Origin of the sequence: Shewanella halifaxensis HAW-EB4 (genome assembly GCF_000019185.1) — a bacterium.
In the GTDB taxonomy this organism is placed as follows: Bacteria; Pseudomonadota; Gammaproteobacteria; order Enterobacterales; family Shewanellaceae; genus Shewanella; species Shewanella halifaxensis.
The window spans coordinates 2,017,410-2,478,782 of record NC_010334.1 but is presented as its reverse complement, the minus strand read 5'-3'; the positions used below and the strand labels follow the sequence as shown (position 1 = coordinate 2,478,782).

377 protein-coding genes, 32 tRNA genes, 1 pseudogene, 1 riboswitch and 1 other annotated feature (2 of these 412 running past the window's edge) are annotated in these 461,373 nt (G+C 43.2%); of the genes and pseudogenes, 169 read left to right on the top strand and 241 right to left on the bottom strand.

All coding sequences use genetic code 11. From position 1 onward, the window contains the following. A protein-coding gene (gene dacB / locus SHAL_RS10730) for a D-alanyl-D-alanine carboxypeptidase/D-alanyl-D-alanine endopeptidase (protein WP_012277146.1) crosses the window boundary here: on the top strand, positions 1 to 703 show its final stretch. 728 nt of this gene lie to the left of the window's left edge; 703 of the gene's 1,431 nt are visible here — the last part of the coding sequence; its start codon lies off the left edge, out of view; the stop codon is at positions 701 to 703. A 148-nt stretch (positions 704 to 851) separates the two neighbouring features. Here dacB and SHAL_RS10725 read toward each other — a convergent pair whose 3' ends face one another. After that, entirely contained in the window at positions 852 to 2,612 is a 1,761-nt protein-coding gene (locus SHAL_RS10725; protein WP_012277145.1) for an acyl-CoA dehydrogenase C-terminal domain-containing protein, read from the bottom strand. 331 nt (positions 2,613 to 2,943) lie between these two features. On the opposite strand from SHAL_RS10725, the gene corA reads away from it, so the two are divergent. Further along, positions 2,944 to 3,891, top strand: coding sequence for a magnesium/cobalt transporter CorA (gene corA, locus SHAL_RS10720; RefSeq protein WP_012277144.1), 948 nt, complete (start codon positions 2,944 to 2,946; stop codon positions 3,889 to 3,891). Positions 3,892 to 4,055: 164 nt separating this feature from the next. On the opposite strand, the gene SHAL_RS10715 is transcribed toward corA, so the two are convergent. The 10 genes from SHAL_RS10715 to aroA all read right to left on the bottom strand — a co-directional run bounded on the left by SHAL_RS10715 (position 4,056) and on the right by aroA (position 12,774). After that, positions 4,056 to 4,406 (bottom strand): DMT family protein, encoded by a 351-nt coding sequence (locus SHAL_RS10715; protein WP_012277143.1) that lies wholly within the window; start codon positions 4,404 to 4,406, stop codon positions 4,056 to 4,058. Between the two features lie 237 nt (positions 4,407 to 4,643). After that, a complete protein-coding gene (locus SHAL_RS10710; protein WP_012277142.1) occupies positions 4,644 to 5,186 on the bottom strand; it encodes a DUF2058 domain-containing protein in 543 nt (180 codons plus the stop codon). Positions 5,187 to 5,247: 61 nt separating this feature from the next. Beyond that, complete coding sequence (locus SHAL_RS10705) at positions 5,248 to 6,054, bottom strand: SDR family oxidoreductase (protein ID WP_012277141.1); 807 nt, start codon at positions 6,052 to 6,054, stop codon at positions 5,248 to 5,250. 75 nt (positions 6,055 to 6,129) lie between these two features. Further along, a complete protein-coding gene (pyrF, locus tag SHAL_RS10700) occupies positions 6,130 to 6,825 on the bottom strand; it encodes an orotidine-5'-phosphate decarboxylase (RefSeq protein WP_012277140.1) in 696 nt (231 codons plus the stop codon). 66 nt (positions 6,826 to 6,891) lie between these two features. Further along, the gene (gene lapB / locus SHAL_RS10695; RefSeq protein ID WP_012277139.1) at positions 6,892 to 8,052 is read right to left on the bottom strand and encodes a lipopolysaccharide assembly protein LapB; all 1,161 of its coding nucleotides are present in this window, start codon (positions 8,050 to 8,052) and stop codon (positions 6,892 to 6,894) included. A 1-nt stretch (position 8,053) separates the two neighbouring features. Then, positions 8,054 to 8,374: a LapA family protein gene (locus SHAL_RS10690; RefSeq protein ID WP_041416377.1), complete on the bottom strand. Its 321-nt coding sequence runs from the start codon at positions 8,372 to 8,374 to the stop codon at positions 8,054 to 8,056. 122 nt (positions 8,375 to 8,496) lie between these two features. Continuing rightward, positions 8,497 to 8,784 carry an integration host factor subunit beta gene (gene ihfB, locus SHAL_RS10685; protein WP_012277137.1) on the bottom strand — a complete coding sequence of 96 codons (288 nt, stop codon included), beginning with the start codon at positions 8,782 to 8,784 and terminating at the stop codon, positions 8,497 to 8,499. 72 nt (positions 8,785 to 8,856) lie between these two features. After that, entirely contained in the window at positions 8,857 to 10,524 is a 1,668-nt protein-coding gene (rpsA, locus tag SHAL_RS10680) for a 30S ribosomal protein S1 (RefSeq protein ID WP_012277136.1), read from the bottom strand. 97 nt (positions 10,525 to 10,621) lie between these two features. Beyond that, the gene (gene cmk, locus SHAL_RS10675) at positions 10,622 to 11,314 is read right to left on the bottom strand and encodes a (d)CMP kinase (protein WP_012277135.1); all 693 of its coding nucleotides are present in this window, start codon (positions 11,312 to 11,314) and stop codon (positions 10,622 to 10,624) included. Positions 11,315 to 11,493: 179 nt separating this feature from the next. Further along, a complete protein-coding gene (gene aroA / locus SHAL_RS10670; protein ID WP_012277134.1) occupies positions 11,494 to 12,774 on the bottom strand; it encodes a 3-phosphoshikimate 1-carboxyvinyltransferase in 1,281 nt (426 codons plus the stop codon). A gap of 430 nt (positions 12,775 to 13,204) precedes the next feature. On the opposite strand from aroA, the gene SHAL_RS10665 reads away from it, so the two are divergent. Then, complete coding sequence (locus SHAL_RS10665; RefSeq protein WP_041416375.1) at positions 13,205 to 14,398, top strand: amino acid aminotransferase; 1,194 nt, start codon at positions 13,205 to 13,207, stop codon at positions 14,396 to 14,398. A gap of 102 nt (positions 14,399 to 14,500) precedes the next feature. On the opposite strand, the gene serC is transcribed toward SHAL_RS10665, so the two are convergent. Then, positions 14,501 to 15,592, bottom strand: a complete 1,092-nt coding sequence (serC, locus tag SHAL_RS10660) for a 3-phosphoserine/phosphohydroxythreonine transaminase (protein WP_012277132.1) — start codon at positions 15,590 to 15,592, stop codon at positions 14,501 to 14,503. 422 nt (positions 15,593 to 16,014) lie between these two features. Here serC and SHAL_RS10655 point away from each other — a divergent pair, with 422 nt between their 5' ends. After that, complete coding sequence (locus SHAL_RS10655) at positions 16,015 to 17,172, top strand: serine hydrolase domain-containing protein (RefSeq protein ID WP_012277131.1); 1,158 nt, start codon at positions 16,015 to 16,017, stop codon at positions 17,170 to 17,172. A 127-nt stretch (positions 17,173 to 17,299) separates the two neighbouring features. Here the strand turns inward: SHAL_RS10655 and gyrA are convergent, their stop codons facing one another. Continuing rightward, positions 17,300 to 20,026, bottom strand: coding sequence for a DNA gyrase subunit A (gyrA, locus tag SHAL_RS10650; RefSeq protein ID WP_012277130.1), 2,727 nt, complete (start codon positions 20,024 to 20,026; stop codon positions 17,300 to 17,302). Positions 20,027 to 20,306: 280 nt separating this feature from the next. Between gyrA and ubiG the strand changes: the two genes are divergently transcribed. The 6 genes from ubiG to SHAL_RS10620 all read left to right on the top strand — a co-directional run bounded on the left by ubiG (position 20,307) and on the right by SHAL_RS10620 (position 27,191). Continuing rightward, on the top strand, positions 20,307 to 21,017 hold the full coding sequence (gene ubiG / locus SHAL_RS10645) for a bifunctional 2-polyprenyl-6-hydroxyphenol methylase/3-demethylubiquinol 3-O-methyltransferase UbiG (protein ID WP_012277129.1): 711 nt from the start codon (positions 20,307 to 20,309) through the stop codon (positions 21,015 to 21,017). Continuing rightward, positions 21,010 to 21,687: an HAD family hydrolase gene (locus SHAL_RS10640; protein ID WP_012277128.1), complete on the top strand. Its 678-nt coding sequence runs from the start codon at positions 21,010 to 21,012 to the stop codon at positions 21,685 to 21,687. Before ubiG ends, SHAL_RS10640 begins: the two co-directional genes overlap by 8 nt. A gap of 469 nt (positions 21,688 to 22,156) precedes the next feature. After that, positions 22,157 to 24,445 carry a class 1a ribonucleoside-diphosphate reductase subunit alpha gene (gene nrdA / locus SHAL_RS10635; protein ID WP_012277127.1) on the top strand — a complete coding sequence of 763 codons (2,289 nt, stop codon included), beginning with the start codon at positions 22,157 to 22,159 and terminating at the stop codon, positions 24,443 to 24,445. Between the two features lie 71 nt (positions 24,446 to 24,516). Then, positions 24,517 to 25,647, top strand: coding sequence for a class Ia ribonucleoside-diphosphate reductase subunit beta (gene nrdB / locus SHAL_RS10630; protein WP_012277126.1), 1,131 nt, complete (start codon positions 24,517 to 24,519; stop codon positions 25,645 to 25,647). Next, on the top strand, positions 25,616 to 25,999 hold the full coding sequence (gene yfaE, locus SHAL_RS10625) for a class I ribonucleotide reductase maintenance protein YfaE (RefSeq protein WP_012277125.1): 384 nt from the start codon (positions 25,616 to 25,618) through the stop codon (positions 25,997 to 25,999). The genes nrdB and yfaE overlap by 32 nt, the downstream gene beginning before the upstream one ends. Positions 26,000 to 26,300: 301 nt before the next feature. Beyond that, on the top strand, positions 26,301 to 27,191 hold the full coding sequence (locus SHAL_RS10620; protein WP_012277124.1) for a hypothetical protein: 891 nt from the start codon (positions 26,301 to 26,303) through the stop codon (positions 27,189 to 27,191). 203 nt (positions 27,192 to 27,394) lie between these two features. Here the strand turns inward: SHAL_RS10620 and SHAL_RS10615 are convergent, their stop codons facing one another. Further along, on the bottom strand, positions 27,395 to 27,757 hold the full coding sequence (locus SHAL_RS10615) for a YgiW/YdeI family stress tolerance OB fold protein (RefSeq protein ID WP_012277123.1): 363 nt from the start codon (positions 27,755 to 27,757) through the stop codon (positions 27,395 to 27,397). Between the two features lie 593 nt (positions 27,758 to 28,350). Between SHAL_RS10615 and SHAL_RS10610 the strand changes: the two genes are divergently transcribed. Continuing rightward, complete coding sequence (locus tag SHAL_RS10610) at positions 28,351 to 29,484, top strand: phosphatidylserine decarboxylase (protein WP_012277122.1); 1,134 nt, start codon at positions 28,351 to 28,353, stop codon at positions 29,482 to 29,484. 145 nt (positions 29,485 to 29,629) lie between these two features. On the opposite strand, the gene SHAL_RS10605 is transcribed toward SHAL_RS10610, so the two are convergent. Continuing rightward, positions 29,630 to 31,645 carry an oxidoreductase gene (locus SHAL_RS10605; RefSeq protein ID WP_012277121.1) on the bottom strand — a complete coding sequence of 672 codons (2,016 nt, stop codon included), beginning with the start codon at positions 31,643 to 31,645 and terminating at the stop codon, positions 29,630 to 29,632. Between the two features lie 155 nt (positions 31,646 to 31,800). On the opposite strand from SHAL_RS10605, the gene sppA reads away from it, so the two are divergent. Both sppA and ansA read left to right on the top strand, forming a co-directional pair. Continuing rightward, a complete protein-coding gene (sppA, locus tag SHAL_RS10600) occupies positions 31,801 to 33,642 on the top strand; it encodes a signal peptide peptidase SppA (RefSeq protein WP_012277120.1) in 1,842 nt (613 codons plus the stop codon). 231 nt (positions 33,643 to 33,873) lie between these two features. Continuing rightward, positions 33,874 to 34,890: an asparaginase gene (gene ansA, locus SHAL_RS10595; protein ID WP_012277119.1), complete on the top strand. Its 1,017-nt coding sequence runs from the start codon at positions 33,874 to 33,876 to the stop codon at positions 34,888 to 34,890. Between the two features lie 70 nt (positions 34,891 to 34,960). Here ansA and SHAL_RS10590 read toward each other — a convergent pair whose 3' ends face one another. From SHAL_RS10590 to SHAL_RS10580, 3 genes are read right to left on the bottom strand one after another with little or no spacing between them, the layout of a single operon-like run. Then, positions 34,961 to 35,242, bottom strand: a complete 282-nt coding sequence (locus tag SHAL_RS10590; RefSeq protein WP_012277118.1) for a YeaC family protein — start codon at positions 35,240 to 35,242, stop codon at positions 34,961 to 34,963. Continuing rightward, the gene (locus tag SHAL_RS10585) at positions 35,239 to 35,556 is read right to left on the bottom strand and encodes a hypothetical protein (RefSeq protein WP_012277117.1); all 318 of its coding nucleotides are present in this window, start codon (positions 35,554 to 35,556) and stop codon (positions 35,239 to 35,241) included. Before SHAL_RS10585 ends, SHAL_RS10590 begins: the two co-directional genes overlap by 4 nt. Before the next feature lie 28 nt (positions 35,557 to 35,584). Next, positions 35,585 to 36,712 (bottom strand): M14 family metallopeptidase, encoded by a 1,128-nt coding sequence (locus tag SHAL_RS10580; protein WP_012277116.1) that lies wholly within the window; start codon positions 36,710 to 36,712, stop codon positions 35,585 to 35,587. A 290-nt stretch (positions 36,713 to 37,002) separates the two neighbouring features. On the opposite strand from SHAL_RS10580, the gene trxB reads away from it, so the two are divergent. After that, the gene (trxB, locus tag SHAL_RS10575; RefSeq protein ID WP_012277115.1) at positions 37,003 to 37,956 is read left to right on the top strand and encodes a thioredoxin-disulfide reductase; all 954 of its coding nucleotides are present in this window, start codon (positions 37,003 to 37,005) and stop codon (positions 37,954 to 37,956) included. A gap of 312 nt (positions 37,957 to 38,268) precedes the next feature. Here the strand turns inward: trxB and rplT are convergent, their stop codons facing one another. The 4 genes from rplT to thrS all read right to left on the bottom strand — a co-directional run bounded on the left by rplT (position 38,269) and on the right by thrS (position 41,402). Beyond that, entirely contained in the window at positions 38,269 to 38,628 is a 360-nt protein-coding gene (gene rplT, locus SHAL_RS10570) for a 50S ribosomal protein L20 (RefSeq protein ID WP_012155496.1), read from the bottom strand. Between the two features lie 18 nt (positions 38,629 to 38,646). Beyond that, positions 38,647 to 38,841: a 50S ribosomal protein L35 gene (gene rpmI, locus SHAL_RS10565; protein WP_012155497.1), complete on the bottom strand. Its 195-nt coding sequence runs from the start codon at positions 38,839 to 38,841 to the stop codon at positions 38,647 to 38,649. Positions 38,842 to 38,927: 86 nt separating this feature from the next. Then, positions 38,928 to 39,470, bottom strand: coding sequence for a translation initiation factor IF-3 (gene infC, locus SHAL_RS10560; RefSeq protein WP_083758317.1), 543 nt, complete (start codon positions 39,468 to 39,470; stop codon positions 38,928 to 38,930). Positions 39,471 to 39,473: 3 nt separating this feature from the next. Continuing rightward, positions 39,474 to 41,402, bottom strand: coding sequence for a threonine--tRNA ligase (gene thrS, locus SHAL_RS10555; protein ID WP_012277113.1), 1,929 nt, complete (start codon positions 41,400 to 41,402; stop codon positions 39,474 to 39,476). Between the two features lie 520 nt (positions 41,403 to 41,922). Here thrS and SHAL_RS10550 point away from each other — a divergent pair. Then, a complete protein-coding gene (locus SHAL_RS10550; RefSeq protein WP_041415966.1) occupies positions 41,923 to 42,660 on the top strand; it encodes a pteridine reductase in 738 nt (245 codons plus the stop codon). Between the two features lie 2 nt (positions 42,661 to 42,662). Then, positions 42,663 to 42,863, top strand: coding sequence for a CPXCG motif-containing cysteine-rich protein (locus SHAL_RS10545; RefSeq protein ID WP_012277111.1), 201 nt, complete (start codon positions 42,663 to 42,665; stop codon positions 42,861 to 42,863). A 52-nt stretch (positions 42,864 to 42,915) separates the two neighbouring features. Here the strand turns inward: SHAL_RS10545 and SHAL_RS10540 are convergent, their stop codons facing one another. After that, a complete protein-coding gene (locus tag SHAL_RS10540) occupies positions 42,916 to 43,533 on the bottom strand; it encodes a riboflavin synthase (RefSeq protein ID WP_012277110.1) in 618 nt (205 codons plus the stop codon). Between the two features lie 32 nt (positions 43,534 to 43,565). Here SHAL_RS10540 and SHAL_RS10535 point away from each other — a divergent pair, with 32 nt between their 5' ends. Further along, positions 43,566 to 44,924, top strand: coding sequence for an MATE family efflux transporter (locus tag SHAL_RS10535; protein ID WP_012277109.1), 1,359 nt, complete (start codon positions 43,566 to 43,568; stop codon positions 44,922 to 44,924). Positions 44,925 to 46,189: 1,265 nt separating this feature from the next. Here SHAL_RS10535 and SHAL_RS10525 read toward each other — a convergent pair. The 11 genes from SHAL_RS10525 to SHAL_RS10475 form a co-directional block, all read right to left on the bottom strand. Further along, positions 46,190 to 46,266 (bottom strand) — tRNA-Met (locus SHAL_RS10525). A gap of 194 nt (positions 46,267 to 46,460) precedes the next feature. Then, positions 46,461 to 46,537: transfer RNA gene (locus SHAL_RS10520), tRNA-Met, on the bottom strand. A gap of 45 nt (positions 46,538 to 46,582) precedes the next feature. Beyond that, positions 46,583 to 46,659 (bottom strand) — tRNA-Met (locus SHAL_RS10515). A 45-nt stretch (positions 46,660 to 46,704) separates the two neighbouring features. Then, positions 46,705 to 46,781 (bottom strand) — tRNA-Met (locus SHAL_RS10510). A gap of 45 nt (positions 46,782 to 46,826) precedes the next feature. Continuing rightward, positions 46,827 to 46,903, bottom strand: a tRNA-Met gene (locus tag SHAL_RS10505). Between the two features lie 44 nt (positions 46,904 to 46,947). Next, positions 46,948 to 47,024 (bottom strand) — tRNA-Met (locus tag SHAL_RS10500). 196 nt (positions 47,025 to 47,220) lie between these two features. Further along, positions 47,221 to 47,297: transfer RNA gene (locus SHAL_RS10495), tRNA-Val, on the bottom strand. Between the two features lie 2 nt (positions 47,298 to 47,299). After that, positions 47,300 to 47,376, bottom strand: a tRNA-Met gene (locus tag SHAL_RS10490). Positions 47,377 to 47,413: 37 nt separating this feature from the next. After that, positions 47,414 to 47,490: transfer RNA gene (locus tag SHAL_RS10485), tRNA-Val, on the bottom strand. 13 nt (positions 47,491 to 47,503) lie between these two features. Continuing rightward, positions 47,504 to 47,580 (bottom strand) — tRNA-Met (locus tag SHAL_RS10480). Positions 47,581 to 48,297: 717 nt separating this feature from the next. Continuing rightward, a complete protein-coding gene (locus SHAL_RS10475; RefSeq protein ID WP_012277107.1) occupies positions 48,298 to 48,795 on the bottom strand; it encodes a VF530 family protein in 498 nt (165 codons plus the stop codon). Between the two features lie 394 nt (positions 48,796 to 49,189). Here SHAL_RS10475 and SHAL_RS10470 point away from each other — a divergent pair, with 394 nt between their 5' ends. Next, complete coding sequence (locus SHAL_RS10470) at positions 49,190 to 49,714, top strand: D-lyxose/D-mannose family sugar isomerase (RefSeq protein WP_012277106.1); 525 nt, start codon at positions 49,190 to 49,192, stop codon at positions 49,712 to 49,714. A gap of 49 nt (positions 49,715 to 49,763) precedes the next feature. Here the strand turns inward: SHAL_RS10470 and SHAL_RS10465 are convergent, their stop codons facing one another. The 5 genes from SHAL_RS10465 to SHAL_RS10445 all read right to left on the bottom strand — a co-directional run bounded on the left by SHAL_RS10465 (position 49,764) and on the right by SHAL_RS10445 (position 55,944). Beyond that, on the bottom strand, positions 49,764 to 50,765 hold the full coding sequence (locus SHAL_RS10465) for a substrate-binding domain-containing protein (RefSeq protein WP_012277105.1): 1,002 nt from the start codon (positions 50,763 to 50,765) through the stop codon (positions 49,764 to 49,766). 69 nt (positions 50,766 to 50,834) lie between these two features. Beyond that, positions 50,835 to 51,872, bottom strand: coding sequence for an ABC transporter permease (locus tag SHAL_RS10460; protein WP_012277104.1), 1,038 nt, complete (start codon positions 51,870 to 51,872; stop codon positions 50,835 to 50,837). Positions 51,873 to 51,881: 9 nt separating this feature from the next. After that, on the bottom strand, positions 51,882 to 53,366 hold the full coding sequence (locus SHAL_RS10455) for a sugar ABC transporter ATP-binding protein (protein ID WP_012277103.1): 1,485 nt from the start codon (positions 53,364 to 53,366) through the stop codon (positions 51,882 to 51,884). Beyond that, positions 53,359 to 54,906, bottom strand: coding sequence for a xylulokinase (gene xylB, locus SHAL_RS10450; RefSeq protein WP_012277102.1), 1,548 nt, complete (start codon positions 54,904 to 54,906; stop codon positions 53,359 to 53,361). Before xylB ends, SHAL_RS10455 begins: the two co-directional genes overlap by 8 nt. Before the next feature lie 3 nt (positions 54,907 to 54,909). Next, positions 54,910 to 55,944 (bottom strand): NAD(P)-dependent alcohol dehydrogenase, encoded by a 1,035-nt coding sequence (locus SHAL_RS10445; RefSeq protein WP_012277101.1) that lies wholly within the window; start codon positions 55,942 to 55,944, stop codon positions 54,910 to 54,912. Positions 55,945 to 56,278: 334 nt separating this feature from the next. Between SHAL_RS10445 and SHAL_RS10440 the strand changes: the two genes are divergently transcribed. Then, positions 56,279 to 57,268, top strand: a complete 990-nt coding sequence (locus SHAL_RS10440; protein WP_012277100.1) for a LacI family DNA-binding transcriptional regulator — start codon at positions 56,279 to 56,281, stop codon at positions 57,266 to 57,268. Positions 57,269 to 57,530: 262 nt separating this feature from the next. Then, positions 57,531 to 59,141, top strand: a complete 1,611-nt coding sequence (locus SHAL_RS10435; protein ID WP_012277099.1) for an ABC-F family ATPase — start codon at positions 57,531 to 57,533, stop codon at positions 59,139 to 59,141. Between the two features lie 85 nt (positions 59,142 to 59,226). Here the strand turns inward: SHAL_RS10435 and SHAL_RS10430 are convergent, their stop codons facing one another. From SHAL_RS10430 to uvrB (SHAL_RS10420), 3 genes are all read right to left on the bottom strand, one after another. Then, a complete protein-coding gene (locus SHAL_RS10430; RefSeq protein ID WP_012277098.1) occupies positions 59,227 to 59,880 on the bottom strand; it encodes a CatB-related O-acetyltransferase in 654 nt (217 codons plus the stop codon). Then, positions 59,880 to 60,725, bottom strand: coding sequence for a phospholipase A (locus tag SHAL_RS10425; RefSeq protein ID WP_012277097.1), 846 nt, complete (start codon positions 60,723 to 60,725; stop codon positions 59,880 to 59,882). Before SHAL_RS10425 ends, SHAL_RS10430 begins: the two co-directional genes overlap by 1 nt. Positions 60,726 to 60,921: 196 nt before the next feature. Continuing rightward, a complete protein-coding gene (gene uvrB / locus SHAL_RS10420; protein WP_012277096.1) occupies positions 60,922 to 62,916 on the bottom strand; it encodes an excinuclease ABC subunit UvrB in 1,995 nt (664 codons plus the stop codon). Between the two features lie 184 nt (positions 62,917 to 63,100). On the opposite strand from uvrB (SHAL_RS10420), the gene SHAL_RS10415 reads away from it, so the two are divergent. Then, positions 63,101 to 63,304: a hypothetical protein gene (locus SHAL_RS10415; RefSeq protein ID WP_041415965.1), complete on the top strand. Its 204-nt coding sequence runs from the start codon at positions 63,101 to 63,103 to the stop codon at positions 63,302 to 63,304. Between the two features lie 11 nt (positions 63,305 to 63,315). Here SHAL_RS10415 and SHAL_RS10410 read toward each other — a convergent pair whose 3' ends face one another. Then, positions 63,316 to 66,357 (bottom strand): UvrD-helicase domain-containing protein, encoded by a 3,042-nt coding sequence (locus SHAL_RS10410; protein WP_012277094.1) that lies wholly within the window; start codon positions 66,355 to 66,357, stop codon positions 63,316 to 63,318. A gap of 364 nt (positions 66,358 to 66,721) precedes the next feature. Here SHAL_RS10410 and SHAL_RS10405 point away from each other — a divergent pair, with 364 nt between their 5' ends. After that, on the top strand, positions 66,722 to 67,063 hold the full coding sequence (locus SHAL_RS10405; protein ID WP_012277093.1) for a hypothetical protein: 342 nt from the start codon (positions 66,722 to 66,724) through the stop codon (positions 67,061 to 67,063). A gap of 367 nt (positions 67,064 to 67,430) precedes the next feature. Here the strand turns inward: SHAL_RS10405 and SHAL_RS10400 are convergent, their stop codons facing one another. After that, positions 67,431 to 68,411 (bottom strand): transposase, encoded by a 981-nt coding sequence (locus SHAL_RS10400; protein WP_012277092.1) that lies wholly within the window; start codon positions 68,409 to 68,411, stop codon positions 67,431 to 67,433. A gap of 77 nt (positions 68,412 to 68,488) precedes the next feature. On the opposite strand from SHAL_RS10400, the pseudogene SHAL_RS10395 reads away from it, so the two are divergent. Next, a pseudogene (locus SHAL_RS10395) lies at positions 68,489 to 69,313 on the top strand (IS110 family RNA-guided transposase); the annotation flags it as partial. A 426-nt stretch (positions 69,314 to 69,739) separates the two neighbouring features. Here SHAL_RS10395 and SHAL_RS10385 read toward each other — a convergent pair. From SHAL_RS10385 to SHAL_RS10375, 6 genes are all read right to left on the bottom strand, one after another. Continuing rightward, a complete protein-coding gene (locus SHAL_RS10385) occupies positions 69,740 to 70,015 on the bottom strand; it encodes a hypothetical protein (RefSeq protein WP_041415962.1) in 276 nt (91 codons plus the stop codon). Positions 70,016 to 70,193: 178 nt separating this feature from the next. After that, positions 70,194 to 70,355: a hypothetical protein gene (locus SHAL_RS23245; protein WP_190273632.1), complete on the bottom strand. Its 162-nt coding sequence runs from the start codon at positions 70,353 to 70,355 to the stop codon at positions 70,194 to 70,196. Positions 70,356 to 70,559: 204 nt separating this feature from the next. Then, positions 70,560 to 70,901 (bottom strand): ATP-binding cassette domain-containing protein, encoded by a 342-nt coding sequence (locus tag SHAL_RS23655; protein ID WP_398364778.1) that lies wholly within the window; start codon positions 70,899 to 70,901, stop codon positions 70,560 to 70,562. Beyond that, the gene (locus tag SHAL_RS10380; protein ID WP_398364775.1) at positions 70,889 to 72,394 is read right to left on the bottom strand and encodes a peptidase domain-containing ABC transporter; all 1,506 of its coding nucleotides are present in this window, start codon (positions 72,392 to 72,394) and stop codon (positions 70,889 to 70,891) included. The genes SHAL_RS23655 and SHAL_RS10380 overlap by 13 nt, the downstream gene beginning before the upstream one ends. A gap of 40 nt (positions 72,395 to 72,434) precedes the next feature. Next, positions 72,435 to 72,719 (bottom strand): cysteine peptidase family C39 domain-containing protein, encoded by a 285-nt coding sequence (locus SHAL_RS23650; protein WP_398364772.1) that lies wholly within the window; start codon positions 72,717 to 72,719, stop codon positions 72,435 to 72,437. Next, positions 72,719 to 73,966 carry an HlyD family secretion protein gene (locus SHAL_RS10375; RefSeq protein ID WP_012277090.1) on the bottom strand — a complete coding sequence of 416 codons (1,248 nt, stop codon included), beginning with the start codon at positions 73,964 to 73,966 and terminating at the stop codon, positions 72,719 to 72,721. Before SHAL_RS10375 ends, SHAL_RS23650 begins: the two co-directional genes overlap by 1 nt. Before the next feature lie 930 nt (positions 73,967 to 74,896). Between SHAL_RS10375 and SHAL_RS10370 the strand changes: the two genes are divergently transcribed. Continuing rightward, the gene (locus tag SHAL_RS10370; RefSeq protein ID WP_012277089.1) at positions 74,897 to 75,979 is read left to right on the top strand and encodes an AI-2E family transporter; all 1,083 of its coding nucleotides are present in this window, start codon (positions 74,897 to 74,899) and stop codon (positions 75,977 to 75,979) included. A 148-nt stretch (positions 75,980 to 76,127) separates the two neighbouring features. Here SHAL_RS10370 and SHAL_RS10365 read toward each other — a convergent pair whose 3' ends face one another. Continuing rightward, positions 76,128 to 76,544 carry a DUF1090 family protein gene (locus SHAL_RS10365; protein ID WP_012277088.1) on the bottom strand — a complete coding sequence of 139 codons (417 nt, stop codon included), beginning with the start codon at positions 76,542 to 76,544 and terminating at the stop codon, positions 76,128 to 76,130. Between the two features lie 620 nt (positions 76,545 to 77,164). On the opposite strand from SHAL_RS10365, the gene SHAL_RS10360 reads away from it, so the two are divergent. Further along, positions 77,165 to 78,850, top strand: a complete 1,686-nt coding sequence (locus tag SHAL_RS10360) for a glutathione synthase (protein WP_012277087.1) — start codon at positions 77,165 to 77,167, stop codon at positions 78,848 to 78,850. Between the two features lie 208 nt (positions 78,851 to 79,058). Here the strand turns inward: SHAL_RS10360 and SHAL_RS10355 are convergent, their stop codons facing one another. The 6 genes from SHAL_RS10355 to SHAL_RS10335 form a co-directional block, all read right to left on the bottom strand. Further along, a complete protein-coding gene (locus SHAL_RS10355) occupies positions 79,059 to 80,057 on the bottom strand; it encodes an FUSC family protein (protein WP_012277086.1) in 999 nt (332 codons plus the stop codon). Positions 80,058 to 80,744: 687 nt separating this feature from the next. Continuing rightward, positions 80,745 to 80,963 carry an EF-hand domain-containing protein gene (locus SHAL_RS10350; protein WP_012277085.1) on the bottom strand — a complete coding sequence of 73 codons (219 nt, stop codon included), beginning with the start codon at positions 80,961 to 80,963 and terminating at the stop codon, positions 80,745 to 80,747. 9 nt (positions 80,964 to 80,972) lie between these two features. After that, positions 80,973 to 81,170, bottom strand: coding sequence for a hypothetical protein (locus SHAL_RS23070; protein WP_150102082.1), 198 nt, complete (start codon positions 81,168 to 81,170; stop codon positions 80,973 to 80,975). A 413-nt stretch (positions 81,171 to 81,583) separates the two neighbouring features. After that, on the bottom strand, positions 81,584 to 81,985 hold the full coding sequence (locus SHAL_RS10345; protein ID WP_012277084.1) for a MaoC family dehydratase: 402 nt from the start codon (positions 81,983 to 81,985) through the stop codon (positions 81,584 to 81,586). Next, complete coding sequence (gene phaC / locus SHAL_RS10340; protein ID WP_012277083.1) at positions 81,975 to 83,732, bottom strand: class I poly(R)-hydroxyalkanoic acid synthase; 1,758 nt, start codon at positions 83,730 to 83,732, stop codon at positions 81,975 to 81,977. The genes SHAL_RS10345 and phaC overlap by 11 nt, the downstream gene beginning before the upstream one ends. 94 nt (positions 83,733 to 83,826) lie before the next feature. Continuing rightward, a complete protein-coding gene (locus tag SHAL_RS10335; RefSeq protein ID WP_012277082.1) occupies positions 83,827 to 84,177 on the bottom strand; it encodes a phasin family protein in 351 nt (116 codons plus the stop codon). Between the two features lie 1,058 nt (positions 84,178 to 85,235). Here SHAL_RS10335 and SHAL_RS10330 point away from each other — a divergent pair. Both SHAL_RS10330 and SHAL_RS10325 read left to right on the top strand, forming a co-directional pair. After that, positions 85,236 to 85,772 (top strand): NAD(P)H-dependent oxidoreductase, encoded by a 537-nt coding sequence (locus SHAL_RS10330; protein WP_190273631.1) that lies wholly within the window; start codon positions 85,236 to 85,238, stop codon positions 85,770 to 85,772. Between the two features lie 61 nt (positions 85,773 to 85,833). Further along, positions 85,834 to 86,499 (top strand): glutathione binding-like protein, encoded by a 666-nt coding sequence (locus SHAL_RS10325; protein ID WP_012277080.1) that lies wholly within the window; start codon positions 85,834 to 85,836, stop codon positions 86,497 to 86,499. 706 nt (positions 86,500 to 87,205) lie between these two features. On the opposite strand, the gene SHAL_RS10320 is transcribed toward SHAL_RS10325, so the two are convergent. Continuing rightward, positions 87,206 to 89,647 (bottom strand): zinc metalloprotease, encoded by a 2,442-nt coding sequence (locus SHAL_RS10320; protein WP_012277079.1) that lies wholly within the window; start codon positions 89,645 to 89,647, stop codon positions 87,206 to 87,208. After that, positions 89,647 to 90,276: a hypothetical protein gene (locus SHAL_RS10315; protein WP_012277078.1), complete on the bottom strand. Its 630-nt coding sequence runs from the start codon at positions 90,274 to 90,276 to the stop codon at positions 89,647 to 89,649. Before SHAL_RS10315 ends, SHAL_RS10320 begins: the two co-directional genes overlap by 1 nt. A gap of 249 nt (positions 90,277 to 90,525) precedes the next feature. Here SHAL_RS10315 and SHAL_RS10310 point away from each other — a divergent pair, with 249 nt between their 5' ends. The 3 genes from SHAL_RS10310 (at position 90,526) to SHAL_RS10300 (ending at position 96,571) form a co-directional block, all read left to right on the top strand. Then, entirely contained in the window at positions 90,526 to 93,732 is a 3,207-nt protein-coding gene (locus tag SHAL_RS10310) for a ligand-binding sensor domain-containing protein (RefSeq protein ID WP_012277077.1), read from the top strand. Continuing rightward, a complete protein-coding gene (locus SHAL_RS10305; RefSeq protein ID WP_012277076.1) occupies positions 93,725 to 94,393 on the top strand; it encodes a response regulator in 669 nt (222 codons plus the stop codon). Before SHAL_RS10310 ends, SHAL_RS10305 begins: the two co-directional genes overlap by 8 nt. Before the next feature lie 357 nt (positions 94,394 to 94,750). Beyond that, complete coding sequence (locus tag SHAL_RS10300) at positions 94,751 to 96,571, top strand: S8 family serine peptidase (RefSeq protein ID WP_012277075.1); 1,821 nt, start codon at positions 94,751 to 94,753, stop codon at positions 96,569 to 96,571. Between the two features lie 296 nt (positions 96,572 to 96,867). Here the strand turns inward: SHAL_RS10300 and SHAL_RS10295 are convergent, their stop codons facing one another. Further along, positions 96,868 to 97,164: a hypothetical protein gene (locus SHAL_RS10295; protein WP_012277074.1), complete on the bottom strand. Its 297-nt coding sequence runs from the start codon at positions 97,162 to 97,164 to the stop codon at positions 96,868 to 96,870. A 180-nt stretch (positions 97,165 to 97,344) separates the two neighbouring features. Between SHAL_RS10295 and SHAL_RS10290 the strand changes: the two genes are divergently transcribed. Then, positions 97,345 to 97,767, top strand: coding sequence for a MerR family transcriptional regulator (locus tag SHAL_RS10290; protein WP_012277073.1), 423 nt, complete (start codon positions 97,345 to 97,347; stop codon positions 97,765 to 97,767). A gap of 2 nt (positions 97,768 to 97,769) precedes the next feature. Next, positions 97,770 to 100,055, top strand: coding sequence for a VIT domain-containing protein (locus SHAL_RS10285; protein ID WP_012277072.1), 2,286 nt, complete (start codon positions 97,770 to 97,772; stop codon positions 100,053 to 100,055). An 89-nt stretch (positions 100,056 to 100,144) separates the two neighbouring features. Here the strand turns inward: SHAL_RS10285 and SHAL_RS10280 are convergent, their stop codons facing one another. Both SHAL_RS10280 and SHAL_RS10275 read right to left on the bottom strand, forming a co-directional pair. Beyond that, the gene (locus SHAL_RS10280) at positions 100,145 to 103,198 is read right to left on the bottom strand and encodes an efflux RND transporter permease subunit (protein ID WP_012277071.1); all 3,054 of its coding nucleotides are present in this window, start codon (positions 103,196 to 103,198) and stop codon (positions 100,145 to 100,147) included. A gap of 3 nt (positions 103,199 to 103,201) precedes the next feature. Further along, positions 103,202 to 104,323, bottom strand: coding sequence for an efflux RND transporter periplasmic adaptor subunit (locus tag SHAL_RS10275; RefSeq protein WP_012277070.1), 1,122 nt, complete (start codon positions 104,321 to 104,323; stop codon positions 103,202 to 103,204). Positions 104,324 to 104,542: 219 nt separating this feature from the next. On the opposite strand from SHAL_RS10275, the gene SHAL_RS10270 reads away from it, so the two are divergent. The 3 genes from SHAL_RS10270 to SHAL_RS10260 all read left to right on the top strand — a co-directional run bounded on the left by SHAL_RS10270 (position 104,543) and on the right by SHAL_RS10260 (position 106,259). Continuing rightward, positions 104,543 to 105,136, top strand: coding sequence for a TetR/AcrR family transcriptional regulator (locus tag SHAL_RS10270; protein ID WP_012277069.1), 594 nt, complete (start codon positions 104,543 to 104,545; stop codon positions 105,134 to 105,136). A gap of 272 nt (positions 105,137 to 105,408) precedes the next feature. Further along, entirely contained in the window at positions 105,409 to 105,627 is a 219-nt protein-coding gene (locus SHAL_RS10265; protein ID WP_012277068.1) for an EF-hand domain-containing protein, read from the top strand. Positions 105,628 to 105,689: 62 nt separating this feature from the next. Continuing rightward, on the top strand, positions 105,690 to 106,259 hold the full coding sequence (locus SHAL_RS10260) for a hypothetical protein (RefSeq protein WP_012277067.1): 570 nt from the start codon (positions 105,690 to 105,692) through the stop codon (positions 106,257 to 106,259). A 377-nt stretch (positions 106,260 to 106,636) separates the two neighbouring features. Here SHAL_RS10260 and SHAL_RS10255 read toward each other — a convergent pair whose 3' ends face one another. After that, complete coding sequence (locus SHAL_RS10255; RefSeq protein ID WP_012277066.1) at positions 106,637 to 107,617, bottom strand: transposase; 981 nt, start codon at positions 107,615 to 107,617, stop codon at positions 106,637 to 106,639. Positions 107,618 to 107,828: 211 nt separating this feature from the next. Here SHAL_RS10255 and SHAL_RS10250 point away from each other — a divergent pair, with 211 nt between their 5' ends. Continuing rightward, positions 107,829 to 108,887, top strand: coding sequence for a LuxR C-terminal-related transcriptional regulator (locus SHAL_RS10250; protein WP_012277065.1), 1,059 nt, complete (start codon positions 107,829 to 107,831; stop codon positions 108,885 to 108,887). 336 nt (positions 108,888 to 109,223) lie between these two features. Beyond that, entirely contained in the window at positions 109,224 to 111,683 is a 2,460-nt protein-coding gene (locus SHAL_RS10245; protein WP_012277064.1) for a PKD domain-containing protein, read from the top strand. 16 nt (positions 111,684 to 111,699) lie between these two features. Here the strand turns inward: SHAL_RS10245 and SHAL_RS10240 are convergent, their stop codons facing one another. The 8 genes from SHAL_RS10240 to SHAL_RS10205 all read right to left on the bottom strand — a co-directional run bounded on the left by SHAL_RS10240 (position 111,700) and on the right by SHAL_RS10205 (position 122,239). Continuing rightward, positions 111,700 to 112,824, bottom strand: a complete 1,125-nt coding sequence (locus tag SHAL_RS10240) for an HNH endonuclease (protein WP_012277063.1) — start codon at positions 112,822 to 112,824, stop codon at positions 111,700 to 111,702. Beyond that, complete coding sequence (locus SHAL_RS10235) at positions 112,821 to 113,615, bottom strand: class I SAM-dependent methyltransferase (protein ID WP_012277062.1); 795 nt, start codon at positions 113,613 to 113,615, stop codon at positions 112,821 to 112,823. Before SHAL_RS10235 ends, SHAL_RS10240 begins: the two co-directional genes overlap by 4 nt. 396 nt (positions 113,616 to 114,011) lie before the next feature. Then, a complete protein-coding gene (locus SHAL_RS10230; RefSeq protein WP_012277061.1) occupies positions 114,012 to 114,314 on the bottom strand; it encodes a YkgJ family cysteine cluster protein in 303 nt (100 codons plus the stop codon). Between the two features lie 540 nt (positions 114,315 to 114,854). Continuing rightward, positions 114,855 to 116,090, bottom strand: coding sequence for a 2-methylaconitate cis-trans isomerase PrpF (gene prpF / locus SHAL_RS10225; protein WP_012277060.1), 1,236 nt, complete (start codon positions 116,088 to 116,090; stop codon positions 114,855 to 114,857). A gap of 247 nt (positions 116,091 to 116,337) precedes the next feature. Further along, a complete protein-coding gene (gene acnD / locus SHAL_RS10220) occupies positions 116,338 to 118,962 on the bottom strand; it encodes a Fe/S-dependent 2-methylisocitrate dehydratase AcnD (RefSeq protein WP_041416363.1) in 2,625 nt (874 codons plus the stop codon). 310 nt (positions 118,963 to 119,272) lie between these two features. After that, positions 119,273 to 120,412 (bottom strand): bifunctional 2-methylcitrate synthase/citrate synthase, encoded by a 1,140-nt coding sequence (gene prpC / locus SHAL_RS10215; protein WP_012277058.1) that lies wholly within the window; start codon positions 120,410 to 120,412, stop codon positions 119,273 to 119,275. 178 nt (positions 120,413 to 120,590) lie between these two features. Next, positions 120,591 to 121,469, bottom strand: coding sequence for a methylisocitrate lyase (gene prpB / locus SHAL_RS10210; protein WP_012277057.1), 879 nt, complete (start codon positions 121,467 to 121,469; stop codon positions 120,591 to 120,593). A gap of 107 nt (positions 121,470 to 121,576) precedes the next feature. Next, on the bottom strand, positions 121,577 to 122,239 hold the full coding sequence (locus SHAL_RS10205; RefSeq protein ID WP_012277056.1) for a GntR family transcriptional regulator: 663 nt from the start codon (positions 122,237 to 122,239) through the stop codon (positions 121,577 to 121,579). A gap of 592 nt (positions 122,240 to 122,831) precedes the next feature. Between SHAL_RS10205 and SHAL_RS10200 the strand changes: the two genes are divergently transcribed. Continuing rightward, positions 122,832 to 125,534 (top strand): bifunctional acetate--CoA ligase family protein/GNAT family N-acetyltransferase, encoded by a 2,703-nt coding sequence (locus SHAL_RS10200; protein ID WP_012277055.1) that lies wholly within the window; start codon positions 122,832 to 122,834, stop codon positions 125,532 to 125,534. A gap of 123 nt (positions 125,535 to 125,657) precedes the next feature. On the opposite strand, the gene SHAL_RS10195 is transcribed toward SHAL_RS10200, so the two are convergent. The 4 genes from SHAL_RS10195 to dmeF form a co-directional block, all read right to left on the bottom strand. Next, the gene (locus SHAL_RS10195) at positions 125,658 to 126,710 is read right to left on the bottom strand and encodes a GGDEF domain-containing protein (protein WP_012277054.1); all 1,053 of its coding nucleotides are present in this window, start codon (positions 126,708 to 126,710) and stop codon (positions 125,658 to 125,660) included. Between the two features lie 92 nt (positions 126,711 to 126,802). Then, the gene (locus SHAL_RS10190; RefSeq protein ID WP_012277053.1) at positions 126,803 to 128,422 is read right to left on the bottom strand and encodes a phosphoethanolamine transferase; all 1,620 of its coding nucleotides are present in this window, start codon (positions 128,420 to 128,422) and stop codon (positions 126,803 to 126,805) included. A gap of 333 nt (positions 128,423 to 128,755) precedes the next feature. Then, positions 128,756 to 129,175: a MarR family winged helix-turn-helix transcriptional regulator gene (locus SHAL_RS10185; RefSeq protein ID WP_012277052.1), complete on the bottom strand. Its 420-nt coding sequence runs from the start codon at positions 129,173 to 129,175 to the stop codon at positions 128,756 to 128,758. A 26-nt stretch (positions 129,176 to 129,201) separates the two neighbouring features. Continuing rightward, positions 129,202 to 130,221: a CDF family Co(II)/Ni(II) efflux transporter DmeF gene (dmeF, locus tag SHAL_RS10180; RefSeq protein ID WP_012277051.1), complete on the bottom strand. Its 1,020-nt coding sequence runs from the start codon at positions 130,219 to 130,221 to the stop codon at positions 129,202 to 129,204. Positions 130,222 to 130,641: 420 nt separating this feature from the next. Between dmeF and eco the strand changes: the two genes are divergently transcribed. Continuing rightward, positions 130,642 to 131,223, top strand: coding sequence for a serine protease inhibitor ecotin (gene eco, locus SHAL_RS10175; RefSeq protein ID WP_012277050.1), 582 nt, complete (start codon positions 130,642 to 130,644; stop codon positions 131,221 to 131,223). Between the two features lie 90 nt (positions 131,224 to 131,313). Here eco and SHAL_RS10170 read toward each other — a convergent pair whose 3' ends face one another. The 4 genes from SHAL_RS10170 to zwf are packed head-to-tail and all read right to left on the bottom strand — an operon-like array spanning position 131,314 to position 136,006. Beyond that, entirely contained in the window at positions 131,314 to 131,961 is a 648-nt protein-coding gene (locus SHAL_RS10170; protein WP_012277049.1) for a bifunctional 4-hydroxy-2-oxoglutarate aldolase/2-dehydro-3-deoxy-phosphogluconate aldolase, read from the bottom strand. 21 nt (positions 131,962 to 131,982) lie between these two features. Continuing rightward, the gene (edd, locus tag SHAL_RS10165) at positions 131,983 to 133,809 is read right to left on the bottom strand and encodes a phosphogluconate dehydratase (RefSeq protein WP_012277048.1); all 1,827 of its coding nucleotides are present in this window, start codon (positions 133,807 to 133,809) and stop codon (positions 131,983 to 131,985) included. A gap of 9 nt (positions 133,810 to 133,818) precedes the next feature. Further along, on the bottom strand, positions 133,819 to 134,523 hold the full coding sequence (gene pgl / locus SHAL_RS10160; RefSeq protein WP_012277047.1) for a 6-phosphogluconolactonase: 705 nt from the start codon (positions 134,521 to 134,523) through the stop codon (positions 133,819 to 133,821). A gap of 10 nt (positions 134,524 to 134,533) precedes the next feature. Continuing rightward, complete coding sequence (gene zwf / locus SHAL_RS10155; protein WP_012277046.1) at positions 134,534 to 136,006, bottom strand: glucose-6-phosphate dehydrogenase; 1,473 nt, start codon at positions 136,004 to 136,006, stop codon at positions 134,534 to 134,536. A 313-nt stretch (positions 136,007 to 136,319) separates the two neighbouring features. Between zwf and SHAL_RS10150 the strand changes: the two genes are divergently transcribed. Both SHAL_RS10150 and pyk read left to right on the top strand, forming a co-directional pair. Then, entirely contained in the window at positions 136,320 to 137,174 is an 855-nt protein-coding gene (locus SHAL_RS10150; RefSeq protein ID WP_012277045.1) for a MurR/RpiR family transcriptional regulator, read from the top strand. A gap of 184 nt (positions 137,175 to 137,358) precedes the next feature. Then, on the top strand, positions 137,359 to 138,795 hold the full coding sequence (gene pyk / locus SHAL_RS10145; RefSeq protein WP_012277044.1) for a pyruvate kinase: 1,437 nt from the start codon (positions 137,359 to 137,361) through the stop codon (positions 138,793 to 138,795). A 453-nt stretch (positions 138,796 to 139,248) separates the two neighbouring features. Here pyk and SHAL_RS10140 read toward each other — a convergent pair whose 3' ends face one another. After that, positions 139,249 to 141,531 carry an acyl-CoA dehydrogenase gene (locus SHAL_RS10140; protein WP_012277043.1) on the bottom strand — a complete coding sequence of 761 codons (2,283 nt, stop codon included), beginning with the start codon at positions 141,529 to 141,531 and terminating at the stop codon, positions 139,249 to 139,251. Between the two features lie 5 nt (positions 141,532 to 141,536). Further along, positions 141,537 to 142,184, bottom strand: coding sequence for a TetR family transcriptional repressor PsrA (gene psrA, locus SHAL_RS10135; protein WP_041415959.1), 648 nt, complete (start codon positions 142,182 to 142,184; stop codon positions 141,537 to 141,539). Between the two features lie 58 nt (positions 142,185 to 142,242). Here psrA and SHAL_RS10130 point away from each other — a divergent pair, with 58 nt between their 5' ends. Further along, on the top strand, positions 142,243 to 142,422 hold the full coding sequence (locus SHAL_RS10130) for a hypothetical protein (protein WP_012277041.1): 180 nt from the start codon (positions 142,243 to 142,245) through the stop codon (positions 142,420 to 142,422). Positions 142,423 to 142,505: 83 nt separating this feature from the next. Here the strand turns inward: SHAL_RS10130 and smrA are convergent, their stop codons facing one another. Then, complete coding sequence (smrA, locus tag SHAL_RS10125; protein ID WP_012277040.1) at positions 142,506 to 143,096, bottom strand: DNA endonuclease SmrA; 591 nt, start codon at positions 143,094 to 143,096, stop codon at positions 142,506 to 142,508. Between the two features lie 161 nt (positions 143,097 to 143,257). On the opposite strand from smrA, the gene SHAL_RS10120 reads away from it, so the two are divergent. After that, complete coding sequence (locus tag SHAL_RS10120; RefSeq protein WP_012277039.1) at positions 143,258 to 143,833, top strand: YybH family protein; 576 nt, start codon at positions 143,258 to 143,260, stop codon at positions 143,831 to 143,833. A 9-nt stretch (positions 143,834 to 143,842) separates the two neighbouring features. Then, positions 143,843 to 144,322 (top strand): YchJ family protein, encoded by a 480-nt coding sequence (locus SHAL_RS10115; protein WP_012277038.1) that lies wholly within the window; start codon positions 143,843 to 143,845, stop codon positions 144,320 to 144,322. Between the two features lie 7 nt (positions 144,323 to 144,329). Here SHAL_RS10115 and SHAL_RS10110 read toward each other — a convergent pair whose 3' ends face one another. The 3 genes from SHAL_RS10110 to SHAL_RS10100 all read right to left on the bottom strand — a co-directional run bounded on the left by SHAL_RS10110 (position 144,330) and on the right by SHAL_RS10100 (position 147,484). Beyond that, a complete protein-coding gene (locus SHAL_RS10110; protein WP_012277037.1) occupies positions 144,330 to 146,504 on the bottom strand; it encodes a putative bifunctional diguanylate cyclase/phosphodiesterase in 2,175 nt (724 codons plus the stop codon). Between the two features lie 126 nt (positions 146,505 to 146,630). After that, complete coding sequence (locus tag SHAL_RS10105; protein WP_012277036.1) at positions 146,631 to 146,918, bottom strand: DUF406 family protein; 288 nt, start codon at positions 146,916 to 146,918, stop codon at positions 146,631 to 146,633. A 74-nt stretch (positions 146,919 to 146,992) separates the two neighbouring features. Further along, positions 146,993 to 147,484 (bottom strand): VC2046/SO_2500 family protein, encoded by a 492-nt coding sequence (locus tag SHAL_RS10100; protein ID WP_012277035.1) that lies wholly within the window; start codon positions 147,482 to 147,484, stop codon positions 146,993 to 146,995. A 339-nt stretch (positions 147,485 to 147,823) separates the two neighbouring features. Here SHAL_RS10100 and SHAL_RS10095 point away from each other — a divergent pair. From SHAL_RS10095 to SHAL_RS10070, 6 genes are all read left to right on the top strand, one after another. Then, positions 147,824 to 147,908 (top strand) — tRNA-Tyr (locus SHAL_RS10095). Positions 147,909 to 147,938: 30 nt separating this feature from the next. Continuing rightward, a tRNA-Tyr gene (locus SHAL_RS10090) sits at positions 147,939 to 148,023 on the top strand. 81 nt (positions 148,024 to 148,104) lie between these two features. Further along, positions 148,105 to 148,189: transfer RNA gene (locus tag SHAL_RS10085), tRNA-Tyr, on the top strand. A 112-nt stretch (positions 148,190 to 148,301) separates the two neighbouring features. Next, positions 148,302 to 148,386: transfer RNA gene (locus SHAL_RS10080), tRNA-Tyr, on the top strand. Between the two features lie 110 nt (positions 148,387 to 148,496). After that, positions 148,497 to 148,581, top strand: a tRNA-Tyr gene (locus SHAL_RS10075). A 259-nt stretch (positions 148,582 to 148,840) separates the two neighbouring features. Next, positions 148,841 to 149,917 carry a PLP-dependent cysteine synthase family protein gene (locus tag SHAL_RS10070; RefSeq protein ID WP_012277034.1) on the top strand — a complete coding sequence of 359 codons (1,077 nt, stop codon included), beginning with the start codon at positions 148,841 to 148,843 and terminating at the stop codon, positions 149,915 to 149,917. Positions 149,918 to 150,013: 96 nt separating this feature from the next. Here SHAL_RS10070 and queE read toward each other — a convergent pair whose 3' ends face one another. Next, positions 150,014 to 150,682: a 7-carboxy-7-deazaguanine synthase QueE gene (queE, locus tag SHAL_RS10065; protein ID WP_012277033.1), complete on the bottom strand. Its 669-nt coding sequence runs from the start codon at positions 150,680 to 150,682 to the stop codon at positions 150,014 to 150,016. 126 nt (positions 150,683 to 150,808) lie between these two features. On the opposite strand from queE, the gene queC reads away from it, so the two are divergent. Next, a complete protein-coding gene (gene queC, locus SHAL_RS10060; RefSeq protein ID WP_012277032.1) occupies positions 150,809 to 151,498 on the top strand; it encodes a 7-cyano-7-deazaguanine synthase QueC in 690 nt (229 codons plus the stop codon). Continuing rightward, a complete protein-coding gene (gene rrtA / locus SHAL_RS10055; protein ID WP_012277031.1) occupies positions 151,486 to 152,088 on the top strand; it encodes a rhombosortase in 603 nt (200 codons plus the stop codon). The genes queC and rrtA overlap by 13 nt, the downstream gene beginning before the upstream one ends. Before the next feature lie 131 nt (positions 152,089 to 152,219). Here the strand turns inward: rrtA and uvrB (SHAL_RS10050) are convergent, their stop codons facing one another. Further along, positions 152,220 to 154,223, bottom strand: a complete 2,004-nt coding sequence (uvrB, locus tag SHAL_RS10050; RefSeq protein ID WP_012277030.1) for an excinuclease ABC subunit UvrB — start codon at positions 154,221 to 154,223, stop codon at positions 152,220 to 152,222. Positions 154,224 to 155,115: 892 nt separating this feature from the next. On the opposite strand from uvrB (SHAL_RS10050), the gene SHAL_RS10045 reads away from it, so the two are divergent. From SHAL_RS10045 to gloA, 16 genes are all read left to right on the top strand, one after another. Further along, a tRNA-Asn gene (locus SHAL_RS10045) sits at positions 155,116 to 155,191 on the top strand. A 45-nt stretch (positions 155,192 to 155,236) separates the two neighbouring features. After that, positions 155,237 to 155,312, top strand: a tRNA-Asn gene (locus SHAL_RS10040). Between the two features lie 42 nt (positions 155,313 to 155,354). After that, positions 155,355 to 155,430, top strand: a tRNA-Asn gene (locus SHAL_RS10035). A gap of 28 nt (positions 155,431 to 155,458) precedes the next feature. After that, a tRNA-Asn gene (locus tag SHAL_RS10030) sits at positions 155,459 to 155,534 on the top strand. Between the two features lie 61 nt (positions 155,535 to 155,595). Next, positions 155,596 to 155,671: transfer RNA gene (locus SHAL_RS10025), tRNA-Asn, on the top strand. A gap of 38 nt (positions 155,672 to 155,709) precedes the next feature. Continuing rightward, a tRNA-Asn gene (locus tag SHAL_RS10020) sits at positions 155,710 to 155,785 on the top strand. 39 nt (positions 155,786 to 155,824) lie between these two features. Then, positions 155,825 to 155,900: transfer RNA gene (locus tag SHAL_RS10015), tRNA-Asn, on the top strand. Positions 155,901 to 156,053: 153 nt separating this feature from the next. Next, entirely contained in the window at positions 156,054 to 157,970 is a 1,917-nt protein-coding gene (locus SHAL_RS10010) for an EAL domain-containing protein (RefSeq protein ID WP_012277029.1), read from the top strand. 108 nt (positions 157,971 to 158,078) lie between these two features. After that, a complete protein-coding gene (rsxA, locus tag SHAL_RS10005; protein WP_012277028.1) occupies positions 158,079 to 158,657 on the top strand; it encodes an electron transport complex subunit RsxA in 579 nt (192 codons plus the stop codon). A gap of 2 nt (positions 158,658 to 158,659) precedes the next feature. Next, the gene (rsxB, locus tag SHAL_RS10000; protein ID WP_012277027.1) at positions 158,660 to 159,229 is read left to right on the top strand and encodes an electron transport complex subunit RsxB; all 570 of its coding nucleotides are present in this window, start codon (positions 158,660 to 158,662) and stop codon (positions 159,227 to 159,229) included. Beyond that, the gene (gene rsxC, locus SHAL_RS09995) at positions 159,223 to 161,655 is read left to right on the top strand and encodes an electron transport complex subunit RsxC (RefSeq protein ID WP_012277026.1); all 2,433 of its coding nucleotides are present in this window, start codon (positions 159,223 to 159,225) and stop codon (positions 161,653 to 161,655) included. Before rsxB ends, rsxC begins: the two co-directional genes overlap by 7 nt. A gap of 3 nt (positions 161,656 to 161,658) precedes the next feature. Then, positions 161,659 to 162,711 (top strand): electron transport complex subunit RsxD, encoded by a 1,053-nt coding sequence (gene rsxD / locus SHAL_RS09990; protein ID WP_012277025.1) that lies wholly within the window; start codon positions 161,659 to 161,661, stop codon positions 162,709 to 162,711. A gap of 18 nt (positions 162,712 to 162,729) precedes the next feature. Beyond that, on the top strand, positions 162,730 to 163,365 hold the full coding sequence (gene rsxG, locus SHAL_RS09985; RefSeq protein WP_190273630.1) for an electron transport complex subunit RsxG: 636 nt from the start codon (positions 162,730 to 162,732) through the stop codon (positions 163,363 to 163,365). Further along, positions 163,362 to 164,057, top strand: a complete 696-nt coding sequence (locus SHAL_RS09980; protein WP_012277023.1) for an electron transport complex subunit E — start codon at positions 163,362 to 163,364, stop codon at positions 164,055 to 164,057. Before rsxG ends, SHAL_RS09980 begins: the two co-directional genes overlap by 4 nt. Before the next feature lie 120 nt (positions 164,058 to 164,177). Then, the gene (gene nth, locus SHAL_RS09975; protein WP_012277022.1) at positions 164,178 to 164,819 is read left to right on the top strand and encodes an endonuclease III; all 642 of its coding nucleotides are present in this window, start codon (positions 164,178 to 164,180) and stop codon (positions 164,817 to 164,819) included. Between the two features lie 417 nt (positions 164,820 to 165,236). After that, positions 165,237 to 165,647 (top strand): lactoylglutathione lyase, encoded by a 411-nt coding sequence (gene gloA, locus SHAL_RS09970; RefSeq protein ID WP_012277021.1) that lies wholly within the window; start codon positions 165,237 to 165,239, stop codon positions 165,645 to 165,647. 74 nt (positions 165,648 to 165,721) lie between these two features. On the opposite strand, the gene SHAL_RS09965 is transcribed toward gloA, so the two are convergent. The 7 genes from SHAL_RS09965 to SHAL_RS09935 form a co-directional block, all read right to left on the bottom strand. Next, positions 165,722 to 168,328: a TonB-dependent receptor gene (locus SHAL_RS09965; RefSeq protein ID WP_012277020.1), complete on the bottom strand. Its 2,607-nt coding sequence runs from the start codon at positions 168,326 to 168,328 to the stop codon at positions 165,722 to 165,724. A 687-nt stretch (positions 168,329 to 169,015) separates the two neighbouring features. Further along, positions 169,016 to 170,029 (bottom strand): Holliday junction branch migration DNA helicase RuvB, encoded by a 1,014-nt coding sequence (gene ruvB / locus SHAL_RS09960; RefSeq protein ID WP_012277019.1) that lies wholly within the window; start codon positions 170,027 to 170,029, stop codon positions 169,016 to 169,018. 9 nt (positions 170,030 to 170,038) lie between these two features. Continuing rightward, a complete protein-coding gene (ruvA, locus tag SHAL_RS09955; RefSeq protein ID WP_012277018.1) occupies positions 170,039 to 170,656 on the bottom strand; it encodes a Holliday junction branch migration protein RuvA in 618 nt (205 codons plus the stop codon). Further along, positions 170,653 to 171,174 (bottom strand): crossover junction endodeoxyribonuclease RuvC, encoded by a 522-nt coding sequence (gene ruvC, locus SHAL_RS09950; RefSeq protein WP_012277017.1) that lies wholly within the window; start codon positions 171,172 to 171,174, stop codon positions 170,653 to 170,655. Before ruvC ends, ruvA begins: the two co-directional genes overlap by 4 nt. 7 nt (positions 171,175 to 171,181) lie before the next feature. Next, positions 171,182 to 171,925 carry a YebC/PmpR family DNA-binding transcriptional regulator gene (locus tag SHAL_RS09945; RefSeq protein ID WP_012277016.1) on the bottom strand — a complete coding sequence of 248 codons (744 nt, stop codon included), beginning with the start codon at positions 171,923 to 171,925 and terminating at the stop codon, positions 171,182 to 171,184. 163 nt (positions 171,926 to 172,088) lie between these two features. Then, the gene (gene aspS, locus SHAL_RS09940; protein ID WP_012277015.1) at positions 172,089 to 173,885 is read right to left on the bottom strand and encodes an aspartate--tRNA ligase; all 1,797 of its coding nucleotides are present in this window, start codon (positions 173,883 to 173,885) and stop codon (positions 172,089 to 172,091) included. 170 nt (positions 173,886 to 174,055) lie between these two features. Further along, positions 174,056 to 176,866 carry a diguanylate cyclase domain-containing protein gene (locus SHAL_RS09935; protein WP_041415958.1) on the bottom strand — a complete coding sequence of 937 codons (2,811 nt, stop codon included), beginning with the start codon at positions 176,864 to 176,866 and terminating at the stop codon, positions 174,056 to 174,058. 150 nt (positions 176,867 to 177,016) lie between these two features. On the opposite strand from SHAL_RS09935, the gene cmoA reads away from it, so the two are divergent. From cmoA to SHAL_RS09900, 7 genes are read left to right on the top strand one after another with little or no spacing between them, the layout of a single operon-like run. Beyond that, the gene (gene cmoA, locus SHAL_RS09930; protein ID WP_012277013.1) at positions 177,017 to 177,748 is read left to right on the top strand and encodes a carboxy-S-adenosyl-L-methionine synthase CmoA; all 732 of its coding nucleotides are present in this window, start codon (positions 177,017 to 177,019) and stop codon (positions 177,746 to 177,748) included. After that, on the top strand, positions 177,745 to 178,737 hold the full coding sequence (gene cmoB, locus SHAL_RS09925; RefSeq protein ID WP_012277012.1) for a tRNA 5-methoxyuridine(34)/uridine 5-oxyacetic acid(34) synthase CmoB: 993 nt from the start codon (positions 177,745 to 177,747) through the stop codon (positions 178,735 to 178,737). Before cmoA ends, cmoB begins: the two co-directional genes overlap by 4 nt. 22 nt (positions 178,738 to 178,759) lie before the next feature. Continuing rightward, on the top strand, positions 178,760 to 179,515 hold the full coding sequence (locus tag SHAL_RS09920; protein ID WP_012277011.1) for an ATP-dependent zinc protease family protein: 756 nt from the start codon (positions 178,760 to 178,762) through the stop codon (positions 179,513 to 179,515). A gap of 11 nt (positions 179,516 to 179,526) precedes the next feature. After that, positions 179,527 to 181,035: a UUP1 family membrane protein gene (locus SHAL_RS09915; protein WP_012277010.1), complete on the top strand. Its 1,509-nt coding sequence runs from the start codon at positions 179,527 to 179,529 to the stop codon at positions 181,033 to 181,035. After that, positions 181,035 to 181,985 (top strand): alpha-L-glutamate ligase-like protein, encoded by a 951-nt coding sequence (locus SHAL_RS09910; RefSeq protein WP_012277009.1) that lies wholly within the window; start codon positions 181,035 to 181,037, stop codon positions 181,983 to 181,985. Before SHAL_RS09915 ends, SHAL_RS09910 begins: the two co-directional genes overlap by 1 nt. Beyond that, on the top strand, positions 181,954 to 183,693 hold the full coding sequence (locus SHAL_RS09905; RefSeq protein ID WP_012277008.1) for a M2 family metallopeptidase: 1,740 nt from the start codon (positions 181,954 to 181,956) through the stop codon (positions 183,691 to 183,693). Before SHAL_RS09910 ends, SHAL_RS09905 begins: the two co-directional genes overlap by 32 nt. Then, the gene (locus SHAL_RS09900; RefSeq protein WP_041415957.1) at positions 183,638 to 184,723 is read left to right on the top strand and encodes a DUF3541 domain-containing protein; all 1,086 of its coding nucleotides are present in this window, start codon (positions 183,638 to 183,640) and stop codon (positions 184,721 to 184,723) included. The genes SHAL_RS09905 and SHAL_RS09900 overlap by 56 nt, the downstream gene beginning before the upstream one ends. A gap of 211 nt (positions 184,724 to 184,934) precedes the next feature. On the opposite strand, the gene SHAL_RS09895 is transcribed toward SHAL_RS09900, so the two are convergent. Both SHAL_RS09895 and SHAL_RS09890 read right to left on the bottom strand, forming a co-directional pair. Beyond that, complete coding sequence (locus SHAL_RS09895) at positions 184,935 to 187,352, bottom strand: hybrid sensor histidine kinase/response regulator (protein WP_041415956.1); 2,418 nt, start codon at positions 187,350 to 187,352, stop codon at positions 184,935 to 184,937. 177 nt (positions 187,353 to 187,529) lie between these two features. Next, on the bottom strand, positions 187,530 to 187,796 hold the full coding sequence (locus SHAL_RS09890; RefSeq protein ID WP_012277005.1) for a hypothetical protein: 267 nt from the start codon (positions 187,794 to 187,796) through the stop codon (positions 187,530 to 187,532). A gap of 257 nt (positions 187,797 to 188,053) precedes the next feature. Between SHAL_RS09890 and SHAL_RS09885 the strand changes: the two genes are divergently transcribed. Then, on the top strand, positions 188,054 to 188,416 hold the full coding sequence (locus SHAL_RS09885) for a response regulator (RefSeq protein ID WP_012277004.1): 363 nt from the start codon (positions 188,054 to 188,056) through the stop codon (positions 188,414 to 188,416). A gap of 308 nt (positions 188,417 to 188,724) precedes the next feature. Here the strand turns inward: SHAL_RS09885 and SHAL_RS09880 are convergent, their stop codons facing one another. The 8 genes from SHAL_RS09880 to SHAL_RS22385 all read right to left on the bottom strand — a co-directional run bounded on the left by SHAL_RS09880 (position 188,725) and on the right by SHAL_RS22385 (position 197,226). Beyond that, positions 188,725 to 189,057, bottom strand: a complete 333-nt coding sequence (locus SHAL_RS09880) for a hypothetical protein (protein ID WP_041415954.1) — start codon at positions 189,055 to 189,057, stop codon at positions 188,725 to 188,727. A gap of 68 nt (positions 189,058 to 189,125) precedes the next feature. Further along, the gene (gene thiH / locus SHAL_RS09875) at positions 189,126 to 190,232 is read right to left on the bottom strand and encodes a 2-iminoacetate synthase ThiH (RefSeq protein WP_012277002.1); all 1,107 of its coding nucleotides are present in this window, start codon (positions 190,230 to 190,232) and stop codon (positions 189,126 to 189,128) included. A gap of 24 nt (positions 190,233 to 190,256) precedes the next feature. Next, complete coding sequence (locus tag SHAL_RS09870) at positions 190,257 to 191,024, bottom strand: thiazole synthase (protein WP_012277001.1); 768 nt, start codon at positions 191,022 to 191,024, stop codon at positions 190,257 to 190,259. Between the two features lies 1 nt (position 191,025). After that, positions 191,026 to 191,298, bottom strand: a complete 273-nt coding sequence (gene thiS, locus SHAL_RS09865) for a sulfur carrier protein ThiS (protein ID WP_012277000.1) — start codon at positions 191,296 to 191,298, stop codon at positions 191,026 to 191,028. Between the two features lie 38 nt (positions 191,299 to 191,336). Next, positions 191,337 to 192,224, bottom strand: coding sequence for a HesA/MoeB/ThiF family protein (locus tag SHAL_RS09860; RefSeq protein ID WP_012276999.1), 888 nt, complete (start codon positions 192,222 to 192,224; stop codon positions 191,337 to 191,339). 2 nt (positions 192,225 to 192,226) lie between these two features. Beyond that, the gene (gene thiE, locus SHAL_RS09855; RefSeq protein ID WP_012276998.1) at positions 192,227 to 193,840 is read right to left on the bottom strand and encodes a thiamine phosphate synthase; all 1,614 of its coding nucleotides are present in this window, start codon (positions 193,838 to 193,840) and stop codon (positions 192,227 to 192,229) included. A gap of 2 nt (positions 193,841 to 193,842) precedes the next feature. Continuing rightward, positions 193,843 to 195,831, bottom strand: coding sequence for a phosphomethylpyrimidine synthase ThiC (gene thiC, locus SHAL_RS09850; RefSeq protein ID WP_012276997.1), 1,989 nt, complete (start codon positions 195,829 to 195,831; stop codon positions 193,843 to 193,845). Between the two features lie 145 nt (positions 195,832 to 195,976). Then, a riboswitch (TPP riboswitch) is annotated at positions 195,977 to 196,075 on the bottom strand. Between the two features lie 164 nt (positions 196,076 to 196,239). Next, a complete protein-coding gene (locus tag SHAL_RS22385) occupies positions 196,240 to 197,226 on the bottom strand; it encodes a hypothetical protein (protein ID WP_150102080.1) in 987 nt (328 codons plus the stop codon). A 375-nt stretch (positions 197,227 to 197,601) separates the two neighbouring features. Between SHAL_RS22385 and trhA the strand changes: the two genes are divergently transcribed. Further along, positions 197,602 to 198,300 carry a PAQR family membrane homeostasis protein TrhA gene (trhA, locus tag SHAL_RS09840; protein ID WP_012276995.1) on the top strand — a complete coding sequence of 233 codons (699 nt, stop codon included), beginning with the start codon at positions 197,602 to 197,604 and terminating at the stop codon, positions 198,298 to 198,300. 123 nt (positions 198,301 to 198,423) lie between these two features. On the opposite strand, the gene SHAL_RS09835 is transcribed toward trhA, so the two are convergent. Continuing rightward, positions 198,424 to 198,939, bottom strand: a complete 516-nt coding sequence (locus tag SHAL_RS09835) for a DTW domain-containing protein (RefSeq protein WP_041415953.1) — start codon at positions 198,937 to 198,939, stop codon at positions 198,424 to 198,426. A 177-nt stretch (positions 198,940 to 199,116) separates the two neighbouring features. After that, the gene (def, locus tag SHAL_RS09830) at positions 199,117 to 199,608 is read right to left on the bottom strand and encodes a peptide deformylase (RefSeq protein ID WP_012276993.1); all 492 of its coding nucleotides are present in this window, start codon (positions 199,606 to 199,608) and stop codon (positions 199,117 to 199,119) included. Positions 199,609 to 199,856: 248 nt separating this feature from the next. Here def and SHAL_RS09825 point away from each other — a divergent pair, with 248 nt between their 5' ends. Then, positions 199,857 to 201,578 (top strand): MFS transporter, encoded by a 1,722-nt coding sequence (locus SHAL_RS09825; protein ID WP_012276992.1) that lies wholly within the window; start codon positions 199,857 to 199,859, stop codon positions 201,576 to 201,578. A 170-nt stretch (positions 201,579 to 201,748) separates the two neighbouring features. Here SHAL_RS09825 and SHAL_RS09820 read toward each other — a convergent pair whose 3' ends face one another. Further along, positions 201,749 to 202,420, bottom strand: a complete 672-nt coding sequence (locus SHAL_RS09820; protein WP_012276991.1) for a hypothetical protein — start codon at positions 202,418 to 202,420, stop codon at positions 201,749 to 201,751. Positions 202,421 to 202,657: 237 nt separating this feature from the next. Here SHAL_RS09820 and SHAL_RS09815 point away from each other — a divergent pair, with 237 nt between their 5' ends. Both SHAL_RS09815 and SHAL_RS09810 read left to right on the top strand, forming a co-directional pair. Continuing rightward, positions 202,658 to 202,984 carry an MGMT family protein gene (locus SHAL_RS09815; RefSeq protein WP_012276990.1) on the top strand — a complete coding sequence of 109 codons (327 nt, stop codon included), beginning with the start codon at positions 202,658 to 202,660 and terminating at the stop codon, positions 202,982 to 202,984. Positions 202,985 to 203,141: 157 nt separating this feature from the next. Then, on the top strand, positions 203,142 to 203,930 hold the full coding sequence (locus SHAL_RS09810; protein ID WP_012276989.1) for a DUF3108 domain-containing protein: 789 nt from the start codon (positions 203,142 to 203,144) through the stop codon (positions 203,928 to 203,930). Positions 203,931 to 204,032: 102 nt separating this feature from the next. On the opposite strand, the gene SHAL_RS09805 is transcribed toward SHAL_RS09810, so the two are convergent. Then, on the bottom strand, positions 204,033 to 204,818 hold the full coding sequence (locus tag SHAL_RS09805) for a class II glutamine amidotransferase (RefSeq protein WP_012276988.1): 786 nt from the start codon (positions 204,816 to 204,818) through the stop codon (positions 204,033 to 204,035). 247 nt (positions 204,819 to 205,065) lie between these two features. Here SHAL_RS09805 and fadE point away from each other — a divergent pair, with 247 nt between their 5' ends. Continuing rightward, on the top strand, positions 205,066 to 207,513 hold the full coding sequence (fadE, locus tag SHAL_RS09800) for an acyl-CoA dehydrogenase FadE (protein WP_012276987.1): 2,448 nt from the start codon (positions 205,066 to 205,068) through the stop codon (positions 207,511 to 207,513). Between the two features lie 215 nt (positions 207,514 to 207,728). On the opposite strand, the gene SHAL_RS23645 is transcribed toward fadE, so the two are convergent. The 5 genes from SHAL_RS23645 to SHAL_RS09780 form a co-directional block, all read right to left on the bottom strand. After that, positions 207,729 to 207,923 (bottom strand): DsrE family protein, encoded by a 195-nt coding sequence (locus SHAL_RS23645; RefSeq protein ID WP_398364956.1) that lies wholly within the window; start codon positions 207,921 to 207,923, stop codon positions 207,729 to 207,731. Positions 207,924 to 208,099: 176 nt separating this feature from the next. Continuing rightward, on the bottom strand, positions 208,100 to 208,420 hold the full coding sequence (locus SHAL_RS09795; protein WP_041415952.1) for a hypothetical protein: 321 nt from the start codon (positions 208,418 to 208,420) through the stop codon (positions 208,100 to 208,102). A 412-nt stretch (positions 208,421 to 208,832) separates the two neighbouring features. Further along, a complete protein-coding gene (katG, locus tag SHAL_RS09790) occupies positions 208,833 to 210,989 on the bottom strand; it encodes a catalase/peroxidase HPI (RefSeq protein ID WP_012276985.1) in 2,157 nt (718 codons plus the stop codon). Positions 210,990 to 211,282: 293 nt separating this feature from the next. After that, on the bottom strand, positions 211,283 to 212,506 hold the full coding sequence (locus SHAL_RS09785; protein ID WP_223296266.1) for an anaerobic sulfatase maturase: 1,224 nt from the start codon (positions 212,504 to 212,506) through the stop codon (positions 211,283 to 211,285). 68 nt (positions 212,507 to 212,574) lie between these two features. Beyond that, the gene (locus SHAL_RS09780; RefSeq protein ID WP_012276983.1) at positions 212,575 to 214,239 is read right to left on the bottom strand and encodes an arylsulfatase; all 1,665 of its coding nucleotides are present in this window, start codon (positions 214,237 to 214,239) and stop codon (positions 212,575 to 212,577) included. A gap of 85 nt (positions 214,240 to 214,324) precedes the next feature. Here SHAL_RS09780 and SHAL_RS09775 point away from each other — a divergent pair, with 85 nt between their 5' ends. Beyond that, entirely contained in the window at positions 214,325 to 214,876 is a 552-nt protein-coding gene (locus SHAL_RS09775; protein ID WP_012276982.1) for a LysR family transcriptional regulator, read from the top strand. A 17-nt stretch (positions 214,877 to 214,893) separates the two neighbouring features. Continuing rightward, the gene (locus SHAL_RS09770) at positions 214,894 to 215,196 is read left to right on the top strand and encodes a hypothetical protein (protein ID WP_190273629.1); all 303 of its coding nucleotides are present in this window, start codon (positions 214,894 to 214,896) and stop codon (positions 215,194 to 215,196) included. A gap of 259 nt (positions 215,197 to 215,455) precedes the next feature. On the opposite strand, the gene SHAL_RS09765 is transcribed toward SHAL_RS09770, so the two are convergent. From SHAL_RS09765 to dnaQ, 14 genes are all read right to left on the bottom strand, one after another. Then, the gene (locus SHAL_RS09765; RefSeq protein WP_223296265.1) at positions 215,456 to 216,592 is read right to left on the bottom strand and encodes an iron-containing alcohol dehydrogenase; all 1,137 of its coding nucleotides are present in this window, start codon (positions 216,590 to 216,592) and stop codon (positions 215,456 to 215,458) included. Positions 216,593 to 217,151: 559 nt separating this feature from the next. Continuing rightward, complete coding sequence (locus SHAL_RS09760) at positions 217,152 to 217,523, bottom strand: hypothetical protein (RefSeq protein ID WP_012276980.1); 372 nt, start codon at positions 217,521 to 217,523, stop codon at positions 217,152 to 217,154. After that, complete coding sequence (locus SHAL_RS09755) at positions 217,520 to 217,894, bottom strand: hypothetical protein (RefSeq protein ID WP_012276979.1); 375 nt, start codon at positions 217,892 to 217,894, stop codon at positions 217,520 to 217,522. The genes SHAL_RS09760 and SHAL_RS09755 overlap by 4 nt, the downstream gene beginning before the upstream one ends. Positions 217,895 to 218,522: 628 nt before the next feature. Continuing rightward, a complete protein-coding gene (locus SHAL_RS09750; protein ID WP_012276978.1) occupies positions 218,523 to 219,815 on the bottom strand; it encodes a serine/threonine transporter in 1,293 nt (430 codons plus the stop codon). Between the two features lie 797 nt (positions 219,816 to 220,612). Then, a complete protein-coding gene (locus SHAL_RS09745) occupies positions 220,613 to 222,136 on the bottom strand; it encodes an ISNCY-like element ISShha1 family transposase (protein WP_012276977.1) in 1,524 nt (507 codons plus the stop codon). A 293-nt stretch (positions 222,137 to 222,429) separates the two neighbouring features. Further along, on the bottom strand, positions 222,430 to 223,467 hold the full coding sequence (locus SHAL_RS09740) for a transposase (RefSeq protein WP_041416350.1): 1,038 nt from the start codon (positions 223,465 to 223,467) through the stop codon (positions 222,430 to 222,432). A 60-nt stretch (positions 223,468 to 223,527) separates the two neighbouring features. Then, on the bottom strand, positions 223,528 to 223,662 hold the full coding sequence (locus SHAL_RS23575; RefSeq protein ID WP_263053415.1) for a hypothetical protein: 135 nt from the start codon (positions 223,660 to 223,662) through the stop codon (positions 223,528 to 223,530). A 79-nt stretch (positions 223,663 to 223,741) separates the two neighbouring features. Further along, a complete protein-coding gene (locus SHAL_RS09735; protein ID WP_223296264.1) occupies positions 223,742 to 224,839 on the bottom strand; it encodes a hypothetical protein in 1,098 nt (365 codons plus the stop codon). A gap of 624 nt (positions 224,840 to 225,463) precedes the next feature. Next, a complete protein-coding gene (locus SHAL_RS09730; RefSeq protein WP_012276974.1) occupies positions 225,464 to 227,323 on the bottom strand; it encodes a cation:proton antiporter in 1,860 nt (619 codons plus the stop codon). A gap of 497 nt (positions 227,324 to 227,820) precedes the next feature. Beyond that, positions 227,821 to 227,897: transfer RNA gene (locus tag SHAL_RS09725), tRNA-Asp, on the bottom strand. An 80-nt stretch (positions 227,898 to 227,977) separates the two neighbouring features. Beyond that, positions 227,978 to 228,054: transfer RNA gene (locus SHAL_RS09720), tRNA-Asp, on the bottom strand. Positions 228,055 to 228,137: 83 nt separating this feature from the next. After that, positions 228,138 to 228,214, bottom strand: a tRNA-Asp gene (locus SHAL_RS09715). Between the two features lie 123 nt (positions 228,215 to 228,337). Continuing rightward, positions 228,338 to 229,672, bottom strand: coding sequence for a TIGR03503 family protein (locus SHAL_RS09710; protein WP_012276973.1), 1,335 nt, complete (start codon positions 229,670 to 229,672; stop codon positions 228,338 to 228,340). Between the two features lie 10 nt (positions 229,673 to 229,682). Further along, positions 229,683 to 230,411, bottom strand: coding sequence for a DNA polymerase III subunit epsilon (gene dnaQ / locus SHAL_RS09705; protein ID WP_012276972.1), 729 nt, complete (start codon positions 230,409 to 230,411; stop codon positions 229,683 to 229,685). A 73-nt stretch (positions 230,412 to 230,484) separates the two neighbouring features. Here dnaQ and rnhA point away from each other — a divergent pair, with 73 nt between their 5' ends. Next, positions 230,485 to 230,970: a ribonuclease HI gene (gene rnhA / locus SHAL_RS09700; protein WP_012276971.1), complete on the top strand. Its 486-nt coding sequence runs from the start codon at positions 230,485 to 230,487 to the stop codon at positions 230,968 to 230,970. A gap of 111 nt (positions 230,971 to 231,081) precedes the next feature. Here the strand turns inward: rnhA and SHAL_RS09695 are convergent, their stop codons facing one another. Together SHAL_RS09695 and SHAL_RS09690 are read right to left on the bottom strand one after the other, a co-directional pair. Continuing rightward, positions 231,082 to 231,978: a LysR substrate-binding domain-containing protein gene (locus tag SHAL_RS09695; RefSeq protein ID WP_012276970.1), complete on the bottom strand. Its 897-nt coding sequence runs from the start codon at positions 231,976 to 231,978 to the stop codon at positions 231,082 to 231,084. A 39-nt stretch (positions 231,979 to 232,017) separates the two neighbouring features. Continuing rightward, complete coding sequence (locus tag SHAL_RS09690) at positions 232,018 to 232,758, bottom strand: class I SAM-dependent methyltransferase (RefSeq protein ID WP_012276969.1); 741 nt, start codon at positions 232,756 to 232,758, stop codon at positions 232,018 to 232,020. Positions 232,759 to 232,894: 136 nt separating this feature from the next. Here SHAL_RS09690 and gloB point away from each other — a divergent pair, with 136 nt between their 5' ends. Further along, the gene (gene gloB / locus SHAL_RS09685; protein WP_012276968.1) at positions 232,895 to 233,671 is read left to right on the top strand and encodes a hydroxyacylglutathione hydrolase; all 777 of its coding nucleotides are present in this window, start codon (positions 232,895 to 232,897) and stop codon (positions 233,669 to 233,671) included. A gap of 100 nt (positions 233,672 to 233,771) precedes the next feature. Next, on the top strand, positions 233,772 to 235,331 hold the full coding sequence (locus SHAL_RS09680) for a LysM peptidoglycan-binding domain-containing protein (RefSeq protein ID WP_012276967.1): 1,560 nt from the start codon (positions 233,772 to 233,774) through the stop codon (positions 235,329 to 235,331). A gap of 136 nt (positions 235,332 to 235,467) precedes the next feature. Here SHAL_RS09680 and SHAL_RS09675 read toward each other — a convergent pair whose 3' ends face one another. The 3 genes from SHAL_RS09675 to SHAL_RS09665 form a co-directional block, all read right to left on the bottom strand. After that, positions 235,468 to 236,040 carry a BsuPI-related putative proteinase inhibitor gene (locus tag SHAL_RS09675; protein WP_012276966.1) on the bottom strand — a complete coding sequence of 191 codons (573 nt, stop codon included), beginning with the start codon at positions 236,038 to 236,040 and terminating at the stop codon, positions 235,468 to 235,470. Next, on the bottom strand, positions 236,040 to 237,863 hold the full coding sequence (locus SHAL_RS09670) for an AsmA family protein (protein ID WP_041415949.1): 1,824 nt from the start codon (positions 237,861 to 237,863) through the stop codon (positions 236,040 to 236,042). The genes SHAL_RS09675 and SHAL_RS09670 overlap by 1 nt, the downstream gene beginning before the upstream one ends. A gap of 109 nt (positions 237,864 to 237,972) precedes the next feature. Then, on the bottom strand, positions 237,973 to 238,470 hold the full coding sequence (locus SHAL_RS09665; protein ID WP_012276964.1) for a putative 4-hydroxy-4-methyl-2-oxoglutarate aldolase: 498 nt from the start codon (positions 238,468 to 238,470) through the stop codon (positions 237,973 to 237,975). A 182-nt stretch (positions 238,471 to 238,652) separates the two neighbouring features. On the opposite strand from SHAL_RS09665, the gene SHAL_RS09660 reads away from it, so the two are divergent. Further along, positions 238,653 to 238,970 carry a hypothetical protein gene (locus SHAL_RS09660; protein ID WP_012276963.1) on the top strand — a complete coding sequence of 106 codons (318 nt, stop codon included), beginning with the start codon at positions 238,653 to 238,655 and terminating at the stop codon, positions 238,968 to 238,970. Between the two features lie 378 nt (positions 238,971 to 239,348). Here the strand turns inward: SHAL_RS09660 and msrQ are convergent, their stop codons facing one another. Together msrQ and msrP are read right to left on the bottom strand one after the other, a co-directional pair. Continuing rightward, positions 239,349 to 240,002 carry a protein-methionine-sulfoxide reductase heme-binding subunit MsrQ gene (gene msrQ, locus SHAL_RS09655; protein ID WP_012276962.1) on the bottom strand — a complete coding sequence of 218 codons (654 nt, stop codon included), beginning with the start codon at positions 240,000 to 240,002 and terminating at the stop codon, positions 239,349 to 239,351. Between the two features lie 67 nt (positions 240,003 to 240,069). Further along, on the bottom strand, positions 240,070 to 241,092 hold the full coding sequence (msrP, locus tag SHAL_RS09650) for a protein-methionine-sulfoxide reductase catalytic subunit MsrP (protein ID WP_012276961.1): 1,023 nt from the start codon (positions 241,090 to 241,092) through the stop codon (positions 240,070 to 240,072). Between the two features lie 215 nt (positions 241,093 to 241,307). Between msrP and rmuC the strand changes: the two genes are divergently transcribed. The 10 genes from rmuC (at position 241,308) to SHAL_RS09600 (ending at position 260,701) form a co-directional block, all read left to right on the top strand. Then, a complete protein-coding gene (gene rmuC, locus SHAL_RS09645) occupies positions 241,308 to 242,813 on the top strand; it encodes a DNA recombination protein RmuC (RefSeq protein WP_012276960.1) in 1,506 nt (501 codons plus the stop codon). A 77-nt stretch (positions 242,814 to 242,890) separates the two neighbouring features. Then, a complete protein-coding gene (locus SHAL_RS09640; protein WP_041415947.1) occupies positions 242,891 to 244,822 on the top strand; it encodes a transglycosylase SLT domain-containing protein in 1,932 nt (643 codons plus the stop codon). A gap of 155 nt (positions 244,823 to 244,977) precedes the next feature. Further along, a complete protein-coding gene (locus SHAL_RS09635; protein ID WP_012276958.1) occupies positions 244,978 to 245,715 on the top strand; it encodes an EAL domain-containing protein in 738 nt (245 codons plus the stop codon). An 85-nt stretch (positions 245,716 to 245,800) separates the two neighbouring features. Next, positions 245,801 to 246,712: an AAA family ATPase gene (locus SHAL_RS09630; protein ID WP_012276957.1), complete on the top strand. Its 912-nt coding sequence runs from the start codon at positions 245,801 to 245,803 to the stop codon at positions 246,710 to 246,712. 132 nt (positions 246,713 to 246,844) lie between these two features. Next, positions 246,845 to 247,963, top strand: a complete 1,119-nt coding sequence (locus tag SHAL_RS09625; protein ID WP_012276956.1) for a DUF58 domain-containing protein — start codon at positions 246,845 to 246,847, stop codon at positions 247,961 to 247,963. After that, positions 247,960 to 250,002 (top strand): transglutaminase TgpA family protein, encoded by a 2,043-nt coding sequence (locus SHAL_RS09620; RefSeq protein ID WP_012276955.1) that lies wholly within the window; start codon positions 247,960 to 247,962, stop codon positions 250,000 to 250,002. Before SHAL_RS09625 ends, SHAL_RS09620 begins: the two co-directional genes overlap by 4 nt. Positions 250,003 to 250,060: 58 nt before the next feature. Then, the gene (recC, locus tag SHAL_RS09615; RefSeq protein WP_012276954.1) at positions 250,061 to 253,834 is read left to right on the top strand and encodes an exodeoxyribonuclease V subunit gamma; all 3,774 of its coding nucleotides are present in this window, start codon (positions 250,061 to 250,063) and stop codon (positions 253,832 to 253,834) included. A gap of 25 nt (positions 253,835 to 253,859) precedes the next feature. Continuing rightward, positions 253,860 to 257,558: an exodeoxyribonuclease V subunit beta gene (gene recB / locus SHAL_RS09610; protein WP_041416345.1), complete on the top strand. Its 3,699-nt coding sequence runs from the start codon at positions 253,860 to 253,862 to the stop codon at positions 257,556 to 257,558. Beyond that, positions 257,555 to 259,528, top strand: coding sequence for an exodeoxyribonuclease V subunit alpha (gene recD / locus SHAL_RS09605; protein ID WP_012276952.1), 1,974 nt, complete (start codon positions 257,555 to 257,557; stop codon positions 259,526 to 259,528). Before recB ends, recD begins: the two co-directional genes overlap by 4 nt. 171 nt (positions 259,529 to 259,699) lie before the next feature. After that, positions 259,700 to 260,701 carry a D-alanine--D-alanine ligase gene (locus SHAL_RS09600; protein ID WP_012276951.1) on the top strand — a complete coding sequence of 334 codons (1,002 nt, stop codon included), beginning with the start codon at positions 259,700 to 259,702 and terminating at the stop codon, positions 260,699 to 260,701. 20 nt (positions 260,702 to 260,721) lie between these two features. Here the strand turns inward: SHAL_RS09600 and SHAL_RS09595 are convergent, their stop codons facing one another. The 4 genes from SHAL_RS09595 to SHAL_RS09580 all read right to left on the bottom strand — a co-directional run bounded on the left by SHAL_RS09595 (position 260,722) and on the right by SHAL_RS09580 (position 268,922). Beyond that, positions 260,722 to 261,582 carry a substrate-binding periplasmic protein gene (locus SHAL_RS09595; RefSeq protein ID WP_012276950.1) on the bottom strand — a complete coding sequence of 287 codons (861 nt, stop codon included), beginning with the start codon at positions 261,580 to 261,582 and terminating at the stop codon, positions 260,722 to 260,724. Then, a complete protein-coding gene (locus SHAL_RS09590; protein WP_012276949.1) occupies positions 261,569 to 263,272 on the bottom strand; it encodes an ABC transporter substrate-binding protein in 1,704 nt (567 codons plus the stop codon). The genes SHAL_RS09595 and SHAL_RS09590 overlap by 14 nt, the downstream gene beginning before the upstream one ends. A 271-nt stretch (positions 263,273 to 263,543) precedes the next feature. Continuing rightward, the gene (hrpA, locus tag SHAL_RS09585; protein WP_012276948.1) at positions 263,544 to 267,425 is read right to left on the bottom strand and encodes an ATP-dependent RNA helicase HrpA; all 3,882 of its coding nucleotides are present in this window, start codon (positions 267,423 to 267,425) and stop codon (positions 263,544 to 263,546) included. A gap of 465 nt (positions 267,426 to 267,890) precedes the next feature. Then, on the bottom strand, positions 267,891 to 268,922 hold the full coding sequence (locus SHAL_RS09580; protein WP_012276947.1) for a GGDEF domain-containing protein: 1,032 nt from the start codon (positions 268,920 to 268,922) through the stop codon (positions 267,891 to 267,893). Positions 268,923 to 269,101: 179 nt separating this feature from the next. On the opposite strand from SHAL_RS09580, the gene SHAL_RS09575 reads away from it, so the two are divergent. Next, the gene (locus SHAL_RS09575) at positions 269,102 to 270,283 is read left to right on the top strand and encodes a linear amide C-N hydrolase (RefSeq protein WP_012276946.1); all 1,182 of its coding nucleotides are present in this window, start codon (positions 269,102 to 269,104) and stop codon (positions 270,281 to 270,283) included. Between the two features lie 178 nt (positions 270,284 to 270,461). On the opposite strand, the gene SHAL_RS09570 is transcribed toward SHAL_RS09575, so the two are convergent. From SHAL_RS09570 to SHAL_RS09555, 4 genes are all read right to left on the bottom strand, one after another. Then, positions 270,462 to 270,878: a CBS domain-containing protein gene (locus tag SHAL_RS09570; RefSeq protein ID WP_012276945.1), complete on the bottom strand. Its 417-nt coding sequence runs from the start codon at positions 270,876 to 270,878 to the stop codon at positions 270,462 to 270,464. A gap of 181 nt (positions 270,879 to 271,059) precedes the next feature. Continuing rightward, positions 271,060 to 271,515, bottom strand: coding sequence for a xanthine phosphoribosyltransferase (gpt, locus tag SHAL_RS09565; protein ID WP_012276944.1), 456 nt, complete (start codon positions 271,513 to 271,515; stop codon positions 271,060 to 271,062). Between the two features lie 294 nt (positions 271,516 to 271,809). Beyond that, a complete protein-coding gene (locus tag SHAL_RS09560; protein ID WP_012276943.1) occupies positions 271,810 to 272,169 on the bottom strand; it encodes a hypothetical protein in 360 nt (119 codons plus the stop codon). A 155-nt stretch (positions 272,170 to 272,324) separates the two neighbouring features. Continuing rightward, positions 272,325 to 273,398 (bottom strand): isoaspartyl peptidase/L-asparaginase family protein, encoded by a 1,074-nt coding sequence (locus SHAL_RS09555; RefSeq protein ID WP_012276942.1) that lies wholly within the window; start codon positions 273,396 to 273,398, stop codon positions 272,325 to 272,327. Positions 273,399 to 273,545: 147 nt separating this feature from the next. Between SHAL_RS09555 and SHAL_RS09550 the strand changes: the two genes are divergently transcribed. Together SHAL_RS09550 and tamB are read left to right on the top strand one after the other, a co-directional pair. Next, positions 273,546 to 275,393, top strand: a complete 1,848-nt coding sequence (locus SHAL_RS09550; RefSeq protein WP_012276941.1) for an autotransporter assembly complex protein TamA — start codon at positions 273,546 to 273,548, stop codon at positions 275,391 to 275,393. After that, entirely contained in the window at positions 275,390 to 279,397 is a 4,008-nt protein-coding gene (tamB, locus tag SHAL_RS09545; RefSeq protein ID WP_012276940.1) for an autotransporter assembly complex protein TamB, read from the top strand. Before SHAL_RS09550 ends, tamB begins: the two co-directional genes overlap by 4 nt. An 83-nt stretch (positions 279,398 to 279,480) precedes the next feature. On the opposite strand, the gene fadR is transcribed toward tamB, so the two are convergent. Next, entirely contained in the window at positions 279,481 to 280,200 is a 720-nt protein-coding gene (gene fadR / locus SHAL_RS09540; protein ID WP_012276939.1) for a fatty acid metabolism transcriptional regulator FadR, read from the bottom strand. A 296-nt stretch (positions 280,201 to 280,496) separates the two neighbouring features. On the opposite strand from fadR, the gene nhaB reads away from it, so the two are divergent. After that, positions 280,497 to 282,083: a sodium/proton antiporter NhaB gene (gene nhaB / locus SHAL_RS09535; protein ID WP_012276938.1), complete on the top strand. Its 1,587-nt coding sequence runs from the start codon at positions 280,497 to 280,499 to the stop codon at positions 282,081 to 282,083. Positions 282,084 to 282,176: 93 nt separating this feature from the next. Next, positions 282,177 to 282,686: a disulfide bond formation protein DsbB gene (gene dsbB, locus SHAL_RS09530; RefSeq protein ID WP_086020034.1), complete on the top strand. Its 510-nt coding sequence runs from the start codon at positions 282,177 to 282,179 to the stop codon at positions 282,684 to 282,686. 97 nt (positions 282,687 to 282,783) lie between these two features. On the opposite strand, the gene SHAL_RS09525 is transcribed toward dsbB, so the two are convergent. The 3 genes from SHAL_RS09525 to SHAL_RS09515 all read right to left on the bottom strand — a co-directional run bounded on the left by SHAL_RS09525 (position 282,784) and on the right by SHAL_RS09515 (position 284,738). Next, positions 282,784 to 283,224, bottom strand: a complete 441-nt coding sequence (locus SHAL_RS09525) for a YcgN family cysteine cluster protein (RefSeq protein WP_012276936.1) — start codon at positions 283,222 to 283,224, stop codon at positions 282,784 to 282,786. Between the two features lie 196 nt (positions 283,225 to 283,420). After that, positions 283,421 to 284,416, bottom strand: coding sequence for a lytic murein transglycosylase (locus SHAL_RS09520; RefSeq protein ID WP_012276935.1), 996 nt, complete (start codon positions 284,414 to 284,416; stop codon positions 283,421 to 283,423). A gap of 40 nt (positions 284,417 to 284,456) precedes the next feature. Beyond that, positions 284,457 to 284,738: a YcgL domain-containing protein gene (locus SHAL_RS09515; RefSeq protein ID WP_012276934.1), complete on the bottom strand. Its 282-nt coding sequence runs from the start codon at positions 284,736 to 284,738 to the stop codon at positions 284,457 to 284,459. A gap of 120 nt (positions 284,739 to 284,858) precedes the next feature. On the opposite strand from SHAL_RS09515, the gene minC reads away from it, so the two are divergent. Genes minC through minE form a run of 3 tightly spaced genes read left to right on the top strand, consistent with a single transcriptional unit; the run spans position 284,859 to position 286,626 of the window. Further along, complete coding sequence (minC, locus tag SHAL_RS09510; protein WP_012276933.1) at positions 284,859 to 285,524, top strand: septum site-determining protein MinC; 666 nt, start codon at positions 284,859 to 284,861, stop codon at positions 285,522 to 285,524. 28 nt (positions 285,525 to 285,552) lie between these two features. Beyond that, complete coding sequence (minD, locus tag SHAL_RS09505; RefSeq protein ID WP_012276932.1) at positions 285,553 to 286,362, top strand: septum site-determining protein MinD; 810 nt, start codon at positions 285,553 to 285,555, stop codon at positions 286,360 to 286,362. Between the two features lie 3 nt (positions 286,363 to 286,365). Beyond that, on the top strand, positions 286,366 to 286,626 hold the full coding sequence (minE, locus tag SHAL_RS09500; protein WP_012276931.1) for a cell division topological specificity factor MinE: 261 nt from the start codon (positions 286,366 to 286,368) through the stop codon (positions 286,624 to 286,626). Positions 286,627 to 286,697: 71 nt separating this feature from the next. On the opposite strand, the gene rnd is transcribed toward minE, so the two are convergent. The 7 genes from rnd to tsaB all read right to left on the bottom strand — a co-directional run bounded on the left by rnd (position 286,698) and on the right by tsaB (position 293,473). Continuing rightward, positions 286,698 to 287,807, bottom strand: a complete 1,110-nt coding sequence (rnd, locus tag SHAL_RS09495; RefSeq protein WP_012276930.1) for a ribonuclease D — start codon at positions 287,805 to 287,807, stop codon at positions 286,698 to 286,700. An 89-nt stretch (positions 287,808 to 287,896) separates the two neighbouring features. Next, complete coding sequence (gene fadD, locus SHAL_RS09490) at positions 287,897 to 289,570, bottom strand: long-chain-fatty-acid--CoA ligase FadD (RefSeq protein WP_012276929.1); 1,674 nt, start codon at positions 289,568 to 289,570, stop codon at positions 287,897 to 287,899. A gap of 186 nt (positions 289,571 to 289,756) precedes the next feature. Further along, entirely contained in the window at positions 289,757 to 290,632 is an 876-nt protein-coding gene (locus SHAL_RS09485; RefSeq protein WP_012276928.1) for an alpha/beta fold hydrolase, read from the bottom strand. An 8-nt stretch (positions 290,633 to 290,640) separates the two neighbouring features. Then, positions 290,641 to 291,474: a class I SAM-dependent methyltransferase gene (locus SHAL_RS09480; protein ID WP_012276927.1), complete on the bottom strand. Its 834-nt coding sequence runs from the start codon at positions 291,472 to 291,474 to the stop codon at positions 290,641 to 290,643. A gap of 120 nt (positions 291,475 to 291,594) precedes the next feature. After that, positions 291,595 to 292,272 carry a M50 family metallopeptidase gene (locus tag SHAL_RS09475; protein ID WP_398364951.1) on the bottom strand — a complete coding sequence of 226 codons (678 nt, stop codon included), beginning with the start codon at positions 292,270 to 292,272 and terminating at the stop codon, positions 291,595 to 291,597. A gap of 61 nt (positions 292,273 to 292,333) precedes the next feature. Beyond that, positions 292,334 to 292,666 carry a hypothetical protein gene (locus SHAL_RS09470; RefSeq protein WP_012276925.1) on the bottom strand — a complete coding sequence of 111 codons (333 nt, stop codon included), beginning with the start codon at positions 292,664 to 292,666 and terminating at the stop codon, positions 292,334 to 292,336. Between the two features lie 90 nt (positions 292,667 to 292,756). Then, positions 292,757 to 293,473, bottom strand: coding sequence for a tRNA (adenosine(37)-N6)-threonylcarbamoyltransferase complex dimerization subunit type 1 TsaB (tsaB, locus tag SHAL_RS09465; protein WP_012276924.1), 717 nt, complete (start codon positions 293,471 to 293,473; stop codon positions 292,757 to 292,759). 720 nt (positions 293,474 to 294,193) lie between these two features. Here tsaB and SHAL_RS09460 point away from each other — a divergent pair. Continuing rightward, positions 294,194 to 294,619, top strand: coding sequence for a hypothetical protein (locus SHAL_RS09460; protein ID WP_012276923.1), 426 nt, complete (start codon positions 294,194 to 294,196; stop codon positions 294,617 to 294,619). Positions 294,620 to 294,625: 6 nt separating this feature from the next. On the opposite strand, the gene yoaA is transcribed toward SHAL_RS09460, so the two are convergent. Continuing rightward, the gene (gene yoaA, locus SHAL_RS09455) at positions 294,626 to 296,551 is read right to left on the bottom strand and encodes a DNA repair helicase YoaA (protein WP_012276922.1); all 1,926 of its coding nucleotides are present in this window, start codon (positions 296,549 to 296,551) and stop codon (positions 294,626 to 294,628) included. 475 nt (positions 296,552 to 297,026) lie between these two features. Beyond that, positions 297,027 to 297,145: a sequence feature (His leader region), on the top strand. A 57-nt stretch (positions 297,146 to 297,202) separates the two neighbouring features. Here yoaA and hisG point away from each other — a divergent pair. The 9 genes from hisG (at position 297,203) to SHAL_RS09405 (ending at position 306,025) form a co-directional block, all read left to right on the top strand. Then, positions 297,203 to 298,102 (top strand): ATP phosphoribosyltransferase, encoded by a 900-nt coding sequence (gene hisG / locus SHAL_RS09445; protein ID WP_012276921.1) that lies wholly within the window; start codon positions 297,203 to 297,205, stop codon positions 298,100 to 298,102. Between the two features lie 4 nt (positions 298,103 to 298,106). Then, positions 298,107 to 299,465, top strand: coding sequence for a histidinol dehydrogenase (gene hisD / locus SHAL_RS09440; RefSeq protein ID WP_012276920.1), 1,359 nt, complete (start codon positions 298,107 to 298,109; stop codon positions 299,463 to 299,465). Beyond that, positions 299,462 to 300,595 (top strand): histidinol-phosphate transaminase, encoded by a 1,134-nt coding sequence (gene hisC / locus SHAL_RS09435; protein ID WP_012276919.1) that lies wholly within the window; start codon positions 299,462 to 299,464, stop codon positions 300,593 to 300,595. Before hisD ends, hisC begins: the two co-directional genes overlap by 4 nt. Positions 300,596 to 300,703: 108 nt before the next feature. Then, the gene (hisB, locus tag SHAL_RS09430) at positions 300,704 to 301,783 is read left to right on the top strand and encodes a bifunctional histidinol-phosphatase/imidazoleglycerol-phosphate dehydratase HisB (RefSeq protein WP_012276918.1); all 1,080 of its coding nucleotides are present in this window, start codon (positions 300,704 to 300,706) and stop codon (positions 301,781 to 301,783) included. Further along, a complete protein-coding gene (hisH, locus tag SHAL_RS09425; RefSeq protein WP_012276917.1) occupies positions 301,780 to 302,496 on the top strand; it encodes an imidazole glycerol phosphate synthase subunit HisH in 717 nt (238 codons plus the stop codon). Before hisB ends, hisH begins: the two co-directional genes overlap by 4 nt. Next, positions 302,496 to 303,233, top strand: a complete 738-nt coding sequence (hisA, locus tag SHAL_RS09420) for a 1-(5-phosphoribosyl)-5-[(5-phosphoribosylamino)methylideneamino]imidazole-4-carboxamide isomerase (protein WP_012276916.1) — start codon at positions 302,496 to 302,498, stop codon at positions 303,231 to 303,233. The genes hisH and hisA overlap by 1 nt, the downstream gene beginning before the upstream one ends. Then, on the top strand, positions 303,215 to 303,988 hold the full coding sequence (gene hisF, locus SHAL_RS09415) for an imidazole glycerol phosphate synthase subunit HisF (RefSeq protein WP_012276915.1): 774 nt from the start codon (positions 303,215 to 303,217) through the stop codon (positions 303,986 to 303,988). The genes hisA and hisF overlap by 19 nt, the downstream gene beginning before the upstream one ends. Positions 303,989 to 304,039: 51 nt before the next feature. Continuing rightward, complete coding sequence (hisIE, locus tag SHAL_RS09410; RefSeq protein ID WP_012276914.1) at positions 304,040 to 304,681, top strand: bifunctional phosphoribosyl-AMP cyclohydrolase/phosphoribosyl-ATP diphosphatase HisIE; 642 nt, start codon at positions 304,040 to 304,042, stop codon at positions 304,679 to 304,681. A gap of 240 nt (positions 304,682 to 304,921) precedes the next feature. Next, positions 304,922 to 306,025 (top strand): phosphoribosylaminoimidazolesuccinocarboxamide synthase, encoded by a 1,104-nt coding sequence (locus SHAL_RS09405; protein WP_012276913.1) that lies wholly within the window; start codon positions 304,922 to 304,924, stop codon positions 306,023 to 306,025. Between the two features lie 110 nt (positions 306,026 to 306,135). Here SHAL_RS09405 and lpxM read toward each other — a convergent pair whose 3' ends face one another. From lpxM to pheS, 4 genes are all read right to left on the bottom strand, one after another. Continuing rightward, entirely contained in the window at positions 306,136 to 307,074 is a 939-nt protein-coding gene (gene lpxM, locus SHAL_RS09400) for a lauroyl-Kdo(2)-lipid IV(A) myristoyltransferase (protein ID WP_012276912.1), read from the bottom strand. Between the two features lie 77 nt (positions 307,075 to 307,151). Then, positions 307,152 to 307,448: an integration host factor subunit alpha gene (gene ihfA, locus SHAL_RS09395; RefSeq protein WP_012142935.1), complete on the bottom strand. Its 297-nt coding sequence runs from the start codon at positions 307,446 to 307,448 to the stop codon at positions 307,152 to 307,154. Positions 307,449 to 307,452: 4 nt separating this feature from the next. After that, positions 307,453 to 309,840, bottom strand: a complete 2,388-nt coding sequence (gene pheT / locus SHAL_RS09390; RefSeq protein WP_012276911.1) for a phenylalanine--tRNA ligase subunit beta — start codon at positions 309,838 to 309,840, stop codon at positions 307,453 to 307,455. 16 nt (positions 309,841 to 309,856) lie between these two features. After that, positions 309,857 to 310,840, bottom strand: coding sequence for a phenylalanine--tRNA ligase subunit alpha (gene pheS, locus SHAL_RS09385; RefSeq protein WP_041415941.1), 984 nt, complete (start codon positions 310,838 to 310,840; stop codon positions 309,857 to 309,859). 442 nt (positions 310,841 to 311,282) lie between these two features. Here pheS and SHAL_RS09380 point away from each other — a divergent pair, with 442 nt between their 5' ends. After that, entirely contained in the window at positions 311,283 to 312,779 is a 1,497-nt protein-coding gene (locus tag SHAL_RS09380) for a methyl-accepting chemotaxis protein (RefSeq protein WP_012276909.1), read from the top strand. A gap of 217 nt (positions 312,780 to 312,996) precedes the next feature. After that, a complete protein-coding gene (locus SHAL_RS09375) occupies positions 312,997 to 315,645 on the top strand; it encodes a PDC sensor domain-containing protein (protein WP_012276908.1) in 2,649 nt (882 codons plus the stop codon). Positions 315,646 to 315,704: 59 nt separating this feature from the next. Here SHAL_RS09375 and SHAL_RS09370 read toward each other — a convergent pair whose 3' ends face one another. From SHAL_RS09370 to speA, 7 genes are all read right to left on the bottom strand, one after another. Then, complete coding sequence (locus SHAL_RS09370) at positions 315,705 to 316,580, bottom strand: putative ATP-dependent zinc protease (protein ID WP_012276907.1); 876 nt, start codon at positions 316,578 to 316,580, stop codon at positions 315,705 to 315,707. A 568-nt stretch (positions 316,581 to 317,148) separates the two neighbouring features. After that, positions 317,149 to 317,502, bottom strand: a complete 354-nt coding sequence (locus SHAL_RS09365; RefSeq protein ID WP_012276906.1) for a DUF3802 family protein — start codon at positions 317,500 to 317,502, stop codon at positions 317,149 to 317,151. A 244-nt stretch (positions 317,503 to 317,746) separates the two neighbouring features. After that, entirely contained in the window at positions 317,747 to 318,334 is a 588-nt protein-coding gene (locus SHAL_RS09360) for a YceI family protein (RefSeq protein ID WP_012276905.1), read from the bottom strand. Between the two features lie 227 nt (positions 318,335 to 318,561). Continuing rightward, entirely contained in the window at positions 318,562 to 319,200 is a 639-nt protein-coding gene (gene pdxH, locus SHAL_RS09355; protein ID WP_012276904.1) for a pyridoxamine 5'-phosphate oxidase, read from the bottom strand. A gap of 146 nt (positions 319,201 to 319,346) precedes the next feature. Beyond that, entirely contained in the window at positions 319,347 to 320,276 is a 930-nt protein-coding gene (speB, locus tag SHAL_RS09350) for an agmatinase (RefSeq protein WP_012276903.1), read from the bottom strand. 24 nt (positions 320,277 to 320,300) lie between these two features. Further along, positions 320,301 to 321,221 (bottom strand): adenosylmethionine decarboxylase, encoded by a 921-nt coding sequence (locus tag SHAL_RS09345; RefSeq protein WP_012276902.1) that lies wholly within the window; start codon positions 321,219 to 321,221, stop codon positions 320,301 to 320,303. A 214-nt stretch (positions 321,222 to 321,435) separates the two neighbouring features. Further along, positions 321,436 to 323,349, bottom strand: a complete 1,914-nt coding sequence (speA, locus tag SHAL_RS09340; protein WP_012276901.1) for a biosynthetic arginine decarboxylase — start codon at positions 323,347 to 323,349, stop codon at positions 321,436 to 321,438. A gap of 632 nt (positions 323,350 to 323,981) precedes the next feature. Here speA and SHAL_RS09335 point away from each other — a divergent pair. The 4 genes from SHAL_RS09335 to SHAL_RS09320 all read left to right on the top strand — a co-directional run bounded on the left by SHAL_RS09335 (position 323,982) and on the right by SHAL_RS09320 (position 327,427). Further along, positions 323,982 to 324,815: a CvfB family protein gene (locus tag SHAL_RS09335; RefSeq protein ID WP_012276900.1), complete on the top strand. Its 834-nt coding sequence runs from the start codon at positions 323,982 to 323,984 to the stop codon at positions 324,813 to 324,815. A gap of 119 nt (positions 324,816 to 324,934) precedes the next feature. After that, complete coding sequence (locus tag SHAL_RS09330) at positions 324,935 to 325,582, top strand: YceH family protein (RefSeq protein WP_012276899.1); 648 nt, start codon at positions 324,935 to 324,937, stop codon at positions 325,580 to 325,582. Positions 325,583 to 325,721: 139 nt separating this feature from the next. Then, on the top strand, positions 325,722 to 326,531 hold the full coding sequence (locus tag SHAL_RS09325) for an ABC transporter permease (RefSeq protein WP_012276898.1): 810 nt from the start codon (positions 325,722 to 325,724) through the stop codon (positions 326,529 to 326,531). Further along, positions 326,528 to 327,427, top strand: a complete 900-nt coding sequence (locus SHAL_RS09320) for an ABC transporter ATP-binding protein (RefSeq protein WP_012276897.1) — start codon at positions 326,528 to 326,530, stop codon at positions 327,425 to 327,427. Before SHAL_RS09325 ends, SHAL_RS09320 begins: the two co-directional genes overlap by 4 nt. Positions 327,428 to 328,407: 980 nt before the next feature. Here the strand turns inward: SHAL_RS09320 and SHAL_RS09315 are convergent. Both SHAL_RS09315 and rlmA read right to left on the bottom strand, forming a co-directional pair. Further along, entirely contained in the window at positions 328,408 to 328,614 is a 207-nt protein-coding gene (locus SHAL_RS09315) for a cold-shock protein (protein ID WP_012155714.1), read from the bottom strand. 304 nt (positions 328,615 to 328,918) lie between these two features. Next, positions 328,919 to 329,725 (bottom strand): 23S rRNA (guanine(745)-N(1))-methyltransferase, encoded by an 807-nt coding sequence (rlmA, locus tag SHAL_RS09310; RefSeq protein ID WP_012276895.1) that lies wholly within the window; start codon positions 329,723 to 329,725, stop codon positions 328,919 to 328,921. A 575-nt stretch (positions 329,726 to 330,300) separates the two neighbouring features. On the opposite strand from rlmA, the gene SHAL_RS09305 reads away from it, so the two are divergent. Then, on the top strand, positions 330,301 to 331,143 hold the full coding sequence (locus SHAL_RS09305) for a hypothetical protein (RefSeq protein ID WP_041415939.1): 843 nt from the start codon (positions 330,301 to 330,303) through the stop codon (positions 331,141 to 331,143). A 670-nt stretch (positions 331,144 to 331,813) separates the two neighbouring features. On the opposite strand, the gene SHAL_RS09300 is transcribed toward SHAL_RS09305, so the two are convergent. From SHAL_RS09300 to SHAL_RS09285, 4 genes are read right to left on the bottom strand one after another with little or no spacing between them, the layout of a single operon-like run. Continuing rightward, a complete protein-coding gene (locus SHAL_RS09300; protein WP_012276893.1) occupies positions 331,814 to 332,884 on the bottom strand; it encodes an SAVED domain-containing protein in 1,071 nt (356 codons plus the stop codon). A gap of 12 nt (positions 332,885 to 332,896) precedes the next feature. Beyond that, entirely contained in the window at positions 332,897 to 333,352 is a 456-nt protein-coding gene (locus SHAL_RS09295) for a Mov34/MPN/PAD-1 family protein (protein WP_041415937.1), read from the bottom strand. A 5-nt stretch (positions 333,353 to 333,357) separates the two neighbouring features. Continuing rightward, the gene (locus tag SHAL_RS09290) at positions 333,358 to 335,082 is read right to left on the bottom strand and encodes a ThiF family adenylyltransferase (RefSeq protein WP_012276891.1); all 1,725 of its coding nucleotides are present in this window, start codon (positions 335,080 to 335,082) and stop codon (positions 333,358 to 333,360) included. After that, entirely contained in the window at positions 335,079 to 336,116 is a 1,038-nt protein-coding gene (locus SHAL_RS09285; RefSeq protein ID WP_012276890.1) for a nucleotidyltransferase domain-containing protein, read from the bottom strand. The genes SHAL_RS09290 and SHAL_RS09285 overlap by 4 nt, the downstream gene beginning before the upstream one ends. Positions 336,117 to 336,407: 291 nt before the next feature. On the opposite strand from SHAL_RS09285, the gene SHAL_RS09280 reads away from it, so the two are divergent. Both SHAL_RS09280 and SHAL_RS23055 read left to right on the top strand, forming a co-directional pair. Beyond that, the gene (locus SHAL_RS09280) at positions 336,408 to 336,965 is read left to right on the top strand and encodes a recombinase family protein (RefSeq protein ID WP_012276889.1); all 558 of its coding nucleotides are present in this window, start codon (positions 336,408 to 336,410) and stop codon (positions 336,963 to 336,965) included. 148 nt (positions 336,966 to 337,113) lie between these two features. Next, on the top strand, positions 337,114 to 337,302 hold the full coding sequence (locus SHAL_RS23055) for a helix-turn-helix transcriptional regulator (RefSeq protein ID WP_150102077.1): 189 nt from the start codon (positions 337,114 to 337,116) through the stop codon (positions 337,300 to 337,302). Between the two features lie 397 nt (positions 337,303 to 337,699). Here SHAL_RS23055 and SHAL_RS09275 read toward each other — a convergent pair whose 3' ends face one another. Further along, entirely contained in the window at positions 337,700 to 338,737 is a 1,038-nt protein-coding gene (locus tag SHAL_RS09275) for a hypothetical protein (protein ID WP_012276888.1), read from the bottom strand. Between the two features lie 339 nt (positions 338,738 to 339,076). Between SHAL_RS09275 and SHAL_RS23425 the strand changes: the two genes are divergently transcribed. After that, the gene (locus SHAL_RS23425) at positions 339,077 to 339,946 is read left to right on the top strand and encodes an HNH endonuclease (protein ID WP_012276887.1); all 870 of its coding nucleotides are present in this window, start codon (positions 339,077 to 339,079) and stop codon (positions 339,944 to 339,946) included. Next, positions 339,897 to 340,253, top strand: coding sequence for a nucleotide pyrophosphohydrolase (locus SHAL_RS09265; RefSeq protein WP_012276886.1), 357 nt, complete (start codon positions 339,897 to 339,899; stop codon positions 340,251 to 340,253). The genes SHAL_RS23425 and SHAL_RS09265 overlap by 50 nt, the downstream gene beginning before the upstream one ends. A gap of 394 nt (positions 340,254 to 340,647) precedes the next feature. Here SHAL_RS09265 and SHAL_RS09260 read toward each other — a convergent pair whose 3' ends face one another. Beyond that, positions 340,648 to 341,457 carry a hypothetical protein gene (locus SHAL_RS09260; RefSeq protein ID WP_012276885.1) on the bottom strand — a complete coding sequence of 270 codons (810 nt, stop codon included), beginning with the start codon at positions 341,455 to 341,457 and terminating at the stop codon, positions 340,648 to 340,650. A gap of 29 nt (positions 341,458 to 341,486) precedes the next feature. Next, on the bottom strand, positions 341,487 to 342,677 hold the full coding sequence (locus tag SHAL_RS09255; RefSeq protein WP_041415936.1) for a tyrosine-type recombinase/integrase: 1,191 nt from the start codon (positions 342,675 to 342,677) through the stop codon (positions 341,487 to 341,489). A gap of 186 nt (positions 342,678 to 342,863) precedes the next feature. Between SHAL_RS09255 and sbcB the strand changes: the two genes are divergently transcribed. Continuing rightward, positions 342,864 to 344,270, top strand: coding sequence for an exodeoxyribonuclease I (gene sbcB / locus SHAL_RS09250; protein WP_041416329.1), 1,407 nt, complete (start codon positions 342,864 to 342,866; stop codon positions 344,268 to 344,270). A 95-nt stretch (positions 344,271 to 344,365) separates the two neighbouring features. Then, positions 344,366 to 345,256: a cytidine deaminase gene (cdd, locus tag SHAL_RS09245; protein WP_012276882.1), complete on the top strand. Its 891-nt coding sequence runs from the start codon at positions 344,366 to 344,368 to the stop codon at positions 345,254 to 345,256. An 83-nt stretch (positions 345,257 to 345,339) separates the two neighbouring features. On the opposite strand, the gene SHAL_RS09240 is transcribed toward cdd, so the two are convergent. From SHAL_RS09240 to SHAL_RS23240, 12 genes are all read right to left on the bottom strand, one after another. Then, a complete protein-coding gene (locus SHAL_RS09240; RefSeq protein ID WP_083758313.1) occupies positions 345,340 to 346,251 on the bottom strand; it encodes an NAD(P)-dependent oxidoreductase in 912 nt (303 codons plus the stop codon). A gap of 101 nt (positions 346,252 to 346,352) precedes the next feature. Then, positions 346,353 to 346,844, bottom strand: coding sequence for an acyl-CoA thioesterase (locus SHAL_RS09235; RefSeq protein ID WP_012276880.1), 492 nt, complete (start codon positions 346,842 to 346,844; stop codon positions 346,353 to 346,355). Positions 346,845 to 346,909: 65 nt separating this feature from the next. Then, positions 346,910 to 347,278, bottom strand: coding sequence for a hypothetical protein (locus SHAL_RS09230; protein WP_012276879.1), 369 nt, complete (start codon positions 347,276 to 347,278; stop codon positions 346,910 to 346,912). 281 nt (positions 347,279 to 347,559) lie between these two features. Beyond that, positions 347,560 to 348,798 carry a beta-ketoacyl-ACP synthase II gene (gene fabF, locus SHAL_RS09225; protein WP_012276878.1) on the bottom strand — a complete coding sequence of 413 codons (1,239 nt, stop codon included), beginning with the start codon at positions 348,796 to 348,798 and terminating at the stop codon, positions 347,560 to 347,562. A gap of 242 nt (positions 348,799 to 349,040) precedes the next feature. Beyond that, on the bottom strand, positions 349,041 to 349,274 hold the full coding sequence (gene acpP, locus SHAL_RS09220) for an acyl carrier protein (RefSeq protein ID WP_011496723.1): 234 nt from the start codon (positions 349,272 to 349,274) through the stop codon (positions 349,041 to 349,043). A gap of 156 nt (positions 349,275 to 349,430) precedes the next feature. Further along, complete coding sequence (gene fabG / locus SHAL_RS09215; protein WP_012276877.1) at positions 349,431 to 350,177, bottom strand: 3-oxoacyl-ACP reductase FabG; 747 nt, start codon at positions 350,175 to 350,177, stop codon at positions 349,431 to 349,433. A 9-nt stretch (positions 350,178 to 350,186) separates the two neighbouring features. Beyond that, positions 350,187 to 351,113: an ACP S-malonyltransferase gene (fabD, locus tag SHAL_RS09210; RefSeq protein WP_012276876.1), complete on the bottom strand. Its 927-nt coding sequence runs from the start codon at positions 351,111 to 351,113 to the stop codon at positions 350,187 to 350,189. 86 nt (positions 351,114 to 351,199) lie between these two features. Beyond that, the gene (locus SHAL_RS09205) at positions 351,200 to 352,159 is read right to left on the bottom strand and encodes a beta-ketoacyl-ACP synthase III (protein WP_012276875.1); all 960 of its coding nucleotides are present in this window, start codon (positions 352,157 to 352,159) and stop codon (positions 351,200 to 351,202) included. Between the two features lie 10 nt (positions 352,160 to 352,169). Further along, positions 352,170 to 353,198: a phosphate acyltransferase PlsX gene (gene plsX / locus SHAL_RS09200; protein WP_012276874.1), complete on the bottom strand. Its 1,029-nt coding sequence runs from the start codon at positions 353,196 to 353,198 to the stop codon at positions 352,170 to 352,172. 15 nt (positions 353,199 to 353,213) lie between these two features. Continuing rightward, complete coding sequence (rpmF, locus tag SHAL_RS09195) at positions 353,214 to 353,384, bottom strand: 50S ribosomal protein L32 (RefSeq protein ID WP_012276873.1); 171 nt, start codon at positions 353,382 to 353,384, stop codon at positions 353,214 to 353,216. Positions 353,385 to 353,401: 17 nt separating this feature from the next. Beyond that, positions 353,402 to 353,926 (bottom strand): 23S rRNA accumulation protein YceD, encoded by a 525-nt coding sequence (gene yceD / locus SHAL_RS09190; protein WP_012276872.1) that lies wholly within the window; start codon positions 353,924 to 353,926, stop codon positions 353,402 to 353,404. 494 nt (positions 353,927 to 354,420) lie between these two features. Continuing rightward, the gene (locus tag SHAL_RS23240; protein WP_190273628.1) at positions 354,421 to 354,597 is read right to left on the bottom strand and encodes a hypothetical protein; all 177 of its coding nucleotides are present in this window, start codon (positions 354,595 to 354,597) and stop codon (positions 354,421 to 354,423) included. Between the two features lie 303 nt (positions 354,598 to 354,900). On the opposite strand from SHAL_RS23240, the gene SHAL_RS09180 reads away from it, so the two are divergent. Beyond that, entirely contained in the window at positions 354,901 to 355,482 is a 582-nt protein-coding gene (locus tag SHAL_RS09180) for a Maf family protein (RefSeq protein ID WP_012276871.1), read from the top strand. 467 nt (positions 355,483 to 355,949) lie between these two features. Beyond that, a complete protein-coding gene (locus tag SHAL_RS23050) occupies positions 355,950 to 356,198 on the top strand; it encodes a hypothetical protein (RefSeq protein ID WP_012276870.1) in 249 nt (82 codons plus the stop codon). Positions 356,199 to 356,231: 33 nt separating this feature from the next. Here SHAL_RS23050 and SHAL_RS09175 read toward each other — a convergent pair whose 3' ends face one another. Continuing rightward, positions 356,232 to 356,879, bottom strand: coding sequence for an HAD-IA family hydrolase (locus SHAL_RS09175; protein ID WP_012276869.1), 648 nt, complete (start codon positions 356,877 to 356,879; stop codon positions 356,232 to 356,234). Then, entirely contained in the window at positions 356,876 to 357,835 is a 960-nt protein-coding gene (gene rluC / locus SHAL_RS09170; protein ID WP_012276868.1) for a 23S rRNA pseudouridine(955/2504/2580) synthase RluC, read from the bottom strand. Before rluC ends, SHAL_RS09175 begins: the two co-directional genes overlap by 4 nt. 599 nt (positions 357,836 to 358,434) lie before the next feature. On the opposite strand from rluC, the gene rne reads away from it, so the two are divergent. Together rne and SHAL_RS09160 are read left to right on the top strand one after the other, a co-directional pair. After that, the gene (rne, locus tag SHAL_RS09165) at positions 358,435 to 361,704 is read left to right on the top strand and encodes a ribonuclease E (protein ID WP_049763875.1); all 3,270 of its coding nucleotides are present in this window, start codon (positions 358,435 to 358,437) and stop codon (positions 361,702 to 361,704) included. Positions 361,705 to 361,834: 130 nt separating this feature from the next. After that, on the top strand, positions 361,835 to 363,394 hold the full coding sequence (locus SHAL_RS09160; RefSeq protein WP_012276866.1) for a SulP family inorganic anion transporter: 1,560 nt from the start codon (positions 361,835 to 361,837) through the stop codon (positions 363,392 to 363,394). An 84-nt stretch (positions 363,395 to 363,478) separates the two neighbouring features. Here the strand turns inward: SHAL_RS09160 and SHAL_RS09155 are convergent, their stop codons facing one another. Beyond that, a complete protein-coding gene (locus SHAL_RS09155; protein WP_041415931.1) occupies positions 363,479 to 364,387 on the bottom strand; it encodes a bifunctional methionine sulfoxide reductase B/A protein in 909 nt (302 codons plus the stop codon). A gap of 432 nt (positions 364,388 to 364,819) precedes the next feature. Between SHAL_RS09155 and SHAL_RS09150 the strand changes: the two genes are divergently transcribed. Then, positions 364,820 to 365,659, top strand: a complete 840-nt coding sequence (locus SHAL_RS09150) for an isopenicillin N synthase family dioxygenase (protein WP_012276864.1) — start codon at positions 364,820 to 364,822, stop codon at positions 365,657 to 365,659. Positions 365,660 to 365,776: 117 nt separating this feature from the next. Continuing rightward, positions 365,777 to 366,715, top strand: a complete 939-nt coding sequence (gene ylqF / locus SHAL_RS09145) for a ribosome biogenesis GTPase YlqF (RefSeq protein ID WP_012276863.1) — start codon at positions 365,777 to 365,779, stop codon at positions 366,713 to 366,715. Between the two features lie 61 nt (positions 366,716 to 366,776). Here ylqF and hflX read toward each other — a convergent pair whose 3' ends face one another. Together hflX and SHAL_RS09135 are read right to left on the bottom strand one after the other, a co-directional pair. Next, complete coding sequence (gene hflX, locus SHAL_RS09140) at positions 366,777 to 368,114, bottom strand: GTPase HflX (RefSeq protein WP_041415930.1); 1,338 nt, start codon at positions 368,112 to 368,114, stop codon at positions 366,777 to 366,779. 153 nt (positions 368,115 to 368,267) lie between these two features. After that, on the bottom strand, positions 368,268 to 368,717 hold the full coding sequence (locus SHAL_RS09135; RefSeq protein WP_049763874.1) for a low molecular weight protein-tyrosine-phosphatase: 450 nt from the start codon (positions 368,715 to 368,717) through the stop codon (positions 368,268 to 368,270). A gap of 245 nt (positions 368,718 to 368,962) precedes the next feature. Between SHAL_RS09135 and SHAL_RS09130 the strand changes: the two genes are divergently transcribed. The 3 genes from SHAL_RS09130 to SHAL_RS09115 all read left to right on the top strand — a co-directional run bounded on the left by SHAL_RS09130 (position 368,963) and on the right by SHAL_RS09115 (position 371,226). Then, positions 368,963 to 369,253, top strand: coding sequence for a hypothetical protein (locus SHAL_RS09130; protein WP_012276860.1), 291 nt, complete (start codon positions 368,963 to 368,965; stop codon positions 369,251 to 369,253). Between the two features lie 576 nt (positions 369,254 to 369,829). Next, the gene (locus tag SHAL_RS23420) at positions 369,830 to 370,051 is read left to right on the top strand and encodes a hypothetical protein (protein ID WP_012276859.1); all 222 of its coding nucleotides are present in this window, start codon (positions 369,830 to 369,832) and stop codon (positions 370,049 to 370,051) included. 305 nt (positions 370,052 to 370,356) lie between these two features. Then, entirely contained in the window at positions 370,357 to 371,226 is an 870-nt protein-coding gene (locus tag SHAL_RS09115) for a hypothetical protein (protein ID WP_012276858.1), read from the top strand. A 429-nt stretch (positions 371,227 to 371,655) separates the two neighbouring features. Here the strand turns inward: SHAL_RS09115 and SHAL_RS09110 are convergent, their stop codons facing one another. From SHAL_RS09110 to SHAL_RS09065, 10 genes are all read right to left on the bottom strand, one after another. Next, a complete protein-coding gene (locus SHAL_RS09110) occupies positions 371,656 to 373,680 on the bottom strand; it encodes a nuclease-related domain-containing DEAD/DEAH box helicase (protein WP_012276857.1) in 2,025 nt (674 codons plus the stop codon). Between the two features lie 10 nt (positions 373,681 to 373,690). Continuing rightward, positions 373,691 to 374,329 (bottom strand): hypothetical protein, encoded by a 639-nt coding sequence (locus SHAL_RS09105; RefSeq protein ID WP_012276856.1) that lies wholly within the window; start codon positions 374,327 to 374,329, stop codon positions 373,691 to 373,693. A gap of 2 nt (positions 374,330 to 374,331) precedes the next feature. Then, a complete protein-coding gene (locus SHAL_RS09100; protein WP_012276855.1) occupies positions 374,332 to 375,501 on the bottom strand; it encodes an ankyrin repeat domain-containing protein in 1,170 nt (389 codons plus the stop codon). 34 nt (positions 375,502 to 375,535) lie between these two features. Then, on the bottom strand, positions 375,536 to 377,152 hold the full coding sequence (locus SHAL_RS09095) for a GTPase family protein (RefSeq protein ID WP_012276854.1): 1,617 nt from the start codon (positions 377,150 to 377,152) through the stop codon (positions 375,536 to 375,538). Beyond that, positions 377,145 to 378,254, bottom strand: coding sequence for a YcjF family protein (locus SHAL_RS09090; RefSeq protein WP_223296262.1), 1,110 nt, complete (start codon positions 378,252 to 378,254; stop codon positions 377,145 to 377,147). Before SHAL_RS09090 ends, SHAL_RS09095 begins: the two co-directional genes overlap by 8 nt. A gap of 50 nt (positions 378,255 to 378,304) precedes the next feature. After that, positions 378,305 to 378,574, bottom strand: coding sequence for a hypothetical protein (locus SHAL_RS09085; protein WP_223296261.1), 270 nt, complete (start codon positions 378,572 to 378,574; stop codon positions 378,305 to 378,307). An 82-nt stretch (positions 378,575 to 378,656) separates the two neighbouring features. Further along, positions 378,657 to 379,040, bottom strand: a complete 384-nt coding sequence (locus SHAL_RS09080) for a hypothetical protein (RefSeq protein ID WP_012276851.1) — start codon at positions 379,038 to 379,040, stop codon at positions 378,657 to 378,659. Positions 379,041 to 379,272: 232 nt separating this feature from the next. Further along, positions 379,273 to 379,752 (bottom strand): outer membrane beta-barrel protein, encoded by a 480-nt coding sequence (locus SHAL_RS09075; protein WP_041415928.1) that lies wholly within the window; start codon positions 379,750 to 379,752, stop codon positions 379,273 to 379,275. 169 nt (positions 379,753 to 379,921) lie between these two features. Further along, complete coding sequence (yecR, locus tag SHAL_RS09070; RefSeq protein ID WP_012276849.1) at positions 379,922 to 380,275, bottom strand: YecR family lipoprotein; 354 nt, start codon at positions 380,273 to 380,275, stop codon at positions 379,922 to 379,924. 73 nt (positions 380,276 to 380,348) lie between these two features. Continuing rightward, entirely contained in the window at positions 380,349 to 380,681 is a 333-nt protein-coding gene (locus SHAL_RS09065; RefSeq protein ID WP_012276848.1) for a hypothetical protein, read from the bottom strand. 280 nt (positions 380,682 to 380,961) lie between these two features. Between SHAL_RS09065 and SHAL_RS09060 the strand changes: the two genes are divergently transcribed. Continuing rightward, positions 380,962 to 381,300: a hypothetical protein gene (locus SHAL_RS09060; protein WP_150102076.1), complete on the top strand. Its 339-nt coding sequence runs from the start codon at positions 380,962 to 380,964 to the stop codon at positions 381,298 to 381,300. Positions 381,301 to 381,582: 282 nt separating this feature from the next. On the opposite strand, the gene SHAL_RS09055 is transcribed toward SHAL_RS09060, so the two are convergent. From SHAL_RS09055 to SHAL_RS22370, 3 genes are all read right to left on the bottom strand, one after another. Next, a complete protein-coding gene (locus SHAL_RS09055; RefSeq protein WP_012276846.1) occupies positions 381,583 to 382,080 on the bottom strand; it encodes a hypothetical protein in 498 nt (165 codons plus the stop codon). Next, positions 382,043 to 387,793 carry a DUF4011 domain-containing anti-phage protein Hhe gene (hhe, locus tag SHAL_RS09050; RefSeq protein WP_012276845.1) on the bottom strand — a complete coding sequence of 1,917 codons (5,751 nt, stop codon included), beginning with the start codon at positions 387,791 to 387,793 and terminating at the stop codon, positions 382,043 to 382,045. Before hhe ends, SHAL_RS09055 begins: the two co-directional genes overlap by 38 nt. Before the next feature lie 960 nt (positions 387,794 to 388,753). Next, positions 388,754 to 389,128, bottom strand: a complete 375-nt coding sequence (locus SHAL_RS22370; RefSeq protein WP_049763873.1) for a hypothetical protein — start codon at positions 389,126 to 389,128, stop codon at positions 388,754 to 388,756. A 153-nt stretch (positions 389,129 to 389,281) separates the two neighbouring features. Here SHAL_RS22370 and SHAL_RS09040 point away from each other — a divergent pair, with 153 nt between their 5' ends. Next, positions 389,282 to 389,938, top strand: coding sequence for a nitroreductase family protein (locus SHAL_RS09040; protein WP_012276843.1), 657 nt, complete (start codon positions 389,282 to 389,284; stop codon positions 389,936 to 389,938). 192 nt (positions 389,939 to 390,130) lie between these two features. On the opposite strand, the gene SHAL_RS09035 is transcribed toward SHAL_RS09040, so the two are convergent. Then, entirely contained in the window at positions 390,131 to 391,132 is a 1,002-nt protein-coding gene (locus SHAL_RS09035) for a DNA ligase (protein ID WP_223296260.1), read from the bottom strand. A gap of 144 nt (positions 391,133 to 391,276) precedes the next feature. On the opposite strand from SHAL_RS09035, the gene SHAL_RS09030 reads away from it, so the two are divergent. From SHAL_RS09030 to SHAL_RS09020, 3 genes are all read left to right on the top strand, one after another. Further along, complete coding sequence (locus tag SHAL_RS09030; protein ID WP_012276841.1) at positions 391,277 to 391,648, top strand: diacylglycerol kinase; 372 nt, start codon at positions 391,277 to 391,279, stop codon at positions 391,646 to 391,648. Positions 391,649 to 392,109: 461 nt separating this feature from the next. Beyond that, the gene (locus tag SHAL_RS09025) at positions 392,110 to 392,982 is read left to right on the top strand and encodes a hypothetical protein (protein WP_012276840.1); all 873 of its coding nucleotides are present in this window, start codon (positions 392,110 to 392,112) and stop codon (positions 392,980 to 392,982) included. A 328-nt stretch (positions 392,983 to 393,310) separates the two neighbouring features. Beyond that, positions 393,311 to 394,336, top strand: a complete 1,026-nt coding sequence (locus SHAL_RS09020) for a GGDEF domain-containing protein (RefSeq protein ID WP_012276839.1) — start codon at positions 393,311 to 393,313, stop codon at positions 394,334 to 394,336. Positions 394,337 to 394,451: 115 nt separating this feature from the next. Here SHAL_RS09020 and SHAL_RS09015 read toward each other — a convergent pair whose 3' ends face one another. The 3 genes from SHAL_RS09015 to pdsO all read right to left on the bottom strand — a co-directional run bounded on the left by SHAL_RS09015 (position 394,452) and on the right by pdsO (position 398,534). After that, a complete protein-coding gene (locus SHAL_RS09015; protein ID WP_012276838.1) occupies positions 394,452 to 395,126 on the bottom strand; it encodes a class GN sortase in 675 nt (224 codons plus the stop codon). Then, positions 395,119 to 397,671, bottom strand: a complete 2,553-nt coding sequence (locus SHAL_RS09010) for a marine proteobacterial sortase target protein (protein ID WP_012276837.1) — start codon at positions 397,669 to 397,671, stop codon at positions 395,119 to 395,121. The genes SHAL_RS09015 and SHAL_RS09010 overlap by 8 nt, the downstream gene beginning before the upstream one ends. A gap of 125 nt (positions 397,672 to 397,796) precedes the next feature. Then, a complete protein-coding gene (gene pdsO / locus SHAL_RS09005) occupies positions 397,797 to 398,534 on the bottom strand; it encodes a sortase-associated OmpA-like protein PdsO (RefSeq protein WP_012276836.1) in 738 nt (245 codons plus the stop codon). A gap of 256 nt (positions 398,535 to 398,790) precedes the next feature. On the opposite strand from pdsO, the gene pdsR reads away from it, so the two are divergent. The 4 genes from pdsR to SHAL_RS08985 all read left to right on the top strand — a co-directional run bounded on the left by pdsR (position 398,791) and on the right by SHAL_RS08985 (position 403,922). Next, the gene (gene pdsR, locus SHAL_RS09000) at positions 398,791 to 399,483 is read left to right on the top strand and encodes a proteobacterial dedicated sortase system response regulator (RefSeq protein ID WP_012276835.1); all 693 of its coding nucleotides are present in this window, start codon (positions 398,791 to 398,793) and stop codon (positions 399,481 to 399,483) included. A gap of 169 nt (positions 399,484 to 399,652) precedes the next feature. Beyond that, a complete protein-coding gene (pdsS, locus tag SHAL_RS08995; RefSeq protein WP_012276834.1) occupies positions 399,653 to 401,836 on the top strand; it encodes a proteobacterial dedicated sortase system histidine kinase in 2,184 nt (727 codons plus the stop codon). A gap of 134 nt (positions 401,837 to 401,970) precedes the next feature. Then, positions 401,971 to 403,149 carry a cystathionine beta-lyase gene (locus tag SHAL_RS08990; protein ID WP_041415925.1) on the top strand — a complete coding sequence of 393 codons (1,179 nt, stop codon included), beginning with the start codon at positions 401,971 to 401,973 and terminating at the stop codon, positions 403,147 to 403,149. Between the two features lie 200 nt (positions 403,150 to 403,349). Beyond that, the gene (locus tag SHAL_RS08985) at positions 403,350 to 403,922 is read left to right on the top strand and encodes a type II secretion system protein (RefSeq protein ID WP_012276832.1); all 573 of its coding nucleotides are present in this window, start codon (positions 403,350 to 403,352) and stop codon (positions 403,920 to 403,922) included. 277 nt (positions 403,923 to 404,199) lie between these two features. Here SHAL_RS08985 and SHAL_RS08980 read toward each other — a convergent pair whose 3' ends face one another. Next, positions 404,200 to 404,694 carry a CreA family protein gene (locus SHAL_RS08980; protein WP_012276831.1) on the bottom strand — a complete coding sequence of 165 codons (495 nt, stop codon included), beginning with the start codon at positions 404,692 to 404,694 and terminating at the stop codon, positions 404,200 to 404,202. 139 nt (positions 404,695 to 404,833) lie between these two features. Then, positions 404,834 to 406,198, bottom strand: coding sequence for a molecular chaperone (gene yegD, locus SHAL_RS08975; protein WP_012276830.1), 1,365 nt, complete (start codon positions 406,196 to 406,198; stop codon positions 404,834 to 404,836). A gap of 372 nt (positions 406,199 to 406,570) precedes the next feature. On the opposite strand from yegD, the gene SHAL_RS08970 reads away from it, so the two are divergent. Next, positions 406,571 to 407,230 carry a glutathione S-transferase gene (locus tag SHAL_RS08970; RefSeq protein ID WP_041415924.1) on the top strand — a complete coding sequence of 220 codons (660 nt, stop codon included), beginning with the start codon at positions 406,571 to 406,573 and terminating at the stop codon, positions 407,228 to 407,230. Positions 407,231 to 407,320: 90 nt separating this feature from the next. Here SHAL_RS08970 and SHAL_RS08965 read toward each other — a convergent pair whose 3' ends face one another. After that, on the bottom strand, positions 407,321 to 407,926 hold the full coding sequence (locus SHAL_RS08965) for a LysE family translocator (RefSeq protein WP_012276828.1): 606 nt from the start codon (positions 407,924 to 407,926) through the stop codon (positions 407,321 to 407,323). A gap of 161 nt (positions 407,927 to 408,087) precedes the next feature. Between SHAL_RS08965 and SHAL_RS08960 the strand changes: the two genes are divergently transcribed. Continuing rightward, positions 408,088 to 409,449 carry an aminotransferase-like domain-containing protein gene (locus SHAL_RS08960; protein WP_012276827.1) on the top strand — a complete coding sequence of 454 codons (1,362 nt, stop codon included), beginning with the start codon at positions 408,088 to 408,090 and terminating at the stop codon, positions 409,447 to 409,449. A gap of 165 nt (positions 409,450 to 409,614) precedes the next feature. Here SHAL_RS08960 and SHAL_RS08955 read toward each other — a convergent pair whose 3' ends face one another. Next, on the bottom strand, positions 409,615 to 410,091 hold the full coding sequence (locus SHAL_RS08955) for an outer membrane lipoprotein (protein ID WP_012276826.1): 477 nt from the start codon (positions 410,089 to 410,091) through the stop codon (positions 409,615 to 409,617). Between the two features lie 54 nt (positions 410,092 to 410,145). Here SHAL_RS08955 and aat point away from each other — a divergent pair, with 54 nt between their 5' ends. From aat to infA, 3 genes are all read left to right on the top strand, one after another. Then, a complete protein-coding gene (aat, locus tag SHAL_RS08950) occupies positions 410,146 to 410,856 on the top strand; it encodes a leucyl/phenylalanyl-tRNA--protein transferase (protein ID WP_012276825.1) in 711 nt (236 codons plus the stop codon). Beyond that, the gene (locus tag SHAL_RS08945) at positions 410,846 to 411,565 is read left to right on the top strand and encodes an arginyltransferase (protein WP_012276824.1); all 720 of its coding nucleotides are present in this window, start codon (positions 410,846 to 410,848) and stop codon (positions 411,563 to 411,565) included. The genes aat and SHAL_RS08945 overlap by 11 nt, the downstream gene beginning before the upstream one ends. A 119-nt stretch (positions 411,566 to 411,684) precedes the next feature. Further along, positions 411,685 to 411,903 (top strand): translation initiation factor IF-1, encoded by a 219-nt coding sequence (infA, locus tag SHAL_RS08940; RefSeq protein ID WP_005500725.1) that lies wholly within the window; start codon positions 411,685 to 411,687, stop codon positions 411,901 to 411,903. 143 nt (positions 411,904 to 412,046) lie between these two features. Here the strand turns inward: infA and clpA are convergent, their stop codons facing one another. Both clpA and clpS read right to left on the bottom strand, forming a co-directional pair. Next, positions 412,047 to 414,305, bottom strand: coding sequence for an ATP-dependent Clp protease ATP-binding subunit ClpA (clpA, locus tag SHAL_RS08935; protein WP_012276823.1), 2,259 nt, complete (start codon positions 414,303 to 414,305; stop codon positions 412,047 to 412,049). Positions 414,306 to 414,342: 37 nt separating this feature from the next. After that, positions 414,343 to 414,651 (bottom strand): ATP-dependent Clp protease adapter ClpS, encoded by a 309-nt coding sequence (clpS, locus tag SHAL_RS08930; RefSeq protein ID WP_012276822.1) that lies wholly within the window; start codon positions 414,649 to 414,651, stop codon positions 414,343 to 414,345. A 239-nt stretch (positions 414,652 to 414,890) separates the two neighbouring features. On the opposite strand from clpS, the gene cspD reads away from it, so the two are divergent. Then, positions 414,891 to 415,097: a cold shock domain-containing protein CspD gene (gene cspD, locus SHAL_RS08925; RefSeq protein WP_012155761.1), complete on the top strand. Its 207-nt coding sequence runs from the start codon at positions 414,891 to 414,893 to the stop codon at positions 415,095 to 415,097. 197 nt (positions 415,098 to 415,294) lie between these two features. Here the strand turns inward: cspD and SHAL_RS08920 are convergent, their stop codons facing one another. Next, a complete protein-coding gene (locus SHAL_RS08920) occupies positions 415,295 to 417,517 on the bottom strand; it encodes an NADP-dependent isocitrate dehydrogenase (RefSeq protein WP_012276821.1) in 2,223 nt (740 codons plus the stop codon). A 304-nt stretch (positions 417,518 to 417,821) separates the two neighbouring features. Here SHAL_RS08920 and SHAL_RS08915 point away from each other — a divergent pair, with 304 nt between their 5' ends. From SHAL_RS08915 to purB, 5 genes are all read left to right on the top strand, one after another. Then, positions 417,822 to 418,541, top strand: a complete 720-nt coding sequence (locus SHAL_RS08915) for an rRNA large subunit pseudouridine synthase E (RefSeq protein ID WP_012276820.1) — start codon at positions 417,822 to 417,824, stop codon at positions 418,539 to 418,541. Positions 418,542 to 418,563: 22 nt separating this feature from the next. Continuing rightward, positions 418,564 to 419,016 carry an NUDIX hydrolase gene (locus SHAL_RS08910; protein ID WP_012276819.1) on the top strand — a complete coding sequence of 151 codons (453 nt, stop codon included), beginning with the start codon at positions 418,564 to 418,566 and terminating at the stop codon, positions 419,014 to 419,016. 279 nt (positions 419,017 to 419,295) lie between these two features. Continuing rightward, positions 419,296 to 420,411, top strand: a complete 1,116-nt coding sequence (gene mnmA, locus SHAL_RS08905) for a tRNA 2-thiouridine(34) synthase MnmA (RefSeq protein ID WP_012276818.1) — start codon at positions 419,296 to 419,298, stop codon at positions 420,409 to 420,411. Between the two features lie 3 nt (positions 420,412 to 420,414). Next, a complete protein-coding gene (gene hflD, locus SHAL_RS08900) occupies positions 420,415 to 421,032 on the top strand; it encodes a high frequency lysogenization protein HflD (RefSeq protein WP_012276817.1) in 618 nt (205 codons plus the stop codon). Positions 421,033 to 421,063: 31 nt separating this feature from the next. Further along, on the top strand, positions 421,064 to 422,434 hold the full coding sequence (purB, locus tag SHAL_RS08895; protein WP_012276816.1) for an adenylosuccinate lyase: 1,371 nt from the start codon (positions 421,064 to 421,066) through the stop codon (positions 422,432 to 422,434). A 190-nt stretch (positions 422,435 to 422,624) separates the two neighbouring features. On the opposite strand, the gene SHAL_RS08890 is transcribed toward purB, so the two are convergent. Then, the gene (locus SHAL_RS08890) at positions 422,625 to 423,050 is read right to left on the bottom strand and encodes a DUF4826 family protein (RefSeq protein WP_012276815.1); all 426 of its coding nucleotides are present in this window, start codon (positions 423,048 to 423,050) and stop codon (positions 422,625 to 422,627) included. A 264-nt stretch (positions 423,051 to 423,314) separates the two neighbouring features. On the opposite strand from SHAL_RS08890, the gene SHAL_RS08885 reads away from it, so the two are divergent. Next, on the top strand, positions 423,315 to 424,346 hold the full coding sequence (locus SHAL_RS08885; RefSeq protein WP_012276814.1) for a Glu/Leu/Phe/Val dehydrogenase dimerization domain-containing protein: 1,032 nt from the start codon (positions 423,315 to 423,317) through the stop codon (positions 424,344 to 424,346). 174 nt (positions 424,347 to 424,520) lie between these two features. Continuing rightward, the gene (locus SHAL_RS08880; protein ID WP_012276813.1) at positions 424,521 to 424,865 is read left to right on the top strand and encodes a hypothetical protein; all 345 of its coding nucleotides are present in this window, start codon (positions 424,521 to 424,523) and stop codon (positions 424,863 to 424,865) included. 59 nt (positions 424,866 to 424,924) lie between these two features. Here SHAL_RS08880 and SHAL_RS08875 read toward each other — a convergent pair whose 3' ends face one another. The 5 genes from SHAL_RS08875 to ppsA form a co-directional block, all read right to left on the bottom strand. Further along, positions 424,925 to 425,335 carry a PliI family lysozyme inhibitor of I-type lysozyme gene (locus tag SHAL_RS08875; protein ID WP_012276812.1) on the bottom strand — a complete coding sequence of 137 codons (411 nt, stop codon included), beginning with the start codon at positions 425,333 to 425,335 and terminating at the stop codon, positions 424,925 to 424,927. Positions 425,336 to 425,698: 363 nt separating this feature from the next. Next, positions 425,699 to 426,112 (bottom strand): MarR family winged helix-turn-helix transcriptional regulator, encoded by a 414-nt coding sequence (locus SHAL_RS08870; RefSeq protein WP_012276811.1) that lies wholly within the window; start codon positions 426,110 to 426,112, stop codon positions 425,699 to 425,701. A gap of 155 nt (positions 426,113 to 426,267) precedes the next feature. Then, the gene (locus tag SHAL_RS08865; protein WP_012276810.1) at positions 426,268 to 426,711 is read right to left on the bottom strand and encodes a DUF1285 domain-containing protein; all 444 of its coding nucleotides are present in this window, start codon (positions 426,709 to 426,711) and stop codon (positions 426,268 to 426,270) included. Between the two features lie 156 nt (positions 426,712 to 426,867). Further along, positions 426,868 to 429,918, bottom strand: a complete 3,051-nt coding sequence (gene ydiJ / locus SHAL_RS08860; RefSeq protein ID WP_012276809.1) for a D-2-hydroxyglutarate dehydrogenase YdiJ — start codon at positions 429,916 to 429,918, stop codon at positions 426,868 to 426,870. A 151-nt stretch (positions 429,919 to 430,069) separates the two neighbouring features. Then, positions 430,070 to 432,439: a phosphoenolpyruvate synthase gene (gene ppsA, locus SHAL_RS08855; protein ID WP_012276808.1), complete on the bottom strand. Its 2,370-nt coding sequence runs from the start codon at positions 432,437 to 432,439 to the stop codon at positions 430,070 to 430,072. A 126-nt stretch (positions 432,440 to 432,565) separates the two neighbouring features. Here ppsA and ppsR point away from each other — a divergent pair, with 126 nt between their 5' ends. From ppsR to SHAL_RS08835, 4 genes are all read left to right on the top strand, one after another. Continuing rightward, positions 432,566 to 433,378: a posphoenolpyruvate synthetase regulatory kinase/phosphorylase PpsR gene (gene ppsR / locus SHAL_RS08850; RefSeq protein ID WP_012276807.1), complete on the top strand. Its 813-nt coding sequence runs from the start codon at positions 432,566 to 432,568 to the stop codon at positions 433,376 to 433,378. Positions 433,379 to 433,567: 189 nt separating this feature from the next. Further along, on the top strand, positions 433,568 to 434,629 hold the full coding sequence (locus SHAL_RS08845) for a 3-deoxy-7-phosphoheptulonate synthase (protein ID WP_012276806.1): 1,062 nt from the start codon (positions 433,568 to 433,570) through the stop codon (positions 434,627 to 434,629). 269 nt (positions 434,630 to 434,898) lie between these two features. Then, positions 434,899 to 435,321, top strand: a complete 423-nt coding sequence (locus SHAL_RS08840; protein WP_012276805.1) for an acyl-CoA thioesterase — start codon at positions 434,899 to 434,901, stop codon at positions 435,319 to 435,321. A gap of 228 nt (positions 435,322 to 435,549) precedes the next feature. Beyond that, positions 435,550 to 436,209, top strand: coding sequence for a response regulator transcription factor (locus tag SHAL_RS08835; RefSeq protein WP_012276804.1), 660 nt, complete (start codon positions 435,550 to 435,552; stop codon positions 436,207 to 436,209). Positions 436,210 to 436,329: 120 nt separating this feature from the next. Here the strand turns inward: SHAL_RS08835 and SHAL_RS08830 are convergent, their stop codons facing one another. Continuing rightward, entirely contained in the window at positions 436,330 to 437,619 is a 1,290-nt protein-coding gene (locus SHAL_RS08830) for an NAD(P)/FAD-dependent oxidoreductase (protein ID WP_012276803.1), read from the bottom strand. Between the two features lie 330 nt (positions 437,620 to 437,949). Here SHAL_RS08830 and SHAL_RS08825 point away from each other — a divergent pair, with 330 nt between their 5' ends. Continuing rightward, entirely contained in the window at positions 437,950 to 438,282 is a 333-nt protein-coding gene (locus SHAL_RS08825; protein ID WP_012276802.1) for a hypothetical protein, read from the top strand. A 153-nt stretch (positions 438,283 to 438,435) separates the two neighbouring features. Here SHAL_RS08825 and SHAL_RS08820 read toward each other — a convergent pair whose 3' ends face one another. After that, entirely contained in the window at positions 438,436 to 441,864 is a 3,429-nt protein-coding gene (locus SHAL_RS08820) for a PAS domain-containing hybrid sensor histidine kinase/response regulator (RefSeq protein ID WP_012276801.1), read from the bottom strand. Positions 441,865 to 442,038: 174 nt separating this feature from the next. On the opposite strand from SHAL_RS08820, the gene acs reads away from it, so the two are divergent. The 3 genes from acs (at position 442,039) to SHAL_RS08805 (ending at position 446,278) form a co-directional block, all read left to right on the top strand. Further along, the gene (acs, locus tag SHAL_RS08815; protein WP_012276800.1) at positions 442,039 to 443,991 is read left to right on the top strand and encodes an acetate--CoA ligase; all 1,953 of its coding nucleotides are present in this window, start codon (positions 442,039 to 442,041) and stop codon (positions 443,989 to 443,991) included. Positions 443,992 to 444,172: 181 nt separating this feature from the next. Beyond that, on the top strand, positions 444,173 to 445,915 hold the full coding sequence (gene radD / locus SHAL_RS08810) for a DNA repair helicase RadD (RefSeq protein ID WP_012276799.1): 1,743 nt from the start codon (positions 444,173 to 444,175) through the stop codon (positions 445,913 to 445,915). Between the two features lie 96 nt (positions 445,916 to 446,011). Next, a complete protein-coding gene (locus SHAL_RS08805; RefSeq protein WP_012276798.1) occupies positions 446,012 to 446,278 on the top strand; it encodes a GrxA family glutaredoxin in 267 nt (88 codons plus the stop codon). 64 nt (positions 446,279 to 446,342) lie between these two features. On the opposite strand, the gene SHAL_RS08800 is transcribed toward SHAL_RS08805, so the two are convergent. The 17 genes from SHAL_RS08800 to SHAL_RS08720 form a co-directional block, all read right to left on the bottom strand. After that, positions 446,343 to 447,503: a DcaP family trimeric outer membrane transporter gene (locus tag SHAL_RS08800; RefSeq protein ID WP_012276797.1), complete on the bottom strand. Its 1,161-nt coding sequence runs from the start codon at positions 447,501 to 447,503 to the stop codon at positions 446,343 to 446,345. 1,112 nt (positions 447,504 to 448,615) lie between these two features. Then, a tRNA-Lys gene (locus SHAL_RS08795) sits at positions 448,616 to 448,691 on the bottom strand. A 58-nt stretch (positions 448,692 to 448,749) separates the two neighbouring features. Then, positions 448,750 to 448,825, bottom strand: a tRNA-Lys gene (locus SHAL_RS08790). A gap of 195 nt (positions 448,826 to 449,020) precedes the next feature. Then, positions 449,021 to 449,096 (bottom strand) — tRNA-Lys (locus SHAL_RS08785). 58 nt (positions 449,097 to 449,154) lie between these two features. Further along, positions 449,155 to 449,230, bottom strand: a tRNA-Lys gene (locus SHAL_RS08780). Between the two features lie 58 nt (positions 449,231 to 449,288). Then, a tRNA-Lys gene (locus tag SHAL_RS08775) sits at positions 449,289 to 449,364 on the bottom strand. Positions 449,365 to 449,422: 58 nt separating this feature from the next. Beyond that, positions 449,423 to 449,498 (bottom strand) — tRNA-Lys (locus tag SHAL_RS08770). A 58-nt stretch (positions 449,499 to 449,556) separates the two neighbouring features. Continuing rightward, positions 449,557 to 449,632 (bottom strand) — tRNA-Lys (locus SHAL_RS08765). 193 nt (positions 449,633 to 449,825) lie between these two features. Beyond that, positions 449,826 to 450,551: a tol-pal system protein YbgF gene (gene ybgF / locus SHAL_RS08760; RefSeq protein ID WP_012276796.1), complete on the bottom strand. Its 726-nt coding sequence runs from the start codon at positions 450,549 to 450,551 to the stop codon at positions 449,826 to 449,828. A gap of 24 nt (positions 450,552 to 450,575) precedes the next feature. Then, a complete protein-coding gene (gene pal, locus SHAL_RS08755; RefSeq protein WP_012276795.1) occupies positions 450,576 to 451,115 on the bottom strand; it encodes a peptidoglycan-associated lipoprotein Pal in 540 nt (179 codons plus the stop codon). Positions 451,116 to 451,139: 24 nt separating this feature from the next. Continuing rightward, positions 451,140 to 452,462, bottom strand: coding sequence for a Tol-Pal system beta propeller repeat protein TolB (gene tolB / locus SHAL_RS08750; protein WP_012276794.1), 1,323 nt, complete (start codon positions 452,460 to 452,462; stop codon positions 451,140 to 451,142). A gap of 9 nt (positions 452,463 to 452,471) precedes the next feature. Continuing rightward, entirely contained in the window at positions 452,472 to 453,407 is a 936-nt protein-coding gene (gene tolA, locus SHAL_RS08745) for a cell envelope integrity protein TolA (RefSeq protein ID WP_012276793.1), read from the bottom strand. Further along, positions 453,408 to 453,845, bottom strand: coding sequence for a protein TolR (gene tolR, locus SHAL_RS08740; RefSeq protein ID WP_012276792.1), 438 nt, complete (start codon positions 453,843 to 453,845; stop codon positions 453,408 to 453,410). Then, positions 453,845 to 454,534 (bottom strand): protein TolQ, encoded by a 690-nt coding sequence (gene tolQ, locus SHAL_RS08735; RefSeq protein ID WP_012276791.1) that lies wholly within the window; start codon positions 454,532 to 454,534, stop codon positions 453,845 to 453,847. The genes tolR and tolQ overlap by 1 nt, the downstream gene beginning before the upstream one ends. Continuing rightward, entirely contained in the window at positions 454,524 to 454,922 is a 399-nt protein-coding gene (gene ybgC, locus SHAL_RS08730; RefSeq protein WP_012276790.1) for a tol-pal system-associated acyl-CoA thioesterase, read from the bottom strand. Before ybgC ends, tolQ begins: the two co-directional genes overlap by 11 nt. A 233-nt stretch (positions 454,923 to 455,155) precedes the next feature. After that, positions 455,156 to 457,312, bottom strand: coding sequence for a prolyl oligopeptidase family serine peptidase (locus SHAL_RS08725; protein ID WP_012276789.1), 2,157 nt, complete (start codon positions 457,310 to 457,312; stop codon positions 455,156 to 455,158). 649 nt (positions 457,313 to 457,961) lie between these two features. Then, a complete protein-coding gene (locus SHAL_RS08720) occupies positions 457,962 to 458,831 on the bottom strand; it encodes a flagellar protein MotY (protein ID WP_012276788.1) in 870 nt (289 codons plus the stop codon). Positions 458,832 to 458,971: 140 nt separating this feature from the next. On the opposite strand from SHAL_RS08720, the gene rnt reads away from it, so the two are divergent. Then, entirely contained in the window at positions 458,972 to 459,667 is a 696-nt protein-coding gene (rnt, locus tag SHAL_RS08715) for a ribonuclease T (RefSeq protein WP_012276787.1), read from the top strand. Positions 459,668 to 459,885: 218 nt separating this feature from the next. On the opposite strand, the gene SHAL_RS08710 is transcribed toward rnt, so the two are convergent. Continuing rightward, positions 459,886 to 460,491 (bottom strand): peroxiredoxin, encoded by a 606-nt coding sequence (locus SHAL_RS08710; RefSeq protein ID WP_012276786.1) that lies wholly within the window; start codon positions 460,489 to 460,491, stop codon positions 459,886 to 459,888. A 311-nt stretch (positions 460,492 to 460,802) separates the two neighbouring features. Between SHAL_RS08710 and SHAL_RS08705 the strand changes: the two genes are divergently transcribed. Next, on the top strand, positions 460,803 to 461,373 hold the 5' end (the start) of the coding sequence (locus SHAL_RS08705) for a Na+/H+ antiporter family protein (RefSeq protein ID WP_012276785.1). The gene runs 749 nt beyond the window's last position; only the first 571 of its 1,320 coding nucleotides appear in the window; the start codon lies at positions 460,803 to 460,805; its stop codon lies off the right edge, out of view.

The following is a 461,373-nucleotide window of genomic DNA, read 5'->3' as shown; positions in this document are numbered from 1 at the left end:
GCCATTAAATCTAGCTATTGCCATATCAGATCCGGCGCTCTATGCCCAAAAGACGGTAGCAAATACCTTAACCAGCATTGGGATCAACATTAAAGGTGATGTGCTATTAACCAGTAAGCGTCCTGCCAATACTATATTGCTCGCTGAGCACCAATCTAAGCCGCTTTCTGAGCTGACTGACATCATGTTATTAAAATCAGATAACTTAATTGCTGACAGCCTACTAAAGCGCTTAGGACAATATATTTATGGCGTTCCGGGCACATTTATTAACGGTAGCGCTGCAATGAAACAGATCTTAACCGAACAAGGCGTCGATCTTTCCAGTGCAAATATTGTCGATGGCTCGGGGCTTTCTCGTTATAACCTGCTTAGCGCAGATCAGTTAATCCAAGTGCTATTATTGCTCAAGCAGAAAGAACAACTCAACTTTTTAATTGATCAACTTCCGATAGCCGGCAAATCTGGCACCTTAAAATATCGAAACGGTTACACTGCATCCCCCCTCAAAGGCAGCGTATTGGCCAAAACGGGTTCGATGATGGGAGTCACCAACTTAGCAGGGTTTATTAAAAAGGATGGACAACTTTCCCAGGCCTTTGTGATCTTAGAAAATGGTCATAGCCCATCGGTGAAAAAGAGCGAGCTAGCACCTTTTAATGTTCTGTTTTTACAGTCTATGGTGCAAAGGGCGCGCCCCTGACTTGGACGCTTGTAGACTTTAACTTAAAGGTGCAGCAAAGCCAGAAGTTATCACCAACTAAGCCCGTTGCAACTAGCGTGTTTAAGACTGAAACTAAAAGCGCCACTATGAAAGTGGCGTTTTTTAAGGTTTGACCCATAGATAGGGATTAGAACAGGCTCGCATCCATCTGCATTATCGATGCATCACCTTGACTAACCTGGGATAGGTGATAATCCGCTTTAGCTAATAGCTTATCAAAGTAAAAACGACCAAGATGCGCTTTTTGTTGCTTAAAGCTTTCATCTTCGTGGTCATTAGCCGCATCATTCATCGCTAACCAGAAGCAGCCATAAAGGACATAACCAAAAGCATCAAGATAATCAACTGCGCATGAGTTGATCAATGCGGGTCGACTGAGTTTATTGTCATTAACTTGGTTAGCAACTTCAAGCAGCTGTTCCAGCAATGACAATAGTTTTGCTTTATCGCCATCGGCAACATGAGTATAGCCATTAATATTGGCGACCTGCTCTGCAACAAACTCAGACAGGGCTGCGACGTTATCCCCCGTGACTTTACGGCCTAAGAAGTCAATCGCCTGAATGCCATTTGTCCCTTCATAGATCTGTGCAATTCGAGTATCACGCACTAACTGCTCAATGCCTGTCTCTCGAATATAGCCATGACCGCCAAATACTTGCTGCGCCATAATTGCCGCATCGAGACCACGATCACTTAAGAATGCCTTAGAGACCGGTGTTAACAGCCCCATATAACGACTCGCCTTGGCCTTGGTATCACTATCTTCTGAGTACTTGGCCAAATCGAGTTGCAGTCCCGTATATACTGATAATGCGCGTCCAGCTTCGGTCAAGGCTCGTATGGTCAGTAGCATACGCCTAACATCGCCATGAACTAAAATAGGATCAATACTTGCTCCTGTAGGTGAACCACCCGCAGCCACGCCCTGAACGCGTTCCTTGGCATAGTCAGCCGCCATTTGATATGCCGCTTGTGAGGTTCCTAAGCCTTGAATACCAATGGCTAAGCGCTCATAGTTCATCATGGTGAACATACATACCAGACCGCGATTCGCCCTACCTATCAGGTAACCTTCTGCATCGTCAAAGTTCATCACACAAGTCGATGAGCCTTTGAGCCCCATCTTATGTTCGATAGAGCCCACTGTGACACCGTTGGCATCGCCTAGGCTATTGTCAGCATCAACCTTAATTTTTGGAACTAAAAACAGCGAAATACCACTGGTATTAGGTAACTTGGCTAATACTAAATGGATCACGTTTTCAGTTAAATCATGATCGCCACCAGTGATAAAAATCTTGCTGCCAGTGATCTTATAACTACCATCATCATTAGGCACAGCCTTAGTGCGGATATTGCGAAGATCTGAGCCCGCTTGAGGTTCTGTCATCCCCATGGCACCAGCCCACTCGCCGCTGTACATCATCGGCAGGTACTGCTCTTTGAGCGCATCGCTACCATGGGCATGAATGGCTAATGCCGCACCAGCAGTTAATGAACCGTAAAGTGTAAATGCATTACAGGCGCTGTATGCCATCTCATCGACAAGTACACCGAGCATCTTAGGCATGCCCATCCCGCCAAATTCAGGATCACCACATAACCCGACCCAGCCACCTTCTGCGTATTGATCATATACCGCTTTATAGCCATCGGGTGTGATCACCTTATCAGCTTCATGACGAACGCCTTGCTCATCGCCACTTCGGTTAATAGGATGGATCAGCTCTCGGCTAATCTTGTCTGCTTCATCTAAAATGGCCACTGCAGTATCCATATCGACAGACTCTGCCATTGCAGGCATTTCAGACCAGATGTTTGGGGCGTCAAAAACTTTTTCAAGCAAGAAACGCATCTCAGCTAACGGGGCGTTATACGGGTTCATATAGGACTCTTAAACATTAGATTTAAACAGTTGTTTCAAATCTATCAGATGTTGTCACAAAAGGCACCATTTTTGGTACGAAATCTTTTAGCGGGTCCGTCATTAGCCGTTAACTTCTATATCGCCATACAGGTTTACTCACGGCTAACTTTGCAAGCTAATAGCACGACAATTTTCCCCCCTTCTAGCAATTGCGCTGAAAAATAAAGCTTCTGCCTCCTATAAGCGAACATTTATTCCATATTTAGATGCTTTATCTTTGCAATCATTGACTAAAATATTTAATTATATGGATATTGACTAACACTTACTCTTTTGCGATGGGAACAATATGATCACTGCGTATTGCTACGAGAATCATCAAATAATTACAACAATTCTTAATATTGAAGATCCTTTACCTGAAACAACAATTTGGTTAGATATTTATCGACCCATTGAAGCAGAAAGACACTGGTTGGCCGGATTTTCCGCCGATAAGGTTCCTAATAGAGAAGACAAAAATGAAATTGAAGCCTCTTCACGCTTTTACCAGAACAAAGATGGTTTACACGTTAACTCATTATTTAGTCAAAAGTCTGGACGGACGCTAAGCTCGGTGAATATTTATTTTAACCTCAGAGAACACTTATTACTCACCATGCGAGATGACGATGAGCGTTTAATAGACTCATTAGTCCCACACCTTCAAAACCTCCAATCCCCTCTTATTACACCACAGCAGTTATTCATTGAGCTTTTCAAAATGAAAGTCGACCATTTAGCCGATCTTATTGAAGAGGTCTATCGGGCTTTAGACAATGTTGGGCATGAAGTCTTTGAAAAAGATCGAATCGATGAGGTGTTTCAACTGATCACAATAAGAGAAGACACTAATGGTAAAATTCGCTTGAATTTACTCGATACGCAACGCACGCTGAATTACATGCTACGAGATTATCAAAATAAACTGTCTAAAGAGGAAACTAAGGACATCAGTAATATGCTGTCTGATCTCGCATCGTTAATACCACATACGCAGTTTCTGTTCGAAAAGCTGAACTTTTTAATGGATGCAGCCATGGGCTTTACAGGCTTACAGCAAAATAAAATCAGCAAAATTTTCTCCGTCGCGGCGGTAGTGTTTCTTCCTCCAACCTTAATAGCAAGCACATACGGTATGAACTTTGATGATATGCCAGAGGTACATTGGCACTATGGCTATCCTTGGTCCATAGCACTTATGTTCGCAAGTGCTGCTGCAACCTTTTTGTTTTTCAAAGTAAAACGTTGGTTATAGTCACTTTGTTGCAAGACAGCGGGTCTCAATGGCAACGATGATTTCATGAATGCAATACGCCACGTTTTGCAGTGGCGATATAAGCTGCTGTTATATTGAAGCTGTTGCATCAAAGAAACGATGAGATGGGTCAAATTTGATAGCTCGACTTAGATGACGTACTGTTAAGCGAACTTACTTCTGAAGGCGAAGTAAACTGCACCGACTAAGCAGAGCCCAGCCCACAGATAATCGAGCTTTAACGGTTCTCTTAAATAGAATACTGAAAACGGAACAAACACCATCAGGGTTATCACTTCTTGTAGGATTTTAAGTTGGCCTACATTCAGCACGGTGTAGCCAATTCTATTAGCTGGCACTTGAAGTAAGTATTCAAATAGTGCAATGCCCCAGCTGATTAATGCAGCAATAATCCACGGCTTGTTGTTTAACTCTTTTAGGTGAGCATACCAGGCAAATGTCATAAAGATATTGCTACAGACGAGCAATGAGATACTGATGAAAATGGGGTTCATGGCCGAACAGACTCACGTTATAGATCATCAAACTGATGTTTTGATGAAGTAGGCTAAAAATGTTGGCGCATTCTACTGACAGCCCAATTTTCCGTAAACAACTATTTATGCGTTGTGATTACTTTGATGTGTATTGAGATAATTTGAATGTATAAAAAAAGCCGTAACGATGAGTTCGTTACGGCTTTAATGCTTCATTACTTCACTGCTTTGGCTAAGAAGCAGAGAAAGGATTGATTACCACATTAGATCATCAGGGATCACGTAATCAGCATACGGATCATCTTCTTCAACAATCTTAGTATTATCTTCTTGAGTCCAAAGGTAGCCAACCCACGCAGGTACAAGTAGGTTAACTCGTTCAGCCAACTTATGAGGTACTAAGTAGGTGATCTCTTCATGTCTGATAATACCTAGGTGACCATTGAGTAATTCACCTTGCATTTTTTCATTTACATAAAGCGAGTAAATCTTATTTTCAAAAGTGAAGTTAAACTTAATTTCAGCATCTTTTGGCGGCGTAATGACAAACTTTTTAAACTCAGTAACCAGTCCACGAACCAAACCTTTTTCAGAGGCCTCAGCAAAACGTTGCTCGTTTAGCTGTTTATCCTTATCTAGCTGCGCTTGTTTTTTTGCCGCAATCTCTTGTTTAAGCGCTTCAGAGCCATCATCGACTTTAGCTTTTCGATCACGACGCTTCTGGGTTTTAGTGTCTTTTACTTTTTGCTTACTAACTAAACCAGCTTTTAACAGCTGCTCTTGAAATGGATTTGCCATATCTATAAATCTCTAATTTAACAATTACTCTAATGTTAGTTATTTTTTACTTATTTGTTGCTTAGTTGCGTCTAGCTAATTGGCCTATCTCGGCAATAGCGGCGCCCGCGCCACCAAGTGACCAACCACCATCAACGGGTAATACAGCACCCGTGATGTAAGACGCCATATCAGATGCTAGAAATAATGCTGCATTGGCAATATCGTCACAACTACCGTTACGCCTTAAAGGGACACCTTTGGCAACATGAGCCTGTAACTCTGCACTAGGAGCTAACCTATCAAATCCTTCTGTACCAGCAATCGGTCCTGGAACGATAGAATTGATCCGAATGCCTTTACAGCCCCACTCTATCGCTAATGTCTTAGTTAACATATCGACGCCAGCTTTAGCAGCACAAACGTGTACCTGCATAGGCATTGGCACGAATGCTTGCGGCGCTGAGATCTGAATGATGGCACCGCCCTGCTCTTTAATCAGTGGAAAACCTTGCTTAAGCACCTGAAAGCTTCCTAGAAGGTCGATATCCATGACTGACTTAAAGCCATTTTCTGACAGCTTTTCAGCCGATGACGGAAAGTTACCCGCTGCCCCACTCACTAAAACATCAATGTGCGAAAATGAGTCGGCAATGACGGCAAAACCTAGTTTTAACGCTTCAAGATCTCTTACGTCAAAACAGACGCCTAAGTGCTTACCTTCTGGGTTAGCGAGTTTTAACTGCTCAACAGCAGCATTAACTTTAGTTTCACTGCGACTCGCAACAGCCACATTCGCACCAGCCTGAGAGAAGCGAATAGCGATACCTAAGTTTATGCCACTGGTACCGCCAACAACGACAACATTCTTTCCTTGATAGCTAAACATTGCGACTTTTCCCTATAGGTCATATTTTAAGGCCATTAATGCCAAGATAAATATAACCTACAAGGCGAAAGCAATTTATGCAATCGTTTGATGGATTGCTTGTAATGCCTTTAGCGGATCTGCAGCTTTTGTAATTGGACGTCCAATTACTAAATAATCAGAACCCGCAGCAAGCGCTTCAGCGGGTGTCATCACTCGGTGTTGATCGCCTTTGTCAGAGCCTGCTGGGCGAATACCAGGTGTGATGAGTTTGAAGTCTTGACCGAACTTAGCTTTTAATAAGCTTGATTCCTGCGCAGAACAGACAACCCCATCAAGGCCTGCTTGTTTAGTCAGCGCCGCAAGTCTTAACACATGCTCCGAGGCTGGGACATTGATGCCAAGTAACTTAAGCTCTTCATCGCTCATTGAGGTTAATACAGTAACAGCGATAAGCAAAGGCGCTTTGTCCCCGTATGGCTCGAGTGCGCGCTTAGCGGCTTCCATCATGGCTAGCCCGCCAGAGGCATGGATATTCGTCATCCAAACGCCTAGTTCTGCGGCGGCGGCTACCGCTTTAGCGACAGTATTTGGGATATCGTGGAACTTAAGATCTAGGAACAGATCAAACCCACGGCTATGAATATCGGTAACCAATTGCGGGCCAAACAGAGTAAACATCTCTTTGCCAACTTTTAGTCGACACATATCAGGGTCTAATTGATCGATAAGCTGCAAAGCATCATTTTTATTATCATAGTCTAGGGCAACTAAAATAGGCTTGTCAGTCATTCTTTCTCCAATCGCTTTGCGGTGTAGGTTTTACAGTTTTTATTGATAAACCAGGGGCGCTAACGGTTACTCACCGTCTAGACCTCTGATCCTTTTGATGCTGCCCCAATGCTTACATGAGGGACAATGCCAATATAGCCTATGGGATGGGAAGCCACATTCTCTGCAGCGATACCCAGGTCTATATTTGATCTGTTGTTCTACTAGCTGTTCAAGCATTGTTAAACTCTGCTTGGCTTGTCCTTCTTCAGCTTGTAGTAAATGCATTTTCATAAGGTGCTGGAAGCTTTTCATCGTGGGGTGCCTAATTAGGCCTTCCATGATCAACTTTTCTGCATCTTTAGGGTGTCCTTGCTCAATCATGTGCTGAGCAAGGGTGATGGTAATACTGGCACCAGCCCCATTCTCTATCGCTTCCCGAAGAAGCTCCTGATAGCCGGTACTGTCATTGGTAATTAGATAAGCTTGTTTTGCTATTGCTAAAGCATCGGGCAAAAAGTCAATATCAGTGGTAAGCAGCTTTTCTATCGCTTGCTTGCAAGCCTTAAACTCTTCTTGCCTTAAATACTGCTCCGCAAGCGCGAGTAAGGCGCGCGGACATTGACTATCTTGCTTAATCGCCAGCTGCAGGTTCTTAAGTTTTAATGTCTCATCTTCAGTTTCATCGGCTAATTCACAGTAAAAGTGCGCAGTATCATGTTTGAGTTCTTGTTGGCGTTTACGCTTCAACTTTTTGATAATGTCGATCGCTTTTTGCCAATCTTTAGTCACTTGGTAGATTGCGATGAGTTGAGTTTCAGCTTCTTCACTGTGATCATCTTGATTAACAAGATTAATAAAAATCTCTTCTGCTCTGTCGTAAAAACCGGCAGCTAAATAGTCTTTACCCAACTCCATCATTGCCAAATCTCGTTGCTCAGTGGTTAAGCTTGGCCTTGCAATGAGGTTTTGGTGAATACGAATAGAGCGGTCAACTTCGCCGCGTTTACGAAATAGTGAACCTAACGAAAGATGGGTATCAATAGTATCATCGTCGACATCTAACATACTGATAAACAGGTCAACGGCTTTATCTGATTCATTCGACAGCAGAAAGTTAAGCCCTGTGAAATAATCACGGCTTAGCTGCTTTCTTTGATTTGTCTGTTTCTGCCTGACACTTCTGCGTCCCATATACCAGCCATAACCGGCTGCTATTGGAAGAAGCAGAAAGAGGATTTCTAACATATTAAGCGTCTACTTCTTTTTCTGTGCTTTGTTTAACGACTAGAGTTTTCGATTCGGATTCAGTTATTTGCTTGTCTTCTGCGTTTAATAATTTCTTATTCGCACGACGTAGCGCTAATTTTAAACCCGCGATATGGTACAAAGCGAAGATCCAGCTCACTAGAAAGCCAGCCAAGAACACAAATGCGAGCACCACGGGTAACCTAAACTCGCCTTGAGCAACAAAGTAACTAATCGTCACGACTTGTTCATTACGAGCACCAAAGATAAGCGCTAAGAAAAAAAATGCAGCGACAAAAAAGGCAATGATAAATGACTTCACGTTAAGCTCCATGAACGCGTAGATAAGCTTTGATTATCTTAGAAAAAGAGCGAACTAGCTAGCTATACCTAAGTTTTAGGTATAAAAAAGCCTCCTAATGGAGGCTTTTAATACAATGTAAATTACGTGTTGATTGCATCAACACGTTCGCGCAGTTCTTTGCCTGGCTTAAAGTGCGGTACATACTTGCCTTCCAATTCGACTGAAGTACCAGTCTTTGGGTTACGGCCAGTGCGTGGTGCACGATAATGAAGTGAGAAACTACCAAATCCACGGATCTCGATTCGATCTCCAGCTTCTAATGTATCGGCCATTTGCTCCAACATTTCTTTGATAGCGGCTTCCACTTCTTTCGCAGACAGCTGCGACTGCCTAGTGGCAAGTTTTTCGATTAGTTCGGATTTAGTCATCCTATACCCTCTATTATCAAGCCAAACACAGTCACCTTTTAGGGGTGCAAGCACCCCTGAACGTCAAGGCGATTATTTACGAGCTGCTTTGAACGCTTCAGCCATAGCACTGCTCATCACAGCGTCTTCCTGACTGTTCAAGCTAGCCATTGCTTCTTTCTCTTCAGCTTCATCTTTCGCACGGATAGATAGGCTGATAGTGCGGTTCTTACGATCCACACCCATGAACTTAGATTCTACTTTGTCACCTACAGCGTAAACTGTAGATGCATCTTCGATACGCTCACGAGAGATATCTGAAACGCGAAGGTAACCTTCAACAGTCTCAGCTAGTTCAATTGTAACACCTTTTGCGTCAACTGCAGTAACAACACCATTTACTACAACACCTTTCTTCTTATCAGCAAGGTATGCATTGAATGGATCGTCTTCAGTTTGCTTAACGCCTAAGCTGATGCGCTCACGCTCTGGGTCTACTGAAAGAACTACAGCGTGGATTTCGTCGCCTTTCTTGTATTCAGCAACTGCGTCTTCGCCAGTACCGTTCCAAGAGATGTCAGAAAGGTGAACTAGACCGTCGATGCCGCCGTCAAGACCGATGAAGATACCGAAGTCAGTGATTGACTTGATCTTACCAGAAACCTTGTCGCCCTTGTTGAAACGCTCTGCGAAATCATCCCATGGGTTAGTCTTACATTGCTTAAGACCTAGAGAGATACGACGACGCTCTTCATCGATGTCAAGAACTAGAACTTCAACTTCATCACCTAGGTTAACAACCTTAGATGGGTGAATGTTCTTGTTAGTCCAATCCATTTCAGAAACGTGAACAAGACCTTCAACGCCTTCTTCGATTTCAACGAAACAACCGTAGTCAGTTAGGTTAGTAACGCGACCAGTCAAACGTGTGTTTTCTGGGTAGCGCTTGCTGATTTCTAACCATGGATCTTCGCCAAGTTGCTTAAGACCTAGTGATACGCGTGTACGCTCACGGTCATACTTAAGAACTTTAACGTTGATTTCGTCACCAACATTAACGATTTCAGATGGGTGCTTAACACGCTTCCAAGCCATATCAGTGATATGTAGAAGACCGTCAACACCACCAAGATCAACGAATGCACCGTAGTCAGTAAGGTTCTTAACGATACCCTTAACTGATTGACCTTCTTGAAGGTTCTCAAGAAGAGCATCACGCTCTGCGCTGCTTTCTGATTCGATAACTGCACGACGAGAAACAACAACGTTGTTGCGCTTCTGGTCAAGCTTGATAACTTTGAATTCTAATTCTTTGTTTTCTAGGTGAGCAGTATCGCGAACTGGGCGAACGTCAACTAGAGAACCTGGTAGGAATGCACGGATACCGTTTAATTCAACAGTGAAACCGCCTTTAACCTTACCATTGATGATACCGATTACAGTTTCAGCATCTTCGTACGCTTTTTCTAGAACGATCCAAGCTTCGTGACGCTTAGCTTTCTCACGAGAAAGTTGGGTTTCACCGAAACCATCTTCAACAGAGTCAAGCGCAACATCAACTTCATCACCAACAGCAACTTCTAGAGCGCCTTGAGCGTTCTTGAATTGTTCAGCTGGGATTGGGCTTTCAGACTTAAGACCTGCGTCAACTAGTACCATACCGTTTTCGATGGCTACAACTACACCACGTACGATAGAACCAGGACGGAATTCAAGTTCATTAAGGGATTGTTCAAATAGATCAGCAAAAGATTCAGTCATGTTTAAGTTACTTTCTTTAATAAACCACGGACCATCCTGGACGTGGAGTCAGTATAATAATTCATCTCATCCATGTGACGAATAGTTAAGTACCTGCTTACGCAGGCACTTGGAGCTTTTGATGAATATGCGTTAGCGCTAAGTCCAACACATCTTCAATATTAATGTTAGTCGTATCGATAATAAGTGCATCTTCGGCAGGCACCAAAGGAGCGACACTGCGATTCATATCGCGGTCGTCACGCTCTTTTATCTCAGACAAAAGTTGATCGATGTTAACATCGAAGCCCTTGTCCTGCAACTGATTATAGCGTCTTTGGGCTCTTTCTTCCGCCGTCGCCGTTAAATACAATTTAGCTGGTGTGGCTGGAAATACAACTGTTCCCATATCACGACCGTCAGCAATCAAGCCGGGGGCTTCTGCAAATGCACGCTGACGACGCAGTAACGCTTCCCTAACACGTGGAAATGCCGCTACTTTTGATGCCGCATTAGAGCACTCTTGGCTACGTATCGTTGTCGATACATCCTCGCCCTCTAAAACGACTTTAATTCCTTTGCCTTCATTACCCGTCACAAATTGCACGTCCAAGTGTGCAGCAAGTAATGTCAACGATTCTTCGTTATCTAGTTCTACGTTATGATGAATAGCGGCTAACGCTAATACACGGTAAATCGCACCACTATCGAGTAACTTGTAGCCTAACCGCTCCGCAAGTAACTGACTAATAGTACCTTTTCCCGCACCGCTTGGGCCGTCAACAGTGACAACAGGCGCCCTTTCTGACATAAAATCCTCCACAAGAAATTCCATTTTCCTCGACATAACCGAAAAATGAGCGCGCGCATTATAAACCATGTAACTTAAGAAAGCGGCAAAAACTTCAAATATTCGGGAACTTGGTTCAGCAAACCTTCAGGTTAACCACGATTAACCTGAAAGCTATCACTGTTTATCGTGGTGCACGCTTAGTTAGCAAGCGCGTTGAATTGATTGAAATAATCAGGGAATGTTTTAGACGTACACTCAGGTTCATTAATGGTGATCCCGCAATCAGCAAATGCCATCATAGAAAAGCACATCGCCATACGGTGATCATTGTAGGTATCAATTGCCGCAGTATTTAACTTAGCGGGTGGCGTCACACTAATGTAGTCATGACCTTCATCCACAATCGCCCCTACCTTTCGCAGTTCTGTTGCCATCGCTGCAAGGCGATCGGTCTCTTTAATACGCCAGTTATAAATATTGCGAATACGGGTTGTACCTGTCGCAAACAGCGCAGCAGTTGCAATCGTCATCGCCGCATCTGGGATATGATTCATATCAAGATCAACCGCTTTTAGCTTTGCTTGACGAGCGATAATGTAATCATCGCCCCATTCTATATCTGCACCCATTTGCTCGAGCACATCGGCAAACTTAACATCACCTTGAATACTGAGCTTGCCTACACCAGTAACTTTTACTTCTCCACCTTGAATCGCTCCGGCAGCAAGAAAATATGATGCCGATGACGCATCACCTTCTACGAGTACTTTTCCAGGTGACACATAACGCTGACCCGCTTTAATGACGAATGAGGCGTAGTCATTGTTTTGCACTTCGACGCCAAACTGCGCCATCAAAGCAAGCGTAATATCGATATAAGGTTTTGAGACAAGCTCGCCTTTAATCTTGATATTGACATCGCCTTTGGCCAGTGGCGCAACCATCAGTAGTGCCGTTAAAAACTGGCTGGATAGATCGCCCGCAATCTCGACATTGCCACCATTTAAACCGGTAGAAGTGATATTTAGCGGCGGAAAGCCTTCATTTTTAAGATAGCTTACCTCGGCACCAAGTTGGCGCAGCGCGTCGACGAGATCGCCAATAGGACGCTCTTCCATTCGCGGCTCACCTGTTAAGGTAAACTGACCTTGGCCTAATGTCAGCGCAGCGCACAAAGGCCGCATAGCAGTGCCAGCATTACCTAAAAATAGCGTTTGTGGCTCACCCGCATTTAATGGACCGGCTAAGCCATCTAATTCACAAACTGTGTTGTTATTTGATAAACGATAGCTGACGCCTAACTGCTTAAGCGAGGCCAACATATAACGAATATCATCGGAGTCGAGTAAATTGGTGAGTGTCGTGGTTCCACTAGCGAGTGTCGCCAATAATAAAGCACGATTTGAGATACTCTTTGAACCAGGAATATTAATGGTACCTGATACTTTTTTAATCGGCTCTAAACGTAATTGATTCATTCCGTACTTCTTATTATTGCTGCAGGAGTCAAACTCGCCCGCGGGTTAACAGTAGATGTTCATGCAAGACGGCTTTTGCTCCTAATCGGATAGGATTTAGGGTCACCACGACAAAATGACAGCCGTCTTCGCGTTTGTTTGAACTTCGTAGATATAAAGTTACTCATTGCTGCGCAGGATTCAACACTTTTTTATAAAAATCATCCTTTACTAGTCAATTTATGCTCAAGTAGCGATAAAGCATAGTTTCACCCAATAACTTGAGCCACAATTAGCACGGTGAAATTAGATGTGGGATCAATATTTTCAAACAAGTTTCAGCATCAAAGTGAACTGCAATGCTGTTCAGTGTTAGGTTATATACGTTACTCTAAGTGAATAAAGATAAATGGCTGCTAAACAGCCAACAACAGAGAAGGTAAATGGAGCCATGTTCAACAAATTGACCGCTATGCCTGCCGATCCAATTCTTGGGTTACTGACTAAGTATCGTGAAGATGACCATTCTCAAAAAGTCGATTTGGGTGTGGGTGTCTATAAAGATGAGTCGGGTCACACACCAATCCTGTCTTGCGTGAAAAAGGCAGAGAAGTTTAGGTTAGAGACAGAGTCAACCAAAGTTTACATCGGCCCTACTGGTTCTGCCGACTTTAACCGCTTAATGTCTGAACTTGCTTTTGGCGCTGTTCACCCAGCAATTATCGCTAATCGAATTCGCACAGTTTCGACACCCGGTGGTACGGGAGCACTGCGTGTTGCGGCCGATTTTATCAAACGCTGTAACCCAAATGCGGTAATCTGGGTTAGCGATCCAACTTGGGCTAACCACACTGGATTATTTGAGGCGGCGGGCATTACCGTTAAAACCTACCCCTACTATGACTACGAAACGAAATCGCTTAAGTTTGACGAGATGAAAGCGGCGCTAGCAAACGTTAGCTCTGACGATGTCGTCCTTCTACATGCATGTTGTCATAACCCAAGTGGCATGGACTTAAGCGTCCCACAATGGGACGAGATCATCACCCTCACAGCCGATAAGGGGTTTACACCACTAATTGATATGGCTTACCAAGGTTTTGGTGACGGTGTAGATGAAGATGCTTATGGCGTACGTAAGATGGCAGCAGCAGTCAACGATATGATCCTGTGCAGCTCTTGCTCGAAGAACTTTGGTTTATACCGCGAGCGTATCGGCGCATGCACGATAATTGCTAAGGATGCGACTCGTGCTGATATCGCGTTTTCAGTACTCTTGTACGTGATACGTTGTATCTACTCAATGCCACCAGCTCATGGCGCCGCCATTGTCGAAACTATACTTGGTTCAGATGAGCTAAAACAGGAATGGTTAGACGAACTAACCGTGATGCGAGAGCGCATTAACGGTAACCGTACAATGTTAGTTAATAAGCTGAAAGAGAAAGGCGTACAACGCAACTTTGACTTTATCGCCCAGCAGAAAGGCATGTTCTCTTTCCTTGGGATCACAGCAGCACAGGTTGCCGAGCTGCAGGAGCATTATAGTGTTTACATGGTGGACTCAAGCCGTATTAGTATCGCAGGTATTGGAACCGGTAATGTCGATTACTTAGCAGAATCGATTGCTAAAGTGATCTCTTAAAAAAATCTGTCACTCTAATATTCCGTACACGACTTAAAAATTAAAAAGCCGATAATAGAAATATTATCGGCTTTTTCGTCTCAATATTGAGGTTCGATGCGGTTAGCTATGCTTTGCAGCAAACGCCTGCATAAACTCAACTAAAGTGTCCACACCTTCTAGTGGCATTGCGTTGTATATACTGGCACGCATTCCACCGACACTACGGTGGCCTTTAAGCGCGACTAAACCAGCCACTTGAGCCTCTTCTAAAAACTGGCTGTTCAACTCAGAATTCGTCAGTTGGAACGTCACATTCATTCGGCTACGATTTTGCTTTGCCACACCACTAACATAAAAATCTAACTCATCGATACACTGATAAAGTCGCTTAGCCTTCTCAAGGTTGAGCTTTTCCATCTCACAGACACCACCGACGCTTTTCAGCCAGCTAAAGACTTCAGCAGCTAAATACCAGGCAAAGGTAGGCGGCGTGTTGTACATAGAATCGTTTTCTACCGCTAAGCGGTAATCCATTATTGATGACTGAGGTAGGCTCGGCAGAACCAGCATATCATCACGAACGATTACGATGCTTAATCCCGATGGGCCAATGTTCTTTTGCGCGCCCGCATAAATTAAACCAAACTGGCTAACATCAATCTTACGCGACAAAATATTAGATGACATATCGGCGATAACGGGCCAAGGGCTGTTAATGCTTTCAAAAATTTCGATACCATCTACAGTCTCATTTGGACAGTAGTGTAGATAGCGATAGTCTTTATCAATTTGGGTGAGATCCGGAATCGAAACTTCTCTCTTTCCCTGTACTGTACTGACAATATCGATTGTATCAATCTTGTCTTTACCCGCTAATTTTTCCGCCTCTTCGACTGCAGCCTTTGACCAGCTACCATCGACTAAATAGAGTGCTTTGCCATCGTTACCTAAAAAATTATTCACAACAGCAGAAAACTGCCCTCGCCCGCCGCCATGCATAAATAGCACGTGATAGTTGAATGGGATATCCATTAATTGACGTAAGTCAGCTTCAGCTTGCTCGGTTAACGCGATAAATTCTTTACTTCGATGACTCACTTCCATTACGGAAACACCTTGGCCATTCCAGTTTAATAGTTCTTTCTGAGCCTTTTGCATTACAGCGGGGGGTAACATGGCAGGGCCTGCACAGAAGTTGAAAATCGCGCTCACAGTATTGTCCTTCTATTATTATCAGTAGAAACATTAGGGTATTAGCATTCTTTACAGCAGTATATCCCAACTCATTGGCAGCTAACATGAAAAAATCAAATGAGTTCTTAATGATTATGGTAGCAAGTCACTATTTTGAAATTTAGACTCTGCTTTTGTTAGCGTTATGGTTAAAATAATACTTATGGTAAAACTTAGTAGTCAAATGTTATTCACAAATACATTGCCACGTTCGGATGACCATTAATCCTAATCTTTTTTATGGCTAATATTTAGATGAAATGTTTTTGATACTAAGAATTTAAATATGAGGCTTTGTACTTAACAAGAACAGCCCCTCATGCATTAAAATGCAACCGTAACGAATTAAACCGCAATAACGATACTAAACAGACCGTATTAACGGCACATTGGAACTGTACATGTTTTTTAAATCTTTACTCCTGTTCGGTACTTTTTCTATCGGATCATTCTTTCCTGCTCAGCAAGTGCATGCAGCGCAATCTCAATATGGCGAGCTTGCAAACAGCTTCAAAAAACGCTTTAACCATGAATTAAAAGATAACAAGCTTCCCGGCGGCGCTTTTGTCATTGTTGAAGCGGATTCAGTCTTAAAACTTGGGACTTATGGCAAACGAGTAAAAGGTGGTAGCCAAAATATAGATGCTGACACGGTATTTAGATTAGCGTCTGTCTCTAAAACCTTTGCAGGTACGCTGGCCTCTATGCTCGTTGAAGAGGGAAAACTAGATTGGCAACAACCTATTATTAGTTATTTGCCAGAATTTGCGTTAGCTAAGCAGCAAAATGTAACACAGATTAACCTAGGCCACATTATTGGTCATAGCACAGGCTTAATGCCAAATAGTTATGACAACCTTATCAATGCCAATGTCAAACTCAGTAAAATTGTCAGTAAATTTGATGAGCTAACCCCCATTTGCAAACCTGGTGTCTGTTATGGCTATCAAAATGTCGCGTTTTCTTTTATCAAAGATGCTATAGAACAACAATCGACTTTCAGCTACGCGAACTTTATACAGCAACGGATTTTCGCACCATTGAGTATGAGCTCTGCCTCTGTTGGCTACGACGCATTTCTAAATGAAAGCAACCGAGCCGAACCCCACGTCAAAACCAAATCTGGATTTCAGAAGGTTAAAGTTAAACCTAATTATTATCAACTTGCACCGGCTGCTGGCGTTAATGCCAGCATTAGCGATCTTTCAAAATGGTTAATGGCGAATTTAGGTCAAAATCCAGACGTGATCTCAGCGAGTATGATAGAGGATCTAACCACACCGGGCGTTAAGACCACAAAAGAGCTACGCCGTAGAGATTGGCGTCCCTACCTTGACAGTGCCCATTACGGTAAAGGTTGGCGCGTCTATGAGTTCAATGGCCGTCCGCTGATCTACCATGCGGGCTGGGTTGCAGGATATGTTGCTGAAGTATCCTACTCTCCTGAGTTAAATATCGGTATGGCGATGTTACTCAATGGCGAGTCACGAGTAATCGCAAAATTAAGCTCCGAGTTTTGGCGCGATGCATTCAAGCAAGCAGATAAACTCGGTATGTGACGTTAAGCATGGGCTATTCGCGGTGACATATCTGTAACCGTTAAATTCGTCTTTAATTAGAAATAAAAAAGGATGCCAATGGCATCCTTTTTTATTAGATTAATCAATCGCAGAATTGTGACTAATTTTAATCTTCAGTTTTTGGCGTTTCAGTACTTTCGCCTTCGGTATTGCTAGCGTCTGTGTTTGCAGCTTCAGTTTGACCTTCAGTTTCTGCAGCGCCTTCAACGATGATTGGGTTGCCCTCTTCATCTAGCTCTACTTCAGGAACTTGAATTTCATCGATACGCTGTAGACCTACCACTTTTTCATCTTCAGCGGTACGAATAATGGTCACACCTTGAGTGTTACGACCAATGCTTGATACACCAGTAGCTGGAGTACGTACTAAGGTACCCTTGTTACTGATCAGCATGATCTCATCATTTTCGCCAACTTGTACTGCACCGACTACGGCGCCGTTACGTTCGCTAACCTTGATAGAGACAACACCTTTAGTACCACGGCTCTTCGCTGGATATTCAGCTAAATCGGTACGCTTACCATAACCGTTCTCAGTCACAGTTAAGATATCGCCCTCGCCCTTAGGTACAATTAGCGATACAACAGTTTGGCCGTCTTCAAGCTTAATACCGCGAACGCCCGTTGCAGTACGTCCCATCGCACGTAGTGCGATAACTTCTTCACCTGTCTCAGGATCGATCTTAACTTCACCAGTTTCAGAGCTACGGGCTTTCTCGTTAAAGCGAACCACTTTACCTTCGTTAGAGAACAGCATGATATCGTTATTACCGTCAGTAATATCAACACCAATTAGCTGATCGCCATCTTTAAGGTTAACGGCAATAATACCGTTTGCACGTGGGTTGCTATAAGCCGTCAATGCAGTCTTCTTAACCGTACCGTGAGACGTTGCCATGATAATGTACTTATCTTCAGCATATTCACGAACAGGTAGAATCGCAGTAATACGCTCACCTTCTGCCAATGGCAATAAGTTAACGATTGGACGACCACGAGCAGTACGACTAGCCAATGGTAACTGGTAAACTTTTAACCAGTACATCTTACCAAAGTCAGAGAAGCACAAGATGGTGTCATGAGTGTTAGCGACCAATAGTTTCTCAACGAAATCTTCGTCTTTCACTTTAGTCGCTGCTTTGCCCTTACCACCACGGCGCTGAGCTTGGTAATCAGACAGTACTTGGTACTTGGCATAGCCTAAGTGAGACAGCGTTACTACAACGTCTTCTTCATTGATAAGGTCTTCAAGACTCATATCAACTTCGTTAGCATTAATAACGGTACGACGCTCATCACCAAAGTTTGCTAGAACTTCTTCAAGTTCTTCTTTAATCACTTCCATCAAACGCTGAGGACTACCAAGAATGAATAGTAGTGCCGCGATGATTTCTAGTAGCTCTTCGTATTCTGCAATGATCTTGTCATGTTCTAGACCGGTTAAACGGTGTAGACGTAACTCTAGAATTGCTTGTGCTTGTTGCTCAGTCAGGTAGTACTTATCGTCGCGAATACCAAATTCAGGCTCTAGCCATTCAGGGCGCGCCGCGTCATCACCAGCTTTCTCAAGCATGCCTTTCACGTGGCCAAGTTCCCAACCTTCTGCAACTAGCTTAACTTTCGCTTCAGCTGGAGTTGGTGAGGCTTTAATCAAGGCAATAATTGGGTCGATGTTTGCTAAGGCTACCGCTAACGCTTCAAGAATATGTGCGCGTTCACGTGCTTTACGTAATTCAAATACGGTACGACGCGTAACCACTTCGCGACGGTGAAGAATAAAGCACTCTAGCATCTCTTTTAGGTTAAACAGTTTTGGCTGACCATTGGTCAGAGCAACCATGTTAATACCAAAAGAGCACTGCATTTGAGTCTGTGCGTAAAGGTTATTAAGAACAACCTCACCCACTTCACCACGCTTAATCTCGATAACGATACGCATACCGTCTTTATCTGATTCGTCGCGTAGACCACTAATGCCTTCGATCTTTTTGTCTTTAACAAGCTCGGCGATTTTTTCAATCAAACGCGCTTTGTTAACTTGATATGGAATTTCGTGAACAATAATACGCTCACGGCCATTCTCTTCCTCAATCTCGGCACGAGAACGCATAACAGCACGGCCACGGCCAGTCTTATACGCATCAATAATGCCTTTACGGCCATTGATAATCGCAGCCGTTGGGAAGTCAGGACCCGGAATGTATTCCATCAACTGTTCGATAGATAATGCTGGGTCTTCAATTAGCGCTAAACAACCGCTGATAACTTCGTTTATGTTATGTGGTGGAATGTTTGTAGCCATACCAACCGCAATACCTGACGAACCATTCACGAGTAGTGTTGGAATGCGTGTTGGTAGAACGGCAGGAATAAACTCGGTGCCATCGTAGTTTGGAACGAAGTCAACGGTCTCTTTCTCAAGATCGGCTAAAAGCTGATGTGCCACCTTGTCCATACGGATTTCGGTATAACGCATTGCTGCCGCCGCATCGCCGTCAACAGAACCGAAGTTACCTTGACCGTCGATAAGTGGGTAGCGCATAGAGAAAGGCTGAGCCAAACGAACGATTGTGTCATATACAGCTGTATCACCATGTGGGTGATACTTACCGATTACGTCACCAACGACACGAGCAGACTTTTTATAAGGCTTGTTCCAGTCGTTTTTCAATTCGCTCATGGCGAATAGTACGCGGCGATGTACCGGTTTTAAACCGTCACGAACGTCAGGCAGTGCACGGCCAACGATTACGCTCATGGCGTAATCTAAGTATGAATTCTTTAATTCGTCTTCAATATTAATTGGTGTTATAGATGAAGCCAGATCAGTCATAAACTGCTCGATCCCCTGAAATTTAGCGTGCTATTCCTATTTCCTAGAATAGCTATGCTTGAAAACGTGATTTGGCATTCTAACACAGTTATTTTATGGCGCTATACCCAAATATAGATTCAGTTTAAATAACCGAAAAAAGCCAATTCACTTGATTAAAATCAAGGCATAGGCGCAATAATTGACCACTTTGAAGCTCAACATCACAACTTGTTTGTTTCTTGCCACTATTCATTATAATGTGACGTAAACACGGATTTGTCACTGAGAGGTAATTTAAGTGCAAACACACAATAATGTTGATCCACAAGAGATCGCTAAGTTTGAGAAAATGGCTGCCACCTGGTGGGATCCTGAAGGCGAATTTAAGCCACTGCACAACTTAAACCCTTTACGTCTTAATTATATTGATCAAATTGCCGGAGGTATTTTCGGTAAACAAGTGCTCGATGTCGGCTGCGGCGGTGGTATTTTATCTGAAAGCATGGCAAAAATTGGTGCCCAAGTAACTGGTCTTGATATGGGTGACGAACCACTTGATGTTGCAAGGCTTCATGCCATAGAAACAGGTGTGTTGATAAACTATGTCAAAAACACCGCAGAAGCCCATCGAGACGAACATCGTGGGCAATACGACGTTGTTACCTGCATGGAGATGCTTGAGCACGTTCCCAATCCTAGCTCTGTGATCCAAGCCTGCGCCGATATGGTTAAACCTGGTGGCTTTGTTTTTTTCTCAACAATTAACCGCAACATCCGCGCCTATGTCGAAACTATTCTTGGCGCTGAATACCTGTTAAAGATGCTACCAGTCGGTACCCATGACCATAATAAGTTTATTAAGCCCTCAGAGTTAATTGACTTAGCTGATAAGGCAGAGCTGTTCTGTTCTGATGCAGTCGGTATTACCTACAACCCTATCACCGATATCTTTAGATACACCAAGAGTCTTGAAGTTAACTATATGATAGCTACGGTTAAAAATGACTAACGCCCACTTTACCCTAATCAAAGGCGTGCTATTTGATTTAGATGGCACGCTGGCCGATACAGCACCAGACATGGTAGAAGCGCTTAATATGACGCTACAAGCTCATGGCCACGAGAGAGTGCCGTTAGCTAAGCTCAGAGCCAGTGCCTCACACGGCAGCATTGCAATGATCAGAACGGCCCTGCCCGCAATAGATGAAGAGAGTGTACCGGTATTACAGCAGTCTCTTTTTGATCACTATCAGCAAATAAACGGTGACAACTGCGACTTGTTTGATGGCTTAGATAGATTACTCGATACGCTCACTCTACTATCAATTCCATATGGTGTTGTCACCAATAAGCCAGCTCGTTTCACAAGGCCTTTATTAAATAAGCTTGGCTTAACAGCAAAAATGCCCGCTGTAGTCAGTGGTGATTCAACTCTTTATTCAAAGCCCCATACCGCTCCTATGCTATTAGCCGCGCAGCAGCTGAAGGTTCTACCAGAAAACATCCTATATTTAGGAGATGCTGAACGTGATCTTGTGGCGGCAAAGTCCGCTAATATGATTTCAGGTTTAGCCGCGTGGGGTTATATCGGACCCGATGATAATCCAAGTAACTGGCCAGCCGACTTCAGTTTTGAAAGTGGTCACAGCTTAGCCGACTTTTTCAATAAAAAAATTTAGTGCACCATTTACTATAAAGCTAGCGTGTGTGCAGTTTTGAATCAGTGGTTAAACAAGCTACTCGTTCTCATACCAAAGTACTCAAAATGATCTGGACGGATCGCTCAACTAAGTGGCGATCTGACAGATCATTTTTATTCGGCTAAATCTTCACCTACACAAAGGAAATCAAACCAAAACAAGCTTTAACGGTTAGCCATCACTAACAGGCTCAATTATCCTCAAGATATCCACAGCTTGCCCCCAAAGTTCACACTTGCAAAAAACCAACAACCTCACTATCTTGTAGATATTGAATTCCAAAACACCATATATAGTGTGTAAGCAACAAAGCTAGACACTATTTAGTCTTTTGTGTCAACAAAAGGAACCTAGCGTTTTTACGGTTAAAAACGGTTTGTTTACAGGGAAACGTAGGGTGAACCTGAACGGGTCACTTTCATAAATATAAAAATCAAGGTCTATTTTAATGAATAGCAATATGACAGTCACAAAGCGTAGTGGCGAGCGTGAGACTATCGATCTCGACAAAATCCATCGTGTTATTGAATGGGCGGCAAAGGGACTTAACAATGTCTCAGTCTCAGAAGTAGAACTGCGTTCTCACCTGCAATTTTTCGACGGCATTGCAACTGAAGCCATCCATGAGACTATCATTAAAGCGGCTGCTGACTTAATTTCCCCCGAAGCACCTGATTATCAGTTTCTTTCTGCTCGTCTTGCTGTATTCCATTTACGTAAGAAAGCCTTCGGCCAATTTGAACCACCGAAACTATACGATCATGTCGTTAAACTTGTTGAGCAAGGCAAGTATGACGCACACATTCTAGAAGATTACAGCCAAGAAGAGTTAGATATTCTTGATGGCTATATCGATCATTGGCGCGATATGAACTTCTCTTATGCTGCGGTTAAGCAGTTAGAAGGTAAATATCTAGTTCAAAATCGTGTTAGCCATGAGATCTACGAAAGTGCGCAATTCCTGTATATTTTGGTTGCAGCCTGTCTTTTTGCTAAGTATCCAAAAGAGACGCGCCTGAAATACGTAAAAGACTTCTATGATGCGACATCATTATTCAAAATTTCACTGCCTACGCCAATTATGGCTGGCGTTCGCACGCCAACTCGTCAGTTCAGCTCATGTGTACTGATTGAATGTGGTGATAGCCTAGACTCAATTAACGCCACATCATCATCAATCGTTAAGTATGTTTCTCAACGTGCCGGTATTGGTGTCAATGCAGGCCGTATTCGCGCACTTGGTAGCCCTATCCGCGGTGGCGAAGCATTCCATACAGGTTGCTTACCATTTTATAAATACTTCCAAACAGCGGTAAAGTCGTGCTCTCAAGGCGGCGTACGCGGTGGCGCTGCTACCTTGTTCTACCCAATGTGGCATCTTGAAGTTGAGTCGCTGTTGGTACTTAAGAACAACCGTGGTGTTGATGATAACCGTGTTCGTCATTTGGATTATGGCGTTCAAATCAACAAGGTGATGTATCAACGCCTTATCCAAGGCGGCATGATCAGCTTATTTAGTCCATCAGATGTGCCTGGAATGTACGATGCATTCTTTGAAGATCAACAAGAGTTTGAGCGCTTATATCTTAAATATGAAGCCGATGACAGCATTCGTAAGAAGCAGATTAAAGCGGTAGAGTTATTCTCGCTGATGATGCAAGAGCGTGCCTCTACGGGCCGCATTTATATTCAGAACGTGGATCACTGTAACACTCACAGTCCATTTGACTCTAAAGTGGCACCAGTTCGTCAATCTAACTTGTGCCTTGAAATTGCACTACCCACTAAGCCGTTAAACAACATTAACGACCCTGATGGTGAGATTGCACTTTGTACACTTTCAGCATTGAACTTAGGTGCAATTAAGAAGTTAGATGAACTTGAGCCACTGGCTGATCTTGCCGTACGTGCACTTGATAACCTGCTTGATTACCAAGATTACCCAATCATCTCTGCTAAGAAAGCATCGATGAATCGCCGTACTCTAGGTATAGGCGTAATCAACTTTGCCAACTATTTAGCGAAAGAAGGCGTACGTTACTCAGACGGTTCAGCTAACGGCATTACCCATAAAACATTTGAAGCCATTCAATTTTACTTATTGAAAGCCTCAATGAAGCTTGCTCAAGAGCAAGGGGCTTGTCCAGCGTTTCATGAAACCACTTACGCTAAGGGTATTCTACCCATTGATACCTACAAGCGTGATCTAGATAAGATTTGCGATGAACCATTGCACCTCGACTGGGAAACACTGCGCGAAGAGATCAAGACACACGGTCTACGTAACTCTACGCTTTCAGCGCTAATGCCGTCAGAGACCTCTTCACAGATCTCTAACGCAACTAACGGTATTGAGCCACCCCGTGGTTTAATCAGTGTTAAAGCGAGTAAAGATGGCCAGCTAAAGCAAGTGGTACCTGATTTTGAAAAATATCAGTATAGCTACGAGCTATTATGGCAAATGCCTAATAACGATGGTTACTTGCAGTTAGTCGGATTGATGCAAAAGTTTGTTGATCAGTCTATTTCGGCGAATACCAACTACGACCCTACTCGTTTTGAGGGGGGCCGTGTACCGATGAAGGTACTATTGAAAGACCTGTTAACCGCTTATAAATATGGTGTGAAGACACTTTACTATCACAATACTCGTGATGGGGCTTCAGATAGTCTTGACGATATCACTGCCATTGAGAAAGAAGATGACAGTTGCGCTGGCGGCGCATGTAAGATCTAACCCAAGAGTTAATCATTAGTATTAATCGTTAATTTAAGGGGGCCTAGCCCCCATTATCGGAAGATAGAAAAATGGCCTATTCTACATTTTGTCAAACACCAAATAATGCACTGCTAGAGCCTATGTTTCTTGGGCAATCAGTAAACGTAGCGCGTTACGATCAACAAAAATATGAAGTATTTGAAAAGCTAATCGAAAAGCAACTTTCCTTCTTCTGGCGCCCAGAAGAAGTCGACGTCAGCCGTGATAAAATCGATTACGCAGCACTACCTGAGCATGAGAAGCACATCTTTATCTCAAACCTTAAATACCAAACACTACTTGACTCAATCCAAGGCCGCTCACCAAACGTTGCCTTCTTGCCTTTGGTATCACTACCAGAGCTAGAGACTTGGATTGAAACTTGGTCTTTCTCAGAGACAATTCACTCGCGCTCATACACCCATATTATTCGTAACATTGTTAACGATCCTTCAATCGTGTTTGACGATATCGTTGAAAACGAAGAGATCTTAAAGCGTGCAAGCGATATCGCTAAGTACTACGACCACCTGATCAAGCTTAGCCAGGCTTACCATTTGTTGGGCGAAGGTAGCCACGAGATCGACGGTGAAATCATTGAAGTCACAACACGTGAAATCAAAAAAGCCCTGTACTTGTGTATGGTATCGGTCAACGTACTTGAAGCTATCCGTTTCTACGTCAGCTTTGCCTGCTCGTTTGCCTTTGCAGAGCGCAAGGTCATGGAAGGTAATGCCAAGATCATTCGTCTAATTGCTCGTGATGAAGCATTGCACCTTAACAGTACGCAACACATTTTAAAGATCATGCAAGGTGGTAAAGATGATCCAGAAATGGCTGAGATTGCAAAAGAGTGTGAACAAACAGCTATTGATATCTTTGTAAAAGCTGCTGAACAGGAAAAAGAGTGGGCTAAATACCTATTTAAAGATGGTTCAATGATTGGTCTAAACGAAACAATCCTGTGCCAATATGTTGAATACATCACCAACGAACGCATGAAATCCGTTAATTTTGCATCACCATATGCTGAACAGACCAACCCTCTTCCATGGATGAAGAACTGGTTAGAAAGTGATTCAGTGCAAGTTGCGCCTCAAGAAGTAGAAGTCTCCTCTTACCTTGTGGGTCAAATCGATTCATCAATCGATGACGATGAGTTCTCAGACTTTGACCTATAAACCACAAGACTTTAGTCAAGCAAGCTTTAAGAAGGCTCCGATTGTGAGCCTTCAAGGCATGCCTGTGTTGCTGTTTAATCAGCAACACTTAACCCTGCTTGAGGCGCTTGAACAAAAGCGAGTAAAGATATTCTCAGAATGTCGCAGTGGCTATTGTGGCCAGTGCAAGACTAAAGTAAAGGCAGGTAAGGTCAGCTACTTTCGTGAGCCGCTTGTCACATTAGAAGCCGATGAATGCCTGCCCTGCTGCTGCATTCCTGATGGGGATATCGACTTAGCGCTTTCAGCAGAGGGTGCAGAAGTGGTTGTGCGAGTTCCCACACATCAATCAGCTACTGCTAAAGTACTTTAAGATTTTTTCCTCCTCTTAGCCCCTTCTTAACTGGTATCAAGCGACTACTTAGTCGCTGCTGACTATCTGGTATAAGGGGCTTGATACATACTTCATTAGCTAAAAAATCATTTGCTTTATCCCTCCATCAAAATACCAGTCTCTGCTCGCTCCCGTTCGGACCTAGTCTGCATTCAAAATAGAAGGCTTCCTCAATGTATCACTCGCAGATACAAATGCTAAAAAATATATAACAATCAAACAATCTTGTTGTGTTCATTGATATAATCGTCCGCAAAGTGACTTTAATCTGAAGGCGAAAATGCAGACAGTTAGCTCAACTAAGCTATTATCCATACTAAGTAAAGTGACCATTATCGGTAATGCAAACGGAAAGTGGGATATCCCATCAAGCGGAGCAACCTTCATTTTTAACGGTACAAAACTTCACGACAAGCAAGATTCAAAACAAAGCATGCTCATCAATATCTCCAACGGCCCATTTGTTGGGTCAAAGAGCCCCTTTGTTGTCACCGCTCCTTTTGCAGAAGCTGAGCAGGAGTCATTAACACTGCAGCTTATTGAGATAGCAGAGTCTTTAGAAAAAGAACTTCACTGTTGGCCGTCGACCGGATTGGTGACCACCGTGCTGATGACAAGGCTTTCTAGCCAGCTAAATGTTAAGCGTATGTCACTACTACCAAGCCTTAAGCGTAAGTTAACGATGCAAAGTGATGACTACTTAGCTTGTATGGTCCATAACTGGCTAGGGGAGCGTCGTATTGCATTAGGTTTACCAGACACCAAGCTTAACTGGCCTGAGTTGATGTTAACCCAACCAGATCCCTTCCAAGAACCAAACAATAAAGCCAAGCTAAACAAGGGCCAATACATAGAGCAATGCCCTTTTATATTACTCAAAAAAGTGCACGACCAAGCACAGTTCAAGTTGAACCAAGATAACGATAAATTGGTTACAGAAAACCTAAAGCTACTGAAATATTTAGCGGCAAGCCCCATTGAAATCTGGTTACATCATTCAACTCAAGAAAAACTACTAGCCTGTGAGCTAATGTTCTTTAACCAAACACCTGAGCAAACAAGCTCTTTTTGGTATTTGGTTGATAATCAAGCCTCTCAATATTTAGATAGCATCAGACACCGACTGGCATACTGTCAGCAAGCGACCTCTACAGAGCAACAGATGTTCTAGCACTTACCAAAAAGTGCTCCTGTTTGACTAAAGGTTTAAGCCTGAAAATTGACAACAAGAAAATGGAAATAAAAAGACCAGTAGCAAATACTACTGGTCTAATAGACTTGTCAATTTAGCTCGGAACCTACACTGTAAAGCTATATCACTACAAATCTAAGTCACTGCAAAGCAATATCGCCACACAGTTATGCACTATAAAGCTATTTTGCTAATTTAACCGTATCAACATCAATTTGGGTGTAAGACCAACTGCTATCAACCTCACCCTCAAGCACGACTTTGGTTTCAGGAGTCGCTTCAACGCCATTCCAGTCACGATCATCAATTTCAACGATGACTTCTCCAGTCTCATCTTTGAACTTGTAGGCTTCATCACCCAAGCTAGCCACGATATAACCCGTTAATACTACAGGCGTGTCATCCTTGGCTTCTAAAGCAACTGCAACTGTTTTAACACTTACATTACTAGGGCCAATGAAGCCGCCCTGAGGGTCACTTGTTTGAGCTGCGAATACACTTGATGATGCAAATATCAATGCACTTACTAATAGTACTTTTTTCATGTCATTACCCCTTATAAATCGTTGACTAAAATTTATATATTAACGGTCTCTATCCGCTAGAGTACACGTAGCACACGATGCCCCTGCACTCGATATTTTACAAGTCGCTTGCCATGCTCTACTTAATGCTTAACAGCGTTTAAGAACGACTAAATAGGCCATTCTATATATAATCCTTACTCTAGTATTAGTGATCTAAACCTAGTCACTATTAAGTCTATCTGCATAGACATATGACTAACGTTTCATTAGTAATCAATACTATAGTACATACCACTTATACTGCTGACTTTAATGCCAATTCCAATACCATAGTCGATAGTTCGTGAAGTAAGCGTGAATTATTCCTTTGAATAGATAGAATATTCAGTTTGAGTTAATGTTTAATTATCCTTTTAAATTCACCGTCACGTACATCTAGAAAACAGATAGCTTTAACCACTCCCTCCATAAGCATTTCTACCATTATTTGTCACCGTACATTAACAGTCATATATAAAAGTATGGAAGCTTGTTGAAAAGGTTTTATGAACTAAGCTTATTTTCAATAGGATTTAGCGTTAAATTTTAACAAATATACAGAGGAATAAGAGATGACTAGCACTACAAGTATCGTACGGAACTTGAAACACATTATAGAATCAAAGCAAGAATACCGATTAGAACTAATAAAGTGCATCGAAAAAGCAGAATGGATTCCTCCATACAGTGATACTGCTATCTCTAATCTAGATGGTTTCTACGAGTACCTAGATAAAATGCTGGTTACTACGCCTGCAGATTCCACATTTAGCGATCTGTTTCATGGCATATATTTTATTATCAGCCAAGGCAGTAATAAGTTTCAGAAAGATCCAAATTTTGCTGAGTTTAAAAACTGGATGGTTTTGTATACTCAACAGTTTGGTGCCTTCCTCAATAGTCCACAATCAAGTAATGATCTGCAATCTTTTATTGATGACAAAGGTTTTGTCATTGAAAACTTCATCGTGCCGCCTGGAGGCTTTAACTCATTCAATGCTTTTTTCTGCAGAAATATTAAACCTGGCAAACGTCCTATCGGCGCTAAGACTCTTGCCTACGAAAATTCGGCTAAAGGCCTTGATTCAAATCCAGATGAAGACCGAAATGAAATTCACAAAAATATGGCTGATGATAAGGTCATCACGGTGCCAGCAGACAGTGTATACAAAGGCACTTGGAAAATAAGTGAAACGGACACTATCAGCGTATCTAAAGGAAATACATATAGTATTGAAGAATTACTAAAACACACAAAATATGCCGACAGATTTAAGAACGGCATATTTACTCATAGTTATCTAACGGTTTTGACTTATCACAGATACCATACACCTGTGCGAGGTACGATCTTAGAGCTAAAGCAACTTTCAGGAGACGTTTTTGCTAATGTAACTAGAGATGAGCAAGGTCATTTAGGAGCTTCCGACGGTACTGATTATCAGTTTTCGCAGGAGCGAGGCCTAATGGTTATTGACTCTCCAGTCGGCCTTGTCGCCTGCTTACCGATCGGTATGGATGTTATTTCATCATGTAATTTCAGTGTAGACGAAGGTGACTATCTGAATAAGGGTGATGAATTTGGTAATTTCCTTTTTGGCGGTTCCGATATGATAATGTTGTTTGAAAGAAACGACATTGATATTCAGGTTACACAAGAGGATATGCTGTACAAAATGGGGCAGGTATTTGGTAAGGTCAAATAAAGTATTTGAACAACAGATTTAATCACCATAATGATGATTTGTTAAAGTGCCTTTGTAACACAAAAAAACCTGTTTATGCATCTGCATAATCAGGTTTTTTTAAATGCTTACCTGCTATATCAAAAGAGTAGCGGCATTCGTTAATTTACAGCGCGATAGCTAACTCCGCACCTTGGCGAATTGCGCGCTTGGCATCTAGCTCTGCAGCAACATCAACGCCACCGATTAGGTGCACGGGTATACCAGTAGACTTCATCTCATCCACAAGCTCAGTATTTGATACTTGCCCTGCGCACAAGATGACATTATCGACATCTAGCACTTCGGCTTTACCCTCTACCTTGATATGCAAACCTTGCTGGTCAAACTTCTCGTAGCTCACGCCTGTTTTCATTGTCACTTGATGTTGCTTCAGTACTGAGCGATGGATCCACCCCGTAGTTTTACCCAGCCCCTTACCCATCTTGGTGGCCTTACGTTGCAATAAGTACACTTGTCTATGCTTACCTTCTGGCACAGGTTCCGTCAAACCGCCCGGTTCTTTATAGTCTTTATCTATCCCCCACTGCTTTAACCAGCGATTGAGATCCAGCGTCGAAGACTCTGACTCACAAAGGAAATGCGCCATATCAAAACCAATACCACCGGCACCGATAAGCGCGACCTTCAGGCCTATTTGCACTTCACCATTGAGTACTTTTTGGTAGTCGACCACTTTAGGGTTATCAAAACCAGGTAGCTCAATCGGTCTAGGCATTACACCTGACGATATAACGATTTCATCGAACTTCTCATCTCGGACGACACTGGCATCGAGACGAGTGTTTAAACGTAGTTCCACCTTGTGCAGCTTTATTTGATTAAGGAAGTAACGAATGGTTTCATTAAACTCCTCTTTGCCTGGTATTTTACGTGCAAGATTAAACTGGCCGCCCACCTCTGATTTAGCCTCAAACAGCACCACATCATGGCCGCGCCTCGCCGCATAAATTGAAAATGCCATTCCGGCAGGTCCGGCGCCCATCACTGCAATGCGCTTCTTATGCTGAGCTGGCGTAAAGTTCAGCTCAGTTTCATAACAGGCTCTAGGGTTAACAAGACAGGTTGCGCGCTTCAGAGCGAAGGTATGATCAAGACAAGCCTGATTACAGCCAATACAAGTATTGATTAGTTCAGGTGTATTCGCCGCCGCTTTGTTGACGAAATCAGGATCGGCCAGGAAAGGACGCGCCATCGATACCATATCCGCTTGGCCGGATGAAATGATATGCTCAGCGACTTCAGGCGTGTTGATGCGGTTGGTCGCTATCAGCGGGATAGACATCTCTTTCATCAAACGCTCTGTCACCCAAGAAAATGCGCCGCGAGGCACACTGGTGGCTATGGTCGGAACGCGCGCTTCATGCCAACCGATCCCTGTATTGATGATGGTGACGCCTGCTTGCTCTAGCCACTTAGCGAGTTGTACCACCTCTTCCCAAGTGGAGCCATTATCAACAAGATCTAACATCGACAATCTAAAGATGATAATAAAATCAGAGCCAACCTTAGCGCGAATTTGTTTAACGATCTCTATCGGGAATTGGGCACGGTTTTCAAAGCCGCCGCCCCACTTATCGGTTCGCTTGTTGGTACGAGAGCTAACAAACTGATTAATCAGGTAACCTTCACTGCCCATCACTTCCACGCCGTCATAGCCCGCTTTTTTGGCTAATGCTGCGCTGGTGACATAGTCTTTAATCGTACAGGAGACCTGTCTTGTTGACATAGCAGACGGAGTAAACGGGGTGATAGGCGATTTAATCTTACTCGGCGCACTTGAGAACGGATGATAACCGTAGCGTCCTGCGTGCAATAGCTGCATACAAATTTTGCCGCCAGCCTCATGAACCGCTTGGGTCACTTTGGTGTGTTTTTTGACTTGCCAAGGAAAGCTTAACTGGCAAGCGTTAGGGGCAAGACGGCCGCGTAGGTTAGGCGAGATCCCTCCGGTAACGATTAACCCAACACCACCTAGCGCACGTTCCTTATAAAACACTGCCAGTTTCTCAAAACCGCCCTTTTCTTCTTCTAAACCTGTGTGCATTGAACCCATCAACACACGGTTTTTTAACTGGGTGAACCCCAGATCTAAGGGTTCTAATAAATGCGGAAACGACATTCAAACATCCTTTTTAAACAAGTGATTCAATCCAGCATACCCTGTGTAAACAATAAGCTCAATAAGCCTGCTAATAGATTCCTTTACAATTGAATTTTCCTTTCCTCGCAGATTTCAGTTAGCATTATGTCAATTAAGCTAGAAAGGAGTGGCTAATGCCCACTAAACCCTCAATATTTAAAAGGATGTTCCTCCTTATATGGAATACCGTCAATGGACTAAGGAAGCTTTTTCTTAATCTTATTTTCTTTGGCGTGATTGCTATTATCATTGTAAGTCTTACCACAGATGATGGGGTAGAAGTAGAAGATGGTTCCGCGTTGGTACTCAATCTATCAGGAGTGATTGTTGATCAAAAGCGCCAAGTAGATCCCATCGAAGCCGCCATGAAAAGCGGAAATGAGGCCGACGGTAGCGGTGAGATTTTATTGGCTGACGTGTTAACCGTTATTGAGAACGCCGCAACGGATACACGGATCAACCAGATGGTGTTAGACTTAGGGATGCTACACGGCACTGGTATAAGCAAACTTCAGTCAATCGGCAATGCTATCGAATCTTTCAAGGCCACAGGCAAGACCGTTGTGGCTAACGGTAATTGGTATGGTCAAAATCAATATTTCCTTGCCAGCTTTGCCGATAAAGTTTATCTCAACCCACAAGGGAGTGTTGAAATTGAAGGCTTGGCCCGCTACCGCCTTTACTTCAAATCAGCTTTAGACAAACTAAAAATCAATGCACACGTTTTCAGAGTCGGCACATTCAAGTCCGCAGTAGAGCCGTTTATTCGCGACGATATGTCTGATGCAGCTAAAGAAGCTAACTTAGTGCTATTAAACGATTTATGGCAGAGCTATGCTGATACTGTTGCCGCTAACCGTGGTATTGATAGCAATAATTTATCACTAAGCGCAGATAATTACCTTGCCGAGCTCGATAAGGCTAACGGTAAATCGGCTGAAATGGCGCTGAATATGAAATGGGTCGATGGCCTTAAAACCACCGATGAGTTTAGGCTTGTTATGGTTGATGCCGTAGGTAAATCGGCGGATGGGGATTCTTATAAGCATATCGATTTTTATGATTATCTGTCGGTCACTCAAACTCACCCTATTCTATCTCTAAACGACAAAGTCGGTATTATTGTTGCCAAGGGTAATATTCTCAATGGCTCACAACCTGCAGGCCAAATTGGTGGTAAGAGTACTTCAGAGTTATTAAGACAAGCTCGCTTTGATGATTCAGTTAAAGCTGTCGTACTCCGTGTAGACAGCCCAGGTGGTAGCGCCTTCGCTTCTGAAGAGATTAGACAAGAAGTGTTAGCGATAAAAGCAGCTAACAAGCCAATCATCGTCAGCATGGGCAGTTATGCCGCATCGGGCGGTTACTGGATCTCAGCGAGTGCAGATTATATCTATGCAACCCCAACCACATTAACGGGTTCCATCGGGATCTTTGGCATGGTGACCACGTTCGAAGACTCGTTAGCCAGCATTGGCGTTCACACTGATGGTGTGGGCACATCAGAATGGGCTGGTTTTTCAGTCACCAAAGGTCTGTCTCCTCAAATTCAAGCGATTATTCAACGCCATATTGAGCGCGGTTATCAAGATTTTATCTCATTGGTGGCATCAGAGCGCGATATGAGCCTAGATTATGTCGATAGCATTGCTCAGGGACGGGTATGGACAGGACGTAAGGCATTAGAGTTAGGCCTTGTTGATGGCTTAGGAGAGCTTCAAGATGCCGTCACTAAAGCGGCACAAATGGCCAAGCTTGAACAGTACGACACTGAAGTCATCGAAAGAGAGCTTTCTCCACAAGAGCAGTTTATTCAAGAGATGTTAGCGTCAGCGTCGAGCTATATGCCGCAAAGTTTCGCTCAATCTAGTGTACTTGAAACGGTCTTGTCACAGTGGTCGAGTGTGATTGATGAATTTAAGTCATTTGACGATCCAAACGGTGTTTACTTGTATTGCGATACCTGTAATTACTAAAAACCGTTATGCATAAATGTGAAGTACAGGTGTAGACCAACAAATGAGCCCAGCGAATCGCTGGGCTCATTCATTTCCCCTATCAATCCACTGACTTTTGTAAAAGGTCTCATTACTGACATATAACCCTATACTTACCTCAGCTAATGACCCTTATTGTCTGCATCTCTATCCACTTTGGGTATATAATCCCTACATCGTGATTTAATCGAAACTAAAAAACAAAATCAAATGACTAAACGATCTATCTACGTAGCCTACACTGGCGGCACCATTGGTATGCAAAAAACCGAACATGGCTTTGCCCCTGTTGCCGACTTTCTTACAGGCTGCGTCAAATCTATGCCTGAGTTTTACCATGATGAAATGCCTGATTTTGTAATTAGTGAGTACACTCCGCTGATCGACTCGTCAAATATGAAACCGACCGATTGGCAGATGATCGCCGATGACATCAAAGCCAATTACGATAAGTATGACGGCTTTGTGATCCTCCATGGTACCGACACCATGGCATTTACCGCATCGGCTCTCTCCTTCATGCTACAAGGCTTACAAAAGCCCGTTATCGTAACTGGCTCGCAAATTCCCCTTGCCCAGCTGAGATCAGACGGTCAAACAAACCTACTCAACGCCCTATATATAGCGGCAAACTATCCTGTTGCCGAAGTCTGCTTATTCTTTAACAACAAACTATTTCGCGGTAATCGAACCACTAAAGCCCATGCCGACGGCTTTAATGCCTTTGCATCGCCAAACTTCCCGCTGCTTTTAGAAGCCGGAATTAAGATCCGTTGGCATGCTGGTAAGCGCGCAAAAATTGATAATAATGTGTCTTTACAGGTTGCCAAGATAAGCCCGCAACCCATAGGGGTTGTGACCCTTTACCCTGGTATCAATACCGAGATCTTTGCCAATATTTTGCAGCAGCCAGTTAAAGCCTTAATCTTACTGACCTTTGGTGTTGGCAATGCTCCACAAACCCCTGAATTACTCAAAACCCTAAAAGATGCACACGAACGCGGTATCGTACTCGTCAACTTAACTCAGTGCATGCAAGGTCGAGTCAATATGGAAGGATATGCTACAGGTAACGCTTTGGCAGAAGCTGGTGTGATCAGCGGCTATGATATGACCACTGAAGCTGCGCTGACAAAATTACACTTCTTGCTATCTACGGATATGACACCCGAGGAAATTCGCGTCGCGATGAAGACTTCTATCGCTGGCGAGTTAACCGCTGATTAACGAAGATGGATATAATAAAAGGGCCCTAAGCAGTGCATGCTTGGGGCCCTTTTTTGCGTTCAAGTTTTAGTTAAAGCTCTTTCTCTTTAAACTCGGCGATAGACTCACCCTTAAACTGATTTTTAAGCTCAGACTTAGATAGCTCATTAACCTGACCTTCACTATTAATCGTGAAGTGATCCGTTTGTTTTAGCCTTCTAGCTTGATAAAGCATAACAACCTGTTGAGTCGATGCGCGTTGCTCTGGCGTCAAAACCGTGCCATCGTCCCACTTACCCAGCTCAACACCGCTGAGCAAACGTTGATACACATCATCTGGCATCTCATCAATAACTCTGTTTATGTCGGTCATACTTTCTTCCGTTTATGCAGCACAATTTGCAGTCTAGTAATTAAATAGCCAACAAAACCCAACGCAAATGCACCAAGTGCAATATAGGATCTTAGCCCTTCAGCTGGCTCACCGCCCCAGAACCAAGTTACCACGCCTCCGATAAATAGAGTTAATGCCAAAAAACTTTGATTCATTAACTGATTCGAACGCTTAATGTGGCTAATCACTTTAAGGCTTTCATTGTCAGGCGAGATCTTCGCCTTACAATGATTACACTCTTTAGCCATGCTCGATATACGTTTATTACAGCTAGGACAATTCACTAATGCCATTGGCTACCTCTTAGTTTACCGCATCCACTTATTTAAGTTTATCAACCACTGCGTTCATCGCAATTAACGATGCTTCACCAAGATAAATACAACGCTCAGGGGACCAGCCTGCCATAAGGTCTGGCATATTGGCATTGTCTTTAAATGGCATTTCAAGTGTATTTGAAAGACAGCCAAAGGTGTGAGCGACCCAGTTTGACGCCACAGTTAAGTTAGCTTGTCCCGGTGCATCTTTGTCATAACCAAACTCGTTCTGGAAGTCGGGACTCGCCATCAATAGTGCATCAACAAATGCTTGTTGGAGCGCTGCGTCTTTTTCGGTAAAGGCTGGAACACCTTCACAACCCGCTAAAAACACATACGGTAAGCCTTCATCACCATGCACATCATAAAAAAGATCCACACCGGTCTCTTTCATCTTATTAACCACGTGTAGCACTTCAGGGCTCTTCTCTAGTGAAGGCGTTTTCCATTCACGATTTAAGTTTGTGCCCACGGCATTAGTACGCAGATGTCCACGAGCACTCCCGTCAGGGTTCATGTTGGGAACGATGTAGAAGTTAGCTTTATCCAATAGTGCTTTGGCTGTAGGGCAATCACTATCAAGCAAGTTGTTTATCAAGCCTTCAACTAGCCACTCGGCCATCGTTTCACCTGGGTGCTGACGCGCTGTGATCCAGATATTGGCTTTCTCTTCATCACCGTCGCCAATCTTAACCAAAGTCATATCGCGACCATCTAGCGTCAAACCAAGATGCTCAAGACTCACTTGTGGATGCACCTGAACTGCAGCCAATAGATCCTGATGACGCTCGTAGCTGTATGGTGCGAAGTACGAAATCTGAATCGCATCGCAATCTAAGTCGACTTGAATCGTTAGCTTACCGTCCTTGTACTGGGTGGGCAGTCTAAACCAGTTTTGTCTGTCGTACGTTGCTACCGCTTGGTAGTCTTCCCAGCCCTTGGTGTAAGAAGCTTTGTCAGCGTTAACGATATTGAGTATGTACTGGGAGCCAACTACGCCTTCTAGCTTGAAGTTAAACCACTGAAAAAACTCACCGCCTTCATCCGGACGGATCGCTAACTGAATATCATCTTTATTATCCTGATTGATAACTTCAATATTGCCACTATCAAAATTCGCGGTAATACGCATAACACTTCCTTTTACTTTTGCTTATACGATTTGACTCTTTATGCTTTGACGCTGCAAACAAGCCGACGGTCGATCTTTGCGATATAGAATAAACCAAAATGTGATGAGGAGCAGCCAAAACCCACAAAAACAGCTAAATATCACAATGATGACCATGCAGCATAGGGGCTAAAGCTAAATACAGAGCTTTACCGATCACCTTAAATTCCATACAATCTGTCCAATTTCGTGAAACAAGCGGGAAGCGATCCCCCTTGCTATCCCGCATTCGTTAAAGAACGGAGAAACTAATGACCCAAGCTAGACATTGTGAACTACTTATTCTGGGTTCTGGCCCAGCAGGCTACACCGCTGCAGTTTATGCCGCTCGCGCAAATTTAAAGCCTGTATTGATCACAGGTATTCAGCAAGGTGGACAATTAACCACCACGACTGAAGTTGAAAACTGGCCAGGCGATGCAGAAGATCTTACCGGTCCTGCACTAATGGAGCGTATGCAAAAGCATGCAGAGAAGTTTGAAACAGAGATCATTTTTGATCACATTAACGAAGTTAACTTAAACGTGCGCCCTTTTAAGCTTAAAGGTGACAACGGTGAGTTCACCTGTGACTCTCTAATCATCTCTACTGGCGCATCAGCCATGTATTTAGGTCTGGAGTCTGAAGAAGCGTTTAAAGGCCGCGGCGTATCAGCTTGTGCTACTTGTGATGGATTCTTCTACCGTAACCAAAAAGTTGCTGTCATTGGTGGTGGTAACACCGCTGTTGAAGAAGCACTTTACCTAAGTAACATCGCATCTGAAGTTCACCTTATTCACCGCCGCGATAGTTTCCGCAGTGAAAAAATCTTAACTAAGCGCCTAATGGACAAAGTTGAGAGCGGCAACATCATTCTACATTTAGATAATACGCTTGATGAAGTTGTTGGCGATCAAATGGGTGTGACAGGCCTTAAGATGAAGAGCACCAAAGACGACAGCATCACAGATCTTGAAGTTGCGGGTGTATTCGTAGCTATCGGCCATAAGCCAAACACCGAAATGTTTGAAGGCCAACTAGAGATGAACAATGGCTACATCAAAGTTCAAAGTGGTCTCGATGGTAATGCCACACAAACTAGCATCGAAGGTGTATTTGCTGCAGGCGATGTCATGGATCAACATTACCGCCAAGCTATTACCTCTGCAGGTACTGGCTGTATGGCAGCATTAGATGCAGAGCGTTTCCTAGACGCGAAGAACTAATCAACTTAGATAGATTACGGCAACGTTAAAAAGCAGGCATTAGCCTGCTTTTTTTGTCGCTATCTTTTGCCCAAATAATACCAATTGCATTAAGTATCTGTTCATTCAGTGGGAAGCGCTCAAGCATTCCACCTCTGCTTTGCATCGACTCACAAGGGAATAACCATTCTGTCGTCCATGCGCCTTGAATTGAAAAGCTTGAGCGCTTCTGAATTGATTAAATATTTAATGTAATTGGTATAAAAGTGTTGCGAATTTCAGGCATAAAAAAGGGAGCCCTAGGGCTCCCTTTTTCAAAAGATTCTAAACTAATTACTTAGCTAAAGCGTCTTTTGCTTTTTCAACTAAAGTTGCAAATACAACTTTATCGAAAACAGCGATGTCAGCCAGGATCTTACGGTCGATTTCGATTGATGCTTTTTTCAAACCATTAATGAAACGGCTATAAGATAGACCATTTTGACGAGATGCCGCATTGATACGTGCAATCCATAGTTGACGGAATTGACGTTTCTTCTGACGACGGTCACGGTAAGCATATTGACCAGCTTTAGTTACTGCTTGAACAGCAACACGGTAAGTACGGCTACGAGCGCCATAATAACCTTTAGCTAATTTAAGTACTTTCTTGTGACGAGCACGAGCGGTTACACCACGCTTAACTCTAGGCATTGTTCATTGCTCCTTTAATTAAGCGTATGGTAGTTGACGTGCGATTGCTGGCACATCAGACTTAGCTACTTGACATTTTGCACGTAAGTGACGTTTACGCTTAGTGCTCTTCTTGGTCAAAATATGACGTAAATGGGCTTGCTTGCGCTTAAAACCGTTAGCGGTCTTCTTAAAACGCTTTTGTACACCCTTGTCTGTTTTCATTTTAGGCATTGCTAAAACTCCGCATTGGGACAATTAATAAAACGCAAGGCGAACAGAGACCTTAACAGACCCCTGTTACTTTTATGGTTGCCTTACTATTTCTTTTTCGGCGCGAGAACCATAACAGCTTGGCGACCTTCCATTTTCGGGAAAGACTCCACGACTGCAATGACTTCCAAATCAGCTTTGATACGGTTCAAAAGATCCATACCTAGGCTTTGGTGAGCCATCTCACGACCACGGAAACGCAGCGTTACTTTCGCTTTGTCGCCGTCTTCTAGAAAACGAGTCAGGTTGCGTAGTTTTACCTGGTAATCGTTTTCGTCTGTACCGGGACGGAATTTAATTTCCTTCACCTGTACAATTTTCTGCTTCTTCTTTTGTTCTTTTTGAGCTTTGGCTTTGTCAAAAAGGAACTTACCGTAGTCCATAACACGACAAACTGGCGGCTCAGCATTAGGACTGATTTCTACTAAATCAACACCTGCTTCATCAGCTACTTCCTGTGCTTCTCTAATAGTCAAGATGCCTAGTTGCTCACCGTCAAGACCGTTAAGACGGACTTCTGTTACACCAGTAATGAGCTCGTTAATTCTGTTCGGGGCCGCCTGGCGCCCTGCTGTTTTTTTGATCTTTATGACCTAATCCTCCAACAAATTGAGACTACGGAGCGAAATCTGGTTTTTGAGCTTAGTTGCAAACTCTTCGAGTTGCATCTTACCTAAGTCAACTCCTTCACGGGTACGCACCGCTACTTCATTATTTTCCATTTCCTGATCGCCAACGACCAGCAAATAAGGCACTCGCCTTAAAGTATGTTCACGTATTTTAAAGCCAATCTTCTCATTCCTCAAGTCTTTAGTTGCACGAATTCCATGTTCTTTAAATAAATTAACGACATTATCCACATAATCGGACTGTTTATCGGTAATATTCATGACAACAACTTGAACTGGTGACAACCAAGCTGGGAACTTGCCTGCGTACTCTTCAATTAGAATACCCAAGAAACGCTCTAATGACCCCAAAATCGCACGGTGGATCATAACAGGTGTTTGACGACTGTTATCTTCAGCAACATAAGTTGCACCTAAACGACCCGGCAGAGCATAATCGAGCTGCACTGTACCACATTGCCACGCTCTGTCTAGACAGTCATGCAATGTAAATTCAATTTTAGGTCCGTAGAACGCACCCTCGCCCGGTAAAATTTCAAATTCGATGTCGTTTGCTTTAAGTGCTTTCTTAAGCGCTTCTTCTGCACGATCCCACATATCGTCATCACCGATACGCTTTTCAGGGCGAGTCGATAGCTTAACAACGATATTGCTAAAACCGAATGTTGCGTATGTGTCGTACACCATCCTGATACACGCACTCACTTCTTGCTGAACTTGCTCTTCAGTACAGAAAATATGTGCGTCATCTTGAGTAAAGCCACGAACGCGCATTAGGCCGTGTAGTGAACCCGATGGCTCATTACGGTGACAACAACCAAATTCAGCCATACGAAGTGGCAAGTCACGGTATGACTTAAGACCTTGGTTAAAGATCTGAACGTGGCCAGGGCAGTTCATTGGCTTAATAGCGTACTCACGGTTTTCTGAGCTTGTTGTAAACATAGCGTCTGAGTACTTATCCCAGTGACCACTACGTTCCCACAATACTCGGTCCATCATTAATGGACCTTTAACTTCCTGGTAGGTGTACTGACCAAGCTTTTGACGAATAAACTTCTCAAGCTCTAGGAACAGGCTCCAACCATCGTTATGCCAGAACACCATGCCAGGTGCTTCTTCTTGCATATGGTAAAGGTCAAGCTGCTTACCAATTTTACGGTGGTCACGCTTAGCCGCTTCTTCAAGACGGTTAAGGTGTACTTTAAGGGCTTTCTTGTCTGCCCATGCTGTACCGTAAACACGCTGCAACATCTTGTTGTCAGAGTTACCGCGCCAATATGCACCAGCAACACTCATCAACTTAAAGTTCTGACAGAACTTCATGTTTGGTACGTGCGGACCACGACACATGTCGATATATTCTTCATGGTGATAAAGCGCTGGCGTAGAATCTTTCGGGATGTTTTCATCCAAGATCGCCATCTTGTAATCTTCACCACGCGCTTCAAAGGTATCACGCGCTTCTTGCCAGCTCACAACACGCTTATCAACGGCGTAGTTTGTCTTTGCAAGTGCTGCCATGCGCTTTTCTAACGCATCGATGTCTTCCTGAGTCAACTTATGATCTAAGTCAATGTCATAGTAGAAACCATTATCGATAACTGGGCCGATAGCCATTTTGGTTTCTGGGAACAGTTGCTTGATCGCATGTCCAAGCAAGTGAGCGCATGAGTGACGAAGAATTTCTACGCCCTCTTCATCTTTAGCTGTGATGATTGAAAGTTCTGAATCAGTTTCAATTATATCGCACGCATCTTTAAGCTCACCGTTCACGCGACCAGCGATACACGCTTTAGCAAGACCAGGACCAATATCGGCAGCAACATCTAAAGTAGAAACAGGGTTAGCAAACTCACGTTTGCTTCCGTCAGGAAGTGTAATAACAGGCATGATGATTCCTTTTCCAGTGGTGACCCCTACGTAGGGCCACTTGGTTTTAAAATTAAGTATGTGTTTACGCTACTGGGACTAGACCTTACTGGAGTCTGTGTTTTCCAGCGCGCAAGCCGGTAATTCTAAGTGATAGCTGCTATGTGATGCAAGTTTTCCAGCACATTAGTTTTTGTTATGAAACAAGCTGAAAAATCAAGGGTAAGTACAATGAAACTAAAGAGTTATTATCATCGTTTACTCACGCCATATTGATAACATATGCGCAACTTAATAAGGAGGCCATAATGGTTAATGCATTGATGTTCGCAGGAGTGCTTTCTTAGCATGTATAAACCAAGTAGAACAATATCGATAGCTTCTATTATTAATAAGCAAGCCATTACAGCTCAACTCGAAACCGAGCTAAATTGTAAAACTCGTCTTCTATTACCTCTTTACTGTGGCTATGATGTCATTATAGTGGCTTACGTTCGTTACGTTGTGGCCCTCTCATTAATCAGTAATGAATGGATTAAATATGACAACTTGGGCATTAGTCACAGGTGCAGCAAAACGGATTGGGCTCGCTATTGCGACTCAGCTTCATGATGATGGCTATAATATTGTCATTCATTATGGGCAATCAGTTAATGAAGCCCAAGCATTATGCGATAAGCTCAATACAAAGCGCGCTGGTTCTGCAATCATGACGCAGGCAAACTTAGCTCAAGCTGACGCGGTAAATCAGCTAGTCTCACAAATTAAATCATCTCAGCTCTCACTGTCGGTCTTAATCAATAACGCTGCTAGTTTTACTCCGACCCCCACTGCTGAAGCCACCTTTGCACAAGCACAACAATTGCTTGCGACAAACCTAATTACACCTTACTTACTATCGGAAGCATTAAGTCCGTTATTGGCTAGGCATAACGGCTGCATAATTAACTTGCTAGATATCCATGGGCGACGACCACTAAAAGATCATGGACTATACTCTATATCTAAGGCTGCACTTGAGATGGCGACGTTATCATTGGCTCAAGAGTTGGCACCAGATGTACGCGTTAATGGTGTATCACCCGGCGCAATTTTATGGCCAGAACAGTCTGATAAACAGTCGCAACAAGCGGTGTTAAGTGCAATCCCGTTAGCTAAGCTTGGTCACCCTGAAGATATTGCCAAGCTTGTTTCTCACTTAGTCAGTTCGTCTTATATCTCGGGCCAGGTCATTGCTGTAGATGGAGGACGAAGCGCAGTAGGATTTATGGGAGCGTGAATATGAGATTCATCAACAAGACGATTAGCTGTCCCCATTGCGGACACCACCAACATATCAATATCGATGCAACTTGTGGCGACCAAGATTATTATGAAGATTGCCGAGTGTGTTGTAACCCAATCCATATGCGTCTACATATGGATGAAGCACAGCATAAGATTGAGTTTTTTATTGACTCAGATGACGAGCAGATCTACTAAATCACAGTTAGAGTAAGTCAAGACCTGCTTGCGTCATGAGTGGAAAGCAAGATTATTGATTTTCAAAACGCTTAGCGAGTACTCGCTCAACGGTATCAACTATCGCTTGGGTCTGGCTGTCTATTTCTATGTTGATTTTATCGCCTTTAACATAGCTATCTAAATTGGTTAGTTTTAGCGTTTCAGGAATTAAGTGCAACATAAAACTAGTGTCAGTCACCTCACCAACGGTCAAGCTGCAACCATTCACGCCAACGAAACCTTTATACAGAATGTAGTTCATCCACTTAGGCTCAACCTTCAAACGAATGTCATAATGCTCGTCAGTTGAGCTGACCAAATCAACTTCAGCTTGAGTGTGTACATGGCCCGATAAAATATGGCCACCAATCTCACTTCCGAACGTTAAAGAGCGCTCGATGTTAACCTGTGATCCGACTCTCAGTTTTGATAGGTTAGTTAGCTTAAGGGTCTCTTCCATTACATCGAAAAACACCCTATCATCTTCTATTCTTGTAACTGTTAAACAAACACCGTTATTTGCGACACTTGCCCCTAGTGAAAGTCCCTCGCGCAAATCCGGCCCAATTGCGATTTGTAGCGTGTTTAAGCCTAATTTCTTATCTATCGCCAACACTTCACATGTTGCTTGAACTATACCTGTAAACATTTTATCTCTCGTTAGTATTAAGGGCTGTATTCATGAACCATTCTGGCTTTCAAGCCAAACGCTTAATTCAATTAGCACTGCCAGTGCTAATCGCTCAAGTAACACAAACTATGATGGGCTTTATTGACACCGTCATGGCCGGTCGCGTCAGTGCCGTCGATATGGCAGCCGTTGCTATCAGTGCTAGCTTGTGGCTACCTGCCTTGCTGTTTGTTCAAGGTTTATTAATGGCCTTTACACCAGTATTTGCTCACCATCATGGTGCAGACAATCAAAAGGCGATTCAACCATTAGCTTACCAAGCTGCTTATATTGCCATAATTGGCAGTGTGGGTGTGGTGCTTATCCTCTCATTTGCAGAGAATATTTTCACCATGATGGAGCTTGAGCCCGAAATGGCCAGGCTCGGTATTGGATATTTAAATGGCTTCATGTGGGGCGTACCTGCATTCGTGCTTTATCAAGTATTAAGAGGTTGTAGCGAAGGGATCTCATATACCTTGCCCACTATGGTCATAGGTTTTGTCGGCTTAGCCGTTAACATCCCAGCTAACTACATCTTTATCTATGGTCACTTTGGTATGCCTGCTATGGGCGGCGCGGGTTGTGGTGTTGCTACTGCATTAGTGTTCTGGGCAATGCTTATCGCCATGATTATCTATATGCAATTCCATAAGAAGTTTAAAGAGCTTGCTCCGTTCAAATCTTTTCACATGCCAGACTTTAAAGTCATGTTCGATATGACAAAACATGGCTTTCCGATAGCTATGGCGTTGTTTTTTGAAGTGAGTTTATTTGCAATCATCGCACTATTACTTGCACCTTTAGGCGCAACTGTTGTCGCTGGACATCAGATAGCACTTAACTTTTCATCGATTGTATTTATGTTGCCATTGTCACTCGGTATCGCAGTATCAATTCGTGTCGGCTATTACCTAGGACAAGACAAGCCTGAAATTGCAGCCTTAGTGACCAAGCTAGCACTGATGATCTCGTTTTCGTTAGCAGCCTGTACCGCGATCATTACTGTGCTATTTAGAAATGAAATCGCACTACTTTATAATGACAACCCAGAAGTAGTAGCGCTGGCAGGTAGCTTAATGTTCTATGCTGCTTTCTATCAGTTATCAGATTCAGTTCAAGTCGTTACCGCTGGTGCTCTGCGTGGATATAAAGATACCCGCAGCGCGTTTTACATCACCTTAGTTTCGTACTGGGGTGTGGGGATGACCTTAGGTTATACATTGGCCCGTACCGATATCATCGTGCCACATATGGGCGCTCAAGGATTCTGGATAGGGCTAATTGCCGGTCTTACGAGCGCTGCGATAATGTTTGCCGCACGCTTGAGATACGTTCAAAAAAGGGGTGTTATTCACTCTGCAATCTAATTAGCTGCGGCCTAATTAACAGCTATCTAGCTCAGCGCTAGTTACAAACAAAAGGCCAACTCTACCGGAGTTGGCCTTTTTATTTACCAGTCTTATCCTAGTATTTGTCATGTCCTAGAATGTGTTTACACATTTAGGACATGACACCCCCAATACCCGCACACACGAATTAAACATACGCAGCAAGATTATTCATAGGAACTAGTAGATTAGCCAGAAAGATTAAAAAACGAACGCGATGTAATCGCCATTCCTTCTTAACATTTAATCGTTATTGCCCACTCCCTCCTGCATGGTGACAAAACTCTTTTTGTATCACTGGTGAAGTTATTCCTGACATATGAGCAGGCATACGAGCAGGCATACACTATATCCTCGTAACCCTGAAAATTGCGATTATCACGATGGTTTTGTCATAACCAACTCCCTATTTGTTCTATAAGGTTAAGTTCGGGTATGCATTGGGGTAATTTTATAATACTTAGGTTGGTAAACTCATCCGCAATGTCTGCCGTATGCTAACCATAACCACTACAGCATGTCTCCCCGGTTTCATTCTTTCTGCTATCTGCGATAGATGCTGACTCACAATGTTTTTATTTAAGTATCGAACGACTATCGCTTCTGTTTGCTCTATTTGTGGACAAGCGGCCCTAAAAAAATAAACATATTCACACTGTTGCTGACGTATGGCTCGTGGTCGTGTGAATCTTCTCGCCCATAAACGAGTGGTAGTGTTCTGATGTCCAAAGCGAGCCTCATCTTTAAACCTGATAGTGCTGTTGGATATAGCTATGGATTGCGACCCCTGTCGGTCTATTTCTAAAGAAATAACAGTTTTCCAGAAGAACTCATGCATTGTTCTACTATATGAGCACTAAGTTGCTGCTTTTGAATTGAGGTTAAATAGCGATCACGCGCCTTATTCTTTTTGACATCTAATCTTTTAGGGCTGTTCGTAAGATATTTTGCCACCCAGGCGTTAACACTGTTAGGCAACTTCTGTTCGGCCTGATCCTCAAGAAATAAGGCTCCTGCCAGTAATCAGATCAGTTTACGGGCTCCTTTTCTGCTCTAGACAAAGCCAAGATCTCTTCAGCACTATAAATTTTCAAATGGGGATACTTATTAAGTGTGATGCTTATATTAGATCACAACTCATTACTGATTGGTATGAGATGATTAATTGGAATGTAATTAAAATTCAGGCACAAAAAAACCAGCTTTCGCTGGCCTACGTATAACTTTATTCTTTTAAAAAGAATTGGTTGCGGGAGCTGGATTTGAACCAACGACCTTCGGGTTATGAGCCCGACGAGCTACCATACTGCTCCATCCCGCGTCCGATTTGACGCTAATAACTGTTTTGATTCTGCTATAAAAGAATTGGCTGCGGGAGCTGGATTACTTTTTACAAGAAATTAGCAACGACCTTCGCCATGTTTTGTAACGAGTTGAGTCCGACTAGCTTTTACACTGCTCCATCCCGCGTCCATATTGACGCTAATAACTGTTTTAATTCTGTTATAAAAGAATTGGTTGCGGGAGCTGGATTTGAACCAACGACCTTCGGGTTATGAGCCCGACGAGCTACCATACTGCTCCATCCCGCGTCCGATTTAACGCTAATAACTGTTTTAATTCTGCTATAAAAGAATTGGTTGCGGGAGCTGGATTTGAACCAACGACCTTCGGGTTATGAGCCCGACGAGCTACCATACTGCTCCATCCCGCGTCCGATTTAACGCTAATAACTGTTTTAATTCTGCTATAAAAGAATTGGTTGCGGGAGCTGGATTTGAACCAACGACCTTCGGGTTATGAGCCCGACGAGCTACCATACTGCTCCATCCCGCGTCCGATTTGACGCTAATAACTGGTTTAATTCTGTTATAAAAGAATTGGTTGCGGGAGCTGGATTTGAACCAACGACCTTCGGGTTATGAGCCCGACGAGCTACCATACTGCTCCATCCCGCGTCCGATTTGACGCTAATAACTGTTTGATTCTGCTATAAAAGAATTGGTTGCGGGAGCTGGATTTGAACCAACGACCTTCGGGTTATGAGCCCGACGAGCTACCATACTGCTCCATCCCGCGTCCGATTTGACGCTAATAACTGTTTTAATTCTGCTATAAAAGAATTGATTGCGAAAACAGGATTACTTCTCAAAAAAACTGGCAACAATATTCGCCATGTTTTTTATAAACAAGTTGAGTCCGAGTAGCTTTTACACTGCTCTATCCCACGTCCGTTTTGACGCTAATAACTGTTTTAATTCTGGTATCAAAGAATTGGTACAACCGAGTGGATTCGAACCACCGACCCCTACCATGTCAAGGTAGTGCTCTAACCAACTGAGCTACGGTTGTATTGGTTGCGGGAGCTGGATTTGAACCAACGACCTTCGGGTTATGAGCCCGACGAGCTACCATACTGCTCCATCCCGCGACAGGATAATAGACTTTTAATTCTTCTATCAGAGAATTGGTACAACCGAGTGGATTCGAACCACCGACCCCTACCATGTCAAGGTAGTGCTCTAACCAACTGAGCTACGGTTGTATTGTTCAAGAATTGGTTGCGGGAGCTGGATTTGAACCAACGACCTTCGGGTTATGAGCCCGACGAGCTACCATACTGCTCCATCCCGCGACTGTGTTCTTGCTGTTCGTTTGGCTGTTGCCTTGGAACGAGCGCTATAGTATGGCGATAGCGTGATTGTTGCAAGCAAAAAAACACAAATAGTTGCCAAGCGGTGATTTGCTGGCCAACTTGGGCGGTGTTTAAGCGTTTTCAGCTATTTTTAAGTAAAACAATTACAAAGCAGAATGTTTTAGGCCTACTTTTGTGCCCTCTTTGACCCTAAACAAATGCACAAATCCGGATACCGGTGTCGATTTTAACATTTATAGGGATCGCAGCCCCTTATATTAAACAACTTATCGATTGTAATAGCCTACATCTACAGTTCTGACAGGGTAAATGCAGCTCTACTGATAAATACTGCCACTAACAATCACAAGGTGTATTCCACTGAACGATTAGTTCACCAATATACTGATTAACTGTTACTAGCAATACTGAGGTGGAGAAAGCTTTTATCGTAGATAGATTTTAGTCTATAGCAGTAAGTTCAGAATAAAGCCCTGAATCGAGATTGCTGTAAGCTTTTAACAAACAGCCTTTCATCAACCGGTAAGTGCAGCAAAGCTGCGATAAACACTGAAACGACTATGGTTCAAATTCATAGATAATGATTCGTGACTCATTCGGGGCTGTCCGTTGCCACGCAAACGCAATCCATAAAAAAGGGAGACCTCAAACTGAAGTCTCCCGATGTATATAGCGTCGCGTTAATCAAAACGGCAATTATTTACCCCAAGGGTTGGTCGGATCTTGCGACGCTGCTGGCCGCTTACCACCGCTGCGGCGGTTTTGCGCATAAGAGTCCTGTGCTTTTGGTTTGTCTTTAGCGTAGCGAGGACGCGAACCATTTTTCTTCATTTCCTTATAGTTTTCCATGGCCTTTGCGCGCATCTCTGCAACGAGCTCCACAGTTAACTTTTCAGGCTTACGCGGCACAATACCATCGGCATAACCACGTTCTCGTGGCTTTAGCTCCATCTGCGCTTCGTTGCCTTTTGGCATGCGCTTAAAACGGTATAGGTAAAATGCTTCTACACGTTCCCTCGCCCAATCAGTCTTTTTTAAAAACTTAATGCACGAATCCATATTCGGGTTCAAATTAAAGCATGCCAATTTAAGTGCGGCGTACAACACTTTGTAATCATAAAACTTCACAAGCTCAGTTAGCATAGTTTCAAGTTTTAAGCCGTGAAGCGGGTTGTTCTGTTGATGTTCAATCATGGGGCGTCCAAATATCGCAGATAATATGTAAAACTCAAGTACCTATAAATGATAACCATTTAATCGATACTGAAGACCAATCATAGCGCTGGTCAAAACTCTGCTCTAATAATAACAAGAAAAAGCCTTTATCACCCAATCAAATCGTTCTTTGCCATCATTTATTGGTAAAAGCCAACTCAAGCATCATAAATAACAGACGTTACAATACATGATTGCTCGACATCTCAGCACATACATCTGTATAAGTTTTCACGTTTTAAGTGAGATAATAAGCTGTTCGGTGCCTATCGATGTGACCCAGTCTTCATAGTTATAAACGCTTCATTTAAATTAGATTGCCACCATATTATCTTAGCGTCGAATTGGCTTCATTGAGTAAAGAGAGTTAGCAATGGTTAACATCCATGGCAAGATTGCGGAGCAATTAAACCGATCAGGGATTTTTCTAACCAAGACCGAAATAGAGTGTCTTGAGATAACAGACTTTGGTTTGAATGACTTCTACAATGCGGGTCTAATCATTCATACCTACATTAATACCGAACGCTGCTGCGCCAAGGAGCTCATCCTGCTCGCTAATCAGGTTTGTCCTGAGCACGTTCACCCCTCAAGTGCTGCTCTAGAAGGTAAAGAGGAAACCTTTCGCTGTCGCTTTGGCAGAGTTAGTGTGTTTATTGAAGGCAATAAAACCACACAACCTTGTGTTGAGCTTCCTGCTGATATTACCAATTACACGGTTTTCCACGAAGTGGTACTAAATAAAGGCGAGCAGTTGACCTTAAAACCCAATTCAAAGCATTGGTTTAAGGCACACGGCGAAGGGGCTATCGTCTCTGAATTTTCAACGACGTCAAACGATGATACCGACGTTTTTACCAATCAAAAGATTAATAGAGCCAGCCGACTCAGCTTATAAACGAGCGAAGTAACTCTACGCTCGTTTAACTAAGGATTATGGTTAAATGCTACTTACGCATCTCAAGTAACTCATTAACGTTTTGCTTGTTAACCACAGTCCAAGGAATGTCATAGCGCTTAGACAGGCCATTATTCCAGTTCAATTGATCAGCATATTGCTGCCATACTGCTGAAGCTGGCTGGTACTGCTCACCGATAATATGACGCAATGCCACATCGATTGAACCTTGCATTTGGCCATTAGCATCTTGCAAAATAGAAGTCATTTTATCACTATTAACCGCATGCAACGCATCCGTCACACCGTCGATACCAGCAATCACATAGTTATCAACTGTGTCACCCGTACCTTCAATTGCTTCAATCGCGCCGAGTGCCATCTCATCGTTTTGACCAATGACACCGCTAATTTTACCTTGGTGCTTCATTAGCCAGTTTTCCATCAAGGTCATACCTTCTGCGCGAGACCAGTTTGCCGTTTTACGCTCAAGTACCTTAACCGCACCTTCTGGACATTCAGCGATGGCCTTTTCATTGCCTTGACCCCGCTGAATTTCACCTGAGCCGCCCTTAGGGCCTTCAAGAATGACGACATTGCCCTTACAGCCAATCTGCTCCATAACAAACTTAGCTTCTAAGTAACCACCTTGAACATCATCTGAAACCACTTCCGCAGTCATTTGGTCCGTATTTAAGCGGGCATTGGTAACGATAACAGGAATACCGGCGTCATTAGCCATATCCACTACATCAATATTGGCGTCAAAATCCATAGGGTTGATGATGATTGCATCATGGTTAGTACGAATTGCTGTCTCGGCCTGGTCATTTTGAACTAGCGCATCATAACGACCATCATACATAGTGATCTTTACTTCACCTGATTTTACTAACGGGTGGTTATACGCAGCTTGCTCCATCAATTGAACAAACTCAGCCTTCATACCGTACATTAACACCGCGATTTTAATGTCGTCTTTAGCAAAGGCTGCACCAGAAGATAACGCTAACGTTGCGCCAAGTAATGTAGAGATAATCGTTTTTTTCATTTCAGTTATACCTTTTTTCTTTTATTTTTAACGCACTCTATTTAATTAAGAGTTTTAAATTAAGCGTGTTTAACGAGATTGCTTTCTAGATGGGTCTAGCATCACCGCCGCAACGATGAGCAAGCCTTTAATGATTTGTTGATAGTAAGATTGCACTCCGAGCAGATCTAAACCGTTGTTCATTACACCAATAATCAATACACCAAACAGGGTTCCGGTTAACGTTCCAAGTCCCCCTGCCATTGATGTGCCACCAATAACAACGGCAGCAATAGCATCGAGCTCATAGCCAAAACCTGCGCTTGTTTGAGCAGAGCCTGTGCGCGCGGTAAGGATCAAACCTGCAATGGCCGCCGTCACGCCACACAAGGTATAAACGGCAACCTTGACCTTATGTACGTCGATCCCCGAGGTTTGCGCCGATTTCTCGTTACCGCCCACAGCAAATACATAGCGACCAAAAACCGTCTTATTCAATAAGAACCACGCGGCGGCAAAAATAACCGCAAAAATCACCACGGGTGTCGGTATGCCGAACGTGTAGCTATTACCTAGTGCACGAAACCCGCGATCAAGCGAAGAAACTGGATTGCCGTCAGTCGTCAGCATGGTCATGCCGCGAGCAACAGAAAGCATTCCCATGGTTACGATAAAGGCTTGCAGGCGGAACTTTGAGATAATGTAACCGTTCAAAAAGCCGCAGATGGCACCGATACAGATAGCTACCATTAGCGGCAGAAGGATTGGCGAATCAAAACCACCAATCAACATATTCGATGAGTTGGTAACAAAGCGCGCAGCAACAATACCAGCGAGTGCCAGTACTGAACCCACAGAGAGATCCACGCCAGCCACGATAATCACAAAGGTCATGCCTACGGCTAAAATGCCATTAATAGAGACTTGGCGTAGCACTGACAGTAAGTTAGCTTGAGTCAGAAAATAGTTACTGTCCCACATGCCATTATGGATACAAAGCTCGCCTAAAACAGCAATCGTGGCGCATATAAATAGAAAGGCAAGCACAATGCCATATTTATGCAACACGGGTTTCAGTCGAGTTATTGGCAATCTTAAACTTTTATCTGTAGCAACAGATGTATTCATAAATTTTTCCTAGGAAGCAAGACTTAATAAAAGTTGTTGGGTGGCATCTGACTGCTTTACTTCGCTTATCAGCTCACCATTTTTGAAAATGATAATACGGTCGCTCATACCGATAATTTCGGGAAGCTCAGAGGACACCATAATGATCCCCTTACCTTGTAAAGCTTGTTCAGACATATATTTGTAGATCTCTTTTTTAGCGCCTACATCAATGCCTCTGGTTGGCTCGTCGAGCATCAGTAATTCTGGGTTAGTTAACGACCAACGCCCAAGTACCACCTTCTGCTGATTACCACCTGAAAGGTTGCCAACGATCTGCTCTTTATTAGGGGTCTTAACCTTAAACAGCTCGATCATCGCCTCTATACGTTCACTTTCACGTTTTTCATTCACAATAAATGAGTGAGAGCATTGCTCTAGCGAAGAGATTGAAATGTTATCGCCAACAGAGCTACTGAGAACCAAGCCTGAAGACTTTCTATCTTCAGTGACATAGGCCATACCAGCTGCAATAGCCTGTTTGGGCTTGAGTTTTTTAAACTCAGAATCATTAAAACAGATAGTACCCGTATCGAATTCATCAACACCAAAAATGGCATTAAGCACTTCAGACCGGCCTGAGCCGACTAAGCCATAGATGCCTAATATTTCGCCTTTATTGACCTTGAACGAGATATCGTTGAATTTTTTTGATGTTAAGTTTTTAACTTCCAATAGCAGCTGCTCAGTTGGCTGATTAAACTTAGAGAACTCTTCGTTTATTTGGCCGCCAATGATCTGCTCTATTAACTGCTCTCGATTTATGTCGCTGATCAAGCCTTCACTAATGTAGGTTCCATCGCGAAATACCGTGTAGTTACTGCAAATCTCAAATATTTCAGATAAGCGGTGGGAGACATAAACAATTCCCTTCCCTTTAGCTGCAAGTGACTTAATCGCCTTAAATAATTTTTTTGAGTCCTCTTCGCCAATCGCTGAAGTGGGCTCATCTAAGAAAACAATATTGGCGTTGGAGTGTGATAACGCCTTGGCGATTTCAACCAATTGCTGCTGAGCGACACTCAGGGTATGCAACATGGCATTGACCGGAATATCAAACTCAAGCTCATCCATTAGAATTTGAGCTCTCTGGTTGAGCGTCTTGAAATCCACAATACCGAATCGATTGCGTGGCTCTTGACCTAAATAGATGTTTTCAGCAACGGTTAAGTTGGGGATCATACTCAGCTCCTGCTGAACTATGGTGATCCCCGCTTGTAAGGCTTCTTTCGCGTTGGCGAACACTTTTGTCTCGCCATTTACCACGATGCGGCCTTCGTCCGGCTGCAAAAAGCCCATTACAATGCTCAGAAAAGTACTCTTACCTGCACCATTGCCGCCACATAATGCATGTATTTCGCCCGCATTAAGAGTGAAGTTAATGTGCTTAAGCGCATTAACCTCACCGAAAGACTTTTTAATGGAATTGACTGAGAGTAAAGGAGGCTTATTCATCATAACTCCCAACCTGTTGTCGAGCGTTCAATTGCTGCTCTTTCAACTGAGAGTCGTTCAATTGCGGATATTGATTAAACAGCGTACTCATATAGCGCTGATACGCCATCTCATACTGCTCAACATTGCCAGAAATTGGCAATGTGCGACTGTCTTCATTGAGTACAATCAATTGATCAATAAGACCGGTACCAAGCTCACCATTAAGCGCCCAAGAAGCCTGAATCGCAGCCCCAAGCGCAGCCGCCTCCTCCACCTCAGGGCATATGACCTCGCAGTTCATGGTATCTGCAATCATTTGACGCCATTGACCTGACTTAGCCCCGCCACCAATTAAGCGAATTTGCTCAATATTGATCCCAGCATCACGTAGCAGCTCTAGACCATATTTAAGGCCATACGTCGCACCTTCAACCACCGAGCGTACTAAGTTGTCACGAGTAAAGTTTGCCGCATCTAAGCCATGAATTGAGGCTTTGCCGTCAGGAAGCGCGGGAACACGCTCGCCATTAAAGAATTGCAGGAATGAAATATTACCTGCACCAATGTGGCTCGCTTCAAGAGACTGATTAAATTCAGTCAGGTTCATCGTTAAAACGTCTTGCACTAAACTCGTGGCAGAGGTGACATTCATGGTGCAGATCAGCGGCATCCAACCATTTGAGCTTGAGCAGAAATTAGCGATACTAGGGTGTTTCAGCTCAACGGGTTTATCTGAAAAGGTGTAGATAGTGCCCGACGTTCCCAGTGACATAGTGATGATGCCGTTTTTTACATTGCCGGTGCCGATAGCGCCCATCATATTGTCACCACCACCACAAGAGACCACCACGTTATCATTCAAGCCTAAACGCTCTTTAGCCTGCCCAATAACAACTCCGGCTGGTTTTTCTGCACTATTTAACGCCGGCAACGCCTTAAATAAATTGCCAGTAGGATCGATAACTGAGCAAACATGTTCATCCCAGCAGCGATTACGCACATTAAATAAGCCTGTGCCTGATGCATCACCATATTCAGCGCTTAACTCGCCCGTAAGCCAGAAATTCAGGTAATCATGAGGTAACAAAATATGAGCAATCTTGGCAAAATTTTCCGGCTCATGATTCTTCATCCACAGGATCTTTGATGCGGTATAGCCAGTTTCAACTCGAAGCCCCAACCTATCGATACACGCCTGCTCGCCACCAAGCATCTGTAATAGCTCTGCATTCTCTGGCGCCGTTTCTGTATCACACCAGAGCTTAGCTGGACGGATCACATCACCTTGGCTATCCAATGCAACTAGGCCATGTTGCTGACCAGACACACCTATAGCTGCAATGGTTTTCGGATCTATCTTTGCTGCCGTTATTGCTTTCTCAAAAGCATTAACCATGGCATCAATCCACCATATAGGTTGTTGCTCTCTTCGGCCGTTTGACTGTGAGATCAGTTCATGGGGAGCGGAACACTCGGCCAACACAGTCGATGTGTTTAAATCAACCAGAATGACCTTGGTTCCCTGTGTGCCACAATCGACACCCGCGACAATACTCATCGCTTACTCCATCTCAATCATGATCTTCACATCTGAAGGGTTAGCTTCAAGCGCTCTTGCATAGGCCTTTAGTGAATCTTCAAACTTAAAGGTTTGGCTGATTAACGGCTTAACGTTTAACTTTCCTGAAGCGATAAGATTGATGGTTTTCGGATACATATTGGCGTAGCGGAAAATCGTCTTAAAAGTGATTTCTTTTACCTGAGCCGCAACAATGTCAAACTTAACCGGTTCAACTGGCATGCCCACTAATACCACGGTGCCATTAGGTGCTACATGCTGACAAATATGGGTAATCACCGACTCAACGCCACAACATTCAAACACCACATTCACGCCACGGCCCGCAGTTTTAGCCGCAACAACCTCAGCCACATCTTGGTGTAAGCTATTAACGACAGTAATGCCTTCATAATCATTAACCGTTGCCAGTTTTTCATTGACCACATCAACGACGATCACCTCTGCACAGCCACCGGCTAAAGCAGAAAGTGCGCACATGACGCCAATGGTGCCAGCACCGTAAACTAAACCAATATCGCCAGCTTTTATGTCCGCTTTAGTTACTGCTTGCATACCAATCGCTAACGGCTCAACCATAGCGCCTTCGGCATAGCTCATATGCTCAGGGATCTTAAAAGTGAACGCTGCAGGATGAACAACATACTCTGAACAGCAACCGTCATAAGGCGGTGTTGCCCAAAACTGCACATCGGGATCAAGGTTATAGATCCCTTCCATCGTTTCAGGAGACTGTGGCTGGGGTATGCCTGGCTCCATACACACGCGATCACCTTCTTTGAGATGCTTAACCTTGCTACCTACAGCAGTAATGATGCCAGCAGCCTCATGTCCAAGGATCATTGGCTTTTCAACAATGAAATGTCCAATACGACCATGAGATAAGTAATGAACGTCTGATCCACAAATACCGACAGCCTGAATTTTTATCTTCACATCATTAGCGCCTACCTCTTCTGGAGTGGCGACCTCTTTTAAGACAAGTTCATTTACTTTTTCTAGTACCAAAGCCTTCATGTAATGGTTCCCTCTTTCAAAATTATGTTATCGATGTCATTAACACTTTTTTTAAAGATAATATTTTAGCAAAAATCATTTTGCGCTGATCTTCACAAAACTCCGCAGTTGAAACAGTTAAGTTACAAATAACTGTTTTCTAAAAATAAAACAATGAACCTCCATTTTGTACTTAGAAAAGCAATAAAATGACATCGATAACATTTTATTGCTGTTACATTGACATTAAAACGCATAACATTGGCTTGAGTACGAGTGGTAACAGAAAAAGTGGTACGCTCATTTTGCCGCAGACCTTATAAACAAAACGGTAAAATGGTGCCGGGAACAAAATATGAAGAAAATAAAGTTAGCTGATATCGCCAAGGTAGCAAATGTATCGTCGATAACCGTTAGTAGAGCGTTATCAACACCTGAAAAGGTTAAACCTGCGACTTGTGAAAAGATCCAAAAGATCGCTCAAGAGATGGGCTATATTCCGAATCTTATGGCAAAAGGATTAAAGTCGAAATCTAAAACCATAGGGGTTATCGTCCCAACTATCATCAACCCCTTCTTTGCAAGCGCAGTTAAATCCATTATTCGTAGCGCAAATAAGGCTGGCTATAACTGCCTGTTGTTCAGTTCAGATGAATCACAAAACATCGAGCAAAATGCGGTCAACACCCTCATCAGTTACAATATTGACGGTGTCATCATTGCGGTGATCTCTGAAGATGAACACTACACCCCCTCATACTTTTCAGTCTTAAAAAAACTAGAGGTCCCCGTGGTATTGCTAGATAGACATATCGATGCGCCTCATGTTTGCGGCGTCTATTTAGATAATGTCGATTCAGGTTATAAGCTTGGCAAAGAAGTGATATCAAACAACTTTCAACGAATACTCATCGTATCAGGCTCTGCCAACTCTAAGGTTGCGAATGCAAGATTAGCGGGCCTTAAGATGGCCGCTGAAGAAGTTAATTCAAATACTAGTATTGATATTATAAAAGCCGACTTTAATACCGAGCTGGCAAAGAATTTAGTGCAAACTTACCTTGAGCAACACAAACCTGATGCCATTATTGGTTTAAATAACCAGATAACCCTAGGAGCCTTAGAGGCCAGTGTAGAACATGATTACCAACTTGGGGTTGATATTCATTTCTATAGTATCGATGAAATAAAGACTGCAAAGAACTTCGGCATTTCCATCCCCTGTATCAGACACGATGTAGAAGATTTTGGCTACCATGCGGTGACTCAACTAATTAGAGCAATTGAATCTGAAAAGTGCGACAAATTATCGGATATCATCATTAGAGGCGCAGTCATAAAGTAGTCACTTTGTGATAGTTCACATGAGCTCAGATCAATAACATCCGAAAGTGACTTTAAAGTGAAAAGCAGCAATCGAGATCCTTCTATCAACACGAAAACAAACACAAACAGATAAATAACCTGCTTTACAGTACATGATTGCTCGACATCTAAGCAGCTATATCTGTATAATCCGCGGCTGTTTTGCCTCTCTAACAGGATTACAACTCGTAACCTGTTAACGTCTTTGGCTTTCACTTTTATTAATCACTCAGGATACTCTTTTGATCTCTACCGCAAACATCACGATGCAGTTTGGCCCAGAGCCATTATTCGAAAACATTTCCGCTAAGTTCGGTAACGGCAATCGCTACGGCTTAATCGGCGCAAATGGTTGTGGTAAATCCACCTTCATGAAGATCCTCAGTGGCGAGCTTGCGCCAACCTCGGGTAACGTCTCAATTACTCCGGGTCAAAAAGTCGGTACCTTGAGCCAGAACCAATTCGCATTTGAAGAATACAGCGTTATCGACGCGGTAATTCAAGGCGACGCCAAACTGTGGGAAATCAAGCAAGAACGTGAGCGCATCTATTCACTGCCAGAAATGAGTGAAGAAGATGGTATGAAAGTGGGCGAGCTTGAAAGTGAGTTTGCTGAAATGGACGGTTACAGCGCTGAAAGCCGTGCCGGTGAAATCCTACTTGAAGCGGGTATCGAAGAAGAGTTTCATTTCGGCCTAATGAGCCAAGTTGCGCCAGGTTTTAAATTGCGCGTGCTATTAGCACAGGCATTGTTCTCAAACCCAGATATTTTGCTTCTGGATGAACCAACCAACAACTTGGATATTCACACCATTAACTGGTTGGCTGAAGAACTTAATAAGCGTAAGTGCACCATGATCATCATTTCGCACGACAGACACTTCTTGAACACTGTTTGTACCCATATGGCCGATATCGATTACGGCGAGCTACGTATTTACCCAGGTAACTACGAGTACTTCATGGAAGCGTCTTCACTTATTCAAGAGCAATTGTTAGCCGGTAACGCCAAGAAAAGTGCTGAAATGACTGAGTTACAAGACTTCGTTAACCGTTTCGGTGCTAACGCGTCTAAAGCGAAACAAGCAAGCTCTCGTGCTAAGAAGCTTGAAAAAATCAGCCTAGATGAAGTTAAATCTTCAAGCCGTATGACACCATCACTGCGTTTTGATGATGGTAAGAAGATGCACCGCCAGGCGCTTATTCTTGAAAACGTTGGCCACGGTTTTGACGGCGAAATCCTATTTGAAGGCGGCGAGTTAATCCTTGAAGCTGGCGCTAAGCTTGCGGTTATCGGTGAGAACGGCGTGGGTAAATCAACCTTCTTACGTTGTTTAGTGAATGAATTACAAAACAACGATGGCGTAATCAAGTGGTCTGAGAATGCCTCTATCGGCTATTGCCCGCAGGACAGCAGCAAAGACTTCGATAACGACCTAACTCTATTTGACTGGATGTCACAGTGGCGCCTACCGAAGCATAACGACCTAATGGTACGTGGCATGCTAGGCCGCTTGTTATTTACTGAAGACGATATCAACAAGAAAGCGCGCAACTGTTCAGGTGGAGAGAAAAACCGCCTATTATTCGGCAAGTTAATGATGATGGACATCAACGTACTGGTAATGGATGAGCCAACTAACCACATGGATATGGAAGCGATTGAAGCGTTAAACAATGCACTTAAAGCGTATGAAGGTACGCTGATTTTCGTTAGCCACGACCGTGAGTTTGTTTCATCTTTGGCAACTCGTATTATCGATGTTAAAGACAAGAAGCTAGTTAACTTCCAAGGTACCTTCAACGAGTACATGGCAAGTCAGGCAGAACAAGCTGCTCAAAAATTAGCGTAATCGATATCTCTTGAATACGGCGATGTAAAATACCCCGTAAACCCCATAATAAAATGGCGCTAACCCCAGTGGTTAGCGCCATTTTTTATTTCATTTGCTCTAGATAATATTGATGCAAAGCGTCGATATCACCACTGCATAGAATAGGCATCGCAACTTGAAGCTTTTCTAACGGCCAATCCCACCACTTTATCTGTTGTAGTTTTTCGACTGACTCACTGGGAAATCGCTGCTTCACCAGTTTATTACTGCCCACCACCACACTGTAAGGCGCGACATCTTTACTGATCACAGCCCTCGCCCCAATCACCGCGCCATCACCTATGGTCACACCAGGCATGATCATCGCTTCACTACCGATCCATACATCGTTGCCAATAACCGTATCGCCAGCGCGCTCAAAGCCACTCTTCACCCCATCACCAAACTCTTCGGCTGAGAAAGGATAGGTTGAGATCCAATCGAGCCGATGGCCCTGATTACCGGCCAGCATAAAACACGCGCCCGAGGCGATAGCGCAGAACTTACCGATAATGAGCTTATCGACTTCACCAAATACCCCAGCCTCCCACACATCGATGGTTGAGTCATCACCGAGTAGATAACGCACCGCTTGATCTTCAAACGACTTCCCGTGATAAAAGCCCGAATAGTAAGAATACTCACCGACTTGGATATTGGGGTTAACAATTTGTTCTTTTAGCTTTTTAGACTCTAACCAGCTTGTAAAGGTGTTCATTAAAGTGCAATACCAATGCCTACAGCATTATCAAAATGATTATAATCAGAGATGGTTAGTCCATATCCACTTTGCAGTTTCAAGTAGCCTCTTAACCCTTTATATATTGGAAAGCGCCAGCTCAACTCCTCATAGCCCTTAGAAAAGCCACTTTCTACAAGGTTACGTAGTGTTAAACTCACTTGGTGCTCGCCAAAGTACCAGTCGCCTTTTACCGAACCATAACCCATATAGTCTTCAATATCTGGATTATAATCAGTACTTGAAAAATCTGTTCTTAGCCAAGGTTTTATGCTTACCTCAAGATCGCTAAATGCTAAAGAAAACTCCAAATAAACTCGGTTCCAACTCCGCTCATAAACACCACCCTTACCATTCGATTGGTGCTCGAAACCTACGCTAGTGCTTTGCCAAGTATCACTTTCGTCTGAGTGCTGCCAAAACCAAAATACTTGTGGCTGATATTGTGAGTCACGGAAATAGGCTGACTTGTCATAAGCTTGCCAATTAGATATTTGGCTGTAAGCGATATAAAAGCCGTCATTATCGGTGAAGAGGTTATTAGCAATGCCATATTTCAGACTGAACTGAAACTGGAGATTGGTGTTACTGATCTCTTCTTTGTTTGGGTTTTGAGGAGCGTAGTAAGATTGATTTGCTGCTTGAGTTTGATAAACAGGCAGGATGAAATTATTGTCAAATGTCGTCAGTTTATAGAGGTCTTCTAGTGGCGTTAACCCAGCGACGCCCGTGATATCCTTGCTAATAGTGCTCTGCTCTTTTGCCTGTAGTGGCCCTGCGACCACTAAGCTCGCTAGCAATATGATATTAGTTTTGTGCTTCAAGTTATTTTCTCCCTATCAGATAAGCGCCTCGTACCATAAAAAGACACTGGGGCGCTTTATTCAAACCTACCTCTACGCCCTAATATATTAGATTAATTTTTGTTTTTATAGCGTTAATCGCTTATTCCACCTCTTAATTATTCTGAAAATCACATTAATTTGGTATATACATAAGCACCGGAGTAAACTCTATCCCTTACATATAGATAAACTGGCGATATAGCACAATCAGCTGCTCTCTAATAAGCTTGGCTTGCTCGGCGCCCTCTTCATCCACCAACTGCAGTAACTCCTTCTCTTTTGCGGTGATCTGTCGGCACAGCTCAGATAGACTTTCACAAAATTTAGCTCTGTCTACCGAGCCGACAACTACATGAGCTTGGTCGCCTGAATCGAGTTTTCGCTTAGATGAACTAGGCACTATGCCGTTAGCCATGTTATACAGCATCTGATGGCCTCGGCGCTCGGAAGACTCATCTATGGCTTTTTGCATTGCAAAAGTCATTTTGTCGGCATATAAGATAGCCTTACCATTTTCATTACGGGCGGCTCGCCCGATAATCTGGATAAGTGCCTGCTCGGAGCGTAAAAAGCCTGCATGATCGGCATCGAGCACTGCCACCAGCGATGCTTCCGGAATATCCAAGCCTTCTCGTAATAGGTTAATTCCGATTAGCACATCAAGCTCACCGGCACGAAGCGCATTAATGATCTCGACTCTGTCATTGGTTTTAACGTCTGAGTGCAAGTAACTGACCTTTATCCCTCTTGCGGCGATAAAGTCGTTTAATGCCTCTGCACTTTTCTTGGTTAAGGTGGTTACTAGTGTCCGCTCGTTACGCGCCACTCTTAGCTCTATCTCCTTTACTAAATCCTTAAGGTTATTCTCTGAGGGACGTATTTCAATTTCAGGATCCAGTAGCCCTGTCGGGCGGATGATCTGCTTAAAAATATGTGAGTTGGATTTTGACAGTTCATAACGGCCCGGCGTAGCGGAAACAAAAATGGTTTGTGGTTTGATGCTCTCAAACTCATCAAAGCTCAGCGGTCGATTATTTCGGGCGGAGGGAAGACGGAAACCAAAATCGATTAAGGTATTTTTCCTGCTTTGATCGCTCTTATACATCGCCGATATTTGCGGCACCATCACATGGGATTCGTCGATAAACAGTAAGCCATCTTTAGGTAGGTAATCGAACAGTGTGGTTGGCGGCAGCTTAGGATCGCGCTGATTTAGATAGGATGCATAATTTTCTATGCCGGGACAATAACCTTGTAGGCGAAGTAGCTCGAGATCCGATACCGTCCGCTCATACAATCTCGCCGCCTCGGTCAACCTATTTTCAGCGGAGAGTGAAGCAACCTGCAGCTCCATATCTTTCATGATCTGCTCACAAGCCAAATCCACCTGCTCGACAGACACCGAGTACAACGTTTTTGGCGACACATAATATTCGTCCACATCTGCTAGTTTTTCACCGCTGACGGCATCGATCCAATAGAGCTTATTTAGATGGCCATCATCGAGTTCAAGGGTCAGTGCCTTATGCTCAGAGTCTGCAGGAAATATATCAACCGCTCCATCGCGCACTAAAAATGTCGCCCGCTTGATGGTGCGATTACAACGGCCATACTGCAGCCGTTCTAATCGCTCGATTAACTCTTCAGTTTCAATCGCCTGCCCTAGGCTGAGCTTAACCTGTAAGGAGCGGTATGCATCAGGATCGCCAAGGCCATATACCGATGATACCGACGCCACAACAATAACGTCTCTGCGTTCTATTAATGCTTTGGTCGTTGATAAACGTAAACGCTCTAAATGTGCGTTAATGGCAGAATCTTTACGAATAAAACGATCACTACCTGGAAGGTACACTTCGGGCTGATAATAATCATAATAAGAAACAAAGAACTCGACGGCATTTTCGGGGAAAAAATGTCTCATTTCACTATAGAGCTGAGCGGCTAATGTCTTGTTATGCGCCAAAATAATCGTAGGACGTTTTAACCTATGGATTATGTTGGCAACCGTGAATGTTTTACCGGATCCCGTCACGCCTTTTAATGTCTGGTGAGAGGCTCCGCTTTCTATCCCATCAATTAAGCGGGCAATGGCTTCAGGTTGATCACCTGACGGGAGATAACTTGAGTGTAGGATAAACTTGTTTTGAGAAAGTAGAGAGTTGGACATAAGAGTGAGCCTTTAATAAAGTCTGAGTGCCTGATATTAAAACCCGCTAAGCAACTGCTTAGTATAACGATTAAGTATCAAGCTTAGTCGATTTATTGACTGTTTTCTCATTCCATTTATGACTCAATTTAAGAGTTCATTTAAGAGTTCATTTAAGAATCGATATAAAAATGCGTTAATTGATATGAAACTGGCCTCTGCCAATTATCGACTCAAAAAAATCACACCAAAACCAAGTGCTGCACACCATAAAATAAGGCGTAAAAATATTAAAAATATCTTTCTGCCCACTAAAAACCGAGCCAACCCACAAGTTCCAGTCAAAAATATTGATGGCGATAATTGGCAGATAAAGAGTTGGCGCATAACTAAACGAATCAACGTTTAGTTATGCCTCAATCAAGCCGCGGTTCCCAGTACTTTATCGACTCGATGCTCTGCCAAATTACATGTGTACTGACAGCTGTTTTTGTCGTCTCTTTTATGTCCACTACATGCCAAAAACGACTTTCCGCTTTTACTATTGGTCCGCACAACCAACTTACCCGAAATACACTCGGGGCAAACTGGTAGCCGATGGCCACATTTTTCACTGCTGCAAAAATGATGAGTTTCATTGCGAAGCATAGGCGCACTGTTACAAACAGAGCAGGCGTCAATCTTAGTGTCACAATAATCTTGTCCTAGAGAGCAGGTGTAAAACAGACCAAAGCGCCCCTCTCTAGGAATAAGCTTGCCCTCTTTGCACTGTGGACAACACAAAGACTCGTTGTACATAGGTGCTAAATCACTTAAGTAACAACGCACATCGCCTCCATAACTGCGTAGTTCTTTAACAAATACCGACTCTTTGCCCAGTTCTGCCTGCACAAATACCGTTTGCTTAGCTCGCGATAACGCCACATAAAACAAGCGGCGCTCCTCGGTATCGGCGTAATTATCGAGTTGGGGCAGCAAGGTCTCCAAGATAGGATCGCTGTCTATCTTGCACGGAAAACCGTATTTATCGTCATTCACATCCAAGACAATCACAAAATCGGCCTGCTTACCTTTAGAGGCATGAGCAGAGAAACCAGAAATTGAAAGCTGCGGATAACGCTTCTGCCATACACTCAAATCTTTCAACGAGCTCTTAAAGCGACTAATCAACATCACGCTGACTGCCTCGCAATCAATATCAGCCCGAGTCTTATCTGTCACCTCCATAATGCTGGCAAAGGTTTGTTCTATTGCTATCTGTTTATTATTAACCAACAAGCACACTTCAGGATTATCGCTTTGGCTATGCGTCTTCAGTTGCTTCTTTAGCTGGGCAGGATTTGCCTGGATAAACCTTGAAGCCACCTTTTCAATGCGGTTATTAAATCTAAAGGTTTTATCAAGCATAATTGTTTGGGTTGCACCAAAGGTAGGTTCAAACTCTGTGGTTAAACTAAGATCGCTACCCGTGAAACGATAGATAGCCTGCCAATCGTCACCGACACAGAACAGTGCACAACCGGGATTAGAATCCCTCAATGCCTTAACTAAATCAGCTCGCTCATGAGAGATATCTTGAAACTCATCCACCATGATGTATTTATACCGAAAACGTTCGGCAGTTTTTTGATGAAAATCTTTTTCCCGAGCCATATTTAATGCCTGGGCGATCATATCTGAAAAATCTAAGGTGTTATGCGCGGTTAATTGGGCTTGGTAACGTGTAATAACCCAGCTAAAAAGATGTAAAAAAGCCTGCCATCTTAGCTGATTATAATGTGCTGAATGTTTAGCTGTCGTTTTAGACTTAAGCTTACTGTTCGGCTTTGTGTTCGACTTACTATTCGAATTAGTATTAGGCAGCTTCATCGATTCAAGTTTGGACAAGGTCATGCCCGATGACTTAAACAGGTTAACAAAACTCGCCATTAATCGGCTAACGTTACGGTAGATCCCTAGAGCCTTAACTTGCGCAAACACCGCCTCAGGAGAGATAGGTTTAAATAGCTCACTTTGACTTATGTCAAGTTGCTCACAGCGCTTACATAACAACGCTTCTAGCTCCTTCTCTAAGGCGCCATTCTCGGCTTGCCAACTGAAGGTTTGCATCAAGCAGGTGTTATGACGTTTATGCAGCGCAATCTTCCATTCGCGACTCTGGTTATAGGTATCTTTATCAATATCAGGGCGTGTGTTGCCCAGCTTATCAATACCAAAGTGTTCTAAATATGCATCAAGTACCGGAATATAAAAGTCAGGTTGATAAACACTCTTGCCCGGCTCAGTAACCGGCACGCGATACTTAGGCTCATACTCAAACTCAATGCCGTGAGTGTAAAGGTAATTGCAGATAGTCAGTTCTTGAAAACTTTTAACCAGATCACCAGATAGCGCCCTTATCTCATTATTCTTAAGATAAGCCCGATATTGTCCATCAGATTTAAACGCCAACTCATTCACTTGTGGGTAAAGATAACGACCAAAGTAATCGGCAACGGGATCGGCCATTTGGGGATCGGCAACAATTTGATCGATCTGTTGATCAATAAATTGAGTAAATTGCTTTTCATCACGGGCCAGTACCGACACTTGGCTTGAGCGGTTTAAATAGTACTCAATGATCTCTTTGCCCAATGCATGAAAGGTGCTGACTTTTATCGCCGTTAACGCCCCGGAGCCCCCTGCGATTGAACTCACTCGCTGCTCAAGCTCTACTTGTGCGTCTTTGCCATAAGCCAACATTAATATGTCTTGCGGTTGCGCTAAACCTTGATTGACTAGATAGGCAGCTTTAGCCGCCATGGTGCTGGTTTTACCAGTGCCCGCACCAGCAATGACCAAGGTGTTATTCTCATCCACCACACAGGCCTCTCGCTGAAATTGAGTGAGAGGATTAGCTTCTAACGAATCAAATAAGTTCTTATATGCATCTAGCTGCTTATCCTGCCACCACTGGTTGTATCTTTCGGTAAAAATATCGGGTTGCTTAATAAACTTCGCCAGACGGCAGTTGAGTTTACTGGTATCAAAACCCAGAGTCGTAAAATGTTCACTAAGATTAAAAGCGTCCAGCGCCCCTCTATATTCGCTCTGTAAGAGAGTTTTATCAGAGTCTCGCAAATAACGTTGATGTAGGCCAAATACCCTATCAAACCGAGTAACGTCTACCAGCAAGTTATCGAAGCTGAGCTGCAATGCAGTGCGACAAAAGGCAATACGGTTATTAAGTGCCGTTCTAAACAAAGGCTTGCTATCGACAAAACGAAAGAAACCAAAGCGCTTGTCTCCCCAAATCAATGTTTGGGTAAACCAGCCTTGTGTCACCTCAACGGTTTTATCAATCTCTGGATACGGATAAAGCCTGCCGTTAATCGTTAAACCTTGCTCACATAGATGCGCGCTATTACAGAAAAATATCCCCTGCAGAAAACCGAACTCAACAGAATGTAGCCTAAGCTCCATTTACAACCTCTGATTGGCAAATTACCGCGGCATAGTATCAAGTTATGCCTAGCGCAAATAGCGAAAATACGGCTATATCTGTAAAAACGACGGCCGCTAAGAGTGAATAAATAGTCTATAAAATCAGCGTGCTAAATGAATCGCCCCTTTTTAGTTTTTTTTACATATAAAAACAGCGTTTCAATCGTGATAAACCACACAAAAACGAAGCGAAAACCACTAATTAAGCTTAGAGTCACATACCTAATAATAAGTAAATGCTAGCCTCTGTAACAGTTCATAGCACGCCACAAATAATAGAAATGCTATGCCATATCATCTAGATAACAGATCCATTGATGGAATGAAAAAAGGGTTCACCATAATGAAAAAAGTACTAATTGCTGGTCTTGTAAGCTGTTTATTCGCAGGTACCGCTGCCGCAGAAAGCCTAGACAAAGACACAGCGCTTGGCATGGCAAGGCTCATGATTTGTACAACCTTCTATGCAGAGCAAGATATGCAAATTGAGGGCAGCATCGTAGGCCAATCTATGATGGCTCACAAAAACGCTGGCATTGAAGAGATGATCATGTCAAAAGAGACCAGCAAAGCACTAGATGCATACATGGTTCAGTTCAATGCGTCGAGTAAAGAGCAGCAAGTCAAACTATGTGATGAAGCGATTAAATTCGCGCGTGAAAGTGACTTTGTCACAGCTGAATAGGTCATAGCTAGAACTAACCAGACGCAAAACTTAAGTTTACGCCTGAATAAAAATGATAACCCCGAAAGGGGTTATCTTGTTTAATCGCCTCATCGCCCTACTACCTCAACAAAAAAGAACAAAAGAAAAGAACAAAGCCACCCATTTTATTTCTATCTTTTGAAACTCCAACGCTCAACCTAGAAGTGCACCACTCTGGCGTTCTAATCCGACAGTTTTCACCGCATTTGAGTCAAGATGATAGTGATTATTGCCATCAACACATCAATTTTCAGCCCATACCCACCAAATCAAGCAGCTGAAATACCGAACTTGAGTTCGGTTAACTATGCAATGCTAAATATGGTTATCTAATTTGGCAGTTAAGCTAAGCGCTATCTAACCAGCGATGGCAGTTAGCTGCGCCTTGCCTTCGCTTACGCTGTAAATGCTCACAATAAGCAGCAAGCTCTTGAATCTTTCCTGCTGGACCTTTAAATAACAGACCAAATTCACTGCTCAGTTTTAGCCAGTTTTCCTGAGGTATATTAAGCCTGCCAAGCAGGTTTTGTGATCTCTGACTAATCACACCACGTTTATCACTTCTGAGGATTCGGCTTGTATCATCAACCAGTTGTAGATAATCCTTGGCCGTAAACACTAAACCTTTAGGCATATCTTTACGATCGATTCCAACAAAAGACAATAGTGAACTTGGTTGCTCACCTTTCATGGCGGCTTGAATGCGTTTCTGAATACTGGTGAAATCTGAAGTAGCTGGCGTCTTGGCTATTTTTGCTCGAATTGGGTTAAGGTCAACGTAAGCCATACATGCTAGTACAGCAGCATCATCAAGCAACGCTTGAGATTTAAAGCGTCCCTCCCAAAATCGTCCTTTGCATTTATCCTCTGCATTCGCTTTTCGTGCAATAGGCTCATTCAAAGCTCGCATAAACCATGAGATATCCATTAATCTTAAACGGTACTCTTTTATCCGTTTATTGATAATAATTTGTTGATAAGATTCAAGAAATCCGCCTTTCATAAAGCTATAATTAAGGCTATCGCCTTTAAAAAGCTTTTGCCATTGAGTAACCACATCAATATCTGACCAGCTCCGAACCAACTCATCATCGATTCTTAATACTAGATGTAGATGATTGCTCATGACTGCATAAGCACAAATATCAATCGCGAATACAGCGGCTAATTCTAATAGTCTACTCTCAACCCAATCACGTCGATGCTCATAGGACTGACCGGTATAATGATCAACTCCACACAAGAATGCCTTTCTAACACAACGAGATACGCAATGATAAAATGGCGTATCTTCTAGGCTAATTATTGCTTTTCTTGGTGTCGGCATAACCCTCTCCACTCAATAGCTTTACTTAAGCCTAGTCAATAAAGTTACCGATAACAATTCTGGGTGTCTTGGTTACTCTTAAGATGATCCCCGCTCAACATGTCACCCCATTTGTTCGTGGCAATAAGAATGACTGTAACGATGCTCTCGCTATTTTTGAGGCAAGCTCAAGACCTAATATTCGCTTTGTCCCTGTAAAAACAGAGGGGCAACAAGAAGTCATGATGATGCATCGGATTAGAGAGCGTTTAATCAAACAACGTGTTGCTATCACCAATCAAACTCGAGGTCTGTTAGTTGATTTTGGCATTATTTTTCAACAAGGATTTACAGCCTTTGAACAAAACATGTGGCAGATTATTAATGATAGTGAACAAAGGCCAGTACTGAAGTTCCTCATTAACCAAGCCTATGATGAATACCTATACGTAAGCCGACAGCTTAAAGAGCTCAATAAACTAATCAGGAAAAAATTGGAGCAAACTCCATCAGGAAAGATTTTGCTCAGTATGTCAGGTATCGGTCACGTGATAGCCTCTGCTTTTGAAGCCAGCATCGATAAGGCACAAGCCTTTAACACCCCCAAAGAACTTGCCGTGTGGCTTGGTCTCACCCCAAAACAATATGCCTCAGGTAACAAGAGCAAGCTTTATGGGATCACCAAGCGCGGTGACGGCTATTTACGAAAGCAGTTAATACATGGTGCTAGAACGGTTGTTTGCCATTCCCACAAAAAAGACGATGTGCTTAACCGATGGATAAACCAGCTTAAAGAACGGGTATGCTTTAACAAAGCTGTTGTGGCCACTGCACATAAGCTCGCTCGGTTGATGTGGGTGTTACTCTGGAAACAAGCTATGTATCAGGCTCTGCAAGGGCTAGAAACAAAGGCAATACCATGAGACTAACAGTATTGTATGTTATCGACTATCAAGTAAAGCTCGCTCAAGACAAGGGTCAATACGGAGCCCAACTGGGTGTTCGCTATTTTAGGGTGTGTAGGTACCAAATTCATCAGGGGCGCAGGCAAGAGCTTGTTAAGCCCGCCTCTAATTTTATCAATAAGGTCAGCACTATAGCTTTTAAAAGCGTTGCTTAAAGCGAAAAGAGTCAGTCAATTAGCACTACACTGGAGCCAAGAATAAATAGAAACTAAGGCAAAACAGCCTCGGTTAGCGAAGTACTGTCTTGACTAACCGGGAGCGTCCATATATGTCTTGGTTACTTCTATATTACTCATATGTTATTCTTGCTATTTCTTCTTGGTTATTTCTGTTATTTTAACTAATTGGGATCGTCCATATATGTGTTCCTTATTTTTTGTTACATCAATCAATTCGCTTTAAAAAATATCCAGAAACAAACCATGAACTAATCCCCGCGGTCAAAGTCGCAACACCAACTTCATTTTCAGTCGCGCTAAGTATAAGGCTAAAAAACAACATGGTTACCACGGTGAAAAACAATGTTATAAACAAATGAGTATATACTCCTTTTGCATGTGAAAATATCGAGGTGTCATTTTTAGATTGTCGAGTTCTTTCCCAAGTAACTATAGCTATACCCGCAAGTATAAAATAAAAGAACAATTCAATAAAAAACATATACAATCCTTATTTGAGCAGGTTCAAAACGAGAACCTGCTGTCATTTCTACTTATATTTTATATACAGCTTTTTTGCTATACTTCCAACGAAATAACCAGCAACAAAAGCTGGCCATACTCCGCCATTTACTGATTTACACTCACTTATAGTTAACTCTTGCATAAGTTCCCCCTTATTACTCAGCCATCCAGGCAATAAATGCCCCTGCAGCGAAACCTATTGCTTTTGCACCATATTTTCTTGCCATCAAAACTCCAACAATAACAACAGCTGGGTTCCCACCATTAACCTGCTCAATTTCATCCAGTGTTAACTCTTTCATTTTAGAAACTTGCATAATATCTTCCTTAATTTAAACTCTTTAACGTTATGTTTGCCTAAATGATTAGCTACTCGATAACAGCAGCCAAACCTTAAGCGACTGACCAAGGGCGCGGTTTCCCGCTAAAGTTGCCGCGTCCTTGTTTTTAACTAATGAAATACTCGGTTATTTTTATACCAAAGACTCCATCAATCAAAATTCTTTTCCCCTTAAAATGTGCTATTGCCCGCCCTCAGCTAACTGCTGCATCTCTTCAGGCGTATACACCTTACCTTGGTGCATCACTACGACTCGCTGCGCTTGCTTTATGGTTTCTGGCCTATGAGCAATGATGACTCGGGTCATATTAAGCTGCTTTATCTGCTCGCTAATTTTTGCTTCATTGTCGATGTCCAGATGACTGGTAGCCTCATCCATAAACAGTAAACTAGGTTGCTGATACAAAGCCCTTGCCAGCAATAACCGCTGCACTTGCCCACCTGAGAACTGACTGCCCATATCCCCCACTAGCGTGTTATAGCCCATGGTCATCTTGCTAATGTCGTGTTCTATTGCGCGCATTGCTGCATGCGCAAATAGTTCGGCTCAGGGTCAAAGAAGGTTAAGTTGTCCGCGATAGAACCAGACAAGAGCGTGTCATCTTGCATCACTGCAGCTATTTGCTGGCGGTACTGAGTTAAGCCGATTTGAGTGATGTCTTGACCATCGAGTAAGATTCGTCCTTTCGTCGGAGTTAATAGACCTAGCATCAATTTAACTAAGGTAGTTTTACCGCAGCCAGACTCTCCCACAATAGCAACTGACTCGTTGGCATTGACGGTTAGCGACACAGCGTTAATCACATCTGGCTCATTATCAGCATAGCGATAACTCACCCGCTCGAGTGTTAGCTTACCGACCACGTTATTGAGTTGCAGGTTGCTATCACGATTCGCTTCTTGCTCATGCAAGGCAATATCTGAGATACGGTCAAGATGTAGGCGCAGCATACGAAACAAGATAAGCTGCTCAATCAAGCTGGCAAAACGTTCTGTTAATTGATTTTTGTAAGCGATAAAGGCCAAAACCATACCAATGGTTAAGCCGCCACTCATCACAATGGTTGCAGCTAAGTAGATAACGATAATGTTCTCAATACCAAATAGCAGTTTATTGGCGGCATCAAAGCTTATATTGAGCTTACCTAAGCGGATATCTGCATTTATCACTTCGCTATAGCGGTTTTGCCACACACTTTGTCTTTGTGCCTCGCAGGTAAATAGCTTGATGGTTTGTATACCGCGAATGTTTTCTAAAAAATTAGTCTGTTCTTTAGCGCTTGCTTGAATCGACTCTTCCGTTGCGCGGTGTAATGGTCGATACAGTGCCAGTCGCAATATCGCGTATATGGCAATCGCAGCGACTACGACTAACGTTAGTTTTACACTATAAACTAACATCATGATTAACACGGCAATTGACATGACACCATCAACCACGGTTTCAACCAAGCCTGTTGTTAGTCGTTCACGTACCTGAGCTAACGAGCCAAAGCGTGATACTAAATCACCAATGTGGCGCTTCTCGAAATAGCTCATTGGCAGCTTCAACAGGTGCTGCAATAAATTCACGCCCATCTGCATATTGAGTAAGCTTGAAACTCTCAGTACCAACCAACTGCGCACACCAGTCGTCACCACATTGATTATAGCGAGCAATCCAAAACCAATAGCGAGTACCACGAGCAGTGCTTTGTCGTGGCTAATCAATACCTCATCGACCACCCACCGCATATAGTAAGGTGTAACTAGGGCGAAAACTTGCAGCAATATCGATAACACAAATAAAGTGATTAAGGTTTTAGCTAACCCCGTCATTTTGCTCCACAGCTGCGATAATCGCATCTGCTGGCGCTCATCTTGTTGCTGAAAACCTTTTGTCGGCGTAAGTTCAAGCGCAATACCAGTAAAGTGCTCGGTGAACTCTTTTAGGGTTAATTTCCTTTTGCCTAAAGCCGGGTCGTTTATTGTGACACCTGACTTTGTAACACCAGTGAGCACCACAAAATGGTTCATGTCCCAGTGCAATACGCAAGGCAAGGACAGTTTACCGACCTCATTCTATTGGGCATTTAAGTGCTCGGCTAGCTAGCCCCATACTGTCACTGAGCGTAATGAGCTGCTGTAAGTTCATGCCCTTCAAGTCTGCGGTGAAGCGCTTTCTTAAGGCAACCATATCGAGCTTATGACCATGAAAGCTAGCAATCATCGCCACACAAGCAAGGCCACACTCTGCCATCTCGGCCTGCAAAATGAGTGGAACACGTGTTTTACCCGAAAACTCTAATAGCTCTATAGGATCGGATGGAGGATTGATGTTATCTGGAGACTTAGCAACCATTAGCCAACCCTCCCTTGCAAGCTATAGATTGGATCGAGTAACCAATCCAGTAAGCTACGCCTATCAAGCACAATATCAGCCTCGAGTAACATACCGCTTTTTAGGGGAAAGCTATCGCTATAAGCCAACATATCCTGTTTCGATAACTGGGTTCTAATGCGGTATACCGGCTCAGATAAAGCAACGGGCACTTTAGCCTCACCATCAAGCAATAATGCTTTATCGATGCGAGAAACGCGACTTTCTAAAAATCCAAAACGTTGATAGGGAATGGCATCGAAACGCAGCCTTGCTTCATCGCCTGATTTAACAAAACCCGCGCTTCGGGTCGGAAGCAGTAACTCAGCGACCAACAGTGCTCCTTGGGGGATAAGGCTCATTAAGGGACGATTTGTAGCAATAAACTCGCCCTCGACAATTTGAATAGAGGCAACTGTTCCGGCTTCAGCTGCACGAATAACAAAGCGGTAGCTGTTTTCTGTTTCATCTATTTGGCGTTTAAGCTCCGAGCGGCGTCTTTCAATATCACCGTCTTTAAGTACAAACTGACTCGGTAATATATCCAATTCAGACAGTGCATCATTAAGCTGGCTTCGTATTTGTACTTGGTTAGACTTAAGGTTTTCTATCTCTTGCCTTACTGCGATTAGCTTTTGTTGCTGAGATTGGTAGTCTAGCGTCGATAAATAACCATCATCAAACAGCTTTTGATGCTGGGTCTGTTGTTTAACTTGCAGTGCCAACTTTTCAGTTAGCAGGGCTTCTAAATTTACAGACACGTTTAACGCCTGCTTATTATCTGTAATGGAATTTTTTAGACGTTGGGTCTCTTTTGCTAATAAAGACTGGTTAACTTTTTGCTCGGTCGTTAATAAAGTAAGCTGTAGCTTAAGCTCATCTATTAACGACTCACTCAGTTCTTCACCTGAAAGCATGCTGCGACTTAACACTATGGTCGCTAATGGCGAGCCTTTTTTAATTATGTCGCCTTCAGACACATGCAGTACATCGATATTGCCACTGCGATTAGCATAGGTTTTAATTAAACCTTTGTCTGGCACTAAATAACCACGAACGGTTTCTTTACGAGCGTAATGAGACAAAGAGAGGAAGAAGACAATGGCTACAATAATGACAAGTAAAACAGTTGCAGATACATAGATACTAATAGGCTGCGCCAATGACACATCACCATGTAACTTTTGCTTTTGCGCCTCAACGGCCTGCTGACGAAATAACCCTGACATTTAACTTCCATGTTATAAAATAAGGTCAAATCCTATTGACCTATATACCATCTATCTACTACATAATTAAAGCTAACTGATATATAATAAATAAAGCACAGCAAAAGCTGAATTGCAATAAATCGAAGTTAAAAATTCAAATATAAGACATGCCAAAATACTGACCACAACTAACCTTAATCTAATTATAGTTCATATCTTTTACTTAAATGAACAATAGTAAGGTCCTTGATAGTAGGCTACTGGCTTAAATTACGTAGAATATAGTCTTTTCGACCCATTAACTTCACAGCACCATTTTTTTGACATATTAAAATTGTTTTTTATCGGAACATACTCAACGGATATATATCGATACCCCATCAAGCATGAGTCAAACGTCCCATTCTCATACACGCTAAATACACTTTCTCACCTACATCTCACATTAAACCTCAGGATTTAAGGATTCGGATAATTTGCTTCATTTGTCGTCTATAGATCACGATTTCAAGCTCTTATACATACGGTTCGACCGTTTCACCTTCTGTTTTGAAAAATCATGCAGATTCAGTCGTTGTTATGATTCAATACGGCCATTATGAAACTGAGATATTACAAACTGAAGCAAAAAGCGGCGTCAATAAACATAGAAATGGACCAACAGAGAGTAAAAAACTGAGAGAATGAGCACACAGAGATAAAGACAGAAGCCATTGTTGACGTTGACTAAATGCTACTGTAGCCCATAATCACTGCTTAACTGCACTGCAATGCCTTATCTTCAATGTCTTTCTAGCCCAATGAAGGCCTTTAAAAGCCCGAACGGATAGTTTTAGTTAGGGGCTGAACTTGCTGCAATTATTAACTTATATTACTAGTGATAGAGTAAGCGGGCGTGATTATTCACTCTCTGACAGCCACCTTGCTTTTATTTTGGAGTTTTTTTGTATGAGTAGTCTTAAACTCAAACCGCACCACTTAGCCTTACTATTCGCCTTAGCGGTCGCCTTCTATGTCTGTTATTTACTCATATCCCCTTATTTAGGCTCGATAGTACTGGGGTTTATTGTCTCGATATTATTTCTACCGATCCACACTCGAATACAACACCGTATGCCAAATAGCCCCAATATGGCCTCAGTCTTTTCGTGTACATTGGTGACCGTGATGGTGTTGATCCCACTACTGTTTGTGGCGATGGCAATTATGAATGAAGGCATCAACTTCATGACTAATGCCTATGAGTGGCTTACTGGCGGCGGAGCAAAAAGTTTTCTTGCTCATCCCTATATTCAAAGTGGTGTTGCCTTATTAAATAAGTGGCTGCCATTTGACAGCATTAAGATAGATGAGCTAGTACAACAAGCTGCAGGAAAAGTAACACAACTGAGTACCAGCTTTTTAAGTGCCAGTACAGGCATTGCTGGCGATGTCGCCGATACCTTTTTAGATTTTGGATTGATGCTATTTGTGTTGTTTTTCTTTTTGCGAGATCAGGAGAAAATCATCGATAACACCCGCCACATCATTCCACTATCTCGCTCGCAGCAAGGGCTTATCTTCAATGAAGTAGGGGTTGTTGCTAAGTCTGCCGTATTGGGGGCATTTCTTACTGCATTAGCCCAAGGGGTCCTAGGTGGAATAGCGATGTCATTAGCAGGATTTTCAGGCTTATTTTGGGGCAGCATGATGGCATTTGCGTCATTTATCCCATTTGTAGGCACCGCTATGATTTGGCTGCCAGCTTCGATTTACTTATTTATAACTGGTGACTGGCAATGGGCGATATTTATGATGGTTTGGGGAGTCGTCGTGGTTGGCTCGATTGATAACTTTCTCAGACCTTGGCTGATGCAAGGCAATACAGGTATGAGCACCCTGCTGCTGTTTTTCTCTCTGCTTGGTGGTTTACAGCTGTTTGGTCTCATAGGCCTGATCTATGGCCCAATTATTTTTGCGGTAACTCTAGTGTTGGCTCGGTTATATGAGATTGAGTTTAAGGACTTTATAGAACAACAAGATAAAGAGTAATGCTTTAGCGCTGAGTGTAACAAGGACTATTTTAACCCTCTAAAAAAACATGCCCCTTAACACTAAGGGGCCCGTTTTGCTGACCACTAAAGCTCTTAACTTTTGGTAGCGTGTAAATAACCAAGGGCTGTAAACAAACAGCCACAAGCTACTTCATTTTTGCAAGCTCTTGCTTTAACTGCGTTAGCTTGTAATTTTCTGCTAGGACTTTTTGCGTATACTTATATGTCCTATCTAACTCATTAGCAGCTTTCGCTGCCTTTAATTCAGCCTCATAGCTTTCGAGTTGCAGTTGCACACCAGCAATTTCTATCTGTAAATCATTCTTAATGCCTTCGTCAGTACAATTAGCCTTAACATGTTTAAGTGAGGACTGTAACTGAGCGACCATCTGGTCGTGGCCTTTAGCCTTTGCATTCGCAATCAAGGCTTCAACCTTACAACTCTTCTCGGCGCAGCCTGCAAGCTTTGAACAGTCAGCAGCTTGAGCAGAGGACAAACCTAAAGTGAGTACGCTACAACTCATTGTTAAACCGAGAAATAAACGTGACATTTTGTTTTTCATAAAAAATTCCCTATTGCGATATCGACAACTTTGTTTGTAATAAAATAATTACTCATACTGTTTTATAGACACTGCATTACCAAACGTCCATTTAGTAGAGAAAACTTCTTGTTAAACAGTATGACAAACTTGAGCTAAGAATTAGAAACAACAGCAAGTTTGCTGGCAGATCCGTAGATGAATATGCTAACTTTCACTCGAATTGCCGGATAAAAACAATCTACTCTCTTTATCAAAAGTATCAACCTTAAATATCTTTATAAACTTGTTTATTTTCCACTACTTCAGCATTTTCTTGTATACAAACCCACATTTCGATATAATTAGAAATGTAGACCTAAATACAAATTCAGCATAAATATCTTCTGAAATTACGTCTATCAATTGCTTTTATTGTGTGTACAAGGCTTATGTATGAGCCTATATATAGAGCTTAACTTTACGGTTTGTGGCTCACTAATATTCATTTATTGTTTGTGTATGCACATTTGGAGCTGTTTACAGCAAATGAAAGTACACAGCCAAAGTTAATGCACGCACCTATTGCACGCACCTATTGCACGCACTCATGTCGCAATTCGCGTTCTAATTGCTAGAGTCTTACTTTTACGGTGGCAACCATGATTAACAATACGACAAAACAAGCTTCACAAGACGCTATTGAATGGGCGATAACCCATGGAATGGTTATCAAGGCAACGGCTTATTCAGCTTCTCATACCGCATTTAGTTTTACACCTACACCCATTAGCCGCGAGCGCTTTCACAACTTGGTCGCTTCGGTAAATCTGCTTGGTAAGCTAGTACACTATGCATCAGAAGATCATCAATTCTTAAGCCAAGCAATTGCCCCAGTCACCTCAGGAGAGCCTTTCTTTAAAGCCTTATTAGAGATGCATAATGCAATCTATGACCCATCTAACGCTGACAACTGTTGTAATCGCGGCATTAGTCATCGCGGCGATAGCTATCTTGATGTTAAAAACATCGATACCAAGATGAATGACTCCAACCAAAGCGACGCTAAACGATTGCCCCTATTAATCATGCGCAGTGACTTTATGGATGATACCGCTTTAGGGCCGAAGCTCATTGAGTTCAACGGCATCGCCGCAGGTATGGGGCCATTTGGCCAAAGAGTGCATGAATTACATCAATACCTACAGCAGCAATGGCCAGAAGAATTTAAACAGTGGTCAAGCCAGCAAGAGACTGAACTTGTAGCAAACCAAGCCATTGAAAGGTTATCTCAGGGCATTGCCAACGCGACATTTAAGATAAAAAATGAATTTGCAGATAGTTTTTCAAGTAAGGCTATTAATAACAGTGCAACGACATACAGCGAGAATAACCCGCCTGTTTTTTTGATGGTAGTGCAAGCTGACGAAGACAACGTGTTTGATCAACACCTACTTGAAGGTGCGTTACAGGCCAAAGGAATTAGGACGGTTAGACGTACCTTTCGCGAACTGCACAACAAACTCTCAACCGGCGCAAATCACAGATTATTGTTAGAAGGTGTCGGGCCAATCGATACCGTATACCTACGCGCGGGTTATCAATACAGCGATTATCACGCCAATGACATCATCAGCCGCGTATGCTGCGAAGCATTAATGCAAACTCGTATTTTTATTGAAAGACACCGAGTCGCCGTTAACGCAACCGTGAGTCAGCAACTGGCCACCAGCAAACGGGTGCAGATGTTACTGTCTTCTATGGAGCCCGATGCCCTCACCCGCTTTGGTTTAACCCTAGATGAGGCAAAAACCGTTAAAGGATTACTCGGCGAGATGCGAGCGGTCACTAAAGGCAGCGCAGCCTCAATCACCCAAACTGGCAGCGAGCAATGGGTACTTAAAAACCAAGGCGAAGGTGGCGGCCACTGCATATTTGGCGACGATATTCTGTCAAAGCTTGCCGAGCTCAAACCCTGCGAGTATCAAGCCTGGTCGCTTATGCGAAGACTTCATCCTACACCAAGACCCATTCCCGCATTAACCGTACGCAAAGGTGAGTTACTACAAGTCGATGATTTGATCAGCGAGATCGGCATGTTCACCGTGCATATCGACGGCGAAGCTGCTATAGACGTTAAAAAAATAGGAGTGAAACAGTTAGACGTGCAAGGCTTACTTAAGCAAAACATAGATAATAAAGAGATAGATATTAAAGACATAAACGTGCAAGCCACAGATAAAAAGGCCTATGCAGGATATTTAATCCGAAGTAAGTCAGCCCGCACCACAGAAGGCGGCGTTCACAGTGGTATGGGCGTATTGGATTCGCTAATTTTTGGCGATTGAGTTTAGTGCTTATGATTACTGTTCGAATTGTAATCCTAGAAAGTATGAGTCCCGACTCAAACCGACACATCAACTCGACTCGCTGAACGTTACCATGTAAAATCAACCACTTATAAGTCTAAACTTCTCAAACTAACTCATGAGTCACAATGTCCAAGACTATGTTTAAAAAGCAATCTAAGGGTGTCTAAATGCACCGTAACTGGACTTACGGTGTATCTGGCTGATTAGGCCACCACTTTCTTCCAAGACGTAACAGCGTCAAACTCACTGCAACCCAAGCACAACCTATAAGCGTATCAATAAAACGCCATTGGATAAGAAACTCATCTCCTCCTTGTTGCAGCATCGCTAGATCGACCACCAGCAAAATCACCATGGTGATTAACCAGCTAAAGAGGAGGTAGTTTTGTCGTAAGCATGTCGGCATCAAAAGGGCCGCCAGCATAATAAGATACGGGAAGCTCCAACTGGGTAAATAACTCACCGCGATATAAGCACAAATGACCCCCAACAAGGTACCAGCAATCCGCATCCCAATTTTTCCCCAAGCATTTGCTGCATCCACATGCATAACAAAAAGTACGGTTAGCCCGACCCAGGACGCATGTTGAGCATTTAGCCAGTCGGCAGTTAACATCGCCGCTAAGATAGTCAGCGGTAGAGTGAAACCATAAAGTGGGCCGTTGAAATGCCCCGATAGCAGTTCGCGCCATTCATTGGAAGGGGACCAACTTGTGGCCTGAGTAGGAAAGAAACGTGATTGCATTAAGGTCAGAAACAGTGCCAGTAGCGCCCCGCTCAGATAAGCAAGTACAGTCGTCAGTGTTGCAGGGAACCCAACCTCTTCGAGCACTAAGGCTGCGGCCACAAATTTTCCCAGTAAACTAAAGTAGCTTAGCTCCGGCTTAGGCTGTCCTGCAATAAAGCTGAAGATAAGCAGTGCCGCTACCGCTAACTCTCTATAACCAACGAGTAACTTTCCGAGTATACCTGCAGATATCATCAATAGCATTCCACCCATCATCGCCATAATTTGATGCTTAGGTTGACAGCGGGGATCGAGCCTCAGAGTAAACATGGCGCCAAGCGCAATAAAGGCCGATATATCTCTGGCTATCCATTGATCTAAGAGTAGCGGTGTTCCCATGGCTATAGCGTATAAGCAGCCACGGGTCCAATCATCTTTGGTTGGTGTGGTGAACACATTTGTCTCCAATGATGTTCGCGAAAATGTCTTTAAAAAGCCTGTTAATAGATAGAAATTTTAGCAGATATATCACCAAACTATAGAGTAGCAGTTGTGAATGTTTAACGGTCATTGCGTCTTTTACTCGGTTCAATTTACGGATCAGTCAGAGCGAATTAGGGAGTTCAGGCTCATTCAGCAACAGGCTATAAGTCTAATGAAAGCGAAAATCTAGGAACAAAATCTAGCAAAATCTAGGACAGGCATAATTCTTCCAAAGCACGGATCCCACCACGAATCGCAGTGCTTTCACGAAGAACACGAAGATAAAGACTGCCAAGGGCTTGAGTTGTTGTCTTTCTTCGTGATCTCTGTGTTCCAATAACATCCGTGTTTAACGGCCAGTACGCTATCCCTAGCTCTCGCTTATTAGCACATGGCTTCGCCATTTTCGCCGTGGTGAGCAGCTTCTGTCCAAAAAACAAGTTAGGAAACTAGAAGTTTATAGTAAGAAATAGAGCTAGATAACCAAGTGCGGAGGCTATCGGAGTTACCTTCATTCGAAGATTACTGCTAACGTGTTAGGTGTTTTTCAAGATAGTTGGCAGTTTTGATAAACTTAGGATTAACTGTGAGCGACTAAAGATAATAACCTAGTTTGAATTTGGATAAGAGCGCTCTATCACAAGCTCCCTTATAAACATGCTATTGGCTGTTAAACCATTCACTAAACTCTTCGAAATCAATGCTTCCATTTCCATCGAGATCTATTTCGTTAAAACCTATCTCAGCACTTTCACCGGGTTCAATTGTTTCTAGAGCGAGTAGTAGGAGTTTGAACTCAGAAAGTACAATTCTTCCATCTCCATCGGTATCAAAATGGTTGAAATTATCTTTTAGCTCTTCTTGGCATATATCAGTCATTACAGACTCCTACGTTAGTGTTGCTTTCATTTTTTCAACCATAATGGATTGAGTTAGCTTAGCTTGTTGTTCATTTAGTTCGCTAAGTAAATCCACTTTCTGTTCAAGTTCATCATGATTGTCTCTTACCATTTCGTCAACCAATACTGTGGTAACTGGCGATAAGCCGATGAATCCACCGCAGATATGGACGAATATAGAATCCATATATTTGCTGGATGTTTGATGAGGGACGATTGCCGGTGCCAGCTATGATAGTCAGCTTTTGCTTGCCTTACCTTCAGTGTTCCTGCAGGAAAACGACAGTGATATATGTGTTGATTGGTATTGCTGCAGGCTTAAATTTGCCAACTCTGATTAGGCGTTAAAGCTATAAATATTTATGGGTGGCTCTGTTGTTGATTAATAAGAGGCTAGCCGGAGCACCCATCTATTTGCCCCCATCTAGGTATACAGTGATGAAAGGAGTTTTCCACGCTAATTAATGTACTTAATTGCTCTAGCCATAACAACCTCTGCCCTATTGTGATTATTAAAGCTAAGTCAGAGGTTGAAAACCCAGTCAACAATTACGGGGGTCACAATTAATCTTTCACAATTAATCTTACAGTTAATCTATGCTAGCCAACGATATATCTGACAGTTGCTTCGCCATCGACGGCAAGTTTACCGTCTTGATTGAAGACCTGAGTTGCTAGCGTGGCAATTGGTTTATCTTCGCGGATATGTTTCACCGTTACTTTAGCTGTAATGGTTTCACCAACATATATAGGGCAAACGAACTTTAATGTCTGACCAAGGTAAATAGTACCCGAGCCAGGTAGTTCTGATGCGAGTAATCCTGAGATAAGGCTGGATGCCAACATACCGTGAACGATTGGACGTTCAAACGGCGTGCTAGCAGCAAATTTAGCATCCAAATGCACAGGGTTATAATCCTCAGCTAACGATGCAAACTGGACTACCGATTCTTGATCTAAGCATTTTTCAATTGCCGAGCTCTGGCCCACTTCAAGCGCCATGGTGTACCTCCTCTTTTAGTGCTATTACATCTTGTATGCGTTGTTTTACATACTCACCCGGAGCATCTAAATTTCCAGTTAGTGAACGTGCAGCTATTTTTTCTGAAAAATTTCGTTCATCGATCCAGGATTGCCAATGGGGCCACCATGAACCTTGATGACTATCAGCCTCTGCGAGCCATGTTAACGGGCTCTGCTTGTTATTGCTATTGGTCCAAAAACCATATTTATTGGCATTTGGCGGGTTCATTGGTCCTGCAATGTGGCCACTTTCGGCCAGCACAAACGTGTTATCACCGTTTAATAACTCTGTTCCACGAAAAGTGCCTTCCCAGACTGCAATATGATCTTCAATGGCGGATAAGAAATAGCTCGGAGACTTCACTTTGCTAAGATCGATATTAACCCCATCAATAGCTATCCCCCCAGGTTCCTTAAGCTTATTTTCAAGGTACATTTGGCGTAATAGCTGATTGTGTGTCGCAGCGGTAATATTCGTATTGTCACAATTCCAATGAAGTAGATCGAACGCCATTGGGCTTTCACCTTTGAGGTAATTGGTCACATAGTAGTTCCAATACAGGCTATTTTCCCTTAACAAGCTAAATGACACCGCCATTTGTCGTCCATCCATGTAGCCACGAGCATTATTCTGCGCTTCTATGCTACTAATAAGTGGCTCGTTTATGAATACACCCAGTTCGCCAGGTTGGCCAAAATCTAAAATGGTGGTGAGTAAGGTTGCTGATTTGACTCTTTGCTTGCGACGCTTTCCTGCTAAATAAGCCATTGCAGTCGTTAACAGTGTTCCGCCAATACAATAGCCGATACCGTTGACTTCGCGTTCACCAGTTTCAACTTCTATTGCATCTAACGCAGGGATAATGCCCTGAGTAACGTAGTCACCAAAGTCAGTTGTTGCCATGTCTGCATTCGGATTAATCCAAGAGATCATGAAGACGGTATGCCCTTGGCTCACTAGCCATTGTGTGTAAGAACGCTCAGGACTCAGATCCATGATATAAAATTTATTCACAAAAGGCGGTACTACCAACAAAGGTCGTTTGTAGACTTGCTCCGTTGTTGCTTGATATTGAATAAGTTCAAACAGGTCGTTTTTAAATACAACTTTACCCGGAGCTGTGGCAATATTTTTGCCGATAGTGAAGGCGTTTTTGTCTGTCATGCGAATATTTAAGGTATCAGCACTTTGCGCTAAATCTTTCTGAAGTTGTTCTAGCCCTTTGATCAGGTTTTGCCCTTTGCTTTCAACGGTTAGCTTCATTATTTCAGGATTGGTAGCAACAAAATTACTCGGCGACATAGCATTGAGGTACTGGCGAGTATAAAAGGATAATCGCTGACGTGTTTCGTCATCTAGCCCTTCTGTATTATCGAGTGAGCTTTGAACATTGTTACAAGCCAGCTTGTAACTTTCTTTGATGTATTTATAAAGTGCCTGTTCGTTCCACGCTGGATCTTTAAATCGTCGATCAGTCTCTTTTTCTGTTGGTAAGCTACTCATAATGCAATCGTTAAATAGATTGACTTGTTGCCCCCACCAATTCATTTGTTGCTCAATAGAGTTAACTGGGTGTTCGACCGATGAACGCATCCATTGTGCCAAATCTTCCACTTGAGTTTCTACGATACATGATTGAGCGGACTGTCCGAAGCTATCCATCCATGCTTGACCAAATTGCAATGCATTGTCTATCGTGTCTTGAAAGGGCGATTTACTTTCCATGATGGCGTCCTTAGTGGCAAATTAAAACGAATAAAAAGGTGACGCACTCTTGCTCAGTATTTATTGAGCAAACAGCGCGCCAAACTATTATGCTTTACACACTTTTTGTCGCAGGAATAGAAGATGCAGCGAGTTCATCAGCAGCCGCTTTAAAGTCTTGACTAAGCTGAGACAGCTTTTGCCCATCTTCGAGCAACTGTTGGCTGAATTTGCTCATCACCTCCATCTGTTTAGTACTGTGTGAGGCAAGATCTTGAGGCTGCTTAATGTTCGCCAAGCTTTGCAGGGTCTCGTTTCCAAGGCTGCTGTAAGCCTGAACACTTTGTAACTGGATCTTTGAAAGTGTTTCAATATTTTTGCTGACCAATTGATTGAAGCTGTAAAACGGGTTAACCACAGATTCGATTTGTGAAGTAAGTGCTTTGAACGTTTCTTGACTAGACATGTATATTTCCTTGTGTAGGTTTAGGTCCGATTTAAGTAACTCTTTGTGGCAATATCTTTGGCACCACTGTTTTGTTAAACACTAGCGCCCTGTCATTTTGTTGTAATTTCAATTAGGCATGGCTAATTAAAATACAGGGTTCTGTGGTCAATAAATGGTCCGTTTGGATGAGTAGTTCGAATATCAAACAAAAGTTGATGTGTATTCTGGTGGTTGCGACACAGGATAATCTTATTAAATTTACTTCTGTAATAGGCAAAACGTTCAAGCCAGAGATAAAATCACCATCAAAAGCATAGCTACAATTAGCGTACACAAAATAGCTACATAGCATAGCCATTGGAGGGGATAACGTATCGAACGAGGAACCACACCTAGCCGAGTTCAACATTTCAAAGTAATAGATGATCTAGATGGTCTGGTTTAAAGGGTAAATAGCAGATAGTAAATAGATAAAGAGGTCGGATATAATAAGGTAAAAGTTGCCTCAAGTTTTATTCGGAACTAACGAATTTTTCGCAAAACCTTGTTACGTGTCTTACGTGTTCACCCACGCTATATTCTTTGCCACTTCATCAAGTAACCGCTTGAGACTTAAAACGCCCTTCTCAAAAAAGACCCTCACAAAAAAACTGTCCAACACAACAATACCTTCTAACACAACAATGTCTCACCACATAAAACACCAATCAATACAGTGAGTTATAAGTTATACTTTGGTGTACTGCCCAAACTTACTAATGCTTTTCTTAGCGTCGGTATAACAAACTCCTCTCTTCGACTTTAACTAAAACCTAGAATTGGAGCTTCAATCTAACAATTTCGGGTGTGTTTGTTATTTTGAAAAATTTGTTTTTTTATAAGTTTTGAATTTTAAAATGGATTGAAATAAATTTACAAGTGATGAATCACAGTTAATCGTTGCATAAACAAGACCTTTGCGTAAAACGCAAAATTGATTTGCATTAAGTTGCTATTCTAAGAGTTATTAGGTTTATATATTATGTTTGCAACTTGAGCCTGTATCGTACAAGCCAATGATTAGCTTAGAGATTATTATGAAAAATATATTAGTGATACTTACACACCCTTCAATTGAAACCTCAACGATCAACGCTGCATTATTTAATTCCGCTCTATCTATTAGTCATGTGACCACTGTTGATTTGTATAAAGAATATTCTGATTTCAAGATTGACACAGTGAAAGAACAACAAAGATTACTAGCGCATGATGTTATTATTTTTGTATTTCCTACCTACTGGTATTCAACACCTGCACTTCTAAAAGAATGGCAAGATAGCGTGTTAGAGTATGGATTTGCTTATGGCTCAACGGGCGATAAATTGCATGGTAAGCCTCTGATTTGTGTGACAAGTACAGGGAGTGACATCACCTCATATCGCAACAAAGATACCAACGAGTTAATGATCCGTGATTTACTTTTACCCATTGAGAGAATGGCAGAAGATACAGGATTAAATTTTGTAGAGCCGTTGGTACTGTATGGCGCTAGAACAGCCGTGGAAGAAAACAGATTACAACCGCATGTAGATGAATTCGTCAGATTGCTCAACTCTTATAAATGTATCTAGACTGGTAGGGTAATCTTAGAAAGTAGAAATTAATAAAACGATATAATTAGGAGGAACTAAGATGTCTGATATTCAACTTTACTCACTAGGCTCACCTAATGGAATTAAAATTCCAATCGCGCTCGAAGAAATGGGAATGAGCTATGATGCCCACACGGTTGATATTTTAAAGGGTGAACAGTTTAGTAAAGAGTTTACAAAGATAAATCCAAACTCAAAGATACCAGCAATCATTGATACTGAGGGGCCGCAAGGGCAACCTATTTCGATAATGGAATCAGGTGCAATTTTACTATATTTGGCAGAGAAATCAGGAAAGTTAATTCCACAGAACCCAAGACAAAGGTGTGAGACAATTCAGTGGCTTTTCTTTCAGGCAAGCGCTGTTGGGCCAATGTTTGGAGCCTTTGGTCATTTTCATACTTACGGTAAAGAAAATTGTGACCACCCTTACCCTGAAGCAAGATTTGCGAATGAAACCAAGCGTCTACTATCCATTTTAGATGAAAGACTTCAAAATCGTATTTATATTGTTGGTGATGAATATAGTATCGCTGATATATCTATTTTCCCTTGGGTAATTTGGCTAGATATATTTTATAAGGCTGCTAAACAACTTGAGCTTGGATCATATAAAAATGTAATGGCTTGGGTTGAGCGATGTAGATCAAGACCTGCAACAATAAAAGGCCTTAATGTGTATGGGTTCAATGAGATAGGCAAATAAAACACTAAATTTTTAAAGTCCCAGACAGATATATAATTGGTATTACAGCATCCTATAATCCTGTTAATAATTTTGTGAAACTACCTCACAATACATTGACCCCATGCCAGTCAATGCGGGGCAATGAAAGTAGAACATAATAAACAAAAACTATTCACATTCGCTAAGCAAGCTACAAAAGGCATTATAACTGAATCTGACTTAAATGATTTCAGGGCCATGTTGCCCAGTAACAATATAGTTTAATCATTTTCAACTCATTTCAGGACAAAAGCTATTCACCACGGCGAATATGGCGAAGCCATGTGCTAATAAGCGAGAGCTAGGGATAGCGAACTGCCCGTTAAACATGGATGTTATTGGAACAAAGAGGCCACGAAGAAGACAGCTTCCCAAGCCGCTAGGTTGCTTTATCTTTACCTTCGTGTTCTTCGTGAAAGCGCAGCGCTTCGTGGTGAGATTAGCTCTTTGAAAAAATTCACACTGACCGCACTTATCACGAGAAACAAGCGTATGCCGGATATTTAATCCGAAGTAAATCAGCAAGTACCACGGAGGGCGGCGTACACAGTGGCACGGGGTATTGGATTCACTAGTGTTTAGTGTTGATGTTTAGTGCAGGTGTTTAGAGATTGAGACTAGTGATTAGAATTGCAGATTAAGCCACTCGAGTACTCTCGAGTGGCGACTAGATTAAAGCATATTGTTAATTAAGATGTTCACAGCGGCCAAATTCAGCACCAGACTTAACCTTACTAATAAGCCCTTTAGGGAAACCAGTTTTTACAGATTGTCCATCTTCACACACATAGACCTGATCCATGTTGACGTGGTAAGACATATTCACACCTGCAATGCCTCCTACCATTTCTGAACCTGAGCCACTAATTGACAATGGGTTGTTCATATAAGCATTTTCAGCCTCCATGACTCCCTGCTTGCCGAAAAACTCAGTGAGCGGCATCCAACCAATGGTGTCAATATAAATAGCACCGACAAATCCAGCCCAGAAATCACCTGCACGAGCGATGATGACACTGCCATCGTCGTTCATATCAAAAGGTGAAGCTGGGACGGCACCAAATGTGCTTTGAACCCATTCAGGACTTTCGAGTACACAGAGATCTTGGCCCCACCATAAAAATGGAATGTCTTCACACCAAGTCAGGCCACCAATATCGGTAAATGCTGCATCACCTTTTTTAGTATGATCCCAAAGTAAAGTGTTTCCCTGCTCAGTTGCCAATGCAACCGTTTTACCATCGTAAGAAGCCGCATGGGATTCAGTCGCGCCAACCTCCTCATAGAGATTGATCATTTCACCTTCATTAACCCAGGCCACGGCTTCCCAGCCATCGGCAGAACCGAGCACGACGTCACCATTACCTGAGATAGCATGCGCTCTTATCCAACTATAGCGATCCCAGTTAACGCCGCGAGTGTCTAATTCATGCATACCGGCTTTTGGAGTCCAAATAAATGGCACCAGTTCACCTTCATCATATTCAGTACAATAACCGTTATTATTGGCATCTTTGTAAGCCAATCCAACAACGGTATTACCGGCGTCATCGATGTCCCAACCTGAAGCAGCTTGCATCCCTTCCATGCCAGAACCACCGCACGTATTGCCGGTTAAGTCACCTAAAGACATAGCACCATGCGCTTTGGTCCAGATTGCTGGAGCACTGATCCCGTTACCATCTAAGTCTGAATTAACCAGTAACTTATTACCATTACGGTTCATCCTGCCGCTATTTACCCTTATGTAATCAGGCAGGATGGTAAAATCTTTATTTTCATCCCATGTGAAACCGATCCCGTTAATAACCCCCATTGAAGAGCGGCCATTTTTAGCCAGATCGGTAAGGTGTGCATTCACGATGGGTCTAAATTCGATACCATCATCGTAACCATTGAAAGTTAAGTCGGCTTGCTTAGTCTTGCCCGCTTCAGCAATGATAGGAGTAACGTCACAGGCATCATCAGCTGCAGGGTTACTACCTTCGGCCTCATTCCAATATTCTGCAACAGACACCAAAGGTGTTTGTTGAGTTGGATATCCCCCTTGGTAGATCTCTTCCGTATATAAAACATAGCTTTGCCCAGGTGTTAGACCATTGATCTTAAATGAGCCATCAGGCCCCACCTTACCCTGAGTTAAATTACCAGATTGCGCAGATACGGCATCGAAAAGCGGATCATTGACATTACGCGCTATGATATTAATACCACTATATTCTGTTTGACCGTCCTTTAATCTTAATGTCCCCTCAATTGAGCCAAACTGACTCTTATATTCAGCAGTTGGGTACAAGTTAGATATCGATACACGGTCATCAAGTACATTCACGGTACTTTGACTGACACCACCCACACCATCATGACGAATAAAAGGGAACATGGTTTCGATAATGTCTGGATCGGCAGGGTTTCCTCCATACTCTGCTGGATATTCAAAATCATGAATGGCCTCAACGTCACACCCTGCAACACCTGGATATAAAGGAGCACCAGGCCAACTTAAATAAGCCAATTGTCCATTTGTCTGAGAGTGTGACAAGTTAATCGCGTGACCAAATTCATGGGTAAATACACCAGCTACTTGCTCGCCTTTAGTATCTTGCACATAAACATTCCAGCCATTAAGCACTGCGGTGGCTTCGGTTATATTACCGTTTTCGTCAGCCCACTCAGGGAAAGCAATTCCGAGCACGGCAGACTTAGGCACACCAAAAAAGTCTTCTAAGATACTGCCGTCGGTGTCATATAAGACATAAAAACCATAGCCATTTTCAACGGTATAAATTTGCGCTGCGTTTGCGCCTGTCACATCGGCAATCCCGACTTGCTCTTCGATACTACCAGCAATATTAGCCTCAAAAGTTGATGTTTCGACATTGTTCCATTGATCAAAAGCAAACTGGGTGATCTCATTTGCACGTTCAATTGACAAGAAAACACTACCATCATAATCAAAGGTAAACGCAGCACCGCCATCGACATAGACAGGAATGGAACCTGCTGAAGTGTCCCATTTATAAGGCTGAGGGTTTGCACCGTCTGTTGTGTATAGTGGGCCAGCAGCCATTACAGTGCCGGACGTTAAAAACATGGCGATTGCCAGTGTAGATTTAGATAATTTCATTATTTCATCTTCCCATTGTCAATCCACTGCTGTGAAACGGCGCGTCCAACAACACTCATAAAGAAAGCGGCACTGATAGCTGTAGGGTTAGTCATCATGTTCTGTTCTTCATGAGTCAATAAGCCAGGAGCAAACTCCACACTGTCAAAGATCCCGTCGTTATTAAATTCATTTAAAACATTGCCGTTGACGAGGTTAAACTTTCCGTGTGCCATGCCCGCAGTCGTACGCAAACCCGTTTGCTTTGCTGACTTGTGCATAAAGGCGATAATTGATTCCCCCTCATTCCAACGCGGAAAGCCCTCCGGAGCCATTGCAAGCATCTGTCGACCGTTTGCCATAACACGGGGTTTTAATAAACCAAACTGACGAAAAGTGTAAGTTGAGTTTTTAGCGTGCTGACCTTTTGCCGCACTGCCGATCTTGATACTGACTTCGGTATAAGGTATCCCCTTGTCAGTTAAACCGTCGGTTACCTTTTCGACTTGCCCAGAAATTATGCTTTCAGAGGAATTAATCAACTGTGTAAGATTTTGAGTTTTTAATTTTGCCGCTTGCGCCATGGGTGCTAACAGGATTAAAGCCGTCAACAGTGCCGTAACACCAGCAATACCTTGCTTGATTTTCATACTCTTTCCTTATTCGTTATTTGTGAGTAGTTATCCGTTTTTAGTGAGTAGAATGACTACAAGTCAATAACCGTACCTGAAAATTATCGAGTGAAATATCGGGGAAACCCTGATATTTCTCAAACAGGAATTTGAATAAAGCGAAACTAAATCGTGTGGTTATTCGTATTGTGTATTACGCCATTTCCTTTTAGTATCGGTTAAATCATCGCTTAACATCTATGCAACAAAAAACCGGAGAGATTTTATTTGTATATAATTTGCAGCGAAATTTGGTCAAAACTAGAAGAGTTAATATCTATTGTCCTGATCGCGGTCATCACCCTGTTAGCCCTACAGAGCCAGGCTTGGGCAAGTTTACAAAGCAGTCGAATCGGCCTGAACAGTGGCTTAGAAGAGGATATTATTTTAGCGCTGCTGATCGATCATCAAGACTTTATGTGGGTGGGAACTAAGAATGGCTTATTTGTCTATGATGGTTACCAAGTACAAAAACACATCCCCTACCCCAGTACACCTAATAGCATCAGTGCGTTAGATATTCGCAACATATATCAAAGTAGCGATCACACCATCTGGGTATCAACAAATAGTGGAGGTCTGAATAAATATGTACCGCAAACCAATACATTTACCCATTACCGTCATCAATCAGATAAACAAAATAGTATCAGTAATGACAGTGTCTATGATGTTGTTGAGGACGTCGATGGCCAACTGTGGATAGCGACTCAGATAGGCTTAAACAGATTAAATAGGATCACAGGTGAGATAACACGCTTCTACCATGATGCAGATGATCCCACATCATTACCGAATGACTATGTTTATCGGCTGTTCTTAGATAGTAACAAGCGGCTGTGGCTTGGCACCATTGGGGCTGGGTTAGCATACTGGGATGCAGTGCAACAGGAATTCGTCCAAGTCGCACTACCTAACAGCAGTCATGACGACATTTTTGCAATCACAGAAGATGCGCAGCAAAATCTCTGGCTCGGAAGTCGCAATGGCTTGCTAAAAATGAACCCACTGCGCGATACCGTCGAACAGATCTATTTAACGCCCTCTTCTAAAAAGCAACCACTTGTAATCAATCTTCATTTGACCCAAAAAAATACCCTCGCAATTGGCACAAGTGGGTATGGTCTTATGGTGTTAGATCTCGCCAATAATACGCTTGTTAGCGGCAATGAAAGGCCAAACGCTGCAAACAGTACTGTCACTAGCATAGTCGAAAACAGTCAGAGCACGTTATTTGTTGGCACCTGGGGGGCTGGATTACAGCGTATAAACGCAGAAGTCCCTTATGTGACACTTATCGATAACGCTAACAGTAACACCCTACCCACCATAAGGAATGTCAGCGCCCTTTTCACAGACCAAGCCAATAACAAAACTTGGGTCGGCACATTAGGCACGGGACTACATTGGTTAGACCACGACTCGCAACAAATTTTAAAGGTTGAGTCCTCGCTTTCGCTGCATTTAATCGAAGGTATACACAGCATCACGCAATTAGGTGCAGATCAGCTGTATGTGGGCACATCACAAGGATTGTGGCACTTATCGACCCAAGGAAAAACATTAGCCTTCTTTAAGCATGATACAACTCATCCAAATTCAATTGGCAAAGGTTATGTCAGAGTCATTGAGCCAGCGTTAGATGGAAACTTATGGATTGGCATTGGAGGCACAGGGCTACACCACTTTAATCCAAACACTGAAAAATTCACCGCCTATCGCCATGACAGTACCAATAAAGCGTCTATTAGCGGCGATTACATAACCTCTCTACTCGTCGATGGTGATGAGATCTGGGTAGGAACCCGCTCCAGTGGCTTAAATCGATGCCAGACACTTGTTTGGGTCTGCAAGCGGTTCCAACCAAATTCTGCAGAGGAAAACCCACTCAGCCATTTTTATGTCACAGATCTCGTCCGCGACAGCAAGCTACAAATTTGGGTGGGGACAGACGGCGGTGGCTTAAGCAAAATTTTATTTGATACCAATAATAGGGTTCTGGGATTCCAAGCGGTTAGTGAGCAACTTGGATCTGTAGGGCAAAGCATTCTCTCAATTACACCAGAGCTCGATGGCAATTTATGGTTAACAACAAAAAAAGGCATTTCGTTTCTAAACCCATCACAACAGACAGCCTTTAACTTAGGCGATGAACAACTATTTCATGTCGGCAGTTTTTCACAAAACGCCAGTAGCCAGAGTGTTGACCACAGCTATTTTGGTGCCATCAATGGTGTGATCAGTATTGAGCGTAACCGAGTGATATCTCCAGAGCTCCCCGCCCCGATTAAATTTACAAAAATTGAACATGAGTCGCTGCCCTTACCACTGATGAATATGGGCATAGCAAACGATCTAGAGCTGTCTCTTCCTTGGGGCAAAGTACTCACCTTAGAGTTTTCATTATTAGATTTTTCCGAGAAGACTCATGACTATGAATATCGTTTAACGCCATCAAGCCCATGGCAACCTTTAAACAATCGAAAACACATGACGTTCTTTAAAATGGAGCCAGGGCTTCACCAGATAGAAGTCAAAGGAAAAGGAAACAATGGTCAGTGGAGTGATCCCGCTAAGCTTAATGTCAAGATAGTGCCGCCTTGGTGGATGAAGACCTCTGTCAGAATCGCATCTATAACCATAATTATCATGATGTTTATTGCATTCCATAAAATGCGCCTTGCGCGTTGGCAGAAACATACGGCGCGACTACAGGCACTACAAGCTCAAAAGCAGGTCGCACTCGATGAGGTAGAAAATCGCGAACAACAACTCAGTACCGCATACCAAGGGCTGCGAAGCCTAGCAAGCCAAATACAAAATGCCAAAGAAGAGGAGCGAAAATCCATTTCTAGAGAGTTACATGATCAATTCGGGCAAACGTTAACAGCGACTAAAATCAACCTTCAGCTCTATAAAAAGTTTAACTACCAAGAGCAAGAACGCATCGAATCCGCGATTTCAATTACCCATACGATGATCCAACAAATGCGCTCTATATCCTTCAATTTACGTCCAGCACTCTTAGATGATGAGGGACTCGTTGCAGGAGTAAAGTTGCAGCTCGAAAAGATGTCAGCATTAATCGCCAAGCCGATAAAGTTATCCGTGAGCCGTGATTTCCCCATGGTTAATCAAGGGATCACGATTAACGTATTTCGGATCATCCAAGAGTCGGTCAATAACGCTATTCGACATGCTAACGCCAGCCAGATCATTGTCAGCCTCAGCTATCATAGCGAACAGTTATTCATTGAAATAAAGGATGATGGTAAAGGATTTGATGTCGACAAAGTTAAAGAGAATACCTTTAGTGGCGTGCACCTTGGGCTACTCGGTATGGAAGAGCGCGTTCATTCGTTATCCGGTAAGTTATTACTTCACTCAAGCATCAGTAATGGTTCAATAATCAAGGTGGTGATCCCTAATGTCTGAAAAAATTACAATTATACTCGTCGACGATCATATATTAGTCCGAGCAGGGATCCGGTCCTTATTGGAGTCCATAGCCAATGTTGAGGTCATTAAAGAATCGGGAGATGGTATTGAAGCTCTGTCATTACTGCGAACTCACCAACCGACGCTGTTAATTTTAGATATCTCTTTGCCCGGATTAAATGGACTCGAGGTTGCACGTAGCGTCACCAAGATGAAGACCAAGACAAAAATTTTAATGCTCTCTATGCATAGTGACGTTGAATACGTTGCAAAAGCGCTCACCATAGGAAGCCATGGTTACCTAATGAAAGAATCCGCTGTGGAAGAATTAGAAACCGCTATTTCGACACTGATTAACGACAAACAATATATCGGTAAAAATATTGATCTGGAAATGGTCGACAAACTTAGAGGCGATAGCAATCAAGAGAGTGACTTAATAAAACTGCTGACTAGCCGTCAGCGACAGATCCTACAACTGATTGCCGAAGGTTACTCAACAAGAGAAATAGCCGAACGCATGAGTGTCAGCATTAAGACGGTTGAAACCCATCGCGCCCATATTATGTCCCGCCTTAATATATTTGATATTGCCGGGCTCGTACGGTTCGCCATTCGCTGCAAACTTATTTGCTTGAATGAGGCTCCCATCAGTTGAATCACTCCACCGAATCAACCACTTAGCTTAAAACAGATACAACTAGCAGCCAACCTCTACTTAGTTAACGCTTGCTGCAGTTAATCACTCCATATGACACCAAGATATTTATCTTATTCATTTGCATCAGCTATTTGCGTTCTTTTCTCTCAAATATTCATTTGAATACGGCTTCAACATTTGTCCGCTTAAGTGCCGAGGTAAATATCAGGGATTCCCCGATAGTTAACCCAGTTAAAGTTAGCTAATTTGATTCAATGGCAGTCGCTTTATTACAAATGCCCAGTTTTTTGCAGCTTATCAGCAATATTCAAATAGACATATTTAATAAGAATCATAAATAAATGGAGTGTATTAATGAGAAAAACAACTAAAACTCTTATCGCCTTGAGCATAGGGTTATCATTTGCAGCTCAGGCCGCGGATCAACGCTATATCATCCAAGTCGATGAAGGTCACAAGGGATTAGTCAAAGCCTTAGCAAAAAAAGTGGGCGGCGAGCTTAAAGTTGACGGCAACGGATTTATTGCAGCAACATTTGCAGGAAAAGATCTTAGCACTGTTAAAGGACTCCTCAATAACCCGCATGTGACACTTGTAGAAGAAGATCAACGCCGCTTACCACTCGCGTTATATAACGATGACATTGGCGATCCTTCCGTCACACAGCTAACACCTTATGCCGTTTACCAGTCGCAAGCTAACCAGCTGACATTTAATCCCAGTGCGGGTATGAAAGTTTGTGTGATTGACTCGGGACTCGATCGCTCTAATCCCGATTTTGAATGGTCATCAATTACCGGTGACAATGACATTGGCACCGGAAACTGGGATGAAAATGGTGGACCTCATGGTACCCATGTAGCCGGAACCATTGGCGCAGCAGACAATGACATTGGTGTGGTTGGCATGGCACCAGGTGTCGAAATGCATATTATCAAGGTCTTCAATGCACAGGGCTGGGGCTACTCATCAGACTTGGCACACGCAGCTAATCTTTGTAACGCAGCCGGTGCAAATATCATCAGCATGAGTCTAGGTGGTGGCGGTGCCAATAGCACCGAAGAAAATGCCTTTAAAACCTTTAGCTCTTCAGGTGGCCTTGTAGTGGCCGCAGCAGGTAATGACGGTAATAATGTACGTTCATACCCAGCAGGCTACACCTCGGTGATGATGGTGGGTGCAAATGATGCAGACAATAATATTGCTGCATTTTCACAATTCCCAGCCTGCTCAACCTTTTCTACCGGGCGTGGCAAGAAAAATAAAACTGAGATTATCGATGGTAGTTGCGTTGAGATCACCGCTGGTGGTGTCAGCACGCTATCAACCTATCCTCAAGACATGGCGACCAATTCCAATCTTGATGCGGACGGGCAAACCATCGCCTCTTCGGCAATGGAAAACTCCGGGCTAGTAACAGCCGAACCCTACTTTATGGGGATAGCCGAATCAATTGATGCGAGCGCCAATGGCAAAATTTGTCTGATTGATCGAGGTACTATCTCTTTTCACGATAAGGTTAAAAACTGTGAAGCCTCAGGTGGTTTAGGTGCTGTTATCGTAAACAATGTCGATGGCATGTTATATGGCACTCTTGGTGATGCCAATATCACCTCTATTCCAGCGCTAGGTACCACACTCGCCGATCGCGGCGTCTTACATGCTGCAACACAAATGACGGTGAAAATTGCCGCCAGCGACTACGGATTCATGAGCGGAACCTCAATGGCAACACCAGCTATCTCTGGATTGGCTGCGCTTTTATGGTCAAACCATAGTGGCTGTACAGGTAATGATATTCGTGAAGCACTAAAAGCCTCAGCATACGATGCTGGTGAGTCGGGCCGCGATAATTACTTTGGTTACGGTATTGCCAAAGCCGCCGATGCCAGTGCTTACCTCGACAGTATGGGTTGTAATACGACCGCGCCAGTAGAACAGATTGAGCTTAGCGCTACAACATCATTCTCGAAAGGCAAAGACAGGGTAAGCTTAACATGGTCTGGTGCCAGCACCGGACGCGTCGATGTTTATCGTAATGGTCTTATTCAAACCACAACCAGCAATGATGGCAGCCACATAGACACATTAAGAAATGCTTATGGCATGTACACTTATAGTGTTTGTGATGCGGGTACAAATCACTGCTCTAGCAATGTGAGTGTCACGTTTTAATTTATTTGGTTGAACTTGCTAGCGACAATCAATCAACATAAATAGCCTAAAAAGCCGCATTAGCGGCTTTTTTATTGCAAGTTAAAAAAACAAAAACAGGTCTATGCCAATACTTGATCAGAACTAAATCCACCAGCACCAGCTAAACCGGCGTTCACCGAGATTTGGACGAATTGGATCCATTCGTGAATAGTGTTGATGTTTAGTGCTTACGCTTAATGACCGAACAGTAAGGCCTAGATCGTTCTCTCTAGGCCTATTCGCATTGACACCTAAATATAACTTAGCTTTGTCATTTAAAAATATTGCTTACGGCGTTTTGAGATATGTTTCCAGCTTTTAGCGACCTTATCTACATATGAGGGATAATCCCCCCAAGGATTGGGTAGCCCTTTTCCTCTCGCGACTCTGAACTTGACTGAGTAGCCTTTGCATTCAATTATGTGCAAGAAGTAATAACTTGTTTCTTGTTTAGTAGAAAAGCGTTTGTGTGGACCACTGCGCACAAGTGGATAAACCACCCTATCGCGACTGTAACCACTAACTCCATAGAGTTGAATGCGTATTCGATACTGTTGCTTTATTTTTTTCATTTACCCTCCAGGTTGACATTACCTAGAAGGGATCCTGTTCAAAATAATTCATAATCCTCTCGTTTCCCTGTCGTCTTGAGTAGAGAGCTCTACCGCATTTAAAAAGACAATTTTTGAGCAGTTGACAAAACATTATCACGACACTAGTATTTGACACAAGAACTGTCGAGATGAGCTGTCATGAAAAAATTAACCCAATATTCTTTAAATGAACTCTGCCAACTGGTTGAGCTAACACCTCGAACCGTTCGATTCTACGTTCAGAAAACCTTGCTTCAGCCCCCAGAAGGTTCTGGAAGAGGCGCGCACTACACTCAGCAACACGTTGAGCGTTTGCTTGAGATCCGAAAATGGCAGGATGCAGGCTTATCGCTGGATCGCATTAAAGAACTGCTGTTCGACAACGATGAAAAAAAGATACTCCCTCCCCTTAAACGTTTACAACCCGGCGATATAGAAGTCTGTAGCCATGTGCATATTGATGAAGGCATATCGTTAACCCTCAATCCAATGAAAGCGGGCCTCACGCCTGAACAAGCAAAACAACTAACACAAGAAGTTATCTCTTTATATCAGCAACTAAAACTAAGTTGTAAGGAATAAAAATGAACGATGAGATAGGTTTAAAAACATCCTCAGGCGAAGATGTTGCTTTAAAGGCGGTTAATGTTAAGGCTGTACTCAATGGCGTGTTATCACAAGTAAACATAGAACAGACCTATATTAATGCCGAAAACACCAATATAGAGGCGGTTTATACTTTCCCGCTGCCGTTAGATGCGGTGTTATTAGAGCTGGTTGTAGAGATAAACGGCGAGACACTCACAGGCCAAGTTAAACCAAGAGCGATTGCAGAAACGCAGTATGAAGAGGCTATCACAGAGGGTGACACCGCTGTATTACTAACAAAAATTAAAGACGGTTTATATTGCGTCAATTTGGGTAACTTGCTTGCGGGCGAGAGTGCAATAATCAAATTCAAATATGCGCAGATCCATCAGTGGCAGGGAGATTCATTACGATTCTATCTACCAACCACCCTAGCCCCTCGATACGGCAACCCGATAGATTACAGATTAGAGCCACATCAAGTACCGGAGCATAAGTTATTAGCCCCTTATGCTCTGAACTTTGAGTTAACCATTCAGGGACAACTCGCTAGCGCAGCATTAAATAGTCCGACTCATGCAATAACCAAGCACTATGACAATGAGTCTTTAAAAGTCAGCCTCAACAATCAAACCGCCGCAATGGATCGTGACTTAATCGTCGAGTTCACCCAGCCAAAGTACTATGCAGGTGAAGGACTGTGGAGCAAAGATGACGATAAGGTTGTTGCGCTGACCTCGTTCTACCCTCAAATCGACTTGCCACAGACTACCAGCTCACGCTGTATAAAAATGGTTGTCGATTGCTCAGGCTCTATGTTGGGTGACTCAATCACACAGGCCGGCATAGCACTAAAGCAGATCCTTAAGCTATTAAACGAAGATGATTGGTTTAACATCATACTGTTTGGTAGTCATCATAAGAGTTTGTTCTCTGAGTCTGTAAAAGCAAATAGAGCTAATCTCGACATTGCAGCCAAAGAACTTGCTAACTTAAACGCTGATTTAGGTGGCACCGAGATGTTAAGTGCGCTGAACGCTGCGTATGACTCAGCTGCTCCAGCGGAGCTTGCATCTAACATACTGTTGATCACCGACGGTGAGATTTGGGGAGAAGAGCAACTGATCTGCAAAGCACAGGAATCTAATCATCGTCACTTTGTCGTTGGAGTCGGCAGCGCTGTAAGTGAAGCTTTTTTAAAACAGCTAGCTGATAAAACCGGTGGGGCCAGCGAGTTTGTCACGCCCAATGAAAATATGAGCAGTAGAATTGTGCAGCACTTCTGCCGCATTAAACAGTCTAAATTGACCCAGAGTGATATTCGCTTTGGTGAAGAATCGAATAACGACAAAACCCTGTCACAATCGTTAAGCCAACAAACGACGATATTTGCAGGAGATACAGTAAACAGTTTCGCGCAATTAGAGCAGCTTACAACTAAGCAAGCGACATTATCTTTTGCGTATAATCGCGCTTCAAACACTGAGCAAGGCGAGAGCGACAAGCAAAGCCAAAGCTACAAGCAAAGTATAGAATTACAGGAATATACCGATAGCCTTAACACGTTAGCACGACTAGCCGCTTACGCCAGACTCCCATCACTCCCCAAGCAGCAAGCCATCGAACAGGCCTTAAAATATCAGCTTATTACCGATGATACCCACTGTATCTTGGTGAAGACTAACCATAACCAAGTCGATCTGGGCTTGCCTGAAATGCGCACCGTTCCCCATCAAATACCAGCAGGTTATATGGGTATGGGCAGCGTGATTTGTGAAGGCGATATAGTGTTTTGCGCTAGCGAGCCGGTACCTCAAATGCACCGTGAGCGTGACTATCTCGACATTCCGTCATTTTTAAGGTGTGAAGCTGCTATTTACAGTACTAGTGACAATAGTAGTGACACGACTGCAGAATCTACGGAATCTATTAAAGAATCGCTTAAAGAGTCAATGCCGACCAGCACCGGTGTTGCAGACAAATTAAATGCAGAGTTCACACCCAGTAATCATATGGGGCTCAGCGAGTTCGATATTTTTGATCTTGAAGAGATGGGGGAAGATGAGGCCATTCTCAATATCCTCACGCAGCTTGAACAACTCGGCTTTGATGAAATCGAGCTGGTAGCAGCTTGGTTGAGTCTCTATAACGAATTTAACCCAAGCAAGCCGTTATCCAGGCATGTTACACGGCTTGCAAGAATGCTAGTGAAGGAACTCGACATCAAAGCGCTGCTGATCCAAACCGTTAGAGAAGCGGTACAAGCAGAGCTTACGGCGTAATAGCAAAATCTATTGCACATAAAAAAACAGGCCGAACATTGATTAACCTCTCAATGGTCGGCCTTTTGTTTCTATAGCTATCAGCTTATCTACTGCGCTGTCTCAAGCTTCACACGGAAGAAGATAGAGTAGAACAGTGGGATAACGACCAGGGTTAAGATGGTCGCAAACATCAAACCAAACATGATGGTAACAGCCATGCTCTTGAAAAAAGGATCGATCAAGAGCGGTGCAACACCCAGTATTGTCGTCAATGCACCCAGCAGTACAGGGCGAGCGCGGCTAAGCGCGGCATTAATAATGGCATCATAACCAGACTTGCCCTCCCTTACCTCAACATCAGCCTGATCCACTAACACGATAGCATTTTTCACCATCATACCGATAAGGCTTAAGAAACCTAAGATAGCCATAAACTCAAACGGAGTCTGGAAGATAATCAAGCCCACACTGACGCCGATAATGGCCAGTGGCGCCGTTAACCAGATAACCAATGGCTGACGGATAGCGTTGAACATAAAGATCACCGACAAGATCATCGCCGCAAATCCATAAGGCGCAGAAATAACCAACCCTTCGTTAGCGTCTTTCGATGCCTTGTATTCGCCATACCAGATAAGCTCATAACCTGCAGGCAACTCGATTGCTTCTATTTTAGAGCGAACCTTGTTAAACGCATCAGCGGTGAGCACGCCTGGCGCGGGATCGGCTTGCACCAAGATAGTTGGCATACGGTCGATTCGACGTAGCATATCATCTTGATACACCACATCGACCGAGTCCACCAACTGGCTGACAGGGATAAAGCCCCCCTGGGTATGACTAAATACCTCTGTGTTTTCAATGGCTCGCTGATGGTTTCGCTCGTTTTGAGGTGAGCGCACCACAATTGGGATCAAATCATCCCCCTCACGATACACACCGACATTACGACCTGTCAGCGTTTGTGCAATCGCTTGGTTGATCTCCTGCGTCGTCAAACCATAACGTTGTGCTTCTTCGGCGCTGTACACAGGTCGCAGCACAGGCACTTGTTGACGCCAGTCATCTTGCACCGCAATAAGATTGCTATCATTGAGCAAAATGACTTTGGCTTCCTCGGCTAATTGACGCAACACTTGGCTGTCAGGCCCTTTAAATCCGGCTTCAATTTTCTTTCCGCCGCCGCGGCCCAACATGAATTTCCACACTTTAACCGATGCATCAGGATATTTAGCATCGAGCTCACTTTGCAATTCACCCAGCAGAGGCGCAATTTTCTTATAATCATCAATATCAATAAGCAGCTGCCCATAACTTGGGTTACGCGGCTCAGGTGCATAGGTCAGCATAAAGCGCAGACCACCGCCACCAATAAAACTAGTGATATTGGTGATCCCTTCTTTTGCTTTGACGTCTTGCTCTATGTTGGCCACTAATGCTTCGGTGCGTTTGATGTCTGAGCCCTGAGGCAGGTAAACATCAACCACAAACTGTGCCCGTTGTGATTCAGGCATAAAGCCTGGTGGCACAAACTGTACGCCCCATATCGCGGTGGCTAAGGTGCCCAAAAGCATCAGAGAACTCAATGCGCGATGGCCTATTACCCAGCGCAAAATAGTGCTGTAAGCTGTGACTATTCGGCCCGGCTTTTGGCCCACCTTGAGTGCCTTAACTTTTAAGAAGTCGAAGCAGAGCATTGGTGTAATAGTGACGGCAAACACCCAGCTAAGGAGCATTGAATAGAGGATGACCCAAAACAGGGAGCCCGCGTACTCACCCATATCCGATGGTGACAGACCAATGGCACTAAAAGCGCAAATTCCGACCACCGTGCCGCCAAGTAGCGGCCATTTGGTCGCATCGACAACCTCAGAGACAATCGTCTCACGATCCTCATCTGGGTTTTGCTGCATACGAACCAGAATGCCGTCGGTCACTACAATGGCGTTATCTACCAGCATACCCAGTGCAATGATCAAGGCGCCTAGTGAGATCCGCTGCATGGCAATATTATCGATTAGCATAATACACAGGGTACCCGCCACAGTCAGAAGCAGTACAAACCCAATGATCACCCCCGAACGTACCCCCATAAACAGCAGTAAGACTAAAAAAACAATCACAACTGCGGCAATAAGGTTATCGATAAAGTTAGTGACTGAATCACGGACAGAGTCTGACTGCATCGAAATAACATTGAGATCCATGCCTAAGGGGCGCTGAGAGTCCAGCTCGGCAATACGCGCCTTTACCGCATCGCCCATATCGACCACGTTACCGCCTGTAACATTGGAGAGTCCAAATCCAATCGCGCGCTCACCGTTGTAACGGATCAGCATAGATGCGGGATCTTTGTATCCCCGTGTCACATTCGCAATATCGCCTAGGCGCAGCACGGTATTGTTATCGCCAATGCCGATTTGCAGATTATTCAAATCGGTAAACGAATCGATACCAGAGCTTGGGATCACCGCGATGCGCATGGCATCGGTTTCAATGCTACCCGCCACCGTCACCATATTCTGCTTCTGTAGCACCTGATAGACTTTTTCTGCCGATACACCAAATTTAGCGAGGCGCTCGCTGGAGATCTCGACAAATATCGTTTCCTGCTGCTCCGCTAATGTAGCCGTTTTAGCCACCCCATCGACCAGTACCAGATCACGCCTTAAAGTATCGACATAGTCTTGTAGCTGCTTATCGGTAAAACCTTCACCCGTAACAGCAAAGAACAGCGCATAGACATCAGAAAAATCGTCATTGACGATCGAGGGCCCGGCACCTGGCGGCAGCTGACGCTGAACATCGGCTATCTTGCGCCGCAGTTTATCCCAAACCTGCTGTAACTCTTCCGAGCTGCCAGCAAATTCGAGTTTGATCTCAACGGTAACTTCCGACATGCCTTGTTTGGATACCGATTTGACCTCTTTAAGCTCTTGTAGTGTTTGTACCGCGCCTTCAATAACATCGGTGATCTCATCAGACACCTCCTGCGCCGTAGCGCCAGAGTATGCCGTGTTGATCACAGCTTGGCGAATAACAAACTCAGGGTCTTCAAAGCGTCCAAGCTTCAAGTAACTGATATAGCCACCGAGCAATATCAGGGCAATTAATACCCAGACACTGGTGCGTTTGGCAATAGTATATCGTGCAATGCCCATCGGTTAAGCTCCGCTATTGGTGTCAGTATAAGGGCGTACCTGCATGCCCTCTCTTACACTTGAGACACCGGCAATGATCACCCGCTCACCAACTGCGAGGTTACTTTTCACCACAATGCGATTTTTACTTAGCGCACCCAACTCGATAAAACGTTTCTGCGCTTTATTGTCACTGCCAACCACCCATACAAACTGCTTACCTTGGTTGTCTGGCACCACAGCTGTTAACGGAATAGTCAGGTTTGAAGCATTTTGGCTAGCATTTGGGCTAACATTTTGGATAGTGCTTGCACTGCTGGGCACCACTTTGACCGCCATACCTGGCAATACACGAAACCCTTTTAGATCGTCAAAACCCAATACCACCGGGTATGTTTGCGATACGGCGTCGGCTTGGGTGCCGAATGTGCGAAGCGCGAGTGGAAACAAGGTTCCTGGAATAGCAGACAGCTCAGCATTCGCCTTGGAAGCGATTGCGCTTGAGAGCATCACCTTATGGGGAATATTAATCACCACCTCTAAATCACTCAGATCGTGCAAGATGAATACAGGTGTATTCGCTTGGATCTGGATATGATTATCCACCAATTTTCGGCCGATAATGCCAGCAAATGGCGCTTTTAGCTCGGTATATTCAAGCTGAAGAGTGGCATCTTCGACATGATTTCTCGCGAGTTCTAAGCGTGTGGTAATGGTGTCCAATTCACTTTTAGAGATAGCTTGGCTCTTTTCATACACCACTAGGGCTCGGTTGTGATCGAGCGCTGTATTTTTAAGCTCCAACTGAGCAGACTCCAGCGCTGTGGTGGCATCTCGTGCATCTAGCCTGGCGAGCACCTGCCCCTGCTTAACCTCATCACCCTCTTTCACCAAAATATTGATAAGACGACCACCGACTTGAAACGCGAGTTCGGCGCGCTCTGCGGCGCGAACTACGCCATTAAAGCTCAACTCATCACCCACTTGACTGGATACTATTTCACTCAGTACAGGCCTAATAACAGGCGCAGCAACAACCTGCACCTCCTCCTTATCGCATCCACTCATCAAAACAGTGGCTAATACGATACTTACTGCAAGGGAATTTGCCTTGAAAGGGTGCAAGGCTGATGGTTTAAGATTCATTTTCACCTATTTCTCCACTTAAAGAAGGGTCGGCGCGACCACTATTGATATGTATTTGCTCTGCAAGCCCAGCTCATTAACGCTGTTTCATTAAGGATCTGGGACAGAAGTAAACTTTGGAGTTTATCTTATTCCGGTTTCAGACAAAGGTAAACTTGAAAGTGTACTTTTGCGATCTCGCTTGCTAAAATCATCAATGTTAAAAACGGGAGAGAAAAGATGACACGCTCAGAGCAGAAACGTCTGGCCATTATTAATGCCGCCAAAGAAGAGTTCATTCATCATGGATTTATCGCGGCGAACATGGATAGGATCTGCACGACGGCAGAGGTCTCAAAGCGCACGCTATACCGGCATTATGAGAGCAAAGAAAAGTTATTTGAATCGGTGTTGACCATCATTCAAGCTTCGATTGATGAAACGTTAACTTATCCATTCAATCCTGAACTCAGTCTATATGAGCAGTTGAAAGCCATAACTTACCTAGAGGTAGATACTCTCTACAATATCTGTGGCATGGCACTAGCACGTACCATTTTGCTGGAATTTTTACGCCAACCCGATATGGCGCGAAAATTGGTGACCACCATCTATAGCACCAAAGCTGTGACACACTGGTTTAGCGCCGCAATGGATTCTGGAAAACTGAAGCAGACGGATCTTAGAATCATCACCAATGTTTACACTAGCTTGTTCCAAGGGGAGTTGTTTTGGCCGCAAGTGATAAGGCAATCGCCTATCCCTGAAGGGAAAGAGTTAGAAGAGAAAGTAGAAACCGTTGTGATGGTGGTATTAAGGGCATTTGAAGCCTAATGTGCAAACATACCGCCTAATAATAGCAGGAGACGTTAGGCCAGTAGCACGTAATCGCCACCCCATCAAACATCCGGCAAATCTATGGATTCTCTGCGGTGTCACCATCGGCTTATCGCTAGCTAACTCAGTATTTGTTGACGAAATAGTGCGAGAGGATCATGATGAACTTGAACAATAAGTCGATTGACTCATCAAGCTAAATAAAATGTAAGTTAATTCAATATCTTTTGGTTGGAAAAATTGAAAGCAATACTAACGTAGGGGTCAATATGACTGATATATGCCAAGAAGAGCTCAAAGAAAATTTCGACTATTTTGATACGGATGGAGATGGCAGTATCGTACTTTCTGAGTTCAAAGACCTTTTACTCGCCCTAGAGGCGATTGAACCAGGTGAAAGCGTCGAGATAGGTTTTAACGCAATAGACTTAGATGGCAGCGGCAGTATCGATTTCGAAGAATTTTGTGAATGGTTCAACAGCCAATAATCGTATTGAATGAGAGCGCTTTATTTAAAGCACTTTAGCCCTCAATCTCGAGTATCAACGTGATGCAAAACCATTCAAAATTAAGCAAATATTTCACCTTGGCGGATCTGCTTTACTGCAGCCAAACTCAAACCAAACGAAAACTTACCAACACTCCAGAACAACAAGCATCCATAGAAGCCTTACAACAGCTTGCTATCAATATACTCGACCCTAATGTTGACCAGTTTGGCTCTATCACCCTCAGCTATGGCTTCTGCTCAGCTGAATTAGCGCGAGCGATTAAAAAGAATGACAATCCACACATTGCGCCAAACCTTGACCAACACGCCAGCCATGAGCTCAATAGCAAAGGGAAAGTGATCTGCCCTCGCCTTGGAGCTGCAGTCGACTTTTTTGTTGATGCAATGCCAAACCAGATGGACGAAGTCGCGCTGTGGATTGCAGAAAATCTTAAGTTTGACCGTATCTACTATTATGGAAAATCACGGCCACTGCATATCAGTTACGGGCCACAGATGAGTCAGTTTGTACAATTGATGAATACCAATCAAATTACGGGTCGGCGAACGCCAGGTAAAGGAGGCATAGGAGTTGACGCTATAACCATGATTAAGCAACTGAGGTATTAGCGAGTAGTAAAAAAAACAGGTATCGTCTACCTATACCGAATAGATCCCCTGCTAATTAGCCAATAAGGGAAATCATGGACGCTAAACTGTTTGCTCATTTAATTAACGATATTCCTTTAGGTAAAAAAAACTACATCAAAAACTACATGGCCATCCATAATTATTTCATGTTCTAGAATCAACAAAATAATCAGGGTTACTGACATACAGCCCCAGCCCTCAAAACCACATTTATGTGGTTCTACACTAAATTAAGCATAGAACCATTTCCAATCACTAAAATCCCAGCTATTTAACCAGTAAGCAAGTAACAAAAACGCCGAACATAGGTTCGGGAGTTTTTCTAAATATTGTGTCTTTGTCGTTACGCGGTTTTGCTAAGCGCTATCTAACCATCGTCGACAATTAGCGGCGCCTTGCCTTCGTTTACGCTCTAGGTGTTCGCAGTAAGCATCGAGCTCTTCAAGCGTGCCGACTGGACCTTTGAATAATCGACTAAAACCACTCGTGAGTTTAATCCAGTTTGCTTGTGGAATATTAAGCCTTTGGAGTACTTTCAAAGAGGTAGCGCTTATAGCCCCACGCTTATCATTTCGAATTACCCTCCCCGTATCATCAACCAGTTGCAGGTAATCTTTGGCACTGAACATCAGCCCTTTTGGCATATCCTTGCGTTCGTTACCAACAAAAGGCAGTAACGTACTGGGTTGCTCACCATTTAGGGCAGATTTGATTCTAAGCTGAATACTCGTGTGGTCTGATTGCTCTAGGTTATCAGCCATTTTTGCGCGAACTGGATTAAGGTCAACATAAGCCATGCAAGCCAGGACGGCTGCTTCACCAAGCAAAGCTTGAGATTTGAACCTTCCTTCCCAGAAACGACCTGTGCAGTTATCTTCTTTATTGGCCATGCGAGCAATGGGCTCATTGAGTGCTCGCATAAACCAAGATATGTCACTTAATCGACCTCGGTATTGAGCAATCGAATGTTTTAGACTGCTAACTTCAACACTTTCAATGACCTCACCTTTGGTGAATTTTTGAGTAATGTCGGTGCCTTTAAACAGTTGGTGCCAGTGCTCTACTACTTCTCTATCCGTCCAACTGTTCGCTTCAAAAATATCCACCCTCAGCACCAAATGAAGGTGATTGGACATCACCGCATAAGCGCTTACGTCTATTGCAAAGACACTTGCTAACTCAAGGAGTCTTGATTCAACCCAATCACGACGATGCTCATAAGACTGGCCCGTATATTTATCGACGCCAGTCAGCCAGGATTTTCGCACGCATCTAGATGTGCAGTGGTAAAAAGGAGTGTCTTCCACGCTAACTAACGTGCTTCTTGGTCTGGCCATAACAATCTCTGTCCAATTGTGATTATTAAAGCTTAGTCAGAGGTTGAAATTCTAGCCAACAATTATGGGTGTCACAGTTAGCTTCCACACTCAGCAGTAAGAAACTAGAGAGAAGGATTCATAAGTATGTATACCGAGTTTAAGGGCGGGGATTAATGAATAGCTTCTATACTTTTAAAAGGAGATATTCGTAATCATAGGTAACAGTTTTATGAACGCCGAACAGCTCGCCCATCTACTTGAACTGCTTCATGCAAACACATTCACGGAAGATAATTTTAACCCTATGCTAGATGAATTGAGGCGTGTAACAAACAGCGGTATTGCTTTGCTAGTCGAAAATCCTGAAAATCAGTCTTTAAATTTATCTCTCTCAGATGGAAACAACGGCACTTCTCAGCTGATGGATGAGTATGCCCATGCCTTAGCCCAAGACCCATATTACCATTATGTAAACCAATTTCCTCATGGGCAGCTTGTTACACTTAGCTCAGAAGTTTATAAACAGATTCAATCTCATCCCGTGGGGGAATACTACAAATATGTTGATAGTCGATACATCTGCGGGGCACTCATCAAAACGCAAAACTCAAACATTGCTTTTGCCGTCAATCGAGGGCGACATCAAGGTGATTATGACATCGAAGAAATTGGTTTGCTAAAGCAGCTAATCCCCCACATCAAGGTGGTCACCGAAAATAGAAATCAATTAAGCTTTTTGAAAAACCGCATGGCCAATATTATACAAGCATTGGAACTTTCTGGTCAGGCTGTTGGCATCATCAGTCAAACTGGAGCATTGATCCATTGCTCTGCGCCATTTTACGATGCGCTGCTAGAACACAATTTGCTGGCACCAGGCATGGGCCGATTCCGGTTTCGTTCGCATCGTCACCATGATTGGTTAGAACACACCATTAAGAAGGTCTCCCTCTATCAAAATCATCAACATCAGACTTTAAGATTATCCACCGAGCCACTAATTGATATAGAGCTGACAATGTTGCAGTCGCTGGACAAAGAACCTTTATTTTTGCTGAACTTAAAAACTGCAGCCACTATCCCCCAGTGGTGGCAGTTAGTGTACAGTTTTACTCCTAAAGAATTGGTGCTTATTGACAAACTATTAAGTGGCTTGACTCTGCCAGAGGCAGCGGAACAATTACATGTCAGCCACAATACAGTACGTACCCACCTTCACCACATTCTAAGCAAAATGCATTGCACCTCACAAAACCAGTTATTAGTGAAATTATTGTCTAACCACTAGTCAATTTTCAATCGCCCCACAGTAATACTTCCGCAAACCTCACCCATATGGATGAAGCGGTTAAGCCTTATTTGTTTCATTCTCAAAGAGTATAGATATACCAAAGTCTCTAAACAAGATTTTCGTACAAGTTGAATTGTAAATAGAGCCAATAATTCAATAGCTGGTAACCCGGAATATTTACAGTACTCTGCTATCAAAATTAATCAGCATCAATCCAGCGATACATTAACTTTACATTGTTTTGCAGTAAAATCAGATAGGAATGCTTTACAATATTTTGATAGCGTAACCTTAAATATCCGGTAGTTCACTTATAATATAAGGAGTACTATCATGAGATTACGATTATTATTTGTTAATTTAGTACTATATATATGCTCTGCTAACGTTGGAGCATCCGACTCGTTCTCTTTCACAGAAATTGCAAACACCAAAACTGATTTTGTTACCGCTTCCCAGTTTGCAACTGCATTTGGAATGAATAATAGTGGTGAAGTGGTATTTAATGTTGAATTTCAAGATGGAACAGCAGCAATCTACAAAGCTACAGACATAGATCTAACATCTAATTTAACCCTAACTTTAATTAGACAGAGCTTCGCTGGCCATATACCGGCCAATAGCAGTTATGGGATAGGAATAAATGATGAAGGTACTATTGCATTTAATGAGTTTTTAGGACAGTACAAACAGATATTTACAGGAACAAACGAGCCATTTGTCTCACTGGCAGATACACCAAGCTATTATACTACCGCTACTGACATCAATAATTCAGGCCAAGTCGCATTTAGTACTCAAGATGAATTGGTTGTCACCGACGGTGTAAATATTGTGAGTGAGCTAATGCCTTCCATCAACGTTCGCGGCTCAGCAGTCATCAATGACAATGGTGAAGCTGCTGTTTGCGTTGCACTATCTGAACCGCCTAACTTTATTGAGGCTATTAGGCTTAATGTTGACAATTCATTACATCGCTACTCACTTGGTACTAGAGCCGACTTTGGAAATCCAAATTATCAATTAGGATTTAATAATTCTGGAAATATTAGTTATTCAGCTAATGGATATTCAACTGATGGACACGCAATTAAGAAAATAGGGCTAATTACATCTGAGGGAAACTTGAGTTTAGTCGATACCCATGCTGGATTCATTCGTTTTTTTGATAACACGTCTTTAAATGATTTTAATCAAGTTCTATTTGCTGCAAACAAAACTGATAGCGGAAGTATCGGCGGCTTATACTTAGTTGACTCATCTGGCGAACCACCAATCACAGTCATAGAAACTGGGGATATAATTAGTGGTAAGCAGATCGTTTCTTTAACAGTTGGTAGTAGTACTGCTATTTCAACTTCATCGCTCAACAATTTAGGCCAAATTGTTTTTGCTGCCCAAGTAATAGATATTGGAACAACAGAGCTCTACAGTGCCCTCTTTCGCGCAGAAGCGCTATCGGTCTACAATGAGTCCGTAGATGGTGACCTACCTGAGTCCTATGACGTTAACTTAACAATGAAACCAGGGGCCAATACTATTATTGGTACCAACTCAATCGGAGACTCTGGTGATAGTGCTCCCGTAATGATAGATTGGGATTGGTTAACAGTTACAATTCCTCCCGAGTATCAGCTTTCAGCAGTCAATGTTGAGTATTCTAACCTAGATGCCACTGGAAGTATTTTGGGGTTAGAGGCATACCTTGCTTTTTACAATCTAGCATCTGAACAGGTTGAATTACAGCCTAACTTCCCGCAAGAGCCAGTTTCAGTGTTAGACGCTGCCTTGCCCTTAGCGGCTGGAGAATATCAATTTCAGATGACTTCTCAAGCCTCATTCTCCCCTCCTTTTAACGCCTCATACGATTATAAAATTGAATTTATTCTGGTGTCTGCTACTGATGGACTACCGATTGCAAATGCAGGAGAAGACCAAACTGCTAGGCTAGGTGATACGATAATTTTAGATGGTACATCATCTTTTGATGACAATACTCCAACAGAGTCACTCGGGTATAATTGGTCATTTTCATCATTACCCTCTGGCAGCACTGTTTCACTAACGCAGGCTAATAGTGCTAATCCGAGCTTTGTAATCGATGCCTTCGGTGAATATACAGTTGAGTTAATTGTGACTGACAACTTGCACCAATCAAGTATGGCGGATTCAGTGCTTATTAGTACTCACAACCTTGCACCAACCTCTGTAGCTGGGGCAGACCAGCTTGTAATAGTTAATACTTTGGTCTCACTTGATGGCAGCGCTAGCTATGATCCGGAACTGGATGACATGACCTTCTCTTGGTCTGTAATCTCAACTCCCTCTGGTAGTAATGCTAGTTTTACTGATACAGATACTATGTTCCCATCGTTAATTCCTGATATGGAAGGTTCATATGAATTACAGTTGGTTACTGGTGATCACCTTGGTCTAGGTACTCCCGATAATGTGACTATTTTTGCAGCACTACCAGAAGAGTATGTAGAGATAGAGGTGATGCATGCCAGTGCCGATGCAGTAAGCCTCGAACAAGTTGAGATAACTACCGATGGTAACCAACAAGCTATGCTCAACTTCCTATCCCAAGCCGTACTCGCCATAGATAGCAGTGATTCCGAGGAAGCGATTGTAAAACTGGAACAAGCAATTTCGCGAGTTGATGGTTGTGCATTACGTGGTGTCCCTGATAATAAAGGCAAAGGCCGTGACTGGGTTGTAACCTGTGATGCGCAAGCCGATATATATATGTCACTTACAAATGCTTTAGAGGCCTTAGTACAAATGCAATAAAGATAATAACGGTCATTTAATAAATGACCGTTTTTCCCGACGATAAGGCGTTCAGCCCAGATTCTGGAGGAATTACTGATTCAAACTGCTTACCTGTTAACCACAGGGACGATTCGCCTTGCAACGCTAACTGATAAGCCCATGCAGCAATGGCCTCTGAACGGCTACTTTCGCAGACAAAGTACTTGCTCAGTTCAGTTGTGATCAGTTTTTCATTTCGAATAATGTTTTGTTCATGCCAGCGATCTTTGTGTCTTTGCGCCGCTAAGTGATCGCGTTTGGCATTGTTGCAAGCACTATGAGCTAGCACAAAGTTATGCCCGAGATCGTTTGGATATCGCGCCCAAGGGATAAAGTGATCCACTTCTCCCTTGTGGCTGCCCTCATCTTTAAGCGGTTTATTACAATAGAAACACTTACCTTGCTGGATCTCTTCAAATACAGGTCTTGCGCTAATAATCGAGCTGCGATCACTGCCAAACAGAAAGTCTGACAAGTTGCCGTAGCCACCTATTGCCGCATAATTTGCAGGAAAAGCGCTGACTTTCTGTGTCCAATGGGTTCTTGAAAGTGACACCACGAGATCGTAAAAGCGCCTAAAGCAAAACGCGATGCCAGGTTTTAGCTGAATATACTTTATCGACGTGTCGTGTTGGTAATAAAAGCATTCCTCTTTGCCAGCAAGAAGCTGTAATCGCCAAAGCGGTCCTTGTTTAAAGGTGCTGCGGGTCTTGCTGACTAACTTGTTCCAATCAGCATGCTGCTTTAATTGACCTACCGTGCGTACACCTTGGCTCCGAAACACTGCCAGACTTTGGATTAACGCTGATTGTGCTCCGGAATTTTGTAAAAGAATAAAGGGACTATTATTCTCGCCGTTATAAGGCAGCGAGTGCTGCCAATAGAGCTCAATGAACTTAACGACTAACTCATCGATTGTAATGACACTATCTAATGCATCATGTAAATTTGCGGTCACATCACTGTGCAGTGGCCGCTCGATGCAGATATCGGCAAGCGCATGCAGCAGTGCAAATTTATAAGTGGCGACAAAGTCCCCTTCCACTAATAAACGTTGTAAATATGCGATAAAATCAACTTGGAGTTGAGCATCGGCTTGATAGGGTAGTTTTAGGCTCATCTTACTTTTCCATCTGATGGAACATCAAGCGCTTGGCTCGCGGGTGTCAAATTTACTGCGGTTTGCAATACGACAGTCTCCCAATACACCTCGGTTCTGCCTAGCTTGTCGTGCTCTGCTGTGGAACAGCCGATAATCGATAAACCAAGTTTTTTGCTTAATGTCTTAAGCTCTTGGATACTGACCTGATGCATCACTCGTTCATCACCACTCGGTCCGTGACGTAAGGTGATAATCAGCTTACCTTGAGGTTCAAGTAGCTGTGCCAATCGAGTAAGCGATGATAATCGCTGTGACTCAGGAATGTGCATCCATATTGCGCTGAGCAGAATGAGGTCAAATGTTAGATTGGTTTTATCCTGCCTCCCTATTTTGGCTAACCCATCTCTTTTAGTTAATGAGCTGAGCTCAGGCAATAAATTGAGCTCAGGCAGTGAATCTTGTAGCCAAGTCACATTTAAATCTTGAGTAACACTCTGACCTATCGCTGCGAGTTGATTTGCGGGCTCTACGGCATATACAACAACGCTTTGATTTGGACTCGTTTGTTCCGCCAGATATTTAGCATCACGCCCCGAGCCAGCACCAATATCGAGTGCATTGACTAAGCCCTTATATTTACCCAAAGGTACTTGCTTCTGTTTAGCGTGCGAGGCAAAAATATCGGCTAAATGGTCAATCCAACTATCGTGAACCTCTACAAAGGTTTTAGAGTCATATTGACCTGCAAGTTTATCAGCATGGGTATTATAGAAGTTTGTTGTGGCGTGTAAGTTTTGCGTAGCGGGCACCTGTACATTCCTTTGTATTCCCCGGTTAATCGGGTTTGATTGAGCTTTGTTTTTGTTTTAGTTTTGATTTAGCTCTGACTTAGTTTTGATTAGCAATCAACTCTAAGTGTTTGTTAGCCCATAACTATACTGATTAAATTATCATATTCAGTTAGTTAAAAGAATCATTAGATCATGAGTTTATCTGGGGATTGCTTGATCAGGTTCAAGAAAGAAGAAAGCGATTGATAAGATGTTTAAATAGGTGATTTATAAGATTAATCACTAGAGGAAAGTTGCGCTCTATCGAGTAAAGCGCACTGGCTATTAATAAGTTATTGGAAGCAAGTACCGTATTGAAGAAAGACTTTAAGTGAAAGCCATTAGCTACAGAACCTTTAGCTACATAGTCAGAAGTTAAAGCAGCTCTTTACGCTCACTGATGCACTCATAGGAGCCCATCTCAAACAGGCGGCAGATCCATGGGCGGTTTTCGTAAATAGTACACATTAAAGTGTCTCTATCGACTGCTGAGCACCAGCCGTCATCTAAACGCAGCATAGTTTCTGCGCCGTACTCGTCAACCGTGATGTGTTCATCGGGTACGCCTGTATCGGTCACTATCATCACTTCTAAACGACAACAACATGCTTGGCAGTTTGAGCAGGTCACTTCTGGGTTGATCACAGGATCAGTTATCTCTTTTACGTCAATGTTCATAAACAGCAGTATTAAATTTATTAACCATTAGGATACGCTAAAACTGCAGTTTTCACGACTAATTTGCGCTCTATCGCCCTAGTAATCACGCTAACAGTGGCGTCAAGTGCTTTGCTTGGTGCTGTTCCCTTTAGAAACTGCTTTATTAAGTGTGGGCTAAATTCAATGAAATATAAAAGCTCGATACAACTTGTAATGCCGTTCACTTAAGTAAGTTACTCAAAGAAAATTTGTTGATTTCGACAGATAAGAATGGATCACAGAGGACACGAAGAGCACGAAGAAAAGCCACCCTAAGCTTTTCTTCGTGCCCTCTGCGTAGCAAACGAAGTGAGCGCTTCGTAGTTTATCGCTTTTAATGCAAAGAACCCAGTTTATGCTGGGTTCTTAGTTTTTTGCTTTTTGCTTTTTGTTTTGAATCAGCTTTGAGCTTAACTTGGCAGCATTGGATTCAACATTCGATTCAACATTCGATTCAACATGGCCAAATTGAGTTGATCGCTACAGATGGCTTGATTGATTGCTGGCTGCCTTGCAAGATTAAAACGTATCCGCAGGCACTCTCACCCAACCTTCCATGAGTACGCGGGCGCTGCGACTCATCACCGCCTTATTAACTTGCCACTGACCATCGACTTGGCTCGCCTCGGCGCCCACTTTAAGTGTGCCAGATGGATGACCAAAGGTGACAAAGCCAGGGTTAACGGCATTACTCAGTCCCTCGCCTGCTGCCAAGCTGACTAGTGTGCCCGGAATAGCGGCGGCGGTGCCAATAGCGACGGCAGCGGTGCCCATCATAGCATGGTGCAGTTTACCCATAGACAGCGCGCGTACATTTAAGTCGATAGTGTTTTTGTCTATCACCTTGCCACTCGATGAGGTGTAATCAATCGGCGCGGCAACTATCGCCACTTTTGGGGTATGTTGGCGGTTTGCGGCCTCATCAATATGGTTAATTAGCCCCATCTGCACTGCGCCGTGGGCACGAATAACCTCAAACATGGCAAGCACGCTTGCATCGCCATTAATCGCTTCTTGTAGCTCTGCGCCTGTGTAACCCAGTTCTGCCGCATTGATAAACACGGTGGGAATACCTGCGTTGATCATGGTGGCTTGTAAAACGCCACTCGGGACAACATCGGTTGGCACGATTAATTCATCAACCAAGTTGCCTGTTGGAAACATGGCGCCATCGCCATCGGCTGGGTCTAAAAACTCAACTTGCACCTCAGCTGCGGGGAACGTGACACCATCGAGCTCAAAATCACCGGTTTCTTGTACTTTACCATTGGTGATGGGTACGTGGGCGATGATGGTTTTACCGATATTTTTTTGCCAAATACGCACTACGCTAATGCCATTGTCTGGTATGCGGCTGTTATCGACTAAACCGTTACTAATGGCAAATGAACCAACCGCTGCGGTTAAGTTGCCGCAGTTGCCACTCCAATCGACAAAGGGCCTGTCGATAGCGACTTGGCCAAACAGGTAATCGACATCATGATCGGCCTTGTTACTCTTGGCAAGGATCGCCGTTTTACTGGTGCTAGATGTTGCGCCGCCCATGCCGTCGGTTTGTTTACCGTAAGGGTCTGGGCTGCCAATCACTCTAAGCAGCAGCGCATCACGGGCAGCGCCTGCTTGCTGCGCCTCTTTCGGCAAGTCAATTAGGTTAAAAAATACCCCTTTACTGGTGCCGCCACGCATGTAGGTAGCAGCGATTTTGATTTGCGGTGCAGATGCTTTGCTTGGTTTTGATTCAGTTGATGTGGTCATAATTAACACCGTTTTAATGCTGTTTGAGCCATTTAGTAATAGGTAAAATCAAACAACCTGTGCGTGAGGTTTTATATCGTTATAACGATGAGCTTTGGTGGCATGGATGCCACCGCAGAGCCTACAAGGATGTACTTGCGGCGTCTCATCAGGATAACGATATAAAAGTATCTAGTTACAGCTGCAAGATTAAAGAGAAAAGATTAAAGAGCAAAGATTAAAACTCTACTCTTTATCCGCTGATGGCTCATGTCGAGGACTCTAAAAAATCTTGGGCGAAGCGCTGTAATATGCCGCCTGCTTCATAGATAGAGACTTCTTCCGCGGTATCGAGTCGACACTTAACGGGGATCTCAGCCACTTCACCATTACTGCGAGTCATGATCACCGTAAGATGTGCGCCCGGTGTTCGCTCACCCAGTACATCGTAGGTTTCTGTGCCATCAATCTGATAAGTGTGACGATTAGCCCCATTGGTAAACTCGAGCGGTAACACGCCCATACCCACTAGGTTAGTACGGTGAATACGCTCAAAGCCCTCAGCAACAATCACTTCAACACCTGCGAGGCGCACACCTTTTGCTGCCCAGTCTCGGCTTGAGCCTTGACCGTAATCGGCACCTGCAATGATGATAAGTGGCTGCTTGCGCTCCATGTAGGTTTCAATCGCTTCCCACATGCGTGATTCAGCACCTTCTGGCTCAATACGTGCAAAAGAGCCCTGCTTCACCTCGACTTCGCCGTTTTTACCTAACTGGGTCACCATTTCGTTAAACAGCTTAGGGTTAGCAAAGGTGGCACGCTGGGCGGTTAAGTGATCGCCGCGGTGAGTCGCGTAGGAGTTAAAGTCGACTTCCGGTAAGCCCATCTTATGCAGGTACGCTCCGGCTGCACTGTCGAGCATAATCGCGTTTGATGGTGATAGATGATCGGTGGTGATGTTGTCACCCAGAACCGCAAGCGGCCTCATGCCTTTCATGGTGCGCTCGCCAGCTAACGCGCCTTCCCAATAAGGAGGTCTGCGAATATAAGTACTCTGTGGACGCCACTCATATTGTGGATTAACCTTTAGCTCGTTATCGTCGCCGTAGTCGACTTTGAGGTCGAACATTGGCTCGTAGACTTTACGGAACTGCTCAGGCTTAACGCTTTGAGCGATCACCGCATCAATCTCTTCATCAGATGGCCACAGATCTTTAAGCAGAATGTCGTTGCCGTTACTGTCTTGGCCCAGCACATCCTTTTCAATATCGAAGCGAATAGTGCCCGCAATCGCATAGGCGACCACTAATGGTGGCGATGCAAGGAAGGCTTGCTTAGCGTAGGGGTGAATACGGCCATCGAAGTTACGGTTTCCGCTGAGCACGGCAGTGGTGTACAGATCGCGATCGATAACTTCTTGCTGAATAACAGGGTCTAGCGCGCCGCTCATGCCGTTACAGGTGGTACAAGCAAAGCCGACGATACCAAAGCCTAATGCTTCAAGCTCAGTCAACAAGTTGGCATCTTCAAGGTATAACTGCACCGCTTTTGAGCCCGGCGCCAGTGATGTTTTAACCCATGGCTTACGGGTTAAGCCTTTCGCATTAGCGTTACGTGCAAGTAAGCCAGCGGCAATCACATTGCGAGGATTAGATGTATTGGTACAACTGGTGATGGCGGCAATAATACACGCGCCGTCAGGCATTAAGCCCGCCTCTTCAAGCTCTGAATCAAGATAGCCACTTATCCCCTTTGCGGCAAGGTCGGCCGTTGCAACACGACGGTGTGGATTAGACGGCCCGGCAATATTACGACCAACGCTTGATAAATCGAAACGCAGCACTCGCTCGTACTCGGCATCTTGCAAGCTATCCGCCCAAAGACCGGCTTGTTTGGCATAGGTCTCAACTAGCTTAACTTGTTTGTCATCGCGGCCAGTCAGTTTGAGGTAATCGATTGTCTTATCATCGATATAGAACATGGCAGCGGTTGCACCAAACTCCGGCGTCATGTTTGAAATTGTAGCGCGATCGCCCAATGTCAGATTTGCAGCGCCTTCGCCGAAGAACTCTAGGTAAGTCGATACCACTTTCTCATTACGTAAAAACTCGGTAATGGCCAGTACGATATCGGTTGCGGTAATGCCGCTTTGGCGCTTACCCACCAGCTCGACGCCGACAATATCGGGTAGTCGCATATATGATGGACGGCCTAGCATTACGCTTTCAGCCTCTAAGCCACCAACACCGATAGCGATAACGCCTAGCGCATCGACATGAGGCGTGTGGCTGTCGGTACCGACTAAAGTATCGGGGAACGCAACGCCATCTCGGGCTTGTATAACGGGCGACATCTTCTCGAGATTGATCTGATGCATGATGCCGTTGCCGGGCTGAATGACATCGATATTTTCAAAGGCGGTTTTGGTCCAGTTAATAAAGTGGAACCTATCTTGATTGCGTCTGTCTTCGATGGCACGGTTTTTCTCAAAGGCATCTTTTTCAAAACCCGCATGCTCAACCGCCAGCGAGTGATCGACAATCAACTGAGTCGGTACTACAGGGTTCACTTTTGACGGGTCGCCGCCCTTGTCGGCAATTGCGTCGCGTAGGCCGGCTAAGTCAACCAATGCGGTTTGGCCGAGAATATCGTGGCACACAACGCGGGCTGGATACCAAGGAAAGTCGAGATCGCGCTTGCGGTGAATGATTTGGCTCAGGCAATCGCTGAGTGACTCAGGGCTACAGCGGCGCACCAAGTTCTCGGCATACACACGAGAGCTATAAGGCAGTTTGGCATAAGCGCCAGGGCTGATGGCATTCACAGCCGCTTCGGTATCGAAGTAATCGAGGTCGCTGCCGGGTAAAGGTTTACGGTAATTCGTATTCATAGGATTCATAACGCATTCCAATTTTATATGCTGCTAGGTGCTAGGTTCGAGATGCTAGGTCCTAGGTTCTAGGTTCTAGGTTCTAGGGCGTTCGCAGGCTCACTGCTAGGACGCTTCGCGGCTAGAGCGGGCTAATACCTCTTAAAAGAAGCCCTGCTATACAATCAAAAGCACAATCAAAAGCTAAAATAAGGTGCTAGGTTCGAGGGCGCTTCGCTTTTAGGTCCTAGGTCCTAGGTCCTAAATTCTAAGTCCTAGGTCCTAAATTCTAAGTCCTAGGTCCTGAGTTCTAGACTCTAAGTTCTAGCTTCTATCTTTCACTGATTGGTGTAACCGTACGTGGCTCGCTGCCGGTGTAGTCGGCACTTGGGCGGATGATACGGTTGTTAGAGCGCTGCTCCATCACGTGTGCAGCCCAGCCCGTTAAGCGTGAGCAGACAAAGATAGGCGTAAACAACTTAGTCGGAATGCCCATAAAGTGATAAGCCGATGCGTGGAAGAAGTCGGCGTTACAGAAAAGCTTCTTGGTGTCCCACATAAACTCTTCACAGGCTACTGAGATGTCATATAGTGAGCTGTCACCAAACTCTGCTCCGAGTTTTTTAGACCAGGCTTTGATGATTACGTTACGTGGATCTGAAGTGCGATAAATCGCATGGCCAAAACCCATAATCTTCTCTTTACGCTCAAGCATACCTGCCATCTGCTCTTTGGCATCTTCAGGCGAGCTAAACTTTTGGATCATATCCATAGCCGCTTCATTCGCGCCGCCATGCAGTGGGCCACGAAGTGTACCGATAGCACCTGTAATACAAGAGTACATATCTGACAAGGTTGATGCACACACACGCGCAGTAAAGGTTGATGCATTAAACTCATGCTCGGCATACAAAATAAGCGACACATCCATTACGCGGCGATGTTGCTCTGATGGCGCCTTGCCATTGAGTAGATGTAGGAAGTGACCACCGATTGAATCTTCATCGGTCACGCAATCAATCTCTACACCTTCGTGAGAGAACTTATACCAGTAGCACATGATGGCTGGGAACGCTGCGAGTAAGCGGTTTGCTGCACGGTTTTGCTCACTAAAGTCATTTTCAGGCTCAAGATTTCCTAAGAATGAGCAACCGGTACGCATCACATCCATTGGATGCGCCTCGGCAGGAATACGCTGCAGCACCTCTTTTAGCGCTTGTGGAAGATCGCGGTGAGCGAAGAGTTCAGTTTTATAGTGGTCGAGCTGAGTTTGATTAGGTAGCTCGCCGTTAAACAGTAGGTAGGCTACCTCTTCAAACGTGGCGTTATCGGCCAAGTCTGACACGTCGTAACCACAGTACGTTAGACCCGAACCTGATTTCCCCACGGTACAAAGGGCTGTTTCACCTGCGCTTTGACCACGTAGGCCTGCACCACCAATTTTCTTAGAAACCTCAGTTTTATCAACCATTACTGTCTTCCTTCTATTTGTTTGCCGTCAGCCTTAAGGCTGCAGATAATTTTTATATTTATATTGGCGCGCTAATCCTTAACGCTTCCACTTGTAAACTTGTAGGGTTTACTTTGATGATTTACTTTGTAAGGTATTGCTTTGTTCAACAGGGGCTAACGCATTTATGTCGCGCTATTTATAAATTCTTACCTTCTGAGAACAGCTTATCTAACTTCTGCTCGTAATCGTGATAACCCAGGTAGTCATACAGATCCATGCGGGTTTGCATCGAATCAACAACCGCTTTTTGGTCGCCATTTTCTAAGATTGAGGTGTATACCATCTCGGCGGCTTTATTCATGGCTCTAAATGCACTTAATGGATACAGCACCATAGATGCGCCCCACTCGCCTAGTTGCTCTTTGTTCCACAACTCGGTTTGGCCAAACTCGGTAATGTTGGCAAGAATAGGTACATCAAGAGCGTCGCTAAAGGCGCGGTAATGCTCTTCGGTTTTGACCGCTTCGGCAAAAATACCGTCAGCCCCTGCAGCCACATAGGCTTTAGCGCGAGCAATTGCGGCCTCTAAGCCTTCCTGTGCGAAAGAGTCGGTGCGCGCCATAATGAAAAAGTCTGGATCGCTACGGGCATCGACCGCCGCTTTAATGCGATCGACCATCTCTTGGGTCGAAACGATCTCTTTATTCGGGCGATGACCACAGCGCTTCTGCGCCACTTGATCTTCCATGTGCACCGCTGCGGCGCCGGCTTTTTCCATATCACGAATGGTTTTTGCAATGTTAAATGCACCGCCCCAACCCGTGTCGATATCCACCAGCAACGGCAAGTCACAAGCTGAGGTGATGCGCTGCACATCAACAATGACATCGTTTAGCGATGTCATGCCCAGATCGGGCAAGCCATAGGAAGCGTTAGCCACACCGCCACCCGAAAGGTAAATAGCTTGGTGACCAATCTTTTTAGCCATCATGGCTGAGTAGGCATTAATGGTGCCTACTATCTGTAGGGGCTTGTTAGCGGCTAATGCCTCGCGAAACTTCTTACCTGCGCTCATGTGCTGATCCTTTTATTTATCGTTCACTGTGCTCGAGTGTTAGCTGCTACACGGCAAAATTTATAATGATGTTATTACTGTCAATTATTGATTTGTTATGGTGTTGCTTAATCATTAGCTAGCTTGTTTTCGATACTGGATTTCGAATACAAGATATGGCGACGCATCAGCATCTCGGCAAGCTCTGCGTCACGGTTACAAATCGCTTGCACAATATTTTTATGCTCATCGAAGGCGGTAGTCACACGTGGCCCCGTCATTCCTAGCTGTACGCGATACATACGCACTAGGTGATATATGCCGTCGAACAGCATCGAGATAAGATGTTTGTTTTTACTGCCTTGAATGATGCGATAGTGAAAGTCGACATCGCCTGCTTCCTGATAATAAGAGCCATCGGATTGGACTTTTTCAAAGTGGCTATTAAGCAGGGACTGCAGTTCGTCAATCTCGTGATCGGTCATGTTTAATGCGGCAAGCCTTGCCGCCATGCCTTCGAGCGACTCTCTCACCTGATATAACTCCAATAAGCCTTCTGAAGTTAGACTCACGACTCGTGCACCAACGTTGGCTTTCCGTTCAACAAGGTGGCTGGCCTCTAGACGATTTATCGCCTCTCGGATCACCGCACGGCTAACGGCGTATTTTGTCGACAACTCTGTTTCACTCAGCTTAGAGCCCTGCAAAACCTCTCCCTCTACGATCGCTTTACGTAGCTGAAAAAAGGTCTTATCGGCACTGGTAACAGGCTGTTCGTTAAAAAAAGTCATCAGTTAAATACAATATTAGTTTTTAATGGATTGTCGACAATCTAGCCACTTAAGCACAAATTGTCAACAATGCACCGACAAATTGTCGACAAAGTAGGAGTAAAGTCTAAGAGACGGAGAGTGGTTAATTCAGGCTTTACGGATAGTTACCTTTACAGCAAACACAACTCAATAACTGACTGAGTTGTTGAGGTAAAAGCATGGCTAGTACTGGATAATAAAAGCAGTTTGTATTGTGGCGCTATTAACCTTGTATTTACGACCATTATCTTATGGTAAAACGTTTGCGCTCCTGTACACTCATATACCCAAGCCACCTGAAGATGCAGGGTTCAGTGGGAATTTAATGCACTTTAAGCAAGGCGTTGATTGCAGTTAATGGTTATTCTCTTAGCAAGATCAATAACGCATCAGAAAGTGCATTAAAACCCATCGAAGAAGGCTTTGCGCAAGCCCACTTCGTTGTTGCACTAGCTTAAAAGGGAGTCACCATTCCTACGCTAAGGCGCCTAGAATTGAACTCGCGCAAGGCCTCTGAAATGAGCATGTTCAAGTCGTTTGGGTATAACATACTGACTTATAGGATAAGTTCATGAGCCAACGCACTCTTCATAGCCTCTTCAAACCTAAATCAGTTGCCATTATTGGCGCTTCCAACAAGCCCAAACGCGCGGGTAATGTACTGATGAAAAACCTGCTCTCTGGTGGTTTCTCGGGGCCGATTATGCCGGTGACCCCAAAATATGAAGCGGTGATGGGTGTACTCGCTTATCCCAATATTCAAGCCCTGCCACTTATTCCCGATCTCGCGATCATCTGCACCACGGCTGGCAGCGTGCCTGCAATCATCGAAACCTTGGCCCAGTTTGGTTGTAAAGTTGCCATCGTCATGGCATCGGGTATGGCCGATGAATTTAACGAAGATGGGATCAGTCTGTTAAGTCAGATGCAGCAATTTGCAGACCGATATGGCATGCGGATCTTAGGCCCCAATAGTTTGGGGATGATTTTGCCCAACCTTGGTTTGAACGCAAGCCTTGCTCACACCAGTGCCCTGCCCGGCAAAATCGCCTTCGTGTCCCAATCTGCCGCTATCTGTACCACGGTATTGGATTGGGCCAACAACAAAGGCATAGGCTTCTCCTCTTTTATCTCTCTGGGCGATGCTAACGATATCGATTTTGATGAGCTACTGGATTACTTAGGACGAGATTCAAAAACCGATGCAATCTTGCTCTACATCGACTCGGTTAACGAAAAACGTCATTTCCTGTCTGCGGCGCGGGCGGCGTCACGTAATAAACCTATCTTGGTGATTAAGTCAGGCCGAAGTATTGAGGGGGGCAACGCTGCTCAGTTACACACTGGCGGCGTGTCTGGTAACGATGCGGTTTATGAAGCGGCCTTCAGACGAGCGGGTATGCTGCGGGTTAACGATCTTATCGAGTTGTTTGCCGCCGTTGAGACCTTGGCCCACTCAAGACCTTTGCAGGGTGAGCGCCTGGGGATAATCAGTAATGGTGGTGGCCCAGCTGTGCTGGCGTTAGATGAGTTAATCTTAGGTGGAGGCAAACTGCCTGCACTATCGAGTGAAATTTATCAGCGGCTTAACACGCTTTTACCTAAGAGTTGGTCTGGGCAAAATCCGGTGGATATCGGTGGTGATTCAGATGCAAACCGTTATGCACAATCGCTTGAGATCTTAATGGACAGTGACGATCTCGATGCGATCTTAATCTTGCATTCACCTTCAGCGTTAGGCGAAAGCGTCGGGGTCGCCGAAGCGATTGCAGAGACCATCGCCAAGCACCCCAATCGACACAAAATCAATATTCTGACCAACTGGAGTGGCGAAGATTCAGCCTATGAGGCCCGTAAGCATTTTTCAAAGTCTCGCATTCCGACCTATCGCACACCAGAAGGTGCCGTGGGTGCATTTATGCATATGGTTGAATACCGTCGTAACCAAAAGCTACTGCAAGAAGTGCCACAGTCCATTCCTGATAATATTCCCGCCGATTCCACATTGGCCCGAGAGAAGTTACAACAGGCGTTAGACCAAGGTAAAACCGTTTTAGAAACCCATGAGTCACGTGCCATTTTAAGCGCCTATGGGCTCAATACTATCGATACCTGGTTTGCGACAACCGCGGAGCAAGCCGTTGAGTTTGCAAAGCTTGCTGGTTACCCTATCGCGTTAAAGCTGCAGTCACCGGATATTCATTATAAGTCCGATATACAAGGCGTGATGCTCAACCTAACTTCCGATCTGGAGGTTGAACATGCAGCGAATGCCATGATTGAGCGGGTGATCTCAGTTAATCCCGATGCACGGATTGAGGGGCTGATCGTTCAGAAAATGGCGCTCACCGCCGGTGCGCAGGAGATAAGAGTCGCAGTAGCTAATGATCCTGTGTTTGGGCCGGCAATTTTGCTAGGTGAAGGTGGCTCTGAATGGGAGCCCACTAAAGATGCGGTCGTTGCCCTGCCACCACTGAATATGACGCTGGCCCGCTATATGGTGATCCAAGCGCTCAAAAACCAGAAGATCAGAGATAGGCATTTGCCACTTGGGTTAAATATGCATGCACTGTGCGTGATGCTGACCCAGATCTCACACTTGATTATTGACTGTCCAGAAATCGCCACTCTCGATTTAAACCCCGTACTGTGCGCTGGTGAGCAGATCACCCTGTTAGATGTAAATATCGGCTTACAACAAGAACCGGTTGATAACGCATCAAGGTTGGCGATCTCTCCTTACCCGAAAGAACTCGAGGAGATGGTTACCCTCAAGAATGGTAATAAGGTCATGCTACGGCCTATTTTGCCTGAAGATGAACCTAAGCATATGGCTTTTGATAACTCCCTTTCCGATGAGGATAGATACAAGCGTTACTTTGGGGTTCGCTCTAAGATGACCCATGAAGAGATGGCTGTATTAACTCAGATTGACTACGCCAGAGAGATGGCCTTTATTGCCACGGCAATAGGAGACGATGGCGAAGAAACCACCTTAGGTGCCATTCGAGCCTCTATCGATCCTGATAATACCGAAGCCGAATTTGCCATGGCGGTGCGTAGTAATTATCAAGGCCAGGGTTTAGGAAAACTATTACTTGAGAAACTGGTTAAGTATTACAAGGATAACGACACGCTTGTGCTGACCGGCTTTACCATGTTTGAAAATAGAAACATGGCCAGTCTTGCTAAACGCCTTGGGTTTACGGTGACCTTTGACATGGAGGATCGCTTGATTAACATGCATATGGACTTAAAAGCACCGCAAAATTAAGCATAGGCGCACAAACAAAAAGGCCGTTAAGATTTATCTTAACGGCCTTTCTCAATTAACACTGTTTTTAATAATGCCCAATTTCGAATCCTGTTCTAAATCCTGGTATAAACCACGCCCATACTAAATAGCTGTCTCTGTAATTCTTTCACTTACGACACAGTTTCGGCCCGAAGACTTAGCACGGTATAAGGCTTCATCGGCACGAATAAAATAGCTATCTTTATCATCTGCTGCTTTTAGCGATGCAACTCCTACTGACACGGTAATATTCCCAAGCGGCAGCTTTTTGTCTTTACCTATGGTCAAATTACGCTCCGCGATCTTTTGCCTTAAATTCTCGGCTACGATATTCGCTTCTTCCTGTGTGGTATTAGGCAACAGGATAACAAACTCTTCACCGCCATAACGGGCAACGAAATCATCGCCTTTAACGCCATTTTTTAATGCCTGGGCAACGTAAGCCAGTACTTTGTCACCGACTAAATGGCCATGTATGTCATTAAACCGCTTAAAGTGGTCAATATCGACGACTAACAAACTACTGTCAAAATTTGAATGATTAAAACTATCGATATGGCTAATCACTTCTTTATCGAATGCACGGCGATTATTCACTGAGGTTAACTGATCGGTCATAGCAACGGAGCGAAGCTCTACCATTTCTGATTTAAGGGCAATAACCTCTTCATTCATGCTCGTTAGGCTTTTATCCATTTCACCATTAACGGCAATGATTTCATCAAGCTCACTGGTGATCCCTTTAACCAGTTTCTGCATGACAACGGGGTCGGGATCCTGTTTCAATGCGTTATCAAATTCAGTTAATGAATCTGAAAATCGTGATGTGTCCTTGCTCAAAGAGCCAATTTTGGCCAGTAAACTATTTATCAGTACTTGTGTTTCTAATTGGACATTCTCAATAATTTCGGGTGAGTTAATCAAGATATAGTTTTTATAAAGACTACTGCTGACATCTGGTGTAAAGGCGACGTTATTGCTCAGTAATCCATCGATCGCACGCTTTAAATCAAGATTAATCCCTTTATAGTATTCATACCAAACGGCATAATTCTCAGGAGTGACTGGAACCTTGAGTTCAGACATTTTAGGCACTGCATGGCGTAATATCTTAGCCGACAGTTCTGTTTCTGATAAATGCTTTGCCATATCCATGTTAAAAGTCACTCCATCTTGATAGCTTTACTTATCAATACTTTAAACAAAAATGAAGATGTTTCCATCCCTTTTTAGAGATAAATTAGATTTTATTTTCGACAACTCGCGAAAATATCAGATTTTGGCCGATAAACCTCACTACGGACATTCATCAAACCAAGTAAGCTATCGAATAAATTGTCGTGAGAGAAACCGCCCTTGTTAGCTTCTTTTGCTAAGCAAGCAAGGTTTAAGTGATTTTGCTCCGCAAAACCGCTTGAGAACCAGCCCAAGAAAGGCACTTTTGTTTGCTCATCGGGCGCAAATGAATAAGGCGTACCATGAAGATACATGCCTTTTTCGCCTAATGACTCACCATGATCTGATATATAGAGCATTGCAGTATCGAATTGCGCGCTTGTTGCTTTTAGCTTATTAACGACCTGTGAGAGGATAAAGTCGGTATATAAAATAGTATTATCGTAAGTGTTAACCAACTCTTCATGGCTGCAGTTTTGAATATCGCTACGTTGGCAGTCAGGCACAAACTGACGATACTTCTCCGGATAACGTAGATAATAGGTCGGCCCATGAGAACCAATGATGTGTAGCACTAATAATGTGTCTTCATCTTTAATGGTTTTAAGCCGCTTACCTAACTCATTAAGCAACACTTGATCGTAACAATACTCACCGTTACACAGCTTAGGATCGCTATTATGATCTATTGTGATACTCTCAATATTCTGGCAAACACCTTTACAGCCACTGTCATTGTCGAGCCATTCAAGTTGGATCCCTGCATGGTTTAACACATCGATAGCGCTGTCTTGGGCTCTTTCTCGACGCGAATTATAATTATCACGATCCATTCTAGAAAACATGCAAGGCAAAGAGACGGCTGTAGCAGTACCACATGAATGGGTGTCTTTAAACACCACTATCCCCTGCTCTTTAGTATGCGCATTGGTCGGTCTGTCGTAACCATAATATGCATAATTGGCCGCCCTAGCCGTTTCTCCTACCACCAAAATGACTAAATTAGGCTTGGCTTTGTCTGTGGTGTTTTTGGCGTCCAAACCAATCTGTTTATACGCTAAAGGCTCTTGTAAGTAGTTAATTTTTAGATACTTAACAGTTGAACCAATAAAATATGTTGGGATAATATAACGCTTCATGATGTCGTTATTTCGACCAAATGCGACGTAATTTTGATAATAGAACATAGCAATCACGACGATACCTGCAAGCATAGACAGCATAAATAAAGCCTTGTGCAGCAGTTCTTTCGTTATGGGCTTGTACTGAATGTTAGCTTTATAGATAAACAGTGAGGGGATAATGCCTGTCACCACGAAGTTAACAACTGACGCCCAATTAAGGTAGGTTGTCGCTTCTGATTGATTGGTCTGAAAGGTGTTTTCAATCATGCCGTAGTCAAATACCACACCATATTGAAATGCCGCAAAAAAGACACTCGACGACATCAACGTCAAAATAATAAAAAATGGCTTTGCTAGATACTTAACACTAAAAAGGCTAAATAAAAATGACAGAGCGAAAAACAGAAACAAAGGCATACTGGCAATAAATGCCATATTGACATCGGCTTGTTTATCTACGCCCTGTTTGATTATTTGAAAAAGAGGAATATTAAACACGCATACATAGTAAATCGAAAGTATGACGGTAAATTGAATGCTATTTAAATTTTTAAGACGTGCTAACACCTAGTTTACTCACTTATTTTTAAGATTATTTGGGCTCTCCTTGCCTATAGCCGTTATCGGCGGATATGGCCATATAATAGCACCTAAATAAAACAGCTAATACTGAAATAGACGAATGAATGATACTTTATTGCAAAAAATGTATCATTTGTATCAAAATGAAGGAGCTAGGATCTGACGCTTAAATAGACTAGTTTTTATTTAAGGAATTCAATCAGAACTAGATATTATCGAACAAGAGACTGGCGTGCTAAAAAATCACTGGAGATAAGTTACAGATAGAAGCGTACGTGACATATGCTCATACTCGCTAAGCTAGTAGCATCGTATTTACTAGAACTCATGATTAATTCTTTCAAAAAAATCTAATAACTGAGCGCGTTCTTTATCATCAAATTTAGCAGTCAGATCTCGAGTCAACTGCATATGAAGCTTATCGTGCTCTTCGAACATTTCACGGCCGCTATCGGTAAGTTGAACTAAGATAGAACGTCTATCATTAGCATGGGGAGTGCGTACAACTAGCCCTGCTTCAACCATTTTATCGACCTGAACCGTTAATGTCCCCGTAGTAATACCGATCTTTTGCGCTAATTCTTTCATACGCATAGGGCCATTAAGACCCAAAATTTCAACGGTATGAACTTGAGGTAAGCTAAAGCCTTTATCTTTAACTACTGCCATTTCCCAAGATGACAACTTCTCGTAAAACTCGATCATTGCATGATTTAAGCTATCATCTTGGTTTTTCATTAATTTTATTCCTCGTTAGTGTAGCCTTATTGTGCCTGAGTCTCTGGATTAACTTCAATAGTGATATGAGCTAAGCGCTCAAATTGTGATAATTTTTCCTTAAAATAACCTGATTTTTCAACCCGATCACAATGAATGATCATACTAGCAGCATAATGGTCGGCACTGATTTTCCAAATATGGAGGTCAACAAGCTGTGCGCTTTCTTGTTCAATGGTTTGTTTAATCTGTTGCATGTAGCTTTGCTCAATACTTGCATCCAACAATACTGGGCCCGTTTGTTTTAGTAGTCCCCATGCCCAGCGAGTAATAATCACTGCACCAACAATGCCCATAATAGGGTCTAGCCAAGTTAGGCCAAAGTATTTGCCCATCAGTAAAGCAGCTATTGCCAAGAGCGAAGTGAGCGCATCGGCAAGTACGTGAAAATAAGCAGCCCTCAGGTTGTGATCTTGGCCGTGATGCTTCTCTCCATCACTATGCTCATGATATCCATGATTGTGATCGTGGTATTTTTCATCTTGGATCACTCCTTTGTGTACATCATGGTCATGATGACTGTGGCTATGTCCATGATCGTGACTATGATGATCTTTCAATAAAAATACACTGACCACGTTAACAATAAGCCCGATAATCGCCACCACAATTGCCTGATTGAAATAGATCTCATGGGGATTAAAGATCCTCACACTCGACTCAATTAACATAACGAGGGCAACTAAACCCAGTGCGATTGCACTAGTATATCCTCCAAGCACACTCACTTTTCCAGTCCCGTAAGAAAACTCTGGGGAGTTTGCATGCTTACGCGCATATCGATATGCAAAAAGAGTTATCAAAAATGCCGCAGCATGAGTTCCCATATGCCAGCCATCGGCTAATAACGCCATAGAGCCATAAATAGTACCGGCAATGATCTCTGCCAGCATGGTCACTATCGTAAGCACTAATACATAGGCGGTATTGCGCTCTCCTGCACTATTTTGAGTCGAAAACTTGTGTTTATCTGCGCAGTTCACGGCAGCTTGTTCACCATAGATCATATAACACCCTTGAATATTTTGGATTTAGACGTCTTACCATCAAGCCCACGGCTATCGTTTAATTATTATCAATCATTTCTGTTTATAGCTCAGCCTTGCCAACGCGAGTTGGATAACTAGCAAGGCAAAAGCTAAAACTTGAAAACCACATTGCTTGATACGCGATATGTTTGCATTACGAGTATCTTGACAATCAAACTAATTTTGCGCTTTTAGATCAAATAACACAAGGGAGGTGACTACTTATGTGATCTTGCACTATCTCCAGTAACAACAAACTTTTTATGGTATTGTAATCATTGGGATTTTCCAAAATGTAAATATATATACATTTTTTTGTCTTTTTATAACCCTTTTTGAAAACCGCAGCGTTTATAGAGGTATTGAACACAGACAATACCTTTTTATTTTGGAGATTTTATGACTTTATTCAATGCTGGTAATACGCGTTTTGCCCGTACACTTTTGGCTTCTTCTTTGATTCTTTCAGCTTTTTCATTTAATGCGAATGCAACTAGCCCAGCTCACCCATCAGGATTAAATCAAAATATGATCGGTTCGCAGATGTATACGGCCGATGACTATAGTGTGACTAAAGAGACCAAGATGTTTCCTGAGCCACAAGCAGGTCAAGTCCAGCATATCTTGACTCTACCTAAGCTAGACAATGAAGCTGACTACAGGGTGGAGATCCAGATCGGACAAACAAAAATGGTGGATTGTAATAAACACGGTTTAGTGGGCGAATTGAAGCAACACACAGTGAAAGGTTGGGGATATAATTACTATCAAGTAGACAGCATTTCTGACGGTCCAAGCACTATGATGGCCTGCTTTGAGCAAACTACAACGGAAAAATTCCTGCCTATCCGTGATGATCTAATGTTGAAATACGATAGCCGCTTACCAAAAGTATTCTATCTACCAGAAAATACCCAGGTGCGTTATCGCGTGTGGAAAGTTGAATCGCCGTTTAACTACTCTGGAGAAGCTACAAAATAGCACCGCTTGTAATTTGATGAGATGAAACTAATCCAATAATGGACATAAAAAAAGCTACCCAAGGGTAGCTTTTTTATTAGAAAGAATCATTTACACTTTAAGCGCATCGATGGCTTCTTTACATAAGGCGGTGATCCTTTCCCAGTCACCTTGCTCCATTGCATCAGTAGGCGCAATCCAGCTTCCCCCAATACAGTCGACATTCTTAAGCGCTAAGTACTCTTTATAGTTACTTGGAGTAATGCCACCCGTTGGGCAGAAACGAATGTCGGCTAATGGACCCGAAAACGCTTTAAGTGCATTAACACCACCAGAGGCTTCAGCTGGGAAAAACTTAAAGTTTGTATAACCCAGTGCCATCCCTTTCATCACTTCAGAGATGCTGGCAACGCCAGGGATCAGCGGTGTTGTGCCCGCCATTGCAGCCTCTAACAGTTCAGTAGTCGCACCAGGGGTGATCACAAACTGCGCGCCAGCTTGAACGGCTTGCTCTAACTGCGTCTTGTTTAGAATTGTTCCCGCTCCCACTATTGCTTCTGGTACTTCTTGAGCAATCTTAGTGATCGCCTCTAACGCACAGTCGGTACGTAGAGTGACTTCAAGTACTGAAATACCCCCGGCAACTAGCGCCTTGGCTAACGGTACAGCATGTTCAATCTTATTGATCACCATGACAGGAACAATAGGGCTGCGTTTAAAAATATCTTGTGGCTGTATTGACCAGTTATTCTCAAGCATTGCGTTACTCTTCCTTAAACGTTAATAGTTTTCATCAATTGCGCTAGTGCAACGGGCACCAGTTTCAGGACTACTTAGGTTAGCGCGCAGTGCACCGAATAACTCTCGACCCATACCGTAACTCGTCTTATGCAAATCGACCTTCTCAGCCGTTCTTGCATTAAGTTCCGCTTCATCAACCAGTAGCGTTAACTCTCCCGTTGTGGCGTTCACTCGTACTAAGTCGCCAGTATGGATCTTAGCAATTAAACCGCCATCTAGCGCCTCTGGCGTTAAATGGATAGCGGCTGGTACTTTGCCCGATGCGCCCGACATACGACCGTCAGTCAGTAATGCAACCTTGAAGCCTCTATCTTGCAGCGTACCTAAGATTGGCGTCAGCTTATGTAGCTCCGGCATACCAATGGCTTTAGGGCCTTGGCCTTTGACCACAACCACGCAATCTTTGTCTAAATCACCAGCTTTGAAAATGGCTTCAAGCTTGTTTTGATCGTCAATAACAACGGCTGGCGCTTCAACAACTCGATGCTGCTCTTGTACTGCAGAGACTTTAATCACTGCGCGGCCAAGGTTACCTTTAAGCAGTTTAAGACCGCCATTACTCTGGAATGGCTTATCGAGACTCGTTAGCACTTCAGTGTCTAAACTTGTTTGCTGACCATCAACCCATGTTAGTTCGCCATCACGAATTTGCGGCTCTTGGGTATAACGCTTAAGTCCAAAGCCTGCCACGGTGTCGACATCTTCATGTAGCAAGCCACCATCTAACAGCTCTTTAATCAAGAACGCCATACCGCCAGCGGCGTGGAAATGGTTAATGTCAGCGTGTCCGTTCGGGTAAACGCGTGCAAGTAGAGGCACGGCATCCGAAAGCTCTGAGAAATCATCCCAGTTTACTATGATACCTGCAGCGCGCGCTGCGGCAACGATGTGCATGGTTAGGTTAGTTGAACCACCCGTAGCCAATAACGCCACAATACCGTTCACTACTGACTTTTCAGATACCACTTTACCGATAGGTGTGTACTGGGTGCCCATTTCGGTTAGACGGCAAACCTGCTTAGCGGCAGTTTTACTTAATACTTCGCGCAATGGGTCATCAGGATTGACAAAAGATGAACCTGGTAGCTGAAGGCCCATGACCTCGAGCATTAACTGATTACTGTTGGCTGTACCGTAGAAAGTACAAGTCCCCGCACTGTGGTAAGACTTAGACTCTGCCTCTAAAAGCGCTGCCCTGTCGACTTCACCTTGGGCATATTGCTGACGAATACGTGCCTTTTCTTTGTTTGGAATACCTGACTTCATTGGACCCGCAGGCACAAACAACATAGGTAGGTGACCGAAGCTAAGTGCGCCAATCAATAGACCTGGCACAATCTTGTCACAGATACCCAGTAATAGTGCACCATCGAACATGTTGTGAGATAAGCCCACAGCAGTTGCCATGGCAATCACTTCGCGGCTTAGCAGACTCAGTTCCATACCAGGCTGGCCTTGTGTTACGCCGTCACACATAGCGGGAACGCCACCGGCGACTTGGGCAACACTGCCGACGTCATGACAGGCTTGTTTCAACAAGTCAGGATATTCACCATAAGGTTGGTGTGCTGACAGCATATCGTTAAATGAGGTGATGATACCGATATTGGCCTTATTCAATTGCTTGATAGAAGACTTGTCGGCTGGATTACATGCTGCGAAACCGTGCGCTAAGTTACCGCAGCTTAATGCACTGCGGTGAACACCTTTATTTTTAGCATCATCGAGCGCCGCTAAGTATTTAGCGCGAGAATCTTTGCTTCGTTCAATAATTCTGTCGGTAACAGATTGTACAACGCTGTGCATAATTACTCCTTAAGCGCTCCAGTAAACATCAACAGGCGTTTTATGCTGGCCGAGCACCGCTCGGATAGGCATTTCACGACAGTCATCGCTTGCTAGTGCTTGTCGGTAAACATCTAATTTTTGCTCACCAACGATATGTAAATAGATTTGACGACTCGCTAAAATGGCTGACTTCGACAAAGTAATCCTTGAATGCGGGGCATTACCCGGTTTAACGGCAACACATAAGTCGGTTGTCGTTAATGCATTGTCGAGTTCAGCTTCTGCGGCGCAAGGGAACCAAGAGCAGGTATGGCCGTCATTGCCCATGCCTAATACGACGACATCGAATGGTGTAGGAAAACTACCAAGTTGTTCAATCGCCATGGCGCAACCTTCTTCAGGCGAAGAATACATGTTCTTCAAGCCACGAAATTTGGCATTAGCCGCTCTATTCTTTAGCAAATTATTTCGAACTAGGCGCTCGTTAGAATCACTATGCTCAGCACTGACCCAGCGCTCATCCGCGAGTGTGATGTAAACATCACTCCAATCGATGCCTTTCTTACTGAGCAATTCAAATAACTTAAGCGGAGTTGAGCCACCTGAGACAATAAGGCTCGCTTTACCACGGGCATCAACGGCGTCTTGCAGTTGATTGGCAATACGCTCCGCCAGTTGTGCTTCGAGTGCTTCTTTATTGTCAAATGATTTGAAAACAGTTTCTTTAATCATCGGTTTCACCTTACTCGTCCCAAGAACGGCCATCTTTAGTGATAAGCGCGACAGACGCCACAGGTCCCCATGTACCCGCAGGGTAAGGCTTTGGCTTTTCGTCGGTCTCTTCCCACGCCTGAATAATGCCGTCTACCCAGCTCCAAGCTTGCTCAACTTCATCACGGCGCACAAATAACGCCTGATTGCCAAGCATAGCTTCAAGTAATAAACGCTCGTAGGCATCGGCAATACGTTCGTTTTTGAAGGTCTCAGAGAAGCTTAAATCCAGTTTAGTGGTTTGCAAGCGTTGCTTTTCACCAAGACCTGGCACCTTGTTAAGCATCTGGATTTCAACCCCTTCATGAGGCTGTAATCGAATCGTCAATTTGTTTGGTGGCAGGTTACGGTAGTTCGAGCTGTATAGGTTGTGCGGTGGGTTCTTAAAATAGACCACAATTTCTGAGCTCTTAAACGGCATACGCTTACCACTACGTAAGTAGAATGGCACGCCAGCCCAACGCCAGTTATCGATATCGACGCGAAGTGCAACAAAAGTTTCAGCCTTAGACTGAACGTTCGCACCCTCTTCTTCGAGATAACCAGGAACCGGTGCGCCTTTAAGGAAGCCTGAACTATATTGGCCACGAACCGTGTTCTCATAGATGTTGTCGGCGTTAATTGGACGCAGTGACTTAAGTACTTTTACTTTTTCATCACGGATGTTGTCAGCATCTAAGTTAACGGGAGGATCCATCGCCACAAGGGTTAATACCTGTAGCAAGTGGTTTTGGATCATATCGCGCATCTGACCCGCTTTATCGAAATAACCCCAACGGCCTTCGATACCCACTTCTTCAGCAACGGTGAGTTGCACATGGTCAATAGTACGGTTATCCCACTTAGAGGCAAATAAAGAGTTAGCAAAACGCAGTGCAAGTAAATTCTGTACCGTCTCTTTACCTAGGTAATGGTCGATGCGATAGACTTGGTTTTCTTCGAAATAAGCTGAGACTTGGTCGTTAATGATGCGAGAGCTTTCGAGATCGGAGCCGATTGGCTTTTCTAAAACAACACGAGAGTCAGGGAAGATAAGATTTTGTTCGTGGAGGCAACGACAAATATCGCCGAAGATGGCTGGCGGCGTCGCGAAGTAACTCACCATGACCCGCTTCTCGGGCTCTAAAATATCATGGAAAGCTTGGTAACCATCAGAAACCGTGAAGTTTGTTCCGATATAGTGACAACGGTCCAAGAAGCGATTCACTGTCTCTTCACAGAGTTCATCTTTAACAAAGGTGTTTAATGCGGTGATGACTAACTCGCGATATTCTTCCTGACTAAAGTCATCTTTTGCAACGCCGAGGATCTTCGTATCGACATTCAGTAAGTTTGCTTTATCAAGTTGGTATAAAGAAGGAAGTAACTTACGCTTGGCAAGATCTCCCTTGGTACCAAATAGAACAAAATCACAAGCTTTGGCTTTTGGTGTCGTTATGCCCATAGCTTCAAAATCTCCTTTTGACACTGTGCCTCATCATGTTTGACGAGAATTCACACGTTTGTTGTAATATAACAACAGAAATCAGTAATTGCATCTAAATTCTATAATAAACTTCAAGTTAGCTTATTAGGTATGTTAGGCCATAATCTGATATGCTTTTGTGATAAAATTACTAAAATTTATCGTGTTTGTACCTGTGTCATTATAAATTAATGTTGGCGTTAACGCTCCGGAAATAACGGTTTAGAAACGACAACGTGAAAGCTTCAACAAAAAAAATAAAACTACATTACTATTGAGTGGACGTACGCATATGAATACCCTCGAAAAGGTGCAAAAAAGCCTTACCCATTTTAGTAAATCTGAACGTAAAGTCGCAGAAGTTATTTTGTCTTCGCCACAAACGGCAATTCACTCAAGTATCGCCACTTTGGCTAAAATGGCCGATGTGAGTGAGCCTACGGTTAACCGCTTCTGTCGTCGCCTTGATACCAAAGGCTTTCCGGACTTTAAACTTCATTTAGCCCAAAGCCTTGCTAACGGTACCCCTTATGTTAGTCGCCATGTAGAAGAAGACGACAGTCCAGACTCTTATACTACTAAGATATTTGAATCTTCTATGGCCTCTTTAGATACCGCCCGCCAAAGTATCGACACCGCAGCAATCAATAAGGCTGTCGATGTGTTAACTCAGGCTAAGAAGATCTCTTTCTTTGGTCTTGGCGCTTCAGCATCTGTTGCTCATGATGCACAGAACAAATTCTTCCGCTTTAATGTTCCAGTCATCAGTTTCGATGATGTTCTTATGCAGCGTATGAGCTGTATAAACAGTAATGAAGGCGATGTAGTAGTACTTATCTCTCACACAGGCCGTACAAAGTCGCTTATCGATATTGCTAAACTGGCTCGTGAAAATGGTGCGGCGGTTATCGGTATTACGGCTCGTAACTCACCGCTATCAACGGTCTGTACACTTCCAGTGACAATGGAAGTACCAGAAGACACAGATATGTACTTACCTATGGCTTCACGTTTGGCACAGTTAGTTATAATTGATGTGCTAGCGACAGGCTTTACCCTCAGAAGAGGTCCTCGTTTCCGTGAGAATTTGAAGCGAGTAAAGGAAGTGTTAAAAGAGTCAAGAATAGACAAAGATCCAGTTCTGTAACTGACTTTCTACATAATTTGCGGCAATTTAACCTAGGTTGGATTGCCCATTTTTAAATTATTGGTGGAATAAGTCACAAAATTAAAAACTTGAGTTAGATCATTTTGTTCGTAATTTTACTACACTAACGGGTATTGTCTGGTAATATAGAATCAGAATTTTTTAAAACTTAACGGAGTATGTCATGTTCCGCAGAACCAAAATTGTAACAACTTTGGGTCCAGCCACCGACCGTGATGACAACTTACGCCGCATTATTGCTGCCGGCGCTAACGTTGTTCGCTTAAACTTCTCTCACGGTGCACCAGAAGATCATAAGAAACGCGCAAATGATACACGAGCGATTGCAAAAGAGCTTGGCGTTCATGTTGCAGTTTTAGGCGATCTTCAAGGTCCCAAAATTCGTATCTCAACTTTCAAAGACAACAAAAAGGTCATGTTAGAGCTTGGTCAAGCCTATACCCTTGATGGCGATCTTGCGAAAGGCGAAGGTGACGAGACACAAGTCGGTATCGATTATAAAGAGTTACCACAAGACGTGAGTCTTGGTGATATCTTAATGCTCGATGATGGCCGCGTTCAGTTGCGCGTTGAAAGAGTTGAAGGTAACAAGGTTCACACCAGCGTTACTGTCGCAGGTCCTTTATCTAATAATAAAGGGATCAACAAGCAAGGCGGTGGCTTATCGGCTGCGGCACTGACTGAAAAAGATAAACGAGATATCGTTACTGCTGCAGAGATTGGCGTTGATTACCTTGCGGTATCATTCCCAAGAAGTGGTGCTGATCTAAACTATGCTCGCGACTTAGCGCGTAAAGCGGGTAGCAACGCATTGATTGTTTCTAAAGTCGAGCGTGCAGAAGCCGTAGCCACCGACGAAGCAATGGATGATGTGATCATCGCCTCTGATGCCGTTATGGTTGCCCGTGGTGACTTAGGTGTTGAAATTGGCGACCCAGCTCTTGTTGCTGTGCAAAAACGACTAATTAGCCGTTCTCGTCAATTGAATAAGCCTGTCATTACAGCAACTCAAATGATGGAATCAATGATCTCTAGCCCAATGCCAACTCGTGCAGAGGTTATGGACGTTGCAAACGCAGTATTAGATGGCACAGATGCAGTAATGCTTAGCGCCGAAACCGCTGCTGGTGACTTCCCTGAAGAAACCGTAAAAGCAATGGCAGAAGTATGTTTAGGTGCTGAATCACACCCAAGTGTTCAGGTTTCTAAGCACAGATTAGATCAGCAATTCACGACTATCGAAGAAACGATTGCATTATCGACTATGTATGCCGCTAACCACCTTGAAGGTATTAAGGCGATTGTGGCGTTAACAGAATCGGGTGCAACACCACAGATGATGTCACGCATTAGCTCTGCACTACCTATTTTTGCCATGTCTCGTCATGAGTCAACATTAGCAAAAATGGCACTTTATCGCGGGGTTCAACCAGTTTATTTTGATTCAACGACTCATGCACCTGAAGCTGTCGCTCAAAAAGCACTAGAGACTCTGTCTCAAGCGGGTTACCTTGTAAAAGGTGATATGGCGATGATGACTAAGGGTGATGCAATGGAAACTGTTGGTGGCACTAACACTAGCAAGGTTGTTGTTGTCTAACTCTAAGTGGTTGGTTAGCTAATAAAAAAGGTACGCAATTGCGTACCTTTTTTTATACTTCGTGATTCATACTAATTGGTATAATACCAATCAGTATAAAGATTTGGTCACTCAGCGAGAGTTTAGCGGCACTGAGACAAGGTCATTAAGTGCTCCTGCTTTAATGACATTCACCACATCCATGTGGTTTGCAACGAGTGAAGAGCATAGTTATTCTACGTTTAAGCTCCCTCTTGTTCCTTAAGAGTCACAGTATCAGAGCCGCTAAAACTCGCCATTCTGGAGCGTTTTGGCTGCCTACTTCTGCGTTGAACAACTTCACAAGGGAGCAACCATTCTTTCAGTTATTCGCCTTTAATTAGTTTGCCAAAAACGTTCTGAGTAGATCAACTTCTTATACTGATTGGTATAAAGAGCTAAACCAAAAGGTATTCGCTCTTTAATTGTTCCATATTACAGGCTTTCAAACTCATCTACATTGATAGCCGCTAAGCGTAACGCGTCAGCCTGAACTAACTGTTGATGCTCCTCTTGAGTTATCAGCGAGATCTCTAGAGCCGAGTCAAACAAGGCCAAAGGCTGAAGTTTAGTTGGTAAACTCCCCTCCCTTTGTGCTTGCTTAAGCTTTTTATACAGGCCGTTACAGGCATGCTTTGCAATAAATGCATTCTCAACTTCAGCGATACCGCCGGTATCTCCTTTAAAATCAGGACACAAGAAGGTTAATCTATCTCGTGCAGGACAAGGCTTACTCATCGAATTAACCAGGTCGATTGAAAGCTTATCGCTCGCCTCTTTAAAGCGGTTTCCAAGCGGGAAGATTAATGCACGCATTAGTAAAGCAACGCCGCGATTAGGGAAGTTACGAATGGCTTCATCTAACGCTTTTGCCGCCAAATGCAGACGTGTAGCCATAACATGACGAACCGCGGGTAAATCATCAAATTGACGACCGTTATCTTCAAATAACTTTAAGGTTGCAGAGCCTAGGTATAGTTGACTTAACACGTCCCCCATACGGGCACTAAGCATCTCTTTACGTTTCAGCTCACCACCTAGAATAAGCATAGAAACATCTGTCATCAAGGCAAGAGCTGCAGACAAACGATTCATGTCTTTATAATACTGCTTAGTTTCACCACTCACTGGAGATTGTGAAAAGTGACTGCCAGTGACCGCATTACCGAACGCGCTGAAAGCATTACGCGTCGCATAACCGATATGGCCTAATAGTAAGTCATCAAAACGCTCTAACCCTTCGTTGGTATCTTCCATACCTGCCGCTTCCATCTCTGCTAACACGTATGGATGACAGCGCGTGGCACCTTGACCGAAGATCATCAAGCTTCTGGTTAAAATATTGGCCCCTTCTACCGTAATAGAGATGGGTAGCGCCATATAACCGTGGCCCAAATAATTCTTAGGTCCAAGTTGGATCCCTTTACCAGACTGAATGTCCATCGCATCATCTATGACCTTACGTCCAAGTTCGGTCATATGGTATTTAGCGATCGCGGTTACCACTGACGGTTTGACTTTTAAATCGATGCCAGTTGTGGTTAAACGCCTTGCAGCTTCAAGCTGGTAAGTATTAGCAATAACCCGTGCTAAGGCCTCTTGTACACCTTCGAATTTACCAATATCTAAACCAAACTGTTGACGCACTGCGCTGTATGCGGTTGTGGTCTTAGTCGCCATATGACCCGATGCCGTCGATAGTGCTGGAAGTGAAATACCACGCCCCGCAGAAAGACACTCGACTAACATTCTCCAGCCACGTCCCGCGAACTGGGGGCCACCAATAATCCAATCTAACGGAATAAAGACATCTTGTCCTCGAGTAGTACCGTTCATAAACGCCATATTTAACGGGTTATGGCGACGACCGATTTCAACCCCATTGTGATCCGTTGGGATCAGCGCACAGGTAATACCTATCTGCTGAGTATCACCAAGCAGACCGTCTGGGTCATACATTTGAAACGCGAGACCGAGTACATTGGCCACTGGTGCAAGGGTAATATAACGCTTATCCCAGTTAAGCTTTAAGCCGAGTGTTTCTTCGCCATTAAACTCTTGACGACAAACAACACCGGAATCCGGAATGGCCCCCGCGTCGCTCCCCGCCTCTAGGCCTGTTAATGCAAAGCAAGGAATAGCACTTCCATCGGCCAGTTGTGGTAACCAAAAGTCTTTCTGTTCGCTGGTTCCGTAGTGAGTGAGTAACTCACCAGGACCAAGTGAGTTCGGCACCATAACGGTTACAGCCGCACTTACGCTACGACTGGCAATTTTGCTGACAATGGTAGAGTTAGCGTACGCTGAGAATGCCTTACCACCGTACTTTTTAGGTATGATAAGCGCAAAGAAGCCCTCTTTTTTGAAGTAGTCCCATAGCTCTGGTGGCAGATCTTTTCTCTCATTAACGATGTTGTAATCGTCAATCATGGTTAATGCGGTTACCACTTGATTGTCGATAAAGTCCTGCTCTTCTGAGGTCAAAGACGGTTTACCGTAACTGTGGAGCACTTGCCAATTGGGTTTCCCCTTAAAGAGCTCCCCTTCCCACCAAACGTCGCCCGCTTCCATCGCTTCTTTTTCAGTTTTGGAAAGCGGAGGTAGCACTTTTTTAAAAAAGCTAAATACAGGGCGGGTAACGAGTTGCATCCTGATATTTTTAACACTGAATACAACCACTATTGTGCCAATCAATAGTATTAATAATGTCGTAGCCATAATTTTTACATTACATCCTTAGTAAGTGGGACCGATACCCCGGCAGATAAATACGGAATGACTTTTCTAATAACAGCTTCTATATCATTGTGCTCCCCAAAATCAGCTTCTGCAATTTCTGTTAGCGCATCGGCTGACGCCATAGTGAAAACAACCGTACCTAAGGTAAAGTGTAATCGCCAAAACATCTCTGCGGGAGGAATATGTGGAGCGCTCTCAGCCACAGCCTTAACAAAAAGCCCTAGGTACTCGCCATAATGCGTGGTGATAAACCAACGAAGGTGCCCTTGGCTTTCGATATAGCCACGCCCCAACAGCTGAAGAAATGTGGTGGTGCCTTCATTTCTCAATGTATTGAGTTCGAGAAGCGGTGCAACTAAAGTTGAGAAAATATCGTCTAATGATGCGTTAGCGTTATTTTTGCGCACCGCAACAATTGCGTCTGCTGCTGCAGGCATAAATACATCGAGGTAACGTGCTAGCACCGCTCGGATCAGCTCTTTTTTGGAGCCAAAATGGTAATTAACAGATGCAAGGTTTACTTCAGCTTTGCTGGTAATTAATCTTAGCGAGGTTTCTGAAAAACCCCTTTCTGCAAATAATTTTTCCGCAGCATCAAGTATTCTTGTTTTTGTATCGGAGCGATTCGCCATTCCGTTGCCTTTCATTTCTATTTTAAACACTCGTTTAAATTAAACATTCGCTTGCTTTTTGTCAAACAAATTCCCCCTAATTGCTAAAACAGAAGCTGAAACCACACCAGTCAAAGTCGATAAGACGGCAGAAGCCACACAATTTATCAAAGACGCCGAATCGACCATGGCAGCTCTCTCTATTGAGATTAATCGCTCCGAGTGGATCTACAGCAACTTTACAACTCAAGTTCCATAAGTCTCTGTGTGAAATAGTTAGCGATACAAAACAAAAAGCCATCTTAGCCTAGGGTAAGATGGCCTTTTAAAATCTGAAAAAGATTAGCGTATATTCACACCTTTATGGTTGCTCTCTTGGGTTTCGATACGTTTCTGCTCCGATTTTGCCAGCATCACATATAAAGCTCCCGTGCCGCCGTGGTGTACCTGGGCGCTATGAAATGCCAGCACTTCATCGATCTGCTCAAGCCAGCTTGCCACAAAGGATTTCATCAGCGCGGGGATAGGTTTACTGTTAACCCCCTTACCATGAATAACCAGAATACTTCTTTCGCCCTTTTGTCGACTCTTTTGGATCTCGTTATAGAGTGCTTCCCGCGCCTGCTGTACTTTTAGTTGATGCAGCAGGATCTCATGTTTAATCGGGTAGCCACCACGGCTGAAGCGTTGAAATACCGCATCTTGCACACCATCTCGTTTAAATTCGATAATAGCGTCTGATGCAATAGGCTCAATCGCATTGATGTCGGTCGTTAACTTAGCGAGTTGCTCGCTCATTTCAAGCTGTTTACGCCGAGCATTTTGAGCCTGTGTCGATACCGTCTGTTCAGCAATAGTTGCATTGGTATTATGCTTAAGGGGCTGAACACCACTCATCTCTTGAAGAAAAAGGGTCATTTCCTCTTCACCCATAAGTACTCCCATTAGCTTTAATTCTCGTATCACACTCAATAGGCGAGTGAAGATGTAGATACTGACTTACAGCTCTACACATCTTGTAAAGATCTAGTACTTTAGTTCACAGTAACCATCTATTATAGTGATAGTATTATATTATTATTTTGCCCTATTACATGCTTAAAAAAGTCACAACTGCACTGACATTAATCAGTATCTTTTATTTTAGTCTCCTTCAAGTTGCCGTAGCAGACGATAATGAGGCGCTTAATGCCGTCTATGGCCATTTTAGTGAAGCCTTTAATGAGCTTGATGCCACTATCATGAAGTCTATCTACTCAGAAGACGCCTGCTACATCCCCGAGGGACAAGATAAAGAGATCACCTTAGGTCGCGATAAAATTGTTGCGTTGTACCAAACTTTTTTTGGCAAAATTAAGCATAAAAATGCCAGGATTGAAGTCGACTTCAGAGTCATCGAGCGCAACATCGAAGGTACGAGTGCTACAGATATCGGTTATTACCTTATTCGTTTTCATCCACCGATCGATAATGGTGAACCGACCAGTGAGTTTGCAGGTAAGTTTGTTGGTGTATCCAAGAAGAAAAGTGACGGCAAGTGGTATTTAACTGTCGATACCAATAACCGCGCCGAAGCGTCATTTTATTATAATGCTAAACCAAGCCCAAACCTTTATTATGGTCGCCAATTTCCTGCACTGAGCCAAAACTCACCTTCCAACAATCAATAATAAGTTACCATGACAAACCTTAATTTTGCAGCCGAAAGCCTTTGCCCCTGTTGTTCTGGGGCGACTTATCAAGATTGTTGCCAGCCACTTCACCTAAAAATTCAAATTGCACTTACCCCCGAGCAATTAATGCGTTCTCGATTTAGTGCTTTTTATCTAGAACGATATGATTATTTGATTGAAACCCACCATCTTGATTATTTAAATGGGTTGACAGCGCAAAATCTTGCGCAAGAGCCATTACCTCAGTGGTTAGGGTTAGAAGTTTGCTCAAGTCATCAGGACGGTAATGAGGGAAGTGTAACCTTTCAGGCTTGGTATCAATTAGATAATGAGCTAGATGCCATTCATGAATGCTCAGATTTTATCAAGCAGGATGAAAAGTGGTATTACACTCAAGGTGAGCAAAAAGCTGCGGTCTTTCCTAAGCGAAATGATAAGTGTATCTGCCACAGTGGTAAGAAATTTAAGCAGTGCTGCGGTAAGTAACCCACTCTTAATGAATTGAGGCTGATTTTTCTAAGAATTGGCCAAATTCAGAGACTCTTAACGCTGGGCTGTATAAGAAGCCCTGCGCTTGGTGACACGAGTGCTCGGCTAAAAAATGCTCCTGCTCTTTCGTTTCCACCCCTTCTGCGGTAAGCGAAATATTTAATGCCGACGCCATAGCAATTATCGCACTGACAATTTCACGACTTTCATGGCTCACTGACAGGTCAGATATAAAAGAGCGGTCAATTTTTAGTTTACTAATAGGAAATTGCTTCAGGTATCGCATAGAACTATAACCGGTACCAAAATCATCGATAGCGAGCCCAACACCTAGGGCGGCCAGCTCATGACACAAATTGGTCGCAGAGCGAATATCTTCCATTAACTCTGTTTCGGTTATTTCAAGGATCAAACTATGGGGTTTTAAGCGGTATCGAGTGACGAGTTCCCACACCTGCTCAAATAGGGTACCACTAAAAAATTGCCTCGCAGATACATTCACGTGCATCGAAATATCAATCTGATGCCGTTGCCATAGGTTAAGTTGTTTACACGCCGCCTCTAACACCCACGAGCCGATATCATTAATCAGTCCTGTTTGCTCTGCAATATCAATAAAAGCCCCAGGATAAAGCACCCCTTTCTTTGGATGGTGCCAACGAATTAATGCTTCAGCACCGATATAGGACTGTTTCTTTAAGTCTTTTAACGGTTGATAGTAGAGTTCAAATTGTCGGCCTTTTATCGCAACAGCCAAATCCCTTTCGATTTGTGCATCTTCCTTAAACGCATTAAGCAACGCCGAGTTAAATACCTGAATGGCATTACCCTGCTTATTTTTGGCGTATTGAAGTGCGATATCGGCACAAGTTAGGAGGGAGAATTGTTGCTCTATTGACGCGAGGTCGACCCGAGCTAGGGCTGGTTTAGGCTCTATCTGCTCAATACCTATGGTTATAGGGACTTCAAGCTGTTTATATAATCGTTCGGTTGCATGCTCAATGAATATTTCATCTTCTTCATTTTCAAATAAAATACCAAACTCATCGCTACCTATCCGTGCGACTTCTGAGATCTGGTGAGCTTCAGCAAAATGGCGCATTCGTCTCGCGACTTCAATTAACATGATATCGCCGTTGGCGTGACCATAAGTATCGTTGAAGCGCTTAAACTCACGTAGATCGATAAGCACTAAGTGCCCTTTCTGTGCCTTCTCTAGCACTTGGCTAAAGTGAGTGCGGTTATACAAGCCTGTCAGCCCACAGCGCCATGCTAAACGTAATAATTCACTTTGATGATTGTGCTGTTCTGTGCAGTCTTCAGCATTAACTAATGCGAAATGATTACCTCGTTCGGAGATAAAACGTTTTACAGAGAAACGCATCCAATAGGGTGAACCATCATGACGAACGAGGTTTACCTCTTCTTCAGAGGTCTCTCCAATGCGAGCCTTCTTTAACACAAGCGCTGCCAACGTAGGATACTGTCTAAAAAAATCTAGAGATTGTACCTGTCGTCCTAATACTCGTTCCCTAGGTACCTTAGTTAAATCCGCGTGCGCCTTATTAACGTACTCAATACAGTCTGAAGCTAGATTAACCACCATCATAATTTGATCTGACTGCTCTGCAGCAGATAAAAATAGCGTTAGTCGTTCATCTTTTTCATAGCCATATTGCGTTGCTAGGGTTAATGCGAGCTGATCTGCGACTTGTGAGCAAAGTTGCACTTCACTATCGTGCCATGGCTCTGTCGCTTCGGTGCGCTCTAGACTTAAAATGCCCTCTAGATGCCCGTTGATTCGAATAGCCACTTCCAAAACCGATATAATCCCCAGCGCCTGGTAATACGGTTTAAGCTCGACTAGACGACTATCGTCACCACAGAACTCAGCAGAAATATGGCGTTCATCTTTGAGTTGGTGAATAAAGTTGGTACAAGATCCGGGATTTGGACGAATAACGCTGGCAGAAGATGTATTAACGCCCAAGCATAAGCGTGTAATTTGCTCTAATGTATTGGTTTCTGCTGATAACGCAGAAACCACGACACTTGAAACATTAATCTGCTGAGAGAGCAATTCAGCTGCAATTTGCGCAGTCGCTTTAAAATCGCCTAACTGCTTTGCTTCTGAATTAACAATGTACTCCAACAATTGCTGAAATTGATGCTTCTTCACACGTTATCCTAATGAGGTAAACAAAGCGTCTACCAATGGCTTTAAAAATTAAAGCAAAAATTATATTTTTATAGGGTACAAGGCTACACGAGTTAATCTATTTTCAGCAAGCTATTCTAGGCTATTTTATAGACCATTTTCTAACTGAAATATCATTTTTTCTGCACTAAAAGAGAATGTTATGCTAACTTTTGCGTCTTGGCCTTGTAGCTGCTTTTCAAAAGTCACACCTTCAAAACGCTGCTGCGCCTTTTCAATCACTTCGTTTGCCAATTGCTCACAGTTATCACCGCTTAATTCCAGCTCAAGTACCGTATCGTGTTCATCGATAATTGCGCCAACATCGACGAAGCTACCACAGTCATTACAGGTATCATTAACTAAATCTGATTGTGCCTTTTGAATATTTTTCATCTTAATGTGTCTCACAATGGATCATTTGAATGGTTGATTATATATCAGCAATTCAAAATAAAGCAGACTCATCTTCAAGCTTGGGCGATTAATTCACCCATTTGACGCTGCATGACCAATTGATCGACAAAATGGGTGAGTTCCACTTTGGGTGCTACCGACACTTGGCCATAGCGCTGACGAACAGACAGAGCACAGTTAGCCAGCACCTCCTGCATCGCTAACGACTCTTTGCAGCGAATAACCAAAGCCTCTTCATTGAGCGTATTCGCTAAACGAAAAGCCGTGGCGCCGCTTTGTTGGTGGACTAAGCTGTTATCTGTCACCATTATGTCATCATCGAGTTGTCCAATTAACGTCTGTGGCGCCGGAAGCTCGAATTTGATTCGCAAATCATGGCTAAGGTGAGCCGCAGTCTGAAACTGGGCCATATCACGCGCATCTTCCGATAGCATAGAAAGCAATAGACCAAACTCACCCCGTCGGTTAGAACCAACGGCATGGTTGAGTCTCGAACCTAACTGAGATTCATTGATTAATGCACTTTCTAGCTGCGAAATACTCATTTTGAACAAAAATAAACCTACAAAACAACTCGTTGTAAGTTAATCGACCGTTCAAACGAATACTTTAGGTTTTATTTAATGTTTTAAGCTCATAGCTCATACATAAACGTCATTGGCCAGATTTAGTGTAAAGTTAATGTGAGTCAATAGTATGTTTAAGCAGCGCCCGATTGTTCACTCATTGAGATAAGCGCTAATTTCTCGCCATATCGAACAAGAATAAACCGCTAAAACAAGCCGTTGAAAGTTAATTGAACAAACAGTCAAATACTTTGCGGTTATTTCATATTTAAGCTTTACAGCAGAAAAAATTCTGACTACTATTGCCGCCGCAATTGAGGAGGGGTTCCCGAGTGGCCAAAGGGATCAGACTGTAAATCTGACGGCTCAGCCTTCGAAGGTTCGAATCCTTCTCCCTCCACCATTTGCGCACAACTTGTAGAAAGATATTCGTGGAGGGGTTCCCGAGTGGCCAAAGGGATCAGACTGTAAATCTGACGGCTCAGCCTTCGAAGGTTCGAATCCTTCTCCCTCCACCATTTCTATAAGTTGACGTAAGCTGTAAAAATGTAACAAACACAATAGGCCAATATTGTGTGCAAGATGAAGTAAGACAATGTGGAGGGGTTCCCGAGTGGCCAAAGGGATCAGACTGTAAATCTGACGGCTCAGCCTTCGAAGGTTCGAATCCTTCTCCCTCCACCACTTCTTAACTCGCTAACCTTTTTAGGCATTAGCATTTTTGAAGTAGAAAGATGAAGTAAAAGCAATAAACACAATAGGCCAATATTGTGCGTAAGATGAAGTAAGACAATGTGGAGGGGTTCCCGAGTGGCCAAAGGGATCAGACTGTAAATCTGACGGCTCAGCCTTCGAAGGTTCGAATCCTTCTCCCTCCACCACTTCTTAATTCGCTAATTTTTTTGTATTAGCATTTTTGAAGTAGAAAGATGAAGTAAAAGCAATAAACACAATAGGCCAATATTGTGCGTAAGATGAAGTAAGAAAATGTGGAGGGGTTCCCGAGTGGCCAAAGGGATCAGACTGTAAATCTGACGGCTCAGCCTTCGAAGGTTCGAATCCTTCTCCCTCCACCACTTCTTATTCTCAGCTAAATCCCATTCCTACTGCCAAGTCCGTATTAGCTCTGCTCACTCGTTTTCAAAACATTCCAATAAATGTTGATAACTCCCAAACACCTTCTCAATTGTAACTCACGCCAGCTCAACTTTTTACAAACTACTACCAATCAACAGTTTACAGCTAATGAACAAACTATTCTTATACGCTTGTCACTACCAATCTAGCTCACTTTTCTCTATGATTTAGGCTTATTGTTTAATCAGAGGCAAACAAGTGACTAATTCTTGGGTAAATCAAGCAATCGAAAAGATTGAAGCTGACTTTCAACGAAGTGCAGACACTCATTTAATTAAGCTAGAGACTCCAAGCCTAACTGGTATTGATATTTATCTTAAAGATGAAAGTACCCACCCTACTGGAAGTTTAAAGCACCGCCTCGCTCGCTCTTTATTTCTGTATGCGCTTTGTAATGGCTGGATTAAGGAAGGTACCACCGTTATTGAGTCTTCTTCTGGCAGCACTGCAGTATCTGAAGCCTATTTTGCAAGATTACTTGGATTACCATTTATCGCTGTCATGCCAAGCACCACGGCAAAAAAGAAAGTTCAGCAAATTGAGTTTTATGGCGGTCAATGCCATTTTGTCGACCATTCCTGTAAAATTTATGCTGAATCAGAACGCTTAGCACAAGAGTTAGATGGTCACTATATGGATCAGTTTACCTATGCCGAGCGTGCTACAGATTGGCGCGGTAACAACAATATCGCCAACTCTATCTTTAACCAGATGGAAAAAGAGCAACATTCAATCCCTACTTGGATTGTTATGAGCCCTGGTACTGGCGGCACTTCGGCTACGATTGGTCGTTATATTCGCTATCAACGACTGACGACTAAGCTTTGTGTTGTCGATCCTGAAAACTCTGTTTTCTTCGATTATTTCAATACCGGCGATAAGAACGTGACTTGCAGCAATGGCAGTAAGATAGAGGGCATTGGCAGACCTCGCGCCGAACCGTCCTTTATTCCTGGTGTTGTGGATGAGATGCGTAAGATCCCAGATCCCGCCTCTGTCGCAACAATTAATTGGTTAGAGAAGATTATTGGCCGCAAGACGGGCGCCTCTACAGGTACAAACCTGTATGGTGCGTTGCAGTTAGCCAGCGAAATGGCCGCTAGAGGCGAAACAGGCTCGATTGTGACCCTCATTTGCGACTCGGGTGAGCGCTACCTAGACACCTATTACAACGCGGATTGGATTAAAGATAATATCGGCGATCTAACACCTTATACTGAAGCGTTAAGCCAATTTAGCGAGACGAGTGTATTACATTGCCCAAGAGCCAAGTGAGTATAACGATAAGTAACTAGCTCATCAGTAGTGATACAGAAAAGCCCTTGAGATAATTAAATCCAAGGGCTTTTTCATAAAACATTGTCGATTTTGTTAATCGATATCTAAATATTTATGCGTTTGAATCGATAAGCGCCAGTTACGTGCGATACAGGTAGACATTGCCAACTCTGTCGCACGGGCCTTTTGACTAATAGGCTGCAAGCAAACCGTTTTATCGGTTAAGTCGATACCTTCCAACAGCTCATCAAGCTCATCAATGTGATTTTGAGTTGCTATCGGGTGTTTAATCTCATTGGCCCGGTTTAGCGCTTGGGCAAGTACTTTATAACCACCTTTCATATTGACCTTAGGTGATACTGTCACCCAAGTATCTGCGTGACAAAGCACATCAAACGTACCACTGGTTTCAATCTGCGTTTGGTAACCTTGGCTATGAAGATATTGAGTTAACTCTGTCAAATCATATAAACAAGGTTCACCACCTGTGATCACGATATGTTTTGCATTAAAGCCTTTATCTTTAAAGGCATTAACCAATTCTTCAGCGCTAAGCTCCGACCAACGGCCGATAGTACCGTCAACTTGGATCACAAGCTCTTTAGCAACGTGATTTGCCTCTAGCAATTCCCACGTCTGCTTAGTGTCACACCAAGAGCAACCAACAGGGCAGCCCTGAAGTCTAACAAAAACGGCTGGTACTCCCGTAAAAGTCCCCTCACCTTGAATTGTTTCAAATACTTCATTCACTGGATATTTCATTATCTTACCTCTTGGTTAACCGGGGCACTTTATAGAGGATTTTAACGTGAGTCGCAAGTAGTTTAAAAGCATTCACGGCTGCGCTAAACTAATAGCTCTTATTTATTACTAGATTAAAAGTTTATTATGTCAAAAGCCGTTGTAGTTTTTAGTGGTGGTCAAGATTCGACAACCTGTCTCATTCAGGCCCTCCAACAATTTGATGAGGTTCACGGGATCACATTCGATTATGGGCAACGACATAGAGAAGAGATTGAAATAGCAAAAGAGTTAGCCACAAACCTCAAGCTCGCTAGCCACAAAGTAATGGATGTCACCTTGCTCAACGAGTTAGCTATATCCGCACTAACTCGTGATTCAATTCCTGTTTCCAACGAGTTGATGGATAATGGCCTGCCCAACACCTTTGTACCTGGCAGAAATATACTGTTTCTGACTTTAGCTGGCATTTATGCCTACCAGCTGGGTGCCGATACTGTGATAACTGGCGTATGCGAGACTGATTTTTCAGGCTACCCAGATTGCCGCAATGACTTTGTTAAAGCCATGCAAGCCGCTCTTGAACAAGGTATGGATAAAAAACTCACCATTCAGACTCCGCTGATGTGGCTAGACAAGGCCGAGACATGGGCTCTTGCAGACAAGTTTGATAGCTTGGAGCTTGTACGTAATGAAACCTTAACCTGCTATAACGGCATTAAAGGCGACGGTTGCGGTACCTGCCCGGCGTGTCTACTTCGAAAACGCGGTCTTGAAGAGTACCTTGCAGACAAAGAAGCGATACAAGCAAGACTCTCGGCTAAATGCGAAAACTAAAAATGGGGGCCAACAGCCCCTATACATTTGCGCTTATCATTACAATTATTTGCATTAGTCTTTTTTATCTGCAACTCGATTCGCTGCTCGCCTACCAGAGATATTTAATCATCGATGGTGAGTGGTGGAGACTGTTCAGCGGAAATTTATTGCACACTAATGCTTGGCATCTATACATGAACCTCGCGGGTTTTTGGGTGATATTGGCCTTACATGAGCAACATTATCGTGCTAAAGGGCTTGGCTTACTGTTTTTTACCCTATGCCTGATGCAAGGGCTCGGACTGCTAATTTTTTATCCTACATTGATTGGTTATGTGGGTTTGAGCGGCATGCTACATGGTCTATTCGCCTTTGGTGCTGTACTCGATATTCGCCAAGGCTACCGCACAGGTTATCTATTGTTGTTAGGAGTGATCTTAAAAGTCGCCTATGAGCAATACTTTGGTGCAAGCAGCGAGATGACCCAACTAATTAACGCTAGAGTCGCGACAGAGGCTCATTTAGTCGGGCTTATCAGTGGTTTAGTGTGTGTATCGGTTTACCTTGCTTGGCAGCAGCTAAAAAAACAAGCTAAAAAAACAAACTAAATATTACGAGCAAAAGATGCATAAAAAAGGAGAGCTAAGTTTTACTTTGCTCTCCTTTTTAACGTCTTAATAAACTAGGCCTTAACAAGCTATGTGTTAAAAACTACGCCTAAAAACGACTCTTTTAAAAGCTAGGCCTTAATGAATTGCTCTCTTAGACGACCGACTTTGTCACGGATCGCAGCGGCCTCTTCAAATTCAAGATTTTTAGCGTGTTCATGCATCTGCTTTTCTAGCCTATCAATGTCATGGCTAATATCAGCGGGTTTAGCCACATGATATTCCCCCTCTATCTCTGCAACGCCTCGTTCGCTATCCACATATTCATGATCGCCAACATCCATAACATCGGTGATCTTTTTAATCACTCCTTTAGGAATGATGCCATTATCAAGGTTATGCTGATGCTGCATCTCACGACGGCGATTTGTCTCTGTGATCGCCTTGTCCATCGACTTAGTAATACGGTCCCCGTATAAAATCACCTTGCCGTTTACATTACGTGCCGCGCGGCCAATCGTCTGAATAAGCGAACGCTCTGATCGTAAGAAGCCCTCTTTATCTGCATCGAGAATACACACCAAAGACACTTCAGGCATGTCTAAGCCTTCTCGTAGCAAGTTAATGCCGATCAGTACATCAAAGACACCTAATCGTAAGTCTCTAATGATCTCAACACGCTCAACTGTGTCGATGTCTGAATGCAAGTACCTGACCTTTACGCCGTGCTCATCGAGGTATTCGGTCAAATCCTCTGACATTCGCTTAGTTAAGGTCGTCACCAGTACGCGCTCATTCACAGCCACACGTTTGCCAATCTCTGATAACAGATCGTCCACCTGAGTACTCACAGGCCTGACTTCAATCTCGGGATCAAGTAAGCCCGTTGGCCTAACGACCTGCTCGGCTATTTCACCATCTGACTTCTCGATCTCATAAGCGCTAGGAGTCGCAGAAACAAAAATGCTTTGGGGCATTAACGCTTCGAACTCCTCGAATTTCAATGGGCGGTTATCAAGCGCTGACGGCAAACGAAAACCGTACTCAACCAAGTTCATCTTGCGCGAGCGATCGCCTTTATACATGGCGCCAATTTGCGGTACCGTCACATGGGACTCATCGATGATAAGTAAACCATCTTCAGGCAGATAATCTAACAAGGTTGGGGGGCCATCGCCAGAAGCTCGCCCCGACAGGTATCGGGAATAGTTCTCAATACCTGAACAATAGCCAAGCTCTGTCATCATCTCGAGATCATACTGAACCCGCTCTGTAATACGTTGCTCTTCGATGAGCTTATTCAAATCGAGGAGCTGTTTTTTACGCTCTCTTAATTCTTCTTTAATCTCTTCTGTCGCCGCTAAAATGGACTCACGAGGCGTCACATAATGGCTCTTAGGATAAACCGTAATTCGAGCTATTCGCTTTACAATGTGACCCGTTAACGGGTCAAACAGGCTCAAACGTTCTATCTCGTCATCAAAAAGCTCGATTCTGATGGCATTTTTGTCTGAATCTGCCGGAAATATGTCGATGACTTCGCCGCGAACTCGATAGGTGCCGCGCTGGAGCTCAATATCATTACGGGTGTATTGCAGCTCACTCAGGCGTTTTAAGATATCGCGCTGCTCCATATTGCCACCTTCTCGAAGGTGTAACAGCATCTTCATATACGCTTTTGGATCGCCCAAGCCGTAAATAGCGGAAACAGAGGCGATAAGTACAACGTCTTTTCGTTCTAACAGTGCTTTCGTCGCAGAGAGTCGCATCTGCTCAATGTGTGCATTAACCGATGCATCTTTTTCAATGAATGTGCCTGTTGAAGGAACGTAAGCCTCAGGCTGATAATAGTCATAGTAAGAAACAAAATACTCAACAGCATTATGAGGAAAGAATTCTTTCATCTCTCCATAAAGCTGTGCAGCAAGGGTCTTATTGGGTGCCATGATAATCGTTGGGCGCGACATTTTTTCGATAACGTTGGCAATCGTAAAGGTTTTACCTGAGCCCGTAACACCTAGTAATGTTTGGCAAGCAACGCCTGACTCTAACCCATCCACAAGCTTATTAATCGCTGTGGGCTGATCGCCTGCAGGCTTATACATAGACTCTAATTGAAATACAGATTTTGACACTCAGATACTTCCCTCGAAAAATGAGCAATTATTTTACCCTAATTCGGCTATTAACTGCTTAACTTTCTAGACTAGTTTTTGTTCGACTCCATTTTTGATACAAAATAGAGTTCAGACGACACTCAAGTTAATCCTGTCAAAACCTGTTCGCAAAGCTGAGCTGAAAGTATTTTATCGCAAGCCTTAGTTAATCAGTCCCCTTCCATAGCCACATTTCTCTGGGCTAAGTCACTAATAACTTGCTCTACGTGGAATATAGTGAAATGAAATTTTGTTACGTCGGCAAAATGCGTCCCCAAGGGCTAACGCTTGCGTCAACACCAGTAGAATTGGCACTTTAATTCACAAGTTTGCCCCACAACAGGGTTACAACTAAGTAACATTTTCAAAGCCAGATCAAACTAACTGTTGCTTTTTTCATCACATTGTTTTTATTAGTTAAAAAAAACGTTCTCTAAATTAGCTCATTTTAACCTCAACGCCCTATCCATAGGCATTTGCCGTTGATTTTTGCACTTAACCCACAGGCTTATCCACAGATTTAGTGGATAACTCTCGCAACACTAGTCACTATGGGGGTTTAAGCTCTCGGTGAGAGTTGAGCAAGGTAAAGCGAAGTGCTGTAAGTTTCCTACATTTGTAATTTCTTGCCTGTTGATTATCCCAATTTGAATGTCTGCCCCCACAATCAGTCAATCGAAAACCACGATTAACTCATAGACTTGCATTCTGGCTGGTCATATTTTAACAAAAATGCTGTATTGATCGTCATAATGCACATTAGGTGAGCGCTTAAGCGTATAATTTCACTTTTTTTCCCTTGTCGAGTTGACTCAATTGTAAGAGCGATTTAATATGCGCTCCGTCTTCAACGAGACGTAACTTAAACGCTTCCCCTGTAGTTCAGTTGGTAGAACGGCGGACTGTTAATCCGTATGTCACTGGTTCGAGTCCAGTCTGGGGAGCCAAGTTAAGTTAAATTAGATAATTATCTAATTGAAATAAAAAGTAATTCCCCTGTAGTTCAGTTGGTAGAACGGCGGACTGTTAATCCGTATGTCACTGGTTCGAGTCCAGTCTGGGGAGCCACTTTTTATAGAAATAGAGTATTATCAAACTAAAAATAGCAATTCCCCTGTAGTTCAGTTGGTAGAACGGCGGACTGTTAATCCGTATGTCACTGGTTCGAGTCCAGTCTGGGGAGCCATTTTTAGTGTTAATAAAAGTATTGCGATTCCCCTGTAGTTCAGTTGGTAGAACGGCGGACTGTTAATCCGTATGTCACTGGTTCGAGTCCAGTCTGGGGAGCCACTTTTATTAAATAAAGTACAAATTAAAGTACAAATTAAAGTACAAATTAAAGTAATTCGATTCCCCTGTAGTTCAGTTGGTAGAACGGCGGACTGTTAATCCGTATGTCACTGGTTCGAGTCCAGTCTGGGGAGCCACTTATTATTAAATGAAGTACAAATTAAAGTAATTCGATTCCCCTGTAGTTCAGTTGGTAGAACGGCGGACTGTTAATCCGTATGTCACTGGTTCGAGTCCAGTCTGGGGAGCCACTTTAATAAAGTTCTAATGTTTGAAAGGTTTTTTTCGATTCCCCTGTAGTTCAGTTGGTAGAACGGCGGACTGTTAATCCGTATGTCACTGGTTCGAGTCCAGTCTGGGGAGCCAACCTTTTAATAACACACCTCACCTGCTTATAATTTCAATACTGTTTCAAGTAAAAATCCACTGCAATTCAAGAATAAACCTGTTTATAATACATCCAATTAAACCAGCGTAACTCAATATTACGAGTTATTGACCGCGTCGAACGGACTCTTTATGACAACCTCTAAACTTTTCCAGTTGTTTTTATTTTTACTTTTTTCAGGGCTTACTTTTTTAAGTTACCAACATGAAAGACAAAGTTTAATAGCCCAGGCTGACATAACGCTCAATCAATACGCCAGTCACATTAAGCAACACAAACAATGGCAAGGCAGTGGTGAAGCTCTCTATAACACGCTCAAACAAGATTATAACTTTCAATTCTTCCAATACATCGATAAATCGGATAGCAGTAATAATTTCACCAAGGGGCTACTCGTCCCTAAAGATAAAGCTGACCTAACTGAACTATTCACCCTAGAATCTCCTCACACTCAAGCTTTAGATGCCGGGCGACTACAAGTCAAACTGTCTAACGTACTCGCTATAGATCACACTGTCGCTCAATTTAAAAATCACCTAATGATTATTTGGACTACTTTTCTCTTAATTAGTCTCACTCACTTACTGTTATCCATGAGACAACGCAAAAGCATTCATTATATTTCAGTGTACATTGAAAACTTAGCCAACCTCTCTTTCGACGCAATTGAACAGTCCCGCATTAAAGGCGAATATAAAGGCATAGGATTGATGCTTGAGAAAAGTAAACAGCGTTTAAAAGCTAAGATAGATGAGTTTGACGCTGCCCATGAAAAACTGAGCAAAACTGCGTTTCAAGATCCGATAACAGGTTTTGCTACTCGAGCTCTGTTTACAGAAAAGCTCGATGAAATTGGTAAAATCGAACGAAAAGAGCAAGGCATTTTAGTGGTCATTAGAGCCACAGAGCTAACCACGATTAATCAGATGCACGGAAGAAAGGCCGGTGATGATTACCTTGCACGTATTGCTCACGAGATTAGACGCGCATTTAATGATAAGCCTCATGCCCTGTGTTATAGGATCTCTACAGCCGATTTCGCCATCGTTATTGCCGAGCTAAGTATCAAACAAGCCGTAACAATTGCCGAAGGGATCAAGACGGCATTTATCGTGTATCAACAACAAGTTGGCACTGCATCGATTGCTCATATTGGCCTAGTGCCCTACCTTCAAGATAGTGATCCTGTCTCTTTAATGACCCTATCGGATACCGCAGTCAGTATCGCACAAACCCTAGGGCCCAACAGTTATCATGTTCAGGAAAAACTAACGGGAGGAGAACTTTTTGGAGAGAGTCGTTGGAAAGTCGCAATTAACGACCTGTTACGACGTAAAGCGATAAAATTTTATGTACAAGCTATACGTCCTTGCCGAAACGATGTTGAATCCTACCGAGAGTTGCTGTCTCGCTTTTATAATAGCCAAGGCAAATTATTACCAACGACCACAGTTATTGCCATGGCAGAGCGTCATGGCATGAGCGAAGAAATAGACAAACTCGTCGTGCTTAACACGATGCGTATACTGCTTGATTACCCTAACCTAAGCGGACTTATCGGGATCAATATTAGCCCTGCATCTGCCACCAATAAAGCTTTTGTCGCTTGGCTGAAAAATATCTTAACTAGACAGAGGCAAATTGCTGCACGATTAGTTTTTGAGGTCAATGAATCAGGAATGCAAACAAATCTGAGTGCGACTTATCACTTTATAAATGAACTACATAGTGTTGGCTCACGTATATCGATTGAGCGTTTTGGATTGGGGTTTACCTCGTTTAAATTTTTTAAAGAGGTTCGACCTGACTTTATCAAACTAGATCATAGTTATACCCAAGGGATCAGCCAAGACCCACATAATAAATTCTTTGTAAAAATGATTATCGATATCGCCAGAAAGCTCAGCATTCGAGTGATAGCAACTGGTGTAGAGAAACAAGAAGACCAACTGATTATGGAGCAACTGCTTGTCGATGGGTTACAGGGCTACTATATCGCGCAACCAACCCCCTTTATGCAAGAAGATAAATTGAAAAGTCTGGCCTGAAATTGCTCACTTATAAGGCAAACTTTTTATCCATGCTTTCTATGTGTTGTTAATACCTAAGGAAAAGCTGATAATAGCCTTAATTCTGTCTAAAAAAATTGAATCGAGATGAGTGAATATCTCCTGTTATTGATTGGCACAGTGCTAGTCAATAATTTCGTATTAGTAAAATTTCTTGGTCTATGCCCATTTATGGGGGTGTCTAGTAAGCTTGAGTCTGCCATTGGAATGTCGATGGCCACGACTTTTGTCCTAACTTTAGCCTCAATTCTTAGTTACTTAGTCAATCAGTATCTTTTACTGCCGTTTGACTTAGGCTATCTGCGCACGATGAGCTTTATTTTAGTGATTGCTGTTGTGGTACAGTTCACCGAAATGTTGGTTCAAAAAACCAGTGCTTCTTTGCATCGAGCGTTAGGCATTTACTTACCGCTAATCACTACTAACTGCGCCGTCTTAGGTGTTGCTCTGCTTAATATCAATGAAAAACATGGGTTTATTGAGTCTGCCATTTTTGGATTCGGTGCTGCCGTGGGCTTTTCACTGGTTCTGGTTCTTTTCTCTGCAATGAGAGAGCGCCTCGCCGCAGCCGATGTGCCCACACCTTTCAAGGGTGGCGCAATTGCAATGGTTACAGCAGGACTTATGTCCCTAGCCTTTATGGGATTCACAGGATTGGTTAAATAAACATGTCAGGTATTGTCATCGCTATTGTTGTACTAACAATACTCGCGCTAGTCTTTGGTATTTTACTGGGATTTGCCGCAGAAAAATTTAAAGTTGAAGGTAACCCACTCACAGACCAAGTTGAAGCATTATTGCCACAAACACAATGTGGTCAATGTGGTTACCCCGGCTGTCGCCCTTATGCCGAAGCCATCGCCAATGGCGACAAGATCAATAAGTGCCCACCAGGTGGTACGGCCACCATGGAGAAACTCGCCGATCTGATGGGAGTCGATCCTGAACCTCTCAATGCAACCGATGAAGTGCAAGTAAAGAAAGTCGCCTTCATTCGTGAAGATGAGTGTATCGGCTGTACCAAGTGTATCCAAGCCTGCCCTGTCGATGCCATTCTGGGCTCTGGTAAGTTAATGCACACCGTCATTACTGACTATTGTACCGGTTGCGATCTGTGCGTTGCGCCTTGCCCAGTCGATTGTATTGATATGCTACCCGTAGCACAAACCACCAAGACTTGGGATTGGCAGCTTAATGCCATCCCCGTAAAACAGTTGCAAGAGGATAAGCCGTGTTAACTTTATTAGAGCAAATTGATAAAGGAACGCTTTGGCGCTCACATGGTGGCGTTCACCCTCCTGAATTAAAAGCATTATCTAACAAGAGCCGAATTGGACAACTGCCACTGGCAAGCCAATACATTTTGCCACTGACACAAGTTGGTGACAGTGCGCTGCTCACGGTTAAAGTAGGCGATCGCGTCCTAAAAGGTCAAAGCCTGACTAAGGGAACAAGTTTCGCTTACAGTCCAGTACATGCGCCGACGTCAGGTTTTATCACCCAGATTCAACCGATGCCAAGCAACCATGCATCAGGCATTGCGGTACTGAGTTGTGTTATCGAGCCAGACGGTCTAGATGCATCGGTAGAACTTATCTCTTCCGAAGTTGGCACTTTGAGCAATCAGGATATTTTAGCCAAAATTCAACAAGCTGGTATCGCAGGACTAGGTGGAGCCGCTTTTCCAACCCACATCAAGCTTAGCCCCGCCAGTGATATCGAGCTGGTTATTATCAACGGTATCGAGTGCGAACCCTATATCACCTCAGACGATCGCCTGATGCGTGAGCATAGCGATGAGATCCTTTCGGGCATTGCAATTATCCAGAAGCTGCTCAAGCCAAAGCGGATCATTATCGCCATCGAAGATAACAAACCCGAAGCGATTGAGGCCATGCAACATGCGCTTAATCGCAGCGAGTTAGCAACAGATAGCGCCAGGATCACTGCTGTTCCCACCAAGTACCCATCGGGTGGTGAGAAACAGTTAATTCAGATCTTAACTGGACAAGAGGTGCCATCGGGCTCCATTCCTGCTCAACTTGGCATGTTAGTGCAAAACGTCGGTACGGCTTACGCTATTCATGATGCTGTCATTAATGGCCATGCACTAACTAGCCGAGTGGTAACCGTAACGGGTCTAAACAGTCAAACGCCGGGTAACTATTGGATGCCAGTCGGTACGCCAATAAAGCACATTCTCAACACGCTTGGTTTTAGTGGTGACTTAGCTAACGACAAAGTCATTATTGGTGGCCCAATGATGGGGTATGCATTACCTAACGTACAGGCTCCTGTTTTGAAGGGAACCAACTGCATACTCCTTCCAAGTAATGAAGAGATAGCTGATGACACGGTAGAGAAACCCTGTATTCGCTGTGGAGAGTGCGCAGTTGCCTGCCCTGCTCTTTTATTACCACAGCAACTGTTTTGGCATGCAAAAGCCGAGGAGTACGATAAGGCTGCTAGCTTTAACCTACACGATTGCATCGAATGTGGTTGCTGTAGTTTCGTATGTCCAAGCGATATCCCACTGGTCGAGTATTACCGTATCGCTAAATCGGCTATACGCACTCAAACCGAAGAAAAGAAACAAGCCGACTTTGCTAAACAGCGTTTTGAAGCAAGACTACAGCGCTTAGAAGAAGAAAAACTGGCGCGTGAGGCCAAAGCCAAAGAAGCGGCTGAGCGACGTAAGACGACGATGTCTAGCGGCGATCGAGACGCTGTGGCTGAAGCGATGGCGCGTATCAAGGCTAAGAAAGCTGCCGAAAGCCAGCAAGCTGAGACAACAGCAACTGCAGACGATAAGAAATCACAAGTTGCAGCAGCGATTGCCCGAGCTAAAGCTAAGAAAAGCAATACAAGCACTCCGGTTGATACCGCTTCAACAACTGACGCGCAACCCGCTACTGATAAGAAGGCTCAAGTAGCCGCTGCGATTGCCCGTGCTAAAGCGAAGAAGACGGCGCAAGCAGGTTCGACTGAGGCCGATGCTAAAGTGGAATTAAATGCTGCAGCTGCCGATACTCCCGTTTCCGATAAAAAAGCCCAAATTGCCGCGGCTATTGCCCGTGCTAAAGCGAAGAAAGCGGCGCAAGCTGGCTCGCATGAGGCCGATGCTAAAGCGGAGATTAATCCTGCAGCTGCCGATACCACTGTCACTGACAAGAAAGCACAAGTCGCGGCAGCAATTGCGCGCGCGAAAGCCAAGAAGGCATCACTAGCAGCCAAAAACGATGACGCAGTACTGCAGCTTAACGGCGAGGTTGACACAGCCACGGATGTTAGCGAGAAAACCGACTCTGATACCTCTGTAATCGAGGCTTCTATCACGGGCTCGGCTGATGAAGCAAAAAAAGCCCGCATCGCCGCTGCAGTTGCTAAAGCCAAGGCTAAAAAGCAGTCTCAAGGCGCTGAGCTTCAACCTAGTCAAACCGCTCATACGGAAACCACAGATGCTCAAAACGCGGATACTGAAACCACAGATGCTCAAACCTTTAACACTGATACTTCAGTAACTGAGTCGGTCGAGCCAGAGCTTGCTGAGACAATGCCTACCGAAACCCTGTCAGCTGAAGATGCTAAAAAAGCCCGCATCGCTGCTGCAGTCGCCAAGGCAAAAGCAAAAAAAGCTCAAGCACAATTGCAGGAAAAGGAATAAACCATGGCGTTTAAGTTAGCCTCATCACCTCATTTAAAGGTGCAACTACAAACCCAAACCGTCATGCGCCGAGTGATTTTATGTGCATTACCTGGTATTGCGACCCAATGCTATTTCTTTGGTTGGGGCGTATTAATCCAAGTCACGTTGGCAATCATCGTCGCACTCGCTGCCGAATCTGCAGTTTTAGCGCTGCGTAAAAGAGCCATATTACCGACAATCAGTGATAATAGTGCAGTATTAACCGCTGTATTAATTGGTGTTGCAATTCCACCTATTGCACCTTGGTGGTTAGTTGTTATCGGCACTTTGTTTGCGATTGTTCTTGTTAAACAGCTCTATGGTGGCCTTGGGCAAAATATTTTCAACCCAGCCATGGCAGCCTACGTTATGCTGCTTATCTCGTTTCCAGTACAGATGACAAGTTGGTCCATCCCAACGGCTATTGCCCAAAATCCAATGGATATTGGCTTAACGCTACAGGCCATTTTCGGCTCGATGACAGCTGAGCAGTTAAATCTGTATAAACTCGGCTTTGACGGTATCGCGATGGCGACACCACTGGATACAGCAAAAACAGATCTAGCGCTAGGTTTAACCATGACCGAAAGCTTAGGGAAATCAATATTCTCTAACGGCTTTGGGGTCGGTTGGTTCTGGGTCAATATGGCCTATCTGGCTGGCGGTTTAGTGATGCTAAAACTAAAAGTCATCCGTTGGCACATCAGTGCGGCTATTTTAGGCTCACTCTTTATCTGTAGCAGTTTTGGTTACCTGTTAAGTCCCGACACTCATGTTGGTCCATTGATGCAGCTGTTTTCTGGTGCGACCATGATTGCGGCATTTTTTATTGCAACCGATCCTGTCACTGCAGCGACAAGTGTTCGTGGCCGACTCATTTTCGGTGCGATTATTGGCGTGCTTGTCTATGTTATTCGAACCTTTGGCGGCTACCCAGATGCTTTTGCTTTTGCCGTGCTACTGGCTAACCTTTGTGCGCCGTTTATTGACTACTATGTCAAGCCTCGCACCTATGGACACCGTACTGGCAACTGAGTATAAAGAGAGTTTACTTTGAAAAAATCTATGTTAAAGAATGGTTTGTTACTCGGTCTATTTGCACTTTTATGTACTGGACTTGTGGCTGTAGTAAACACATTTACCTTTGAAAAAATCAAGCAGCAGGAAAAAATTGAACTTGCACGTGTATTGCACCAAATAGTTCCAGATGAGATCCACGATAATGAGTTAACTGCGCATTGCATTTTGCTACACTCGGTTGAATTTTTAGGGTCAAACGATGCCCTGCCCGCCTATATCGCGACTAAAAATGATAAAGGTGTCGCGATCGCGATTGAAGCCATCGCCCCCGATGGCTATAACGGTAATATTCGAATCATTATCGGCATTAGTGATACAGGAGAAGTACTAGGTGTACGTACACTCGCCCACCAAGAAACACCTGGGCTTGGTGACAAAATTGAGCTTAAAAAGTCTGACTGGGTACGTTCATTCGATGGGCTGTTTTTACTATCAGATAAAGACAAGCGCTGGAACGTTAAAAAAGATGGCGGTGACATCGACCAATTTACTGGTGCAACGATAACGCCACGGGCATATGTAAAAGCAGTGAAAAATGCCGTTAGCTTTTTTAATGCTAACAAGGCACAACTGTTATCGACACCTGCCAATTGCGAGGTTGCAAAATGAGTGATTATAAAGAGCTAGCCAAACAAGGTCTTTGGAAAAATAACCCCGGACTTGTACAGCTTCTAGGGCTGTGCCCTCTGCTTGCGGTTACCGCAACCTTAACCAACGCCTTAGGTCTAGGCCTCGCGACCATGTTGGTATTGATTGGCTCCAACATCTTGGTGTCACTCGTTCGTGACTTTGTACCTAAAGAGATCCGTATCCCGGTGTTTGTGATGATCATCGCTGCGCTTGTGACAACGGTACAGCTACTTATCAACGCTTACGCTTATGGACTATACCTATCGCTTGGTATTTTCTTACCACTTATCGTCACAAACTGTGTGATAATCGGTCGTGCTGAGGCTTTTGCGTCTCGCAATAATGTGACCAAATCAGCCTTTGACGGGCTGATGATGGGCTTAGGTTTTACATTAGTTTTATCAATTTTAGGCGCAACGAGAGAAATATTAGGTCAAGGCACATTATTTTATGGCGCTGAACAGCTACTCGGTGAATGGGCTAAGTCATTAACCATTCAACTCTGGCAAGTTGATACTAATTTCTTGTTAGCCATGCTACCACCAGGCGCCTTTATTGGTATGGGTCTGCTGATTGCGCTTAAGAATGTCATTGATCAACACTTGGCATCTAAGCAACCTAAAACAGAGCAAGAAGCCCCTACTAGAGCTCGGATCACCAAAGTTAATTAGCCCTTGATATAACGTGTATTGATATAATAAGCGGCGTTATAAAACTAGCGTGAGCTAGTAGATAGTAACGACGACACTGACAAATGAGACAATAACAACAATTAGTACGGATAATGGACAATGAACGCTGAAAAACGCCGCTTAATTCTGGAAAGGTTGAGAGAAAACAATCCTCATCCAGAAACTGAACTCAACTTCTCGAGCCCATTTGAGCTGCTGGTTGCAGTAACATTATCCGCGCAGGCAACTGATGTCAGTGTCAATAAGGCGACCGATAAACTCTTTCCGGTCGCCAACACGGCACAAGCGATTGCAGCCTTAGGTGTTGAAGGTTTAAAGCCTTATATCAAGACCATTGGCCTGTATAACAACAAGGCCATAAATGTAGTCAAAGCCTGTGAGATCTTAGTCGAAAAATATAACGGCGAAGTGCCTGAAGACAGAGAGGCGCTTGAGTCGCTTCCTGGAGTTGGCAGAAAAACGGCAAACGTGGTACTCAATACTGCTTTTGGTTGGCCTACCATCGCTGTAGACACCCATATTGATAGGGTTTGTAATCGAACTAAGTTTGCTATCGGTAAGAATGTCGTTGAAGTGGAAAAGAAGCTGTTAAAGGTGGTTCCTGCTGAGTTTAAGGTCGATGTGCATCACTGGCTTATCTTGCATGGTCGTTATACCTGTATCGCGCGAAAACCTCGCTGCGGGAGTTGTATCATCGAAGATCTATGTGAATTCAAGGATAAAATCTACCCTGAGGAGTAACCCGCTTAGCTTAAACAAATCTAGGCTGACGCAGAGTAACATTAGCGGTTCTAGACTGAGCTAGAGTGAGAGTGAGATAGAGTGACAAACACAAAAAAGCCGCTATTAGCGGCTTTTTGCTATCCCTATGCTTATACCAATTGGTATTAGTACATACAGATGAAGAAAACAGTTAAAAACGCAGCAATTATTGCAGTAAGACCCAGTGACATTTTCAGTTCGGTTTGCATAGTGTTCTCCTTAAAATACTGAGCTAATAGTATAAGAAAAGTGCGACTTTCTCAGACAAATTTAAACATTTTGTGATCCATGCTGGACTAAATAAATTGATCTCGCTCAATTTTTGCAAAGTGTATCTATCATCCATAATTTCGATATACTTCAGCCATCTGTTACCCTATCACTTGGATATTTATCATGGCACAACTATTACATACCATGCTCCGCGTTGGCAATCTTGAACGCAGTATCGAGTTTTACACTAAAGTCTTAGGCATGAAGCTACTTAGACAAAGCGAAAACAGCGAATATCAATACACCCTAGCTTTTGTTGGCTACGACGAAGAATCAACGGGAAGCGCGGTGATTGAACTGACCTATAACTGGGGCACAGAGTGTTATGATCACGGTAACGCCTTTGGTCATATCGCTATTGGCGAAGAGGATATCTATGCGCGCTGTGATGCTATCGCTGCAGCGGGTGGTAAAGTGATCCGCCCTGCAGGCCCTGTCGCAGGCGGCAGCACCGAAATCGCCTTTGTGGAAGATCCTGATGGCTACAAAATTGAATTTATCCAGATGAGTTCTGCCGAAAAAGGCTTAGGCTAAGTTTTAGTTCTTTTCATCCAATAATAAAAAAAGCGCCTTTCGGCGCTTTTTTTAGATTAAATAGCGATAGCTATTTAGAAGTTCATGGTTACACCAGCAAAGTAAGTACGACCGATTGTGTCGTAAACTTCCGGTACAGTACCGCCGTCACTGCCGTTAGATACCTTTGATGGCTCTTCATCAGTAAAGTTCTTAACACCAGCCGTAAGCATCCAAGCATCGTTGATGAAGTAAGAAGCCGAGATGTTGTGGTAAAGCACTGAACTTACATCATCAACTACCGCAACCGTATTACCGTCAACTTTCTTAGTGTAATGATCTTCCATTTCGCCAATGTAACGGTTGAAATACATTACGCTCCAATCATCTTGGCTGGCTTTAATGCTGAAGTTATTACGCACTTGTGCGTATGCACCAAAGTTACCATCGATAGTGCCAGTATAATCTTTACCGTCTTGCTCAAAGTTCAGCAAGTAAGTGGTATCGTTGCTGATAACCCAATCAAGGTTCAACGCTTCAAAGTTGTACGCTAGGTTAAAGTCAATACCGCTAGTATCTTGGAAACCAACGTTAGTCAGTGAGTTAGTCAAGTTAGACAAATCACCATTTGCACCAATGTTGAATGTTTCACATGCACTACCATCGCCGATCCCTTGCGTTTGATAATCATGGCATTGATTAAGGCCTGCCTGCGTATCAAGGCGCGTAATCGCGTTTTTCACTTTAAAGCGCCAGTAGTCAACTGTTAGCGACAAACCATCAACATAGCTTGGCGAGTATACAAGACCAGCAGTGTAAGACTCTGATTCTTCAGGCTTTAGATCATCATCTGAAGTTCGGTTAACTAAGATCTGCGGATCTTGTTCTTGCTCCCACGGATCGTCTAAGAAATCGAACGAACCAGAATCGCCGCCGTAAAGTTCACTCACACTTGGAGCGCGGAAACCGGTTGCGGCAACGGTACGGAGCATTAAGTCGTCAGTCGCTTCATAGGTTAAACCAATTTTCCAAGTTGATGCATTACCAAATGTTGAGTAATCATCAAAACGTAGCGCGAATTCACCCGTAAGCCTATCGGTAAACGGTACACTCACTTCTTGGAATACTGAGATTACATTGTAGCTACCATCTGTTGGGTCTTGCTGCGCCGATGTACTTTCTCCATCTTGTACAACTTGATCTGGTGTGTAATAACCGCTTTCATAACGGTACTCTGCACCGATTGCAAATGCCACTGCGCCCGCATCTAAATCAAATAGCTCACCGTTAAGACCCGCAGAAAAGACGTGCTGCTCGTTACCACCATCAGCGTCCTCTGTATAGCTCACTGCATCTAGAGACTCTTGACTCATATCGCCACTGAACCATGGGTTCACAACACCTGGCTGATCTGCAAGATAGATTTGTTGCGTCATTATGCTACCGTTGATTGAGTTCTCAACCGCGGTTTTAGCCTTGTTATTACCATAGGTGTATGACGCATCCCAGTTCATACCCGTATTGATATCTAATGAACCTTCAAGACCAGCAGATACACGCCATGTATCCGTATCTTGAGTATAGACACGTGGTCCTACGTCGTTCATACGCTTTCTGTAGTTAATTTCACCTTTGTCATCAGCAACAATTCCACCAGCAGTCATAGCGTCAGTTAGGGTGACACAGCCTGGATCTTGGCTTGTTCCTTCATGTTCGTAGCCTGCACCACAAACGTTAAGTTGTAAATTCGCTGGCTGAGCAGCTAATTGCTGGTGTGACTTACGCTTAGTGTAAAGAATATCACCTGTTAGAACGATATCATCACCTAGCTCTTGGGTCATGTTAGCAAATAAGCTGTAACGCTTACTTGGTGTTTGATAGAAGCTATCTTGGGTAAAATCATAGCCTTCTGTTTGAGAAACCCATTCACCTGTTGCTGGGTCGTAATTTTTAACTTCTCCATCGCCAACAATGCCACCTTGTGGTGTAAACGAGCTATTACCTTGATCAGTCCAGTCACGATCCGACTGAACTACGCCGCGACGCTCTGAATAGGCTGCACCAAATGTATAGTTGCCTGTATCAGTATTGAAACCGTAAAGCGCACTGATCTCGCCGTTTTCGCCGTCACTTTTATCGGTCATGCCACCAGTAAGGTCAACTTGGAAACCTTCAAAATCTTTCTTGGTGATGATGTTCACTACACCAGCAATTGCATCAGAACCATAAACAGCAGATGCGCCATCTTTTAAGATCTCAACACGGGCAATCATAGCAACTGGGATTGAGTTAAGATCAACAGCACTATCGGCACCCGAACCCGAGTTAACCATACGACGGCCATTTAGTAGTACTAGCGTACGTTGCGATCCCATACCGCGAAGGTCAACCTGTGCAACACCGTCTGCACCGTTGTTTGTGCTTGAACCAACAGCGGCGCCCGCCATTGATGTTTGAGCCTGCAGAATTTCATCTACAGATGTAAAACCTTCAGCACGAATTTCATTAGCGCCAATTACAGTTACTGGCGAAGCCGTTTCCATATCTTGACGTTGAATACGGGAGCCAGTAACAGCAATACGCTCTACATCGGCACCTACTTCTTCAGCGAAAGCTGTATTTGATACTGAAACTGCTGTCGATGATACCGAAGCGATTAAGCCAAACTTAATCGCAGTGGCCAATTTAGATGGTCTGTTCATTATGTAATACTCCCTACCTTAATTATTATATGCACGTCATTTGTTATTCCTGACGTTGATAGGGATACTGCAATTTCACGTTTATGCCGTCAATCAAGCAATTTATTAACTATTTACGATATTTTGTTAAAAAAAATAGCAATACAAGTAACGCTAATTCTTCATACATTAAACTTACATTGTGACAAACAGCACAAGTTAGTGCTACACACCACAAAGCAACCTGTTAGCAGTACAAAACACCAAAAAGGGCGCAACCTTTTATTAACCAAGCCAAAGTGCGAAATTGTGACGCGCATCACAATTTCGCACTCAATTCTTTAGTAAGAAACGGGGTTTTAGTGCAATTACTTAGATGTCGGTCATATTTTTTCTTAGAAATCTAGCTTTGTGCTCAGCTCCAGTTCAGTATCGAAATGCTCTACCTCAACCAGCATGTAAATTAATATAACAACTCAACTTGCCTGCTATTCACAGAGCGGCACTAGAAGAAAACAGGGAGGTTTACAAAAGGTTTGAAGGTTTGAAGGTTTGAAGAGATTAGCGTGAAATTGAAATATTGAGGAGCAATAACATTGACTCCTCATAGAGAGATGACAGCGAGAAGCTACAGTTTAGGCTTGAGACATTTAACAACAGAGCAAGCCTATTGTTTGAGCCAAATACCGTTAGAGACTGTAACTAACTTTAGGCATCTGGCTTAATGATATTAAAGTGGTTATAAGCTCTTGGTGTCGCGATACGCCCTCTTGGGGTTCTCTGTATAAAGCCTTGCTGGATCAAAAACGGCTCGAGTACATCTTCGATGGTTTCTCGCTCTTCACCAATGGCTGCAGCCAAGTTGTCTAAGCCAACGGGACCGCCCATAAATTTATCGATAATCGCTAGCAATAGCTTTCTATCCATATAGTCAAAACCTTCAGCATCGACATCTAACATATCCAGCGCCGCTTCTGCGATTACTTTAGTGACATCACCGCTGTGCTTAACCTCGGCAAAATCTCGAACTCGTCTAAGCAGGCGATTGGCGATCCGCGGCGTACCACGAGATCGACGCGCAATTTCGACAGCGCCTTCGTCATCGATTTCAAGCGCCATAACTTTTGCTGAGCGTGCCACGATACTGGACAGATCTTTGACGTTATAAAATTCAAGCCTGAGCGGAATGCCAAATCGAGCTCTTAACGGCGAGGTTAAGGCCCCAGCTCGTGTCGTTGCGCCAACTAAAGTAAAAGGCGGTAAGTCTAATTTAATTGAGCGCGCTGCAGGGCCTTCGCCAATCATGATATCCAGCTGATAGTCTTCCATTGCAGGATATAGAATTTCTTCAACTACAGGGCTTAGACGGTGGATTTCATCAATAAATAACACATCATTTGGCTCAAGGTTTGTTAGCAATGCTGCTAAGTCGCCTGCTTTTTCAAGCACGGGTCCAGAGGTAGACTTGATATTGACACCCATTTCATTGGCCACAATCATCGCCAATGTGGTTTTACCTAAACCTGGTGGACCGTAAATCAACATATGATCTAACGCTTCGCCGCGCTTTTGAGCCGCTTCGATAAAGATTTTTAATTGTGCACGAGTATCATCTTGGCCAGTATACTCATCCAACATCTTGGGACGCATAGCGCGATCAACAGCTTCTGCTTCTTCGCGGTCTATGATCTGAGGATGTATGAGTCGGTCAGCTTCAATCATCTATTTTCCTTAAAGCATCGATTTTAGTGCGGATTTAATGAGGGTTTCAGAGCTCATACCATCGGTATAAACAGATGAAACCGCTTTGCTCGCTTGAGCTGGCTTATAGCCTAATGATAACAGCGCGGCAATCGCATCTTCTTCGGCCGTGTTGACAGCTTCTGGCGCGGTGTAATTTGATTGCAGCATAAACTCACGCTCAGAGCCAACTGATGCTTCCATCAGGCTCTTTAATTTATCACGCATCTCAACCAATAAACGCTCTGCGGTCTTCTTACCCACACCTGGCAGTTTTACAAGGGTTGCAATATCATCTCGCTCGACACAGGCGACAAACTCTCTGGCTGTCATGCCCGACAAAATTGTCAAACCCAGCTTTGGTCCAACGCCATTCGCTTTAATCAGTAGTCTAAATAAGCTTCTTTCCTGTTTAGAAATAAAGCCATATAACAATTGAGCATCTTCTCTCACCACAAAGTGTGTATAGATAACCGCTTCTTGACCTAATTCCGGTAGCTCATAAAAGCTAGTGAGTGGCATTTGAATTTCATAACCCACTCCAGAGACGTCAACTAACACCTCAGGTGCTTGCTTCTCTATTAATAATCCGCGAATACGACCTATCATTTATATCGTCCATATGTTCTTACATTGGCTCTGCCGCCAAGGGCTGCCAAACTTTGACAAGTATGATAATGACACACAGCCACCCCTAGCGCATCGGCAGCATCGGCTTGCGGCGCACTGGGGAGTTTAAGCAGTTGTTGAATCATGTGTTGTACTTGCGCTTTTTGCGCGCGGCCGGTACCGACTACCGCGCTTTTAATCTGAGTCGCGCTGTATTCTGCAACCGGTAAATTCGCTGCGGTTGCTGCAACGATAGCTGCGCCGCGAGCTTGTCCGAGTTTAAGCGCTGAATCGGCATTTTTTGCCATAAACACGCGCTCAATGGCAAACTCGTCTGGCTGGTATTGTCTAATAATCTCTGACAATCCATCAAATATTTGTTTCAAACGAATAGGAAGTTCATCAGAACTTGTTCGAATACAACCACTTCCAACGTAGATCTGTTGACGGCCGACGCAGTTAATTACGCCGTAACCAGTGATCCGGGATCCCGGATCGACCCCTAAAATTATTGCCATATAAGGTTTATTCCAGACCTTCCATCACTTCGTCAGAAATTTCTGCGTTATGATAAACTTCTTGTACGTCATCATGATCTTCTAAGTTGTCGATTAAGCGTAGGAATTTAGGCGCAGTACTCGCATCTAAATCCGCTTTTGTCGAAGGAACCATGGTGACTTCAGCATTAATAGACTCTAACCCTGCCGCATCGAGTGCATCTTTAACGCTACCAAAATCTTCAGGCGACGTCAGCACGTCAATAGAGCCATCTTCATGGGTCACTACATCTTCAGCGCCCGCTTCCAATGCGGCATCCATAACCGTGTCTTCATCAATACCTTCATAAGAGATGATGCCCTTTTTATCGAAAAGGTAGGCTACAGAGCCGTCAGTGCCTAAATTACCACCAGACTTACTAAATGCATTTCGTACACCCGATACGGTGCGGTTCTTATTGTCAGTCATGGTTTCCACCAGAACCGCTGTGCCGCCAGGACCATAACCTTCATAGATAATTGTTTCTAACACTTGACCGTCTAGCTCACCTGCACCGCGCTTAATAGCGCGCTCAACCGTATCGCGAGTCATGTTATTAGAGAGGGATTTATCGATAGCAGCACGTAAACGTGGATTTGAATCTGGGTCTGATCCACCTTCTCGAGCGGCCACTGTGAGCTCTCGAATAAACTTAGTGAACACCTTGCCACGTTTTGCATCTTGAGCCGCTTTACGATGTTTAATATTGGCCCATTTACTATGTCCTGCCATATCTTTCTCCTAAATGCCTTTTATACCCAAACTACCTGAAATACAGTAAGAAATAACTATATTATTATGCAAGTGACTTGGGTATAGGGGGAATTATCATACTGATGGGGTTCAATTAGTCGAAAAAAAAGCCGAGTCTTAACTCGGCTCTTATTACGCTTTATTATTCAGCGTCTTTTGTTTCAGAATCTTTAGTTTCCGCTTCGACAACACTGACACCAAGTTCAGCTAGTTGTACCGGATTTGCAAATCCTGGTGCGTTCGTTAATGGACAAGCTGCCGTCGTTGTCTTAGGGAACGCCATCACGTCACGGATTGAACTCGCACCCGTCATCAACATGATGATACGGTCTAGGCCGAAGGCCAAACCAGCATGCGGCGGCGTACCGTAGCGTAATGCTTCAAGTAAGAAACCAAACTTCTCAGTCGCTTCTTCGTCATTAATGCCTAGTATTCTAAATACCGCTGACTGCATTTTGCTATCGTGAATACGAACAGAACCACCGCCTAACTCACAGCCGTTTAATACCATATCGTATGCATCAGAAATAGCAGCGATTGGGTTCGCTTCTAGCTCTTCTGGTGTCATGTTGCTTGGCGCTGTGAATGGATGGTGCATTGCATGCAGGCCGCCATCAGATGTGCGCTCAAACATTGGGAAGTCAACAACCCAAAGTGGCTTCCACTCGCCTTGTAACAAGTCGAAGTCTTCGCCCGCTTTTAAACGCAGTGCGCCCATCGATTCAGCAACGATATTGGCTTTATCTGCACCAAATAGAATTAGATCGCCAGTTTGTGCGCCAGTGCGCTCAAGCAATGCCTTAACAACATCTTCGCTTAAGAACTTAAGTACTGGAGACTGAATGCCTTCCATGCCCTTATCAAGGTCATTGACCTTCATCCAAGCTAGGCCTTTCGCGCCATAGATAGTGACGTACTTTGCGTATTCATCTAACTGTTTACGTGACAGCTTAGCGCCACCTGGAATGCTTAATACTGCAACACGACCTTCAGGATCGTTTGCTGGGCCATTAAATACTGCAAACTCAACTTCTTTAACGATATCAGCAACATCAATCAACTCAAGCGGGTTACGTAAATCAGGCTTATCAGAACCGAAACGACGCATCGCTTCTTCGAATGTCATCTTAGGAAACTCACCTAAATCAACATTCAATAGCTCTTGGAATAAACCACGAACCATCTCTTCAGTCTTCGCCATCACTTGATCAGAGCTCATGAAAGACGTTTCGATATCGATTTGAGTAAATTCAGGCTGACGGTCAGCACGTAAGTCTTCATCGCGGAAACACTTAACGATTTGGTAGTAACGGTCAAAACCAGACATCATCAACAACTGCTTAAACAGTTGTGGTGATTGTGGCAATGCAAAGAACTGACCTTTATAAGTACGGCTAGGTACTAGGTAATCACGTGCACCTTCTGGTGTCGCTTTAGTCAGAATTGGCGTTTCAATATCTAAGAAACCGTTGCCATCTAAGAAACGTCTTACCGCACTGGTCACTTTTGAGCGGAAAACAATGCGATCTGCCATCTCTGGACGACGTAGATCTAAGTAACGGTACTTAAGACGCTGCTCTTCAGTATTGTGCTGGTTTTTGTCCATGTTGATTGGCAATGGCGCAGAGCTGTTCAAAATTGTTAGCTCTAGACCTAAAATCTCAACCTCGCCAGTACGCATATCGGCGTTAATTTGGCTGTCAGGTCTTGCTCTTACAAGGCCTTTAATCTGAACACAAAATTCGCTGCGAAGTGTGCTTGCAACATCAAACACTTCAGGAAGGTCTGGATCATAAACAACCTGAACGATACCTTCTCTATCACGAAGATCGAGAAAAACAACGCCGCCTAAATCTCGGCTGCGATTAACCCAACCCACTAGGGTCACTTCTTGACCTACGTGAGACTTATTGACGTCTCCACAATAATGACTGCGCATTTAACTCTTTCCTTTATTCCGCAAAGCGATGCTTGAGGATCTGGTTCAAAATAAAACAAAAGCGGCATTATAGAGAAATATTGCCGTTTTCCAAATAACTTCTCGATTAGTCGGCTAACTATCAATCAATTTCAATTAAAAATTAATTAGTTCAGCCTATCTTAGCAAAACTAGCCGCATCTATATGCCCCGCCGCCCGCATTTTTTGCACGATACATCTGTCTATCCGCGGTTTTTAATAAGGTATCAATGCAATCCCCATCTTTTGGGTATATTGCAATGCCAATACTGGCAGATACAGACATAGGTTGGTCATTAATCATAAAGGGTTGCGCGAGACTATGTAATAGGTTTTCTGCAATATCATAAACAGATTTAAGATTGTTAATATTATTTAAAATAATGACAAATTCATCACCGCCTAAGCGCCCAACAGTATCCGAACGACGAATGCATTTCACCAGCACTTCGCTAACATGTACCAAAAATTGATCGCCAGCATGATGTCCAAACTTATCATTAACCGGCTTAAAACCATCTAAGTCGATGAAGATCACTGCAAACTGTGCCGTATCTCGGCTATGTAATAATATTGCTTGCTCTATCCTGTCATCAATCAAAGCACGGTTTGGTAGCTGAGTAAGGCAATCGTGTTTGGCAAAGTGTGCCATTCTATTCTCGGCATCAATGCGTCTAGCAACCTCTTTGCGCAAACGCTGGTTTGCCAGTACACCGATAACAATAATGAGACTTAAAATAACGAAGACTAGAATACCTATCTTGATCTTGGTTTCATACTCCTCACGGCCAAACTCAATCGTCTGCGACACCCATTCTTGATGGATCTGTTGTTGCCTCGCGGGATCAATATTAGCCAGTACAGCATTAATCAAGGGCAACAGTGCTTTCTTACTATTATGTACGCCGATATGGCTTCTCTGCTCGGCAAAGTCTACTAACATAGACATTTTCAAACTGGAAAACTTTCCACCTCGTACATGACTCCCAAGGTTAACGACCTTATCGATAAATACATCAGCTTGCCCCTGACTAACTGCACTTAAGCCCGCATCAATATCGGGGACTAAGATCAATTTCAGGCTTGGATACTGTCGCATTAGCTCACCAATAATATGGTAGCCTTCAATAACCGCTATTCGCTGTCCACTCAGCTCATCTAAACTGAAAATGCTCACACTATTTAATATCGTTACAAGCCCCCAAGGTGAAGGCCAGTAGGAGTCGGAAAAACCTAATTGGAATTTTCGTTCAGGAGTCATAGCAACACTGCCCGCCATGTCGACGTCACCGGAGACAAGGGCGTCAAGAAGAAGTTGCCATTCATCAAACGCTACCGGCTCAATATTTAGACCGAGTTCTTTACCGATAATGCCGATAACATCACTATTGATGCCAGCATATTCTCCCTCCTCTACAAACTCCATTGGGTGCCAATTGCGTAGAAAGCCCACTTTGATAGTCCCCACTTCACTAACTAAACGCTGCTGCTCTGCTGTCAAGTTAATCTGCATTTGTTGGTTGTTATATATTCTGTCTTCAGGATTTAACATCCACTTGCGCTCGATACTGGCCAACTCTACATTCGACATCTGTAGGAAACCCGTGGTGATACGCTCAGCAAAACCCACATCACCATTACGATTTAACACATATAAGTTAGTTTGAAATTCAAGCTCGGCATATTGGTGAAACAGTTCCCAATTCTGATTAAGTAACAGATAATGTTGCGTCCATGCTCCCGCGGCAACGAATGCGGCAATTTCACCACGCTTAGCGGCTTCGATCATGCTAGCTACTGAATTGAAGTATCGAATATCGGTTTCAGGAAGAGCATCAATAAGCTGTTGTAAATAAGGCGATGTAGGCGAAACAGCAACCACCTGACCTTTTAACTGTTCAAGGCTTTGTAACGGTTTTTGATAGGAAAACAAACGGCTAGTTACGCTGTATATTGTATGGGCACGATTAAGGCCCGTTTGCATTGTCTCGCTCTCAGGATAACCTAATTGCACATCGGCAATACCACGTTTTACGTTATCGATACTCTGTTTCATACTCCCTGGTACAAATCGAATCGGTAACCCCGTTTTCTCAGACCATAACTTCCAGATATCCACCAACAACCCATGGGGCAAGCCATCAGTCCCAATATCGGCAAAGGGTCCGACGCCGGTTTGCATAGCGATAACAATATCATTCTGATAACGCTGTTCACCTAACCATTGATGAGTATACTGTTCGAGAATTTCAGGTTTTATCGAGGCAAACCCCTGTGCCACTTTTTCCGCCAAGGCCTGATTAGCTTTATTAAATGCAGGATAAAAAGACAGCTCCGAGATAGGCTTGCGATTTTCTATCGGAAATTTTATCGATATCGCATTGTTAATTTGACTCTCTCGTAAAAAACCTTCTAAGCCCACAAACACGAGGATCTCTTCGTTTACAACCGCCTTAAGTAACTCGGTACGACTGTCGAAATAACTAAAAGTTAACTTAGATTCTTGCTGTTTTAAGATCTCTATTTGCGCAGCCCCTTTCACCACTCCAATTTTGTAAGGACGCAGACGGGCTAATGTTTCAGGTTTAGGCAGTTGATAATTGATATAAAGGAAGCTATTTACACTGGCAATCTCGGGTGCAAAAGTAAATATCGTTTCTCTAGTACTCGTTTTGGCCATGCCTATATGCACATCTGCAGTCGCCTGCTTGACGCTATCGACGGAATAGACCCAATTAGAAGCCTTAAAAATCACTCTAGTATTGGTTTGTTTTGACCATTGAGTCCAAATATCGACCAAAAGCCCACTCGGTTGATTGTTTTCATCGATAAATTGAAACGGATAACTGTCATTACTCATCGCGATGATGAGAGGTGACTTCTCAACAACCGCGTCTGAATGAGCTGGAAATGCGACAAACATTGTCCCCATTATGAGCAACAAACAAGTGATAGTTTTCAATTACATTTCCCGTAAAGGTTAAAATTATGAGTGCATTTTGTTCCATTAATGCTATTAGACAAAATTTTATGAGTAAATTCTAGTACTAGTCTTGCTGGTTACAGACATGATTAGCTAGAATGAAGTGTTGAACTCTCACTATTTGATCACATGAACTCTTCTACCGATAATCTCTTTGCCAAGCCTTATGAACAAGTCAGCGATTTTCAATTCGACGACAAAGTCGCTGGTGTCTTTAATGACATGATCAGACGTTCGGTTCCAGGTTATGGCCAAATCATCAATACTATTGGTGATCTCGCCCAAAAATATGCAGCGACCAATACTAAAATTTACGATTTAGGTTGCTCTTTAGGTGCAGCCACCTTAAGCATTCGCCGACGAGTAGAAGGTCGTAATTGCCAAATCGTCGCGATAGATAATAGCGAGTCTATGATTGAACGCTGCAACGAAAACCTATCGGCTTATGTTAGTGAAACACCTGTAGAGCTAATTTGCGGGGATATTCGAGATATTAAGATCGAAAATGCATCCTTAGTGGTATTGAATTTTACCATGCAATTTCTTTCTCCAGATGATCGTGAAAACTTACTTGAAAATATTTACCAGGGCCTTATTCCTGGTGGTTTGCTCATATTGTCTGAAAAACTTTACTTTAAAGAAGATAAAATCCAATCCACTTTGGATGATTTGCACCTCGATTTTAAAAGAGCAAATGGTTACAGTGAGTTAGAGATCAGTCAAAAACGCAGTTCATTAGAAAACGTGATGAAACCTGATACACTAGCCGAACATGAAAATCGGATTAGATCACTGGGTTTTAGCCAGTTCAGCGTTTGGTTCCAATGTTTTAATTTTGCATCTATGGTGGCAATTAAGTGATTAGTTTTAGCTCTTTCTATAAACAAATTTCAGACTCAAGCCTTCAACATTGGCTTGAGACCCTTCCGTCAATTCTCGGCCAATGGCAGAGAGAGCATAAGCACGGCTCACTGCCTAAGTGGGAAAAAGTACTCAATAAACTGCATTACCCAGAAGCAGACATCATCGACTTTAAAACCAGCGTAAAAATTGGCTCTGGTGATCAGCTCAGCGACGGAGAAAGGCAGAAGCTTGAAAATCTATTAGCTATTTTCAAGCCTTGGCGCAAGGGGCCTTATTCTCTGCATGGTATCGAAATCGATACCGAGTGGCGCTCAGATTGGAAATGGGAACGTGTCGTCCCGCATATCTCTCCACTTGAAAATCGAACCGTATTAGATGTCGGTTGCGGCAGTGGTTACCATATGTGGCGCATGCTAGGCGAAGGGGCTAAACACGTTGTCGGTATCGACCCATCTCCACTATTTATGTGCCAATTTGAAGCAGTAAAGCGACTTGCTGGCAATGAGCAACCTATTCACTTCTTACCACTGGGTATTGAAGAGTTACCAGCATTAGATGCATTTGATACCGTATTCTCTATGGGCGTTCTATATCATCGCCGCTCACCGATTGATCATATATTTCAATTACGAGACCAGCTACGTGTTGGTGGTGAGTTGGTACTTGAAACCTTAGTTATCGATGGCGATGAAAATACCGTACTCATGCCAACAGATAGATATGGCAAGATGAATAATGTGTGGTTCTTGCCTTCAGTTGAAATGCTTATGCTTTGGTTAAAGAAGTGTGATTTCACAGACATACGTTGTGTCGATGTTGATGTTACTTCACTTGCAGAGCAAAGAAGTACGCCATGGATGCCAAATGAATCATTAGTAGATTATTTGGATCCTAATGATGTTAGCCTAACGGTTGAGGGCTATCCTGCGCCAAAACGAGCCACGATTATCGCCACCAAGAATCAGCCAAATAAAGATTTAATCTAGCAAATAGTAAATGGGAAGCACTATGTTCAAGCAGATAATTTGTATTGCCGCAATCGCGGCCGCCATTTCAGGTTGTGCAACGACCAAAGAAACCAACGCACCGATCCCAGTAGACGCTGCGGTGCTAGAAGCCAGTTTAACAAAGCAAGAAAGCAACATACTTGGTGCAATCGATACCTGTAATCAAGCTCAGGCAGCAGGACTTGCCTCGCTAACAACACAAATTGATCTGCTCGATGCCAAAATTGCTCAGCTTGAGGTGAAAAAAGAGACGGCTATCGTGCCAGTGGTCACGCCTGTACAGTGTCCGCCCTCACCTATTGGCGACAAATTTATGCTAGGCGCGTTAGAAAATGTGTATGTCGATGAAGTTAAGGCCAGCTTTAATACCCGTATCGATACAGGTGCAGAGTCATCGTCACTCGATGCACGCAATATCATTTTATTTGAAAGAGATGGCAGCCAGTGGGTCCGATTTGACGTCTTTACCCAAGGGGATAAACAACCTGCAAAAACCTTTGAATCAAAAGTGGAACGCTTTGTGCGGATTAAACAAGAGGCTGGCGAGAAAAACGATCGTCGTCCTGTCATTCACGCGCACCTTGAAATTGGTCAATATAAAGCGGAAACCGACCTTAACTTAAGCGATCGTAGCCATCTAGAATACCCATTGCTGCTTGGCCGTAAGTTTATGCAAGACATCGCCGTTGTCGATGTTGGCCAAACCTATATCCATGGAAAAAAACAAGACGCTCAGCCGTCTAAGACGAAAAAATAGGATAAATGCAAATGCATTCTAAGAAACCCTTTTACATTTTAGTGGCGTTACTGTTTATTAGCGGTATTGCCGCCAGTGTCTATCGTGGAATAGAGCACAGTGTACCTTTTCTACCGGGTAAACAAGTACAAAGCTGGGCTGTTGATGCCAAAGTTAGCTTTCAAGGAACCGGTGAGCCAGCAGAAGTTTCTTTCTCATTGCCAGAAGATCCGGCCTATGAAATTTTGGTTGAAAACGCGACTTCACCAGGTTACGGCTTAACCATTACCGACAATGCAATTGATCGCCGCGCCATCTGGTCTATTCGTCGAGCTGTTGGTATCCAAGATCTTTATTATAAAGTGACCTTAATTCCAACGGGTCAAGATAAGCTTATAGCCGATAAAACTCCCGATACGCCAGCAGTCTATAAGTGGCCAGCAACTGAACAAGCAGCAGCAGAACAAGCTATCGAAGAAGTCTGGTCAAAAAGCGCCACTAACCTTTCTTTTGCACAACAGTTAAATAAAGATTTAAATGCTAATGAGCGTAGCCAGAACATCGAGCTACTGCTAACAAGTAATTCGCCAAATAAACTCTTTATCAGAATGCTGCATAGTAAAGGGATCCCGGCTAAAGAAGTCAGTGGTCTTTATCTAGAAGATCAACGTCGTAGACAGCAATTATCTAACTTTGTTGAAGTGTACAACGATGGTCAATGGCATCTATTTAATGCGGAAGATGGCAGCCAGGGCCGCCCTGATAATTTACTGCTATGGGATCGCTCTGGTACATCGGTACTTGATGTTATCGGTGGTGTTAACTCACAAGTTAACTTCTCTATGCTACAAGATACTCGTTCAGCATTAGCCACTGCGATTGATGTCATGAAAAATGACAACGCCTTAGATTTTTCTCTTTATCAGCTACCATTGGAAGAGCAGAGCCTATTTAAAGGGATTTTGTTAATTCCGATTGGCGTATTAATGGTTGTGTTTCTGCGCGTACTCATCGGTATTAAAACCTCCGGCACCTTTATGCCAGTGTTGATCGCGCTCGCCTTTATCCAAACGACATTGATTACAGGGTTAGTTGGATTTTTGTTAATCGTGTCATTTGGCTTAATGATCCGCTCGTATCTGTCGGAGCTTAATCTCTTGCTCATATCGAGGATCTCCGCGGTGATTATTGTGGTGATAGGCATCATTGGCCTATTCACCCTATTGTCGTATAAGTTTGGCCTCAGTGAAGGCCTAACGATTACCTTCTTCCCAATGATTATCTTGGCATGGACGATTGAGAGAATGTCTATCCTGTGGGAAGAGGAAGGCCCTAAAGAAGTCGTAGTTCAAGGCGGTGGTAGCCTGTTTGTTGCAACCTTAGCCTACCTTGCGATGAGCGCGACTTGGGTACAACACTGGGTATTTAACTTCTTAGGCATTCACTTAGTGATTTTGGCGCTAGTGTTACTAATGGGTCAATACACTGGATACCGCTTGCTTGAGCTTAAACGCTTCAGACCTCTAGCTGGAGAAAAGTAATGTTTCTAGCGAGCCCTTCAGTCTTAAAGCGCAACGGTGTGCTTGGTATGAACAAGCGTAATATCGACTATATCGGTCGATATAACCCGCGCAAGTACTACAAACGAGTGGATGACAAGTTAACCACTAAGCAATTGGCATTAGCAAACAATATCGCCGTGCCCGATCTAATTGGTACAGTGTCAGAGCAGCACGGTATTGCCGATATTCCTGCAATGGTTAACGACACCGACGGTTTTGTGATTAAACCGTCTAAGGGATCTGGCGGTAAAGGAATTTTAGTTGTCACTAAGGTTGAACATGGTCGTTACTACAAGCCAAATGGCCAAGAAGTCACGCCATCTGAGGTCTATCGTCATGTATCAAACGTGCTCAGCGGACTGTTTTCTCTTGGCGGAAAACCTGATGTGGCCATTGTTGAAGGCTTGATTCAATTTGATCCCGTGTTCGATGGATACTCCTATGAAGGTGTACCGGATATTCGTCTGATCATCTTTAAAGGCTTCCCCATCATGGGAATGTTACGCCTATCAACAGCAGCATCTGATGGTAAGGCCAACCTACATCAAGGGGCTGTCGGGGTGGGTATCGATATCGCGACGGGTAAAGGCTTACATGCAGTGCAGTTCGATCAGCCCGTTGATTATCACCCCGACACTCAGAAGAAGCTGATCTCTATTGCAGTCCCGCAGTGGGACACCCTGCTACATACCGCATCTATGGCCTATGAAATGTCAGAGCTGGGTTATCTCGGAACCGATATGGTTTTGGATAAAAACAAGGGCCCACTTTTGCTTGAGCTTAATGCCCGTCCAGGTCTTGCCATTCAAATAGCAAACGGTCGTGGCATTTTGCCAAACCTACGTCATGTTGAGAATATGGGTAACCACAACATGACTGTGGAAGAGCGCGTCGCGTATGCAAAAATACATTTCAGTGCTAACAGCTAAACAAGCTAAATGGTTTTTAAGTTCGTTTTTCATTGTTATCAGTTGGTTTAACACGGCAGCTCATGCTGCCGTGTCACCTATCCCACTCTTAGTAGAACAGTGTCTAAGCTATAGCTTCCCCACAAAGCCATTCGATAATTCGACTGAAAGTGACACCCAAGCCGTTATACTTGAGCGCAATCTAATTGGTTTTTTTAACCTCAATGATAGGATCAAGTACTATCGTCAATTTCCGCTCAGTTATGCAGACCGAGAACTGCTCCTGCAGTGCCAGCTTTACTTGGCCGATGGATTAGCGCTGTTTTTTAACTCGGCTAAGTTCCAATCTATTCAGTTTGGCTTAGCAGACAGTGATGATCCACGAATCAAAGCCTTAGCACTGCGCCTTAGTCGCCTTGCTAAAAATACTAACGCCCCCAAGTACAAGGCACAGTTACACACGGCGCAAGCGGCATTCAAGCAGGGGGTAAGCAGTCAATCTCTAAGCCTCAACTTTCTAAATGACCAGTGTCAGCTTAACGACAATAACGAAGAGTCGACAGTCGACTTCAATGGATCACTCGCGAGTTATTTAATAAAGCAGCCGAGTCAGTCATGCCGCCAACTGGTATGGCAGGCATACCAAACCAGAGCTTCGAGTCACAATAAGGCCCCGTTAGCAAGGATTGTCGATTTACGTCAGCAACGGGCAAGACAAGCAGGTTTTCTCGACTACAGTCATCAACAACTCCATGAGCAATGGCTATCAACGCCTGAACTCGTAGCGCAATTTCTTAATGCCCAAACCCAAGCGATTAATATTGCACCTTGGAACCTAGGTATAGCCTTATCTCAGGCCCAACCAGCTAAGGTCAAAAGTATTTCATCTAAGCTCTGGCTCCAAAAGATAGCCACTGAACTGGAAACTTTTGCTATCGCTATTAGCCCTGTTAACGACAACGTTTATCGGGTCTGGTTAGGCGGACGTCTACTCGGTGATATCTATCTGACTGAAGGTAAAAAAATCCAAATAAAACCAATACGTCAGCTGGTTGTAGGGCAGCAATTTGGTCAATTCGAGTTGATGTTAAAGCCTGAACTTAACCGTTATCAGCAGCAAAGTGCACTGATTGATGCTGTGGCAAGTATCATCGTCCAACTTGCTAGTGGGCAAAAATTTTATTTACCTAACACCATAGGCGAAACCAAAGATACCGCCAAAATCGATACATTTTGGTTACAACTATACCTTAAAGACCAGCTTATGCCGGCATTAAAACAAGACAACCGAGAAGCAATATTGCAGCAATATGCCAAGCAGCTTCAGGTATTTAGAGCCAAAGTCGCCCTCAACAGCTATTTAGCAGACAACAGCCCTATTCGATTCGATCTTAATCAAGCATTTACACAAGCCTTTGGGGCCCAGTGGGATCAGATCGAAGACGCGGCTTATACTTTTAGTGCCATTGTATTTGAAGGGCCTCTTTATTATCAAAAGAGCTGGCAAAAAGCCCTCGCAAACTATATTTACCAATCGACAAAAGACTGTCAGAATCAAAAACTTGTTTTCGATTATTTAGTAGTTAATGAACCAGCTAACGACATTGCTAGCATTTTGCAGCAGTTATTAGGTGAGCCAGTAACTAATGACTCACTCATCAAAAGGACTCAACATGGCTTCAATCCTCAAGATCAGCACCCTCGCCGCTGCACTATTTTGCGTCAATAGTTACGCTGCAGAGCTTGCTGTCACAGAGTCAACTAAGGCCCAAGTGTATCAAGGGATCAAAAACAATCTCGAAGAACACCTATTTGAATTACCACCTCGTGTGCAAGGTCATTACGGTATTCGCCAGTACCGTATGACGGGTGATTCAAAATATGCCAATGCAGCACTGGTTGATCTGTTTGTCGTCACCGAAGCTCAAGCCTTTTATGCCTGTAATTTAGATAAGCCAGACTTCATTGAAGATCAAGCCGAGCAAGCCATATCTGTTTTGGGTAAAGGCCCGCGCGCTAAGGCCCGTAAAAAAGCGCTACAGCCCTTTCCTGAGTTTATCTTCTATACTGACGTGCTACTTCGTTACTCAAGCAGGATCAATGAGTTTGGCTTTAATGGGCCGTGTCACGATAAGTTAATTGCAGCTTTGAAAAAGGCTGACTTAAAAACCGGCCTGACCGATAAAGCCATGATTGAAACCTGGGCTGCTCAGCTCGTAAACTATGTGTATTGGGCAAAACAGATCGGTGTCGGAGACTATTTAGCGGATTATAAAAAAGCTTTTATTGAGGTCTACCCAGACAGTAAAGACGCAAAACTCAATAAAAAGCAGTACCGCAATAAGCTCTACGGCATGACCCACTTTATTTTTGCCGCCAGTGAGTATTATCAACACAATGTTGACGCAAAAGAATTTGCTTGGATTTTAGACCATTTTGAAAACAACATTGACCGTATTTTGAAAGATGCCACCGATGATATTATCGCCGAAGTAGGCATTAGCTTTTTACTCGCCGGGATGCCTAATCACCCTGTCGTTGAAAAGACTCAGCAGCATATGATTAATGCCTTCGATACCAAGGAGCAGATCATTCCGTCTCCACGAGGAAACCCAGATCTTGTTATTGGTGAACATCGAAATGTACTGGCAATGATGTTACTCGATTGGCCTGAAACATTACATAAAGGCCCTTACCTATCAGAGCTTAAGGCGACTAAGAAATATTTGCCTAAACAAGTAACCCCACTGAAAAAGTAAGCTAAAAACCACGATTAAGAGGCTCAAGCACCGGGCCTCTTAATATGTAATGGTTCGTTTTAAAAAGACAATATCTCCATTATCAGCAATTGCAAGTCAGCATGGTTAGAGTAAAATCGACATTGGAGCAGTGGCGCATACAGCGTAATCGTTTACACAAGCCACATAAAGACACATTGAAATGCTAGGCTAATCTCAATAGCACGGTGTCTTAATGCAACTTAGCGAGTTTATCGACTAACACTTCACGCTTGAAGGGCTTCGGTAAATAGTCATCCATACCTGAGTCAAAACACTTTTGTATATCATCATCAAGAATTGACGCCGTTAACGCTATAATTTGAACACGCTTAGCATCTTCCTCTTTTTCAAATTCGCGTATTGCTCTTGTCGCTTCAAATCCATCCATTACGGGCATCATGCAATCCATTAAAATCACAGAGAAGTTACCGATATGACGCTTATAATGTTCTAATGCTTCTCTTCCGTCATTGGCAATAAGATATGGAAGGTTTAGCTTATTTAAATTAATTGAAACTACCTGCTGATTAACCTTATTGTCTTCAACCACCAGCACTATTTTTTTATTCTTGTTTAGCTCAAGCTCTACTGGTACAAAACTCTCTTTTTGCTCGTAGCGGTTAGACACTGAGTTAATTAAAGTCTCTAAGCGCTTACCTAACAATGGTAGTGTGATATATCCCGCAACCAAATCACCATAATCTTCTTTAACCGAGTCAATTTGGCTTGCAATGAGAATGGGGGGGGTAGAAAGTTTTAATGCTATACCTGCTAACATCTGTTTATCTTTAATGTCTTCAGCATTAAAAATTATGATACTTGATTGCCTCAGCATTGGGATAATTTCATCCACACTATCCGTATCATCAAGTTGGTGATGCAAACTTTTAATATTTTGAACTAAAAATGGATTCTGCAATTTAGCGCAATAGATTAAGTGCTGAGAACTAGATAGTTTTGCAATATGCTCCTGCCTATCAAAGGTTAAATAAAAATAGAATTCACTGCCTAGTCCCTTTGAAGAATTTATCGCTATTTCGCCCCCCATCATCCTTACCAACTTGGTTGAAATAGATAAACCAAGTCCTGTTCCACCATACTCGACCGAAGTATTTCTTTCCTCTTGTTGAAACTCTTCAAATACTTGCATATGTTTATTTTCATCGATCCCGATGCCAGTATCTTTGACAGAAAACAGTATGCATATGGTATCAGTCGTCTCAACTTCTAGCTGTAACTTGAACGAAACGGAACCTGAATGGGTAAACTTAACCGCATTTGACGCTAGATTCATTAAAACCTGTCGCAGTTTTTGTTCGTCAGCCCTAACATAGCATGGAATATTTTGGTCAATGGTTATTCTCATCTCTATGCTTCTTTGTTGGGCTTTAGGAGCGATTAAAGCTACGGTGTCATATATAACCTCTTTTATATTGCAAGTATGTGGACAGATCTCAAGATGGCCAGACTCTATTTTTGATAAATCTAAGATATCATTTATTAACATTAATAAGGTTTGAGAAGAGGAGTTAATTGTTGCAAGGTAATCTTTCTGTATCGCGGTCAGTTTTGAGTCAGTTAAAATCTCTGTCATACCTATGATGCCATTAAGTGGCGTCCTGATTTCATGAGACATATTAGCCAAAAATGAGCTTTTAGCACTGTTCGCTTGTTCCTCTTTTTCTCTTGCGAAAATAAGCCCTTGCTCCATCCTAGTGATGGAATAAAAAATATAATATAGTATTCCAACAATTAAGAGCACTAATAAGATCTCAACAATAGATTGGGTGATGACTAACCCTGAAACACTTTTATCAACTTTAAGTGGGATCGTATTAAACAGAGTTTCCAGACTGCGTTCCACACTGTGAACATTTTGTCTAAGTGTTCCATGATAGCCTAACGACTCCGAGTAACCTCTCCTTTTCATAGATGCCTGCAACTGAAAAAAAGCATGTTCAAATGCCAAAAAAGCTTGCTGCAACGGTAATGTAGATTGAGGCTTATCTTTAATATGCTGTTCTATTATTTTAAACTGATGAGTAACTCTAGTGAGTAAAGCGGAGTCGAAACTTTTAAAAAAATCAAATACCGTTAACTGATTGGCGATTATAAGCTCCAATAATTCTGTATCTTTCAACTGATTCGTGAGTAATTGGAGTTCATTCGAGTTACGTTCAAATCGTGCAAGTAGTCCTTGTTCAGCACGGGTGCCATTGATACTGTATATTTCATTAATTAGAAGGGAAAAAGTATCAATATAATCATCAAGCTGTTCCAAAACCCGTTGATTGTCATAGTTTATATCTAAATTACTTTGAGTCAGTAACCTATCAATCTGAGTTAATTGCTGTACCAGCTTTGCCTTAAAGTCCAGTACTTGAAAAGTATATTTTGGTTCTATTCGACTAATAAAGTCCTTCTCGTTGCGCCGTATCATCAATAATGTGTTGGCAGAGACAACAACCTCATTTTCAAGCTGTGATAATGCCAATTTAGTATTCGACACATACTGGGTTATCGATACATTAATAATAAGCAATAAAACAATTGCTACGCTTCCTGCTAGCAAAAAACTCTTTATAGACCAACTTCCCTGTTTAAGCATGCGACCTCCTGTTGCACCAGCCCATAAACAATAGGCCATATAAACAGTTAGCACCAATAAATAACTTGTTAAATGAATCAAAAAGATAAGGGATATTAGTCTATAAAATGTACTTTTAACGAGTGACGAATACTTTTTACGAGTTCAGTTTGAAGGGTTAGATGTAGTTAAAATGACCTACACCTTAATATTGATTATGTTGCCTATCATATCTGATGAGGTTTGTATCACCTCTGCCGACGCCTGAGCATGAATAACCGCTTGAGTCGCATCGACTAATGCTTCGGATGCACTAGCACTAGCATTAGTACTGCTACTATCAACAGTCGTCGTGCCTGCAGCTGATTGACTTGCACCAGCAACATCAACCGTTGCTTGAGTTAAGTCTGACTGCGCAGACTGAAAACCATTCTGCCCAGAGATAATACTCGGTGGGATCTGCATAACATCGCCCTTATAAATAGGAACTTATTTGCTCAATTATTATCTAAAATTTGAATAAAGTACAGTGACAAACTCGTTTATAAAGTCTGCAGCAATAATGCTAAAACGCCAGTGATGTATGCTCCCCATTGCATTAAGTCTCTGTTCATTCAGTGATAATAACTGTGTTAAAAATAGCCAATATTCCTGTAAAATGATAGAGTTGTTAGATAAACGTTGTAACTCGATTCCAGCTTGAGCTTAAGAGGATAATCTAAATGAAAAAAGCGAGAATACTGGTCGTAGATGATGATCCAGTCTGTTCAAGCCTATTATTGTCTATATTAGGCGATGACTATCAGGTCACAACCGTAAACACAGGTTGTGATGTTGCGGATATTGCAAATATTCAGCGTCCGGACGTTATCTTCTTAGATATCATGATGCCCGGCAAAAATGGTTACCAAGTCCTTAAAGATCTGAAACAAGACCCACAAACATCTAAACTGCCGGTCATTATCGTCAGCGCCCTTTCAGAACAGTCTGATGAAAACCTTGCACTGCGGATCGGTGCAGACGGCTACATAACAAAACCTATTGTGCCATCGAGTGTGTTTGCTGTACTTAAGAAGTATCTCTAATGAAGCTGAAGTGCTAATCAATAAAAACCATTTATTGCTAACTATTGCTAATTGCAAAACATTAGTGATGGATACCGCTGGCGAAAAATGCCCGTTTACACTCTCTGCAGCGCAGCTTTATTGGTAATGGTTGCACGCCAATTAGGGGCAATAAACCTAAGCCAAGAGGGTAGCTCAGAATATTAGGCACAAATCTATAACTCACATAAACCAGCTTACTCTGACAATGCTTACATTGACAAAAAAAGGTGTTGTTCCATTTTCTTCTGCAGTGATGGCATCCTAGCCTCCTACCTGTAATTTAATAACTATCCCATCATCAGTGCTAAAAATAGCCCTAAGCGCTTAATACAACTCAAACTAAAGGTCACAATACCTGTATATTTTAATCGCGGAAAAAGCGACTTACAGATAACCTGTTTTCCTTGATATAAACCGATATTATTAAAAGGAAATAGTAGTGCCTTAATCTGATACGTTTGCTTAGCAATAGTCACAGAGTAGCGTTTATAAGGTAGCCATAAGAACTTTTTAAACACGATACTGCCTTCGCAGGTCACCATCAAGGTACCCGACAAGCCATGGTAATCAAATTTAACTCGACTACCATTCACATCCATAGCTTTTCCCTGTTTAAACATATTATCAATGCATCCATTCGATTGATTTTACTTTAGCGAAACTCACACTATTAACCTAAATACCAGAGCTACCACCCAGTTTCCCAGTCTTTCCAAACCGGATTTAACCCTCGCTCAAGCATCGCTTTGGCGACCACTTGCGGCGTTCGCCCGTCACTGATCTCAAATTGATCCAGTTCGGTATTGGGCTCGACATAACCGCCTGGCTGAGTTGAACTGCCAGCGCTAACATTGGTTACTCCTAGGGCAAACAAATTATCTCGAAGTTTCGGGGTTTCTCGTGTCGATAGACTAATCTCTAACTGTTGATTAAACAACCTAAAGGCGCAGATCATCTGCACTAGGCCTTTATCGGTTAGCTCCACTTTTGGCGATATCCCGCCCGTACAGGGCCTAAGTCTTGGCAGAGAAATACTATAGCGACTACGCCAGTAAGTTTTTTCTAAATAATCAATATGATGACCCATTAACAGCGCGTCTAGTCGCCAGTCATCCAAACCTAACAATACGCCCAAGCCAATCTTATCGACACCGGCTCTCGCGACTCTGTCGGGGGACTCGAGCCGAAAGATAAAATCTTTCTTTTTGCCTCGCGTATGGTGTTTGCTATAAGTCTCGGGGTTATAGGTTTCTTGATACAACATGACCGCATCGAGCCCACTGGCCACTAACTCTCGATAATCTTGCTCTCCAAGAGGCTGTACTTCCATGGCCACATGGCTAAATTGCTCTCGAACCAAGGGCAAGACTTGTTTAAAGTAATCTATACCCACCTTAGTTTCGTGCTCACCTGATACCAGTAAAATAGAGTCGTAACCCATAGTTTTAATTAAGCGCATCTCATCCAACACCTCATCATTGGACAAGGTCTTACGCTTAATTTTATTGCTCATGGTAAAGCCACAGTAATCGCATTCATTGGCGCATAGATTCGATAGGTATAACGGAATATACATGCCGATACTGGCACCAAAGCGCTGACGCGTTAACGTAACAGCCTGCTGCGCCATCTGCTCAAGATAGGGCTGAGCAGCTGGAGACAGGAGCGCAAGTAAACTATCTAAATTACCCGATGCCCCCTGTAATGCCTGCTCCACATCGGCTGCCGTGCAGGAATACAGCCTTAACTTAAGCTCAGAGCGTGATAGCTTTTTAAATACTTCGACAAAGCTCATAACCCCTCCTTCGAGGCTGAAAAATTACTCATCATTTAAGAACCCCGTAAGCGGACTGGTATTGTGCGCTTGATGGCTAACAGCACCAAGCCCTGCCACATATGCCTGCCGCCCCGTGTTGACCGCTTGGGCAAAGCAGCGGCCCATAGCCACGGGATCTGAACTGCTGGCAATCGCGGTATTAACCAACACCGCGTCAGCGCCCAGCTCCATGGCGTGGGTAGCCTGAGATGGTGCGCCTATCCCGGCATCGACAATCACAGGTACATTGGCTTGCTCAATAATAATCTTTAAAAAGGTTTCTGTGGCTAAGCCTTGATTGGAGCCAATCGGGCTGCCAAGTGGCATCACTGCGGCGCAGCCCACCTCTTCGAGTCTGCGGCACAGCACAGGGTCGGCATGGACATAGGGCAAGACCACATAACCTTGCTCACATAAAATCCGCGCCGCCTCTAAGGTTTCGATAGGATCTGGCATTAAGTACTTAGGATCCGGGTGGATCTCGAGCTTAATCCAATTGGTGCCTAACATCTCTCGTGAAAGATGGGCGGCAAAAATGGCTTCTTTGACGTTGCGAGCCCCAGCAGTGTTAGGCAGAAGCTTTACACCTCTGTCTAACAAAGGTTTGAGAATATTGTCGCTACCAGTTTTAAGATCGAGCCTTTTAATCGCCAGTGTCACAAGTTGAGATTGCGATGCTTGAATGGCAGTGAGCATGATCTCCGACGCGGCAAATTTGCCCGTTCCGGTAAATAATCGTGATTCAAATTGGTGCTGTGCAATAGTTAACATTTTAGCCTCCGGCCACGACAGAAAAGAGTTCAAGTTTATCGCCTGCTTGGCAATGGATAATCGGCCAGCTTTGACGAGGCACGACCTCAGCGTTAAGTGCAGCGGCTATCGCCTTTACTTCTACGCCTCTTGCTACGCCATAAGCTTGGATCACAGCTTGTAACGTTGTGCTGGCAGCGACCTGTTTAACTTCGTCATTGATACTGATTGAAATGCCACTTTGGGCTTCCACCTTCACTACTGATCCCGCTTCATTATTGTTTTCTTGCTGCATAATCTACCTCTACAGGTTTACATCCGTACCATGCTAATTTAACTTCGATATTCAGGTTCACAGTCATTGCCATTGCCATTGTTATTATTACTGTCAGCGCGGCATACAAGGCAGTCTTTGCTACGTGGAAGTCTTGCTTCTCGCCAGCTAAATTGCTTACCGTCAAAGCGAAATAATTTACCGACGGTGTCCCGATGGCCTAATAGCTGTTGCAACGCCATTAAGGCTTGCATCGATGCAAGTGTGCCAACCATTGGCCCCAGCACGCCCACGGTTTGACAGCTTTGACCGACTTGCATATCGGCAGGAAATAAACAGTGATAACAGCCAGATTGGGGGCTGTGTCGTTGATCGATATTGAGCAGTTGTCCTTGAAAATGCGCCGCTGACGCCGACACTAATGGCAGCTGATTGCTAATGGCAAACCTATTAACCAATTGCCGGGTTTCAAAGTTGTCACTGCAATCTAGCAGCAGATCATATTGGCCAGCCTCTATGCCCATTTCTTGTATGCCAAGAGCTTGTATGCTTAAAGCTTGCTGGATATTGTCTTTCGTTAAGTAATCAGTAACGGCTGCTAACTTAACTTGAGTGTAGGCATGGCTAAGTTTTTTCTGTGCTACCTGCGCTTTATTGCCGCCAATATCGCTAACGGTAAACAACAGTTGCCGAGGAAGGTTTGATACCTCCACATCATCACCATCCACCAGCGTTATGTGACCAACTCCTGCAGCAGCCAGATACTGGGCCGCTACATTGCCCAAACCGCCAATGCCTATTACCGCGACATGGGCATTAGCCAGTAAGATCTGCCCTGCCTCACCGACTTCTGGTAGCAATACCTGTCGTGAATAATGTAAAAAATCGCTATCACTAAGAGATAGGCTTATCTCGTCTGATGACCTATTTATTGCACCTTTAAACATAATCATGACTCCTCAAGCCATGCTTGCGCTAACGCTTTAAATGCAGCAGCAGGGTCGTCTGACTCTGTCACCGCCCGCACCACGGCAATATCATCCACACCTGTTGCTTTCACACTTGCAAGCCTCGATGCATCGATACCACCAATAGCGACGATAGGAAGCTCGCCCTTCATCAAAGACACATACCTTGCCAGTTTTGCGAGTCCCTGCGGTTTAGAGGGCATCACCTTGGTCGTTGTCGGAAATATATGACCAAATGCGATATAAGATGGGTTGTGCTGCTTGGCGAGCAAGATCTCAAAATAACTATGACTCGACAGTCCAAGAGCAATATCCGCGTCATCAAGTTGCTTAAGATTACTCTCAATCAAGTCTTCCTGACCCAAATGTACTCCGTAAGCCTGATGCTTTATCGCTAACTGCCAATGATCATTGATAAACACTCGCGCCTGATAATCACGGCCAAGGGCTATTGCTTGAATGATCTGCTGCTCAAGTGATTGCTCCTTAAGAGCCTGCTCCTTGGTATCTTTTATTCGCAGCTGTAGTGTCTTAGCCCCCGCTTTTAATAGCATTTCGAGCAAAGCAACATCTGCGACAACTGGATACAGCCCCAAGGCTTCATCAATCTTTTTAAAGCCTTTGAGTTTGCCCGTCCTCGATAGCGCATTGTTAATCAATGCAGCCGGTAATGGGTCTTGCTGTGTGACTTGTTTGATATAAGGAAATAAGCTTAACTCCCTTGGCCACGCCGTTCTTGCTAGGCAGCCCGCTCCTTTCCCTGGTTGATAACTCCCGCGAAGACCCGCACTCACATAGGCTTTAGCCACAACGACGGCATCATTAAGCACAAAGCCATGAGCCATCACAGCCGCAATGGCCGATGATAATGTGCAGCCAGTGCCATGATTATTACCACTGGCTTCTCTTATGCTCGATAGCCAAAAACTTTGCCACTGATGCTTAGCCGATATACCATTCACATCGCGACAAACCAGTAAATCATTGGCCTGATGCTGGCACCAACTTGGGCCCCGATCGCCGCCTTTTGCCAGTACTGACGTTGCAAGAACATCGGCGAGTTTTTTGGCAGCGGTAATACAAGCGCCGACATCGTCTAAGCAATGGCCCGCAAGCACTTCAAGCTCACTAACATTGGGTGTGATAAGAGTCAGCAACCCTTTGAAAGGGGTAAAATCTAACGCTCCCCCATTTGCTAAAGCATCACCACAGGTTGCAACCATCACGGGATCTAAGATCACCGGCACCTTAACACCAGCTTTAAGCCAAATATCTTGTTGATCACGTAACCATAATGCTAATAAAGCGATTTGCCTCTGATCAGCGAGTAAACCGATTTTAATCGCATCTGGCGGTAGGTCTGTTACCAAAGTATTGAGCTGAGAGCTCAGCATTTGCGCCGATACCGCCTCGACTAACGACACTGTAACCGAGCTTTGCGCGGTCACTGCGCTGATAACGCTACACGCGTGGGTGTCCAGATCTGACATGGTTGCCAGATCTGCTTGAATACCCGCGCCGCCTCCGCTATCAGAGCCCGCAATCGTCCACACAATCGGACGAACAGCAGGCAAAACTTGACGAGCACTTGTCATGACTAGTCCTCTAATACCGCATCACGCTGTTTATCGGCGGCTTCATGATAGAGCTCTGCGCCCTTAGCCTTAAACTCGGCTGACATCTGCGCCATGCCCAGCTCTCGCTCTGACGTCGTTTCGCTATCTGCGCATGATTGATACTCGGCATCGGATTTGATATCGATGTTGTTTGCTAGCTCGTCACGCTCTTTCGCCGCGGCATAATCTCGTACCTCTTGGGTGATCTTCATTGAACAGAATTTAGGACCACACATGGAGCAAAAATGTGCCACTTTGGCAGACTCTTGAGGTAAAGATTCATCATGATAGGCCCGCGCCGTATCAGGGTCTAAACCCAAGTTATACTGATCTTCCCAACGGAACTCAAAACGCGCCTTAGACAGTGCGTTATCACGGATTTGCGCGCTAGGATGGCCCTTCGCCACATCACCTGCATGAGCAGCAATCTTGTAGGTAATGAGTCCTTGCTTTACATCTTCTTTGTTCGGCAGACCAAGATGCTCTTTTGGCGTGACGTAACACAGCATGGCGCAGCCATACCAAGCGATCATTGCCGCGCCAATGCCTGAAGTGAAATGATCGTAACCCGGTGCAATATCGGTCGTTTGCGGGCCTAAGGTGTAAAACGGCGCTTCATCACACAGCTCAAGCTGCTTATCCATATTCTCTTTGATGAGATTCATTGGAATATGACCGGGACCTTCGATAATGGTCTGAACATCATATTGCCAAGCGATTTTAACCAGCTCGCCTAAGGTGGTTAACTCCGAAAATTGCGCTTCGTCGTTCGCATCGGCAATTGAACCAGGACGCATGCCGTCACCCAGCGATAATGAAACATCGTATGCGGCGCAGATCTCGCAAATATCTCTAAAATGTTCATAGAGGAAGTTTTCTTTATGGTGCGACAAGCACCATTTGGCCATGATTGAACCGCCACGAGAAACGATGCCAGTTAAGCGTTTTGCCGTCATTGGCACATAACGTAGTAGCACACCGGCATGAATGGTGAAGTAATCAACGCCCTGCTCGGCTTGCTCTATCAAGGTATCGCGAAAGGTTTCCCAGTTAAGATCTTCAGCAATGCCATTAACTTTCTCAAGCGCTTGGTAAATAGGCACCGTACCGATTGGCACTGGCGAGTTACGAATAATCCACTCGCGGGTTTCATGAATATAACGTCCGGTAGACAGATCCATTACGGTATCGGCGCCCCAACGAGTCGACCATACCAGCTTTTCGACTTCCTCTTCGATTGACGATGTCACGGCGGAATTACCAATATTGGCATTCACTTTAACCAAAAAGTTACGCCCTATAATCATCGGTTCAGCTTCAGGATGGTTAATATTTAATGGGATAATGGCGCGGCCACGGGCAACTTCTTGCCTGACAAATTCAGGCGTTATCGGCTCGCCAATCACTGCGCCAAAACTTTCGCCTTTATCTTTTTGAGTTAAAATGGGGTCATTAACTTCTGCCAGCGCCATGTTTTCACGAATGGCAATATACTCCATCTCTGGAGTGATAATACCCTGCCTTGCGTAGTGTAACTGGGTCACGCGTTTAGCCGTTTTTGCGCGGCGTGGCGGCAATAAAGACTCGAAGCGTAAATGATCTAGGCCATCATCGGCTAATCGCTGTTGGGTAAAGCCCGAGCTCACACCGGCAAGTTGCTCGGTATCGCCGCGCTCTTCTATCCAGTGTTCACGGAATTTTTCAAGCCCTTTGCGCACATCGATATTAGCATCGGGATCGGAATAAGCACCGGCGCAGTCATAAACCTTTAGCGGTGGATTCGCTTCAAAAACAGGATTAGTTTCATTGCCACCAATCAAGGTATCTGCTTGGTGTATTTGACGCATACCCACTTTTAGATCGGCTCGACTGCCTTGTAGGTAAATTTTCTCAGAATTGGGGTGCTGCAGTGGCTTTAAGTTATCAATAAACTGTTGAGCTTGAGCTCGGGTTTCGCGACGATTTGACATTAGCAAACTCACTTTTAGAAAGAAATGAAGTTGCTTGTCAGGAGAAATGAGAATGTGAAAAGTTGAACGTATAGCCAAAAATAAAACGCTAGTTACACGTAACCTTCGAAACACTGTTTGAGCATGTAATTAAACACCACTTTCTGCAGTTATTTCGCTTGTTTCCTTCGCAGGTTCTAGCCTGATCAGGTTCAACGGATCCCGAATTAACGGTCTCAGCCATATGGCACTCCGACAAGATGAGCTGGCAGTATAGTCTTATCCACTTGTTAGATACAAGTGCTAAAGTAGATATTCGTCTGGGATGAGCAAACAAATAATTAGCTCCGTAAACACATGTAATATTTAGATTTAAATTAAAATCCATATTAAAACATAAAAACAGATGAATTTTTATCAACTAAAAAATTAGCGGTTTTTGCTCACCATGCGCTTTTCTAGTCGAGCGGATATTGCATCGTTAATGGCTTTTTTAATCTTATCGCCACCACAATTAAAGGGGTAACCTAGGTTTTCTGCGTAGGGGTTAATTTGTGTTGGTACTTTGACAATACGGTAGCAAGTATCCCCCAGCCTAACGATGCGGTTTGGATCTAATCTGTGATCGGTGATGCTCACCTTGCTGTACTTATCGACCTCTAGAAAAACCAACTCTTGCATGTCTGCATCCATCTCACTTAAGGAGCGTTTTCTCGTGTATTGATTAGCGCTGTCTATAACGAGATCATCGAGTTTATTGGCCCTTTGTTTTGCTAAATAAGACTGAGTAAATTGACTTGGCCTGCTTGTTTTTTGACCTATTCTTTGGTTTAAGCTCTGAGTTGGACTGGAGACTAGCGGTGCCATTACGGCCGACTTAACTTGCTCATTTGCCTGATTAGCGTTTACAGGTACCCATTTTGTCTCTGGCTGCACAATGGCCGCAGTCTCTTTATTTTCTTGCTGATTTACCGTTTGCTCTACTTTCGCTTGACTATCAACGTGATTATCAACATGACCACCAACTTGCATTACTTGCTCAGAGGCATTTTTAGGTATTTGGTACAGATAGGATTGAATTTTAGGGGCCACTACCTTTTTAGCTATCGGTATTGCGCGAGTCCATAAATGATTAATCACAATGATAGCGATAAGGTGCAACAAGAATACGCTGGTGATGACAAGTAAGGTATTAAATCCAGTCTTGTGTCTATGGCCATTATTATAGTCAGCTACTTGGCTCATTTCACTTAATAAGCAACTTTCGCTTAATAAATTTACTTCAAGCTTTGAGTGACAATCGAGTGAGGCAAAAGTGAGGCTCAGATCCGGCCCCTCTTTTTTGTCAGCCGTAAAGCTTATGTCCACTTCGACATTCTGCTCAAGCATCGCCATCGATTTTCCTACTAATCTCAATTGCTTCATCCTAACTGTTTAGCTTGATTGAACATTATTTCCATAGTGACAACAGCTTAGAGCAAAAAAGATTTTATTGGTTCAACACTATTTCATGGTTGTAATTTAATCCTTCAGTCTTTTAATTTATTAACTTACAGGTAAATCCTTTTCAATTAAGTCTGCTTGATTAAATATATGCAGCTGAGGTATTTGTTTATCTCAGGTTCAGGGCTAAGACCGATATTGAAGCTGGAGCATTAAGCATTAAGCATTAAGTCTTGAGAGTTAAATCTAAGAAATAAGTTAAGCGTACACGTGTGCGCTTAACTTATAGCTTTTCAAATCAAAAATGTTACACTGACGCTAATTGTGGTCAAACCAAAAGTCTTTTATATGATGCCAGTAGAACAAGCGACAGCTTCAGACAATCAAGGCTCTAAGCCAACAAATAAGCAGATAACGTCTGCAAGCTACTGCGCGAATGAAGAGCGAGCCAATAGCATTAGCCACGGTATTGGCGTGTTTGCCGGGATCGTTGGACTGATTTTATGTCTGCTTAAAGGCTATGATCACTTAAGTTTGATTCAGTTAACAGGCGTGGTGGTGTACTGTTGCAGTATTATTTTGCTGTTTCTTTGCTCAACGCTTTACCACAGCGCGACCTCTCCCTTGCTAAAACACCGACTTAAGATAGCCGATCACTGCGCCATCTACCTGTTAATTGCCGGCACTTATACCCCGCTAATGCTGGTCACACTAGATAGCAGCGATGCCAATTGGGTGTTAATCGCTATTTGGTCACTGGCTATCGGTGGCATTTTATTTAAGACGCTATTTATTGGGCGCTTTAAAGCATTCAGCTTAGTTCTGTATCTAGTCATGGGTTGGCTATGTGTGACAGTAATGCAAGAGTTAATCGCCAATATGTCTGATTTGGGCTTTAATCTATTACTTATCGGTGGCCTGTTTTACAGCCTTGGTGTTATTTTTTACGTGGCTAAACGTATTCCCTTTAACCACGCTATCTGGCACCTATTCGTGCTAGGCGGCGCAGTGTCTCACTTCTTATGTATCTACCTAACGGTCATTTAAAATAAAAGACCCCTGAGTCAATGCCGTTAAGTTAAGCCAAAATCTGATTAATAAGTAAAGAACCCAGCCTAAGCTGGGTTCTTTGTTTTAAAAACTATAAACCACGAGGCGATATAATGAGTATTAGTGGCAAAAATCATTAAACTCGCTAGTTAATACCTGCGCCTCAGCATGCATTCCAGCTTGTTTAAATAGCTCAATAATACACTCGAGTGTGCACAAGCCACCCTCAACCTGATTACGCCTAAGAGTAAACTGTGAATCAGGAGTATCTGTTAAAGCGAACGTCTTAGCCGTTTTTAGATAAGGGCTTTGACGCAACATCTTGCGCGCTTCTTGCCAAGTCGCATCTAAAATAATTAACGTTTTAGGCAGCGAGTCTTGTGCTAAATCACCATTATAGTCACTGCCACATTCAGTGCTGCACTCAGTTTTCTGTACAGCCTCCTCGTTGGGAAGCTCTTTGGGGAACAATAGTGCAGTGTCGCTCTCACCGAGCTTGGCGAGCAGTAACTCAGATGGTGTCACCCGTGACCACATTATCCGCTGGCAATACTCTGGAAACAGTTTAAGTGCAATGCTGCCCGTATTGGTAGGACGGCTGGCTTCTCGCTCGTGGGTTAGTAATATTACCTGCAATGGACTGACTCTTAATTTAACAACGGCCAGAGTATATACCGAAACCGATTAAAGCTGACAGGGCAGCTAATCCACAATGAGCCATAAAAAAAGCGCCCCCTCATAAGAGGTGCGCTTAATTTTACAACTGTGATTTTCTTAGCTAGCCCATTAACAGCTTAGCAGCACACAGTTTGCTTACTTGTATTTTTTAACTTTCTTTAAAGCAACCTGTTGCTTAAGCATAGAGAGATGGTCTGTAAATACCACACCATTAAGGTGATCCATTTCATGCTGTAATACAATCGCTAAGAATTCATCGGTATCGATTTCGAATGCTTTACCATGACGGTCCAGTGCCGTCACCTTCACACCTTGGTGGCGATTCACTTTGGCGCGATAACCTGGGATAGATAGACAGCCCTCTTCGCCTTGGTATTCACCACGAGACTCGAGGAACTCAGGGTTAATCAATACCATTGGCTGATCGCGCTCATCAGACAGGTCGATAACTAAGATAGCATGTAAGCTACCAACCTGAGTTGCTGCTAGGCCGATACCGTCGTCGGTGTCATACATAGTCTCAATCAGATCATCGATAAAACCTTGAACAGACTCAATATCTGTTACAGGAACCGCTTTGCGTTTTAGGCGCTCATCGGGGATCGTTAAAATGTCTAACACTGCCATATTATCATCACACTAAAAGTAAACTAAAAAAATTTCGCGCTATTATGACCGAAACAACCGCAAAGGCAACCACTGCGGTAATTTAACTCTAGTTAAGTTAAATCGTTCTCTACTCGCTTCAGCTTTATTTTCAATCGTTCTCAAACCAACTTACTCAGCGAACAAGCTGCTAATTTAAACAATAAGCTCCACTTTTATGTAACATGTGATAGCATAAATCAAAATGTATAAAATATACGGATTGTAATATGACTCAAGCAGGACGCACCGCGCTGCCCCCTACATTCTTCGTTGCTAACACGATGGAGATCTTTGAACGCTTGGCCTGGTATGGTTTTTTTGCCCTCTCATCCCTTTATATGACCTCTCCGCAAAACCAAGGTGGATTAGGCTTTTCTGATCAAGAACGTGGCTTATTACAAGGTATGATCCCATTTTTTCTTTATCTATTTCCGGTATTAACCGGCGCACTTGCCGACCGTTATGGTTACCGGAAAATGTTTCTCGTCGCCTATGCCATTATGTGTCCCAGCTATTACCTACTTGGTCAAGTCGATACCTTTATGGGATTTTTTGTTGCCTTTATGGGGGTCGCAGTCGGAGCGGCCTGCTTTAAACCCGTCGTGACAGGCACTGTGGCGCGAACCACAGATGATACCAACCGAGGATTAGGTTTTGGGATCTTCTATATGATGGTCAATATAGGTGGTTTCTTAGGGCCCTTTATTGCTGGCTACGTCAGAGCGATTAGCTGGGACTGGGTATTTATCATGTCATCATTCTGGATTGCGGTTAACTTTATTCCAGCTTACTTTTTCTATAAAGAGCCAACGGATCAAAATCAGCAAAAAGGTAAGCCGCTTAAAGCCGTATTCCAAGATATACAAGAAGTACTCGGTAACGCCCGTTTTGCCATTTTGTTCTTTGGTACCCTAATTATCTTAATGTCCTATGGTGCCAAGTGGATCACAGGTGAAACCACGCTCATAATCTATGCCGCGTGGTTCGCGGGCCATATCATCTGGGACAAGCTTGCATCATCAAAACCACAAGCGCCTTGGTATGCTCAGAAAATCAGCCTAGGTAATAAACCTTTTGTGATCTATCTACTTATTCTGTCTGGTATGTGGATGGTCTATCAGCAGATATTTATTACACTGCCTATCTATATCCGTGACTTTGTCGATACCTCCGATCTGGTGTTGATGCTCGCAGGGCACCCAGACTTACAGCAGTTCTTTGCCCCTGTCGATATTAGCTTACTTCAATCAGAATTAACCCGATTGACCCATGAGGTCAGTGCCGGAACACTGAATGTTAAACAAGCTTATTTTGAACTGGTACATACTAAAGTCATGGTGCCTACTGCAGAGATAAGCCAAGCCTTTAATGCAATAGCACAAACACCAGCACTCGCAGCGCAATACGCACAAACTTGGGCTAGCGAATACCGTCAAATTAACCCTGAGTACCTCATCGGGCTTAACTTCCTGTCAATTGTAGTGATGCAGTTGATGATCAGCCGTTTTGTCGAGCGCTTCCAAGCTCTGCCAGTCCTAGTCGGTGGCACCATTATCCTCGCGCTAGGTACCGCCATTGGCGGCATTGCCCATGGTGCAATCATGGGCGGCACTATGGTATTAACCTCCATTTTGGTCTTCTCTGTCGGCGAGATGGTTGCCTCACCTAAGAGCCAAGAGTATGTGGCAAGCTTTGCACCACATGACAAGAAAGCGATGTTTATGGGTTACTACTTTGTCTCTTCGGCGATTGGTTTCTTGCTCGCGGGCCCATTATCAGGCTACCTCTACTCAGAAGTCGCCAAAGGCGCAGAACGCCCTGATCTGATGTGGTACATCATTGGTGGTTTTGGGTTATTGACTGCGTTTGGCCTAGTGATGTTCCACAAGTTTGGTACCACGCCACAAGCAGATGATGGAGCTGAAACACCACTAGCTCAGGCAAGCTAAGTGACTTTATATAAGTGACTTTATATAAGTGACTTTATATAAGATAAGCCTGACTTGATAAGACGTGTCTAGTGTTTAAGACGTGCCCAGTGTTAAAATAAAAATGCCCGTGTACTTATTTTTCACGGGCATTTTATTTAAATATCAAGCTAGCATGTAGAGTCAAGACGTTAGAATTGCGAGCGCACCGCAAACACCCATTGAGTGTCTTCACTTTCAAAACGCTCTAGTTTTTCCCAGTCATACTGATAGCGTACGACCCAAGACCACTGAGGGTTGATTTGATAACCTAGCGCTAACCAACTTCTCGCCTCATAACGCTCGACACCATCAACACCAGCATTACCCTGTAGGTAGAACTCACTGTACCAATGTTCTGTCATCGGCTTAAGTACTGTCATATTGGCATTAGCAGCGGTGCTGTCTTTATAAGATTTTACAGCCAAGTGATTCACTGCGAGCTCAGTAAACACCTGAGTCGCAAACCAACCTTGGTGCTCGGTCATTAAACCCATTTGGTACTGATAATGACTGGCTTTACCTCGGGGAGTATCAGTTTTACCATGGACGACAGAGGCTCTAAAATTTACCTGCTGCGTTGAATAAAGGTATCCTAAGTGCCACTTATCACCGCCAAGATTGGTATTGGCTGAAAATTTTTGATGACTGGTCGCAAAACTACCGCCGAGTTTAAACACATCGCCATCAAAACCTACATATAGCGAATCATTTAAATTTAATGGATCTGCAATATGTCGAAAGTCATTTGCACAAACCTGGGCTGACGCAACTGAGAGTAGTAACAAAGACCCCAGAAAAGGACTTAACCTCTTTACTGACATTATATCTACCGTTAAAAAGCGCTATTATTACTTTACCGTCAAGACTCGGCAAGGGCTTTTACTTTATATTACAACTCGTTAACCACGATATGATTAGACAGCAATCGATTAACACCTGCAACAGTCATATTCATGGATATGAACCTTATAGCGTAAGGTAATTGACCTTATCGACGTTAAATCTTACGGTAATAAAAGGAACAGGATTTGATACAAGAAAATAGTAAACCGTCACCAATGACGCAAATTTGGCATATTGTGTCTATGATCCCTGAAGGGAAAGTGTGCTCTTACGGCAAGGTAGCCGACTTAGCTGGCTTACCAGGGCGTGCTCGTTACGTTTCAAAAGCGTTAAGGTCTGCTCCAGAAGAGTTGAACCTGCCCTGGCACAGAGTCATTAACAGCCAAGGAAAAATATCCTTTGCTGAACATAGCGCGCTATTTATCGAACAGATGCAGCGGCTTCGTAGTGAAGAGATTATAGTGAACCGTGGCAAGGTTAAGTTATCTGAATATGAGTGGCAACCCGATATCGCGACATTAGTACTTTCAATGCCATTTTAGGCGATAGTGTTCAGGATATATCAATATATCTCAGTATATAGTTGTCAGCACTTTATCTGGCGTCACCATAAGTAAGCCGCTCGCGCTTTATCAAAGTGTTAAAAACAGTACTAAAAAGTAGGCCAATGAAAACCATCCACGTTTAAAGGAGTTGCCTTTGTTTAAAGCGTCACCGGCTCTATTTGCTATCAGCTTATTATTTGCAAGTCACGTTATTCTTGCCGATACCACAGCTTTGACCCCTCATACTGCTGAGTACCAAGTCTATTACGGCAGCATAGAGCTTGGCCGTGCCCGTTATATTCTCGATGCTCCCCAAGGAAACTTCTTTCAGTATCGTTTTGATAGCGATATCGGGCTATTAATGCTGTCCGATAAACGTCATATCCGTAGTGAATTTACCTTAGAGGATAACAACCAACTGGTGCCTATGCGCTATTCAGTTGAGCGCACCGGAACAGGCCCAAGCTTTAGAGAGCAAGCAGCCTTCGCTAAAGGCCAAAACGTTATCCATAGCCGCTACAAAGATGAGCGCGCAAAATTCCCTTACGACAGTGAGTTATTTGACCCACTGATGGTACAACTGCAGTTTAGACTCGATATGCAGGCCCATAAAGATAAGCTACATTACACTATGGTCAAAGAGGGCGAAGTCGATGATTACGCCTTTAAAATCATCGGCAAAGAACGTGTTAATATCGACAGCGGTAGCTATCAAACCGTTAAGTTTGAAGTAGTACGAGATAGTAAGAAGCGCCAGACCTTTTTCTGGATGGCCCCAGAGCTTAGCTACCTGCCAATACGGCTAACTCATTTTGAAAAAGGCAGTAAGCAGCTGGACATTAAACTGCTCAATTATCGCTTTGAGCCGTCAAATAAAGTCAGTGTACCTACCACAGAGCAAGCTCAAGCGAACGATGGCCCCAGTAATAAAGAAGGCGAGTAATCGTTAAGAAGGCGAGCGACAAGACTCAACTATTTTCTGAGCTAGAGATAACAAAAAAGCTCGCTAACTTAGGCTTAGCGAGCTTTTTAATTTCAGGACAGATTAGCTAACAGACGAACTAACCAGCTCCCCTTTCTTAAACAACTTCCATTCGCCTGGGGTTAACACGTTCCATTGCTCATTATTGGTCAATGGACGTGTGGCGATTACCGTCACCACATCGTTCGGAGTGGTCTCTTTATCGAAGTCTATCACCACATCAGTATCGATGAGCTTTGCTTTACCAAACGGCGCGCGGCGGGTGATATAGCAGAGGTTATTGCTGCAGTAACTCATTAGGTGTTCACCATCACTTAAGATCATGTTGAACACACCTAAGGCGCGAATTTCATCGGCCAACGTCGAGATATAGCGATATACAGCCAACCTATCGTCAGGAGCCTTATCGCCAAACTTCTCCACCACTTTGTCCATGATCCAGCAAAAAGCCATCTCGCTATCGGTATCCCCTACGGCATTAAAGCGTGTCGAAACAAACTTTTTCTCATAGTCACTCAACTGGCCGTTGTGAGCATAGGTCCAATATTGCCCCCAAAGCTCTCGAGTAAAGGGGTGAGTATTTTCTAATGACACACAGCCGCGGTTAGCTTGGCGAATATGGCTCACGACCACTTCGCTTTTTATCGGATAGGACTTAATGAGCTGTGCAATATGGGACTCACTGCTAGGGCGTGCATCTTTAAAAGTACGGTTGCCCTTACCTTCGTAAAACGTGATCCCCCAACCATCGACGTGGGGCCCTGTAACACCACCTCGTTGTGCTAATCCAGTAAAACTAAATACAATATCTGTCGGAACATTGGCACTCATGGCCAGCAACTCGCACATTAATCTTTATCCCGTTTAATCGACTACCTACCTCTAATTACACCATTTTAACCACTTGATAGCCATTCTGGAATATTTTTTAGAAAACACAGAATTTAAACATTTGTTTAATTTTTTCTTGTATTAAAATTAACTAAGGTTTAGATTTTATGAGACACAGGTCTGACCACACACTACAATTGTGAGATAAACCTCAAAACAAGTGCCTTTAGGTCAACTATAGGTCACACATAAAAGGAGAATTACAGTGACTACCCTACTATGGATCTTGGCGATGATTTTTACGATTGGCGCTTTTGCCTATCTAAGAGTCGCTCTGCTAACCGCCACCTTAGGCACCGCGATTGTATTGGCAATCGGAACCGGCGCCGCAAGTCTAAGCCCATTACTATGGGTAGTGTTTCTTGCCATTGCTCTTCCCCTTAATGTCAGTTCATTCAGACAAAACGTCATTAGCCGTTCATTATTAAAAATGTATCGTGGGATCATGCCCGAGATGTCTTCGACAGAAAAAGAAGCCATCGAAGCGGGAACCACCTGGTGGGAAGCAGACCTATTTGCTGGTAAGCCCGACTGGAGCAAACTGCACAACTACCCAAAGGCGAGCTTAACCGCTGAAGAGCAAGCCTTCTTAGACGGCCCTGTCGAAGAAGTTTGCCGCATGGTAAACCAGCATCAAGTGTCTCATGAGCTTGCCGACCTTCCTGATGAAGTGTGGCAATACCTGAAAGATCACGGTTTCTTTGCGATGATCATCAAAAAGAAATACGGTGGTTTAGAATATTCAGCCTATGCCCAATCACGCGTATTACAAAAGCTTGCAGGCCTAAGCAGTGAACTCGCGTCAACGGTTGGCGTGCCTAACTCATTAGGACCTGGTGAGTTACTACAACACTATGGCACCCCAGCTCAGCAAGACCATTATCTACCTCGCCTTGCTAAAGGCTTAGAAGTTCCTTGTTTTGCCCTTACCAGCCCTGAAGCGGGTAGTGATGCGGGTGCGATTCCTGATTACGGTGTTGTCTGTAAAGGCGAATGGGAAGGCGAAGAAGTTCTCGGTATGAAGCTTACCTGGAACAAGCGCTATATTACCCTTGCCCCTACGGCAACGGTATTGGGTCTTGCATTTAAACTACGCGATCCAGACCAACTGCTAGGCAATCAAGAAGAGCTCGGCATTACCTGCGCGCTTATTCCTACCGATATTGAAGGGGTAGAAACGGGTCGTCGTCACTTCCCGCTTAACTGTATGTTCCAAAACGGACCAACTCGTGGCACAGATGTGTTTGTACCGCTGAGCTTTATCATTGGCGGCGTTGAGATGGCTGGCCAAGGCTGGAGAATGTTGGTTGAGTGCCTTTCCGTTGGCCGAGGCATCACTCTGCCCTCAAACTCAGCAGGTGGTATTAAAACGGCTGCCGTTGCGACTGGCGCTTATGCCCGCATTCGTCGCCAATTTAAGCTGCCTATCGGCAAACTAGAAGGGATCGAAGAGCCAATGGCACGCATTGGCGGTAACGCTTATTTGATGGATGCGGTAACCACACTCACCACAACGGCTATTGATCTGGGCGAAAAGCCATCGGTGATCTCGGCAATTGTGAAATACCACCTCACTGACAGAATGCAACGATGCGTTATCGATGCCATGGATATTCATGGTGGTAAAGGCGTTTGCTTAGGCCCAAATAACTACTTAGGCCGTGGTTACCAGGCAGCACCCATCGCTATTACCGTAGAAGGTGCAAACATCCTCACTCGCTCGATGATCATCTATGGTCAAGGCGCAATTCGTTGCCATCCCTATGTATTAGCCGAGATGGAATCGGCGTTTGATCCAGATGCAAACAAGGGTCTACGCGATTTTGATGCAGCCATCTTTGGCCATATCGGCTTCACCACCAGCAACCTAGTTCGTAGCTTGTGGATGGGTCTGACTTCAAGCTACTTCTCTAACGCGCCTTATGCTGATAAGACCAAGCGTTACTATCAGCAGATGAACCGCTTTAGTGCGAACTTAGCCCTGTTATCTGACTTAGCGATGGCGACCCTTGGGGGCAACCTTAAACGGAAAGAGCGGATTTCTGCCCGCCTTGGCGACCTACTCAGTCAGCTCTATCTGGCTTCAGCAACGCTTAAGCGTTATGAAGATGAAGGCCGACTCACTGAAGACTTGCCTCTCGTGCAATGGGCCGTAGAGGACGCCTTATACAAGTTGCAGTCTTCACTCGATGATCTGTTAGATAATTTCCCTATGGGACTCGGTATCGCGCTACGCGTCATTATCTTCCCATTTGGTCGTCCACTTAAGCGCCCAAGTGACGTGCTTGACCACAAGGTTGCTAAAATCATGCAAACGCCTTGTGCAAGCCGTGAGCGTTTAGGTAAAGGACAATTTTGGACGCCGAGTGAGCATAATGCAGTGGGTATTCAAGAGCAGACCTTTAAAGATATTATTGCCTCTGAGCCTATCTACGACAAAGTCTGTAAGGCAGCAGGAAAACGCCTACCCTTTATGTGGCTAGATAAAATCGCTGCCGAAGGTAAAGCTCTAGGCGTACTGAGCGAAGAGGAAGTGGCACTACTCGAACGCGCCGAAATTGGTCGCATGAAGTCTATCAACGTCGATGATTTTGATCATGAAGAGTTAAAAGCACGCACACTTGAGTACACAAAAGAGGTGCAAGCGGCTTAGTCCGCTGTAAGTATCTCAACCAATAAAAAGGCCTAAGTGGATCACTTAGGCCTTTTTATTTATCTGTATATCCCGTCCAGAGAGAAGTTGACACTACAGATAAAAGCTAACAGAAGTAGCACTGTTTTCAATTCCACTTTATCCGTTTTCAAGTTATCGATTTAACGGTAAAAAAAAGCTGTAAGTAGACACTAAAGTGAAGTTAAAGGGCCGCTTTATGGCTTAATGTAGCAATACCCTTGCTGTTGTTTAACGGCAATTTCATAAACACCTGCAGGAACAACAATTGCTTGTTCAAATATCTCTAGAACAGAAATATTCATTTTTGTAAGTGTATTATTGCAAACAGCAAAAATAACCTTCTGACGATGAAGATCGTTAAGCAGGCTCAGCTGTTGAGATTTCTCTATTTCAGATTTAGATATACACTATACAGCCGCACCGTGGACTAGTAGCTCTATGCAAATGGTGTTATCGATGGCTAATAAATTCTGAATATTATTCAATGCCATATTCCAGCGTTCGGGCTCATTTACATGAAAAATAATTTGCATTATGACTCTCCATTGAATAACGGCTTAGGTCATTAAGAGATAAGATCTGTTTTAGCGAGTAATTGACAGAATTGACGTTTAATCAGAGTCTCACTCATATAAATAATTGTTATTGTGTCATTCTCATAAGTGTAAGCAACTCTACAGGTCAGCTGTTTATCTGCCACTATTTTGTATTCATGAATTTTATAGCCATTAAATCGAAGTGGATTGGCAAATTTAAGTTTAGGGCTATTTTCAGTAATAAGACGAGGCAAACGTTCTGCTATATCTTTGCGGATAGCGGCTTCTGATTGGCTGTGCTGGTTGAAAAACACTCTTAAGTGGCGATTGTTATCATAGACGATTAGCATGAATCAGCTTATTCCCAAATAAAATATCTTTAACTATAAACGCTAGCCCCCCAATGCACGAATATACTTTGGTTTATGTTCAATCAAAGAAACATTGGGCATGATAATGATGTTTGTTAGCAAGGAGCGGTTATCCATTTAATTTTTGCTTGGCACGTTCAAGAATATGTGACGCAACTTTGAACGCGCAGCAGTGAGCCGCATGAAGTCGCCACATGAATCTTTAAAGCACGCACTATTGAGTACACAAAGCAGGTTTACGCGAAGTCACTGACTATGAAAAAGCAAAAAGAGAGACCTAAGTTCACCACTTAGATCTCCATTTTATTTGAAACATTCTTGTTTATCACAAGTGATCGTCATCGCAGTGACAAATCAACCATCACACCAAATATGCTAGCCGTAAGCAGATTTAATCTAAATCAAAACGGTCTGAATTCATCACCTTAGCCCACGTAGTAACAAAATCCTCCACGAACTTTTGTTGATTATCATCTTGAGCGTACACCTCGGCGTAGGCCCGAAGAATTGAATTAGATCCAAACACAAGATCGACCCGGGTCGCCGTCCACTTAAGCTTTGCGGTTTCGCGGTCGCTGATCTCGTACAGGTTATTGCTAACAGGTTGCCATGTGTTATTCATGTCGGTCAGGTTTACAAAGAAATCGTTTGTCAGTGCGCCTTGGTGTTCGGTGAACGCGCCATGACTCTCGCCATTGTAGTTAGTACCCAACACGCGCATACCTCCGAGGAGTACGGTCATCTCTTGGGCAGTGAGTCCAAGCAACTGCGTTTGATCAAGCATCAACTCCTCTGCACTAACGGCGTAATCTTTCTTTAACCAATTACGATAACCATCATGAAGCGGCTCTAAAACATGGAAAGATTCAACATCGGTCATGTCAGCAGTGGCATCCCCGCGGCCCGGTGAAAACGGCACTTTTATAGCAAAACCTGCCGCTTTCGCGGCCTGCTCAACAGCAAGATTACCCGCAAGCACAATGACATCTGCCACACTGACACCACTTTTAGCAGCGATGGGTTCAAGTACGGCGAGTACTCTATTGAGTCTTTCTGGCTCGTTAGCTTGCCAGTCTCTTTGTGGAGCCAAACGGATCCTTGCCCCATTAGCACCACCGCGAAGATCGGAACCACGGAAGGTTCTTGCACTGTCCCAAGCAGTGGTGACCATATCGCTAACACTCAAACTACTTGCCGCGATTTGTGCCTTAACCGCCTCGACATCATAATCACTGCGCCCTTTAGGCACTGGATCTTGCCAAAGTAGATCAACAGCTGGCACATCTGGGCCTATATACCTTGTTTTCGGTCCCATATCACGGTGGGTCAGCTTAAACCATGTTCTAGCAAACACATCTGAAAAGTATTCAGGGTCCTTGTCGAAACGTGCAGAAATTATCTGGTAATCGGGATCCAACTTCATCGCCATATCTGCATCGGTCATAATGGGATTGTAGCGCTGAGTCAGATCCTCAACATCGACCGGCTTGTCTTCTTCTTTAATGTTGATAGGCTCCCACTGCCAAGCTCCTGCAGGGCTTTTATTAAGCTGCCACTCATGATTAAGTAATAGCGTAAAATAGCCGTTATCCCACTGGGTCGGATGTGTTGTCCACGCGCCCTCAAGGCCACTCGATACCGTGTCACGGCCTATGCCACGTTGGCTTTTGTTTATCCAGCCCAAGCCTTGATCTTCGACATCAGCCCCTTCAGGGACAGGACCTAGCAGCTCAGCATCTCCGTTACCGTGGCACTTACCCACGGTATGACCACCAGCGGTTAGCGCTACGGTTTCTTCATCGTTCATCGCCATACGCTCAAAGGTTACGCGAACATCATTGGCGGTTTTAAGTGGGTCAGGATGACCATCAACCCCTTCAGGGTTAACATAGATAAGCCCCATCATCACGGAAGCTAATGGGTTTTCGAGATCGCGCTCGCCAGAGTATCGACTCCCTTCGCTGCCGCTTGGAGCTAACCATTCTTTTTCTGCTCCCCAGTAAATATCCTTTTCAGGGTGCCAGATATCTTCACGACCGAAGGCAAAACCAAAGGTTTTAAGGCCCATTGATTCATAAGCTATGGTCCCCGCATAAGCAATCAAATCAGCCCAGCTCAGCTTGTTTCCATACTTCTTTTTAAGGGGCCAAAGTAGGCGACGAGCCTTATCTAAATTGACATTGTCTGGCCAGGAGTTAAGCGGCGCAAAACGCTGGTTGCCCCTACCGGCACCGCCTCGGCCATCTGCCGTACGGTAAGTTCCCGCAGCATGCCAAGACAAACGGATCATTAGCCCGCCATAATGCCCCCAATCTGCAGGCCACCATGGCTGACTATCTGTCATCAGCGCGTGAAGATCTTTTTTAAGTGCCTCTACATCTAATAATTTGACCTGTTCACGATAGTTAAAGCCCGCTCCCATTGGGTTAGTTTTACTGTCGTGCTGATGCAAGATATCGAGGTTAAGCGCCTTAGGCCACCACTCCATATTCGACATACTTATTTCAGTGGCGCCGCCATGCATCACAGGGCATTTCTTGTTAGCCATAAATATTCTCCATCGTCTAATTAACCCTATCCAAACGGGTAAAGCGCAGTATATTGAACCGTTAAGTTAACTAGTGTAGTTGTTTATTCAGAGTTTTCGAAAATGCCAACATAGAAACCTATAACCGATGACGGTTAAACTAAAAGAAGAGAAGATAAGAGGAGTAAAATTATTTAGAGCGGCTCAACTATTCTTATCAGTTACCTGACACACTTAATGTAAGACTAAGACATCAGCTCATTTTTAATGGAGCTTAGAAGCAGATAAAGCTGCTAACTGCACTAGAGGTGCTGTTAGCGCACCTTTGCTAGTTTTGCTTTATAGGCTCCTTTGGATACAGATAACCCCTTACTTTTGATAAGCTTTGCTAAGCGTTCATCAATATAACTGTAAAACATATACCAGCCCTGACATAAGAAATTATGTCCTATGTTACCCGCTTTATCGGTGGCAATTCTGTTTTTAGGGCATTCGCCATAACAGGCAAACAAATAGTCACAGCGCTGACACTGTGGCGTCAGTGTTGTGGATTTTCCTCTACCAAAATCTTCCTGTTTTTTGGAAAAAGCCATCTCATCTAATTGATGATCGTTTATATTTCCCAGCTTATAATCTGGGTAGACAAAGTGATCACAACTATAGACATCACCATTAAGCTCCATTGCTAATCCCTTGCCACACAAAGGGGCATGAGTACATATTGGTGACGTCATCCCGAGCCATATCTGGAACATGGCTTCAAAATAGATGACATTCTCTTTACCGATATCATTTTCGTACCATTCGTCAAAGACGGTGCAGAGGAACTGCCCCCACTGCTGCGCAGAGACGGACCAAGAGGTCACATTGGTCGCGGCATTAGCCCCCACCACCTTCACATCGATGAGTGCTTGTGTCGAAGATTCAGCTGTAAAGCTGCTGTGCTCTACGATAGGGATAAACTGGATCTGCGGCGATTGCAACACATCTCGCAGAAACTGATAAATCTCTAGTGCATATTGCGCCGAGTGGTTATTAATACATGTCAGAGTCGCAAAGGGCACTTGATGTTTTTGCAGCAACAATACTGAGCGATAGACTTGTTCAAAACTGCCCTTACCTGCTTTATTCACCCGATAATAGTCATGTATTGCTTTTGGCCCATCAATGCTCAATCCCACAATAAATCGATTTTCTTTAAGAAACTGACACCATTTATCATTAAGCAATACGCCATTGGTCTGCAAGTCATTGAGTATTACGCTACCTTGCGGGCAATATTTTTGTTGCAGCTCTACAACTTTTTTGAAGTAATCAATGCCGAGTAATGTGGGCTCACCGCCTTGCCAGGTAAACAATATCTCAGGCGCATTGTGTGCTTGTATGTATTGCTTAATGAACTGCTCTAACGAGGCGTAGTTCATTTTAAACTCCCCTCGATAGTCAAGCAGATCGCTTTTACTTAAGTAATAACAGTACGTGCAATCTAAATTGCATGCTGCGCCAACAGGCTTAACCATCACGTGTAGCTTTTTCATTGCTTTATTCAAATGCTGCATCAGAACCTCAAGAATAGTTGGGCATCCTTGCCCTTAATCATTATTTATTATTTTCCAATAACACCAACACGCTCCGCATACTTATCCCATTCTTGCGTAAGTTGCTGCAGTTTTTGTGGATACTGTTTGGATAGATCGTTCGTTTCTCCTGGATCGTTTACAAGATTAAACAATTTCCATTGACCATCACCGTATGGCTTTGGGATCATCGCGGCTTTAAAGTCTCCTAATCTCGTCCATCTGCCAAACCTCATTTCGCCACTGGTGACATCACTGTCGCTATGAACCGACTCTTTTTTCCCCTCAAGCATTTGGCGCATTGATTTACCCTGCATATCTATCACATCACGCCCATTAAAGGTGTCAGGATGTTTTGCATTGGCATAATCGAGCAGCGTTGGCATAAGATCAGTCACATAAGCGAAACTACCGTTAATATCATCGCGCTTGTTTATGCCTGGGCCAGAGATCAGCAAGGGAACTCTAATGCCTCCCTCACTGACAGTCATTTTAAAGCGGTCCAAAGGACCGTTGCTTGCAGAAGCCCATCCCGCGCCATAGGCATAATGTGACATCGGTTGGCCAATATTTTCTAAGCTATTGTCAAACTGAGCTAAAAATGAACTGCCTCTGTTCCCCGGATACTCTTCTGAGAACCATGGGTTAGCGCCGTTATCACTCATGAAAACAAAAATGGTATTATCATATTCATTGATGTCTTTCAGAAAACGCTGTAATCGGCCAACGTTGTAGTCCATGTTGGAGATCATGCCAGCGTATGTTTCCATCGCTTTAGTTTCTATCATTTTTTGCTCTTTGGAGAGCTGCTTCCATGGCGTAACAACGGGGTGCATCTCTGGCTCTGGGGCGTCCTGACTAATTAGCCCAAGCTTTTTACTATTTTTGATACGCTGCGCTTTTAATACTTCATATCCTGAATCATAAACCCCTTCATACTCACTCAACCAAGGTTCAGGCGCGTGCAAAGGATCATGTGGTGCTGTAAATGCCAAGTATCCAAAGAAGGGCTTGTTATTGCGCTTACCTTCTCGGATATAGGTCATTAACTCATCGGTATAGGCCGTTGTGGAATAAAAACTTCTTGGTAGCTCAGTTAATTGCTTGTTGTCACGAACATACGTCGATGTTTCCTGTATTTCAGCCAACAAACCTGTCATATCAGACCAATGACTCCCCCCGGCTTCAAGTGTGCTAAATGAGCGTTCAAACCCACGCGCATACGGCCAGTTTGTTTGCTGATGACCCAAATGCCATTTACCTGCCATGTAAGTGTTATAATTGTTGTTCTTTAATACCTCAGACAAAGTGACAACATCTTTGTTTATATAGCCTTCGTAGCCAGGCTGTCCCCTTTGGGCCTCGGTCAATAGCTCACTCATATTTCCCATACCCGCTTGATGGTTATCCACGCCAGTTAGCAACATGGTGCGGGTCGGTGAGCAGCTTACTGATGCATGAAAGTCGGTAAACTGAATACCTTCATGGGCTATCAGATCAATATTTGGTGTCTGTATTTCGCTGCCATAACGACTTAAGTCGGTCCAACCTAAGTCATCTGCAACAATGAGGATAATATTGGGGGGTTCTTGAGCGTCGATAGTCTCGTTGTGATCTTTCGCGTACGCCATCATTGGATTTGACGCGATAGTACATACGGACAACAGCGTTAACATGATTTTGTTGAGTTTCATAACCTGAATTTCTATCTTATTTTAGAATGGGCTAAGTTATGTTACCTTGAATATTTGGACTATTAGGAAAGGAACACTTGAACATATGGAAAGAGAGATTGATCTGAATTTATTGAAAATGCTCGTCCTCTTGAATAAATATCGTAATATGAAGCTCGTTGGCAGAAAACTAGGCAAGACAGAAAGTGCAATAAGCAAGAGTCTATCAAGGCTTAGGGAGCACACTAACGATAAACTGTTTGTGCGTGGCGCAGCCGGACTTGAACCGACGGAGTTCACATCCAGCCTCATTCCAAAAATCACTCAGGCGTTAGATCTAATTGATGACGCGTTTTTAAGCACCCAGTTTGATCCAAAGGAATATAAAAAGCCCATCACAATCGCACTGAATGGCATTACATTTGAGTCAAATGGAACTGAAATTTACCAAAAAGTACACTCAAGCTTTCCTAATGCAGAAATTCGATTGCAGTCCTGGAGTAACAGCACCAAAGAGTTAATCATTGAAGGCGAAATAGATATAGGTATACAACTGTTTGACGCGAGTCTCAATCAATCTATCAGCAAATATTGTATAGAGATGAAATTGGATTTGTGGTGCACCAATCTCATGGAAAACCTAAGTGGAGTGAAGTGATCCAATGGCCGCTCGAGATGATCCGGCTCAGAGGATGGAATGAAAATGTATTCTTACAATTAGAAACGCTCAAACAGAAAGGAATATCGATTAATCTCAGATCTTACGTTGATAGTGCTTCGGTAGGCTTTGATATTTTGCGTCAAAATAAAGCCGCCTGTATCACAGGGCTAAAACAGCTACCAGCTGATTTTTACTTCATACCTATCCCTGCTGAATATCAACTAGAGATTGCAATGGTTGCATGTTACCCACAAAGAAAACGTGATTCTCCCCTAACGCAATTTCTGACTCATTTAATCAAAAACATTATTGAATGACCAAAGGGCAATAGCGTTAGCAAACTAGAGAGGAGCCATAATCAATAACAACATGGCATATAAACAGGCTTATACTGGTTAGGCTCACTCATGGCATCATCACTGCGTCATACAATTATAGGTGTCTACAGCCCATAGGCACCCAAATATTCCGCTCAATACGATTCCAGCCCTTGTTCAAAGTAGAAGTGCACCACTCATTTAAATATCGGTTTCAAAAGGTGTCTTGTCATTAGCCACGGCAGATAGCAGATAGGTGTTACACCACTAGCATCTGCCTGATAAGCGCCTCACACTGAAGCTGATCCATATATTTGGGCACCGGATAGTTAAAATGCGCCTCCTTCAGCGCCGCCCTAGCTAACTCTGGCACATCTTCAACCTTAAGGGTATCGAGCTGCGAAGCGATGCCATACTCATTGAGCATCCCCTGAATATGCTCGATAAATACCTGCGCCAGCTCCTCATCACTATCACAGTCCTTACCAAGACCGCAGATGCGTGAGAGTTCGGCCAGACGGGGCACTATCTCCTCCTTTGAATAATCGAGAACATAGGGCAAGACGATGGCATTGGCCAGACCGTGTGGGGTGCCATATTTAGCCCCCAGATTATGAGAGATAGCGTGCACATAACCTAGGCTTGCCTTGGTAAACGCCAGACCTGCGTAATAAGAGGCCATCGCCATATTGTGCCGCGCCTCGATATCGCTGCCATCCATAACCACTTTCGATAAGTTCTGCATGATAAGGCGCGTCGCCGCTATCGCGTAGGCATCGGTATCGGCTGAAGCGTTCATAGAGATAAACGCCTCGACGGCATGAGTCAGTGCATCCATCCCCGTTGCACTCGTCACATGAGGCGGCAAACCCGTCATTAACGACGCATCCAGCGAAGCCATCATAGGCACAAGCTTTGGATCGATAAGTGGTGTCTTCTTATGAGTCAAGGGGTCGGAAACCACTGCGGCGATAGTCACCTCTGATCCCGTCCCCGCCGTTGTCGGTATGGCAAACAGCGGCGCAGGCGCTCTCCATACCCGAAATAGGCCGGTGAGCTTCTCTATCTTTCGATGGTTATTCACTCTTGCGGCGATCACTTTTGCGGCATCAATCGGCGAGCCCCCGCCGACGGCCAAAATGGAATCGCAACGATGACGATTATAGAGGGCTAAGCCGGACTCTACCTGGGTATAGGTAGGATCGGGCAGCACACCATCATAGATGACATATTCAACATTACTGTCCGTTAGGCGGCTTTGAATTGCATCTAAAAGCCCCAACTTAATCAAAACGCTGTCGGTGACAATAAGTACCCTCTTCATCCCCATATGTGCCATGGCATCACACAGTTCTAATGATGAACCCTCGCCGGTAAAAAGGGTTGGCTTCGGCATGGGGATTATCTTGGCCGCCAGCTTCAACGCCTTCATATAACCCTTGTACGCCAAAACCTGAAGCGGAAAAAGCCTACTTTTAGTATTGTGTTCCATGGCAAATGTCCCTTGTATCACTCTGTCTATGTTTATGTCTGTCTATGCTTATGCCTGTCTATATTTATGTCTGTCTATATTTATGTCTGGGGGGTAATCCATTACATCTCTTTGGTCAAGGTAGAAGAGATACCAAAAACTCGATTGGTTTCAATGAACATCAAAGATGGTCACTCTATTTGTAGAATAACGACTCTAACAGGTTAGCAGCAATTGAGAAGAGAAATCGAGCGATGGAAACAAGCGGTTTGCAGTGCGATTTGCTGTGCAGTTTGAAGAGAATCAAGCAACATATGGAGCCGTAGCAGCAAGAGACTCATGGTATGAAGCCTATCGAGAAAAACCGCGTCCTTGCGGTTAAAAACGTTCCTTGACCCTGTTCGTCGTTGGTGCCCATAGCCACTAGGTTAGATGCTGCGCCAAGCAGAGCTTGCATTCAAGCTGGTGTAACTAAGCCACTGGCTCAGTTATTATCGTTAGCAATTGCGGTTGCAGCGCCAATAATCGCCCCGCCAACCAATACACCGGTCAGGAAATTATCATTGTTATTTTGCCATCGGTCATGGCGGTTATCATGCAGAGCATGACGGATTTCGCGGCGTGCTTCGCGTTTTTCTCTGGCGACCTCTCGATAACCCTCACGAATTTCACGTTTGGCACATTTGCGGGTCTTGCAACGTAAAACTTCACGGGCAGCTTCGCGCTTTTCGCGATTGACTTCGCGGACCCCCTCACGGATCTCTTTGCGTACTTCATAGCGGCCAGCATTGGCATCAAAGCTCCCGAGACCGGTTACCAGCAATACCGTCAAGGCGAGTGTTAGTCCTTGTTTCATTTCTCGCCTCTCGTATCTTGGTGAAATGCTGCGGCTCGTTTTTCAAAATTTGCCAACGCTTCAGTACACTCCTGCACATTAAGTTCAATATTAGTGCCGTATCCAAAGCTAGCGGCATAGAGAAACGCTCGGTCGCCCCCCAGAGTGCGACTGATTTCGCTATTGATATTCATAGCCTCGGTTTCTAATTGTGCGCGTTGGTCTGCGGCCACACAACCAAGCGCTAAGCCTGTCTGATAGCCGAAATTCTTCAGTCCTGTATCAATTTGCTCTTCTTTTAATAAAATATCCTGCTGAGGTTCGTCAGCCAAGACTGGTGTTGCCAATACAGTTATTGCAGCGAGTAATAATATATTTGAGGTGCGATGCATAAATTTCTCCATATCCCCAACCTTTGTCCAATTATACTTGTGGTGAAGTTTAGCACTGCACAACAAGTGAGTAAGTTTCAGTGATTATTTGCTGATGGCGCTAGTAGGCCTGTGTGAAGATGAACGGAAGCTGAATGCAGTTCGCAGCTTGGGCGCTGAAAAAACGGCAAGTTTTCTCTCTGTTTGCTTGTTGTCGCGGCAACCACATAAGGAGCCTGTTGCTCGGAAAATACTGACTGACAGTCCGTATTTAATTGCAACGCTTGTAATAGCTCCACACGAAGCCACTAATAATCAATAAGATAGGCAGCATTGCCGTAACAACTAATAGTTCACTGAACAAGGTGCCTCTTAGGTTCAGCAAGGTGTTCCCTGTCAGAGACAAAAGTGCAACTGAGAGTTAAAGTAAGACTAAATCATCGGGAAAATTGTGATGTTCTATAGATTTTAAGCAATCTAACTGACTGTTTTATAAGCTTGATAAGCTCGGCTATTTTCTTTTAACAGGAAGGTCTGCACTATCGACTTAAAAAGTACAGCTTAAAATGAACAGGCTCGGCCAGTGAGCAGAAGGCGAAAAAGCAGGAAGAGAGAGCAAAAACCAATGGCTCTTGCCCTCTTCGTCGTTTTACTGCACCAATGAATAGAAGATTGCCGAGATTGATACCAATCCGATAATCACCACAAAAACATTGCTTATGGCACCCGAGTATTGCTTCATCGCCGGCACTTTCATGATGGCGTACATCGGCATAATAAACAGCAGCAGCGCGATGATTGGTCCACCTAGGCTTTCAATCATTCCCAAAATATTCGGGTTGATTGTGGCTACGGCCCACGTGGTCAATAGCATAAAACCTGCGGTAACACGGTTCAGAGTGACAAGATTAACCTCTTTTCCCTTGCCGCGTGCAGCCTTGATGATTAAACCATTAAAGCCTTCACTCGCCCCGATATAGTGGCCAAAGAATGACTTAGTGATAGCGATGATCGCAACAATTGGCGCGACATAGGCGATAATCGGCGTATCAAAATGGTTTGCCAGATACGTTAATATCGACACATTTTGCGCTTTCGCCTCTGCTAAATTGGCTGGAGATAAACTAAATACGCAACTAAATACGAAAAACATCACAGTGACAACCATAAGGATATGGCTGAACGCTAAGATCCGTGAACACTGTTTGTCGGCATTTTCACCGTGAGCTTTCCTACGATCGACCGCAAAGGAGGAGATAACCGGAGAGTGATTAAATGAAAATACCATCACAGGCAGTATTAACCACAATGCCATTAAGATAGTGCTTATTCCTCCATCTGCTGGCATCACATTGTTAAATATTGACGTGTTCCAGTAAGGAATTAGGTAAACGGAAAGCAGCAAGAGGACGGCAACGAATGGGAAAACCAGCACACTCATCGCTTTGATAATTAACTGCTCACCTAAGCGAACCACGGCGATCAAACCAATAATCAAGATTAAGGCTAATGTGGCGCGGTTAGGCGGTGCTATATTCAGCTGATGTTGCATAAAGCTTTCGACAGTATTGGTAAGCGCAACACTGTAGACAAGCAAAATCGGGTAGATAGCAAAGAAGTAGAGTAAGGTGATAACCTTGCCCATACCGACGCCAAAATGCTCCTCTACCACTTCGGTGATCCCAGCTTCTGGATTTGAACCCGATAACACAAAACGGGTCAATCCACGATGAGCGAAGAAGGTCATTGGCAGTGCCAGCAGTGCCATGATAATGAGAGGGATCAAGCCACCTTGAGCCGCATTAATTGGCAGGAAAAGGGTGCCAGCCCCCACGGCCGTACCATAGAGCCCTAATACCCATAGAGTATCGCTCTTGCTCCAGCTTGATTTGACCTTGACTTGTGCCGAGGCATTTTCAGTTTTGTTAATTACAGAGTCCATAATGGACATCTCCTTAAATCGGCTCTTATATGACCTTTTAAGGGTTCTGTTTACATAGCTTAATCGCATCACATAGCCAGATCGCCACATCATATAGGCGCCGAAAATGTCGCCCGCAGCGATATAAACAACGCAATGCAGGGAGTTTGATTTAAAAATGCGAATGAAAAACTAGCGGAACCCCATAAAGGCCGCGCAGTATAGGGGAGCGATTTGAGGAGGAATGTGATTTCGAACAAACTTATTTAGGTTTTGCGAATCAAAGAGCCTGATCGTTGTTTTTTCGACCGACTGAAGAGACATTTACCTGCTACTCACGTAAATCTCGGCGTGCCATAGCTAATCACGCCTCAAGAAGAGTCGGACTCTACCTCATCAACAGAGCTCTGTTGCTTGCTATAAACATCGAGTTGACTCACTTACTTTTGGACAAAAGTTTGTTGGTACGTGAAGCACGTGTGCATCTAAAGTAAAGCCAAATCAATCAAACTTCGTTTGATAGCAAAGCCCACACTGATTCGATATATTTTTAGCTCGAGGGTAATAATTAGCAAAAGTGGTTCCGATTGCCTGCGGCAGGCGTATGTGCAGACACTTCTGAGACTCGCTGCAAGCACGTCCATGTGAGCTCAACGAAAACATCCCTGTTTTCGACGGTCTCAGCCGCATCTACACTGAGTTAGAAAGGCATAATCTTTGCTACTTGAAGTTATGACTAAAGCTGTGATTACCGAGGGAGCCTGACGGAATAAAAGCCAAGCGACTTTGTCGTTCACTATATAGTCTAGCCTATCATGCTAGATTTCCTTATTTAGGGATGCAGCTCGTGTAACTCGAAGCTCTCTGGTATTCATCACCTCACGCTTCCAGATATTTCGGATCGTGGCACTGCTTACTGTGATGTTGTGATCCCTTTTAAGCTCAGTCATTAGTTGGAGGGAAGTACGATATGGATTGTTGAGTGTCAGCTCGACGATTTTCTCTTCTGTCACCTGAGGAATGCGATTTTTGTTTCTTTTTAAGGGCTTGTTGATACGTTTAAGCCCCAGCACACCCTCTTCTTCCAGCACCTTTTGATAGGTATAGATACTTTGCCGAGAGCACCCCGCAACTTGAGCAGCTTTGGTCACGCTACCCAAGGTTTGGGCTAGCTCGACCACATCCAACTTACGCTGAACCTCCATTCCGAACTCAGAGCCTCTTGGTGGTTCTTCTAGCTCTGTTATATGAAGTTTTCTATGGCCAAAATAAACCGAAAATGTCCCATCAAACTGACAGCGAATTTCAAGCTTTTGATTGACGATAGAATATCGGATTGGCGAGTCAATAACGTACATCTTGTTGTTATAACTAAAGGTATGGTCTCGTCGTACCTTCCGATATTCCTTGTACACACAGATAGTATCTAAGTCGATATGCTCAGGAACGGCTTTGAAGGCTGACAACTTACTTTTCGCTTTCACGGTTATTTTCTGTTGCCAATATATGGGGATAAACACCTTCTGAAGATACTCATTCGCACTGTGCATGTCGGTAATATTGTGAAGCCTAAGCTCAGGAACCAGTCGGTCTTGGAACGTATCAAAAGAGCGTTCAACTCGACCTTTTCCTTGTGGAGAATTGGCGAAGATTATTTCGATCCCTAACTCCTCACAAGCACGTTGCATCTGAGAGAAGTGACAGCGCTTGGGACCACCAAAAATGCCTGCTCGGTCGACGTAAAGCGTCTTAAAAAGTCCTCGCTTCTCGATATAAGCCTTCATGACTTTCATGCAACCTTCCGTCGTTTCTGAAGGGTAAAACTCAGCATGGATATCACTCGTTGCGTCATCGATAATGGCAATCAAACACGATCGACTATCACCAAACCAACGATGAGGGCTACCATCCATTTGCAGCATTAGCCCAGGTGATTCCATACGCTCTCTGTACTTTCTTACTTGACTGCGCCGACGTTTGGCTCGTTTAACATGTTTAATCTCGTGAGCCCAACCTCGCAATGTTTCACGCTTAATGCTCAGTCCTTCATTTTCAGCGAGCAATTCGGCAAGGTGCTGTAAATTGAAGTCGTAATACTTGGTTTGAATGAGGTGTAGCACCTGTTTTTTCAATGACTCAGGCGTTCTATTGATGGGTACACGACCTTTATTACCATGCACGATAAAGCGGATCCCTTCAGCCCGATAACGACTGAGGTAACGTTCTATTGTTCGACGGGATTTATTGAGGAGCTGAGAGGCACTGTTGATGCTGATCTTACCTTGGGTGACTTTGGCGATCACATCAACGATAAGTTGAGAGCGAGAATCCATGATGATCATCCTTAATAACCCCTGAATAGTAATTAAAACTATTAAAGGATTATGTATAAAAATGGATCCGTCATTTTCCCTTGGTAATTAGCAAACCGACAAAATCGGTTGGTAGTTAAGATACGACATAATCGCTTGGTGATCACAAAGTTATGACTAAAGCCCTAACTCATTATTGGACAGAAATCATTTAGAGTATTAGGTCTAATCAACCTAGCATTGATTAGAAAAGTTTCTTGATTTATTCAGAACCCTTAATTCGATCCGACTTTTCTATCCCTTTTAGCCAATGCGATTCAGGGCTATGGGTGCAATGCATTGCTATAGGATTTTCCTTTACACCACTTTCCGCTTTGATGCTGCCTTTTAAACTCACACATCGCATCCCAACGACCACTAATACCACTGTATTGACGCCGAAATGCTTTGGCTGAAGTTATCCACGCATCAGCAGGTATGCCAAGTTCATTGAGCAGCTTAGGTTGGCTTGAGTCGATATAACCTGTTTTATTCGGTCTGATAGCCCTACCAGTCCAATCGATAAGCTCCAGATAATCACAGAAATGAAATGGAATACCTGATGGAGCCTCTGATTGAGTGGCAAGGTGGCTTGAACCATCAAATAGGGCGAGGGGTTTTAATGGCTCTTCAGTTGAACGTTCAGAGAGGTTTACTGATGATTCCGAGCCTGTTTTGGCGGTGTTAAGTTCAGTAATACGCTCTTGAATTGAAGTAAAGTCAGAAGTTTGTACCGTACCGGCAATCCCCGCTCTAATAGGGTTTAAATCCACATACATCATGCAGGCTAACAGTGCTTGTTCATCAAGTAGCGCCTGAGATTTGAAACGTCCCTCCCAGAAAGCCCCTTTACACTCATCTTCGCGATTAGCCCTGCGGGCAATGTCTTCATTAAGACACCTCATAAACCAAGAGATACTCGATAAACGCTCGTGCCACTCTGTAAGTAAACCATCGAGGAGTAAACGTTCACCTTCAATCAAGGTATTGCCATTCAAATACTTAGTCGCTACAGCATGCCCCTTAGTGATCTGACACCACCGGGTAATGATTTCACGGTTACTCAATGGCTTAGCTTTATCGATGTCAATCTTAAGGACTAAATGGTAGTGGTTATTCATTACTGCATAGGCGCAGATATCAATACAAAAAATGTTTGAAAGCGCTTTGATTTTATCGACAATCCAACCTCGTCTATGCTCAAAACTTTTCCCCGTGACTTTATCTTCACCGCAGAGATAAGCTCTTCTTACGCAGCGGTTTATGATGTGATAGAAAGGCGTTGTTTCAGCATCGATTAGAGTTCTTCTTGCGGAAGTAATGAGCAGCATCCTTAACTAAGCAGTGCAAATCAGATAACTAAAAGCCTAGTAGAGGATGGTCTAAAGTACAAAAAGATATGGCTGTCCTATCTTTTTAGCTGTCCTATCTTTTTCTAATGTTTGAAGAAGCCACAATGCGGAGCCAATCCTCCTTAAAATATCATCTAAACGTTCTGATTTAATGGTATCTTTCATACTATATCCTTATGTGATTTACGGCATGACTTAAAAGCAGTGATGGCATTCACTTATGATATGCTATCCATAATGAGTTTCAATTTAAGCAATAGTTGCCCATCACTGTCTGACACCTTAAGTTGATACTTATTGAACGATACTTCATTGATACGTTTAAGATAGAATTCAAACAGTGGATCTTCATAACGGCGTTGTCTAAGCACGCATGAGTAGAACTTAGGTAGTTCATAATTGAGAGTGCTTTCGATGCTAGATGTTGGATGTTGGATGTTGGATTTAGCAAATCATCGTGGTGTAAGTCCACAATATTTACCTCTTGTAAGTTTTGCCGTAATTCTTCTATGAGAGGCTCTAGGCTATTCTTAAACTTCAACACTTCTTCTGCTAACTCGGCTTCACTAAGATGAGTGCTTAGCAATAAAGCCAACTCTTCTAGAGTGCTCCGATAATAGTCATTATTAAATCTTGATTCATTTTCCTTCAGTAAAATATCTATGGATTCACGCATATCTCTACAGTAAGCAATAGGGGTCAGCGCAAGCTCCTGTTTGCAAAATTCATATTGTCTTTCGATTTCCAACGAAATGTTGTCAAGGTATTCATAACGCGATTGAAGAAAGGCAACAAGTTCCTTGATGTTTAATCCAAGCACGATGTCGTCCTTATTGGGATCGTTACTATAAAGTCTAACCTCAAGGTCATTGCTGCTTTTTGTAAACCCTTCATAAGGCCAACTTGCAAATCGTTTCTCTTTTCCTTCTCCATTGAGGTTTACTGGATGCGCCCCAAAACATGCTCGGACTTCTTTGAAATAATCACTATCGTCTTTATCGAAGATCCGTTCGTTGAAGATGAGTTTTTCTCCTTTAAACGGCAGAAGTTCAGTGAAATGACCAAAAAAAACACGATGCAGCTGCATCACCGCCTCATTAACAATATCAATAGAGCTTATTAAAGAATAAATTTGCATGACTCTAATATCAATATTGGAGTCTAAGGCTGGAAAGCTATGTAAATTTCGAACAGCTACAGAAATCCAGTCCATACTAGAGCATATAAGGTTCCATTGATTTTTTCCTTGCTTGTTTGCGTACGCTTTCAAGACGAATCGATTGTTATCATTAACTAAATCTCTGAAAGCAGTAATTTTTTTATCATCAATATCAGCCAACATATACATTCCTATCACAAGTACAGCGAGGTGAATTTCATTTTGCTGTTCATTATGTTCAGTGTGTAAAAAATAACTAGCTATCCGACTGTTTATCTAGTTGGATAACTCATTGAGTGAGATGGTACATCTTTCTGAACGGTCCGTCCGTGGTATCTACTGGCATTAAGGAATGTAGGCCAAAGGAAAGAATGGTTACGTTATCAATTAGGAGGTTGAAACTCATTTTGGGGCATTTTCAAGTTAGAAACCAAACCTCTCAGCCGAATGAGTACACCAATTATCAAGTGTAGATACGGCTGAAGCCGTCGAAAACATGGATGTTTTCGTTGAGCCTACATGGACGTACTCGAGGCGTGCTTCAGCAGTGTCTGCACATACCCCGCTGGAGGCGATTAGCAACCATGGAACAAAAATGCTGAACACACTTCCCCGTAGCTTCAGATCAAAGTAAATGTAATCAGCCTTCATTCGAAGGCTAACCAACTTTGGGGCATTTTCAATTTATAGACTTAACCGCTGAGCCCAAAATTGAAGAAAGAAACAATCAAGTGTGGACACGGCAATATCTACACATGCGATCGTTCCTTCACATCTGCCCATAGGGAAGCAAGCATCCGAAAATGTTTAACTAACCATTCCATCCTTACCGTCAGTAACAGTGCTAGCCTCGTCAAGGGGGTCACTCGTGAGTTCCAACTTAACCGCATCGGCAGGAATTAAACTGATCAGCTCTACTCCAGTTAAAAGTTCAGGAACGACGCTACCACTAATGACTCTGACCTTGCCCTCTTGCAGATAAATAAGTGGGATCGCAGCTTGTGCATATTGCTCCATAAACATGGCGTAATTAAAGCTCTCGGTCAGGCGGGTACTTTTTATCGTTGCGCCTTTTGCCATCAAGCTGGCGAGTTTTGAGTACGAAGCTGCATCACCAAACAGACAGAGACGTTTCAAATAAGACTCTGACAACTGGTGCCTGGCGCTGGAGGTTTCGCCATTATTAAGTCCATACACTTTTTCCTCGCCAAACACGTCCTGGAAATAAAAACTCACTAATGGATTGAGTTGACGATAAGGCGACATCACCAAGACTCGGCCAATCCCTGCCATATCCATATGGTTTTCTGCATGCTCGGAGGCCGGATTACCAAAATATACGGGGATGTTATCCATTCTGGCTAGACGAATATTGTCCCAGTTATTATCGGCAAGCAGCACAGTCACGCCTTTTGATTGCAGGGTTTTAGCAAGCGCTCGCGGGAACTTAGAGGCACCAAAAATAAGTAAGCCCTGAGACGAGTCGGCGGTGACGCCGAGTATTTTGGCCCACTTACCTGCGGTTAAGCTTTGGATCACTACTGTGCCGATAATAATCAAGAACACCAGTGGCACGATGAGCTCGGCGCCTTTAATACCGCTCGCTTCAAGCTTTATGGCAAATAAAGACGATACCGCTGCAGCCACAATACCTCTCGGTGCTACCCAGCTTAAAAACCACTTATCACCACTTGAGAGCGAGGTACCAACACCACAGCACCAGATACTCAATGGCCGTGCAATTAACATGACGACAGCTAACAGTGCTAGCCCTTCCCAACCTAGGCTTAAAAGCGCATCGGCATTGAGTCTTGCCGCAAGTAAAATAAACAGCGCTGAAATCAATAATACGGTAAGGGTCTCTTTAAACTCCAAAATATCGGCGATATCGACACCCTTCATATTCGCCAGCCACACTCCCATCACAGTGACAGACAGTAAGCCCGCCTCTTCCTGTAACAAGTTTGAGCCAACAAACACCGCTAGCATTAATGTCAACACCGCGGTATTACGCAGATAATGGGGCAGTAGATTATTACGCAGCACTAAGCCCACTAAATAGCCGCTCAATACACCTAAGCCTAAACCAACGGCTAACATGACACTTAATGCGTGCAGAACATGAGTGGTGGGATCGGCGGCAACGGCAATATACTCAAACACTAACACCGCAAGCAGCGCACCGATAGGGTCGATGACTATCCCCTCCCAGCGCAGAATACTGGCCAGCTCGGTTTTAGGCCGTACGCTTCTGAGCATAGGCACAATTACCGTTGGACCCGTTACCACCACTAACGCACCAAATAGCAAGGCCATTGGCCATTCAAAATCCAGTAGAGAAAAGGTAGCGAGCGTAATACAGGCCCAGGTGATCACCGTGCCTAAGGTCACGAGCCTAGTCACCATGGCGCCATGCTCTTTTATCTCTTTAAAGTTAAGAGTTAATGCCCCTTCAAATAAGATCACCGCGACGCCGAGTGAAATAATCGGAAATAACAGATCACCAAATATGGCATCAGGATCCAAGAAGCCGAGTCCTGGCCCAAGCAATAGACCACACAGGAGTAGAGGAAGAATAGCGGGCAGTCTCAGCTTCCAGCCTATCCACTGACAAAACAATGATAAAACACCTAGCAAAGCAAGCATCGCAGTGATCTGCTCTAGCATAGCCTATTTCCTTATCTGCTCATTTCTAGCGAAATCTTGGTTTGTTAAAAGAAACGTCCAAGTGTAAAAACTATAGCCAAACATGAGTAAAATACGATAACGCTAAGAAAAGTAAATCAATATTATCGTTAAATAATCCGGATGGATAAGAATTCAGCAAGTGCTAGGTGCTAGGTGCTAGGTGCTAGGTGCTAGGTGCTAGGTGCTAGGTGCTAGGTGCTAGGTGCTAGGTGCTAGGTGCTAGGTGCTAGGTGCTAGGTGCTAGGTGCTAGGTGCTAGGTGCTAGGTGCTAGGTAAATAGAGAAGCAAACAAGATTTCAGTTTAAAACCATTAAAAATAGAAAAGTGATAAACAAAAAAGTGGTGTGTTAACACTAGGAATACTGCCGACCCTGTTACCTCGGCGTGACGGAGTTATTCAATAAAAAGCTATTTACTTTAAAAATCGTAAAACGAAAAAAGCCCCTACATTGCTGTAGAGGCTTTCGTCTTTGTGTTGGCGGAGCGGACGGGACTCGAACCCGCGACCCCCGGCGTGACAGGCCGGTATTCTAACCAACTGAACTACCGCTCCTAAACTTTTTTAGGAATCAATTAACTTGATTTCTAACGTTATTGCTATGTCACTAACAATAACGGGACTTACTACTAAATTGGCGGAGCGGACGGGACTCGAACCCGCGACCCCCGGCGTGACAGGCCGGTATTCTAACCAACTGAACTACCGCTCCAAAACTTTACTAGAAATCAATCATGTTGATTTCCAATGTTATTCGTTATGTCACTAACAAATAACTTAAATTTAGCACTTGATTGGCGGAGCGGACGGGACTCGAACCCGCGACCCCCGGCGTGACAGGCCGGTATTCTAACCAACTGAACTACCGCTCCTCATCAAGTGCGGTGAATAATACGTAGAGAGAGGTAGTCCGTCAATAAGTTTTTTATCAGATCGTCACTGACTAGTCGAAAAACGAACAATTCGATTTATTCTTCGACATTTAGGTGACGAAACTACGTTTTCCCAGCCTGACTATCCGTATCTTCCGGCATGGTTAAATCGATTTGATCCAGTTCTAGCAGCATCTTCTCCTGACGGACCTCAGTTTCTAAGCGTGCTTCAGTTGCCGCCAACGCCTTTTTGAGATTACTGCGTTTACGAATGAACAATAAAATCAATATCCCCACCACGATCAATACAATATTGATCGACACGATGAGAAAAATGGCTTGCTCTTTCGCTTGCAGCTCTTGCTGTTTGGCTATCGCCTCGGCTCTTGCAGCAAGCTCCTCTGCACTCGGTGGCGGCTCTGGTGGCTGAATAAGATTAAAAAACAGCTCTGGCAAGCTTAAGTAGATCTCTCTTCCGTTAACTGTGGTACTCACTGCACTGAGCTTTAAATGATAACTACCGAAATCCATTACCTTAGGTAGCACAAAGCGGTTGCTGGCCTCTTTAAAATCGGCGATCGTTACCGGGATCATCTTGCCTGTCGGCCCATTTATTTCGGCTTCAAGATGGGTTTGTTCCAATTTAAGCAGTTCATCGTTCAGCTTAATATCTAAAGTCCAGATCCCGCTTTCAGGATTATCAGGCGTCAATAACTCTACTTCGATTGGCCGCGGGGATAATCTAAATGGCTCGGTATATTCACGTTCGAGCACCGCATTGTTAGCACGAACTTGAAGAGTGTAACCTCCCCATGGCTGCTCTAAGTTTAAATCACTGGTAAAGATCCCATCATCTGGACGTTCATCCAGCGCTTCGCCATTGTCTCTATAAGCACCGACTATAAGTGTGCCTGCGGCATAGTTTTCATCGGCTGAGTTGCTATCACTGACAAACCGAGCAGTCCAGTTCATCATAAAATCGAGGCCCGGCAAGCGCACTTTTTGCTCATCACCCAATAACCTGGCGGTGAGTTTGAGTCGTTCTCCTTGAAACAGTGGCTGCGGAATAGGATCAACATCAATAGAAAGCTTCGACACCTTATCAATCACGGAGCCTTCAACCACTTGGCCGATCAGTTGCCACGGACCCGGCATTGGCTGGTTAATGGTGATCATGTCACCTGTTAAGCCTTCCATCCAAGTGACTTTATCTTCAGGATGGCGGTTAACGTACCATTTACTGCCATCAGGGCGCACGATAACCACAGGGGCACTGCCGTACTCTCTATGTATGAGTAGCGTCACAGACTCAACCATATGATCGAGTCTAAATCGATTTTTTAACTCAGAGGCATGAGAAGAGAGCACGACATCAGCCAAGGCTGCGCTGCTCACTAAAAAATAACAAATTAAGAAAACCGTTAGAGATTTAACTCTTCTAATCATAGAGAGACTCATAAAATGACGTTTATCCGCGCCAGAGGCATTGTCCTGATTTTGCGACTAAGTCGAGCCGCTCTTCGTGTCTTATCAGTTCATCGGCCGATGCCGCGATCACTTTAAGTTTTGATCTATCCGCACTTAGGCGATGAATACCACCGCCCTCTTGTCCTGCTTTTTCACTTGAAAGGTTAAATTTCGTTTGACCACCTGTCATCAACAGGTATACGTCAGCCAAAATCTCGGCATCGAGTAAAGCGCCGTGGAGATCACGGGCCGAGTTATCGATACCATAACGCTTACACAAGGCGTCCAAGTTATTCTTTTGGCCAGGGTGTAAATGTTTAGCGATTGCGAGCGAATCTAGGATCTGACAGATATCAGCCGTCTTTGGCCCCCGCGGCTGCAACATCGAAAATTCATGATCCATAAAGCTAACGTCGAAGTTAGCGTTATGTGCCACGATCTCTGCGCCATCGATAAACTCAATAAAGCTTTGTGCAATTTCATGAAACTTTGGTTTATCCGCCACAAACTCATTGGTTATACCGTGAACGGCAATCGCTTCTTCATCAATCGGCTGTTGCGGATTAATGTACTCATGATAATGGCGGCCCGTTAAACGGCGGTTTATTACTTCGACACAACCAATTTCAATGATCCTATGGCCCAAATAAATTGGACCGCTCGATTGGTTCATACCTGTGGTTTCGGTATCGAGAATAATTTGTCGCTTCGCGCTTGAAACAATATTCATATGAATTTATGCATTTCTCAGTTAAATTTTTTGGGTATACTCGCCCAGCAATTATAGCTATGGTAGCAACTTGATGACTGGACTGAAACAGATCTCTATCTATACCGATGGTTCTTGCCTCGGAAATCCTGGCCCTGGCGGTTATGGCATCGTTTTAAAGTATAAAAAGCAAACAAAAGAGCTCGCTGATGGTTTTGCCCTCACCACTAACAATCGTATGGAGCTATTGGCCCCGATTGTCGCTCTGGAAGTGTTGAAAGTCCCCTGCCAAGTGATCTTAACCAGCGACAGTCAATATATGCGCCAAGGGATCACCCAGTGGATCCACGGTTGGAAGCGTAAAGGTTGGCTCACCTCTGCGGGTCAACCAGTAAAAAATGTCGACTTATGGAAACGTCTGGACACGGTATCACAACGTCATCAAATTGACTGGCGTTGGGTTAAAGGCCACGCAGGGCATACAGAAAATGAGCGTTGTGACGACCTTGCACGCCAAGCTGCCGAAGCTAAACCCTCACAAGAAGATAGCGGTTATATTAATCAGCAGGCTCAAGCCTAATCCCCTCGGGTATAGCACTCTCAAGGGCTAATAGATGACAAGCTCGACGTCACTCATTAGCCTAGTACTTCTTAATAGCTTAACAAGCTACCAAGGTAAGCTGTAAACCGGTTAGCAATCAGTATTTAAAAAGCCTCGACAAAAATCAATAAAGGCTAAGCCTAATGGATTAAAGTTACGGCTTTTATGATGGATACGATAAAACTTACGCTCTAATGTTAAACCTTCCACTTCGATAAGTGCTAACTCTTTGCGAATGATATCTTCTTCAAGCGTTAATTCCGATAACACACCAAGTCCAGCGCCTTGCTTTACTGCTTGCTTGATTGCATCTGGCGTTGAGAAGCAAAACTTTTCTTGAGGTTGCATATCAAGCGCATTAGCAGCACTGACAAAACATTCTCGAGTGCCTGAGCCTTCCTCTCGCATAACCCAAGGCATATTATATAATTCACGTGGAGCAACTCGTTTCCCTGCTAGTGGGTGCGCCGGGTGACAAAAGACGAGTAACTTGTCTTTATGCCAGGCTTCAACAGCAATACGGCTATCAAGGCACTGACTTTCGATAAAGCCCATTTCACTTCGAAACTCCAGCACAGCATTAATCACCGCCTGACTGTTATCGATATGAACATTAACTAATGTATTGGTATGTTGCTGACAAAATGCTACCGCACTCCTCGCCAATAGATAATTACCGATCGTCGAACTGGCGCTAACATTCAGGTTACCGCCTAACTCTGCCCCTGCCGGCGAAAATGTATGTTCAATTTGATTAATTTTTTGCAGCGCTTCAGTGGCTAAGGGTAACAGTAAGCTGCCCTGAGAGTTTAAGCGTAAGCGATTACCGAACCGCTCAAATAGGCGGGTATCAAACTGTTTCTCTAGCTCAGACAGTGCCATCGATGCTGCTGGAGATGACAAATTGACCATCTCAGCAGCTTTTGCAACTTGTCCACTTCGAGCAACCGCTTCAAAAATGGCCAACTGTTTTAATGTTATACGCATCAAGACTCTTTAATATTAATTTGAAGGTGATTAATTCTTTTACTTACTGTGGTGAGTGTTAGACGCATGGCCCGCGCGTCCGGCACTGGGCGCTGTAGACCAATTACGCTGCTTAACTTTACGTCTTGCTTGTATAGGCGTTAATGGTGTTTCTAATTTTTTAGCCACTAGGACATAAATACTGCCGATACTGGGTAACCAAGACTTAAGCGCATGAGACCAAATATTATTAATCTTTGCTTCTGTTAGCAGATGATGGTGCAATAAACGTTCATCGGCGACCACTTGATAACCTAGCAACCCTAGCCAGTCTTTTACCCGTGATGGCATAAAGAAGCGTCCATTCCAAGGGATCTCTTGCTGGTGTTTAGGCAACATTTTTCCGACAAACATCGGACTCAGAGGGTTAAAGCCTGTAATAACTAAATGCCCTCCCGAAATAAGCACCCTATCGACCTCCCGAAGTAAACGATAAGGGTCTGCCTCAAACTCTAAAATAAAGTTCATCACTACGGCATCGATACTAATATTTTGTATCGGCAAATGACTATAGTCGCCTTCAATGCTCGCCTGCGGCTGATCAAATAAAGAATATTGCTTACTGATCCCCACCCCTATCTTGTCTATTTTATGGCTCAAAGGGCCAAGGTTTAGCATGTAATAACCAAAAATTCTTGGCCACCAAGGAGATAATGCCTGCTCGACACTTTGACGAATGACAGGGCCATTGGGAAGTTCTGACCAATGATAAGGCTTTAACGGTAATTCAGACTGTGACAAATCGACCTCCAAAAACACTCTTGCTTACTTTAATAACGAAAGCGGTATACAAGCAACAGCTTTGGTCAGTAAACTTGTTTAAACGCTCAAATAAATTAGATAGAGCGGTTAACTTCTTTAAATAGAGAGTCTCGATATGTTACAGATCACTCCACTACCTGCGTTCAACGATAATTATATCTGGGTGTTTCAATCTCAGCAAAGCTCTGGCGTCTATGTGGTTGATCCCGGCGACGGCCAAGTAGTCACAGACTATTTAACCCAAACCAATTTGCCGCTACTTGGGATCTTAATTACCCATCATCACCATGATCATACGGGGGGGATCGAGCAGCTACTTAAGCTGTTCGGTGAGGACACTCCAGTATATGGTCCACAAGTCGAAAATATAGCTGGCGTTAACCGCCCTATCAGCACAAATGGTAACATTACACTAGAGAATATTGGCTTGAATACGACAGTCATTCAAGTCCCGGGGCATACATCTGGTCACATCTGCTACTTAATCGAAGACGCGCTATTTTGTGGTGATACCCTATTCAGTGGAGGCTGCGGCCGCTTATTTGAAGGGACTGCAGAGCAGATGTACCAGTCGTTAACTCAGTTAAGTCTGCTACCCGATAATACCCGAGTTTTTTGCGCTCACGAATACACCTTAGCCAATCTTCACTTTGCCAAAGCGGTTGAAGCAAATAACCCTGCACTTATCGAGTACACAGTAAAAGCCCATGCCCTGAGAGCGGAAAATAAGCCCACTTTGCCCTCCTCAATAGCCCTAGAAAAAGCCATAAACCCTTTTTTACGCCTTGATAGCCTAGAAATTCAAAAATCTTTAGCCGTTCAATTCCAACAACCTATCGCAGATCCCGTGCAAAGCTTCGCACTTCTGCGTCAATGGAAAGACAATTTCTAAAAATTATTCTACAATAGTCCGCTATTTCAGCGCCACGAAGCCAGAACTAAGCAAGAGTTTTCTGGCTTTTTTGAGCCTATTTTAAGGACACACATTTTCAATGCGCGTACCATTTTTATTCGTCGCAGGGGGCATTGCCCTGTTGACAGGTTGTCAAGCTTTAGAGAGCCAGCAGACTTCGGAAGGGATCCCTGCCAAACCAGTTGCAGTTGAGAAAGTCGCCCCAAAACCTATCGAGCCAGAAGTTGTTAAGGTCGTTGAGATCACCGATATTTGGCAACGGATCCGTTTAGACATGCAGATGGAAGTACCTGATGAAAAGCTCGTTCGCCAATATCGCGACTGGTATATCAAGCACCCTCAGCATTTAGAACGCGTATCTGAACGTGCTACGCCGTTTATGTACTTGATAGTCGAAGAAATTGAAAAGCGTAATCTACCCATCGAGTTAGCTTTGCTACCAATCGTAGAAAGTGCTTTCGATCCTTTTGCCTACTCACATGGTGCGGCATCGGGCCTTTGGCAATTCACTTCACCGATGGCACGCCACTTCGGACTACAGATGAACTGGTGGTATGACGGTCGCCGTGATGTACCAGCTGCCACTACTGCCGCTTTAGATATGCTTGAGTACCTTCACGGTAAAACAGGGCAAAACTGGTTATATGCCATTGCTGCCTACAATACAGGCGAAGGTCGCGTGATCAACGCTGCGAAACGCAATAAGAAGAAAGGCATATCGACCGATTTCTTTAGCCTTAACCTGCCAAGAGAGACAGAACGTTACGTACCTCAGCTACTCGCTTTAGCTGACGTGATCAAAAATGCCGACAAGTACGGTATTAAACTCACTCCGATTAGCAATGCGCCACAAATTGAAGTAGTCGATATTGGCAGCCAGATCGATTTAGCGCTTGCTGCCGATATCGCTAACATGAGCACTTCAGCACTGCATAAACTCAACCCAGGCTATAACCGCTGGGCGACTGCGCCTGACGGCCCACACAAGCTTGTACTGCCCGTCGACAAGGCCGATGCTTTCAGAATTGCTTTAAATAATACCAAAACAAATGAAAGACTTAACTGGGAACGTTACCAGATAAAATCAGGTGATAGCTTAGGCGTAATCGCTAAACGATACCGTACAACGGTTTCAGCCTTAAAAGCGGTCAATGATATTAATGGCAACACCATTGTTGCGGGTAAGTTTTTACTGATCCCCGTAGCGGCTAAAAACTTAGATGAGTATCTCTTATCTGCTGATCAACGCTTAAATCGCCAACAAAATAAAGCGCGCGGTGCGAGTAAAATCACCTATAAAGTGGAATCTGGCGACTCACTTTGGAAAATCGCTAAGCAATATAAAGTTAAAACGGCTCAGCTTGCCAGTTGGAATAGCATGGCACCAAAAGACCCATTACAAATTGGCCAAAAACTGGTGATCTGGTCAGGAACTAAATCCAACAAGAAAGACTTGGATAAAGTGATGCGCACCGTTAACTATAAGGTGCGAAATGGCGATTCTTTAGCGCGTATTGCGAGCAAATTCAATGTGAGTGTTAGCGACTTAGTGCGTTGGAATTCACTCGAGAAGAGCAAGTACATTCAGCCAGGTCAAATGCTTAAGCTATATGTTGATATGACGAAGGTTAGAACATAACCTTCTGGTATAAAACACCGAGCAGTAAATATTAAAAAGGCGACCAAGTGGTCGCCTTTTTTGCTACTAAAGCTATCTCTCCTTAAATACGTTTACATTAAGGATTAGAATGAGTCACCTCGTACTACGATGATACTCAATAATAGTAAGTCACTGGTAGCATAGCTGGGCTTTGAGATTCCGTCGCTCTGCCTGCAAAAATTGCCTTTAAGCTATAGCCTTTAGTGATTTTTGCTGCCACTTTCGTCGGGATAGTAAACTTCACATTTTGAGTCTTACCCGCTGGCATCACGGTTTCTCGTAGCGCTTGGGTAAACATCATCTCGTTCGACCAAGCCCAGACTTTATGACCCGTAGGATCGAGCAGCCATAGATCGGCAGTCATCCCTGACGCAAACATGAGTGGAACCCCATAGCTTTGGTTATTGGTATATTGCAGCGTAATATTCGCTTTATCAGTTACCACAAGCTTGGCATCTAACAATCCCTGACTCATCGCTTTATCCTTTATTGACACCCTGTCTCCAGCACTTCCGCCGCCCACAATACCCGTTGGTAATACCTTAATGGGCTGCACTTGAGGCTGCTGTATTTGGCTCGGCAGCGTTTTTGGCGTGGTAGTCGTTTCAACTTTCGCGGCTTCAGCTTGCTGGCTGGAGCAGCCCATCAAGCCAAAAACGGCCAGAGAGAGAAGGAGCGGATTGAGCATCAAAAACCTCCAAATTTCTTGAGTAAACTGTCTTTCAACTTATTGGTTTCATCTTTTAGTTTCGAGTCGAGCAGTGCTTTCGTATCTAAGGCAAATTTGGGCTCAGACATAGTGCCACTAATCACAAAGGGGATCTCTATACCATAGAGGGAATCACGCTTATCTCCGCCCTGACCTTCTAAAGAGCCAACGACAGATGTGGTTAACTTATAATCTAACGCTTCATTAATAATATTGGCAGTACCAGCGCCCTTAAGGCGAATGAGTGGTGAAGCCATATCGAGATCGGGATTTGATACCACTCCTTTAGCAATATAGAATGAGCCTGTCATGCTAGTAAAGTCGGTCTTTTGTTCAGTAGAGCCCGCACCAGCAGATAGATCACCGCCTAACTTTGCCTTTGCTTCACGGATCATTTGCGGGATATTAACGCCATGAATCGCGCCATCGGCAATTTCAAACTTACCATTTGCAATCAAGTTCTTTTTTAAGTTGTCAGGAATTAAGCTCTTACCTTTACCAGTAACATTGAAGTTTGCCTTACCGTCAAGCATATCAACCTCGGCCAAATCGATTAACAAGGCTCGAATATCGACACCGGTCAGACGTTCATTAAATTGATATTGGGCAACCTTATTTCTACCATCGACTGTAGCTGACGCATTAACTTTTCCGCCATACAGGTCGGCCGACAGTTGCTTCATATCAGCTACGCCACCTTGCATCACTAATTGCATCACCCAGTTTTGAGTTTTTAAGTTAGCGACCTTAACCGACTTGACTCGAACGTCAACATCTAGATTTACCGACTTCATCGCCGTTAAATCTGGTTCAACCGCTTTCGATGACGTGTTTGGTGCTTTAGCGCCTTTTGCTTGCTTGGTTTCATCTTTAGGTAGCAATGCATCAAGATCGACATCCCCAACTTCAAGCTTAGCAACGACGCTCGGAACTTTATGACCGTAAGCCACATCGAGTGAACCTGAGGCATTAATATTAGCGGCGTTAAAACTAGAAAGTACCAGGTTGAGCGTTTGCTTATCTAAGGCAATAACTAAAGAAGTATTCAGATCAGCCTTTAACTTGCCATGAGGAAGTCCTGCACCAGTCACTTGATTGCTAACCGCAAAGTCATTAATGGTAATGGTGTTAAGATCTTGCGCGACCTTGAGCTGTCCTTCCCCCTGACTGACAAGGGTCATATCGGGCAAGGTTGCCGAGAGCTCATACTTAAGCGGTGCAAACTCCCCAAGCTGAAAACGGCCTAATGTTAGCTCCTTCAGCGCAAAAACTTGTTCGGTCTGATTTGCATGGTCAATATTGATGATCTTAGTATTGGTTATCGCAATACCGCCAATATCAAGGCGCGCTAGGCTCGTGCCAGTTGTGGCTTTCGCGGCAGATTTGTCAGTATTGTCTTTTTTACCAGCTTTACCCGTTAAACCGTCGAAGCTAGTGCGACCATTCTTTTGAGTCTCAAACATCAAAGTTAAGCCATCGAGGTTGAGCTGTGAGATCTCCACCTCTTTCTTTAGTAGTGGCATTAATGCCACTTCGGCAACAACTTGGTTTACAGCAAGCATGGAAGGATTTTGAAACCCGTCAGGGTTCGATAAGGTGATTTGTCCAAGTTTAATGCCCAAACTCGGGAAAAACGTCCAGGACAAATCGCTGCCGATAGCCAGTTCTCTGCCCGTTTCCTTTTTCACCAAGTCAATGATTTGCGGTTTAAAATCATTGGGATCAAAAATCAAGGTGACATAAAGCACCAAAGCAAGAACCAATCCTAAGATTGAAATGAAAAACCATTTTAAAAATTTCATAGCAGGTTCCATCTGTTATAACTAAGAAACTAATATCACTCTCAAAGCTAAGTGACCAATATAATTAACGAATATAGAAGTTCAACATAAGGGTAAATACAAAAAATTACTATAACTCTAGCATGGATAGATCGAGCCGTTCATTAGAAACAGCAATGCCATTACCATCAGCATATATAAAGGAGTGTGGCGAAATGATGACACCATATATTTCAACGGCAATATTCACTTCACCGATACCTTTCTTCACCGTTTTTACTGGGTTGGCGCCTAAAGCTTGAATACCTAAGTTAATCGTTTTTAGTGTTCCCACATCTCTCACGCAACCAAAAATCACCACCCCTTGCCAACCGTTATCCTCTGCGCTTTGGGCAATCATGTCACCTAACAAAGCACTATCGGTCGCCCCCTGCCCATCAACCACTAACACTTTTCCATTACCGTCTTTAGCAAGCACCTCTTTAACTTTTGAATTATCTCTAAGGCACTTTACCGTGACAACCTCCCCCCAAAAACACGCCCGTTTACCGTAGGAAATAAACATCGGGGGTAATAAGGTAAGCTTATCAGCATAGTTATCAAACAGATCGGGCAACAGATCTAGCATGAGGCCTCCATGGACAATGAGAGAGAATTTTTACTAGATTGACAGGTCAAGCGCTGAAACCCAAGCGTTAACGGGTGAATTAACCAATAATTAATGAAATCCGGACTTTTCCCCAGCTCGAATACAAACTATAATCTTGTTTAATGTCTGTACACAGCCCCTTCTGTTAGCCGTAGGTAAAAATGAACAACAATATCGAATTAGAAAGCGCTATCGCCGCACTAGACCAGTATGGTTATGATAAAAAACACTCTAGTGATTTAGAGCAAGCCCGCAATAAAGCTCAGATGCTAAAATATATTGACTCTCTAGACTTTAATCTCCGCCGACTATTAATCTTGCAAGAAGCGGTCAATGAATTAGTTGAGAGTGAAAAAAGACAATTAGCTCAACAAGAGAGTATTCAAACCTATAAAACTAAAATCATAAATCTATCTCGTCAATTTAACATGTCATACGATGATGTTATTCAAGTAATGAAACAGCAAGAAAATAGCTAATAGTAATATGTTATATAACCAATAATGGTCTAAAAACAATCTACATTTAAATTAAGCCCACAGACAAAATAGTCAACAAACTAAATTAATTTAGTACGTTAGTGATAACATTCGTCATCTATCTATCGATAGCATGATTATTTTTAGATCATAACGTCAAGCCTATGGATGGGCTAACGCTATTTATTTCTATAAACTTATTTCCTATAGCATTACTTCCTATAGCATTACTTTCTATAGACAGCTTTGTTGCTTACCACCAAAAATTATTAAACATCAGGCTTAAAATTAACAAATAATCACCTGTTAATTTTAATACCTCGCAGCTTGATTCGTTTAATATAAACAGATCAAACAAGTGGTGTTCGTATCTCAAATTCAATTTAAAGAATGCGTTTCTTTACTTCGTGTCAGTACGCGCATAAATTTTATCAACATCTGTTTGTAGATTTTACTCTGCTTCACTCTAAAACCGAGTAAAACGACAAAGAACAAAATATACAGGCTCGGCTCAATAATTTCGGACTTAACCGACCAGTAAAAATGTACCGGAGCCAAAATAGCGACAGCATAAACCCAATTATGTAATTTTTGCCAACTCTTGCCCATTTTACGCATAACACCTTTGAAAGAGGTTAACGCCAATGCCGTCAACAAAACATAAGCCATACCCCCGACCAGTATATAGGGACGTTTAACCACCTCTTCAAAAAAAAGTGACCAGGCAAACAGTAGATCTAAACTAAAAAATGCCAATACATGCAAACTGGCGTAAGCAAACACATACAAGCCAACTAATCGCCGAGTTTGCAGTAGCATCCCCAGCTTAAACCTCTTCGCAATAGGTGAGATAAGCAAGGTCGCCGCCAGTGCATTTAGCGCCCCTATCCCAGTGAAGTGAATAATGTACTGTACCGGATCGCCCCCTGCATTATCACTGAGAACTTTTAGTACAAGATAAGCAATCGGCAATATGCCTATTAAATGAAATAGCACTTTTAACCAAAATACAGAACGGCTATTTAAACGCATAAAATTCTCCAACCAAGCCATTACCAACTCTTTTTACCGAGTGTTCTACACAAACATCCAAGCATATTTAATAGAATTTTTTTAAATTCATCCCCTTGTAAAGATCTGACACAATATCGCCATAACCATTAAAAGGTAACGTCGCAATACGTTTTGCCGAGAAGAGTCCCCCCTCAGCAATTCGACGCTCTGATGCTTGCGACCATCTAGGGTGGTCAACCTCAGGGTTAACATTGGCATAAAATCCATATTCACTGGCAGCGAGTTGGTTCCAAGAGGTTGGCGGCTGTTTGTCGGTTAGGCGAATACGTACTATCGACTTGATACTCTTAAAGCCATACTTCCACGGTACAACAAGGCGGATTGGCGCACCATTTTGTGGCGGTAATGTTTTTCCATAAAGCCCAACGGACAGAAAGGTTAAGTCATTCATCGCTTCGGCTAAGGTTAATCCCTCTACATAAGGATAATTAATCCCTCCCCCTGCATACCGACTCTTTTGACCTGGCATCTGCTCTGGATCATATAAGGTCTCAAAGGCCACATACTTAGCCTTACTGTTAACTCCGACTTTTTTTAGTAAGTTGGCCAATGAAAAACCGACCCATGGGATCACCATTGACCAAGCCTCTACACAACGAAAGTTATAAGCACGCTCTTCTAATGGAAAAAGGTTGAGTAAGTCATCAAAATCCAGTGTCATGGCGTTATCAACCTCTCCGTCAATAACCAGCTTCCACGGTTGAACCTTGAGATCTTGGGCATTTTCTTGTGGATCGGTCTTGCTGGTGCCAAATTCATAAAAATTATTGTGGGAAATAATTTTGGACTCAGGAGTTAACGCCCCATAGAGCAGATGGTCATAGTCAGCTTGCTTAGCGAAAGGCAACGCTTTAGTCAAAAATGCCGCTTTTTGCTCATCATTAGAAAAAATGTCAAACACCCCAGCATTAGCGCTGGAGGATAACAGCGCACCAGCACCTAAAAAGCCCATCTGCTGTAGGATCCGTCTGCGGTCTTGATACACCTCTTCAGGGGTAATATCGCTCTCTTTGAACTTATCCCAAGCAGCAGTTGTTTTTATATTCATTAGCCGCATCCATCCTATTTTCATATCAATTTAGTGTTGTTAACTAATCAGACCGACAAAGTCGAAGAAAGGTTTCAAACTCGCAAAAATGTTACATACACTTAACAGCTGATTATGTCTGCATCACTTACTTTACTAATCACTTACTCAGGCTTGCAGTGTTTAAATCATCGTGCCACTCTAGCGTTTCATTTACATGTTAAGAGCCTTCTCACATGCCTTTAGAGCTTACATTTTCAAACGCACAAATTGTTATCATCATTGCTATCGCTTTTCTTTCTATGTTAATTGGCGCGTTATTTAATCAGCGTAAAACCCGCAGCAAATGGGAGTACGTGCGAAGCCAACTTATGGGTGAGATGGAGCAAACCAAACTAGAACTAAATAGTGAAATTCTTGATTTAAAAGAAACTATTCACCATAAAGAATTAGTCGTAGACCAATATCAGGACAAACTAGAGTTTCGCTTAGAACAATTAGGCAAGGCACAAGCGCAAGCTGAAAGAACCCTAGAGCTGGAACAGGCTCTAGCAGAAAATCAACGTAAGCAGATGGAAACTCAGTTAGCCCTTTCGAAATCTAATGCCATGCAGCAAACTCTAACAGCCAGTTTTGATGCGAAACAACAAGCACTCAACGACAAAATTCAATTACTCGAAGACTCTGAAGTACGATTGAATGCCCAGTTTGAAAACCTAGCAACTAAGATTTTTGAAGCCCGCAGTGAAAAACTACAGTCGCAAAATAATCAACAGTTAGACAGCGTCCTGGCACCTTTTAAACAACAGATTGAAGGGTTTAGGGCTCAAGTTCAGGCATCATACTCTCATGAGCAAACTCAGCGAAGTGCCCTTAAGCACCAGCTCGACTCATTAACTGAACTTAACTTAAAGATGAGCCAAGATGCTGTTAACCTCACCAAAGCACTTAAGGGTGATAACAAACAGCAAGGCAATTGGGGCGAAGTGATCCTTGAGCGTGTTTTACAAGAGAGTGGCCTTAGAGAAGGACATGAGTACGACACTCAGACAGATCTAAAAAGTGACAGTGGTAAGCGCTTTAAGCCTGATGTCATCGTGCACTTGCCTGAAAATAAAGATGTGGTTATCGATGCAAAAATGTCGCTTGTTGCCTATGAAAGATACTTTAACAGTGACGATGACGAAATTCGCGCACAGGCGATTAAAGAACACATCATCTCTGTTCGTGGTCATATAAAGGGATTAAGCCAGAAGGATTATCAAAAGCTTCACGGCGTTAAAAGCTTAGATTATGTATTGATGTTCATTCCACTTGAGCCTGCGTTCCTACTGGCGCTTGAACACGATCCAAGTCTAGTTAACTTTGCACTTGAAAGTAATATCATGCTGGTTAGCCCAACTAACTTACTGGTCGCACTGCGAACTATTAACAACATTTGGCGTTATGAGTACCAGAATCAAAATGCTCAGGTAATTGCTAAACAAGCCGGAAAAATTTACGACAAGCTGTGCGGTTATTTAGACGATATGGATAAACTGGGGCGCTCACTTGAGGCGGCAGATAAAAACTTTACTAACGCCATGAATAAGTTATCGACAGGTAAAGGCAACGTCATCCGTCAAGCGCATCAAATGCAACAGTTAGGCGTGCAAACCAGTAAAAAAGTGGATGCCCAACTCTTGGATAAAGCGCTAAGCTTAGCTGATGGTGAATTTCATCAAGACTCACGACTAGGCTAAATCACAAGCTATAAAACAAAGTCACAAAGTTGATACCACTTGGCACATAATAGGGATAGTTAAGAGGATTCTTGCAAATGCACAAGCAGTTACGTCGCATTTTAACCGGGATAATAGCAATGCTTGCATGCTCCTCAGTCCATGCGTCTAAATTAACCGAAGAGCAGCAACTTTATTTAGACGCAAGGAGTGCGCTAAATAAGCAACAATTAAGCCAATATCAGCCGATGCGAGATAAACTAGATGACTACCCTTTAGCCATCTATTTAGACTTTCACGACAAGATCAACGCTATCCTCAAGCTTCCCGCAAAACAGGCAATGAAACAGTTAACCGCCTTTGAGGGTAGCCCATTGTATAACACTGGGCGCTACCGTTACCTTAAACGCACAGGTAGTCAAAAACGTTGGAAAGACTTTCTCATCGTCAGCCCCAAAAGCCCTAACAACATTACCCTGCAATGTTATTTCTACCGTGCCCAACTACAACAGGGTGATAAGCAGGTCGCCTATGACGGTGCTAAAACTCTTTGGTTATATGGCCGTTCTCGCCCTAAAGAATGCGATCCCTTATTTAAAGAGTGGCAAAAAGCTGGGCTGCGAAGCCAAGAACTCATCTGGTCACGTATGTTGCTCAGCTTCGAGCAAGGACAGTATGGCCTACTGTCCTATCTTTCACGCCAATTGACCACTCACAAAAGTGACGCTAAGCGTTTGCTTGCTGTCTATAAAGATCCACGTAGCCTGCGTCATAAATCAAAATTTAGCGGCAAAGCCAAGATTAATGCAACGATTGTGGATTTAGGCCTAAGAAAATTAGCCAAGAAAGACCTAAAACAAGCCGTGAAACTGTTTGCCGCTTATCAGAAGGCCGACAGGTTCAGTGATTATCAAGGGAGAAAGCTTAGCCGTTACTTGGTCAGAAGAGCACTAATTTATCAAACGATTGAACTTCAAAGCTACGTCGATACCATTTTGCCTTTGCTCGACAGCGACGATTTAGTCGAGATGCGTTTGCGTTGGGCGCTTAGAGATAATGACCAAAAAAGTTTTGCTAAATTCCTACCGCAACTTAGTGAGCAAAAACAAAATACTGCCCGCTGGAAATATTGGCGTGCAACTCTGCTTGCAAAAGAAAATAGCAAACAAAGCCAAGAGCAATCTATGGCACTGTTCGAGACGCTGCGCCTAGAACGCAATTTTTATGGTTACCTTGCAGCGGCTAAGCACAAACAACCTTATCAATTGCAAGACAAGCAAACTCAGAGCAACGATAAGCTTAAACAGAAGATATTTAACGACAAAGGCTTAGCACGGGTACAAGAGCTAATAGGTATTGATAAGCAGTCTGATGCAAGAGCCGAATGGGTCATGTTACTGAACCGTCATGATAAAGTGATGCAAAAAGAATATGCAATCTATGCTGTTGAGCAAAAGTGGCATAGCCTAGGTGTTCAAGCTAGCATACAAGCCAAACTTTGGAATGATATGCAGATGCGTTTCCCCTATGCCGCGCAAACCTCTTTTACTCATGCCAGCAAAAAGTTCGCGGTGGATATTGATGAAATTCGCTCGATTTCTCGAAGAGAAAGTGCCTATTACCCCAATGCCACATCTGGAGTGGGGGCACGGGGTTATATGCAGTTAATGCCGGCAACCGCTAAGCAAACAGCCAAGAAGACCAAACTCCCCTATCGAGGGACTAAGAGCCTATATGATGAAAAACTCAATATCTCTCTAGGCAGCGCCTATTACGGTGGTTTACTCAATCAATTTGATCAAAACCGTGTATTAGCTACCGCATCTTACAATGCTGGCCCTCACCGTATAAATCGCTGGCTTGAAAAGAGTGATGGCAAACTTGATGTTGTCAGTTTTATCGAGTCCATCCCCTACCGAGAGACTCGTGAATACGTGCAAGCAGTACTCAGCTATCGAGTGATCTATCAAATTAAGCAGGGCAAACAAGCTGAGTTATTGTCAGAGCAGGAGCTTAAATTTCATTATTAATACTGAGAGGAGCGTGCAGTTAGCTATTCGAAAGGCTTAGTCATAACGCTATTATTTTCACAACAGATTAATATTAAAGCAAAAAATCTCGAGTGTAGTCATGTTTGGATTCAAACGTGTTAATATAAACAATTATCATTTAGCATCTTAGATTTATGTCCGAACTTAACCAACTTAGCCTTAGCGCAGAATATCAACCACTCATTGAGCCGAATACATTACAGACAATGGGTTATGAAGCTCTTTCTCGCTTCTATGATCAAACTGGACAAACAATTGCGCCAAATCTCGTGTTTGAGCAATTGCATCAAAGAGAAGAATGTTTGGCTGCAGTTGAATTTGCGGCAAAAACTTTTCAAATACAGCACGCTCCGAAAGGCGGACGACTGTTTGTGAATATCGACCCTCACGCAGTTGAAACCAATAATCACCACATGATTAAGTTATTAAAAACCCACCCTGACATCTGTGTTGAAATCATAGAGAACACCTGTATCAGCGATGCAACACTGTCTATCGACTTTGCTAACCAGCTAATTGAGCAAAATATAGGAGTCGCTCTCGATGATGTAGGTGCCCCACACTCAATGCTGTCGATTGAGTTAATGAGTAAAGTCGATTGCATTAAATTCGATAAGCACTGGCTTAAAAAAGCAAATAGACCAGAGTATTGCTTATTACTGAATTCATTAATCAATTTTGCTAAGAAAAGTCATAAGTTAACCATATTGGAAGGCATAGAAACTCAGTCCCAACTAGACTTTGCTCGCAGTATTGATGTTGATTTGGTGCAAGGCTTCATATTCAAATCAGCATTTTTCCGCCCACATAGTCAACTCCCGCTAGCCGATATACTCTTGTCCGATAAGTTTCAATGTGAGCTATTGCTTTAAAGTCACTGGAAAGCATCCCCCTTTTCCACCATAGTAAAGGCACGCCGAATTGATAACTAAAATATAATTGGCAGCAGGGATCACTATGCACAATGACCATATAGCCACCATTTTAAAACAACTAGAAACCGTGCTACTCGGTAAGCCTCACCAAATAAAGCTGGCTTTGACCTGCATCTTGGCTAGAGGCCACTTACTGATAGAAGATCTACCGGGAATGGGCAAAACCAGCCTCTCTCAAGGCTTGGCACAAACATTGGGCCTGAGCTATCAAAGGATCCAATTTACCAATGATATGCTCCCTGCCGATATTCTCGGTGTGTCTATCTTCGATAAAGAGCAAACACAGTTTGTGTTTCACCCAGGACCCATCTTTAAACAGATGATCCTCGCCGATGAAATTAACCGCGCAAGTCCTAAAACGCAAAGTGCACTTTTAGAGGCGATGGCTGAGCAACAGATCACCGTTGACGGCACGACCTACCTTTTACCACAGCCCTTTTTCGTTATCGCGACCCAAAATCCCAGTGAGCAATCGGGTACGTTTCCACTGCCTGAATCCCAGCTAGACAGATTCATGATGAGAATTTCGATTGGTTATCCCGACCCGAAAGCCGAACTGGCGATGTTAAAAGGTCAAGACAGTGGCAGCAAAACTGATGTTTTACCCCATAGCCTCACAGGGTTAACCCTACAAGAACTGCAAATGGGTACAGATAACGTCAGTGCATCAGACGCACTGCTACAATACATTCTGGCTTTAGTGAACGCATCGAGAAGTGAGCCTCAAGGCTCTGGGCTCTCGCCAAGAGCGAGCAAAGCGATACTGCAAGCAGCAAAAGCTTGGGCATTAATTCATGGAAGAGCTTATCTGGTGCCTGAAGATGTGCAGGCGATATTTCCTCATGTTGCAGAGCATAGAATAAGACAGTACTCACAACAGCAAGGCGAAGCGCTATCGGCTAAAATACTCAACAGGGTCAACCCGATACTTTAATTATTGATTTATTGAAGATTTCAATAAAGTTTCAACAATCAGGTTTCAATAAGGTTAGCCAATATTCAGGCTAACTCTTTTTGCTCGTTTTTATGACTACCTCTTACTGACAACCGTTTATGACAGGAGTTTATGCAGAGCCGTAGCAAACTAAACACTAAGCTCAAACAAATATGGCAGCGATGGATCTCTCGCAGAATTCCCGCAAAAGAGCAGATAACCCTTAGCCATAAGAGCATTTTTATCCTGCCGACTGGATTTGGACTGGCGTGGATTTTTCTATTCGTCTTACTCTTCTTATTTGGCACCAATTACCAAAACAACCTTGTTATGGGCTTAAGCTTTTTACTCTTAAGTATCTTTAACACCTGCATTATCTATAGTTATAAAAATTTGGCAGGACTGACTCTATCAAGCAGTAAAGCCAGCAATGGCTTCGCTGGCCAAGCTGTCTATTTTCCAATTAACTTAAGCTCGCCAAATAATGCCTATGAGATCCAACTTAATTTTCAAAACCAGCCTCTGGAAGTCGTTAAAACTGTTAATAGTCATCAAACGCAAACCTTAGTGACCTACAATCACTCGCATCGCGGCATCAATCGTCCCGGCAGAATAAAGATAGAAACTCGGTATCCCCTAGGGCTTTGTAGGGCCTGGTCCCATATAGATTTAGCCCTAGCTCAGTTGGCATTTACGCAGCCTATAATCGACCCTAATCCAATTCAGCTAAGCGCAAATCAAAGTGATGATCCGCAAGATACTGGCAAGTATGTTGCGGGAGTCGATGAGTATAAAGGACTCAAAGAGTACCAAGTCGGTGAGCCATTAAAGCAAGTCGCCTGGAAACAATGGGCTCAGGGGCGCGGTATGCTAACCAAAGAGTTTGAAGAGCCACAAGGTGCGCCGATGTGGTTATCCTTGCAAGCTACCGCTAATGATATAGAGCTCGCATTAAGTCACCTCTCTTGGCATACAGAACAATTAAGCGCCAAGAACCAGGCCTTTGGCCTTATCATCGACGGCGTCTCAATCCCACCGGCTCACGGTGAACAACACCGAGTTCAGGTTCAAACTCAATTAGCGTTATTCTCAAGCGATGGTGAAAGCCCAGAGCTTGAGCCTCAAGGCCATGCTTCACATGACATGTTACAGGAGCAGTCACAAAATCAATCACGAAATCACGAGCTAAATACCCCACAACCGAGTTTGCAATCCAACGCAAAAATTGATCCTCAACAGGCCAAGCTATGACGGAAAAAGAGAGGCAGAGCATTTCACGTCATACACTAATGTGGTTACTCATCACCAATATCGCTATCTTGACGCCGCTTTATGAACAAGTCACCCTGTGGTCACTGGCTATCTGTGCAATCTGTATCTTTTGGCGGATCGGGATCTATCTAGGGAAAGTCGCTAAACCACCCAAATGGCTAGTGACGAGTCTAGCCTTTGCTTCAGCAACCACACTTGCCATGGTTGCAAGCCAAATTGGCATCCTCACCGCTATGGTCAACCTGCTGATCTTAGGTTATGCGCTTAAATATATTGAGATGCGTAACCGCCGAGATGTGCGGGCCGTAGTTCTAGTTGGCTACTTTCTTATCGCGTTTACCTTTATCCAGCAGCAAACCTTATTCTCTACTCTGCATTTATTAATTGTAACCATCATTAATACCTGTGTGCTGATCAGCCTCTATCACGACGACGGCAACTTTAAATATGCCGCCAAGCTGGGTAGCAAAATTATCATTCAGAGCCTTCCCCTTGCGATTATTTTATTTCTCGTCTTACCCCGTCTTCCCCCTTTATGGATGGTGCCTCCACAAAATGGCGCCCAAACCGGACTATCAGATAAAGTCAGCTTTGGTGATATTAGCCAGCTTACACGCTCAAGTGAACTGGCTTTTAGAGCCACTTTTGAAGGAGATGCACCAAGCAACGACAAACTGTATTGGCGGGCTATTGTGCTCGAAGACTACAATGGCAAAGATTGGACTCAAAACTCGCGTATTTTAACTGCGCTATCGCAGCCTAACGCGAGCGACCCATTAGATAACGATGGCAAATTAAATGTTAGCGTCGATTACAGTATTATCGCAGAACCCAGTGCCCAAAATTGGTTATTTGGCTTAGATGTTGCGACCACTCAAGACCCAGGGATTAATGCCCTAGCCGATCATACTCTTTATGCCAATCGACCCATCGATCAAAGGCGTCTCTATCAAGTGACTAGTTTTGATAACCGCATTATGGACCCACAACTTAGTGCAATCGACAAAGCGATAAACCTAAGCCTACCCAAGAATAGTAACCCTAAGACCCAAGCCTTAGCCCAGCAGTTTTTTGCCAACTACCCATCTACTGTCGCGCGGCTCGATGCCATGATGCGCTACTTTACCCAGCAGCCCTATTTCTATACTTTACGTCCACCTCGGGTCGGCGAGCAGCAAATTGATGATTTTCTTATCGATAACAAGGCGGGATTTTGTGTGCACTATGCCAGTGCATTCGCGTTTATGGCCAGAGTGATGGGGATCCCTGCACGATTAGTTACTGGCTACCAAGGCGCAGAGTTTAATCCCGCTGCGGGTTACTACAGCATTTATCAATATATGGCACATGCCTGGGTTGAGGTTTGGTTACCAAGTGAAGGCTGGGTGCGGTTTGACCCAACGGCAATGATAGCACCAGAGCGAATCGAACAAGGGTTTGATGCATTTTTTGACCCACAAAGCACCTACCTTCTGGATAATCCCTTTAACGCGCTAGGTTATCGTGACAACGCCATTCTCAATCAACTACGGATGCAATTTGCCAGCGTCGATTATTTTTGGAGTGTGTGGGTACTTGGATTTAATAGCCAAAAGCAGCAACGAGTATTAGAGGAGATCTTAGGTGAGGTCACCCAAACAAAACTGGCTATTTTTATCCTTATTAGCCTTTGTGTTATTGGGTTAGCCATCGCATACAGCGCGGGATTAATCCAATTTCACCGCTCAAGTGATAAACACCTCAACGCCTATTACTCTGTGTGTAAAATGCTTCGCCAACGAGGACTCCCTCGGGAGCATCATGAGGGCCCACAAGATTATAACCTCAGAGTTGCAGCCGCCTTCCCCGCCATCGCAAAGGATTTTGACAAGCTGACCCAAAATTTTGTGACCATAAAATATCAAAAGGTCAGTAAAAGTGCCCTTAAGCGTTTTTCTCGATTACTTATCAAGCAATCGAGATGGTTAAAAATCAATATCATCAAACAGAGATTGGCACTTAATAAAACAAACACATAGAATGGATTAATCTGGCACTAACCTGCTCATCTGACTGCATTCTTGTTAAAGGAACGCCATGCTATATCTAGTCCAATCTAACCAAATGGAAGCACTGTCACAGCTGCTAGCCAGCGAGCTGCGTACACCATTACCTGATACCCCTTTGTTGATGCCTGAGCATATTTTGGTACAGAGCCCAGGTATGTCTACATGGTTGAGACTCGAAATAGCCAGGCAAAATAATATTGCGGCAGGGCTTGAGTTTCCATTGCCATCAAGCTTTATCTGGCAGCTATGCCATACCTTGCTCGATGATGTGCCCAAGGAGAACGCCTTCACCAAAGCGGCAATGACTTGGAAACTGATGGAGCTGCTGCCAACACTTATCGACCGAGAAGATTTTTTACCTCTGGCAAATTACCTCAATAATGGTAATGGTGAGCCGAGTGCCAATGATGTGGCCAGTAACAGTGATGTGACCAGTAACAGTCACGATGTGAGTGCAGAAACCGCCAACGCAGTTAGTGTTGAGCCAGAGCAAAACCCACTTAAGTTATATCAACTCTGTGGTCAAATTGCCGACATCTTCGACCAATATTTAGTTTATCGCCCCGATTGGATAGCAGCATGGGAAGCGAATGAGCCAAGATTACCACCAAAGGGTGACAAACTCAGCCCAGCTCAAGCTTGGCAACCCATTCTATGGCGAGCGCTTATCGACTTTAATGCTAATCGCTTAAACAAGAGCCGATATCACCGTGCCAACCTACACCAATCACTGTTTGATGCATTGGATGACCCCAATACCAGTTTAGATGCCCTGCCTAGACGGCTATTTGTTTTTGGGATCTCGTCGATGGCGCCGCAGACTCTCGACGTACTCCACTATCTAGCCAAACGCATCGATGTGATCATGCTTAACCTCAGTCCGTGTCAGCACTATTGGGGGGATATTGTCGACCCGCGCCTGCGCGCACGTATGGCACTACAGTACGCCGATAAACAAAAGCTAGAAGTGGAGTGGGAAGATAAGCTTGAGGTCGGTAACCCGCTCTTGGCTAATAATGGCAAAATGGGGCGTGAATTACTCGACTTACTGTTAGAGCTGCCAGAAGAACATACTGCATTCAATTTTGACTGCTATCAAGAGCCGAGCACCGACACTATGCTCAGCGGTGTGCAATACGATATCCTCGAGTTAAGCACCCGTGGCCAGAGTCTTGGTCCCGATGCCGCGCTTTATTTAAGCTTAGATGGCAGGCGCGTTTTCGAACCAAGTGATAACTCCATTACCGTGCGAAGCTGCCACAGCCCACTCAGAGAAGTCGAAACGCTGCATGATCACTTGCTTGAGATGTTATCTCGTCCTATTTCTGATGAACAACTTGCAGACCAGGTTACACCGCTGGCCCCAAAAGATATCGTGATCATGATGCCCGATGTCGCGGCCTACGCGCCTTACATCGATGCTGTATTTGGCGCTAAACAAGGTAGCCACTTTATCCCTTATGCGATAGCGGATCGCGGCGCTGCGCAAGAATCGCCACTGATCTCAAGCTTTTTGCACTTACTAAAAATTAACCAGAGCCGTTTTGGACTTACCGATATTCTCAGCATTTTAGAAGTGCCTGCTGTGCTGCGTCGCTTTGAGCTAGACGATGACGGACTGGCAGTGATTAAACGCTGGCTAGAACAAGCGGGCGTGCGCTGGGGCCGCGATGAAACCAGTCGCACCGAATATCAGTTGCCAGCATTCGAGCAAAACTCATGGGCTTTTGGCATAAAACGCTTGATCTTAGGTTATAGCTTCAGTGATGACTCGCCGCTCTATCAACACAGCTTATCGGTTAATGGTGTTGAGGGACAAACAGCCCAGTCGCTAGGAAAATTACTCGACTTTATCGAAGCGCTCGATGATGTGCACCAATCGCTTGGCCAAGTATGTAGCTTAAATGAGCGTATGGCGCAGCTAGAGTCCATACTCGAAAACTTCTATGAGGTTGATGACGATGAAATGGTACAACAGCAAGAGATCCGCGATGCCATCGTTAAACTCAATGAAGAGTTAACCGAAGCGGGACATACAACGCCATTAACCATCGAAGTATTACAGAACTGGTTTAATAGTCGTCTGTCTGAATCTCGCGTAGGTCAGCGCTATCTTGCCGGAAGCGTCAATTTCTGTACCTTGATGCCAATGCGCTCAATTCCGTTTAAATTGGTATGCTTACTCGGCATGAACGATGGCGTCTACCCACGAGTACAGCATCCGGTTGGTTTCGATCTGGTAGCGCAAATGGGACCAAGAAAAGGTGACCGTTCTCGTCGATTAGATGATCGGTATCTATTTTTAGAAGCCATTTTATCGGCGCGCGAGCAGCTTTACATCAGCTATATTGGTAACAGCGAGCGTGATGACTCAGAGCGGATCCCCTCGATGTTGGTCTCTGAATTAATAGAGTACTGCCAACTGGTTTACCTGCCTAAGAGTTTAGAAGGCGAGCAAACATCAGCGGAGCAAGCATCCCCCGCCTTAATCGATGATATTGAGAAACGGATCCGTGCGCATCTGATTCACAAGCAGCCACTGCAGCCGTTTGATAACCGACTCTATACTGCGCCAGAGTCTGTGGCTAGTCGCGGACAAAGCCCTAGTGCTGAACAGCTAAGCGGACAAGTCCAGCAAAGCTACTCGGCTCAGTGGTGCCCGGCTCCTATCAAGCCGATAGATAGCCTGTCAGCGAAAGCGCAAAGTCACTACAAATATTTCATTGGTGAAAGTACGCAGCTGCTACCATTTAGCGATGAAACGAGCTTGGATAACAGCGAACTTGAGCTGTCGGCGCTGATCCGCTTTTTTAGAAATCCGGCGCAATATTTCTTTAACCGCACCTTAAAGGTCGACCTTGGGCTTGATATTCAAGCCGATGATAATGACGAGCCTTTTAGCTTAAACGCCCTCGAACGCTACAAGCTGCAAGCCATACTGTTAGACAATGCCATCGAAAGTGGTGAGCAGCAGCCCGCTGCTGAATTGTTAGAGCGCTTGAAAGCTCAAGGCAACTTACCGTTAAAGCCCTTTGACGACCTGATCTTAAATCAATACTTACATGATATTACGCCATTAATTGGACGAAGCTTATACCTAAAAGGTGAACATGCTCAATCGGTCAATATCGATCTATTATTTGATGAGCTTGGATTACATCTGGTTGGCCGTATTGATGATTTAAGTGCAAAAGGCTTAGTGAACTACCGACCGGGCACCGCCAATGGCCGCGACTTAATTCGCGTCTATTTAAGGCACCTTTGCCTTTGTGCCATGCAGCAGCCAGAACTTAAACAAGAGCTTAAACAAGAACTAAATACAGAAAATAATCAAGCGCTAAACAGACACACGCCAATAACCAGTTATCTACTCGATATTGGCCATTTTCATGCGTTTGCTCCCATCACTGCCGAGCAAGCAAAAGCGCAGTTGAGTCAATGGTTAAGCTGCTTCAAGCAAGGCCAAGCACATCCGCTGATGTTTATGCCGCGTACAGCGCTGGCCTACGTAGAAGCTGAAGGTAGCCACAGACAGAAACTACTCGAAGCGCAGTCTCTATGGTTAGATGAGCAGAGTCAGTTAGGTGAAGGCTTAGAGCCCCACTTCCAGCGTTTATTTAGCTTCCCAGAAGACTTTACTGAAGAGACATTCGCAGCAACGGTAAATACGCTACTTTCGCCGTTACTGAGCTTGTATTACAAAGATAAACTCAGTGAGTTAGCCACTTTTGTTGAGTCGGGTAACGACACGGTAGATTTACAAAAAGCCTCTTCGCAAACTAGTCAAAGCGAGGCGAACTAAGATGAGTGACAATCCAGTAGAAGATATGATCAGTACAGCAGAGCAGCCACTCACAGCTACAATTGTGACCGAGCCTTTAGATACACTGACGCTGCCTTTTGGCGGCAGTCGCTTAATTGAGGCCAGTGCAGGTACTGGTAAAACCTTTACCATTGCGGGTTTATACGTACGTTTACTACTCGGTCATGGTATTGAGTCACCGTTAACCTGTGAGCAAATATTGGTGGTGACCTTTACTAATGCGGCAACGGGGGAGCTTAGGGATCGTATTCGTAAAAAGATCCAACTCGCCTACCGACGCTTTATCGGTCTAGAGGTCGATGATGAGTTAATCAATGCGCTTTATGCAGCAACAGATGAAAGTGAACTAGCTATCGCCCGTAAACGTTTAGACTTAGCGCTTAAGTCACTCGATGAGGCCGCTATCTTTACTATTCATGGTTTTTGTCAGCGTATTTTGGCTGATATGGCCTTTGAGTCCTCTTTATTATTTGAGTCCGAATTTACCTTAGACGATAGCGAGTTCTTGCACCATGCCGTGCGGGATTTTTGGCGTGAGAAGTGTTACCCATTAAATGGCAGTTTAGCCGATGTGATCCAAGCTAAGTTTAGTGAGCCTGATGCACTATCACGCCAACTGAGGCCACTCTTGGGGGCCAGCAATGCCGTAGCCGCCCCCACACCTGAAGCCTTTGATAAGCTAGAAGCCAATCTCACTCAAAGCTTGAGCCGCTTTAAACTGATTTGGCCAACAGAGCGCGAACAGACTGAAACCATGCTACATGCATTGCCACTCAACGGGGCACGTTTTGGTAAAAAAGCAGACGGCTACCCTAAACTTGCCAAAATGCTCGATGATATCGATAACTGGGTAACCTTCGGCCAAGGCTTACCCCCCGCAAAGGCGCTTGAGGCTTTGTCACTCAATAGCCTTAAATTAAATAAAGGCGGAGAGATCCCATCAGCAGAGCAAGCACCTATGCTTGCTCATATGGAGCGACTCACTCAGTTAACCTCAAATTTAATTCCAAGCTTTCTTTATTGCGCCAGAGATGGCATTGCCAAGCGTTTTGCCAAGCAAAAACTTGAGCGCAACCTGCTGACGCCTGATGATCTGCTGCTAACCCTTGCTGGTGCACTTAGTGCGTCAACAGACAATAGCCTGGCCAGCAGTATTAGCCAACGCTTTCCTGTGGCATTAATTGATGAGTTCCAAGATACCGATCCGTTGCAGTTTGAGATCTTTAACACCATTTATCAAAGCACAGCTTCTGATAGCAGCCCGGCGCAACAGGACAAGCTCAGCCTGTTGATGATTGGCGATCCCAAACAAGCGATTTACGCATTTCGCGGCGCTGATATTCACACCTATATCCAGGCGCGAGAGCAAACCGCCAAACATTACAATCTAGATACTAACTATCGCTCGAATAGACAGATGGTTGATGCCGTTAATGGCATTTTTAGCCACCGAGCAGACCCTTTTATCAGTCAGTCGATTCCGTTTGAGGCCGTTAAAGCCTCGAGTTTTGCCGATAAAAAAAGCCTCAAAGAGCAAGTAGAAGATAAAAGCGCATTAAGACTGAGAGTATTAAGCGAAGAGAGCGAAAAAGGCCTCAATAAGACGACCGCGCGGCAGTTATTAGCCGATGATGTCGCCAATGAAATTGCGTTATTACTCACAGATGCACAGCAAAATCTGTGCGCTATTGGCGATAAGCCGCTCAAAGCGAAAGATATTGCCGTATTGGTCAGAGACCGCCATGAAGCAAATGTCATTAAATCGGCATTAAGCTTACGCCAAATTGGCGCGGTATTTTTAAGCCGAGACAGCGTGTTTAATACCTTAGAAGCCCGAGAGCTTACACTCGTGCTTTATGCCATGGCCGACCCTAAAGATGAGCGCGCATTAAGAAGTGCGCTTGCCACATCACTACTCGGTTACAGCGCCGAGGCGATTCATCACTTTAACCAAGATGAAGATAGTCGCCAAACACTGCTTGAGCAATTTGCGCAGCTGCATCAAGTGTGGCTAAAGCGCGGCATTATGCCGGCGTTATTAACCTTGGCCAGTCAAACCCAGATCATCGAGCGTTTACTCAATGCTGAAGAGGGTGAACGACGTCTAACAGATTTTAGGCACCTTGGTGAACTGCTGCAGCAAAAAGCCACCGAACTCGATGGCAGCAGCGCACTCATTAACTGGTTCGAGCAAGCGCTAATTGAAAACCAGCCAAGTGAAGAGGCGCAGCTGCGCTTAGAAAGCGAGCAGAACTTAGTACAGATTGTCACTATCCATAAGAGTAAGGGGCTTGAATACCCTATCTGCTTTGTGCCGTTTGTCAGCTTAAGTCGTGATAATCGTAAAAAACCTTCACCTATGCTGTATCACGATAACAATAAACTTATCTGGGATATTGAGCAGAGTGAGGAAGGCTGGGAACGTCAAAAGCGTGAAACCTTGGCCGAAGATCTGCGCTTACTCTATGTCGCGCTAACTCGCCCAGTACTCAAGTGCTACCTGTATATTGCCAACCACAGCCGCTTTACTAAAAAGTCAGGTATGAGCAGTCAATTACATGAAACCGCTATCGGTTATTTGCTAGGGATTGAAGATAAAGCCTGTGATTATGAAAGGCTGCTTACTCAAGCTAAACGATTGCAAGCTTCAACGCCCGACGCCATTAGCCTAAAAGAGCTCGCGCCTGCTGGCAGCGATGTCGCGCTGAGCGCTGAGCCAATAATCTTGGCAAGAGATGAGTCTATAGAGACTCACTTTGCCCCTAAAGTGCTCAAACGCCCACACCTTACACCTTGGCGTGTGGGTAGTTATTCTGGTCTTGTCAAACACTTAGCCCATGAGAAGGTATTGCCAGGCGCAGATGATGAGGTCTTTCCAGAAGTAGATGTCATTATCGATGAGGTTGATAATACCCCCTCTCGCTTTACCTTTGAGCGCGGCGCAAATGCTGGTAGCTTTATGCACTTGGTGCTAGAGCTAATTGATTTTACTCAGGCCGAAACCGATTTAGATGAGCAATTACCCATCGCTATGAGTAAATATGGCATAGATGAAACTTGGGTTGAGGTGCTAAAACTATGGTATATCGACCTATTGCATGCCCCCCTTGCTACCGATAGTTCTTTGAAGCTTGCGCAATTAATGCCACAGCAAAAGCTAGTTGAAATGGAGTTTTATCTGCCGATATCAGCCCTTAACGCCGATAAACTTAATGCCCTGTTAACTGAGTTTGGCTATAGCGCAGGCCTTAGCTTTGATGACTTACAAGGCATGTTAAAAGGCTTTATCGATTTAACCTTTGAGCATAATAATCAGTACTTTATTGCCGATTACAAGTCGAATCATCTAGGCGATGACTTGAGTCAGTATCATTACAGCAATATGCAACAAGCCATTCGCTCTCACCGTTATGATCTGCAATATATTATCTACACGCTTGCCCTGCACCGCTACCTTTCACTGCGCATGGCAAACTACGATTATGATCTGCATATGGGTGGCAGTTTCTATCTGTTTTTACGGGGGATGTCTGTTAATAGCCCTCAATCGGGTGTGTATTACGACAAGCCGCCTAAATTACTTATCGAAAAGCTAGATGCGTTATTTACAAACTCGGCAACTCAACACTGTGAGACACTCTCAATGTCAGCTCCAACGTCAGGCTCAATGGCACAAGATAATACCTCTGTGGAGGTCAAATGATAACAACGACTCTGCCGATTAATGAATTGTTGAAACAGTGGCAAAATGAGCGTCTGCTCACCTCTCTTGATCGCCACTTTGCGTTAGAGATGACCAAGCAGCATCATGATTCATCGCCACTGTTTACGCTTATCTGTGCCCTTGTTAGTCAGCATCTGTCGAGCCAACATACTTGCTTGCCGCTAAAACAGATAGATTTAACTAATCCGTTTAAAGAACAAAGCAGTCAATGCCAGATTAACCTAGATCTGAGTCAGCTAGAGCAAGCGCTATTAGCATTCGATGCCATCGGCACGCCTGAAGATGAAGAGCCTAAGCCACTTATTATGGATAAAGGTAACCTTTATCTACAGCGGTATTACCACTACGAAAAAGAGGTCGCAGGCGCGCTCAAGCGTTTAGCCCATTCGCCACAAACCAGTGAACAGAGCGACGCCAGTATTGAGCAAGCAAGCGAGTTACTGTCCAAACTTTTTCCTCCGACAGAGCAGCAATATGACTGGCAAAAAATAGCCACCGCCACGGCAATGACTAAGAAGTTAGCCGTCATTACTGGCGGCCCGGGTACAGGTAAAACGACTACGGTGACTAAGTTACTGTATTTGTTGTGCGAAGGGCAAGAGTTAACCATTCGACTGGTGGCGCCAACAGGTAAAGCGGCAGCGCGTTTAAGTGAGTCGATTAAGGCCTCAAAGCAGCGGCTTGCTAATGATCTAAGCCAAGCGGGCGTCGCCGATTTAGACAAAAATATAGCCAACATTCCAGAAGAAGCGGCCACCCTGCACCGCTTGTTAGGGGTTATTCCTAATTCACACCAGTTTAGGCACCATAAAGATAACCCGTTAAGACTCGATCTCTTAGTGATCGATGAAGCCTCTATGGTCGACTTACCTATGATGCACAAGGTGTTATCTGCGCTACCTGAGCACGCCAGACTCATTTTACTTGGCGATCAGGATCAGCTGGCCTCAGTGGAGGCTGGCGCTGTGCTCGCGGATATTTGCCAAGGCTTGAAGCAAGTCTCTAAAACAACCAAGCAAAGCCGCTGGCATATGCGTTATTCGCAATCCCAAGCGGAGCTACTCAGTCAGCTAACCAGCACTGAGTTATCTGAGTTTATCAACCCTAACCCCAAGATTGGCGATAGCCTCTGCATGTTAATGCACAGTCATCGTTTCAAAGGTGATGCCGGTATTGGCCAGCTAGCCGCCGCGGTCAATCACGCTAATATTGCGCGTATTGCACAGGTATGGCAGACAGGCTATCAGGAGTTGCAGTGGATAGAACATGGCTTGGTTAACACCCATAGCAGTGCTCAAACTAATACTGGACTGGAAAGCTTATTGGCCCAAGCCGTTCAGCAGTACGGCGTTTATTTAGCCCAGATAAGCCAAACACAAGGCGATGCTGAGGCCATTATCGACTGCTTTAATCAGTATCGCATTCTATGTGCGATGCGAGCGGGTGAATACGGCGTAGAGGGGATCAACCAAGGCGTGACGATGGCTCTCGCCGCACAAGGTCTCATTAATCCCGAGCAAGAGTTTTACGCTGGGAGACCGATTATCATACAGAGCAACGATTACAACCTTGGGCTGTTTAATGGTGATATAGGGCTTATTTTACCCGATAATCACAGCGAAACGGGTCGCTTAATGGCGCACTTTATCCAGGCCGACGGTAGCTTGCTTAAAGTCTTGCCTGCTAGACTGCCAAGCCATGAAACCTGTTATGCAATGACGGTACATAAAAGCCAAGGCAGTGAGTTTAGTCACGTCTCTTTAGTACTGCCGATAAGGCCAAGTATTGCCCAGCAACAGTTACTGTCTAAAGAGTTGATTTATACTGCCATTACTCGAGCTAAACACCACTTTACTTGCCTGGGAAGCCAAAGAGTATTTGAGCACGCAAGTACCTGCCTAACCCAGCGTGCATCGGGATTAGCTCAGCGATTATGGCGCGAGGAATAAACCAAGTGAATAACTTTGTAAGCCTTAATTTAGTTAAGATGTAAATAATGGCAAATACTCGAATATAAAAGCAGCATTTAAGCTAAATCGACTCGGCAAAACTTGCATTAAAAAGTGATTCAGCCATAGTGATCCAGCTGACTTTTATCATGGGTAACCGGTGGAGACAAAATGACCCAAAAGAATTTATTACTATTGTGTGGCGGCGGTGGCGATGAGCACAGCATCTCACTCTTATCGGCCAATTTTTTTGAAACTCAATTAGCGACTCTACCACACTTCAATGTGCTGCGTGTCGAGCTTAATGCAAAAGGCCAATACCGTACTCAAGCGGGTGAGCTGTGTGAGTTAACCAACAGCAAACAAATTCGCTTCAATGATCAGAGCAAAGCGCCATGGGATGTTGATTACGTTATTCCTTGTATTCATGGCTATCCGGGTGAAACTGGCGATATTCAATCTTACTTTGAGTTGATAAACCTTCCGTACTTTGGTTGTGACTCAGAAGCGAGCAGTAACTGCTTTAATAAAGTCACCGCAAAAATGTGGTTCAGTGCGCTTGGGATCCGTAATACGCCATATATTTTCTTAAATGAGTTTAATCAACAAGCCATTGAAGAGACCGAACGAGCGCTAGAAAAGTGGGGCTCTATTTTTATCAAGGCCGCATCACAAGGCTCATCTGTGGGTTGTTACCGTGTAGATAATAAAGAGCAACTTGCCAACTCTTTAGAAGAAGCCTTTAAATACTCACCTTATGTTGTGGTAGAAAAAACCATTAATGCTCGTGAGCTAGAAGTCGCCGCCTATGAGGTCGACGGTGAGATCATCGCCACTAAGCCGGGTGAAATCATTTGTGCGAGTAACACTTTCTATAGTTTCGATGAAAAATATGCTGAAAATAGCCAAGCACAAACGGTTATTGAAGCCGATGTTGACGAGGTTATTGCTAAGCAAATTCAAGAATATGCAATTAAAGCCTTTAAAGGGATGAAGTTAAGACACCTGTCGAGAATCGACTTCTTCTTAACTGATGAAAATGAGATCCTACTCAATGAGATCAATACATTTCCAGGGCAAACTCAGATCTCTATGTTCCCTAAGATGCTGCAAAACCACGGTCATAACTTTGCTCAGTATCTTTCAGGCAACATCATGGCGCAACTTAAATAGTCAGGCTTAGAAGCGAGACGTTACAAGCTTATAGTGACGCCATAGCGTAAATATAAGCTATCAATAAAACCATCTTGATACATTGCCAATAAGGCAGAATCGAGATGGTTTTTTATCTTTGAATCCAAGTCCAAATTACAAGCCATCGCACGTATAGAGGTATAAAACACCAATTCAGGTTCCCCTAACTCTGCATTCATCACTCGCATATCTTCCCGTGCACTCATTAACTCCGATGCCATTAAATCGATACGCTGATATTGTAGTTTTTTGATGTTTTGCTGTCTTTGCGAGGCCAATTCGACGTTATAACCTAAATCCAAGAGATATTCGGCAATACCACTGCCTAAGTAAGAGCCTATGGTCAGTGATTTGGCATCACTTAAGCTGGTTAACGCTATCTGCTGGCTATCAGAACTGTAAAGCCCATATCGCGAGATAAGCATAGGGCTTATCCATCGATATTTTGCTTCTCGCTCTTGGCTCCTATTTACTGGGGTAACGCAGTAATTCTCATGCTGTAGCGTCGTCAATAGCGCCCGCTTTAACGGGACAAAGCTCAATTGGTAGTCCAGATCTGCGCGCTTGAATAGCTCTGCGAGTAACTCAACTAATAACCCACTTTGAGCCCCCTGCTCTAAATAGGCAAATGGCGCGGCTTCATAGGTTAAGATCTGCAGACTGGGCGGTGTCTCGCTAAGTGAGGCATCAATTGGCAAGACAACTTGCTTTGCAGTGATAACCGTTAAATTATCACTAGGTTCAACCGCGCTATGGTATACAGCGCTATAGTTTACAGCGCTATGAACTGGCATAGATAGAACTGGCACAGTGAATCCGACAAACAAAAGACCAAGCCAGCGAATATTATTGCCAAACACGAATAGCCTCCTCATAAGGTAATGTCCGCCCCTTTGGTTTCTCATCGTTTTGCATTTTAGGAGAGCCTGGATTTTCAAGCCAAGCTTCAATACTCGTGATGGGATTCAATTTAGGTGCACAGCGCTGCATATCACTTTGCTCAAGCGAGGCTAAATGTTCATCAACGACCTGCGCCATTTGATCTAATGCTTGTTGAGCACTCTTATCGCCTTCTACAATCATAGCGATATGCTGCCACCAATATTTAGCAATTCCGGGGTAATCAGGGACATTATTCCCCGTAGGCGTCCATACTTGCCGGCCACGACTTCGATAAAACTCAATTAAACCACCTAAATAAGGTGCGAGTTCAGAGACTTGCTCCGATTGAAGATCTGATAATCGAACTGGAGTATAGCCTTTAAGAAACTTCTTCAGACTCACGGTTTTTGAGACGACAAACTGAGCATAGAGCCAAGCTGCTTGGCGCCTTTCTAATGGTGTCGACTTTAAAAAGGTCCAGGCTCCTGCATCTTGATAGCCCGATTTCATCCCATCTTGCCAATATTTACCAACGGGTGAAGGGGCGACACGCCACTTTGGCGTACCATCTTCATTCAGCAGAACGGAGCCTGGTGTGACTAAGTTTTCAATGTCGGCGCTATACCAAAATATTTGCTGGGCAATAACCCCTTTAGCTGCCCAGCCAAGAGACTGTGAGAAGTAGAGGTTTCTGGACTCAGGTGGTGCGTATTTAAGCCAATCGACATATTTCTCGACGGCATAAACAGCGGCGGGACTATTGAGCGCGCCGCCTCTTGAGGTGCTCGCGCCAACGGGGTGACAATCTTCGACACGGATCCCCCATTCATCAACGGGTGTGCCATTAGGCAAGCCCTTGTCACCGACCCCAGCCATAGACAGCCAAGCGTCGGAAATACGCCAACCTAATGAGGGATGTTTCTTCGCATAATCCATATGACCATAAATACGCTTGCCGTCGATCTCTTTCACTTTATCACTAAAAAACTCAGCAATGTCTTCGTAAGCTTGCCAATTTTGAGGGACTGCTAGCTCATAGCCATACAAGGTTCTAAATAAATTCTTGAGTTCTGGTTTCGAAAACCAATCTTTTCGATACCAATACAGATTTACAAATTGCTGATCGGGTAACTGATATAACTTACCATCAGGGCTGGCTGTAAAACTCAGACCAATAAAGTCTTCTAAATCCAGTGTAGGAGAGGTGACATTCTTACCAGAACCGGTAATAAAATCGCTCAAAGGAACGACATAATCTTGCCTGAAATGAGTACCAATTAGGTCACTGTCACTAATATAGGCATCATATAAATTCTGCTCAGTGGAATTTTGTATCGACATTTTATGTAACACATCGCCTTCCCCCGTCACCTCATGGACAACGTAGATCCCGGTGATCTCATAAAATGCTTTTGCTAAAACTTCAGATTCATAAATATGCGTAGGGATCCGTTCTGAGGTCACTCGGATCGTGAGATTTCGATAAGGTTTAGCAGCATTGATAAACCACAGCATCTCTTGTCGCTGCTCATTTTTTGTCAGTGTCGATGACTGAAACTCATGGGTTATCCAATCTTCAGCCGCACGCTCAAACGTGCTAGCCGCAGCTATATCCGCGGATAAGAGTATACAACATATACTCAAACGTAATACGAGCTGATTAAGCACCTATCTACTCCCTGATAGTGATTAAGAATGTCTTCTTCTGTTGTTAAATCATTAACTAATACCAATCGGTATAAGACATTAGATTACATCTCTACAAAATAAAGGAAAAAAACAAAAAAGCCAGCGCAATTTGCGCTGGCTTTTATTTTTAAGGCTGTCCCATCTATAGCAAGCTTACCAGCCTTCTCCCCCCATCATAAAATGCGGTTTACAGCTAAACATGAAAACTCACAGCGAGTGCTGTGCGTTTGTAATAGGTGCTATTCGCCGCTTAGGCTTGAGCGATTTGATTCAAAATGCGTTTTTCCGAAATCGGATAAGCGGTACCTAGTACCTGGGCAAAACAGGAAACGCGATATTCTTCAATCATCCATCTCGCCTCAATTAACACCTCAGGCACAGGCATAGACTTAGGTAACTTCGCCATCTGTGCCTTTAACACTTCCTGTACCTTATTGATGCTATGCATATGCAAACGGTCTCGATTAGGATCGACTGGCAACTTCTCTAAGCGGTTTTCAATTCCTTTTAGATAGCGATTTAAATCCCCAAGACGTTGCCATCCACATTGCTCTACAAAGCCTTTAAACACCAGTTGATCAAGCTGGCTTTGAATATCACTCATCGCAAAGGCGATATCTAGGCTGATCTTGCCCTTCAGTCGTTTCTTAACACGATTGTAGATAGTTAAGATCTCTTCAACTTTTAATGCTATTTTTTCCGCTGTAGGGTTGAGCTCTTGTCTTACCCAGTCTTTAGCCTCAGTAAAGGCCGTTTCTGAGCGAACATCGATCCCCTTCTCATCCAGCAGTTGCTGCACTGCAGCCGACAAAATGTCATCAATTAAGATATTCACTTGGCCAAACGGATTAAAATACATCGCCAGTTTGGCTTTATTTGGCAGTGATTTCTGCAGATGTTTTACTGGTGATGGAATATTCAGTAACAGCAATCGCTGCAAACCAATTCGATGTTGTTTCTCGGCCTCAAATTGATCATCAAACAATTTGATCGATACACTGGTTTTATCATCCACCAGCGCAGGGAAGGCTTTAACTTCAAAGTTGCCTTTCTTTTGTTCAAACTGCTTAGGCAGATCGCCAAAGCTCCACTGTTCCAGCCCCTTTTTCTCAATACCAGAATCAGCAACTTGACGAATAGCCTGTACAACTTGGCCCTGCATACTCGCTTTTAATGACTCTAAATCACGACCTTCTGCGAGCAAATTGCCCTTATCACCTTCAATCTTGAAGTTAACTAAAAGGTGTTTGGCAAACTGAGATGAGTCAAAATCATCTGGCGAAATACGGGTACCACTCATGCGCAGCAGTTGCTTACACATAGCATCGATTAATGGCAGTTCAAACGGAGTCATCGCCTGTAAACACGCTTTAGCATAGTCTGGTGCAGGCACAAAGTTACGCCGTAATGCCTTTGGCAACGACTTAATAAGTGCAATACACTTCTCTTCACGAAGGCCTGGTACTATCCAGTCGAAATCTTGCTCATCGACCTGATTAATCAATGCAACCGGAATATGTACAGAGACACCATCATCGGCAGTAGAAGGTTCAAAATGATAACTGACTTTGAGGACTAAGTTGCCTTTATGCCATTTTTCAGGGAAATCCAGTAGCGAAATATGATCGCTACTACGCTGCATTAAGGTTTCACGTTCAAAATCTAATAGATCTGGCGTGGTTTGCTTAGCCGTTTTCCACCATTTTAAAAACTTCGGTGCATTGTAAATACCATCGGGAATTTTGGGTTCATAAAAAGCGTATAAGGCTTGCTCATCGACCAAAATGTCACGGCGACGTGATTTGTGCTCTAGCGATTCAATATCCAACAATAACTTTTGATTTTTAATGAAAAAAGCTTCGTTGGTTCTGAGCTCACCGTCGGCAAGTGCCGAGCGTACAAAGATCTCACGCGCTTCAACGGGCTCAACTGGGCCGTATTGCACTTTACGACGGTTAACTATCTGCAGGCCATAGAGCACTTGATTTTCAAGGGCGACGACCGAACCTTGCTTGGACTCAAAATGCGGCTCAACATAGTTTTTCTTAACCAGATGTGTCGCTAAAGGCTCAATCCACTCTGGTTGAATTTTGGCGCAGCAACGGGCGAATAAACGCGAAGTTTCAGTCAGTTCTGCCGCCATAATCCATTTAGGACCCTTTTTCGCTAACGGCGATCCAGGAAACACGAAGAACTTACTATTGCGAGCGCCTAAGTACTCTCTGTCTTTGTCTTTAAAACCGATGTGACTCAGCAAACCTGTCAGTAGTGAGCGATGCAGAGCCTCATAATTGAGCTCTTCAGTCGGCGCATTCAACTTCCATTTCAGCTCATGGGTGGCTTGTCTCAACTGAGCATATAAGTCTTGCCACTCACGAACGCGCAAATAAGCGAGAAACTCACTCTTACACTGCTTTCTAAATTGACTACTCGACAGTTCTTTTTGGCTCTGCTTGAGATAATCCCAAAGGTTTAGCCAAGAGACAAAGTCTGAGTCTTTGTCACTGAAGCGATTATGCGCCTGATCCGCCGCTTGCTTCTTGTCCATTGGTCGCTCGCGTGGATCTTGGATAGAAAGACCCGCGGTGATCACCAATGATTCATGTAAACAACCATTTTGCTGCGCTTCAATCACCATTCGTGCAAGACGCGGATCCACAGGAATATGAGCCAATTGTCGACCAAGTGGAGTCAGGTTTAGCTGGCCTTTCTTTTTGACTACCGCTTGTAACTCTTCAAGCAGCATAAAACCGTCACGAATGTAGCGCGCATCAGGTGGCTGAATAAATGGGAAACCTTCGATATCGCCAAGGCCAATCGACAGCATCTTTAAAATAACAGAGGCTAAGTTTGTACGCAGGATTTCTGGATCGGTAAACCCTGGGCGCGAGATAAAATCATCTTCGCTATATAATCTAATGCAAATACCCGGTGCAACACGACCGCAACGACCTTGTCGTTGATTGGCGCTAGCTTGCGAGATAGGCTCAATCGGTAGTCGCTGTACCTTAGTGCGGTAACTATATCGGCTAATACGCGCCGTACCGGGGTCAATCACATAACGAATGCCCGGAACCGTTAGCGAGGTTTCAGCTACGTTTGTCGCTAAAACAATACGGCGGCCCACATGGCTCTTAAAGACTTTTGATTGCTCGCCATAAGATAGTCGCGCATAAAGTGGCAGAATTTCGGTATCGCGGTACTGACGACGGTTGAGCTGTTCGGCAACATCACGAATTTCTCGCTCGCCATTCATAAAGATCAAGATATCACCTAGACCTTCATTTATCAGCTCATCGGTAGCCGCAAAAATACCTTCGATAAGATCGAGGTCTTCATCTTGGTCTTGTACCAATGGACGGTATCGAGTTTCTACCGGGTAAGTACGCCCAGAGACTTCAATAATCGGAGCATTATTAAAGTGCTTTGAGAAACGGTCGACGTCAATTGTCGCAGAGGTGATGATAACCTTAAGATCGGGTCGTTTACTTAAGACGTTTTTCAAATAGCCCAAGATAAAGTCAATGTTAAGGCTGCGCTCATGAGCCTCATCGATAATAATCGCATCATATTGATTGAGGTATTTATCATTGGTTAATTCCGCTAGCAAAATACCGTCGGTCATTAACTTAATATATGAATCACTATTTATTGCATCTGCAAAGCGAACTTTAAAACCAACAGCTTCGCCTAAAGGCGTATTCATCTCTTCGGCAATACGGCTAGCGACACTGCGAGCAGCCAATCGACGTGGCTGGGTATGACCAATAAGGCCGCGAGACCCTAAACCTAGCTCTAAACAGATCTTAGGAAGCTGTGTGGTTTTACCTGAGCCCGTTTCCCCCGCGACGATCACCACTTGATTTTCAGCAATGGCTGTGGCGATCTCTTCGCGTTTTTGCGATACGGGTAAACTGTCTGGATAGGTAATTTTCGGACGGTTCGCCAGACGCAGCTCAACTTTCTGACGCGACTCAAGCGCTAGTAGCTCAAGAGTTTCAAGCGAGGATGTTTTTTTGTCAGAATCAGGCTCTTTTCTAAGCCGAAAAAGACGACGCCTAATTTTGGCAGCGTCAGCTTCATAACAGTGGTTTAAGAATGCGTTAGATAAAGGATGCTGTTGCGAGCTCAAGTGCAGATTCCATAGACGAGACGAAAGAGAGTGATCCTAGCAAGGAACGCTGGATGTTGGTATAGCTGACTTAAAAATACTTTACTTTCTCAAGCCTGAACACCACCAAATACGCTGTATTTCATGGTCACCTTATTTTAGGTGATAGAGAGTCAGCAGCTAAGCCAACTCTTGTCACCTTACTGCTGTATTTGAAATTCAGTGCCTGTGATTATGCCGGTGGCAGACAAAACATCTGTACGCATGCAATCTTTAACTATAGCGATTAAGTCACAGTGCTAGCAGCTCTTAAGCATCACAGAGAGGCAGTATTTTAGTTATTCAAAATAGGCGTCAATATTAAGCACACCGACATCGTCCCTGAAGGCGCTAAGCTGACTGATACCATCACCATATTTAATCTACTCCACACATTCAAACTAGCACATCAACCCGTTGAAATAAAACAGTTAAAATAAAGATCGCTCAGTTTACCAAAACAAGGTTACTCACCTCCATTTCATCTTTATGGACTATCAGGTTCCTCCCGTGACTTTTGGCACAGTACAGACGATTATCGGCCATTTTTAACAATTCAGATTGCAGCATTTGAGGTTGATGCTGAGCTAAGCCACCGCTAACGGTAATAGAAATCTTTTGTTCATCGCATTCGATTGACTGTTGAGCGACACTCCTTCTTATCTTCTCAGAATGTTCGAGTGCACCTTCTAGATCACTCGTACCTAACCAAATACAAAACTCTTCACCGCCAATGCGAAAAACTTGGCTTTCATCTATCAAAGTCTTAAAACAGTTGGCCACAGATACCAGTACCAGATCTCCAATGTCGTGGCCATAGGTATCATTGATAGATTTAAAGTGATCAAGATCGAGTAACAACAGATATTCTCCTTGATGGTCATTAAATCCCTCAGAAAATGCTAAACGGTTATTAGTTTTGGTCAGCGAATCACTGTGAGCCAGCTTAATTAATGAGTCATGGGCACTTGCTCTACTGAGTTCATAATAGTGTGACACCGTCCAGATACAGGTATAGCAGAAGAGAAAGTTGATCATTACAGGTTCAATATCAAACTCTCTAAGGAAGGTTAATTTATAGAAAAGAATCAAACCGATGGAGATGAAAACAAACAGTGATACTCGAAAAGCGAGTCGTTTTCCAAGAAGCAGATAGGAGATAATGGGGAAAGAGAAGGCCCAAACGAACAATGCATCGATTAATGGAAAGCTATAGGTACCAAAAACGATCAGAAAAGCCAAAAATAGTAGGTAAAAATAGAGTTTATTAACACTGTAATTATTCTTTCTACTGTTATTCCAGAAAACATCAAATGAAAAAGCAGCAAAAATAAGTTCTAAAGCTGCAAAAGCGTATGCTTGATGATAAACAATATTAAAAATAGCAAATGAGATCGCCGCAATAAGGAGCGCAAAACTTAATGATGCGAGCACTTTTGATCTTATTTTATTCGTTAGATCTAACCCGCTGCCATCCATGTTCCCTTCCCTAAAAGTAATACTTTTAGAGTGATGATATCAACCTTCTACACCCGCAACAAGTTGTTAACCATTCGATAATTAAATAAACTCAACTACAACCCACTTAATTAACGCATGATTTAACACACGATAATTATTAAGCAAAAACTAATAAAAAACTCTCAAAAGGATATGGAATGTGCACAAGAATTTTTAACAGCTTGAACCCTGAATTCCCCATGACCGGCAGAAACTTTGACTGGTTTAGCCCATTAACCACCTACCTATATAGAATTCCCAATAGCAAAGAGGTGCGCTCAGGTAACTTAAAACAACAAGCACACCCAGTCGAATTATCAAACCATGATGTTTTCACTTGGCAGGCAAAGTATGCCAGTATAGCTTCCCTAGTGGGAAATGATCAGCTTGGATTAGGCAGCATTGATGGCATTAATAGCCAAGGACTCGCTGTTAATGGTCTTGAAGATCTATTTGCTTACTTTGAAGATAATGACAAGGTCATTGATGATGGAAATATAAAGCCCATCGCTCTATTAAAAGCCATAGAGAAAGATCGCAACGCATTTCTTGATCAACTTAAAATACCTGAAGGTGCGCAGCTACTTGGCTCTCTTCGTTGGGTCCAATTCACGTTAGATTGTTTTGATACTGTAAAGGCTGCAACCAGCTACTTCAGTCAAAATCCAGATCAGCTATACATCTATAGTGATGATGTTCCTGACGGGTTAGACACCACCACAAAGGCTAAGCTGCACCTGACTCTCTCAGACAGAACAGGCGACTCAGCCATTATTGAACTGAGAGATGGCAAATTTAACGTACACGAAAATCGTGACTACAATGTAGCAACGGTTAACCCGGGTTATGATGTTCAGCTCGCACTCTTAAAGCCATGGCAGAAGAAATGGCAACAAGAGGTTAATATACAAGACAGCCTCGCAGGTTTTACCCTCTTTGATCTGCCTGGCGGCCCGGTGTCGCAACAACGCTTTGCCCGCGCAGCTTATTACTATGAGTTTTCTGAGCCTGCCAGCAACCGCCAGAATGCCTTAGCTCAAACAAGAGCACTTATGGCCGCTACCGCAACGCCGCTCTGTTACAACTCAATGAAACACTCTACCGTTAAGGGGCAGTCCTCCAATACCCTATGGTGCAGTGTCAGCGAGCATGGCGCTTTGCGCTATCACCTAATAAACACCTATAGCATGGCACCTGTATGGGTGAGCTTTGATAACCCAAGCAACAGCTGTGAGCGTCTCCTCATCCTCAAAAGAGACCCAAATGGAGAAGCGATATCCAGCGAACTCATGGGAGATGTACAACAACAGCTACACCCCTGCGACAACCCTTTCATGTAGTCTTTCGTGTAGTCTCTTGTGTTGTCTATTGTGTAGTTAAGCTAAACCGAGTGAACTAATTGAATGACAAGCTGCAAGAAACCCCAATAGCGGGATCATCTCGCAGCTTTTTTACTTGCTGAAGCAATAAGCCAACACTTGTCATCTTACTGCTGTATTCGAAATTCAGTTCCTGTGATTATGCCGGTGACAGATAGCACTGCTGCATATAGGTATTAATCGCTTCGAGTACATTTGCTCGACTAATAGTGCCGATCACTTTGCCCTCCTCTACCACCGGATAGATTTTAGGTTTAGGCCCTAGCATCTGCTCTGCCAGTTGCAACACACTAGAATGGGGAGTGACAGACAAAACGTCTGTACGCATGCAATCTTTTACTATAGCGATTAAGTCACAGTGGTAGCTGCTCTTAAGCATCACTGCGAGGCAGTCTTGTTGTGATAAAAAACCGACTAACCGCCCGCCCTCCTCGACCACTGGGGCACCGATCTTTTTATGATTTAGCAGTTGCTCTACGGCAGTCGCTATCGACATCGAAGGCGTTAACAATACAGGTTGGCGATCCATGTGTTCTTCTACATTGATTGAATCCATTTCATTCCCCTATTTAGTGTCTCTTTTTAGTTTAGCTAAGATTTAACAACTAGGGAGTGGATTAAAAAAACAAGACTAAAAAGCGGCGATTTAGAAGGAAGAATCCACCATCTAATACTAAGCGGCTAGTATTAGAAACAAAAAAACCGAGGCGATGCCTCGGTTTCTATAATTTGAGCGATTACTTACAAAGCGGTGCTTGAAAGCTTACACCCGTATCCCAAGGTTGCTCAATCCAAGTGTCTTGTGGGATATCGACAATATAATCATCCACGAGTGGTTTACCAGCAGGTTTTGCACAAACAGTGACAAACTTTGCCTTAGGGTAAATTTCACGTACGATCTTAGCTGTTGAGCCACTATCAACTAAATCATCAATCACAATAAAGCCTTCACCATCGCCTGGTGCCTGCTTAATAATGCTTGTTTCTCTTTGGTGATCATGATCGTAGCTAGAGATACAAATCGTATCCACGTGACGAATTCCTAATTCACGAGCCAAAATGGCTGCAGGTACTAAACCGCCGCGGCTAACAGCAATAATGCCTTTCCATTGCTCTGCTGGTAATAGGCGTTCAGCCAACTCACGTGTGTAACCTTGCATTTGATCCCAAGTGATCAGAAATTTCTTGCTCATGTGCAACCTTTATTATGCGAATACGCTATTTTAGGGGAAAGAGATTGCGCGGCATTTTGGCTTTTTATTCATGACCATACAAATATATGTTCGTGATGTAATTCACAGTTTTTGATTAACTTACGATTGACCGTCGACGCTACGCTTAGCCTAAAGACAAAGCGTTAAACTATCGGTCTAATTTTATATATAATTGTTAACTAATATGATGAGAATAAGGTTATGCAGACAGACTCTGGTGAGCCTGTGAATAAATGAGCATTTTGACACGAGCAGTTACTTACGACTAATAAACTACTTTGAATTTACCTTTTTTAATTGCTGATACTTCTCTAATACACCATTACGAGCGAGGCCCCGCTTTACGTTAGTGCACAGCTTACCAAAACGGCGTATTTCATCAAATTGCGGTGTTTGACCGTTAGCAATTGCGGTTTCCCAATAGCTCAACTCGCTGTCGACTAGTTCCAACAACTTTTTCGGACAACCAAGACAGCTGCCATCGGGCCCACAAACGAAGGTTTCTGGCTCATACAAAGGAAGCTCCAGCTTAACCTGCTCGATGATTTGTCGCATCGCAGTGGTTCTATCAGGCTTTTGAGCTGTAGTGCTTTGTATCTTCTCGGCTATCATCAGATGTTTTACAAGGTTCATTTTCACTCATTATATAACCTGGTAGACTATTTTATTAGTGAATAATAATTTAACGGCCTTAATAGAGAATAAATCGATAACCATTAAGGCGATATGTTAACCGAGTATAAGCGCGCCAAGCTCTGCAAGTTGATCTTAGTGCGCTTCATCTTTGATTATAAATCAGACCAGATCATCACCTGTGCAGGCTCGTTATTCTTACGCGTCGCACGGTACATACCTTCGGTGTTAAATGGTGTTGCAATATTACCGCGCTGATCGATAGCAACAACACCACCGGTACCACCAGCAGTGATTAGACGCTGATTAATCACCTCATCGGCCGCTTGAATAATCGATTTCTTCTGATATTTGACCTTAGCGCAGATATCTCCCGCAACGTGATAGCGAATAAAATACTCGCCATGACCTGTTGCCGATACGGCGCACACACCATTTTCAGCATAGGTACCAGCTCCAATAACAGGTGAGTCACCAATGCGGCCAAAACGCTTAGCCGTCATACCACCAGTTGAGGTTCCTGCTGCTAGATTACCATTTTGATCTAGAGCAACGGCGCCCACGGTGCCAAATTTATAGTCAAACTCGCTGTAATCGAGGGCACTTTGTTGGTAATTATGGTGAGTATTAACGCCAGTACTATGCCCAGTGCTCGCTTGGTAATCAGAGTTTGACTCCGCTTTTTGGATTTTTTCTTTGGCGCTTTGTAATTGCTGATAACGACTATCGGTATCGAATGTGTTTACAGGAACTAACTGAAAACCCTGAGTGAGAGCAAACTCTTCAGCACCTTGACCCGATAACATCACATGGGGTGACTTTTCCATCACGGTGAAGGCTAAGTCGATCGGATTTTTAATATGTTTTACCCCAGCAACGGCGCCAGCATTCATGGTTTTTCCATCCATGATCGATGCGTCCAATTCATGACCACCATCATAGGTATATACCGCGCCAATGCCCGCATTAAATAGCGGGCTGTTTTCTAGGATATTTATCGATGCTCGAACGGCCGATAAGCTATCTCCCCCTTTGGCTAGAATATCGTAACCCGCATCAACCGCTTGCTGTAATTTCGCGCGATAAGCTTGTTGCTGTTCTGCGGTTAAATTTGCCTTGGAAATGGTGCCTGCGCCACCATGAATCGCAATTGAAAAAGGCCTATCACTGGCCATGCTACTTGCAGACATAACTGTTGATAATATAAGCAAGGATGTACGACTTAGCATTTTGAACTTCACAAACTGTATCCTATTGTATTTATTTGCTCTCTTTGTAACCATTTTCGACCATAATTACAATCAGCAACTTGCTTGAGCTAACGATTCTAGTGACAATAGCTTGTCTAAATTAAACTAATACTAAGAGTCTAATTTTTGTTAAAAAGTTTGCTTCGAGTACTAACCATCCCCTTACTGCTTATCGGTGTTACATGCGTAACATTTTCAGTTCAGGCGAATGATTGGATAACACTCAAGATTAAAGGTGTCGAGGGTAGCTTGGCACGTAACGTAAAGGCTCACTTGGGTACATTGCCTGACTCGAGTGTGCAACGCCGTGCATTTATCTTTAATGCCGAAGATAATACAGAGGCAGCGATGCACTCTATGGGCTATTACCACAGCAAAATTTCCCAGCATGTCACCAACAATGAAAAAAAAGCTTGGGTGCTCAATATTGATATCGATGCAGGACCACCGACATTAATTAGTTGGATTGATATTCAAGTTAAAGGTGAGATGCGAAATGATCCCATTTTTGAAAAATGGCTCAGCCAATTAAAAATCCGTCCAGGAGATAGACTCAATCAAGGAGTTTACGAGGATATCAAGTCACAACTACTGACTCTCGCACTCGCTAGAGGGTATTTTGATGGCAAATTTGACCAAGCCCAAATCGCCGTTAACCGCGATTTTAACACCGCTAAAATTTCACTCTATTATGACTCGGGTAAGCGATACCACATAGGTAAGGTCAGTTTTACCGGCTCTACCTTAGAGCCGCAGATTCTAGAGGAATTGATCCCATTTAAACTTGATGCACCATACAGCACCGCAAACCTAGGTCAGTTAAACAGACAGTTGTTAGATACCGGTTATTTTTCCAATATCAAGGTGCTACCTCTGGTTGATCAAGTCAAAGGCCTGCAAGTTCCGGTGCGTGTAGAGCTAAGTTCACGGCCTTATCACTCTATCGAGTTAGGTCTAGGTGCTGATATTGGTAATACTGTCGATAACAACCTTGAACCAAGAGTACGAGTGACCTGGCGTACCCCGCAAATTAATAAATATGGCCATTCGCAGGAAACAACTGCCGAGTGGTCACCGGATAAACCTAAGTTTTTAACCACTTATACTATCCCGCTCAGCCATCCAATTGACGACCAATTAAAAATCCGCGTGGGTATACTACGGGATAAGTACGGTGTCACTCAGGTCTACAATCCTGACGAACGTCAATTTAATAATACGGGTCAACTTGAAGCTACCAAAACGGTATTAGCGGTGATCAGACATCAGCGCCTTGAAAGTAAATGGCTATTTAACTATTCAGCTGAAGTCATGAGCGAAAACTATACCCAATCCGGTGTGGACTATGACCCCAGATATGTTTTGTTCGGCACTAGCCTCTCGAAAACGGTTCGTGGCGATAATTCTCTCGATCCTAAATCTGGCTTCTTCCAATTCTATAGTCTCGAATATGCCGATCCTAACTTGGGTTCAGAGGTCAGGCTGGCACGGTTACAGAGCAAGTTCATCTGGATTGACACATTTTTTGAAAAACACAGGATCGTTTCCCGCTTAGATATGGCAGCAAACTTAACCAGTAACAATTCATTGGCAGAGATCCCGCCCTCATTGCGCTATTTTGCCGGTGGTGACCAAAGTATTCGTGGTTATAGTTACAATGAACTCGGTCCTTCAATTGACAGTGTTAATGCTGACGGTGAAGTGATCAGAGAGGTCGTCGGTGGACGTTATCTTATGGTGGGTAGTATAGAGTATCAATACTATTTAACCCCACACTGGCGTGTAGCGACATTTGTCGATGCGGGTAATGCATTTGATGTTAACCAAATTGAGTTTGTGACTTCAGTGGGCGCAGGTATTCATTGGATCTCGCCAATCGGCCCAGTAAAGCTCGATATAGGTATTGGTTTAAAAGAGACCGATACCATTAGTCGTCCTTGGCGAATTCACATCACAATGGGGTCTGTGTTATGACGACTCCTTCTCATCAAGGTCCAAAAGCTAGTTTCCCCGCTAACCCACCAGCGATGAAGCGCTCTTGGCGTGCAAATATGTGGCGCTGGTTTAAACGAATAAGTCGCATCATTATTTACACGCCACTGCTTCTTTTGGTGTGCACGGCAATGTTAATTGGCAGCCAATTTGGTGGTCATATTGTCGTTAAGCTAGCCGATATCTTTGTGCCAGATCTCGAGCTTGATTATAAATCGGGTCAAATTAACCGCCAACTCGAACTTAATTATGCCGCCTGGCAGATGAATGGGGTCAAAGTTGAGATCTCAGATCTGGTGCTTGCCTGGAATCCGATGTGCTTAATGCAGAAGCAACTTTGCGTAGAGCAGTTAACGAGTTCAAAAGTCAATGTTGAAATAGACACGGCTCTTATTGGCGAAGAAGGCCCAACACTAGACGAGCCGACAACTGCACATGACAATGTGGACATCAAGGACCCATCGCCAGCTGTAGGGGCCGATGGAACTGGCGCCACTGAGACTGAGGAATCGACAAACCAAGAGATCACTCTACCATTTGGGATCAGCTTAATTGCAGGCTCGCTGCAAAACGTCACTGTGCGCGTTAATGACATGGACTTTAACGCCAATCAGCTCAACCTGAGTGCAGAGTGGCTTTCAACAGGCATTCGTGCAAGCTCCATCTATTCAGAAGGCCTGTTAGTCTCTATTCCTTTCGAAGCGACAGATAAACAGCAAGATGTAGCCTCAGTTAAATCGTCAGTGAACGATAACAACAGTAAAGAAAAACCAAAACAAAAGTCACAACAGGCAAGTGCTGACAAAGATAAAGCCGCCAGTGACGACTGGGCAATGGCAAATCTTCCACAAGTGTTTATGCCTATTCCTGTATTTGTTGAGGACTTAAATATCGACAATGGGGATTTGATACTTGGACCTCGTAAAGATCATTTTACCCGTCTGCATTTAAGTGGCAGCTACCAACAGTTTTTAATCAATATTGATGATTTTAAGGCTAGCCACAGTTACGGTGATATTAAACTCGTGGGTCAAATGTCACTTATTAACGATTACCCGATGGATATTCAGTCCAACATAAATCTTTTCCATGTCACTGAGTTACCAGGACTTAAAAAGCAAAATCTAGACATTACGGTCAAGCAAGGTTTTAAGGATCTTAAAAGTCAGATAGTCGGAAGCGGTCAATTTAGCTTTGACATCGACTCGACAATTAAACTGGCTAAGCCAAACATCCCCTACCAGTTAAGCTTGAACGCTAAGCAGTTACAGTGGCCACTACAAGAAGCTGAGTTTCGTGGCAACAATATTAAGCTCACCAGTAAAGGGGACTTAGATACTCAAAATGTGACCCTGAGAGGCCTATTCTCATCTAGCTATCAACCACCACTCGATATTGATGCAGTATTCAAGCACGCTAATGGTCGTGTAGATTTTGAGAAACTACATGCAAATAACGATCTCCTTGGCTCGCTCGTCCTACAGGGACAATTTGAATATGGTGAGCAATTAAGCTGGAATGCCAAAATTGCTGCGCAGAACCTTGATATCAGTCACCTAAAAGTCACTGAAAATCAAGTGTTACCTAACAGTGATATTACTGGCCCCTTAAATACGAGTGGCAAGTTCAATCTCGCCGATAAGAGCTGGTCTATCGATGTGGAACAAGCAAATCTTAGTGGCCATGTGATGCATTACCCGCTTAAAATTGATGGGGCTGTTGCCATTAACAATAAATGGTATCTAAGCTCTGATGGTCTCAATGTGAGCGCTTTACAGAGCCGATTATTTATCCAAGGAGAAGTCGATAAACACTGGGCGTTAACCGGAAAGCTCACTGTACCCGATTTAACTTTATGGCAGGATGATGCCAAGGGAGCCATCAACGCAGATATTAATGTATCGGGTGAAAATGAACACCCAGATATTGCTGTGTCGCTAAATGCTAATGAGCTGCAGTTTCTAGCACTCGAGCTTGCAAACGTGTCTCTCGACGGACACTACAAACCGTTCGATAATCAAGGCTTTAAGGCTGCAATTAATTTACAAGAGTTTAGCTACCAAGATCTTAACCTCTCTAGTATTGTGGTTAACACTGAAGGAGACTTAACTCAGCAATCACTCACTCTCAAGTCAGAGGGCGATCTTAAGCTAACCACAGATATCAGTAGTCAGTACGACGAGCACAAGCAAGATATTACTGCGCAAATAAATCGGCTTTCACTCGCTTCCAAGCTCGGTGATATTACCCTTGAAGCCCCTATGGCCGCTGAGTATAGTTTAGATAAAAAAGTTGGCAATATAGCACCATTTTGCCTGTCTCACGTTGGTGGACAACTATGTGCTAAAGCGCCAATTCAACTTGGCTTAAGTGGTCAGGCAGGCCTAGAGTTTGTGGGTGATCTTGGCGTCTTGGTCAAGCCTTGGTTACCAGATAGTCTTAATTGGGAAGGTCCTGCTACCCTAACCTCAAATTTTAAGTGGTTTAAAGATAAAAAGCCCAGCGGCAATGTTGAGTTAACGCTATCTCAAGGCCATATTGACTTTAAAGCGACAAATAGTAGTGATATTGCTATTGGCTATAAGTCGCTACAACTGCGGAGCCGTTTAGATGATAAGCAACTGGTTAGCTCGCTTTCTCTAGAATCTCACGACATCGCAAGCATGGATGCTAACCTAGCAATTAATGTCAGTCCCGATAGAAAAATGCAGGGACAACTTTTACTGCAACAGATCAACTTGCAAGCGTTAGCTGAATTACTGCCAGAACTTGAAGTCCTCGAAGGAAAGATCTCAAGTAAGCTGCAAATTGGCGGTAGCTTAAGTGAACCTCAAGTATCAGGTGAAATCTCGCTCAATAACGGTTCAATTATGGCTACCGCAAACCCGACATTATTAGAGGATGTTGATCTCGACTTTATCTTTTCGGGTAAAAAAGCAAAAATCGATGGTGAGCTCAAAATGGGCAAAGGAAAGGCCTATGTTGACGGTGAGCTAGATTGGGCACAGCAAAAACTAAAGGGTGCTTTCGCTATAAAGGGTAAAGACTTAGCCGTGATCCAGCCGCCACTTGCTATTTTGAATGTGGCAACAGATTTACAAGTCAAATTCACCGAACACTCTGTTCATATTGGTGGTGATATAAATGTCCCATCAGGCCACATCACCATAGTACAACTGCCAGAGGGCGGTGTTGCACTTTCTAAAGATGTTGTCTTTACCGATAGCCAAGCGTCCGAACAAGTAAAAGTATCACCGCTTGCTGTATCTGCAGAAGTAAACCTAAATGTAGGTAATAATCTACGTGTGGATGGCATGGGATTAACGGGTAAACTGCAAGGTCAGTTAGAGTTACAGCAAGAGCCTTTTAAACCACCTTTACTCTTTGGCGAAATAAAAGTTGTTGACGGAAATTACAAATTTATGGGGCAAACCCTCGAGATCCGAGCTGGTGAAATGCAATTTGTCGGCCCTGTTGACGTGCCAAACCTTAATATTGAAGCGGTACGTGAAATCAAAGATGAGGATGTCGTTGCTGGCGTACGCATCACGGGCACCCCAATGAAGCCCGTTGTTAATCTTTTCTCCAATCCAGCTAAAGAACAGGCTGAAATTCTCAATTATATTGTCAGAGGCACAGGGCTGACTAATAACAGCATAGATCAAAATAGCGGCTTGATGATGGGGGCGGCACTGTCATTAAGCAGTCAAATTGATGGTGGCGCTATTGGTAACTTAGGTAATACTGCCGCCAATATGATTGAGAAGATCGGTTTCTCTAATGTGCAGCTCGATGCAAATGATGATGGTCGCTTCGCTATCAGTGGCTTTATTGGTGACAAACTCATGATCAAGTATGGTGTGGGTGTCTTTAACCCAGGTTATGAGATGACAGTCCGATACTACCTATTATCGCAACTGTACCTAGAAAGTGTATCAGGCTCTATTGAGCAGTCTCTAGATCTCTATTATCGCTTTGATCTGTAGTCCAATAACTAGCCCAGAACATTAAAAACAAAAAAGCCATCTTAACGATGGCTTTCTTTTTTAAAACAGATGATTCATGTGACTTACGTATCTGAATGACCTAACTCTACAGGCATATCATCACGCAAACTCTGCCACATAACACCACTATTGATCCCATATGTACGCATCAACGCAGGTACATCGGTGTAGTTTTTATCGATAGCAAGTTGCTGCAACTGCTTATAAAAATCCATCGCCAAGGCACGAGCTTCAGCACTTGAAAAATAGTAACGCCCCACTCTGCTATACAAGCCTTTAAATCCGTTTAGGATCAAAACATAAAGTGGATTACCTGACGAAAATGCCAAGGTGTGTTGTAACGCGTAGTCAAAGTCAGCATAGGCCTGTGCAGTATCTTCAAGCTCATTGATATTAGCCAATGCGACCACGGCTTCATCAGGACTATTGCGAATTGCGCCTCTAAAGTAAATGGCACTGACACTGCTTCGTGCCGATAGCAATTGGTCTACTAGTTCAGGGAAACCGTCAGGGTTAAGCTCGGCAATGGTCTCGAGGATGTTTAAACCTGAAGTTTCCCAGAAATTATTTACTCTGGTCGGTTTACCGTGTTGAATAGTCAACCATCCATCACGAGCCAAACGCTGTAATACTTCACGTAGCGTAGTACGGGTCACACCAATCAACTCTGAAAGCTCACGTTCTGCGGGCAGAATAGAGCCTGGCGGAAACTTATTTTCCCAGATGGATCGTACAATATATTTCTCTGCAAAACTTGCAGGACCTTTAGCATTGATGATCATTAACCTACTCTACCCAATTGTTAGTGTTGTTCTAATACAGATCATACCAGAGCCGCGAAAAATGAAAACCAAAACAGAGCTATTCGACGATGTCTATGTGAATAAAACTGTCAAAGCGCTTATTTTTCACGCTAACAATGGGTTTTAATTGATATTTTTTTGATATAGGTAGCTGTTTCGTCATAATGGGCCGTTTAACTCATCAAAAAAGCTTTTACCTTTTCATTATCGCTAGTAGCATACGATGCAAATTTGTTTGCTACTCGTAAATATAGAAAATCAATAGAGAGGATTCCATGCCTGTGACAATGAGTCGGGCGATTCTTGACAACTTCCTGGGTAATTCACCGAAGTGGTTCAAACTCGCGATCATATCGTTTTTGGTGATCAACCCAATCGTATTTTACTTTAATCCGTTTATTGCGGGCTGGCTATTAGTTGTTGAGTTTATCTTCACCTTAGCTATGGCTCTAAAATGTTACCCACTGCAACCTGGCGGTCTATTAGCGATTGAAGCTGTAGCTATCGGTATGACGTCACCGAGCCAAGTACTACATGAAATTGAAGCAAACTTAGAAGTCGTATTACTGCTGGTCTTTATGGTCGCTGGTATCTACTTCATGAAGCAGTTACTACTGTTCGTGTTTACCAAGATGATCACTAAGGTTCGTTCAAAAGTTTACGTATCTTTGTTGTTCTGTGTTTCCTCGGCTTTCTTATCGGCTTTCTTAGATGCACTGACTGTTATCGCGGTTATTATCACCGTTGCCGTTGGTTTCTATTCTATTTACCATAGAGTGGCATCGGGTAAGAGCTTTGCAGACAGCCACGATCATACCTCTGACGGTCATCCACAACTATGTGAAGAAGAACTTGAATCTTTCCGTGGTTTCTTACGTAACTTGTTGATGCATGCTGGTGTTGGTACTGCTTTAGGTGGTGTGTGCACCATGGTTGGTGAACCACAAAACCTAATTATTGCAGCACAAGCAAACTGGCAGTTCGCTGAATTTGCGATCCGCATGTCGCCAGTGACTGTACCGGTATTCTTTGCGGGTGTTACCACCTGTTTCTTGGTTGAGAAATTTAAAGTCTTCGGCTACGGGCAACAACTACCAGAAGCGGTTCATAAGATCCTATCCGATTACGATGCTCATGAAGATGCAAACCGCACCAAGCACGATAAAGTTAAGCTTCTTGTCCAAGCGTTTATCGGTGTATGGTTAATCGCAGGTCTTGCACTGCACTTAGCTTCTGTTGGTTTAATCGGTCTGTCAGTGATTATTCTTGCTACGGCATTTAACGGTATCACTAACGAACACGCACTGGGTAAGGCCTTCGAAGAAGCGCTACCATTTACAGCGTTATTAGCAGTCTTCTTTGCCATCGTAGCCGTAATTATCGATCTACAACTGTTCGCACCTGTAATTCAGTGGGCACTGAGCTATGAAGGTAACACTCAGTTAGTGGTCTTCTATATCGCCAACGGTCTACTCTCAATGGTGAGTGATAACGTATTCGTAGGTACGGTTTACATTAACGAAGTGAAAGCTGCGCTACTTAACGGCCAGATCACTCGTGATCAGTTCGATCTACTTGCGGTTGCGATTAACACTGGTACTAACCTACCTTCTGTTGCAACACCAAACGGTCAGGCTGCGTTCCTATTCCTACTAACATCTGCGATTGCTCCACTCATCCGTCTTTCTTACGGAAGAATGGTATGGATGGCGCTACCGTACACTATCGTATTATCTATCGTGGGTGTTCTTGCAATCCAGTTAGGCGCCCTAGAGCAGATGACTCAGTATTTTTATGATACACAACTATTGATTCATCACTCTGCTCAAGCCGTCACAGATAGTGTAGTATCAGGACATTGATAAGCATTTTCTGAACTATCTAACAAATAGTTAGTCATATAAAACGCCCTATTCAATAGGGCGTTTTTTTTATCTGCAATGGAGACACAATCGTTGAATGCACTCACTCGTTTTGCCCACTCAAAAGCCGCTTGGTTAATCCTGATGTTATCGGCTGTTGCACTTGAATTGGCAGCCCTATTTTTCCAACATGTCATGAAGCTAGACCCATGTGTCATGTGTATCTATCAACGCGTAGCGGTCTTTGGATTGATCTTTGCAGGCTTAATCGGTGTTGTTGGCTATCGCTATCGCATTGCTCGTGCAGTCGGAGTGATTATTTGGAGTGTGAGTGCTGCTTGGGGCTTAAAACTTGCTCTGGAGCTTGTAGATATGCAGATGAACCCGTCTCCATTTGCAACCTGCTCTTATTTGCCAGAGTTTCCAACTTGGTTACAACTTCATGAGTGGTTACCATCACTATTTATGCCTACGGGCATGTGTTCTGATATTCCTTGGGAGTTTATGGGTGTCACGATGGGACAATGGATGATTGTCGCCTTTGGTGGTTACTTGCTCGCGTTAGCTATTTTCTTCATTCCAGCATTGAGGAAGTCAGCCTAACTTGGTTAGAAGGTCTGTTTATCGACGATAACAAAGACTTAAATAGATAAAAAAAACGCCTAATTAATAAGGCGTTTTTTTATATCTTCGACTCTTGCTATTCAACATCTTTCATTGGCCAGAGTACAATATGATCTTCAATATCACGGATCTTAGTTTCACAGGTGACTTTACCCGCAACAGACATACCCGCCAAAATCATTGCTTCTTTCGAACCCGTTCTGAGCGGATGCCAAGTCGGTAATTCTCGCCCCATAAACAAGCGACGATATGCACAACTATCGGGAAGCCAAGTCAATGACTCAATATTATCAACCGTCACCTTAGTGCACGAAGGTACAAAACTAAAACGCTGTTCGTAATTCTGACAATGACCCGCTTTATTATCGAGTAACAGACAAGCGGCATTGGTGTAATAGAGTTGCTCGGTTTCATCATCAATTAATTTATTTAGGCAACACTTACCACAACCATCACATAATGACTCCCACTCTTGGGTACTCATCTGTGCTAAGGTTTTTTCATTCCAAAACGCCATGCTTAAGCCATTCACTCATTAAAATTGGTTAGCCGGAGATTATACAACGCGCACGCCCTTATACGCACTAGCCTTCAACCAACTAATACCGTTAAGGTGAAATTATTAATAAGATTTGTGACTCTAGCGGACAAAACTGAAGCGTACCGAAAAGCTTAAATTAACAGTATTGCTATAACACCTGTTTTTATCCAAGTTAAATCACTGCTGGATATTTAATCCTCTCTGAAAGATGAGCCACGGTAATGGCAAAGTAATCTGAGTTATTCCAGCGAAGCAAGCTGCGATAGTTATCATAAACCAAATACTTTCGCCCCATGATCCCGTCTGGCATGACCATAGAAACTTGCATATCATCGCGTTTCGGTAAGTTACTACCATCAAAACGCCTGACTCCCAGTTCTTGCCACTGATTAAAACTTTTCTTTGTTTTTAAGTCTGCCAAGTCTGTTTCGAATGACTTAGGTACTCGAACCTGCCTTCCCCAAGTTTCAGACGCTTTCCAGCCTGTTTGCTGAAGATAATAAGCCAACGATGCAAATACATCACTAGTATTCGTCCAGATATCTTTCTTACCGTCACCATCACCATCTTGCGCATAAGTAAGATAGGAGCTTGGCATAAATTGTGTTTGTCCCATTGCACCGGCCCATGAGCCTTTGAGCTCAGAAAATGCAATGCCTTCCCTTTCCGCAATTTTTAATGCGGCAAAAAACTCTTCACGGAAAAAGGCTTCTCGTCGACCTTCATAGGCTAAAGACGCGGTTACCGATAAAATAGGGTAATCCCCACCATACTGACCGAAGTTAGACTCGACTCCCCACAGCGCCACTATGAAGCGCGGCTGCACGCCATAGCGTTTACCTATCTTCTCAAGCTCAGGGTAATGTTGTTTGTATAAAGCCCGCGCCGTATCTACTTTAGATTGCGGCACGACTTTTGGTAGGTAGGTTTCTAGGGTAACTTGGTTTTCAGGCTGGTTTTTATCTGAAGCCAACGCTTTTTTAAACATCTTAATTTTTGGAAAAACATCGTTAACAGTTTGCAGACTAACGCCTTTATCTAGCGCCTCTTGTTTTAGAGACACGACATAATCACTGAAATGAGCTTTAGGCTCACTTTCTGCGAAAGCAACTACTGGTAACAAACTCAAACAACAAACCAGTGCTAGAACCTGTTTTCCTAAAACCATAAATTCCCTCTTGTTACACCTTTTCTGTGCTAATCCTGTTTTAATCAGGATTAAAACCGATCTCTTTCTTATGCTGTTCTAATAAATTAACCACAGGAGGCGGTAACTGTAAATAAAATCCTTTTTCTTTTAGCTCAGATCTTACTTTTTTAATATCTGCAAAGCCCAAATGATCACGCTTTTCTATCGGTAGCATCATCACTAACTGTGGCTCACCAAACATGTCCATTAATGCTTCAGGAACTCGCTCAAAATCATTGCGTTTTTCAACGAAAAGGTAACTTTCTGCCTTTCTACGGCTTTTATACACTGCACAGATCATATACGACTCAATTTCCAAACTATTCAACTTGCCAGCTACGAAAGCACACTATACCATGGACCGTTAGGAATATAATGGATATCGGCTTTGTGCTGATTTTTTCTAGAGAGCAATACAGGAATGCAAACACCTAGCCTCGAATTAAAAGGCTCTTCTTTTACTCTTTCTGTACTGCATATCAACAGTAATGATATGGCAGTTATAGCAGCTGAGTTAGATGCTAAGCTTGCCATTGCACCACAGTTTTTTCTTGGTGCGCCTTTAGTGGTTAATCTTAGCGCCATACAAGCCACTGATTTTGACATATTGGGTTTGAAAGAGATATTAACCAATCGCCAATTGATTATTGTTGGCATAACCAGTGCGTGCCCAGAACTGACTAAACAAGCGAAATCCATTGGTCTCGCGACCGTTAAAACAGGTAAAGAAGCGACTTCACAACCGCAAATGCCCAAAACGACCAAAATCGTCAAACAAAATGTCCGCTCAGGGCAGCAAATCTATGCCAAGAATGCAGATTTGATTATTGTCGGCGCAGTGGGTAACGGTGCTGAAGTGATAGCCGATGGCAGTATCCATATATACGGTACATTGCGTGGGAAAGCGATGGCTGGCGCTGGTGGCGATAGACACGCTGTTATCATGGCACAAAAAATTGAAGCAGAACTGGTATCGATTGCAGGTCAATACTGGTTAACTGAAAATCTTCAGCAAAACGGAGCCGCTCTAAGCGGTTGTATTCGCCTAGAGGGCGAATCGCTTACGGTTGAATCATTGCCTCTGTAAGAGCGCAAAATTGAAAGGATTATTATAAATGGCGCAAATTATTGTTGTCACATCGGGTAAAGGTGGCGTGGGTAAAACCACCTCAAGTGCTGCAATTGCTACAGGTCTTGCGATGAAAGGCCATAAAACCGTGGTTATCGATTTTGATATTGGTCTACGTAACTTAGACTTAATCATGGGCTGTGAGCGTCGTGTGGTTTATGACTTTGTCAATGTTATTAATGGTGAAGCAAATCTTAATCAAGCTTTGATCAAAGATAAGCGCTGTCCGCAGCTATTCGTATTACCCGCTTCGCAGACCCGTGATAAAGACGCCTTAACCAAGGAAGGGGTTGGCCAGGTTTTAGAGAACCTAGCCAAAGATTTCGAATACATTATTTGTGACTCGCCTGCGGGTATTGAAACCGGTGCTATGATGGCACTGTATTTTGCAGATATCGCTATTGTAACAACCAACCCTGAAGTCAGCTCGGTGCGCGATTCAGACCGTATTTTAGGAATGTTACAGAGCAAATCAAAGCGTGCAGAGGAAGGTTTGGAGCCAGTTAAGGAGTATCTACTACTGACTCGTTACTCACCCGCTCGCGTAACAACTGGCGAAATGCTAAGTGTACAAGATGTTGAAGAGATCTTAGCTATCCCATTACTTGGCGTGATCCCTGAATCACAAGCCGTATTAAAAGCCTCTAACTCTGGTGTACCTGTCATTATTGATCAAGAAAGCGATGCAGGTATGGCCTACAGCGATGCTGTAGAAAGGTTATTAGGTAAAGAACTGCCTTTCCGATTTCTTACGGAAGAGAAGAAAGGTTTCTTAAAACGAATTTTTGGTAGCTAACTTATGTCTCTTCTCGATTATTTTAAAACGAAAAAAGAACCGAGTACTGCGGTTACAGCAAAGGAACGACTGCAGATTATTGTGGCACATCAACGGGGAGAACGCGGTGCTCCAGATTACTTCCCTCAGATGAAACAAGAGATCATCGAGGTGATCCGTAAGTATGTGCAAGTTGGTCCAGATCAAGTCTCTGTTCAACTTGAACAAACCGACGACAATTTTTCAGTGCTTGAGCTTAACGTCACTTTGCCAGAACAAAGCTAAATAACTTTGTTATTGCTAATAAAAATGCCCGCTTATGCGGGCATTTTTGTAGATAGTTTAAACTTAAATGACTACAGTTTCAGCGCAGCTAAAGCCTCTGCGACAATAGCTTCTCTCCAACCGGTAAGAATAAGCGGCTTATCGCCTTGCTTATTAGCCCATACCCACTCCAAATATTCGTGGATATACTTTTTAGACCCCAATAGTTCAATCGGGATTTCTTTTGCCTCAGCTTGCTCTGTAATACAGTTTTTGATGCTCTTAAAAGCCACTTTATAACCCGTTTTAAGTGCTATCACATCTAAAGGTTTAGGTGGGTTGTCATAGCTCACATTGGCAATAAGCTTAATAAGCTCCTTACCATGAATACGTTTTTCTTGCTCGGTCAGTTCCGTCAGCTTATAAAGATCATTACTCGTCTTAGGGAGTTTTTTTGCCAAGCCAATTAATGCGTGATCTTTGACAACAAAGCCCAGTGCAAGATCTTTTTGTAAAGCACGCTGCATACGCCATTTAGCTAAATCTCTTAAAACTGCGAGTTGATTTGATGTCAACTGAAAGGCATTTTTAACCTTTAAATAAGCAAGATCGGGATCAGGCGTATCTAAACGCCCCTGAGTCATGCGAACGCCTTCTTCATACACCCAGTCTAGTCTGCCCTGCTCTTTGAGCTTATCGACTAATTGAGGATACAGCTTATAAAGATAATACACGTCATTGGCGGCATAATTCAGCTGCGCTTCAGTCAACGGTCGCTTCAGCCAGTCGGTGCGAGACTCGCCTTTATCTAGACTCACCTCTAGAGTTTGCTCAACCAATTTTGCGTAACCTAAACCGTGTCCCATGCCTGCTAAACCGGCAGCAATTTGGCTATCAAATAAATTAGTTGGCTGGCATTGGCCATAACGGGCAAAGACTTCTAAGTCCTCGCTGCAAGAATGTAGCAACTTTACGCTACTCTCTTTATTAAGAAGCTGCCAAAATAGCTCAAGATTACTCACGGCTAACGGGTCAATCAACGCTAGGGTTTTACCGTCATAGGCTTGGATAAGACCTAGTCTTGCATAATAGGTGCGAGTACGAACAAATTCTGTGTCTAGCACCAATAAATCAGCTTCTTGGTATTGCTCTACAAGGGCCGCTAAACTGGCATCATCTTCAATATATTGAAACACTAACAAAGTTGTCTACTCCATAAATATGCAAAAGCCGGCGATCGCCGGCTTTTTTGTAATCACAAGTGGCAATCACCACTTAATGACTAATGAGGTTAGGCTTGCTTGACCTCATCTCTCAATTCCCTACGTAAAATTTTACCTACGTTGGTTTTAGGTAGTTCATCCCTAAATTCTACCAGCTTAGGAATTTTATAGCCCGTCAAATGCACACGACAATGCTTGATTACATCCTCTTTGGTCAAAGATTTGTCATTTGCGACAACAAATACCTTAACTAACTCGCCAGATACTTCATGAGGTACACCAACGGCCGCGACTTCAATCACTTTAGAGTGCAAGGCTACGACTTCTTCCACTTCATTCGGGAAAACGTTAAAGCCAGACACTAAGATCATGTCTTTCTTGCGGTCAACGATAAAGAAATAACCTTGTTCATCCATGTAACCAATATCGCCTGTCGCTAAATAGCCATCTTTATCGATAACGAGAGTCGTTTCTTCAGGGCGCTGCCAATAACCGGCCATCACCTGTGGCCCTTTAGCAAATAACTCGCCAGTTTCACCTTGTGCCAGTACGTTACCGTCGTCATCACGAACTTGCAGATCGGTATTAGCAACAGGGAAGCCGATTGAGCCGTTATAACCACCGAGGTTATATGGACAACACGTCACAAGTGGCGCCGCCTCAGTCAAACCATATCCTTCTAGTAAGCGGGTTTTCGTTAAGCCTTGCCATTTGTCAGCGACAGCACGCTGCACAGCCATCCCGCCACCAATCGACAGCTTAAGCTCTGAGAAATTCAGCTTGCCGAAGTCCTCGTTGTTAACTAACGCATTAAACAAGGTGTTAACGCCAGTTAATACCGTAAACGGATGCTTCTCTAACTCACCAATAAAGGCAGGTAGATCTCTAGGATTGGTGATAAGTAAGTTATTAGCACCCTTATGAATAAACAGTAAGCAGTTAACTGTTAATGCAAAGATATGATATAGCGGCAGCGCGGTAACAACGAACTCTTTACCATTATCAAGCAAAGGACCATAGGCAGCATCAGCCTGTAAAAGGTTACTCACAACGTTGCTATGGCTCAGCATGGCACCTTTAGATACACCCGTCGTTCCACCTGTGTACTGTAAAAAGGCTAAATCCTCCCTCTTCACGACAGGCTTAACATACTGCAAACGTCGACCTTTAGATAAGGCCTTACGCATAGAGATAGCATGTGGCAAATGGTACTTAGGTACCATTTTCTTGATGTACTTAACAACAAAGTTAACTACGGTACGTTTAGGTGCGCTTAATAGGTCGCCGAGCCCAGTTAAAATAACGCTTTCAACAGGAGTGTCATCAACCACTTTCTCTAATGTATGTGCGAAGTTTGACACCACGACGATCGCTTTGGCACCTGAATCTGTTAGTTGGTGCTTAAGCTCACGTGGGGTATACAGTGGGTTGACGTTCACGACCACCATGCCCGCACGTAAAATACCAAATAATGCGATGGGATATTGTAAAAGGTTTGGCATCATAATCGCGACACGGTCACCTTTATTCAGCTTTAGCTCATTTTGGAGGTAGGCTGCAAAAGCTCGGCTTCGCTCTTCCAGTTTGCGGTAAGTCAGGGTCGCCCCCATATTCACAAATGCTGGTTGATCCGCATACTTAGCCACTGAAGTTTCGAACAAGTCGACAAGCGATGCATATTGTTCTACATCAATTTCAGAAGGCACATCATCTGGTAGATTATTAATCCAAAGTTGGTCCACAAAAATCTCCTAATATCTCCACCTGCGGTGAAAACAAACCCGCTATGGTCGTTAGCAGCTTGCCAATAAGCAAGCTAAAACACTGTCTATTCTTTATATTTATTGAGCACGCATTAAATCATACGAGCGTTTAAATTTTGATTATCATCACATAAATGAAACAAAAAACCTAGTCTCTTTTTCTGCTTATCTATTTAAGAAAGCACGGATCGCTGCAGACACCTTTTCAGCATTCCCCATATGAAGGTGATGGTCGCCCTCAAGCTCTATTGTTTGTAATTGGTCAAACCAGCGATTCGCCATTGGGATCGCTTCTCGTAACTGGGGGAAACCTCGGCTACCAGAAATTAATAGAGTATTGACTTTATGGGCTTGCATTAAGGCATCGACTTGAGAATAAGTCAGTCTTAAAGGGGAATCTAATTTTAAGCGAGGATCACTGCGCCAGCATACCCCAGAATCAAGGTTTTGCATATTGCGCTGAGTCAATAATTCGCACCATTGCAGGTCTAGTGCCGTTAATTTGTGCCGTGCATAAGCTGCTAGGGCAATATCCCGATGGAACTTTACAGGCTTTGCCAAGTTTGAGAGATAACGCCTGTGATCTGAAAAGCTATTTTGTAGGCGTTTTTTTGATTTTGACTCACCCTCATACAGCGGCGAGAGCGCTTCAATCAACAACAAATTACTGACTTTATCAGGAAATGCTGCGGTATAAGCCGAGGCGATAATACCGCCCAATGAATGACCTAAAATAGCATGGGGCTTTTGCTCAATAGGCAGTGCTTCAAGCAGAGCATCTAAATCATAGAGATAGTCTACCCAATGCAGAGGATAGGCACCAGGGCGATGCTGCGATGCACCATGCCCAGGCCAATCTACCGCTAAGATTTGATAATCGGTTAAATATTGGCTCAATGGCTCAAAGCTATTAGCGTTATCTAACCAACCATGTAATGCAAGAATCACGGGCTTGTCTTGCGCCCCCCATAATCGTGCCGCTAACGTGATATGGGGCAACTTAATCGTTATTTCATTATCGGGATCGCAGGCTAAGCGCATCTCTACTCTTACTTTTTGATAAATTTCAGCGTCATTCTATCGCTTTCACCTATCGCGAGATACTTTTGTTTATCTTGTTCATCAAGGGCAAGTCTTGGAGGAAGTGTCCAAACGCCCTTTGGATAATCCTTAGTGTCTTTTGCATTGGCATTGATTTCTGAACTGGCGACAAGTGTAAAGCCAACTTTTTCGGCAAGTTTTATTACCTCCGCTTGACTCATATACCCCGTTTTCACATCCATTCCGGGATTAGAACGATGCTCAACGATACCAAAGATTCCACCGGGCTTTAAGACTTTATAAGCTGAGTCAAATACAGGCTCTAGATAACCCTTCATCGCCCAGTTATGCAAGTTTCTGAAGGTGAGCACTGCATCGGCACTATTGTCTGCTCCCATTACATAGTAAGCAGGGGGATCAAAGGTGACAGTACTGGCACTACCTAGCTTGGCACTATTATCTTCGAGCCACTTTTCAAAGCTCTTACCCGCTTTAGGACGATAGCCGTTACGCGCCTTCTCATCGGCTGGATTAGTATCAAAATTTCCCGCAATATATTGGCCTTTATCGGCTAAATAGGGCGCGATAATTTCAGCATACCACCCACCGCCAGGCCAAAGCTCAATAACGGTATCGGAAGGTTGGATATCAAAGAAGGTGAGGGTTTGCTCTGGGTGACGATACTCATCGCGAGTAGTATTTTTAGCCTGTCTAAAATCACTAGTAATAGCGGATTCTAGAGAAGTGTTTTGATGAACATGGGCAATTGCCGTTGTGCTTAATAACGATAAGCTACAAGTGCTTGCGAGCAAAATACTTACCGTTAACATTTTCTTTTTCATTATAAATCTCCCTAAGTTGACAGCCATCAACCTAGCAGTCGGTTAACAAAAAACCAACCCGTATAAACAGAGATTTACAATTTACTATTTGAGTAAGAAATTAACTGATAAGTCTAAAGATCACTTCGACTTAGATAAACGCGAAGCTGCACCATCGACTCGACGCCAACATAAATAGAGCATGAAAGCACTTGTTGCTAGCCAAACGAACACCCAGAACCAAGCAGGTAGCCAACTTTCGCCCGCGAGCATATTGGCATCGCCCTGCCCTTCAAGCCCTAACAACACCATAGGGCTAGCCAATGCATTTAAGATTATCATCAATGCCATCACCCGCAGACCACTGGCTAGGAAACGGTTTTGTTTAAGTTTTAAAGGCAACAAAAATAGCACGGCTAAACTCGCCAGAATGGCGACAGTCAATAGATCTCGAGCCCAGAGTATAATCGTTAGCACTACAACGCCGCCAAGTAATCCGAAACTCAGGCGGATCCCTTTTGGCCAAGTGGCGAACATAAAGATCAAATAGCCCCAGAGCGCCGCCCCAAAATAGCCCGCAAAGCCGATGAGGATAGGCCAGCCTCCTTGACTAAAGCATAGACCCGCTCCATTGGGAAACAGTTCTATATGACTCACTATGCCGCCAGAGATTATCGTAGCAAGTCCGTGAGAGAGTTCATGGAAATAACTTTCTAACCATTTGAAAGGTACGCTAACAAAAGGCAATCGAGTGACCATAAATGCGATAAAGAGTTCGAGTAAGAAGCGAGTACGCCCAGGGGCGCCTGACGATGGCATGCTATTACTGTATTGGGAGCCTGATTGAGCACCAGATTGCGTACTGGAATGAAATTGAGACTTATGCATAGGTATCTATCCCAACCATCTGTTTAATCTCTTCCCGCTTAGCAGCATGTTGATTGACTAAATACTCCGCCACAGCGCCGCGATGCCCACCCGTATGGTTCTCGTACTCCACATGGGCACCTAATCTCGACTGTAACGCTAGCTCGTCTTCTTGATAATCATTAATCGTGAACGATTGCTGCGCTTTGATTAACCCAGACGCCTCAATAGCACCAGAAGCCAAAGCACTAGTCTGGTTTGAAGCAACCGACTTGTTAACTTCAACCCGACTTGTTGCATTAGCTGCAGCATGAGTCGTTGTAAGCTGGCTTGAATTAATCTGCATCAAATCGTCCTTAATGTACCTGCTTTAGCGTCAATCTCAATATAGAACAAAAATTCTAGTTCGCTAATATACAGGGCTCGCGTTTTAAGATTACTCTCTACCCGGCAGTTTTTGCCAAGTCACTGTATCACGAAGATAAACCGGAGTTAACTCATCAACTGTAGTACTGTGCCCCTTACTGACACCATCACGAGCAAGCGCTAGCATATATTTAGCTTCAGGGAACTTGGCTTTTTCACAAATACTCATATTCGGTGCCTGTTCGAGTATTTGTGGGTAAGCATCAAAGCCAGTACCACAAGCAACAACAGGCAAAGTTAAATCTAAGCTTAGCACTATAGCCTCAGGTGCACTGACGACTTCTTCGTTCACTAACGTCGCTAAGCCATCGACTGCAATGTATTGGCCCCAGTAAACTTCTCCCATTCGTGCATCAATAGCAGCTAGAACTTGGCAGGCTCCTTCTTCAATTGCCGATTGAGCCATAGCCGCTAATGTTGAAATACCAATAACTGGCAACTCTTGGCCAAGCGCCAAACCTTGAGTAATACTGGTACAAATACGAATGCCAGTAAAACTGCCAGGGCCTCTGCCATAAGCAATCACGTCGACATCTTGCAGTGCTAAGTTCGCTTCAGACAAAACCGACTTAACCATAGGTAACAAACGTTGACTATGTTCACGCGGTGCATCTGCTTGTTCGCTGTACGTTGCACCTTGATGGCTAACCGCTGCTGAACACGACTCAGTACAGGTATCGAGCGCTAAAATGCTCAACTGCATCGTTTCATTAGATTTATCTGTCATGAATTACTTACCAAACTTATTATTTATGCGATTTAAATCGGTTAACATCTATCACATCTCAATAAACGTTAAAACTCAAGGCTCACCTAGGACGTGATGATTCACGCTAACTAAATAGTATAGCGACAGCACGTTAGGTAATGTTACTTCAGTAATTATACCCTAACTAATACGGTGGCATTAAGCCTTATAGATAAAATACTTTTGCTTATCTCCCTGCTTTCACCAACCTTATAATCATTGGGTGATTAAGGTGCTCATACCAATCACATTAAATATGTGATCATTCAGCGGGAATTCAAAGCCCTGTAGGCAAGGCGGATGATTGAAGCTAATAGTTATTCTATATCGAGAGCATCTTACGCAGTATACAGGACTTTGAAACCCGCACTACGTGAGCCTCTCAAGTATTCCACTTCTGCGTTGCACTAACTTAAAAGGGAATAACCATTTCTTCATCAATGCGCCTTGAATTGAAAATCCTGAGAGGCTCTGAACTGGTCACATATTTAGTACGATTGGTATCATTTACTAGCCAGTAGGTAAAAGAACTCACCTTCAAGCTTCTAGCTGCGTTGAAATAAAGCTAAGTAAAACTTTTCCTAGCAGAACAAACTGTTCTAAATTTATATGGAAGGGTAAAAGGACGTACTCAATCCAATTAAGGCAGTTAAAGTCTGTTTGCAATGGAGTCGAACATGACAAGCTTGAGGAGGGTTAATGCGACAGATCACTATAGATTGGTTTCGTCTATTTCGTTACTCATTGCTGTTTATCGTTTTTTCTATGTTGATGACCGCATTTATGCTGATTTGGTTTTCCAATAGCTTGCAAGAAGCCTGGCATAGGGGCTTGATGCTAACATTTTCCGAGTTTGAGATGACTGTAGAGCTAACGCTAACCTTACTCATCTATATTAGCTTTCCGGTGTTACTGTTTCGCTTCCTGTATTACTTTTCTAAGATGCTGTATCGAGGTCGCAGCCCGGGAGTGGCTGTAATCAGTTATAAAACCCTGTTTAATCCTTTGAATTTTTTACTCTTTCCAAGCTTACTTAACGATAAGGGCTTACTCTACAGACGCCGCTGCTTATTAGCGTTGATCTTACTTACCAGCATTTATTTTATTATTTTATTCATCACTTAATCTGCGCTACTTAATCTTTGCTAAGAAGTCTGTCGCCTTGTCTAAATCACGAGTACGAGACATTGGCGGTAATGAATTTAAAAATGCCTGTCCGTAGGGCTTATTGACGATACGGTTGTCGCATAAAATGAGTACGCCTTTATCTTTTTCATCTCGGATCAAACGCCCTACGCCCTGATTTAGAGTGATCACCGCTTGCGGCAGTGAGATCTCGCTAAATGCATCTTTGCCCTCACGCTCAATGCTTTCGCTGCGAGCACGAAACAGATTGTCATCGGGCGAGACAAAAGGCAGTTTATCGATAATCACACAGCTTAATAAACGCCCACGAACATCTACTCCCTCCCAAAAGGCCCCCGTTCCTAGTAGCACAGCATTACCAAGTTGGCGGTACTTTTTTAATAAGCTCTGTTTATTAGCCTGCCCTTGCACAAGTAGCGGGTAAGAGACTCGGCGTTGAAGTGCTGGCGCCACCAAATTCAACATTCTATGGCTAGTGAATAATATAAAGGTTCGACCTTTAGCGGCATTAATGGCTTTAACGCAAACATCGACAAACTGGTTTAATGCCACATGATGATTATTGACACTCGCTAGATGTCTTGGCACGCAAAAAAGCGCATTGTTCTGGTAGTCAAAAGGGCTTTCTAGCAATATTTCTTGGCACTTGCCTAGGCCAAGCTGACGAGTGAATAGGCTTAAGTCGCGATTAATTTGTAACGTTGCCGAGGTAAATATCCAAGCAAGGTTAGACTCAAACAATTTACGGCACTCTTTTGCAACATCGATTGGCGCAATGCGCAGCACCAAATAGCGGTGGCCGTAGTCGATACTATAAGCAGCTTGATTGTTCTCACATAAGAAAAATAGCTCTAATTTATTAGCGAGCACCTGCAATTTTTCTATCTCATCATCTAAATTATCGCTACGACCAACATGGCCTAATAATAACTGTTGTAATACTTTAATCTCTTTGAGCAGGCCCCATGAAAGTACTGATAACGCTTTGTTGGCCAATAAACGGCGCCAGTCAGTATCACCAATATTAAATAGCATTTGATGCCACTCATTTAACATTGCAGCGCATCGGGCACTTAACAGCTCTATCTGTTTAGCATCTCTAAGTTCGAGCCGATAAATCTCAATCAACTTATCAAATAAATCAGAGAGTTGCCGTGTAGAGCACTGCTGGCCAAAATAAGTGACGGCGATATCAGGCAATAGATGCGCTTCATCAAAAATAACCACATCAGAATCAGGTAGTAACTCGGCAAAGCCGGTCTCTTTTAAAATTCGATCGGCTAAAAAAAGGTGGTGATTAACCACAATGACGCGTGCATCCATCGCTCGATTACGGGCTTTACGGGTGAAACAGTCATCATAGTGATCACAGCGTTGACCAATGCAGGTTTCTTTGGCGCTGACTATCAGAGGTAAAGCCTGAGAACTCTCCGTAACCGAGGTTAATCCACCAATATCACCGTCAGTGGTCTGCCCTGCCCATTGGTTTATGCGCAGTAAGTCATCTAACACTTGAGGATCCATCGAGCTGGCACCCGATAGCTCTTTTGCCATTAGATGTTGGCACAGATAGTTATTACGGCCCTTGAGTAGCGCAACCTTAGGAGTGAGCTCAAGCATGGATAATAATGCAGGGAGATCTTTGTAAAATAGCTGCTCTTGTAAGTTCTTACTGCCTGTACTAACAATCACCTGCTTGCCACTCAATAAAGCTGGAATAAGATAAGCAAAGGTCTTGCCCACACCAGTCCCGGCCTCTACCACCAAGTTATTGCAACTACTGATAGATTCAGTCACCGCTTTGGCCATAGTGACCTGCACATCACGGCAGCTATAACCTTTAATTGACTGTGCCAATACACCATCGTTTGAAAATGCAGCCGCGACTTGCTGTGTTAGTTTACTGGTCAAGAGTGATTAAACCTTTAATCAATGTGTTAGTGATATAGCCAAATGACTTCAAGATAAAGGCCCAATTAGCATCTTCAAATTCTTTTTGGGTATAAAAATGCATGGCAGTTTATCTTAAATCAATATCCAAGATTAGCTTTTGTTTGTAAGTTAAAAGCAAGTTCAAGGTAAATTCCCCTTTGCCTACGATTTAAAGAGTCTCATCCCTGAACGATTGATTGTTCTAAATTAAGAACAGATAAGGTTCAAAACCGTCATTAAGCAGTAAAACTGAAAAATAGCGACATTTAGATGAAGTTTGCTCATCAGCCTAAATAAGAGGTTGCAATCATTTTTAAAACTGATTAATTTAAATAGCAAGATAACAAAATGGTTAACGAATCGCTTAACACAGTAAGCATTTAATCATTACAGGCCACTTGGCCCATAGAGACAGATTGAGAGAAACGAATATGACACAGCTTTTGAACACTATGCATCATCATCACCATATGCGGTAGCCTTCGGAAGCTCACTGCCGGAGGACTATTTCCTTCCGGCGGTTGATTTAAAAATATCAAAAACCCTTGGAAGGAATTCCAAGGGTTTTTTGGTTTTATCTTAACGAATTGTTTTATAAGAATTTTTAAATTAACGAAAAGGAAGTATTCCATGTCAGAGACAACAAGATTACGTATCGCAATCCAAAAATCGGGTCGTTTATCAAAAGAGTCACAAAAGTTACTTAAAAGTTGCGGCGTTAAATTTAATGTCAACGAGCAGCGTCTAATCGCCCACTCGGACAATATGCCAATCGATCTATTACGTGTACGTGATGATGATATTCCTGGCCTTGTGATGGACGGTGTTGTCGACTTAGGCATTATTGGCGAGAACGTTCTAGAAGAAGAACAGATAGAGCGCAACAGCCTTGGTAAACCTGCCGAGTGCATCAAATTACGTGAGCTTGATTTTGGTGCTTGCCGCCTATCACTAGCCGTACCGACTGAATTTAACTATCAAGATGCCAGCTCATTAGAAGGGCTTCGAATCGCGACCTCTTACCCTAACTTGTTACGCCGCTACATGCAGGAAAAAGGCATTAATTACCGTGATTGCATGCTTAAAGGCTCAGTTGAAGTTGCCCCGCGAGCAGGCTTATCAGACGGTATTTGTGACTTGGTTTCTACCGGAGCAACGCTTGAAGCAAATGGTTTATATGAAACAGAAGTTATCTACCGCTCAATGGCTTGCATCATTCAATCAACCCAATCACAGCCAGATGATAAACAAGCTCTAATAAACAAAATACTGTCTCGGATCAATGGCGTTGTACGTGCTAAAGAGAGTAAGTACATCTTGCTACACGCACCAACAGAAACCTTAGAACAAATTGTTGCACTGCTTCCTGGCGCAGAAAATCCGACCGTGCTGCCACTTAACGACGATACCAATCGTGTTGCAATTCACGCCGTTAGCACCGAAGACTTGTTCTGGGACACTATGGAGCAATTAACGCAACTGGGCGCCAGCTCAATTCTTGTTATGCCTATTGAAAAAATGATGGGGTAGAGTCATGCAGATCCTCAATTGGCAAACTCTCGACTCTCAAGTTCAAACTAAAGCACTTGAGCGCTCACCACTCATAGGTGATAACGGTCTCGAGCAGAGTGTGGCAGATATCATTAATGCCGTCGTCACGGGTGGTGATAAGGCGTTATTTGAATTTAATCAGAAATTTGATGGTGTCAGTATCGATAACTTAAGGTTGTCGAATACCGATATCGAGCAGAGCTGTGCCAAGGTTTCTTCCGAGGTAAAACAAGCTATTGCTCAAGCAAAGGCCAACATTGAGACCTTCCACAACGCACAAGTTCAGCCAAGTATTGATCTAGAAACTCAAGCCGGGATCCGCTGCGAGCTACGCTCTGAGCCTATCGAACGTGTTGGCCTATATATTCCTGGAGGCACTGCGCCGCTTATTTCAACCGTGCTCATGTTAGCCCTCCCCGCTAACATTGCCGGTTGTAACAAGCGCGTACTCGTGAGCCCACCGCCGATTAATGATGCCATCATTTATGCGGCAAAAGAGTGTGGTATTGAAGAGATCTATCAAGTGGGTGGCGCCCAAGCTATTGCCGCATTAGCATTTGGTACCGAGTCAGTTCCGCAAGTAGATAAGATTTTTGGCCCAGGTAATCGCTTTGTGACCGAAGCCAAGCGCGCCGTCAGTCAAGACAACCGCTGTACAGTGAGCATTGATATGCCTGCCGGCCCATCGGAAGTGCTCATCATTGCCGATGCCGAGGCTAACCCTGAATTTGTTGCAGCCGATCTTTTATCACAAGCCGAGCACGGCGCGGACTCACAAGTCATGTTAGTCACCGATTCAAACTTACTTGCAGAAAAAGTAAATCAAGCTTTGCAGCAGCAACTGGCGCAGCTGCCACGTGCAGATATTGCCAGAAAGGCCCTTACTAGCAGCCGCACCATTATAGTGAACGATATGGCCATGGCTGCAGCGGTTTCTAATCAATATGGACCTGAACACTTAATCATACAAACTGAGCAGCCACGACAAGTATTAGCCAATATTCGGGCTGCGGGTTCAGTATTTTTGGGCCCCTATACACCAGAGTCTGTGGGCGATTATGCCAGCGGCACGAATCATGTATTACCCACGTATGGTTACAGCAAAACCGTGTCGAGCTTATCACTTGCAGATTTCAGCCGCCGATTTACCGTACAAGAGCTCACCGCTCAAGGGCTAGAAACTATTGCTGATAGCGTGATGATACTGGCGGCAGCTGAACAACTTGATGCACACAAGAATGCCATTGCAGTTCGAATTGCCAGCCTTGACGCTAATGTAGATAACGAAGAGTTCGCCAGCAAGGGCGCAGATAAAGCGAACTCGATTAAGGAGGCGCTATGATAACTTCAGGGATAACTTCATACACTAGTTCAGAGTCAAGTTTAGAGACAACGTCAAGCAAGCTGAATTTGGCGCAGCGTCTCGCGAGACCGGAACTATTAGCGTTACAGGTTTATCAATCAGCAAGACGTATTGGCGGCCAGGGGGATATCTGGATCAATGCCAATGAATCCCCCTTTAACAATAGTGAACTAGTCGGCCTCAACCGTTACCCTGAGTGCCAGCCACCTGCATTATTACGTGCGTATAGCCAATATAGTGGTGTAAATGAGAACAGCATTATCACAAGCCGCGGCGCCGACGAAGCGATTGAGCTGCTAATTCGTGCCTTCTGTGTACCAGGGCAAGATAGCATCGCAACCTTCGGCCCAACATATGGCATGTATGCCATCAGTGCCCAAACCTTCAATGTTGGGGTAAAAGCGCTGTCACTAACAGATGATTTTCAGCTCCCCACTGATTACCTAACTCAAGTCAGTGGCGCTAAGCTGGTATTTATCTGTAACCCAAACAATCCCACAGGCAGTGTGATCCCAAGAAGTAAAATCATCGAAGTTATCGAGCGCTGCCAAAACGCTATCGTGGTTGTCGATGAGGCTTACATTGAGTTTAGCCCAGAGTACAGTGTGGCCGATTTAGTTGCCAGCTATGCAAATCTTGTGGTGCTTCGCACCTTATCAAAAGCGTTTTCCTTAGCTGGTGCGCGCTGTGGTTTTATGTTGGCAAATCCTGACATTATCGACATTTGCATGCGAGTCATTGCTCCTTATCCAGTGCCACTTCCTGTGAGCGAACTCGCTATCAAAGCCCTGAACACCAGTGGCCTTGAAACCATGAGGCAACAGGTTAATGTAATGAAGCAACAGGGATTAAGGTTGGCAGAAACATTATGCGATTATGGCGCCAACGTTATCAAAGCACATGGTAACTATCTGCTCGCAGAGTTTGATGACAAAGCGCAGGTGCAACAAATGCTCACAACCGCTGGCGTAATCGCTAGAAGCTATAACGATCCTCGTCTGAATAAGGCGATTCGCTTTAGCTTTACTGATCAGGCGCAAACAGACTATCTCATCAATCTGTTTCAACAGCCGTTTCAACAATCGGTTTCAACAACAGAATATAAGTAAGCTGACGTTTAAAAGAATAACAATAGCTTGGCTGAGTATTAAATGAGTTTCGACTTGTTTAACCTTGTTTTAACTCAGTTAAGCCAGAATCTGAAAGGTATAACCGCTATGAAGCAGAAAATTTTATTTATTGACCGTGATGGCACCCTCATCGAAGAACCAGTGACAGATAAGCAAGTCGATAGCTTAGCCAAGCTTGTTTTTGAGCCTAATGTGATCCCTGCTCTACTGAAACTACAAAACGCCGGTTATCGATTAGTCATGGTGAGTAATCAAGACGGTCTTGGCACGCCGTCGTTCCCAAGAGATGATTTCGACGCACCGCAAAATATGATGATGCAGATCTTAAACAGCCAAGGCGTGCTGTTTGATGATGTCCTTATCTGCCCTCACTTTAATGATGAGAACTGCAGTTGCCGTAAGCCTAAGCTTGGGCTAGTTAAAGATTACCTGACTTCTGGCAAGATTGATTTTACTCAGTCTGCTGTCATAGGAGACCGTGAAACCGACTTAGGTCTTGCCGACTCGATGGGGATATTAGGTTTGCAATATCACCCTCAAAACCTTAACTGGAATGCCATTGCCGACAAGCTTCTGAATAAGAACCGCAGTGCGACCGTTACTCGTACCACTAAAGAAACCGATATTCGCGTCACCGTCGATTTAGATTCAAATGACAAAGGCGAGATCAACACTGGTATCGGCTTTTTCGACCATATGCTTGAGCAGATCTCAACTCACGGCAACTTTAAAATGGATGTAAAGGTTGATGGCGACTTGGAGATCGATGACCACCACAGCGTAGAAGATACCGCACTGGCTATCGGTGATGCGCTGCGCCAAGCCCTCGGTGACAAACGCGGTATCGCCCGTTTTGGCAATGCGTTTGAGCAGGCTATTCCTATGGATGAGGCTAGTGCAACCTGTCTTTTGGACTTATCTGGTCGCCCGTTTATCAAGTTCGCTGGTGAGTTTGAGCGTGAACTCGTTGGCCAAATGGCAACCGAGATGGTACCGCACTTCTTCCGCTCGTTTGCCGATGGTCTGCGCTGTACATTACACATCAGCACTCAAGGCGATAACGACCACCACAAAGTTGAAAGTTTATATAAGGTGTTAGGTCGGACTCTAAGGCAAGCTGTTGCAGTTGAAGGAGATAGCCTTCCCTCAAGTAAAGGTGTGTTATGAGCCAAACAGATATAGCAGCCATAGTCGGTAATACCGTCATTATCGATACTGGCTGCGCCAATTTAAGTTCTGTCCGCTACGCCTTTGAACGCTTGATGACAGATATTGAGCGCGAAAACCTGTTTGTTAGCGATGACATTGAGCTAATTAAATCGGCCGAGCGCGTCATTTTACCCGGTGTCGGTACCGCTGGCGCAGCAATGACTGCCCTCAAAGATAAAGGCTTGATAGAGGTGATTACTTCGCTCACCCAACCGGTACTCGGAGTGTGTTTAGGCATGCAGATGCTGACCCGCGCCTCGAAAGAGCGCGGTACACAAAGCGATGACTGCCAATGCCTAAATATTATTGCAACGGATATCGAGCTACTCGATAGTCAGGGCTTACCTCTGCCCCATATGGGCTGGAATCAAATAACGCCTTCGAGTCACCCTATTTTTGATGGTATTACTGCCGGTAACTACGTTTACTTTGTGCATAGCTACCGTGCGCCAATTAGCGACTACACCATTGCCACCGCCGAACATGGTGAGTGTTTTAGCGCGGCCATTGCAAAAGATAATTTTATTGGACTGCAATTTCATCCGGAAAAAAGCGCTGAAGTTGGCGCGAAGATATTGGCAAACTTCCTCACTATGGACAGAAATACCTTTGGCCAATCAAGCACTCAACAAGCGAGTAAACTTGCTAAAAAGCAATTAGAGGCACTGTAATGATTATTCCTGCAATCGATCTTATCGACGGTCAAGTCGTTCGCCTCTACCAAGGTGATTACGAACAACAAACAACCTTTAATTTGAGTCCGTTAGATCAACTAAAATCTTATCAGGCCCAAGGGGCCAACTTGCTGCATATCGTCGACTTAACCGGAGCAAAAGATCCTACTAAGCGTCAAACAGCCTTAATCTCTGAACTGGTTAATCACCTAGATACCCCCATTCAAGTCGGTGGTGGAATTCGCACCGAAGCCCAATTAAATGAGCTATTAGAAATTGGTGTCAGCCGTGTTGTTATCGGCTCATTGGCCGTAAAGGAGCCTGAGCTTGTAAAAAGCTGGTTCGAAAAGTATGGCAATGAAGCAATTTGCTTGGCACTCGATGTCAATATCAATGAGCAAGGCGAAAAAATTGTCGCCGTATCGGGCTGGCAAACTGGGGGCGGTAAGAGCCTTGAGTCACTGGTTGAAGAGTTCAAAACGGTTGACCTAAAACATGCGTTAGTCACTGATATTAGTCGTGATGGTACTCTGCAAGGCGCTAATACCGAACTTTACCGTGAAATTGCCGCTAGCTATCCAGAGATCCAGTGGCAAGCCTCCGGTGGCATCGCCACCTTGGCCGATGTCAATGCAGTAAAAGATAGCGGCGCCGATGGCATCATCATCGGAAAAGCCTTACTCATTAAACAGTTTTCAGTAAAGGAGGCGATTGCATGTTGGCCAAACGCATAGTCCCTTGCCTCGATGTCAAAGAGGGTAAAGTGGTTAAAGGGGTTCAATTTAGAAACCATGAAATTGTAGGTGATATTGTGCCGCTCGCTAAGCGCTACGCTGAAGAAGGTGCAGATGAATTAGTCTTCTATGACATCACCGCCAGCGCACATGATAGGGTCATTGATAAATCTTGGATAAGCCGAGTCGCCGAAAAAATAGATATCCCTTTTTGTGTTGCAGGTGGGATCAGAACCATAGAGCAAGCACGGGAAAAGCTGGCCTTTGGCGCAGATAAAATTTCAATTAATTCACCAGCATTAACCGACCCTAGCTTGATTGCCAGACTGCAAGATGAATTTGGCCGCCAGTGCATCGTCATCGGTATCGACTCCTACTATGACGCTAGTAGCGACAGCTATAGGGTCAAGCAGTTTACTGGCGACGAAGCGGCGACCAAAGACACTCAGTGGTATACACAAGACTGGGTTGAAGAGGTGCAAAAACAAGGCTGCGGCGAAATCGTACTCAACGTCATGAACCAAGATGGTGTCAGGCAAGGTTATGACATTAAGCAACTGTCGATGATACGTAGCATCTGCGATGTGCCATTAATCGCATCGGGTGGCGCCGGCACCATGGCGCACTTTAGGGATGTATTTAGCCGAGCCAATGTCGATGCGGCGCTCGCGGCAAGTGTATTTCATAAAGGGATCATCGATATCCAAGAGTTAAAACAGTATCTTAAAGATAATCAGATTGCAGTACGCGTTTAGGCTAAATCTAAAAGATTTAATTAAACGAGTTTATCCAATTAGGGACATAATATGACTAAGCTTGACCAATCAAAGCCGGTAGACAGCAACCTTATTGGTCTATTGGACTGGAAAAAAACGGAGGGGTTAATCCCTACCGTGGTACAAAACTTCCTCACGGGTAAAGTACTGATGCTCGGCTACATGGATAAAGCCGCATTAGATAAGACCTTATCGACTAAGCAGGTAACCTTTTTTAGTCGCAGCAAGCAAAGACTTTGGACCAAGGGAGAAACCTCTGGCAACACTCTTGAGTTAATAGCGATCAATATGGACTGCGACAACGATAGCCTGCTAGTACAAGTACTTCCCAATGGACCGACTTGCCACAAAGGCACCGAGAGTTGCTGGAAAGACGGTAACGCGCATAGCTTTATCGATAACTTGGCAGGCTTAATTGCATCACGTAAAGGCCAAGACCCGGAGTCGAGCTATACCGCTCACCTGTTTGAACGTGGCACTAAACGTATCGCTCAAAAGGTCGGTGAAGAGGGCTTAGAAACGGCATTAGCCGCAGCAACTCACGACAAGCCTGAACTGATAGATGAGGCATCGGATCTTATCTATCACCTGCTGGTTTTGTTAGAAGATCAAGATTTAAGCATGCAAGATATCAACTTAAATCTGATGAAAAGACACAATAAAACCAAGTAGCCGAATTGACGGGCGTAAGCTAAGTTTACGCCCTTTACCTTTGGCGATAATTAATCGGTAGCAATAACGCGCAACAGCATAATATTTCAATTCATCCCCCTTTTTAGCCCGCTATTTTACACTATAGAAAACACTGTTTTTATAGTGAGTAAAACCCTTATTGCTAGGGTGTTGCAATAGGTAACTTCTGGTACAATCGCGCCACTAAAATTAAGCTTCTCTATAATAAAAGTGTGCCCTATGAATCTTGCAGATAAAGTTTTAGTCGTAAATGACAACCTCCCAATTCGTACCAATAAACCTGTTCACTCAGGCAAGGTCCGCAGTGTTTACTGGTTAACCGAAGAAGATAGCGCTCGGTTAATTAAAGATAAAGGTTACGATGTGCCAGCCGATGCACCGCTAGCCATTATGGTCATCAGCGATCGCATCTCCGCATTTGATTGTGTATGGCAAGGTGAGAACGGCTTAAATGGCGTTCCAGGTAAAGGTACGGCACTTAATGCTATCTCAAACCATTGGTTTAAACTTTTCAAAGATAAAGGCCTTGCCGATAGCCATATCTTAGACATCCCTCACCCATTGGTGTGGATTGTACAAAAAGCACGTCCAGTAATGATTGAAGCGATTGCACGTCAATACATTACCGGTTCAATGTGGCGTTCATACACAAAAGGTGAGCGTGAGTTTTGTGGGATCACAATCCCTGAAGGCTTAGAGAAAGATCAAAAGCTACCAGAGCTATTAATCACCCCTTCAACAAAAGGCGTATTAACGGGTCTGGAAGGCGTACCAGAAGCCGATGACGTTAACGTCTCTCGCAGCGATATTGAGCGCCACGTTGAAGGTTTTAACTTTACTAAGCTTGCAGACATTGATCTTTATGAAAAGCTGCTTAAAGAAGGCTTCGATGTGATTAGTGACGCACTCGCTGAACACGATCAGGTTTTTGTTGATACCAAATTTGAATTTGGCTATGTCAACGACGCTGCAGGTAATGAAAAGCTCATCTATATGGATGAAGTCGGCACCCCTGATAGCTCACGTATTTGGGATGGTTCATCGCACCGTGATGGCAAGATCATCGAGCAATCTAAAGAGGGCTTCAGACAGTGGCTGCTTAACCACTTCCCAGACTCTGATATCTTGCTAAACAAGAACCGTATGGAAGAGCGTTTTGCGCTAGCTAGAGATAATAAGTTACCTGAATCAGTAATGATGGATATCTCTAATACCTATGTAGGGATTGCTGAAAAAGTCATTGGTAGCAAACTCAAGATCAGCGAAAACCCTAAGCAAGAGATCATCGATATCTTGCGCGAAGAATATCAGCTAATCGTTTAGCCGCTAAACAATTGCCATAGAAAAGCCGCAATATCCATTGCGGCTTTTTTGTGGAGCAACATCTATTCAGTAAAAATCCATTAGCGAGCGATAGATTTTCGCTCACTAGGTTATTTATAGATCGATGGCTCACCTTCTGGACGAGTCTTAAGCACTTTTAAGAACCACATATACTGCTCCGGGTAAGCTAGAATAACCTGCTCAACCGCCTTGTTTAAGGCGATAGCTTCATTCTCTTTACCTTGCATCGTCTCTGGATCAATTGCAGGCATAACCGTTAGATCAAAACGGCGCTTAACTTGATCATAACCAATCTTTACCGGCATAACTTGTGCGTTACCCGCCTGAGCTAAACGGCCAACAACGGGCAAGGTTGCCTTAGTGGTCCCCAGAAACGGCGCAAACACACTCTTATCACGACCAAGATCTTCATCAGGTAGATAAAAGAAGCTGTTGCCTTGCTTTAACTCCGAAAGCAAAGCTCTGATCCCTGCTTCACGCATGTAGATGTTTCCGCCTTGGGAGCTTCTCATGCGATTATTGAACCAGTTAAACAGATCATTTTTATGGGCTTTTGCCATCGATACCATAGGCAGGTCAAGATTAAGCCTAAGACCAGCATACTCAATTCCCCACACGTGCGGCATGATAAAAATCACTGGCTGACCTGCAGCACGTGCCTTTTCTACATGCTCAAATCCATGCAGCTGTACACGACGTCTCATATTCGCGCGAGATTTAGCAAGTAGCTCAGATTGAGCCAATAAAATCATCACAAAGTTTTCAACGTTATCTTTTACTAACGCTTCAATCTCGTCATGGGACTTTTCAGGAAAGCAGGTGGTTAAATTTGCCCTTGCAACATTAATCGGCTTCTTAGCAATTTTCATCACAAGTATAGCAAGTGTGCGGGCAATAGGGTCTCTAAGCCAAGCAGGCATAAGACCAAATATTAGCAACACTAAAATCGCGATCCAGGTTAGCCAATATCTTGGGTGTAACAGGCTAAAGCTAAAACGTCGGTCAAAATATTTCGGCTTTCTAGACAAGAATAAAACCTCTACAGCAAATGGAAACAGAAAAAGCCACTCGATTGAGTGGCCTCTTCATTATGATGCTAAAGCAATTACTTCTTTGCGTTAGCCTCTTCGACACGGCTTTTGAGTTTCTGTCCCGGACGGAACGTCACTACTCGACGTGCCGAAATTGGGATGTCTTCTCCCGTTTTTGGGTTCCTTCCCGGTCTTTGATTCTTGTCCCTCAGGTCAAAGTTGCCAAAGCCAGATAGCTTGACCTGCTCACCACTTTCAAGAGCTTGACGAATTTCTTCGAAAAACGTCTCTACCATCTCTTTCGCTACTCTCTTGTTGATACCTAGCGTTTCAAAAAGATGTTCTGCCATTTCGGCTTTGGTAAGTGCCATACTTTTAGTCCCTCAACGATGCGTTGAACTCGTCTTTCAGAGCAGAAACCACGACGTCGACCATCTCTGCGATTTCTTTTTCTTCAAGTGTACGAGCGTTGTCTTGTAATAAGAGTGCTATTGCAAGGCTCTTTTTGCCTTCCGCTACACCTTTACCTCGGTATACATCGAACAAGTTTATGCCAACCAACTGATTTTCGCCAACTTTTCTTATCAATTTTACAACATCATCTGCTGCAATAGCGTCATCAATTACGATAGCAATATCACGGCGGTTAGCTGGAAACTTAGATACAGTCTGGGCTAGCGGCAAATTAGCATGCAATAAAGCGTCTAATTCTAGCTCGAAAATAATTGTCTTTCCGTTTAGGCCAAATGGCTTCTCTAGGCTTGGATGAACCGTACCTATGATGCCAATTACGCGATCATCTCTTAAGATTTCAGCACATTGCCCCGGATGAAGCGCTGGGTGGCTTGCCGCTCTGAAGCTAAATTCAGCTTCTGCAACAGTCAAACCGATGACCGCTTCTAAGTCACCTTTTAGGTCGAAGAAATCAACCGTTTTTGACTCCATTGACCAATGTTCATCATTTTGGTTTCCGGCAATAACGGCTGCAAGCATAGGTTGCTGTGACACACCTGACTCAGCCGTTTCATTCGGAACAAAACGTAGACCGGTTTCAAACAGTCTTACACGGTTTTGTTGACGGCTTTGGTTGTAACCTACCGCAGTCAAAAGACCGGTGAACATAGACAGACGCATTGCTGACATTTCAACCGAAATTGGGTTCGGTAGAATCATCGCCTCTGCACCTGGGTGGATTAGCTCTTGCTGCTTAGGGTCGACGAAGCTATAAGTAACCGCTTCTTGGAAACCACGAGCAACCAGCATGCTGCGAACACGCTTAAGGCTGATATCAGACTCTTTATGATCAGACATGCTTAACTGCGCAACTGGCGCAATATTAGGAATATTGTTGTATCCGTAAATACGGGCAACTTCTTCAATCAAGTCTTCTTCAATCGCCATGTCAAAACGGTAAGTTGCGGTGGTGACATTCCACTGCCCTTCACTCACTTCAACATTAAAACCTAAACACTCTAGAATTTCTTTTACTTCAGCGTCTTCAATATGATGACCTAGAGTCTTATCTAGTTTGCTTCGGCGTAATACGATATGTACTGGCTTCGGTAAGTTGTCTTCAGACTTAGCTTCAACAACTGGACCCGCTTCACCGCCACAAATATCGAGAACCAAACGACTCGCGCGGTCCATGACTTTTTGTTGAAGTTCTGGGTCAACACCACGTTCAAAGCGGTGCGATGCATCTGTGTGCAGGCCAATTTTACGTGCCTTGCCTAAGATTGCTAGCGGTGCAAAGAATGCGCACTCAAGCATAATATCTGTTGTTTCAGTGGTTACACCTGAGTCTTCACCGCCAAATACGCCCGCAAGTGCTAGTGGCTTAACTTGGTCGGCAATAATCAACATTTCTGCAGGGATGGTGATTTCATTGCCATCAAGTAACGTTAGCTTCTCTTCGCCGTTAGCTTTACGAACCTGAATACCACCATCTAACTTAGCTAAGTCAAACGCGTGCATTGGCTGACCGAACTCAATCAACACATAGTTAGTGATATCTACGATAGGATCGATTGAGCGAATACCGCTACGGCGCAATTTCTCTTGCATCCACAGTGGTGTCGCGGCTTTAACGTTAACATTCTTGATAACGCGGCCCAAGTAACGACCACACTCTTGTTCTGCGTAGATATCAACCGTTACAGCATCATCAATGCTTGCTTCAACGGCATTCCAAGTTGGTTCTGTAACCGCTTGACGGTTCAAGACACCCACTTCGCGAGCCAGACCCGCCATACCTAAACAGTCGGCACGGTTAGCCGTTAAGTCAACGTCAATGACGGCATCGTTCAGTTCAAGATACTCACGTACGTCTTGACCAATTGGTGCGTCCAATGGTAATTCGATGATGCCATCGCTTTCGATGTCAACACCTAGCTCGCCAAATGAACACAACATACCAAATGATGGTTGCCCACGTAGTTTGGCTTTCTTAATTTTAAAATCACCAGGTAGCACTGCGCCAACCATGGCAACAGCCACTTTAAGACCTAAACGACAATTTGCTGCACCACAAACGATGTCAATCAGCTCTTCGCCACCGACATTGATTTTGGTTACACGCAATTTATCTGCGTCTGGATGCTGACCACATTCAACCACTTCACCAACGATTACGCCGCTAAAGTCTGCAGCTACAGGCTCAATGCCATCAACTTCAAGACCAGCCATAGTAATTTGGTGTGATAACTCTTCGCGATTGACACTAGGGTTAACCCACTCACGAAGCCAAGATTCGCTAAATTTCATGCTATTACAGCTCCGTTTATTTAAATTGCTTCAGGAAACGTAGATCGTTTTCGAAGAATGAACGCAGATCGTTAACGCCATAGCGCAACATAGAAAGACGCTCAACGCCCATACCGAATGCAAAGCCAGAATATTTCTCTGGATCGATTCCAACACTACGAAGCACATTTGGATGAACCATGCCGCAGCCTAGTACTTCTAGCCACTTACCATTTTTCCCCATTACATCCACTTCTGCAGAAGGCTCAGTAAATGGGAAATAAGAAGGACGGAAACGGACTTCTAAGTCTTCTTCAAAGAAATTACGTAGAAAATCGTGCAAGATGCCTTTTAATTCAGCAAAGTTAACGTTCTCAGCGACAAGTAAACCTTCCACCTGATGGAACATCGGCGTATGTGTTTGGTCATAATCGTTACGATATACGCGACCTGGAGAGATAATACGTAAAGGCGGCTTCTCGTGCTCCATAGTACGGATCTGTACGCCAGAGGTTTGCGTACGCAACATCACTTTCGGGTTAAAATAGAAAGTGTCATGATCCGCACGAGCAGGATGGTGCTCAGAGATGTTTAACGCATCGAAGTTATGAAAATCATCTTCGATTTCTGGGCCGTCTTTAACCGTAAAGCCAAGCTCACCAAAGAAAGCTTCAATACGCTCAATCGTACGAGTTACAGGGTGTAATCCACCGTTCTCGATACGACGGCCAGGCAAGCTCACGTCGATACTCTCTGCTTTTAACTGAGCTTCAAGTTCAGCGGCCTTCAGACCATCAATGCGAATAGATAACTGTTGTTGAACCGCTTGTTTCGCTTGATTCACGGCTTGACCAAAAGCTGGCTTCTCTTCTGGAGGCAGTTTCCCCATCATTTTCATCATGTCGGTGATTTGACCTTTCTTACCAAGGTAATCGACACGGAGGTCATCGAGAGCTTTTAAATCTGTAGCTCCTTCGATGGCGGCTAAAGCCTGTTCTACGATCTCTGTTAACTGTGACATCATCTCTTCCAGTGCAAGTAAGTGCTAGACCTACGACTTTTGGGCTAACGTATTTTCTTAGTGAAAATAGAAAAAGACTAAAATTTTACGTTAGACAGCGACATTTGACTAGGACTAATTCACCTTTTTACCCGCTAACTGCCTATTTTGCTTAGTCCTTATACAAGCAAGCACTAAATCAGTGATAGATTAACCTTGAGCTTAACTTATAAGCGGTCAGGCACAGAGCTTAGCTAACCTTCGACTGACGAGCTCTGTGGCCCGATGTGAATTGTTTTTCTAACAAATAGACATCACTCAGAGATACCGTTATTCAATAACTTAAGTAAGTCTTGGGGTAAAAAGTCATCAAATACGCTGCGTATCGTAAAAAAAGAGTTAAGGAACGCCTCGACCTTCCGATAAATAGCTAAGTCGCCGCCAAATATAAAAAGAGAATACGATGAAAGAAGTGAAGTTCCGCTGGGTCGATAAATACCTTATCCACATGACCCTTAAAACAAAGTTTGCATTATTAGCGATAATTCCCATCATTACCCTTCTCGGCCTGTCGGCTCTGCTCAACAGCGAGTACAAGCAAAACTTAGTCGAAAACCAAGTCGCACAAACTCATAGTTTCAACCAAACACTGAGTCATACCCTCGATACGGCCTATCAATATATTCCGGCAGAAAATAGAGACGCATTTCTTGGCGCGTTAAACGGTCAAGTCACCGTCTATAAGCAACAAAGTGCAAGCCAGCAAATCTCGGCCTTAGCAGCAAAAGGCGGTGAGACTAACATTCAAGGCAATAGAATCCAAAGTGTTAGCCCACTAAGCTCCCAAGGGCTAATCACCGTGTTAACGACAGGGCAAAATAGTGAAAGCCATAACGAGTATCTTGCCTATATTGCGATAGCCATATTGATCTGCATTATCCTTATCTTCAGTTACTATATTTCAAGTTTTGTTGGCGGGGCGCTTTACACCAACGTCATGGCGCTGAAAAGAGCGGCGGAGGGAGATCTCACTGGGCGGCTTAATTTTTTTGAAGTTAAAGATGAGTTCAGCATTCTAGCGATTAGCATCGACACCCTAGTCGAGCGTCAGCATAAACTGGTTAGTGAGATGACAAATGCTAGCTTACAGATCCGTAATGTGGTTCAGGCGTTTAGAAACACGGCACAGGATGGACAATCGTTAGCGATGAATCAGCGCCAACATATCGACTCATTGGCAACCGCCATGGAGCAGATGACCGCGGCTGTATCAGAGGTCGCCCGCAACGCAGAACTTTCATCAACCGAGACTCAAGAAGCAAATGTGCAAGTTGATGCGGGTTCTCGTGATATTGCCATCACTGTAGATGCCATTGGCAGCCTATCAAATGAAATTGCAGATGCCTCTGTTGCCGTAAATGATCTCAATGAGAACGCAGCTAAAATTGATGAGGTAGTCACCACCATTAATGCCATTTCAGAGCAAACGAACTTACTCGCATTAAATGCTGCCATTGAAGCAGCCCGAGCTGGCGAACAAGGCCGTGGCTTCGCCGTGGTTGCAGATGAAGTCAGAACCCTAGCGGGTCGCACACAAGCCGCTACAGTTGAAATTAAATCCATGATTGAAGCACTTCAATCGGGGGCCCGTGACTTAAAACAGGTAATGAGTCGAACCGTCGAAAAAGCAGAAGACGGCAAAAAGCACGTACTCGACACGGGTAAAGATCTGCAAGGTATCGCTCATCACAGCGCGAAAGTTTATGAGATGAGTATATTGATCGCAACTTCGGCAGAAGAGCAATCTGCCGTTGCCAATGAAATTGCAACCAATCTAATGGACATTCGCAATCAATCACATGATGTTGAGAAGTCGGCGAATCAATCTGTTTCTGGCTGCGATGAACTCCATGCTACAGCCGAACAGTTGGATAAACTTCTCGTTGGGCTAAGAGTATAACCGCACTCTCTACTTCACAAAATCCACTTCATACAAAAGCAGCCACACGCTGCTTTTTTTGTTTCCTTCTGAAATATTTATGCATAGATACATCAGTTTGTTTTACAAAAAAACAACAAGACTTGTATAATTAGCTCAACATCAATTCCAAGCTTCATTCCTTTTTCAGTATGGATACTAATTTAAGGGGATAGTCTTAATCGAGCAAAGAATAATAATGACTAAATCAAGTATGAGGCGCACTAAACTGACCGATTGGCGTTCAAGCTTGCCAATGCAATTCATGTTGGTTCAGCTCGTTGTTGCAGCTGTGATTATCATTGCCAGCGTTTGGTTTCTAAAGTCAATTGAAACAGATCGCTTAATCGATAACCAGCAATCGCTTAGTATTAACCTGGGCAAAACCATAGCGGCAAAACTTCAACAAAAAACCAATAAAATAGAGAACCTTGCGGTGTCCCTTGGCACGCTAGGGGAACTATATCAACAACAACCCAAACAATTAAACTTAGCCGTACCGGCACTGTTAGATCAGCCTGGTCAACAGGAAGTGATTCTAGGTGGTGGAGTGTGGCCTGAGCCCTTTGCGTTTGACTCTAAAAAACAAAAAAACAGTTATTTTTGGGCGCGTGATTTTGCAGGGGAGCTTATTCAGGTCAATGATTATAATGCAGCAACAATCCCGCCCTACTATCTAGAAAACTGGTATATTCCGGCCAAATATTACCCAACAGATACCACCTATTGGTCTAAATCATATATTGACCCTTTTACCCAAATACCGATGATCACAGCCTCTGTTCCTATGTGGTCAGAGCATCAATTCATAGGCGTTTCCACCGTCGATATCGCCTTATCAAGCTTAGATAACTTCTTCACGACGGCGATATCCAGCCAAGGTGGCTATGTATTTGCACTAGATCAACAGAACCGTTTGCTGTCCTACCCCGACTATAATTTAGAGGATGCGGTACAAAACAATAGCCGTGAGCTATTTCAGCCCTTCTCCACTTTTTCTAAGAACCACCCCGGCTTTAAGCCGCTTCAGGAGACCATAGAAAAAATTGATGCTGACTTTATTCGAGTCGCTAGCAACACAAAAGCATATGACGATAAACAACTAAAAAATGTTATAGCAAATGTGCCAGCCCATGAACGACCGAAACTTATCGCATTGATCAATCAAAATGCGAATAACAAATTAAAACAGGTCGAACTGGTCGCCAGTGTGAAATTAGATAATGATCCAAGACTAAAAGAACCCGTTATCGTCACAGTCTTCCTTATGCCGGGCACCTATTGGAAAATAGTGCTAGTCACGCCATTATCGAGTATTACTTACAATGAACAATCTTTAGCAAACTCTATCGGGATCTATTTAGTCAGCATACAAATTGTGGCATTGATGCTACTTTTTATCATGCAAAACTCGCTGTTTATTGCTCCTATTAGCCGCATGGTAAAGGCATTGAATGATAATAACGCTGCGAAGATTGAGCTTGAAGCAACAACCCGTCATGATGAAATAGGCATGCTTGCTAAAGCCTTTAGCTCTCGAACTCGACAATTAGAGATAGCTTTGGCTAGTTTAGACGCCACCAACCTCGCCTTAGAGCTTCAACTGGATGTACAGCTACAAGCGCAAACAGAACTAAAACAAAGTAAAGAGCAACTAAACTCGGTGCTTAACTCTGCTCACAATTTAATCTTTATTAATAATATCAAAGGTGAGTTTACCTTAGTGAATGATCAATTCTGTCGCACTCTATCACGCAAGCGTGAAGATATTATAGGAGTGAAGGATCGCCTCATAATGCCAAGAGAGGTTGCACAGATAAACCATGAAAAAGATCTTAGCGTCATCGACAGTAGACTCGAATTAAGCTATGAACAAACCTTTCCAGCAGACGGGAAACAGCATACTTACCTCGTGACCAAGTTTCCAATTATGGATAGCCAACAACAAGTTAGCGCTGTTGGAACCATCGCCTTTGATATAAGCGCAACCAAGGAGATAGAGCTTAAGAATAAAGCTCGGTTTGAAATTCTTAGAAGGGAAACATCGGATAATACCCGCTTTATTGAAAAGCTTGAGCAGACTAATAAGCGCCTACTCAATGAAAGTGAACGGGTTAAGCTAGAAACCAATCGTAGTACTAGCTTTGAGCAGGTAAAACTTGAGAATCAAGCACTGTACCCTTCGCTTGTCGCAGCTATCGTAAAACCTATCTTTAGAAAACAAGATGATTTAGCTGCAAACGCATACAAGTTGGCAAATGGCGAATTGGACGTAATTGATTTTAATATCGCATTAGCCGACCAAACCGTGCAATTAAGGCACCTAGAGTACCTGTTTTCAGCCCAAGATTATGTCGCGAAACCTATAGACTTAGTATTATTGCTTGAGCATATTGTTGCCCTATTACATCAAAAGCTAGCTGACAAGAAAATTGAACTCACCATAAATAGCGATAGTCGACTCATCGTTGACGGTGTTCATTGGCATTTTTTACTGATTTTTTACCGCGCTATTAGCAATACCATTACCGACGCGTTTAATCAGCGAAACAAAACGCAATACATCAAGGTAGAACTAAGCAAAGACAATCATCAAGTCCTGATGCGTATTTATGATAACGGTAAAGGTTTCGATGAGAGCAAGTTAGCCGCTCTACGGCAAGTGCTAAAAAATAACGAAGTCAAAGGAACCCTCTCGTCGCTATCAGTTTGGTTAAAGAGTGAATTTAAGGGGCAAGTTACCGTCACGCGTTTGGAGCAAGAAATGGACTACAAAACATTAATAACTTATAAGTTGATGGTTGGGACTAATACAACCAATACAACCAATACAACCAATACACTTTAGCTTAAATAAAAAAGGCCGCACATTTATTGTGCGGCCTTAGATTGATTTTATCGACTCTTTTAACGTGATACATCCACGATGTAGTGCCCTTGTAGCCAGTTACGGCCAATTAAGAGTTTGTATGACATCTTGCTTCTGTCTCTTAGGTTCACCTTCACCTTATACTCCTGACCCGGCTCACCAATCTTGAGCTCAACCATATAACGAATTTCACTGCCTTGAGCATTTCGGATCAGCGATGTTTCCACAATGCGAGACTTGACTAAGTGAGATTCACCCTTTTCATTTTCAGTCATAAAGTGAATAACTTTACCGACATTTTTTTCCATGTCAGGATCTTCATTGTCAATTCTCATATCATAGGCATGTAGCGAATTCTCAACCGCGCCAGTATCGATACGCGTCTTAAACATTAATCCAGATTCAACAATGCTAATCGAAGCTGTTGGGCCAATCAGTTTTTTCTCAGAGACATCGACAACATAACGGCCCTTAAGCCAGTTACGACCGATTAAGAGTTTATAGTCCATGTGACTACGATCCCTTAAGTTTACCCGAACCTTACGCTCCTTCCCCTTATAGCCAACGTCTAAATCAACCATGTAACGCGTTTCAGTGCCTTGAGAGTTACTCACCGTTGAGGTCTTAACAATTTTTGCTTTTAAGCGTTTCTTCTCACCAGCATTATTCTCTGTGGTAAAAGACACCATTTTGCCAATGTTATCTTTCATTTTTTTAGCACTACCACCTTCAACTTTTAAATCGTAGGCGTGCAGTGAAGTATTAACCGCACCAGTATCTATACGTGCAATATAAGAGAGGCCCGCATGGGCTACTGACATCTGTGCGGTTGAACCTATCACCGCTTTCTCGCTTGCTGTCGCCGATAAAGATGACGTCAGGATCAATAAGCATAATCCCACTTTTTTAAGCATCGTGATTCCTTAGCTCGTTTAATAAACAATATGACTTATCTTGCGTTTATGATAGCAAGATTTGGAGATGAATAAAGAGGTTGAAACTATTACATAGCTAAACTGTATGGGCACTTACAACAGGGCTAATAAAAAGACCGATATCTTTAGATAAAAATGCTAACTAGCAGCTTTTAATAAATAAAGTTAAACACAAACAAACTAAATAACGCGCTTGTACATGTGCAGTGGCAAAAATGCCATTTTTGATTTATATGTGTTCTAAATAGCCTAAAATGCCGATAAAACTGCACTGCGAGCCATACCAAGATAAAGGGGACAAATGGTAAAGAGATCACTAACGGCAAAAAGCCCCAACCAAGATCGAAGGCATTTTCACTAAACAATCTTAGAAAAAACCAGAATATGAGCAAGCACGCATAAACAAACAAATACTGCCTATTCATAGACTTTGTAACTTTGTTCAGCATACCACTCTCCTATACCATTACTGCTACATTAGGCCTTTAGACAAAACCCAACAAGCTGGGACAGCGATAATACTGTAACTAAATATAATATTTTGGCATTAAAGCGAGATCATTCTTGCTATCTCTTGATCAAACAAGTTCTTAATAAGACATGAAAGCTCTGAGATAAACACAGATTGTTCTGCTGTTGCTTTATGACCAGAAACCCTCGCTAAAATCTCTTCAAGATCATACACGATAGAGTCGACCTCTCGGACCACGAGATTTCTTTGGCTGAATGTCAAAGATGGATTCTGACCACAAACCATGATGATTTGTGCAGCAAGTTGCTCTTCAAACAGTTCCATCACCGTATCTTCGGTGACACTTTGTTGCTGAGAGTTTTCAAATATGCCCAGATGCTCAGTCAAATACTGAACTAAGTGTATATAGCCGTCTTTATCGGTAACCATAGTCAACCTAAAATACACAAACCTATGCACACGGCAAATTTTACCGTTCGCGCAAAGTGTGTAGTCAATTTATTATTTATCTTCTTGCAAAGATAGTATCTGAGTTTGTTTCTAATTGAAATCGCCCCTATTTAATCGACACCGCTTTTCCCACAACATGCGCCACACTTTACAACATAACTTAAGCGCACCTCTCCCCCAAAAGCACTCAAAGCCGCTCAAAGTTAGCGTTATACCGTTTAAGCTATCGTTTAGACTGTTGTTTAAGATTGAGCATAAATGACACGGGTACCGCTTTACTTATTGCCGATAATCCGGCTATTTCACGTAATTTATCGACTCCCGCAGACAGGCCAAAACTGCCAGCCATGACAATGATAGGCGCTACACTCGCAACAAGGATGTGAGAGTCAGATAGCTTTGCGATACTCACCGTAAACGCCATCTTCTGCTTCTTGCCATGTAAGCTAACTTCGGCGTCAATCGTTGCAACTTTCACCGAGCCAACGGCAAGACTATTAAGTATCTTAGGGTCAACATGAGCCTTTAGTATCAGTTTTGGGTACTTATCGACCTCGAATAGTAAAGACTCCATACGTTCATTACGAATATCGATGTTTGTTGCCACACTTGCCAAAGCAATTGAAAAATCGAACTTCCCCTTGTCCGTCAAGGTACCGGCGATGGAATTAAAATGATGAACCTCGGCAATATCGCCCTTCTTAACGGATATAAAGTTAACCTCTGAGCTGTCATTTTCAACAGTCCAAGTGCCAGCCGATACCATCAGCGACAAAGGCAGCAATAATATGCCCATAATTATACTTTTCATCTCCACTCCCTCTCGTGATCTCGTTATTCACCTTAATAGTTAAGCTTAACCTAATTCAACAGTTAACTATCCACTGACACCCATTTTTTACACCTAAGCCCTATATTGATTCTTTATACCTATATTCACTCTTAATATTAGGACGGATCGCAAAATATACAAAAGCCGCATGGTATGCGGCTTTTGTGTATTTAATACCAATCGTACTAAATGTGTGATTGGTATAATTATGGCGCTAAACGACTACGCACCCAGTCATCACCGACTTTGGTATAAATAAACCTATCATGCAAACGGTGCTCTCCGCCCTGCCAGAACTCAATACTTTTAGGCCGAACTAGGTAGCCTCCCCAAAATTTAGGTAAAGGCACATCTCCCTTAGAGAACTTAGCCTTCATCTCCGCAAATTTAGTTTCTAGCGCCTTTCTGGCACTAATTGGGCTAGATTGCTTTGAGACCCAGGCGGCTATCTGACTCTCTTTAGGTCGGCTCATAAAATATTTAAGCACCTCAGTTTTAGATAAAGGCTCGGCGATACCTGTAACGGCTACCTGTTTATCTATACTGTGCCACGGAAATAAAATACTGACCTGAGCATTATTGGCAATGTGCTGCGCTTTACGGCTTTCGAGATTGGTAAAAAATACAAAACCATCATCACCAAATCGCTTTAGTAACACTATTCTTTGAAAAGGCTGACCATTCTCGTCCACAGTCGCAACAGACATCGCGGTGGGATCTTGAATCTGTGAGTCTCGAACGACTTCAAGCCAGGCGTTAAACAGGTCCATAGGGTCATTGGGCACATCTTCGCTATGTAATTCGCCTAACGTGTATTCACGTCTGATATCGCTAAGTTCTGACATTTATCAATCCTTTCATCGAACCAAAAAAAAAGAAGCGCTTAATTTAGCGCTTCTTTAATGATAACAATCTTAAGCATTGGACGGGAGCCTTTTGATAGGCTGTCTAACCAAATAAGCTCAGCCTGCAACAGGCCACTTAAAATCGATTATTTAACTTTGCCATTAGACTCAGCCCAAACGTGCAGCATCTCTAAGCCTAATGTAGCTCCAGCCAATGCCGTGATCTCTGCGCTATCATAGGCTGGAGCGACTTCAACCACATCCATACCCACAATCTTCATGCCTTTTAAACCGCGGATAATTTTCATCGCCTTGTCGCTTGTCAAACCGCCACATACGGGAGTACCAGTGCCAGGTGCGAAAGCGGGATCTAAACAGTCAATATCGAAAGTCACATAAAGTGGCATATCACCCACTCGTTCACGAATTTGAGCCACAATTTCATCGGCTGTCAGGTCGTTTGCAGTTGCAGCGTCAATCACTTTAAAAAGGTGATTAGCTGTATCGTATTCAGTACGAATGCCGACTTGGATTGAGTTCTCGGCTGCGATAATCCCTTCAATTGGCGCATGATAGAACATGGTGCCGTGATCATATTTACTGCCTTGGCTATAAGTGTCAGTGTGCGCATCAAAATGCAATAGTGCCATCTTACCGTGCTTCTTATAGTGAGCACGTAGCAGAGGCAGAGTCACAAAGTGATCGCCACCAAAGCTGAGCATCGCTTTGTCAGCTTCTAGGATCTTTGTCGCGAAATCTTCAACACGCTGGGTAAAATCAGCAGAATCGCCACAGTTATAAACTAAGTCACCCGCATCGACAATTTTCACGTGATCGCTTAATTTAAACTGATAAGGCCAGCGAGTTTCTTCCCAAGCCAAGTTTACAGAAGCGTTACGAATCGCACCAGGCCCCATACGACCGCCAGAGCGCCCCGTGGTAGCCATATCGAAAGGTAAGCCTAACACGACTACATCCGCATCGCCTTCTAGAGGTTTAAAGTCTAACGGCTGTCTTAAGTAACCAAATGCATTTGAATAAAGCGAATAATCAGGCTTATCTGCAATAGTGGTCATACATACTCCATAAAGTGTCTAGAGTCACAATACTTCAGCTAATAACGTCTCGCAATCAGACTGAATATAGTGATTATAATTAAAGTCATTGAGTGGATTTAACTGTAGATCACAACTCGCTAGCCTTCTATGGGAAGGAAAGCCTAAGTTGTCTACCTGCATGTTCATCCCAATGATGTCCCAACTGCTGGGGTTCAATATTCTTAACATTTCAGAAAAAATATTGAACGGATATTGTAAAAAATTCAAGTTTGTTTCAATACTCACGTAAGAGCTTCGCTCTTGAGGCGTGATATGTATGGTCAAAAACTTGTCTTCAAACAGTCCATTGATTGAATAGCCGTACGGTTGAAACAAGTGATCGTCAAACTCAAACTGAGGCAACAAACGATCTAGCTCCAATAATTTTCGGATTTCAGTCGCCGACTGACTAACCCCACGTAGATACTGAGCCACAGGCCCTTTGATGTGGTACATCAACACGCATGCACTGGCATCACTCTTTTGCGCTTGCTCGCTGCAAAAAATATAGTGGTGGTGGTTATCTAAATGCCCGACTCGGTAAGCGCTACCAGCCATTTTCGTACTAAGCTGCTCGACGTCATCTTCAAAGCGTGTCGCTTGTAAGTGAGATAAAAACTCACTTTTACGTTGGTAGCTTAGATCAGATATATGGGCGATCCCGATTTTATCAATGACAAACATCACTGCATCGACTAAACGTGTATTACCACATGTGATTAGCAGCAGCTTGTGCTCCCAAACAAATAAGCTCGACTCACTTAATACGTAAGCATCACAATGGGAATTTGAAAGGCTTGATAGGATCTCAGCTTGTGCTAGGCTCAATGCCTGCTGCCAAAATGAATGAGGTAAAGATCTTAATGAAACAGCGCTACTATTTAGCTGTAGCTCAATTTTCTTTTCCGAACCTTCAAAAAACATCCTATCGGGGCCCCTAAAAATATCGATTTGTTAACTATAATAAATGCCTTTTTATCTGCATGAAACAAATTGAGACTAATACAGATACTTTGGCTAACAAACACGTTTGGTACTGACTAAAAATAAAACCAGCTTCAAGCGAACTTAAAGCTGGTTATAGCAAACAGGCTATTTTTACCCTAGTGACAACGCTTACGCGTTGCTCACCACTTTGTTAAGAGAAGTCTTCTAGATAAGTGTAGCCCTTAAGGCCTAGCTGCAATTCTTCTAGAATATTAGCACGCTCATCTTCTGCGATATGCTTATTAACGAGCTCCTCATAGGTTCTCATAAACGATACAGCATCTAGGTTTACATAGCGCAGCACGTCAGCAACCGTATCACCAGCGAGTACTGACTCAACATTAGTGCGCGCATCTTCATCTAAACGTACAACTGCCGAGTTAGTGTCGCCAAATAAGTTATGCATGTCACCCAAGATCTCTTGATATGCACCAACAAGGAAGAAGCCTATCAGATATGGACTCTCTTGCGTCCAAGCAGGTACTGGCAGTGTTGTTTCAATACCTTGACCGTCAACATATTGATCGATTGTACCGTCTGAGTCACAAGTAATGTCTAACATTACCGCTCTGCTCTCTGGCGCCTTATCTAAACCAGACAAAGGCATCACAGGGAATACCTGATCAATACCCCAAGCATCAGGTAGAGATTGGAACAAAGAGAAGTTAACAAAGAACTTATCGGCTAACTTTTCATTTAACTCGTCGATAATCGGTCTATGGAAGCGATACTTAGCACTCATGCTGCCTTGTAGCTCATAACAGACGCGCAAGTTAACTTGCTCTGCCCACGCGCGCTCAGCAAGACCTACCTGGCCAACAGCAAACAGCGAATGCACTTCTGTTAAATCACTCTGACAGTCATGGAAGATCTCAATTAGCGCACGCTGATCAGCTTTACCACTGACTTCAACCCAAGACTGCCACATATTGTGCAGTAACTGAGGCGCATCTTCAGCTGGCGGTTGAATATCTTCTGGCTTATACGCTTCAGTACCAATCACGTCAGTTAGCAATACCGCGTGATGTGCAGTCAAGTAACGGCCAGACTCAGAGATAATTCTCGGCATCGGCTGCTCATATTCTTTGCACATATCGGTCAACACACTGACGATATTGTTGGCGTACTCGGTCAGGCCGTAGTTCATTGAATGGCTACTTTGGCTTCGAGTACCATCATAATCAACCGCTAGACCACCGCCGACATCGAAACACTTAACGTTTGCACCAAGCTTCATCAGTTCACAATAGAAACGGCCCGCTTCACTCACCCCTTGGCGAATATCGCGGATATTGGCGATTTGCGAACCTAAATGGAAATGCAGTAGCTCTAACGAATCAAGCATATTTTCTTGCTTGAGAGAGGTAATCACTTGTAATACTTGAGCAGCACTCAGGCCAAACTTAGACTTCTCGCCACCGCTTGCCTGCCATTTCCCCTTGCCTTGGAACGCAAGACGCACGCGCAGACCGAGGCGAGGTGTAACACCTAGCTCTTTAGCTTGCTCAAGTACGACTTTAAGCTCAGATATTTTTTCAAGGACGATATATACCTTGTGACCCAGCTTTTCACCTATCAATGCAAGTCGAATGTACTCTTTATCTTTGTAACCATTACAAATGATGACAGAGCTCGCCTTTTGTGCCATCGCCAAAACAGCCATTAGCTCAGGCTTACTACCCGCTTCTAGACCTAGCTGTGGCACTTCTTTTTCTACTTGGCTAGCAAGGATCTCTTCAACAACCGTTTGCTGTTGGTTTACTTTAATCGGGTATACCAGCAAGTAATCATTTTCATATTGATACTTTTGAATCGCCTGATTAAATGCCTGACACAGACTATTTACTCTATGATGTAAAATTTGCGGAAAACGAACCAGAACAGGTAAAGCCACGCCCGACTTAACCATGTCTTTTGCCATTTCGTTTAAACCAATCTTACATTCTGGGCGGCTTGGATCCGGTGACACAGTCACTTCTCCATCATCGCTAATGCCGTAAAGTCCTTGGCTCCAGTGATTTACGTTATAACTTGCGCGTGCATCATCAATAGACCAATTGCTCATATTTGTCCTAACCTGTCTATTTAACTCAATTAAGCTGACTGAATCACTATGGTTACAATCAACTTGCGAATATTTTAATCAGTAAATTCTGATCGACCTACTAAAGTATAAAATGTTTAAGTACACCCTTCTACAGCGTCGCAATGTGCATCTTCTGGAGGGGTAGCTTACTCAACATTAAAGTCACCTCATGAAAAACAGAGATCACTTCAAATTCTTATGATGTAATGAATGTATGCCTTTAAATTTAGCATGTAAAACCTAATCCATAAAAATCTATTTGTTACTTTAAGTCTCACCTAACCGCTGAAAGGTATTTTTTTAAATGAGAGCACGAATGACGCACTTTTCTCACTGATTTTTTTGCGGCGCAATTAAACCTTGAGACTCATGATAATGCAATACTCATAACTGCATTTAGTGGTAATTAATCGCTAATTTATTATCTCCTTACAACAGGGTGATAACATTGAGTGGCATTTATCCCCCTAATCGTGATAAACGCCCTATTTTGATTACAGCAAAATGCGAGCTTTTGAGCATTAGTTTCAACGGGCTAAAGCATATTGAAACGTTTTCCACTATAATCGCAGCTGAAATTAATCGTTACTGTTTTTAAAGTAGAGAACATCATGATCCAGATAGGTAAAACCTGTAAGCTCGAAGTCGTCAAACAAGTTGATTTTGGTGTCTATTTAGACGCAAAAGAGATGGGCCAGGTACTTCTTCCTCGTAAATCTGTGCCGAAGGACTGCCGAGTTGGCGATCTGGTTAATGTATTTCTCTATTTAGACTCAGAAGACATGATCATTGCCACTACAAGCCGTCCATACGCACAAGTGGGTCAATTTGCCTATTTGGAAGCTAAAGAAAACGGCCCATATGGTACGTTTTTAGATTGGGGCTTAGAAAAAGACTTATTATTACCTTTTGGTGAGCAACACCGAGAGATTGAAGTTGGAAAATCATATCTAGTCTATATTTACACTAGCCATGTAGATGACCGAATTGTTGCGTCTGCAAAAGTCGATAAGTTTCTTGATCTGACACAGCCAACATTCCGCGTAGATGAAGAAGTTAATCTTATCATTGGTGGCACTACCGATCTAGGCTACAAAGCCATTATCAATAACACCCATTGGGGCGTACTGTATAAGAACGAGGTCTATACTCGTTTAAGCTTTGGCCAAAAACTAAAAGGCTTCATTAAGCGTATGAGAAGTGATGGTAAAATAGACCTGATCTTGCAAAAAGGCGCAAAAGAAGAACTTGATAAGCATTCAGTTACTATCATGATTAAGCTTAAACAGGCTGGCGGTTTCCTACCATTAAACGATAAAACGGATGCCGATATCATTTACTCACAGCTTTCGATGAGTAAAAAAGCCTTTAAAAAGAGTATCGGTGGCCTATATAAAAGCAAGCAGATCACCATCTCTCCAGATGGGATCCGCCTAGCAGACTAAACTAAACGCAGATATTGCTCATAAACCCAGCAACTGCATAGTTAAGCCCGCTAAACCACCTTTGCATTAAAGCATGGCTCTGTTATAACAAAGCCATGCTTTTTTATTAAGAGGTTAATATGGAACTGACTCCACATGAAGCGCGCGTTATTGGGGTATTACTCGAAAAAGAGATCACCACGCCAGAGCAATACCCACTTTCTCTCAACAGTTTAACCTCTGGCTGTAATCAAAAAACTAGCCGTGAGCCTGTTCTTAGCCTCAGTGAATCTGAGGTACAAAATACCTTAGATGACCTCACTAAAAAAAGACTGATTTCAGAACAATCAGGCTTCGGTAGCCGAGTGGTAAAATACAAGCATCGTTTTTGTAATACCGAGTTTAGCGATCTACAGCTTAAATCTTCCGAGCTTGCCGTTGTTTGCCTTCTATTACTCAGAGGACCACAAACTCCCGGTGAACTCAGAACTCGAAGTAATCGACTACATGAGTTTCATGATGTCAGTGAAGTTGAAGCGACATTAAATGAACTCCAAAGACGAGAGTCCCCTCTTGTCATGCTATTAGCTAAAGAGCCTGGCAAGCGTGAAGCTCGCTACCGTCAACTGTTTACTGAGGTCGATGACACCGAAATACAATCAACGCCCGCCCAAAGCACAGAGTATTCAATCACTCAGCATGCCAGTGGGCTTGAAGCTAGAGTCAACACGCTTGAGCAACAAGTGGCTGAGTTAACAGAACAGATCAAGCATCTGCTAGATAGATAAGCTTTTAACGATTAACTATCTATCATGTTAATTTACGAGGTTAAGGTTAACGCATTTAAGCAATAGGTGTTAACCTGACCCCTTCTACCGCTCTTAACAATAAGGGATTAGTTTGCAAAACAGCCCCCAAAAAAATAGCATGCTTCGAAATACGTTTTTACTCGCACAATTTGAAGTCAAAAAGATGCTATTCAACCCAAGAGGATTAATCGCTCTTGTCGCATTCGCTCTCGTTTGGCTACTGATCTTGCTCTACCCTATCAGTGGTGCATCAAGCTTTTTAATTAATCCTGATTTTAAAGGACTAATAGAAGGGATCTTTGGCCAGCAAGTCGTTAGTGAACTCTTTAAATGGCCGGTAGCCGAAATGGCCGTCTACTGGATTGCAGCGCTTTATATCTTTCCTCTTTTCAGCATTTTTGTGTCTGCGGACCAGTTTGCTACAGATAAGTCCCGAGGAACATTTCGCTTTTTAACCCTCAGAGTGGGTCGAGATAGCCTTTTCTTTGGCCGTTTTCTCGGTCATATGGCTTTACAGAGCTTGCTTCTCGTCTTAACTGTCATCGCGACTATTGTGTTAGCCATTAGCAGAGATGCGAGTTTACTCATACCCGCGCTGTTTTCAGGACTCATCGTCACCCTTAATTTGATTATAGTGTTGCTACCCTATACTGCATTAATGGCAATTCTATCTCTTTATGCCAGCTCAGCACGCCAAGCAACCATCTATGCAATCTTAGTCTGGGCAGCGATGTCTATTAGCATTGCGATTATCAATAACTACTTACCTATTATTAGTGAGTTAAAGTGGCTTCTTCCTGGCTCACAAATTTCGTTAATGATCAATACTCAAGGGTTTAGCAGCTTTATGTATGCTCCAGTGCCATTAATCCAAGCCGCTGTGCTGTTATTTTTAGGCAAAATGTACATCAATAGGAGCGCACTATGAGTTTAATTAACTGCAAAGGTCTATCTAAGTCCTACGGCAATAAACAAGCGCTAAAACAAGTTGATATCACACTCGATGCTGGCCGTCCTATTGCTCTTGTTGGCCCTAATGGTGCAGGTAAAACCACGCTGTTTAGCCTGTTGTGCGGCTATATCACGCCAACGTCAGGAGAAGTGTCGTTATTAGGTCACAAGCCTGGTAGCCCCGAACTACTTGGGCGTATTGCGTCACTACCACAAGATGCTGCGCTTGACCCTAATCTTGATGTCGTCACTCAGCTAACCTTTTTTGCTACCTTGCAAGGTTATGCTAAAAAAGAGGCAAAAGCGGAAGCGCTACGCGTGTTGTCTTTAGTTGATCTTGCCGATAGCGCACAACAAAAGCCCAAGTCATTAAGCCATGGCATGTCAAAGCGTGTGTCTATTGCTCAAGCGCTTATTGGCTCGCCAGAACTGGTGTTACTCGACGAGCCTACGGCGGGTTTAGATCCAGCAAATGCAAAGAAAATCCGCGAACTCGTTAAAGCACTCTCTGATAAAACGACTTTTGTCATTAGCTCACACAATTTGGATGAGCTTGAAAAGCTATGTGATCAAGTACTTTATCTTGAGCAGGGCCTACTCAGCCAATCGGTCTCTATGAATGAGTCTCAGCATGAGGATTATTTAACGCTGACGATGCAGCAATGTGAACCAAGCTCACTTATCGAAGCGGTATTAGACTTAGCAGATATCACCTCGATAGAGGAGCGTCAATCTAATCAGTTCCTTATCAAGCATAATAGCGAAGAGATCTATGCAATAGAGATGGCTTTGCTCAGCCTGTTTAAGCAGCGTAACTGGCAATATAAAGCTATTTTGAAAGGAAGAACCTTAGAAGAGAAGCTTTTCTCCTAGTGAGTTTGTCACTAGCTATATCATTAAACGGTGCATTAGGCGCCGTTTTTTTATAGGCTCTTTTGCATAGGGCTCTTTTTATAGCACCTTTGTTATTGCCATTTTTCTTTCATCCGTCCGCATCACTTCTGTTGTATTCAAATATTGCGTACCCCGTTACTAATCAACAAGAGTCTTACCGTTTTTTTAATTTAAGCCGCAGTGATGATGTTAGTCGGTTGAAAATCAATTTTCCCTGCTCGACAGATGCTTATACCAATCAGTATAAAGAATTGGTCGCTCAGCGAGAGTTTAGCGGTTATGAGGCAAGGCAACGAGTGAAGAGCATAGTTGTTCTACGGTTAAGCTCGTTAACACAGCATCAGAATCGCTAAAACTCGCCATTCTGGAGCGTTTTTGGCTGCCTACTTCTGCGTTGAACGGCTTCACAAGGGAACAACCATTCTTTCAGCTATTCGCCTTGAATTAGTTTGCCAAAAACCGCTCTGAGTAGATCAACTTCTTATACTGATTGGTATTACATTAAGTAACCAAACCTTCCCTTGTATCTTTGCCTTGTATAGAAGGTAATTGGTAAAGGTTCACGAGTACGATGACTGGATGCTCACTGAACCTTGAGTGATTGCTGATTGCTGATTGCTGATTGCTGATTGCTGATTGCTGATTGCTGATTGCTGATTGCTGATTGCTGATTGCTGATTGCTGATTGCTGATTGCTGATTGCTGATTGCTGATTGCTGATTGCTGATTAGGATAGAAGAGTCATAAAAATGCTAAGCAAGCTTTAGATAAAATGGAAGGTATATGATTAAATACTGAAGACTGACGTTACGAAATTTTAAATAACAAGGAGAAATTAACTGGGAGGGTACCAATCTATGGCACTCTATTTTCAAGATCCTTAAACGAAAAAAGAGCCGTGGTAAACCACGGCTCTTCAAAATTCTGTGTGATTAGCTAGTGCTAATCAAGCTGGTAACTTAAACTACAGTTACGTTCTCAGCTTGTGGGCCTTTTTGACCTTGAGTAACAGTAAACTGAACTTTTTGACCTTCGTCAAGAGTTTTGAAACCGTCAGAGTTGATAGCGCGGAAGTGTACGAATACGTCTGGACCAGACTCTTGCTCGATAAATCCGAAACCTTTATCAGAGTTGAACCACTTAACAACGCCAGTAACTTGAGACATAATATTGAATCCTGTAAATATAAATTAAAGCCTTAACGGCAGTAGAGCTGGAAAATGCCGGTTTACTTAATGTTAACAGGACGAACATTGTCGTATTGAACACATAAAAATAAGCCTAACCTTCAAGCTGCAACCACTATAAACCATTCTCATCATAAGTCAACACACATTCGCATCGTTATTTAGTATGTTTTTACTTATATTTCTAGAGCTTGCCAAATGGATCAAAAAATTAAATTCTATAAATTAAAACTCAACCACCAAGAATCGCTTAAAAAACAACCGACAAGCTGCACCCATTGATTTATAAGGCTCTGAAGACTTCGACCTTAAAATCTAACTCACAACTCAGACCTGATTTAGCTAACGCTAATTTTTGTTCTTCTGTTAACTTCCAGTTATAAGGTGTCATTTTTAAAAAGTGACCAATATCGGCAGCATCATCGAGCGTTAGCTCCTGCTCTATTCTCTCTTGATGGATTAACTCGAAGCCCTCAATTTGAGAAGAGTCCTCAGTATGCTCTTTAGGGTTATCATAGATAAGCTCTTTAAGTGCAAAGTGATGTCTCGGTCCAGCACAAACGGTAATTAAAATCCCGCCTGATTTGATTACCCGTTTAAGCTCTACATCTAATGATGGCGCGTAAATGCGTAGCATAAAGTCAAAACTATCATCAGGGAATGGCATATCAAATGCGCTTGCAACGCTGAATGAAATATTAGGGTAACGCTTAGCAGCATACTTAAGTGCTGATTTACTGATGTCTACACCATAAAGGCTAAAGTCACTCGGTAAGCTTTCTACTAGACGATCAGAATAGTAGCCTTCGCCGCAACCTATATCTAAACCAAAACGCGCACCTTCAAGGTACTCATTAGCGAGCTGGTTAACTTTATCGCTTAAGTCTTGATAATAACCCTTATTAAGAAATTCTCGTCTAGCGAACATCATCTCTTTGTTATCACCAGGATCGTTCGACTTCTTCTTTTGCACTGGTAACAGGTTTACGTAACCTTCTTTGGCGCAATCAAATCGGTGGTTTGACGGGCAACACCAAGTTTTATCTTCTTTAGATAAAGCTTGCTGGCATAAGGGGCAACGGTAAATCATGTATTCATCTCCGAAAGGCCACGGTTAAACGCTCTACTTAAGTAACACGTAAAAGATGGCCAGATATTAATTTGTCAAACGCAGACCTAGGAACTGACTCGCAAACAAAACAACAAGGTTTTGGCTAGAGTCTACAAAAGCTAACTCTGTATAATTTGTGTAAATTATATCATCAGCATGATTAGCCTTCGTTTTGAATTTATGCAGAACGTTAAGTTGTCGCCAACTACACTGCAAAGCTCCTAAGATTAAAAAAACGAGTAAAATAATTTCGTTATAGCAGATCTAAAAAAACGGGTATTCTACTGCGCCAACCGATTTCGATCCAGTTGATAAAACTGCTGCAAACTCCAGCAAAGTACTTAAGCTGTACTCAGTAAACTAAGACATTAACGCTGTGGCAGTGCTATGATAACCACAATTATTGCTTGTGATAGTCACTAAATTTATGTCTGCAAATAACCAACCAACCCTCTTCTGGCACGATTATGAGACCCCCTTATAAACAAAGGGGGGTATACGATCACAGTAATAATATGCACACATAAATGTACACAAAAGTAGGTTTCTAAAAAGTGATTATTAACAACGCGGATGACACAACTCTTTCTGACTTAGAATATTTTTCCACTTTAGACCGATACAATGCACAGAAACACCTCAACAGCCTCATAAATCAAGTGAAGCTTGATGTTGAACAAACAGTAGATAAAGACATAAAACTAGGGCTTATAGAGGATGTAGCTTACCCTGTAATCAAACAAAAAATTAACCAGTTAATTAAAGATGAAATAGCCTCAATACGTAGCAAATACAAACTTCCCGAACCCGTTCACCCTGACTGGTATTTCTCAGAAGAAACAATTAGATCGATAGTAGTAGATGTGTTAGAGGGTATAACTCCCAAAGATGCACTAGAAAGAACTATAGGAAAGCCCCTAGCGATAGATAAGTCTGTTCTTATCACTAGTGAGTTTATTAATGTTGCAAAATCAAGACGACACAATTCAACTCTAAGCGTTTTAACTAGCCTGCGTAATCACTCAGTAACACAAGCCCTTAGTAATCATAATTACTGGAAAAAGCACATGCTTGAGTACTACAGTTTAGGCAAATTCTACGACTGTCTCACAAAGATCCAAACAGCTAGAAAGCAAACGAAGACGAACGAAGCGAATAGGTTAGCTACAATAAAATTAAAAACTGCTGAAAAAACGATTAAAACACTAACAACTACAAATGAGTTATTAACTAAGCAGCTTCAACCGAAAAAAGCATTCAACTGTAAGTGTTGGCATGAGGAGGCTATAAGACTGAAATACGAAGAGAAGCTGACACCGACACAGATTTTCAGAAGACTGAATGACCCAACCTTAAATGCAATAAAATCGTATCTGTCCAAAAACAAGCTTAAATAGCTTTAATCGGTTTCTTTTGACACCCATGCCCCACCGAAAACCCCTTTAAAGACAGGAGAAGAATTTAATAAATCCTTAAGTTGATTAGAACCACTATACAAATGCAGTCTCAATCAATTGTTTTTGACAAAAACCTTGCCAGTAAAGTTGTAAGTTAAAACAAACTAACTAGGTCGTGAATACAGTTCCTTCTCCTTTAGTGATAAATAGATAAAAGGGTATCAAGCGATTCGAACTTGTTTAACATTGCATACGGCGGTTGAAATCAATCATTAAGAGCTACACAATAAGAAAGGAAAGCCTTAAAGGTTAAAATCAAATATAAGTTCTTCATGATAACAAATCTATACTGTCCCTATATATACAACTTAGCTTTAAGCAAGCACAGTCCTTCACTCTGACAATTATGCTCTCCCTCATATATGGCAATGATTTTGTATTAATACCAGCTAACATTAGACATCCTTAAACATCTAATTCATATAGGGGGTACGGGGTCCGTAACTTAAGCAATGCACCTTTAACTGATGGTTAGATTTTGAAAAAAATTACAGAAACCTGTATTTAATTTATGAATTTTTTTAGATCCAAGTACCAATTTGTAAACTGGTCTAACATACTCAGTATCGACTATGTCTTTAATCCATAGAGGCCATTGAACGAAAATGAATCACCGATAAACAGATGGCTCTGATGACTTTTCGTTAAATTTGATGCCCCAAGGGTACTTCATATCAGATTCTGAATTTACAAATTCATAGACAATACATGTAGGGTGGTTCTTTGTTATTTGTTGGCCCATAGCAAAATTGAAAGAAGCTTGAGCAGCGCAGAAGATATGGACCCTTCTTATCCCATCTGAAGTAAACTTATTCATAATTTCTCTAAATTCAGACTGAAAATTCTTTAGTTTTTCTATACTAGACATATTATCGTGCTTTGTAGAAGGCATACTTATAGATACATGCGAACCACCACCTATACGCTCCCCTAATGCACTTACATGCACGAAGAAAGATATTCCGAGTATAAGACACACTTCATCACTCTCATCTTTATATAAATCCCAATTTACTACAGGGTTGTTCGAATCATTAAAACCATCGACCTTGTACCAACCTTCATCTCGATTGTAATCCCAAAGGTTAATTTCAGACGTATTTCCAAGAGTGTATCCCGCTAAAAACCCCAATGGTACAGGAGGCATACCGCCATAATGAACATTGCTATCTCTAATACCCACTTGATTCTTCAAATTGTGTAAGGTTTTACTAAGACTAAATAGAGTTGTTTGGAGAGCAAGCTCCGCTTTAGTTACAACTCCATTTTCATAGCAGTCATTTAAATCTATTGGAAGGGAATCCGCTTTCCCCTCCTTTAAAGTTACTGCATTGATCAACGGTGAAGAAATACGCTCTCTTAATCCAATGTGTTCAATTACTATCTGGGATGTTTTCTTTCTTAACCTTATAATAGTAATGACTTCATAAACGAGTATCATAAAACCTACAAAGCCTATAAAAAGCAAAATACTGTTCAATATTAGTTCATTATCTGTTCTTTGATATGCCAAAGTAACCTTGTCACCAACTGATGACTCAACACCAAAAATAAAGTGGGTCATAGCTCTTCCGCCAAACCCTACTAACATCATTAAACGTGCAGAAAGAAAAACAACATTCCTAGGTCTAATTAGAAACTTGAAGCCTTGTTTAAACATCGAAATTAAAAAAATTCTCATTGAAAAATGATCCTAGATTGGCATTAACGCCTTAAAACCAAAAATACCTTTGGTGTAAATGTGTACCCTTTCTGTTCCAACTATTACAAAAAATAATCTCCTATCTAGATTATCCTTAATGCAATTTTTCCAATCTACCTTATCAATATCTGAAGGTACTGGTTTCTCCTGAGGGTGAGTATGCCAAGTACCAAGGTAAATCAATTGACCTTCACTATCTGAAAATGCTTTATCTACTGTAAGCTGGTGGCTTATATCCTTTAGAATAAAAGAACATCGAGTGCTACTATCTTCTGGTTTTGGAACTGTCACCGACTCAATCCAATACTCTTTTCTATCCTCTGAAGTCGATGCTATAAGAACACCAAATGCTTCATGTGTAGAAAATGAGATTTGCCTAGATGATAGCCAAATCTTAACGACATCATCATTAACATAAACAGTTACACCTGCACCTTTAAACTCCATATAAACTAATCCTGACAAATATCACAATATTCATTGTATAAGGGCTCTATAGATAAAGATTTAGTAAACATTTCATAGCGGTGATTTAACTTTAATCCTGCTTGCCTTGCATCACTATCATCACCTTTCCAGCTCACTTTGGATGAACATTCAAGCTTCCCAGTAAGATACTTAACAGCTAAGTCAGATGCCAGAATCGCAGTTTGGCCAGCACTAATAGAACTATAGGGCAGAAATAAATCACCACAGCCACCATGGTTTACTGTAATATTTTGATTGTTTTCAAAGAAATTAAGGTTAGAAGATAAACCACGACCCAGAGTTTCAGGATCAACATATGCACACCTTAAACACCCTTTAGAACCTGATATATCAAGGGTTGCATGCCCTCCTACACCGTAGCCTTCTACCCATGTATTTATAATAGGTACGTTAACTTTACTTTCAATAATAAAATCATGAAATATCCGTTCATGCGTAGGAGAGCCTATAGCTACGATTATTAAATCATAGGATTCCAATAGTTCTTTATTTCTTATATGTAACAATTCAAGCTCAGAAGAAGTTACAGATATAAATGGGTACTTAAACTCTAGGCTTAACTTCATCGACCAAGCTTTATTAGCCCCAATCCAATGATTTGGCAAAGTGTGACGATACAAGTTACTAATAGAAAGCTTATCTGGATCACTTATAGCCAAATTACCCACGCCAGAAGATGCCAAATTACCCGCTATTTCACAGCCAACTGAACCACATCCAATAAGTAATACGCGCTTAGAGACTAAAGATGTATCAGCTCCACTTCGAGGCATTACTAGCTGCTGATTAAAGAGTGTCACTTCGACAGCACTAATAACCCAATCCTTAAGTGCGTGAACTGTAATAGGAAGAGTTTTCTTTTTAGAAGATTTAAAATGCAAACAAAACCAAGTTCTCCCTGATGGTGTCATAGCATTAAAAACTAACCAGAATTCCGTATCTCTCCATTGCAACATATTCCGAGTAAAACTTTGTTGATCAACTGCTGATAAATTTTTAATCGCTTCTAGATACCAAGTGCCAATTTCATCAATATGAGTTGGAGCGGGAACTAAATCCTGTAATGGAATTATATATCCTCTTCGAGTTGACTTGGAACGCTCTTTAGATAAAGCGGAGCGCCGTATATAGGAATACTCAGCTAAGTCTTGTGTGCTTTCTGATATACCTAAATAAAATGAATCAAACCCTACAGAATGCCCCTTTTGGGGAGAGTAAACAGACATTACCTCTATGCTACCATCTACAGAGGTACAAACTAACTCATGCCCTTCCTTGGAACAAATTGCTTTCCAATTAGCATTAAACTCTCTTAAAAGCTCACTTTTATTCCAATCAGGATCCGTCAGCCCATGTGAGATAATGGATATATGTCTTTGTAAAGACTCTAGGATAGCTAAATGAGGTTGTTCGAAGTTAACCGATACAGAATCCCTATCGTTTACACAAACGTATCCTAACTCGTTCCCTTCAAAAGGTAAAACGTGGGCCAATACGCCAAACTGCCTAGGCTCCAAAAGTAAAAATACTGGAAGAACATTAAACTCATCTACATAAAAATGAATAAAGCTAACTTTGTGTCTACCGACATCAAAATCAACCTTAATGCATCCTTTGTTGAGATGTTTGTGGGTACAAACATCATACCCAGCTGTTTTAAGGTACGCTACAAGTTCATCGTAATTCATGCGCCTTGTGATGTCCCTACAGCACCAGCAGAAGAATACACTGCCTTCCTAATATTATTAGCACCTTTAGTATCATCAGGTATTTCGAAGTCATCACCAAATAACTTATTCAGAATTTGGCATTTCTTGGTATTGTCTGTTTCTGCAATAGCTTCATCAAGTTTACTCTTTAAGCTATTAAGTTTATTGCGTAATTGACTGCCTGTATTGGTGCTACTTCCATCAAAAATGTCTCTATAAGGCGCTTTAGGAAGCATGACTTGAACTTTATACTGGTCAACACCAATAAACCTGAAATAATTAGTGCTAATCACACTCGAAATTGTGTCTCTAAGTGCCTTTAAATCATCAGGGTAACCATCATCATCTAAAGCCCAGACGAAATCAGCTTTTAACATTACAGTTAAACCGATTGAATATACTTTCGATCTTACACTATCATCGGTAAACTTATGATCTCGCCACCTTTTCACATACCTAACAAGTCTATTGAATTGTTGTTGTTTTAACTCTGCTGAATTGCCATATGTAGAACTATCTTTGATCCAGCTTCTAAGTCCCTTAGGGTCTGAAATCGCCCATTCTCTGTTATCTTGATTTGAGTTAGCTTTACCGACAGCAAGCTCTAGAGTCCCGTTATTGTTCCTATATATAGGAAAGTCAATATGGAGGTTTTCACTTTTATAATCAGCCGTCACGCATGGTTTCTTAATCTTGGCGTTTTTGAAGCCTCTCTTTTCGAGAACGTCCAGAACTACTTTTTTAGGCTCGATTGGATTATCAGGTGAATCTTGGTAATCGATAACCACCGCACGGTCAATATCGAAATCACCATCTTTACTTTTAATCGCTGTATGAGTAGAAAAAGAGCCTTGAATGAAATCATCTACTACAGAGTACCCTTCATCCTTAAAAGCAGCCTTAACTGCAGCAGTAATGCTTGAATCTTTTATCTTGGCTGTAGAATATTCGGTGTCTGAATATCCAAGTTTTATCTTATCGTGAAATCCCTTAAAGCTTTTTTGAATACTCATTTTCCAATCCCATTCATGATTAACGTATATTCATTAAGTGGTGTTAATGAAGCTGTTTTTCAATGGGTTAAAAGTTTTTTTATTTGAAATTGACAATATTAGATCAGGCTAAAAAACAAGCAAGCCCAGCAATGGCGGGCGATTAGCCTGCAGTAACTTAATATAATTATCTCTATTATTTAACCACGCTTATCCGATAACCCTTAATCACTCTATCACATAGACTTTACAGACCTATACGATAGAGTTATCATTTAAGTCCTATATGATAGAGGAAGAAGGACAATCTCAATGCAATACATCTATGCTCGAACATCAACTAAAGACCAAAATGTTGATCAGCAGATCATCTACCTCCAATCTCGGTACAAGGCAGATAAGGTGTTCTCTGACAAATCTACAGGGAAATCACTAGATCGGCCTAGCTTCAATCAGTTACGTAATACTATCGCAAGGGGCGACTCAATCATCGTTCAAGATTTATCGCGTATTGGACGAAACACAATGGAGGTAATTAGCTTTGTTGAAGAGATGACTCAGAAAGGGGTTAGCATCAACATCGATGATCTTGGTCAAATAGATATCACCTCTTCAGCAGGAAAAATGGTGCTAACAACCTTAGCAGCGGTTGCAACTATGCAAAGAGAGCAAATGTTAGAGAAGCAAGCAATAGGAATTGAGACAGCTAAAAAAGAAGGTAAGTTCAAAGGAAAACAGCAAAGTCAGAAAACTATTGATAAATGTGAACAGGCACTAAAATACACTAGCAAAGGTTTATCTAAGGAAGCAGCAGCAAAGGCAGCTGGCGTGGGTATAGCCACCTTATATCGCTATATAAACCAACAATAACTCATTACTTTTATAAAACTTATTGAAACTAGCATCCGATACGAGTATTATCGCTAGCTTAAAATATATCAAACATGAACGTTGCGAAGCTTAGCTCCTTATTGCCTTCCCCTTTCATACTTATTTCAACTAAGTATATGGAGGCATCATGACTTCAGAATTTATCAGTATCAACGGCTTGTGTGAGCGATATAGCATTCGAAGAACGGCATGCTATGTATGGCGTAAAAAAGTAAACTTCCCCTCTCCAGTCACTCCAGCTAACTGTCATCCAAGGTGGAGAGAGTCTGACATTATGAAATGGGAAGAGCTGAACTTCTCTTCAATTGTCCACTAAACTCCCTATGTCACTAGAGCCCTATAACCTAGGGCTACTGAATTTTATCGTTTAACCTTATCTAGTGTTTTACCGTTCAGGAGCTTCAGTACCCGTGTCCATGATAATAGATAATGCTGAAGCCAATTCCCCTCATCAGCACAAGAGCATGCTTATACTCTTGCATTGAACAAGGAACTTAAGAGTTTAAAAAAAGCTCTTATCGCCAATAATTACGATCTTACCGTACGAGAGCTTGACGCCCAATTAATAGACGCTCAAAGCCAATTTGAGCAAGAAAACACCTTCGTTAAATTGCACCTGAACTCTATTTCACTTTAAATGAACTAGACATACTCACACGAGCAACGTTGACCAACGCTCAAACTAAAAATGAATTGCGGACAAAACTGAGAGGTTAAACCTTGTCATTGCTAGAGTCTTCCAGCTTTGACGTGTCAGCATCAGGTAACTCTAAATCTAATGACTTCAGGGACTCTTCAACTTTATTAACTTTCATTCTTTCAATCACTAAGTCCCAGAGTTTTTTTCTAGTTTCAAGATCAATGATGCCATCAAAGCCTAACTTTTGATTTCCAAATATCATCCCATATGCCAAAACCGTATATGTCTGCCAAGTATCAAGGCTCTCGGGCCCTACAAACGATTGGATAGTATTCCAAATCTCCCCAGGAGAATGAAACTGGGCTTTAGTCGTGATAGTGAGGTTATCTTGGCTCAAATAGCTGTCAAAAACCTGTTCAAAATTTGAAATTTCTTGTCGTTCTGAGAATTCCTTTCCAATCACTTCAACTTCATTAAGCAGTTTAAAAAATGAAGTAACACTATAGTTCTTAATATCTTTTTGGGTTCTTATATTAGCGGAAAGGTAAAGTTGGTTTTCAAACTTAAATGCAGGATAGATGGAATGATAAACTGCCTGCCAATTTTTATCTAAACAGAAAACAGTCTGGTTAGCTTTCAAGCTTTGCACTAACCCATAAGGCAAAAGCTTTCTTTTAACTAAAGGTCCCCATTGCACTTCTCGCCTAAGGTTATAATCCATATCGACGTAGTTATTAGTCTCCTCGTCATACGTAACACGGACAATACCTTTTTTGACATAGGGCTTTCCAAGTACCCGCCCATATCGAACCCCCGAACGGCCAACAGTTAGTACCCAATCACCTACTTTCATATCATAAATAAATGATTTTAATTGAGCTAGATGAACCGAAGCTCTTTGTCTTTTATTGTTTTTGGACAAATGGTAATTATGAAACCGTTCACTCAATTCAGCTAAGTCCGGAATATATGTATCTTGCTCAGCCACATTCAGACAATTTAGATGCCCAAGAGCTATAACTCCATTCTGTATAAAATGGTCGTAAAACTTTCCACTCTCAGCTCTAACTACCCAATATCGCCGACCTGCTGGCACTTCATAAATACTCATAGAATCCCTTATCCACATACAAAGACTGGCAAACAAACTTAATGTAATCATTTATTTACTTAGGTAGCTTACAATATGACATGCAAGCCAACAAGAGGGCTAGCTCAAATTTCAAACTATTATGTGAATCCACAATATACCAAGCTAAAGTCCCCCTCCGTATGTCTTAAGTCTTTCTAAAGCCGACATAAATCCAAGTAAGAATCCTTCAACGCTATCACTCTAAAGGTCATAATTATGACCTCAAGAAAGCATCTTATGCTGAATTTGTAAGTTATGACTATTCAAGATGCTGTTATTTATTTAATATAAACATATAGATAAAAATAAGGGTGCGTCATGATTTGGGCGATTTATGTATCGGATAAACCTCACTCGCGAGTTAACTTTCCAATTGGAATGAGCAATGGCATTTGGGGAGTGCACGAGAGTAAAAAGAAAACGATTAAGCGTATTGAGGCTAATGACTACGTTGTCTTTGTTTATTCTATTTCTTGGTTAAAAGCTGAAGGAACTCCACCCAAAGGCTTTTCTAGAGTAGGTAAAGATAAGTTAGACTTATTTAGAGGTAGTGTTCAGAAAATAATTTTCGGCAAAGTAACCCGAGCCTACTACCAAGACGAAAAGGAAGTTTGGCCTGATGATACGTATCCCCACCGCTTTAATTTCGAGATATTAGAGCGGCATGATAACGGCGTAATGTTTGGCACAGAGTTCTACCATTCATCATTTGTTGAAGCTGTTCGCTACTCAGCGTGTACTCAAGGTTCCATTACAGAAGTAAATGATATAAAAAACCTAACGCAGCTTAAAGGGGTATCTTCTGAGAATGTTGGTGATTACGGTGTTGATGAAGGGAAACCGATTTACAGAGTACATAAGACTAGGGAAAGAGACCCCAAGCTTACAAAAGACAAGAAGCAACAGGTACTGTCTATAACTGGTAAACTATGCTGTGAGATATGTAATTTTGACTTCTATGAATGCTACGGTGATTTAGGGCTTGGCTTTGCTGAATGTCATCATCTCGAACCATTAGCATTGAGAGAAAGTAATAAGAAAACAAAACTCGATGATTTAGCTATTTTATGCGCCAATTGCCACCGAATGATCCACTACCCAACCCAATGGCTATCAGTAGAGGAGCTAAAAGAAAAATATGAAAGACAAAGAAACAAGTCTATTGATAAATCAACTGAAAGAGTTTAACTCACAACGAGATTGGGCACAGTTCCACTCGCCTAAGAATTTAGCAATGGCATTGGCTGGAGAAGCTTCTGAGCTAATGAAGCACTTCCAATGGTTGACTGAAAAGCAATCGTATCTAGAGGCAAACTCTAAAACTTATCAAGAAGTACGAGAAGAACTAGCTGATGTTTACTTGTATCTTCTACAATTAAGTGACGTGTTAGGTATTGAGTTGCATAAAGCTGCTTCTGATAAATTGGAGGTCAACGAATCCAAGTATCCTGTTCATTTAAGCAAAGGGACAGCAAAGAAATACACAGATTTATAGGGTGCGGGAATACAAATGGACCATTCTAGCAACCACATCTCGAATTTCACATAATAAGTAACAGGTTGCTATAACCGTCATCAGCACACCGAAAAAGTAATGGTTTAATCATCGGTAGTAGAGTGTGAAAAATTATAAGGATGTGGCCAGATTTAGTTAATGTGTACTAGCTATCCCTCGGTCTTACACTTTTACTAAAGCAACTTGAGTAAATAACGTAATCAGCGTTTCTGCCTTCGCTAAGTTGCTTCTGTCGGATAGACGACATTTGTTACCAAGTGCCGCCCTCCGTGCAACTTTCACTGCATACGGCTCAAGTCTCCGCTAAGGCGTGCTCTGTTACCCAGCACCCGTTTTACTGTTATCACCATAATTTGATTCAGCTCTGACGACTTTAGTCCCTTTTGCTACATGTTTTTTTATAGGTCTTGTCGAGCTTCACAGCATCTCCATAAAGAGAAGAAGCAAAACCTACTGGATCGCTACAAAAAACTGTTTCAAAAGTTCTAGTCTTACCATCACAAACTTTCGATTTATCATTTATATAATTTTGTAGCGCAACATATAAGGCATCAGTCTTAACTTCAGAGATGTCAGCAGAACGATACCCTAACGTATTTAGCATTTGTTTTGTGCAACTAGTTGAATTCGGACCAAAGTTATTTACGTAATCCATAGTGTCGGGCTTTACACCATCTATTTGGGGCAATTCGAAAGGTATCCCACACTTATCAAATACTTGTCTTATAGGCTCTTTAGCTCCAGTTAATGCGAAGGAAAACTTGTGCGGTGTCCCTTTGTAATCTTTTACTTCAATTATGATTTTTTCACCGTTAGCAAGATTTCTAGCTAATGGGTATTTACCTGATGATCCAACAAATAACGAAGTACCCTCTGTCGATGGTCTCCAGCGTTGATTGACTACTTCATCCTTATCAATTCTATATCTAACCGACAAACTCTTTCCTGTTCCCATGTACTGACCATCTGCGAAAACAATCTCTAATTTTGTTTTAGCATTGCACCTAACAAATGCCATTCCTTTACCATCACTAGTTTTGGTACTTGCGATAGAGATTGAAGTATCTGCAAAATCATCTACCGTCGAACTAAACTCCCATGGTTGGGCTACTGCACTCGTTTGAATTGAGGTCAGAAAAACACTACTTAATAAAACAAGTTTACATTTAGACTGAATATCCATCTCTAACTACATCCTTATACAACTAATTATTAATATACAAAGTCAACGTTAATCATTTCTTCCCAAACTTTATAAGCCTTCCTTTGATCTTCTATGTACTCACTCTTGTTATATACGCTAAGAATCCCTCCAAGCTTATGCCCTAACATTTTCTCTGTTATATGGAGTGGTACTCCATCTTCAGTCAGCAATGTTGACAGCGACCTTCTGAAGTCATGTACAGACCACCTTTCAATATCCATACGTTTAACGATTGTTCTACACATTTTGTTGATAGTTGCAGGCCCAATCTCATTTTTGTAACTCGCACTAGGAAAAACATAATCCGAAAAGCCACCAAATGTTTTAACCTGCCATTTAACGAGTTCCAATGCCTTGAGCCCCAAAGGTCTAAGAATTCTTGTATTGGTTTTGCTTTTCTCTTTAGGAACTGTCCAAATGCCAGTATCGAAATTGATATCCTTAGATTGCATACATCTAACCTCACCACAACGAGCACCTGTTAACACTATCATCCGTACAACATTAACAGTGGTTGGATAGGATTTACTTCGACCAAATTCTTCTAAGATTGCTTTAATCTCAACAACCGAAGGAGTACGGTCTCCAGTGTTGGAAGCAGATCCTACACTTTTAGTCCTTATCTCGTTGAGGCTATGGTCTGAAATCAAATCTCTCTCTTTGCAGAAGTTTAAACAGGTCTTTAATTTCTTTATCAAAGAGTTTGCCATATGTGGAGTCGAAGATTCTTCCACCCCATCAAAATAGGCATACCACTCTTTCCTCGTGATATCTTCTACAGGCTGTTCAAATGCGTTAGGTATGTACTTGTTTAAAGTGTATCGATAAAACCTCTGAGTGCTCTCCCTGAGGCTTGTAACGTACTTATCTAAGAATAGATCCATGCAATCTTCGAGTTTGGGTTTTAATACGGTTTTCTTGCCTACTTTCTGAGAAGCCTTAACAGACTTAACATCCATTCCTGATTCAGTTATCCCCTTCAACTCTGGTACGCAAGCTCTTGCATCTGATAGACTGAGATTAGGATAACTCCCAAGATCATAGCGCCTACCCTTACCTTCGAACCTGTAACGGTACTGGAACACTATTTTCCCTTTAGGGGTAACTCTAACGCTTAATGAATCTCTATCAGTTATCGTAACTAATTTTTCACAAGGTCTATTTAATAAAGATCTTAGCTTGGTATCACTTAATGGCATTTTATCTCTATCCGTTGCAGTCTCTGTGTACACATGAACAATTTACTTTATGCACACTCAAATGTACACAATGTTTCTAGAACAGCATTAAACAACAATGTTCAGATATGAATGCAAACGAACAAAACTCAACCTAAGCCATTAATAGTAAAGACCAAAACCACTTTAAAACGGAACAAAGAAAACATGAGTGAACACCCAACTATCTTCTGGCACGATTACGAAACTTTTGGTGCCAATCCAGCGAAAGATAGACCTTCTCAGTTTGCTGGCGTGCGCACGGATCTAGATCTTAATATCATCGGCGAGCCCGAAACCTTTTACTGTAAACTTGCTAATGACTATCTACCGTCACCAGAGGCTATCCTTATCACAGGTATTACTCCGCAACTCGCAAACCTTAAAGGTATGCCAGAAGCCGAGTTTATGGACAAAATTAATGGCCTGTTTAGTCAACCTAAGACCTGTGTTGTGGGTTATAACTCATTGCGCTTTGATGATGAAGTGTCGCGCTACGGCTTTTATCGTAATTTTATCGACCCTTATGCCCGTGAGTGGCAAAACGGTAACACCCGCTGGGATATTATTGATCTTGTTCGCGCGTGCTATGCTTTTAGACCCGAAGGCATTAACTGGCCTGAAAAAGAAGATGGCTCTCCTAGCTTTAAGCTTGAACAACTGACCGTAGCCAATGGCTTAAGCCATGAAAAGGCTCATGATGCGATGTCTGATGTATATGCCACTATCGACATGGCAAAGCTGATTAAAACGGTACAACCTAAGCTGTTTGATTATTACTTTAGCCTGAGGCAGAAGCAGCAAGTATCGAAGCTCATCGATGTGCTTGAAATGAAACCACTTGTACATGTTAGTTCTAAAATCAGCGCCTTAAACGGTTGCACCACTATCATTGCGCCAGTGGCTTACCACTCTACCAACAAAAATGCCGTTATTTGTGTCAACTTGGCTATGGACGTCACTCCGCTTATCGAACTGAGTGTTGAAGAAATTCGTGAGCGCATGTATACCCGCCGCAGTGATTTAGCCCCCGATGAACTGCCTATCGGCTTAAAACAGGTCCATATCAATAAGAGTCCTTTTATTGCTGCTGCTAATACGTTAACTGACGAGAACGCCGCCAGACTCGATTTTGATAAAGCATTTGCCAGAGAGCAGTTCAGGAAGTTAAAGCAACACCCAGAGTTAAGAGAAAAGCTGGTTGCGGTATTTGATGTTGAGCATGACAGCAAAGCTGTGGATCCTGACCAAGCCCTTTACAGTGGTGGCTTCTTCAGTAGTGCCGATAAAGCTAAAATCGAGATAATCCGCAATACTAAGCCAAGTAATCTGGCGGCACTAGAACTGGACTTCGATGACTCAAGACTAGCAGAGATGCTGTTTAGGTACCGAGCACGTAACTATCCAGAAACTCTCGATGATAGTGAGCAGTATCGCTGGCGAGAATTTTGCCAAACCAGACTCAATGACCCAGATTACATCATTCGTCTGGAGAATTTGCTTGAAGAAACCGAGCAAGATGAATCTAAACAAAAACTATTACAGGCTTTATGTCATTATCTTAGAAACCTATAGGCTTTATAGGCGACAACTGAGATCTTCATCTCATTCTAGATGTAACAAGCTTACTAGAATGATACTTCATTGGTGTTAATAAAAGGAAATAGCATATGCAAGACCGGTTCTTAAAAAGCATAGCTAAGTTACCAGAGCCACTAGCAACCGCTATCGTACCATTGCTCGATAAAGACTTTGCAGGTCATATCGATGCCCAGCAATTAGAAGTGCTTCAAATTGCAAGCAAAATGGAGCTAAATGAACTGCTTTTAGCCCTGCTCCCCATTGCTGCTGCGTTAGCAAGACCACCTATTAGCGAGTTTCACGTAGGTGCTATCGCCAAAGGTAAGAGCGGTGATATCTATATGGGCGCTAATATTGAACTCCCCGGTGAAGCACTTTTTCACTCTGTTCATGCAGAACAAAGCGCAATTAGCCATGCATGGCTAAGCGGTGAAAGCATTATTGAAGACATCATAGTCAATGCATCCCCTTGTGGACATTGTCGTCAATTCATCAATGAGTTGGTTGATGGCAGTAAGGTTAAAATCCATCTTCCTGCTCAAAAAATTGAGCCGTTAGCACACTACTTACCTTATGCATTCGGGCCAAGTGACTTAAACATTACCGAGCCTTTGTTGACGAAACAGCAACATACACTGACTTTAGATTCTAATGATCCGATGATTATTGAAGCACTCGATCATGCCGGTCTAAGTTATGCCCCATACACCAAGAACTATGCTTCTGTCGTACTTGAGACCAAAGACGGCGCAACCTATTGTGGTCGTTATGCAGAAAATGCAGCATTTAATCCATCAATGCAGCCAATGCAGATGGCATTATCGACTATGGCGCGTCATAACCGCGATTTCAGCGAGATCAACCGTGCCGTATTGATTGAGTCTTCTAAAGGTGTGATTTCATTGGTAGGCGCTGCAATGGATGCTCTACACAGCGTTGCAGTTGTTGAACTCGAACATATCGTTGTAGAGCCTGAGTAACTGACCTCAGGACGGCTAGGCTTGTGTGACTAAAAAGGACCATATAAATGGTCCTTTTTTATTGGTTACTTTAAACTAGAATCTTAACCTCGATTCTTCTCAAGCTTGGCTAGTAAGCTAGACGTATCCCAACGCTTACCACCGATGGACTGCACTTCTGAGTAAAACTGATCGACCAGTGCCGTTAAAGGCAGATGTGAGCCATTGCGACGAGCTTCTTCAAGCGCGATGCCTAAGTCTTTACGCATCCAATCTACGGCAAAGCCAAAATCGTATTCGCCTTTCCACATGGTTTGATAACGGTTTTCCATCTGCCAAGATTGCGCCGCGCCTTTACTGATCACTTCTACAACTTTTTCACCGTCTAACCCGGCACTTCGAGCAAAATGAAGGCCCTCAGCAAGCCCCTGAACCACACCAGCAATACAAATTTGATTAACCATCTTAGTAAGCTGTCCCGCACCAACCTCGCCTAGCAGCTCCACGCATCGCGCATAAGAGTCAATAACAGGCTTAGCCCGCTCAAACGTTGCTTGCTCGCCTCCCGCCATCACAGTCAGTACGCCGTTTTCGGCGCCAGCTTGTCCGCCCGATACCGGAGCATCGATAAAGCCTATATCTAATGGCTTAGCAATAGCTGCGATCTCTCGAGCCACATCGGCAGATGCGGTGGTATGGTCAACCAAAATACTCCCTGTACTCATTCCCGCCAATACACCGTTATCACCCAGAGTCACTTGGCGCAGATCATCATCATTACCGACACAGATGAAAACCATATCTTGGCCGACTGCGGCCTCTCTAGGGGTAAGCTGATACTCACCGCAAAACTCTTTAGTCCAAGCCTTAGCTTTTGCTTCAGTACGGTTATAAACCGTAACCTGATGACCATGCTTAACTAAATGACCAGCCATGGGATAACCCATCACACCTAAACCTATAAACGCAACCTTAGCCATTTTATCTCCTATTGTAGGGAATATTTTTTGCCCCATTCTAAAGGCTAGAAGTGATAGAAAACAACTTTATTGAGGCAATAAAAAAGCTAGCCCGAGGGCTAGCTTTAATGAACAAAAACTTTAACAGAGCTGAATCACTAAACCTGTGGCTGCAGATCTAGATGGGCCTGCATCTCTACGCCAATCTTCTTACGCATCTCCATCAATCTAATGGCAGACTCTCGTAATTCGATATCCGTAGCTGACGTAGGCTTCCAATCAGGCACTTCCGTAGGTTGGCCTTCATCATCAACCGCGACCATGACTAGCACACAGTGCGTTGTGAGCGCTCTTTCAGCTACCTTAGGATCGCCAGCTCTTACGTCAATGGCAAGGTGCATAGAAGTTCTACCCGTATAAATGATCTTCGCACTGACTTCGACGATATTGCCCACATGAATAGGCTTAACAAATCGAATACCGCCAGCATAAGCAGTAATACAATACTTACCACTCCAGCCCGCAGCGCAGCCATAACCAGCGAGGTCAATCCACTTCATTACGGCGCCGCCGTGTACTTTACCGCCAAAGTTCACATCTGCCGGCTCTGCTAAGAACCTCAGTGTTAATTGTCTTTCTGTGCCTGCCATATCTGGTCTCAATAATTTTGCTATCTATTGAGTATTTTACGTCAAATTTTGCCTAGCAGCACTCTTTAACCAAACTGACCGACGAAAAAGCAACCCACTAGCACCGTTGGCAATGCTAAGCGATAAAGCCATAGTTGTGAAGTTTGTCCAAAGTACTTACCACCATTAAATAAGGTGTAAGCGCCAATACCAGCAAGGAACAATGCCATCACTTCAATGCCTGCAAATACACTGACAGCGTTACTCACATCAATCGCTGTAATTAACAAGGCAAACCACACTAGAGTAAAAGCCGCTACCGCTAAGTTAAATGTCTTAACCCCCAACTCTAGCTGAGGAAAACGTGCGAGTGACTCGCCTCGAATAAGCTCATTAATATTGGCAGTGATAATGCCTAGAATTGGCATGATAGGAATAACAATTGGATTAAGCACTTTTCGTGTCCCTTAGGTATGATCTGCGTTGAGCTCATCTGCGTGAGCTGAGTTCAGCAGTATCTGCCTATTGAGATCTGAATTCTAGCGGCTTATTCTCACATTAACCAAGGTTAATCTTGTCGACATATTCTTTTAATATTTGCTCTACATTTTGTGAATCAACTCAAATATAAAATCAAAAGAGTCGTGTTTCTTGCTTATGTTGGGTAGCCGAGATTGGGAACCTTCTAGATATAAAAAAAGCGCCCTGAGGCGCTTTTTTTGATTACCTAAACAGACTACACTTTTTTGAAAAGTAGTGAGCCGTTGGTGCCACCAAAACCAAATGAGTTACATAGTCCATATTCGAACTTATAATCTCGCGCAGTGTGAGCAACAAAGTCCAAGTCACAACCTTCATCAGGATTATCTAAGTTAAGCGTTGGTGGAACAACCTGATCTCTTAACGCTAAAATAGTAATAATAGCTTCAACAGAACCTGCGGCGCCGAGTAAGTGCCCAGTCATAGATTTTGTCGAGCTAACCAATAGATCATAAGCGTGATCACCAAACACCGACTTAACCGCAGCGGCTTCAGCTTTATCGCCTGCCGGTGTTGAGGTGCCATGTGCGTTAATATAGCCAATCGACTCATTTGCAACTTTGGCATCATTGATAGCATTAACCATTGCCGCAGCCGCGCCAGCACCATCACTTGGTGGTGAAGTCATATGGAATGCATCGCCACTCATGCCGAAACCGACAAGCTCAGCATAAATTGTCGCTCCACGCGCCTTAGCATGTTCGTACTCTTCTACGACCATCACACCTGCGCCATCACCGATAACAAAACCATCGCGATCTTTATCCCAAGGGCGACTGGCGGCTTGTGGGTCGTCATTACGTGTTGAAAGCGCCTTTGCAGAGCCAAAGCCTGCCACGGCTAATGGGCAAGTCGCATCTTCTGCACCACCGGCAACCATCACGTCGGCATCACCGTAGGCAATCGTGCGCGCCGCGAAACCAATATTATGCACGCCAGTAGTACAAGCCGTTGTCACAGCAAAATTTGGGCCTGTCATACCGTATTTGATAGAAAGGTGGCCAGATATCATGTTAATAATGGTGCTCGGCACAAAGAAAGGAGAAACCTTACGTGGCCCCCCTTTTAAAAGCGCTGAATGGTTCTGCTCAATTAACGGCAAGCCACCCATACCAGCACCAATAGCCGTACCAACACGTGCAGGGTCAAGCTTATCCATCTCAAGACCTGAGTCTTCCACGGCTTGAATTCCTGCAGCCATGCCATATTGAATAAACAAGTCCATCTTACGCGCGTCTTTACGCGACATGTACTGCTCGACATCAAAGTCTTTAACAGAACCGCTAAAACGAGTCGTAAACTCGCTAGCATCAAATTTAGTTATTGGCGCGATACCACTCTTACCTGAAACCAAAGCTTTCCAAGAAGAATCTACTGTATTTCCCACAGGGCTGACTAAGCCTAAGCCCGTTATGACTACTCGACGTTTAGACACGCGGTCACCTTTTTACTTTAAAAATAAATAATGATGATAGCTTCAAAGAAATGGAACTACCAATACCTATACCCAATCAATGTGATGTGTGTATTCAATGGGTATCTGCCAGTTCTGGTTGGAGTAATACTTACCGAGGTGAGTAAATATTGGAAATGCGAAGATAAAACGTAAAATCAACCAGCGGCTTTTACAAACAAAAACAGGCGGCAATAATGCCGCCTGTTTTCAAGAATTCTAGATTACTGATTCTTAGAAACGTAATCGATCGCTGCTTGAACAGTAGTGATCTTCTCAGCTTCTTCATCAGGGATCTCGGTGTCAAACTCTTCTTCTAGAGCCATAACCAACTCAACAGTGTCTAGAGAATCTGCACCCAAATCGTCAACGAAAGATGCTGCTGATTTAACGTCTTCTTCTTTAACACCTAGTTGCTCGATGATGATTTTCTTTACACGTTCTTCGATGTTGCTCATTAGTTTTCTTTCCTATTCAAATTACGCACTTGCGCAAGATTGCGAGTAGTTTATTGAATTTGACAGACATTGCAAGCTCAAATTTCGTGGTCTAACCACAATCAAGCCCGCAGTTGATGCAGATCACCCCACAAGGTGATAGCAGTCTGTCACTCGTTAAACCATGTACATGCCACCATTCACGTGAAGAGTTTCTCCCGTGATGTAAGCAGCAGAGTCTGACGCTAAAAAGAGGACTGCGTGAGCAATTTCCTGCGCCTGACCAAGTCTCTCCATTGGCACCTGAGACATAATAGCTTGTTGCTGGTCTTCCGTCAGCTCATCCGTCATATCTGTCTGGATAAATCCAGGAGCAATAGCATTAACTGTAATTTGGCGAGATGCAACCTCTCTTGCAAGAGATTTTGTAAATCCAATCAAACCAGCTTTAGCTGCAGAATAGTTAGTCTGTCCTGCATTGCCCATGGTGCCTACCACCGAGCCAATATTGATAATGCGTCCATGACGCTTTTTCATCATTGGTCTCATCACCGCTTTTGATGTGCGGAATATAGATGTCAGGTTAGTATCAATGATATCTTGCCATTCATCATCTTTCATTCGCATTAACAAATTGTCACGCGTGATCCCAGCGTTGTTGACTAAAATATCAACATCACCAGCAGTTGCTTTGATCGTTTCAAACAAGGCCTTTACTGAATCAGCATCTGTCACGTTTAAAACAAGGCCGTGGCCTTTATCACCTAAATAGGCTTGAATTGCTTCTGCGCCGCGCTCACTGGTTGCGGTACCGATAACAACCGCGCCCGCTGAAACGAGAGTTTCTGCGACCGCACGCCCAATTCCACGACTAGCGCCAGTAACTAAAGCAACTTTACCAGTCAGGTCAAAACTTATACTCATCAGATTTCCTTATTCGGTCAACGCCGTTAATGATGCTACATCGTTTACAGCTTGTGCTGAAAGCGAGCGATTAATACGTTTTGTCAGGCCTGTTAATACTTTACCAGGTCCCATTTCAAACAAATTAGTCACACCTTCAGAAGCCATTAGCTCAACAGTTTCTGACCAACGCACAGGACAGTAGAGTTGACGAACTAATGCATCTTTAATTTCTGCCGCTGAAGTTGGACTCGCAACATCAACATTATTAATCACTTTTACTGAAGGTTCGCTGAACTCAATTGATTCTAGTGCAACTGCGAGTTTATCGGCAGCAGGCTTCATTAACTGGCAGTGAGATGGCACACTTACTGGCAATGCAACGGCCATCTTTGCGCCATTGGCTTTGCACAGTGCAGCAGCGCGCTCAACAGCCGCTTTTTCACCTGCGATAACCACTTGGCCTGGACTGTTATAGTTAACAGGGCTCACCACATCGCCTTCAGATGCCTCTTCACATGCTTTAGCAATGGCGTCGTTATCTAAGCCAATAATCGCAAACATGGCACCAGTACCCGCAGGTACCGCTTGCTGCATTAGCTGACCACGAAGCTCAACTAATTTAATTGCCGCTTCAAAATCAATCACTCCAGCACATACGAGTGCGGAGTACTCGCCTAAACTATGGCCTGCCATCACTGAAGGCATAGCCTTGCCAGATGCTAAGTAAGCACGATAAACAGCCACACTCGCCGCTAATAAAGCAGGCTGAGTTTTATCCGTTTCATTTAATGTTTCAACAGGACCTTGTTGTACAAGCTCCCATAAATCATATCCAAGCGTGCTGCTTGCTTGGGCAAAGGTTTCTGTAATGATAGCATTGTTTTGTGCTAGCTCAGCTAACATACCCAATGCTTGAGAACCTTGTCCAGGGAATACAAAAGCAGTATTTTCCATATTTTTCACCCTTTTAAATCAACATCTTTTGACTGTTATCAATAAGACTTTATCAAAGACTATATCTATGACTTTATCTAAGACGATTAAAAACGAACTAAAGCACTTCCCCAGGCAAAACCTGCGCCGAAGGCTTCTAGTAGCAACATTTGGCCACGTTGAATACGTCCATCTCTAACCGCTTCGTCTAACGCAATAGGCACTGAAGCTGCAGACGTATTACCGTGCTTAGCCAGTGTTAACACGACTTTATCTAAACTCATATCAAGTTTTTTCGCCGTTGCTTTAATGATCCTAAAGTTCGCCTGGTGCGGAACTAACCAGTCGATTTCTGATTTATCAATATTGTTATGACGCAGGGTTTCTGTCACGACATGAGATAACTGAGTCACAGCAACTTTAAATACATCGTTGCCTTTCATTGTCATATAACCCACAGCTTCAGAAGTTTCTCCTTTGCGTGGCGGTATAGAACATTTTAGCAAATCACCTTGGCGACCATCGGCGAAAATATGAGTAGAGATAATTCCCGGCTCTGTTGATGCGCCAACAACGGCGGCACCGGCACCATCACCAAATAGAATAATTGTGGAGCGATCTTCTGGCTCACACAGTCGTGAAAGTACATCTGCACCTATCACTAACACATTTTTAGCTGCGCCTGACTTTACATACTGATCGGCAATAGACAAGGCGTAAACGAAACCAGAACAGGCCGCTGCAATATCAAATGCTGGAATAGTATGAATGCCTAGCATGGCTTGTATTTCACATGCTGCGGCAGGAAACGCATTACTTGCGCTCGTTGTACCGCACACGATCATGTCGATTTCAGAGGCTTCGATACCTGCCATTTCAATGGCTTTTAACGCAGCTTGATAGCCCATGGTGGCAACAGTTTCGTCCGCCGCGGCGATTCTACGTTCTGAAATACCAGTACGTTCTACGATCCATTGATCAGTTGTCTCAACCATCTTTTCTAGATCGAGATTACTACGCACCTGCACCGGTAGATAACTACCAGTACCAAGAATTTTTGTATGCATAAGGAATTTATCAGCTATTAATGTCTAAAAGAATCGACTCTAGACGATCTTCAATCATCTGTGGGAGTCGACGTTGCGCTTCGGTTACTGCCAAAGTAATTGCTTGCAAAAAAGCAGCTTCATCTGCGCACCCATGACTTTTTACTACAATGCCGCGCAATCCTATCAGACTTGCACCATTATAGTGGTCGGGGTTCATCTGATTTAACAAAGAACGTATACGTGGAGCGATGATTTTTGCAAGGAGTCGGACAAAAAAACCTTGTCCTAGTGCTTTTTTAAGCTGATGAACCAGTAAACGAGCAATGCCCTCTGAGGTTTTCAGAGTGATATTACCCACAAAACCATCACAAACGATCACGTCTACATTACCAGAGTAAATCTCATCGCCCTCAATAAAACCGGTATAGTTTATTTGAGGGATTTGTTGCAGTAACTGACCAGCCTGTTGAACCTGATCATTACCTTTAATCTCTTCGATACCCACATTGAGTAAAGCAACTTTTGGTGAGGCCGTTTTATCAACCGTTTCACTCAGCACTGAGCCCATCACCGCAAATTGAAATAAGGTTTCAGAATCGCAAGAGATATTTGCGCCCAAATCGAGTAAATAAACAGGCGTATTATTTACTGCGGGTAAGCAGGTTACCAGTGCAGGACGATCGATACCTGGCAAAGTCTTAAGAAGCACTTTAGACATGGCCATTAACGCACCTGTATTGCCAGCGCTCAGACACGCTTGCGCCTTACCGTCACGCACTAACTCTATTGCTAAACGCATTGAGCTTTGTTTACGGTTTCTTAGGGCATGAACAGGACGATCTGACATAGCGACTACTTCAGTCGTATGTTTTATTTCGATGCGATTCTTTATTGCCGGTTCGGCAGAAACTAAATGCTCGTCTATTTGCGACTTGTCGCCAACTAGTACGATTTTTAGAAGGGGGTTTAAGCGAAGTGCCTGCAAAGTTGCAGGCACTGTGATGCGGGGACCAAAGTCGCCCCCCATCGCATCTAACGCAAGCGTCAGATTTGTCATCAGGGTCTCAACAAATTACTTGTTGATAACCTTTTGACCACGGTAGAAACCGTCCGCAGTCACGTTGTGACGACGGTGAAGTTCACCACTCGTTGCATCCACAGATAATTGAGCTGTGCCCAAAGAATCGTGTGAACGACGCATACCGCGCTTTGAACGAGATTTTTTATTCTGTTGTACAGCCATTGGCCCTGTCTCCTAGATTACTTGCTCTTCAGTTTTTCTAACACTGCAAACGGATTTGGACGCTCCTCTTGAGCGGGTTCGATCTCGCCTACTACTATATCTTGCTTGCCTAAATGACAACTTTCATTCTCATGCATGGCAATCAAGGGCATAGCAATTATCAATTCATCTTCGATCAATTGATGCAGACGAATTTCGCCAATTTCATTGCACTCAATAGGCTCATACGCATCCGGGAGCTCATCGATTTCAGCTTCAGTCTTACAAAGACCATAACTAAACTCGACCGTAACCTCAGTGGTAAATAGTGTCATACAACGTTGACAATCCAGAGTGAGCTCCGTCACAGCCTTCCCGTTAAGGTAGACTATCCCCTGTATATCTACGCCACATTCAAGCGACACTGCCACATCAGAACAGTCGCCGGCACATAATTCATTTAATCGCTTTAACTGCTTACCAGGCACCGAGCCTTCATAAGAAAGTTGGCTACTGGCAGCGCGAACGGGATCAATTGAAACCGGTATCTTTACTGTTTGCATAAGGCGCGCATTTTAGGTGAATTTTAGCAGAAGTCAACACCCTTATACATTACTGGGTGATTAACAGCTGTTTGATTCAGCTAAGTGAGTTGTTAGGTACCCGTATTGTACAAGAAACACGGTAGGCATTACATTATATTTCATCTATAAATGCGTTTAAGTGTTCGTAATTCCATCGTGTTAATCTCTTTTTGTGATGCTCTTAATAAAGCAGAGCATAAACAGCAGCCCTTCATCCCTGTTTTCTTGCGCCAAGGAGCAAGCAACCATATTGATAATGACAAAATTCAAGTGTATGAATTACGATAATTTATTGATGCCCTAGTCTAAAACCCACAGCAGAGCTCATCAAGGTGCACCTAGTACAGAGTTTATACCAAGAGAAGTGCAATCTTTAACTCTCACAATTATAGTCGGAGTCTGCAGTACATTATCCATTTACTTATATCTAGATCTGTTTACGCAAAAGGCGGCTACTGATCAATTAGTTCTTTTCAAGGTGTTTGACCCTGATGCCCAATCACATGGTCGAGTTTAGCAATAACCTCTCGTGCTAATGCTCCCAACACCATGGCACACAAGATAGTTGGATAAAAAGGTCGGCTCACATCGCCGCTGAGGTGAACGACAACAGATAACATAATGATAATCGCAAGCCATAATTTGAACATTCTTCTCTCCGCTATATCAATTGAATACTCTTCTACCTTAAAGAGTTCAACTGTCCCCATGCTGAATATGCCACTTTGGCATCAACTTACTAAGCATATCAATACAGTTAAGCTATAAGATCATAGGTATTGGCGGCGATTTAAGTAAGTTCGATTTTAAAAAAGCAGTCCTGTACCAACATTAATGGCATCAATATTACTGTTTTGTGTCATTTTCCATATTGATTCGAGTAAAATTAAACACACAATCATTCATTCGAACGCGCCTCCAAACGGGCGTGATTGAAACAACAAGGCCTATATATGTCTACAGCACTTGTTCTTGCCTCGACTTCTCCTTTTCGCCAACAACTATTACAAAAACTCGCACTAGAGTTTAGCTGCTGCTCTCCGGACGTTGATGAAACGGCACTAGATAATGAGTCACCAACTGAATTAGTTTTACGCTTAGCAAAACTAAAGGCCGCTGCTGGCGTTAAGCAACACCCCAATAGTATTGTAATAGGCTCAGATCAAGTCGCCGTGATTGATGGAAAAATTATCGGTAAGCCCCTAAACCGTGAAAAAGCGATTGAACAATTGACAGCCGCTAGTGGACAATCAATCACTTTCTACACCGGTCTTGCTGTACATAACGGAAGAAATTCACATGTGGAAGCTATCGTTGAGCCATTTACTGTTCATTTTCGAACTCTGACTCATGGACAGATCTGCCGCTATGTCGATATTGATCAACCCTTCTACTGTGCGGGCAGCTTTAAAAGTGAAGGCCTCGGGATCTCATTATTTGAAAGATTAGAGGGAAAAGATCCAAACACGCTTATTGGGCTACCACTTATCTCACTTATCGATTTACTTCATCTACAAGGCGTTGAAGTACTCTAATAATGGAGTCGTGTTGACCATCCCTACATTTAATATCGGAAATAAACAGGCTGTTGGTGAGGATTTTATAAAATAATACCAATCAGTATAAAGATTTGGTCGCTCAGCGAGAGTTTAGCGGTTATGAGGCAAGGTCATTAATTGCTCCTGCATTAATGACATTCACCACATCCATGTGGTTTGCAACGAGTGAAGAGCATAGTTATTCTACGGTTAAGCTCGTTAACGCAGCATCAGAGCCACTAAAACTCGCCATTCTGGAGCGTTTTTGGCTGCCTACTTCTGCGTTGAAAAGCTTCACAAGGGAATAACCATTCTTTCAACTATTCGCCTTGAATTAGTTTGCCAAAAAGCGCTCTGAGTAGATCAACTTCTTATACTGATTGGTATAACTGGCGACATCTTTTTGAAACAGGAATATTTAGCCCATCATGATTACCTAACAGGCCGCGCCAAATTGGCGCGCCTTGTTTCATCAATTTGATAAACTAATAGAAGTAGGCCAAAACCATGACAGAAGAGTAACATTCGCCTCAATCTGTCATGCCGATAATGAGATGTTTAAACAGAAGCAAGCAAGGGGAGTTCAGGTGAGTCACTATCACTTAGCCTCTATCACCTTACACCTTATTCCCTTTACTCCAATAGATGATAACCACGAGTCTTATCCATGTGGTTCAGTCTCGGGAAGCCAAACCAAAGGCCGCTCTCCCTAACATTGCTAAGCGCTGGGTAGTAAATTGTAGAATTTAGGCTAATAGAACAAGCAGTTCTAACGGCTTATGAATAATGGCTTTAGGACTGGCTAACAGTAACCTTGATTCACTGTGAGCACCATAACTTACACCTACAGCATCAATTCCCGCATTATTCGCCATATTCAAATCGTGTAACGAGTCCCCAATCATAATTGCACGCTGAGGTTTGACTTTAAGCTCTTCTAGCAGCTCGTGGATCATATCAGGGTTAGGCTTACTCTTTGACTCATCTGCGCATCGACTTGACTCAAAGTGTCGCCCCAGGCCCGTTTCACTTAGTACACGGTTTAATCCATTACGACCTTTTCCCGTCGCCACAGCAAGGCGATAATCCCTTGCACAGAGTTCATTCAATAGCGTTTCACTGCCTTCAAACAACGGACTTGGTGTGGTATTTAGCGTTAAATAATGTTCTTTATACGAATTAATCATGGGTTCGAAGTCGACTGAAGGCAGCGTTGGATATAAGCTCTTAAGCGCCTCCTCCATCGATAAACCTATCACATCGCGGATTGCTAGCTCTGAGGGACAAACCAAAGACAGCGACTGCGCCATCTGCTGCATGCAAGTAACAATTTTACTGATGGAATCCATTAAGGTTCCATCCCAATCGAAGATGACTAATTCGTAAGGCTTCATACTTTCTTTAACTTCTTTAAGGTTGATTCGAGTATTGTGTCTAGTGGCGCTTTAACTTGCATTACCTCTTCCGTTTCTGGGTGAGTAAATTTAAGCTGAGCGGCATGCAAAAACAGTCGATTTAGTCCTTGTGCTCGCATAGAGTCATCAAACTTTTGTTCACTGTACTTTTCATCGCACGCTATCGGATGACCAGCAAACTGGCAATGCACACGGATTTGGTGAGTTCGTCCAGTAACAGGACTTGCTTGCACTAACGTGGAATCGCTATAACGCTGCAAAATCTTAAAGCGGGTTTCAGACTCTTTACCCTCTTTATTGACACGAACAATTCGCTCACCTGATTTAAGCGTTAACTTAAGTAATGGCGCTTTAATGACTTTGTCGTGGCTCTGCCACTCGCCTCTCACTAACGCAACATAGTCTTTTTGCATCTTCTTGTATCTAAGTTGATCATGAAGATGTCTTAAGGCACTGCGTTTCTTAGCGATCAGTAACACACCTGACGTTTCTTTATCTAAGCGGTGAACCAACTCTAGGAATTTTTGCTGGGTACGCAAAGAGCGCATCGCTTCAATCACACCAAATTCAACACCACTACCACCATGAACAGCAATACCAGAAGGTTTATTTAGCACAATAAGATATTTATCTTCAAAAAGGATCCGCTCTTCAAGCTGAGATACCTTAGTCAACTTTGCCGAAGGCCCTGGGCGCCCTTCACTTTCAGATACTCTGACAGGAGGAATACGTACAATGTCACCATCGGCTAATTTATACTCAGGTTTAATGCGCTTTTTATTCACTCTAACTTCACCCTTACGCACGATCCGATAGATCATGCTTTTAGGCACGCCCTTGAGTTTTGTCAGAAGAAAATTATCGATACGTTGTCCAACGTGGTCTTCATCAATGGTAACCATTTGGACTTGTGCTTTTTGAGATGGAGTATTCATGCTGCGCCGTTATGTATTTCGTTGCGACACATTGTACAACAACTCAAAAGAATTGTGCCTTTCCATTTGCTGATTTTATCTATTATTGCTATATTTCCCCCGCTAACGGTGATAACCCGTGGATAAAGTGTCCACCAATCAGCCTAGCATTACGTTACAGAATGAGACTAAAAATGTTTGCGGTTTGATAGTAAATCATTGATTTACGGGTCGTTGTATCAATAAAAAGGCCAGTACATGCGCCTTCACGACTAAATTAAAACGAAAACCCAACTTACAACTGGTTTCTCAACTGAAAACGCTCCAATTTCGAAGAATAATTTTAACTCGTCGTCAGACGCTACCATTTCGAATTGGCATTACTGGAAAGTATTTTAAGAATTTATGGGGTTGGTTGACATTTAACAACGAATTCCTTGTTTTTTATAAACATAAAAAAATAAGCCATAAATAGGATGCGACACGCAGAGAATGCGTCTAACAGCAATGCGCACCTTGCCTAGAGACTGACCGTGAGGTTTTGTTTTAATAATCCTAGGCCCGTAATGCAGTGAAATAAGTATCGTTTGATGACCTTTATAAAGAAGAATTACGTCATCATGAAACGGATGTTAATCAATGCGACTCAATCTGAAGAGTTGCGCGTTGCCCTCGTTGATGGGCAACAACTGTATGATTTGGATATCGAAAGCCCAGGTCATGAACAAAAGAAAGCCAATATTTACAAAGGCACTATCACACGAGTTGAACCGTCTCTTGAAGCGGCTTTCGTTGATTATGGTGCTGAGCGTCACGGCTTCCTACCACTTAAAGAAATTGCTCGTGAATACTTCCCTAAAGGTTATTCTTTCCAAGGTCGTCCTAGTATTAAGGAAGTGATTAAGGAAGGTCAGGAAGTTATCGTTCAAATTGATAAAGAAGAGCGTGGCAACAAAGGCGCTGCACTTACAACCTTTATCAGTCTTGCGGGTTCTTACCTTGTATTAATGCCAAATAACCCTCGTGCAGGCGGTATTTCACGTCGTATCGAAGGTGATGAGCGTACAGAGCTTAAAGCGGCGCTTGCAGAGCTAGAAGTACCACAAGGCATGGGTCTTATCGTACGCACCGCAGGTGTAGGTAAAGATCCAGCTGAGCTAAAGTGGGACTTAAAAGTGCTTCAGCACCACTGGGCAGCGATCAAAGAAGCTGCAGAAAGTGCACCAGCACCTTTCCTAATCCATCAAGAAAGTAACGTTATCGTTCGCGCGATCCGTGACTATTTACGCCGCGACGTTGGCGAGATCTTGATCGATCACCCACGCATTTATGAACAGGCAAAAGAGCACGTTTCACTTGTTCGTCCTGACTTTGTAGAGCGTATTAAGCGTTACGACGCTGAAGTACCACTGTTTACGCATTACCAGATTGAAACTCAAATCGAGTCTGCGTTCCAACGCGAAGTGCGTCTACCATCTGGTGGTTCGATCGTTATCGATCCTACAGAAGCCCTAACCTCTATCGATATTAACTCTGCTCGCGCAACGAAAGGTAGCGATATCGAAGAGACGGCACTCAATACTAACCTAGAAGCTGCTGATGAGATTGCACGTCAATTACGTCTACGTGACTTAGGTGGCTTAGTTGTTATCGATTTCATCGATATGACACCAGTACGTCATCAACGTGAAGTTGAAAAGCGTATGCAAGATGCCGTTCATCACGACAGAGCACGTGTACAATTAGGTCGAATTTCACGTTTTGGTTTGATGGAAATGTCGCGTCAGCGTCTACGTCCTTCTCTTGAAGAGTCTGCCGCACACCTATGTCCTCGTTGCCATGGACAAGGTACGATTCGTGGTACTGAGTCTCTAGCACTATCAATTCTTCGTCTAATGGAAGAAGAAGCGATTAAAGAGAACACATCACAAATTGAAGCCGTTGTTCCTGTCGATGTTGCAGCTTTCTTATTGAATGAAAAGCGTAAAGCCATTCGTATCACAGAAAAGCGCCACAACGTAGAAGTGTATGTCATCCCAGATCCAAATATGACAACGCCAGATTACCGTGTTGTACGTCACCGTAAAGATGACGAGATCAGCGAATCTAGCTACAAGCTACTTGAAAAAGAAGAAGCTAAGCTATACGAACCACGTAAGCTTGAAAGAGCTGCCACTCCTCAGCCAGCATTAAAAGGCTTCTCTACGCCAAAGCAAGCGCCAGTAGTTGAAACTAAACCTGCTGCACCAAAGATAGAAGAGCCAGGTTTATTCGCGAAGATCGCAGCGGCAATTAGCTCACTATTTGGTTCTAAAGAAGAACCAAAAACTGAGCCTAAGAAGCAAGATAAAGATAGCCGTAATCAGGGCCGGAACAATAATCGCCGTAATAACAATCGTCGAAATGATCCTCGCCGCAACCGTAATGACAATCGCAGCGATAGCCGTAACGATAGCCGCAATGACAGTGAACAGTCTAAAGACAAACGGGCTAAAAGCAGTCGTAGTGACAGCAGCGACACCCGCTTACCGACTGAAGACACTAATAAACGTCAGCCACGTAACGAAAAAGTGCGTAAAGACACTAAGAGTGAAGCGCCAACTACCGAGCAGCCTAAGCAAGAAGCTGCGCGTGAACGTCGTCAGCGTCGTAACATGCGTCGTAAGGTACGTGTAAACAATGAACAGCAAGAAGAGCTAAAAGCTGAAGTTGCAGCGACTGAAGCGCCAGTGCAAGCAAAGCCATCAAATGATGACAAGCCAGCACGTCCTAAGCGTCAGCCACGCAAGCCTAAAGCAAAAGCAGAGACTGTTGATGTTGAAGCGGTAGAGCAGATCGAAACAGCTGGCAGTGTAGAAAGTGCTGTACAAGCACCTGAAGCTCCTAAAACAGCTGTAGAAACAAAAGTTGAAACAGAAACAACGGCAATAGAAACCGCTATTGAAGCGACTGAAGATGCCGTTGCGACTGAAGACAATGCTCGTGAGCCTCGTGAAGGTCAACGTAGAAGTCGTCGTAGCCCACGCCACTTGCGTGCAGCGGGACAACGTCGACGTCGTGATGAAGATGCTCAGCAGAATGAAGATGGTTCATCTGTCGCAGCTTTCGTTCCTAACGATGTTGAAAACAGTTTTGAAGCGACTCAGCCCCCTGTTGTTGTCGTTGAAGCGACAGCGATAGAGCCAATACAGGTTGAACCAAAGGCTGAAGCGCCTGTTGTTCAAGCTCCAGCTGAAGTTAAAGTTGAAGCGCCAGTGGCTTCAGTATCAGTTGAGACTCCGGCTGAAGTTAAGGTTGAAGCGCCAGTGGCTTCTGTACCAGTTGAGACTCCGGCTGAAGTTAAAGTTGAAGCTCCAGTAGTCGAAACTCCGGCTGAAGTTAAAGTTGAAGCACCTGTTGTTGAGACTCCGGCTGAAGTTAAGGTTGAAGCTCCAGTAGTTGAAACTCCGGCTGAAGTTAAGGTTGAAGCTCCAGTAGTTGAAACTCCGGCTGAAGTTAAAGTTGAAGCACCAGTAGTTGAAACTCCAGCTGAAGTTAAAGTTGAAGCACCTGTTGTTGAGACTCCGGCTGAAGTTAAAGTTGAAGCGAAACTGGGCGCATCTGCTCCTATGGCTAAGCCAGCAGCAATTATGCCTAGCCAGCAACCAGTGGTAGAAATCCCTGTTGCTGAAAAAGCAGCTGTTGTAGAAACGGCTGTTGACGTTAAGCCTGTCGCCAAAGCAACTAGCCGCTTTGGTTCTATGGTAATGTCAGAAACAACGAAGCCCACTGTTGAAAGCAGAGAAAATATTGCTACCCCTACGGGACGTCAATATGAAGCAACTGAATCTGCCGAAGCAACGAAGCCAAGAACGGCAAACAGTGCTAATTCAGAAACTGTTCGCACATAAACTGAGTTAATCGGTTTACCTAAAAGCCATGCTTTATAGCATGGCTTTTTTATTTTAAAATAGGCCAAAATTTGTTAGTATTCGCGGCCAATATTCATTACTACTACAACAAACTTTTAACAGAGGCTGAATGTTCGATCTTATTCGTCACAAAACTGCTAGTCACAGAGCTGACTTACTTTCAGGGCTAACCGTTGCCCTTGCATTAGTTCCTGAGGCGGTTGCATTCGCATTCGTTGCAGGTGTTGAGCCTATGGTTGGCTTATATGCAGCTTTCATTATGGGTCTTATTACGGCGCTTATTGGTGGCCGTCCAGGTATGATCTCCGGTGCTACCGGAGCAATGGCCGTTGTAATGGTTGCGCTCGTTGCAGAGCATGGAGTTCAATACCTGTTTGCCGCCGTCGTGCTTGCTGGTCTTATCCAAGTTTCAGCCGGTGTCTTCAAACTCGGTAAATTTATTCGCATCGTTCCCTACCCTGTAATGATAGGATTTGTGAACGGCTTAGCGATTGTCATCTTCCTTGCTCAGTTGGGTCAATTCCAAACACCTGATGCAAATGGTGTGATGACTTGGTTACCTCAAAACCAGCTATTACTCATGTTAGGCTTAGTCGCGCTAACCATGGCGATCATTCAGTTCTTACCAAAACTTACGACAGCGATCCCCTCTTCACTAGCCGCAATTTTGACGGTAACGTTACTGGTTACCTTCTTGAACTTAGATACTCGTACCGTTCTCGACTTTCTTAAAGCCATGAGTGGCAACGACAACGCGACGATTGCAGGTAGTCTACCGACCTTCTCAATTCCTGCTGTCGAGTTTACGTTAGAGACCTTATATATCATTTTGCCTTACTCACTTATTCTTGCTGCTGTAGGTCTAATTGAATCATTACTAACGCTGACCGTTATTGATGAGATGACCGGCACACGTGGCCGCGGCAACAAAGAGTGTATTGGTCAAGGTGTTGGTAATATCACTAGTGGTTTCTTTGGCGCCATGGGTGGCTGCGCCATGATTGGTCAGTCGATGATTAATATTAATTCTGGCGGTCGTGGACGTTTATCGGGTATTACCGCTGCTGTTGCGCTACTTGCTTTCATTTTGTTTGGTTCAGCACTTATCGAAATGATCCCGCTAGCCGCCTTGGTCGGTGTGATGTTTATGGTGGTCTTAGGTACATTTGAGTGGGCTAGCTTTAAAGTTATGCGCAAAGTACCAAAACACGACGCCTTCGTTATTATTCTAGTGACGATTGTTACCGTATTTACCGATTTAGCGTTCGCGGTATTCGTAGGCGTTATCGTTTCTGCGTTGGTATTTGCATGGGAACATGCCAAGCATATCAACGTTGAGGTAAGCGAAGATCAAAATGGTTGGAAAGTATATAAGCTTAACGGCCCGCTATTCTTTGGTTCAGTTGCGGAATTCCTAGAGCTATTCCACGCTAAAACCGATCCACAGGATGTTATCGTCGATTTCCAAAACTCACGAGTGTGTGATCACTCAGCCCTCGATGCTATCGATACTCTAGCCGAGCGATATGTCGGGGCTGGTAAACGTTTGCACTTACGCCATTTAAGCCGTGACTGTAAGAAGCTGCTTGATAAGGCCGGTGATTTAGTTGAGGTAAACTTGATTGAAGATCCCCACTATAAAGTGGCTGACGATAAGCTCGACTCGTAAATCGATTCAGACTAATCGCAAATAGCATAAGCGATAAAAACGAAAAAGACGGGCATTGCCCGTCTTTTTTATTAGCTCAACTTTTTATTTCTTCAATCTATCCGCGAACAAGGCTTTTACTTTATCTACCTTAGGTTTTATGACCATCTGACAATATGGCTGCTCACCATTTAATTCAAAATAATCGTTATGGTAATTTTCAGCAGCGAAAAACCCGTTGTAAGCTACAACTTGAGTCACGATTGGATTAGGCCATGCTGCAACTCTAGTTAAGTCCTCAATCATATTATTTGCGACTTGAGCTTGAGACTCGTCATGAATAAAGATCACCGAACGGTATTGGGGACCAACATCGTTACCTTGTCGATTTAAGCTTGTAGGATCGTGGCTTTGCCAAAATACCTCAAGCAAGCGCTCAAAACTGACCTCTTTAGGATCAAATTCAATCTGTACCACCTCAGCATGACCGGTTTGTCCGCTGCACACGGCTTTGTAATTCGCATCATCAGCAGTGCCTCCCGCATAACCAGAAGTCACTTTACTTACGCCCTTAATCGCTGAAAATACAGCCTCTATGCACCAAAAGCAGCCTCCGCCAAAAGTGGCTAACTCTGTACCAGAGGACTTATCTATAAGTTCATCTGCTGATTTAAAAGCCATTGAGACCGAATTGACGCAGTGTCTGATATTTTTAGCCGTCAACATCTCCCCTTCAAACACATGACCTAAATGAGCATCACACTGGGCGCAAACAATTTCGACTCGCATTCCGTCTGCATCAATATTGCGCTTTACCGCCCCTTCAATCTCATCATCAAAGGCTGGCCAGCCACAATGGGCGTTAAACTTACTTTCCGAGCGATATAAGGGCGCATCGCACTTTTTACAGCAATATACTCCCGGTGCATCATGTTGGTAATACTCACCGCTAAATGGTCGCTCGGTCCCCTTTTGCTCTATTACATGCTTTTCAAGTTCTGTTAATTTACGCATATATACATCTCTATCTAGCCTCATTGCCAATATCCCTCATTGGCCTCTTATGTTCTGGGTCAACAGTCAATAGACCCTACAGATTAGCAAAAGCTTTCAAGTTGGTTAGCAAACTTATCATAATAAATTATCACCTCCTCACGGATAGTGATCCTGACTATCGTCAAGCACGATAATTTTAGCCCCTAATTTAAGTGGCATAAATTAAGGGCGATAACCAAAAGTAACGTAAAAAATCGCCACTTTTAAAAAATAAATTTCCTCAGCCCTTGTTGATTACTAACTAGCTAACCCTTTTTAGGTTTATCGAGAGTCTAGCCTGCATTATTTTAATAGCTAAACAATCATCAGCGTGATCTACGTCACATTGGTTTGCATCGCGAATTTGTCCTCGTTACACTTGCCTTGGGTTTAATAATAAGAAGAATCAAAATGAGATTAAAAACAATAGATTACCAAGCAAGCGATGCAGCAGAGAGATTTGTATCCTCACTAAAAGAAACCGGTTTTGGTGTGTTAACTAACCACCCTATCGATAAAGATCTGGTTGAGAGCATCTATCAAGAATGGCACGCATTTTTTAACACTGCAGAAAAGCGAGCATTTCTCTTTAATCCTCAAACACAAGACGGTTTTTTCCCAGCCGAAATATCTGAAACAGCCAAAGGTCACAGCGTAAAAGATATTAAAGAGTATTTTCATATCTACCCTTGGGGGCGCATTCCAGACTCTCTAAAGGACAATATTCTCAAATATTATACTAATGCTAATGCGCTAGCATCAGAGCTATTAGAGTGGGTAGAGCAACATTCGCCAGCAGAGGTGAAACAGCAGTTTTCGATTGCACTACCAAAGATGATAGAGAATAGTCAGAAAACACTATTACGTGTACTGCACTACCCTCCAATGTCGGGTAACGAAGAGCCCGGTGCTATTCGAGCCGCAGCTCATGAAGATATCAACTTAATTACCGTACTTCCTGCCGCCAATGAACCTGGACTGCAAGTACAGCTAAAAGATGGTGAGTGGATTGATGTACCGAGCGATTTTGGTAATTTAATCATTAACATTGGCGATATGCTTCAAGAAGCATCGGGAGGCTATTTTCCATCGACAAGCCACAGAGTCATCAATCCTCAAGGGATGGATATAACAAAGTCGCGGATCTCATTGCCACTATTCTTACATCCAAATCCACAAGTTAAATTGTCTGAGAAGTACACCGCTGATAGTTATCTGATGGAGCGTCTACGTGAATTAGGGGTAATTTAGTCCCATTCGCACGCAATAAGAGCCCAATAAGCGCCTAAAGGCGCTTTTTGTTTGTTAAACTTAAGCGTAACGAGGTAAAATCCCCGCAATTATGTAATTTGATAGTAGAGCGCACACATGGCAATTCAGTGGTATCCAGGACACATGCACAAGGCACGAAAAGAGATCGAAGAGGTTATGCCTCAAGTCGATTTGGTGATAGAAGTGCTTGATGCAAGGATCCCTTATAGTAGTGAAAACCCAATGGTGCAAACACTGCGTGGTGATAAACCCTGTATTAAATTACTCAATAAATCTGACTTAGCCGATCCTGAGACCACCCAGCAGTGGATTGAATACCTAGAGCGAGAGCAAGGTGTAAAAGCAATGGCCATTACGACATTGCAAGCATCACAAGTTAAGAAAATTCCAGACTTATGCCGTAAATTTGTCCCTAACCGTGACAAAATCGAAAAAGATATTCGTACCATGATCATGGGGATCCCTAACGTAGGTAAATCTACCATTATCAATACATTAGCAGGAAGAATGATCGCTAAAACCGGTAACGAGCCAGCCGTTACCAAAACTCAGCAACGCATCAATCTTCGAAACGGTATCGTGCTATCTGACACCCCTGGCATTTTGTGGCCTAAAGTCGATAACGAAAAAAGCAGCTATCGTCTCGCAGTAACAGGTGCGATTAAAGACACCGCGATGGAGTATGAAGACGTAGCCATGTTTGCTGCAGAATACTTCCTTCAAGCTTATCCAGAAGCGATTGCCGAGCGTTATAAGATCAAGCAGATGCCAGATACCGACATTGAGCTATTAGAAGCAATTGGCCGTAATCGCGGCGCACTGCGCCCAGGTGGAAGAATCGATCTTCACAAAGCTTCAGAGGTGCTGCTACATGATTTCCGAGCAGGCAGAATCGGCCAGTTATCACTTGAAACACCTGCAATGGCCGAAATCGAGAAAGCTGAAGTGGCTAAACTATTAGCAGAGAAAGAAGCGAAAGAAGAAGCAAAACGTGAACAAGAGCGTTTAAAGCGCTCAGGTAAGCGCTTAAGCTAATACTCATTCCATTAAATAAAAAAGCACTCAACGAGTGCTTTTTTATTGTCTAATGTCTCTACTACTGTTGTTGTAGCATTTTATTTAACCGCTCTAGCGAGGCAGCGCTGGCTTTCAGCGTTATCCTCATACCATTTTCATGGTACTCCTCTTCTATCACCTGCATCTTACCGTGGATCTCTCCCATAATACCGCTAGCGGTATAAGGGATATTAAAACAGGCAGTACACATCTGCTCTGCAATAACATCTTGAATGGCTTGATGCACTAAACTTATGTCATCATCATTACGTGTGGAGATCTGCAACGCATTAGGAAACTCGCAGCTTAATGCTTGTCGCTCTATTGGCGTTAAACAATCTACTTTATTAAGCAGTAACAGGCGATTGTTACTATTAAGGTGTGACTGCGGCAATGCAGCATCAACGACCTTTAACTGTGTTCTAAAATCTTTATCACTCGCATCGACAACATACAAAAGTAATGTCGCGCCTTTCGCTTCCTCTAATGTGGAGTGGAATGAAGCGATTAAATCGTGTGGTAATTTATTTATAAACCCAACCGTATCTGAAATGAGTATTCGAGGTTGAGTATCTGGTGATAGGGCACGTACAGTGGTATCTAAAGTAGCAAATAACTTGTCTTCTACCAATACATCAGAGCCTGTCAAAGCACGCATCAAGGATGATTTTCCAGCATTGGTATACCCAACTAAAGCGACACAAGGCGTTTCGATACGACTGCTTCGTTGCTCTTGCATCACTTCTTGAACTTTTTTAAGTTCACGCCTTAGTTCGGCTTGCTTATCGCGAATTTTACGACGCTCGGTAGCAAACAAACTCTCCCCAACACCTCGACCACTTTGACGTTCACGGTCTCCTCCATGATCACTGCGTAGCCTTGGGGTTAAATAATTTAATCGTGCTAGCTCAACCTGTAACCGCGCCGTTCGTGTATTGGCATGACGGCTAAAAATTTCAATAATAATGCCAGTTCGATCAAATACTTCAACGCCTAATACATTCTCAACATTACGCAACTGCATTGGACTGAGTTCACAATCAAACACAACAACATTGGCATGTAGCTGAGTCTTAGATTCGATTAAAAATTCGTTCAATTCTTGCTCATCAATGTTCGCTAAAGAGTCTCTTTGTTCAACATCATCAAGTTCCTTTGTCATTCTGGCCAACTCTTCGAGCTTGCCCGCGCCTAGCACCGATAAACGCTGAGTCGAACTCTGCTTCTGAGTTTGCGTTGCAAAAACAGTAAAACCAAGCGTGCTGACTAAACGTCCCAACTCCTCTAACGATCTATCAATATCCTCTATTTTTGTATTAGGAGTGCGAATTGAGATTAATAATGCACGAGTATCAGCTTGTTCCATGGTCGTAGACATAGATATCCATCTAGTTAAGAAGGTCGAGTTCACAACACTGGATCCTACGCTTTTGTCACGCGAATTTATATGAAAGAAATCTAAGCTATCAATTTAATCTAAAACTAAAGTCCGCACATCTAGTAGAAACTAGTCTACACCTGCTAAGTGCTGCTATTTAATTTGAATACGTTTTACCAGTTGCTCGCAGCTATTATCGAGCAGATCTAGCACCAACTCAAAACCATCACCCTCCCCATAATATGGGTCTGGCACCTCAGTATAAATTGCTGCATTAGATGCGAAATCGCAGAAGTCTAAAATAAGCACCAGCTTAGACTGATATAGCTTAGGGCATATACGCTTTAAGTCCTGCAAGTTTTGCTCATCTGCCGCTAATATCAAATCAAAATCGACAAAGTCAGTTTGCTCAACCTGCCTAGCTCTCATGCCATCAAAGCTCAACCCTCGCTTAACACCGGCAGCGATAGAGCGCTTATCCGGTGAATGCCCTTGGTGATAAGCAATCGTCCCAGCCGAATCTATCTCAATGTCTAACTGGGCTGCTCGTGCTTTTAATCTAAACATCGCCTCAGCCGAAGGAGAGCGACAAATGTTGCCCATACATACAAACACAAACCATTAAACCCATTGATATCAATAGCATAGCACTCAATCAGCACAAAAAATAGACCCAATAACGCTAAGGTAAAGACGAATAAATTCAGACGATTAAAAACTGCGTTGGGGAATCCTTGGGGAATTTCCCACTCAAAAGTACATAGTTTGCCATCCTCGAAACTACCTATTCATTGTTACAAACAAGTGAGTCAATCGACTCTCATTTACTTAGTCAAATGGAGTAAACAATGAACAAGCTAAAGCCGACAACAGAAGAGTTAGATAACGAAGACATTAATTTGGACGAAAGCTGCCAAATTCTGACGCAGAAGAAAAAGAAGTTAAATAATGCTCTGACTGTTCTTTCTAACCTCATCGAGCAACTACAAACTGAAGAAGATTCGGACGAATTGGATTTTTATGAAGAGTACCAAAAACTCTACTTCGACGTTCAAAAAGGAATTTGGGCTGAGATTGATGACCCATTAGAAAGTCACATCCTCATCCACTTCGTGAGCACTTATATCGACCACATGTAATGAGCTCTAATATGCAGTGAAAATATTTTCATTATTTTACCGCCAACTCACCAAAACTCGCATTTCTACTTCTTACCTAGTTGTTGAACAATAAAGACAACAGGAGAACATAGATGCAAGCGAGTTTTGTGAGTCAGCTAAACGCACTAGTAAGCTTACTTAATGAGGTATCGAACAGCCTTACAGAAGAGTTGCGGTACGCTGACCGAGACCAATATACATTGGAAACTGAGGTGAATTTCTTAGAGTTCTCACTCAGGAAGAGCTTAACCAGAAAGCAAATACCACCAATGGAGCAAGAACGGGTAATAACTTTTTTTCGCCAACACTTCAATAATTCGCATGTGGCAATCCTAACTACTGATGAGGACAAATCATTAGTCAATTAGGAGCCACTATTAGCGATAAAAAGTCACCTTTTATCAGAGAGTATCAAAGGCAATCCAAGTCGCCCTGGCGCGACCATAGCACCGTTTTGTTACTGGCTGGCCACCAAGTAACACAAGACGATGATATCGAATTAAGTTTTAGTCGTTACATCTATCAACATAGAGATTCTGCAGGGGGATTTTAGGCATGAGTATCAGTAAATCGATACAAGAAGAGCATCCAGAGCTTGATAGTCAGTATCTGGAAGATTTGGATATGTACATGGTGTTACTGCTGCTCAAAGAGGAAATTCAAAGCTTCTGCGGCTTATTTGATGACGAATTCGAAGCTATTTTTGGATTGCCACCAGAAATTTACTTCGACATCGCTGAACAACATTGGACACAAAAGTTAGAGGACAGTTTATAGCAACAACTAGCGAGCCATTAGGCTCGCTTTCTTAGGCACTCTAGGCTTTCTCTAGGTTAAGCAACACAGACAAAAAATTAGGTTATTAGACAAGCATCAATAGCATTTTGCATCGGTGTAGATAAGGCAAATCGTACATAACGACGGTCAGTGACCGAGGCTCTATTGAGCCTAAACAACAAACACTTTTACTTATTAACTATTCTGCCGTCATCACTATATATGCGGCAGTGACTTTTACGCTTGCCCAAATCGATTTGTAAGTGACGACTACAAGTGACGATTGCAAGTGTCAGGAACCTAATATGAACAACAAGATTAACACTGCAATAACGCCCCCTTATGCTGAGGGTCGACTTGAAGATACGCACCACTTAACTAAGTTTTCTTTAGTTGAGAATGTACTCATTTTTCCAACGGGCTTAACGATTGAGCAAGCAAAGGACAATGCAAAAGAACTTGAAAAGGAACAATCCCTAAGCCACGCAGAGGCCATGAAATGCATTTGTTGGGGTAACGGTATTCATAACGTGCAAAGCTTCAACGAAGCACTGCCTCAGCTTGTAAAGTCAACGTTTGGGATTGAGCATACAGAGTTTGGCCTTTACTCTAATGACAATAGCTACACTGGTTTTTGGTGGGTTGAAGCAGGAACAACTAAATATACAAGAGTCGCGATCCCAGATATAAAGAATACTGAAGAAAACCTGACAAGCCTGCTAATAGACCGACTTTTACCTGTTAGAGAAGACTCCCCTAAACAAGTTAAGTTTTTAAATGCCGTCAAAGACTGCCTGATTTATTTAGATCGTGGCTACACCCTCGCCCCACACCCACACCGAAAAAACCTTAACCAAGTTCAAGACATTTATGAAATCGACATTGATATTAGAAAGCTCATATTTGGCAGCAAAGGCAATGCAGACAAGCTTTTGAGCTACTCCTTAGCAAGCTGCTACAACACGCGAGACACAACGGAGCTAATGATGTCACAAAGCCTTGCAGCTATAGGTGAATCCCTTGAATTCACAAAAATAGACCTTTCTAACAAGTATGAGCGGTATGAGCTTGCTAGCGGTTTCCGCTACCCTCAGTTTGGCGACATGTGCATGCAACTCGATGATATGCAGAAAGACATTCTAAAGAGGCTACTCGAAAACTATCACAGCTGGTAAATAATACCTTGGTTATTGATATAGCTTAAGTGACTAGCGCAGGTATGCAAAACTGCTTCGAGAGAGAGCTATACCAAGCTTCTCTCAACTCAGTTAGATGTTTAAGCCACGAAAGAAACTCATTGGTTTTCTGGTCAACCGGGGGAAACTGAAGATCATGTCCAAAGAAGGACACATGCCGTTTTACAAGCCATCTCAAGTAATGTGTCAATTTATTCTTAAACACCCGCACCGCTCTAAAATATTTATGAGTAACAGCACTGCACATAGGTCAATGTCTGGAGTATCTACCTAGCTGAAGAGTCTTAGCTTTAACACTATCTGGCGGTTACGCTCACGCACTAAAGCTTCTGGGCAATGACATAGTAATTTTAAAAGGTCTCTAGCAAGGAAGCCTCGCTAGAGACTATTGGTCTAATTGGTCTTCATTCACTGTAATAATAATTCGCCTGAGGTACTCATTGCTTTTGCTGCATTCCTAAAAAAATCTGAAAACTGATTTTTGTCGCTTTTATCTAAAATAACTAAGTTTTCAGTAGAACGAGTGATAGATGTATACACTATTTCAGGTATATCATCGTCATCCATAAGATAAAATACTGTTTTCGACTCAAGGCCTTTATAGCTATGTACTGTTGATAGCTTAATTAAACCACTATTAGCATAAAAGTGGTTTTTCTTGGCCCTACGAGCGCTATCAATAGTTTCTTTTAATTCAATATCTCTAATTAATTTAGACAGTTCTTTTTCCGTTAGTTTTTTTAGAGCATTCAAACGTACTATAGAGTCACCGCACTTCAAAGCTATTGGAAGTAGACGGTGTTCAAACGGCAGCATGGAAGTTAACTCTTCATATGTTTCAAACATACAATGAGTTTTTTCTTCTTGAATAAACCGTTCATTTAGCCATCTGACTAAGAAAATATTTGAAGACAAGATGACGACATCATTTGGGTTTAACTGATTGGCTTGAATGTGCCTTTTTATAATATAAAATGAAGTGTCAATCCAATCTTTACCAACTGCTTCATAGTCCATGATATTAAAGCTCATTCCCATCTGCACAGGTGTAAATTCAAGTACATCAGTGTCGGAATACTTTTCAACTAGGTATTGTTCCTGAAAATCTTTAAACACCTGATTAAGAGGAGAATCCTGTTCTGTTCTATATGAACGCTTTAACTTTATCCAGCGGCCGAACCCCTGTGCAATAACAGCTGCTCTTTGATTGTCTCTTTCATAAATATTTTGAGATTCATCACCAAAAAGCACCATTTCACCACTATATTCTAGAAAATTATCACGGATGATTTTTACCCACTCACTCTCGAAGTCTTGGACCTCATCAATTAAAATAGTGTTATATTTAGCAACTTGCTCCCCTTGAAAACAATCATGCTTATATAACCCTTCTAATCCATGGATAAAAATTAAATTACAAAGGTCTTGGCCAATTACATTTACCTGTGAGTTATAAAACTGGTGGTAATTGGTAACAGCAAAATTGTATTCATCCCTGTAACCTAACACATCACTGATCTTATCTTTAATCAAGTTCTTTAATGTGATGTTGAATGTGATAATTAGCACATTCTCATGATGCCTTTTAAAGGCGTTTGCGGCACGACTTGCGATAATGGTCGTTTTACCACAGCCAGCAACTCCTTTGACTTTGCTGCAACCTTCCTGACTAAGAGTTAACGCTGTTTGTTTCTTATCCAGCCCAATATATTTACCTTGCTTCAAAACATGCTCACAGGGCAACAATCTTCTTTTAAAGTCTTGATAGACACGTTCATCAAACAAAGTATGAGGGGAGTTATTCTTAACCTTCTTTATCAATACATCTAACTTATCGTTCCCCACAACCATTAATTTGTCTCGTCGTAACTTATCTGAACGCCTCTTTATGGAATCAGCTTTTCGATTGTAATCATCATAACTAACAACCTTGCATTTCAAATCGTAGTTCAATTTAGACACTTGCTTCCTCAAAGTATCTTCTGCTTCCCTATAAAACTTATCTATTTTAAATTTATCTGCACGGTGTAAATAAACTAAAGGCGTCACAAATTTATAGAAGTTACTATTTACAAGATTAGATAGGCCTAGAACAGGCAAATGTAGGTTATACAAGTTCTTTTTATAGCGAAACGCTTGCGATTGAGGTGAGGCAATAAGAGATATCCCACGCCCTTTATCTACGTACCACTTATTATATTCATCAACATGATAATGGGCTAAATCATAATCCTTCACCTCAATAATAAACGTGCCAGCATGCTCCTTTAGAACGATAAAATCAGGCCTATCACCATCGAGAAATGGATTAAAAAACACCTCATAACTGTCATCTAAATGTCTATTTAGATAGTTAATCAAATGATATTCACCTTCCGTTGGCTTAACTTTTAAACGTTCAATATTTTCTAGCGACGGATAAATTTGCGCCATTTTTATATTCTTATAAGAAAGGGAGGCCAAATAGAGCCCCTACAATGCCAATAGGGCTAATCGGCAACGCAAAATCTGCAACAGCCTCTGCCAGCCCTTCACTTGCGACGTTGCCAGCAACGTCGCTACCAATGCTAGCTGTAATATCTGCACCATCTAAAGTCGCTTCATTCGCAGCAGTTTGGACTGTGAGATCTGCTAACTGCGTTTGAGCAATTGTTTCCGTTACAGATTGATTTAAATCAGCATTTCGAATGCCTGAATCAATCACCATAGTGCTATCGATGCTATTCGCGACTTCCGATGTGACGATAATCGAGATATCAGGGTGCTCAGCCAATGTTTGATTTATATAACTAACGCTATCTGTTGCTTTAAGCTGCATTTCTGCAGCAATGTCACCATCACTCATAATGGCAATATCTGTTACGGCATGGTTGGTAGCCTCAAACATCATCGCATCTAAGCTTTGTTCATTTAAGGCTGCAACAACTTCTTGTTCGAAGACTATACCTTTAATATTGTTGATGTGGCCCGAGATGACATCGGGTTCAACAGTGTCAAAATACGCGATAATCTCCGAGTTTGAGGCCCCCTCAAACTCACTATATCCACGACGAACCGCATCAAAAACAACAGAGCTATTCATGACTAGTCACGACCACCGTGCTCATTTAGATAATTTCTAATTAAGTAGTGCTCTCTGAGGTCTGCAAGCTTCTTAGCTCTTCGTCCTAAGTTATTTTTAAGGTTAATATTTGCCCCAGCTTCAACTAATAGTTCAACTACTTCCAAATACCCTTGCTCTGCAGCAAACATAATAGGGGTATAGCTTTCTTTGCTAAGTGAATTCAATGCTGCATTCCTTTCAATAAGGACCTGACAAACTTCCATATAACCTACATAAGAAGCAATCATAAGCGGCGTACTGCCGTTAATGTCAGTTTGATTTATGTACGAACCAGCCCTTATCAGTTCCATAGCAATAAGTTCATGTCTTTGTTTTAACGCTATACATAATACTGGATTATCATGTTCCGAAGTCGCATTAACATCTGCACCATTAGCAAGTAGTTTTTTAACTAACTCTAAATCACCATTCTGAGTTGCTAAAACCAGTAACGAATTACCTTCATCATCGCTCACACTTGGGCTTACGCCGCTATCGAGCAGACTATTAACTATATCTAAATAGCCATTTTGATAAGCCGATAACAGTGCAACTTCTGAATACTTAGCACTGAACACCGCCCCTTTGTCTTTTAAAATGCTGACTATATCGGTGCGTTTTTTAAAATAAGCCCCTGTAATTGCATTCCAGCCATCATTGTTGCAAACATTTAAATTGGCCCTATGAGCTAACAAAAACTCAACGGCAGGTTTACGTCCTTTAATCGCAGCCCAAATGAGTGGCGTCCAACCTTGTTCATTACGAATATCAACTTCAGCGCCTTTCTCAACCATTAGTTCTGCGACATCAAAATATTCATTTTCAAGACATAACAATAATGCACTACTCATTTGAGTTGGTCGGTAATTCGGGTTGGCACCTTTCTCTAATAAACTTTTAGCAAGCTCAATGAAACCAAGATCTATCGTGAGTCGAAGAGGGTTATGACCTGAGTGATTTATGTCAAAACCTACAGTATTCATCAACGTGCTTGCCACTTTCGAGAACCCTGCATTTAATGCGATTTCAAAAGCGCTATGGTTGCCCTCATCACAAGTGCAATTAACCAATTCAGGCGTGGTTTCAATAGCGCTTGCTACAATCGCTGCATCGCCATGCATTACTGCATCTAAAAACTCTATATTTGTCATTTATACTTCAATCTCAAATTTAGATAACTCTATGTCATCGTATATTTTTAAACACTCTCTTAATTGCCAACTCTTTCAATTTAGGTGTTGCAAGCTTTAGAGCATTTGGTGCTACTTTCTTACTCGCATTGATTGCTCGCCCTAATTGTTTTTTTAGCGACACACCTCTATCTATTGCTTCGACACGCTGTCTATTTCGTTGAACATTATTAGCTTCCCCTATTTGTTGAGTCAGGGTTCGCTTAAGTAATTCAACACCATAATGCTGTTTATCGGTTGAAATAGAGAGGGGTAAAATAATGTCGAAATTGAAAAGCTGCTGATTATAAGAAACTGCTTGAGCGATAACTCTAGCCTTTGCTGATTCAGGATTGTCTAAATTATATGGTGGATGCCAATCAGAAACTGGTTTCAATTTATCAACTTGATTAACAATCGATATTACAGTCGGCTTTTTACGTGAAATATTCTTGCAGTCAGCATAGAAAAGCTCAAACTTATCTTTCAACTGCTTATCTAAGTCGCGAGAAGATTGATTCGCCTTTAATGCCCATAGAATTAAGTCCGCTTGTACCATCTCTTCAAGCATCTGACTTTCAGTTTGCTTATTTCCATCTAAGCCTTTTACATCAACCACCCTAACTTCTGTATCATTAACTCTCGCACTGTAGACTGTAGATGTATCTGTCGATGGCAAAATATCTACTTCTGCGACAAGTTCCTTATTCAAAACATTTATAATTGATGACTTGCCTGCATTTGTTTGACCGACTGCTACAATTCGAATTGGCTCAAGAGGTATTGCACTACGTTGTTCATCTGATATCGATGCATTAGAAGCTTGTATATCCTCTTTTTCTAAACTAAAGCGGCCACTATATAAATCTATTGCTACAGCAGCGATCTCATCTAATAAAGCTTCTTTGGCTTTTAACTGCATATCATCTAACATGCCCTTAGTCATTGAGGACGTGACGTGTTGTTTACTCAAATCTGAGACAGCTATCAAAGGGTTGAAATATAAATTTTTAGCATGATTCGCCCAGAGAGCACCTTTAACGATCTTTTGACCTAGTTCACCATATTTATCATAAGCCTCATAGCCGCCTTTAATATAAGAGAGCTTCAAGTAGTCGATACCTGGTATATTTTCCTTCACCACAATATTGTAACGACGGCTAACTTCTTCAAATAACTTCAAACCTTCCGGAATTGAAAAGTCCAGACTCTTTTTGCCATACTTATCAGCAATATGTTCAAGGACTTCCACCCCAGCCTTATCAAGGCTGGTCCACTCACTGTTTTCCTGTAGTAACTTGCGCACATGAGCTTTTGAGTGCCCCCAGATATCAGTCTCCATTGCTGACCAGTCACTTGAAGCCTTTACCAGTCCATCTTCTAACTCAACATCTACAGCTATTACTTGAGGTTTTTTCGTTAGAAAACTTAATGTGTATAGTGGAATAGTAACTACCAATGTGCTGATCGCAATTGAAAAAGATAGCTCCACTATATAACCATGCTTAATCGCTAATGCGAGACCAAAACCCATCATAATTAATATTGGTAATATGGTTGAAATTAAGACGATTCCCCAACGACCGCCTGATAAATCAGAAAGTAAGCGATATAACCTCATAATTTTATTCATATCCCGATGCTGCCTTACCTTTGTAAAAAGAGTCTTTATACAAACTTTGCATGCCTTCCTTTGAAACAGTTTCACCTTTACTCTTATGGTAAAAGTAAAAACATGCAGCTCTGCCTAAGCCATAAGTTGTACCAAAACTAACTCCAGCGGCAGTCACAGCACCAACTGTTTGCCCGTATCCAGGAACAAACTTAACTAACTGCCTAGCACCTAATTTCACTCCGTACTGCAATGCAAAACTGCTACCAAGCGTACCAATTAATTCGCTGAAAGTTCTGGTACTCCACTCAACACCATATTGATTAGCTAAACTGTGCAACATTTTGGCCTGAATTGCAGGAACAGAAACTAATCCAACCGCGGGAATAAGATCACTTGCTGAAGCACTACCAGCATACCAAAGCACTTCATTTTCAACTTTATCAAAGTTCTCTTCTTCAATTGTTGAGCGCTCTTTGTCTTCTATCATCATTCCGATAACTGGGAGTATTTTTGTCAATTTTTCAATTAAGGCGTCATAGTTATAAACGGAACCGTCACCAGCTTCAAAATCTACCGCTACAGCATCAAAATCCTTACCCCAGATACCCTTTACTTGTTTTTCATTAAAGGTAATTTGGCGTTCTAGCTCTTTATGTCCAGAAAGTAGCACTGCACTATGAACAAGAAGTAGGTGTTTGATTTTATTTTTCTTCTTAATCTGCTTTAAGGCCTCGAGGACTGAAGATTGTTCAGACTCATCAACTTTCATTACTACAACTAAAGAATTACCTGACTCACTAATCTCTTCAAGATCATCATTTGGATTATAGTCAGCTTCCCCTAGGCCTCTTGTATCTAAGAAACGCATAACGGGTTTATCTTGCGGGAATTCATAAACTTCAGCAGTCATTGTGCAGGGCGCATATCCATTTCCAACCTCTATAGACGAATGCCCTGTTACGGCTTGAATAAACGAGGACTTACCAGCTCCTGTTTTACCTATTAGCCAAAGTGTGGGCAGATGTTTACGCTGAAATTCATGCGCCTGACTTAAATCAGGATTCTTGCTTGGATTTATGAATTCTTTTATTTGGTCAAGCATAGAAATTTTTACCACCATCTAAATCATTAAAACCTTCTACATAAGAAATATGACATTTTTAAACTTCATTACTTAACAATCTCATATTTCCAGCGAGGATGACTGTAAAGATACTTACCACCACTAGCTCTATCAGTTAATTTAGCTTGAAGCATAAATTTAGTACCAACTGGAAAGCACTTTGGATCACTTAGTGATTTAGAGCATGCCACTTGAAGTTCCGAAGTATATTTATTCCCTTCTACAGGACGAATATGAATATTCCCATGCTTCCCTGATGTGTTATTGACAATATAACTTTCTACTAAAACCATTTCATAATCATTCGCTTGAGTCATTTTAACTTCCATTTGTAAACACTATAAAACGTGGTAAAAGCCTAAAGCTAAATGCACTTCTTTAGCCTTTAGCTTGAACAGGCTAGTCTTTATACACCACCCATTGTCCCTGACCGTGATAATAATATTCTTTAGTTTTGACCCAATGTTCTACATTTGTTTTTGCTTTATCGCAACCAATTAACATGTAAGTTTTAGCTGGAGGCAAATCACCACCTAAGGCTTTTAACCCCCAAGCTGTTTGAGGGGCTACCACTTCTAACTCTCTAAACCTATTAGCTAATTTTGGTAGATGTTCATAGCTTTTATCACAGGACAAAAGCACACTATAGTGGATAGCGACAAACCTAACCTTTTCCCGCTCTTCCATAGAGTCTGTAGTCATGGATAATAGACCTAGTTCTTGATTTAACGTACAACCAGTAGATATAAGTCCCGCAATAATTATTAAAAATAGCTTTTTCATAAGAACTCCCTTTTATCATCATTACGCTTCACATAAGCAACTAGGATTTGACCAAAACTATTGGTTCTATATACGTACCCCCATACATCATATTTTTGGTTGGCAGAAACAATTAAGTAGCAGTTAGCGTTGAAAGAAATTAAAAACTTATTTAAGCCTTCAATCTACAGAAGGTGAAAGATAACTTCCCTATAAAAACCAAAAATCAAACTGCTATCTATTAATTTATCATTTAGAACTTATAAGTGAAGTTAATGCGAGTCGTATCAAATTCATATTCATCTTGGTTTGTTTGACCATACTCTGCTGAGATGACAAAGTGCTGCTGAATTTGAAATTCTGCCCCAAAACCAAAAAATGTAAATGTTTCAGTACTATCACCAAATGGCGAATCTAGGGAAGCTCGACCAATAGTTGCAGCTAAGTAAGGTCGAAACTCAAACCCTTCATTTCCAACACGAATACCTAGCTTTGCATTAGCTTCTAAAGTATTACCATCCATATATGAGGTTAGATTATCTGCGATACTATAAGTCGCACCAATACTTGTCCAAAGTGTTTCAAAGTCTGATACTACACTTCCTTTGAACTCTATCATTTCAAGGCCGTCAATATCTGCAACTCCCGCACCCAGTGCGTAAGTCGTTTCACTAGCCATCACAGGTGCAGTTACAAATGTAAGTAGTGCTACTGCTAACAAAGTCTGTTTCATTTTCATTATTCCGTTTTTTATTTAAGGTATTTAATTTTTAAGCTATAAGTTTGTTACATATATAAATTTCAAGTAAGTATTCAGAATACCATTACTCGTATTACGCCAATTGCTGTTAACACAACAATAAATACTATTATTAAAAGCTCCCCATTCTAATTATTATCAGTTAATCGATTATCATTTTACCTGTGCACTGATACTCAACGGTGTACTTAGCCGTAGTACACATCTTGAACGCACCGCCTGCTCCGTTGTCTTCAATGCATATTGCATGACCAAGCCCGAAACGCTCCGCATCTTCATACCCCCAAGAGCGACAACGCTGTGAAGCGAGCTCACCTGTTGCTGCCCAATTAACATTTTTCACCCAGCCATATCCGCCTAGGTACCCCATTTCGATAACACCGTCAGAGCGCGAACCACTGAAAGTATCTAAGGTGAAGTTTTTAGGAGCTGATGCACATCCGGTAAAAACGGTTACACTAGTTGTTATAAAAAACGCCATTAATATTTTTTTCATTTTTACTACTTCTATAATTTTGATTACTTTCGATTAGTGACTCTGTATAAACAGCAAGCCTAAATAGCGCTACTTAAATGTTTCTAGCAAACTTACGGCATTGCTTTTTATTTATAAGCCATGCTTTTTTCTTTTCTTTTTTGAACGCCTTAATGTATCCGCCACCACCTAACTTATCGCGGCTAATCTCATCAGCTTTTGCCTTAAGCGTGATAGCCATGATTGGATTAGAATCCTTTAGTTTCAGTGCACACACCTCATATTTAGCAGCAAAACTTGCAGCAACCTTCTCATCAAAGCCTGCATGGGCATCGCTAGCGACTGTGAGGCCAAACATTGCACCACCAACCAGCCAAACTGAAGTTGGTACGATTAAAGAACTAACCAACCTTCTTAACTCATTCATAACCATTCGCTCCCTAACAAACAACAAACCGATGAAGCACACAATACAGTACCTGGGAGGATTTTCAATGCCAAACCCTCCAAAAGGTAGTTGGTAGCCAAAATAATCGCCAAAAACGTGACCTATTCCAACTTTTTAAAAAAGAATATATGGAGGGACTTTATTTGTTTTCCCTCCCGCACTGAGGTAGCATGTCAGAATAGAAAAGTAATTGAGGAAATAAAGTTTGGATAACTTCGGTGATATAGATGAGCATGAAGTAATGGAAAGCTTCAGGAAAATGAAACGTCATGTTGGCATTGTTTATTTCATGAATACGGCGAAACATGATTCATATCGAAATATCGATGATCCTAACTATCGAGAGCCAACAAACGCTGAAGTTGCAGAGGTTATCGAAACGATGATCTTTATTGGGCACACCAAGACCGACATAGCTAGAATGCTAGGCATTAAAACTGTCAGCAAAGACAAGACTAAGGTGCTACGAAAGTGGTGTGATGGCGAGCCAACTGATACCTCTAGTATTCCCCATTCATCATGGGTCCACCTTCTAGTGCTAAGTGGCAAGATATGTCTTTACAATGCAGTTCCGGAAGAAGGATGGACTAGAGGATAGCAATTCTCGGACTTAAGATGTAGTAGCTCAGACTTGATCTGACAGTTACCCGTTTTTTGAAGGTATCTGTCAGCTTAGATTTGAGCTAAGTTTTTATCTGCCCATACTTGTTTGAACCCTGACGTTGAGAACGCACACCAACGAATATCAGACGATGGGACGGTTTCATATATTCGCTGCTGGCCACTGGTGTCTAAGCTACTACACGGGGAGACTATTGTCTTAGGGCTTGGGGATTACCACCAAACTCCTCATCAGTCAGTTATTCCTAGTCATAATCAATTATACCAATATCGCTACTGCGGTTAATATTATTGATACGATTGCAATCCATATGGATATTTTTGCATTTTGGTTAGATTTTTCCGCCGCTTTTAGAGACAGCTTAGCAAGCTCGATAGCCTCTTCTGAACGTAATAATGATATATAGGAAAGGTAGCTATAGTACGTCTGCGGATTAAGCTGCCAATAACCAGGGTTAGCGTGGGATTTTTGGTTATCGACTGTGGTTAAACTTATCAAGCTATTAGGCCCATTAGGCTCTAAGCAGATCGCTCTTAAAACTTCTGCGATTCGATAATCATTTATACCATTAAGTTGAACGGTTTTCGCCGCTTCAGCAACACTAAATGGCTCGTTTGCTTCACTTTTCTCCAATACAAATGCTGTTACCCTAAGTACATCTGGTGCTGTTCTCTTAATATCCGGTACTTTCACTTTAACTTCCTTGTTTACTAATGGATTAATAATAAAATGGTACCTTGCTATAGGTAAGCTCATCGTCACTATTATCAATACTCAACTCTTGTTCGTTATCCGCAATAATATTTAGTACCTGCTCTAGGTATACTCCTTGTTCTGCCGCCGTAGTATTTCGCAAATATGATGGGATCATTTCTAAAAACTCACTCTTAGATATTGGCTTGAATTCACACAAAGCCGCAATCATCGCGGGACGTAACAATCTATTAGCCAAAGGTATGCCAGTACTTGACTGAGAAATCACTGCTTGCTCAAACTTTTCGAGTTTAGCCGCTAATGAGTCATCGCTGTGGCAATAAGCTTCAATTAATTCTTGTTGCAGCTCTTCTTGCTCAACAACTTCCTCTATTTGATTTTGCTCACTCTTTGGCTGCTCAGTTTCGTAATGCTCTTGCACCTCAGTCTTTAACTGGTGTAACAACTCTATAATTGGCTTGAGCTGTGCTTGAGGGTTTTTAAACCAATCAGTCGACCATATACGATTAATCGTCCAGCCCAAACTTTCTAATACTGATTGGCGAAGTCTGTCTCTATCACGGGCAGATTTAGCTGAATGATATGTCGCACCGTCACACTCTATTCCCATAAGGTAACGGCCTGGTTGCCCGGGATCTTGCACGGCTAAATCGATAAAGTACCCCGCCACACCTACTTGTGGAATACAGGTAAAGCCTTCTGACTTTAAGGCATCCATAACCGCTATTTCAAAATCACTATCAGGTTGTTTGCCTGTATGAATTTGCTGAGTTAGTTTGCCTGTTTGTGCATAGGCTAAAAAGCTCTTTAGTGCATGTACTCCTTCACTCGAAGTCTCAGATGCCAATATGTGGCCTTCAGTCATCGAACTAAAGACATGCATACGCTTTTTAGAACGCGTAAACAGTACGTTAAGTCGTCGGCCACCTGCGGCAGAGTTTATTGGGCCAAAACGCTGCGGCATTTGAGCGGCACCAGCCTCTTGAGGACCATAAGTACAAGATATGAAAATAACGTCCCGCTCATCTCCTTGTACGTTTTCAAGGTTTTTAAGAAACAACGGTTCATCTACGTCAGCATTAAGCGCTAAAGCGTCTCTGAATTGATCATCATCTTTTGACAGCTCTTCAACACAGCGCTCGATCTGTTCACGTTGTTTAGAGCTCATAGCGACAACACCAAGCGATTCATCGGGTCTGTTTAGCAAATGTTTACGCACTGCTTCAGCAATGACTTTTGCCTCTTCAATATTGTGCTGGTTAACAAAACGACCTAGCTTTACATGGGTAAATTTAATACCAAACTCATCGCTCTTATTCGATGGCGATGGGAAGACGACCAGATTGCTGTCATAGAATTTCTGATTCGAGAAGGCTATTAAGCTTTCATGGCGTGAGCGGTAATGCCAACGTAAACGCCTTGCATTAAACATGGGGAGTGATACATCAAGTATACTTTCGGACTGTTCAATAGCCGTTATATCTTCATCATCAACTTCAATGGCTTTATCAAAAAAGCTTGTTGGAGGTAGTTGTTTAGGGTCACCTACCACTACCAGCTGTTTACCTCGCGCAATTGTTCCGAGTGCATCTTCAGGTTTAATTTGCGATGCTTCATCCATGACGATAATGTCAAACTCTATCTGACCTGGAGCGAGATATTGTGCAACTGAGTGTGGCCCCATCATGAAGCAGGGTTTTAACGCTACTAGCGACTGACTTGCACGCTTAATTAGCTGACGAACTGGAGCGTGGCGCGTTTTTAAATTAACTTGATGGGTAATCAAGCCCATTTCAGAGTATGCGCCTACCCTCCCAGTTGAAATTCCAGATACTGTTTTTTGTATGCCAATCTGTGCCACTTCATAAGCAATCTTCTCTTGCTGAAGCGCTTTTAATTTATTGTCATACTCAGCAAATTGCTTACGAATTGCATTTTGTTCTGCGCCAGAGAAATAGGCGAGTTCTTGACGTTCTGATATCACTTCTCTTGCTAATATGTCATAAACAGAATAAAGGTAAATTTTCTCAAGGTCTTCTAGTCTAATAGCACCCATTTCAGTGTAACGAAGCAAATTCTCTAAGCCTTTATCAGAAAGTGCTGTTCTTATGCGGATAAAGTCGACCCAAGTACTTAACCACCTAGGCTGACTAGTTGCGCGTTGATTACGGGCAATCCAAGAATCAATACAGCTGTCATCAATACCATACCAAAATAGCTCATCCACTTTTGCTTTTGTTACAAAAACACCAAATGCAAGATTGTATTTTTGATACTGAAGCTCTACATTTTTCAACATTTCACTTAGTGCTTCACAAGCATTACGTGGTGGGCAAGTTAAATAGTAATTAGCTAACTGTTTTGTTTTTAGTCCCTGAATGGCTTTATTCAGCATGAGTGTTGATGCAATAACTCGCTCACTATGCTCACAATCACTATCTGCAGATAATTCAACTTTTTCATTAAACAAATCATCGGTCAAAGTTTGTGATTTAAGTTGCTGTTCTAGTGCTTTAAACTCTATAGCTTGCTGTATATTGCCATCTAAATCAGCTAATGATACGTCCTGCTTACAAGCAGACTGCAGTACCTTAACGTCTGATTTTAGCTGTTGTGCTAAATTGTCGAAGCTTACAGATTGATTATTAAAATCAATATCATGATCACTAAACAGAACGTGTGAAAGAAGCTCACCTAAATTTTGATGGGACTCTGAGAACCTCTCAAGTAACTCCAGTGTATTTGATGACGATAAATGCTTAATTCCTTTAAAAATATCACTATGTGATTCAAATAAAGACGTTGCGAACGGGACCTTTGTACCAAAACCTATACCGAATGCTGCTCTAACATCTTTGTACCAGCTACGTATTACAAGGATATCTTCAATCGGCGTATCTATTCCCTTGTACTCATTTTGTAAAAGGCTTGAATACAGAGGTTCGCTATTGAGCTCATCCAATAGCCCCTTATAGATAATAAGGTCTGGCAAGTGCTGTGTTAACTTATTGAACTTATGCTTGTTGTTATTAGATATTGCGAGAAGATCATGTCTTGCTGAGCGCCAGTCACTACTTAACCAACGAAAGAAACCAGCCTCTGTAATGCTTTCATTTATCGTAGTAAGCGCAGAGACAGTTGGTAATGCATTTAGATCAAAATATAACTCTAAGGTTTCGTGTAATCTTTTAAGATCTGGCAATATATCTTGAAGCGTAGGTAAATAAGCATCGAGTAAGTCATTGTCAAATAGAGGGTTACGACGAGATACGTGAAGGCTATCTAACTTTGAAAAATACTGTAAAAATTTATATAAATCCACTAAGCCATTAAAGTCACCAGTTAAATTACTAGCCAAATTAGCTTGGTGATCTTTCAGCGTATTTATATCATCTGCTATGGCCAAATAGAGCGAGTTTAAGTCATTAAGCTTTGTGACTGTTTGAAACAAAGTCGAAAATTGAGTTCTGCTATCAAGGCACAGCTTATTTAACGCCACATGTGAATTAACAACAGCAGAAAAACTGTTTGGAGTATCTAATACCGATGGTTCGAACTCGGTGATTAATTGTCGATGAAGTCTTCTAGCTAGGCTGTAGCTTTTCAGGTATGACTTTAACTCTTGTTCAAGGCTTGCATTTTCAAAGATTGAATATAAGGCCTTGTTATCTTCTAAGCCCGAAATTCGTGGCAACACTTTGGCATCAGTGAAAAGTAACTCTAAGACTTCGATGTTCTTAAGATTCTGCTCGCCGATTTGCTCGCTTAATAAAGCTATTGCATCATTAGTCTGCTCTAGTGCATCAATTGCATCTTGAACTAATGCGCTGACTTCATCACATTCGAAAACCTGAATATCTGTGTTATATACAGCAAACCATGGATGATCTGATAACTCAGCTTCAACTCCCAGTTGCAACTTCACCTCTTGATAAACATCTGCGTATCGACGAAGGCTATCTATCGTTCGTCTTGCAGAGGTTGCATCGAATTTATCACCCGTTACATGTGATGGTTTAATATCATCTAATGATATTGATTCAAATTCTTCTCTGTAGCGCGTTGCTGTAGAAAATATCTGATGGATTGTTCGGCCAGTACTCTTCCACTCACTATTAATCAAATTTGCATATTTGCTGAGCGTGCTCTTTTTTTCCTCATACATACCAATATCGATGGCAATTGTATGAGGATATCGATACTCGTCTTGCCGATTTAGTCTTTGGTTTATATTTTCATAAACCTGCTTCTTTTGAGTTTTATGGCTATGAAGCTCTAAGCAGAAATCACCTAACCCCGCTCTTTCTAAACGGGACTTAACGACCTGCAGCGCAGCCATCTTTTCGGCAACAAATAGAACTTTTTTGCCTTGAGAAATAGCAGCCGCAATTAAGTTTGTAATAGTTTGCGATTTACCAGAACCTGGCGGTCCTTCAATGACTAAATTTTTACCTTTAATAGCATCCATTAAGGAACTATGTTGAGAGCTGTCTGCGTCATCAATTAGTGGATACTTTTCATGAACGTGTTCAATTGTATCGATTGGATATTCAACCCCAAAACCTGTACTAGCATTAGTGTTTTCAATCCCTTCTTTTGCAAAAAACATCTGCAAAATAGCGTGATTCTGGATGTTGTTTTGTCCATCTGGCCAGCGTGATGGATCAAGATCTAAATACATCAACAACTTGCCAAAATCGAACATCGCCAATGTTGAATATCGCTTAATCTTCCATTTAGGTTTATTGCGAAGTACATTGCTCTCGACTAACTGAAAATATTCCTCCGGAAGAGTATCTTCATCTAACTCAGGCAAATGAATGTGAAAATCATGCTTTAGCTTTTCACTTAAAGATAGGTTTGGAATGATATCTTCACTATTATATTCAATCGTATAGGTATAGGTCCCTGTATTTTTATTTAGTGATGCACGGTCAACTTTTACAGGAATAAGATACAGTGGCGCTTGTCTGGAAACATCCGAGCTTTCATCCTCAAACCACTCAAGAAAACCAAATGCCAAATACAAAATATTGGCTCCAGTCTCCTCTATAGCGGTGTTAGCTTTAGATCTAATATTTCTAAGCTGTGCTTCTAACTCTCTTGGGTAAAGCATTGACTGGATATATGAATCATTATGCTTAGAGTCTTTTGTTTTAGAGCTCATAGGCAATTCATAATTTGTATTCAAGCCTAAAACTTTAGCCCAATCCTTAGCTGTTGGATCAGCTTTGATTCTAAACTCTTGTCCTTTATCATCAATACCAATATAACCATGCTTAATGAGCTCTTCTCGCTTAGGCTCTTCAACAGGGATAAACGTATACGACTTACTATTGAGAATATTTTCTGCAAGTTGATTCGGCATCTCATCAATTACTCTGATGAAGCCTGTTCTACCATGGCGAAAATTTAGAAGGCGGTTTCTACCAGTTAGATCTAGTAGTCTATTTCGAATTGCTTGAAGAGAATCAAAAGCAAAATTACTATTTAAATTGTTTGTTGAGTGACTGTCCATAGTACTTTCCCGGTCCTTCTTATTATCTTCGATATCTGCTTGGACTATCGTACCTTTCTTACTGTCGACTAAAGCCCATTGATAATAAGTGTTTATTTTTGCTTTGTCTTTCAAATCATAATATAAGCAACGATTAACCGACTTTTTATCAGTATTACATGCCTGAGCTAACTCTTTCGCAGTCAGGTTTGGCGTCTTTTCTAAAGACGCTACTATGGCATCGGTCAATTTGCTCATGAAGGTTCCATTTCTTTATTATTTAGCTATCGTTTTATACTAATCTAGAACGAAGGGATGTGTAGTTTACAACTACATTGTATTCCATAATTCTACACCCAACCTTAGTCATAATAGAGGAAAACATAACTGCTTTTTCAAGGGAGTTACTTGCGTCACACAAACCTATTCAAAAGCACAAGAATCAAACTAAATCAGCCGTGAAACTATCCAATAGTGCGTAATTCTCTTTGAGAGTAAAGTTAGTAACCAGTGCTAGCCTTGTTTCAAACATCATCAAAGTGTGCACATTGACACCATCAACTAGCTTTGCCTTGGGTTTTCCCCTTTTTTGCCCTCTGTTATTCATTTCTAACATCTATTCCTGATAGGATCTCTTTGTTACTTCATCACATGGGTAGCCCACTATTTCCCATACTTCTTTACCCGAAGAAAAATAACAAATACTGAAAATTACCTAATTGTGTTCTTAACTACTCTTGGAACTCTTTGAATCATCAAAGCGCTCTATGCGACAACTCTCATGGCCTAGTAATTGTGTCCCAATAAAAGCAAACACTGAGAGAGCGAGTACTAGTGGGATAGTCTGTGTTGAATACCTGACACGAAAGCGGAGAAGGTATTTACGTTGCGAGGCATCGCTTGCACAATTATGGGATCTGGCGCTTAGGCGCCCGTTTCATCTTTCCATTATTGATAGAACTTTCTGTCTACTCATCACACAGCACCATTTCGGTGCACTATCTTGGCTTTGAGCAGTTCTGCATCCTCCTGACTTAGTAACACCTGTCGCGTCTTCTTATCAAACCTGGTTGGCATCTCTTCATAGAGTTGGTTAGCAATCTTTTTATGTCATTGAAGATTTGCAGTGATTGCGAGAACAGCATGACCTTGTCGTAATAACCGTTATTGAGGCCATACAGCCACTTTAAAAGGATGGTTTGCCTCGCTGCCTTAGTCTTAGTGCTCAATTTCAGTCGCTGTGATTGTGCCATCAGGTTCTATAGCTACGCCGTCGACATTACACACATCGCTAGATTTAAATAGCCGCTTGAACTCTGGCTCAGTAACAAACGAATACCAGTAGGGTTTAGCTATCTTATCTTTCGTTTGGTTGTGGACTCCTTTGAGCAGAATGTACTGCATCATAAGGTCGTGCATTATGGTGTTTTGGTTGACTCGTAAACTAGGCTCTTCAGCACGAAAATACACCACAACTAATAACAATTCTTCTGCGTATTTAACTACCGCATAATCGAGCACATAAACACGTCCGTCGACGGAACGATGGGTGATAACAAGGCTTAGCAATTTCTTGCTGAGAAGTTTTCTCAAAATCTATATGTCTATAGTGAGTAAAGGCACAATCATTACCAATAAAATTTTGATAATAATTCAACGAACAAACACTATTTCAATACTGAATATGGGGGTAGGATAGTGGTCAGTTTTATTATTGCCTCAACCTTGCCACATTAGGATACGAAAATGACTCACCCTATTATTGCCGATCTTGAAAGCCGTTACACTGCAAAACGCTATGATGCGTCAAAGCGTATTCCTCAGACCGATCTTGATGTGATCTATAAAGCAATTAACCTCTCGGCGTCATCTATCAATTCACAGCCTTGGAAATTTATTGTGATCGAAAGTGACGAAGCTAAACAGCGTATGCACGATACGTTTGCCAACAAGTTTCAGTTTAACCAGCCACATATCAAGTCTGCATCGCATATTGTTTTATTTGCTTACAACCCTCGCTACACTCGCGAAGATTATGCAAAAGTCGTTGATAAAGGTATTGCCGATGGCCGTATGGGAGTTGAGGATAGAGAACAAGCATTCGGCGCTTTTGCTTTCGCTGAGTTAAATACCGATGAAACTGGTAATACATCAGCCTGGACCAAGGCACAAACCTATCTAGCCCTAGGTAACACATTGCATACCCTTGCGCGTCTTGGAATTGACTCTACCACCATGGAAGGTGTTGATAGTGAGTTGATTGGTGAAATATTTAAAGAAGAGCTTGGCGGTTATCAGTGTGATGTTGCATTAGCCATGGGCTACCATCATTCTGAAGAAGATTACAATGCAGCACTACCTAAGTCTCGCTTAGCAATAGAAGATGTACTGCAGGTTTTATAACACAAGTCAGTTTTCATTAATCGAGTAAACTAGGTTTCTCGTTATGATAAGAGTCAAGTTTAGAGGCTCGGGGCTACAGCCCCGAGCTTTTGTTTATAGTAACTCGCCATTGGCTTTGCTTCGTTAAGCCCTTTAATCATCATTTTTTAGCCAAGCCCTATTATCTCACTTATCTGTTATCTCACTTATCTGTTATTGAGATTGCCTCACCCGCAAAAAGCTCGCGAACCTTGGCGTACCTTTTTGAGTTAGCCCATAGTATTTGTAGGTCACTTGGCTACCTATCTTAGGTGGGTCCAGCCTTTGTTCCTGTGTGAAACCAGAACCTAAGTTAAACACTTTTCCCTGCTCATTTTTTACCACCAAAGCCCCCAACATACCGCTAAACTTTCCTTTACCTGAAGTATGCGCAACCACTACCGCTTCGGCATCATAAAACGGTTTAAGCTTAACGATGTCTTTACTGCGGCCAGCTTTATACAAGGCGGTTTTCTTGTGTAACATCAAACCTTCACCGTTGTCAGCAATAATGCCTTGTAACTGGCTATCTAATGCTTGATTGCTGCTCAATGTATATTGCCTAATAACGGCTAAAAATGGACTGACACCTTGCAGTACTTTTGTCGCTCTGTAATATCGCAATTCAAATATATTGGGATCATCCGGAAGATCAAAGACCCAAAAACGAACTTTGGCCCATTCAGCGTCAGAGGCCTTGGTTTTTCTAACGGTTGCCGATACTTGCTCAAACGTCCCCCGCTCAATCCATAACTCACCGTCTAAAGGAAACTCAGGAAAGCCCTCAATAAACCAAGCCGGCAGATTAATCAACCTGCCTGAGCGACTGTACATTGCTTTTCCATCCCAATATCCCCTCACACCGTCTAGCTTTTCACTGACCAAGTAGCCCGAGATATTGACCATTGGCTGCGTGGTTGTAGAGGCTAACTGGATTGACGGTTTATCAGTATTGTTTGGCGGGATTTCAGCGGATGTCGCAAAGGAATAGTTTGTAATAAAGAGACAAGCCACTATTAGGCTAGCGATTAAAGAAGGGAGTCGTATCGTGAACATGGCCATTGCTCCTTGCAGCTGTTTTTCAACGTTAGTTTGCACATCCTGTGCACCACGAAGTAAGCCTAGCCCTATTTCCTGCTCTACGCCATATTCGTCTGCACAACTAGTACTTGCCATTGATGTTGGCTAGCAGTTGATTCAGCTTTTTAAACTCAATCCAAAAGTTGAACATGTTATACTTCGTCAAAATCTGAATCGTCTGTCTAAAGATATTGCAATCAACTCGCTATCGCACATGATGGATTATTATTACGGAATACTATGAAACCAGCTAACAATAACGGAATTAAACGCGTCATTAGAGCCACAGGCTTTTCAATGCAAGGTCTAAAATTGGCCTGGAAACACGAGGCGGCGTTCAGACAAGAGTTAGTCTTGGCTGCTATTATGCTACCTATAGCACTTTTAGTAGATGTGAGTACTGTAGAGCGTGTTCTACTCATTATGGGACTATTTATGGTATTGATTGTTGAGCTGCTTAACTCTGCGATCGAAGCTGTAGTAGATAGGATTAGCGATGAGTTTCATCCACTGAGTGGCCAAGCAAAAGATATTGCCTCAGCTGCCGTCTTCATGAGCTTAGCTTTTTGCGGATTAACTTGGGCGCTGATCTTGCTGCCCCTACTCTTCTAATCGGCTGATGTGATTGAGTAATTAAATTTGAACTAACGCCTTTGATTAAAGGCGTTTGAATTAAAGCCTGTTTAATAGCAATATTTTAGTAGCATCCACACCCGCTAACTTCCGCGTGACATACCGTCAGTGGCCAAGCGCGTATTCAAACACGCGCAGCTCAGTTAAAGACGCAGTCGGATTACTGCTTTTTACAAGTCATAAATGTTATCAGTTTTATCAATCTACCTCTCTCAACAGCGGCCTTACCTTAGCTTTGACTTAATTAACAATCCTGCTAGCACGTGCTTTTTACCCTATTGCGTATTGATTAACTGCAGTTAAACTGCATTTGATCAAACAAATTGAACATATTTAGAAACATTTTATTCACATCCAGAAAGATCCTGCTATGCTAGAAACAAAATAATAAAAGCTCTATGAATTTAGACTAATAAAAAAGAAAGACGGAGTTACTTTTAATGGTTAAAAGTTTCATCATTTGCGGCGCTGCCACGCTCACTTTGGTCGCAAGCCCTTTAACGTTTGCTGATAACGATACCGTTATCAGGATTGGTGGCTTTTATGCGAATACGGATTCAACCATAGATGTTAACGACCCAATTCTAGGTAATGCCTTTAAACTCGATTTCGAAACCGATTTAAAGCTAGAAGAGTCACAATTTTTGCCTTTCTTTGAAATCTCTCATCATTTTAATGATCGCCACACCTTATACGCAGATTGGAAACAGTTACACCGTACCGCTTTGGTTCAGTCTGTTGAAAAACCTTTTCAGTTTACCTGGGATGACACCACATACGATATTAAGTCGGGCATAGCTCTAGATAGTACACTCAACATAGATATTATGCGCATTGGCTATGGCTATGACATTTGGCAAGGGCATAACTACGACGTTGGCGTTTCTGTTGGTTTACATGCCATGTTTATCAAAACTGCTTTTAAAGGCAATATTGGGATCTGTGAGATAGATACTGAAACTCGCTGCCCAGATACCATAGAAATCCCTAAAGTTGTTGATGAAAAGCTCACTGCACCACTACCAGATATTGGTGTTTACGGTGCTTACGAGTTCTATCCTGGCTTTAAATTCAATGCTCATGCTCAGTATTTTTATATAAAGTTAGACGATTTAAAAGGCGGATTAGTCGATGTGAGAATGGGTGTTGAAGCTGCGATAAGTGAAAATTGGCATATGACAGCAGCATTTAACTATTACGAAGTCGACGTTGAATACACGTCAACGATTACAGCTGCCGATATCAAGATTGCAGATTACAACATCTATTACAGCTTTATCGGTCCGATGCTTTCAGTCAGTTACCAGTTCTAGTTCTAAAAGAATTAAGTTATCACGACACAAAAAGGCCCCTTTCGGTGCCTTTTTGTTGTTAAGCGTTTAGGGGGCAGCAGCAAACTTAGCGACGATATCAAGCGGGTAAATTTAACCGTCTTCACTTTCTGTCCCTTCATTTCTTGTTATTAATTGTATAGATTTAACTCTAACTTTTGTTCGCTGAGTTTATGTGCTATTTAACGTTTTTCAAGTTCTGTATTAGGCAAAAACATAATAGAATGGACAAATAAAATGCACAATGATGTTGTTTTTCATTTGCATACAAATAACAGAACCAATAATTAATTGGCGATAAGGCACCACTATGGCTAACCCATTGCTAAAGGAATCTGCATCGAAATTAAAGAAAGCGATTCCTTTAATGTTGAAACATCAGATCCCGACGACACCGACAAACTATGCTCTCTGGTATGCCTATGTCGGTGAGAAAAGCCCAAAGCTTAACCTATATTTAGATCAAGTCGTCAGTCAGTACAGCACCTGCCCGCCAAGTCATAGCGAACGCCTTTATCGAGAGTTTTTATCAGATCCTATTGAGCTTGATATTGTCGATATGCGCCTCAATCTCGACGCAATGGTGACAGAGCTTTCTCAATCGCTTAAAGACACTAACCTTGATGCTAATCAGTTCCACAGCAAAATAAAAAACAATTACAACAAGCTCAATAAAATCGAGAGTGACGGTTTTACCATTGAAGAAGTGCTAAGCGTTATCAAAAACCTTGTTCAAGACGCAAATGAAATACGCGTTAGTGCCCAGCAATTTTCTGAGCAGCTCGCTAGGGCGCAATCAGAAATTGACACGCTTAAGCTACAATTAAAGCAGTCTGAACATGAGATGCACTTTGATGCCTTAACAAATTCTCTAAACCGCCGAGCATTTAATAAAGATCTCAAAGGAATTATTGAGCTGCACCCACAGGGTCTTTGTTTAATCATTGCCGATATCGATCACTTTAAAGTGTTTAACGACACATACGGCCACCAGCTTGGCGATCAAGTATTAAAAGCCGTGACTAAACGCTTAACTGAGGCTTGCCAAGATGGCACTAAACTGTATCGCTTTGGCGGTGAAGAGTTTGCCCTCATTGTGCCGAAGAGCCAATTAGGCCGAGCCCGTCAATTGGCTGAATCTATGCGCCGTAGTCTAGAGAAGTTGATTTTGAAAGATAGGCGAAAAGGAGACACGATTAACAACATTAGTGCCTCTTTTGGCGTTGCCGAATATCAATTAAACGATACTGATAACCAGTTAATAGAGCGGGCTGACAAACAGCTTTATGAAGCAAAGCGCTTAGGAAGAAACCGCGTAATGCCTATCTCAGTCTAAGCTTTGTTAGGTTAAATGGCATTCAATCAGAGCGGCTTAGCGCTATGGGCACCATTGCCTTAGCGCCAGCATCGCTAGCTCTGATCACCGTTAATAGTTAATAAGCTTAACCAGTCTAATTAACAGGCTCCGCCTTAACCACAAATCGCAGTGGCCCACCAGCAAACTCCGCCCCAAATGGATAACAGGTCACCAAGGTTAGTTGTCTGTGACCATTATTCTCAATCACACTCATATCGGACTCATGAGTCACTAGCGCCGTTGCCACACGATAGATACGACTCTTTCCCGATGCGCTTTGTAACTGGATTAACTGGCCGACTTGAACACCATCAAGTCTCGCAAAGTGGGTATCTCTATGGCCTGCAATAACCGTATTGCCCTGACCATTAACACTTGCCGACGTTAACATTTGTGCCGGGCCAAAAGCTAAATTACGGCCCGATGCGCCAGCCAGTACGTATAGACTGTCATTGCTATCGCGCGACTCAGCGGGAAGTTCTTGCAAGTGAGTTTTCATCGGCAAAAAATCTAGCTTGGCAACGGGATACGTATCAGCCCACGACCAAGGCTTATGCGGCTTTTCATCCAACAATGTTTTCTGCCAAGCCTGTTGAATAAGAAATTGAGCAAAATTCGCTTTAGCTTGCATATATCCACCTTGAACGATTAAAACGACACCTGCAGCCAATAACAACCACGGAATATACTGATGAAACCGTCTGCCAAGGCGTTTATCACGCCTTGCATCATCATAAAAATTATCGCCTTGCTTTAAAATGCTACCCACAGCTAGGTTCACTTATGTCAGTACGCCTAAAAGACAGCCGATATAACGCCGCTAATAGCAACAGAGTCGTACCAAAAATCATGAACACAAAACTATTCGTTCCTGTTTGTGGAAGTGTTTGTGATAGCCTTTGCCATCCGCTTGGCAGATGCTGGATCACCCTAGCCTCTTTTGCTGCAATACTTGTCGGTTTTACCGGCGTGACATCAACCGCAACTAGGCTTGTATAAGCACTCATGATATGAAACTTCATCGCTATCGCCGTGATCTGTTTTTCAATCCTCTCTTTATTCGCTGTTTGCTTACTAAGCTCTAGGGCGGCGATCTGCTTTCTTGCCCATATTAAGTCTAAGCCTTTAGCTTGCTCTAAGTCGTTAACTTGAGCTGCGCTATTAAGTGGTAAGCGTCGCTGCCAAAATTGCCCCGCTAATTGCCCCTGGATCAATAAGTCATCACTGACATAGCTTGGAATACGCAGGGCGACCAGTACTGGCTCGTGAGCATAAAGATCTGGAATACGGACTGGCCAATAGTCCGGTACACTGCCATCACTAAAATGAAGTTCGACATCGGTAACTTGAGGCTTCTCTATTTTCTCCAATAGCGACACCACTTTTTGGTTTACCTCATCAAGTTTACCAATATAGGTATAAGTTCCCCTGCCAACCTCTGCCGCTCTTTGCATAAAATGCGCATTGGGTGCCGAGCCTATTCCGATAGTAAATAAGCGGCTTTCACCTAATTGATTTTTTATCTGCTCAAATAACCTAGACTCATTAGCCACGGCTCCGTCGGTAATAAATAACACTTGCCGTAATGGTGTCGCAGCGCTTTGTTCAAGGGTCTCATTGCTGCTCTGATATCTGTCATCGTCATGAACAGGCTTACTATTATGGCCGCGATCATTGTCAAGCTTAGTTAGTGCGGCATCGAGCGCTAAAGACATCTCAGTGCCACCATCAGCTTGTAAACCATTGATATAATTTTGTGCTCGGCCAAGATTAATTGCCGTTGCAGGCATTACATGCCTAGACCACCGCTCAACTGTGGAGTTGAACTGCAATACATTGAAACTATCTTGGGGGCGCAGCCCTGCTAATGCATATTTCAGCGCTGATTTTGCCTGAATGATGGCATCCCCCGACATCGAACCCGATGTATCGATGACCAAGACCAACTCTCGTGCAATCGATGATGACTCATCGTCACTCCCTTGAGGTGGCATTAACATCACCAAGGCATATTTTTCTAATGCTTTTTTCGACAGTGTCTGTTGCTTGCTATCTTGTACTTGTAATTGCGACTGTGGTTCTGGTTGAGATTGGGGGCTTAGCTTACTTTTAGCGCCCCCCTGATTGAACGAGGTATCGCCTGCGGTAACTTGTGAGGCTAACTCAGCATGAGTTTTGCCTTGTTGAGAAAATACGGCTGCCGTAGGCTCACTACCTTGCACGGGTTGCCAAGTCAGCACAAAATCACGATTCGCAACGGCATAGTTATCTAACGACACTTGAGCCGCAGCATTTTCGACCATATTAATGCTAATACCATGATAAGGGCTGACAATATTCTCTATTGGCATTGCCGCATCAAAAGTAACTGTCATCGAGACTCGATTTTGCCGTTCTCTAGATTCTAATGCTTCAGATTCTAACGCTTCATCTTCGGCCTTAACGACAGCGCTATGCGCATAGACACTTTTGTTAATATCAATTAGCTCATTACTTTGCTTATAATTTAGCTTAGTACCGTTAATAATCTGCTGGCTAAGGGCCTGAGGTTTATTAAGTTTGTTATAGCTGTCGGCTTCTTGCCTAGGGGCATATCTTGGCGCGATCACCATAGGGAAGCGTAGGCTAAATGCACCATCTTTATAGTCTAGCGTTTCTTGATAGGTAAGCTCGACAATCAACATTTCATTTGGTGCCAAATTTGCCACCTGAGCACTAAAAATATTGGCCCGCTTTTGCTCCAGTAAACTAGCCTTTTTACCTTCTACCTTAGCTTGCTCATATATCGCTTTTGCCTTTGCTTTAGGCTGGATCTGCCCTTCAATCACTCTAGCGCCAATATGTAGCTTAAGTTGGTCAACCGCCGCTTCATTCGGTAAAGGAAATAGATACTGACCATTTACCCACTCACTCGACATGTTTTTGAATTCGTGGCGGACAGATACTCGGTTAACCCAACCAGAGACATGCATACTGACATCGGTTTTCATTGGCAGCGCTATGGTCAGCTCTCCCTGTTCACTTTCAAATATCAAGCCTGCTTGCTTCATTTCAGCCATGGAAATGGGCACTGTTGACGATGACGCCATCGCACTTTGCGGCACTAATAAGCTAAGTAGTGATAAACTAAGCACTGATAAACTAAGCACTGATAAACGAGTGACGGATAAATTCAGCAGCGATAGCATCACTGTCACAATAGGTACTTTCTTTGCCATAAGAGCGCCAAAATATGAGCCTCCCTGGCGATGACTAAGGTTAGCGATACGCTCTAGACCATTCGCTAAACCACGCTCTAATAAATACGCAGCCATCTGTTACTCCTTTTACTTATCTACCACAAAGGCTCGATTAGATAGACTCTGTGGCAGTGCTAACCTGCCTAGCTCACATGGCCAAACAGGTGCTTACGGTTAAATTTACGGTTAAATTAGTAGGCTTAATTGGCAGCCAAGGCGCTTTCTTGATTTTGCAACTTCAATGTCACGCGACGATCAAAAAAGTCATTCTCAAAACTTTGCTCCGCCATCAAAGGTGATGAATCGCCGTAGGCTTGATTATGCAAACGCGCCTCTGCAACGCCCTGCTCTATTAGATAATTTTTGACTTCTGCTACACGCTGCTCTGATAACGCTTGGTTATAATCACCATCACCACGACGGTCAGCGTAACCTGTCAAGTCCAGTGTCAATTCAGGAGAGAGGGACATCGCATAAGCAATATCATTGAGCTGGTTTTGAAAGTGAGGCTCGATAGTCGAAGAGCCCGTTTTAAACTGCACGTTCAGCCCTAATGCCAATTCAGTTAACTTCTGCTCCTGCGCCATTTTTAAGCTGGTAAGCTGTTGCTGTGCTTGCTCATACTGATCTGAAAGCTCAACTAGCGATTGGTTTTGCTGATTCAGTACAATAAGCTCCTGCTCTTTTTCATCGAGCATGACTTGTTGTGTTTGCAATTCACCATCATCGCCTACCGATTTCCCCACCAATGTGCCGGTAAAGGCACCGATGATTGCTCCGACAGGGCCGCCAACCACTGCACCAAGCACAATGCCAGAAGTTAGGCCGATAAGTTCTTCATTATTACTGCGCTCAGTGTCTACAACCTGCTCAGCTGATACCTGAGTTGAAAATACTAATGCGCTAATGACTAGAGTTGAGATAAATTGTTTTTTCATGTTATTCCCCTTGGGATGTTAATTTTTAAACTAAATTAAAATTAGCGAGTTGAGCTTGCCGTTTTAAAGTTTATTAACTGCTCTTTATTCGATGAGACTATTAAAACCTACCGAAATGGCTTTTAAGGGGAGCAAAAGTGTCGTTTTGAGGTTCAATTGTGGCAACAAAATGGCAATCACGGTTCACGTCTTCAAACAGTAATATTTTCCTGTATAGTCACAATCAATTAGACAGTTAAGGCCATCATTAAGACGTATGAAACGAATTGCCATAGTAGAAGATGAAGCTGCGATCAGAGAAAACTACAAAGAGGTTTTGCAGCAACAAGGTTATTGTGTACAAGCTTATGCCAACCGCCCGCAAGCGATGTTGGCGTTTAACACCCGTCTGCCCGATCTGGCGATTATCGATATCGGCCTTGAAAATGAAATCGATGGCGGTTTTACTCTGTGCCAATCATTGAGAGCCATGTCTAGCACCCTGCCAATTATTTTTTTGACCGCGCGCGACAGTGATTTTGATACCGTATGTGGCCTGCGCCTTGGTGCCGATGATTACTTGAGCAAAGATGTCAGCTTTCCACATCTTATCGCCAGATTGGCCGCACTGTTCAGACGCTCAGATCTAAAAAATGTCAGCAATGATGAAAGCCATATCGTTGAACATGGCCTGCTTACAATCGATGTTAACCGCATGCAGGTATTTTGGAACGCTATACAGATTGAGCTTACCGTAACCGAATTTTGGATGGTGCACGCGCTCGCTAAGCGCCCTGGACATGTACGCCAACGTCAAGAGTTGATGCAAGAAGCGAAAATATTCGTCGATGATTCGACGATTACTTCCCATGTAAAACGTATTAGAAAGAAGTTTATCGCCCAAGACCCTAACTTTGATTGTATCGATACCGTATACGGCATGGGCTATCGCTGGGACTCTCACAATTAGCCGCGATCATCAATGTGGTTTGTCACAGTCTGTAGCTCATCATTTCTGCGATATAAATAGTTAATGAATTAGTTTATAAACAGGCTCATTAGTTAACTCATGGATAGGGTTATAGTCGAGTCATCTTCAGGTCATAATTAATGGCCATCATTTAGGTAGTTGTTACGCCATGTTTAATTTGCCAATCGGGCTGCGCACTAAAGTCGCAGTATTGTCTTTGTTCTTACTCTGCTTACCTTGGTTAGGTTATCAGTACGTGTGGGAGATGGAGAAATACCTGCGCCACGGCCAAGAGAAAACCTTAGAAGGCACAACCCAAGCACTGGCAACCGCCCTGCACGAAAGACCAAAACTCTTTGATAGCCAAGCAAGCTTTTTAACTCAGGTTGAAAAGGGCCGCGATCTGTACGCTTACCCACTTTCAGGGCCTATTCAACTCGACGGTAAACTGGCGGATTGGAGTAGCTATCGCCATCGTGCACTTAATTACGGCGATGATTATCAAATCTATAAACGTAATGAAAACCAGCCGTTAAACCTCAGCTTTACCCATATGGTAGGCAAATACGCCGGCTATCTGTACGCCTTTTTCGAAGTTAGCGATCCACACGTTGTTTACCGCGGAAAAAACAGTCTTAGCATAGATAATAACGATCATATTGCCATCGCTACACTCGCACCCGATGGCAAGTTTCGCCGTTATATTGTTGCAACCACACAAGATGGCTGGATAAGCGCCTTCGAACTGCCTGAAGATCCTAGCCTTTCAACCCCTGTAACACCGGAAGTTAAAATTCAGGGTAAGTGGACCAAGAGTAAACAAGGCTACAATGTCGAACTCAGGATCCCGCTTAATATGGTCGGCAGTAAACTCGGCTTTGCCGTTTATGACGTAAACGATAAAAAAAGCCGCGTATTAGATGCCGTGGTCGGTACCTCAGCAATCGATGATGTCAGCAAGCTGGGCACCGTACTTGTCCCCTCACCTGAAATCGAAAGTATTATTAAAGGCATGAGCCATAATAGCTCTCGTATTTGGGTGGTCGATAAACACGGCCGCGTATTAGCAAAGTCCGGCGATATTCGCTCAGATAATAGCGTCTGGTCACGTGCTAATGTCGATAACGATGACAACTCTGGCTGGGAGCAATTCAAACATAAATACTTGCATCCGCTTTACTACAAAATTCTGACCACACCAGCTAAAGACTTTATCGATTCCTTGCAAGACTCCACTGTGTTGCAAGGGAGTCATATCTCTAAAGCCTTAAACGGCGAGCAAGGCTCAACGTGGCGCTTAACCCCCGACAACAAAGCGGTGGTGCTCGCGGCCGCTAGCCCTATTTGGATTGATGATAAAGTGATGGGAGTGGTGATTGCCGAAGAAACCACTCACGGCATTCGAACCTTAAGAAACAAAGCCTTAGAAAAGCTGTTTAACGTGATTTTAACCATCATGAGTATGGGCACCTTAGCGCTATTTTTCTTTGCTTCGAATATCTCAAGCCGTATTCGCAAATTGCGTGACGAAGCCGAGCAAGCGATCGATAGCCAAGGGCGAATAAAAAATGAAATTCAGGGCTCTAAAGTCCGTGATGAGATCGGCGATCTATCGCGAAGTTTCGCCAGTATCGTTAGCCGCTTAAGCCAATATACTCATTACTTAGAAAACATGTCTTCGCGTTTATCTCACGAGCTGCGCACCCCCGTTGCAGTGGTGCGCTCATCGCTAGAGCATCTTGGCCTGCAACAGCTTAGCCCCGATAGTCGCAAATATGTTGACCGGGCACAAGAAGGCGTTAATCGCCTGAATATGATCTTAAACAATATGAGCGAAGCCACTCGTTTAGAAGCAAGCTTATCTCATGCCGACACTACTGTTTTTCCGCTAGAAAAAGTCATCAACGGCTGCATGCAGGGCTATCAAATGACCTACCCCAATCAAGCATTTGAGCTCGATATTACCCAAGAGAGTATTGCGGTATTAGGGGTGCCTGAATATATCGCCCAGCTAATGGATAAACTCATCGCTAACGCCCAAGAGTTTAGCCATCCCGACAGCTCAATTAATGTTGTGCTAAAACTGAAAAATAAATTCGCCGTACTGAGCGTCAGTAACCAAGGGCCGGCACTACCAGAGAACATGGCTGAGCAGATTTTTGAGTCCATGGTATCTGTGCGAGCGCAAAAAGCCCAAGATAAGCCGCACCTAGGCTTGGGTCTTTATATCGCTAGACTTATTTGCCAATTTCATGACGGTAAAATTAGCGCCTGTAATACCCAAGATAAGGCCGGAAATGTTAGCGGCGTTAAGATCACGATTAAACTACCAATAAGCAAAGAAGGTCTTTAAAAGTGTTAGGCCTGTTTCAAACAATGGCAAAATTGAAAACTGCTCCTGAAAGCGAATGTTGAAGATAATGACACTTTATTTTGGCCGTTTAGATGTTAAGATGGCTAAAAATACAAACTAATGGAATTCGACCGATGAAAAAAGAAACGCAGATAATCAGTCTAGGCCGAGATAAGAAATGGACCCAAGGGGTGATTAACCCGCCAGTTTACCGAGCCTCGACGATGGTGTTCGATACCATGGAAGATCTCCGTTTTGCGGCTAAAAACAAAGCCAACGGCGAACTGTTTTATGGTCGTCGCGGCGGACCCACTCATTTTGCGTTTCAAGCAGCCATAGCCGAACTCGAAGGCGGCGTAGGTACGGCGCTGTATCCGTCAGGAAGTGCTGCCATCAGTAATAGTCTACTGTCATTTTTAAAAGCGGGTGATCATCTGCTTATGGTCGATAGCGTCTATGAGCCCACTCGCGATCTGTGTCATAAATTACTTGCGGGTTACGGCATCGAAACCACCTATTACGATCCTATGATTGGTGATGGCATCGAAGCGTTAATCCAGCCTAACACCAAGGTGCTGTTCCTAGAGTCTCCAGGTTCAATCACCATGGAAGTGCAAGATGTGCCAACACTGAGCCGTATAGCCCACCAACACGATATCGTGGTGATGCTCGATAATACCTGGGCATCGCCAATAAACTCGCGTCCATTTGAGATGGGCGTCGATATCTCAATTCAAGCGGCGACAAAGTACATTGTTGGTCATTCAGATGTGATGATGGGCACCGCCACCGCGAACGAAAAACATTGGGAACAACTACGAGAAAATAGTTACCTGCTTGGTCAATGCACCTCACCAGATGATGTATACCTTGCTAGCCGAGGGCTGAGGACCTTGGGTATTCGTTTAGCCCAGCATGAACAAAATGCATTAAAAGTGGCTAACTGGCTTGCTAGTCGCCCTGAAGTGGATCATCTGCGTCACCCCGCTTTTGAGTCATGCCCTGGCCATGAGTTTTTTAAACGCGATTTTAGCGCGTCAAACGGACTGTTTTCGTTTGTCTTAAAACAAGGCGATGTTCACTCGGTCACTGCATTCGTTGAAAATATGCAGCATTTTAAAATGGGCTTTTCTTGGGGCGGATTTGAAAGCTTAATTTTAGGGGTATTTGGCATCGACAAACTACGTACAGCAACACAATGGGACAGTAGTAAGCCACTTATCCGTTTGCATATTGGTCTTGAAAATGTCGATGACCTGATTGCCGATCTTGAGGCTGCCTTTGAGCGCTACAATCGAGTATTGAACGCTTAAAGCTCTGGTTAAGTTCACTCCTAGCTCAGACTAAGTTAAGGCAAAGCTCACTCTTAGTTCAGACAAAGCTCTCCCGCCACAAGCCGACCTCTAACGTCGGCTTTATTATATTGATTACTTTAGAAACATTTACTTCCGCAACTGGTAGTAAATACTCTATTATCGAAAATGTAGATCACCGAATTTAGAGAATATTTTCAATGCATCGCCCCACCGCTTCTAGAGGCTTTACCCTAATTGAGCTTGTCATCGTGATTATTGTGCTTGGCATATTAGCCGTCATTGCAACAGCCAAGTATGTTGACTTAAAGCGAGATGCTGAGGTTGCACGTGTCAAAGCAACGGCGGCGGCGCTGCAGCAGTCGGTCACCTTCTCCCATACCAAATGGCAGCTTACCTCGGGAGTTGCTGCAATGAACGATCTTCCCGACTTTGCTGGTGGCGAGCTTGATATGAATAGTTTTGGCTACCCACTCGGGATAGATAAAGGCAACCCTATGGGGCAACCGACGAATATCGGTAAAGGTGAACAAGGCTGCGTCGATTTATGGAATACCCTGCAACAAGAGCCTGTCAGTGTTTCATTATCTAGCGTAGACAATGACAGTGACTTTCAAGCCTACCGTCATCAAGCTGCTAGTAATCCCGATGGTCAAACACAGTGTACCTATGTGCTGCGCACTCTAGGGGACACAAAAGGCCGCCTACAAGCCGATATAAAAATCATCTATGATTCTGTCGCTGGTACTGTTAATGCGCTCATTAACGATTAGTTTTTCCTGTCACGGCTAGCTCAACGGTTCTACAGCTTAAAGAATGGAACACACACTTCTGCACAAGGTACACATTCTAGGCCAAAACACAGAAAGCAAAAAGGGCGGATCATATTCGCCCTTTTATATGCTGACACTCATGCTGATTAACTAAATTCACTGACTAAGCGAACTGATTAAACGAACTGATCATTAAGCTCAGCTCTTAGACTCAATAACTAAGCCCATTTATCAGAGCTCATTTATAAAGAGTGAGTAAATCTAAGTCTCGGGCAGATTAGTGATTAATAACAGCCCCACCTGGGATCCACGCTTCAGTACCATAGAGTGGCACAGTCGAAAGCGCATGTTTGTGACTACCGTTAGTCTCTTTGGTGGAATAAGACAGATACAGTAAGGTTTGGTTTTTAGCATCATAAATGCGGCGCACTTTAAGCGATTTAAACAAGATACTTAACGACTCTTTAAACACCACTTCGCCGTTTTTACTCTTATCGATATTAGCAATTTCAGCTGCGGTGATAGGCCCCGTTTGACGACAAGAAATACTCATATCCGATGGGTCAGCAAGACTTAAGTCGGCCTCAATGCGGCTAATATGACAAGTCACACCTGGGATTTTTGGGTCGTGCCTAGCATCAATAACCACATCTTTGGTGGTAAATAAGCCTAAACTCACCTTGCCCACATCATCGCCACAACCTGTTAAACCCAGCGTTACAGTAAGTGACAATCCTAGGCTAACTAACAGCCCTTTATTTAAGCCTTTCATATCCATTTCCTTTAGCTATTGAGTCAACGGTGACTAATTACCGATCTTACTCTTGTAAATCCAAACACTCGCGTCTAAACACTTGTATCTAAACACTGTAAACCCAAAAGCGCGGAGTCGCGCTATTGTTCAGTGTCAATTAAGCAAACACTCTTTGTGCCCAGCGAGTCAATCCTGCCGTTACACTACCAAAGTGATCCCCCACTACAATTGGGATCTCAGGGAATAAACCCGAAATTCTTCTGTAGATAGCCGGACTTCTTGCGGTGCCGCCGGTAACATAAATACGATCTGGCATCACACCCGATTGCTCAAGCGCCTCACGCATCAAGGCTTCCACCTTTGATAAGGGGATCGTTATCGCGGTTTCAAAATCCGCTTCACTCACCCTAGCATGTAATCCATTATGGATATATTCAAGCGGAGTATCGACACTGTCGCTGCTTGATAACGCAATCTTACTTTGCTCGGCGCTGCGCACCAATTTATAACCTAATTGGTCTTTTTGAACTTTTAATAGACGCTGAATAAGCTGCGGATTTTGAGCGTCTTTAATCAAGTCTTCAATTAACTTTTTTGAAGCCAAAGCACTAAAGTCTCGCTGCGCACTGATATCATTGACCGCAACCGCATTCCAAAAAGGCTTGCTTGGCACTGGCAGCTTATTCACCATTAGGCTTCCAAGCCCCAAATGCGGCATAAATGACGCCATAGAAAGCGCTATATCTAAATCATTACCACCAATACGTTGACCACTATGGCCTAAAAAGTCAGCACTACGGTCACGGTTATCAATATGATTAGGTCCCATTTTCACCATAGAGCAGTCAGTCGTACCGCCTCCAACGTCAACCACTAGCACGGTCATGTTCTCCTCTAGTGAGGCTTCATAATCCATACCCGCCGCTAATGGCTCAAATAGAAAATCGACGTCGGTAAAACCAGCACGTTTTGCCGCTAACGATAAAATCGCCTCAGCTTGTTGATTACTCTGCTCGCCGCCAATCCCCTGAAAGTTAACCGGACGGCCAATCACTGCGTGAGTAATGACTTTTGTTCCTAAATTCTTTTCCGCTTGAGCTTTGATATGCATCATCATCAGGGTGACGATATCTTCAAACAGCGCAATTTGGCTATCTCTTAGGCCCGTCGCGCCGAGGAAGGACTTAGGTGAACGCACATAAAAGCCTTCATCGGGCATATCTAAGTAGGCTTCAATCGCTTGCTCGCCAACAAATACCGCTTGCTCATTTGGCAGAAGATCCAGCTCACGACGAGCCGCCGCTGCGCGGTTTAATTGCGCCGAGCGCAAACGACTGTATTCAGCTTGCTGCGCTTGTGGTAACTGCTTCAACACCGCTTCAGCAATTAACTCTCGGTCCATTGCGTATAGGGTTGAGCTCAGATACTTAGAATCACCAGATAAGGGGACCAAGCGCACATCACCGTCTTCTACAACACCAATCGCGCAGTTAGCACTACCGTAGTCAAAACCAACAAACATTCCCTTATCCTTCAAAGCGTAAAAAAGCCGTGCAAAATAGCACAGTCAGCCGCGAGGCAAAAGTGCATTTTGTAAATATTAAAGCGGACTTTTAAGTCAAAGCATCAACTTGTGTGTGAGTTAACGAAAACACGACTGCAGCAAGAGTTTACGGCTGCAAGACTTAATGACGGTTCGGTTATTATTGAGCACTAGGCATCACCCACTTAAAATTTGCGAGTTAACCTGCAGTGAGTAGCCAAAGCTGGTAGGCCTGCGCTTGCCTAACAAGCATTATGCTGGTTGAAAAAATATCAAAAAATAAATTATTAGTTGTCATTTAAGCTTTGTCTGTTAAAAATGGGACTGGCTCCACGAAACTGTACCTCAAACATGCTTCTACCTACTCTCTATTCATTCAGACGTTGCCCTTACGCAATGCGCGCCAGACTTGGTATTTTGCTATCAGGACAAAAAGTCAGCCTTAAAGAGATAATCTTGAAACATAAACCTGAGCCAATGTTAGCCGCCTCGCCCAAAGGCACGGTTCCAGTACTTATCTTGCAAGATGGCACTGTAATCGAGGAGAGCCTAGAAATCATGTGTTGGGCACTGACAAATAACGACCCGCAAAATTTATTACTAAGCCATAATCCGCAACAACAAGAGTTTGCTCAAGCGCTTATTCATACTAATGACCACAGCTTTAAACCTTGGCTGGATAAATATAAGTATGCCGACAGGTACCCTGAGCACAGCGAACAATATTACCGACAGCAAGGCGAGCAATATATCGCGCAACTTGAAAGCATATTGTCAAAGCAGCCGCAGCTTATGGGTCATCAAGCCTCGATTGCCGATTACGCGATTTTCCCGTTTATTCGTCAATTCGCATCAGTAGATAAAATCTGGTTTGCTCATAGTGACTATCTGAATGTGCAGCGCTGGCTAAAAGCCCATGTTGAAAGTGATGATTTCAGTGCCATCATGAAAAAATACCCGACTTGGCTTGAAAGTGGTGACAGCTTCGAGTTTGGGCTAATGTCGAATTAGTTGTATTAACGCAAAAGCACTCGCTCTTAAGTCTGTTGGCAAAGTGATAAAAGTTTGCCAATAAGTACAGTATTCAATTCAGATAGAAAACTAGCGAATAATGATAGGAATGGTTAGCAGTAATAACGCGCCCATACTCCAATTAAAGGCTTTCTTTCTTGAACTTGTATTCAACTTTTTACGGATAGCGGCACCTAAAACCACCCAAGTAAATGAGGTGGGAAACCCAACAATGTTAAACACAAGCACGCCCATAACCGCACTTATCCAGTAGGTTTCCCCTGATGTGGTAAATGCTGTACATAAGGTGATTGTAGCAAGCCAGGCCTTAGGGTTTATCCACTGAAACATCACCGACTCTTTGATTGTCATTGGCCGATGTTTAATCTCTTTAACATCATTGTCGACCGACATTGTAATGACTCGATATGCCAAAAATAACAGGTAAGCTAACGATAATGTTCGCAGTACTTGATGCATTACAGGCCAAGCTTCAAATATACCGCCTAACCCTAATAAGATTGCTATATGCAGCAGTGTCTGCCCAACACGGATCCCTAAAATATGTGGCAATGTACGCCTAATACCAAAATTTGCCCCAGATGTTGCTAGGAGTATATTATTTGGTCCAGGAGTCATAGTCATGGTTGCACAAAACAGTGCAGCAGAAATCATTAATGCCCATAGTCCATCCATGTTGTACCTCCACAATTTAATTCAACCTGACGCTTACATCAGGCCTATTTAATTTCTTCAACTTTCTACCTCACACAATTGTATGCATACAAAAATTGACACAAAGCGCTTAAGTTACGCATAATAATCAATACAAAGTTGAATACAATGGTTTTATTGTCATGGGTACAATCTGGAGTCCAAACTTAGCAGACTACACAGGGGCTAAATATTTACGTCTGGCGCAGGCAGCAGAAGATGCCATAAAAAACGGGGAGCTATTGCCGAATAGCAAATTACCGCCCCAAAGGTTACTTGCGGATAAATTAGGATTCACAGTCGGTACAGTCACCCGTGCCTATGCACTACTTGAGCAACGCGGGTATGTGCAAGCTAAAGTGGGTGCTGGTACTTACGTTAAAGCCAGCGATAATCAAGCATCCGATCAGAGTGCAAACTTCGCCACCTGCCAACAGCCTTTCACTAACCAAACCGCTGTGTTAAGTGATGCTCTTAATCTGCTAGCAAAAAGCCCCCAGCGTTTGGCTCAATTGATGCGATACCATGCCGAGCCGCTACAAGAACATCAACTCAAGTTTAGCCAATGGCTACATCGACGTGATATCAAACAAACACCTGAGCAGATAGTATTTACTCATGGTGGTCAACAGGGGATCTTTTCAATTCTCAATGGCTTGATGCAATCGGGTGAATCGCTACTTTGCGAAGCGAGTTGTTACCCGGGGATCCATGTTGCTGCAGAGCAGTTAGGATTAAAAACAGTACCCGTGACTTTGACTGATGAAGGCTTAAACTTGGATGAACTGCAACAAAAAATCATTCAGTACAAGCCTAAAGTGCTCTATTTGACGCCAAACAATCAAAACCCAACCTGTATTCAATACAGCGACTATCAACGTAAAGCGATTATTACTTTAGCCAAAAATCATCAAGTCATCATTATCGAAGATGATGTGAATTACTGCCTTGCTAATGAATGGCGCACACCTATGTGGTCACTCGACCAACTAGCGAGTGAGGATGAGCAATGCGTGATTTATTTATCAAGCTTATCGAAAATGTTCTGCGGCGGATTACGACAAGGCTTTTTGCTCATTCCAAGCAAGTTTATTGGCTCAGTAAAGCAAGCTCTTTACAGTCAGTGCTGGATGGTATCGTCACTCAATACCGAACTTGCCTGTAGAGTCATTGAAAACAACGATTTTATGGGGCAACGTGAGCAGCAGATTATTGATAGGCAAGCACTGAGTATTGCAATGGGGCAACGACTTAAACTTAAACAAAGCTGGCGCGGTCTCAATGGTTGGCTGCAACTCAAAACCCCGCTAAAGGCACACCATGTAGTGACCGCCCTAGCGCAAAAAGGCATACTCATTCGTAATGGCGATGACTTTAATAATCATGAAAACTACATTCGCCTCAGCATTGGCGGGAGCAGTGATGACAACGAATTTATTGAGCAGTTAATAATGATTGAACACACTATACGCTCTCTTAGTCAAAGCGCTTACTCCGTTGTTTAAACAATTTGTTAACTGCTATAGCTTTCGGGCTTGCTCTATAGAGTCTTCTTAATTACGGTCATGTAAACTTAAGCCAAAGGCAAAATTGACACAAAAAAACCACTGAATTGGCGGCTTTTTTGTCGACTTTTACAGTCCATTCTAAAGTGAATCCAAGCCCCATCGTTACATCTGCTGATCGACTCGAACATAGCCTTGTAGATAAACGACTCGCACATCGTCATTCACACTGAAGATCATGCCGGGATCTAAGTCTTGGATCACCATAACCTGCTCGCCAGAGTCTAAGGTAATCATCATTTCAACCAATCGTAGCTCTTCATAGTAAGAGCTATCTCCGTAACGATTACCGACTCCAGCACCCAGTAATGCCCCCAGAACCGTGGCAACATCTTGACCTGAGCCGCCACCAAATTGGTGACCAATCACACCACCAATCAGCGCACCACCAAACGTCTTCCAGCCGGTATTTCTATCTTCAACCAGCTGCTTTTGGGTAATATTGCGTACAGAAGCGACTTGACCAAACTCCACCTTTTCAACGGGGACCGCTTGATTGCGATCATAAGGTGCAGCAAATGCGGTCTGCGTACCAAAAAATAAACAGATAACCGTGAAAACAATAAGATGAGGTTTCAACATAAGACTTTTTCCGCTAACTTTAAGGATAAGTATATTTATTAATCTTACTCAATTGTGAACTCACTGTCCTATTTAAATCATGATCAACAAGGTTTCCCGCCGCCAGAGCAAGCATTAAGCGATCCTAATGGCTTATTAGCGGTTGGTGGTGACTTACGCCCAGAACGTTTACTAAACGCCTATTACAACGGGATTTTTCCTTGGTTTAATTTAGATGACCCTATTCTTTGGTGGTCGCCAGATCCGCGTGCAGTTTTTGTACCTGGCAATATGAAAATTAGCCGTAGTCTAGTCAAATACCTTAAAAAGCAAGATTGGACCTATACCATCAATCATAACTTTGAAGCTGTTACCGCTGGCTGTGCAGAGCCTAGAGCGGGACAAGATGGCACTTGGATCTCAAGTGAAATCCAACAAGCCTATCTGTCCTTACATCAACAAGGTTATGCCCACTCTCTGGAAGTTTGGCAAGATAAGCAGCTCATTGGTGGACTTTATGGACTGGCCATTGGGCAAGTTTTTTGCGGTGAGTCCATGTTTCATCGTGCAACTAATGCCTCTAAAGCTGCTATGATCGTATTACAGCAGCATTTACAGCGCTGTGGTTTTAAACTTATCGATGCCCAGGTGGTAAACCCTCACTTGGATAGCCTAGGTGCTAAGTCGATTAAGCGAGATGATTTTCTCAGGCTGTTAACCCACTTAAGAGATGGTGAAGTGAGTATTGATAGCTGGAGTAAGGCCGAGGTATCTATTGAGCTCTAAATCTAGACCCGTCACTGTTGGTAGAACAAAGCCCTTTGCTTGCAGTTACTTAGACGGCCAACAAGAGCAATTAATGGTATTGCAAGAAGATGTTATCGATGCCAACTTATTCGAGCAGTTGCTCGCACTTGGTTTTCGCCGTAGCGGCAGCATGATCTATAAACCCCAATGCCCGCAATGTAACGCCTGTTTACCCATTAGATTGCCAATTGATGACTTTCAAATCTCTAAGAGACAAAAGAGAACATTAAAAAATAACCAAGATCTCAGCTGGAAGATTGTTGATCATAAAACTGAGCAGCAGTATCAGCTGTACGAACGTTACGTTAACACTCGCCACCACGATGGCCCAATGTATCCTGCAAGCCCAGAGCAATATGATAGCTTTGCTACCGCCAATTGGATGCAGCCGCTGTTTATCGAACTGAGGCAAGGCGATGAACTGATCGGTGTGGCCGTTACAGATGTGCTACCTCACAGTTTGTCTGCCATTTATAGCTACTTTGCCCCCGAACACCATAAGCGTTCATTAGGCAGCCTGCTTATTTTGCTGCAGACTCAAATTGCTAAAATGATGAAGAAGCAGTTTTTATATCTAGGCTATCAAATTGATGAATCAAGAAAAATGAACTATAAACGCGATTATAGGCCACACCAGATCTTGACTCATTCTGGATGGATAACCGAGATTACAATCAAAAACCAGTGAATTAAACCATAACTAGCCTACAGATAGCGTGTATACTCAACCTTTGCTTTACAGCAACGTGAATTTGCGGCATGATACGCCCGTTTTTATTATTTGAAGGCTAACAGGATAACTGATTAATGGCGAAAGAAGACAACATTGAAATGCAAGGCACAATCCTTGAAACCTTGCCGAATACAATGTTTCGTGTAGAACTTGAAAATGGTCATGTCGTAACGGCACACATTTCAGGAAAAATGCGTAAAAACTACATCCGTATTCTAACGGGTGACAAGGTAACGGTTCAGCTGACACCTTACGATTTGAGCAAAGGACGCATCGTCTTCCGTTCACGCTAAGTTATTAGCCAATGTAACGTATATATTAAAAAGCCGGCAATGCCGGCTTTTTGTTGTCTGAAATTTACTGTTAACTCACTTTGGAGCCTAAGCTGAGCCAATAAACAACAAGCTAATGCCGCTTATTGGCCCTCACGATCAAGCTAATGCGTTACTTTCTCTAACGATTCAGTCGTGATAACGATCTCATCCCCCTTAGTATCAACACGAGCAATACCGCCCTTCTCAAGCTCACCAAATAGGATCTCATCGGCTAATGGTCGCTTAATCAGTTCAGTCACGACTCTGGCCATAGGACGTGCGCCCATGGACTTGTCATAACCTTTCTCGGCAAGCAATGTTCGAGCCTCATCACTCACTTCCAGTGTCACTGACTTATCATCAAGCTGCGCTTGCAGTTCAACTAAGAACTTATCAACTACTTTGGCGATAACCGTCATATCTAAGTGATTAAACCAGATAATCGAATCTAAACGGTTACGGAACTCAGGTGAGAACACCTTATTGATTTCCGATAGTGCATCCTGAGTATGATCTTGCTGCTTAAAACCAATCGATTTACGAATGGTCTCTTGTACACCAGCGTTCGTGGTCATGACTAAGGTCACGTGTCTAAAGTCAGCCTTACGGCCATTATTGTCGGTTAAGGTACCGTGATCCATTACCTGCAACAGTAAGTTATAAACATCTGGGTGAGCTTTCTCGATCTCATCAAGCAGCACCACACAGTGTGGATTCTTAATTACCGCATCAGTAAGTAATCCACCTTGGTCATAACCAACATAGCCTGGAGGCGCACCAATTAGGCGCGACACCGTATGACTTTCCATGTATTCAGACATATCAAAACGAACCAGATTAAGGCTTAAGCACTTAGCTAACTGGCTGGTAACCTCAGTCTTACCGACACCCGTAGGACCTGCAAACAAGAAACTACCTACAGGTTTGTTTTCACCACCGAGTCCACTTCGAGACAAGCGAATTGCAGCGCTAAGCCCCTCAATGGCAAGGTCTTGACCAAACACCACCATCTTAAGGTTACGCTCAAGGTTTTTCAGCATATCCTTGTCAGAGCTCGATACAGACTTCTCTGGAATACGTGCCATTTTAGCAATAATGGCTTCGATCTCTGATTGGCCAATGGTCTTTTTACGTTTGCTCGCTGGCTGCATCGCCATACGCGCACCCGCTTCATCAATCACGTCAATGGCTTTATCGGGTAGATGTCTATCATTGATGTGCTTGTCAGACAGTCTTGCTGCAACACTCAGTGCAGCCAAGGTATAACGCACATTATGGTGCTCTTCATACTTTGACTTAAGACCTTGTAAAATTTTGGTGGTTTCTGCAACTGAAGGCTCGTTGATATCCACCTTTTGGAATCGACGCGCTAAGGCACGGTCTTTTTCAAAAATACTTTGGTATTCTTGGAACGTCGTCGAGCCCATGCAACGCAGCTTACCACCCGATAATAACGGTTTAAGTAAGTTAGAGGCATCCATGACGCCGCCAGAGGCTGAACCGGCACCGATAATAGTGTGGATCTCATCGATAAATAAAATCGCATGCTCGTCATTCGCTAATTCTTTAAGTAAGCCTTTAAAGCGCTTCTCAAAGTCACCGCGGTACTTGGTACCAGCAAGCAGTGCACCTAAGTCGAGTGAGTACACTGTTGCCTGACTCATCACTTCAGGCACTTCTTCCTTGACGATGCGATAAGCTAGCCCTTCGGCTATTGCCGTTTTACCCACACCCGCTTCACCGACAAGCAAAGGGTTATTCTTACGGCGACGACAAAGAATTTGAATTGAACGCTCGATCTCTTCTGTACGACCGATAAGTGGGTCGATACTGCCGCTCTTGGCTAACTCATTAAGGTTAGCGGTAAACTGCGACAAGATACTGCGCTCTTCCTCTGCCTCAGACTGCTCTTCGGCTCTATTGGGCTCAGAGTCAGTATCGATATCGTTTTTAGAAAAGCCATGAGAAATATAATTAACGACATCTAAACGAGTCACATCGCCTGTACGCAGCAGGTAAACAGCTTGAGACTCTTGCTCACTAAAAATGGCAACCAAGACATTGGCACCATTGACCTCATTGCGCCCTGAAGACTGCACATGAAATACCGCTCTTTGTAACACACGTTGAAAACCAAGCGTTGGCTGAGTTTCTTTTTCGTCTTCAGGGTCGGAAATAATCGGAGTGGTTTGTTGAATGAAGCTAGAGACTTCATCCCTGAGTTTTTCTAAATTTGCTCCGCAAGCAACTAGCGCCTCTTGTGCGGCAGGATTATCGATTAACGCCAACAATAGATGCTCTACCGTCATGTACTCATGACGTGCATCTCTGGCTTGTTGAAAAGCCAGGTTTAAGGTGACTTCAAGATCTTTATTTAGCATAAGCACCCCCTAAAAATTAACAACAGAGTGAACCCAATTAGGCTTCCTCTAATGAACACAGTAACGGATGTTGGTTTTGTCTTGCAAATTGATTTACTTGCGCAACCTTAGTTTCTGCAATTCCAAAGGGGTAAATTCCGCAGATCCCTTTTCCTTTGTGGTGAATTGCTAACATGATTTCCGTTGCTTGCTGCTCATCTTTCTTAAAAAACAGTTGTAAAATCTCAATGACAAAGTCCATCGGTGTGTAATCATCATTGTTTAAAATAACTTTATACATAGAAGGCTGTTTAAATTCTGCTTCAACACTCTCTTCTATCTGTTCAATGTTTTCTGTTCTACTCATATCCCAATATTAGCCTCTAGTCTTGGCTTGTACCAATTGATTATGTAACTCAGTCTGTTTGTTGAACAAATTCTATCAAATTATACTCAGGTACGACTTGTTAAAAAATGTTGCCTTTTTGTTAATTTTATCTTGACAACCACTTATTCAGCTTTCATTCTGTTCATTAAGCGAGGAGTTTCCCCGCTGATAAGTTTTACTATCTTACTGGGAAGTGAACAACAGAAGGAAGTGGAAGTATGGCAAGCGGAACTGTTAAATGGTTCAACAACGCCAAAGGATTCGGGTTTATATGCCCTGATGCTGGCGGTGAAGACGTTTTTGCACACTATTCTACCATTGAAATGGAAGGCTATCGAACGCTAAAAGCAGGCCAACCAGTCAGTTTTGAGGTAGAAGCAGGTCCAAAAGGGATGCACGCGTCAGCAATATCGCCAACAAACTAAAATAAAATTAGATAAACCCAGCTACATAAGTAAAAGAGTCAAATATTTATATAGATTGGTTTATGTTGCGATAGAGACAAAAAAGCAGAGTAGCTGACTACTCTGCTTTTTTATTGCCTAAAATCTAGTAAAAATTTTGCAAATAAAAAAGGCCTGCATTGATGCAGGCCTTTGTGCTTAAACATTTTTAAAATGTATTAACCCACAATGCTATTTAGTGTGGCGCTTGGGCGCATTGCTGTTTCAGCTTTCACTGCATCTAGACGGTAGTAGCCGCCTAAATCAACAGCTGGACCTTGAACACCGTTTAGTTCGCTCACAATCTGGTCTTCATTGTTAGTTAATGACTCTGCCAATCCACTAAATTCAGCCTGTAATTGGATATCTGCAGTTTGTGCAACAAGTGCCTGCGCCCAGTACATTGCTAGATAGAAATGACTACCTCGGTTATCAAGTTCACCCACACGGCGTGATGGCGACTTGTTGAGATCTAGAAATTGACCAATTGCGATATCAAGCGTGTCTGCCAGTACTTGTGCTTTGCTGTTACCCGTGGTTTGGCTTAGGTGCTCTAAAGACGCCCCTAGTGCCAGGAACTCACCTAATGAATCCCAACGCAGGTGACCTTCTTTCTCAACCTGCTGAACGTGCTTAGGTGCACTACCACCCGCGCCAGTCTCAAATAACCCGCCGCCATTCATCAGTGGCACAATTGAAAGCATTTTCGCGCTCGTACCTAACTCAAGAATAGGGAATAGATCCGTTAAATAATCACGTAACACGTTACCGGTTACTGAAATAGTATCTTTACCAGCTTTGACACGCTCCAGTGTGAAACGAGTCGCTTCAACGGGTGGCATAATGTAAAGCTCAAGACCATTTGTATCGTGATCTTGTAGGTAAAGCTCAACTTTCTTGATGATTTCAGCATCATGAGCACGAGCTGCGTCTAGCCAAAAAACAGCAGGAGTTGCAGATAAACGAGAGCGATTAACGGCAAGTTTCACCCAATCACGAATGGGTGCGTCTTTAACCTGACACATTCTGAAAATATCGCCCGCTTCGACATCGTGCGACATTAATACGTTGCCGTTTTGGTCAACGACGTTAACGGTGCCAGCCGCTGCAATTTCAAACGTCTTATCGTGGCTACCGTACTCTTCCGCTTTTTGTGCCATAAGGCCCACGTTTGGTACGCTGCCCATAGTGCTTGGGTCGAACGCACCATTGTTGATACAAAAATCAATTGTCTCTTGGTAAACACCTGCATAACAACGATCTGGGATCATTGCTTTCATATCTTTTAGTTGGCCATCTGGACCCCACATTTTACCTGAAGTTCGGATAGCTGCAGGCATTGACGCATCAATAATCACATCACTTGGTACATGTAGGTTGGTGATCCCTCTATCGGAATCGACCATGGCGAGCTCTGCACGGTGAGTGTATACCGCTGCAAGATCGGCTTCGATTGCCGCTTTTTGATCGCTTGGCAATGTCGCTATTTTAGCGTAAACATCGCCCAATCCATTGTTAACATCAACACCTAGCTGTTCAAACAATTCACCGTGCTCAGCAAAAACGTCTTTGTAATAAACTTTTACTGCATGACCAAAAAGAATTGGATCAGACACTTTCATCATTGTCGCTTTTAAGTGCAAGGACAATAAAACATCCTGCTCTTTAGCTAGGTTGGTTTCACGCTCGTAAAACTCAACTAGGGCTTTTTTGCTCATCACTGCCGAGTCAATCACCTCACCCGCTTGCAGTGCAATGGCATTACGCAATACTTGCTCAGAACCATCAACCTTATTCAAGACAATGGATACGCTGCCCGCATCGGCAACGGTTACTGATTTTTCACTCGCGTAAAAATCACCTTCGTTCATATGCGCAACGTGCGACTTAGAGTCGGCTAACCATTTACCCATCGAATGTGGGTTTTTCTGAGCAAACTTCTTCACTGATCCCGGCGCGCGGCGGTCAGAGTTACCTTCACGCAGCACTGGGTTTACGGCACTGCCTTTAATCTTGTCGTAACGAGATTGGATCTCTTTTTCTACGTCATTTTGCGGCTCATCAGGATAGTTTGGTATGTCATATCCTTTATTCTGTAATTCAAGGATACAAGCTTTAAGTTGCGGGATTGATGCACTGATATTCGGCAGTTTGATAATGTTAGCTTCAGGCTTTTTCGCCAGCTCACCGAGTTCAGCAAGTGCATCACCAATACGCTGCTCTGCTGTTAGTTTCTCAGGGAAATTTGCAATCACACGACCAGAAAGAGAAATATCGCGAGTTTCTACGTCAACACCTGCAGTCTGAGTGAACTTTTGTATAATAGGTAATAAAGATAATGTTGCTAATGCTGGTGCTTCATCTGTTTCGGTATAGATGATCGTTGATGTCTTATCGTTCATTTTGTGTCCTACTTTGATTTGAATTTATGATTTTTTATAATAATTATTGTGTTTTTCTTAGATTAAAAATCAGTTGTAACCTAATCCTATCATTTTGATTTATTGATGATAAGTTATGCTACTTTACGCGTATTAAGCCAACAAGCTTATTCGCCTCAACTCTCACAAATAGAAAGAGTTAGCCACGGATCACACTTTCTAGGTGTCGACATCATAAAACATTCCACGCAATATTCAAATTCCACTAATAGCCAATGCACAGTACAATAGATAAATATCATTCCAAAATGAAAAGTATCGCAGCGTGACACAGCCATTTTCAAAAAATAGAACGACCAATAAAAATAACAAGACTAGCTCTTCTGGCTTTGCTAGGAACGGTAGCAACAAGCCTGCTACCGTTGCTAAGACCCCAAATAAAAACGACAAACCTCACAATAGAGCCATTAGCAAAGCTAGACCTAAGGCTAAAACTGTTGCCAATCCGGTGATAGTACTATTTAACAAACCCTTCGATGTACTGTGTCAGTTTACCGATGAGCAGGGCCGAAAAACCTTAAAAGACTATATCCCGGTGCCTGGCGTGTATGCTGCGGGACGACTCGATAGAGACAGCGAAGGCCTGTTATTACTGACCAATGACGGTAAATTACAATCGCAAATCACAGAACCTAAAAAGAAAACCTATAAAACCTATTGGGCCCAAGTTGAAGGTGCGCCTGATGACAGTGATCTCGAAAAACTGCGCCAAGGCGTTGAACTGAAAGATGGCATGACGTTACCCGCTAAAATTAGCATCATGGATAACCCTGCAATATGGCCAAGAACGCCGCCGATCCGTGAGAGAGCGAATATCCCTACCACTTGGTTAGAGATCCAAATATGTGAAGGCCGTAACCGCCAGGTTAGACGCATGACAGCCCATATTGGCTTCCCGACGTTAAGATTAATCCGCTATAAAATAGGTCAATGGAGTCTAGATGACCTACAAAACGGTGAATATCGTCAACTTGATATGAAATAACCATCAATGTGAGTGACAAGCAATGACTGAGCGCTATAAACCCAATACCACTGTTGCGTGTGTTATCGAAGCGCAGGGGAAATTCCTACTCGTTGAAGAATTGATCGATGGAAAGGTTAAATACAATCAACCAGCTGGTCACTTAGAAGCCCATGAATCAATTATCGATGCCTGTATTCGCGAAGTTAAAGAGGAAACAGGGCTTAGTATCGAACCCCAAGGTTTAGTTGGGATCTATCAATTTACTGCCAGTGAGTCGCTGGCATTTGTTCGCTACACCTTTTACCTAAAACTCAATCAAGTAGTGCGTTCTACACCCGAAGATCCGGCTATCAATGGGTTAAAGTGGTGTTCATTTGATGAAATAACAGCCTTATCGAGCCAACTTAGAAGCCCTCTGGTGATTGAATCAATTAGTGATTACTTGGCGGGTAAAAATTACGATCTTAGCCTTATTAATAATGATTATTTCTAATGATGCATGCGCTCCACGTTTTAAGCTAAAACGACATTAATGCTGTTTTATCTTGTTGAGCTATTCACCTTTTTAATCATCGAGGCTGATTATTCAGCACAGATGAGGTTAAAGCCAAAAAGATAAATACTTGCTAGATAGCCCAGCCTCATAATGCATGATAGAATATGCCCCCGCAGAACGCCGCGGTTTGAACACGGTCACTCGATTGTAAACCCGATTCATCGAGCCACCGATTCGCAGCAATATTCAGTAATCACAAAGGTTTTTTTAAGATTTATGACGTCAATCGAACCCACTCATCTTGGTAAAAAAGTCATCGTCGGCATGTCCGGAGGTGTAGACTCATCAGTTTCAGCCTACCTGTTAATGAAACAGGGTTATCAGGTTGAAGGCCTGTTCATGAAGAACTGGGAAGAAGATGACACGGATGAATATTGCGCTGCAGCTGATGATCTTAAAGATGCACAAGCTGTTTGTGACAAACTAGGCATTAAACTGCACACAGTTAACTTTGCCTCAGAATACTGGGACAACGTGTTCGAGTATTTCTTAGCCGAATACAAAGCTGGCCGCACGCCTAATCCAGATATTATGTGTAATAAAGAGATTAAGTTTAAAGCTTTTCTCGAATTTGCAGATGAGATTTTAGATGCCGATTACATTGCAATGGGCCACTATGTGCGCCGCCGTGACATTGATGGCACCAGCCAGATGTTACGTGGTATTGACGGCAATAAAGATCAAAGCTACTTCCTATACACACTTGGCCACGAGCAAGTTGCTCGCTCATTATTCCCTGTGGGTGAATTAGAAAAAAGCGAAGTGCGTGAGATAGCCAAAGAGATGGGCTTAATTACCCACGATAAAAAAGACAGCACTGGGATCTGTTTTATTGGTGAGCGTAAGTTTACCGATTTCCTACAAACTTTCTTGCCTGCCCAACCTGGTAATATCGAAACCAGCGAAGGTGAAGTCATCGGCACACACCAAGGTTTGATGTATCACACACTAGGTCAGCGCAAAGGCTTAGGTATTGGCGGTCTAAAAAACAGCAACGAAGATCCATGGTACGTGGTTGAAAAAGACCTAGTACGTAACGTGTTAATTGTTGGTCAAGGTGGTAACCACCCTCGCCTAATGTCAAATGGCTTAATCGCTAATCAATTACATTGGGTAGATAGAAAAGGCCCTGCCGACGGTTCAAACATCACCGTTAAAACGCGTTACCGCCAACAAGACGTACCGTGCCGCGTAACCTATGATAGTGACGATATACTACGTGTTATTTTCGATGAGCCTGTTGCCGCAGTAACACCTGGACAATCTGCTGTTTTCTATGACGGCGAAATTTGTCTAGGTGGTGGCATTATTGACGCACTAATAAGAGATTAATCAATGAGTGATCAGCTGTTTGAACGCACTATGGCCTTTGCTGGGATATTACAGGCAGTGGCACAAGTTCAGTATATTGCAAGACACGGTGACTCAGATAAAGACGCGCTAGCAGCCAGCCTGCAATCGGTTTTGGTAACTAACCCAGAAACCACCAGCGACGTGTATGCCGATAAAGTTGCACTGAGGAAAGGCTACGAGCTTATCGTTAGCCAACTCGGTGATGCAAAGCAAAAAGATGTTGAGGTGACTCGCTATTTAGTCGGGATCCTTGCTTTAGAGCGCAAGCTCACTCGCTCTTCTAATGCCATGGGCATGTTGTCTGAGCGTATCAATCAAATTCATCGTCAGCTGAGCCACTTTGAGATCACTGACGAGCAAGTGATTGCTAATTTTGCCGGTATTTATAGCGACATCATTAGTGAGCTTGGCCCCAAGCTCCAGATCTCTGGCAACCCAGAGTTTCTAAAACGTACCCAAACACAACAAAAAATTCGCGCTCTATTACTGTCTGCCATGCGCAGCGCTGTACTATGGCGTCAATTAGGAGGCAAGCGTAGGCATCTTGTCTTCGCAAGAAAAACAATAGTAGACACAGCTATGAAAAGCCTCACCCTATAATATTTAAGTCAAGTTCATCAAGGAGCTTCTAATGGAACTTTCCGCACTAACTGCTATCTCTCCGGTAGACGGTCGTTATGGTAGTAAAACCGCCTCATTAAGAGGGATTTTCAGCGAGTACGGCCTGACCAAATACCGTGTTCAAGTCGAAATTAACTGGCTAAAGCTGCTTTCTAGCTGTCCAGAAATTGAAGAAGTTCCACCTTTTAGCGAAGCAGCATTGGCTTTGCTCGATCAAATTAAAGATAACTTTAGCGAAGCGGATGCCCAGCGCGTAAAAGATATTGAAGCGACCACCAACCATGACGTTAAAGCGGTTGAGTACTTTATTAAAGAACGTATCGCCGATAATGCAGAGCTTGTTGCTATCGACGAGTTCGTACACTTCGCTTGTACCTCAGAAGACATTAACAACCTATCACACGCTTTGATGCTGACTGAAGCACGTGAGCAAGTGGTAGTGCCATATTGCCAGAAAATTGTTGATGCTGTTAAGGCACTAGCAAAAGAACACAAGACTGTTCCATTGATGTCTCGTACACATGGTCAGCCAGCCTCTCCATCTACTCTTGGTAAAGAGATGGCTAACGTTGCCGTACGTTTAGAGCGTCAGCTTACTCAAGTTTCAAATGTTGAAATTATGGGTAAGATCAATGGTGCAGTTGGTAACTACAATGCTCACCTATCAGCCTACCCTGAAGTTGATTGGCATGCGCTATCACAGCGTTTTGTGACAAGCCTTGGCATTAACTGGAACCCATACACGACTCAAATCGAGCCACACGATTACATCGCTGAATTGTTTGATGCACTAGCGCGCTTCAATACTATTTTGATCGATTTCGACCGTGACATTTGGGGCTACATCGCATTAGGTCACTTTAAGCAGCGCACCATTGCCGGTGAAATAGGTTCTTCAACCATGCCGCATAAAGTTAACCCAATCGATTTTGAAAACTCTGAAGGTAACTTAGGCATTGCTAACGCATTAATGCAGCACCTAGCCGCCAAACTACCAGTGTCTCGCTGGCAGCGTGATCTTACTGACTCGACAGTGCTGCGTAATCTAGGTGTGGGTATCGCTCACTCTCTGATCGCTTATCAATCAACATTGAAAGGGATCAGCAAGCTTGAAGTTAACGAAGAGCAACTTCGTAAAGAGCTTGATGGCAACTGGGAAGTACTTGCAGAGCCAGTACAAACGGTCATGCGTCGTTATGGCATCGAAAAGCCATACGAGAAGCTAAAAGAGCTGACTCGCGGTAAGCGCATCGACGGTCAGCAACTTGCTGTGTTTATCGATGGCCTTGAGCTTCCAGATGAAGTGAAAGTTGAGCTTAAGAAGATGACGCCAGCTAACTATATTGGCCGTGCTGAAACTTTTGTTGACGAGTTAAACTAATATCGTTCACTTAATACTTTAGATAGCTCATCCTGCTATTAAAGGTTTAAATAAGGCGTTAAGTTTAGGCTTAACGCCTTATTTTTATCCGCTGTCTTGTCCTGAAATATGTTTACACATTCTAGGGTAAGACACTAACGATCAAAAAAGGCATCGAAATGATGCCTTTTTTGTTTTCTAAGGTTATACCTTATGTACTTGGTCCCCAGATGCTGTCATCGGCTTGCATCTTATAAAGACTCTCAGCACGTGAAACTAAAAGCTGAGCAAACTTTGCTTGAGCAGGATCTTTAGTTAATCCTGAACGCTGAATATTTTCAGCCTTCATCTGCCACATCATCGAGAAGTGACGCACGGCATCACGTGCAGTAGCAGCAACACTAATATCAACATAATCAGAGGGGAGATCACCTGACATCACCCAAAATGTTTGTTTAGTTGGCTTTTTGGAATCGATTTTCCAGATTGCAACAAAAGGTGCTAGATAACGGCTTTCTTCTGGGTGAACTTTATGCGGCATGACGCCTTTTTCTGCCAGAAACTTGTTCGCCTTTTGGAACTGAGTCCTAATCCATTCTTGTCTGAGTTCTTCTTGGTCTACTGCTTGTTCAGCCATTTAAACTTCCTTTCTTATTGTTATTTTTTCGTCTCTACCCTTCAGGCATGCAAAAGTCTGCACAGCTAGAATGTTATAATCAAGCCAATACTTTACGTTAACGTAAAGTGGAAAGCAAAATTGCCAGATAGTTCACAAATAATCCGAATCTTTACTTTGTTGAGAGTATCCCTAAATGCTATCGTTCTGCAATAAATATAACAAGTAGGCTACCCTGTAATTACACAGCGGCGGTCATTCGAAGCTCACAGCGGAGATCAACAAGTGGCAGTTTTTAATCACATCTCTTTCGACGACCATGAACAGGTCGTATTTTGTCATGATAAAGAAAGCGGCTTAAAAGCCATAATCGCCATCCACAATACTAATCTAGGCCCAGCCGTTGGTGGCTGCAGAATGTGGAACTATGAGTCTGATGACGAAGCCATCACTGACGTATTACGCCTATCACGCGGCATGACTTATAAGAATGCATTGGCAGGTTTAGCAATGGGAGGCGGTAAGTCTGTCATCATCGCCGATCCTAAGGTACAAGATAGAGAGGCACTGTTTAGAGCATTCGGTCGTTGCATTCATACCTTAGGTGGTAAATACTTCTCAGCCGAAGATGTGGGCGTATCAACTGCCGACATTATGATTGCCCATCAAGAAACCCCATATATGGCAGGCCTAGAAGGTAAGAGTGGCGATCCATCTCCATATACAGCTTTAGGTACCTATTTAGGAATTAAGGCTGCGGTTAAGCACCAGCTTGGCTTAGACAGTCTAAAAGGGCTAAAGATCTCTGTACAAGGTGTTGGGCACGTTGGTTATTACCTTTGTCGTCACTTGCATGAAGAGGGAGCTGAGCTGATCGTTACCGATATTCACCAAGCTTCATTAGACAGAGTTGCCACTGAGTTCGGTGCTACGGTTGTCGCACCTCAAGATATTTACCATCAAGATGTAGACATCTATGCCCCCTGTGCTTTAGGTGCAACGGTTAATGACATCACGATCCCACTGCTTAAGGCCAAAATTGTTGCTGGCTGTGCCAACAACCAGCTTGCTGAAGTACGTCATGGCGAGATGCTAAAAGAGCTTGGCATCTTATACGCGCCAGATTATGTAATAAACGCTGGCGGGATCATCAACGTTTCTTTCGAGAAAGATTACGATGCAACCGCTGCGACTGCAAAAGTTGAAGAGATCTACAATACCCTACTGACGATTTTCGCTCAGTCTGATGAGCAAAACCGCACCACTGGTGATGTTGCAGACGAAATGGCAAGAGCCATTATTAACGCTGCAAAATAGACAGGCTAACCATAAAAAATACCCAGCTTATATTGCTGGGTATTTTTTTGCCCACAATTGCTAAGCTCAACAAATAGATAACAAACTGAATTAAGCAATCCCCCCAAGTACACTGGAAAAGATGACTTTCCTCTGCTTGAATTAAGGCCTCAGCAATTAGACAGGGGCCGCACCATGGTGACGTTTAAATATGCACTTAACCAAGATAATATCGAGTTACAAGCCAGTAACTGGTCTGGTTTAGAGCAGATGTATATTAATGGTAAGCGCGTCTCGAGTAAGCTCAATTTCGGCCAGCAGAGTGAACATAATCTAGTGCTGAATGATGGCAAGCCGGCTAAATTGCTTTTGTTTCTAGACCCTATGACAGAACAGCTTATCTGTCGTATTTACAAACAAAACAATTTAGTTGCAAGCCTTAAGCAAGGTAAGAAAGAGCTGTATCGCAGCCGCCAACTCACGCAGCAGGGGATATTAGCAGTGGGAATAGTGATCGTATTTCTACTCACCCTAAGTTAACTCTGAATAGCTTTCGATTACACGTAATAAGCTAGCCTAACGATACTCTCTACATGCTACTAGCACAGCGAGATGCTATCACCTTCGATACACACCAGCTGACTCGCTTGGTAATTTCCACTTCCCGCGGTCACAGTGGTAATTGATAACTTTTGTTTATTGCTGCCATTTTCAATCAACATTGCTTTTAGAATGGTTCCATCACGTACAAAACTCACAGCCCCCGCAAAGTCTCCGACGTTAAGATCACGATAGAGCTTTACTGTCACGCTACCTATTGAACGTGGCTCTAAACGGCCCTCTTCCACCACTAAGGTGGCACCGCTAGCAAGGTTTATCGATTGAATATACCCACCAATAGTGTTGGTCTGCGCTATCGGAGCCGATTTTGATGACTTCGGTTTATTGATATTGACTGAGCAAGCACTTAATAGGGATACAGCGCATAGAGTAATAATTAGCGGTTTCATATAGACTCCTTTCGACGATTGCTATCATTATACTCATAGCAGTTAGAGCCTGGCGAGTCGAGTGTGTAAAACCAAAAATTGTATGAAAATAGAAATGCTTTTAATGCGATAAAATCAAATACACTGGAGATTGGTACGAGGTAATTATAGCGTTAGTAAGATACCATCCAATGGGTGATATTTACCACGCGGCGCTTTCACAAAGATATAGGCTATAGTCTTTCTTCATGTACTAAGTGTCGTTCCTTGTGAGTAGTTTTGTTCACCAGCAAGTGTTGGAGTGCTTACGTGTAGCTTGTACAGTGAAATCAACACTCAAATGGTCAATTTGTGTATGGTGCAGTACAGCTTATTTATAATAGATTAATAACGATTGATTTTATTCAGCAGTTTTAAAAATATCTGTCGCTCATCCAAGGCCAAATTATCTAAAAAGGCTTCATTGACTCGCTCAGCCTCTCTAACTAAGTCCTGCTCAAGGGCTTTACCGTTATCGGTGAGGTATATTTGAAAGGCTCGGCGGTTCTCAGCATCCTGATGACGAGTGATCAAGCCTTGTTCTTGTAATTGGTCGAGCAATCGAGTCATAGTGTAATTTGCAACATCACAGCGCTTAGAGAGTGCAGTTTGAGTCACGCCCTCTTCCTGCCATAGTGAAAACAGCACAGGCCATAGCTTAATCTCTAATTGGTATCGTCTAAGACGTTGATCTAATGAGTTTTGTAGATCAACATTCAAATGAGACACCAAGTAACCTAGACTCTCAAATTGATTCAATCAACACCTCCACGGCTGTTTATGCTTCATTTAATCTTATCACTTACACCAAAAGAAACTAGCATTAGTGAACGCTTATTGCGCATATTCATTCAAACAGCTTATAAATCATTATGTTGAAATAAAACAAATCGCTAAGCTTGTTTTAGCTAATTTCAGACTATAAACGCATCAATAAAACGATAATAACAAGCCCGATTTAGCCTTGCTTCAACGCCTCTTTCAAGCGTTAAACTAATGCAATCCTCGTCGACAAAAAACGGTTCAAAGTCTTTAATACTATGCTCGCTATTAATGCTCGTTTTGAGCCAGAAGCCCGCTTCATCATAGGGCTGATAGTCAACAATGATTAACGCTTGCTTAGCAACCGTTACCCGCAGCTTTTCAACAGGCGTGATAAGAAAATATTCACCGTCAACACGGTTTAAAATTGTGGAAAATAGCTTACAAAACTTAACCGGTAATGTTTCACCTCGATAAAACCATTCACCATTTTCATTGATTTCAAATATCGCTTGTTCTGCACATAATGGCGCCCCTTGCGTTAATGAAGAGATTGCATCTATAGCGTCCGTTGAATGAATATCTTTTGGTGTCATGTGTACCTCTTTTCCCTTTTGGATAGTCTAACAATAATCCTTTATCTGCCTAAAACTGATTTCTTTAGTCTTTCTCTATCTTGAGACAACGCTCTGATATCGACTAGCCCTAAAAGTAAAAAACTAGCCAGAGGCTAGTTTTTTACTGGGTGCTAATTAAAGCAAATTAAGTAAAGCTTCAATCGGATGTTTTGGCTTAAAGCCGCTAAAGCGCTTTACTTGGCTTCGACAAGAATAGCCGGAGATTAACACTTGTGATTGTGGCAGCGTGGATAACGTTTGCTCCCATGACATATTATAAAGCGCTTTCGAACGTTCAAGGTTTTCAGCTTCGTGACCATAGGTCCCAGCCATTCCACAGCAGCCTAGGTTAACCGTGCTAAGCTTGGCACCAAAGTGATTAAAAATCCTCTTCCATTCGTTAGCGGTATTTGGTTTGGCCGTTGACTCTGTGCAGTGGCTAAACCAAGTAAACTCTCGCTCGCAAGCTTCAGCTCCTATCAACTCACGAACAGGTTGGTTTTCAAGTACTTCTAGTAACCATTCATTAGCCAGTTTTACGTGAAAATGACCACGTGCCCCACCAAGCACTTCAGCATATTCATCGCGATAGCAAAGTACCAATGCAGGATCTATCCCTACCATAGGCATATTCAGTTTTGCCACTTGATTTAAAAAGTCAGCTGTCGACTTTGCCGTACGGGCAAACTTATCTAAAAAGCCTTTAATATGGATCGGCTTACCATTGGGTTTAAATGGTAGCAGTATCGGTTTTAAGCCTAATTTTTCAATCAACTGCACAAAGTGATAAACCGTACCTGCCTCATAAAAGCTATTAAAAGGGTCTTGTACCACCAGCACATATTGGCTGCGCTCATTGTCCGGAATGTATTGTAGTGCAGCTAAGTCATAACCACGGCTAGCATGGCCTTCGAGGCGCTGCTTTAATGTTGGGACCGACAGCGCTGGTGCATCAACATAACCCAGTGACTTTTTAATCACCCATTTACTTAGGCTATTTTGAGAAACCGCGTTAACCAATCTTGGCGCTGTCGCCATCATAGGCAGTGAATCTTCGATTCCTGCAACCAGATAGTCTTTTACCGGGCGCAGATAGCGCTGGTAATAGATCTCAAAAAACTGTGCTCTAAATTTTGGTACATCAACTTTAACTGGGCACTGACTAGAACAGGCCTTACAAGCCAAACAGCCTTTAAGCGACTCCATGACTTCATGAGAGTAGTCGTACTCTTTATCTATTTTTAATGTGTTCTGCGCTCGTTGTAGCCAGCCTAACGGCTTAGCGCGGGCTATCTCATTAAGATCCACGCCTTCAGCTTCTAATAGGCGTAACCATTCGCGCATTAAACCTGCGCGACCTTTTGGCGATTGCACCCTGTCACCCGTCACCTTAAACGATGGACACATAGGCGAATAAACACTGTAGTTAAAGCACAGACCGTTACCGTTACAGTTCATCACATCAGGAAACGCTTCACGGGTTTTGACCGGGATTTGTCTATCAAAGGCGCCGCGCTTAACGCTATCGACATTATAAATCATCGCCCCGCTGTTTTTAGGCGCCACCAGCTTGCCTGGGTTTAATTTGTTGTTTGGGTCAAATAAGCCCTTAACCTCTTCTAATAAACCATATAGGTGCTCACCAAAGACTGCTGGGCCATATTCACCGCGCACGCCTTTTCCGTGTTCGCCCCACATCAAACCGCCATACTTAAGGGTTAGCTCAGCCACTTGATCAGAAATTGTTTTTAGTAGCTTTTCATCTTGCTCATCGCACATATCTAGCGCAGGACGCACATGCAATACACCCGCATCGACATGACCAAACATGCCATATTGGAGCTGATGACTATCGAGCAGCGCTCTAAACTCTAAAATAAAGTCGGCTAATTTCTCTGGGGGAACCGCTGTATCTTCGGCAAACGCGATGGGCTTACGCGCGCCTTTTGCTGCGCCTAAAAGCCCTACCGCCTTTTTACGCATGGCATAAATAGTATTGATGCTGCTTTTGTCTGATGTAACTTGATAACCGAGCAAACCCGCTTCGCTTTGGTCGATTTGCGCTGTCAACATGGACTCTAAGCTAGCAACTCTGGCTTCAACATCTGCTTGCTCGCCAGCAAACTCCACCATATTAAGGCCATCGATCTCTTTGCCTGGAACATCTTTAATCAGTGCTGACACCGAGTGCCAAATAATGTCCTCTTTGGCAAGGTTAAGCACTTTGGAGTCGACGGTTTCAACGACCGTGGCATTGGCTTTAACTAAAGTTGGTGCATGGCGCAGTGCTGACTCAAAAGAGTCATACTTGATGTTGACCATCATACGACATGTTGGCAGTGGCATAATATTAAGTTTGGCTTCGGTGATCACCGCAAGCGTACCCTCTGAGCCTGTCAAGATCCGCGATAGATCAAAGTGTTCTAATTTGTCATCCCAAACGTTTTTCAGATCGTATCCGGTCAAAAAGCGGTTCAGTTTAGGAAAGCGTTGCTCGATTTGCTCACGATGACCTTTACATGTCTCGGCAATACTGGAGATTAACTTCTGACCTAAAAGATTATCTGTAACAGAAGAAAGATCGGCTAACTGCTCATGACTTAAGGGTTGAGTTTTAAGCTCACTGCCATCAAATAAAATGCTGGTTAAGCCAAGAACATGATCGGAGGTTTTACCATAAACCAAGGAACCCGCTCCCGATGCGTCTGTGTTAATCATCCCACCCAATGTGGCACGATTTGAGGTTGATAAATCTGGACTAAAGAAATAACCATGAGGCAGAAGCGCGTCATTAAGCGCATCTTTAATCACTCCAGCCTGTACTTTGACCCAACCTTCAGACGCATTCACTTCTAGCACTTGGTTCATGTAACGCGACATATCGACAATAATGCCATGAGTTAACGACTGGCCATTAGTACCGGTACCGCCGCCTCTTGCACTAAAGACCACCTTGGCAAACTCATCTTGGTTTGCCAATTTCAGTGCTATCTGCACATCTTGAGCAGTCTTTGGGTAAATAACAGCCTGAGGTAGAAACTGATAAACCGAGTTGTCGGTCGCTTGTGCGAGGCGCGCACTATAGCGAGTATCAATATCGCCCGAAAATACGCCCTCTTCTAATGCTGTTAAAAAAGAAAGATAAATGGGTTCAAGCGTTTGTTGATGCGATAACTTGGGTAACATGGCGGCTTCTATCAATTGTTATTCTTAAGATTATGGGCTCATTATAAACAAAAAAAAGCCGCTAAATAGCGGCTTTTTTCATGTTTTTAACAAAATGTTAAATCGCACAGATTTAACACTTCATTTAGACTATAAGCTTACATGGATAATATTAACCGTGAGCTTCAGCTAGGTATAACCAAGTATCGATAACGGTATCTGGGTTTAGCGATACAGTATCGATGCCTTGCTCAACCAACCAAGCCGCAAAGTCTGGATGGTCTGATGGGCCTTGCCCACAAATACCAACGTATGCGCCCTTAGCTTTTGCCGCTTTAATTGCCATGGAAAGCAAGGCTTTAACTGCGTCATTACGCTCATCAAATAGATGGCTGATGATGCCTGAGTCACGGTCAAGACCAAGAGTTAGCTGCGTTAAGTCGTTTGAGCCGATAGAGAAACCATCGAAGTGCTCAAGGAACTGTTCAGCAAGCAGTGCGTTTGAAGGCAACTCACACATCATGATAACGCGTAAACCATCTTTACCACGCTCAAGACCTTGCTCTTTAAGAAGCTCAATCACCTGCGCTGCTTCGCTCAATGTGCGAACGAATGGGATCATGATTTCAACGTTTTTAAGGCCCATCTCATTACGAACACGCTTAATCGCTTCACACTCTAGTGCAAAACAATCACGGAACGATTCAGAGATATAGCGGCTCGCACCGCGGAAGCCCAACATTGGGTTTTCTTCCTCTGGCTCGTAACGGTCACCACCTACCAAGTTTGCGTATTCATTTGACTTAAAGTCAGACATACGAACAATGACTTTCTTCGGGTGGAAAGCTGAAGCAATTGTTGCAATACCTTCAACTAAACGTGCCACGTAAAATTCAACTGGAGATTCATAACCCGCGATCATCTCGTGGATCTCTTGTTGAAGCTCTGCAGTTTGGTCGTTGAACTCAAGCAATGCTTTAGGGTGAATACCAATCATGCGATTGATGATGAACTCAAGACGTGCAAGACCAACACCTTCGTTAGGTAGACGTGCAAAGTCAAATGCGCGGTCTGGGTTACCCACGTTCATCGTAATCTTCATTGGCAATTCAGGCATTGAATCTACACGTGATGAAATCACTTCAAAGTCTTGTAGACCATTGTAGATAAGGCCTGTGTCACCTTCAGCACAAGAAACGGTAATCTCTTGGCCATTTTTGATACGCTCAGTTACGTCGCCACAACCAACAACAGCAGGAACGCCAAGCTCACGTGCGATAATCGCGGCGTGACAAGTACGGCCACCACGGTTAGTTACAATCGCGCTTGCACGCTTCATGATTGGCTCCCAATCTGGGTCCGTCATGTCGGTAACTAACACATCACCTGGTTGAATTTGATCCATGTCTTCGATTGACTTAAGTACCTTAGCGACACCTTTACCAATCTTGTGACCAATTGCACGGCCTTCACAAACGACGTCACCTTGAGTCTTAAGGTGGTAACGTTCAATTAGCTGTACATCTTCACGAGAACGAACAGTTTCAGGACGAGCCTGTACGATATACAACTTACCGTCGTTACCGTCTTTAGCCCATTCGATGTCCATTGGACGACCGTAGTGCTTCTCGATAGTCATTGCTTGCTTAGCAAGTTCTTGTACTTCAGCATCGTTAATTGAGAATTCACGACGCTTGTCAGCAGCGATATCTTCAATCTTAACTTGCTTACCATGAGATTCATCGTCTGAATACACCATCTGGATAAGCTTGCTACCGATGTTACGGCGTACAACCGCTTTATGTCCTGCAACCAAAGTTGGCTTATGAACATAAAATTCGTCAGGGTTAACCGCACCTTGAACAACCATCTCACCTAGGCCGAATGAAGAAGTAATAAATACCACGTCATTGTTGCCAGACTCAGTGTCCATGGTGAACATAACACCAGAAGCCGCTTTATCTGAACGCACCATGCGCTGAACACCCGCTGATAGTGCGACGCCTTTATGGTCGTAACCTTGGTGAACACGGTATGAAATAGCACGGTCATTAAACAAAGAAGCAAATACATGCTTAGTTGCTTCTAACACGGCTTCATAACCCTTAACGTTTAGGAAAGTTTCTTGTTGACCAGCAAATGATGCATCTGGCATATCTTCTGCTGTTGCTGAAGAGCGAACTGCAAATGATGCGTCATTTGTTTCAGAGCTAAGCTTGTCGTAAGACTCACGTACCGCTTGCTCAAATTCTGGGTGGAACGGGGTATCGATAACCCACTGTCTGATCTGTGCTCCTGCTGTAGCGAGTGCATTCACGTCATCTACATCTAGAGTTTCTAGAATTTCGTATATCTTCTGGTTTAGTCCACTTTGTTCAAGAAATTCATTGAACGCAAAAGATGTTGTCGCAAATCCACCAGGCACTTGAACGCCTGCGTTTGATAGATTGCTAATCATCTCTCCAAGAGAAGCGTTCTTACCGCCTACCTTGTTGACGTCACCCATGCCTAATTCTTGATACCAGAGTACGTATTGCTGCACAGTTCTTATCTCCGCAAGTATATTTTAATGTGGCTCTTCACACGAGAGCAACAGCATCTTACACTCCATGGCAAGAAGCGTAAATGTATAATTTTATTTGTAATTTTATTACTACAAGAGGTCAAAATGTTGCGTAAAGTATTTTATATCTCAGATGGGACAGCGATCACAGCTGAGGTATTCGGCCATGCGGTACTTTCTCAGTTTCCTTTGGAATTTGATGCACTTACAATCCCGTTCGTCGAAACGGAAGCGAAAGCTGAAGCCGTTAAGGCTCAAATAAATGATTGTTTTATTACAACAGGTGAACGACCTCTGGTTTTCCATTCCATCGTGAAACCAGAGATCCGTGATGTCATCTATAGCAGTGAAGGCTTAGATTACGACTTTTTGAACACTTTTGTGGCGCCATTAGAGAAACAACTAGGTATTGCTGCTACTCCTGCAATGCATCGTACTCATGGTAAAGCCAATGAAGGTTATGAAGCACGTATCGATGCTATTAACTACGCTATGGAAAATGATGATGGCCAAACCATGAAACATATGGATAAAGCTGATCTGATATTATTAGGTGTGTCTCGCTGCGGTAAAACCCCGTCGAGCCTCTACCTTTCTATGCAATTTGGTATAAAAGCGGCCAACTATCCATTTACCGAAGATGACATGGATAACTTAAAACTTCCCGACGCCTTAAAACGTAACAAAGGTAAGTTATTTGGACTCACGATTGATCCGGAACGTCTCCATGAAATTCGCCACAGTCGAATGTCTAACAGCCGCTATTCTTCGCTGCGTCAATGCCGTATGGAAGTTAAAGAGGTCGAAATGATGTACCAAAAAGAGCGTATTCCTTTTGTGAACACCACCAATCACTCCGTAGAAGAGATCGCCACTAAAATCTTAGAGATCACCGGATTAAAGCGCCATATGTTCTAATCTCTGTACATATTTATAGGGCCAAAATTAAAGGCTTTTAGAATAAAAGCCTTTAATTAACATCAAATAATTATCGCGATTGTCAAAATTAGCGTCACTTTTAAGGCAATTGCCACTGTGCACAGCCAAACTATTAGTTATAATCCGAAGTAATCAGGCTAAAGCCCATACGAACGCTCGGTATTTTGAATGACCATTAAAACAGACGAACTACGCACCTCCCTTTTATGTAAGGTAATTTCACCTGCACAACTCGCTTCTGAATATCCTTTAACACAAGATGCCGCTGACTACCTAGTCCAGCAACGCAATGAAGTTGAAGCCATTATTAATGGTGAAGACCAACGTTTACTTGTGATTATTGGTCCATGTTCAATCCACGACACAGAAGCCGCGCTCGATTACGCTCAGCGCCTAGCTAAGCTTCACCAGCAATATAAAGATGATTTATGCATCTTAATGCGCGTTTACTTTGAGAAGCCTCGTACCACAGTTGGCTGGAAAGGGCTTATTTCTGACCCAGACCTAGATGGCAGTTTTAGCCCTAATAAAGGCCTACGTAAAGCGCGTCACCTATTGCAACAAATTACAGAACTGAAGTTGCCTATCGCGACTGAGTTTTTAGATATGGTTAACGGTCAGTATATTGCCGACTTGATTACTTGGGGTGCTATTGGTGCTCGTACCACTGAAAGTCAAATTCACCGCGAGATGGCTTCAGCGCTTTCTTGCCCGGTAGGCTTTAAAAATGGTACCGATGGCAATATCGATATTGCAGTTGATGCCGTTCGCGCCGCGCAAGCACCGCACATCTTCTACTCACCAGATAAAGATGGTGCTATGGCTGTTTACCGTACTCATGGTAACCCATTTGGTCACATTATTTTACGTGGTGGTAAAGAGCCAAACTACCATAGCGACGATATTCAAAAAGTAGCGAAACAGCTCAAGAGCGTGGGTGTCACCCAGCGTATGGTTGTCGACTTTAGCCATGGTAACAGCCGCAAGATGCATAAAGAACAGCTTAATGTTGCAGAGTCTATTATGCAGCAGATGGTTAATGGCGAAACCGCTATCGCCGGCATTATGGCTGAAAGCTTTATCGAAGAAGGTAACCAAAAAGTGGTTGCTGGCGAGCAGCTCACATACGGTAAGAGTATTACAGATGCTTGTATCCACTGGGAAGACTCAGAAATCTTACTTCGTGATTTAGCCAAAGCATCACGTGTGAGAATGGAATTGCTAAAATAACAGTAAGGGTAAGACCAGTAATTTAGCTTAACTTAAAGAAAACGTACCCACTCACTAAGTCGGTACGTTTTTTTATTACACTTTTTATCAAGTTCACTATTCTACCGCCTAAAAAAGTTATAACTATATAGCTTTTACTTTCAAACTATTAGCAAATAACTGGTCTCTAAACCACTCTATTTATTCAAGCTAAAGCTCGCCTAATCTGTTATTAAATTACAAAAACAGCTACAATATTGTACTTCAAATGCATAACCATAGGTTGCCGTATGCCTTTATCTCAAACTCCCACGCAATTTCCCGAAGACGTTGCCCTTCGAATCGAACAATCTGAAGCTCGCGTTATCAAAGCAGTGTTCCCCTCTATTACTAATCATCACAATACCTTATTTGGTGGTGAGGCTTTAGCCTGGATGGATGAAACCGCCTTTATCGCTGCAACCCGCTTTTGCCGCAAAACCTTAGTGACGGTGAGCTCTGATAGAATTGATTTTAACAAGCCTATCCCTGCGGGCTCATTAGCCGAAATTATTGCTAGAGTCATTCATGTAGGCAACACCTCAATCAAAGTTGAAGTAAACATTTTTGTTGAGGACATGTATCAAGATCTAAGAGAGCACGCTATTCGTGGCGTATTTACTTTCGTTGCAGTTGATGAACAGAGAAAGCCCACAGCTGTTTGGCCGCTATAAACAGGCAGAAAGAAACTCAGTCAGGGCCTGTTTTTTGGTCCTGTGCTTTTCCGGACCGACTGCGTTCACGTATTAAAGCCATCACATTTTTTGCTTTAGACTTAAGTCTAACTTCAGCAACTATTTTACTAAATAATCCCTTTTCCAAGCTAAAGCCATAGAATCCCCGGTCATTTATCTGTTACATTGAATCATCTTCACGCGCAACCAAAACAACCTTATAAAGCCATGAAGCCTGAAAATTTAAATATTATTATTGCAGATGACCATCCGTTATTTAGAAACGCACTGAGACAAGCTTTGTCGTCTGAGTTTAAAAATACACAATGGTTTGAAGCAGATAGTGCCGACGCACTACAAGCCCTACTCGAGAGCAGTGACATTGAATATGATGTGGTGTTATTAGATCTGCAGATGCCTGGTTCCCATGGCTACTCAACGCTGATCCACCTAAGAACGCATTTTCAGGAGTTACCCGTTGTGGTGATCTCCGCTCATGAAGATAACCTCACAATAAGCCGCGCTATTCATTATGGTAGCTCTGGGTTTATTCCAAAATCTTCTTCTATGGAAACCTTAGCCGAAGCATTAGAAGCGGTACTATTTGGTGATATTTGGTTGCCTCAAGGCGTTGAGCTTCAAGAGATCAATGAAGATGAAACGAATCAAATGGCCAGTAAGTTAGCCGATCTCACTCCCCAGCAATATAAAGTGCTGCAGATGTTTGCAGAAGGCTTACTCAATAAACAAATTGCCTATGACCTCGGCGTGTCAGAAGCCACCATTAAGGCACATGCTACAGCGATATTTAGAAAGCTTGGTGTAAGAAATCGTACTCAAGCTGTCATTTCCTTACAGCAACTCGAGATGGATAAAGTCGACATTTAACGAGTCGATATCCTAGTATGTATCGCGACTAATAAAAATTCCGCTAACGAGTAATCGAAGCGGATTTTTATTATTCTCTGCCTTGCTAATTTCGAAGCGCACAAAGTGCAACAGCAAGCATTAACGAAAGTTTTCCATCACCTTGTAATACATCATGCCCAGCGCTAAAGCTTGATTTCCAAACCACTCATTAAGTGGAATACGAAAATGGGGCATCTGTGCAAACAAGTCAAACTCTTGTAGCTCTCCAACTACGGCGCTCGCCATGACTTCTCCCATAATATGAGATGTCGCCACCCCATGACCTGAATAACCTTGGCAATAAAAAACATTCTTCGAAACCTTACCTAACTGAGGGATCCGATTAAGCACAATGCCCGCCATACCAGTCCATTCAAACTCAATGTCTACACCTTTAAGTTGCGGAAAGGTACGCTCGATAGCAGGTCTCAGCTCGAGCGCAACATTTTTTGAATCTCGACCAGAATAGTTAGTTCCGCCGCCAAACATTAAACGGTTATCGGCTGTTAACCGGTAATAGTCGAGTACAAAGCGAGTATCATAGACGGCGACATCTTTAGGGATCAGGCTCCGCGCCAATTCTGCTGGCAACTGCGCAGTAGCACAGTTACCTAAAGATGCAGGGAACAACATTCCACGGAGTTTTTTACGGGCTAATTTATGGTACGCGTTACCTGCTAGTACTGCGCTATTGGCGACGACTTTGCCTTTATTGGTTGTCACCGTAACCAACGCACCATCGTTAATGTCGACAACTGCCGAATGCTCAAAAATTAGAGCCCCGAGACTCTCTGCCGCCCTAGCTTCACCTATGCATAAGTTTACTGAGTGTAGGTGCATATTACGCTTATTAAGCAGTCCACCGTGATAAAGGGGTGTATTTAGGTGCTGTGAGAGTTCTTCTTTATTCAACATTGACAACTCAGCTTCCATGCCTCGTTTGCAGCCCTCAGAATAAGTCTTTTCTAGCTCTTTTAAATGGCTCGCTTTGTATGCGGTATGAATGTGACCAAATTTTAAATCACAGTCGATATTATATTTATTAACGCGTTCTTTAATGATCTCATGCCCGCGCCAGCGCATATTCCAAACATATTGCTCAGCATCAGTGCCTAGACAATTCCTAAGTTGCTTTGTCATGGCTTCATCGCCTGACAAGCTACCAGTAACTTGCCCACCATTACGCCCAGTGGCTCCCCAGGCAATTTTATTCGCTTCTAAAACCGCAACCTTGTACCCCTTCTCTGACAGCTCTAGCGCTGTGGCGACACCGGTAAAACCACCACCAATGATCACCACATCCACTCTGATCTCTTGTTCTAACTCGGGATAATCGGTTTCTTTATTAATAGTTGCATTGTAATAGGAGTCACAGCGTGGTTCGGACATATCCATTCCTTATGAGTAATCAGTTACTTCTTGTTTTATATTTTTTACAAATTTAAAGATTTGTTCAGTATATCAATCCAATTAATTAGATCAAGACCAGAAAAGCAGCGACTATAGAAAATTGAAAATTCATATTTCAGCTAAGTGAGATTGTCGCAGCCTTGCTGATAACACAGTTTACTTCCCCCTACGCAATAACTTGTCGAGATATATTTGACCGACTATCTTCAATAGTGAACTTTGAATTTACACACCAGCCAATAATGTATTGTCTAAAGCTGTGCTCGGTACTAACCGAGGATGAGATAATTACTAACCAAGGAAATTGATATGAAAAAGCTCAGTCTAGTCATGATTATTTTAGCGCTTACTGCCTGTGCATCCTCACCTGCAACATGGAAAGGTATGTCAGAAGGAGATATTGCGGCCTGGAAGGAAATTGGTTTTAATGCAGAGCAAGCTCAAAATTGGAAACGTGCAGGATTTAACGCTGAGCAATCAGCAGATTGGAGTAAGGAAGGATTTAATTTAGAAAATGCACAAAGCTGGAAAGAGCAATCATTTACTCCAGAACAAGCCAAAAGCTGGAAGATCAGTGGCTTTGATCTAGATACGGCACTTGAATCACGCGATCAAGGACTCACTCCTGTAAAAGTAGAGTAAATTTTACTTAAATTGAGTCACTACAACTAACATGCGGTTATATAGCCCTCAATATTACCCACAACAGTGCGTCTAACGACTGTGGTTTCTCGTTGCGAGTTGTGAATAAACAAAGGTACGTAATTGCGCACCTTTGTTTGATAAAATAAGCCACTAAGTCTTTTTAACCAGACTTGAAATTAGTGCCCTCAATGCAGCAGGTTTAACCATTTTCGCCATATAGTGATAACCCCGCTTATGCATGTCATCAATCAAGTCTTTTCGTGTATTTGCTGTGATAAGTATCCCCGGCAGATGCTCGCCATATAAACCTCTAATGCCATCCATTGCATCAACGCCATTTTGGCCGTCATCTAAGTGATAGTCTGCTAACACAATATCTGGTGCGACTCCTTTAAGGCCTAACTTTATCCGCGCATCGGCTAAGTCTTTTGCACATATCACTTCGCATTGCCAGCGACTCAGTAAGCTTTCTAATCCAGCAAGAATCGCCTCTTCGTTGTCAATACACAACACCTTCACCCCCGCAAGTGGTTGAAGTAATGACTGAACTTTCTTTGGAATAGGTGCAGTGTTCTTCTCTCCTAGTGGCACTATTATCGAAAACACCGAACCTTTTCCAAGCTCTGAGCTCACATTTATATCATGGGATAGCACTCGACTAATTCTGTCGGCAATAGCTAGACCAAGACCTAAACCACTGACACTTTTACTCTCAGGATTGTCTAAACGTTTAAACTCTTTGAAGATCTCAGTCGTTTCGCTTTCATCAATACCGCAGCCAGTATCAATAACTTGGATCTCAAGCTCAGAGCCTCTGCGGCGACAGCCTAGTAGCACTCGATTGCCCTTGGCATATCGATAAGCGTTAGTGAGAAAGTTTTGCAGTACACGGCGCAACAAACTCTGATCTGAGTTAATCGTTACCGAACAGGAGACAAAACAAAACTTAATCAGGCAATCTTTAGACATAGCATCAAATTCAACGGCTAAACCATCAAGTAAGTCGGCTATTGCAAAGTCGCGTCGATTCACCTCCACCATGCCTGAATCAAGCTTAGAGATATCGAGCAGATCCGTTAGTAATTCGCCAGCGATTTTAAGAGAGCTATTGACATGATTAAGAGTGGTTTTTCCCTCTTGGTCAAGGTTCGGATATTGCGATAAAGAAGCGGTAAATAACCTAGCGGCATTTAGTGGCTGCATCAAGTCATGGCCGACAGCAGCAAGAAATCGACTCTTTGACGCATTCGCCATCTCCTCTTGCGCTTTAGCTTCGAGTAACTTGCTATTAAGCAGGGCTAGCTCATAAGTACGCTCTTTAACTCTAGCCTCTAATGTTTCATTGGCCTCCTGCAGCGCTTCAGCTTGCAGGCGATACTGAGTGATGTCGGTAAAGTTCATTACAAAGCCGCCGCCGGGCATCGGATTACCTTGGATCTTAATCACTTTACCGTCTTTACGTTGCCTTTCTGATACATGAGGAGTGCCGTTACGCATATGCTGCACACGTTTCTCAACTTGTGCTTCTATATCCCCTTCTCCACAATATCCTCGCTCAGCGTTAAAGCGCACGACATCACTAATAGGCATACCTGAGTGTAAGAAATTATCCGGATAACCATATAGCTCGGCGTACTTGTAATTCCATGCAACCAAATTGAGGTCTTTGTCTACCACACTCATGCCTTCATAGGCGTGCTCAATGGCCCCACGCAGCATATCTTGACTTAAGATAACTTTAGATGAGGCTTCATCAACTAGACTGAACACTTCATCTAATGCTAGATCGCGACCTTGCAAGACTGAGTCAAGTACCAGTGATGCACTCGAAGCCCCTAAAACCCCCGCTAACATATGCTCGGTATGAGCGATAAGTTCTGGCGGTGCCACCTTATGCCAGCTATCACTTTTTACCGCATCTTCTGAAAATGCAGAAAAGCTCTCATAGGCGCGTGTAGGGCTCACAAACCGACTAGCAAGAATTAATAAATCTTGTTGCGAGACGGGGGCACTCTTGCGATTGATATCTTTTTTAAGCTCACCTGGAGCAACAAAAGCGCTTGCTTGCATGCGTTCGGCGACGCCTGCTCTAAACCAGACTGAACCCAGTATATAGCAGGCACAGTTTGCTAGTAAGGCAATCAAAATATCACGCACATTGGGGGTAATTGATTCAAGTACTGCAAATTCGGTCGCCATGATCGCCGGCGAATTCACCGCGCCTTGCAGCAATATATAGCACCAACACCCAAAACCAACCGCGAGCCCTAAAAACACCCCACTGCGATTACCGTGTTTCCAATACATACCGCCAATAAGCGCAGGTGCAAGCTGCGCAAAAGCGCCAAACGACAGCATGCCTAACGATGACAGGGAGTCATTGTCCATAAACGATAAGTAGCTAAAATACCCTCCCCCCAAAATGAGCATAATCGCCAGACGACGGGCATTTAGTAGTAACTGAGAAAACTGACTGAAATTTCGCGCTTTAATTTGGCCTGTACGCAGCATTAATGGCACTAACCATTCATTACTGACCATAACGCTAATGGTCACCACCGCAACAATCACCATGCCCGTCGCAGCAGAAAGAGTGCCCAATAATGCAACCACCGCTAACCAAGGTTGATTAAGTGCAAGAGGTAAGTTGATCACATAGGTGTCGGCAGCGATAGCATCGCCCAGCAATATCTTTCCCGCCAGAGCAAGCGGCGCGACAAACATACCGAATAACAGCAGATAGAGTGGAAATAGCCAACGTGCTTTTAATATGGAGCGCTCATTTTCACACTCCACCATCATCACATGAAACTGACGCGGCATACATAAAAATGCTGCCATACCCACCAATAACTCCGGCATTAAAGATTCGAGACGAATATTTGGCTTGTTAATTAATTCACGCTCTGTAGCTTGCTGCCAGATATCACCAAAACCATCGAACACGCCAAAACTAATAACAATACCCACCAGCAAGAATGCACCTAGTTTAACTAACGATTCGAAAGCGATGGCTAGCATCATTCCAGGATTATGTTCTGTTGCATCGAGCTTTCGAGTACCAAATAATATGGCAAAAACTGCCAATATTGCTGTGATAATCAGAGAGACTTTTGCGCCACTAAACAGTGCGCCATCGGGTTGAAAGAGGTTGAGACTAAACACCATCGCTTTAAGCTGCAGTGCAATATAGGGCATGATCCCAAAGAGGGCAATCAAGGTCACTATAGCGGCAAGTAACTGAGATTTTCCGTATCTAGCGGCAATAAAATCCGCTACAGAGGTGATATTCTGTGCCTTAGACACGATCACCATCTTACGTAGCAAACTAAAACCAAAGGTAAAGATGAGAATGGGACCGATAAAGATAGGTAGGAATGACCATAAATCTTGAGCGGATTGACCGACAGTGCCAAGAAAACTCCATGATGAACAGTAAACGGCAAGGCTTAAGCCATAGATCCAAGTCTGGATCCGTTTAGTGATCCCACTGAACCAACGCTCCGCGCCCCAAGCGAGAAGAAACAGTAACAACACATAAACGATGGCAATGGTGCCAACCAAAACAGTCAAATTCATAGGATTCTCTTTTTTTAAACTATTTTGCGGCAAAAAAGCAATGAAATCCAGCCGAATTAAAATTACAAGCAACTAAAAAATAAGGAAAATATTTTACTAGACCAAGGTCTAATAGAGAAACCCCCCTCTCCCAATCCATACTCAACTTACGCATTATTAGATAAGGGAAGCCCAATGAGCACGCAGTCTCTCTATAAAGTTCCAAGTGAAATCGCTGCAAACGCACTTGTAAACGATGAACAATATAAAAAAATGTACCAGGAGTCGATTGTAAACCCTGAAGGTTTCTGGAGAGAACACGGCAACCGTATCGACTGGATAAAGCCCTTTACTAAGGTAAAGAAAACCTCTTTCGATGACCACAACTTATTTATTAAGTGGTTCTACGATGGCACGCTTAACGCGTCTGCAAACTGTTTAGATAGACACCTAGAAAACAATGCCGATAAGCTGGCCATTATTTGGGAAGGTGATGACGCTAAAGATCAGCGTACGCTGACTTACGGCCAATTACATACGCAAGTCTGTAAATTTGCTAATGCACTGCGTAGCCAAGGTGTACGCCGTGGTGACGTCGTCACTATATACATGCCTATGGTACCTGAAGCGGCTGTTGCTATGCTTGCATGTGCCCGTATTGGTGCCATTCACTCTGTTGTCTTTGGTGGTTTCTCACCCGACTCGATTGCCTCACGTGTGATTGACGGTAATTCAAAAGTGGTTATCACGGCCGATGAAGGTGTGCGTGCTGGTCGTATCATTCCACTTAAAGCCAATATCGATGAAGCCCTTTCTCATCCTGATGTAAACTGCGTTGAAAAAGTCATCGTGATGAAACGCACGGGTGGAGATATCAACTGGGTTGAAGGTCGTGATATCTGGTGGGACTCCTTAATGGATACTGCATCAGAGCATTGCATTGCTGAAGAGATGGGCGCAGAAGATCCGCTGTTCCTGCTCTATACATCAGGCTCAACTGGTAACCCTAAAGGTGTGCTTCATACCACGGGTGGTTACATGGTTTACGCAGCCATGACCCACGAATATGTATTCGATTACAAAGAGAATGAAGTTTATTGGTGTACGGCAGATGTAGGCTGGATCACCGGTCACTCTTACATGGTTTACGGACCACTAGCCAATGGCGCAACAGTGCTTATTCATGAAGGCGTACCAAACTATCCAAGCCCAGCCCGTTTAGGTGAGATGGTTGACCGTCATAAAGTAAACATTCTTTATACGGCTCCAACGCTTATTCGCGCACTAATGGCTGAAGGAAAAGAGCAGTTTGCAGGCTTTGATGGTAGCTCACTGCGGATTATGGGCTCGGTGGGTGAGCCTATTAATCCTGAAGCTTGGCGCTGGTATAACGATGTTATTGGTCATGAGAAATGCCCAATTGTTGATACTTGGTGGCAAACGGAAACTGGCGGGATTTTGATTAGCCCACTGCCAGGTGCAACGGATACCAAACCAGGCTCTGCAACCCGTCCATTCTTTGGCGTACAACCAGCACTTGTCGATAATATGGGTAATATCGTTGACGGTGCTAGCGAAGGTAACTTAGTTATCTTAGATTCTTGGCCGGGGCAGATGCGTACCGTATTTGGCGATCACGACCGATTCGTACTGACTTACTTTAAAACATTTAGAGGCATGTACTTTACCGGTGATGGTGCTAAGCGTGACGAAGACGGTTACTACTGGATCACCGGACGTGTCGATGATGTGATTAACGTATCGGGTCACCGTTTAGGTACCGCTGAAGTTGAAAGTGCATTAGTTGCTCACGAGTTCGTAGCAGAGGCTGCTGTTGTAGGTTATCCGCACGATATTAAGGGACAAGGGATCTACGCCTATGTCACCTTGACCAAAGGGTCGGTTGAAACCGAAGAGCTGCGCCAAGAGTTAAGACAATGGGTAAGAAAAGAGATTGGTGCCCTTGCGACCCCAGATCTTATCCAGTGGGCAGGCGGTTTACCTAAAACACGCTCGGGCAAAATTATGCGCCGTTTCCTACGCAAGATTGCGGCTAATGAGGTCAGCAACTTAGGTGACTCTTCGACACTCGCGGATCCTGCCGTTATCGATACACTGATTGAGACGCGTCTTAATCGTAGCGAATAAACATATACGCAAGATATTAAGTTCTACAGTTTGACTCCCTAGCCCCTCACAGAGGGGCTTTTTTTGTCCCATTTTTACCTCAAACACGACAAAAAAAGGATTCGCCGATATTTTACTTACCGCATCGAAGCAAATATGGGATCATTTACTCAATAGAATCGTTTTTAATTAGGTTAGTTTCGTGCAACTGAGAGATTATCAACAACAATCTGTTGACGCCGCTATTAGTCACTTTAGAGCAAGTTCAGACTCGGCTGTTTTGGTGCTGCCTACGGGCGCGGGTAAGAGTATTGTCATTGCCGAGCTGGCCAGAATCGCCAAAGGGCGAGTGTTAGTCCTTACGCACGTTAAAGAGCTGGTTGCTCAAAATGCCGAAAAAGTTGGCCTGCTTACCACAAAAGCTCAAATCTACTCAGCTGGACTCAATCAAAAATCTACCGACGGCAAAACGGTTGTCGCCAGTATTCAATCAGCGGTAAAACAACCGAGCCAATTTGATGAGCCATACAGCTTGGTGATTATTGATGAATGTCACCGTGTTAGCCCTGATAAAGATAGCCAATATCAGCAACTACTCACTCATTTGAAGTCTAAAAATAGTCGTATTAGATTACTTGGGCTAACCGCAACGCCCTACCGACTCGATTTTGGTTGGATATATCGCCATCACTACCACGGAAAAATTGGCAATACAGACAAGCCAGTATTTGAAAAGTGCATATTCGAACTGCCGATGCGCCCACTGATTAAACAGGGTTTTTTAAGTCAACCTAAAATGTTTGATGGGCTCAGTGCTCAATATGATTTTAGTGAGCTAACGGCATCGGCAACGGGCGAATACAATGAAAAAGAAGTGAACTCCATTCTCAACCATTGTGGCCGCGCAACCACAGCTATCGTTAAACAGTTAATTGCCCTTGGGGAACATCGTCAGGGGATCATTATTTTTGCCGCCACGGTTAAGCATGCCGAAGAGATAGTCCTAAGGCTCGCGGGAGAGGCTGTTGCGTTGATCACGGCAAAAACCTCACGAGATGACCGAGACCGTCTTATCGGCGAGTTTAAGGAAAAAAACATTAAGTTTTTGGTCAACGTTGCGGTGTTAACAACAGGATTTGACGCTCCTCATGTCGATCTTATTGCCATACTGCGCCCTACCGCCTCTGTTAGCTTATTTCAGCAGATGGTTGGCCGAGGTCTAAGAATAGATAAAAACAAGGCTGAGTGTCTTGTCATTGATTATGCAGCCAACGGCTACGACCTCTTCTATCCAGAAGTTGGCCAACCTAAACCTAATAGCAAATGCAAGCCAGTACAAGTACATTGCCCGGTCTGCAATTTTGCCAATATCTTTTGGGGCTTAACTGATAACGATGGTGACATTATCGAGCATTTTGGTCGCCGCTGTCAGGCGCTAATAGAAAGAGATGGGCGCAAAACACAATGCGATTTCCGTTTTCGCTCTAAGGCTTGCCCTAATTGCGGTGAAGAAAACGATATTGCCGCCAAAGTCTGTCACCACTGCCAGGCAATTCTAGTCGATCCTGATAAGCGCTTAAAAGAGGTCTTACAGCAGAAGCATCACCACCTGTTTAAGTGTCAAAGTATGGTTCTCGAACCTGAAGCTGAACGTTTGGTTGTGAGATATATCGATCTTGATGGCAATGATTTTTGCCGCTACTTCAAGATGCAAACTCCGGCACAAATTCGCGCGCTGTTTGCCTTGTTCATTTTCCCCCACAGCCGTACGCCTGGCATAAAACATAAGAAATACCAAACACCAAAACAACTCTGTGACGATGCGACACTGTTTAGAAACCCAGATCTGTTATTACTGAAAAAAGGAAAGAAAGGCTGGGAGCTGATGGAAACAATATTTGATTATAAAGGGCGATATCAAACCGAAAAATCACATTTTGAGTAAAAACCAGTAAATCGATTAACACGAATTCAAATATCGATTAGAACAATTGCAATGGCTATGATATAAAGTGTTCAAGCTAAAACTGAGGAAGCTATCATGTTTGTTGTAATTTTCGGTCGTCCAGGTTGTCCTTATTGTGTCCGCGCAGTACAAGTTGCTGAGCAACTCACAGAAAAGCGCGATGACTTTAAATTTAAGTACGTAGACATTCACGCTGAAGGGATCAGTAAAGCTGATCTAGAAAAAACAGTAGGCAAGCCAGTTGAAACTGTGCCACAAATCTTTGTTGATCAAGAGCACGTTGGTGGTTGCACTGAGTTTGAACAATATGTAAGAGACAACGAATTAATGCCTGCTGCATAAGTAACATACTCAGTCCATTATAAAAAAGGAGGCCAAGGCCTCCTTTTTATTTGCGTTAGATTAACTACAGCACGTACTTCATTGAAAATATCACACGATTTAACTCGCCATCCATACCGTTCTCTTTGGTGTTTTTCGCATACATATATTCAACCCCTACCGTTAACGGCTTAACGGGTGAGTAAAGCAGGTTAATGTAACCAGAGTAAGAATCTTTATTGACGTTATTACCAATTAGGTTAACGTTATTCTCTGCTTTAAAGCCAGAACCAGTAATACTCGTTCTCCACTTATCATTCCACCAATGACGATATGAGATAAATCCACCATAGGACTCGATAGTCTCAATGTCTCCATTAGCATCGAGTACACCGGCATTGACATAGTTAAGTGCCATATAACGCCCTAACCCTTCTCCGTAAGTTGCTGACATTTTGATATCATCCTGCCCAACAGGAATTACACCTGTGAAGCTCACACCATAACCAAGCTCTGAGGAGTCGATGGGGTTGGCGGTATCTTTATTCATGTCAACATTTAGCTGACGCGCGATACCAGCAAACGTAAACGCCATTCCGCCCTCAGTCTTCATGTTATAGCGAGCAACAAAGTCTGGAACCATGCCACTACCACTCGTAATACGACTACCTGTTGGATCTCGATACCCATTTACAGTTGTTTCAGGGTTCTCAACTGAGAACTGGAAGCCACCATTGGTGTACCTAACCATTGTTTGACGCACAAATGGCGTACCTTCAGCAGCGCCAACAAAGTCTAAGTTCTCAGGTAACGCACCTGGATTTTGGAAGGTGGTCCACATTTGGCCTGCAGCCCAATTGTCGAAACTGACAAATGCTTGACGAATGCGTGGCGAATAACTATTTGATACGCGCTCATTTCCATCTGTATGAGTCATAAAATCAAGTTCAATAAAACCTGTAAGCTTATGGCCGTCGAGATCGGTAGATGTTTTGAAGTTAAAACGCGATTCTCTAGCTTGAAAGTCGACTACCTGCTTACCATTACTCGGATCACCATATATCGTACCAGGCACATAGAATTGGCGAGATAAACTACCCGACCCCGGTGCGCCATTGCTGTAATCACTGAACATCACATCAGCTTTTACATAACCACCAAATTTAAACTCAGTATCAGCTTGGACACCGAAGCTCATTGCCGCAATCGTTGCCGCACCTATTAGCGTTAACTTTGCTTGTTTCATTCCCTTTCTCCCTGATATTTTTATTATCCATACAAAATATGACCGAGTTAACAACTCGACAACATTAGCAATAGGTCTATCAGACCAAGGTAGAACATATATCACTAATTAATCATATTCGCATTTAACGAATAGAATATTAGTAAAGAATGACGCAAAGTGTTAATTCTAGATAAGAAATTGATTCACATTATTGAAAATAAAAATAATGACATTACAGCTATCAACATGGAAACTAAACTTCCACCATCATAAAACGAACCGTAAACACATAAAAATCATAAACTTATAAGCACAAAAACATTTCCCACTTACTTTTGCCATATAAAGAATTCTTATTCAATTTAATTCCGCTCCAACCTAATTATCCCCCTTATACTCCACTTAATTGCTATATAAAGAGCCAATCACTCTCCTTCACATTAGCTTGCTAAATTCGGCTACACGGAAAATAAAAACAGGCGTTAATCTCAAAATACTAAACTCGAACAGATAAAAATAGTGCAGAAATGAGTTACTAAGTTTGATGTTAGCTATAAATTTATAGGTAATCCAAAAAGTCTTTGTTCTTGGTATTGAGTCATGAAGGAGCCTAAGCTTCGACCAATATGGAGGTTAACTGCAAAGCTTACTGCATGATCAATAACAAACTGTACTGAGCTAATGACACGTATTAAATACTGAGTGTAGTCATATTAGATGAGTAAATGAGATATTCAGAAATTATTGAGGAAAACTAAATTGAGAAAAACTAAATTGAGGAAAACTAAGAAGTGATGGTGCGTAAAGGATTCGAACCTTCGACCAATGCGGACGTTAACAGCAAAGCCAACTGCATGATCAATAACAAACTGTACTGAGCTAACGACACGTATTAAATACTGAGTGAAGTCATATTAAATGAGTAAATAAGATATTCAGAAATTATTGAGAAAAACTAAATTGAGGAAAGCTAAATTGAGGAAAGCTAAGAAGTGGCGGGCTGTGAAGGATTCGAACCTTCAACCAATGTGGTAGTTAAGAGTAAAGCCAACTGCGCTCTTATTAAAAAGCATCGACTTAGCTAATATCTCACTAACTTACCTCTACTTGTTTAATCACTTGTAGAAAAGTGGTGGGCTGTGAAGGATTCGAACCTTCGACCAATTGGTTAAAAGCCAACTGCTCTACCGACTGAGCTAACAGCCCCTCTGGTATTACGTCTCTGAATTCATCTGCTTTACAAGCAAATCCACTTTCAGAAAAGTGGTGGGCTGTGAAGGATTCGAACCTTCGACCAATTGGTTAAAAGCCAACTGCTCTACCGACTGAGCTAACAGCCCCTCTGGTATTACGTCTCTGAATTCATTTGCTTTACAAGCAAACCCACTTTCAGAAAAGTGGTGGGCTGTGAAGGATTCGAACCTTCGACCAATGTGGTAGTTAAGAGTAAAGCCAACTGCGCTCTTATTAAAAAGCATCGACTGAGCTAATATCTCATTAACTTACCTCTACTTGTTTAATCACTTGTAGAAAAGTGGTGGGCTGTGAAGGATTCGAACCTTCGACCAATTGGTTAAAAGCCAACTGCTCTACCGACTGAGCTAACAGCCCCTCTGGCATTACGTCTCTGAATTCATTTGCTTTACAAGCAAACCCACTTTCAGAAAAGTGGTGGGCTGTGAAGGATTCGAACCTTCGACCAATTGGTTAAAAGCCAACTGCTCTACCGACTGAGCTAACAGCCCCTCTGGTATTACGTCTCTGAATTCATTTGCTTTACAAGCAAACCCACTTTCAGAAAAGTGGTGGGCTGTGAAGGATTCGAACCTTCGACCAATTGGTTAAAAGCCAACTGCTCTACCGACTGAGCTAACAGCCCCTCTGGTATTACGTCTCTGAATTCATCTGCTTTACAAGCAAATCCACTTTCAGAAAAGTGGTGGGCTGTGAAGGATTCGAACCTTCGACCAATTGGTTAAAAGCCAACTGCTCTACCGACTGAGCTAACAGCCCCTCTGGTATTACGTCTCTGAATTCATCTGCTTTACAAGCAAATCCACTTTCAGAAAAGTGGTGGGCTGTGAAGGATTCGAACCTTCGACCAATTGGTTAAAAGCCAACTGCTCTACCGACTGAGCTAACAGCCCCTCTGGTATTGCTAACGCCTTTTCCTTGTAGGATAGATAACTAACTTACTCGGTTAAGATGCCCTCAAACGACTGTGTCGCTCTGAGGGCGCCTATAATACCTTTTTCACATTCGCATGCAAGTGCAATTTTCCCATTTCCCCTCGTTTGCCTGAAAAACAATCTAAGAGATTGTTTTCTGAATAAATCAGCATCAAAGTGATGAAAGTTGCTGCAACGCGATTCTTGCTGCGGCGCTATTAGCATATTCCTGAGTAACTTTTAGGTAATAAGCCTTTGCTTTAGCCTTATCACCTGTTTTTTCTGCGATCATGCCAAGCTTGACTAGACTTTCACCACGCTTACCTGAATCTTTGTATTTTTCAACAACTGTCGTGAATGCTTTTGAAGCGCCAACAAATTCACTCTTATTATAAAGTAGCTGCCCTAGCCAGTAATTTGCATTAGGCGCATAGCTTGAATTTGGGTAACTCTCAATAAATTGAGCGAAAGCCGGAATAGCAGCTTCATACTTTTTATCTTTCAGCACCAAATTTACGGCTTGCTCATAGCTAGCCGTTTCACCAAGACTCGAAGAGCCAGTTGATGATGAACTTGCAGTGTTTACGGCAACAGGCACAACAGCTTTTGTAGACAGATTTGCTATATCTTCATATAGCTGACGTTGTCTTTGCAGCATCTGCTCTATTTGGTAAGACTGCTGCTCACTCAAACCACGTAGATCCAATACTTCTTGTTGCAAAGTTTCTAAACGCTGCTGCATTTGAAATTCGCTTTGCTGCTTAGCTTTTATGACTCGTTCTAAACGAGCTACTCTATCATCAGTAGAGCCACCAGCAATATCCTCAACTGGAGCAGGTGCTGCATATGCAGAACCTGCCACAAGGATTATTGCCGCAGATAAAACGGCGTGTTTCATAAGGTAAACCTTTTACCTGTAAAATTAATAAACAAGTACAGCACGACGGTTTTTAGCAAAACCTTCATCGCTACGAGTGAAATCCATTGGTTTCTCTTCGCCATAACTCACAACACTCATCTGGCTAGGCTGTACACCCATGCCTTGTAAGTACTTAGCGACGGCTTTAGCACGGCGCTCACCAAGTGCAATGTTATATTCTGGCGTACCGCGCTCATCAGCGTGTCCTTCAATCATCACGCGAACATTTGGGTGTTCAACTAAGTAATCACCGTGAGCACTTAAAACTTCAGCAAACTGCTGAGAAACTGAACTACGGTCAAAATCAAAATAGATGATGTGTTCTTTTCTCAACTCTTGGTACTTAAGGCGTTGCTGCTCTTCAGGAGTCAATACAGGTGCTACGCCACCAGTTTCTACACCATTGTTTGCATATTCACTCGATGAAGATGACTCAGTTGAACTCGTTGCATCTGTTTCAGACTCAGAAGTCGAGCTACATGCACTGATAGCCATAATAGGAAGTACGACTAACATGGCTTTAAATAGCTTATTCAGATCCATTTTTTAAATCCTTAATCTTTTTAGTTAGAGAAATGGTGACCAAGATGGTGATTTAACTTCACCCTGCCCAACGGGCAATCTTGCTTTAAAACGTCCATCCATAGAAACCGCAGCTAACACCTGCTTGCCTTGGTATGTTGTTCCGTAAATAACCATGGTGCCATTTGGCGCCACGCTTGGAGATTCATCTAATCGCGTGCTGGTTAACACTTGCATAAAGCGAGTCTCTAGATCCATGCGGGCAATATTAAACTTACCATTGGTGCGATTTACAAAAATAATGCTGCGCCCATCAGGTGCAATAGAACCGCCAAGATTCCACTCACCTTCGAAGGTTAAACGGGAAATCTTACCTGAATCTAAGAAAACACGATATAGCTGAGGGCGACCGCCGCGCTCAGAGGTGATAAGTAATGACTTACCATCAGGGAACCAAGATGGCTCGGTGTCAATCGCATAATGGTTAGTGACACGTTTGATAGCCTTTGTCGCGATATCAACCACGTAAACCTCAGGCTGACCATCTTTAGAAAGTGTAACCGCTAGTTTTTTACCATCAGGAGAAAAAACGGGCGCGCCATTAATACCATCGAAGCTGGTAACATTAGTCCGTTGCTGAGTATAGATGTTTTGTACATAGATCTCCGCTTTACGATTTTCAAAACTGACATACGCAAGACGCTGACCATCCGGAGACCAAGAAGGAGACATCAATGGTTCAGGAGAGCGCAGTAACATCTGTTCGTTATAACCGTCATAGTCACTAATCATCAACTTATAAGGAGATTTCTCACCATGGTTAACAACGACATAGGCGATACGAGTTAAGAACGCCCCACGAATACCTGTAAGCTTTTCGTAAACAACGTCACTAATGCGGTGACCATATTGACGGAACTGCGCCGCGGTAATAATCGTTTCCCGGCTATCAATTACCAAATCTTGTGCCGACTGCGAGTCAGGTTGAAGCTGCGCTTTAACTAAATCGATTAACTCAAAGCTCACTAAATACTTATCGCCGCCATAAGGCTTAATCGACCCCATGACTACGGCTTCAGCAGGCTGGGTCATCCAAGCGGAAGCATTAAATTGCGCCAAGGTACTAATACCACGCTGTGGTAAACTCAGCTCATCAGCTGGGCTAAAGGTTCCGCTTCGAGCTAAATCTGACATCACAACATCAGAGATCTGAGATGGCATTGGGCCAGTACCTTGCCAAACAAAAGGGATCACAGCAATAGGTCTTGCAGCATCTATACCTTCTGTAATCACAATATCTAACGCAGCCTTTACCGGCATACTGCAAATAAGCAGGGTTACCAGCAACCATTTCCCAAAAATTTTCATATGGATCCTTTAATTGAACTCGGGTTGAACTGTTAAATTGATTTCTTTGAGCTTGTTATAAACGTCAGGCTCATTCGATACAGGTAACCTACCCGCTTTATTTATCGCCGCTTTTGTTGCGCGACAAACTACACTGTCTCCATCGAGCGTTTGGCTCGCGGTCACAAAACCATCATTAGCTAAGCGGATGAAGACTCGACAACTTTTACCTCGCATAGACTCATCAACCACTAAGTTACGTTGAATAGTCGCTCTGATCATCGAGGTATAACGTTGTACTTCATTCATGACTTGCTTATTACGGGTCTGAGAAAGTGCCGCTTGCTCAGCAGCCAATGCATCTTGCATCATCTGCTCTTGCTCACGTCTGGCTTTTTCTTCCGCTTTTCGCTTACGTTCAGCTTCGGCTTTTCGTTTTCGCTCGTCTTCGGCTTTTTTAGCTGCCGCTTCTTCAGCTTTACGTTTATCCGCTGCTTTTTTCGCTGCTTCTTCAGAGGCTTTACGTTCTTTCTCTTTCTGCTTGCGATCTGCTTCAGCCTTATCCGCTTTCTCTTTTTCCTGTTTCTGCTTTAACTGCGCCGCTTTTGCTGCGTCAGCTGCATTTTTAGTTTCAATCTCTTTTTGTTTACGCTCTTGCTCAAGTTTCTTAATTTGTGCCTGTTCGCGTTCACGCTCTTTACGTGCTTCACGCACTCGTCTATCAGCTTCATCTTGACGGGCTTTTTCTTTACGCTCAGCTTCACGTTTATCCGCTTTAAGCCTTTCAACGTGCTGCGCGACCTTTTTTTGATCCACAACCACAGCCTGCATAGCGGGGGCGCTTGCTTGTGGCTGCACTTTAGGCTTTTCTGAAAAATCCACGCCTAAAATGAGAATAATTATCACGCCAATATGAATTCCAGCTGAAATTGCAACCGGAAGGGTTAAATCTGATTTAGCCGCCACTTATTTATCCTCCGGCGAATCAGTCATTAACCCCACTGACGGCACACCAGCACCTTGCAGTGTCACCATCAACTGGATCACTTTTTCATAAGGGATTGAGCGATCGGCTTTAACTACAACTGGGCGCTCAGGTTCTAGCTGAATAATCGCGCCAACACGCACTGCGACGTCTTCCAACTCTAGAACCTCTTTAGTGCTAGAGCTACCAACATCTAAGTAATACTCACCCATGGCATCAATCGATGCAACGACAGGAGGTTTACTATCTGCTGGTAAAGATTCGGCTTGTCCTTGAGGCAAATCGACTTTCACCCCCTGGGTAACAATCGGCGCAGTCACCATGAAGATAATCAGCAGTACCAACATCACATCGATATAGGGCACCACGTTAATTTCAGCGACGGGACGACGGCGCTTCCTTTGGTAGCCTTGATGCATTATGCCTGTTCCTTCTCGCTGTATGCTTGGCGATGCAAAATGCTTGAGAACTCTTCCATAAAGTTGGCATAAGACATTTCAATCTTTTCAACTTGGGTTGAAAAACGGTTATAGGCAATAACGGCTGGAATAGCAGCAAACAGACCCATTGCCGTCGCAATCAAGGCTTCTGCAATACCTGGCGCGACCATAGCAAGGGTGGCATTTTCTACCGCGCCGAGTGCAATAAAGGAGTTCATGATCCCCCAAACCGTACCGAATAGGCCAATATAGGGGCTGGTTGAACCAATAGTCGCGAGCAAGGGTAAGTGAGTTTCGAGTTTTTCAAGTTCACGAGATAGCGACACACGCATCGCGCGATAACTGCCATCCATCACCGCTTCTGGCACCCGGCCATTTAACTTATTTAGGCGGGCGTACTCTTTAAAACCAGTTACAAACAAGGCTTCAAGACCGGTATTACTGTCTTGTCTTGCCGACAATTCTTGATAAAGCTTATTTAAATCGACACCTGACCAAAACTTATCTTCGAATTTTAAAGCATCATTTTTTGCCGCATTAAGCAGTTTACGGCGCTGAATAATGACCGCCCATGAAGCGATTGATAGACTAAGCAGAGTCAACATAACAAATTTAACCAGTAGACTTGCTTGTAAAAATAATCCAATAAAAGAAATATCAGCTTCCAACTTTAAACTCCTGCGCAATATTTTGGGGAATAGCTTGAGGTCTCATACGTGATAGCGCGATACAAGCAACCAGAATTTCTGCTTCGCAATACACGACACCTTGCTCGTCAATTAAGCGTTGTTCAAACACCAATGATGCTTTCTTAAGTTGTATGACCTTGGTTTCAACAATAAGGTTCTGTTCAAAACGCGCGGCTTTACAAAAATCTAATGCGGCACGTTTTACGACAAACGCAATATCATCTGCTAACAGAGTGCTTTGGCTCACTCCCATAGCACGCAACCATTCGGTGCGCGCTCGCTCAAAAAACTTTAGGTAATTTGAATGGTAAACAACACCACCAGCGTCAGTATCTTCATAATAAACCGAAATAGGCCAACGAAACATAAACGATAATCGCCAATCGATGAGATAAAATAGAGGCCTACTATACCTAGCCAGTATGCAATTGTGAATCTCGATATGTGATATGCGATGCGCTTCTTCATAAAATATTGTTAATCATCTTAAATGATTGTTGCATAAGCGCTCAAGCAAGCAGCACACGGAGCCTTCAGCAAACTGTTTGTCCATAAAAAAAGGAAGCCGAAGCTTCCTTTTTATCCCTAACTTAAATTGGTTTACTGACCAATTTTAGCGGGTACCTGAAGGCCAAAGTTATGCCAAAGGAAACTATAGATATCGGCGAACTCATCAATCTTCATCGAGGTCGGCTTACCCGCGCCATGACCGGCCTTTGACTCAATACGCATAATGACTGGCGCATCACCCTGCTGCTTATCTTGCATCAAGGCACCAAACTTAAAGCTATGAAGCGGCACCACGCGATCGTCATGATCGGCTGTCATTACCATCGTCGCCGGATACGCTTGCTCTTTAAGGTTATGATATGGCGAATAAGCATAAAGTGCCGGGAACTGCTCAGCATTATCGGCGCTACCGTATTCACTGGTCCAGGCCCAGCCGATGGTAAACTTTTGGAAACGTAGCATATCCAAAACGCCAACCGCTGGCAGAACAGCCGCAAATAGCTCTGGTCGTTGAGTCAGAGTCGCCCCCATCAACAAACCACCGTTACTGCGGCCATACGCGCCTAACTTAGAAGAGTTAGTATAATCATGTTCGATCAAATACTCCGCCGCCGCGTAATAATCATCAAACACATTCTGCTTTTTATCGAACATCCCCGCTTGATGCCAGCTTTCACCGTATTCAGCACCACCTCGAAGGTTTGGCACAGCATACACGCCACCCATATCCATCCAAGCGATATTCGCTGGGCTAAAGCGAGGTGTCATCGAGATGGCAAAACCGCCATAGGCGTACAACAGTGTTGGATTCTGACTATCTTTCTTTAATCCCTTCTTATAAGAGATCATCATCGGCACTTTCGTACCGTCTTTACTGGTGTAAAAAACCTGCTCAGAGGTATAATTACTAGGGTCAAAAGAGACTTGAGGCTTAGAGTAAACGGTTGACTCACCAGTTTTAAAATCAAACTTGTAGGTTGTTTGAGGCTGAGTGTAACTGTTGAAAACATAGTAGAAGTAATCTTTACTGCGCTTTCCGTAAGGGCCTGCTACCTTACCTTTGCCCGGTAAAATGACATCTTGGCGCTTATCACCATTCATGTTGTAAATCGTCAACTTGCCTAACACGTCATGTAGGTAGCTCACCACCATGTGTTCATTAATAATCGCGATGTCACTGATAGGATCATTAAGCTCAGAAATGACCGTCTTCCAATTACCTTTAGCATTATTATTCACATCAATAGCAATCACTTTGCCATTCGGTGCATTGTAATCAGTTTTGAAGTAGAACACTGATTTATTGTTACCGATAAAGCTATATTCAGCTTCTAAGTCAGGGATAAGCTCGACAACTTGAGCTTGCGGCTCCTTCAGTGACTTATAGAAGAAGCGATTTCGGCTATCTGTCCCTTGTGAGATATACAGTAATAGATAATCGCCGCTCTCTGAAACTTCGATGCCAAAACCCCAATCTTTATTCTGAGGTCTTTCATAAATTAAAGTATCTGCACTTTGCGGTGTACCTATTTTGTGAAAGTAAACTTTCTGATTGAAATTCACATCAGCTAGGGCATTGCCGCCTTCAGGAGCATCATAGCGTGCGTAATAGACTCCTGTGTTATCGTGATCCCAAACCGCACTAGAGAACTTTATCCAATCAAGTTCATCTTTAAGTTTCTTCCCCGTAGCAACATCAACAAAGTGCCATGCCTGCCAATCTGAGCCTGACTTAGAGATCCCATAGGCCAAGGTTTTGCCATCATCACTGACCGACACACCTGACAGCGCTACCGTACCATCATCCGAAAAACGGTTAGGATCGAGTACAACTCGTGCCTCGCCATCACCACTTTTAACATAGAGTACAGATTGAGCTTGCAAGCCGTCGTTTCGATAATAGAAGGTATTGTCACCCTTTTCGAACGGCGCAGAGATTTTCTCAAAATTCCAAAGTTCGGTGATACGTTCGACAATGGCCTGCTTATTTTCAATATTGGCTAGATAAGCATGACCAGCGCCCTGCTGTTCGCTAACCCATTTATGGGTCTGCTCAGACTCAACTTCTAGATAGCGATAAGGGTCTGCAACCTCTACGCCATGGATTGTTTCCACTACGCCGCCAGTATTGCTCTTAACGGTAGTCGCAGATTCTTCTATTGTCGGTTGTGACTGGCAACCTACCACAGCTAGGCCTAAGCCAATGGCTAACAAATGCTTTTTAGTTAGTATCGAGTGAATTCGCATTTTTTATCCCTGATTAACTGACTCTTATTATTTATTGAGTCTTCTGTTTTTATCGTTAAGTTATTTATAATGAGATAATCTTATTTTTATCGCTTTATCCTTAACACCTTCTTCACTGCGCACTATACAAACTAAAAAAATACATCGCAAAGTTTGTTTCAAAATTGTTTTTACTAATTAGACTTAGCAACCGTTAACAATTTAGCAGCATAGATGAATTAAATATCATGTAAAACTCAACGCGAAACGTGACAAACCCCGCAATATTAGGGTGCTTAGCATCTTTTGTCAGCAAACCAACAACCACCATGCATTAGCAAAACTAATGTTAAATACTAATTATTCTAGTTTGTCAGCCATGAACACCAAGCCTATAATTCGTCTCGTTTTCAGGAAGTGTCTGCCTAGCAGATTCGGAAACAAAGAACTCTTAAACTTCAGTGGTTATCCACGGAAGTTATATCCCTGGTTCTTATGCTTGACTTCCTTCCTTCAATTTGTTGATTGCAATGATTTATTTTTGCGGCTCGCTTACCATGTAAGCGAGCTTTTTTTTATCTTGAATTTGGCGAAATCTATTTTGCTCATCAAATTTTGTCCGTAAAAAAGCCCAGCGATTAAGCTAGGCTATTGTCAAGCGTCGACCCTGTTATAACGGTTTACTAATTCTAATCACAACCCGGCGATTACGAGAACGTTCATCTATCGTTTGATTCGATGCCACATGTCTTCTTTCACCATGGCCCAATGTGTGAATGCGGTTTTGACCAATACCACTTGCAACAAATAACTCTTTTACTGAATCAGCACGCTGCTCTGAAACCCTTTGGTTAGCACTGCGACCACCATAACTATCTGTGTAGGCATCAATCAGTACCAAGTCGACATTCTTATCATAGGCTAAATACTCTTGCACTTTGGCGATCTGTGACTTGGCATAGCGAGTAAGTTCTGTGCCACCTGATTCATAAGTTAATACCGTAAAGGCAATATCTTCAAAGGAATATGGTAACAACGAAGCTAAACAAGACTTAAATTCGGAGTATTGACGTCTAAAGTTCACCGCTGAAAGTCCGACCGCTATTTTATTCGATTCGTTATACCAATCGGCATAGTAAAATGTCGGCTGCATGCCACTTTCAAGCTCGGCTAACATAGACCAAGCAGCGTTACGCGGAACTTCACCGCTAAAGTACTTTTGATAGGTCAGTTCAGTGATCTCTTTCGACAATATACCAGGGCGCCAAGCGGGCGCCATGCTCATTAATTTAGCCTGAGTTACCTGATCCGGCTTAACCCACATATCGAGGCTAAAATTCAGGTTATGATCTTTGCCTGCATAACTGGTAAATACCGCTTTGCCATAAGAGGGGATGTCATGTTCAAGACGACACATCACCGGATTATTACCGCTCAGCCGCCACTGCGACTCTTCTAAAGAAGCCACATATTGCCTCAAATCTGCATTTACAGAAAAAGGTAGCAACAATAATGATGTTAAAATTAGCCAAAGCCGCATAAATTAACTCTCTAAATTCGTATCACTACTCTCTATCGGCAAAGATTTACCTTTCTTTAGCCTATAAAACAAGCAAACGCACATGACAGTGATTATCAGTTGCAGCATAATAGTCACTTGCACATTTTTGGGAAATTTTAATGACAGACACTTTCGACCCTAATTTATTGAAAAACCGCTTTAGAGGGTATTTCCCAGTGGTCATTGATGTTGAAACCGCAGGTTTTAACGCAAAAACTGATGCGCTATTAGAAATCGCTGTCAGTATGTTAAAGATGGACGATGAAGGTGTTCTCAGTCTTGATAAGACATTACATTTTAATATTGAGCCGTTCGAAGGGTCAAACCTTGAGCCTGAGGCCTTAGCATTTACAGGTATCGACCCAACCAGCCCTCTTCGTGGTGCCGTCAGTGAAAAAGAAGCATTCTTAGAGATCTTTAAAGAGGTTAAAAAAGCGCAAAAAGCCGCAGGCTGTCATCGCAGTATTATTGTTGCTCACAACGCAGCCTTCGATCATGGCTTTGTGACTCAAGCTATTGAGCGTAATGCGCTTAAGCGCACGCCGTTTCATCCATTTGCAACCTTTGATACAGCTGCTCTTGCAGGTTTAGCAATTGGACACACCGTGCTGGCAAAAGCCTGTGCTATGGCGGGAATAGCCTTCGATAATCGTGAAGCACACTCAGCCCTATATGATACAGAGCGTACTGCTGAGCTATTTTGCTTAATTGTAAACCGCTGGAAAGCCCTAGGTGGTTGGCCTTTTATTGCTGATGAAGTAGAAGTAGAAGTTGAAGTTGAAGAAGTGGAACCTCAAGAAACGATTGAGTCTTAAGCTTTCATAAGGCGATGGTTTCAGACTGTGCACAAATAGTTCTGATACAAAGCGATTAAAATGGCGAACAGAGTATTTATGTTCGTCTTTTTTTTAGCCGTATTTTAGAGCTAGTTTTCCACTTCCCGATACCAATGAATAGCAGTACATACGGAACAAACAAAAAAGCTGCGATATACGCAGCTTTTTTACTTTAACAACAAAGAATTTATAACAAATTATAAGTTGTTTGCATTATCAGTCAGGTAAGAAGCAACGCCTTCTGGGCTTGCGTCCATACCTTTGTCCCCTTTTTCCCAACCCGCAGGACATACATCACCGTGCTCTTCATGGAAGTGAAGTGCATCAACCATACGGATCATTTCGTCTACGTTACGACCAAGTGGTAGATCGTTAACCACTTGGTGGCGAACCTGACCTTCTTTGTCGATAAGGAATGAACCACGGAATGCAACTCCCGCTTCTGGATGCTCAACATCGTATGCTTTACAGATCTCATGCTTAACATCAGCAACTAGCGTATATTGAACTTGCCCAATTCCACCCTTGTCTACTGGCGTGTTACGCCATGCGTTATGAGTAAACTGAGAATCGATTGAAACACCGATAACTTCAACGCCACGCTTCTTGAACTCGTCCATGCGGTGATCAAAAGCAATTAACTCTGATGGGCACACGAAAGTAAAATCTAATGGGTAGAAGAATACTACGGCAGTCTTTCCTTTAATTGCTTCAGACAGGTTAAAGGTATCAATAATCTCACCATTACCTAGTACTGCAGCAGCAGTAAAATCAGGGGCCGGACGGCCAACTAATACGCTCATTTTATTTCTCCATCTATGGATTGCTAAAAACGCTGTTTCGTTTAAATCTTAAGGCATTATAGGCAGTGTTTTTCTGCATACAAGCTATTTGATATCAATATCACTTTTTTAATGATGATTCAATATTGAGCTATTCTGTCAACTTAGCCCTATTTCTGGTGTTGATATTTACACTTTGTTTGCATATTAAGCTACAGCTAATTCACAACTTCAATTGAATTCAAGATATCATGCTTGGATGCTGGACATCTTGCAGGTTAACAGGCAAAAATGGTCGCAACTTCAAATATAAGAAATAGATTAATCATATTATGAATGCTGTTGTCATATCCGTTTGCCTGATGCTTGGCTTAAGCCTTGCGCGAGTTAACGTTGTTATCGCACTTACAATTAGTGCATTGGTTGCAGGTCTTGTCGGCGGCATGAGCTTGCAAAATACTGTTGACGCCTTTAATACAGGGCTTGGTGGCGGCGCACAAATTGCGTTAAGTTATGCTTTGCTTGGTGCGTTTGCAGTTGCCTTGTCCCACTCAGGCCTAACAACATTGATCTCACAGAAAGTAATCAAGTCTCTTGGTAAAGAGCAGTCTCCTAGCAACTTAAACCGAGTGCGCTGGATGCTATTACTTTCAATTTTGGCGATGGCAGTCTCTTCTCAAAACGTGCTACCTATTCATATCGCGTTTATCCCCATTTTAATCCCGCCACTACTGCATGTGATGTCTAAACTGCATCTAGACCGACGGTTAGTGGCCTGTGTGCTTACATTTGGTTTAGTTACAACTTATATGATCCTACCTGTCGGCTTTGGCGGTATTTTCCTAAATGATATTTTGTTAGCAAACCTTAATAGTAACGGTCTGAATGCGAACCTAGCGCAGA

What these genes read in the sequence shown, in the direction of transcription:
- SHAL_RS10705 (WP_012277141.1), bottom strand. Translation starts at nt 6,054, where the DNA reads ATGTTTAGCTATCAAGGAAAGAATGTTGTCGTTGTTGGCGGTACCAGT.
- SHAL_RS10295 (WP_012277074.1), bottom strand. Translation starts at nt 97,164, where the DNA reads ATGAAAAAAATAAAGCAACAGTATCGAATACGCATTCAACTCTATGGA.
- SHAL_RS10470 (WP_012277106.1), top strand. Translation starts at nt 49,190, where the DNA reads ATGGTTAACATCCATGGCAAGATTGCGGAGCAATTAAACCGATCAGGG.
- pal (WP_012276795.1), bottom strand. Translation starts at nt 451,115, where the DNA reads ATGGATCTGAATAAGCTATTTAAAGCCATGTTAGTCGTACTTCCTATT.
- SHAL_RS10370 (WP_012277089.1), top strand. Translation starts at nt 74,897, where the DNA reads ATGAGTAGTCTTAAACTCAAACCGCACCACTTAGCCTTACTATTCGCC.
- SHAL_RS08980 (WP_012276831.1), bottom strand. Translation starts at nt 404,694, where the DNA reads ATGAAAGGCTTAAATAAAGGGCTGTTAGTTAGCCTAGGATTGTCACTT.
- SHAL_RS08825 (WP_012276802.1), top strand. Translation starts at nt 437,950, where the DNA reads ATGAAAAAGCTCAGTCTAGTCATGATTATTTTAGCGCTTACTGCCTGT.
- SHAL_RS09075 (WP_041415928.1), bottom strand. Translation starts at nt 379,752, where the DNA reads ATGAAACAGACTTTGTTAGCAGTAGCACTACTTACATTTGTAACTGCA.
- cdd (WP_012276882.1), top strand. Translation starts at nt 344,366, where the DNA reads ATGCAAGACCGGTTCTTAAAAAGCATAGCTAAGTTACCAGAGCCACTA.
- SHAL_RS09260 (WP_012276885.1), bottom strand. Translation starts at nt 341,457, where the DNA reads ATGGATATTCAGTCTAAATGTAAACTTGTTTTATTAAGTAGTGTTTTT.
- edd (WP_012277048.1), bottom strand. Translation starts at nt 133,809, where the DNA reads ATGCACAGCGTTGTACAATCTGTTACCGACAGAATTATTGAACGAAGC.
- SHAL_RS10410 (WP_012277094.1), bottom strand. Translation starts at nt 66,357, where the DNA reads ATGGAGCTTAGGCTACATTCTGTTGAGTTCGGTTTTCTGCAGGGGATA.
- SHAL_RS10430 (WP_012277098.1), bottom strand. Translation starts at nt 59,880, where the DNA reads ATGAACACCTTTACAAGCTGGTTAGAGTCTAAAAAGCTAAAAGAACAA.
- SHAL_RS10585 (WP_012277117.1), bottom strand. Translation starts at nt 35,556, where the DNA reads ATGGCATTAGTGAATTGTCCTAGCTGTAATAAACGTATATCGAGCATG.
- gloB (WP_012276968.1), top strand. Translation starts at nt 232,895, where the DNA reads ATGTTACAGATCACTCCACTACCTGCGTTCAACGATAATTATATCTGG.
- SHAL_RS09280 (WP_012276889.1), top strand. Translation starts at nt 336,408, where the DNA reads ATGCAATACATCTATGCTCGAACATCAACTAAAGACCAAAATGTTGAT.
- SHAL_RS09520 (WP_012276935.1), bottom strand. Translation starts at nt 284,416, where the DNA reads ATGGTTTTAGGAAAACAGGTTCTAGCACTGGTTTGTTGTTTGAGTTTG.
- pyrF (WP_012277140.1), bottom strand. Translation starts at nt 6,825, where the DNA reads ATGACTGACAAGCCTATTTTAGTTGCCCTAGACTATGATAATAAAAAT.
- SHAL_RS09365 (WP_012276906.1), bottom strand. Translation starts at nt 317,502, where the DNA reads ATGGTTACCGATAAAGACGGCTATATACACTTAGTTCAGTATTTGACT.
- acs (WP_012276800.1), top strand. Translation starts at nt 442,039, where the DNA reads ATGAGCACGCAGTCTCTCTATAAAGTTCCAAGTGAAATCGCTGCAAAC.
- queC (WP_012277032.1), top strand. Translation starts at nt 150,809, where the DNA reads ATGTCAAAAGCCGTTGTAGTTTTTAGTGGTGGTCAAGATTCGACAACC.
- hisD (WP_012276920.1), top strand. Translation starts at nt 298,107, where the DNA reads ATGCAGATCCTCAATTGGCAAACTCTCGACTCTCAAGTTCAAACTAAA.
- ihfB (WP_012277137.1), bottom strand. Translation starts at nt 8,784, where the DNA reads ATGACTAAATCCGAACTAATCGAAAAACTTGCCACTAGGCAGTCGCAG.
- SHAL_RS09085 (WP_223296261.1), bottom strand. Translation starts at nt 378,574, where the DNA reads ATGACTCAAGCGAATGATTATGAAATGGTTTTAGTAGAAAGTTATATT.
- recD (WP_012276952.1), top strand. Translation starts at nt 257,555, where the DNA reads ATGATAACAACGACTCTGCCGATTAATGAATTGTTGAAACAGTGGCAA.
- fabD (WP_012276876.1), bottom strand. Translation starts at nt 351,113, where the DNA reads ATGGAAAATACTGCTTTTGTATTCCCTGGACAAGGTTCTCAAGCATTG.
- rmuC (WP_012276960.1), top strand. Translation starts at nt 241,308, where the DNA reads ATGCCTTTAGAGCTTACATTTTCAAACGCACAAATTGTTATCATCATT.
- tolB (WP_012276794.1), bottom strand. Translation starts at nt 452,462, where the DNA reads ATGAAAATTTTTGGGAAATGGTTGCTGGTAACCCTGCTTATTTGCAGT.
- tamB (WP_012276940.1), top strand. Translation starts at nt 275,390, where the DNA reads ATGACGACTCCTTCTCATCAAGGTCCAAAAGCTAGTTTCCCCGCTAAC.
- trxB (WP_012277115.1), top strand. Translation starts at nt 37,003, where the DNA reads ATGACCCAAGCTAGACATTGTGAACTACTTATTCTGGGTTCTGGCCCA.
- SHAL_RS09030 (WP_012276841.1), top strand. Translation starts at nt 391,277, where the DNA reads ATGAAACCAGCTAACAATAACGGAATTAAACGCGTCATTAGAGCCACA.
- SHAL_RS09480 (WP_012276927.1), bottom strand. Translation starts at nt 291,474, where the DNA reads ATGAAAAAGAAAATGTTAACGGTAAGTATTTTGCTCGCAAGCACTTGT.
- SHAL_RS09980 (WP_012277023.1), top strand. Translation starts at nt 163,362, where the DNA reads ATGAGTGATTATAAAGAGCTAGCCAAACAAGGTCTTTGGAAAAATAAC.
- speA (WP_012276901.1), bottom strand. Translation starts at nt 323,349, where the DNA reads ATGAGCAATTGGTCTATTGATGATGCACGCGCAAGTTATAACGTAAAT.
- SHAL_RS08820 (WP_012276801.1), bottom strand. Translation starts at nt 441,864, where the DNA reads ATGAATTTGACTGTTTTGGTTGGCACCATTGCCATCGTTTATGTGTTG.
- sppA (WP_012277120.1), top strand. Translation starts at nt 31,801, where the DNA reads ATGCCCACTAAACCCTCAATATTTAAAAGGATGTTCCTCCTTATATGG.
- SHAL_RS10270 (WP_012277069.1), top strand. Translation starts at nt 104,543, where the DNA reads ATGACACGCTCAGAGCAGAAACGTCTGGCCATTATTAATGCCGCCAAA.
- SHAL_RS23245 (WP_190273632.1), bottom strand. Translation starts at nt 70,355, where the DNA reads ATGCAAGTTTCTAAAATGAAAGAGTTAACACTGGATGAAATTGAGCAG.
- recC (WP_012276954.1), top strand. Translation starts at nt 250,061, where the DNA reads ATGCTATATCTAGTCCAATCTAACCAAATGGAAGCACTGTCACAGCTG.
- SHAL_RS10460 (WP_012277104.1), bottom strand. Translation starts at nt 51,872, where the DNA reads ATGAATACATCTGTTGCTACAGATAAAAGTTTAAGATTGCCAATAACT.
- SHAL_RS23655 (WP_398364778.1), bottom strand. Translation starts at nt 70,901, where the DNA reads ATGCGCGCAATAGAACACGACATTAGCAAGATGACCATGGGCTATAAC.
- SHAL_RS10240 (WP_012277063.1), bottom strand. Translation starts at nt 112,824, where the DNA reads ATGAGCCTAAAACTACCCTATCAAGCCGATGCTCAACTCCAAGTTGAT.
- SHAL_RS10245 (WP_012277064.1), top strand. Translation starts at nt 109,224, where the DNA reads ATGAGATTACGATTATTATTTGTTAATTTAGTACTATATATATGCTCT.
- msrP (WP_012276961.1), bottom strand. Translation starts at nt 241,092, where the DNA reads ATGAATATAAAAACAACTGCTGCTTGGGATAAGTTCAAAGAGAGCGAT.
- SHAL_RS09890 (WP_012277005.1), bottom strand. Translation starts at nt 187,796, where the DNA reads ATGCAGATCCCACCGAGTATTATCTCTGGGCAGAATGGTTTTCAGTCT.
- SHAL_RS10655 (WP_012277131.1), top strand. Translation starts at nt 16,015, where the DNA reads ATGTTTTTTAAATCTTTACTCCTGTTCGGTACTTTTTCTATCGGATCA.
- SHAL_RS09285 (WP_012276890.1), bottom strand. Translation starts at nt 336,116, where the DNA reads ATGAGTATTCAAAAAAGCTTTAAGGGATTTCACGATAAGATAAAACTT.
- SHAL_RS10100 (WP_012277035.1), bottom strand. Translation starts at nt 147,484, where the DNA reads ATGAGTATTTCGCAGCTAGAAAGTGCATTAATCAATGAATCTCAGTTA.
- SHAL_RS10445 (WP_012277101.1), bottom strand. Translation starts at nt 55,944, where the DNA reads ATGAAGGCTTTGGTACTAGAAAAAGTAAATGAACTTGTCTTAAAAGAG.
- SHAL_RS10345 (WP_012277084.1), bottom strand. Translation starts at nt 81,985, where the DNA reads ATGGCGCTTGAAGTGGGCCAGAGCTCGGCAATTGAAAAATGCTTAGAT.
- pheT (WP_012276911.1), bottom strand. Translation starts at nt 309,840, where the DNA reads ATGAAATTTAGCGAATCTTGGCTTCGTGAGTGGGTTAACCCTAGTGTC.
- SHAL_RS09895 (WP_041415956.1), bottom strand. Translation starts at nt 187,352, where the DNA reads ATGCTTAAACAGGGAAGTTGGTCTATAAAGAGTTTTTTGCTAGCAGGA.
- SHAL_RS10120 (WP_012277039.1), top strand. Translation starts at nt 143,258, where the DNA reads ATGCTTAAAAAAGTCACAACTGCACTGACATTAATCAGTATCTTTTAT.
- tolR (WP_012276792.1), bottom strand. Translation starts at nt 453,845, where the DNA reads ATGCATCAAGGCTACCAAAGGAAGCGCCGTCGTCCCGTCGCTGAAATT.
- thiH (WP_012277002.1), bottom strand. Translation starts at nt 190,232, where the DNA reads ATGAGCTTTGTCGAAGTATTTAAAAAGCTATCACGCTCTGAGCTTAAG.
- rplT (WP_012155496.1), bottom strand. Translation starts at nt 38,628, where the DNA reads ATGCCTAGAGTTAAGCGTGGTGTAACCGCTCGTGCTCGTCACAAGAAA.
- ydiJ (WP_012276809.1), bottom strand. Translation starts at nt 429,918, where the DNA reads ATGTTACCCAAGTTATCGCATCAACAAACGCTTGAACCCATTTATCTT.
- SHAL_RS23055 (WP_150102077.1), top strand. Translation starts at nt 337,114, where the DNA reads ATGACTTCAGAATTTATCAGTATCAACGGCTTGTGTGAGCGATATAGC.
- rnt (WP_012276787.1), top strand. Translation starts at nt 458,972, where the DNA reads ATGACAGACACTTTCGACCCTAATTTATTGAAAAACCGCTTTAGAGGG.
- SHAL_RS09945 (WP_012277016.1), bottom strand. Translation starts at nt 171,925, where the DNA reads ATGGCAGGACATAGTAAATGGGCCAATATTAAACATCGTAAAGCGGCT.
- SHAL_RS09035 (WP_223296260.1), bottom strand. Translation starts at nt 391,132, where the DNA reads ATGGCAAGTACTAGTTGTGCAGACGAATATGGCGTAGAGCAGGAAATA.
- pgl (WP_012277047.1), bottom strand. Translation starts at nt 134,523, where the DNA reads ATGATTAAAGAAACTGTTTTCAAATCATTTGACAATAAAGAAGCACTC.
- SHAL_RS08805 (WP_012276798.1), top strand. Translation starts at nt 446,012, where the DNA reads ATGTTTGTTGTAATTTTCGGTCGTCCAGGTTGTCCTTATTGTGTCCGC.
- ppsR (WP_012276807.1), top strand. Translation starts at nt 432,566, where the DNA reads ATGTTGCGTAAAGTATTTTATATCTCAGATGGGACAGCGATCACAGCT.
- SHAL_RS23070 (WP_150102082.1), bottom strand. Translation starts at nt 81,170, where the DNA reads ATGGATTCTATATTCGTCCATATCTGCGGTGGATTCATCGGCTTATCG.
- SHAL_RS10170 (WP_012277049.1), bottom strand. Translation starts at nt 131,961, where the DNA reads ATGCTTGAGAATAACTGGTCAATACAGCCACAAGATATTTTTAAACGC.
- gyrA (WP_012277130.1), bottom strand. Translation starts at nt 20,026, where the DNA reads ATGACTGATCTGGCTTCATCTATAACACCAATTAATATTGAAGACGAA.
- SHAL_RS10205 (WP_012277056.1), bottom strand. Translation starts at nt 122,239, where the DNA reads ATGACTTTTTTTAACGAACAGCCTGTTACCAGTGCCGATAAGACCTTT.
- SHAL_RS09020 (WP_012276839.1), top strand. Translation starts at nt 393,311, where the DNA reads ATGGCTAACCCATTGCTAAAGGAATCTGCATCGAAATTAAAGAAAGCG.
- SHAL_RS09920 (WP_012277011.1), top strand. Translation starts at nt 178,760, where the DNA reads ATGTTCAAGCAGATAATTTGTATTGCCGCAATCGCGGCCGCCATTTCA.
- SHAL_RS09600 (WP_012276951.1), top strand. Translation starts at nt 259,700, where the DNA reads ATGACCCAAAAGAATTTATTACTATTGTGTGGCGGCGGTGGCGATGAG.
- SHAL_RS09460 (WP_012276923.1), top strand. Translation starts at nt 294,194, where the DNA reads ATGCGACAGATCACTATAGATTGGTTTCGTCTATTTCGTTACTCATTG.
- aroA (WP_012277134.1), bottom strand. Translation starts at nt 12,774, where the DNA reads ATGAATCAATTACGTTTAGAGCCGATTAAAAAAGTATCAGGTACCATT.
- rrtA (WP_012277031.1), top strand. Translation starts at nt 151,486, where the DNA reads ATGCGAAAACTAAAAATGGGGGCCAACAGCCCCTATACATTTGCGCTT.
- corA (WP_012277144.1), top strand. Translation starts at nt 2,944, where the DNA reads ATGATCACTGCGTATTGCTACGAGAATCATCAAATAATTACAACAATT.
- prpC (WP_012277058.1), bottom strand. Translation starts at nt 120,412, where the DNA reads ATGGTTGATAAAACTGAGGTTTCTAAGAAAATTGGTGGTGCAGGCCTA.
- dnaQ (WP_012276972.1), bottom strand. Translation starts at nt 230,411, where the DNA reads ATGAATATTGTTTCAAGCGCGAAGCGACAAATTATTCTCGATACCGAA.
- SHAL_RS09370 (WP_012276907.1), bottom strand. Translation starts at nt 316,580, where the DNA reads ATGCTTAAAAAAGTGGGATTATGCTTATTGATCCTGACGTCATCTTTA.
- SHAL_RS09885 (WP_012277004.1), top strand. Translation starts at nt 188,054, where the DNA reads ATGAAAAAAGCGAGAATACTGGTCGTAGATGATGATCCAGTCTGTTCA.
- SHAL_RS10400 (WP_012277092.1), bottom strand. Translation starts at nt 68,411, where the DNA reads ATGCCGACACCAAGAAAAGCAATAATTAGCCTAGAAGATACGCCATTT.
- SHAL_RS09880 (WP_041415954.1), bottom strand. Translation starts at nt 189,057, where the DNA reads ATGTTTAAACAGGGAAAAGCTATGGATGTGAATGGTAGTCGAGTTAAA.
- hflD (WP_012276817.1), top strand. Translation starts at nt 420,415, where the DNA reads ATGAGTGATCAGCTGTTTGAACGCACTATGGCCTTTGCTGGGATATTA.
- SHAL_RS09090 (WP_223296262.1), bottom strand. Translation starts at nt 378,254, where the DNA reads ATGGTGGTAAAAATTTCTATGCTTGACCAAATAAAAGAATTCATAAAT.
- SHAL_RS10275 (WP_012277070.1), bottom strand. Translation starts at nt 104,323, where the DNA reads ATGAATCTTAAACCATCAGCCTTGCACCCTTTCAAGGCAAATTCCCTT.
- acpP (WP_011496723.1), bottom strand. Translation starts at nt 349,274, where the DNA reads ATGAGCAACATCGAAGAACGTGTAAAGAAAATCATCATCGAGCAACTA.
- SHAL_RS10545 (WP_012277111.1), top strand. Translation starts at nt 42,663, where the DNA reads ATGAGATTCATCAACAAGACGATTAGCTGTCCCCATTGCGGACACCAC.
- SHAL_RS09025 (WP_012276840.1), top strand. Translation starts at nt 392,110, where the DNA reads ATGGTTAAAAGTTTCATCATTTGCGGCGCTGCCACGCTCACTTTGGTC.
- ruvC (WP_012277017.1), bottom strand. Translation starts at nt 171,174, where the DNA reads ATGGCAATAATTTTAGGGGTCGATCCGGGATCCCGGATCACTGGTTAC.
- SHAL_RS10620 (WP_012277124.1), top strand. Translation starts at nt 26,301, where the DNA reads ATGCAGACAGTTAGCTCAACTAAGCTATTATCCATACTAAGTAAAGTG.
- SHAL_RS10385 (WP_041415962.1), bottom strand. Translation starts at nt 70,015, where the DNA reads ATGTTTTTTATTGAATTGTTCTTTTATTTTATACTTGCGGGTATAGCT.
- SHAL_RS10300 (WP_012277075.1), top strand. Translation starts at nt 94,751, where the DNA reads ATGAGAAAAACAACTAAAACTCTTATCGCCTTGAGCATAGGGTTATCA.
- SHAL_RS09470 (WP_012276925.1), bottom strand. Translation starts at nt 292,666, where the DNA reads ATGCAGATTAATTCAAGCCAGCTTACAACGACTCATGCTGCAGCTAAT.
- rpmI (WP_012155497.1), bottom strand. Translation starts at nt 38,841, where the DNA reads ATGCCTAAAATGAAAACAGACAAGGGTGTACAAAAGCGTTTTAAGAAG.
- SHAL_RS09805 (WP_012276988.1), bottom strand. Translation starts at nt 204,818, where the DNA reads ATGTGCGAGTTGCTGGCCATGAGTGCCAATGTTCCGACAGATATTGTA.
- tsaB (WP_012276924.1), bottom strand. Translation starts at nt 293,473, where the DNA reads ATGACAGATAAATCTAATGAAACGATGCAGTTGAGCATTTTAGCGCTC.
- SHAL_RS08845 (WP_012276806.1), top strand. Translation starts at nt 433,568, where the DNA reads ATGACCATTAAAACAGACGAACTACGCACCTCCCTTTTATGTAAGGTA.
- SHAL_RS09760 (WP_012276980.1), bottom strand. Translation starts at nt 217,523, where the DNA reads ATGAAACAAGGACTAACACTCGCCTTGACGGTATTGCTGGTAACCGGT.
- hisIE (WP_012276914.1), top strand. Translation starts at nt 304,040, where the DNA reads ATGACTAAGCTTGACCAATCAAAGCCGGTAGACAGCAACCTTATTGGT.
- yecR (WP_012276849.1), bottom strand. Translation starts at nt 380,275, where the DNA reads ATGAAAAAAATATTAATGGCGTTTTTTATAACAACTAGTGTAACCGTT.
- cmk (WP_012277135.1), bottom strand. Translation starts at nt 11,314, where the DNA reads ATGTCAGAAAGGGCGCCTGTTGTCACTGTTGACGGCCCAAGCGGTGCG.
- SHAL_RS09915 (WP_012277010.1), top strand. Translation starts at nt 179,527, where the DNA reads ATGCATTCTAAGAAACCCTTTTACATTTTAGTGGCGTTACTGTTTATT.
- yceD (WP_012276872.1), bottom strand. Translation starts at nt 353,926, where the DNA reads ATGCAAACAGTAAAGATACCGGTTTCAATTGATCCCGTTCGCGCTGCC.
- SHAL_RS09905 (WP_012277008.1), top strand. Translation starts at nt 181,954, where the DNA reads ATGCAAAAATACATTTCAGTGCTAACAGCTAAACAAGCTAAATGGTTT.
- SHAL_RS23420 (WP_012276859.1), top strand. Translation starts at nt 369,830, where the DNA reads ATGAGTATCAGTAAATCGATACAAGAAGAGCATCCAGAGCTTGATAGT.
- SHAL_RS10665 (WP_041416375.1), top strand. Translation starts at nt 13,205, where the DNA reads ATGTTCAACAAATTGACCGCTATGCCTGCCGATCCAATTCTTGGGTTA.
- SHAL_RS23575 (WP_263053415.1), bottom strand. Translation starts at nt 223,662, where the DNA reads ATGAAAGATACCATTAAATCAGAACGTTTAGATGATATTTTAAGGAGG.
- SHAL_RS09780 (WP_012276983.1), bottom strand. Translation starts at nt 214,239, where the DNA reads ATGAAACTCAACAAAATCATGTTAACGCTGTTGTCCGTATGTACTATC.
- ybgC (WP_012276790.1), bottom strand. Translation starts at nt 454,922, where the DNA reads ATGTTTCGTTGGCCTATTTCGGTTTATTATGAAGATACTGACGCTGGT.
- SHAL_RS09635 (WP_012276958.1), top strand. Translation starts at nt 244,978, where the DNA reads ATGTCCGAACTTAACCAACTTAGCCTTAGCGCAGAATATCAACCACTC.
- plsX (WP_012276874.1), bottom strand. Translation starts at nt 353,198, where the DNA reads ATGACAAATCTGACGCTTGCGTTAGATGCGATGGGGGGCGACTTTGGT.
- SHAL_RS09315 (WP_012155714.1), bottom strand. Translation starts at nt 328,614, where the DNA reads ATGTCTCAAGTTACTGGCGTTGTTAAGTGGTTCAACTCTGATAAAGGT.
- pdsS (WP_012276834.1), top strand. Translation starts at nt 399,653, where the DNA reads ATGTTTAATTTGCCAATCGGGCTGCGCACTAAAGTCGCAGTATTGTCT.
- SHAL_RS09575 (WP_012276946.1), top strand. Translation starts at nt 269,102, where the DNA reads ATGTGCACAAGAATTTTTAACAGCTTGAACCCTGAATTCCCCATGACC.
- SHAL_RS09710 (WP_012276973.1), bottom strand. Translation starts at nt 229,672, where the DNA reads ATGAGTCTCTCTATGATTAGAAGAGTTAAATCTCTAACGGTTTTCTTA.
- SHAL_RS08865 (WP_012276810.1), bottom strand. Translation starts at nt 426,711, where the DNA reads ATGACACCAAAAGATATTCATTCAACGGACGCTATAGATGCAATCTCT.
- SHAL_RS09180 (WP_012276871.1), top strand. Translation starts at nt 354,901, where the DNA reads ATGTCTACAGCACTTGTTCTTGCCTCGACTTCTCCTTTTCGCCAACAA.
- SHAL_RS09965 (WP_012277020.1), bottom strand. Translation starts at nt 168,328, where the DNA reads ATGAACAGACCATCTAAATTGGCCACTGCGATTAAGTTTGGCTTAATC.
- SHAL_RS09110 (WP_012276857.1), bottom strand. Translation starts at nt 373,680, where the DNA reads ATGGCGCAAATTTATCCGTCGCTAGAAAATATTGAACGTTTAAAAGTT.
- SHAL_RS10725 (WP_012277145.1), bottom strand. Translation starts at nt 2,612, where the DNA reads ATGAACCCGTATAACGCCCCGTTAGCTGAGATGCGTTTCTTGCTTGAA.
- prpF (WP_012277060.1), bottom strand. Translation starts at nt 116,090, where the DNA reads ATGACCACATCAACTGAATCAAAACCAAGCAAAGCATCTGCACCGCAA.
- clpS (WP_012276822.1), bottom strand. Translation starts at nt 414,651, where the DNA reads ATGAGTAGAACAGAAAACATTGAACAGATAGAAGAGAGTGTTGAAGCA.
- SHAL_RS09775 (WP_012276982.1), top strand. Translation starts at nt 214,325, where the DNA reads ATGGAAAGAGAGATTGATCTGAATTTATTGAAAATGCTCGTCCTCTTG.
- SHAL_RS09695 (WP_012276970.1), bottom strand. Translation starts at nt 231,978, where the DNA reads ATGCGTATAACATTAAAACAGTTGGCCATTTTTGAAGCGGTTGCTCGA.
- SHAL_RS23240 (WP_190273628.1), bottom strand. Translation starts at nt 354,597, where the DNA reads ATGTTCAAATTATGGCTTGCGATTATCATTATGTTATCTGTTGTCGTT.
- SHAL_RS08880 (WP_012276813.1), top strand. Translation starts at nt 424,521, where the DNA reads ATGGTGACGTTTAAATATGCACTTAACCAAGATAATATCGAGTTACAA.
- hisH (WP_012276917.1), top strand. Translation starts at nt 301,780, where the DNA reads ATGAGCCAAACAGATATAGCAGCCATAGTCGGTAATACCGTCATTATC.
- SHAL_RS09750 (WP_012276978.1), bottom strand. Translation starts at nt 219,815, where the DNA reads ATGGACTCTGTAATTAACAAAACTGAAAATGCCTCGGCACAAGTCAAG.
- ruvB (WP_012277019.1), bottom strand. Translation starts at nt 170,029, where the DNA reads ATGATTGAAGCTGACCGACTCATACATCCTCAGATCATAGACCGCGAA.
- minE (WP_012276931.1), top strand. Translation starts at nt 286,366, where the DNA reads ATGTCTCTTCTCGATTATTTTAAAACGAAAAAAGAACCGAGTACTGCG.
- SHAL_RS09630 (WP_012276957.1), top strand. Translation starts at nt 245,801, where the DNA reads ATGCACAATGACCATATAGCCACCATTTTAAAACAACTAGAAACCGTG.
- SHAL_RS10255 (WP_012277066.1), bottom strand. Translation starts at nt 107,617, where the DNA reads ATGGCCAGACCAAGAAGCACGTTAGTTAGCGTGGAAGACACTCCTTTT.
- SHAL_RS09670 (WP_041415949.1), bottom strand. Translation starts at nt 237,863, where the DNA reads ATGAAATTTTTAAAATGGTTTTTCATTTCAATCTTAGGATTGGTTCTT.
- phaC (WP_012277083.1), bottom strand. Translation starts at nt 83,732, where the DNA reads ATGGAAAGTAAATCGCCCTTTCAAGACACGATAGACAATGCATTGCAA.
- fadR (WP_012276939.1), bottom strand. Translation starts at nt 280,200, where the DNA reads ATGATCATCAATGCTAAAGGTCCTGCAAGTTTTGCAGAGAAATATATT.
- SHAL_RS09265 (WP_012276886.1), top strand. Translation starts at nt 339,897, where the DNA reads ATGAAAGACAAAGAAACAAGTCTATTGATAAATCAACTGAAAGAGTTT.
- SHAL_RS23650 (WP_398364772.1), bottom strand. Translation starts at nt 72,719, where the DNA reads ATGGTTGCTAAGTCTCCAGATAACATCAATCCTCCATCCGATCCTATA.
- SHAL_RS10330 (WP_190273631.1), top strand. Translation starts at nt 85,236, where the DNA reads ATGAAAAATATATTAGTGATACTTACACACCCTTCAATTGAAACCTCA.
- SHAL_RS08835 (WP_012276804.1), top strand. Translation starts at nt 435,550, where the DNA reads ATGAAGCCTGAAAATTTAAATATTATTATTGCAGATGACCATCCGTTA.
- uvrB (WP_012277096.1), bottom strand. Translation starts at nt 62,916, where the DNA reads ATGTCCAACTCTCTACTTTCTCAAAACAAGTTTATCCTACACTCAAGT.
- msrQ (WP_012276962.1), bottom strand. Translation starts at nt 240,002, where the DNA reads ATGCGTTTAAATAGCCGTTCTGTATTTTGGTTAAAAGTGCTATTTCAT.
- recB (WP_041416345.1), top strand. Translation starts at nt 253,860, where the DNA reads ATGATCAGTACAGCAGAGCAGCCACTCACAGCTACAATTGTGACCGAG.
- ybgF (WP_012276796.1), bottom strand. Translation starts at nt 450,551, where the DNA reads ATGAAACACGCCGTTTTATCTGCGGCAATAATCCTTGTGGCAGGTTCT.
- SHAL_RS09475 (WP_398364951.1), bottom strand. Translation starts at nt 292,272, where the DNA reads ATGCCATCGTCAGGCGCCCCTGGGCGTACTCGCTTCTTACTCGAACTC.
- SHAL_RS23425 (WP_012276887.1), top strand. Translation starts at nt 339,077, where the DNA reads ATGATTTGGGCGATTTATGTATCGGATAAACCTCACTCGCGAGTTAAC.
- lapB (WP_012277139.1), bottom strand. Translation starts at nt 8,052, where the DNA reads ATGTTAGAAATCCTCTTTCTGCTTCTTCCAATAGCAGCCGGTTATGGC.
- SHAL_RS09730 (WP_012276974.1), bottom strand. Translation starts at nt 227,323, where the DNA reads ATGCTAGAGCAGATCACTGCGATGCTTGCTTTGCTAGGTGTTTTATCA.
- SHAL_RS09375 (WP_012276908.1), top strand. Translation starts at nt 312,997, where the DNA reads ATGACTAAATCAAGTATGAGGCGCACTAAACTGACCGATTGGCGTTCA.
- hisF (WP_012276915.1), top strand. Translation starts at nt 303,215, where the DNA reads ATGTTGGCCAAACGCATAGTCCCTTGCCTCGATGTCAAAGAGGGTAAA.
- katG (WP_012276985.1), bottom strand. Translation starts at nt 210,989, where the DNA reads ATGGCTAACAAGAAATGCCCTGTGATGCATGGCGGCGCCACTGAAATA.
- thrS (WP_012277113.1), bottom strand. Translation starts at nt 41,402, where the DNA reads ATGCCTGTTATTACACTTCCTGACGGAAGCAAACGTGAGTTTGCTAAC.
- SHAL_RS08710 (WP_012276786.1), bottom strand. Translation starts at nt 460,491, where the DNA reads ATGAGCGTATTAGTTGGCCGTCCGGCCCCTGATTTTACTGCTGCTGCA.
- SHAL_RS10375 (WP_012277090.1), bottom strand. Translation starts at nt 73,966, where the DNA reads ATGTCAGGGTTATTTCGTCAGCAGGCCGTTGAGGCGCAAAAGCAAAAG.
- minC (WP_012276933.1), top strand. Translation starts at nt 284,859, where the DNA reads ATGCAAACACCTAGCCTCGAATTAAAAGGCTCTTCTTTTACTCTTTCT.
- SHAL_RS09175 (WP_012276869.1), bottom strand. Translation starts at nt 356,879, where the DNA reads ATGAAGCCTTACGAATTAGTCATCTTCGATTGGGATGGAACCTTAATG.
- SHAL_RS10605 (WP_012277121.1), bottom strand. Translation starts at nt 31,645, where the DNA reads ATGTCGTTTCCGCATTTATTAGAACCCTTAGATCTGGGGTTCACCCAG.
- SHAL_RS09115 (WP_012276858.1), top strand. Translation starts at nt 370,357, where the DNA reads ATGAACAACAAGATTAACACTGCAATAACGCCCCCTTATGCTGAGGGT.
- queE (WP_012277033.1), bottom strand. Translation starts at nt 150,682, where the DNA reads ATGAAATATCCAGTGAATGAAGTATTTGAAACAATTCAAGGTGAGGGG.
- SHAL_RS09335 (WP_012276900.1), top strand. Translation starts at nt 323,982, where the DNA reads ATGATCCAGATAGGTAAAACCTGTAAGCTCGAAGTCGTCAAACAAGTT.
- rlmA (WP_012276895.1), bottom strand. Translation starts at nt 329,725, where the DNA reads ATGATTTACCGTTGCCCCTTATGCCAGCAAGCTTTATCTAAAGAAGAT.
- SHAL_RS09555 (WP_012276942.1), bottom strand. Translation starts at nt 273,398, where the DNA reads ATGCTAAGTCGTACATCCTTGCTTATATTATCAACAGTTATGTCTGCA.
- SHAL_RS08840 (WP_012276805.1), top strand. Translation starts at nt 434,899, where the DNA reads ATGCCTTTATCTCAAACTCCCACGCAATTTCCCGAAGACGTTGCCCTT.
- SHAL_RS09080 (WP_012276851.1), bottom strand. Translation starts at nt 379,040, where the DNA reads ATGAAAAAGCTATTTTTAATAATTATTGCGGGACTTATATCTACTGGT.
- pdsO (WP_012276836.1), bottom strand. Translation starts at nt 398,534, where the DNA reads ATGAAAAAACAATTTATCTCAACTCTAGTCATTAGCGCATTAGTATTT.
- nrdB (WP_012277126.1), top strand. Translation starts at nt 24,517, where the DNA reads ATGGCCTATTCTACATTTTGTCAAACACCAAATAATGCACTGCTAGAG.
- SHAL_RS10105 (WP_012277036.1), bottom strand. Translation starts at nt 146,918, where the DNA reads ATGAAAAATATTCAAAAGGCACAATCAGATTTAGTTAATGATACCTGT.
- SHAL_RS10260 (WP_012277067.1), top strand. Translation starts at nt 105,690, where the DNA reads ATGCAAAACCATTCAAAATTAAGCAAATATTTCACCTTGGCGGATCTG.
- SHAL_RS10415 (WP_041415965.1), top strand. Translation starts at nt 63,101, where the DNA reads ATGAAACTGGCCTCTGCCAATTATCGACTCAAAAAAATCACACCAAAA.
- SHAL_RS10715 (WP_012277143.1), bottom strand. Translation starts at nt 4,406, where the DNA reads ATGAACCCCATTTTCATCAGTATCTCATTGCTCGTCTGTAGCAATATC.
- rpmF (WP_012276873.1), bottom strand. Translation starts at nt 353,384, where the DNA reads ATGGCTGTACAACAGAATAAAAAATCTCGTTCAAAGCGCGGTATGCGT.
- SHAL_RS10230 (WP_012277061.1), bottom strand. Translation starts at nt 114,314, where the DNA reads ATGAACATTGACGTAAAAGAGATAACTGATCCTGTGATCAACCCAGAA.
- psrA (WP_041415959.1), bottom strand. Translation starts at nt 142,184, where the DNA reads ATGGCGAATCGCTCCGATACAAAAACAAGAATACTTGATGCTGCGGAA.
- SHAL_RS10540 (WP_012277110.1), bottom strand. Translation starts at nt 43,533, where the DNA reads ATGTTTACAGGTATAGTTCAAGCAACATGTGAAGTGTTGGCGATAGAT.
- SHAL_RS09620 (WP_012276955.1), top strand. Translation starts at nt 247,960, where the DNA reads ATGACGGAAAAAGAGAGGCAGAGCATTTCACGTCATACACTAATGTGG.
- thiS (WP_012277000.1), bottom strand. Translation starts at nt 191,298, where the DNA reads ATGCAGCAAGAAAACAATAATGAAGCGGGATCAGTAGTGAAGGTGGAA.
- SHAL_RS09300 (WP_012276893.1), bottom strand. Translation starts at nt 332,884, where the DNA reads ATGAGAATTTTTTTAATTTCGATGTTTAAACAAGGCTTCAAGTTTCTA.
- hisG (WP_012276921.1), top strand. Translation starts at nt 297,203, where the DNA reads ATGTCAGAGACAACAAGATTACGTATCGCAATCCAAAAATCGGGTCGT.
- hisB (WP_012276918.1), top strand. Translation starts at nt 300,704, where the DNA reads ATGAAGCAGAAAATTTTATTTATTGACCGTGATGGCACCCTCATCGAA.
- SHAL_RS09795 (WP_041415952.1), bottom strand. Translation starts at nt 208,420, where the DNA reads ATGCTAATCGTCTATGATAACAATCGCCACTTAAGAGTGTTTTTCAAC.
- SHAL_RS09770 (WP_190273629.1), top strand. Translation starts at nt 214,894, where the DNA reads ATGATCCGGCTCAGAGGATGGAATGAAAATGTATTCTTACAATTAGAA.
- SHAL_RS09900 (WP_041415957.1), top strand. Translation starts at nt 183,638, where the DNA reads ATGGCTTCAATCCTCAAGATCAGCACCCTCGCCGCTGCACTATTTTGC.
- SHAL_RS09065 (WP_012276848.1), bottom strand. Translation starts at nt 380,681, where the DNA reads ATGAATGAGTTAAGAAGGTTGGTTAGTTCTTTAATCGTACCAACTTCA.
- SHAL_RS09055 (WP_012276846.1), bottom strand. Translation starts at nt 382,080, where the DNA reads ATGAGCTTACCTATAGCAAGGTACCATTTTATTATTAATCCATTAGTA.
- SHAL_RS10195 (WP_012277054.1), bottom strand. Translation starts at nt 126,710, where the DNA reads ATGGATATGGCAAAGCATTTATCAGAAACAGAACTGTCGGCTAAGATA.
- nth (WP_012277022.1), top strand. Translation starts at nt 164,178, where the DNA reads ATGAACGCTGAAAAACGCCGCTTAATTCTGGAAAGGTTGAGAGAAAAC.
- SHAL_RS08985 (WP_012276832.1), top strand. Translation starts at nt 403,350, where the DNA reads ATGCATCGCCCCACCGCTTCTAGAGGCTTTACCCTAATTGAGCTTGTC.
- SHAL_RS10335 (WP_012277082.1), bottom strand. Translation starts at nt 84,177, where the DNA reads ATGTCTAGTCAAGAAACGTTCAAAGCACTTACTTCACAAATCGAATCT.
- clpA (WP_012276823.1), bottom strand. Translation starts at nt 414,305, where the DNA reads ATGCTAAATAAAGATCTTGAAGTCACCTTAAACCTGGCTTTTCAACAA.
- xylB (WP_012277102.1), bottom strand. Translation starts at nt 54,906, where the DNA reads ATGAGTATTGTCGCGGGTGTCGATTGTGGCACACAGGGAACCAAGGTC.
- SHAL_RS10405 (WP_012277093.1), top strand. Translation starts at nt 66,722, where the DNA reads ATGAAAAAAGTACTAATTGCTGGTCTTGTAAGCTGTTTATTCGCAGGT.
- SHAL_RS10115 (WP_012277038.1), top strand. Translation starts at nt 143,843, where the DNA reads ATGACAAACCTTAATTTTGCAGCCGAAAGCCTTTGCCCCTGTTGTTCT.
- pheS (WP_041415941.1), bottom strand. Translation starts at nt 310,840, where the DNA reads ATGTCACAGTTAACAGAGATCGTAGAACAGGCTTTAGCCGCCATCGAA.
- SHAL_RS09815 (WP_012276990.1), top strand. Translation starts at nt 202,658, where the DNA reads ATGACGCAAATTTGGCATATTGTGTCTATGATCCCTGAAGGGAAAGTG.
- thiC (WP_012276997.1), bottom strand. Translation starts at nt 195,831, where the DNA reads ATGTCAAATCGTCGCGAAACCCGAGCTCAAGCTCAACAGTTTATTGAT.
- nhaB (WP_012276938.1), top strand. Translation starts at nt 280,497, where the DNA reads ATGCCTGTGACAATGAGTCGGGCGATTCTTGACAACTTCCTGGGTAAT.
- ruvA (WP_012277018.1), bottom strand. Translation starts at nt 170,656, where the DNA reads ATGATAGGTCGTATTCGCGGATTATTAATAGAGAAGCAAGCACCTGAG.
- SHAL_RS10360 (WP_012277087.1), top strand. Translation starts at nt 77,165, where the DNA reads ATGATTAACAATACGACAAAACAAGCTTCACAAGACGCTATTGAATGG.
- SHAL_RS09660 (WP_012276963.1), top strand. Translation starts at nt 238,653, where the DNA reads ATGAACAACAATATCGAATTAGAAAGCGCTATCGCCGCACTAGACCAG.
- ansA (WP_012277119.1), top strand. Translation starts at nt 33,874, where the DNA reads ATGACTAAACGATCTATCTACGTAGCCTACACTGGCGGCACCATTGGT.
- SHAL_RS10185 (WP_012277052.1), bottom strand. Translation starts at nt 129,175, where the DNA reads ATGAAAAACCAAGATGATAGCTTAAATCATGCAATGATCGAGTTTTAC.
- SHAL_RS08720 (WP_012276788.1), bottom strand. Translation starts at nt 458,831, where the DNA reads ATGCGGCTTTGGCTAATTTTAACATCATTATTGTTGCTACCTTTTTCT.
- SHAL_RS10475 (WP_012277107.1), bottom strand. Translation starts at nt 48,795, where the DNA reads ATGATTGAACATCAACAGAACAACCCGCTTCACGGCTTAAAACTTGAA.
- SHAL_RS09255 (WP_041415936.1), bottom strand. Translation starts at nt 342,677, where the DNA reads ATGCCATTAAGTGATACCAAGCTAAGATCTTTATTAAATAGACCTTGT.
- SHAL_RS09130 (WP_012276860.1), top strand. Translation starts at nt 368,963, where the DNA reads ATGAACAAGCTAAAGCCGACAACAGAAGAGTTAGATAACGAAGACATT.
- SHAL_RS08800 (WP_012276797.1), bottom strand. Translation starts at nt 447,503, where the DNA reads ATGAAACAAGCAAAGTTAACGCTAATAGGTGCGGCAACGATTGCGGCA.
- SHAL_RS09360 (WP_012276905.1), bottom strand. Translation starts at nt 318,334, where the DNA reads ATGAAAAGTATAATTATGGGCATATTATTGCTGCCTTTGTCGCTGATG.
- cspD (WP_012155761.1), top strand. Translation starts at nt 414,891, where the DNA reads ATGGCAAGCGGAACTGTTAAATGGTTCAACAACGCCAAAGGATTCGGG.
- SHAL_RS09640 (WP_041415947.1), top strand. Translation starts at nt 242,891, where the DNA reads ATGCACAAGCAGTTACGTCGCATTTTAACCGGGATAATAGCAATGCTT.
- SHAL_RS09745 (WP_012276977.1), bottom strand. Translation starts at nt 222,136, where the DNA reads ATGATCATCATGGATTCTCGCTCTCAACTTATCGTTGATGTGATCGCC.
- SHAL_RS08875 (WP_012276812.1), bottom strand. Translation starts at nt 425,335, where the DNA reads ATGAAACCGCTAATTATTACTCTATGCGCTGTATCCCTATTAAGTGCT.
- SHAL_RS08890 (WP_012276815.1), bottom strand. Translation starts at nt 423,050, where the DNA reads ATGGCTGAACAAGCAGTAGACCAAGAAGAACTCAGACAAGAATGGATT.
- SHAL_RS09100 (WP_012276855.1), bottom strand. Translation starts at nt 375,501, where the DNA reads ATGACAAATATAGAGTTTTTAGATGCAGTAATGCATGGCGATGCAGCG.
- SHAL_RS08990 (WP_041415925.1), top strand. Translation starts at nt 401,971, where the DNA reads ATGAAAAAAGAAACGCAGATAATCAGTCTAGGCCGAGATAAGAAATGG.
- SHAL_RS09060 (WP_150102076.1), top strand. Translation starts at nt 380,962, where the DNA reads ATGAAACGTCATGTTGGCATTGTTTATTTCATGAATACGGCGAAACAT.
- SHAL_RS10250 (WP_012277065.1), top strand. Translation starts at nt 107,829, where the DNA reads ATGAACGCCGAACAGCTCGCCCATCTACTTGAACTGCTTCATGCAAAC.
- gloA (WP_012277021.1), top strand. Translation starts at nt 165,237, where the DNA reads ATGGCACAACTATTACATACCATGCTCCGCGTTGGCAATCTTGAACGC.
- SHAL_RS09675 (WP_012276966.1), bottom strand. Translation starts at nt 236,040, where the DNA reads ATGCTCAATCCGCTCCTTCTCTCTCTGGCCGTTTTTGGCTTGATGGGC.
- SHAL_RS10200 (WP_012277055.1), top strand. Translation starts at nt 122,832, where the DNA reads ATGAGCCAACGCACTCTTCATAGCCTCTTCAAACCTAAATCAGTTGCC.
- SHAL_RS08970 (WP_041415924.1), top strand. Translation starts at nt 406,571, where the DNA reads ATGCTTCTACCTACTCTCTATTCATTCAGACGTTGCCCTTACGCAATG.
- SHAL_RS10580 (WP_012277116.1), bottom strand. Translation starts at nt 36,712, where the DNA reads ATGCGTATTACCGCGAATTTTGATAGTGGCAATATTGAAGTTATCAAT.
- SHAL_RS10150 (WP_012277045.1), top strand. Translation starts at nt 136,320, where the DNA reads ATGAATACCCTCGAAAAGGTGCAAAAAAGCCTTACCCATTTTAGTAAA.
- SHAL_RS10315 (WP_012277078.1), bottom strand. Translation starts at nt 90,276, where the DNA reads ATGAAAATCAAGCAAGGTATTGCTGGTGTTACGGCACTGTTGACGGCT.
- SHAL_RS09785 (WP_223296266.1), bottom strand. Translation starts at nt 212,506, where the DNA reads ATGAAAAAGCTACACGTGATGGTTAAGCCTGTTGGCGCAGCATGCAAT.
- nrdA (WP_012277127.1), top strand. Translation starts at nt 22,157, where the DNA reads ATGAATAGCAATATGACAGTCACAAAGCGTAGTGGCGAGCGTGAGACT.
- infA (WP_005500725.1), top strand. Translation starts at nt 411,685, where the DNA reads ATGGCGAAAGAAGACAACATTGAAATGCAAGGCACAATCCTTGAAACC.
- SHAL_RS10325 (WP_012277080.1), top strand. Translation starts at nt 85,834, where the DNA reads ATGTCTGATATTCAACTTTACTCACTAGGCTCACCTAATGGAATTAAA.
- SHAL_RS09010 (WP_012276837.1), bottom strand. Translation starts at nt 397,671, where the DNA reads ATGGCTGCGTATTTATTAGAGCGTGGTTTAGCGAATGGTCTAGAGCGT.
- SHAL_RS08955 (WP_012276826.1), bottom strand. Translation starts at nt 410,091, where the DNA reads ATGTTGAAACCTCATCTTATTGTTTTCACGGTTATCTGTTTATTTTTT.
- hisA (WP_012276916.1), top strand. Translation starts at nt 302,496, where the DNA reads ATGATTATTCCTGCAATCGATCTTATCGACGGTCAAGTCGTTCGCCTC.
- SHAL_RS10640 (WP_012277128.1), top strand. Translation starts at nt 21,010, where the DNA reads ATGACTAACGCCCACTTTACCCTAATCAAAGGCGTGCTATTTGATTTA.
- SHAL_RS10290 (WP_012277073.1), top strand. Translation starts at nt 97,345, where the DNA reads ATGAAAAAATTAACCCAATATTCTTTAAATGAACTCTGCCAACTGGTT.
- smrA (WP_012277040.1), bottom strand. Translation starts at nt 143,096, where the DNA reads ATGGGTGAAGAGGAAATGACCCTTTTTCTTCAAGAGATGAGTGGTGTT.
- SHAL_RS10010 (WP_012277029.1), top strand. Translation starts at nt 156,054, where the DNA reads ATGACAACCTCTAAACTTTTCCAGTTGTTTTTATTTTTACTTTTTTCA.
- SHAL_RS10455 (WP_012277103.1), bottom strand. Translation starts at nt 53,366, where the DNA reads ATGAATAAGCCTCCTTTACTCTCAGTCAATTCCATTAAAAAGTCTTTC.
- rsxD (WP_012277025.1), top strand. Translation starts at nt 161,659, where the DNA reads ATGGCGTTTAAGTTAGCCTCATCACCTCATTTAAAGGTGCAACTACAA.
- SHAL_RS09235 (WP_012276880.1), bottom strand. Translation starts at nt 346,844, where the DNA reads ATGGCAGGCACAGAAAGACAATTAACACTGAGGTTCTTAGCAGAGCCG.
- SHAL_RS09485 (WP_012276928.1), bottom strand. Translation starts at nt 290,632, where the DNA reads ATGCGCTTAGCCTGCGATCCCGATAATGAAATAACGATTAAGTTGCCC.
- aspS (WP_012277015.1), bottom strand. Translation starts at nt 173,885, where the DNA reads ATGCGCAGTCATTATTGTGGAGACGTCAATAAGTCTCACGTAGGTCAA.
- SHAL_RS08830 (WP_012276803.1), bottom strand. Translation starts at nt 437,619, where the DNA reads ATGTCCGAACCACGCTGTGACTCCTATTACAATGCAACTATTAATAAA.
- SHAL_RS08965 (WP_012276828.1), bottom strand. Translation starts at nt 407,926, where the DNA reads ATGGATGGACTATGGGCATTAATGATTTCTGCTGCACTGTTTTGTGCA.
- SHAL_RS08910 (WP_012276819.1), top strand. Translation starts at nt 418,564, where the DNA reads ATGACTGAGCGCTATAAACCCAATACCACTGTTGCGTGTGTTATCGAA.
- yfaE (WP_012277125.1), top strand. Translation starts at nt 25,616, where the DNA reads ATGACGATGAGTTCTCAGACTTTGACCTATAAACCACAAGACTTTAGT.
- sbcB (WP_041416329.1), top strand. Translation starts at nt 342,864, where the DNA reads ATGAGTGAACACCCAACTATCTTCTGGCACGATTACGAAACTTTTGGT.
- hhe (WP_012276845.1), bottom strand. Translation starts at nt 387,793, where the DNA reads ATGAGCAAATTGACCGATGCCATAGTAGCGTCTTTAGAAAAGACGCCA.
- rsxA (WP_012277028.1), top strand. Translation starts at nt 158,079, where the DNA reads ATGAGTGAATATCTCCTGTTATTGATTGGCACAGTGCTAGTCAATAAT.
- SHAL_RS09290 (WP_012276891.1), bottom strand. Translation starts at nt 335,082, where the DNA reads ATGAATTACGATGAACTTGTAGCGTACCTTAAAACAGCTGGGTATGAT.
- SHAL_RS09135 (WP_049763874.1), bottom strand. Translation starts at nt 368,717, where the DNA reads ATGGGCAACATTTGTCGCTCTCCTTCGGCTGAGGCGATGTTTAGATTA.
- purB (WP_012276816.1), top strand. Translation starts at nt 421,064, where the DNA reads ATGGAACTTTCCGCACTAACTGCTATCTCTCCGGTAGACGGTCGTTAT.
- SHAL_RS09665 (WP_012276964.1), bottom strand. Translation starts at nt 238,470, where the DNA reads ATGCTAGATCTGTTGCCCGATCTGTTTGATAACTATGCTGATAAGCTT.
- SHAL_RS09580 (WP_012276947.1), bottom strand. Translation starts at nt 268,922, where the DNA reads ATGGATGGCAGCGGGTTAGATCTAACGAATAAAATAAGATCAAAAGTG.
- SHAL_RS09205 (WP_012276875.1), bottom strand. Translation starts at nt 352,159, where the DNA reads ATGCATACAAAAATTCTTGGTACTGGTAGTTATCTACCGGTGCAGGTG.
- SHAL_RS10280 (WP_012277071.1), bottom strand. Translation starts at nt 103,198, where the DNA reads ATGGGCATTGCACGATATACTATTGCCAAACGCACCAGTGTCTGGGTA.
- mnmA (WP_012276818.1), top strand. Translation starts at nt 419,296, where the DNA reads ATGACGTCAATCGAACCCACTCATCTTGGTAAAAAAGTCATCGTCGGC.
- rne (WP_049763875.1), top strand. Translation starts at nt 358,435, where the DNA reads ATGAAACGGATGTTAATCAATGCGACTCAATCTGAAGAGTTGCGCGTT.
- SHAL_RS08725 (WP_012276789.1), bottom strand. Translation starts at nt 457,312, where the DNA reads ATGCGAATTCACTCGATACTAACTAAAAAGCATTTGTTAGCCATTGGC.
- SHAL_RS09380 (WP_012276909.1), top strand. Translation starts at nt 311,283, where the DNA reads ATGAAAGAAGTGAAGTTCCGCTGGGTCGATAAATACCTTATCCACATG.
- SHAL_RS09625 (WP_012276956.1), top strand. Translation starts at nt 246,845, where the DNA reads ATGCAGAGCCGTAGCAAACTAAACACTAAGCTCAAACAAATATGGCAG.
- zwf (WP_012277046.1), bottom strand. Translation starts at nt 136,006, where the DNA reads ATGGGCATAACGACACCAAAAGCCAAAGCTTGTGATTTTGTTCTATTT.
- SHAL_RS09765 (WP_223296265.1), bottom strand. Translation starts at nt 216,592, where the DNA reads ATGCCGAAGCCAACCCTTTTTACCGGCGAGGGTTCATCATTAGAACTG.
- SHAL_RS09870 (WP_012277001.1), bottom strand. Translation starts at nt 191,024, where the DNA reads ATGTTAACTATTGCACAGCACCAATTTGAATCACGATTATTTACCGGA.
- prpB (WP_012277057.1), bottom strand. Translation starts at nt 121,469, where the DNA reads ATGAGCGCAGGTAAGAAGTTTCGCGAGGCATTAGCCGCTAACAAGCCC.
- eco (WP_012277050.1), top strand. Translation starts at nt 130,642, where the DNA reads ATGACTTTATTCAATGCTGGTAATACGCGTTTTGCCCGTACACTTTTG.
- SHAL_RS09680 (WP_012276967.1), top strand. Translation starts at nt 233,772, where the DNA reads ATGCGCGTACCATTTTTATTCGTCGCAGGGGGCATTGCCCTGTTGACA.
- trhA (WP_012276995.1), top strand. Translation starts at nt 197,602, where the DNA reads ATGATGCCAGTAGAACAAGCGACAGCTTCAGACAATCAAGGCTCTAAG.
- SHAL_RS10320 (WP_012277079.1), bottom strand. Translation starts at nt 89,647, where the DNA reads ATGAAATTATCTAAATCTACACTGGCAATCGCCATGTTTTTAACGTCC.
- SHAL_RS09560 (WP_012276943.1), bottom strand. Translation starts at nt 272,169, where the DNA reads ATGAACCTTGTAAAACATCTGATGATAGCCGAGAAGATACAAAGCACT.
- SHAL_RS09515 (WP_012276934.1), bottom strand. Translation starts at nt 284,738, where the DNA reads ATGATCTGTGCAGTGTATAAAAGCCGTAGAAAGGCAGAAAGTTACCTT.
- ihfA (WP_012142935.1), bottom strand. Translation starts at nt 307,448, where the DNA reads ATGGCACTTACCAAAGCCGAAATGGCAGAACATCTTTTTGAAACGCTA.
- SHAL_RS09320 (WP_012276897.1), top strand. Translation starts at nt 326,528, where the DNA reads ATGAGTTTAATTAACTGCAAAGGTCTATCTAAGTCCTACGGCAATAAA.
- SHAL_RS09325 (WP_012276898.1), top strand. Translation starts at nt 325,722, where the DNA reads ATGCTTCGAAATACGTTTTTACTCGCACAATTTGAAGTCAAAAAGATG.
- pdxH (WP_012276904.1), bottom strand. Translation starts at nt 319,200, where the DNA reads ATGTCAGAACTTAGCGATATCAGACGTGAATACACGTTAGGCGAATTA.
- SHAL_RS09295 (WP_041415937.1), bottom strand. Translation starts at nt 333,352, where the DNA reads ATGGAGTTTAAAGGTGCAGGTGTAACTGTTTATGTTAATGATGATGTC.
- SHAL_RS09910 (WP_012277009.1), top strand. Translation starts at nt 181,035, where the DNA reads ATGTTTCTAGCGAGCCCTTCAGTCTTAAAGCGCAACGGTGTGCTTGGT.
- gpt (WP_012276944.1), bottom strand. Translation starts at nt 271,515, where the DNA reads ATGAGCAAGAAATTTCTGATCACTTGGGATCAAATGCAAGGTTACACA.
- SHAL_RS09160 (WP_012276866.1), top strand. Translation starts at nt 361,835, where the DNA reads ATGTTCGATCTTATTCGTCACAAAACTGCTAGTCACAGAGCTGACTTA.
- acnD (WP_041416363.1), bottom strand. Translation starts at nt 118,962, where the DNA reads ATGAATACGAATTACCGTAAACCTTTACCCGGCAGCGACCTCGATTAC.
- SHAL_RS09095 (WP_012276854.1), bottom strand. Translation starts at nt 377,152, where the DNA reads ATGAATAAAATTATGAGGTTATATCGCTTACTTTCTGATTTATCAGGC.
- SHAL_RS10380 (WP_398364775.1), bottom strand. Translation starts at nt 72,394, where the DNA reads ATGAACCATTTTGTGGTGCTCACTGGTGTTACAAAGTCAGGTGTCACA.
- rpsA (WP_012277136.1), bottom strand. Translation starts at nt 10,524, where the DNA reads ATGACTGAATCTTTTGCTGATCTATTTGAACAATCCCTTAATGAACTT.
- SHAL_RS09825 (WP_012276992.1), top strand. Translation starts at nt 199,857, where the DNA reads ATGACTCAAGCAGGACGCACCGCGCTGCCCCCTACATTCTTCGTTGCT.
- hflX (WP_041415930.1), bottom strand. Translation starts at nt 368,114, where the DNA reads ATGTCTACGACCATGGAACAAGCTGATACTCGTGCATTATTAATCTCA.
- SHAL_RS09525 (WP_012276936.1), bottom strand. Translation starts at nt 283,224, where the DNA reads ATGGCGTTTTGGAATGAAAAAACCTTAGCACAGATGAGTACCCAAGAG.
- def (WP_012276993.1), bottom strand. Translation starts at nt 199,608, where the DNA reads ATGGCAGTGTTAGACATTTTAACGATCCCCGATGAGCGCCTAAAACGC.
- rsxB (WP_012277027.1), top strand. Translation starts at nt 158,660, where the DNA reads ATGTCAGGTATTGTCATCGCTATTGTTGTACTAACAATACTCGCGCTA.
- SHAL_RS10615 (WP_012277123.1), bottom strand. Translation starts at nt 27,757, where the DNA reads ATGAAAAAAGTACTATTAGTAAGTGCATTGATATTTGCATCATCAAGT.
- SHAL_RS10365 (WP_012277088.1), bottom strand. Translation starts at nt 76,544, where the DNA reads ATGAAAAACAAAATGTCACGTTTATTTCTCGGTTTAACAATGAGTTGT.
- dmeF (WP_012277051.1), bottom strand. Translation starts at nt 130,221, where the DNA reads ATGATCTATGGTGAACAAGCTGCCGTGAACTGCGCAGATAAACACAAG.
- SHAL_RS09040 (WP_012276843.1), top strand. Translation starts at nt 389,282, where the DNA reads ATGACTCACCCTATTATTGCCGATCTTGAAAGCCGTTACACTGCAAAA.
- SHAL_RS10265 (WP_012277068.1), top strand. Translation starts at nt 105,409, where the DNA reads ATGACTGATATATGCCAAGAAGAGCTCAAAGAAAATTTCGACTATTTT.
- SHAL_RS08920 (WP_012276821.1), bottom strand. Translation starts at nt 417,517, where the DNA reads ATGAACGATAAGACATCAACGATCATCTATACCGAAACAGATGAAGCA.
- ylqF (WP_012276863.1), top strand. Translation starts at nt 365,777, where the DNA reads ATGGCAATTCAGTGGTATCCAGGACACATGCACAAGGCACGAAAAGAG.
- SHAL_RS10350 (WP_012277085.1), bottom strand. Translation starts at nt 80,963, where the DNA reads ATGACTGATATATGCCAAGAAGAGCTAAAAGATAATTTCAACCATTTT.
- speB (WP_012276903.1), bottom strand. Translation starts at nt 320,276, where the DNA reads ATGACCACTATTGCAGATAAGCCTGATTATTCGCTTTATTCAAATGCA.
- SHAL_RS09345 (WP_012276902.1), bottom strand. Translation starts at nt 321,221, where the DNA reads ATGTTTTTTGAAGGTTCGGAAAAGAAAATTGAGCTACAGCTAAATAGT.
- hisC (WP_012276919.1), top strand. Translation starts at nt 299,462, where the DNA reads ATGATAACTTCAGGGATAACTTCATACACTAGTTCAGAGTCAAGTTTA.
- SHAL_RS09155 (WP_041415931.1), bottom strand. Translation starts at nt 364,387, where the DNA reads ATGCGTAAATTAACAGAACTTGAAAAGCATGTAATAGAGCAAAAGGGG.
- SHAL_RS10465 (WP_012277105.1), bottom strand. Translation starts at nt 50,765, where the DNA reads ATGAAAAAAACGATTATCTCTACATTACTTGGCGCAACGTTAGCGTTA.
- SHAL_RS09820 (WP_012276991.1), bottom strand. Translation starts at nt 202,420, where the DNA reads ATGTCAGTAAAGAGGTTAAGTCCTTTTCTGGGGTCTTTGTTACTACTC.
- cmoA (WP_012277013.1), top strand. Translation starts at nt 177,017, where the DNA reads ATGAACTCTTCTACCGATAATCTCTTTGCCAAGCCTTATGAACAAGTC.
- SHAL_RS10610 (WP_012277122.1), top strand. Translation starts at nt 28,351, where the DNA reads ATGACTAGCACTACAAGTATCGTACGGAACTTGAAACACATTATAGAA.
- SHAL_RS09240 (WP_083758313.1), bottom strand. Translation starts at nt 346,251, where the DNA reads ATGGGGCAAAAAATATTCCCTACAATAGGAGATAAAATGGCTAAGGTT.
- SHAL_RS10535 (WP_012277109.1), top strand. Translation starts at nt 43,566, where the DNA reads ATGAACCATTCTGGCTTTCAAGCCAAACGCTTAATTCAATTAGCACTG.
- SHAL_RS10440 (WP_012277100.1), top strand. Translation starts at nt 56,279, where the DNA reads ATGAAGAAAATAAAGTTAGCTGATATCGCCAAGGTAGCAAATGTATCG.
- SHAL_RS08960 (WP_012276827.1), top strand. Translation starts at nt 408,088, where the DNA reads ATGGGTACAATCTGGAGTCCAAACTTAGCAGACTACACAGGGGCTAAA.
- rluC (WP_012276868.1), bottom strand. Translation starts at nt 357,835, where the DNA reads ATGAATACTCCATCTCAAAAAGCACAAGTCCAAATGGTTACCATTGAT.
- SHAL_RS09405 (WP_012276913.1), top strand. Translation starts at nt 304,922, where the DNA reads ATGAATCTTGCAGATAAAGTTTTAGTCGTAAATGACAACCTCCCAATT.
- SHAL_RS09105 (WP_012276856.1), bottom strand. Translation starts at nt 374,329, where the DNA reads ATGAATAGCTCTGTTGTTTTTGATGCGGTTCGTCGTGGATATAGTGAG.
- pyk (WP_012277044.1), top strand. Translation starts at nt 137,359, where the DNA reads ATGTTCCGCAGAACCAAAATTGTAACAACTTTGGGTCCAGCCACCGAC.
- SHAL_RS09755 (WP_012276979.1), bottom strand. Translation starts at nt 217,894, where the DNA reads ATGCATCGCACCTCAAATATATTATTACTCGCTGCAATAACTGTATTG.
- SHAL_RS10710 (WP_012277142.1), bottom strand. Translation starts at nt 5,186, where the DNA reads ATGGCAAATCCATTTCAAGAGCAGCTGTTAAAAGCTGGTTTAGTTAGT.
- thiE (WP_012276998.1), bottom strand. Translation starts at nt 193,840, where the DNA reads ATGACAAGTGCTCGTCAAGTTTTGCCTGCTGTTCGTCCGATTGTGTGG.
- yegD (WP_012276830.1), bottom strand. Translation starts at nt 406,198, where the DNA reads ATGTTTGTTGGTTTTGACTACGGTAGTGCTAACTGCGCGATTGGTGTT.
- pdsR (WP_012276835.1), top strand. Translation starts at nt 398,791, where the DNA reads ATGAAACGAATTGCCATAGTAGAAGATGAAGCTGCGATCAGAGAAAAC.
- SHAL_RS09570 (WP_012276945.1), bottom strand. Translation starts at nt 270,878, where the DNA reads ATGGATTCAATCAATGTAGAAGAACACATGGATCGCCAACCTGTATTG.
- SHAL_RS09150 (WP_012276864.1), top strand. Translation starts at nt 364,820, where the DNA reads ATGAGATTAAAAACAATAGATTACCAAGCAAGCGATGCAGCAGAGAGA.
- SHAL_RS09330 (WP_012276899.1), top strand. Translation starts at nt 324,935, where the DNA reads ATGGAACTGACTCCACATGAAGCGCGCGTTATTGGGGTATTACTCGAA.
- minD (WP_012276932.1), top strand. Translation starts at nt 285,553, where the DNA reads ATGGCGCAAATTATTGTTGTCACATCGGGTAAAGGTGGCGTGGGTAAA.
- SHAL_RS09735 (WP_223296264.1), bottom strand. Translation starts at nt 224,839, where the DNA reads ATGTTGGCTGATATTGATGATAAAAAAATTACTGCTTTCAGAGATTTA.
- SHAL_RS10285 (WP_012277072.1), top strand. Translation starts at nt 97,770, where the DNA reads ATGAACGATGAGATAGGTTTAAAAACATCCTCAGGCGAAGATGTTGCT.
- SHAL_RS10305 (WP_012277076.1), top strand. Translation starts at nt 93,725, where the DNA reads ATGTCTGAAAAAATTACAATTATACTCGTCGACGATCATATATTAGTC.
- SHAL_RS09275 (WP_012276888.1), bottom strand. Translation starts at nt 338,737, where the DNA reads ATGAGTATTTATGAAGTGCCAGCAGGTCGGCGATATTGGGTAGTTAGA.
- rnhA (WP_012276971.1), top strand. Translation starts at nt 230,485, where the DNA reads ATGACTGGACTGAAACAGATCTCTATCTATACCGATGGTTCTTGCCTC.
- SHAL_RS10590 (WP_012277118.1), bottom strand. Translation starts at nt 35,242, where the DNA reads ATGACCGACATAAACAGAGTTATTGATGAGATGCCAGATGATGTGTAT.
- SHAL_RS10140 (WP_012277043.1), bottom strand. Translation starts at nt 141,531, where the DNA reads ATGGCTACGACATTATTAATACTATTGATTGGCACAATAGTGGTTGTA.
- SHAL_RS09860 (WP_012276999.1), bottom strand. Translation starts at nt 192,224, where the DNA reads ATGTTTAAAGGTGCAATAAATAGGTCATCAGACGAGATAAGCCTATCT.
- SHAL_RS10550 (WP_041415966.1), top strand. Translation starts at nt 41,923, where the DNA reads ATGACAACTTGGGCATTAGTCACAGGTGCAGCAAAACGGATTGGGCTC.
- fabG (WP_012276877.1), bottom strand. Translation starts at nt 350,177, where the DNA reads ATGAGTATAAGTTTTGACCTGACTGGTAAAGTTGCTTTAGTTACTGGC.